Source organism: Pseudomonas sp. S5D5, from assembly GCF_003013355.1.
Lineage (GTDB): Bacteria > Pseudomonadota > Gammaproteobacteria > Pseudomonadales > Pseudomonadaceae > Aquipseudomonas > Aquipseudomonas aylmerensis.
In genome coordinates, this window is the sequence record NZ_PTEO01000001.1 from 4773145 (window position 1) to 5230526 (window position 457382).

General features: G+C 61.2%; 434 protein-coding genes, 9 tRNA genes and 1 pseudogene (2 of these 444 only partly in view). 187 read left to right on the forward strand and 257 right to left on the reverse strand.

Annotated features, from left to right (window positions below):
- Together C9990_RS21610 and C9990_RS21615 are read right to left on the reverse strand one after the other, a co-directional pair.
- A protein-coding gene (locus tag C9990_RS21610; RefSeq protein ID WP_106804634.1) for a cysteine desulfurase family protein crosses the window boundary here: on the reverse strand, positions 1-586 show its 5' portion. 575 nt of this gene lie to the left of the window's left edge; 586 of the gene's 1161 nt are visible here — the first part of the coding sequence; it begins with the start codon at positions 584-586; its stop codon lies off the left edge, out of view.
- Between the two features lie 233 nt (positions 587-819).
- A complete protein-coding gene (locus C9990_RS21615) occupies positions 820-1089 on the reverse strand; it encodes a hypothetical protein (protein ID WP_065901276.1) in 270 nt (89 codons plus the stop codon).
- A 398-nt stretch (positions 1090-1487) separates the two neighbouring features.
- Between C9990_RS21615 and msuE the strand changes: the two genes are divergently transcribed.
- The 4 genes from msuE to C9990_RS21635 all read left to right on the forward strand — a co-directional run bounded on the left by msuE (position 1488) and on the right by C9990_RS21635 (position 5694).
- Positions 1488-2051: an FMN reductase gene (gene msuE, locus C9990_RS21620; RefSeq protein ID WP_065901278.1), complete on the forward strand. Its 564-nt coding sequence runs from the start codon at positions 1488-1490 to the stop codon at positions 2049-2051.
- 9 nt (positions 2052-2060) lie between these two features.
- Positions 2061-3203, forward strand: a complete 1143-nt coding sequence (ssuD, locus tag C9990_RS21625; protein ID WP_106804635.1) for an FMNH2-dependent alkanesulfonate monooxygenase — start codon at positions 2061-2063, stop codon at positions 3201-3203.
- A 188-nt stretch (positions 3204-3391) separates the two neighbouring features.
- Positions 3392-4579: an acyl-CoA dehydrogenase family protein gene (locus C9990_RS21630; RefSeq protein ID WP_065901282.1), complete on the forward strand. Its 1188-nt coding sequence runs from the start codon at positions 3392-3394 to the stop codon at positions 4577-4579.
- Between the two features lie 11 nt (positions 4580-4590).
- The gene (locus tag C9990_RS21635; protein WP_106804636.1) at positions 4591-5694 is read left to right on the forward strand and encodes a sigma-54-dependent Fis family transcriptional regulator; all 1104 of its coding nucleotides are present in this window, start codon (positions 4591-4593) and stop codon (positions 5692-5694) included.
- Here the strand turns inward: C9990_RS21635 and C9990_RS21640 are convergent.
- Positions 5683-6048 (reverse strand): antibiotic biosynthesis monooxygenase, encoded by a 366-nt coding sequence (locus tag C9990_RS21640; protein ID WP_065901287.1) that lies wholly within the window; start codon positions 6046-6048, stop codon positions 5683-5685. The two genes, C9990_RS21635 and C9990_RS21640, sit on opposite strands and share 12 nt — an antisense overlap.
- A 100-nt stretch (positions 6049-6148) precedes the next feature.
- On the opposite strand from C9990_RS21640, the gene soxR reads away from it, so the two are divergent.
- Positions 6149-6598: a redox-sensitive transcriptional activator SoxR gene (soxR, locus tag C9990_RS21645; protein WP_065901289.1), complete on the forward strand. Its 450-nt coding sequence runs from the start codon at positions 6149-6151 to the stop codon at positions 6596-6598.
- A gap of 121 nt (positions 6599-6719) precedes the next feature.
- On the opposite strand, the gene C9990_RS21650 is transcribed toward soxR, so the two are convergent.
- The 3 genes from C9990_RS21650 to C9990_RS21660 are packed head-to-tail and all read right to left on the reverse strand — an operon-like array spanning position 6720 to position 9413.
- On the reverse strand, positions 6720-7490 hold the full coding sequence (locus tag C9990_RS21650) for a MetQ/NlpA family ABC transporter substrate-binding protein (RefSeq protein WP_106804637.1): 771 nt from the start codon (positions 7488-7490) through the stop codon (positions 6720-6722).
- 30 nt (positions 7491-7520) lie between these two features.
- Complete coding sequence (locus C9990_RS21655) at positions 7521-8186, reverse strand: methionine ABC transporter permease (protein ID WP_065901293.1); 666 nt, start codon at positions 8184-8186, stop codon at positions 7521-7523.
- Between the two features lie 3 nt (positions 8187-8189).
- On the reverse strand, positions 8190-9413 hold the full coding sequence (locus C9990_RS21660; protein WP_106804638.1) for an SfnB family sulfur acquisition oxidoreductase: 1224 nt from the start codon (positions 9411-9413) through the stop codon (positions 8190-8192).
- A 226-nt stretch (positions 9414-9639) separates the two neighbouring features.
- Between C9990_RS21660 and C9990_RS21665 the strand changes: the two genes are divergently transcribed.
- From C9990_RS21665 to C9990_RS21680, 4 genes are all read left to right on the forward strand, one after another.
- A complete protein-coding gene (locus C9990_RS21665; RefSeq protein WP_106804639.1) occupies positions 9640-10098 on the forward strand; it encodes a VOC family protein in 459 nt (152 codons plus the stop codon).
- A 198-nt stretch (positions 10099-10296) separates the two neighbouring features.
- Positions 10297-11172: an alpha/beta fold hydrolase gene (locus C9990_RS21670; RefSeq protein WP_065901300.1), complete on the forward strand. Its 876-nt coding sequence runs from the start codon at positions 10297-10299 to the stop codon at positions 11170-11172.
- Positions 11173-11269: 97 nt separating this feature from the next.
- Complete coding sequence (locus C9990_RS21675; RefSeq protein ID WP_106804640.1) at positions 11270-12589, forward strand: dicarboxylate/amino acid:cation symporter; 1320 nt, start codon at positions 11270-11272, stop codon at positions 12587-12589.
- Between the two features lie 145 nt (positions 12590-12734).
- Positions 12735-13649: a LysR substrate-binding domain-containing protein gene (locus C9990_RS21680; RefSeq protein WP_205571659.1), complete on the forward strand. Its 915-nt coding sequence runs from the start codon at positions 12735-12737 to the stop codon at positions 13647-13649.
- 222 nt (positions 13650-13871) lie between these two features.
- Here C9990_RS21680 and leuD read toward each other — a convergent pair whose 3' ends face one another.
- Both leuD and leuC read right to left on the reverse strand, forming a co-directional pair.
- Positions 13872-14486 carry a 3-isopropylmalate dehydratase small subunit gene (leuD, locus tag C9990_RS21685; protein ID WP_106804642.1) on the reverse strand — a complete coding sequence of 205 codons (615 nt, stop codon included), beginning with the start codon at positions 14484-14486 and terminating at the stop codon, positions 13872-13874.
- Positions 14483-15901, reverse strand: coding sequence for a 3-isopropylmalate dehydratase large subunit (gene leuC / locus C9990_RS21690; protein ID WP_106804643.1), 1419 nt, complete (start codon positions 15899-15901; stop codon positions 14483-14485). The genes leuD and leuC overlap by 4 nt, the downstream gene beginning before the upstream one ends.
- 273 nt (positions 15902-16174) lie before the next feature.
- Here leuC and C9990_RS21695 point away from each other — a divergent pair, with 273 nt between their 5' ends.
- From C9990_RS21695 to C9990_RS21730, 8 genes are read left to right on the forward strand one after another with little or no spacing between them, the layout of a single operon-like run.
- Positions 16175-17377: a PepSY domain-containing protein gene (locus C9990_RS21695; RefSeq protein ID WP_106804644.1), complete on the forward strand. Its 1203-nt coding sequence runs from the start codon at positions 16175-16177 to the stop codon at positions 17375-17377.
- Positions 17374-17913, forward strand: coding sequence for a thiamine pyrophosphate-binding protein (locus C9990_RS21700; RefSeq protein ID WP_106804645.1), 540 nt, complete (start codon positions 17374-17376; stop codon positions 17911-17913). The genes C9990_RS21695 and C9990_RS21700 overlap by 4 nt, the downstream gene beginning before the upstream one ends.
- Entirely contained in the window at positions 17910-18239 is a 330-nt protein-coding gene (locus C9990_RS21705) for a hypothetical protein (protein WP_106804646.1), read from the forward strand. The genes C9990_RS21700 and C9990_RS21705 overlap by 4 nt, the downstream gene beginning before the upstream one ends.
- Positions 18236-18796 (forward strand): DUF6162 family protein, encoded by a 561-nt coding sequence (locus C9990_RS21710; protein ID WP_106804647.1) that lies wholly within the window; start codon positions 18236-18238, stop codon positions 18794-18796. The genes C9990_RS21705 and C9990_RS21710 overlap by 4 nt, the downstream gene beginning before the upstream one ends.
- A 19-nt stretch (positions 18797-18815) precedes the next feature.
- The gene (locus C9990_RS21715) at positions 18816-19736 is read left to right on the forward strand and encodes a metal ABC transporter substrate-binding protein (protein ID WP_065901323.1); all 921 of its coding nucleotides are present in this window, start codon (positions 18816-18818) and stop codon (positions 19734-19736) included.
- A complete protein-coding gene (locus tag C9990_RS21720) occupies positions 19733-20479 on the forward strand; it encodes a metal ABC transporter ATP-binding protein (RefSeq protein ID WP_106804648.1) in 747 nt (248 codons plus the stop codon). Before C9990_RS21715 ends, C9990_RS21720 begins: the two co-directional genes overlap by 4 nt.
- The gene (locus C9990_RS21725) at positions 20476-21375 is read left to right on the forward strand and encodes a metal ABC transporter permease (protein WP_106804649.1); all 900 of its coding nucleotides are present in this window, start codon (positions 20476-20478) and stop codon (positions 21373-21375) included. The genes C9990_RS21720 and C9990_RS21725 overlap by 4 nt, the downstream gene beginning before the upstream one ends.
- Complete coding sequence (locus C9990_RS21730; protein ID WP_106804650.1) at positions 21375-22334, forward strand: metal ABC transporter solute-binding protein, Zn/Mn family; 960 nt, start codon at positions 21375-21377, stop codon at positions 22332-22334. The genes C9990_RS21725 and C9990_RS21730 overlap by 1 nt, the downstream gene beginning before the upstream one ends.
- A gap of 1387 nt (positions 22335-23721) precedes the next feature.
- Here the strand turns inward: C9990_RS21730 and C9990_RS21735 are convergent.
- On the reverse strand, positions 23722-24435 hold the full coding sequence (locus C9990_RS21735; RefSeq protein ID WP_053128712.1) for a UTRA domain-containing protein: 714 nt from the start codon (positions 24433-24435) through the stop codon (positions 23722-23724).
- 351 nt (positions 24436-24786) lie between these two features.
- Here C9990_RS21735 and C9990_RS21740 point away from each other — a divergent pair, with 351 nt between their 5' ends.
- The 6 genes from C9990_RS21740 to C9990_RS21765 all read left to right on the forward strand — a co-directional run bounded on the left by C9990_RS21740 (position 24787) and on the right by C9990_RS21765 (position 30132).
- Positions 24787-25863, forward strand: coding sequence for an ABC transporter substrate-binding protein (locus C9990_RS21740; RefSeq protein WP_065901340.1), 1077 nt, complete (start codon positions 24787-24789; stop codon positions 25861-25863).
- Between the two features lie 163 nt (positions 25864-26026).
- Positions 26027-26833: an alkaline phosphatase family protein gene (locus tag C9990_RS21745; RefSeq protein ID WP_065901342.1), complete on the forward strand. Its 807-nt coding sequence runs from the start codon at positions 26027-26029 to the stop codon at positions 26831-26833.
- 5 nt (positions 26834-26838) lie between these two features.
- The gene (locus C9990_RS21750; RefSeq protein ID WP_162946148.1) at positions 26839-27675 is read left to right on the forward strand and encodes an ABC transporter permease subunit; all 837 of its coding nucleotides are present in this window, start codon (positions 26839-26841) and stop codon (positions 27673-27675) included.
- Positions 27662-28462 carry an ABC transporter permease gene (locus C9990_RS21755; protein WP_065901347.1) on the forward strand — a complete coding sequence of 267 codons (801 nt, stop codon included), beginning with the start codon at positions 27662-27664 and terminating at the stop codon, positions 28460-28462. Before C9990_RS21750 ends, C9990_RS21755 begins: the two co-directional genes overlap by 14 nt.
- Positions 28459-29448 carry an ABC transporter ATP-binding protein gene (locus C9990_RS21760; RefSeq protein ID WP_065901349.1) on the forward strand — a complete coding sequence of 330 codons (990 nt, stop codon included), beginning with the start codon at positions 28459-28461 and terminating at the stop codon, positions 29446-29448. The genes C9990_RS21755 and C9990_RS21760 overlap by 4 nt, the downstream gene beginning before the upstream one ends.
- A gap of 30 nt (positions 29449-29478) precedes the next feature.
- Complete coding sequence (locus tag C9990_RS21765) at positions 29479-30132, forward strand: HAD family phosphatase (protein ID WP_065901351.1); 654 nt, start codon at positions 29479-29481, stop codon at positions 30130-30132.
- Between the two features lie 151 nt (positions 30133-30283).
- On the opposite strand, the gene C9990_RS21770 is transcribed toward C9990_RS21765, so the two are convergent.
- Entirely contained in the window at positions 30284-31246 is a 963-nt protein-coding gene (locus C9990_RS21770; protein ID WP_106804652.1) for a zinc-binding dehydrogenase, read from the reverse strand.
- Between the two features lie 138 nt (positions 31247-31384).
- Between C9990_RS21770 and C9990_RS21775 the strand changes: the two genes are divergently transcribed.
- On the forward strand, positions 31385-33466 hold the full coding sequence (locus C9990_RS21775) for a carboxy terminal-processing peptidase (RefSeq protein ID WP_226939950.1): 2082 nt from the start codon (positions 31385-31387) through the stop codon (positions 33464-33466).
- 118 nt (positions 33467-33584) lie between these two features.
- Positions 33585-35354: a bifunctional diguanylate cyclase/phosphodiesterase gene (locus C9990_RS21780; protein WP_065901923.1), complete on the forward strand. Its 1770-nt coding sequence runs from the start codon at positions 33585-33587 to the stop codon at positions 35352-35354.
- Here the strand turns inward: C9990_RS21780 and C9990_RS21785 are convergent.
- The 4 genes from C9990_RS21785 to C9990_RS21800 all read right to left on the reverse strand — a co-directional run bounded on the left by C9990_RS21785 (position 35351) and on the right by C9990_RS21800 (position 37755).
- Positions 35351-35722, reverse strand: a complete 372-nt coding sequence (locus C9990_RS21785; RefSeq protein WP_005786715.1) for a hypothetical protein — start codon at positions 35720-35722, stop codon at positions 35351-35353. The genes C9990_RS21780 and C9990_RS21785 overlap by 4 nt on opposite strands.
- A complete protein-coding gene (locus C9990_RS21790) occupies positions 35719-36057 on the reverse strand; it encodes a helix-turn-helix transcriptional regulator (protein ID WP_065901358.1) in 339 nt (112 codons plus the stop codon). Before C9990_RS21790 ends, C9990_RS21785 begins: the two co-directional genes overlap by 4 nt.
- A gap of 96 nt (positions 36058-36153) precedes the next feature.
- Complete coding sequence (locus C9990_RS21795) at positions 36154-36609, reverse strand: YkvA family protein (protein ID WP_065901361.1); 456 nt, start codon at positions 36607-36609, stop codon at positions 36154-36156.
- Between the two features lie 414 nt (positions 36610-37023).
- Positions 37024-37755 (reverse strand): FKBP-type peptidyl-prolyl cis-trans isomerase, encoded by a 732-nt coding sequence (locus C9990_RS21800; RefSeq protein ID WP_012723274.1) that lies wholly within the window; start codon positions 37753-37755, stop codon positions 37024-37026.
- A 247-nt stretch (positions 37756-38002) separates the two neighbouring features.
- Between C9990_RS21800 and C9990_RS21805 the strand changes: the two genes are divergently transcribed.
- Complete coding sequence (locus tag C9990_RS21805; RefSeq protein ID WP_106804653.1) at positions 38003-39811, forward strand: di-heme-cytochrome C peroxidase; 1809 nt, start codon at positions 38003-38005, stop codon at positions 39809-39811.
- Positions 39808-40974 carry a catalase family protein gene (locus tag C9990_RS21810; RefSeq protein WP_106804654.1) on the forward strand — a complete coding sequence of 389 codons (1167 nt, stop codon included), beginning with the start codon at positions 39808-39810 and terminating at the stop codon, positions 40972-40974. Before C9990_RS21805 ends, C9990_RS21810 begins: the two co-directional genes overlap by 4 nt.
- A gap of 228 nt (positions 40975-41202) precedes the next feature.
- Here the strand turns inward: C9990_RS21810 and C9990_RS21815 are convergent, their stop codons facing one another.
- The 8 genes from C9990_RS21815 to C9990_RS21850 all read right to left on the reverse strand — a co-directional run bounded on the left by C9990_RS21815 (position 41203) and on the right by C9990_RS21850 (position 48034).
- Positions 41203-42483: an MFS transporter gene (locus C9990_RS21815; RefSeq protein WP_106804655.1), complete on the reverse strand. Its 1281-nt coding sequence runs from the start codon at positions 42481-42483 to the stop codon at positions 41203-41205.
- Positions 42484-42499: 16 nt separating this feature from the next.
- Complete coding sequence (locus C9990_RS21820; protein ID WP_106804656.1) at positions 42500-43435, reverse strand: LysR substrate-binding domain-containing protein; 936 nt, start codon at positions 43433-43435, stop codon at positions 42500-42502.
- 82 nt (positions 43436-43517) lie between these two features.
- The gene (locus tag C9990_RS21825; protein WP_106804657.1) at positions 43518-45527 is read right to left on the reverse strand and encodes a CocE/NonD family hydrolase; all 2010 of its coding nucleotides are present in this window, start codon (positions 45525-45527) and stop codon (positions 43518-43520) included.
- Positions 45528-45612: 85 nt separating this feature from the next.
- Complete coding sequence (locus C9990_RS21830) at positions 45613-47196, reverse strand: BCCT family transporter (protein WP_106804658.1); 1584 nt, start codon at positions 47194-47196, stop codon at positions 45613-45615.
- A gap of 317 nt (positions 47197-47513) precedes the next feature.
- Positions 47514-47590: transfer RNA gene (locus C9990_RS21835), tRNA-Asp, on the reverse strand.
- 19 nt (positions 47591-47609) lie between these two features.
- Positions 47610-47685: transfer RNA gene (locus C9990_RS21840), tRNA-Val, on the reverse strand.
- A 177-nt stretch (positions 47686-47862) separates the two neighbouring features.
- A tRNA-Asp gene (locus C9990_RS21845) sits at positions 47863-47939 on the reverse strand.
- Positions 47940-47958: 19 nt separating this feature from the next.
- Positions 47959-48034 (reverse strand) — tRNA-Val (locus tag C9990_RS21850).
- A 159-nt stretch (positions 48035-48193) separates the two neighbouring features.
- Here C9990_RS21850 and rdgC point away from each other — a divergent pair.
- The 3 genes from rdgC to sugE all read left to right on the forward strand — a co-directional run bounded on the left by rdgC (position 48194) and on the right by sugE (position 50657).
- Positions 48194-49114, forward strand: coding sequence for a recombination-associated protein RdgC (rdgC, locus tag C9990_RS21855; RefSeq protein WP_065901389.1), 921 nt, complete (start codon positions 48194-48196; stop codon positions 49112-49114).
- Positions 49115-49269: 155 nt separating this feature from the next.
- Positions 49270-50235 carry a bile acid:sodium symporter family protein gene (locus C9990_RS21865; RefSeq protein WP_106804659.1) on the forward strand — a complete coding sequence of 322 codons (966 nt, stop codon included), beginning with the start codon at positions 49270-49272 and terminating at the stop codon, positions 50233-50235.
- A 107-nt stretch (positions 50236-50342) separates the two neighbouring features.
- Complete coding sequence (gene sugE / locus C9990_RS21870) at positions 50343-50657, forward strand: quaternary ammonium compound efflux SMR transporter SugE (RefSeq protein ID WP_003237114.1); 315 nt, start codon at positions 50343-50345, stop codon at positions 50655-50657.
- Positions 50658-50709: 52 nt separating this feature from the next.
- Here sugE and C9990_RS21875 read toward each other — a convergent pair whose 3' ends face one another.
- From C9990_RS21875 to C9990_RS21885, 3 genes are all read right to left on the reverse strand, one after another.
- On the reverse strand, positions 50710-52584 hold the full coding sequence (locus C9990_RS21875; protein WP_106804660.1) for an MFS transporter: 1875 nt from the start codon (positions 52582-52584) through the stop codon (positions 50710-50712).
- A gap of 58 nt (positions 52585-52642) precedes the next feature.
- Positions 52643-53791 (reverse strand): TDT family transporter, encoded by a 1149-nt coding sequence (locus C9990_RS21880; protein ID WP_106804661.1) that lies wholly within the window; start codon positions 53789-53791, stop codon positions 52643-52645.
- A 114-nt stretch (positions 53792-53905) separates the two neighbouring features.
- Complete coding sequence (locus tag C9990_RS21885; RefSeq protein WP_106804662.1) at positions 53906-55099, reverse strand: MFS transporter; 1194 nt, start codon at positions 55097-55099, stop codon at positions 53906-53908.
- Positions 55100-55190: 91 nt separating this feature from the next.
- On the opposite strand from C9990_RS21885, the gene C9990_RS21890 reads away from it, so the two are divergent.
- Positions 55191-55730: a TetR/AcrR family transcriptional regulator gene (locus tag C9990_RS21890; RefSeq protein WP_106804663.1), complete on the forward strand. Its 540-nt coding sequence runs from the start codon at positions 55191-55193 to the stop codon at positions 55728-55730.
- Between the two features lie 127 nt (positions 55731-55857).
- Here the strand turns inward: C9990_RS21890 and C9990_RS21895 are convergent, their stop codons facing one another.
- From C9990_RS21895 to C9990_RS21910, 4 genes are all read right to left on the reverse strand, one after another.
- Positions 55858-56637: an ABC transporter permease gene (locus tag C9990_RS21895; protein ID WP_065901419.1), complete on the reverse strand. Its 780-nt coding sequence runs from the start codon at positions 56635-56637 to the stop codon at positions 55858-55860.
- Positions 56634-57566 carry an ABC transporter ATP-binding protein gene (locus C9990_RS21900; protein WP_065901421.1) on the reverse strand — a complete coding sequence of 311 codons (933 nt, stop codon included), beginning with the start codon at positions 57564-57566 and terminating at the stop codon, positions 56634-56636. The genes C9990_RS21895 and C9990_RS21900 overlap by 4 nt, the downstream gene beginning before the upstream one ends.
- Before the next feature lie 134 nt (positions 57567-57700).
- Positions 57701-58318, reverse strand: coding sequence for a glutathione S-transferase family protein (locus C9990_RS21905; RefSeq protein ID WP_106804664.1), 618 nt, complete (start codon positions 58316-58318; stop codon positions 57701-57703).
- A 56-nt stretch (positions 58319-58374) separates the two neighbouring features.
- Positions 58375-59034 carry a transglutaminase family protein gene (locus C9990_RS21910; protein ID WP_106804665.1) on the reverse strand — a complete coding sequence of 220 codons (660 nt, stop codon included), beginning with the start codon at positions 59032-59034 and terminating at the stop codon, positions 58375-58377.
- 191 nt (positions 59035-59225) lie between these two features.
- Between C9990_RS21910 and C9990_RS21915 the strand changes: the two genes are divergently transcribed.
- Complete coding sequence (locus C9990_RS21915; RefSeq protein ID WP_106804666.1) at positions 59226-61673, forward strand: acyl-CoA dehydrogenase; 2448 nt, start codon at positions 59226-59228, stop codon at positions 61671-61673.
- A gap of 75 nt (positions 61674-61748) precedes the next feature.
- A complete protein-coding gene (locus tag C9990_RS21920; RefSeq protein ID WP_010567536.1) occupies positions 61749-62156 on the forward strand; it encodes a PA2817 family protein in 408 nt (135 codons plus the stop codon).
- Positions 62157-62225: 69 nt separating this feature from the next.
- Here C9990_RS21920 and C9990_RS21925 read toward each other — a convergent pair whose 3' ends face one another.
- The gene (locus tag C9990_RS21925) at positions 62226-63194 is read right to left on the reverse strand and encodes a LysR family transcriptional regulator (protein WP_106804667.1); all 969 of its coding nucleotides are present in this window, start codon (positions 63192-63194) and stop codon (positions 62226-62228) included.
- A gap of 89 nt (positions 63195-63283) precedes the next feature.
- On the opposite strand from C9990_RS21925, the gene C9990_RS21930 reads away from it, so the two are divergent.
- Positions 63284-63910, forward strand: coding sequence for a hypothetical protein (locus tag C9990_RS21930; protein WP_106804668.1), 627 nt, complete (start codon positions 63284-63286; stop codon positions 63908-63910).
- A gap of 1357 nt (positions 63911-65267) precedes the next feature.
- Here C9990_RS21930 and C9990_RS21940 read toward each other — a convergent pair.
- The gene (locus C9990_RS21940) at positions 65268-66842 is read right to left on the reverse strand and encodes an alkaline phosphatase (RefSeq protein ID WP_106804670.1); all 1575 of its coding nucleotides are present in this window, start codon (positions 66840-66842) and stop codon (positions 65268-65270) included.
- On the reverse strand, positions 66839-67393 hold the full coding sequence (locus C9990_RS21945; RefSeq protein ID WP_106804671.1) for a GNAT family N-acetyltransferase: 555 nt from the start codon (positions 67391-67393) through the stop codon (positions 66839-66841). The genes C9990_RS21940 and C9990_RS21945 overlap by 4 nt, the downstream gene beginning before the upstream one ends.
- A gap of 191 nt (positions 67394-67584) precedes the next feature.
- Here C9990_RS21945 and C9990_RS21950 point away from each other — a divergent pair, with 191 nt between their 5' ends.
- The 6 genes from C9990_RS21950 to C9990_RS21975 all read left to right on the forward strand — a co-directional run bounded on the left by C9990_RS21950 (position 67585) and on the right by C9990_RS21975 (position 74919).
- Entirely contained in the window at positions 67585-67992 is a 408-nt protein-coding gene (locus C9990_RS21950) for a biopolymer transporter ExbD (protein WP_005786670.1), read from the forward strand.
- Between the two features lie 2 nt (positions 67993-67994).
- Positions 67995-68723 carry an energy transducer TonB gene (locus C9990_RS21955; protein WP_065901440.1) on the forward strand — a complete coding sequence of 243 codons (729 nt, stop codon included), beginning with the start codon at positions 67995-67997 and terminating at the stop codon, positions 68721-68723.
- A 24-nt stretch (positions 68724-68747) separates the two neighbouring features.
- A complete protein-coding gene (locus C9990_RS21960; protein WP_065901443.1) occupies positions 68748-71030 on the forward strand; it encodes a TonB-dependent receptor in 2283 nt (760 codons plus the stop codon).
- A gap of 17 nt (positions 71031-71047) precedes the next feature.
- Complete coding sequence (locus C9990_RS21965; RefSeq protein ID WP_065901446.1) at positions 71048-71695, forward strand: MotA/TolQ/ExbB proton channel family protein; 648 nt, start codon at positions 71048-71050, stop codon at positions 71693-71695.
- A gap of 52 nt (positions 71696-71747) precedes the next feature.
- On the forward strand, positions 71748-72965 hold the full coding sequence (locus tag C9990_RS21970) for a phospholipase D-like domain-containing protein (RefSeq protein ID WP_106804672.1): 1218 nt from the start codon (positions 71748-71750) through the stop codon (positions 72963-72965).
- A 214-nt stretch (positions 72966-73179) separates the two neighbouring features.
- Positions 73180-74919 carry a dipeptidase gene (locus C9990_RS21975; RefSeq protein WP_065901452.1) on the forward strand — a complete coding sequence of 580 codons (1740 nt, stop codon included), beginning with the start codon at positions 73180-73182 and terminating at the stop codon, positions 74917-74919.
- 31 nt (positions 74920-74950) lie between these two features.
- On the opposite strand, the gene C9990_RS21980 is transcribed toward C9990_RS21975, so the two are convergent.
- Entirely contained in the window at positions 74951-76612 is a 1662-nt protein-coding gene (locus tag C9990_RS21980) for a M24 family metallopeptidase (protein WP_106804673.1), read from the reverse strand.
- Between the two features lie 77 nt (positions 76613-76689).
- On the opposite strand from C9990_RS21980, the gene C9990_RS21985 reads away from it, so the two are divergent.
- A complete protein-coding gene (locus C9990_RS21985) occupies positions 76690-78171 on the forward strand; it encodes a PLP-dependent aminotransferase family protein (protein WP_106804674.1) in 1482 nt (493 codons plus the stop codon).
- 53 nt (positions 78172-78224) lie between these two features.
- On the opposite strand, the gene C9990_RS21990 is transcribed toward C9990_RS21985, so the two are convergent.
- The 4 genes from C9990_RS21990 to C9990_RS22005 all read right to left on the reverse strand — a co-directional run bounded on the left by C9990_RS21990 (position 78225) and on the right by C9990_RS22005 (position 78639).
- A tRNA-Gly gene (locus tag C9990_RS21990) sits at positions 78225-78300 on the reverse strand.
- A gap of 3 nt (positions 78301-78303) precedes the next feature.
- A tRNA-Glu gene (locus C9990_RS21995) sits at positions 78304-78379 on the reverse strand.
- A gap of 104 nt (positions 78380-78483) precedes the next feature.
- Positions 78484-78559, reverse strand: a tRNA-Gly gene (locus tag C9990_RS22000).
- A gap of 4 nt (positions 78560-78563) precedes the next feature.
- A tRNA-Glu gene (locus C9990_RS22005) sits at positions 78564-78639 on the reverse strand.
- 359 nt (positions 78640-78998) lie between these two features.
- Between C9990_RS22005 and C9990_RS22010 the strand changes: the two genes are divergently transcribed.
- Together C9990_RS22010 and C9990_RS22015 are read left to right on the forward strand one after the other, a co-directional pair.
- Positions 78999-79769, forward strand: a complete 771-nt coding sequence (locus C9990_RS22010) for a hypothetical protein (RefSeq protein ID WP_065901461.1) — start codon at positions 78999-79001, stop codon at positions 79767-79769.
- Positions 79770-80349: 580 nt separating this feature from the next.
- Positions 80350-81162, forward strand: a complete 813-nt coding sequence (locus C9990_RS22015; protein ID WP_106804675.1) for an alpha/beta fold hydrolase — start codon at positions 80350-80352, stop codon at positions 81160-81162.
- A 34-nt stretch (positions 81163-81196) separates the two neighbouring features.
- On the opposite strand, the gene C9990_RS33165 is transcribed toward C9990_RS22015, so the two are convergent.
- The 4 genes and pseudogenes from C9990_RS33165 to C9990_RS22030 all read right to left on the reverse strand — a co-directional run bounded on the left by C9990_RS33165 (position 81197) and on the right by C9990_RS22030 (position 85655).
- The gene (locus tag C9990_RS33165; protein WP_371920708.1) at positions 81197-82114 is read right to left on the reverse strand and encodes a methyl-accepting chemotaxis protein; all 918 of its coding nucleotides are present in this window, start codon (positions 82112-82114) and stop codon (positions 81197-81199) included.
- Positions 82103-83164 (reverse strand): annotated as a pseudogene (locus C9990_RS33170) (HAMP domain-containing protein); the annotation flags it as partial. The gene C9990_RS33165 and the pseudogene C9990_RS33170, both read right to left, overlap by 12 nt.
- Before the next feature lie 115 nt (positions 83165-83279).
- Entirely contained in the window at positions 83280-84689 is a 1410-nt protein-coding gene (locus C9990_RS22025; RefSeq protein ID WP_106804677.1) for a PLP-dependent aminotransferase family protein, read from the reverse strand.
- A 204-nt stretch (positions 84690-84893) separates the two neighbouring features.
- Positions 84894-85655, reverse strand: a complete 762-nt coding sequence (locus tag C9990_RS22030) for an SDR family oxidoreductase (RefSeq protein ID WP_065901475.1) — start codon at positions 85653-85655, stop codon at positions 84894-84896.
- A gap of 228 nt (positions 85656-85883) precedes the next feature.
- Between C9990_RS22030 and C9990_RS22035 the strand changes: the two genes are divergently transcribed.
- A complete protein-coding gene (locus C9990_RS22035; RefSeq protein WP_065901479.1) occupies positions 85884-86891 on the forward strand; it encodes an NADP-dependent oxidoreductase in 1008 nt (335 codons plus the stop codon).
- A 103-nt stretch (positions 86892-86994) separates the two neighbouring features.
- Here C9990_RS22035 and pyrF read toward each other — a convergent pair whose 3' ends face one another.
- Positions 86995-87693 (reverse strand): orotidine-5'-phosphate decarboxylase, encoded by a 699-nt coding sequence (pyrF, locus tag C9990_RS22040; RefSeq protein WP_065901481.1) that lies wholly within the window; start codon positions 87691-87693, stop codon positions 86995-86997.
- 259 nt (positions 87694-87952) lie between these two features.
- Here pyrF and C9990_RS22045 point away from each other — a divergent pair, with 259 nt between their 5' ends.
- Together C9990_RS22045 and C9990_RS22050 are read left to right on the forward strand one after the other, a co-directional pair.
- Complete coding sequence (locus C9990_RS22045; protein ID WP_065901925.1) at positions 87953-88717, forward strand: response regulator; 765 nt, start codon at positions 87953-87955, stop codon at positions 88715-88717.
- Positions 88717-89751, forward strand: coding sequence for a HAMP domain-containing sensor histidine kinase (locus tag C9990_RS22050; RefSeq protein ID WP_065901483.1), 1035 nt, complete (start codon positions 88717-88719; stop codon positions 89749-89751). The genes C9990_RS22045 and C9990_RS22050 overlap by 1 nt, the downstream gene beginning before the upstream one ends.
- Before the next feature lie 31 nt (positions 89752-89782).
- Here C9990_RS22050 and C9990_RS22055 read toward each other — a convergent pair whose 3' ends face one another.
- The 9 genes from C9990_RS22055 to C9990_RS22095 form a co-directional block, all read right to left on the reverse strand.
- Positions 89783-90844, reverse strand: a complete 1062-nt coding sequence (locus C9990_RS22055) for an AI-2E family transporter (protein ID WP_065901486.1) — start codon at positions 90842-90844, stop codon at positions 89783-89785.
- A gap of 72 nt (positions 90845-90916) precedes the next feature.
- On the reverse strand, positions 90917-91735 hold the full coding sequence (locus tag C9990_RS22060) for a DUF4892 domain-containing protein (protein WP_106804678.1): 819 nt from the start codon (positions 91733-91735) through the stop codon (positions 90917-90919).
- Between the two features lie 102 nt (positions 91736-91837).
- Positions 91838-92692: an alpha/beta hydrolase gene (locus C9990_RS22065; RefSeq protein ID WP_106804679.1), complete on the reverse strand. Its 855-nt coding sequence runs from the start codon at positions 92690-92692 to the stop codon at positions 91838-91840.
- Positions 92689-93492: an alpha/beta fold hydrolase gene (locus C9990_RS22070; protein WP_106804680.1), complete on the reverse strand. Its 804-nt coding sequence runs from the start codon at positions 93490-93492 to the stop codon at positions 92689-92691. Before C9990_RS22070 ends, C9990_RS22065 begins: the two co-directional genes overlap by 4 nt.
- Positions 93493-93589: 97 nt before the next feature.
- Positions 93590-94033, reverse strand: coding sequence for a hotdog fold thioesterase (locus C9990_RS22075; RefSeq protein WP_106804681.1), 444 nt, complete (start codon positions 94031-94033; stop codon positions 93590-93592).
- A gap of 31 nt (positions 94034-94064) precedes the next feature.
- The gene (locus C9990_RS22080; RefSeq protein WP_106804682.1) at positions 94065-95714 is read right to left on the reverse strand and encodes an AMP-binding protein; all 1650 of its coding nucleotides are present in this window, start codon (positions 95712-95714) and stop codon (positions 94065-94067) included.
- 85 nt (positions 95715-95799) lie between these two features.
- Positions 95800-96249: a phosphohistidine phosphatase SixA gene (gene sixA, locus C9990_RS22085; RefSeq protein ID WP_065901506.1), complete on the reverse strand. Its 450-nt coding sequence runs from the start codon at positions 96247-96249 to the stop codon at positions 95800-95802.
- Positions 96246-96593 (reverse strand): DUF4389 domain-containing protein, encoded by a 348-nt coding sequence (locus C9990_RS22090; RefSeq protein ID WP_017846785.1) that lies wholly within the window; start codon positions 96591-96593, stop codon positions 96246-96248. Before C9990_RS22090 ends, sixA begins: the two co-directional genes overlap by 4 nt.
- Positions 96594-96603: 10 nt before the next feature.
- Positions 96604-97629 carry an NAD(P)H-dependent glycerol-3-phosphate dehydrogenase gene (locus C9990_RS22095; protein ID WP_106804683.1) on the reverse strand — a complete coding sequence of 342 codons (1026 nt, stop codon included), beginning with the start codon at positions 97627-97629 and terminating at the stop codon, positions 96604-96606.
- 195 nt (positions 97630-97824) lie between these two features.
- Between C9990_RS22095 and C9990_RS22100 the strand changes: the two genes are divergently transcribed.
- The 5 genes from C9990_RS22100 (at position 97825) to fabB (ending at position 104777) form a co-directional block, all read left to right on the forward strand.
- On the forward strand, positions 97825-99945 hold the full coding sequence (locus C9990_RS22100) for a TonB-dependent receptor domain-containing protein (RefSeq protein ID WP_318300315.1): 2121 nt from the start codon (positions 97825-97827) through the stop codon (positions 99943-99945).
- Between the two features lies 1 nt (position 99946).
- Positions 99947-100882 carry an ABC transporter substrate-binding protein gene (locus tag C9990_RS22105; RefSeq protein ID WP_106804685.1) on the forward strand — a complete coding sequence of 312 codons (936 nt, stop codon included), beginning with the start codon at positions 99947-99949 and terminating at the stop codon, positions 100880-100882.
- Positions 100879-102780 carry an ATP-binding protein gene (locus C9990_RS22110; protein ID WP_106804686.1) on the forward strand — a complete coding sequence of 634 codons (1902 nt, stop codon included), beginning with the start codon at positions 100879-100881 and terminating at the stop codon, positions 102778-102780. Before C9990_RS22105 ends, C9990_RS22110 begins: the two co-directional genes overlap by 4 nt.
- A gap of 249 nt (positions 102781-103029) precedes the next feature.
- Positions 103030-103545 (forward strand): 3-hydroxyacyl-[acyl-carrier-protein] dehydratase FabA, encoded by a 516-nt coding sequence (gene fabA / locus C9990_RS22115; RefSeq protein ID WP_010211704.1) that lies wholly within the window; start codon positions 103030-103032, stop codon positions 103543-103545.
- An 11-nt stretch (positions 103546-103556) separates the two neighbouring features.
- Positions 103557-104777: a beta-ketoacyl-ACP synthase I gene (gene fabB / locus C9990_RS22120; protein ID WP_017134470.1), complete on the forward strand. Its 1221-nt coding sequence runs from the start codon at positions 103557-103559 to the stop codon at positions 104775-104777.
- Positions 104778-104954: 177 nt separating this feature from the next.
- On the opposite strand, the gene C9990_RS22125 is transcribed toward fabB, so the two are convergent.
- Both C9990_RS22125 and C9990_RS22130 read right to left on the reverse strand, forming a co-directional pair.
- Positions 104955-106580 (reverse strand): methyl-accepting chemotaxis protein, encoded by a 1626-nt coding sequence (locus C9990_RS22125; RefSeq protein ID WP_106804687.1) that lies wholly within the window; start codon positions 106578-106580, stop codon positions 104955-104957.
- Positions 106581-106677: 97 nt separating this feature from the next.
- Positions 106678-107700 (reverse strand): amidohydrolase family protein, encoded by a 1023-nt coding sequence (locus C9990_RS22130; protein WP_106804688.1) that lies wholly within the window; start codon positions 107698-107700, stop codon positions 106678-106680.
- Between the two features lie 140 nt (positions 107701-107840).
- Here C9990_RS22130 and C9990_RS22135 point away from each other — a divergent pair, with 140 nt between their 5' ends.
- The gene (locus tag C9990_RS22135) at positions 107841-108257 is read left to right on the forward strand and encodes an OsmC family protein (protein WP_065901531.1); all 417 of its coding nucleotides are present in this window, start codon (positions 107841-107843) and stop codon (positions 108255-108257) included.
- A 64-nt stretch (positions 108258-108321) separates the two neighbouring features.
- Entirely contained in the window at positions 108322-109188 is an 867-nt protein-coding gene (locus C9990_RS22140) for a pirin family protein (RefSeq protein ID WP_106804689.1), read from the forward strand.
- Between the two features lie 78 nt (positions 109189-109266).
- On the opposite strand, the gene C9990_RS22145 is transcribed toward C9990_RS22140, so the two are convergent.
- The 4 genes from C9990_RS22145 to C9990_RS22160 form a co-directional block, all read right to left on the reverse strand.
- A complete protein-coding gene (locus C9990_RS22145) occupies positions 109267-109995 on the reverse strand; it encodes a dienelactone hydrolase family protein (RefSeq protein ID WP_065901536.1) in 729 nt (242 codons plus the stop codon).
- A 173-nt stretch (positions 109996-110168) separates the two neighbouring features.
- Positions 110169-112073 carry a molecular chaperone HtpG gene (gene htpG / locus C9990_RS22150; protein WP_106805702.1) on the reverse strand — a complete coding sequence of 635 codons (1905 nt, stop codon included), beginning with the start codon at positions 112071-112073 and terminating at the stop codon, positions 110169-110171.
- An 89-nt stretch (positions 112074-112162) separates the two neighbouring features.
- Positions 112163-112615 (reverse strand): PaaI family thioesterase, encoded by a 453-nt coding sequence (locus C9990_RS22155; RefSeq protein ID WP_106804690.1) that lies wholly within the window; start codon positions 112613-112615, stop codon positions 112163-112165.
- On the reverse strand, positions 112612-113088 hold the full coding sequence (locus tag C9990_RS22160) for a PaaI family thioesterase (RefSeq protein ID WP_106804691.1): 477 nt from the start codon (positions 113086-113088) through the stop codon (positions 112612-112614). Before C9990_RS22160 ends, C9990_RS22155 begins: the two co-directional genes overlap by 4 nt.
- A gap of 158 nt (positions 113089-113246) precedes the next feature.
- Here C9990_RS22160 and C9990_RS22165 point away from each other — a divergent pair, with 158 nt between their 5' ends.
- Positions 113247-113498: a hypothetical protein gene (locus C9990_RS22165; protein ID WP_065901929.1), complete on the forward strand. Its 252-nt coding sequence runs from the start codon at positions 113247-113249 to the stop codon at positions 113496-113498.
- Positions 113499-113587: 89 nt separating this feature from the next.
- Here C9990_RS22165 and C9990_RS22170 read toward each other — a convergent pair whose 3' ends face one another.
- The 11 genes from C9990_RS22170 to sdhC all read right to left on the reverse strand — a co-directional run bounded on the left by C9990_RS22170 (position 113588) and on the right by sdhC (position 127560).
- Positions 113588-114325, reverse strand: coding sequence for a DUF599 domain-containing protein (locus C9990_RS22170; protein WP_065901545.1), 738 nt, complete (start codon positions 114323-114325; stop codon positions 113588-113590).
- A gap of 126 nt (positions 114326-114451) precedes the next feature.
- Positions 114452-115765: a branched-chain amino acid transport system II carrier protein gene (gene brnQ, locus C9990_RS22175; protein WP_106804692.1), complete on the reverse strand. Its 1314-nt coding sequence runs from the start codon at positions 115763-115765 to the stop codon at positions 114452-114454.
- A gap of 417 nt (positions 115766-116182) precedes the next feature.
- A complete protein-coding gene (sucD, locus tag C9990_RS22180) occupies positions 116183-117064 on the reverse strand; it encodes a succinate--CoA ligase subunit alpha (protein WP_003172813.1) in 882 nt (293 codons plus the stop codon).
- Positions 117064-118230: an ADP-forming succinate--CoA ligase subunit beta gene (gene sucC, locus C9990_RS22185; RefSeq protein WP_003190011.1), complete on the reverse strand. Its 1167-nt coding sequence runs from the start codon at positions 118228-118230 to the stop codon at positions 117064-117066. The genes sucD and sucC overlap by 1 nt, the downstream gene beginning before the upstream one ends.
- A gap of 204 nt (positions 118231-118434) precedes the next feature.
- Positions 118435-119871 (reverse strand): dihydrolipoyl dehydrogenase, encoded by a 1437-nt coding sequence (lpdA, locus tag C9990_RS22190; RefSeq protein WP_065901549.1) that lies wholly within the window; start codon positions 119869-119871, stop codon positions 118435-118437.
- A 99-nt stretch (positions 119872-119970) separates the two neighbouring features.
- Entirely contained in the window at positions 119971-121194 is a 1224-nt protein-coding gene (gene odhB / locus C9990_RS22195; RefSeq protein ID WP_065901552.1) for a 2-oxoglutarate dehydrogenase complex dihydrolipoyllysine-residue succinyltransferase, read from the reverse strand.
- Between the two features lie 44 nt (positions 121195-121238).
- On the reverse strand, positions 121239-124070 hold the full coding sequence (locus C9990_RS22200; RefSeq protein ID WP_065901555.1) for a 2-oxoglutarate dehydrogenase E1 component: 2832 nt from the start codon (positions 124068-124070) through the stop codon (positions 121239-121241).
- 261 nt (positions 124071-124331) lie between these two features.
- The gene (locus tag C9990_RS22205; RefSeq protein ID WP_003172807.1) at positions 124332-125036 is read right to left on the reverse strand and encodes a succinate dehydrogenase iron-sulfur subunit; all 705 of its coding nucleotides are present in this window, start codon (positions 125034-125036) and stop codon (positions 124332-124334) included.
- Positions 125037-125047: 11 nt separating this feature from the next.
- On the reverse strand, positions 125048-126820 hold the full coding sequence (gene sdhA, locus C9990_RS22210; RefSeq protein WP_065901559.1) for a succinate dehydrogenase flavoprotein subunit: 1773 nt from the start codon (positions 126818-126820) through the stop codon (positions 125048-125050).
- Between the two features lie 3 nt (positions 126821-126823).
- The gene (gene sdhD, locus C9990_RS22215) at positions 126824-127192 is read right to left on the reverse strand and encodes a succinate dehydrogenase, hydrophobic membrane anchor protein (protein ID WP_003172805.1); all 369 of its coding nucleotides are present in this window, start codon (positions 127190-127192) and stop codon (positions 126824-126826) included.
- Positions 127186-127560, reverse strand: a complete 375-nt coding sequence (sdhC, locus tag C9990_RS22220; protein WP_003172804.1) for a succinate dehydrogenase, cytochrome b556 subunit — start codon at positions 127558-127560, stop codon at positions 127186-127188. The genes sdhD and sdhC overlap by 7 nt, the downstream gene beginning before the upstream one ends.
- A gap of 364 nt (positions 127561-127924) precedes the next feature.
- Between sdhC and gltA the strand changes: the two genes are divergently transcribed.
- Positions 127925-129214, forward strand: coding sequence for a citrate synthase (gltA, locus tag C9990_RS22225; protein WP_014717728.1), 1290 nt, complete (start codon positions 127925-127927; stop codon positions 129212-129214).
- A 375-nt stretch (positions 129215-129589) separates the two neighbouring features.
- On the opposite strand, the gene C9990_RS22230 is transcribed toward gltA, so the two are convergent.
- The 3 genes from C9990_RS22230 to C9990_RS22245 all read right to left on the reverse strand — a co-directional run bounded on the left by C9990_RS22230 (position 129590) and on the right by C9990_RS22245 (position 132692).
- Positions 129590-131248, reverse strand: coding sequence for a cation acetate symporter (locus tag C9990_RS22230; RefSeq protein ID WP_065901564.1), 1659 nt, complete (start codon positions 131246-131248; stop codon positions 129590-129592).
- A complete protein-coding gene (locus C9990_RS22235) occupies positions 131245-131556 on the reverse strand; it encodes a DUF485 domain-containing protein (RefSeq protein WP_016972153.1) in 312 nt (103 codons plus the stop codon). The genes C9990_RS22230 and C9990_RS22235 overlap by 4 nt, the downstream gene beginning before the upstream one ends.
- A gap of 284 nt (positions 131557-131840) precedes the next feature.
- Positions 131841-132692, reverse strand: a complete 852-nt coding sequence (locus C9990_RS22245; RefSeq protein WP_065901566.1) for a glycine betaine ABC transporter substrate-binding protein — start codon at positions 132690-132692, stop codon at positions 131841-131843.
- Positions 132693-133024: 332 nt separating this feature from the next.
- On the opposite strand from C9990_RS22245, the gene C9990_RS22255 reads away from it, so the two are divergent.
- Positions 133025-134578 carry a glycosyl hydrolase family 17 protein gene (locus C9990_RS22255; RefSeq protein ID WP_106804694.1) on the forward strand — a complete coding sequence of 518 codons (1554 nt, stop codon included), beginning with the start codon at positions 133025-133027 and terminating at the stop codon, positions 134576-134578.
- 70 nt (positions 134579-134648) lie between these two features.
- Here the strand turns inward: C9990_RS22255 and C9990_RS22260 are convergent, their stop codons facing one another.
- Entirely contained in the window at positions 134649-135017 is a 369-nt protein-coding gene (locus C9990_RS22260) for a hypothetical protein (RefSeq protein WP_065901568.1), read from the reverse strand.
- A 235-nt stretch (positions 135018-135252) separates the two neighbouring features.
- Between C9990_RS22260 and C9990_RS22265 the strand changes: the two genes are divergently transcribed.
- Together C9990_RS22265 and C9990_RS22270 are read left to right on the forward strand one after the other, a co-directional pair.
- The gene (locus C9990_RS22265; RefSeq protein ID WP_065901569.1) at positions 135253-136551 is read left to right on the forward strand and encodes a serine/threonine protein kinase; all 1299 of its coding nucleotides are present in this window, start codon (positions 135253-135255) and stop codon (positions 136549-136551) included.
- The gene (locus C9990_RS22270; RefSeq protein WP_065901571.1) at positions 136544-137332 is read left to right on the forward strand and encodes a VacJ family lipoprotein; all 789 of its coding nucleotides are present in this window, start codon (positions 136544-136546) and stop codon (positions 137330-137332) included. The genes C9990_RS22265 and C9990_RS22270 overlap by 8 nt, the downstream gene beginning before the upstream one ends.
- A gap of 131 nt (positions 137333-137463) precedes the next feature.
- On the opposite strand, the gene C9990_RS22275 is transcribed toward C9990_RS22270, so the two are convergent.
- The 5 genes from C9990_RS22275 to C9990_RS22295 form a co-directional block, all read right to left on the reverse strand.
- The gene (locus tag C9990_RS22275; RefSeq protein WP_106804695.1) at positions 137464-138369 is read right to left on the reverse strand and encodes a DUF808 domain-containing protein; all 906 of its coding nucleotides are present in this window, start codon (positions 138367-138369) and stop codon (positions 137464-137466) included.
- Between the two features lie 132 nt (positions 138370-138501).
- Complete coding sequence (locus C9990_RS22280) at positions 138502-139908, reverse strand: efflux transporter outer membrane subunit (RefSeq protein ID WP_065901575.1); 1407 nt, start codon at positions 139906-139908, stop codon at positions 138502-138504.
- A complete protein-coding gene (locus tag C9990_RS22285; protein ID WP_106804696.1) occupies positions 139905-143030 on the reverse strand; it encodes an efflux RND transporter permease subunit in 3126 nt (1041 codons plus the stop codon). The genes C9990_RS22280 and C9990_RS22285 overlap by 4 nt, the downstream gene beginning before the upstream one ends.
- Positions 143027-146098 carry an efflux RND transporter permease subunit gene (locus tag C9990_RS22290; protein ID WP_106804697.1) on the reverse strand — a complete coding sequence of 1024 codons (3072 nt, stop codon included), beginning with the start codon at positions 146096-146098 and terminating at the stop codon, positions 143027-143029. The genes C9990_RS22285 and C9990_RS22290 overlap by 4 nt, the downstream gene beginning before the upstream one ends.
- 13 nt (positions 146099-146111) lie before the next feature.
- Positions 146112-147236, reverse strand: a complete 1125-nt coding sequence (locus tag C9990_RS22295; RefSeq protein WP_106804698.1) for an efflux RND transporter periplasmic adaptor subunit — start codon at positions 147234-147236, stop codon at positions 146112-146114.
- Positions 147237-147476: 240 nt separating this feature from the next.
- Here C9990_RS22295 and C9990_RS22300 point away from each other — a divergent pair, with 240 nt between their 5' ends.
- Entirely contained in the window at positions 147477-148082 is a 606-nt protein-coding gene (locus C9990_RS22300) for a TetR/AcrR family transcriptional regulator (RefSeq protein WP_106804699.1), read from the forward strand.
- Between the two features lie 205 nt (positions 148083-148287).
- Positions 148288-148746: a transposase gene (locus tag C9990_RS22305; RefSeq protein WP_106804700.1), complete on the forward strand. Its 459-nt coding sequence runs from the start codon at positions 148288-148290 to the stop codon at positions 148744-148746.
- A gap of 360 nt (positions 148747-149106) precedes the next feature.
- Here C9990_RS22305 and C9990_RS22310 read toward each other — a convergent pair whose 3' ends face one another.
- Positions 149107-149547 (reverse strand): heme-binding protein, encoded by a 441-nt coding sequence (locus tag C9990_RS22310; protein WP_065901586.1) that lies wholly within the window; start codon positions 149545-149547, stop codon positions 149107-149109.
- Between the two features lie 256 nt (positions 149548-149803).
- Between C9990_RS22310 and gcl the strand changes: the two genes are divergently transcribed.
- The 8 genes from gcl to C9990_RS22350 all read left to right on the forward strand — a co-directional run bounded on the left by gcl (position 149804) and on the right by C9990_RS22350 (position 159278).
- On the forward strand, positions 149804-151579 hold the full coding sequence (gcl, locus tag C9990_RS22315; RefSeq protein WP_065901588.1) for a glyoxylate carboligase: 1776 nt from the start codon (positions 149804-149806) through the stop codon (positions 151577-151579).
- A gap of 10 nt (positions 151580-151589) precedes the next feature.
- Positions 151590-152372: a hydroxypyruvate isomerase gene (hyi, locus tag C9990_RS22320; RefSeq protein ID WP_106804701.1), complete on the forward strand. Its 783-nt coding sequence runs from the start codon at positions 151590-151592 to the stop codon at positions 152370-152372.
- 176 nt (positions 152373-152548) lie between these two features.
- Positions 152549-153439: a 2-hydroxy-3-oxopropionate reductase gene (locus C9990_RS22325; RefSeq protein ID WP_106804702.1), complete on the forward strand. Its 891-nt coding sequence runs from the start codon at positions 152549-152551 to the stop codon at positions 153437-153439.
- Positions 153440-153628: 189 nt separating this feature from the next.
- A complete protein-coding gene (locus tag C9990_RS22330) occupies positions 153629-154909 on the forward strand; it encodes a glycerate kinase (RefSeq protein WP_065901594.1) in 1281 nt (426 codons plus the stop codon).
- Entirely contained in the window at positions 154899-156314 is a 1416-nt protein-coding gene (pyk, locus tag C9990_RS22335; RefSeq protein ID WP_065901596.1) for a pyruvate kinase, read from the forward strand. Before C9990_RS22330 ends, pyk begins: the two co-directional genes overlap by 11 nt.
- Positions 156315-156436: 122 nt before the next feature.
- Positions 156437-157312 (forward strand): urea transporter, encoded by an 876-nt coding sequence (locus tag C9990_RS22340; protein WP_106804703.1) that lies wholly within the window; start codon positions 156437-156439, stop codon positions 157310-157312.
- A gap of 31 nt (positions 157313-157343) precedes the next feature.
- Positions 157344-158168 carry an ion transporter gene (locus tag C9990_RS22345; RefSeq protein WP_065901600.1) on the forward strand — a complete coding sequence of 275 codons (825 nt, stop codon included), beginning with the start codon at positions 157344-157346 and terminating at the stop codon, positions 158166-158168.
- Between the two features lie 105 nt (positions 158169-158273).
- Positions 158274-159278 (forward strand): sulfate ABC transporter substrate-binding protein, encoded by a 1005-nt coding sequence (locus tag C9990_RS22350; protein ID WP_065901602.1) that lies wholly within the window; start codon positions 158274-158276, stop codon positions 159276-159278.
- Between the two features lie 126 nt (positions 159279-159404).
- Here C9990_RS22350 and C9990_RS22355 read toward each other — a convergent pair whose 3' ends face one another.
- On the reverse strand, positions 159405-160019 hold the full coding sequence (locus C9990_RS22355) for a DUF5666 domain-containing protein (RefSeq protein WP_065901603.1): 615 nt from the start codon (positions 160017-160019) through the stop codon (positions 159405-159407).
- A 178-nt stretch (positions 160020-160197) separates the two neighbouring features.
- Between C9990_RS22355 and C9990_RS22360 the strand changes: the two genes are divergently transcribed.
- Positions 160198-161394, forward strand: coding sequence for an MFS transporter (locus C9990_RS22360; protein WP_106804704.1), 1197 nt, complete (start codon positions 160198-160200; stop codon positions 161392-161394).
- Between the two features lie 6 nt (positions 161395-161400).
- Here C9990_RS22360 and C9990_RS22365 read toward each other — a convergent pair whose 3' ends face one another.
- Entirely contained in the window at positions 161401-161805 is a 405-nt protein-coding gene (locus C9990_RS22365) for a type II toxin-antitoxin system HicB family antitoxin (protein WP_016978509.1), read from the reverse strand.
- An 11-nt stretch (positions 161806-161816) separates the two neighbouring features.
- The gene (locus tag C9990_RS22370; RefSeq protein WP_065901605.1) at positions 161817-162005 is read right to left on the reverse strand and encodes a type II toxin-antitoxin system HicA family toxin; all 189 of its coding nucleotides are present in this window, start codon (positions 162003-162005) and stop codon (positions 161817-161819) included.
- Between the two features lie 226 nt (positions 162006-162231).
- Between C9990_RS22370 and C9990_RS22375 the strand changes: the two genes are divergently transcribed.
- Together C9990_RS22375 and C9990_RS22380 are read left to right on the forward strand one after the other, a co-directional pair.
- Positions 162232-162888 carry a peroxiredoxin-like family protein gene (locus tag C9990_RS22375; RefSeq protein WP_106804705.1) on the forward strand — a complete coding sequence of 219 codons (657 nt, stop codon included), beginning with the start codon at positions 162232-162234 and terminating at the stop codon, positions 162886-162888.
- A gap of 14 nt (positions 162889-162902) precedes the next feature.
- Positions 162903-163784, forward strand: a complete 882-nt coding sequence (locus tag C9990_RS22380; protein ID WP_106804706.1) for a LysR family transcriptional regulator — start codon at positions 162903-162905, stop codon at positions 163782-163784.
- Here C9990_RS22380 and C9990_RS22385 read toward each other — a convergent pair.
- The 15 genes from C9990_RS22385 to C9990_RS22465 form a co-directional block, all read right to left on the reverse strand.
- Positions 163774-165264, reverse strand: coding sequence for a M10 family metallopeptidase C-terminal domain-containing protein (locus tag C9990_RS22385; RefSeq protein ID WP_106804707.1), 1491 nt, complete (start codon positions 165262-165264; stop codon positions 163774-163776). The two genes, C9990_RS22380 and C9990_RS22385, sit on opposite strands and share 11 nt — an antisense overlap.
- Positions 165265-165612: 348 nt before the next feature.
- The gene (gene phnP, locus C9990_RS22390) at positions 165613-166362 is read right to left on the reverse strand and encodes a phosphonate metabolism protein PhnP (protein ID WP_106804708.1); all 750 of its coding nucleotides are present in this window, start codon (positions 166360-166362) and stop codon (positions 165613-165615) included.
- Positions 166353-166925, reverse strand: a complete 573-nt coding sequence (gene phnN, locus C9990_RS22395) for a phosphonate metabolism protein/1,5-bisphosphokinase (PRPP-forming) PhnN (RefSeq protein ID WP_106804709.1) — start codon at positions 166923-166925, stop codon at positions 166353-166355. Before phnN ends, phnP begins: the two co-directional genes overlap by 10 nt.
- Positions 166925-168070: an alpha-D-ribose 1-methylphosphonate 5-triphosphate diphosphatase gene (locus C9990_RS22400; RefSeq protein WP_065901617.1), complete on the reverse strand. Its 1146-nt coding sequence runs from the start codon at positions 168068-168070 to the stop codon at positions 166925-166927. Before C9990_RS22400 ends, phnN begins: the two co-directional genes overlap by 1 nt.
- Positions 168060-168782 (reverse strand): phosphonate C-P lyase system protein PhnL, encoded by a 723-nt coding sequence (phnL, locus tag C9990_RS22405; RefSeq protein ID WP_106804710.1) that lies wholly within the window; start codon positions 168780-168782, stop codon positions 168060-168062. Before phnL ends, C9990_RS22400 begins: the two co-directional genes overlap by 11 nt.
- Positions 168779-169588, reverse strand: a complete 810-nt coding sequence (gene phnK, locus C9990_RS22410) for a phosphonate C-P lyase system protein PhnK (protein WP_177410374.1) — start codon at positions 169586-169588, stop codon at positions 168779-168781. Before phnK ends, phnL begins: the two co-directional genes overlap by 4 nt.
- Positions 169549-170415 carry an alpha-D-ribose 1-methylphosphonate 5-phosphate C-P-lyase PhnJ gene (locus tag C9990_RS22415; RefSeq protein ID WP_106804712.1) on the reverse strand — a complete coding sequence of 289 codons (867 nt, stop codon included), beginning with the start codon at positions 170413-170415 and terminating at the stop codon, positions 169549-169551. Before C9990_RS22415 ends, phnK begins: the two co-directional genes overlap by 40 nt.
- Positions 170408-171484, reverse strand: coding sequence for a carbon-phosphorus lyase complex subunit PhnI (locus C9990_RS22420; protein WP_065901624.1), 1077 nt, complete (start codon positions 171482-171484; stop codon positions 170408-170410). The genes C9990_RS22415 and C9990_RS22420 overlap by 8 nt, the downstream gene beginning before the upstream one ends.
- Positions 171484-172074 (reverse strand): phosphonate C-P lyase system protein PhnH, encoded by a 591-nt coding sequence (gene phnH / locus C9990_RS22425; RefSeq protein WP_106804713.1) that lies wholly within the window; start codon positions 172072-172074, stop codon positions 171484-171486. Before phnH ends, C9990_RS22420 begins: the two co-directional genes overlap by 1 nt.
- Complete coding sequence (gene phnG / locus C9990_RS22430; protein ID WP_106804714.1) at positions 172074-172511, reverse strand: phosphonate C-P lyase system protein PhnG; 438 nt, start codon at positions 172509-172511, stop codon at positions 172074-172076. Before phnG ends, phnH begins: the two co-directional genes overlap by 1 nt.
- Positions 172512-172522: 11 nt before the next feature.
- On the reverse strand, positions 172523-173227 hold the full coding sequence (phnF, locus tag C9990_RS22435; protein ID WP_162946071.1) for a phosphonate metabolism transcriptional regulator PhnF: 705 nt from the start codon (positions 173225-173227) through the stop codon (positions 172523-172525).
- Between the two features lie 36 nt (positions 173228-173263).
- Positions 173264-174046 (reverse strand): phosphonate ABC transporter, permease protein PhnE, encoded by a 783-nt coding sequence (gene phnE, locus C9990_RS22440; RefSeq protein ID WP_058427920.1) that lies wholly within the window; start codon positions 174044-174046, stop codon positions 173264-173266.
- A gap of 148 nt (positions 174047-174194) precedes the next feature.
- Positions 174195-175196, reverse strand: coding sequence for a phosphonate ABC transporter substrate-binding protein (gene phnD / locus C9990_RS22450; protein ID WP_065901633.1), 1002 nt, complete (start codon positions 175194-175196; stop codon positions 174195-174197).
- 32 nt (positions 175197-175228) lie between these two features.
- The gene (gene phnC / locus C9990_RS22455; RefSeq protein ID WP_065901634.1) at positions 175229-176062 is read right to left on the reverse strand and encodes a phosphonate ABC transporter ATP-binding protein; all 834 of its coding nucleotides are present in this window, start codon (positions 176060-176062) and stop codon (positions 175229-175231) included.
- A gap of 745 nt (positions 176063-176807) precedes the next feature.
- Positions 176808-177710 (reverse strand): LysR family transcriptional regulator, encoded by a 903-nt coding sequence (locus tag C9990_RS22465; protein ID WP_106804715.1) that lies wholly within the window; start codon positions 177708-177710, stop codon positions 176808-176810.
- A gap of 110 nt (positions 177711-177820) precedes the next feature.
- Between C9990_RS22465 and C9990_RS22470 the strand changes: the two genes are divergently transcribed.
- The gene (locus tag C9990_RS22470; RefSeq protein WP_106804716.1) at positions 177821-179026 is read left to right on the forward strand and encodes an MFS transporter; all 1206 of its coding nucleotides are present in this window, start codon (positions 177821-177823) and stop codon (positions 179024-179026) included.
- A 433-nt stretch (positions 179027-179459) separates the two neighbouring features.
- On the opposite strand, the gene C9990_RS22480 is transcribed toward C9990_RS22470, so the two are convergent.
- The 10 genes from C9990_RS22480 to ccmA form a co-directional block, all read right to left on the reverse strand.
- Positions 179460-179855: a hypothetical protein gene (locus tag C9990_RS22480; RefSeq protein WP_065901637.1), complete on the reverse strand. Its 396-nt coding sequence runs from the start codon at positions 179853-179855 to the stop codon at positions 179460-179462.
- A 15-nt stretch (positions 179856-179870) separates the two neighbouring features.
- Complete coding sequence (gene ccmI, locus C9990_RS22485; RefSeq protein ID WP_106804718.1) at positions 179871-181055, reverse strand: c-type cytochrome biogenesis protein CcmI; 1185 nt, start codon at positions 181053-181055, stop codon at positions 179871-179873.
- Positions 181048-181521: a cytochrome c-type biogenesis protein gene (locus tag C9990_RS22490; RefSeq protein WP_053255191.1), complete on the reverse strand. Its 474-nt coding sequence runs from the start codon at positions 181519-181521 to the stop codon at positions 181048-181050. The genes ccmI and C9990_RS22490 overlap by 8 nt, the downstream gene beginning before the upstream one ends.
- A complete protein-coding gene (locus C9990_RS22495) occupies positions 181518-182054 on the reverse strand; it encodes a DsbE family thiol:disulfide interchange protein (protein WP_016972113.1) in 537 nt (178 codons plus the stop codon). The genes C9990_RS22490 and C9990_RS22495 overlap by 4 nt, the downstream gene beginning before the upstream one ends.
- Positions 182051-184039, reverse strand: a complete 1989-nt coding sequence (locus C9990_RS22500; protein WP_065901642.1) for a heme lyase CcmF/NrfE family subunit — start codon at positions 184037-184039, stop codon at positions 182051-182053. The genes C9990_RS22495 and C9990_RS22500 overlap by 4 nt, the downstream gene beginning before the upstream one ends.
- A gap of 3 nt (positions 184040-184042) precedes the next feature.
- Positions 184043-184498, reverse strand: coding sequence for a cytochrome c maturation protein CcmE (gene ccmE, locus C9990_RS22505; protein WP_065901643.1), 456 nt, complete (start codon positions 184496-184498; stop codon positions 184043-184045).
- Positions 184495-184671, reverse strand: a complete 177-nt coding sequence (gene ccmD / locus C9990_RS22510; protein ID WP_003172771.1) for a heme exporter protein CcmD — start codon at positions 184669-184671, stop codon at positions 184495-184497. The genes ccmE and ccmD overlap by 4 nt, the downstream gene beginning before the upstream one ends.
- Positions 184668-185423 (reverse strand): heme ABC transporter permease, encoded by a 756-nt coding sequence (locus C9990_RS22515; RefSeq protein ID WP_106804719.1) that lies wholly within the window; start codon positions 185421-185423, stop codon positions 184668-184670. Before C9990_RS22515 ends, ccmD begins: the two co-directional genes overlap by 4 nt.
- 86 nt (positions 185424-185509) lie before the next feature.
- Complete coding sequence (ccmB, locus tag C9990_RS22520) at positions 185510-186178, reverse strand: heme exporter protein CcmB (protein ID WP_017734375.1); 669 nt, start codon at positions 186176-186178, stop codon at positions 185510-185512.
- Positions 186175-186810 carry a cytochrome c biogenesis heme-transporting ATPase CcmA gene (ccmA, locus tag C9990_RS22525; protein WP_106804720.1) on the reverse strand — a complete coding sequence of 212 codons (636 nt, stop codon included), beginning with the start codon at positions 186808-186810 and terminating at the stop codon, positions 186175-186177. The genes ccmB and ccmA overlap by 4 nt, the downstream gene beginning before the upstream one ends.
- A gap of 200 nt (positions 186811-187010) precedes the next feature.
- On the opposite strand from ccmA, the gene C9990_RS22530 reads away from it, so the two are divergent.
- The gene (locus C9990_RS22530) at positions 187011-188588 is read left to right on the forward strand and encodes a flagellar hook-length control protein FliK (RefSeq protein WP_106804721.1); all 1578 of its coding nucleotides are present in this window, start codon (positions 187011-187013) and stop codon (positions 188586-188588) included.
- Entirely contained in the window at positions 188585-188914 is a 330-nt protein-coding gene (locus C9990_RS22535; protein ID WP_106804722.1) for an EscU/YscU/HrcU family type III secretion system export apparatus switch protein, read from the forward strand. The genes C9990_RS22530 and C9990_RS22535 overlap by 4 nt, the downstream gene beginning before the upstream one ends.
- A gap of 30 nt (positions 188915-188944) precedes the next feature.
- Here the strand turns inward: C9990_RS22535 and glp are convergent, their stop codons facing one another.
- A complete protein-coding gene (glp, locus tag C9990_RS22540; protein ID WP_106804723.1) occupies positions 188945-190171 on the reverse strand; it encodes a gephyrin-like molybdotransferase Glp in 1227 nt (408 codons plus the stop codon).
- The gene (gene moaB / locus C9990_RS22545; protein ID WP_065901653.1) at positions 190155-190694 is read right to left on the reverse strand and encodes a molybdenum cofactor biosynthesis protein B; all 540 of its coding nucleotides are present in this window, start codon (positions 190692-190694) and stop codon (positions 190155-190157) included. Before moaB ends, glp begins: the two co-directional genes overlap by 17 nt.
- Before the next feature lie 76 nt (positions 190695-190770).
- On the opposite strand from moaB, the gene mobA reads away from it, so the two are divergent.
- Positions 190771-191373, forward strand: coding sequence for a molybdenum cofactor guanylyltransferase MobA (mobA, locus tag C9990_RS22550; RefSeq protein WP_106804724.1), 603 nt, complete (start codon positions 190771-190773; stop codon positions 191371-191373).
- 80 nt (positions 191374-191453) lie between these two features.
- A complete protein-coding gene (locus C9990_RS22555) occupies positions 191454-191675 on the forward strand; it encodes a YgdI/YgdR family lipoprotein (protein ID WP_065901933.1) in 222 nt (73 codons plus the stop codon).
- Positions 191676-191732: 57 nt separating this feature from the next.
- On the opposite strand, the gene C9990_RS22560 is transcribed toward C9990_RS22555, so the two are convergent.
- The 3 genes from C9990_RS22560 to C9990_RS22570 all read right to left on the reverse strand — a co-directional run bounded on the left by C9990_RS22560 (position 191733) and on the right by C9990_RS22570 (position 193341).
- On the reverse strand, positions 191733-192623 hold the full coding sequence (locus tag C9990_RS22560) for a pseudouridine synthase (protein ID WP_106804725.1): 891 nt from the start codon (positions 192621-192623) through the stop codon (positions 191733-191735).
- Between the two features lie 71 nt (positions 192624-192694).
- Complete coding sequence (locus tag C9990_RS22565; RefSeq protein ID WP_065901657.1) at positions 192695-193030, reverse strand: transcriptional regulator; 336 nt, start codon at positions 193028-193030, stop codon at positions 192695-192697.
- Positions 193031-193104: 74 nt separating this feature from the next.
- Positions 193105-193341 carry a glutaredoxin family protein gene (locus C9990_RS22570; RefSeq protein WP_065901659.1) on the reverse strand — a complete coding sequence of 79 codons (237 nt, stop codon included), beginning with the start codon at positions 193339-193341 and terminating at the stop codon, positions 193105-193107.
- Positions 193342-193697: 356 nt separating this feature from the next.
- Here C9990_RS22570 and C9990_RS22575 point away from each other — a divergent pair, with 356 nt between their 5' ends.
- Positions 193698-195434, forward strand: a complete 1737-nt coding sequence (locus tag C9990_RS22575; RefSeq protein WP_157955095.1) for a monovalent cation:proton antiporter-2 (CPA2) family protein — start codon at positions 193698-193700, stop codon at positions 195432-195434.
- Here C9990_RS22575 and C9990_RS22580 read toward each other — a convergent pair.
- Positions 195421-196629 carry an ammonium transporter gene (locus tag C9990_RS22580; protein ID WP_065901935.1) on the reverse strand — a complete coding sequence of 403 codons (1209 nt, stop codon included), beginning with the start codon at positions 196627-196629 and terminating at the stop codon, positions 195421-195423. The genes C9990_RS22575 and C9990_RS22580 overlap by 14 nt on opposite strands.
- A 347-nt stretch (positions 196630-196976) precedes the next feature.
- On the opposite strand from C9990_RS22580, the gene C9990_RS22585 reads away from it, so the two are divergent.
- The 8 genes from C9990_RS22585 (at position 196977) to C9990_RS22620 (ending at position 205765) form a co-directional block, all read left to right on the forward strand.
- Complete coding sequence (locus tag C9990_RS22585) at positions 196977-197291, forward strand: YqjD family protein (RefSeq protein WP_065901661.1); 315 nt, start codon at positions 196977-196979, stop codon at positions 197289-197291.
- A 3-nt stretch (positions 197292-197294) separates the two neighbouring features.
- On the forward strand, positions 197295-197678 hold the full coding sequence (locus C9990_RS22590; protein ID WP_065901663.1) for a phage holin family protein: 384 nt from the start codon (positions 197295-197297) through the stop codon (positions 197676-197678).
- Complete coding sequence (locus tag C9990_RS22595) at positions 197675-198013, forward strand: hypothetical protein (RefSeq protein ID WP_065901665.1); 339 nt, start codon at positions 197675-197677, stop codon at positions 198011-198013. The genes C9990_RS22590 and C9990_RS22595 overlap by 4 nt, the downstream gene beginning before the upstream one ends.
- A gap of 92 nt (positions 198014-198105) precedes the next feature.
- The gene (locus tag C9990_RS22600) at positions 198106-199269 is read left to right on the forward strand and encodes an EAL domain-containing protein (RefSeq protein WP_106804726.1); all 1164 of its coding nucleotides are present in this window, start codon (positions 198106-198108) and stop codon (positions 199267-199269) included.
- Between the two features lie 71 nt (positions 199270-199340).
- A complete protein-coding gene (locus C9990_RS22605; RefSeq protein WP_065901669.1) occupies positions 199341-200672 on the forward strand; it encodes a deoxyguanosinetriphosphate triphosphohydrolase in 1332 nt (443 codons plus the stop codon).
- A 171-nt stretch (positions 200673-200843) separates the two neighbouring features.
- The gene (locus tag C9990_RS22610; RefSeq protein WP_106804727.1) at positions 200844-201245 is read left to right on the forward strand and encodes a response regulator; all 402 of its coding nucleotides are present in this window, start codon (positions 200844-200846) and stop codon (positions 201243-201245) included.
- Between the two features lie 249 nt (positions 201246-201494).
- Complete coding sequence (locus C9990_RS22615) at positions 201495-202121, forward strand: response regulator transcription factor (RefSeq protein WP_065901673.1); 627 nt, start codon at positions 201495-201497, stop codon at positions 202119-202121.
- 8 nt (positions 202122-202129) lie between these two features.
- On the forward strand, positions 202130-205765 hold the full coding sequence (locus C9990_RS22620) for a transporter substrate-binding domain-containing protein (protein WP_106804728.1): 3636 nt from the start codon (positions 202130-202132) through the stop codon (positions 205763-205765).
- A 26-nt stretch (positions 205766-205791) separates the two neighbouring features.
- Here the strand turns inward: C9990_RS22620 and C9990_RS22625 are convergent, their stop codons facing one another.
- Together C9990_RS22625 and C9990_RS22630 are read right to left on the reverse strand one after the other, a co-directional pair.
- Positions 205792-206274, reverse strand: coding sequence for a GAF domain-containing protein (locus C9990_RS22625; protein WP_106804729.1), 483 nt, complete (start codon positions 206272-206274; stop codon positions 205792-205794).
- The gene (locus tag C9990_RS22630; RefSeq protein WP_065901679.1) at positions 206271-207161 is read right to left on the reverse strand and encodes an ATP-binding protein; all 891 of its coding nucleotides are present in this window, start codon (positions 207159-207161) and stop codon (positions 206271-206273) included. The genes C9990_RS22625 and C9990_RS22630 overlap by 4 nt, the downstream gene beginning before the upstream one ends.
- Positions 207162-207323: 162 nt before the next feature.
- Here C9990_RS22630 and C9990_RS22635 point away from each other — a divergent pair, with 162 nt between their 5' ends.
- On the forward strand, positions 207324-209633 hold the full coding sequence (locus C9990_RS22635; protein WP_106804730.1) for a response regulator: 2310 nt from the start codon (positions 207324-207326) through the stop codon (positions 209631-209633).
- On the opposite strand, the gene C9990_RS22640 is transcribed toward C9990_RS22635, so the two are convergent.
- From C9990_RS22640 to msrB, 3 genes are all read right to left on the reverse strand, one after another.
- The gene (locus tag C9990_RS22640; protein WP_106804731.1) at positions 209587-210078 is read right to left on the reverse strand and encodes a MarR family winged helix-turn-helix transcriptional regulator; all 492 of its coding nucleotides are present in this window, start codon (positions 210076-210078) and stop codon (positions 209587-209589) included. The two genes, C9990_RS22635 and C9990_RS22640, sit on opposite strands and share 47 nt — an antisense overlap.
- On the reverse strand, positions 210075-210560 hold the full coding sequence (locus C9990_RS22645) for a glutathione peroxidase (protein WP_065901684.1): 486 nt from the start codon (positions 210558-210560) through the stop codon (positions 210075-210077). The genes C9990_RS22640 and C9990_RS22645 overlap by 4 nt, the downstream gene beginning before the upstream one ends.
- A 191-nt stretch (positions 210561-210751) precedes the next feature.
- Positions 210752-211144: a peptide-methionine (R)-S-oxide reductase MsrB gene (msrB, locus tag C9990_RS22650; protein ID WP_106804732.1), complete on the reverse strand. Its 393-nt coding sequence runs from the start codon at positions 211142-211144 to the stop codon at positions 210752-210754.
- 202 nt (positions 211145-211346) lie between these two features.
- On the opposite strand from msrB, the gene C9990_RS22655 reads away from it, so the two are divergent.
- Positions 211347-212558: a pyridoxal phosphate-dependent aminotransferase gene (locus tag C9990_RS22655; protein ID WP_025857865.1), complete on the forward strand. Its 1212-nt coding sequence runs from the start codon at positions 211347-211349 to the stop codon at positions 212556-212558.
- 304 nt (positions 212559-212862) lie between these two features.
- Positions 212863-213750, forward strand: a complete 888-nt coding sequence (htpX, locus tag C9990_RS22660; protein WP_106804733.1) for a protease HtpX — start codon at positions 212863-212865, stop codon at positions 213748-213750.
- Positions 213751-213940: 190 nt separating this feature from the next.
- Here htpX and C9990_RS22665 read toward each other — a convergent pair whose 3' ends face one another.
- The gene (locus C9990_RS22665) at positions 213941-214597 is read right to left on the reverse strand and encodes a thiopurine S-methyltransferase (RefSeq protein ID WP_106804734.1); all 657 of its coding nucleotides are present in this window, start codon (positions 214595-214597) and stop codon (positions 213941-213943) included.
- Between the two features lie 103 nt (positions 214598-214700).
- Between C9990_RS22665 and C9990_RS22670 the strand changes: the two genes are divergently transcribed.
- Complete coding sequence (locus C9990_RS22670) at positions 214701-215468, forward strand: class III extradiol ring-cleavage dioxygenase (RefSeq protein ID WP_106804735.1); 768 nt, start codon at positions 214701-214703, stop codon at positions 215466-215468.
- 128 nt (positions 215469-215596) lie between these two features.
- Here the strand turns inward: C9990_RS22670 and C9990_RS22675 are convergent, their stop codons facing one another.
- The gene (locus C9990_RS22675) at positions 215597-217270 is read right to left on the reverse strand and encodes a DEAD/DEAH box helicase (protein WP_065901692.1); all 1674 of its coding nucleotides are present in this window, start codon (positions 217268-217270) and stop codon (positions 215597-215599) included.
- A 422-nt stretch (positions 217271-217692) separates the two neighbouring features.
- Between C9990_RS22675 and C9990_RS22680 the strand changes: the two genes are divergently transcribed.
- Positions 217693-218484, forward strand: a complete 792-nt coding sequence (locus tag C9990_RS22680) for a crotonase/enoyl-CoA hydratase family protein (protein ID WP_065901693.1) — start codon at positions 217693-217695, stop codon at positions 218482-218484.
- A gap of 99 nt (positions 218485-218583) precedes the next feature.
- Here C9990_RS22680 and C9990_RS22685 read toward each other — a convergent pair whose 3' ends face one another.
- On the reverse strand, positions 218584-219339 hold the full coding sequence (locus tag C9990_RS22685; protein WP_065901696.1) for a spermidine synthase: 756 nt from the start codon (positions 219337-219339) through the stop codon (positions 218584-218586).
- A gap of 124 nt (positions 219340-219463) precedes the next feature.
- Here C9990_RS22685 and C9990_RS22690 point away from each other — a divergent pair, with 124 nt between their 5' ends.
- Positions 219464-220810, forward strand: a complete 1347-nt coding sequence (locus C9990_RS22690) for a class II 3-deoxy-7-phosphoheptulonate synthase (protein WP_106804736.1) — start codon at positions 219464-219466, stop codon at positions 220808-220810.
- 69 nt (positions 220811-220879) lie between these two features.
- Here C9990_RS22690 and C9990_RS22695 read toward each other — a convergent pair whose 3' ends face one another.
- Both C9990_RS22695 and C9990_RS22700 read right to left on the reverse strand, forming a co-directional pair.
- Entirely contained in the window at positions 220880-222109 is a 1230-nt protein-coding gene (locus C9990_RS22695; RefSeq protein WP_106804737.1) for a winged helix-turn-helix domain-containing protein, read from the reverse strand.
- Positions 222110-222154: 45 nt separating this feature from the next.
- A complete protein-coding gene (locus C9990_RS22700; RefSeq protein WP_256595134.1) occupies positions 222155-222361 on the reverse strand; it encodes a DUF1127 domain-containing protein in 207 nt (68 codons plus the stop codon).
- Between the two features lie 70 nt (positions 222362-222431).
- Here C9990_RS22700 and C9990_RS22705 point away from each other — a divergent pair, with 70 nt between their 5' ends.
- Positions 222432-223313: a LysR family transcriptional regulator gene (locus C9990_RS22705; RefSeq protein WP_106804739.1), complete on the forward strand. Its 882-nt coding sequence runs from the start codon at positions 222432-222434 to the stop codon at positions 223311-223313.
- Here C9990_RS22705 and C9990_RS22710 read toward each other — a convergent pair.
- Complete coding sequence (locus tag C9990_RS22710; RefSeq protein WP_065901703.1) at positions 223303-224052, reverse strand: sulfite exporter TauE/SafE family protein; 750 nt, start codon at positions 224050-224052, stop codon at positions 223303-223305. The genes C9990_RS22705 and C9990_RS22710 overlap by 11 nt on opposite strands.
- Before the next feature lie 108 nt (positions 224053-224160).
- Here C9990_RS22710 and C9990_RS22715 point away from each other — a divergent pair, with 108 nt between their 5' ends.
- The 3 genes from C9990_RS22715 (at position 224161) to C9990_RS22725 (ending at position 226240) form a co-directional block, all read left to right on the forward strand.
- Positions 224161-225111: a LysR family transcriptional regulator gene (locus C9990_RS22715; protein ID WP_106804740.1), complete on the forward strand. Its 951-nt coding sequence runs from the start codon at positions 224161-224163 to the stop codon at positions 225109-225111.
- Positions 225112-225191: 80 nt separating this feature from the next.
- Positions 225192-225644, forward strand: coding sequence for a MarR family winged helix-turn-helix transcriptional regulator (locus C9990_RS22720; protein WP_065901707.1), 453 nt, complete (start codon positions 225192-225194; stop codon positions 225642-225644).
- 176 nt (positions 225645-225820) lie between these two features.
- Positions 225821-226240, forward strand: coding sequence for an organic hydroperoxide resistance protein (locus tag C9990_RS22725; RefSeq protein WP_106804741.1), 420 nt, complete (start codon positions 225821-225823; stop codon positions 226238-226240).
- Positions 226241-226300: 60 nt separating this feature from the next.
- Here C9990_RS22725 and C9990_RS22730 read toward each other — a convergent pair whose 3' ends face one another.
- Positions 226301-226873, reverse strand: a complete 573-nt coding sequence (locus C9990_RS22730; protein ID WP_003172723.1) for an elongation factor P — start codon at positions 226871-226873, stop codon at positions 226301-226303.
- A 49-nt stretch (positions 226874-226922) separates the two neighbouring features.
- Entirely contained in the window at positions 226923-228056 is a 1134-nt protein-coding gene (earP, locus tag C9990_RS22735) for an elongation factor P maturation arginine rhamnosyltransferase EarP (protein WP_106804742.1), read from the reverse strand.
- A gap of 132 nt (positions 228057-228188) precedes the next feature.
- On the opposite strand from earP, the gene C9990_RS22740 reads away from it, so the two are divergent.
- Together C9990_RS22740 and C9990_RS22745 are read left to right on the forward strand one after the other, a co-directional pair.
- Complete coding sequence (locus tag C9990_RS22740; protein ID WP_106804743.1) at positions 228189-228557, forward strand: hypothetical protein; 369 nt, start codon at positions 228189-228191, stop codon at positions 228555-228557.
- A gap of 12 nt (positions 228558-228569) precedes the next feature.
- Complete coding sequence (locus C9990_RS22745) at positions 228570-229052, forward strand: GreA/GreB family elongation factor (RefSeq protein ID WP_106804744.1); 483 nt, start codon at positions 228570-228572, stop codon at positions 229050-229052.
- Between the two features lie 72 nt (positions 229053-229124).
- Here the strand turns inward: C9990_RS22745 and cysB are convergent, their stop codons facing one another.
- The 5 genes from cysB to C9990_RS22770 form a co-directional block, all read right to left on the reverse strand.
- A complete protein-coding gene (gene cysB, locus C9990_RS22750) occupies positions 229125-230099 on the reverse strand; it encodes an HTH-type transcriptional regulator CysB (protein ID WP_003189876.1) in 975 nt (324 codons plus the stop codon).
- Positions 230100-230203: 104 nt separating this feature from the next.
- Positions 230204-230704, reverse strand: coding sequence for a universal stress protein (locus C9990_RS22755; RefSeq protein WP_065901717.1), 501 nt, complete (start codon positions 230702-230704; stop codon positions 230204-230206).
- Between the two features lie 70 nt (positions 230705-230774).
- On the reverse strand, positions 230775-231680 hold the full coding sequence (locus C9990_RS22760) for a 5'-nucleotidase (RefSeq protein ID WP_106804745.1): 906 nt from the start codon (positions 231678-231680) through the stop codon (positions 230775-230777).
- A gap of 15 nt (positions 231681-231695) precedes the next feature.
- Positions 231696-232649: a putative 2-dehydropantoate 2-reductase gene (locus C9990_RS22765; protein WP_106804746.1), complete on the reverse strand. Its 954-nt coding sequence runs from the start codon at positions 232647-232649 to the stop codon at positions 231696-231698.
- Entirely contained in the window at positions 232646-233032 is a 387-nt protein-coding gene (locus C9990_RS22770) for a thioredoxin (protein ID WP_065901722.1), read from the reverse strand. The genes C9990_RS22765 and C9990_RS22770 overlap by 4 nt, the downstream gene beginning before the upstream one ends.
- On the opposite strand from C9990_RS22770, the gene C9990_RS22775 reads away from it, so the two are divergent.
- Together C9990_RS22775 and C9990_RS22780 are read left to right on the forward strand one after the other, a co-directional pair.
- Positions 233031-233465, forward strand: a complete 435-nt coding sequence (locus tag C9990_RS22775) for a PilZ domain-containing protein (protein ID WP_106804747.1) — start codon at positions 233031-233033, stop codon at positions 233463-233465. The genes C9990_RS22770 and C9990_RS22775 overlap by 2 nt on opposite strands.
- Positions 233466-233596: 131 nt before the next feature.
- On the forward strand, positions 233597-234673 hold the full coding sequence (locus C9990_RS22780) for a 3-deoxy-7-phosphoheptulonate synthase (RefSeq protein WP_016975370.1): 1077 nt from the start codon (positions 233597-233599) through the stop codon (positions 234671-234673).
- 72 nt (positions 234674-234745) lie between these two features.
- Here C9990_RS22780 and C9990_RS22785 read toward each other — a convergent pair whose 3' ends face one another.
- Positions 234746-235027, reverse strand: a complete 282-nt coding sequence (locus C9990_RS22785; protein WP_003189869.1) for a GNAT family N-acetyltransferase — start codon at positions 235025-235027, stop codon at positions 234746-234748.
- A gap of 611 nt (positions 235028-235638) precedes the next feature.
- On the opposite strand from C9990_RS22785, the gene oprI reads away from it, so the two are divergent.
- Positions 235639-235890, forward strand: coding sequence for an outer membrane lipoprotei OprI (gene oprI, locus C9990_RS22790; protein WP_003172710.1), 252 nt, complete (start codon positions 235639-235641; stop codon positions 235888-235890).
- A 135-nt stretch (positions 235891-236025) separates the two neighbouring features.
- Here oprI and C9990_RS22795 read toward each other — a convergent pair whose 3' ends face one another.
- The 3 genes from C9990_RS22795 to C9990_RS22805 form a co-directional block, all read right to left on the reverse strand.
- Positions 236026-236994, reverse strand: a complete 969-nt coding sequence (locus C9990_RS22795) for a L,D-transpeptidase family protein (RefSeq protein WP_106804748.1) — start codon at positions 236992-236994, stop codon at positions 236026-236028.
- Between the two features lie 111 nt (positions 236995-237105).
- Complete coding sequence (locus tag C9990_RS22800; RefSeq protein ID WP_003172705.1) at positions 237106-237399, reverse strand: hypothetical protein; 294 nt, start codon at positions 237397-237399, stop codon at positions 237106-237108.
- Positions 237400-237457: 58 nt separating this feature from the next.
- Positions 237458-238063 carry an arylesterase gene (locus C9990_RS22805; RefSeq protein WP_065901725.1) on the reverse strand — a complete coding sequence of 202 codons (606 nt, stop codon included), beginning with the start codon at positions 238061-238063 and terminating at the stop codon, positions 237458-237460.
- A 10-nt stretch (positions 238064-238073) separates the two neighbouring features.
- Between C9990_RS22805 and C9990_RS22810 the strand changes: the two genes are divergently transcribed.
- Both C9990_RS22810 and C9990_RS22815 read left to right on the forward strand, forming a co-directional pair.
- Complete coding sequence (locus C9990_RS22810; protein ID WP_065901727.1) at positions 238074-238757, forward strand: ABC transporter ATP-binding protein; 684 nt, start codon at positions 238074-238076, stop codon at positions 238755-238757.
- Entirely contained in the window at positions 238757-241267 is a 2511-nt protein-coding gene (locus C9990_RS22815) for an ABC transporter permease (RefSeq protein WP_106804749.1), read from the forward strand. Before C9990_RS22810 ends, C9990_RS22815 begins: the two co-directional genes overlap by 1 nt.
- A 45-nt stretch (positions 241268-241312) precedes the next feature.
- Here the strand turns inward: C9990_RS22815 and greB are convergent, their stop codons facing one another.
- The gene (gene greB / locus C9990_RS22820; RefSeq protein ID WP_016972352.1) at positions 241313-241786 is read right to left on the reverse strand and encodes a transcription elongation factor GreB; all 474 of its coding nucleotides are present in this window, start codon (positions 241784-241786) and stop codon (positions 241313-241315) included.
- A gap of 113 nt (positions 241787-241899) precedes the next feature.
- Positions 241900-242886: a hypothetical protein gene (locus tag C9990_RS22825; protein ID WP_106804750.1), complete on the reverse strand. Its 987-nt coding sequence runs from the start codon at positions 242884-242886 to the stop codon at positions 241900-241902.
- Positions 242887-243108: 222 nt separating this feature from the next.
- Between C9990_RS22825 and C9990_RS22830 the strand changes: the two genes are divergently transcribed.
- The 3 genes from C9990_RS22830 to C9990_RS22840 are packed head-to-tail and all read left to right on the forward strand — an operon-like array spanning position 243109 to position 246510.
- Complete coding sequence (locus C9990_RS22830) at positions 243109-244029, forward strand: ABC transporter ATP-binding protein (RefSeq protein ID WP_106804751.1); 921 nt, start codon at positions 243109-243111, stop codon at positions 244027-244029.
- Entirely contained in the window at positions 244026-244751 is a 726-nt protein-coding gene (locus tag C9990_RS22835; RefSeq protein WP_106804752.1) for an ABC transporter permease, read from the forward strand. Before C9990_RS22830 ends, C9990_RS22835 begins: the two co-directional genes overlap by 4 nt.
- 13 nt (positions 244752-244764) lie before the next feature.
- Positions 244765-246510: a Gldg family protein gene (locus C9990_RS22840; protein ID WP_106804753.1), complete on the forward strand. Its 1746-nt coding sequence runs from the start codon at positions 244765-244767 to the stop codon at positions 246508-246510.
- Positions 246511-246513: 3 nt separating this feature from the next.
- Here the strand turns inward: C9990_RS22840 and C9990_RS22845 are convergent, their stop codons facing one another.
- The 3 genes from C9990_RS22845 to C9990_RS22855 form a co-directional block, all read right to left on the reverse strand.
- Complete coding sequence (locus C9990_RS22845; RefSeq protein ID WP_065901740.1) at positions 246514-246822, reverse strand: hypothetical protein; 309 nt, start codon at positions 246820-246822, stop codon at positions 246514-246516.
- Positions 246823-247083: 261 nt separating this feature from the next.
- Complete coding sequence (locus C9990_RS22850) at positions 247084-247518, reverse strand: DoxX family protein (protein WP_065901747.1); 435 nt, start codon at positions 247516-247518, stop codon at positions 247084-247086.
- Between the two features lie 103 nt (positions 247519-247621).
- On the reverse strand, positions 247622-249043 hold the full coding sequence (locus tag C9990_RS22855; protein ID WP_106804754.1) for a transglycosylase SLT domain-containing protein: 1422 nt from the start codon (positions 249041-249043) through the stop codon (positions 247622-247624).
- A gap of 236 nt (positions 249044-249279) precedes the next feature.
- Here C9990_RS22855 and C9990_RS22860 point away from each other — a divergent pair, with 236 nt between their 5' ends.
- From C9990_RS22860 to C9990_RS22870, 3 genes are all read left to right on the forward strand, one after another.
- Positions 249280-250086, forward strand: a complete 807-nt coding sequence (locus C9990_RS22860) for a TatD family hydrolase (protein ID WP_106804755.1) — start codon at positions 249280-249282, stop codon at positions 250084-250086.
- 96 nt (positions 250087-250182) lie between these two features.
- The gene (locus tag C9990_RS22865; RefSeq protein WP_106804756.1) at positions 250183-251664 is read left to right on the forward strand and encodes a methyl-accepting chemotaxis protein; all 1482 of its coding nucleotides are present in this window, start codon (positions 250183-250185) and stop codon (positions 251662-251664) included.
- Between the two features lie 271 nt (positions 251665-251935).
- Positions 251936-252298 (forward strand): Mpo1-like protein, encoded by a 363-nt coding sequence (locus tag C9990_RS22870; protein WP_065901754.1) that lies wholly within the window; start codon positions 251936-251938, stop codon positions 252296-252298.
- A gap of 2 nt (positions 252299-252300) precedes the next feature.
- On the opposite strand, the gene C9990_RS22875 is transcribed toward C9990_RS22870, so the two are convergent.
- The 3 genes from C9990_RS22875 to C9990_RS22885 all read right to left on the reverse strand — a co-directional run bounded on the left by C9990_RS22875 (position 252301) and on the right by C9990_RS22885 (position 254282).
- A complete protein-coding gene (locus tag C9990_RS22875) occupies positions 252301-253098 on the reverse strand; it encodes an acyl-CoA thioesterase II (protein ID WP_106804757.1) in 798 nt (265 codons plus the stop codon).
- Between the two features lie 90 nt (positions 253099-253188).
- Positions 253189-253950 (reverse strand): CHAD domain-containing protein, encoded by a 762-nt coding sequence (locus C9990_RS22880; RefSeq protein ID WP_106804758.1) that lies wholly within the window; start codon positions 253948-253950, stop codon positions 253189-253191.
- Positions 253951-254003: 53 nt separating this feature from the next.
- A complete protein-coding gene (locus C9990_RS22885; protein WP_010176194.1) occupies positions 254004-254282 on the reverse strand; it encodes a hypothetical protein in 279 nt (92 codons plus the stop codon).
- 217 nt (positions 254283-254499) lie between these two features.
- Between C9990_RS22885 and C9990_RS22890 the strand changes: the two genes are divergently transcribed.
- The gene (locus C9990_RS22890) at positions 254500-255537 is read left to right on the forward strand and encodes a patatin-like phospholipase family protein (RefSeq protein WP_065901760.1); all 1038 of its coding nucleotides are present in this window, start codon (positions 254500-254502) and stop codon (positions 255535-255537) included.
- 232 nt (positions 255538-255769) lie between these two features.
- Here the strand turns inward: C9990_RS22890 and C9990_RS22895 are convergent, their stop codons facing one another.
- The 6 genes from C9990_RS22895 to kdpF form a co-directional block, all read right to left on the reverse strand.
- Entirely contained in the window at positions 255770-256459 is a 690-nt protein-coding gene (locus C9990_RS22895) for a response regulator (RefSeq protein WP_106805704.1), read from the reverse strand.
- Between the two features lie 37 nt (positions 256460-256496).
- Positions 256497-259148 (reverse strand): sensor histidine kinase KdpD, encoded by a 2652-nt coding sequence (locus C9990_RS22900; RefSeq protein WP_065901761.1) that lies wholly within the window; start codon positions 259146-259148, stop codon positions 256497-256499.
- Positions 259149-259273: 125 nt separating this feature from the next.
- Positions 259274-259819: a potassium-transporting ATPase subunit KdpC gene (gene kdpC, locus C9990_RS22905; RefSeq protein ID WP_065901764.1), complete on the reverse strand. Its 546-nt coding sequence runs from the start codon at positions 259817-259819 to the stop codon at positions 259274-259276.
- Positions 259820-259952: 133 nt separating this feature from the next.
- On the reverse strand, positions 259953-262010 hold the full coding sequence (gene kdpB / locus C9990_RS22910; protein WP_371920680.1) for a potassium-transporting ATPase subunit KdpB: 2058 nt from the start codon (positions 262008-262010) through the stop codon (positions 259953-259955).
- Positions 262011-262022: 12 nt separating this feature from the next.
- Positions 262023-263717, reverse strand: coding sequence for a potassium-transporting ATPase subunit KdpA (gene kdpA / locus C9990_RS22915; protein WP_106804759.1), 1695 nt, complete (start codon positions 263715-263717; stop codon positions 262023-262025).
- A gap of 10 nt (positions 263718-263727) precedes the next feature.
- On the reverse strand, positions 263728-263817 hold the full coding sequence (gene kdpF / locus C9990_RS22920; protein WP_003218754.1) for a K(+)-transporting ATPase subunit F: 90 nt from the start codon (positions 263815-263817) through the stop codon (positions 263728-263730).
- A gap of 442 nt (positions 263818-264259) precedes the next feature.
- Here kdpF and eat point away from each other — a divergent pair, with 442 nt between their 5' ends.
- Both eat and C9990_RS22930 read left to right on the forward strand, forming a co-directional pair.
- Entirely contained in the window at positions 264260-265624 is a 1365-nt protein-coding gene (eat, locus tag C9990_RS22925; RefSeq protein ID WP_106804760.1) for an ethanolamine permease, read from the forward strand.
- 111 nt (positions 265625-265735) lie between these two features.
- On the forward strand, positions 265736-265903 hold the full coding sequence (locus C9990_RS22930; RefSeq protein WP_003172675.1) for a DUF2897 family protein: 168 nt from the start codon (positions 265736-265738) through the stop codon (positions 265901-265903).
- A 73-nt stretch (positions 265904-265976) separates the two neighbouring features.
- On the opposite strand, the gene C9990_RS22935 is transcribed toward C9990_RS22930, so the two are convergent.
- The 31 genes from C9990_RS22935 to mtnA all read right to left on the reverse strand — a co-directional run bounded on the left by C9990_RS22935 (position 265977) and on the right by mtnA (position 301737).
- Positions 265977-266825, reverse strand: coding sequence for a DUF1989 domain-containing protein (locus tag C9990_RS22935; protein WP_106804761.1), 849 nt, complete (start codon positions 266823-266825; stop codon positions 265977-265979).
- A 15-nt stretch (positions 266826-266840) separates the two neighbouring features.
- Positions 266841-267485: a GntR family transcriptional regulator gene (locus tag C9990_RS22940; protein WP_106805705.1), complete on the reverse strand. Its 645-nt coding sequence runs from the start codon at positions 267483-267485 to the stop codon at positions 266841-266843.
- Between the two features lie 244 nt (positions 267486-267729).
- Positions 267730-268062: a ComEA family DNA-binding protein gene (locus C9990_RS22945; protein ID WP_106804762.1), complete on the reverse strand. Its 333-nt coding sequence runs from the start codon at positions 268060-268062 to the stop codon at positions 267730-267732.
- A 110-nt stretch (positions 268063-268172) separates the two neighbouring features.
- Positions 268173-270137 (reverse strand): nucleoside-diphosphate sugar epimerase/dehydratase, encoded by a 1965-nt coding sequence (locus C9990_RS22950; RefSeq protein WP_177410375.1) that lies wholly within the window; start codon positions 270135-270137, stop codon positions 268173-268175.
- Between the two features lie 142 nt (positions 270138-270279).
- Positions 270280-271290 (reverse strand): glycosyltransferase family 4 protein, encoded by a 1011-nt coding sequence (locus C9990_RS22955; protein WP_106804763.1) that lies wholly within the window; start codon positions 271288-271290, stop codon positions 270280-270282.
- Positions 271283-272251, reverse strand: coding sequence for an SDR family oxidoreductase (locus C9990_RS22960; protein WP_106804764.1), 969 nt, complete (start codon positions 272249-272251; stop codon positions 271283-271285). The genes C9990_RS22955 and C9990_RS22960 overlap by 8 nt, the downstream gene beginning before the upstream one ends.
- Entirely contained in the window at positions 272251-273018 is a 768-nt protein-coding gene (locus C9990_RS22965; RefSeq protein ID WP_106804765.1) for a glycosyltransferase family 2 protein, read from the reverse strand. Before C9990_RS22965 ends, C9990_RS22960 begins: the two co-directional genes overlap by 1 nt.
- Positions 273019-273022: 4 nt before the next feature.
- On the reverse strand, positions 273023-274438 hold the full coding sequence (locus tag C9990_RS22970) for a mannose-1-phosphate guanylyltransferase/mannose-6-phosphate isomerase (protein WP_106804766.1): 1416 nt from the start codon (positions 274436-274438) through the stop codon (positions 273023-273025).
- Positions 274439-274715: 277 nt separating this feature from the next.
- Positions 274716-275690, reverse strand: a complete 975-nt coding sequence (locus C9990_RS22980; RefSeq protein ID WP_106804768.1) for a GDP-L-fucose synthase — start codon at positions 275688-275690, stop codon at positions 274716-274718.
- A gap of 3 nt (positions 275691-275693) precedes the next feature.
- Positions 275694-276812, reverse strand: a complete 1119-nt coding sequence (gene gmd / locus C9990_RS22985) for a GDP-mannose 4,6-dehydratase (protein WP_106804769.1) — start codon at positions 276810-276812, stop codon at positions 275694-275696.
- Positions 276813-276820: 8 nt separating this feature from the next.
- Complete coding sequence (locus C9990_RS22990) at positions 276821-277519, reverse strand: glycosyltransferase (protein ID WP_106804770.1); 699 nt, start codon at positions 277517-277519, stop codon at positions 276821-276823.
- Positions 277519-278652 carry a hypothetical protein gene (locus C9990_RS22995; protein ID WP_106804771.1) on the reverse strand — a complete coding sequence of 378 codons (1134 nt, stop codon included), beginning with the start codon at positions 278650-278652 and terminating at the stop codon, positions 277519-277521. The genes C9990_RS22990 and C9990_RS22995 overlap by 1 nt, the downstream gene beginning before the upstream one ends.
- A gap of 27 nt (positions 278653-278679) precedes the next feature.
- The gene (locus tag C9990_RS23000; RefSeq protein WP_106804772.1) at positions 278680-279627 is read right to left on the reverse strand and encodes a glycosyltransferase family 2 protein; all 948 of its coding nucleotides are present in this window, start codon (positions 279625-279627) and stop codon (positions 278680-278682) included.
- Positions 279628-279677: 50 nt separating this feature from the next.
- Complete coding sequence (locus C9990_RS23005; RefSeq protein ID WP_106804773.1) at positions 279678-280994, reverse strand: oligosaccharide flippase family protein; 1317 nt, start codon at positions 280992-280994, stop codon at positions 279678-279680.
- The gene (locus C9990_RS23010; RefSeq protein WP_106804774.1) at positions 280994-282013 is read right to left on the reverse strand and encodes a GDP-mannose 4,6-dehydratase; all 1020 of its coding nucleotides are present in this window, start codon (positions 282011-282013) and stop codon (positions 280994-280996) included. Before C9990_RS23010 ends, C9990_RS23005 begins: the two co-directional genes overlap by 1 nt.
- Positions 282010-282885 (reverse strand): NAD(P)-dependent oxidoreductase, encoded by an 876-nt coding sequence (locus C9990_RS23015; protein WP_106804775.1) that lies wholly within the window; start codon positions 282883-282885, stop codon positions 282010-282012. The genes C9990_RS23010 and C9990_RS23015 overlap by 4 nt, the downstream gene beginning before the upstream one ends.
- Before the next feature lie 2 nt (positions 282886-282887).
- Positions 282888-284201 carry a lipopolysaccharide biosynthesis protein RfbH gene (gene rfbH / locus C9990_RS23020; RefSeq protein ID WP_106804776.1) on the reverse strand — a complete coding sequence of 438 codons (1314 nt, stop codon included), beginning with the start codon at positions 284199-284201 and terminating at the stop codon, positions 282888-282890.
- Positions 284202-284226: 25 nt separating this feature from the next.
- The gene (rfbG, locus tag C9990_RS23025) at positions 284227-285312 is read right to left on the reverse strand and encodes a CDP-glucose 4,6-dehydratase (RefSeq protein ID WP_106804777.1); all 1086 of its coding nucleotides are present in this window, start codon (positions 285310-285312) and stop codon (positions 284227-284229) included.
- A gap of 2 nt (positions 285313-285314) precedes the next feature.
- Positions 285315-286088 (reverse strand): glucose-1-phosphate cytidylyltransferase, encoded by a 774-nt coding sequence (gene rfbF / locus C9990_RS23030; RefSeq protein WP_106804778.1) that lies wholly within the window; start codon positions 286086-286088, stop codon positions 285315-285317.
- A gap of 13 nt (positions 286089-286101) precedes the next feature.
- Complete coding sequence (locus C9990_RS23035; protein ID WP_106804779.1) at positions 286102-287091, reverse strand: FAD-binding oxidoreductase; 990 nt, start codon at positions 287089-287091, stop codon at positions 286102-286104.
- A gap of 1092 nt (positions 287092-288183) precedes the next feature.
- Positions 288184-288432: a lipopolysaccharide assembly protein LapA domain-containing protein gene (locus C9990_RS23040; protein WP_106805707.1), complete on the reverse strand. Its 249-nt coding sequence runs from the start codon at positions 288430-288432 to the stop codon at positions 288184-288186.
- A gap of 21 nt (positions 288433-288453) precedes the next feature.
- Entirely contained in the window at positions 288454-288750 is a 297-nt protein-coding gene (gene ihfB / locus C9990_RS23045; protein ID WP_106804780.1) for an integration host factor subunit beta, read from the reverse strand.
- Positions 288751-288860: 110 nt separating this feature from the next.
- Positions 288861-289145: a hypothetical protein gene (locus C9990_RS23050; protein WP_106804781.1), complete on the reverse strand. Its 285-nt coding sequence runs from the start codon at positions 289143-289145 to the stop codon at positions 288861-288863.
- Positions 289146-289306: 161 nt separating this feature from the next.
- Positions 289307-290998 carry a 30S ribosomal protein S1 gene (gene rpsA, locus C9990_RS23055; protein WP_065901832.1) on the reverse strand — a complete coding sequence of 564 codons (1692 nt, stop codon included), beginning with the start codon at positions 290996-290998 and terminating at the stop codon, positions 289307-289309.
- Positions 290999-291117: 119 nt separating this feature from the next.
- Positions 291118-291807 carry a (d)CMP kinase gene (gene cmk, locus C9990_RS23060; RefSeq protein ID WP_003172653.1) on the reverse strand — a complete coding sequence of 230 codons (690 nt, stop codon included), beginning with the start codon at positions 291805-291807 and terminating at the stop codon, positions 291118-291120.
- A complete protein-coding gene (locus C9990_RS23065) occupies positions 291804-294014 on the reverse strand; it encodes a bifunctional prephenate dehydrogenase/3-phosphoshikimate 1-carboxyvinyltransferase (RefSeq protein WP_106804782.1) in 2211 nt (736 codons plus the stop codon). Before C9990_RS23065 ends, cmk begins: the two co-directional genes overlap by 4 nt.
- Before the next feature lie 28 nt (positions 294015-294042).
- Positions 294043-295155 carry a histidinol-phosphate transaminase gene (gene hisC / locus C9990_RS23070; protein WP_106804783.1) on the reverse strand — a complete coding sequence of 371 codons (1113 nt, stop codon included), beginning with the start codon at positions 295153-295155 and terminating at the stop codon, positions 294043-294045.
- A 9-nt stretch (positions 295156-295164) separates the two neighbouring features.
- Entirely contained in the window at positions 295165-296259 is a 1095-nt protein-coding gene (pheA, locus tag C9990_RS23075; RefSeq protein WP_034096534.1) for a prephenate dehydratase, read from the reverse strand.
- Positions 296259-297344 carry a 3-phosphoserine/phosphohydroxythreonine transaminase gene (gene serC / locus C9990_RS23080; RefSeq protein WP_065901837.1) on the reverse strand — a complete coding sequence of 362 codons (1086 nt, stop codon included), beginning with the start codon at positions 297342-297344 and terminating at the stop codon, positions 296259-296261. The genes pheA and serC overlap by 1 nt, the downstream gene beginning before the upstream one ends.
- 243 nt (positions 297345-297587) lie before the next feature.
- Positions 297588-300242 (reverse strand): DNA gyrase subunit A, encoded by a 2655-nt coding sequence (gene gyrA, locus C9990_RS23085; protein WP_028619469.1) that lies wholly within the window; start codon positions 300240-300242, stop codon positions 297588-297590.
- Positions 300243-300666: 424 nt separating this feature from the next.
- Positions 300667-301737 carry an S-methyl-5-thioribose-1-phosphate isomerase gene (gene mtnA, locus C9990_RS23090; RefSeq protein ID WP_065901839.1) on the reverse strand — a complete coding sequence of 357 codons (1071 nt, stop codon included), beginning with the start codon at positions 301735-301737 and terminating at the stop codon, positions 300667-300669.
- Between the two features lie 109 nt (positions 301738-301846).
- On the opposite strand from mtnA, the gene C9990_RS23095 reads away from it, so the two are divergent.
- From C9990_RS23095 to C9990_RS23115, 4 genes are all read left to right on the forward strand, one after another.
- Positions 301847-303178: a TRZ/ATZ family hydrolase gene (locus tag C9990_RS23095; RefSeq protein ID WP_106804784.1), complete on the forward strand. Its 1332-nt coding sequence runs from the start codon at positions 301847-301849 to the stop codon at positions 303176-303178.
- 64 nt (positions 303179-303242) lie between these two features.
- Positions 303243-303941, forward strand: a complete 699-nt coding sequence (gene ubiG, locus C9990_RS23100) for a bifunctional 2-polyprenyl-6-hydroxyphenol methylase/3-demethylubiquinol 3-O-methyltransferase UbiG (RefSeq protein WP_003172645.1) — start codon at positions 303243-303245, stop codon at positions 303939-303941.
- 4 nt (positions 303942-303945) lie between these two features.
- A complete protein-coding gene (mupP, locus tag C9990_RS23105) occupies positions 303946-304617 on the forward strand; it encodes an N-acetylmuramic acid 6-phosphate phosphatase MupP (protein WP_065901841.1) in 672 nt (223 codons plus the stop codon).
- A 170-nt stretch (positions 304618-304787) separates the two neighbouring features.
- Positions 304788-305528: a YciK family oxidoreductase gene (locus tag C9990_RS23115; RefSeq protein ID WP_065901843.1), complete on the forward strand. Its 741-nt coding sequence runs from the start codon at positions 304788-304790 to the stop codon at positions 305526-305528.
- A 140-nt stretch (positions 305529-305668) separates the two neighbouring features.
- On the opposite strand, the gene C9990_RS23125 is transcribed toward C9990_RS23115, so the two are convergent.
- Genes C9990_RS23125 through C9990_RS23150 form a run of 6 tightly spaced genes read right to left on the reverse strand, consistent with a single transcriptional unit; the run spans position 305669 to position 311826 of the window.
- Positions 305669-307183 (reverse strand): ABC transporter substrate-binding protein, encoded by a 1515-nt coding sequence (locus tag C9990_RS23125; protein ID WP_106804786.1) that lies wholly within the window; start codon positions 307181-307183, stop codon positions 305669-305671.
- Complete coding sequence (locus C9990_RS23130; RefSeq protein ID WP_106804787.1) at positions 307165-308184, reverse strand: ABC transporter ATP-binding protein; 1020 nt, start codon at positions 308182-308184, stop codon at positions 307165-307167. Before C9990_RS23130 ends, C9990_RS23125 begins: the two co-directional genes overlap by 19 nt.
- Positions 308181-309137, reverse strand: a complete 957-nt coding sequence (locus tag C9990_RS23135) for an ABC transporter ATP-binding protein (protein ID WP_106804788.1) — start codon at positions 309135-309137, stop codon at positions 308181-308183. Before C9990_RS23135 ends, C9990_RS23130 begins: the two co-directional genes overlap by 4 nt.
- On the reverse strand, positions 309134-309991 hold the full coding sequence (locus C9990_RS23140; RefSeq protein WP_106804789.1) for an ABC transporter permease: 858 nt from the start codon (positions 309989-309991) through the stop codon (positions 309134-309136). The genes C9990_RS23135 and C9990_RS23140 overlap by 4 nt, the downstream gene beginning before the upstream one ends.
- Positions 309988-310935, reverse strand: coding sequence for an ABC transporter permease (locus C9990_RS23145; RefSeq protein ID WP_106804790.1), 948 nt, complete (start codon positions 310933-310935; stop codon positions 309988-309990). The genes C9990_RS23140 and C9990_RS23145 overlap by 4 nt, the downstream gene beginning before the upstream one ends.
- Before the next feature lie 3 nt (positions 310936-310938).
- On the reverse strand, positions 310939-311826 hold the full coding sequence (locus C9990_RS23150) for a proline iminopeptidase-family hydrolase (protein ID WP_106804791.1): 888 nt from the start codon (positions 311824-311826) through the stop codon (positions 310939-310941).
- Between the two features lie 183 nt (positions 311827-312009).
- Here C9990_RS23150 and C9990_RS23155 point away from each other — a divergent pair, with 183 nt between their 5' ends.
- Complete coding sequence (locus C9990_RS23155) at positions 312010-312774, forward strand: LuxR family transcriptional regulator (protein WP_065901861.1); 765 nt, start codon at positions 312010-312012, stop codon at positions 312772-312774.
- Between the two features lie 95 nt (positions 312775-312869).
- Positions 312870-313796, forward strand: coding sequence for a proline iminopeptidase-family hydrolase (locus C9990_RS23160; RefSeq protein ID WP_106804792.1), 927 nt, complete (start codon positions 312870-312872; stop codon positions 313794-313796).
- A gap of 98 nt (positions 313797-313894) precedes the next feature.
- On the opposite strand, the gene C9990_RS23165 is transcribed toward C9990_RS23160, so the two are convergent.
- Positions 313895-315397, reverse strand: coding sequence for a nucleobase:cation symporter-2 family protein (locus tag C9990_RS23165; RefSeq protein WP_065901865.1), 1503 nt, complete (start codon positions 315395-315397; stop codon positions 313895-313897).
- A gap of 158 nt (positions 315398-315555) precedes the next feature.
- Here C9990_RS23165 and C9990_RS23170 point away from each other — a divergent pair, with 158 nt between their 5' ends.
- A complete protein-coding gene (locus C9990_RS23170; protein WP_106804793.1) occupies positions 315556-316389 on the forward strand; it encodes a nucleoside-binding protein in 834 nt (277 codons plus the stop codon).
- A gap of 102 nt (positions 316390-316491) precedes the next feature.
- Here the strand turns inward: C9990_RS23170 and punC are convergent, their stop codons facing one another.
- Positions 316492-317682 carry a purine nucleoside transporter PunC gene (gene punC, locus C9990_RS23175; RefSeq protein WP_106804794.1) on the reverse strand — a complete coding sequence of 397 codons (1191 nt, stop codon included), beginning with the start codon at positions 317680-317682 and terminating at the stop codon, positions 316492-316494.
- A 122-nt stretch (positions 317683-317804) separates the two neighbouring features.
- On the opposite strand from punC, the gene punR reads away from it, so the two are divergent.
- Complete coding sequence (gene punR / locus C9990_RS23180) at positions 317805-318719, forward strand: DNA-binding transcriptional activator PunR (RefSeq protein ID WP_065901871.1); 915 nt, start codon at positions 317805-317807, stop codon at positions 318717-318719.
- 60 nt (positions 318720-318779) lie between these two features.
- On the opposite strand, the gene C9990_RS23185 is transcribed toward punR, so the two are convergent.
- Positions 318780-319949: an aspartate aminotransferase family protein gene (locus C9990_RS23185; RefSeq protein WP_106804795.1), complete on the reverse strand. Its 1170-nt coding sequence runs from the start codon at positions 319947-319949 to the stop codon at positions 318780-318782.
- A 103-nt stretch (positions 319950-320052) separates the two neighbouring features.
- On the opposite strand from C9990_RS23185, the gene C9990_RS23190 reads away from it, so the two are divergent.
- Positions 320053-320958 carry a LysR family transcriptional regulator gene (locus C9990_RS23190; RefSeq protein WP_065901875.1) on the forward strand — a complete coding sequence of 302 codons (906 nt, stop codon included), beginning with the start codon at positions 320053-320055 and terminating at the stop codon, positions 320956-320958.
- Here C9990_RS23190 and C9990_RS23195 read toward each other — a convergent pair.
- A complete protein-coding gene (locus C9990_RS23195) occupies positions 320955-321578 on the reverse strand; it encodes an HAD family phosphatase (protein ID WP_065901880.1) in 624 nt (207 codons plus the stop codon). The two genes, C9990_RS23190 and C9990_RS23195, sit on opposite strands and share 4 nt — an antisense overlap.
- Before the next feature lie 304 nt (positions 321579-321882).
- Between C9990_RS23195 and C9990_RS23200 the strand changes: the two genes are divergently transcribed.
- Positions 321883-323115, forward strand: coding sequence for an anthrax toxin-like adenylyl cyclase domain-containing protein (locus tag C9990_RS23200; RefSeq protein ID WP_106804796.1), 1233 nt, complete (start codon positions 321883-321885; stop codon positions 323113-323115).
- A 53-nt stretch (positions 323116-323168) separates the two neighbouring features.
- On the opposite strand, the gene fabV is transcribed toward C9990_RS23200, so the two are convergent.
- The gene (gene fabV / locus C9990_RS23205; protein ID WP_106804797.1) at positions 323169-324362 is read right to left on the reverse strand and encodes an enoyl-ACP reductase FabV; all 1194 of its coding nucleotides are present in this window, start codon (positions 324360-324362) and stop codon (positions 323169-323171) included.
- Positions 324363-324672: 310 nt separating this feature from the next.
- Between fabV and C9990_RS23210 the strand changes: the two genes are divergently transcribed.
- Both C9990_RS23210 and ppnN read left to right on the forward strand, forming a co-directional pair.
- A complete protein-coding gene (locus tag C9990_RS23210; RefSeq protein ID WP_106804798.1) occupies positions 324673-325497 on the forward strand; it encodes an aspartyl/asparaginyl beta-hydroxylase domain-containing protein in 825 nt (274 codons plus the stop codon).
- A gap of 151 nt (positions 325498-325648) precedes the next feature.
- Positions 325649-327022 carry a nucleotide 5'-monophosphate nucleosidase PpnN gene (gene ppnN, locus C9990_RS23215; protein WP_065901886.1) on the forward strand — a complete coding sequence of 458 codons (1374 nt, stop codon included), beginning with the start codon at positions 325649-325651 and terminating at the stop codon, positions 327020-327022.
- A gap of 1 nt (position 327023) precedes the next feature.
- Here ppnN and C9990_RS23220 read toward each other — a convergent pair whose 3' ends face one another.
- Entirely contained in the window at positions 327024-327416 is a 393-nt protein-coding gene (locus C9990_RS23220; RefSeq protein WP_106804799.1) for a RidA family protein, read from the reverse strand.
- 145 nt (positions 327417-327561) lie between these two features.
- On the opposite strand from C9990_RS23220, the gene C9990_RS23225 reads away from it, so the two are divergent.
- The 3 genes from C9990_RS23225 to C9990_RS23235 all read left to right on the forward strand — a co-directional run bounded on the left by C9990_RS23225 (position 327562) and on the right by C9990_RS23235 (position 328657).
- Positions 327562-327819, forward strand: coding sequence for an AbrB/MazE/SpoVT family DNA-binding domain-containing protein (locus tag C9990_RS23225; protein ID WP_065901893.1), 258 nt, complete (start codon positions 327562-327564; stop codon positions 327817-327819).
- Positions 327816-328211 (forward strand): PIN domain-containing protein, encoded by a 396-nt coding sequence (locus C9990_RS23230; RefSeq protein ID WP_065901895.1) that lies wholly within the window; start codon positions 327816-327818, stop codon positions 328209-328211. The genes C9990_RS23225 and C9990_RS23230 overlap by 4 nt, the downstream gene beginning before the upstream one ends.
- A 71-nt stretch (positions 328212-328282) precedes the next feature.
- Positions 328283-328657, forward strand: coding sequence for a hypothetical protein (locus C9990_RS23235; RefSeq protein ID WP_106804800.1), 375 nt, complete (start codon positions 328283-328285; stop codon positions 328655-328657).
- 55 nt (positions 328658-328712) lie between these two features.
- Here the strand turns inward: C9990_RS23235 and C9990_RS23240 are convergent, their stop codons facing one another.
- Both C9990_RS23240 and C9990_RS23245 read right to left on the reverse strand, forming a co-directional pair.
- Positions 328713-329042 (reverse strand): YXWGXW repeat-containing protein, encoded by a 330-nt coding sequence (locus C9990_RS23240; RefSeq protein ID WP_157955096.1) that lies wholly within the window; start codon positions 329040-329042, stop codon positions 328713-328715.
- Between the two features lie 131 nt (positions 329043-329173).
- Entirely contained in the window at positions 329174-330073 is a 900-nt protein-coding gene (locus C9990_RS23245) for a DMT family transporter (protein WP_106804801.1), read from the reverse strand.
- A 98-nt stretch (positions 330074-330171) separates the two neighbouring features.
- On the opposite strand from C9990_RS23245, the gene C9990_RS23250 reads away from it, so the two are divergent.
- On the forward strand, positions 330172-331008 hold the full coding sequence (locus C9990_RS23250; RefSeq protein WP_106804802.1) for a LysR substrate-binding domain-containing protein: 837 nt from the start codon (positions 330172-330174) through the stop codon (positions 331006-331008).
- 71 nt (positions 331009-331079) lie between these two features.
- Here C9990_RS23250 and mqo read toward each other — a convergent pair whose 3' ends face one another.
- A complete protein-coding gene (gene mqo / locus C9990_RS23255; protein WP_065901904.1) occupies positions 331080-332726 on the reverse strand; it encodes a malate dehydrogenase (quinone) in 1647 nt (548 codons plus the stop codon).
- A gap of 493 nt (positions 332727-333219) precedes the next feature.
- Between mqo and C9990_RS23260 the strand changes: the two genes are divergently transcribed.
- The gene (locus C9990_RS23260) at positions 333220-334407 is read left to right on the forward strand and encodes an MFS transporter (RefSeq protein WP_106804803.1); all 1188 of its coding nucleotides are present in this window, start codon (positions 333220-333222) and stop codon (positions 334405-334407) included.
- 38 nt (positions 334408-334445) lie between these two features.
- Here the strand turns inward: C9990_RS23260 and C9990_RS23265 are convergent, their stop codons facing one another.
- The gene (locus C9990_RS23265; RefSeq protein WP_065901909.1) at positions 334446-334652 is read right to left on the reverse strand and encodes a hypothetical protein; all 207 of its coding nucleotides are present in this window, start codon (positions 334650-334652) and stop codon (positions 334446-334448) included.
- A 255-nt stretch (positions 334653-334907) separates the two neighbouring features.
- Between C9990_RS23265 and C9990_RS23270 the strand changes: the two genes are divergently transcribed.
- The 3 genes from C9990_RS23270 to tal all read left to right on the forward strand — a co-directional run bounded on the left by C9990_RS23270 (position 334908) and on the right by tal (position 338268).
- Complete coding sequence (locus C9990_RS23270) at positions 334908-335570, forward strand: Wzz/FepE/Etk N-terminal domain-containing protein (protein WP_106804804.1); 663 nt, start codon at positions 334908-334910, stop codon at positions 335568-335570.
- Positions 335571-335965: 395 nt separating this feature from the next.
- On the forward strand, positions 335966-336961 hold the full coding sequence (gene dusA / locus C9990_RS23275) for a tRNA dihydrouridine(20/20a) synthase DusA (protein ID WP_106804805.1): 996 nt from the start codon (positions 335966-335968) through the stop codon (positions 336959-336961).
- A 380-nt stretch (positions 336962-337341) separates the two neighbouring features.
- Complete coding sequence (gene tal / locus C9990_RS23280; protein ID WP_065901958.1) at positions 337342-338268, forward strand: transaldolase; 927 nt, start codon at positions 337342-337344, stop codon at positions 338266-338268.
- Between the two features lie 183 nt (positions 338269-338451).
- Here tal and rssC read toward each other — a convergent pair whose 3' ends face one another.
- Positions 338452-338934 carry an anti-sigma factor antagonist RssC gene (gene rssC, locus C9990_RS23290; protein ID WP_003172602.1) on the reverse strand — a complete coding sequence of 161 codons (483 nt, stop codon included), beginning with the start codon at positions 338932-338934 and terminating at the stop codon, positions 338452-338454.
- Positions 338934-340115, reverse strand: coding sequence for a two-component system response regulator RssB (gene rssB / locus C9990_RS23295; RefSeq protein ID WP_106804806.1), 1182 nt, complete (start codon positions 340113-340115; stop codon positions 338934-338936). The genes rssC and rssB overlap by 1 nt, the downstream gene beginning before the upstream one ends.
- A gap of 276 nt (positions 340116-340391) precedes the next feature.
- On the opposite strand from rssB, the gene C9990_RS23305 reads away from it, so the two are divergent.
- Entirely contained in the window at positions 340392-340688 is a 297-nt protein-coding gene (locus tag C9990_RS23305) for a PilZ domain-containing protein (RefSeq protein ID WP_065901966.1), read from the forward strand.
- 62 nt (positions 340689-340750) lie between these two features.
- On the opposite strand, the gene C9990_RS23310 is transcribed toward C9990_RS23305, so the two are convergent.
- Entirely contained in the window at positions 340751-341440 is a 690-nt protein-coding gene (locus C9990_RS23310; RefSeq protein WP_065901968.1) for a VacJ family lipoprotein, read from the reverse strand.
- A gap of 195 nt (positions 341441-341635) precedes the next feature.
- On the opposite strand from C9990_RS23310, the gene C9990_RS23315 reads away from it, so the two are divergent.
- Together C9990_RS23315 and C9990_RS23320 are read left to right on the forward strand one after the other, a co-directional pair.
- Positions 341636-342244 carry a phosphatase gene (locus C9990_RS23315; RefSeq protein ID WP_106804808.1) on the forward strand — a complete coding sequence of 203 codons (609 nt, stop codon included), beginning with the start codon at positions 341636-341638 and terminating at the stop codon, positions 342242-342244.
- A gap of 110 nt (positions 342245-342354) precedes the next feature.
- Positions 342355-342621 carry a DUF4404 family protein gene (locus tag C9990_RS23320; RefSeq protein WP_106804809.1) on the forward strand — a complete coding sequence of 89 codons (267 nt, stop codon included), beginning with the start codon at positions 342355-342357 and terminating at the stop codon, positions 342619-342621.
- A gap of 136 nt (positions 342622-342757) precedes the next feature.
- Here C9990_RS23320 and queF read toward each other — a convergent pair whose 3' ends face one another.
- Both queF and C9990_RS23330 read right to left on the reverse strand, forming a co-directional pair.
- Positions 342758-343588 (reverse strand): NADPH-dependent 7-cyano-7-deazaguanine reductase QueF, encoded by an 831-nt coding sequence (queF, locus tag C9990_RS23325; RefSeq protein WP_065901974.1) that lies wholly within the window; start codon positions 343586-343588, stop codon positions 342758-342760.
- Positions 343589-343654: 66 nt separating this feature from the next.
- Positions 343655-344176, reverse strand: coding sequence for a plastocyanin/azurin family copper-binding protein (locus tag C9990_RS23330; protein WP_106804810.1), 522 nt, complete (start codon positions 344174-344176; stop codon positions 343655-343657).
- A 157-nt stretch (positions 344177-344333) separates the two neighbouring features.
- Between C9990_RS23330 and C9990_RS23335 the strand changes: the two genes are divergently transcribed.
- Both C9990_RS23335 and C9990_RS23340 read left to right on the forward strand, forming a co-directional pair.
- Positions 344334-345014, forward strand: a complete 681-nt coding sequence (locus tag C9990_RS23335) for a heavy metal response regulator transcription factor (RefSeq protein WP_065901979.1) — start codon at positions 344334-344336, stop codon at positions 345012-345014.
- On the forward strand, positions 345011-346366 hold the full coding sequence (locus tag C9990_RS23340) for a heavy metal sensor histidine kinase (RefSeq protein WP_106805708.1): 1356 nt from the start codon (positions 345011-345013) through the stop codon (positions 346364-346366). The genes C9990_RS23335 and C9990_RS23340 overlap by 4 nt, the downstream gene beginning before the upstream one ends.
- 93 nt (positions 346367-346459) lie before the next feature.
- On the opposite strand, the gene C9990_RS23345 is transcribed toward C9990_RS23340, so the two are convergent.
- The 3 genes from C9990_RS23345 to C9990_RS23355 all read right to left on the reverse strand — a co-directional run bounded on the left by C9990_RS23345 (position 346460) and on the right by C9990_RS23355 (position 349707).
- Positions 346460-347704: a lipoprotein-releasing ABC transporter permease subunit gene (locus C9990_RS23345; protein WP_065901983.1), complete on the reverse strand. Its 1245-nt coding sequence runs from the start codon at positions 347702-347704 to the stop codon at positions 346460-346462.
- Positions 347705-347765: 61 nt separating this feature from the next.
- Complete coding sequence (gene lolD / locus C9990_RS23350; RefSeq protein WP_162946070.1) at positions 347766-348449, reverse strand: lipoprotein-releasing ABC transporter ATP-binding protein LolD; 684 nt, start codon at positions 348447-348449, stop codon at positions 347766-347768.
- Between the two features lie 7 nt (positions 348450-348456).
- Entirely contained in the window at positions 348457-349707 is a 1251-nt protein-coding gene (locus tag C9990_RS23355; RefSeq protein WP_065901986.1) for a lipoprotein-releasing ABC transporter permease subunit, read from the reverse strand.
- A 94-nt stretch (positions 349708-349801) separates the two neighbouring features.
- On the opposite strand from C9990_RS23355, the gene C9990_RS23360 reads away from it, so the two are divergent.
- Both C9990_RS23360 and C9990_RS23365 read left to right on the forward strand, forming a co-directional pair.
- Positions 349802-350386 (forward strand): PilZ domain-containing protein, encoded by a 585-nt coding sequence (locus C9990_RS23360; RefSeq protein WP_065901988.1) that lies wholly within the window; start codon positions 349802-349804, stop codon positions 350384-350386.
- 43 nt (positions 350387-350429) lie between these two features.
- Positions 350430-351152 (forward strand): glycerophosphodiester phosphodiesterase family protein, encoded by a 723-nt coding sequence (locus C9990_RS23365; protein WP_065901990.1) that lies wholly within the window; start codon positions 350430-350432, stop codon positions 351150-351152.
- A 42-nt stretch (positions 351153-351194) separates the two neighbouring features.
- Here C9990_RS23365 and sthA read toward each other — a convergent pair whose 3' ends face one another.
- The gene (sthA, locus tag C9990_RS23370; RefSeq protein ID WP_016975273.1) at positions 351195-352589 is read right to left on the reverse strand and encodes a Si-specific NAD(P)(+) transhydrogenase; all 1395 of its coding nucleotides are present in this window, start codon (positions 352587-352589) and stop codon (positions 351195-351197) included.
- Positions 352590-352823: 234 nt separating this feature from the next.
- Here sthA and C9990_RS23375 point away from each other — a divergent pair, with 234 nt between their 5' ends.
- Positions 352824-353357, forward strand: a complete 534-nt coding sequence (locus tag C9990_RS23375; protein WP_106804811.1) for a chalcone isomerase family protein — start codon at positions 352824-352826, stop codon at positions 353355-353357.
- 172 nt (positions 353358-353529) lie between these two features.
- Here the strand turns inward: C9990_RS23375 and C9990_RS23380 are convergent, their stop codons facing one another.
- The gene (locus tag C9990_RS23380) at positions 353530-354993 is read right to left on the reverse strand and encodes a glyceraldehyde-3-phosphate dehydrogenase (RefSeq protein WP_106804812.1); all 1464 of its coding nucleotides are present in this window, start codon (positions 354991-354993) and stop codon (positions 353530-353532) included.
- Between the two features lie 340 nt (positions 354994-355333).
- Here C9990_RS23380 and mfd point away from each other — a divergent pair, with 340 nt between their 5' ends.
- The 3 genes from mfd to C9990_RS23395 are packed head-to-tail and all read left to right on the forward strand — an operon-like array spanning position 355334 to position 362064.
- Positions 355334-358783: a transcription-repair coupling factor gene (gene mfd / locus C9990_RS23385; RefSeq protein WP_106804813.1), complete on the forward strand. Its 3450-nt coding sequence runs from the start codon at positions 355334-355336 to the stop codon at positions 358781-358783.
- A gap of 11 nt (positions 358784-358794) precedes the next feature.
- Entirely contained in the window at positions 358795-359361 is a 567-nt protein-coding gene (locus C9990_RS23390) for a CsiV family protein (RefSeq protein WP_065901998.1), read from the forward strand.
- A 9-nt stretch (positions 359362-359370) separates the two neighbouring features.
- Entirely contained in the window at positions 359371-362064 is a 2694-nt protein-coding gene (locus C9990_RS23395; protein ID WP_106804814.1) for a DEAD/DEAH box helicase, read from the forward strand.
- A gap of 93 nt (positions 362065-362157) precedes the next feature.
- Here C9990_RS23395 and nagZ read toward each other — a convergent pair whose 3' ends face one another.
- Together nagZ and C9990_RS23405 are read right to left on the reverse strand one after the other, a co-directional pair.
- Positions 362158-363156, reverse strand: coding sequence for a beta-N-acetylhexosaminidase (gene nagZ, locus C9990_RS23400; RefSeq protein ID WP_177410376.1), 999 nt, complete (start codon positions 363154-363156; stop codon positions 362158-362160).
- Between the two features lie 156 nt (positions 363157-363312).
- Positions 363313-364020 (reverse strand): TetR/AcrR family transcriptional regulator, encoded by a 708-nt coding sequence (locus tag C9990_RS23405; RefSeq protein ID WP_065902004.1) that lies wholly within the window; start codon positions 364018-364020, stop codon positions 363313-363315.
- A gap of 263 nt (positions 364021-364283) precedes the next feature.
- On the opposite strand from C9990_RS23405, the gene lexA reads away from it, so the two are divergent.
- Positions 364284-364892: a transcriptional repressor LexA gene (gene lexA / locus C9990_RS23410; RefSeq protein WP_003172575.1), complete on the forward strand. Its 609-nt coding sequence runs from the start codon at positions 364284-364286 to the stop codon at positions 364890-364892.
- A gap of 10 nt (positions 364893-364902) precedes the next feature.
- Positions 364903-365376 carry an SOS-induced cell division inhibitor SulA gene (gene sulA / locus C9990_RS23415; RefSeq protein WP_065902006.1) on the forward strand — a complete coding sequence of 158 codons (474 nt, stop codon included), beginning with the start codon at positions 364903-364905 and terminating at the stop codon, positions 365374-365376.
- 412 nt (positions 365377-365788) lie between these two features.
- Here the strand turns inward: sulA and C9990_RS23420 are convergent, their stop codons facing one another.
- The 8 genes from C9990_RS23420 to C9990_RS23450 form a co-directional block, all read right to left on the reverse strand.
- A complete protein-coding gene (locus tag C9990_RS23420) occupies positions 365789-366022 on the reverse strand; it encodes a hypothetical protein (RefSeq protein ID WP_010212068.1) in 234 nt (77 codons plus the stop codon).
- 223 nt (positions 366023-366245) lie between these two features.
- On the reverse strand, positions 366246-366767 hold the full coding sequence (locus tag C9990_RS23425; protein WP_065902008.1) for a DUF6586 family protein: 522 nt from the start codon (positions 366765-366767) through the stop codon (positions 366246-366248).
- A 223-nt stretch (positions 366768-366990) separates the two neighbouring features.
- Positions 366991-367161: a hypothetical protein gene (locus tag C9990_RS32355; protein ID WP_157955097.1), complete on the reverse strand. Its 171-nt coding sequence runs from the start codon at positions 367159-367161 to the stop codon at positions 366991-366993.
- Between the two features lie 224 nt (positions 367162-367385).
- Positions 367386-370007 (reverse strand): type I DNA topoisomerase, encoded by a 2622-nt coding sequence (gene topA / locus C9990_RS23430; RefSeq protein WP_065902010.1) that lies wholly within the window; start codon positions 370005-370007, stop codon positions 367386-367388.
- Positions 370008-370121: 114 nt separating this feature from the next.
- Entirely contained in the window at positions 370122-370358 is a 237-nt protein-coding gene (locus C9990_RS23435; protein ID WP_106804816.1) for a DUF1653 domain-containing protein, read from the reverse strand.
- A gap of 97 nt (positions 370359-370455) precedes the next feature.
- Positions 370456-371631 carry an acetyl-CoA C-acyltransferase FadA gene (gene fadA / locus C9990_RS23440; protein ID WP_065902012.1) on the reverse strand — a complete coding sequence of 392 codons (1176 nt, stop codon included), beginning with the start codon at positions 371629-371631 and terminating at the stop codon, positions 370456-370458.
- 29 nt (positions 371632-371660) lie between these two features.
- Positions 371661-373808, reverse strand: a complete 2148-nt coding sequence (gene fadB / locus C9990_RS23445) for a fatty acid oxidation complex subunit alpha FadB (protein ID WP_065902014.1) — start codon at positions 373806-373808, stop codon at positions 371661-371663.
- A 530-nt stretch (positions 373809-374338) separates the two neighbouring features.
- Positions 374339-374776, reverse strand: a complete 438-nt coding sequence (locus C9990_RS23450) for a hypothetical protein (RefSeq protein WP_065902016.1) — start codon at positions 374774-374776, stop codon at positions 374339-374341.
- Between the two features lie 105 nt (positions 374777-374881).
- Here C9990_RS23450 and C9990_RS23455 point away from each other — a divergent pair, with 105 nt between their 5' ends.
- Complete coding sequence (locus C9990_RS23455; protein WP_065902018.1) at positions 374882-375322, forward strand: universal stress protein; 441 nt, start codon at positions 374882-374884, stop codon at positions 375320-375322.
- 181 nt (positions 375323-375503) lie between these two features.
- Here the strand turns inward: C9990_RS23455 and C9990_RS23460 are convergent, their stop codons facing one another.
- Complete coding sequence (locus tag C9990_RS23460) at positions 375504-377426, reverse strand: ATP-binding cassette domain-containing protein (protein ID WP_106804817.1); 1923 nt, start codon at positions 377424-377426, stop codon at positions 375504-375506.
- A 213-nt stretch (positions 377427-377639) separates the two neighbouring features.
- Here C9990_RS23460 and C9990_RS23465 point away from each other — a divergent pair, with 213 nt between their 5' ends.
- On the forward strand, positions 377640-379568 hold the full coding sequence (locus tag C9990_RS23465; protein ID WP_106804818.1) for a transglycosylase SLT domain-containing protein: 1929 nt from the start codon (positions 377640-377642) through the stop codon (positions 379566-379568).
- A 430-nt stretch (positions 379569-379998) separates the two neighbouring features.
- On the opposite strand, the gene C9990_RS23470 is transcribed toward C9990_RS23465, so the two are convergent.
- Complete coding sequence (locus tag C9990_RS23470) at positions 379999-381786, reverse strand: ABC transporter transmembrane domain-containing protein (RefSeq protein ID WP_177410351.1); 1788 nt, start codon at positions 381784-381786, stop codon at positions 379999-380001.
- A gap of 246 nt (positions 381787-382032) precedes the next feature.
- Here C9990_RS23470 and C9990_RS32510 point away from each other — a divergent pair, with 246 nt between their 5' ends.
- Entirely contained in the window at positions 382033-382206 is a 174-nt protein-coding gene (locus C9990_RS32510; protein WP_162946068.1) for a PA1571 family protein, read from the forward strand.
- A gap of 83 nt (positions 382207-382289) precedes the next feature.
- Here the strand turns inward: C9990_RS32510 and pdxB are convergent, their stop codons facing one another.
- A complete protein-coding gene (gene pdxB / locus C9990_RS23475) occupies positions 382290-383432 on the reverse strand; it encodes a 4-phosphoerythronate dehydrogenase PdxB (RefSeq protein ID WP_106804820.1) in 1143 nt (380 codons plus the stop codon).
- Between the two features lie 138 nt (positions 383433-383570).
- Here pdxB and C9990_RS23480 point away from each other — a divergent pair, with 138 nt between their 5' ends.
- Positions 383571-384965, forward strand: a complete 1395-nt coding sequence (locus C9990_RS23480; protein ID WP_106804821.1) for an MATE family efflux transporter — start codon at positions 383571-383573, stop codon at positions 384963-384965.
- On the opposite strand, the gene tusA is transcribed toward C9990_RS23480, so the two are convergent.
- Both tusA and rlmM read right to left on the reverse strand, forming a co-directional pair.
- Positions 384962-385213: a sulfurtransferase TusA gene (gene tusA, locus C9990_RS23485; RefSeq protein ID WP_065902032.1), complete on the reverse strand. Its 252-nt coding sequence runs from the start codon at positions 385211-385213 to the stop codon at positions 384962-384964. The two genes, C9990_RS23480 and tusA, sit on opposite strands and share 4 nt — an antisense overlap.
- Before the next feature lie 125 nt (positions 385214-385338).
- Positions 385339-386415: a 23S rRNA (cytidine(2498)-2'-O)-methyltransferase RlmM gene (rlmM, locus tag C9990_RS23490; RefSeq protein WP_065902033.1), complete on the reverse strand. Its 1077-nt coding sequence runs from the start codon at positions 386413-386415 to the stop codon at positions 385339-385341.
- Between the two features lie 190 nt (positions 386416-386605).
- On the opposite strand from rlmM, the gene acnA reads away from it, so the two are divergent.
- The gene (gene acnA, locus C9990_RS23495) at positions 386606-389347 is read left to right on the forward strand and encodes an aconitate hydratase AcnA (RefSeq protein WP_106804822.1); all 2742 of its coding nucleotides are present in this window, start codon (positions 386606-386608) and stop codon (positions 389345-389347) included.
- A gap of 127 nt (positions 389348-389474) precedes the next feature.
- On the opposite strand, the gene C9990_RS23500 is transcribed toward acnA, so the two are convergent.
- Positions 389475-390413: an aspartyl/asparaginyl beta-hydroxylase domain-containing protein gene (locus tag C9990_RS23500; RefSeq protein ID WP_106804823.1), complete on the reverse strand. Its 939-nt coding sequence runs from the start codon at positions 390411-390413 to the stop codon at positions 389475-389477.
- Between the two features lie 445 nt (positions 390414-390858).
- Positions 390859-391833 carry a cysteine synthase A gene (cysK, locus tag C9990_RS23505; protein ID WP_106804824.1) on the reverse strand — a complete coding sequence of 325 codons (975 nt, stop codon included), beginning with the start codon at positions 391831-391833 and terminating at the stop codon, positions 390859-390861.
- Between the two features lie 124 nt (positions 391834-391957).
- Between cysK and C9990_RS23510 the strand changes: the two genes are divergently transcribed.
- The 3 genes from C9990_RS23510 (at position 391958) to C9990_RS23520 (ending at position 395157) form a co-directional block, all read left to right on the forward strand.
- Entirely contained in the window at positions 391958-393034 is a 1077-nt protein-coding gene (locus C9990_RS23510) for a DUF748 domain-containing protein (RefSeq protein WP_065902041.1), read from the forward strand.
- Positions 393035-393133: 99 nt separating this feature from the next.
- Entirely contained in the window at positions 393134-393979 is an 846-nt protein-coding gene (locus C9990_RS23515) for a MoxR family ATPase (RefSeq protein WP_003210690.1), read from the forward strand.
- Positions 393979-395157: a VWA domain-containing protein gene (locus C9990_RS23520; RefSeq protein ID WP_106804825.1), complete on the forward strand. Its 1179-nt coding sequence runs from the start codon at positions 393979-393981 to the stop codon at positions 395155-395157. The genes C9990_RS23515 and C9990_RS23520 overlap by 1 nt, the downstream gene beginning before the upstream one ends.
- 43 nt (positions 395158-395200) lie before the next feature.
- On the opposite strand, the gene C9990_RS23525 is transcribed toward C9990_RS23520, so the two are convergent.
- The 4 genes from C9990_RS23525 to C9990_RS23540 all read right to left on the reverse strand — a co-directional run bounded on the left by C9990_RS23525 (position 395201) and on the right by C9990_RS23540 (position 398189).
- Entirely contained in the window at positions 395201-395743 is a 543-nt protein-coding gene (locus C9990_RS23525) for a hypothetical protein (RefSeq protein WP_106804826.1), read from the reverse strand.
- A 96-nt stretch (positions 395744-395839) separates the two neighbouring features.
- Positions 395840-396751, reverse strand: a complete 912-nt coding sequence (locus C9990_RS23530) for a biotin-dependent carboxyltransferase family protein (protein ID WP_106804827.1) — start codon at positions 396749-396751, stop codon at positions 395840-395842.
- Positions 396748-397452 carry a 5-oxoprolinase subunit PxpB gene (gene pxpB / locus C9990_RS23535; protein ID WP_106804828.1) on the reverse strand — a complete coding sequence of 235 codons (705 nt, stop codon included), beginning with the start codon at positions 397450-397452 and terminating at the stop codon, positions 396748-396750. Before pxpB ends, C9990_RS23530 begins: the two co-directional genes overlap by 4 nt.
- Entirely contained in the window at positions 397449-398189 is a 741-nt protein-coding gene (locus C9990_RS23540; RefSeq protein ID WP_106804829.1) for a 5-oxoprolinase subunit PxpA, read from the reverse strand. Before C9990_RS23540 ends, pxpB begins: the two co-directional genes overlap by 4 nt.
- Positions 398190-398363: 174 nt before the next feature.
- Here C9990_RS23540 and C9990_RS23545 point away from each other — a divergent pair, with 174 nt between their 5' ends.
- Complete coding sequence (locus tag C9990_RS23545) at positions 398364-399275, forward strand: LysR family transcriptional regulator (protein WP_106804830.1); 912 nt, start codon at positions 398364-398366, stop codon at positions 399273-399275.
- Between the two features lie 102 nt (positions 399276-399377).
- On the opposite strand, the gene C9990_RS23550 is transcribed toward C9990_RS23545, so the two are convergent.
- Genes C9990_RS23550 through C9990_RS23560 form a run of 3 tightly spaced genes read right to left on the reverse strand, consistent with a single transcriptional unit; the run spans position 399378 to position 401269 of the window.
- A complete protein-coding gene (locus tag C9990_RS23550; RefSeq protein WP_106804831.1) occupies positions 399378-399920 on the reverse strand; it encodes a DUF2937 family protein in 543 nt (180 codons plus the stop codon).
- 11 nt (positions 399921-399931) lie between these two features.
- A complete protein-coding gene (locus C9990_RS23555; RefSeq protein ID WP_106804832.1) occupies positions 399932-400708 on the reverse strand; it encodes a class II glutamine amidotransferase in 777 nt (258 codons plus the stop codon).
- A 30-nt stretch (positions 400709-400738) separates the two neighbouring features.
- On the reverse strand, positions 400739-401269 hold the full coding sequence (locus tag C9990_RS23560) for an MFS transporter (RefSeq protein WP_106804833.1): 531 nt from the start codon (positions 401267-401269) through the stop codon (positions 400739-400741).
- A gap of 24 nt (positions 401270-401293) precedes the next feature.
- On the opposite strand from C9990_RS23560, the gene C9990_RS23565 reads away from it, so the two are divergent.
- Together C9990_RS23565 and C9990_RS23570 are read left to right on the forward strand one after the other, a co-directional pair.
- Positions 401294-403348, forward strand: a complete 2055-nt coding sequence (locus C9990_RS23565; protein WP_106804834.1) for a S9 family peptidase — start codon at positions 401294-401296, stop codon at positions 403346-403348.
- A gap of 69 nt (positions 403349-403417) precedes the next feature.
- Positions 403418-403891: a cyclic nucleotide-binding domain-containing protein gene (locus tag C9990_RS23570; protein WP_065902066.1), complete on the forward strand. Its 474-nt coding sequence runs from the start codon at positions 403418-403420 to the stop codon at positions 403889-403891.
- Here the strand turns inward: C9990_RS23570 and C9990_RS23575 are convergent.
- Positions 403888-404166 carry a hypothetical protein gene (locus tag C9990_RS23575; RefSeq protein WP_065902067.1) on the reverse strand — a complete coding sequence of 93 codons (279 nt, stop codon included), beginning with the start codon at positions 404164-404166 and terminating at the stop codon, positions 403888-403890. The genes C9990_RS23570 and C9990_RS23575 overlap by 4 nt on opposite strands.
- 78 nt (positions 404167-404244) lie before the next feature.
- On the opposite strand from C9990_RS23575, the gene C9990_RS23580 reads away from it, so the two are divergent.
- Positions 404245-404931, forward strand: coding sequence for a spermidine synthase (locus tag C9990_RS23580; protein ID WP_065902069.1), 687 nt, complete (start codon positions 404245-404247; stop codon positions 404929-404931).
- A gap of 47 nt (positions 404932-404978) precedes the next feature.
- Here C9990_RS23580 and C9990_RS23585 read toward each other — a convergent pair whose 3' ends face one another.
- Positions 404979-405899 (reverse strand): ParB/Srx family N-terminal domain-containing protein, encoded by a 921-nt coding sequence (locus tag C9990_RS23585; RefSeq protein ID WP_106804835.1) that lies wholly within the window; start codon positions 405897-405899, stop codon positions 404979-404981.
- A 152-nt stretch (positions 405900-406051) separates the two neighbouring features.
- Between C9990_RS23585 and C9990_RS23590 the strand changes: the two genes are divergently transcribed.
- From C9990_RS23590 to C9990_RS23600, 3 genes are all read left to right on the forward strand, one after another.
- Positions 406052-406426 (forward strand): YajD family HNH nuclease, encoded by a 375-nt coding sequence (locus tag C9990_RS23590; RefSeq protein ID WP_025858458.1) that lies wholly within the window; start codon positions 406052-406054, stop codon positions 406424-406426.
- Positions 406427-406533: 107 nt separating this feature from the next.
- Positions 406534-407001 carry an RNA methyltransferase gene (locus C9990_RS23595; protein ID WP_003189607.1) on the forward strand — a complete coding sequence of 156 codons (468 nt, stop codon included), beginning with the start codon at positions 406534-406536 and terminating at the stop codon, positions 406999-407001.
- A gap of 68 nt (positions 407002-407069) precedes the next feature.
- The gene (locus tag C9990_RS23600; protein WP_065902075.1) at positions 407070-407420 is read left to right on the forward strand and encodes a DUF2892 domain-containing protein; all 351 of its coding nucleotides are present in this window, start codon (positions 407070-407072) and stop codon (positions 407418-407420) included.
- A 62-nt stretch (positions 407421-407482) separates the two neighbouring features.
- Here the strand turns inward: C9990_RS23600 and C9990_RS23605 are convergent, their stop codons facing one another.
- Positions 407483-408703, reverse strand: coding sequence for a hypothetical protein (locus tag C9990_RS23605; RefSeq protein ID WP_106804836.1), 1221 nt, complete (start codon positions 408701-408703; stop codon positions 407483-407485).
- A gap of 13 nt (positions 408704-408716) precedes the next feature.
- Entirely contained in the window at positions 408717-409166 is a 450-nt protein-coding gene (locus tag C9990_RS23610; RefSeq protein ID WP_003172524.1) for a YcgN family cysteine cluster protein, read from the reverse strand.
- Between the two features lie 289 nt (positions 409167-409455).
- Here C9990_RS23610 and C9990_RS23615 point away from each other — a divergent pair, with 289 nt between their 5' ends.
- Positions 409456-410049, forward strand: coding sequence for a nitroreductase family protein (locus C9990_RS23615; RefSeq protein ID WP_065902081.1), 594 nt, complete (start codon positions 409456-409458; stop codon positions 410047-410049).
- Between the two features lie 390 nt (positions 410050-410439).
- Here the strand turns inward: C9990_RS23615 and C9990_RS23620 are convergent, their stop codons facing one another.
- The 5 genes from C9990_RS23620 to C9990_RS23640 form a co-directional block, all read right to left on the reverse strand.
- Positions 410440-411372, reverse strand: a complete 933-nt coding sequence (locus C9990_RS23620; protein WP_106804837.1) for a D-2-hydroxyacid dehydrogenase — start codon at positions 411370-411372, stop codon at positions 410440-410442.
- Between the two features lie 108 nt (positions 411373-411480).
- Positions 411481-411774, reverse strand: coding sequence for a YcgL domain-containing protein (locus C9990_RS23625; RefSeq protein WP_065902086.1), 294 nt, complete (start codon positions 411772-411774; stop codon positions 411481-411483).
- The gene (gene rnd, locus C9990_RS23630; RefSeq protein ID WP_065902088.1) at positions 411771-412904 is read right to left on the reverse strand and encodes a ribonuclease D; all 1134 of its coding nucleotides are present in this window, start codon (positions 412902-412904) and stop codon (positions 411771-411773) included. Before rnd ends, C9990_RS23625 begins: the two co-directional genes overlap by 4 nt.
- Positions 412905-413026: 122 nt before the next feature.
- On the reverse strand, positions 413027-413626 hold the full coding sequence (locus tag C9990_RS23635; protein ID WP_065902090.1) for a class I SAM-dependent methyltransferase: 600 nt from the start codon (positions 413624-413626) through the stop codon (positions 413027-413029).
- A 520-nt stretch (positions 413627-414146) separates the two neighbouring features.
- Positions 414147-415517 (reverse strand): glutamine synthetase family protein, encoded by a 1371-nt coding sequence (locus C9990_RS23640; protein ID WP_106804838.1) that lies wholly within the window; start codon positions 415515-415517, stop codon positions 414147-414149.
- 369 nt (positions 415518-415886) lie between these two features.
- Between C9990_RS23640 and C9990_RS23645 the strand changes: the two genes are divergently transcribed.
- Both C9990_RS23645 and C9990_RS23650 read left to right on the forward strand, forming a co-directional pair.
- Positions 415887-416660 carry a transporter substrate-binding domain-containing protein gene (locus C9990_RS23645; protein WP_106804839.1) on the forward strand — a complete coding sequence of 258 codons (774 nt, stop codon included), beginning with the start codon at positions 415887-415889 and terminating at the stop codon, positions 416658-416660.
- A 50-nt stretch (positions 416661-416710) separates the two neighbouring features.
- The gene (locus C9990_RS23650; protein ID WP_106804840.1) at positions 416711-417550 is read left to right on the forward strand and encodes a cache domain-containing protein; all 840 of its coding nucleotides are present in this window, start codon (positions 416711-416713) and stop codon (positions 417548-417550) included.
- Between the two features lie 62 nt (positions 417551-417612).
- On the opposite strand, the gene C9990_RS23655 is transcribed toward C9990_RS23650, so the two are convergent.
- Both C9990_RS23655 and pobA read right to left on the reverse strand, forming a co-directional pair.
- A complete protein-coding gene (locus C9990_RS23655) occupies positions 417613-419130 on the reverse strand; it encodes an MDR family MFS transporter (protein WP_065902098.1) in 1518 nt (505 codons plus the stop codon).
- A 67-nt stretch (positions 419131-419197) separates the two neighbouring features.
- On the reverse strand, positions 419198-420382 hold the full coding sequence (pobA, locus tag C9990_RS23660) for a 4-hydroxybenzoate 3-monooxygenase (RefSeq protein ID WP_177410377.1): 1185 nt from the start codon (positions 420380-420382) through the stop codon (positions 419198-419200).
- Between the two features lie 189 nt (positions 420383-420571).
- Here pobA and C9990_RS23665 point away from each other — a divergent pair, with 189 nt between their 5' ends.
- A complete protein-coding gene (locus tag C9990_RS23665) occupies positions 420572-421456 on the forward strand; it encodes a helix-turn-helix domain-containing protein (RefSeq protein ID WP_106804842.1) in 885 nt (294 codons plus the stop codon).
- 9 nt (positions 421457-421465) lie between these two features.
- On the opposite strand, the gene C9990_RS32515 is transcribed toward C9990_RS23665, so the two are convergent.
- Together C9990_RS32515 and C9990_RS23670 are read right to left on the reverse strand one after the other, a co-directional pair.
- Positions 421466-421642, reverse strand: a complete 177-nt coding sequence (locus tag C9990_RS32515) for a hypothetical protein (protein WP_162844255.1) — start codon at positions 421640-421642, stop codon at positions 421466-421468.
- A gap of 90 nt (positions 421643-421732) precedes the next feature.
- Complete coding sequence (locus C9990_RS23670) at positions 421733-422647, reverse strand: LysR family transcriptional regulator (protein WP_065902103.1); 915 nt, start codon at positions 422645-422647, stop codon at positions 421733-421735.
- 104 nt (positions 422648-422751) lie between these two features.
- Between C9990_RS23670 and C9990_RS23675 the strand changes: the two genes are divergently transcribed.
- From C9990_RS23675 to C9990_RS32850, 6 genes are all read left to right on the forward strand, one after another.
- Positions 422752-423618 (forward strand): MBL fold metallo-hydrolase, encoded by an 867-nt coding sequence (locus C9990_RS23675; protein WP_106804843.1) that lies wholly within the window; start codon positions 422752-422754, stop codon positions 423616-423618.
- Positions 423619-423652: 34 nt separating this feature from the next.
- The gene (locus C9990_RS23680; protein WP_106804844.1) at positions 423653-424267 is read left to right on the forward strand and encodes an NAD(P)-dependent oxidoreductase; all 615 of its coding nucleotides are present in this window, start codon (positions 423653-423655) and stop codon (positions 424265-424267) included.
- A 152-nt stretch (positions 424268-424419) separates the two neighbouring features.
- Complete coding sequence (locus C9990_RS32840) at positions 424420-424722, forward strand: IS3 family transposase (protein ID WP_065899480.1); 303 nt, start codon at positions 424420-424422, stop codon at positions 424720-424722.
- The gene (locus C9990_RS23685) at positions 424719-425555 is read left to right on the forward strand and encodes an IS3 family transposase (protein ID WP_256595084.1); all 837 of its coding nucleotides are present in this window, start codon (positions 424719-424721) and stop codon (positions 425553-425555) included. The genes C9990_RS32840 and C9990_RS23685 overlap by 4 nt, the downstream gene beginning before the upstream one ends.
- A 279-nt stretch (positions 425556-425834) precedes the next feature.
- Positions 425835-426137, forward strand: coding sequence for a transposase (locus tag C9990_RS32845; protein ID WP_256595135.1), 303 nt, complete (start codon positions 425835-425837; stop codon positions 426135-426137).
- Positions 426138-426361: 224 nt separating this feature from the next.
- Complete coding sequence (locus tag C9990_RS32850) at positions 426362-426970, forward strand: IS3 family transposase (RefSeq protein WP_256595136.1); 609 nt, start codon at positions 426362-426364, stop codon at positions 426968-426970.
- A gap of 236 nt (positions 426971-427206) precedes the next feature.
- Here the strand turns inward: C9990_RS32850 and C9990_RS23695 are convergent, their stop codons facing one another.
- The gene (locus tag C9990_RS23695; RefSeq protein WP_106804845.1) at positions 427207-428085 is read right to left on the reverse strand and encodes a LysR substrate-binding domain-containing protein; all 879 of its coding nucleotides are present in this window, start codon (positions 428083-428085) and stop codon (positions 427207-427209) included.
- A gap of 111 nt (positions 428086-428196) precedes the next feature.
- Between C9990_RS23695 and C9990_RS23700 the strand changes: the two genes are divergently transcribed.
- The 4 genes from C9990_RS23700 to C9990_RS23715 all read left to right on the forward strand — a co-directional run bounded on the left by C9990_RS23700 (position 428197) and on the right by C9990_RS23715 (position 433738).
- Positions 428197-429822 carry a 5-guanidino-2-oxopentanoate decarboxylase gene (locus C9990_RS23700; RefSeq protein WP_106804846.1) on the forward strand — a complete coding sequence of 542 codons (1626 nt, stop codon included), beginning with the start codon at positions 428197-428199 and terminating at the stop codon, positions 429820-429822.
- The gene (locus C9990_RS23705) at positions 429819-431261 is read left to right on the forward strand and encodes an aldehyde dehydrogenase family protein (RefSeq protein ID WP_106804847.1); all 1443 of its coding nucleotides are present in this window, start codon (positions 429819-429821) and stop codon (positions 431259-431261) included. Before C9990_RS23700 ends, C9990_RS23705 begins: the two co-directional genes overlap by 4 nt.
- 216 nt (positions 431262-431477) lie before the next feature.
- Positions 431478-432665 carry a cyanate transporter gene (locus tag C9990_RS23710; protein ID WP_106805709.1) on the forward strand — a complete coding sequence of 396 codons (1188 nt, stop codon included), beginning with the start codon at positions 431478-431480 and terminating at the stop codon, positions 432663-432665.
- 137 nt (positions 432666-432802) lie between these two features.
- A complete protein-coding gene (locus C9990_RS23715; RefSeq protein WP_106804848.1) occupies positions 432803-433738 on the forward strand; it encodes a LysR family transcriptional regulator in 936 nt (311 codons plus the stop codon).
- Positions 433739-433753: 15 nt separating this feature from the next.
- On the opposite strand, the gene C9990_RS23720 is transcribed toward C9990_RS23715, so the two are convergent.
- Both C9990_RS23720 and C9990_RS23725 read right to left on the reverse strand, forming a co-directional pair.
- Entirely contained in the window at positions 433754-434116 is a 363-nt protein-coding gene (locus C9990_RS23720; protein WP_065899374.1) for a 5-carboxymethyl-2-hydroxymuconate Delta-isomerase, read from the reverse strand.
- A gap of 79 nt (positions 434117-434195) precedes the next feature.
- Entirely contained in the window at positions 434196-435119 is a 924-nt protein-coding gene (locus C9990_RS23725) for a LysR substrate-binding domain-containing protein (protein WP_106804849.1), read from the reverse strand.
- A 129-nt stretch (positions 435120-435248) separates the two neighbouring features.
- On the opposite strand from C9990_RS23725, the gene C9990_RS23730 reads away from it, so the two are divergent.
- On the forward strand, positions 435249-435428 hold the full coding sequence (locus C9990_RS23730) for a hypothetical protein (RefSeq protein WP_106804850.1): 180 nt from the start codon (positions 435249-435251) through the stop codon (positions 435426-435428).
- Positions 435429-435504: 76 nt separating this feature from the next.
- On the opposite strand, the gene C9990_RS32520 is transcribed toward C9990_RS23730, so the two are convergent.
- Positions 435505-435648, reverse strand: a complete 144-nt coding sequence (locus C9990_RS32520) for a hypothetical protein (protein ID WP_016971360.1) — start codon at positions 435646-435648, stop codon at positions 435505-435507.
- Between the two features lie 196 nt (positions 435649-435844).
- Between C9990_RS32520 and C9990_RS23735 the strand changes: the two genes are divergently transcribed.
- Both C9990_RS23735 and C9990_RS23740 read left to right on the forward strand, forming a co-directional pair.
- Complete coding sequence (locus C9990_RS23735) at positions 435845-437149, forward strand: MFS transporter (protein ID WP_065899377.1); 1305 nt, start codon at positions 435845-435847, stop codon at positions 437147-437149.
- Positions 437149-437907, forward strand: coding sequence for a substrate-binding domain-containing protein (locus tag C9990_RS23740; RefSeq protein ID WP_106804851.1), 759 nt, complete (start codon positions 437149-437151; stop codon positions 437905-437907). The genes C9990_RS23735 and C9990_RS23740 overlap by 1 nt, the downstream gene beginning before the upstream one ends.
- Here C9990_RS23740 and C9990_RS23745 read toward each other — a convergent pair.
- Complete coding sequence (locus C9990_RS23745) at positions 437899-438801, reverse strand: LysR family transcriptional regulator (protein WP_065899379.1); 903 nt, start codon at positions 438799-438801, stop codon at positions 437899-437901. The genes C9990_RS23740 and C9990_RS23745 overlap by 9 nt on opposite strands.
- 333 nt (positions 438802-439134) lie before the next feature.
- Here C9990_RS23745 and C9990_RS23750 point away from each other — a divergent pair, with 333 nt between their 5' ends.
- From C9990_RS23750 to C9990_RS23780, 7 genes are all read left to right on the forward strand, one after another.
- On the forward strand, positions 439135-439986 hold the full coding sequence (locus C9990_RS23750) for an STAS domain-containing protein (protein ID WP_106804852.1): 852 nt from the start codon (positions 439135-439137) through the stop codon (positions 439984-439986).
- Between the two features lie 2 nt (positions 439987-439988).
- Complete coding sequence (locus tag C9990_RS23755; RefSeq protein WP_106804853.1) at positions 439989-440351, forward strand: STAS domain-containing protein; 363 nt, start codon at positions 439989-439991, stop codon at positions 440349-440351.
- Positions 440348-440752: an ATP-binding protein gene (locus tag C9990_RS23760; RefSeq protein WP_065899382.1), complete on the forward strand. Its 405-nt coding sequence runs from the start codon at positions 440348-440350 to the stop codon at positions 440750-440752. Before C9990_RS23755 ends, C9990_RS23760 begins: the two co-directional genes overlap by 4 nt.
- On the forward strand, positions 440743-441750 hold the full coding sequence (locus tag C9990_RS23765; RefSeq protein ID WP_106804854.1) for an ATP-binding protein: 1008 nt from the start codon (positions 440743-440745) through the stop codon (positions 441748-441750). Before C9990_RS23760 ends, C9990_RS23765 begins: the two co-directional genes overlap by 10 nt.
- Positions 441743-442606, forward strand: coding sequence for a sensor histidine kinase KdpD (locus C9990_RS23770; RefSeq protein ID WP_065899383.1), 864 nt, complete (start codon positions 441743-441745; stop codon positions 442604-442606). Before C9990_RS23765 ends, C9990_RS23770 begins: the two co-directional genes overlap by 8 nt.
- Complete coding sequence (locus tag C9990_RS23775; protein ID WP_106804855.1) at positions 442596-444530, forward strand: response regulator; 1935 nt, start codon at positions 442596-442598, stop codon at positions 444528-444530. The genes C9990_RS23770 and C9990_RS23775 overlap by 11 nt, the downstream gene beginning before the upstream one ends.
- An 83-nt stretch (positions 444531-444613) precedes the next feature.
- A complete protein-coding gene (locus tag C9990_RS23780) occupies positions 444614-445498 on the forward strand; it encodes a hypothetical protein (protein ID WP_106805710.1) in 885 nt (294 codons plus the stop codon).
- Between the two features lie 134 nt (positions 445499-445632).
- On the opposite strand, the gene C9990_RS23785 is transcribed toward C9990_RS23780, so the two are convergent.
- From C9990_RS23785 to C9990_RS23795, 3 genes are all read right to left on the reverse strand, one after another.
- Positions 445633-446658 carry a histone deacetylase family protein gene (locus C9990_RS23785; RefSeq protein ID WP_106804856.1) on the reverse strand — a complete coding sequence of 342 codons (1026 nt, stop codon included), beginning with the start codon at positions 446656-446658 and terminating at the stop codon, positions 445633-445635.
- 78 nt (positions 446659-446736) lie between these two features.
- Positions 446737-447966 (reverse strand): Zn-dependent hydrolase, encoded by a 1230-nt coding sequence (locus tag C9990_RS23790; protein ID WP_106804857.1) that lies wholly within the window; start codon positions 447964-447966, stop codon positions 446737-446739.
- 13 nt (positions 447967-447979) lie between these two features.
- Positions 447980-449299 carry an MFS transporter gene (locus C9990_RS23795; protein ID WP_106804858.1) on the reverse strand — a complete coding sequence of 440 codons (1320 nt, stop codon included), beginning with the start codon at positions 449297-449299 and terminating at the stop codon, positions 447980-447982.
- Positions 449300-449456: 157 nt separating this feature from the next.
- Here C9990_RS23795 and C9990_RS23800 point away from each other — a divergent pair, with 157 nt between their 5' ends.
- The 3 genes from C9990_RS23800 (at position 449457) to C9990_RS23810 (ending at position 452370) form a co-directional block, all read left to right on the forward strand.
- Positions 449457-450398: a LysR family transcriptional regulator gene (locus C9990_RS23800; RefSeq protein WP_106804859.1), complete on the forward strand. Its 942-nt coding sequence runs from the start codon at positions 449457-449459 to the stop codon at positions 450396-450398.
- Positions 450399-450510: 112 nt separating this feature from the next.
- Positions 450511-451332 (forward strand): SDR family NAD(P)-dependent oxidoreductase, encoded by an 822-nt coding sequence (locus C9990_RS23805; protein ID WP_106804860.1) that lies wholly within the window; start codon positions 450511-450513, stop codon positions 451330-451332.
- An 18-nt stretch (positions 451333-451350) separates the two neighbouring features.
- A complete protein-coding gene (locus C9990_RS23810) occupies positions 451351-452370 on the forward strand; it encodes an AraC family transcriptional regulator (RefSeq protein WP_106804861.1) in 1020 nt (339 codons plus the stop codon).
- A gap of 2 nt (positions 452371-452372) precedes the next feature.
- Here the strand turns inward: C9990_RS23810 and C9990_RS23815 are convergent, their stop codons facing one another.
- The 5 genes from C9990_RS23815 to C9990_RS23835 all read right to left on the reverse strand — a co-directional run bounded on the left by C9990_RS23815 (position 452373) and on the right by C9990_RS23835 (position 455245).
- A complete protein-coding gene (locus tag C9990_RS23815) occupies positions 452373-453140 on the reverse strand; it encodes an anti-sigma factor (RefSeq protein WP_106804862.1) in 768 nt (255 codons plus the stop codon).
- A complete protein-coding gene (locus tag C9990_RS23820) occupies positions 453137-453634 on the reverse strand; it encodes an RNA polymerase sigma factor (protein ID WP_106804863.1) in 498 nt (165 codons plus the stop codon). Before C9990_RS23820 ends, C9990_RS23815 begins: the two co-directional genes overlap by 4 nt.
- Before the next feature lie 60 nt (positions 453635-453694).
- Positions 453695-454222 (reverse strand): tetratricopeptide repeat protein, encoded by a 528-nt coding sequence (locus tag C9990_RS23825; RefSeq protein ID WP_106804864.1) that lies wholly within the window; start codon positions 454220-454222, stop codon positions 453695-453697.
- Positions 454223-454294: 72 nt separating this feature from the next.
- Positions 454295-454846 carry a cytochrome b gene (locus C9990_RS23830; RefSeq protein ID WP_065899392.1) on the reverse strand — a complete coding sequence of 184 codons (552 nt, stop codon included), beginning with the start codon at positions 454844-454846 and terminating at the stop codon, positions 454295-454297.
- A gap of 144 nt (positions 454847-454990) precedes the next feature.
- Positions 454991-455245 (reverse strand): hypothetical protein, encoded by a 255-nt coding sequence (locus C9990_RS23835; protein ID WP_106804865.1) that lies wholly within the window; start codon positions 455243-455245, stop codon positions 454991-454993.
- A 279-nt stretch (positions 455246-455524) separates the two neighbouring features.
- Here C9990_RS23835 and C9990_RS23840 point away from each other — a divergent pair, with 279 nt between their 5' ends.
- The gene (locus tag C9990_RS23840; protein ID WP_065899394.1) at positions 455525-456751 is read left to right on the forward strand and encodes an MFS transporter; all 1227 of its coding nucleotides are present in this window, start codon (positions 455525-455527) and stop codon (positions 456749-456751) included.
- Between the two features lie 61 nt (positions 456752-456812).
- Here the strand turns inward: C9990_RS23840 and C9990_RS23845 are convergent.
- Positions 456813-456902, reverse strand: a tRNA-Ser gene (locus tag C9990_RS23845).
- An 83-nt stretch (positions 456903-456985) separates the two neighbouring features.
- On the reverse strand, positions 456986-457382 hold the 3' portion of the coding sequence (purC, locus tag C9990_RS23850; protein ID WP_016971341.1) for a phosphoribosylaminoimidazolesuccinocarboxamide synthase. Its footprint extends 317 nt past the window's final position; the window shows 397 of its 714 coding nt (coding positions 318-714); its start codon lies off the right edge, out of view; it ends in the stop codon at positions 456986-456988.

A 457382-nucleotide genomic window follows, 5' to 3' on the forward strand; every position in this document is an offset into this window, starting at 1 on the left:
ACTCGGCCAGGTCGATCGCTACCTTGCCTGCGCCCTGCGCTGCGTCCACGTGCAACAACGCCCCATGTTCACGCACGCGGGCGCCGATGGCCGGGATGTCGTTGACGGTGCCCAGTTCGTTGTTGACCAGCATCAGCGACACCAGGAAGGTGTCCTCGCGCAGCGCCTGGCTCACAGCGTCGGCACTGATCAGGCCCTGCGCGTCCGGCACCAGGTAGGTCACGGCCACGCCGGCTTCCTGCAATTGCCGGGCGGTGTCCAGGGTGGCCTTGTGTTCGATCTGGCTGGTGATGATATGCCCGCCTGCCACGCCCCGCGCCTGGGCCACGCCCTTGATGGCGAGGTTGTTGGATTCGGTGGCGCCGGAGGTCCAGACGATTTGCTCAGGTTGGGCACCGACCAGTTCGGCCACCTGGCGGCGCGCCTGCTCGACCGTTTGCCGGGCCGCCTGGCCGAACGCGTGGGAGCTGGACGCGGGGTTACCGAAATTGGCGTTGAAGCCCAGACACTCGACCATCACCTGGATGACCCGCTCATCCACCGGGGTGGTGGCGGCATAGTCGAAATACAGCGGACGTTTATTCATGACAATTAAGACTCGCAAAACAGGTTCCCGAGAACAGCGTCTCAGGGGCATCAGCCGGAACAGAGGTCGTCAGGTTTACCGGATCAAATGCCATTGAAGAAGGGCCACTTTATTTAAATGTGCGTAGGAACGCTCCTGAAATTCAGCTTAACAGGCTGAAGTCCCCGCATGGCAAACAAAAAGCCCGAGGTTCCTTAAGGGAATCCTCGGGCTTTTTGCTGCTGAGCGCGGGCTCAACTGGGACGACCATGCAATGTCACACTGCGTTCGGCATTCATTTCGCCCTGGTGATCGAAGCCAAAGGATTTCTGTGGCTGGCCGGTCAGCGCGGCGCGCTGCTGTTGGTATTCATCAAACGACAAGCCACGACGACTCAGCGCCTCCAGGGCCAACTGCTTGGTTTCTTCTGCGGTGTAAGGCCGTAATTCGGGCGAAGCATGGGTCGCACATCCGGCGAGGACTGAGGCAACGACGAGTAAGCAAACAGCGAGGAATCGGTTCATGGCGGCGGCCCTGCAAAGGTGGTTTCGAGTCAATGAACACAGGCTACTCCCGCCCTTCCCCGGTGAAAAATCATCGTCCGTGATAGTCGCTATCAACCGCCAAGGCACCGGCGATAGCGGCCCCCTCATATTCCCCAAAGATCTATAAATATGGAAATACGTTCATTTACGGAATAAATGTAACCCTCTATAAATGGCTCTCAGCTGCCCGACACTGTTCGCCACGCAACTGTTGCCCCGGCAACAGTCATTCAACAAATCACCAATCAGACAACAGCAGCCGTTTTCACCCGCAAGGCCGCAGCCCGCGCCAATCAAGGCTTGCACCCGTTGGTACAGCTCTTGCTCAACACGTTGCACACACCTGCTATGAACCACTGTTGATAAAGGAACTGTTCATGACCCGTCCCCTGAATGTCGTAGCCGTCTCCGGCGGAACCTGGCGCCCGTCCCGTACCCTCGTGTTGACCCAGGCGGTACTGGCCGAACTGGCCACCTTGCTGCCGATCCAGACCCACCTGATCGAACTGGGCGACATTGCCCGGCCACTGGGCGGTGCACTGTCGCGCGATGAGTTGCCGGCCGAGGTCGAAACGCAACTGTTGGCGATTGAACAGGCAGATCTGCTGATCGTCGCGGCACCGGTCTATCGCGGCTCCTACCCTGGCCTGCTCAAGCACCTGTTCGACCTGGTCGACCTCAACGCGCTGATCAACACCCCGGTGTTGCTCGCCGCCACCGGCGGCAGCGAACGCCATGCGCTGGTGCTCGATCATCAGTTGCGCCCGCTGTTCAGCTTCTTCCAGGCATTGACCCTGCCGATCGGCGTGTACGCCACCGAAGCTGACTTCACCGACTACCAAATAACCAGTGAGCTCCTGAAAGCCCGGATTCAACTGGCGGCAGAACGAGCAGCGCCATTGTTCGCGGCGCATTCCCCTTCTCTGCTGAAAATCGCGTAAGGATTTGTCATGGATGTTTTCTGGTTTCTGCCCACTCACGGCGATGGCCATTACCTGGGCACCACCCAAGGTGCACGGCCGGTCACCCTCAATTACCTCAAGCAGGTCGCCCAGGCCGCTGACAGCCTGGGTTACCACGGCGTGCTGATTCCTACCGGCCGCTCGTGCGAAGACTCCTGGGTGATCGCCTCGGCGCTGGTGCCGCTGACCGAACGCCTGCGGTATCTGGTGGCCATTCGTCCGGGCATCATCTCGCCCACGGTCTCCGCGCGCATGGCTGCCACCCTGGATCGCCTTTCCAATGGTCGCTTGCTGATCAACGTGGTGACCGGCGGCGACCCCGACGAAAACCGCGGCGACGGCAGCTTCCTCGACCACAGCGAACGTTACGAAGTCTCTGACGAGTTCCTACGGATCTGGCGACGCGTGTTGCAGGGCGAATCGGTAGATTTCGAAGGCAAACACTTGCGTGTGCAGAATGCCAAGGCACTTTACCCACCGGTGCAGAAGCCTTATCCGCCGCTGTACTTCGGCGGTTCTTCGGACGCGGCCCACGACCTCGCTGCCGAACAGGTGGACGTGTACCTGACCTGGGGCGAACCGCCCGCCGCCGTCGCCGAAAAACTCGCGGATGTACGCGAACGCGCCGCCCGTCACGGGCGTACCGTGAAGTTCGGCATCCGCCTGCACGTGATCGTGCGCGAGACCGAAGAGGAAGCCTGGAAAGCCGCCGACAAACTGATCGAGCACATCAGCGACGACACCATCGCCGCCGCGCAAAAATCCTTCTCGCGCTTTGATTCCGAAGGCCAGCGCCGCATGGCCGCCTTGCATGACGGGCGCCGCGACAACCTGGAAATCGCGCCCAACCTGTGGGCGGGCGTCGGCCTGGTGCGTGGCGGCGCCGGCACCGCGCTGGTTGGCAACCCGCAGCAAGTGGCCGAACGCATCAAGGAATACGCGGACCTGGGCATCGAGAGCTTCATCTTCTCCGGCTACCCGCACCTGGAAGAAGCCTATCGGTTTGCCGAGCTGGTGTTCCCGCTGCTGCCGGAACCCTATGCCAGCCTTGCCGGACGTGGCGTCACCAACCTCACTGGCCCGTTCGGCGAAATGATTGCCAACGATGTACTGCCCACCACCAAGGCCTGAGTGCAGTGAGATCGGCTTTATGTAGGAACGGAGCTTATGTGGCGAGGGAGTTTGCTCCCGCTGGGGGTGCGAAGCGCCCCCAAAAGCTGGCGACTGCTAGGCAGTCGAACGGGAACCCGTTCCCTCGCCACAGCAAGCCCGCTCCCACATTTAGCCTTCATTGCGAAATAGACATTGAGGAACCCCGCGTGACAGCCAAACCCCACAGCGTCCTGCCATCACCGCTGCAGACCGCCAGACTGCTGGCCGCCGAATTCGCCCTCACCGCCGTCGAGCGCGACGAACGCGGCGGTACGCCCAAGGCCGAACGCGACGCCCTGCGCCACAGCGGCCTGCTGGCCCTGAGCATTCCCACGCAGTACGGCGGCCTCGGCGCGCGCTGGAGCGACACCCTGGGCATCGTGCGCGAATTCGCCAAGGTCGACAGCTCCATCGCCCATGTCTTCGGCTTCCACCACCTGATGCTCGCCACCGTGCGCCTGTTTTCGCGGCCGGACCAATGGCAGCCGTGGTTCGAACAGACCGCGCGCAAGAACTGGTTCTGGGGCAACGCCCTCAACCCGCTGGACACCCGCACCGTGGTCAAGGATTTCGGCGGCTGGCGCGAGTTCTCCGGCAAAAAGAGCTTCTGCTCCGGCGCCAGCGACTCGGAAATGCTGATCGCCTCGGCTGTGGATGAAAGCGCCGGCGGCAAACTGCTGATCGCAGCAATTCCCAGCGGCCGCAGTGGCATCACCCTGCACAACGACTGGAACAATATCGGCCAGCGCCAGACCGACAGCGGCAGCGCCAGCTTCGAACGCGTACGCGTCGAGGAGTCGGAGTTGCTGCTCGACCCGGGCCCGTTGAGCACGCCCTTCGCCTGCCTGCGCCCGTTGATCGCGCAGCTGACTTTCACGCATATGTTTCTCGGGATTGCCGAAGGCGCCTTCGAAGAAGCGCGCAACTACACGCTGACCGAGACCCGCTCCTGGCACAAATCCTCAGCCGAGGACGTGCGCCAGGACCCTTACGTGCTGCATCACTACGGTGAGTTCTGGGTCGCCCTGGAGGGGGTGCGCCTGCTGGTGGAGCGCGCCGCCGAGTTGCTCGACCAGGCCTGGGCCAAAGGCCCCAACCTGACGGAAAACGAACGTGGCCAACTGGCTATTGCCATCGCCACCGCCAAAGTCGCCGCCACCCGCCAGGGCCTGGACCTGTGCAGCCGCCTGTTTGAAGTCACCGGCGCGCGCTCCACCCACGCGTCGCTGCGCCTGGACCGCCATTGGCGCAACCTGCGCACGCAGACCCTGCACGATCCGGTGGACTACAAACTCCACGAACTGGGGGACTGGGCGTTGAACCAGTCCCTGCCGATTCCCACGTTCTATTCCTAAGAGAGGTGCCCATGCAGCTTTTAACCCTACCGCCCTCGCCCGCCCTCGCGACCTCCATCCGCGCCACGGCCCAGGTTTTCGAAGACCCGAAATCCCAGGCGCTGCTCGACCACATCCAGCAAGTGGCGCCCAGCGAAGCCAGTGTGCTGATCATCGGCGAGACCGGGACCGGTAAAGAGCTGGTGGCGCGGCATATCCATAACCTCAGCGCGCGGCGTAACCGGCCGTTTGTGGCGGTGAACTGCGGCGCCTTCTCTGAATCGCTGGTGGAGGCCGAGTTGTTCGGGCATGAAAAAGGCGCCTTCACCGGCGCTCTCAGTGCCAAGGCCGGCTGGTTCGAAGAGGCGGATGGCGGCACCTTGTTCCTGGACGAAATCGGCGACTTGCCGATGGCCATCCAGGTCAAATTGCTGCGGGTGCTGCAGGAGCGCGAAGTGGTGCGCCTGGGCTCGCGCAAGAGCATTCCGATTGATGTACGCGTATTGGCGGCCACCAACGTGCAGCTGGAAAAAGCCATCAACGCCGGGCATTTCCGCGAAGACCTCTACTACCGTCTCGACGTGGTCAGCCTCGAACTCAGCCCATTGCGCGAAAGGCCCGGCGACATCCTGCCGCTGACCCGGCACTTTATCGAAGCCTACAGCCAGCGCCTGGGCTACGGCCCGATCACCATCAGCCGCGAGGCCGAACACAAACTCAAGAGTTACAGCTGGCCAGGCAATATCCGCGAGCTGGAAAACGTGATTCACCACACCCTGCTGATCTGCCGCAACGGCGTGATCGAGCGCGACGACCTGCGCCTGTCGAACATGCGCATCGAACGCCAGGACGACAGCCAGAACAGCACCGACAACAGCGCCGAAGCCCTGCTGGAGCGGGCGTTTCAAAAGCTCTTTGAAGAACAGGCCGGTGCCCTGCATGAAAAAGTCGAAGACGCGCTGTTACGCGCCGCGTACCGCTTCAGCCATTACAACCAGGTGCACACCGCCAACCTGCTGGGCCTGAGCCGCAACGTCACCCGCACCCGCCTGATCAAGATCGGCGAACTGGCGGTGAACAAGCGCCGCCCCGGGGAGAACGTCCAGGGCGAGCGGATGCTGCACCTATCCATTTAGGCGGCAGTGCAAGGCATTGTCATGGCTGCGCTCGAAACTGCGCAGCACCTGGAACGAACCGAAGGTCACGGCCGTGGCCTGGTGGGCGCGGATCAGCGTCCAGAAATCCTCCTCGCCGTGCTCAAAGCATTTGAACGCCGCCTCGCCGTCCTCGCGCGAGCGCCATTGCAGATAGCTGAGCACCCGCCGGCCATCGTCGCTGACCTGCACACTCGCATTGATAAAGCCGCCATGGCCTTGGGCCAGGCGCTCGCTTTGGGTAGACAAGGCGGCCACCAGGGCAACTTGCTGCCGGGGCTCGATGTGAAACTCGATCATTTGAGTGAAGCTGCGATTTTTCTCTGATACCTGCATGAACACTCCCCTTTCTCTGTAGGCAGAATCTTGCGATTCGATGCCACGCAGGGTAAAACCTCTAGTTAAGTCAAGGTCAAGCGTTGTCTCGGAGTTTTTCATGCTCAACAAACAACTCACCGTCGGTCAATTGGCGGCGCGCAGTGGCGTGGCGGTGACGGCCCTGCACTTCTACGAGGCCAAGGGGCTGATCAAAAGCAATCGCAATGCCGGCAACCAGCGGCGCTATCCTCGCGATGTATTGCGCCGCGTGGTGGTGATCAAAATCGCCCAGCGCCTGGGGATTCCGCTGGCGACCATTGGCGAGGCCTTGCAGACCTTGCCGGATGGACGCACGCCCAACGCACAGGATTGGGAGCGTTTGTCGGCGCTGTGGCGCCAAGACCTGGACGAGCGCATCAACAAGCTGATGCTGCTGCGCGACAAACTCAGTGGTTGTATTGGTTGCGGGTGTCTGTCGCTGGAGGCGTGCCCGCTGCGCAATCAGGATGATCAGCTCGGTGAGCACGGGCCGGGGGCGCAACTGTTGGAACCCAGCCCTGCATCCTGACCCGCACACCCATACCCTGCAGGAGCCCGGCTTGCCGGCGATGCAGGCACCTCGGTAAACCAGTCACACCGTGGTGATACTATCGCCCAGGCCAGCCCCCACATTTAATCGGTGTTGATCCTTAGAAACCGGGGGCGATCTGGCCTTTGTAGCGCGTCAGGATGAACTGGCGCACTTCATCGGAATTCAACGCCTTGGCGAGCTTCTGGATGCGCGGATCGTTGATGTTGTCCGGCCGCGCCACGAGGTACTCGACGTACAAAGATTTACCCTTCTCGACGATCAACGCACTGTTGGTATCAATCCCCGCTTCCAGCGCGTAGTTGGCGAACACGAAGGCCAGGTCCACCTGGCTGACCGAGCGGGCCAGCAAGGCGCCTTCCAGCTCACGAATCTTCAGGTGCTTGGGGTTCTCGGCGATATCACGCGGGGTGCTCAGGGTGTTGCTCGGGTCCTTGAGCTTGATCAGCCCGGCCTCATCCAGCAGCACCAGGGCGCGGCCGGTGTTGACCGGGTCGTTGGGGATCGACACGGTGGCGCCGTCCTTCAGTTCCGAGATGTTCTGGATGCGCGTCGAGTACGCGCCAAACGGCTCGATATGCACACCGACCACCGGCACCAGGTCGGTGTGGCGGGTCTTGTTGTAGTCATCCAGAAACGGTCGGTACTGGTAGTAATTGGCGTCGATGTTTTTCAGCGCCAGTTGCTGGTTGGGCTGGATGAAGTCGGTGAAGACTTTGATCTGCAAGTCCACGCCCTCCTTGGCCAGCACCGGTTTGACGAACTCGAGGATCTCCGCGTGAGGCACGGGTGTGGCGCCCACGATCAACTTTTCATTGGCAAAGGCATTCATCGACAGGACAGCGGCCAAGATGGCCAGGGACTTTTTCATGGGTGCTCCAAAGGCAGTTTGTAAGAGGCATTAACGGCGGCTGTATCGCGCCACCAAACGATCACCGGTCATCTGCAGTGCCTGGACCAGCACCAGCAACAGCACCACGGTGACCACCATCACGTCGGTCTGGAACCGCTGGTAGCCATAGCGAATCGCCAGGTCACCCAGGCCTCCGCCACCGATCACCCCGGCCATGGCGGTGTAGTCCACCAGCACAATCGCGGTGACGGTCACCGCCGCCAGCAGCCCGCCGCGGGCTTCCGGCAACAGCGTGTGGCGAATCACCTGCCAGGTACTGGCGCCCATCGATTGGGTAGCCTCCACCACGCCGCGATCGACTTCGCGCAGCGCGGTTTCCACCAGCCGTGCAAAGAACGGCGTGCAACCCACCACCAGCGGCGGGATGGTGCCCGGTACGCCGAGGGAGGTACCGACCAGCAAGGTGGTCAGCGGGATCAGCACAATCAGCAGGATGATGAACGGCAGCGAACGCAGCACGTTGACCACCACCGACAGCAGCCGGTACACCACCAGTGCTTCATGCAACTGGCGCTTGCCGGTGAGAAACAGCAGCACGCCCAGCGGCAAGCCCAGCAGCACGGTAAAACCCAGCGCCGCAGTGAGCATGCTGAGGGTTTCCAGGCAGGCCTGGCCGATATCGGCCCAGTAGATGTTCTTGAATAATTCAGCCATGCATCACGACCAATCGTGGCGGGGTGGCTTGGCGCCGTTGAGCAGCCAGTTGCCCACCACGTGGTATTTCCAACGCACCGGGTCATGCAGCGTGTGGACCCGCGCGTTGCGCCAGTGACGGTCGAAGTTGTGCTTTTTCAGGGTGGAGCGCGTGCCGCCGAGTTCGAACAGTTTGTTACTGGCTTCGATGGCGATTTCGGTGGTCAGGACCTTGGCGCGGGCCACGGCCAGGGAGGCGTGGGCGACGGAGTCTTCATCCGGTGCCGGGCGAGCGGCATCAAGGGCCCGACCGGCACGTTCGAGCAGCGCCTCAGCGGCTTCCAGGCGAATATCCAGCGCGCCGACCTGGATGATGGTCAGCGGGTCTTCGCTGGCTTTTTCCACCCCAGCGTCGATCCACGGCCGCGCGAATTGCTGCACGAACGCGACCGTGTCACGCAGCGCGGCGCGGGCAATACCGGCGTCGATAGCGGCAGTGGTCAGCTGTGCGAACGGGCCGGCCAAAGTCGGCGAATCGTAGGACTTGTGAGTAGCAAACAGATTGAACGCCGGCACCCGCAGGTCCTGCGCCAGCACCGTGCCGCTGGAAGTGGTGCGCTGGCCCATGCTGTCCCAGTCATCCACCACGACCAGCCCCTCGGTCCCCCGCGGCACAAAGGCCAACTGGGCATTTTGCTGCTCGTCCAGCGCCAGCACCGCCAGCCAATGGGCGTACAGCGAACCGGTGCAATAACCCTTGCGCCCGTTGATCACATAGCCGTCGCCTTCGCGGCGGATCGTCGCCTGGATGTCCTGCACATTCTTGCCGCCGGTTTCCGACAGCGCATTGGCAAACCGATGGCCTTGCAGTGCCAGGCCGAAGAAATGCGCCTGCTGCTCGGGCGTGCCCTGCAGGCGGATATCTTCGAGCAGGCAGTAATGGTTCTGCGGGATCTGCCCCAGGGACGGGTCGGCCGCCGAAATAATCGCGATCACCTGGGCCAGCACCGCGTAGGACACCTGCGCCCCACCGAACTCGCGCGGCACGCTGATGCCCCAGAGGCCGCTGTTGGAGTACAGGTCGACGACCTCGGCGGGCACCTGACGCGTGCGGTCGCGCTCGGCATCCTGCTCCAGCAACACCGCGGCGACACGGTGGGCGACGGCAATGGCCTGGGCTTCGTCGCGAATCAACTCGGCGTGGGGGCTGTGGATCGGGTAATCGGCAGATACAGGCAGTACAGACATACAACGCTCTCGGGCGAATGGTTTGCCTGAGGCATTGCAGCTTCTGTGCCGTGCCCGCAAACACACGGCCTGGCCCTGTAAAAGCGCCGCGACGGCGCTTATGGCGCAGCAATCTGCCCGTTCACTGTTGCCTGGCGAACACCTCGTCGGCTGCCCGCAGGCCCCGCGATACGTGGCCTATAGTGAAAAGGCCGTGCCTCCATAACCACCACCTGAGGAGAACGATATGAGCGTTAAACCCATTCCCGAGGGCTATCACAGCGTCACGCCTTATATGGGCATCGACAACGCCGCGCAAGCCATCGAGTTCTACAAGAAAGCCTTCGGCGCCACGCAGGTCATGCGCCTGGACATGCCCGACGGCAAAGTCGGGCATGCCGAGCTGCGTATCGGTGATTCGGCGATCATGCTCGGCACACCCTGCGCGGAGATGGCCCTGCGCAATCCCGACGCACACACCAGTGTCGGCTTGCACCTGTATGTGAACGACGTCGACGCGCAATTCAAACAAGCCGTGGCTGCCGGCGCCACGGTGGTGTCGGAGCCGAAGGACCAGTTCTACGGCGACCGCTCCGCGAGCGTGAAGGATCCGTTCGGCCACCTGTGGTTCCTCGCGACGCGCAAGGAGAACCTGACCGAGGACCAGATCCGCCAGCGTGCCATGGAGATGTTCAAGCAAGGCTGAAATACCTGAGGCCATGGCGATCAAATGTGGGCGCTTGCCTGCGATGCAGACCACTCGTTCTATCCGGCATACCGGGTCGATTTCATTGCGGGCAAGCCAGCTCCTACACACTTCATGAACAACCCCTCCACGTTTTCCCCCTTGCCGCGAACGCCGCGTGATTCCAGGATGCAGGCAATCATCACAAGGAGTCATTCCATGTTCGCCGGATTCCAGAAAGACCAGTGCCACGTCAACGGCGTGGACATCAGCTACCGCAAAGGCGGTACGGGTCCCGGCCTGCTCCTGCTGCACGGGCATCCGCAGACCCATGTCATCTGGCATAAAGTCGCCGAGCAGCTGGCCGAGCACTTCACCGTGGTCGCCGCCGACCTGCGCGGTTATGGCGACAGCAGCAGGCCGCCGGCCAATGACCATCACACTAATTATTCAAAACGCGAAATGGCCCGCGATGGCGTCGAGCTGATGCAGGCCCTGGGCTTTGCGCAGTTTTCGCTGCTGGCCCACGACCGTGGCGCCCGTGTGGCCCATCGACTGGCCCTGGATCATCCCGAGGCCGTGCAGCGCATGGTGTTGCTGGATATCGCGCCAACCCTGTCGATGTATGCACAAACCGACGAGGCTTTCGCCCGCGCTTACTGGCACTGGTTCTTCCTGATTCGCCCGGCGCCCTTGCCCGAAGCCTTGATCGAGAGCAACCCCGAGCTGTACCTGCGCAGCGTGATGGGCAGTCGCAGTGCCGGGCTAAAGCCGTTCACCGATGAAGCCTTCGCCGACTACCTGCGTTGCTTGAAGTTGCCGGGCAGCGCCACCGGCATTTGCGAGGACTACCGTGCTGCCGCCGGTATCGACCTTGAGCACGACCAGGCGGATATCGACGCCGGCAACCACCTGAACCTGCCCCTGCTCGTCATGTGGGGCGCCGAAGGCACCGTCGGCCGCTGCTTCGAGCCGCTCAAGGAGTGGCAGAAAGTCGCCACCGATGTTCGCGGCAAGGCCCTGCCGGCCGGCCATTACATCGCTGAAGAAGCCCCCGAGTTGTTGCTTGGCGAAGTCCTGGCCTTCCTTCGCTGAGCCGCATCACCCCGTGACCTGACACACCCGCCTCGCAGGCTGCCAACGGCCTGCGACGGGTTCGCTTTGCCCAAAACAACGTCTCGAGATAATAACAATGACAATCAGAAAACTGCTGGGAACCCTGTATATCCAGGTGCTCATCGCGATCGCGCTGGGCGTGTTGATCGGCCACCAATGGCCACAGATCGGTATTGACCTCAAACCCCTGGGCGATGGCTTTATCAAGCTGATCAAAATGATCATCGGCCCGATCATCTTCTGCACGGTGGTCTCCGGTATCACCAGCATGCACGACGTGAAGCAGGTGGGCCGGGTCGGCGGCAAGGCGCTGCTGTACTTCGAAGTGGTGTCCACCATCGCCCTGCTGATCGGCATTCTCGCCGCGCACCTGCTGCACCCGGGCGTCGGTTTCAACATCGATGTGAAGACCCTCGACAGTTCGGCGATTGCCGGCTTTGTCGGCCAGGCCGAGCATGGCGAAGGCATCACCGGGTTCCTGCTGCACGTGATTCCCACAACGTTTTTCGATGCGTTTTCCAAGGGCGAGATCCTGCCGGTGCTGTTCGTCTCCGTGCTGTTTGGCGTCGGGCTGGTGATGGTCGGTGAAAAAGGTCGGCCGCTGGTGGGCGTGATCAACCAGGCCAGCGAGGTGTTCTTCCGCATTGTCGGCATCATCAGCCGCGTCGCGCCGATCGGTGCGTTTGGTGCGATTGCCTTCACCATCGGCAAATACGGCGTGGGCTCGTTGCTGCCGCTGCTGAAACTGGTGGGCACCTTTTATATCACCGCGTTCTTCTTTATCGCCGTGGTGCTGGGCAGCATCGCGCGCTATGCCGGCTTCAGCATTTTCAAGTTAATGGGCTACATCAAGTCGGAACTGTTGATCGTGCTCGGCACCAGCTCGTCGGAGTCGGCGCTGCCGCAACTGATCCAGAAACTTGAAAGCCTCGGCGCATCCAAGGGCGTGGTGGGCATCGTGGTGCCGACCGGCTACACGTTCAACCTGGACGGCACCAACATCTATATGACGCTGGCGGTGCTGTTTCTGGCCCAGGCGACCAATATCCACCTGCCCCTTGAGCAACAACTGACCCTGCTGGCGGTGGCCATGCTCACCTCCAAAGGCGCCGGTGCGGTGGTCGGTGCCGGGTTTGTGGCATTGGCGGCGAGCCTGGCGGTGGTGCCGACTGTGCCGGTGGCGGCGATGGTGCTGATCCTCGGCGTCGACCGGTTCATGGCCGAATGCCGCTCGCTGACCAATATCATCGGCAACGCCGTGGCCGCCCTGGTGGTGGCCGCCTGGGAGGGCGAACTGGATCGCGAGAAGATGGCGCCGATCGCCCTCAAGCGCGGCCGCCATGCGCGCGCTGCCCAGGCGGCACAGGCGGCACAGGCGAAAACCGCTGCCGAGTAAACCCTGACGGTGGCGTGGGAGCTTGCGCCCGTCGGGCTGCGCGGCGGCCCCGAAAAAGATCGGAGCGCTGCACATTCCAGCGGCAGCACGCTGCCTCGTCACACCGGTGCTATTCTGGCGGCTCATGCCGCCACGCTTGTTTCTGATGACCCATAAGAAAGATACCGTGCCCCTACCCGAAGACCTGCGGGTGTTCCTGACCGTGATCCGCAAGGCCGGCTTCGCTGCCGCCGCCGATGAGCTGGGGTTGTCGCCGGCGTATGTCAGCAAGCGTATCCAGATTCTGGAAACCACCCTGGCCACCCGCCTGCTGCACCGCACCAGCCGCCGCATCGCCCTCACCGAAGACGGTGAACGGGTGCAGCGCTGGGCCGTGCGTATTCTCGAAGACTTCCAGCAACTGTCCGATGAACTCAGCGATGCCCATGACAGCCCGCGTGGCCGCCTGCACCTGTGCAGCAGTTTCGGCTTTGGCCGCAACCACGTGGCCCCGGCCCTGTCGTTGTTGGCGGAGCAGTACCCGGACCTGGAAATCCGCCTGGACCTGTTCGACCGCGTGGTGGATATCGTCAGCGAAGGCTTCGACCTGGAGATCCGCGTAGGCGACGACATCCCCGGCCAGCACATCGGCCGGCGCCTGGTGAGCAATCGCCGGGTGCTGTGCGCCGCGCCCGCGTACCTGCAACGCCGGGGCACGCCGCAACACTTGAGCGACCTGGAGCAGCACGACTGCCTGGTGCTCAAGGAGCGCGACAACGCCTTCGGCATCTGGAACCTCGAGCACGACGGCGCCCAGGAGAGCGTGCGCGTGCGCGGGCCGTTGTCCTCGAACAATGGCGAGATCGTACTGCAATGGGCGCTGGATGGGCGCGGCGTACTGCTGCGCTCGATGTGGGATGTGAAGCCACTGCTGGAGCAGGGCAAGCTGGTGCAGGTGCTGCACGCCTACACCCAGAGTGCCAACGTGTGGGCGGTGTACCCGACGCGGCTAGCGTATTCCGGGAAGTTGCGCGCGTGTGTGGAGTTCTTGCAGGAGCACTTCAAAGGGCTGTCGATCTAAAGCCATATTGCCGAGCAACGCCGCCCGACGGTATGAGACGGCTTGCCGGCGATAGCGGTGGGTCAGTTTGCAATATTTGACACTGCAATCGCCGGCAAGCCGGCGCCTACAGTTTGGGGTGGGCCAAGCAAGGGTTTATTGCCTGGGGGATGGCCGCTCTCCCGCCGTGCAAACCCGCTCACCCGTAGGAGTTGGCTTGCCGGCGATTGCGGTTCGGGTAGGTCAGTTGAGCCAGGGATTGGCGGCGAGGTGGCGGCGTTCGAAGGCTTTGATTTCTTCGCTGCGCTGCAGGGTGCTGCCGATTGCATCCAGGCCGAGCAGGAGCGCGGTCTTGCGCAGGGTATCGATCTGGAACGCAATGACCTGGCCGTCCGCCAGGCGAATCTGCTGTTCTTGCAGATCAACACTGATCTGCGCCTGGTCGGGCTGGCTGACGGTCTGGCCAAGGCGCTGCAGGACCGCCTCTTCCAGGGTGATCAGCAGCACGCCGTTACGCTGGCAGTTGTCGTAGAAAATCCCGGCAAAGCTGCTGCCGATCAGTGCGCGGATGCCCATCTGCTTCAGGCCCCATACCGCGTGCTCACGGCTGGAACCACAGCCGAAGTTCGGCCCCACTACCATAAAACTCGCGCCCTGCCAGGCGGGCTGGTTCAGCACGAAATCGGGGTTGGGCGCGCCATTGGGCAAGGAGCGCAGATCAAAGAACAGCCCACGGTCCAGGCCGCTACGGTCAATGCCCTTGAGAAACTGCTTGGGCATGATCACGTCGGTGTCGATATTCGCCGCCAGCATCGGTGCGGCCTTGCCGGTGACCAGGGTAAAGGGTTGCAGGCTCATGGGCGGTCTCCAAAGTGGCGGATATCGGTGAGGCGGCCGGTGATCGCGGCCGCGGCGACCATTGCCGGGCTCATCAGGTGGGTACGCGCGCCGGCGCCCTGGCGGCCTTCGAAGTTGCGGTTGGTGCTGGAGGCGCATCGGTCGCCGGGGGCCAGCACATCGTCGTTCATCGCCAGGCACATCGAGCAGCCCGACTGGCGCCATTCGAAACCGGCGTCGATAAAGATCGCCGCCAGCCCTTCGGCTTCGGCCTGGTCGCGCACTTCGGTGGAACCGGGGACGATCATCGCCCGCACGTGCTCGGCCACCTGCTTGCCGCGCACCACACTGGCGGCGTCACGCAGGTCTTCGATCCGCGCGTTTGTGCAGGAACCGATAAAGGCATGGCTGATGACGATCTCGCTCAACGGCATGCCGGCCTCCAGGCCCATATAGTTGAGGGCGCGGCGCATGTCCTGGCGCAGGATCAGGTCGCTGACGTCCTGCGGATCCGGCACCCGGGCGCCGATCGGCGCGGCCTGGTCGGGGCTGGTGCCCCAGGTGACCATGGGCTCCAGGGTGCTCGCGTCGAGGTGCACTTCCTGGTCGAACACCGCGTCGGCGTCTGAATGCAGTTGGCGCCAGCCCACCAGCGCCTGCTCCCACAACTCACCTGTGGGCGCGCGCGGCTTGCCCTTGAGGTAGGCGAAGACTTTTTCGTCCGGTGCCATGAATGCACCACGAGCACCCGCCTCCACCGCCATATTGCAGATGGTCATGCGCGCCTCGACGCTCAAGGCGTCGATGGTCGAACCTCGAAACTCGATCGCATAGCCGGTCGCACCGGACGCGCCGATCTTGCCAATCAGCGCCATGATCACGTCCTTGGAGGTCAAGCCCTTGGCCAACGCCCCCTCGACGGTGACGCGCAGGCTTTTCAGGCGCTTGTAGACCAGGGTCTGGGAGGCCAGCAGGTGTTCGATTTCCGAGGTGCCGATGCCGAAGCCAAAGGCGCCGAGGGCGCCGTATGTGGTGGTGTGGCTGTCACCGGCGGCGATCACCATGCCCGGCAGGATAAACCCCTGTTCCGGCGCGATCACATGTTCGATGCCCTGGCGCTTGTCGAGAATATCCAGCAGCTCGATGCCGAAATCCCGGCAATTCTCCGCCAGGTAAGACACTTGCCGTGCCCCGCCCGCATCGGGCATCGCCGCGATGCGCTGGGGCGTGGTGGGGTTCACATGGTCGACCACGGCCAGCGCCGTACCCGGACGCCACACGCCACGCCCGGCCTCACGCAGGCCACTGAAAGCCTGCGGGCTGGTGTATTCGTTGATCACCTGGCGGTCGATATACAGCAGCACGTGGCCCTGGTCATCGAGGGCGCACACCGTGTGGGAATCGATGTGTTTGTCGTAGAGAGTTCTGGCAGTCATTGTTCTAAAGGCTCGCTCAACGGTATGGCTCCATCCTACGCAGCCCCCTGCCCTCATCAATGCCACCTCGGTGATGGCTTGGAACATGTTTCGTGTTCGATCGCGTCGTTAATCCGTGTGAATGTGAATCTGAAACATTTACTTGCATGTTCGGATTAGGGTTTTCCCATTCTCATCCGTCTTAACTTAGATACAGCCCGTCGCGTCAGCAAAAGCTACGACTGGCCTTTTTCGGGCCTCCATCGCCCCCCTCCGATCAAGACCCTCATTCACATGTCGAAGAAGTCACGCTCCAAACTCTGGTTTCTCGTTCATAGCTGGCTGGCATTGCCCATCTGGTTCTTCGTACTGATCGTCTGCGTCACCGGCACCCTGGCGGTGGTGAGCCAGGAAATCGTGTGGCTGGCCAACCCGGACATCCGCGCGAGCAAACCGTCGGACGATGCCGAACCGCTGAGCTATGACCAGGTGATCAGCGCCATCAAGCGCGCCGAACCCCAGGTGATCGTGCAGTCGCTCAGCCGTCCGGACGAATCGCACTTTGCCCTGAGTGTCGACCTCAGCTACCCCGACGGCCGTTCGGTAGAGGTCTACGTCAACCCGTACACCGGGGCGATCCAGGGCATCAGCCCGTCGTTCGACTTCCGCCAGTTCACCCGCGCCTTGCACGGCTGGTGGCTGGTGCCGTTCACCAATGGCTACAGCTGGGGCTGGTACCTGGTGTCGCTGCTCGGTTTGCCGCTGCTGGCCTCGCTGGTGACCGGGCTGGTGGTGTACAAGCGCTTCTGGAAGGGTTTTCTCAAGCCGACCCTGCGAATCCGCCATGGCGCGCGGATTTTCTGGGGGGATTTCCACCGCCTGAGCGGTATCTGGTCGATCTGGTTCATCGCGGTGATCTCCATCACCGGCACCTGGTTCCTGATCCAGGCGATCCTGGGGGATAACCAGATTTCGATTTCCAGCGAGCCCATCGTCCCGGTGATCGCACGCGAGAAAGTCCCGACTTCGGCACCTGGCGTGCCGGCACCGATGATTCCCGTGGATGCAGCCATCGAGATCGCCACCCAGCGCATCCCGGGGCTGGAAGCGAGTTTCGTCAGCCTGCCGCTCAACGCATACAGCCACCTGCAGATCGGTGGCCGGGGCTGGTACCCGCTGATGTACCAGACCGCGCAAATCAACCCGTACGACGGTGAAATCGCCTCGTCGCACCTGCTCTCCGACCGCACCAAACTGGAGTTCGTCACCGAGTCCATGCGCCCGTTGCACACCGGCGACTTCGGCGGTATCTGGATCAAGTTGATTTGGGCGTTCTTCGGCCTGGTGCTGAGCATGATGGTGTTGAGCGGCCTGTTGATCTGGACCAAGCGCACCGCCCTCGCGACCCTCAATGCGCTCAAGCGCGAGGCCAAGGCGCAACGTGCGCCCGCGCCCATCCCGGCCCTGCAGGCTGAAACTTCGGAGGCCAACCCATGAGCAAGGTCGCTACCGCTACACCGCCTTCGCCGCTGCGGGCCTTCTGGCTTAAATGGCGTTTCCATATCAATGTCCTGCTGTTGCTGGTGCCGCTGGGCTTCATGCCCAAGTACTTCGCCGACGCCGCGCTGTTTAGGGGTGACACCGGCATCGGCGAACGCCTGGCCGGTGATGTGCAGGTCGGGCCCTGGAGCCTGAAACTCGCCGAGTTTCGCAACGAAGGCCCGCGCCCGGACCCGGCCGGCCCGATGAAACTCTTCAACGCCGCCCTCTGCGACACCTGCGCCGACCAGGTCAAGGCCACCTACCTGCGCATCGGCAAGCCGCGCAGCCTGCGCGCCGCCGGGGTGATCTTCTTCGGCACCCCGTACCGCATGGGCGCCGCCCTGCCCGTGCCGGAACGTACGCCGGTCGACGCCGAACTGTGGGTCACCATGGAAGGCTGGGACGGCACGATGCACCAGGGTTCCATCCCGCTGAGCCAGGCCTCGCCTGCCACCATTGCCTGGCTGAACAAGCAAGGAGTTAAACCATGACTTTGAAGCGCCTGACCCGCGCCTGCGCCGTGCTAGTGCTCGGTGCCGGTTTCAGTACCGTAACCCTGGCCCACAACCCGATGTGCGAATGCAAGGAAATCCCCGGCGAGCAGATCGAGTGCAAAGGCGGCTTCTCCGACGGCAGCGGCGCCCCCGGAGTGACGCTGGATGTGATCGGCTATGACGAAACGATCCTGGTGCCCGGCAAGCTGGGCCAGGACTCGACCCTGACCTTCAAGAAACCCTCGGCCGAGTTCTATGTGCTGTTTGATGCGGGTCCCGGTCACGTCGTGGAAATCGACCAAGCGGACATCCAGCCGCAATGAGCACGACACAGGTTGTGCGCCCCGCCGGTGCCGGGCACGAGACTCTCTACGTCCTGCTGCTGTGCCTGATCATCTTCGCGGTGGCCGGCACGGTGGTGGCCTTGCACGGCGAATCCCAGGAGGTCGCCGCGGTGCCCAGCCACCAGCTGGACGCGCGCCGTGACCTCAGTGCTGCCGAACAGGGCATCTATGCCGACTTGCGCGTGACCCTGGATGAAATCCAGCTGCTGGCACAAGAGCAAAGCGCCCTGCCTACGCCCGAGCAACTGGCCGAAGAAGGCTTTGCGCCCTTCGCCCAGGACGCCAGCTCGGTCAGCCGTGGCGATCATCGCTGGCAGTTACTGGCGCCTTCGGCCTACCTGGGGCTGAGCCAGGCACCTGCCACCAGTGGCTCGCTGCTGATGCGCGTGCACGGTGCCGAGCCGGATATCTGGCTCAATCGCAGCACCGACCTGGCCGCCCCCTCCGACCTCTCTGACCAGGCGCTGATCGCAGCCGGCTGGCAGCAAGTGGTCGCGCAATTCGATGCCGGCGTCACCCGCCAGCACCGTCACTGAACGAGAAGACCGATTGCCCATGTCTATTTCATCTCCCCTGTTGCGCGTATTACTGGTTGGCCTGTTCAGCCTGATGCTGGCCCCGCTGGCCAATGCCGAGGCGGCCAAGCGCCTGCGGATCGGCATCACCCTGCACCCTTATTACAGCTACGTGGCGAACATCGTCGGCGACAAGGCCGAGGTCGTGCCGCTGATTCCTGCCGGTTTCAACCCTCACGCCTACGAACCGCGCGCCGAAGACATCAAGCGCATCGGCACCCTCGATGTCATCGTGCTCAACGGCGTCGGCCATGACGACTTCGCCGACCGGATGATCGCTACCAGCGAGCGCCCGGACATCCCGGTGATCGAAGCCAACGCCAACGTGCCATTGCTGGCCGCCACCGGCAATGCCGCGCGCGGTGCAGGCAAGGTGGTCAACCCGCACACCTTCCTGTCGATCAGCGCGTCGATTGCCCAGGTCAACAACATCGCCCGCGAGCTGGGCAAGCTCGACCCTGACAACGCCAAGACCTACACCCAGAACGCTCGCGCCTATGGCAAGCGCCTGCGCCAGATGCGCGCCGATGCCCTGGCCAAGTTGACCAGCGCACCCAACCCCGACCTGCGCGTCGCCACCGTGCACGCGGCCTACGACTACCTGCTGCGCGAGTTTGGCCTGGAAGTCACCGCCGTGGTCGAACCGGCCCACGGTATCGAGCCAAGCCCCAGCCAACTGAAGAAAACCATCGATGAGCTGCGAGCCCTGGATGTGAAGGTGATCTTCTCGGAGATGGATTTCCCGTCCACTTACGTCGAGACCATCCAGCGTGAATCCGGGGTCAAGCTGTATCCGCTGTCGCATATTTCTTACGGTGCCTACAGCGCGGAGAAATACGAAGTGGAAATGACCGGCAACCTCAACACCGTGGTCCGGGCCATCCAGGAGTCGGGGGCATGACCGCAGCGCAACGACTGGAGGTGGCCAGCATTGGCCCGACCCTCGACTTCGACAACATCTCATTGACCCTCGGTCGCACCACGATCCTCGACGGCGTGACCTTCCAGGTCCAACCGGGCAGCATCCATGCGCTGGTCGGCCCCAACGGCGGCGGCAAAAGCTCACTGATCAAGACCTTGCTGGGCCAGACGCCGCATCAGGGGCGGTTGAGCCTGCAGTGGCCAAGCACGCCCGGCACCATCGGCTATGTGCCCCAGGCACTGGAATTCGACCGTGGCTTACCGATGACCGTCGATGACTTCATGGCTGCCATGTGCCAACGGCGCCCGGCGTTTCTCGGGCTCTCCAGGCATTACGCCGGTGCAATCGGCGAGGCATTGGAACGGGTCGGCATGCAGGACAAACGCAAGCGGCGCATGGGCGCATTGTCGGGTGGCGAGCGCCAGCGCGTGCTGTTGGCCCAGGGGTTGATCCCGGCGCCGCAACTGCTGGTGTTGGATGAACCGATGTCGGCACTCGATGAGGCCGGTATCCAGGTGTTCGAACGCTTGCTGAATGACTGGCGCCTCGCCGGGATCACCGTGTTGTGGATCGAGCACGACCTGGAGGCCGTGGGTCGCCTGGCCGACCGCGTCACCGGGTTGAACCGCCGCGTGCTGTTCGACGCCACGCCGAAAGAGGCGCTGACCCCGGACCGCCTGCTGACCCTGTTCTCCACCCACCCTCGGAGCCCGGCGCAATGAGTTATGAAGCGTTTCGCTTGATGGTCCAGGGCTGGGCGTCTTCCGGCTATCTGCCGGAGGCACTGGCCTATGGTTTTGTGGTCAACGCGCTGCTCGCCGGCTTGCTGATCGGCCCGGTGCTGGGCGGGTTGGGCACGCTGGTGGTGGTCAAGCGCTTTGCGTTTTTCTCCGAAGCAGTCGGCCATGCCGCGCTGACCGGCGTGGCCGTGGGCATTCTGCTTGGCGAACCCTACACCGGGCCGTATGGCAGCCTGTTCGGCTACTGCCTGTTGTTCGGCATCCTGCTCAATTACCTGCGCAACCGCACCGGCCTGGCGCCAGACACCTTGATCGGCGTGTTCCTGTCGGTGTCGCTGGCCTTGGGCGCGAGCCTGCTGCTGATCCTGGCAGGCAAGATCAACGTGCATATCCTTGAAAACGTGCTGTTCGGCTCGGTGCTGACCGTCAACGGCAATGACCTGCTGGTGCTGGCGATTGTCGGCGCACTGGTGATGGCCCTGGCGTTGCCGCTGTACAACCGCATCATGCTTGCCAGCTTCAACCCGCAACTGGCAGCGGTGCGCGGCGTGGCTGTGAAGACCCTGGATTACCTGTTCGTGATCCTGGTTACGCTGATCACCGTGGCGGCCGTCAAGGTCATCGGCGCGATCCTGGTCGGCGCGCTGCTGGTGATCCCGGCGGCGGCGGCACGTCTGCTCAGCCAGTCGCTCAAGGGGTTTTTCTGGGTCTCGGTGGTAATCGCCACCGTCAGCACCCTGTGCGGCATCCTGCTGCCAATCATCTTCGACCTGCCTGTTCCGTCCGGCGCCGCGATCATTCTGGTGGCCGGTATCGCCTTCGCCATTGCCGCCATTGCGCGTGGCACGGTGCCCAGCCTCAAAGGGAATCTTGGATAATGCGCCCTGTCTTTCGCCCACTGGCCCTGGCCATCGCTTGCTTGCTCAGCACCTCGGCGCTGGCCGCCGTTGACGGTTTCCAACCCCGGGACTTCGTCGCCAACAATGGCCTCGGCCATGCTGCACTGAGCAAGGCAAAATCGGTCAAGACCGTCAAAGTGCTCGCCTCGTTGCCCATCACCTACGGGCTGGCAGAAGTGCTGCTCAAGGGCACCGATGTGCAGTTGGAGCGCGCAGCTCCCGCCAACCTGCCCGGGTCGCGCCAAGTGTCCTATTTCACCGGCCGTGGCGCGCCGGCGCTGGGCAAGTTGGCGGTGGACGCCGATGCAGCCATCGGCCTGCGCTCGCTGTGGGTGGATGACCCGCTCTACCCAGTGGCACGCCGCAGCAACATCCGCATCGTCGAAATCGACGCGGCACGCCCGGTGGATGGCGGCTTGCCGGGGATCGCCGTGCAGCCGGGCAGTGCCGACGGGCTGAACAGCCAGCCGTGGCAATCGAGCAACAACATGGGGCGTATGGCCGATGTAATGGCCGCCGACCTGAGCCGCCTGGCGCCTCACGCCAAGCCGACCATCGACGCCAACCTCGCCGCCCTCAAGCAGCGCCTGCTCAAACTCAGCGCAGACAGCGAAGCGCGGCTGGCCAAGGCGGACAACCTCAGCGTGGTCAGCTTGAGCGATCACTTCGCTTATCTGATCAGCAGCCTGAACCTGGAAGTGGTCAGCACCGACGCCCGCCCCGACGCCGACTGGACACCCGAGGCCTTGCAAACATTCAGCGCCGCGCTGAAGGACAACGACGTGGCCGTGGTGCTGCACCATCGTCAGCCAAGCGAAGCGGTAAAAGCCGCCGTCACGGCAGGCGGTGCGCAACTGTTGGTGCTGAACGTCGACGGAGAGCCGGTGACCGAACTGGAAACCAATGTGGATCAGGTGATCAAGACACTCACGCCCTGACATCTGAAGATCAGCCTTCTGTGGTGAGCAGGCCACTGTGGTGAATAGGCTTATGGGTGAACAGGCTTATGTGGTGAACAAAACTCTGTGGCGAGCAGGCTTGCCCTGCGTTGGGCTGCGCAGCAGCCCCCTACTAAGGCCACCCTAACCTGCCAGAAAATTCCCCATACAGATTTTGGGTCTGCTGCGCAGCCCAACGCAGGACAAGCCTGCTCACCACAACAAGCGTGCCTGTAATCCATAACAAGCGTGCCTGCATTCCATAACAAGACTGCTTGCCGGTGGCGGCAGATGCTGAACATCGACGGTGCAGAGCCGAAAACCAATATGGATCAGGTGATCAAGACGCTCACGCCCTGACATCTGAAGATCAACCTTCCGTAGTGAGCAGGCCTCTGTGGTGAATAGGCTTATGGGTGAACAGGCTTATGTGGTGAACAAAACTCTGTGGCGAGCAGGCTTGCCCTGCGTTGGGCTGCGCAGCAGCCCCCTACTAAGGCCACCCTAACCTGCCAGAAAATTCCCCATACAGGTTTTGGGCCTGCTACGCAGCCCAACGCAGGACAAGCCTGCTCACCACAACAAGCTTGCCTGTATTCCATAACAAGCGTGCCTGCATTCCATAACAAGACTGCTTGCCGGTGGCGGCAGATGCTGAACGTCGACGGTGCAGAGCCGGAAACCGATATGGATCAGGTGATCAAGACACTCGCGCGCTGACATCTGAAGATCAACCTTCCGTAGTGAGCAGGCCACTGTGGTGAATAGGCTTATGGTTGAACAGGCTTATGTGGTGAACAGAACTCTGTGGCGAGCAGGCTTGCCCTGCGTTGGGCTGCGTAGCAGCCCCTATCAAAGCCCCCCTAACCTGCCAGAAAAATCCCCATACAGGTTTTGGGCCTGCTACGCAGCCCAACGCAGGGCAAGCCTGCTCACCACAACAAGCGTGCCTATATTCCACAACAAGCGTGCGTGCATTCCATAACAAGACTGCTTGCCGGTGGCGGCAGATGCTGAACGTCGACGGTGCAGAGCCGGAAACCGATATGGATCAGGTGATCAAGACACTCGCGCGCTGACATCTGAAGATCAACCTTCCGTAGTGAGCAGGCCACTGTGGTGAATAGGCTTATGGTTGAACAGGCTTATGTGGTGAACAGAACTCTGTGGCGAGCAGGCTTGCCCTGCGTTGGGCTGCGTAGCAGCCCCTATCAAAGCCCCCCTAACCTGCCAGAAAAATCCCCATACAGGTTTCGGGTCTGCTGCGCAGCCCAACGCAGGGCAAGCCTGCTCACCACAACAAGCGTGCCTATATTCCACAACAAGCGTGCGTGCATTCCACAACAACCCCGCACGCATTTCACAACAAGCCTGCTTGCCACACGGGTTAAACCACATCCACTCCGACATGAATTGCATCATGCCGCCAGAATTCCAGGTCGCAGTCGATCAGTCGCTGGTGCTGGTCATAATTGACCCGGGCAATCCGCAGGCCCGGGCTGCCCACCGACACGCGCAACGCGGCGGCGGCTTCCACCGGCAGTGAGGTCGGGACGATTTCGAAACGCACCCGCCCGTAATGCAAGTCGTATTTGCGCGCATACAACTCAGTCATTGACTGATTCAGGTCGCACTCAAGAATCCCCGGGAAATACTGCGGGTTCAGGTAGTGCTCCACATACAACACCAGCCGCCCGTCAATCCGCCGGCCCCGGCAGATCTGGATCACGCTGGACAACGCCGGCAACTGCAACCACGCACACACCGCCGCCGAGGCCGGTTGCAGCCGCGCAGAGATCACTTCGGTAGACGCCACCCGCCCCTGGTCGTTGACCATCGCGTGAAAGTGGCTGCGCTGCATCAAGTTGTAGGCCAGCCGTGGTGGCGAGACAAACCAGCCACGGCGCTCCTCACGATAGATCTGGCCTTGGGCCTCCAGTTGTAACAAGGCTTCCCGCACGGTAATTCGAGTGGTACCAAACAACTCGCTGAGCTTGCGCTCGGCGGGCAGTTTGCTTGCAGGCGGCAACAGGCCGTGGTCGATCTGCTCTTGCAGCGCCAGGCCGATGGATGTCACCGCCTTGATTGCCTCATCACGCATCAACGTTACCTATCTGGACTAGACCAGCACCGTTCAGGTGCACAAAACGCGCTGTATTCGGGCTCCTGCCATTGCGTGCCAGCCTAGGCATTACAGATGACCGACAGATGACAGTCCATGTCGGGTCCCTCCAGCACACCCTGCAATACATCGGCCAAGTCCAGGCCCTGCGGGCACTTGAGCATGGTCTACGCTAAGTCTGTGCTGAGCGACACAAGCGATTTAAAAACGACATCGACATGAAACTGTCATCCATCCAGCCTAGATTGGCTCAGGTATTGCTGACCTAGACCAACACCACCGCAAACGTCGACAAAAACGCAGCGTTGAAAACGCCCAAAGGAGCTTCGGATGAAACAGCTTTTCCTGGCATCACTGTTAGGCTCGACCATTGCCATGTGCACCGCCGCCATGGCTGCTGATACCGATCTAAAAACCCTTGAAGCTGCCGCCAAGACAGAAGGCGCCATCAACAGCGTCGGCATGCCCGATGACTGGGCCAACTGGAAAGGCACCTGGGAAGACCTGGCCAAGACCTACGGCCTCAAGCACATCGACACCGACATGAGCTCGGCCCAGGAAATCGCCAAGTTCAAGGCTGAAAAAGACAACGCCAGCGCCGACATCGGCGACGTGGGCGCGGCCTTCGGTCCGATCGCGGTGAAGCAGGAAGTCACCCAGCCGTACAAACCGTCGACCTGGGCCCAGGTCCCGGATTGGGCCAAAGACAAGGACGGCCACTGGGCCCTGGCCTACACCGGCACCATCGCCTTCATCGTCAACAAGAAGCTGCTGCACGGTTCCGAAGTACCAACCAGCTGGGCTGACCTGCAGAAAGGCAAATACAAAGTCTCCATCGGTGACGTGAGCACCGCGGCCCAAGCGGCCAACGGCGTACTGGCGGCAGCCATCGCCAATAAAGGCGACGAGAAAAACATCGCGCCGGGCCTGCAGTTTTTCACCAAGATCGCCCAGCAAGGTCGTCTCTCGCTGTCCAACCCGACCATCGCCACCATGGAAAAAGGCGAAGTCGAAGTGGGCATCGTCTGGGACTTCAACGGCCTGAGCTACAAGGCCAAGATGGCCAACCCGGATGACTACGTGGTGCTGATTCCTTCTGACGGCTCGGTAAAATCCGGCTACACCACCATCATCAACAAATACGCCAAGCACCCGAACGCCGCCAAGCTGACCCGCGAATACATCTTCAGCGATGCCGGCCAACTCAACCTGGCGCGTGGCAATGCGCGTCCGATCCGTGCTGAAACCGACCTGAAACTGCCGGCTGATATCGCCAAGAACCTGATCCCGGGCGAGCAGTACACCAAGGCCAATCCGCAACCGATCAAGGATGCCGATGCCTGGGAAGCGACCTCCAAGAAGTTGCCACAACAGTGGAACGAGCAAGTCATCGTAGAAATGAAGTAAGCGACGCAAAACCTGTAGGAGCCGGCTTGCCGGCGATGACGGTCGAACATTCGACACTGATGTCGGCTGATACATCGCCATCGCAGGCAAGCCAGCGCCCACAATTGATCCGGTTCCAACCGAACAAAAGATCCACATCCCCTGTTGCGGAGCCCCAGCCCCCATGAAGCACAATGTCATCCTTGTCGTGCTCGACGGCCTGAACTTCGAGGTTGCCCGACACGCCATGGGGCACTTGCAGGCCTATGTCGGCGCAGGACGCGCAGCCCTCTACAAACTGGAATGTGAACTGCCCGCCCTGTCCCGCCCGTTGTATGAGTGCATCCTCACCGGCGTGCCACCGATCCAGAGCGGCATCGTCCACAACCAGGTCTCGCGCCTGTCCAACCAACGCAGCATTTTCCATTACGCCACCGACGCCGGCCTGACCACTGCGGCGGCGGCTTACCATTGGGTCAGCGAGTTGTATAACCGCACACCCTTTATTGCCGCGCGTGATCGTCATACCGACGACAAGGCGCTGGCGATCCAGCACGGGCATTTCTACTGGAATGACCATTACCCGGATTCACACCTGTTTGCCGACGCCGAAAGCCTGCGCGTCAAACACGCGCCAAACTTCCTGGTCGTGCACCCGATGAACATCGACGACGCCGGCCACAAGCACGGTCTCGACACCGCGCAATACCGCAACAGCGCCCGCTCGGCCGACATCATCCTGGCTGACTACCTGCAAGGCTGGCTCGATGCCGGCTACCAGGTGCTGGTCACCGCCGACCACGGCATGAACAACGATCGCTCCCACAACGGCCTGTTGCCGGAAGAGCGCGAAGTGCCGTTGTTTGTACTCGGCGAGGCCTTCAGCCTCGACATCCACGCCGCGCCGAACCAGACCGACCTGTGCGGCACCGTCTGCGAGCTGCTGGGCGTACCTCACGACAAACCTGTCTGCCGGGAGCTGTTGAAGTGAATTCCATGACTCGCGGCAAATGGCTGGCGCTGCTGTGCCTGGTGCCTTTCGCGCTGTTCTTTATCGTGTTCGAAATCGCCCCGCTCGTCTGGGTGTTGATCAACAGCCTGCAAACGGAAGAAACCGGCTGGGGCCTGGACAACTTCACGCGGATCTTCAGCTCGAAGTTCTACCTGCAAGCCATCCAGTTCAGCCTGGAGATCAGCTTCTACTCGAGCATCTTCGGCATCATTATCGCCACCCTCGGCAGTTACTCCCTGCGCCGGGTCGATTCGCCGCTGCGCAATTTCGTCACCGCTTTCGCCAACATGACCAGCAACTTTGCCGGCGTCCCCCTGGCGTTCGCCTTCATCATCCTGCTGGGTTTCAACGGCAGCATCACCATCATGCTCAAGCAGGCCGGGATCATTCAGGACTTCAACCTGTACTCCAAGACCGGCTTGATCATTCTCTACACCTACTTCCAGATTCCCCTCGGCGTGCTGCTGCTCTACCCGGCGTTCGACGCGCTGCGCGAAGACTGGCGCGAGTCGGCGGCGTTGCTGGGTGCCAATGGCTGGCAGTTCTGGCGGCATATCGGCTTGCCGGTGCTCACGCCGGCGTTGCTGGGCACGTTCGTGATCCTGCTGGCCAACGCGCTGGGCGCCTATGCCACGGTCTACGCGCTGACCACCGGCAACTTCAACGTGCTGCCGATTCGCATCGCCGGCCTGGTGTCGGGGGATGTCTCGCTGGATCCGAACATGGCCAGCGCCCTGGCCGTGGTGCTGGTGGCGCTGATGACCGTGGTCACCGTGGTCCATCAACTGTTGCTCAAGAGGAGCTACCATGTCTCGCGCTGAAGCCGGCCCGGCCTCCCTCTACCACCGCGTGGTGGTGTACCTGTTGTTTGCGATCCTGGTGCTGCCGCTGATCGGCACCTTCGTCTATTCGATTGCCAGCAGTTGGTCGGCAACCATCCTGCCCGCTGGCTTTACCGTGAAATGGTACGTCCAGCTGTGGAGCGACCCGCGCTTCCTGATGGCGTTCGGGCAGTCGTTGCTGGTGTGCGTGGGCGCACTGCTGCTGTCGGTGGTGTTGATCCTGCCGCTGCTGTTCGTGGTGCATTACCACTTCCCAAGGCTCGACGCACTGATGAACATCCTGATCCTGCTGCCCTTCGCGGTGCCGCCGGTGGTGTCATCGGTGGGCCTGCTGCAACTCTACGGTTCCGGGCCGCTGGCGATGGTGGGCACGCCATGGATCCTGATCGGCTGCTACTTCACCGTGGCGCTGCCGTTCATGTACCGCGCGATCACCAATAACCTGCAGGCGATCAACCTGCGAGACCTGATGGATGCCTCGCAACTGCTCGGCGCCAGCACCTGGCAGGCGGCGATCCTGGTGGTGCTGCCGAACCTGCGCAAAGGCCTGATGGTCGCGCTGCTGCTGTCGTTCTCGTTCCTGTTCGGTGAGTTCGTGTTCGCCAACATCCTCGTCGGTACCCGCTACGAAACCCTGCAGGTGTACCTGAACAACATGCGCAACAGCAGCGGCCACTTCACCAGTGCCGTCGTGATTTCCTATTTCTTCTTTGTGCTGGTGCTGACCTGGGCCGCCAATATCTTGAACAAGGACAAAAGCCAATGAGCTTCGTCAGCGTCCAACACCTGCAAAAAGGCTACGCCGGCACCCCGGTGTTCAGTGATATCAACTGCGAAATCGCCAAGGGCGAATTTGTCACCCTGCTCGGCCCGTCAGGGTGCGGCAAGTCCACCCTGCTGCGCTGCATCGCCGGCCTGACCTCGGTGGACAGTGGGAAAATCCTGCTGGATGGCCAGGACATTGTCCCGCTGAGCCCGCAGAAACGTCACATCGGCATGGTGTTCCAGAGCTATGCACTGTTCCCCAACATGACCGTGGAACAGAACGTCGCCTTCGGCCTGCGCATGCAAAAGGTCAATGCCGATGACAGCCACAAGCGGGTACAGGAAGTGCTGCAACTGGTCGAACTCAAGGACCTCGCCGGCCGCTACCCGCACCAGATGTCGGGCGGCCAGTGCCAGCGCGTGGCGCTCGCGCGCTCGCTGGTCACCCGCCCACGCCTGTTGCTGCTCGATGAGCCGCTGTCGGCGCTGGATGCGCGGATTCGCAAACACCTGCGCGAACAGATCCGCCAGATCCAGCGCGAACTGGGCCTGACCACGATCTTCGTGACCCATGACCAGGAAGAAGCCCTGACCATGTCGGACCGGATCTTCCTGATGAACCAGGGCAAGATCGTGCAAAGCGGCGACGCCGAAACCCTCTACACCGCGCCGGTGGATGTCTTTGCCGCCGGATTTATCGGCAACTACAACCTGCTGGACGCCGACAAGGCCAGCCAGTTGCTGCAGCGGCCGATCAGCGGGCGCATCGCGATTCGCCCCGAGGCCATCGAACTCAGCCGCAGCGGCGAACTCGATGCCCTGGTGCGCAGCCACAGCCTGCTGGGCAACGTGATCCGCTACCGCATCGAAGCCCGTGGCGTCGAATTGGTGGTGGACGTACTGAACCGCTCGGCGGACGACCTGCACCCCGACGGCCAGCGCCTGGCACTTTCCATCGACCCCAGTGCACTGTGTGAAGTAGCCTGAGCAGCACGACTGATTGAGAGAGCGTAACGGATGGCATTGGTAATTTTTGATTTGGACGACACCCTGATCCACGGCGACTGCGCCACCCTGTGGAGCGAGCAGATGGGCCGCCTGGGCTGGGTCGACCCCGAGTCGTTCATGCGCAGGAACAACGAGCTGATGGACGCCTACAGCCAGGGCAAGCTGGCCATGGAAGACTTCATGGACTTCAGCCTGGAGCCGATGATCGGCCGCACCCCGGAGGAAATCGACCACCTGGTGGAGCCCTGGGTCGAGGACGTGATCGAACCGCTGATCTACAGCGACGCCACCAAGACCATCGCCCGCCACCGCGCCAATGGCGACCGCATCCTGGTGATTTCCGCCTCTGGCACCCACCTGGTCACGCCGATTGCGGCGCGGATCGGCATCGATGAAGTGCTGGGGATTGATCTGGAAGTGAGCCATGGCGTGTACAGCGGCCGTACCGTCGGTGTACTGACCTACCGCGAAGGCAAGATCACACGCTTGCTGGAATGGCTGGAGCAGGAAGGCGAGACGCTGGAAGGGGCGTATTTCTACTCGGATTCGCGCAATGACCTGCCGTTGCTGCTGAAGGTGGATCACCCAAACGTGGTGAACCCGGACCCGGTGCTACGCGAGCACGCGGAAAAGGCCGGCTGGCCGATCCATCACTGGGTGTGACACTGCGCTCCTTGAATTGAAATCCAATCCACTGTGGGAGCGGGCTTGCTGGCGAAAGCGGTTTGTCAGTGAAGAATGTTTCATCTGACACCCCGCTTTCGCCAGCAAGCCCGCTCCCACCGTTTGATCTCATTTCAACCGGAGATCGGTGTCAGACCAATGTCTCGTCAATCACCAACACCAATTTCCCGGAGATCTGGTTGCTCGCCAAGGCTTCAAACGCTGCCTCGGCATCCTTGATCGGGAACGTCTTGGCCAATTGCGGGCTCAAGCGACCTTCAGTGAACAGCGGCCACACGTGCTGGCTCAAATCACTGAACAGGTCCGCCTTGAACTGATCACTGCGGCTGCGCAGGGTCGAGCCCAACAACTGCACACGCTTGCCCAGCACCTGGGCCAGGTCCAGTTGCGCCTCGCGGCCACCCATCAGGCCGATCAGCACCCAGCGACCGTCCAGGGCCAGCAGCTTGAGGTCCAGCGCGGCGTAGTTGCCGCCGACCGGATCGAGGATGACATCGAACGGCCCGAAGTCCCGCAGCCCTTCGATGCCGTCGGTACGTACCACGCCGCCCTGGGCGCCCAATTCTTCGCAATACGCCAGGCGTTCCGCCGAACCGACACTGACCCAGCACGGGCTGCCAAACGCCTTGCACAGCTGGATCGCCGCCGAGCCCACGCCACTGGCACCGGCATGCAGCAAGACTTTTTCACCCGGCTTGAGGCCCGCCAGTTGGAACAGATTGAGCCACGCCGTGCTGTACACCTCAGGCAATGCGGCCGCTTCGACCAGCGACAGCCCTTCCGGCGCCGGCAGCACATGCCGTGCGTCCACCACCACTTCTTCGGCCATGCCGCCACCGGCCAGCAATGCGCAGACGCGATCGCCCACTTGCCAGGACGAGCCCGCACCGACTTCGCTGATCACCCCGGAGCACTCCAGGCCCAGCACATGGCTGGCGCCGGGTGGTGGTGGATAAAGCCCGGCACGCTGTAATAAATCTGCGCGATTGAGGCCCGCAGCCGCCACGCGAATGCGAACTTGGCCTACATCGCAGGTAGGACTTGGTTCTTCCAACCACTCCACATGACCTTCAACGCCTTGCAATGCTTTCACAGTGCCTCCATAGTGAACCTGGACTGAGCCCGTAGCAGTAGCGCCGGGCTTTTTGCATTATGCGACCGGACCATATGGAACCGGCGACTTCAAAGACGGCCTAATATGCGTTATCAATTGCCCCCGCGTCGAATCAGCATGAAGCATTTGTTCCCCAGCACCGCCCTCGCTTTTTTCATTGGTCTCGGCTTCGCGTCGATGTCGACCAATACGTTCGCAGCCAACAGCTGGGACAACCTTCAGCCTGATCGCGATGAGGTGATTGCCAGCCTCAACGTCGTCGAGTTGCTCAAGCGTCATCACTACAGCAAGCCGCCGCTTGACGATGCGCGCTCGGTGATCATCTACGACAGCTACCTCAAGCTGCTGGATCCGTCGCGCAGCTACTTCCTGGCCAGCGATATCGCTGAGTTCGACAAGTGGAAGACCCAGTTCGACGACTTCCTCAAGAGCGGCGACCTGCAGCCCGGCTTCACCATCTACAAGCGTTACCTGGACCGCGTCAAAGCGCGTCTGGACTTCGCCTTGGGTGAGTTGGACAAAGGTGTCGACAAGCTCGACTTCACCCAGAAGGAAACCCTTCTGGTGGATCGCAAGGACGCGCCTTGGCTGACCAGCACCGCCGCGCTCGACGACCTGTGGCGCAAACGCGTCAAGGACGAAGTGCTGCGCCTGAAGATCGCCGGCAAAGAGCCCAAGGCGATCCAGGAGCTGTTGACCAAGCGCTACAAGAATCAGCTGGCACGTCTGGACCAGACCCGTGCCGAAGATATCTTCCAGGCCTACATCAACACCTTCGCGATGTCCTACGATCCGCACACCAATTATCTGTCGCCAGATAACGCGGAAAATTTCGATATCAATATGAGTCTGTCGCTGGAAGGCATCGGTGCCGTCCTGCAAAGCGACAATGACCAAGTCAAGATCGTGCGCCTGGTGCCGGCAGGTCCGGCGGACAAGACCAAGCAAGTGGCCCCGGCCGACAAGATCATCGGTGTGGCCCAGGCCGACAAAGAGATGGTCGATGTGGTCGGCTGGCGCCTGGACGAAGTGGTCAAGCTGATCCGTGGGCCGAAAGGCAGCGTGGTGCGCCTGGAAGTGATTCCGCACACCAATGCACCGAACGACCAGACCAGCAAGATCGTGTCCATCACCCGTGAAGCGGTGAAGCTCGAAGACCAGGCTGTGCAGAAGAAAATCCTCAACCTCAAGCAGGATGGCAAGGATTACAAGCTGGGCGTGATTGAAATCCCGGCCTTCTACCTGGACTTCAAGGCCTTCCGTGCTGGCGATCCGGACTACAAGTCCACCACGCGCGACGTGAAGAAAATCCTCACGGAACTGCAGAAAGACAAAGTCGACGGCGTGGTCATCGACCTGCGCAACAACGGCGGCGGTTCCCTGCAGGAAGCCACCGAGCTGACCAGCCTGTTTATCGACAAGGGTCCGACCGTGTTGGTACGCAACGCTGACGGCCGTGTCGACGTGCTCGAAGATGAAAACCCGGGGGCCTTCTACAAAGGGCCGATGGCGCTGCTGGTCAACCGTCTCTCGGCCTCGGCCTCGGAGATTTTCGCCGGCGCCATGCAGGACTACCACCGCGCACTGATCATCGGCGGCCAGACCTTCGGCAAAGGCACCGTGCAGACCATTCAGCCGCTGAACCATGGCGAACTGAAACTGACCCTGGCCAAGTTCTACCGGGTTTCCGGGCAGAGCACCCAGCATCAGGGCGTGCTGCCGGACATTGATTTCCCGTCGATCATCGACACCAAGGAAATCGGCGAAAGTGCCCTGCCGGAAGCCATGCCGTGGGACACCATCCGTCCTGCGATCAAGCCGGCGTCCGATCCGTTCAAGCCGTTCCTGGCACAGCTCAAGGCTGACCACGACACCCGCTCCGCCAAGGATGCCGAGTTCGTGTTCATCCGCGACAAGCTGGCCCTGGCCAAGAAGCTGATGGAAGAAAAAACCGTCAGCCTCAACGAAGTGGATCGTCGCAAGCAGCACACCGACATCGAAAACCAGCAACTGGTACTGGAAAACATCCGCCGCAAGGCCAAGGGTGAAGATCCGCTCAAGGAGCTGAAAAAAGAAGATGAAGATGCGCTGCCGGCCGAAGCCGAGAAAACCAAGCCGGAAGACGACGCTTACCTGGCCGAGACGGGCCGGATCCTGCTGGACTACCTGAAGATCACCAAGCAGGTGGCCAAGCAGTAAATGATGGCGATTTAATGTGATCGCTCCTTGGAGTGTCATCATATAGACATCATTCTGTCGTGAAATGAAGGACCGCAGGCGTCATGCCTGCGGTCCTTTTTTTTCGATCGAGATCGCCATGACCATGACCGAACAGCTGAATGCATTGGGCTCTATCCTGGCTCAAGGCAGTTTGCACAGCCTGTTCCAACCGATCATCTGCCTGTCTGAACGGCGCATTCTCGGCTACGAAGCCCTCAGTCGTGGCCCCTCGAACAGCCCCCTGCACTCCCCTGTCGCCCTGTTTTCGGTGGCGAGCCACGCGGGACGCCTCAGTGAACTGGAAATCGCTTGCCGCGAAAGCGCGTGCCGACGCTTCAGCGAACAGAAGCTACCGGGCAAGCTGTTTCTCAATATCTCGCCGGAATCCCTGATGGAAACCGCGCACCAGCCAGGGCGTACCCTGCAACTGCTGCGCGACTTTGGCATCCCGCCAAGCCAGGTGGTGATCGAACTCACCGAGCAGACGCCCACCGACGACTTCGACCTGCTGCAGACCGCCCTGCACCATTACCGCAACATGGGTTTCGCCATCGCACTGGATGATTTGGGCGCCGGCTATTCCAGCCTGCGGCTGTGGTCGGAGCTGCGCCCGGACTACGTAAAGATCGACCGGCACTTTATCGACGGCATTCACCAGGATGCGCTCAAGCGCGAGTTTGTCGGCTCCATCCTGCAGATCGCCAGGGCCTCCCGCGCGCAGGTGATTGCCGAGGGCATCGAGCTGGCAGAAGAGCTGGCTGTGCTGACGGAGATGGGCGTCGACCTGGTCCAGGGCTACCTGCTCTGCCGCCCGCAGGAACAGCCGCCGCAAGAGGCGCGCCTGATGCTGCCCAAGCCGGACAACGCCAACATCGCCCTCAGCGAAGAAGGCAGCGACCTCAGCGCGCTGCTCAACGAACAGCCGGCGGTGGACCAGGACACCGCCACCGCCCAGGTACTGGAGTCATTCCGCCGCCAGGCCAACCTCAACTCGCTGGCAGTGCTGGACGGGCGCGGCCACCCGGTCGGCATCGTGCATCGGCATTCGCTGTCGGATGCGCTGCTCAAGCCGTTCGCCACCGACCTGTTTGCGCGCAAACCGATCAGCCGCTTGATGAGCGATGATTTTCTGGCGGTGGAGTTGAGCCAGTCGCTGCAACAGGTCAGCCGCCTGCTGACCAGTCGCGCGCGGCAGCGCATCGAGGAAGACTTCATCATCACCCTCAATGGCGACTACCTGGGGCTGGGCCGGGTGATCGATGTGCTCAAGCTGATTACCGAGCTGAAAATCCAGCAAGCGCGCTACGCCAACCCGCTGACCCTGCTGCCAGGCAACGTGCCGATCCAGCAATGCCTCACACGGTTGTTGCAGCAGCAGCGCGAGTCGGTGATCTGCTACGTGGACATCGACAGCTTCAAGCCCTTCAACGATATCTACGGTTATGGGCGTGGGGATGAGGTGTTGCTGTGCCTGGCGCAGTGCCTGAACGACCGGGTCGACCCGAGCCGCGATTTTGTCGGACACATTGGCGGGGATGATTTTTTGCTGGTGCTGGGGCCGCAGGATTGGCGCAAGCGCCTCAACCAGTTGCTGGATGATTTCCATACCCAATGCCGGCGTTTCTATCGCGCCGAGCACCTCGACGCTGGCTGCTTCGTGGCGTTGAATCGCCAGGGCGTGCGTCAGGAGTTCGCGTTGCTGTCACTGTCGATCGGCGTGGTGCACTTATATCCACAGGCCTGTGGACAACTCGATGCCAGCCAGTTGGCCGAGATGGCATCGCAAGCCAAACACCATGCCAAGGATGTGGCCGGCTACAGCATTCATGTGATCGACAGCATGGACATGCAGCCCCAGGCGCTTTAAGCCTCGGCGGATTCGGGGTACTCGTATTCAAACACCCGCACCACCTCCGAGGCGTGCCAGGAGGCTGCGGCCACCCCATCGGACGGTCCGCTGAACCGGCCCAGGCGCTCTACGCATTCAAAAAAGCCGGTACGCGGCAGGCGGCTGGCGCCCTGGCTGATCACCAGTGAGCTGCGCAACGGCTGCTCGGCCTTGGCATCCAGCGCCGCCAGGTGTTCCAGGGCCGCGGCCAGGGTTTGCATGGCCGGCGTCGGGAATTGCAGGCGCTCCAGCAGCGCGCGGTAGGTCAGTAGATGGCGCTGGCGACGCGCCTGGTCCAGTTCGTTGAGTAACCCATCCCAGTGTTGACGGCTGATACGTAAGCTCAAGATTCATCCCTCCAACCTGCAACGCCCAATTCCCAGGCCAGGCTGCGGCGAATCGCGGCATCCGGCTGGCGTTCACCACTTTCGATCAATCCAAGATACGAGGGGCTGATACCCACGGTGCGGGCCAGGGTCTCGATGGCCAGGCCCTTGGCCTCGCGCAAGCCGCGCAGGTCTGCGAGCGGGCGCAAATCCTCAGCGGGGGCGGCGTGGGCAGTAACAGCAGGAGGCGGTGCGGGGTGTGGCTGACCGGCAGCTTTTAGCAGCGCCTGGTACTGGTCCCATGGCAAAACCGCGTATTCGGGCTCGCCATTGCGTGAAATTATCTGAATATCCATGACTGCCCCGTAGGATCACAACACTTACAGCGTAAGTTCTTTCCTTAGGAGTGTAATCCTAACAGCCACAAAGGTCGCAGGGTGATATCCGTATGATCAGTTTTTTTGCGGGTTTTCCTTGGCGAGCAAGGCAGGCGTGGCTGGCAGTCGCTCGACCACCGCGAGTTTTTCCGGACGCTGCGCGTCGCGCCAGGCGCGAAAGGCGCTCAACTCACCGTCGAGGGTCTTCATGACCCACGCCAGCACGGCGATGTCATCGAGCATGCCGAACACCGGAATAAAGTCCGGGATCGCATCGATCGGGCTGAGGAAGTACATCAACCCCGCGACTACCGAGATCAGCGCCTTGGGGCTGATCGCACGGTACTCGCCGCGCCAGTAGGCCAGGCACAGGGCCTGGAGCAACTTCAGATCATCCTTGAGCTTGCCCAGGCGATTACCCTGGCTCGAGCCCTTGGCGGCGACGGCGAACAGCAGGGTCGGCAAACGCCCACGACCAAGCAAGCGGGCGGCCATGGGCAAGAAGCGGGTGAAATTGAAGGGTGGTTTCATTCGTCACTCCAGTTCCAGGCGACATAAAAGGTTATCCACACAAATTGTGGATAACCTTGTGAACAGAGCCTATTTTTCCGGCTGAAAGCCACGCAGTACAAGGCTTGCAGTCAGATCGGGCGTTTTTTGCGCACATTAAAAAAACCCAAGATTTCATTGACTTGGCGTAGATGTGCGGCTACCCGTACTCGAGTCTTATATCAGACTCCACGACCCATCATGGGTTCGATCAGATTTCTGCAGGTACTGGCTTGCCAGCCATGAGTGTCAACGATTACGCCAGTATTCTGGAGAAAATGCAGTGGCTCAGCGCTTTTCGCCGACAAGCCGGCTCCTACAGGGAAGCACGCGTTTTCCGAGGGCCAGAAACAACAACGCCCCGTCGAGACGGGGCGTTGAGTGTTCAGGTGCCGATTACTTCTTGGCGGCAGGTGCTGCAGGGGCTTCAGCCTTGGCTGGGTCCTTGATGGCCAGCAGCTCCAGGTCGAATACCAGCACCGAGTTGGCTGGAATCGCCGGGCTCGGGCTCTGGGCGCCGTAGGCCAGGTCGGACGGGATGTACAGCTCGACCTTCTCGCCTACGTGCATCAGTTGCAGGCCTTCGACCCAACCCGGGATCACGCCGCTGACCGGCAGGTCAATCGGGCTACCGCGATCCACGGAGCTGTCAAAGGTGGTGCCGTTGGTGAGCTTGCCGGTGTAGTGCACAGTCACCACGTCAGTCGGCTTAGGCTGAGGGCCGTCGGCTTTCTTGGTGATCTTGTACTGCAGACCGGAAGCGGTGGTGACTACGCCGTCTTTCTTGGCATTGTCTTCGAGGAATTTCTTGCCGGCGGCTGCCGACTCTTCGCTCATCTTGGTCATGCGTTCTTCAGCACGCTTCTGCAGTGCGGCAAACGCTTCAACCAGCTCGTCGTCTTTGAGCTTCTGCTCTTTCTTGCCGACGGCATCTTCGATGCCCTGGGCTACCGCTTTGGAATCCAGGTCATCCATGCCTTCCTGGGCAAGGCTTTTGCCCATGTTCAGGCCGATACCGTAGGAAGCTTTCTGCGCCGGGGTTTTCAGCTCTACGCTGGTCTGCGAATCACAACCCGCAAGTACCAGGCTAACCAGGGCCACCGCCGCCGCCAACCGATGCTGTTTCATGCTATTTCCTTGTTCATGCGCCAAAAGGGCATTCGAATAAAGTCGCGAGCTTATCAGGCGGCCACGACCAATGGCTACCGGCATGTGAGCAGGAAACTTCCGATAAGTTCACGTGTTTAAAAGCATTTTCATTCATTATGGGGACCCGCGAAGGATCGTGGGACCGCCTACTACCAGGCTCATGGCCACTTGCCGCACTTATGGCGTAGTGGCATAACAACGCGACAACTCGACAAGGATAGTTATCTTGCGCATTTTTTCCCGTGTTTTACTGTTGATATTCATCCTGCTGGGGCTCGCCCTGGCCGTGGTGATCTATTACACCCTCAACCCCAGGCTGCCGGAATACGTGCCCGTGGAGCAGGTGCACTACCAGGATCAATGGAGTGCCGTCGACCGCCAGACCTATTACTTCACGCCCCAGGGCACCCAGGTCAAGGGCCTGCATTACAACTGGTTCACTGCCCTGGAACTGCCGTTTTCCGAACAGCGCTTCGCCACGCCGGAGTACCTGGCGCGCTTCGGCTTCCTGGTCGACCCCAAACAGGTGCCCACCGCGCAAAACCCCGGCAACCTGCCGGTGGGGTTTGCCCGGCACACCAACGCCGGCAGCAGCGTTGAATACCTGGACATCACCTGCGCCGCCTGCCACACCGGCGAGCTGCACTTCAAGGGCCAGGCCCTGCGCATCGATGGCGGCTCGGCCCAGCATGTGCTGCCGTCCAGTGTGCCCACGTTGCGCGGCGGCAGTTTCGGCCAGGCCCTCGTCGCCAGCCTCGCGGCAACGTATTACAACCCGTGGAAATTCGAGCGCTTCGCGCGCAAGGTGCTCGGCGATCAGTACGATGCCCAGCACAGCCAACTGCGCCAGGACTTCAAGCAGTCGCTGAACCAGTTCCTGAAAGTTGCCTGGAACGACACCCACCGCGGCCTCTACCCCACCGAAGAAGGCCCGGGCCGTACCGACGCGTTCGGCCGCATCGCCAATGCCAGCTTCGGCGACGCGATTTCGCCGGACAACTATCGCGTCGCCAATGCGCCAGTGGACTACCCGCACCTGTGGGATATCTGGACCTTCGACTGGGTGCAATGGAACGGCTCGGCCCAGCAGCCGATGGCGCGCAATATCGGCGAAGCCCTCGGTGTAGGCGCCACCCTGACCTTCTTCGACAGCGCCGGCCAACCGCTCCAGGGTGACGCGCGCTACCCATCGAGCGTGCGCGTACGCGACCTCAACCTGATCGAAGAAACCCTGCAACGGCTCAAACCGCCGACCTGGCCGGAAGACCTGTTCGGCGCCATCGACAAGCCCCTCGCCGCCCAGGGCCGCGCACTGTTCGCGGAAAATTGCGCCGGTTGCCATGTGCCGACCGTCACCCAGGAAAACGGCCGCCCGGTCCAGCAACTGAAAATGCTCCCGGTGGAGTACATCGGCACCGACCCCGGCACCGCCAGCAACATTGCCGACCAGCGCTATGACCTCAGCGCCCTGCAGTGGGACCCGGCGGAGCTGGCCAAGTTGAATGTCGAGCTGCACCCCACGCCGACCGAGCCACTGGACCTGAAAAAAATGTCCGTGGCCAAGGGCCTGGCCTACGTCACGGCGTTCGTTGAAGAGCACGCCTATCGCGCCGCCGGCGTCACCCCCGCCGAGCGCCCGCAGCTGGATGGCTATGGGCTGCCCATCGGCGTGCGTGAGCTGCGCGCCTACAAGGCCCGTCCGCTGGCCGGCGTGTGGGCCACCCCGCCGTTCCTGCACAACGGCTCGGTGCCGACGATCTACCAATTGCTCTCGCCCCAGGACGAGCGCAGCACCACCTTCTATAAAGGCACGTTCGACTATGACCCGCGCCACCTGGGTTTCCAGACCGCCGTGTTCAAGAACGCCTTCCTGTTCGATACAAAACTCACCGGCAACCACAACAGCGGTCACGAATTCCGTGCCGGCCAACGTGGCAACGGCGTTATCGGCCGCGGCTTGCTGCCGCAGGAACGCTGGGCGCTGCTGGAATACCTGAAAGTGCTGGGCGGCCCGCTGGAGCAACAACTGCCATGATTATCCGATCTCAATACGACCGACCTTCCCTGCTCTCCCGTCTCTGGCTGCGCCTCGGCGCGTGGCTCGGCAAGACCCTGCTGTGGCTGGTCGGCCTGGGCCTGCTCGGCTGGCTCGCCGCGACCGCCTGGTACGCCTGGCAGCACAGTGGCCCGGTCTCACCGAACGAGCAGGTCCCGCCAGGTGAAGCGGCGATGACCCAGGGCATTATCCAGACAGCGGTGCGCATCGTTGACCAGCACCGCGAAGGCACGCGCTACCTGCGCGATGCCCACGCCAAGGCGCATGGCTGTGTGAAGGCCGAAGTCAGTGTGCTGGCGGACCTGGACCCGGCCTTGCGCCAGGGCGTGTTCGCCGAGCCGGGCAAGACCTGGCAGGCGCTGATTCGGCTGTCCAACGGCAACGCCTACCCGCAGTTCGACAGCATCCGCGATGCCCGCGGCATGGCGCTGAAGTTGCTGGATGTGCCGGGCAAACAACTGCTGGCGGATCAGCAAAACCGCACAGAGCAGGACTTCGTGATGTTCAGCCACCCGAATTTCTTTGTCAGCGATGTGGCGGAATACGCGCAGAACATCGGCGCACAAGCGGATGGCAAGAAAGTCCTCGCGTTCTTCCCCAAGGTCGACCCGCGCAGTTGGCAGGTACGGCATCTGTTTATCGCCCTGGCGACCCTGGCACCCGCCCCTGCCAGCCCGACGCAGACCACCTACTTTTCGGTATCGCCCTACAAGTTCGGTGCGGCCAACGCCAAGTTCCGCGTTGCGCCCGATCCGCAGGATTGCCCGGAATACGTGCTGCCCAAACAGAACCAGGACCTGCCCAACTTCCTGCGCAGCGCCTTGAGCCAACAGTTGTCCACCGACCGCGTGCCGGCGTGTTTCGTGCTGCAGATCCAGCGGCAGAACCCGCAGAAATTCATGCCGATCGAAGACACCAGTATCGAATGGCAGGAGAGTGATGCGCCCTATGAGAGCGTGGCCAAGGTGCGCATCCCGGCCCAGGATTTCGATACCCCCGAGCAGAACCTGGCGTGTGACAACCAGTCGTTCAACCCCTGGTTCGGTGTGGCGGAGCATCGCCCCATCGGCGGTATCAACCGCTTGCGCAAGGCGGTATACGAAGCGGTCAGCGATTACCGTCACAGCCGCAACAACCCGTAAAGAGTGCGTAATAACGGGCCCGGCGCCGTAAGGATTGCGTCGGATCTATTGAGCCATTTTCGGCGCGAAACTACCGTGGATGCCTACTCCATCACGTAGGCATTTTCCATGGAAAGCTCAACCCTCGGCATGCTCGTCCTGACCATAATCGCCGTGTTCGGCACCGCCTCATTTTGCTTCGAGCACCTGGCCACGCGCCAGACGCGCAAGAAAAAAGCCAAGTAGGCGTCAGGCTCGGGTATCGGGTACCGGGTCGTTGATCACCAGTTCTTCGGGGATCTCGTCCACCCGTGGGTCGAGCACTGCAGCCATAGCCCCCATCGGATGTTCCGGCATGGCCACGTGGTGCAACGGCGCGCCTTCGACCCGATACTCGCCGGTGACCTGCTTGGGCTGTACACGCCAGATCAGCAGCAGCGCGCAGGCCGAAAACAACATGTAGAACGCACCGTGGCCGTAGCTGTTCATCAGCGCGCCGCTGAGCATCGGCCCCAGGCACGCGCCAATCCCGTGGGTGGCCAGCATCATCGCGCTCAAGGGCACGCGCCGCGGCTGTTCGACGTTGTCATTGGCCAGCGCTACCGCCAGCGGGTACAGCGTGAACAGCAGCAAACCGCTGAGAAAGCCGAACACCAGCAACAAGGCATACGGCAGTTGCACCAGCCCCCACAGCGGAATCACCACCAGCCCCAGGGCCAGGGCGCAGCTACGGATCAACCGGGACCGATCAATGCGATCCGACAGCCAGCCGATCGGCCACTGCCCGCACAGCCCGGCAAAGATCGACACCGCGACGAAGGTACTGGCCTGGGCCGTGCTCAGGCCGTTGCGCGTGGCGAATACCGGAGCCAGCGCGTAAAACGCGCCGATCATCAGGCCGGTGACGAACACGGTGGTCAGCGCCTGCGGCACCCGCCGCCAGAAAAACCCCACTTCCAGCGGCGCCGCCACCAGCTTGGCCGGGTGCAGACGCTTGGTCATGGTCACCGGCAGCAGGCACGCGGCAAAGCAGATCGCCACGATTATCAGCGGCTTGAAATCCAGCTCCGGGCGCCAGATCAATACGCCCTGCCCCAACATCAAGCCCAGGGACACCGCCACCATGTAGCCGGCAAACACCGCGCCGCGCTGGTTGTTTTCCGCCTGCTCGTTCAGCCAGCTTTCAATGACCATGTACTGGTTCATCATGACCAGGCCCATCACGAATCGCAGCACCAGCCAGAACGCCAACTGCTCGAACAGCACATGCAGCAGCACGATGATGGTGGCGACGCCTGCACACGCCACATACGAGCGCACATGCCCGACGCCCGCGATCATGCGGTGGCCGAACTTGGCCCCGCAGACCATGCCACCGTAGTACGCCGCCGTCAGCGCGCCGATCCACAGCTCGTTGATGCCCTGACTGCTCAAGCGCAGGCCGATAAAACTGAAAAACAGCCCGTTGCCGGTGAGCATCAGGATGGTCGCGCTGTACAGCGCGGGGAAGGTCAGGAAAGTCAGGTTCATGGTGGCAAGTCGAAGGTTAGAGGGTGTCGTTCATATGGCTGGCCTGGGCCAGCAACCATTGGCGAAAGCTGCGCGCAGCCGAGGGCAGGTTGCGGTGGTGCGGTTGCATCAGGTGCAGGCGACCCCGGCTGTGCATGGTTTGGGGCAAGGCCATCTGCAGGCGACCGGCAGCCAATTCGCCCATCAGCAAACTCTTCCAGCCCAGGGCCACGCCGTGGCCCATGACCGCCGATTGCATCAACAGTTGATAGCTGTTGGTGCGCAATGCATGACGCGGGGTGTGGTAATGGGCGCCGACATCGGCGAACCAGTCGGTCCAGGTCAGCCAGTCATGGGAGTGGTCCTCGACGATCAGCAACGTATGGGCATGCAGCAACTGTTGCACGTCGCTGATCGGGCCGTGACGCTCGATATAACCGGGGCTGCACACCGCGATGACCTGCTCGCGCTCGAACACCGGCGACAGTTCCAGGTCGTGGGGTGGCGGCAGCTCATCGAGGTGATAGAACAGGCCCAGGTCATACTCGCTCACATCCAGATGATCAGGGCTTTCGCTGCACAGAATGCGGATATCCAGGTCCGGGTGTTCGCGCTGGAACTCCGGCAGCAGGCCGGCGAGCCAGATCGAACTGATGGTCGGCGTGCTGGCCAGGGTCAATTGGCGATCGGCGCCGCGCCGACGCAACTCGGCGGACTCGCGGTCAAGTTCGCGCAGCAGCCGCTGGACGGTCCGAAAGTAGCGAACCCCGGCGGGCGTCAGGCTCAATCCCAGCGCCAGCCGGTAGAACAACGGGCGCGCCAGGTCTTCTTCCAGACGCTTGATCTGGCGGCTGACCGCGCTCTGGGTCAGGTTCAGTTCATGGGCAGCCTGGGTAAAACTCAAATGACGGGCCGCCGCTTCGAACGTCTGCAGGCAGTTGAGGGGCGGAAGGTCGACGTTTCGGCGTGACATAAGCGGTTCCAATGGCAGAGCGGGCCCGGGTTTGGCCGGGCTCGCAGAGATCACGTGGCCAGGCATCCTGCCAGTTGCTGACTCACAGCGCGACCCTGGCCACGCGCTTGCTCCATTGCCGACGGTGTTCCAACTGGCCGTTCTCCCAGGCCGTCTGCTCCGCCTCGACGTAGAACCACTCGGCATCGGCGTGCACGCTCAGGCGGCTTTCCACCTCCACCTCCCAGGCATCGCGGCCCACCCGATAGTGCCACTGGATATCGGCACGGGTGGACAGCGGGTCCCAGGGCAAGGTGCGATATTGCTCGGTGCAGCGCTGGTCCACGGACAGGCCGTGATCGGTAAAGCGCACGGCCCCCAGGTCGTCTTCGATCTTCACGCAGACTTCGCCACTGCCCACGTCTTCGATCAAGGTGCGTTTCGGCGCGGCGGCACGCAAGACTTCCAGGGCCGCCGGCGTTGCCGATTGCGGCGCCTCGAACGGGCAGTCCACCGCTTCGCCGACGAATACCGGCAGTTGCAGGCTTTGCACACCCGGCAGCAAGGTCAGCGTGGTCAGCTCGCGACTCGGCCACAGCAACGGGAAACTCGCGGTGCTGAGGGCCAGGCGCAAGCGATAGCCGGCCGGCAAACGCATGCCGATATGATCGAGGCTCAGCTGCACGTCCATCGCTTCACCCGGAACTACCGGCGTGACGTGGGAAAAGTCTTCGCGAAGAGTGAGATTAAGTACGGCATAACTGATCTGCGTGACCTGCCCATCCGGCGCCACCGCATTCAGGCGCGCGACCAATTGCCCACAGGTCGTATCGCTGGCCAGGCGCAACGTGAGGCGCACATCGCCCAACAGCGCCAAGGGTTCGGTCAGCGGCTGGGAGTCGAAGCACAGCGAGTGGGCATCATCGCGACGCTGGTCCGTCGGCCCGTCAGGGCCAAACCAGATGGCGCAGTATTCACCCTGATGCAAGCCGGTGGTCAGCGGCGAGCACACGCTGCGGGGCGCGGCCAATGCGTGATTGCCGGGCGTGAGGCCGCGCTCGTCGAGACTGAAATCGCGCCACTGCACTTGCGGGTCCGGCCAGCCCGAGGTCTGCACCCAAATGCCGGGACGCTCGGCGTAACAGCCTTTGGGTGACAGAATATCCTGTAGGTAAAAGGTGCAGGCGGCAGTGTCCATCACGCCATTTTCGATACCTTTAAGCCAGTAATCCCACCAGCGCAGGGCTTCTTGCAGGAAGCCGATGGCCGGATTCGGCACGGCAAAATGCGGATACTTGTGAATCCACGGGCCAATCATGGCCTTCCTCGGCCCCGGCAGGTGCTCCATCAGTCGCGAAACCGTGTTGCGGTAAGCGTCGCCCCAGCCACCGACGGCGTACACCGCCGCCTTGATCTTCGAATAGTCCTCGCACACCGAACCGTGGCGCCAATAGTCATCGCGGGTCTGATGTTTCAGCCAGGTTTCGGCGAGCAGCGGCATGCCCTCCAGGCGCTGGTGCCAGAGGTTTTTCCAGGCGTCGCCCACCAGCAGGGGATCGGGCACCGCGGCGCTGAAGTTGAGCATGGTCGCGGCCCAGCCGAAGTTCTCCATCAGCAGGTTGCCGCCCTTGTAGTGGATGTCGTCGGCAAAGCGGTCATCGGTGGAACACAAGGTGATGATCGCCTTCAACGCCTCGGGCTGGCGCGCTGCGACCTGCAGGCCGTTGAAGCCGCCCCACGAGATGCCCATCATGCCGACGTTGCCGTCGCACCAGGGTTGCCGGCACAACCAGTCGATCACTTCGAGGGCGTCGTCCTGCTCCTGCAGCAGGTATTCGTCGGCCATCAGGCCTTCGGATTCGCCGTTGCCACGCATGTCCACGCGCACACACACATAACCCTGGCCCGCCATCCACGGGTGGGTCAGCGCATCGCGCACGGCAGTGCCGTCGCGCTTGCGGTACGGCAGGTATTCCAGGATCGCCGGAAAGGTCTGCAAACCGGCGACTTCCGGCAGCCAGATGCGCGCGGCCAGTTGGGTGCCGTCCTTCAAGGGGATCAGGCAATGCTCGATTTCACGGACCTTGTAGGCAAACTCGGTAACGATTTCCATCGGTAGCTCCAAACGCGTTTATTGCAAACAAACGACTCCCCCGCGCCCGCCAGGGAGCGCGTGGGGAGGCACACAGTTTCATGAGTTAGCGGGCGTATGCCGCGACGGGGTCGGCGTCACGCACGTCGGGTTCGCTGACGGGCTGCTGGCGTTTCACCTCGAGTAACGCGGGGTTCTTCAGCCAGAAGATCAGCGAGGTACTGGCCAGCAGCACCAGGATCATCCCCGGTAGACCGCCGAGGTTGGAGAGCATCTTCACGCCGTCGATGCCGATGAAGGCGACCATCACCCACGACACCGTGCCGATAATCACCCCCCACACAATCTTCAATGCCGGGTTGCCGTCCAGGTCGGAATCGGCCGTCACGCCTTTGCTGCACAGGTTGGCGATCACATCGGTGCTGGAGTCTGCGGCGGTGACGAAGGAGATGAACGCCACGAACAGCAGGAACGCGACCATCAAGGCGCTGGCCGGCAATTGCTGGAACATCTGGTACAGCACATGCTCCACGCCCTGCTCGTTCAGCACGCGGTTGAGGCTGCCGTCGCCCAGGGCGTCGAAGTACAGGCTGGTGCCGGAGAAGATGCAGATCCACACCGCGGTGAACAACGCCGGGTACAGCATGTTGATATGAATGAATTCGCGCACGGTGTAGCCGCGGCCGATCTTGCCGAGGAACAGCGCGCTCACCGGTGCCCAGGCAAACCACACCGACCAGTAGAACACGGTCCAGCTCTGTGGCCAGGTGTCGCCGCTGGCGGCGCCGGTGAACAGGCTGCGGCTGAAGAAGGTGTCGAGGTAGATGCCCAGGGACTCGACGCCCAGGCTGAACATGTACAGGGTCGGTCCGCACAACAGCACGAACAGCCCCAGGGCCAGCATGATCCAGGTGTTGAACGACGACAGCATCACAATGCCGCGCTGCAGGCCGCTGGCGGCCGAGGCGACAAAGGTGATGACAATGATCGCGATGATGATCGCCAGGCGCAGGGGTGTGGTTTCACCGCCGATGTACTGGCTCAGGCCACCCGACAAGGTCAGCGCGCCAGTGCCCAGGGACGAAGCCATGCCGGCCACCAGGGCAAACATCGCCAGGGTGTCGATCAACCCGGCATAGCGCTTGACCCGCGCCTCGCCCAGCAGCGGCTCGAGCATGGCACCAATCGAGAAGTTGCCGCGGCGGTTGTAGAACACCAGCGCGAACACCAGCGAGGGCACCAGGTAGATGGCGTAGGGGGTGATGGTCCAGTGCAGGAACATCGTCGACATGGCAAAGCTTTTGGCCGCGCCGCTGCCTGCTTCGATGGGCAGGCTGGTGGGGGGGCCGTAGAGGTGATAGAGCGGTTCGGCGGTGGTCCAGAACAACACACCGACCGCCAGGGTGGTGCACAGCGCCACCATGAACCAGCGCCACTTGCTCAGCAGGGGCTGGGCATCTTCGCCGCCGATACGCACCCTGCCCAGCGGCGACAGGTAGACAATCGCAGTCAACACCACCATGGCGAACGAGCCGGCGCTGAACAACCAGGAGAAGTTGTTCAGGATCAGGCTGTTGAGCTGTTTGCTGACCGTCAGGAACGCATTCAGGTCAATGTAGCTGGCGATCACTGCCGCCAGCAGGATCAGGAACGTTGGCCAGAACACCAACGGACGCAGTGGATATTTCATCAAGTGCCATTCCCCTTGCAGACTATTTTTATCGCCTTGACAGGCCATTGTTAGAGAGCGGGCACCACAGCGTCCTGCTGCGGTAGCTCGCCTGGAAGTCTTCGCGTGGCTATAGATAACCGTTTAAGCGGCAGGAGGCGCAATCGACCAATGGGCATGGGGGTATTCCGCCACGTCATGGCGTACCCACCGTTCAGGATTAACCTGCAGTGCGCGTGGCAAGGTGACGGGAGGTCAAATCGCAGGCAAAAAAAAGCCCGCTCAATGAGCGGGCTTCTTGTGGCGACCTGGCGTTCAGTGTTCCAGGTTGCCGAATATGGCGCAGCGGACGGGACTCGAACCCGCGACCCCCGGCGTGACAGGCCGGTATTCTAACCGACTGAACTACCGCTGCGCGTAACACTTGAAGCGAATGGTGGGTGATGACGGGATCGAACCGCCGACCCTCTGCTTGTAAGGCAGATGCTCTCCCAGCTGAGCTAATCACCCTTCGTTTCGGTGTGGGCGCATCATACACCAAAAAATCGTAATGTCTTGATTTAAATGCAATTTATTTAAAAAAAGTTTAAATCACGCTTTTTTGCCATATTTCGGGCAGAAAAAAGCCCGCTCAATGAGCGGGCTTTCTGTGGCGACCTGGCGTTCAGCGTTCCAGGTTACCGAATATGGCGCAGCGGACGGGACTCGAACCCGCGACCCCCGGCGTGACAGGCCGGTATTCTAACCGACTGAACTACCGCTGCGCGTAACACTTGAAGCGAATGGTGGGTGATGACGGGATCGAACCGCCGACCCTCTGCTTGTAAGGCAGATGCTCTCCCAGCTGAGCTAATCACCCTTCGTTTCGGTGTGGCGCGCATTCTACGGAGCGACCCTGGGTCTGGCAAGCACTTTCTTAAATCTTTTTTTTGAGGCCTTCCAATGGCTTAGGCAGGGTTGGCCTCAGGCGATATCAAGAGAATAATGCCCCCCTTTGTATAAAGGAGAGACTCACCCCATGTGGTTCAAGAACCTGCTTATCTATCGCCTGACCCAAGATCTGCCTGTTGATGCCGAGGCGTTGGAAGCGGCAATGGCCACCAAGCTGGCGCGCCCTTGTGCAAGCCAGGAGTTGACCACTTACGGTTTCGTCGCGCCTTTCGGTAAAGGCGAAGACGCTCCTCTGGTTCACGTCAGCGGTGACTTCCTGCTGATTGCCGCGCGCAAGGAAGAACGCATCCTGCCGGGCAGCGTGGTGCGTGACGCGCTGAAAGAGAAAGTCGAAGAGATCGAGGCCGAGCAAATGCGCAAGGTCTATAAAAAGGAACGCGACCAGATCAAGGATGAAATCATCCAGGCCTTCCTGCCCCGCGCCTTTATCCGTCGCTCGTCGACCTTCGCCGCCATCGCGCCGAAACAGGGCCTGATCCTGGTCAACTCGGCCAGCCCGAAACGTGCCGAAGACCTGCTCTCGACCCTGCGTGAAGTCATCGGCACCCTGCCGGTACGTCCACTCACCGTGAAGACCGCACCGACTGCAATCATGACCGACTGGGTCACCACCCAGAAACCGGCCGATGATTTCTTCGTCCTCGACGAATGCGAACTGCGCGACACCCACGAAGACGGCGGCATCGTGCGCTGCAAGCGCCAGGACCTGACCGGCGAGGAAATCCAGCTGCACCTCACCACCGGCAAAGTCGTGACCCAACTGTCGCTGGCCTGGCAGGACAAGCTGTCCTTCATGCTCGACGACAAGATGACCGTCAAGCGCCTGAAGTTCGAAGACCTGCTGCAAGACCAGGCGGAGCAGGACGGCGGTGAAGAAGCCCTGGGCCAACTGGATGCAAGCTTTACCCTGATGATGCTGACGTTTGGCGACTTCCTGCCGGCGCTGGTGGAAGCACTCGGCGGCGAAGAGACTCCACAAGGCATCTAAAGCCATGTGAAGATCAAAATGTGGGAGCGGGCTTGCTCGCGAAGGCGGTGGATCAGTCAGCAGATGGATTGACTGGCACATCGCCTTCGCGAGCAAGCCCGCTCCCACATCTGATCGCATTTGTACTTCCGACCTCTAATAACAAGGACATCCCCATGCGCGCACTCGCTGCCTTGAGCCGCTTCGTCGGCAACACCTTCGCCTACTGGGTGTTGATTTTCGCCGTCGTGGCCTTCCTCGAACCCAGCTGGTTCATTGGCCTGAAAAGCGCCATCGTCCCGCTGCTGGGCCTGGTGATGTTCGGCATGGGGCTGACCCTCAAACTCGAAGACTTCGCCGAGGTCGCACGCCACCCATGGCGCGTGGCACTGGGCGTGGTCGCGCACTTTGTAATCATGCCGGGCGTGGCCTGGCTGCTGTGCCAGGCTTTCCACCTGCCGCCGGAAATTGCCGTCGGCGTGATCCTGGTCGGCTGCTGCCCGAGCGGCACTTCGTCCAACGTGATGACCTGGCTGGCTCGTGGCGACCTGGCGCTGTCGGTGGCCATCGCCGCCGTCACCACCCTCCTCGCCCCGCTGCTCACGCCGGCGCTGATCTGGCTGTTGGCGTCGGCCTGGCTGCCGGTGTCGTTCATGGATTTGTTCTGGTCGATCCTGCAAGTGGTGCTGCTGCCGATCGTGCTCGGTGTGGTCGCGCAACGCCTGCTCGGCGAGCGGGTGCGCCACGCCGTGGAGGTGCTGCCGCTGGTGTCGGTGGTGAGCATCGTGATCATCGTCGCGGCAGTGGTGGCGGCCAGCCAGGCGAAGATCGCCGAGTCGGGCCTGCTGATCATGGCAGTGGTGATGCTGCACAACAGCTTCGGTTACCTGCTGGGCTACTTCACCGGCCGCCTGTTCAAACTACCATTGGCGCAACGCAAGTCGTTGGCGCTGGAAGTCGGCATGCAGAATTCCGGGCTGGGCGCCGCATTGGCCAGCGCACACTTTTCGCCGTTGGCGGCGGTACCGAGCGCGCTGTTCAGCGTCTGGCACAATATTTCCGGGGCGTTGCTCTCGACGTATTTCCGCCGCATGAGCGAGAAGGAAGACCGCCGCGCGCTGGAGAACACGCCGCAAACTTGATCGCCTGATCAATTTTCGGCACTCTACCGAGCTTCGCGGGGACGACCCCGCGACGCTATCGAGGCGCATACTCCGGGGACGACCCCGCCTATAAAAGCGAGGTCATCATGTCCTGGATCATTCTGTTTTTTGCCGGTTTGTTTGAAGTCGGCTGGGCCGTCGGCTTGAAGTACACCGACGGTTTCAGCAAGCCACTGCCGACCGCCCTGACCATTGCCGCCATGGCCATCAGCCTCGGCCTGCTGGGCCTGGCCATGAAGGAACTGCCATTGGGCACCGCCTACGCCATCTGGACCGGCGTGGGTGCGGTGGGCACGGTGATCGCCGGGATTATCCTGTTCGGGGAATCCATGGCGCTGTTCCGACTGGCCAGCGTGGCGTTGATCATCTGCGGACTGATTGGTCTCAAGATCAGCACGTGACCGCTTGCGGCGATAGCGCCTGAACGAGCGCCATCGCCGGCAAGCCGTGCTCCTACAGGACCGTGCCGCGCAGTTGCGTGACCTTCTCCTGCAACTGCGCCGGCGTCGCCGACTCGACCGATACCGGCTCACCTGCCACCAACACCACCCGCGACCAGATGCGATGGAACCAGCCCTTGTTCGGATCGCGGCTGAAGAAACTCCCCCACAACCCCTGCAGCGCCATCGGAATCACCGGCACTGGCGTCTCTTCCAGAATGCGCGTCACGCCACCACGGAACTCATTCATCTCACCGTCGCTGGTCAATTTGCCTTCCGGGAAAATGCACACCAACTCCCCGTCCTGCAGGTACTGCGCAATCCGCGTGAAGGCCTTTTCGTAGATCTGGATATCTTCGTTGCGCCCGGCGATCGGAATCGCCCCGGCCGTGCGAAAGATAAAGTTCAGCACCGGCAAGCGGTAGATCTTGTAGTACATGACAAAGCGAATCGGCCGACGTACCGCGCCGCCGATCAACAGTGCATCGACAAACGAGACGTGGTTGCACACCAGCAACGCCGCGCCCTCGTCCGGAATCAGATCAAGGTTGCGATGCTCCACGCGGTACATGGAATGGCTGAGCAGCCAGATCATGAACCGCATGGTGAACTCGGGAACGATCCTGAAGATGTAGGTGTTGACCGCGATGTTGAGCAGTGACACCACCAGGAACAATTCGGGGATCGACAGCTTGGCCACGCTCAGCAGCAGGATCGACACGATCGCCGAGACCACCATGAACAGCGCGTTGAGAATGTTGTTGGCGGCGATCACCCGCGCCCGCTCATTCTCGGCGGTACGCGACTGGATCAGCGCGTACAGCGGCACGATGTAAAAGCCGCCGAACACACCCAGGCCGAGGATATCGAACAACACCCACCAGGCCTGCCCATAGCTCAACACCGCCAGCCAGTCATTGGCCTGCACATTCTGTGGGAAGCCGCCGGAGTGCCACCACAGCAACAGGCCGAACACGGTCAGGCCAAACGAGCCGAACGGTACCAGGCCAATTTCCACCTTACGGCCCGAGAGTTTTTCACAGAGCATCGAACCGAGGGCGATGCCCACCGAGAACACGGTCAGGATCAGCGTGACCACGGTTTCGTCGCCGTACAGCCACTCCTTGGCATAGGCCGGAATCTGCGTCAGGTAAATCGCACCGACGAACCAGAACCACGAGTTGCCCACGATCGAGCGCGACACCGCCGGGGTCTGGCCCAGGCCGAGGCGCAAAGTTGCCCAGGATTCGCTGAAGATGTTCCAGTTCAACCGCAACTGCGGGGTCGAAGCCGCCGCGCGCGGGATGCTGCGGCTGGCGAGGTAACCGAGTACCGCCACACCGACAATCGCCACCGACACCACCGGCGCGTAATGGGTGGACGACATCATGATCCCGGCGCCAATGGTACCGGCCAGAATCGCCAGGAACGTGCCCATTTCCACCAGGCCGTTGCCGCCCACCAGCTCATCGTCATGCAGCGCCTGGGGCATGATCGAGTACTTCACCGGCCCGAACAGCGCCGAGTGCGTGCCCATGGCAAACAGCGCCAGCAGCATCAGTTCCAGGTGATTGAACAGGAAGCCCGTGGCGCCGACGGCCATGATCACGATCTCGCCGATCTTGATCGCGCGGATCAACGCATCCTTGTTGAATTTTTCGCCAAACTGCCCGGCCAGCGCCGAGAACAGGAAGAACGGCAGGATGAACAACAGCGCACACAGGTTGACCCAGATGGCCCGATCGCCGTCGATGGTGAGCTTGTACAGAATGGCCAGGATCAGCGATTGCTTGAAGATGTTGTCGTTGAACGCGCCCAGCAACTGGGTGATGAAGAACGGCAGGAAGCGCCGTGTGCGCAGCAAGGTGAATTGCGAGGGGTGGCTCATCGTCCGTGTTCCTGCGTGGCCTGTTATAGATTCAGGCCACGACTTTACCTAACTCCGCTTACTTATTCGCTAGTCCTGCAATGCACGGCGATACAAAAAGCTCGCCTTTATAGGCGCCCTGCACGGTGCGCGTAGCAACGATCAGCCACATCAGCGCCAATGCCACCACCAGTACGCAACCAAACACACTGAAGAACCCCAGGTTCAACAGGCTCGCCAACTTCAGCGTGGCCAAGGCATACACCCCCAGCGGAAAGGTAAACCCCCACCAACCCAGGTTGAACGGAATGCCGGCGCGCAGGTAACGCAGGGTGATCAGTACCGCAATCAGCATCCACCACAGGCCGAAGCCCCACAGGGTAATGCCGGCCACCAGGCCCAGGCCGTTGGCCATCTCGCCCACACCCGGCAAGCCGTTGGCCGCGAAGATCGCCGGCGCATCGCCCCCCAGCAGCAACATGCCAAGGGCGCCGGTGCCGATAGGGCCCAGGGCCAGCCAGCTCGAGGCAGCCATATTGGCGTGGGGCAATTTGTGCAGGGCCATGCGCAACATCAGGATGGTCAGGATGCTGAATGCGACCGGCAGGGAGAACGCCCACAACACATAGCTGGTCACCAGCATCACCAGTTGCGAATGGGCGTCGGCCAGGTGCGGCGCGAGCAGGCCACCGCCGGCGGCGGCGACTTCGGCGGCCACCACCGGCAACAACCACACGGCTGTCATCTGGTCGATGCTGTGTTCCTGGCGGGTGAACATCATGAACGGGATCAGCACACCGCAGGCCAGGGCCATCGCCACATCCAGCCACCACACCGCTTCAGCCAGCGCGATCACCTCGTTGCCCCAGCGTGGCAGGCCGAACAGCAGCAGCCCGTTGAGAATCGTGGCCAGGCCCATGGGAATGGTGCCGAAGAACATCGAGACGGTGGAGTGCCCGAAAATACGCCGCGCCTCGTGGAAAAACATCACCCAGCGCGCCGCGTACAACAGGCTGAACAGCACAAACAGGCCGATGGTCAGCAGCCACAGCCCTTCGGCGATGGCATGCAGGCCAGGCAGGTTGACCGGCAGCTGCGCCAGGGCCAGCGCGAGCACGCCGGTGCCCATGGTCGCGGCAAACCAGTTGGGGGTGAACTGGCGAATCACTTCCCGGGGACGGGTCAGGTGACTGAAGGGTTTGTAACTGATGGTTGTCGAGCAGGTCATGATGGCATTCCTCTTCCTCGCATGAGGTTGAGACCATGATAGAACCTGATCGAATATCTATATAACGGGTAATATCTCTAACTGTTATCTGTTTTACCAATATAAAAGCAGGACTCACTCGCCCGCCGTGGCCCTGGCTCGCGCCGAGTCCTGCAACAGCAGCCCTAACAACGCGCCCAGCGCCAGCAGAATGAGGATCGCGCCGTAGCCATCGGTGGTGGCAATCAGGCCGAAACTGCGGATCAGGTTGCCCGCCAGCAGCGAGGGCAAGCAGAACGCCAGGTAACTCAACACATAGAATGCCGACATCAGGCCCGCGCGCTCATGGGGCAAGGCCAGCGGTACCACGCTGCGCAAGGCGCCGAGAAAGCCAGCGCCAAAGCCGCTGCCGGCGATCAGCGTGGCGATGAAGAACAGCGGCAGGCTGGCGCTGTGCACGGCGGTGAGGATCAGCGTCACACCGATGGCGAGCAAGCCGGCCCCGAGGCGCAGCACCTTGTCGGCCGGGCGATTGCGCAGGGTGAAGATCATCAGCGCGCCGCTCAGGGTCAGCACGGCGACCAGGCCGCCACCGATCAGGTTGGAGGTCGAGCCGGTGGCGGCGCGCACCAGTGAAGGCGCCAGGGAGAGATAGAAACCGCCCATCGCCCACACTGCCACATCCACCGGCAACGACAGCCACAAAGCGCGGCGCGCCTGGGGCGGTACATGCAAGGTGGGGCGCAGCGACGCCAGCGCGCCGGGGATGCGACTGACGCTTTCCGGCAAGCGCCACACATACACGGCCTGCAACAGCATCAATGCCAGCAACGTCCAGTAAATCAGTTGGGTCGGCAATGGCGCGAACTCCACCAACAGACTGCTGCCCATCGCGCCGCAGGCCATGCCCAGCAAAGGCGCCACACTGTTGACCAGCGGGCCTTGCTGGCGATCGGTATCCAACAAGGCGGCGCCCAACACTGCGGTGGCCATGCCCGTGGCGAAACCCTGCAAGGTGCGCGCGGCGATCAGCCAGGCGACGCTGTCTTCATTGATAAACAGCACCATCGCCAGCATATCCAGGATCAGCGCGGCAAAAATCACCGGTTTGCGCCCCAGGTAATCTGACAGCGATCCGACGGTCAACAGCGCCGCCAGGAGGCTCAAGGCGTAGACCCCGAAGATCAGCGTGAGCATGCCCGCCGAAAAATGCAGGCCCTCCTGATACAGGTGGTACAACGGCGTCGGCGCACTGGAGGCCGCGAGAAACGTCAGCAAGGTGATCGCGAGGAACACCAGGCTGGAACGATGGGAAATAGGGCTGGACATGGGCACGCTCCGCTAAAGCTAATATTTTGCTTTTGCGGAGTGTGCTACTCGCCAGCGCTTAAAGCAAATTCTTTGTGTTAAGGTCACAAGCATGGCGATAAAAGAAGGCCTCCGCCCGGGGGGCCGCAGTGCCCGGGTACAAGAATCGGTCCATTCGGCAGTGCGTGAATTGCTGGAAGCCCATGAGCGCTCCAGCGTCACCGTGCCGATGATTGCTGCGCGCGCGGGCGTCACGCCCTCGACCATCTACCGGCGCTGGGGCGACCTGTCGGTGTTGCTCGCGGACGTGGCCCTGGCCCGCATGCGCCCCGACAGCGCGCCCGCCGACACCGGCAGCCTGCGCGGCGACCTGCAAGCCTGGGCCGAGCAATACCTGGATGAAATGAGTTCAGAGCCCGGTCGCAACATGATGCGCGACCTGCAATGCATGATCACGCCGGGTTACTGCGTGAGTATCCTGAGTGGGCAGTTGCAGGCGATTGTCGACCGCTATCCGGATCAATCGCCCCCGAGCGTGGACCACTTGATCAATCTGCTGGCGGCGCCGACGGTTTTTCGGATTCTCTTCTCAACCGCGCCGCTGTCGGTGCAAGAACTGCACGGCCTGATCGAGTTGGCACTCAAACCCTGAAGGCACACTGCAAAACCCAATGTGGGAGCGGGCTTGCTCGCGAATGCGGTGGATCAGTCAGAGATGTATCGACTGACAGACTGCATTCGCGAGCAAGCCCGCTCCCACATTTTTGACCGCGTCGAGGTTACGTACGCATCCCACGCCCGCTCACCAGCAACCGCGCGCAACCGATATACAGCACCACGGTCGCCACGAGCATGAAGGTGATCGCCACGCTGATCTTGATATCCGACACGCCCAGGATGCCGTAGCGGAAGGCGTTGACCATATGCAGCACCGGGTTGGCCAGCGACACGGTCTGCCAGAACGGCGGCAGCAAGGTGATGGAGTAGAACACCCCGCCCAGGTACGTCAGCGGTGTCAGCACGAAAGTCGGGATGATCGAGATGTCATCGAAGTTGCGCGCAAACACCGCGTTGATGAAGCCGAGCAGCGAGAAGATCGTCGCGGTCAGCACCACCACCAGCAAGGTGACCCCGAGGTGATGTACCTGCAGGTGGGTGAAGAACAGCGACAGCAGCGTCACAATCACCCCGACCATCAGGCCACGCAGCACGCCGCCCAGGGTGTAGCCGATCAGGATGGTGTGCGGCGAGACCGGCGAGACCATCAGCTCCTCGATGGAGCGCTGGAACTTGCTGCCGAAGAAGCTGGAGACCACGTTGCCGTAGGAGTTGGTGATCACCGACATCATGATCAGGCCCGGCACAATGTACTCCATGTAGGTGAAGCCACCCATGTCGCCAATCTGCCGGCCGATCAGGTTACCGAAGATCACGAAGTACAGGACCATGGTGATCGCCGGCGGCAGCAGGGTCTGCGGCCAGATCCGGGTAAAGCGCTTCACTTCGCGGTAGACGATGGTTTGCAGCGCGACGATGTTGGGTTGCAGTTCGGAACTCATACCGCCACCTTCGCCAGATTTTTCTCCACCAGGGACACGAACAACTCCTCGAGGCGATTGGTTTTATTGCGCAGGCTCAGCACTTCAATGTTCTGGGCTGCCAACTGGGTGAACAGCGCGGTGATGCCCATGGCCTTGTCCACCTGGACTTCCAGGGTATGGCTGTCCACCAGGCGGCTCGGGTAGCCGAGCAGTTGCGGCGAGACCGACAGGTTGTTCTTCAGGTCGAGCAGGAAAGTCTCCACATGCAACTGGCCCAGCAGGTTACGCATGCTGGTGTTCTCGACGATGGTGCCATGGTCGATGATGCCGATGTTGCGGCACAACTGCTCAGCCTCTTCCAGGTAATGGGTGGTGAGGATGATGGTGATGCCCTTCTGGTTCAGCTCGGTGAGGAAGGTCCACATCGAACGGCGCAGCTCGATGTCCACGCCAGCGGTGGGCTCGTCGAGGATCAGCAGGCGCGGTTCATGCACCAGCGCACGGGCGATCATCAGGCGCCGCTTCATGCCGCCGGACAGCGAGCGCGAAGGCACGTCGCGCTTGTCCCACAGGCCCAACTGGGTCAGGTACTGCTCGGCGCGTTCCTTGGCGACTTTCGCCGGAATGCCGTAGTAACCCGCCTGGGTCACGACGATGTCGAAGGTCTTTTCAAACTGGTTGAAGTTGAATTCCTGGGGCACCACGCCGATCGAACGCTTGAGCGCCGCCGGGGATTTGTCCAGGTCATGCCCGAAGATATTCACCGTGCCGCTGGTCTTGTTGACCAGGGTCGAGAGGATACCGATGGTGGTGGATTTGCCGGCACCGTTGGGGCCGAGCAAGGCGAAGAAATCACCCTCGGCAACGTCCAGATCGATACCACTCAGGGCCTGGAAACCGTTGCCGTAGGTTTTGGTTAGCTGCCGGATGGACAGAGCGGAACTCATATCGGATTACGCACCAAAGAAGGGAATAGAAACAATAGATGAGGGCGCAGCCCACGTAGTTCAACGGCGGCGCATGACAAGCATGGTGCTTGCCCGCGCCGCACAAGTACAGTCACCCGTATTAATAGTGGGTATTAAGTCAACGCAGTCATGACCGCCTTGCGGTAGGCCGGACGCTGCTGCAGGCGCTGGTACCAGGCCTCCAGGTGGGGCATCGAAGGCCGTTCAATGGGCATTTCAAACCAGGCGTAGATGAAGCTGCCCAGGGGAATATCGCCGATGCCGATTTCATTGCCCGACAGATACGGCTGCACTGCGAGCGCCTGGTCGACGGTCTTGAGCACATCGATACAGGTCTTGCGCCCGGCGTGGATGGTGTCCCAGTTCTGTTTGTCCGCGGGGGTGCGCAGCACGCCCCAGAACACGGTCCTGAACGGGTCGGCGAAGGTCGACGTGGTCCAATCCATCCACTTTTCGGCGTTGGCCCGCGCCTTCAGGTCAGTGGGATACAAGCTGGATGCCTGCTTGGCACACAGATAACGCACGATGGTGTTGGATTCCCACAACACGAAGTCACCGTCTTCGATCATCGGCACCCGGCCGTTGGGGTTCAACGCCCGGTATTGCGGCGTGTCGACCACACCAAAAGCCCCGCCCGCATCAATTGCCTCATAGTCCAGGCCGAGTTCCTCGGCGCACCAGAGTGCCTTCCTGACGTTTGATGAATTTTTACGACCCCAGATTTTCAGCATGACCGCGCCTTATTGTTGATGAACATGGCTAGATGAACGCAGCAGCATACGCCGGTTCACGCGCGGCTCAAATCACTCTGCATATCGCCCAGCAACGTCGGCATGTCCTCGGCAAACAAGTGCGGGTAACACTGCTGGATATGGGCGAAGAAAAATGCCTCGGGCACGTCGGGAAATTGCCCGTGGTCCACCACGTACTCCATCGAGCGCCGGCCCTGGCGATTGAACGCATGGAAAACACTGTCGTGGAGGCCATCGAACTCCAGCGGTGGCACATCGAACAACTCGCACAATTGGCTGTTGAACGCCGGCGTCGCCTTGACCCAGCGACCGCGCAGGTACAGTTCGGTGTAGCCGTGCATGGCGAACACATCGCTTTTGAGCAACGCGATCAGGCGTGGCGTCGACAGGTGATTGCGCACGTCGGCCAGGCCGATGCGTGCCGGGATCCCGCAGTGGCGGGCACAGGCAGCGAGCAAGGTGGCCTTGGGCACGCAGTAGCTTTCGCCGGCAGCCAGGGCATAGCTGGCGCTCAGGGTGCCTGGGTCGCGACTGAAGGTGTAGGGGTTGTAGCGAATCGCCTCACGTACGGCGTAATAAAGACTGACCGCCTGGTCACTTAAATCCGCGCTGGGACCACGATGTTTTTCGGCGAACTCCACCACCGCAGGGTGGTCACTATCGATGAAGCGGCTGGGACTCAGGTACGTATCCATGAGCTTGATCTCCGAAGGAAGCCTTGAGTTTAACGACAGGTCCGCCACAGAGATAACGACGATTCGGCCAAATGTCGGCGCCTGAAGATGGGTGCTTCCAGCACAACTCGTTACACCCTGATCACCCCGCTTGCTCGGATGCCGACTAAGCTCGTTGGTGATTTCGCCCCTGGTTTCACGGAGGATTGAATATGCTGTTGTTGTGGATACTGGTTCTGGTGGTCGGCATTGCCTACCTGGCACACCGGCGCACCGCGCCCCTGCCCGCCCTGGGCGTGGTCGCCGTCTACCTGTTGGCGATGGGCGCCTGGAGTCACGCTCCCGGCTGGTTGCTGCTGATCTTCTGGGTGCTGCTGGCCGCCGTCGCGGCGCCGTTGTTGCTACCGGACCTGCGCCGCCAATACTTCACCAAGCCGCTGTTCAGCTGGTTCCAGAAAGTCCTGCCGCCGATGTCCGAGACCGAGCGCGATGCCATCGACGCCGGCACCGTGTGGTGGGACGGCGAACTGTTCAGCGGTCGCCCGGACTGGGAAAAGTTGCTGGCCTATCCCAAGGCGCAACTGACCGAAGAAGAACAAGCGTTCATCGACGGCCCGACCGAAGAACTCTGCGCCATGGTCAGCGACTGGGAAATCGGCCAGGCCATGGACCTGCCGCCCGCTGCCTGGGAACACATCAAGACCCACGGTTTCTTCGCCCTGATCATTCCCAAGGAATACGGCGGCAAGGGCTTCTCCGCGTATGCGCACTCCCAGGTCGCGATGAAACTCGCCACCCGCAGCGGCGACCTGGCGTCCACCGTGATGGTGCCCAACTCACTCGGCCCGGCCGAATTGCTGCTGCACTACGGCACCGATGAGCAACGCAACCACTACCTGCCGCGCCTGGCGCGCGGCGATGACATCCCCTGCTTCGCCCTGACCGGCCCGCTGGCCGGCTCCGACGCCGGCGCCATGCCCGACACCGGCGTGATCTGCAAAGGCGAATGGGAAGGCAAGGAAACCCTCGGCCTGCGCCTCAACTGGGAAAAACGCTACATCACCCTGGGGCCGGTCGCGACCCTGCTCGGCCTGGCCTTCAAGGCACATGACCCGGACCACCTGCTGGGCGAGGAAGAAGACCTGGGCATCAGCCTGGCGCTGATCCCCACCGACACCCCCGGCGTGGAAATCGGCCGTCGCCACCTGCCCCTGGGCGCTGCCTTCATGAACGGTCCCAACTCCGGCAAGGACGTGTTCATCCCCCTGGAATTCCTCATTGGTGGCCAGGAAATGCTCGGCAAGGGCTGGATGATGTTGATGAACTGCCTGTCGGTCGGCCGTTCGATCTCCCTGCCCGCTGTCGGCACCGGCGCCGCCAAGTTCACCAGCCTGGTCACCGGCCAGTACGCCCAGGTGCGTGAGCAGTTCAACGTGCCGCTGTCGGCCTTCGAAGGTATCCAGGAAGCCCTGGCGCGCATCGGCGGCAACGCCTGGCTGATGGACAGCGCGCGCATGCTCACCGCCAACGCCGTCGACCTGGGCGAAAAACCCTCGGTGCTGTCGGCGATCCTCAAGTACCACCTGACCGAGCGCGGTCGTGAATGCATCAGCCACGCCATGGATGTGCACGGCGGCAAGGGCATCATCATGGGCCCCAACAACTACCTGGGCCGCAGCTGGCAGGGTGCGCCGATCTTCATCACGGTAGAAGGCGCGAACATCCTCTCGCGCAACCTGATGATCTTCGGCCAGGGCGCCATCCGCTGCCATCCGTTCGTGCTCAAGGAAATGGCCCTGGCCGGTCGCGAAGACCATGACCAGGCACTCAAGGAGTTCGACGGCCTGCTCATGCAGCATATCGGTTTCGCCGTGAGCAACGCCGCCAGCACCCTGGTGCTGAATCTGGGCGTGGGCCACTTCGAAAAAGCCCCGGGCAACCGCCTCAGCCAAGGTTACTTCCGCGCCCTGAATCGCCAGGCTGCCGCCTTCGCCCTGCTCGCCGACCTGAGCATGATGCTGCTCGGCGGCGAGTTGAAGCGCCGCGAACGCCTGTCCGCGCGCCTGGGCGATGTGTTGAGCCACATGTACCTGGCCTCGGCAGCACTCAAGCGTTATCACGACCTGGATTCGCCGGATCACCTGGAACCGCTGTTCACCTGGGCCATGGAAGAAAGCCTCGGCGAGTCGGAGCGCGCACTGGATGAACTGCTCAGCAACTTCCCGAACAAGGTACTGGGCTGCCTGCTGCGGGTCATCGTGTTCCCGTTCGGGCGTCGCCATACCGGGCCGTCCGACGCGCTGGATGCCGAAGTGGCCGCGGTGATTGGCCGTGCCAAAGGCGACCCGACCCTGGAAGAACTGCTGGCCGGCTGCTACCGCCCACAATCGGCGGAAGATCCGGTGGGCGCCCTGCAACATGCCTACGACCTGCTGGGTGCCAGCCACCCACTGCAGAAAAAACTGCACAGCGCGCTCAAAAGCGGCCAGGTCAAGCCGACTGCCGGCGAACATGCGATCGACGCTGCATTGCACGCCGGCGTGCTGCAACCGGCTGAAGCACAGACCCTGCGTGACGCCGAGGCGGCGCGGCGCAAGGTGATCGACGTGGATGATTTCAGCAAGGAAGAGCTGGAACACACCGAGGGTAAAGTCCGCTGAGTCCAGCGGTCATATAAATACGGGCGCGAGGGCTATATACTCTCGCGCCCGTTTTTGCTTTAGAGGACTTATCTCGTGTCCAACGTCGTTGCCGATCATCTCGTCTTGCTCGACCACTTGCGCAGCATCCTGGTTGCCGTCGGCGAAGCCGAACAGGTACCCGAGGAAAGCCACACCCTGTTCCTGGAGCGCTTCGACGAATTGCGCGCCCTGCTGCCGATCGACCCGATCGAAAGCCAGTACCTGGGCCAGGACCTGATGAGCCAGGTCATCCTGCGCTACCCACAGATTGCCCACCTGGTACCGCGCGACCTGCTGTGGTTCTTCGGTGGTGACTGCCTGCACTTCATGCCTGACGAAGAACTGGACCTGTACCAGGCCCTGGAAGAGCGTCGCTTCGAAGCCGAACAGAACGACGAACCGTTCGACTGGAACCAGGAAAAGCAGCTGCTGGCCATGCCGCAGGACCAGAGCAAGCACTGATTAACCCCCACGATTTCCCTTGCAGGAGCCGGCTTGCCGGCGATGGAGGCCTTGAGTCCAGCGGTGACTTCAAGGGCCAATCGCCGGCGACCCGGCTCCTACCAGGTGTTGTCGGCGCAATGTCGGCTCCTTCGCCATGCATTCCACCAGATAGTCGATAAACACTCGCAACTTCGGCGACAGGTACCGCGTCGGCGAATGCAGCAACCACGCCTCGCCATGGTAGGACGCAATAAAGTCCCATGCCGGCAACACCTGCACCAAGCGCCCCTCCTCCAAGGCATGCCGCGCGGTGAAATACGGCAGGCTGCCAATCCCCACATGCTGCAACACCGCATCCAGGCGTACCCCGGTGTGGTTCGCCGCATAACGTCCGTGCACACCCACCGTCACCGTCTTGCCCGCCTGGCGAAATTTCCAGCGTGAGTCCGCCGGGGTTTCACCCAGGTAGATGCAGCTGTGTGCGAGCAAATCCTGGGGGTGACCCGGCGTGCCGTGCTCGGCCAGGTACTGTGGGGTCGCGCACAACAAGTGCTCGATGGGTAACAGCTGCCGTCCGACCAGCCCCGGCGGCGGGCTGTCGGTGATGCGGATGCTCAGGTCCACGTTGTCATCGATCAGGTCCACGTGCCGGTCCTCGAGGATCAGTTGCACATCGACATTGGGATAGCGCCGCAGAAACTCCGGCATATGCGGGTGCACCACAAACCGCCCCACCGCCTTGGGCACACTGACCCGCACCTGACCTTCGGCCTCATGGGTGAACTGGCCGCTGATCTCCATGACCGAACGTGCCGCGTTGACCATCTCCTGGCAACGCTTGAACACCTCTTCCCCGCCCTCGCTCAGGCGTAGCTTGCGCGTAGTGCGTTGCAGCAAACGGGTGGCCAGGGCCTTTTCCAGGCGCGAGATGCTGCGACTCACCGAAGACGGCGAAGCCCCCATCTGCCGGGCCGCCTCGGAAAAGCTGCCGGCTTCCACTACCTTGACGAAAATCGCCATTTCACCCAGCAGCGGCAAGGGAAGATTGATGCTCATAGCGCACAGGTCCATTGAGAGTTGAGCGGATTATCACCCATCCACGCACTATTTATACTGCTCGCAGAACCTTGATGCGGATGTAGATAATGACCGAGCGCCTGTTTTTCACCCACGATCACCTGACTGCCGAGCTTGAAGTGCTGGACTGCACGCCGCACGAAGACCTCTTTGCCGTCACCCTGCAGTCAACCCTCTTCCACCCGCAAGGCGGCGGGCAACCTTTCGACACCGGCTGGCTCGGCGAGGCCAACGTCCTGCGCGTCACCCAGGAAGCCGATCGCGTGGTGCACTACACCGACCGCCCCGTGGCGCGTGGCTTGATCACCGCACGGGTCGACGAGCAACGCCGCGCCCTGCACACACGCCTGCATTCCGCCGGGCACTTGATCGGCAACGTTGGCGAGACCCTGGGCTGGATGCCCATCAAGGCGCATCACTGGCCGGGCGAAGGAAAGATCACGTTTATCCGCGGCGACGCCGCCCAAGTCCTCGAGGCCGAGACGATTCAACAGCAAGTCAACCAGTGGATTGCCGCCGACTATCCGCGCCATATGACCCTGCAAGACGGCACCCGCGAGGTCGGCTTCGGCGAACTGCCGGCCTACGCCTGCGGCGGCACGCATGTACAGGCGCTGAGCGAACTGGGCCAAGTGACCATCCTGGCCCTGTCGGAGAAAAAGGGCGCACTGTCGGTGCGTTACACCCTCGACTGAAGCGCTACGCCCGGCTTGCTGGGTGAGATTTTCCTACCCTGGCAGGGGTGCTCCATCTGGCAGCCTCACCACCAGTGACAGGTGCAACCATTCTGGCAGCCTCACCCCCGTGGTGAGCAGGCTTGCCCTGCGTTGGGCTGCGCAGCAGCCCCAATTAGGCCGCCGCGGTTTGTCTGGGAAAAACTCCAGTCAGGTTTGGGGGCTGCTGCGCAGCCCAACGCAGGGCAAGCCTGCTCACCACAACAAGCCTGCTCAACATCACAAAACTTAATTGCCATAACACCGTGCTTGTCACACCCCCCCCAACTGCCCGCTGCGACAGATAAGTCACTGTGTCAGGTGCACTCGCTTTGATGGGCAAACCCACAGTGTCAGGTTCACCCACCGTGACAGGTGCACTCCACCTGGCAGCCTTCCCCCCGTGGTGAGCAGGCTTGCCCTGCGTTGGGCTGCGCAGCAGCCCCAATAAGGCCGTCGCGGTTTGTCTGGGAAAAACTCCAGTCAGGTTTGGGGGCTGCTGCGCAGCCCAACGCAGGGCAAGCCTGCTCACCACAACGAACCTGTTCACCACAACAAGCCTGCTCAACATCACAAACTTGATTGCCATAACACCGTGCTTGTCACCCCCCAATTACCCGCTGCGACAGATAAGTCACTGCGTCAGGTGCACTCGCTGTGATAGGCAAGCCCACAGTGTCAGGCTCACCCGCAGTGGCAGGTGCACCCACTCTGGCAGGTTCCCCCCTGTAGTGAGCAGGCTTGCCCTGCGTTGGGCTGCGCAGCAGCCCCAATAAGGCCCCCACAGTTTGTCTGGGAAAAACTCCAGTCAGGTTTGGGGGCTGCTGCGCAGCCCAACGCAGGGCAAGCCTGCTCACCACAATAAGCCTGCTCAACATCACAAAACTTGATTGCCATAACACCGTGCTTGTCACAACTTACCCAACTGCCCATCACCAGGCGGTACATTAAGCTGCCCGCTGCGACAGATAAGCCACTGTGTCAGGTGCACTCGCTGTGATAGGCAAGCCCACAGTGTCAGGTTCCCCCGCCGTCACAGGTGTACTCCACCTGGCAGCCTTCCCCCCGTGGTGAGCAGGCTTGCCCTGCGTTGGGCTGCACAGCAGCCCTAATAAGGCCCCCACAGTTTGTCTGGGAAAAACTCCAGTCAGGTTTGGGGGCTGCTGCGCAGCCCAACGCAGGACAAGCCTGCTCACCACAACAATCCTGTACACCACAATAAGCCTGCTCAACCACAACAAGCCTGCTCACCACAACAGCCTGCTCAACATGACAAACCTGATTGCCACAGCATCATGTTTGCCACAACAAACCCTATCGCCCGTCTCCAGGCGATGCCTCAAGCTGTCATCACCCCCGCCCTGCCCGGCTCCGTCACAAACGACTTGAGAGTCGACACGCCAGCCTGTGGATCGCGCGGGTCGCTGATCGCGCGAAACTTCGTCAGCATCTGCCGCGCCTCCAACTGCACCGACACGTACCCGCGCTGGCGACTGTCGAAAAACTTCACGTGCGGGTTGAGTGGCAACAACTGGGAAAACGCATCATAGGGCGGGCCATCGGACGTCACCGATGAGCCGACGAATTCGGTGGCCACGATCGGTGAGTCCAGATCATTGCCATCGACGTGCAAGTCCGTGGCCCAGAACGAATGGATATCACCGCCCCAGAACACCGGGTTGTTGACGCGGTGGCGCTGGATCGATGCGAGCATCCGCGAACGGTTGGCCATGTAGCCATCCCAGCCATCGGTCCAGCGCCCAAGTGCCTGGCTGGTCGGGTCGCGCTGGGTCAGCGGCGCCACCAGCAAGTCCTGGGCGATCACATTCCACTGCGCCCGCGACTGCGCAAAGCCCTGGTCCAGCCAAGCCTCCTGCTGCCAGCCGAGCATAGTCCGCGCGGGGTTGCGCAGGTCGGCGCAGGTGTTGGCGGCGATATGCCCCTGGTGGCTGCCGTTGGCCGGAATGCACGGTTGTTCGGAGCGATACTGACGGCCGTCGAGCACGTGGAAACGCGCCAGTCGGCCGTAGTCCAGGCGCCGATAGATGCGCATATCCGGGCCTTTGGGCACGCTGCTCGCACGCAGCGGCATATGTTCATAGAACGCCTGGTAAGCCGCCGCGCGCTGCTGGAGAAATTGCGCCACCGGGATCTTGGGATCCTGGGACCAGCGATTGGCGTAGTCGTTCTGCACTTCGTGGTCGTCCCAGGTCGCCACGCTGGGTGCGGCGGCATGCAAGGCCTGCAGGTCCGGATCGGTCTTGTACAAGGCATAACGGTTGCGGTAATCGCCCAGGCTCACCGCATTGCCGCTGCCGTGGGCGCGAATGATTTTGCCTGAGTCCGCCGCGTAGGAGCTGTCGTAGATATAGTCACCGAGAAAAAACACCAGGTCAGGCTGCTCTGCCGCGAGGTGACGGTAGGCGCTGAAATAGCCGCGCTCCCAGTGCGAGCACGAGACAAATCCCAACCGCGCCGACGCCAGCGCTTGCACGGCGGGCGCCGTACGTGACTGCCCCACCGGGCTCTGCGCGCCGAGGCCTTCGAACTGATACCAATACGGCCGGCCCGCCTCCAGCCCGGCGACTTCCACGTGCACCGAATGGGCAAACCGCTCGCTGGCCATGACCTCGCCCTGTCGCACGATGCGGGTCATCGCCGCATCGCTGGCGACCCGCCAACGCACCGCCACCGAACGGCTCAACCCACCCCGGCCATCCACTGCATTGAACAGCGGCGCCAGGCGCGTCCAGATCACAAAGCCATCCGGCAACGGGTCGCCCGACGCCACGCCCAGGGTAAACGGATAGTCGACCCCGGCACTGCGCGCGAACGGACTGAGGATCGAAAACGTGGTGGCCACCGCCAGCCCGGCGAGTACCCGGCGCCGGCCGTGGTCGACGCCGCCGCTCACACCCGGTACTCCCACACCTCACGCACCGTGGCGAACACCAGCAGGTCTTCATGCACGCCGTTCTTGAGGAACGCGCCGCGCATGCAGCCTTCATATTGCAGGCCGATTTTCTCCATGACCCGCGCCGATTCCTTGTTGCGACTGAAGCACTGGCTGCCCACGCGATGCAGGCCAAGTTCGACAAAGCCGTAGTCCATCAATGCTGTCGCCGCCTCGGCCGCGTACCCCTGGTTGCGCGCATCCGCCGCGACCCAGCCGCCCAGGTGTCCGTAGCGATGAGCAGCATTGATGCGCAGGCTGACGATACCGATCAGCTCGCCATTGTCACGCCGGTGCATCCCCAGGCTCAGCAACCCCGTCGAGCGATATTTCGCCTGCATGCCGTCAATGAAATCCAGCGCGATTTCCAGGGTGTAGGGCGATGGAATACTGGCGGTGTTATCGGCGATCTTCGGACCGTTGGCGAGGGCGCACAACGTCTCGGCCTGGGTTTTTTCCAGGGCGCGCAACAGCAGTCGCGGGGTGGACAGATGGGGCAAGTCGCTGCTCATTTCCGGGGTGGCCTCGATGTAAAGTTTTTGAGAATGGCCGCGCTTCGTTTCAATTCTGTTACGTCACAAAAATGACTTGTGAATGCCCTGTAAGACGCGTCCTAGAGCCCTCAAAACGTCAATTAAAGTTAACCATTCGGTCATTTTTGGTTGTTAGCGTGTCGCCCCTAATTCAATGACGGGGTAGCGGAATGAGAACCTGGGACGAACCGAAAAAACGCAAGGCGCACATCGAGCTGATCCCGATGATCGACGTGATGATGTTCCTGTTGGTGTTTTTCGTACTCGTGAGCCTGAACGTGATTCCGGCCCTCGGCATGAAGACCCAACTGCCCAGCGCCAGCAGTTCGCAGCAGCTCAAGCCGCAGAACAAATTCATCCTGACCCTGGGCCTGGAAGGCCAGCTGCAACTGGATGGCAAGGACCTCACCGTCGATGCGCTGGTGCCGGCCTTGAAGGCGGCCGAAAAGCCTGACACCAAGTCGACGATCATCGTCAACAGCGATAAGGGCGTGGAAGTTTCGCGCCTGGTGGAGGTGATGGACACCCTGCGTCTGGGTGGCTTTACCTCCGTGTCCATCGCCACGCGCAAGTCGTGATCATGTACGTCCTGTTTCGTGCGCGACAGCTGCTGGGCAGTGTCCCGGCCCTGATCGCCCTGGTGCTGATTGCACTGGGAATCCAGTCCCAGACGTTGAAGGTTGAACCGGTGTACGACGAGTCCGCGGTCGAGCTGGCGTTGGTCGAACCCGAGCCGCCAGTGACCCCGGAGCCGGTGGTGGAACAAGAGCCACCGCCGCCGGTGATCGAGGATGAAGAGGCAGAGCCGGCCCCGCCGCCACCGCCGCCCAAGCCGTTGCCAAAACCTGAGCCCAAGCCCAAGCCGAAACCTCAGCCAAAGCCTGTTGTGGCCAAGCCATCGCCCGTGCCGACACCGCCGCCGGTGGCCGCCAAACCGGCCCCCGCCGTGGCGGCCCAGGCCGCGCCAACGCCGGCACCACCGGCCCCGCCGAAAGTCGACGGCCAGGCACTCGAAGGCGGCTATCTCAAGGGTTTGCGCAACGAGTTGGACACCTACAAACAGTACCCCACCGGACGCCAGGCTTCCCTCGAACGCCCGACCGGCGAAGTCGTGGTCTGGCTGCTGGTAGACCGCCAGGGTCGCGTTCTGGACTCCGGCCTGCAAACCCAGGCCTCGAGCATGTTGCTCAACCGGGCCGCCACCAACAGCTTGCGTCGCATCAAGCAAGTCAAGCCGTTCCCCGAGCAAGCCTTCGGGGGGCGCAATGAGCAGCGCTTCACCGCCACCTTCAACTACAGCGTGCAATAAGCACCCGACACCAGGACGACAGTGATGAGGTTCACACGTATTCATCTGGCACTTGTTGCCGCAAGCATGGGCCAGGGCATGGCCATGGCCGACACCGGCAACAGCGACGTCGGCACCATCGGCGTCCAGGGCAAGGCCACTGCGGGTGGCGGCTACATGGTGCAGGAAGAAAGCATCAAGGGCCGCTCCACGGTGACCAAGGAGGCGCTGGATAAACAGACCGCCACCGGCAACGCCATCGACAAGCTCAAGTACACCCCGGGCCTGAACATTTCCAGCGAAGACAACACCGGCCTGTCGGGCTTTCGCTTCACCATGCGCGGGCTCAACTCCGACCAGGTGGGGATGTCGGTGGACGGCATGCCGATCAACGACTCGGGCAACTACGCGCTGTACTCCAACCTGCTGGGCGACCCGGAAAACATCGATCAGATCTTCGTCACCCAGGGCTCCTCGGAAGCCGACGGCCCGCACATCGGCTCCAGCGGCGGCAACATCGGCATCGTGACGATTCGCCCGACCAAGGAAACCGGCGCGTTCGTCAAACAGGTGATGGGCAGCAACGCCACCCGCAAGACCTTCGCGCGGCTGAACACCGGTGAAGTCAACGGCCTCAGCAACTGGCTGTCGGCGTCCCACACCGAAGGCCAGATGTGGCGCGGCTCGGGTGCAGTGCGGGCGGACAAGGTCGAGTGGAACAGCTTCTTCGATGCGGGCGACGGCAACACCGCCAACCTGATCCTCAAGTACCACGAGCAGGACAACAACAGTTACAGCCAGCTGACCAAGGCGCAGTTCCAACAGAACGGCCGCAAGTACGACCCCTACCCGGCAACGCCGACCGTGGGTGCCAATGGCAAGTACAACAGTTATTACGCGCTGGCGCAGAACCCGTTCCAGACCTTCACCGCCGTGCTCAACACCCAGCTCAAACTGGCTGACAACCTCGCGCTGTCGGTAATTCCGTACTACTACTGGGGCAACGGCAGTGGCGTCGGCTCGTCCAGCTATGCGCTGAACAGCGGCTCGAACCAGGGCGGCGTGTTCGACCTGGGCAACCTGCCTACCGGCGCGCAGTACAACGCCGATGGCACGCCGAACAGCGGCGTGTACTACCGCCCTTCACGCACGCAGACCTGGCGTCCGGGGATCACCACCAAACTGAACTGGGACCTGGGTGATCACAGCGTGCAATTTGGCTACTGGTACGAACGCGCGCGCCAGAGCCAGACCCAACCGTTCATTCCGCTCAAGTCCAGCGGCAAACCGGTCGACACCTGGCCAGACTCCAACGACGCCGTGGTCGATGCCAATGGCAACACCATCCAGGGTCGCGACCGCTTCACCATCACCCCCGCCCAGAAGGTCTGGGCCCAGGACACCTGGTACATCGACCCGGACTGGACGCTGGTGGCAGGCCTCGCCTACATGAACGTCAAGCGTGACGGCACCAACCACGGCAGCCTCACCGAACAGGCGGAAAAACGTAACCAGACCTACAACAAACTGCTGCCCAACGTCGGCCTCAAGTACCAGCTGGATGAGCGCGACCAGTTGTTCTACAGCCTGTCGCGCAACATGCGGATCCCGCAGAACTATGTGCTGTACGACAAGGGCCTGGACTCGATCAACTCCAAGCCGGAAACCAGCTGGAACCACGAGTTGGGCTGGCGCTTCACCGGTGACGACATGACCGTGGCGGCGACCTTGTTCTACATGCAGTTCAAGGATCGCCAGGTCTCGTCCAAAGACATCAACGGCGACTTCGCCGACATCAACGCGGGCGCGGTCAACAACAGCGGCCTGGAGCTGGAGTGGAGCGGCCTGCTGCCCAACCACTTCAACTACTACACCTCCTACACCTACACCAAGGCCGAGCAGCAAGACGACCTGACCGTGTACAACGCCGGCAAAGCCATCGTGCTGCCCACCAGCGGCAAGCAATTTGCCAACGTGCCGAAGAACATGCTGGCGGCCAACATCGGTTATGACGACGGTCGCTTCTACGGCACCTTCGGCGGCAAGTACACGAGCAAGCTCTACGGCGACCTGACCAACGATGAAGCCATTTCCGGGCGCACCGTGTTCAACGCCGGCGCGGGTATCTACCTGCCGGTGGACAAGAAAGTGGTCAAGGACGCCACCCTGCGCCTGAACGTCGACAACCTGTTCGACAAGAAATACCTGGACGGCGTGTACACCACCAAGACCAACGCCGCGACCTACGGCGGTTTCCGCGACGGCGACCCGGCGTACATCGTCGGCCTGGAACGCACTGTGACGGTTTCCCTGGAAGCCAATTTCTAATTGCGAGGTAAGCGAACATGGACATGAACCTGCTCCACGACATCACCTTCTATGTGATGTATGCCGCGATGGCCATCGCCATCTTCATCACCATCGAGCGCGGTATCTACTTCGCCTACGTGCGTCGCCAGGCTCGCGCGCTCACGGCGGTGCTGGACGCCAACGTACACAGCGAACGCGACTTGCCGCAGGGCTTGACCCAACGTGACAGCCTGCCCTTGAGCATGGTGTTGCCGGTGCTGGCACAGAAAGCCTCGCACGGTTCACGCAAGGACCTGGATGACGTGATCGAAACCCAGTACCTGACCACTCGCGCGCCACTGGCCCGCAGCCTGTGGATCATCGAGACCATCACCACGGCCGCGCCGCTGTTGGGCTTGCTGGGTACCATCCTCGGCATCATCGACACCTTCAAGGCGCTGGCGAGTGCCGGGGTGTCCGACCCAGGGCAGATTTCCGGTGGCATCGGCACGGCGCTGTTCGCCACTGGCCTGGGGATCGCCATCGCGCTGTTCTGCGTGGTGTTCCACAACTTCTTCCAGGACAGCCTGGAGCGCATCAACGACCAGTTGAAAATCCTGCTGATCCGCGCCGCCACCGGCGCCCGGGTACAGAGTGAAGTGCCGCACCTGGTGCCGACACCGTTGCACAGCCGCACGGCGTGATGGTTACAGCGGGCGCGCAATGCGCCCGCTTTCTTCGTTGATAGAGGTCCCTATGTCTGCCTCCTTGAAATTGCGTATCGCAGGCCTGGCCGGCTTGCTCATGAGTCCGCTGGTTCAGGCGGACTTTTCGATTCCGGGGTTTGAACTGGTGCACACCGTGCCGGTGGATACCACGCTGGGCACCGACGATTTGCGCCAGCCGGGGCCGGTGTGGATCGCGTTGTTCGATGGTGCCAAAAGCCGCATCGATATCGGCCAGTTCTATGCCGCCGACCATCCTGGCTCGGTAATGGACACGGTGATCGAACACCTTGAGGCCGCCGGCAAACGCGGTGTGAAGATTCGCTTCTTGCTGGAAGAAAAAGGCATCAAGTTGTCAGAAGCTTCCACGCTGGAACGTTTGCGTGCGATCCCCAACCTGACCTTCCGTGTGCTGCCCTATGGGCAACTGAGCGGCGGGATCATCCACGCCAAATACATGGTGGTGGATGGCAAGCAGGCATTTGTCGGCAGCCAGAACTTCGACTGGCGCTCCCTGGAACATATCCACGAAACCGGCCTGCGCATCAGCGACGCCACCGTGGTGAGCCAGGTCCAGGCGATCTTCGAACAGGATTGGCGCGCCCAGGCAGCGCTGACCGAGCACACCCCGGTGCCCTTGCCCGTAGCCAGTGAACCCCCTGCGCGCACTGGCAACTATCTGGTCGCCAGCCCGCAGCGCTACAACCCGCCGGGTGTCGGCGATTCACAACTGGAGTTGCCGCGCCTGCTCGGTGAAGCCAAAAAAGAGGTGCGCGTGCAACTGCTCGACTATGCGCCGCTGTCCTACGGGCCGGATAAAACCCGCCCTTATTACGCGGTGATCGACAATGCCGTGCGCGCAGCGGCGGCGCGTGGGGTGTCAGTCAAGCTGATGGTGTCCAACTGGAACACCGACAAACTGGAACTGCCCTACCTGAAAAGCCTGGCGGTCCTGCCCAACGTCCAGGTCAAGATCGTCACCCTGCCGCAAGCCATGCAAGGGTTTATCCCTTACGCGCGGGTGATCCACAGCAAGACCATGGAGATCGACGGCCAGGTCGCCTGGATCGGCACCAGCAACTGGCTGGGTGGGTATCTGGATAATTCGCGCAACCTGGAAGTAGTGATGCGCAGCGAAGCGATGGCCAAGCGTGTCGGGCAACTCCATGAGCAATTGTGGGATGGGCCCTACGCCAAGGCGTTGAACGTAACCGAGGCGTACCCCGAGCCCCACCCTGGCCAGCCCTGACTCGGGCCACCTGCAGGCGCTGGCTTACCGACGAAAATAGTCCCGGCACTGTGATCCGCCTGGCAATGCGCTTCATCGTCGGCAAGCCGGCTCCTGCGGGACCCTTTGCGTAGACCCTCGCCCGTGGAAAAAAGAGGTGGTAGTGTGTGGAAATGTTTCTGACATATCGATCAGAAACTTCCTACTCACTACCTGCAAAGGAATGCGTCTCTCAATGCACTTTCCACTCAAGCAACTAGCGGCTGCCACCGTGTTCGCGGCCAGCCTTTCGGCCATCGCCACACCTGCCTTCGCCAACATCACACCCGACCAAAGCACGGCGATTCTCAAGAGTTTCAACGAAACGTCCGTCACCGATTTCCGTGGTTTCCTCGGCGCACTGGCCAAGGGCGAGTTGGGTAAAACCAGCGACGTCGGCCCGGCAATCAGTGCCTTCCTGGATAACAAAACCCTGAGCGCCGACCAGCAGAACGAAATCAATCGCCTGCTCGGTATCTACACTCGCGTGAAGTACGGCAAGGCCGCCACCGAAACCCTGCGTGAGCTGGTGGAAATCCCGACCTTCAACGTCGACGGTGTGCCGCAGTACAAGAACCCGGAATTCATCAAGATCGCCGGCAAGATCCAGGCCCTGGCGAAAGACTTCAACCTGAACTTCCGCAACATCGACAATCGCGTCTACGAGATTTCCCTCGAAGGCAGCGGTGATGAAGTAGTCGGTATCCACGCCCACGCCGATGTGGTGCCGGTGACGCCAGAGAACTGGGTGCTCAAGGATGGCACCAAGCTAGATCCGTTCAAGGTCACGCTGATCGGCGATCGCATGTACGGCCGTGGCACCGAGGATGACAAGAACGGCATCGTGGTGGCCCTGTACGCCATGAAGGTCATCAAGGAAGAAAAGCTGCCGCTGGCGCGCAATTTCAAGCTGCTGGTGGACACCACCGAAGAAACCTCCGGCGACGCGATCCCCTATTACTTCGAGCACAACCCGACGCCGCAGTACAACCTGGCGCTGGACGGCGGCTACCCGGTGGTGATTGCCGAGAAAGGCTACGGCACGGTCATGGCCACCTTCCCGCGTCGCAAGGGTGAAGGCAAAGGCGCGGAAATCATCTCGATGACCGGCGGCATGGCGACCAACCAGATCCCTTCGGCCTCGGTCGCGACCTTCGTCAGCGACAAACCGGCCGAGCTGGCCGCCAGCCTGCAAAAGGCCGGGACTGAATACGCCAAGCGCAACGGCGGTGATTTTGCAGTGGCCGCCAAGGTCGACGGCAAAAACGTCAAGCTGACCGTCACCGGCGTGTCCGCTCACTCCTCCGAACCCGAGTCCGGGGTCAACCCGGTCGCACGCATGCTGGAGCTGATCCACAGCGTCGACGGCAAGATTGCCCTCAAGCACAACCACATCACCGACGCGGCGCGTTATGCGTCCGACAACTGGGGCCTGGATTACCTCGGCGGCAAACTGGGCGTGGGCTTCTCCGATGATTTCATGGGCCCGTTGACCACCTCGCTGACCTTTGTCGGCCTGGATGACAAGGCCTTCAAGCTGGCGGTGAACCTGCGCGTGCCGAAGGGCAAGTCGCCGGAGAAACTCAAGGCCGAGATTGCCGACAAGCTGAATGCCTGGGACAAGCAATCCAAGGTCAAGGTGGACTTCACCTACTCGGTCGCCGAACCGATGTACCGCAACCCGGAAGGTGAATGGGTCAAGGCTTTGTTGGCCGTCGCCAGCGAAAACCTGGGCATGGAGCACAAGTTCGGCACCTCGGCCGGCGCGACATCGGTACACGAACTGCCCAATGGCGTGCAATTCGGCCTGGCGCGCCCGGAAGTGAAGTACACCGGGCACACCGACAACGAGTTCAAGACCGTCGACCAGTTCCTGCTGGACCTGCAGATCGTCACCGAAATGATGAGCCGTATCGGCCAGCTGCCGAAGCTCTGATCCAAAGGAGCCCGCCGCAATGGCGGGCTCTTCAGGCTTGCAGCATCAACATATCCTCGAAAAAACCACCGACCGGCTCCGTGGGATGGCACAGCTGGATCTCCAGCACCCAGGCCATTTCACTCGGCGGGATTTCCAGGTCCGCCAGGTCCTTGCACTCGAACAACGCGTGGGGGAAATCCGCGAGGCGATGCCCCGCGAGATTGCGCGCCAACCTCCAGCCTTTTGACACCGCACTCTGCTCGGCAAAGTCATACAGTTCGCGACCGGTGAGGCCCCGTAGCCAGGCGTCGCGGGTCGCATCGAACACTTCGTGCAGGGCCGTCCTGCATGCCAGGTGCAACGGCGATTCACCGAACACAAAGGTATCGCCATAGTCGCCCTCGTAGCCGTCCCACACCGGGCCGAGGTCGACCACGACAATATCGGTGGCGCGTAGCCTGCGTTGACGATCGATACCTTCGCGGGGTGGGCGAACGGTATCGTCGCCAAAACGAATATAAGTCGGATGCCAGGTGTGAGACGCGCCCATGGCCTGCAGCTGTTCGGCGGCCATATCAAGGGCTTCGCCGGTGGTCATGCCCACCTGCAGGCGGCTGGCAATTGCCGCCAGGGCGCGTATGGACTGGTCGCGCGCCGCCAGCATGCCGTCCAGGGAGTAGCGCGGACCAACTTTTTCCCACACAGGATGCAGCGGCTTCGATGCCGTGCCCGCACTCGACCGGCCGCTGGGCACAAAGGCTTCCGCGACAAACCGATGGCCCGGCAGGCCCGCTTCCAGGCATTCGGTACGCACCTGGGTGATCATTGCGCCGCTACCGCACGCGTACACGTGGGCCACTTCCCAGTGATGCCCATGGCTGAGCGCCACTTCCTGCACCCGGCCCTGCGAGGCCAGCACCGGGTGCCAGTGAAAACGCGGATGCTCGATCACCGCTGTGTCCAGGAACACGCGGTCATAAAAATCGGCCGGCTGCGCACCGCCCCAGTACAACGTCACCTCGACATCGCGTTTCAAGGCGCTCAGCAGGATCGGCTTGATGCCAGCGTAGCCGGTGCCCGTGGCGAACAAGACTACGGGCGCATCGTCATGGTCCTGCCAGGTACAGGCACCAAACGGCCCTTCCAGTTGCAACAGATCGCCGGCTTCCAGGCACCCCAGCAGGCTTTCGGAAAACAGCCCGCCGCTGACCTGGCGAATCTGGAAGACCAGCCGCCCCTCGTCTTCGGCCGGCAGGTTGGCGATCGAGAAACAACGCGAGTCGCCGTCGACCAGTTGGATCTTGAGGTACTGGCCCGCCCGCACCGCCAGGGGCGTATCCGGCATCACCACCAACTCGATGATGTCGGGGCTGAGTGCGCGTTTGCTCAGCACGGTTGCCTCGACGACCAACGCGGGCGAGTCCAGCGACCAGCCGGGAATTTCCAGGCGCATGTCGCCGCAGGCGTGGCTCTGGCACAACAACATCTCATTGGCTGCCAGCGGATAGCAGGGCGCCGGCGCATCCGGCGCGAGCTGTTTGGCCCGGTACTGACCTTCTGCGACCACCACCTTGCACGACCCACAAGCACCGCGGCGGCAGGAAAATGGCACGGACAGGCCGTGGGCGAGCATCGCATCCAGCAACAGCTCATCACCGGCCTCAAAGGTTTTCCCCGAGGGGGACAGTTCGATGACATGACGTGTATTCATAACAACCTCGGGGTAAGTGAGGCTTGATTGTTGCGCTAGACTAGGCCCATTAAAACCTCCAGTTTTGGATACTTCAGATGGTCCAGATGCGTAAATGGCGTCCGCTGCTCAAGCTGGACGAGGGTGACGGCCAGGCGTCCTACCGCAAAATCGCCGAAGGCCTGGTGACCGCGATCGTTGAAGGGCGATTGCCGCCCGGCACATTGCTGCCGGGCACGCGGGAAATGGCGCAGTTGCTCGACGTCAACCGCAAGACCGTGATCCTCGCCTACGAAGAAGCGTTGACCAAAGGCTGGCTCGTCAGCGAGCCACGCCGTGGGACCTTCGTCAACGCGCAGCTGACGCCCAAGCAGTTGCCGAGTCGCGCGCAACAGTCCTTCGCTCCGCCCATCCTCGCGCAGGCGGTCGCCCCGTATTTCGCCCAGAACGCCCAGGTGACGGCACTGCAGCATCGGCATGGCGCGCTGTTTTTCGATAACGGCACCAGCGATCACCGCTTGCTGCCCCAGGCCGTCCTGCATCGGTACTACCGCAATGCATTGCGCAACAGCTTCAGCTCCAACACCGTGCGCTACGGCAGTGAGGGCACGGGCTACCATTTGCGCTGCGCCCTGGCCGAGATGCTGCGCAACAACCGCGGGTTGACGATCAGCGCCGAGAATATCTGCCTCACCCAAGGCACCCAGGTGTCGCTGTACCTGACCGCGAGCCTGCTGCTCAAACCCGGAGACGTGGTGCTGGTGGAACGCCTGAGTTACCCTCCCGCGTGGGAGATTTTCCGCAAGCTGGGCGCGCAACTGGTCACTGTGGAGATGGACGAAGAAGGCTGTCGCACGGACCAGATCGACCGCCTCTGCCGCGAACACAAGGTGCGGATGATCTATCTCACCCCACACCACCAGTTTCCCACCACCGTGAGCCTGCACGCGGCGCGACGCCAGCAGCTGTTGGCGTTGGCGGCACTGCATGATTTCTGCATCATCGAAGAAGACTACGACCACGAATACCACTTCAACGGGCGGCCCTACCTGCCCCTCGCCAGTGACCGCTCGCAGCGCCATGTGATCTATGTCGGTTCGTTATCCAAAGCCCTTGGCTCGACGTTTCGCTGCAGTTATGTGGTGGCGCCCACGGATGTGATCCAAGCCCTGCACAGCAATGCCGCGCTGATGATGGGGGATGCCGATGCGGTCGCGCAGAAAATGCTCGCCGACCTGATCAATGATGGGGAGCTGAAGAAGCATTTGCGCCGGGTGTCGAAGGAATACCGCGTCCGCCGCGAAACCTTGCAGAGCTGCCTGCATGAGGCGTTCGGTGATCGAATCAAGGTACGCGAGCCGGAAGGTGGCCTGGCGCTGTGGGTACGCTTCGACGATGAAATCAACGTCGAGCAGATGGTCGGCGCGGCACTGGATCACGGGCTGGTCGTACGCAGTGGCCGACAGTTTTCGCCGCTGGACCAGCCGGAAAATGCGCTGCGCCTGGGCTTTGCAGCACTCAATCAGGCAGAAATCCGCGAGGCTACAGTGCGTTTGGCCCACGCGGCGAACTTGCGATAAAACGCGCACAAACAAAAACGCCGATCATTGCTGATCGGCGTTTTCATTGAATATGGAGCGGGAAACGAGACTCGAACTCGCGACCCCGACCTTGGCAAGGTCGTGCTCTACCAACTGAGCTATTCCCGCAAATGGCGTCCCCTAGGGGACTCGAACCCCTGTTACCGCCGTGAAAGGGCGGTGTCCTAGGCCACTAGACGAAGGGGACACACAACTGAAACACATGGTGTGTATTTCAGTGTCCAGAGATTAAATCCGAAGATTATGCCCTGGTTTCACTCAGTGCCGCCCGAAAGCAACACTGCTTAAATTTGGAGCGGGAAACGAGACTCGAACTCGCGACCCCGACCTTGGCAAGGTCGTGCTCTACCAACTGAGCTATTCCCGCATATTGGCGTCCCCTAGGGGACTCGAACCCCTGTTACCGCCGTGAAAGGGCGGTGTCCTAGGCCACTAGACGAAGGGGACACACGTACAACATTCACTCCCTACCGCGTTTCGCTGTGTGCTTTACGCTGTAAGTGGCGCGCATTCTATGGATGGATTGAAAGGTCGTCAACCCCCAAGGATAAATTTATTTAAATCAATGACTTCGCCCTGCTTTGCGGGCCCCGGCGGGCATTCTGCCCGTTAGGGCTTTGACGCCTATATTCTGGCGCACCACAAGGCGCTATAGTTCGCTCCAGCAAATGATGGCAATGTGCATCCATGCAGGGAACGCCTTACCTATATAGAAGAAACTACCCGGGCAACTGGTCGCTCAGTCCTATCCGGCGGATGCCTCAGTCTCTACACTCCACAGCAAACCCTATAAAGAGGTCACACCGGTGACACCACTCATGATCACCCTGCTGGTAATAGCCGGGATCGTAATACTGATCGCCATTGGCTACATGAACCACGTGGTGGAAAACAACAAGCTGGAAAAGAAGCGCACCGAGATCGAGCTCAATGATCGCCTGCGCCGTTGCGGTGAAATCACCGAGACCTTCCCCGGCCAGTTGATGACGCCGGCGCTCAAATTGTTGCTGACCCGCCTGGAACTCAACGTCAACCAGCGCCTGTTGAATCTCAACAAGACCAGCGCACCGATCAAGGCCCGGATCACCGAGTTGAATGCACTGGTGGCCCAGGGCGAGTCGATCCCGGTGGCCAACCCGCCCGCCCCGATCCAGACCGAAGCCAAGGCCAAGGACGTGCGTTTCCTGCTCGAAGCCCTGCACGGCCAAGTCACCCGCGCCGCCCAGGACGGCTTCCTGCCGACCAACGAAGCCAAGCACTGGATCAAGGAAATTCGCCATATCCTGGTGCTGCTGCACATCGAGTTCTTCAACAACCTTGGCCAGCATGCCCTGCAACAAGGCCAACCGGGCCAGGCCCGCCTGGCGTTCGAGCGTGGCGTGCAGTACTTGCGCAAACAGCCGGAACCGGTGATCTACAGCGCGCAGCTGCAACAGCTGGAAGCGCAACTGGCCAAGGCCAACTCGACAGTGCTGACCAACAGCAAGCCGGCCGAAGATGAAGTCAACGAGCTGACCGAAGGCCTCAAAGTGGTCGACGCCGACGCCGAGTGGAAAAAGAAAGTCATCTACGACTGAGTGGCCGTACTGCGGGCCGCTCGTTGAGGCGAGCCCGCTTCTTGTGGCAAGCCCGCTTGTTGTGGCGAACGAGCTTGTTGTGAAGAGCGGGCTTGTTGTGGCGAGCGAGCTTGCCCCGCGTTGGGCTGCGAAGCAGCCCCATCACAGCAAAACGCGGTGTTTCAGTTGCCCCCTCACTGCCTGATTTTGGGGCCGCTTCGCAGCCCAACGCGGGGCAAGCCCGCTCGCCACAACAGCCCCTCATCCACAACACTTCCATTCACCTCAACAACCCTCATCCACAACAACCCCATTCACCTCAACAACCCTCATCCACAACAACCCCATTCACCTCAACAACCCTCAAACATAACAACCCCACTCACCCCAACAACCCCTCATCCACAACACCTCCATTCACCTCAACAACCCTCATCCACAACAACCCCACTCCCCCAACAAACCCTCCTACACACCCACCCCATCAAACCCTCATCCAAAACACGCGGCTTGCCACGAAATGCCATCAATGTGCATCTATCCCCCCGCCTCCGACTAGGGTAAAAACGTGCCCCTAACTCCGTAAAGTCAGAGGCCCGCTATGCCTGTCGCCGTTATCGATGGACAACCGCTGCACTACGTCGACCAAGGCACCGGCCCGGTCGTCCTGCTGGGTTCCAGTTACCTGTGGAACAGCGACATGTGGGCGCCGCAGATCAACGCCCTGGCGAAATATTATCGAGTGATCGCCCCCGAGCTATGGGGCCATGGCCAATCGGGCCAGATGCCCGAGACCACTGAGTCCCTGGACGACCTGGCCGACCAGGCACTGCGTCTGCTGGATCACCTGCAGATCGACAAGGTCAATCTGGTCGGCCTTTCGGTCGGCGGCATGTGGGGGGCACGCCTGGCGTTGAAGGAGCCCGGCCGGATCAATAGCCTGGTGCTGATGGACACGTATCTGGGCGCAGAACCTCAGGCAACCCGCGACTACTACTTCTCGCTATTGAAGATGATCGAAGACGCAGGCCACTTCCCGGAGCATTTGCTGGATATCGTCGCGCCGATTTTCTTTCGGCCGGGAATCGATCGTGAATCGACCTTGTACAAGGGTTTCCGCCACACTCTGACAGGCTTCTCCGCAGAGCAGCTGCGTGACAGCATCGTGCCACTGGGCCGCGTCACCTTTGGTCGCAGCGATATCCTCGATCAGTTGCACAAGCTCAGCCCCGCTACAACGCTGGTGATGTGTGGAGAAGAAGACCAGCCGCGCCCTCCGGCCGAGGCCAGGGAAATGGCCGAGTCGATTGGCTGCCCACTGGTGCTGATTCCAGGTGCCGGGCATATTTCCAGCCGCGAAAATCCGGAGTTCGTGAATGGCGCGTTGCTGACTTTCCTGGCCAGCCACACCTGACTCCGGCGTTTTGATCGGCGTAACCAGACGGCGATCAAAGCCGGAAATGCCCGACCATCCCCTTGAGCTCCGCACCCAGCTGCGCCAGTTGGATACTCGACGCAGCGTTGCCCTGCATGCTCAACGCCGATTGATCGGCACTGGCACGAATGCTGGTGACACTGCGGTTGATCTCTTCGGCCACCGAGCTTTGCTCCTCGGCGGCGGCAGCAATCTGCTGGTTCATCTGCTGGATCAGTGACACCGCCACCGCGATGCTGCCCAGCGCACTTTCGGTTTCCAGCGCGTCGCTGACGGCCAGTTTCACCAGCTCGCCGCTTTGCTGGATCTGCTGCACCGATGACTGCGCCGCGTTGCGCAAGGTGCTGACCAGCCGTTCGATTTCTTCGGTGGATTGCTGGGTGCGCTTGGCCAATGCCCGCACCTCATCGGCCACCACGGCGAACCCACGCCCTTGCTCACCCGCGCGGGCGGCTTCGATAGCCGCGTTGAGGGCCAGCAAGTTGGTCTGCTCGGCGACGCTCTTGATCACACCCAACACCGTGCCGATGTTCTGGATCTCGGCACTCAGGCTCTCGATGCTGGCGCTGGCATGGGTGCTGGAGGTGGCGAGCAGCTCGATGCGCTGCAGACTCTGGCGCACCACCTGCTGGCCGCAGTCGACTTTGTCGTCCGCGGTCTGCGCGGCTTGCGCGGCCTCTTCGGAATTGCGCGCCACGTCATGCACGGTGGCGGTCATCTGGTTCATAGCCGTGGCCACCTGCTCGGTTTCTTCCTTCTGGCTGCTGACCTCGACATTGGTCTGCTCGGTGACGCTGGAGAGCGAATGCGCCGAGCTGGCGAGTTGCTCGATACCCGCCTGCAGGCCACTGACCATCTGGCTCAGGCCATTGCCCATCTGCTGCATCGCCTGCATCAGCTGGCCGATTTCATCACGGCGAGTGACCTCCATGCGCCCGCTCAGATCGCCGGCGGCAATCTGCTGGGCCACGGCAATCACACTGCGCAGCGGCGCGACGATCAGGCGGGTAATCACCCAGGCCGCAATCAAGCCCACCAGCAGGGCCAGGGCCGACGAGCCAATGATCAGCAGCGCGCTTTTCTTCAGCTGCGCCTGCATCGACTGGTCTTCGGCGTCATACGCCTGGTTGACGCGGCTGACCACTTGCTCGGCGCGATCGCGCAGCTGCTTGTAGACGCCTTTTTCCTGTGCCAGCAGGCCGGTGTATTCAGCGAGTTTCTCGCTGAACGCGGCAATGTGCCCAGAGACCTCGTTGAGCACCGTTTGATAACCGGGGTCCTTGACCGAGGTTTTCAGTTGTTCGACCTGGGCCAGGGCCTGGTCGGCCTGCTCGATCTTGCCTTGTTCGGCGTCGTCCGCATCCACCTTGCGGCTCTGGTCCAGGCGCACATGGGCTTCGTTCATCGCCTGCAGCATCAGGCGCGAGACCTGGCTGACCTGCCCGGCCTGCTCAATGAATTCGGCGCCCTCCTTGCCCTGGCTTTCCTTCAAGCCATACGCGCCGTCGTCCGCCAGCCCGGCCTGCAACACGTCGAGGTTATTGGCCACGCTGGACACCGACCAACTGGCCATTTCCAGCGCCAGGTCCTTGGTCTGGGTCAGTTCGACGAATTCATCGAAGGCGTTGCGGTAGGCGGCCAGGGCCTGTTCGACATCGCTCATCACCGGCCCATTCGCGGCGGACTGCGCCTTGAGGCTCGCCGCCTGGGCGGCCAAGGCGTCGACACTGGCGTGCAGGGCATCGACCGCCTTGGGGTCGGCGTGCAGCGCGTAGTCCTGTTCGATCAGGCGCACCTTGAGCAACCCGCTGTTGAGCGATGACATCGCCGTGAGGCCTTCGAAGCGTTGCCCAACGGTCTGCAGGGACCACACGCCAATGGCCGCGACCACGGCCGTCAGCAGCAGTACCAAGGTGAACCCCAAGCCCAGCTTTTTCGCCATACCGAGGTTGGCGAAACGTCGTTGCACGCCCGAAATCATTGCACTTGCATCCTCTTGCAATGGCAGATGCCATCAAGCCCGGTTGACCAGAAGCGAGATTGGCAACCCCAAGGCACTGAGCACAAGACGTTGGCGCCTGAATAATGGCAAAAAGCTACTTGCTCGTCGTTTTCAGAATGGTCGAGGTCGATCTGGCAGGCCCCAAGGCCCGGAAAAACGCCTGGGCACGCTGGTCAGCCGCGTAGGCCACGTTGATGCGCAGCCAATCACTGGGTTCACCGCCTGGATTGAACAACGCGCCAGGCGCCAGCAACACCCCGAGCCGCCGCGCGCAGGCCTGCAACCGCGAACGATCGCCGCCTGGCCGCGCCCACACGAACATGCCGCCGGCCGGCACCGCGAACACCTCCCACTCCTCATCCTCCAGGACTTGCAGGGTCGCGGCCATCTCAATACTCAACCGCTTGCGCAAGCGCTGCACCCATTTGCGGTACGTGCCATTGGCCAGCAGCGTAGCCACCACCGCCTCGGCAAATCGCGAGGTGCCAAAACCGGTCAGGGTCTTGAGGCTGGCCAGTTGCTCGATGAGCGCCGTACTGGCACTGAGGTAGCCGACTCTCAAGGCACTGCTCAAGCACTTGGAAAAACTCGCCACATAGATCACCCGATCATCATGGGGCAGCGCCGAAAGTCGCGTGCAACTGGCGTGCTGCAAGTCGCCGTAGACATCTTCTTCGATGATCAGGAAGTCTTTGCTGCCCGCCAACTCCAGCAGACGCTCGGCCACTGCGCGGTTCAGGCTGGTGCCGGTGGGGTTGTGGTACAGGCTGTGGATGAACAGGCACCTGGGCCGATGGCGCTGCAACAGGGCTTCCAGCGCCGGGATGTCCGGGCCTGCGCGAGTACGCGGCACTTCCAGCAACCGCACACCGTGAAACGCCAGTTGCCGATAGAGGTTGCCGTAACCGGGGGTTTCAACCACCACACTGTCACCGGGCCTGAGCAACGTGCGAATAAGCAGGTCCTGGGCGTGGCTGGCGCCGCCAGTGGTAAGGATACGGTCGAGGCTGGTGACAATATGCAAGCGGGACAGGCGCTTGAGCAGTTGCTCGCGCAGCGCTGCCAGGCCCAGGGGCGTGCTGTAGTTGAACAGGCCGCCCGTGTCGGTACGGGTGACTTCGCGAATCGCGTAACTGATGTCATCGCTTTCGCGCCAGGCATCCGGCAACCAGCCACAGCCGAGCTTCAGCTCTCCCAGCGGATTATCGGCAAAGGCGCCCCACTCCCGCTCCGCGCCTTCATACCAGTGCCCCTCGGTCAGCGCGGTCGGCGGGGCCACCACAAAGCCTGAGCCCGGCCTGGCAGCCAACACGCCCTGGGCGACCATCCGTTCGAATGCCTCGATCACGCTGGACTGGCTGAGCAGGTTATCGAGGGCCAACTGCCGCACGGACGGCAGGCGCGTGCCGGGGCTTACCCCGTCCCTGCGAATCCACTCCGCCACGGCGCTGACGATTTGCTGCACCACCGGTACAAGGGCTTGTCGATCGATCCCTAAATCCATGAGCCACTCACTTCAACTGTCTGTTATTCAACCCCAAAGAGTTAAGCACAGAAGGCCGTCATGACCGGCTGCTAAGATTTATTAAATTATTGATTTTATTAGGTTATTTACCTGGTGATACACATTCGGGCGCGGCACTTTGCCAGCTCTGGAAATACCCCACAGCCCCCCAATCCCTTTTCGATTGGGGCGCCGCGCGAGGTCCTAGATTGCGGTTGCGCCACCGTCCACGGCCAGTGCCTGGCCAGTGGTGAATGCAGCGCCATCGCTACAGAGGTAGAGCACCGCACTGGCGATTTCCTCGACCTTGCCGATGCGCCCGACCGGGTGCATGGCCGCGGCAAATTCGGCTTTGCGCGGGTCGGCTTCATAGGCTCGCCGGAACATATCGGTGTCGATCACCGCCGGGCAGACGGCATTGACGCGGATTTTCTTCTTCGCATACTCGATGGCCGCCGATTTGGTCAGGCCGATCACGGCATGCTTGGAGGCGGCGTAAATGCTCATTTTCGGCGCGGCCCCCAACCCCGCCACAGACGCCGTGTTGACGATCGCACCGCCGCCCTGGGCCAGCAGCAGCGGTAGCTGGTGTTTCATGCACAGCCACACCCCCTTGACGTTGACACCCATGATGGCGTCGAACTCATCCAGGCTGCCGTCCGCCAACTTGCCCTTCTCGATCTCGATCCCCGCATTATTGAAGGCGTAATCCAGGCGGCCATAAGCAGCAACGGTCTGCGCCATCAGTTGTTGCACGTCCGCCTCAAGGGTGACATTGCAACGCACGAACAGCGCCTCACCTCCAGCCTGCTGGATCAACGCGACGGTGCCTTCACCGCCGGCCACATCCAGGTCGGCGACCACCACTTTCAAGCCTTCGCCAGCGAAGGCCAGCGCGGTGGCGCGGCCAATACCGGCGGCGGCGCCAGTGACCAGGGCGACCTGGCCGGAAAACGTCATGCTCATGGGGGATGTCCTGTGGGAAAAATAGCCGTGGGTCGAGTCTAGCCAACGCCGCGCTGGGCGCGTCAGCACTATCAGAAGGCCGGTTGGGGCTGCATGAATCGCAGTGATAAGGCCCACTGCATGACTATCAGCAAGGCCTATCGGCGGGCATTCGCGCCCTCGGTCAACCTTGCCCCGCGCGCGTTCAAGGTCTATCACTTGAGGTTCATTTCCAGAAGAGTCGCTGCCATGACCGCCCAGACCAACCGTCAATTCCTGCTCGCCAAGCGCCCGGTCGGCGCAGCCACCCGGGATACCTTCACCTACCAGGAAGTGCCGGTTGGCACGCCCCAGGACGGGCAAGTGCTGGTACGCAATGAATACCTGTCCCTCGACCCGGCCATGCGTGGCTGGATGAATGAAGGCAAGTCCTACATTCCGCCGGTGGGCATTGGTGAGGTCATGCGCGCGCTGGGCGTGGGCAAGGTGATTGCCTCCAACAACCCGAAATTTGCCGTAGGCGATTACGTGAATGGCGCGCTGGGGGTGCAGGATTACTTCCTCGGCGAGCCGCGCGGTTTCTACAAGGTCGACCCTACGCTTGCCCCGCTGCCGCGCTACCTGTCGGCCTTGGGCATGACGGGCATGACCGCCTACTTCGCCCTGCTCGACACCGGGGCGCCCAAGGCCGGTGAGACCGTGGTGATCTCCGGTGCCGCCGGCGCGGTGGGCAGCATTGCCGGGCAGATCGCCAAGATCAAAGGCTGCCGCGTGGTCGGCATTGCCGGCGGCGCCGACAAGTGCAAGTTCCTCGTCGATGAACTGGGCTTCGACGCCGCCATCGACTACAAAAGCGAAGACGTGCCTGCCGCCCTGAAGCGCGAATGCCCCAAAGGGGTCGATGTGTATTTCGATAACGTCGGCGGCGACATTCTCGACGCCGTGCTCAGCCGCCTGGCGCTTAAAGCCCGCGTGGTGATCTGCGGTGCCATCAGCCAGTACAACAACAAGGAAGCCGTGAAGGGTCCGGCCAACTATCTGTCACTGCTGGTCAATCGCGCGCGCATGGAAGGTTTCGTGGTGATGGACCACGCCGCCAACTTCGCCGCTGCCGGCCAGGAAATGGGCGGCTGGATGGCGCAGGGCAAGCTCAAGAGCAAGGAAGATATCGTGGAAGGTCTGGAGACGTTCCCGGAAACGTTGATGAAGCTGTTCAACGGCGAGAACTTTGGGAAGTTGGTGCTCAAGGTCAGCTGACATACCACAGGCAGTCCGGTCGCCACTGTTATATGGGAGCCGGGCTTGCCCGTGACGCAGGCGCCTCGGTGTTTGAGCGACACCGAGGCGCTGCGGTCAGCGCTTACATGATTTCGGCAACCACCGCCGCCAACGCCTTGGCCGGGTCAGCCGCCTGGCTGATCGGGCGACCGATCACCAGATAGTCGGAACCTGCATCCAGTGCCTGGCGTGGCGTGAGGATGCGGCGCTGGTCATCCTGGGCGCTGCCGGCCGGGCGAATGCCTGGGGTCACCAGTTGCAGCGACGGATGCGCAGCCTTCAGGGCCTGGGCTTCCAGTGCCGAGCACACCAGGCCATCGAGGCCGGCTTTCTGCGCCAGGGCGGCCAGGCGCAGGACCTGCTCCTGAGGCTCGATATCCAGGCCGATGCCGGCCAGGTCTTCGCGCTCCATGCTGGTAAGCACGGTCACGCCGATCAGCAAGGGTTTCGGGCCGCTGCGCTGCTCCAGCACTTCCCGGCAGGCACTCATCATGCGCAGGCCGCCGGAGCAGTGCACATTGACCATCCACACGCCCATCTCGGCGGCGGCCTTGACCGCCATCGCGGTGGTGTTGGGGATGTCGTGGAATTTCAGGTCGAGGAACACCTCGAAACCTTTGTCACGCAGGGTGCCGACGATTTCCGCGGCGCAACTGGTGAACAGTTCCTTGCCGACCTTGACCCGGCAAAGCGTGGGGTCCAACTGGTCAGCCAGCTTCAGTGCGGCGTCACGAGTGGGGTAATCCAGGGCGACGATGATAGGAGTCTGGCAGGCGGACATTGGAATGGGCTCTCAGGCAAGTCGAAATCGGCGCGGATTGTAGCGCAAGCGGCGCCGTTGCGGGATCCGATGATCGGTAAATACTGACCAACCGCCGTCAGTCGGGCATTTCCGGGAATTATTTCAAAATTGATACATTCACGACATGCGCCCAACACGCCCCAGGGCTAGCCTCGCCCGCACGACCCACCGACCAGCACTTCCAGCCATGGGGCTGGGCGCCTATGCTGACCGCAACAACCAGGCAGATGATCGCACTATGCATACCCCTTCCGTCCCTGTAAATGACGAGCAAAAAGGCGCGGCGATCGCCGATGACAAGCGCTGGAACACCCGCGCGCTGATCGTTGACGACGATGTGCCGATCCGCGAACTGCTGATCGACTACCTCGCGCGCTTCAATATTCTCGCGACCGGCGTGACCGACGGCGCAGCGATGCGCCAGGCCATGCAAGCCGAAACCTTTGATGTGGTGGTGCTCGACCTGATGCTGCCGGGCGAGGATGGGCTGTCGCTGTGCCGCTGGTTGCGCGCCGAATCGGACATCCCGATCCTGATGCTCACCGCCCGCTGCGAGCCCACCGACCGCATTATCGGCCTGGAACTGGGGGCCGACGACTATATGTCCAAGCCGTTCGAGCCGCGCGAGTTGGTGGCGCGTATCCAGACCATCCTGCGCCGAGTGCGGGATGACCGCACCGAGCAGCGCGCGAATATTCGCTTCGATAACTGGCGGCTTAACAGTGTGTTGCGTCAACTGGTGGCCGACGATGGCCTGGTCGTGCCGCTGTCCAACGCCGAATTCCGCCTGCTGTGGGTGTTTATCGAGCGCCCGCGTCGGGTATTGAGCCGTGAGCAATTGCTGGATGCCGCCCGTGGCCGTTCGATCGAAGCCTTTGATCGCAGCATCGATCTGCTGGTGTCGCGCCTGCGGCAAAAACTCGGGGATGACCCGAAGGCCCCGCAACTGATCAAGACTGTGCGCGGCGAAGGCTACCTGTTCGACGCCCGGGATATCGGCTGATGCGGGCCCCCTTCAACACGCTGTTCGGGCGGCTGTTCGGCGTGTTGCTGGTGGCAATTGTGCTGGCCCACCTGCTGGGGTTCTTCTGGTTTCACCATTACGGTCCGCCGCCGCCACCGCCGCAGGGCACTTTCGTCGAGCAGCCGGACGGCACGATGAAGCTGTTGCCCAAGCATAAGCGCTCTTGGTTCAACGGCCCGGCAGTGCCACTGACGTTCCAGTTCATCTCGCTGATCATCGCCGCCTGGTATGGCGCCAAGTTGCTGAGCCGACCGATCCAGCGCCTGAGTGAAGCCGCCGAACGCCTGAGCCTGGACCTCGACAGCCCGCCCCTCGACGAACTGGGCCCGCGAGAGGCCAAGCAGGCAGCATCGACTTTCAACCTGATGCAGCGACGCATCCGCGAGCAGGTCAGCCAACGCGCACGCATGCTCGGTGCCGTCTCCCACGACCTGCGCACCCCGCTGTCACGCCTCAAGCTGCGCCTGGAGCAGATCGACGACGTCAAGCTGCAAGGCCAGATGCGCCAGGACCTGAATGACATGATCGGCATGCTCGACGCCACGTTGAGCTACCTGCACGAACAACGCACCAGCGAAACCCGGCATTGGCTGGATGTGCAGGCGCTGGTGGAGTCGTTGAGCGAGAACGCCCAGGATCAGGGCTCCGATGTGCAATTTGCCGGCACCTGCGCGCCCTTGCAGGTGCAACCGATGGCCTTGCGTTCGTGCCTCAACAACCTGATCGACAATGCCCTGCGCTATGCCGGCACGGCGCGCGTCGAGTTGTCGGACAGCCGCGATGCGTTGGTCATCCGCGTGATCGACCATGGCCCGGGCATTGCCGCCGACAAGCGTGAGGCCGTGTTCGAACCGTTCTATCGGCTGGAAGGTTCACGCAATCGCAATTCCGGCGGCGTCGGCCTGGGCATGACGATTTCCAAGGAAGCCGCCGAGCGCCTGGGCGGCAGCCTGACCCTGGAAGAGACCCCGGGCGGCGGCTTGACCGCCGTGATGTGGCTGCCCCGCGCCTGAACGCAGGCGCCGGCAAGCCGGCTCCTACGGGTTATGAACGGGTGTCTTCGCGCCGCCCTTGCGCCTGGGTTGCACTCCAATCCATCAGCAGGCTGTACGCCACTGCCAGTAAGGTCGGGCCGATGAACAGGCCGATAAAGCCAAAGGCAATCAACCCGCCAAATACCCCAAGCAGCACGATCACCAGCGGCAGGTTGCCGCCACGGCTGATCAGGTAAGGCTTGAGCACGTTGTCCACGCCGCTGATGATGAACGTGCCCCACACCCCCAGGAACACCGCGTAGGTGTAGTCGCCCTTCCACGCCAGCCAGGCCGTGGCCGGGATCCACACCAGCGGCGGGCCCATCGGGATCAGGCTGAGCAGGAAGGTGACGATGCCCAGCACCAGCGCGCCCGGGACACCGGCGATCAGGAAGCCGATCAGCGCCAGCAAGGCCTGGGCAGCCGCCGTACCGATCACACCGTTGACCACCCGTTGTACCGTGCCGGCCACCAGTTCGATGTAGTAACCGGCACGCTCGCCGATCAACCGCTCCAGCAGACGGTGTACGAATACGGCCAGGCGCGGCCCGTCACGGTAGAAGAAGAACACGAACACCAGGCTCAGGGTCAGTTCGAGGATGCCGCCGCCGATCTGTGCACTGCGCGCCAGCAACCAGTTACCGACCTGCCCCAGGTACGGCTTGATGCTGACCATCAGCGCCGCGCCCTGCTGGTCGATGCTGTCCCACATCGCCACCAGCCGCTCGCCAACCACCGGGATCGAGCCCAGCCACGCGGGGGCTTCGGGCAAGCCGTCGACCTGAATATCCTTGATCAACGCCACGGCATCACGCACATGATCCGCCAGGTTGAAGCCCAGCCACACCAGCGGTACCGCCACCAGCAGCATCCAGACCAGGGTCAGGATCCCGGCCGCCAGGGATTCACGGCCGCCCAGCGCGCGCGTGAGCAAGCGCATCACCGGCCAACTGGCAAACGCCAGTACCGCGCCCCAGAACAGCGCCGACCAGAACGGCGCCATGACCCAGAAGCTGGCACCGAACAGCACCAGCAGCAGGATTTGCACCAGCAGGCGATCGTTATTGAGCATGGGGTATCTCTAGAAAAAGGCTGTAGGAGGAGAGCTTAGGCGAACGGCACGGGTCCGTCCGCCTTGTAACGGTCAGCGTATCAGATGCAGGTGCAGGCCTTTGGCTTCAGCGGTGCCGGTTTCCATGCGCGCGGCGCGCACACCTTTGTCGACCAGGGCTTGGCGCCAGGCTTCGGCACTGGCGCCGGTCAGGCTGACGCGCAACGTGGCGTCCAGGTTCAAGCCGCGGGAGATCAGGGTCAGCCAGGTGTCGTCAGGCTCGCCGCCCAACGTGGGGAAATCCAGCTCGCCAGTGCTTTTCAACTCGCGCAACAGGGTCGCCGAGGTGGGCAGCAGGTCGCCCAGTGGCGCGTTGGCGTCCAGTTGTTCCACATGCAGATAGGCGCGGCGATTGCCGCGGGTGATGCCGTACAGCGCCACCAGCGAATTATCCTGCGGGGCTGCGAGACGCAAGAGCAGGTATTCCTGCTGGCCATCGGCGCCCATCAGCTTGGCATTGCCGAACACTTCGTTGGCCCACAGGCTGCTCTCGCCGCAATCGCGGGCCTGGCACCAGAACAACAGTTGCGCCCCCTTGGCCTGCAACGCTTCGCGGGTCGCGGTGAACGCGGCGCTGGAGGTGTGCTCGGCGGGCAGTTCATAGGTGATCGCCGTGGCTTGCCCACGGGCGGTGGCCTGGCCCTCGTAACGCAACTGGCCGCTGATCTTGCGGATCGCGCCCATGGGGTAGATGCGTTCCTTTTCTTCAGCGGGGCGGTAATCCACGATTTGTGCGTCGACCTGGCGAGCTACGCTGGGCAGGTCCTGACTGCCCGGTGCGTCGGCGGCGAATACCAGAGGGCTGAAAGCACACAGCCCGAGGAAGCGGATACATCCTTTACCCAGGCTCATCGGATCGGTGAGCCCTGGCCATTGGAGGTCGCAGCGGTGTTGAGATCGTACATGGTTGACTCCCTTTCAATCCGCCCAGCCTCGGCAGTTGACCGCGCCAAGTCAAGGCGTGGAGAAGAACCGATTGAAACAGTCTGCAACAAGAGCTGCGCCGGGCTCATCATTCAAGTGTAAATGATGGCCGCCCGGCAGCGTGGTGACCGAGAAAGGCAGCTGAGAAAGCAATTCGGAATGTTTCGCCAGCATGCCGTCGGCGGCGACCACCAACTGTGTCGGGCACGCCACACGCCGCACGAAAGCCATCGCCTGCTCATCCGTCAGACGCATCGGCGATGCCAGCGTCAGGCGGCTGTCCGTGCGCCAGGTATAACCCCCTGGTACCGGCATCAAACCGCGCTGGGCCAGCAGTTCGGCAGCTTCCCGGCTGACGGCCACCACGCCTTTCATGCGCGCTTCAACCGCCCGATCCAGGGTGCCGTAGACCGGCTTGCGCTTGTCCTGCAGGTTCAATTGCGCCTGCAAGGCCATGCCCAGCCGCTCGGCGGCAGTCTCGCCGCTGGCGGTGGGCGGGACTACGCCGTCGATCAATCCCAGGTGCGTAATGCGCTCGGGCAAGGCTCCGGCCAGTACCAGCGAGACGATGGCGCCGAGGGAGTGGCCAAGTAATGCAAAACGTTTCCAGCCCAACTGTTCGGCCACTTGCAGCACGTCAAACACGTAATCCCACAAGGCATACCCGGCGCCTGCAGGACGATGCGCCGAGTGTCCATGCCCGGCCATGTCGAGGGCGACAATGCGCAAGCCGGCAAGCTTCGGCGCCAGGCGCGCGAAGCTGTTGGCGTTATCCAGCCAGCCATGCAGGGCGATCACCGGCACGCCGTCCTCGGGGCCGAACAGATGGGCCGCCAACTCGATATGCGGCAGGCTCAAGCGCACTTCTTCGACGGGCGTACTCATGCGCAACTGCGCTCGCGGGCTTGCCAGCGGGCAAACAGGTTCTTGATCAGGGCCGCGGTGTCCTGTGGGCGCTCAAGGGGGAACATGTGGCCGCCGGGCATGGTGAGCATTTCGCCCATGGGCAGGCGCCCGACGCCGCTGGCATGGTGACGCATCACCACCCTGCTCTGCCGGCCGCGCACCACCGCCAACGGCACTTTCAATTGACGCACTTGGCCCGGGCTGGTGTGGGGCACGCCTCGGTAGATGCTGATTTCGGTGGCCGGGTCGAAGCGCAGGCGCAGGCGATCGCCGACCTGCTGCAGGCCATGTTGCAGGTAAGCGTCAAAACATTCGGGGTCGAAGCCGCGAAACAGCGTCTTGCCGGCAAAGTAGCTGCGCGCGGCGTCCAGGTCGGAAAACTCTTCACGCCGACCCAAGGTGCGCCCGGCCGGGGTCAGGCGGTCGATAAAGCCAAAGCGCTTGGCGGCGCGAATCACCCAGCGGTCGGCGCGGGTCAGCACCGGCGAATCCAGCATCACCACCCCGCGGTACAGCTGCGGGCAGCGCATGGCCGCGTGCAAATGCAGCACGCCACCGAGGGAATGGCCCACGCCCCACACCGGTTCCGGTTGCTGCTCAAGATGGTGGATCAACTCGTCCACCAGGTTCTGCCAGTTATCGTCCACCGGAAACCGGGGGTCGTGACCGTGCTGCGGCAGGTGAGCCACCGCGTATTCCGGGGCCAGGGCGGCGAACAGCTTGCCGTAGGTGGCCGAAGGAAACCCATTGGCATGGGCGAAAAACACGTGCTGCGACATAGCGGACCCATCGACAAATACAGAGATTGATTGTCACCACGCCGGCGCTCCACAGCAATGACTGTAACCGCCAGGAATGGTGACACTCACGCCACGCCTATCGCGCCGGCGGGTTCTCGCCCAGCGGCACCACCGCCATGGTCAGGCGCGATACGCAACTGGCCTTGCCGTCGTCGCTGGTCAGGCGAATGTCCCACACCTGGGTGGTGCGGCCGATATGGATGGCCCTGGCCACCGCCGTCACGCGACCGCTGCGCACACCGCGCAGGTGGTTGGCGTTGACCTCAAGGCCGACGCAATAGAACTTGCTCGGGTCGATACACATGTAGGCCGCCATGGAGCCGACGCTCTCGGCCAGCACCACCGACGCACCGCCATGCAGCAGGCCATAGGGCTGATGGGTGCGGTGATCGACCACCATGCTGGCGGTCAGGGACTCATCGTCAAAACTTTCAAAGCGGATATCCAGCAGTTCACCGATGGTGTTTTTCTGAATCGCGTTGAGTTGCTCGATATTCGGTTGGGTGCGCCACAAGCTCATACACAGTGTCCTTATTGGTTTTATTACGCCCCTAATCCTGCCACACAATCGCCTCGGTGCGCGCGCTCCAGTCGGGGAACTGTGCGCCGTAAGTCGACTCGATCACGTTGCGCTTGATCTTCAAGGTCGGGGTCAGGAAGCCGTTCTCCACTGCCCAGTTGTCCTTGACCACCACCAGTTGGCGCAAGCGCTCATGCTTGTCCAGCACCGCGTTGACCTGTTCCAGCCAGCGCTCCAGGCTGGCCTGCAACGCGTGCCTGTCCTGGCCCGGGGCCGACAGCACGCACAAGCCCATCGGCGCCGTCAGGCCATCGCCGACCACGCACACCTGCTCGATGCGCGCGTGCTCGGCCAGGCGGTTTTCAATCGGCGCCGGGGCCACGTACTTGCCTTTGCTGGTCTTGAAGATTTCCTTGAGTCGCCCGGTCAGGCGCAGGCGGCCGTCGGCGTCCTGCTCGCCCTTGTCACCGGTGCGCAGGAAACCGTCGGCAGTGACGGTTTCGGCGGTCTTATCCGGGTCCTTGAAATAGCCGAGCATGGTCGCACCGCTGCGCACCTGCACTTCGCCGGTTGGGTCGATACGCACCTCGACCTCCGGGCACGGCAGGCCGATCCAGCCGAGGGTCTGCTGGCCGGGGCGGCAGACGTGGGAGTAGCCACAGCTTTCGGTCATGCCATACACCTCAAGCACATCCAGGCCCAGGCGCTGGTACCAGCGCAGCAACGCCTCGGGCACCGGCGCTGCGCCGGACAGCGCAATGCGCAATGCATCCAGGCCCAAGCCTGCCAGCACTTTGTGGCCCACGCGCTTGCCGATAAACGGCAGGCGCAGCAAGGTGTCGAGGCGTTTTTGCGGGATCTTGGCGTAGACGCCCAGCTGGAATTTGGTCCAGATCCGCGGCACCCCGAACAGCGCGGTCGGCCTGGCCCTGCGCAGGTCAGCCAGGAAGGTGTCGAGGCTTTCGGCGAAAAACACGGTTTGCCCAGTGTAGATCGCCGCCATTTCCACAAACATCCGCTCGGCCACGTGGCACAGCGGCAGGTAGGACAGCAGGCGGTCGTCCTCGCCCAAACCGAACAACGCGGTGCCGCGCGTGGCCGCAAAACCCAGGGCGCCAAAGCTGTGCATCACGCCTTTGGGCAGGCCGGTGGTTCCTGAGGTGTAGATGATGGTGGCCAGGTCCGACGCGGCGGGCAGCGGCTCATCCTCAATCGGCGGACAGGCTTGCAGGTCGTCCCAACTGAAGTCGAATGCGCCCGCCGGGCATAGCGGCAGGCTAACTGTCGGCACGCCTGCGGGGACCCCGGGGGCCATGGCGGGCCAGTCGTCGAGTTTGCCGATAAACACCAGGGCCGCCTCGGAATGGGTCAGCACATGGGCGACGGAGTCGGCAGTCAGGTTGGGGTACAGCGGCACCGAGACATGCCCGGCCATCCAGATTGCCAGGTCGGCGATGATCCAGTGGGCACAGTTTTTCGAGATCAGGGCAATGTGCGAACCGGCGGGCAGCTCGCGCGCGCGCAGCCAGTGCGCGGCGCAACGGGCCTGGTGGCCGACTTCGCCCCAGGTGAGGGAGTGTACGACTCCCCCGCCAACGGGCTGCACCAGCAAAGTCTTGCGCGGATGACGCGCTTCACGTTCGAAGAAGACCTGCAACGGCAAACGAAAAGCGACGGGCATGGGACGCGCTCCTTTGTGGTCCGACGATAGCCAACCAAGCACTTGCTCGGTTGACTATATAGCACACACAAAGCCGCGATAACGCCTACGGATTGTTCACGCTGACCAGGCTCATCAGCCCGGCCAGCGGGAAGTCGCCTTCCAGTTCCGCCAGACTGGCGGTATACATCGGCTGCGGCTGGCGCAGATGGCCATGCTGCAGAAAGCTGATCAAGCTGCCGACCAGCGGCTGATGGCTGACCAGCAGCACGTTGTCATCGGTGTCGAGCTTTTCCAGCACCTGCTGCGGGTTGCCGTCGGGGGTCAGCCACGGCACCGTGCGAATCTCGGGTTGAAAGCCCAAGGCCTCGCGCACCAGGTGCGCGGTCTGCTGCGCCCGCACATAGGGGCTGGCGAGGATGGCACTGAGCGGCTGGCCGATCAGGTGCGCAGCACTGCGCAACACTTCGGCGCGGCCATGCTCGGTGAGGTTACGCTCGGCGTCCGACCGTGCATGCCCTTCGGCCTCGCCGTGGCGCAAGACCCAGAGCTTCACAGTTTCGGCTCTTCATCGCGTACCGGGTGCGGTGCCGGCGGCACGCTGTGGGCGGCCTCGCCCTCAGGTGCACGTGGGGTTGGCCAATCGGCGAAAGGCCAGGGCTTCTGCTCGGTATGGAAGCTGCCGAAACGGCCGATCTGCGCGAGGAATTGGCTGAGGCTGTCGCCGAAGTTCATCAGGCCCAGGTTCGGGGCGCCGTAGACCAGGCGGTAGATCAGTTGCACCACCACCAACGCGCCGAGCAGGAACTGCGCGACTTGCCACACCAGGGCAAACACCAGCATCCACAGGATGCGCAGGGCAATCGACTCGTACTTGGGGGCTGCTTTGGGATCGTTCATGACGCGCTCCTCAGTTGAAACCACTGGTGGAAATAAAATCGACATCGGTTTTAGGCTCGGCCCGCATCAACAGCTCGATGACCTGGTTCAAGGTGCGCCCTTCGAACAGGATCGCGTGCAGCCCGGCGACCAGCGGCATGTACACGCCGACTTCCTGGGCCTTGGCCTTGAGCACCTTGAGGGTGTTGACCCCTTCGGCCACTTCGCCGAGCCGCGTCACCGCGTCGTCCAGGCTCAGGCCCTGGCCGAGGGCGAACCCTACCTGGTAGTTGCGGCTTTTCGGCGACGAGCAGGTGACGATCAAGTCGCCCACGCCCGCCAGCCCGAGGAAGGTCATCGGGTTGGCGCCCTGGTTCACCGCAAAGCGGGTCATTTCTGCCAGGGCGCGGGTGATCAGCATGCTCTTGGTGTTTTCGCCCATGCCCAGCGCCACGGCCATGCCGGCGATGATCGCGTAGACGTTCTTCAACGCGCCGCCCAGCTCGACGCCAAAGCGGTCACTGCTGGCGTAGACGCGGAAGGTGCGGCCATGCAGCACCGCCTGCACGCGCTCGCACAACGCTTCATCTTCGCTGGCGATCACGGTGGCGGTCAGCGCGTGCTCGGCCACTTCCCGCGCCAGGTTCGGCCCGGAGAGCACGCCGATGCGCGCCTGCGGGGCGATCTCTTCGAGGATCTCGCTCATCAGCTTGAAGGTCTGCGCCTCGATGCCCTTGGTCAGGCTGACCAGCAGCTTGCCCGCCAACCGGTCGGCGTGCGGCGCCAGCACCGAGCGCAAGGCGCTGGAAGGCAGGGCGACGAAGCACAGGTCGCACTCGGTCAGGGTGGCCAGCAGGTCTGTGACCGGCTCGACCCCGGGAAGAATCTTGATGCCCTTGAGGTAACGCGGATTTTCGCGGTGCACCCGAATGGCCTCGGCCTGCTCGGGATCACGCATCCACTGCCGTACCGGATGGCCGTTCTCGGCCAGCAGGTTAGCCACGGCGGTACCAAAACTTCCGCCTCCCAGGACCGCAATAGGGCGCTGTTCAGTCATATGCAATCCGTTAATCCATACCAGTGGCGATGGCGGCATTATACGGAGCGACCCGCTTGCGGCCAGCCCCCGTATCAATTCGTACGCTTGTCGGAAAATGCCGCGCGCGGGTGAAGTAATTGCAAGTCCGACGACTGGCAAAAGACCCTACCTCAGTTAACATGGGCGGCTATCCGTAATTATCAAGGCCGTGCCGTGTATTTGGGCCCTCCTCCCCGTTCATCTCTGTGGCTGATGCTGTTGTGCAGTGCACCGGTATTGGCCGACGACCTGTTCCTCGACAGCCAGCCGCTGCCGCAAGTGTTGACCGCCACGCGCCTGAAGCAATCGGCCGCCGCGGTGCCCGGCAGCATGACCGTGATCGACAGCGAGCTGATCAAGGCCAGCGGCGCACGCGACATCAGCGAACTGCTGCGCCTGGTACCGGGGATGATGGTCGGCTACACCACCGGCAACCAGGCGGCAGTGAACTACCACGGCACCAGCGCCAGCGATGCGCGGCGCATGCAGGTGCTGATCGACGGCCGTTCGGTGTACCGCGCCGGCCTGGCGACGGTGGACTGGAGCGATATTCCGGTGGCCATGGAAGACATCGAGCGCATCGAGGTTTTTCGCGGGCCCAACACCGTCAGTTACGGCGCCAACGCATTGATGGCGGTGGTCAATATCCTCACGCGCTCGCCGACCAACAGCCATGGTTCAAGGGTCAAGGTGGTGCGCGGCGAACGGGGCATCAATGACTTCTATGCCAGCCAGGGCGTGGGCTGGGAAACCGGCGACCTGCGCTTGTCGCTGTCCGGCCAGCAGGACGACGGTTTCGACACTGACGCCAGCGGCGCCGATCGCCGTGACAGCCGCCGCCTCAACCGCTTCAGCCTGGCGGTGAGCCAGACGTTGAATGCGCAGCAGAGTATCGACTGGCAACTGGATGCCAAGGAAGGCACCAATCAACGGCCTTATACCTACACCCCGGTCTTCGCCGGTATTACCGAAGGCGGTAACAATTCCGACGTCAAGTCCAAGGACTATGCCGGCTCCCTGCGCTGGAATTTCGACTTCAACCCCGACCACAGCCTGTACATCCAGGGCTCTGCGCAACAGTGGGACCGCCAGCAAGTCTGGAAGGCCTGCGACGCCAAGGTCTCGTTCAGTCCGGAACTGACCCAGTTGTGGCAGATGAACCCCAACTACGCCGAGCTGCTCGCCCGCCACATGGACACCTACAGCCAGGGCAGCGCACCACCCGGCAGCGCCGCCGAGCAAGCGCTGGCCAACCGGGTGCTGGACCAGTGGCGCGACGGCAACAACCAGAGCGTGTGCGGCGATATCGACCAGAGCACCCGCGAAAGCCGCTACGACATCGAGGTCCAGGACACCCTCAGCCTGTCCGACAGCCTGCGCCTGGTCAGTGGTATGAATTATCGCTACGACCGGGCCGATTCCGACACCTACTTCAACGGCACCCTGGACGACACTACCTGGCGCCTGTTCGGCCAACTGGAATGGCGCGCCAGCGAACATTGGCTGCTGCAGGGCGGCGCGATGTATGAAGACACGCACCTGAGCGGCAACTCGCTGACGCCACGGGTGGCGGTCAACTACCTGATCAACCCGCGCCATGGCCTGCGCGCGGTGTACTCCGAGGCAATCCGCTCGCCGGACATGTTCGAAAACAATGTCAACTGGAGCTATCGCGTCACCAACCTCAGCTCCCCGGCCTATGGCCAGACCAGCGGCCAGTACTTCGTGAAGACGCGCGGCCCGGGCAACCTCGACAAAGAACTGATGCGCTCGCGGGAACTGGGCTACAACGGTTTCTTTGCCGATATCGGGCTGAACATGGACGTCAAGCTGTTCTACGACGAAATCACCGACATGATCAGCTCGCCGCTGCGCAACAACCAGTACATTGCCAGCAACGCCAACAGCGCACGGTTCAGCGGTGCCGAATCGCAATTCGACTGGCGCATGAGCAACGCCGACCGCCTGCGGCTCACCTATGCTTATGTGGATGCCAGCTCCAGCAATCCGCTGGACAAAGCGCAGACCGCGCGTAACAGTGGCTCGGCCGGCTGGTTGCGCGAATGGGGCCACGGCTGGTCCAGCGCGCTGTTCTACTATGGCGACGACGCACTCAACCAATATCGCTTCGAACGGGTCGACCTGCGCGTGGCCAAGCGTATTGCCCTGGGCAAAGCCAACGTGGAGCTGGCCGGCATGCTGCAACAACGCCTCGATAACCAGCCCACGACATGGGCCGATAACAATTACGACCACCGTCACGTACTCTACTTCAGCGCGGAGTTAGAGTTCTGATATGGGCGACTCGTCACGGATGACCTTCTTCTTTATTGACCTCTACACACTCTGCCGGCGCAGCGTGCTGCTGGCCTGCCTGTTGCTGGCCACACCGGCCTGGAGTGCCGAGATCCTGTTGACCGCCGCCGAGGACGGTGCCGGCGTGCAGGCCTTTACCAAGGCCCTGGCCGAGCAACGACCGCAGGACCACGTCACCTTCACGCCCCTCAAGGACCTGCCGGCCCCCAGCCACCTGCCGGCCACGACCCGCCTGATCCTGCTCGACCTGCCCGGCCTCGACTGGCGCCTGCAGGACGCGCAGGGCCCGCCGACCCTGGTGCTGCGCATCAGCCGCCTGCAAGCCCATGAACGGCCGGGCAGCACCCAGCATCCACGCATTACCCTGCTGTGGAGCGACCCGCCGCTGGAGCGCCAACTGCGCCTGATCAACAATATCCTGCCGCAAGCGCAGCGCATTGGCGTGCTCTACAGCGCCGACAGCGAATTCCTGCTGCCCGAGTTACGCCAGCAGGCCACGCTGCTGGGCCTGGAAATCGTGCCACAGCGCTGGGACAACATTAACGACAGCCGCCCGCTGCAATCGCTGTTCAGAAACAGCGACGTGCTGCTCGGCCTCGACGATCCACAACTCTACAACCCGAAAACCGCGAAGAACCTGTTGCTCAGCAGCTACGCCCAACAATTGCCGTTGGTGGGGCCGAACGCCGGGTTCGTGCGGGCCGGCAGCCTGGCCAGCACTTACAGCGACCAGGCCGACTGGCTGAGCGTGCTCGACCATTTGCTTGAACAACCGCCCGCCACCTGGCCGCGCGCGCTGTACCCGAGACACTTCAAAGTCGTCGGCAACCCGCAAGTTGCGCGCTCACTGGGCATCGAACAGGTGGACGACGCCAGCGTCGCCGCCCGATTGGCCGAAGGAGAAAAACACCCATGACCTTGCGTCGTCGTTGGGACATCAACACCCGCACCCAGCTCATCACCCTGGGCCCGGCGCTGTTGCTGACGTTGCTGTTGATCAGCTTCTTCACCTTCGTGCGTATCCAGGACCTGCGCCAGGAACTCGACCACACCGGCCAACTGATCGCCAACCAACTGGCGCCGGCCACTGAATACGGGGTGATTTCCGGCAACAACGACGTGCTCGACAGCCTGCTGCGCGCCACGCTGGCCACGCCCCACGTGCGCTTCCTGGAGATCCAGGACAGCAGCGAGAACATCCTCGTCTACGTCGAGCAGCCCTCGGAAAAACATGACCGCTCGCTGTCGGTGAAAGTCTTCCAGGCGCCGATCCGCCTCCAGCATATCCAGCTGGGCAACGACTTTTTCCAGGACAATCTCAACGAACCCAAGGCACCCCGCGCGGACTACTTGGGCCGGGTGATTGTCGGCATGTCCAACGACGCGTTCAGCCAGCGCCAGCAGGAAATCCTGTTCAAGGCCGGGATCCTCGCGCTGTTCGCCCTGCTGTTTACCTTCCTGCTCGCACGGCGCCTGGCCGCCAGCCTGTCGCAGCCGATCAGCGCCATGGGCCACGCGGTGAAAGCCATCCAGCAAGGCGACTACAAGACGCCGCTGCCGATTGTCGATGACTCGGAACTGGGCGACCTGTCGCGGCATATCAACAACCTCGCCGAAGGCCTCAACCAGGCCAGCCGCGAACAGCAACAGGCCATGGCGCAGTTGATCCAGACCCGCGAGGAGGCCGAGCGCGCCAACAACGCCAAGTCGGACTTCCTGGCGATGATGAGCCATGAGCTGCGCACGCCGATGAACGGCGTGCTGGGCATGCTGCAGTTGCTGGAAACCACCGAGATGACCGAGGAGCAGACCGAATATGCGGCGCTGGCCTCCGAGTCCACCGAGCACCTGCTCAAGGTCATCAACGACATCCTCGACTTCTCGCGCATCGAGCGCGCCGCCCTCGAGCTGGAGCACATTCCGTTCAACCTGGCGGACCTGATCAACAGCTGTGCCCAGGCCTTCCAGCACAGCGCCCAGCAGCGCGGGTTGGCGTTGCAACTGCCGATCCCGCCCGGCATGGACACCCTGCGGGTGCAGGGCGATCCGACGCGTATCCGCCAGATCCTGGTGAACCTGATCGGCAATGCGCTGAAGTTCACCGAGCACGGCACCGTCAGCGTCGAGCCCCATTGGCAGACCCTGGACCATGAACTGGTGTGGTTCACCTGCACCGTGCGCGACAGTGGCATCGGGATTTCCGCCGAACGCCTGGAATTGATGTTCGATGCCTTCCAGCAGGCTGACAGTTCCATTTCAAGACGTTACGGCGGCACCGGCCTCGGCCTGCCCATCGCCCGTACCTTGGCCGAGCGCATGGGTGGCACTTTGCGCGCCCAGAGCGAAGAAGGCCGTGGCTCGGTGTTTACCCTGGAAATCCCGCTGGCCGTCGACCAGCACAGCGTGCCGGCGATTGCCGCCAACGCCGAAGGCAAGACCAGCGCCGGAGAGGGTCGCCATGTGTTGCTGGTGGAGGACAATCCGGTGAACCGCACGGTGGTCGAAGCCATGCTGCGCAGCCTGGGCTTCCAGGTCAGCCTGGCCACCGACGGCGCCGAGGCGATCCGCAGCGCCGAGAGCCTGATTTTCACTGCGATCCTGATGGATTGCCGGCTGCCGCTGATCGACGGCTATGAAGCGACCCGCCAGATTCGCCAGTTGCCGGGCTGCGCCGACCTGCCGATTATCGCCCTCACCGCGAACGCCCTGCAGGGCGACCGTGAGGCGTGTCTCGCAGCGGGAATGAACGATTACCTGGCCAAGCCGTTCAAACGCACGGATTTGCAGCAAATACTGCAGCGTTGGGTGCAATAGCGCCGCGCCATCAGCCACTTCCGACTGGCGTGAAAGACGAAAGTGCGGCAGTCTTAGGCACCCAAACGGGCCGATAAACAGGCCCGGTTTAAAATTTCAGTGAACAAGTGTACATTCAGTACCTTGCCGCTGTGACTTTCACTACAACGCAATAGTCTATGTGTAGGCTGCCGACATGAGGCATGAACGCTTCATTCGGTTCGGGAAGATTTGCCCTACCCTGCCGCATGGGATTATTGAGGAGCTCGCATGACCAAACAAAACGCCTTTACTCGGGAAGACCTGCTGCGCTGCAGTCGCGGTGAGCTGTTCGGCCCAGGTAACGCGCAACTGCCCGCCCCGAACATGCTGATGGTGGATCGCATCACCCATATCAGCGAAGAGGGTGGCAAGTACGGCAAAGGTGAATTGGTCGCCGAGCTGGATATCACCCCGGACCTGTGGTTCTTCGCCTGCCATTTCGAAGGCGACCCTGTGATGCCGGGCTGCCTGGGCCTCGACGCCATGTGGCAGCTGGTCGGTTTCTTCCTCGGCTGGCAAGGCCTGCCGGGCCGCGGCCGTGCCCTGGGTTCGGGCGAAGTGAAGTTCTTTGGCCAGGTCCTGCCGACCGCCAAGAAAGTCACCTACAACATTCAGATCAAGCGCGTCCTCAAGGGCAAGCTGAACCTCGCCATCGCCGATGGTTCGGTGAGCGTCGACGGTCGCGAGATCTATACTGCCGAAGGCCTTCGGGTCGGCGTATTCACTTCCACTGACAACTTTTAAGGGTTATCCGCATGCGCCGCGTCGTTATCACTGGTCTGGGCATCGTTTCTTGCCTGGGCAATGACAAAGAGACCGTCACCGCTAACCTGCGTGCAAGTCGCCCTGGCATCCGCTTCAACCCGGAATATGCCGAAATGGGTCTGCGTAGCCAGGTTTCCGGCTCCATCGACCTGCCCCTCGAAGAACTGATCGATCGCAAGATCTACCGCTTCGTCGGCCACGCTGCCGCCTATGCCTACCTGGCCATGAAAGACGCGATTGCCGACTCCGGCCTGAGCGAGGACCAGGTTTCGAACGTACGCACCGGCCTGATCGCCGGTTCGGGCGGCGCATCCACCCTGAACCAGATGGAAGCGCTGGACATCCTGCGCGAAAAAGGCGTCAAGCGTGTAGGCCCTTACCGCGTCACGCGGACCATGGGCAGCACCGTTTCCGCCTGCCTGGCCACGCCATTCCAGATCAAGGGCGTGAACTACTCGATCTCCTCCGCCTGCGCGACCAGCGCCCACTGCATCGGGACTGCCGTTGAGCAGATCCAGCTGGGCAAGCAGGACATCGTGTTCGCCGGCGGCGGTGAAGAAGAACATTGGAGCCAGTCGTTCCTGTTCGACGCCATGGGCGCACTGTCCACCCAGTACAACGAAACTCCGGAGAAGGCCTCCCGCGCCTACGACGCCAAGCGTGACGGTTTCGTCATCGCCGGCGGTGGCGGCATGGTGGTGGTCGAGGAGCTGGAACACGCCCTCGCCCGTGGCGCCAAGATCTACGCGGAAATCGTCGGCTACGGCGCGACCTCCGACGGCTACGACATGGTTGCGCCAAGCGGTGAAGGCGCCATCCGTTGCATGCAGATGGCCATGTCCACCGTGGATACCCCAATCGACTACCTGAACACCCACGGCACGTCGACTCCGGTCGGTGACGCCAAGGAAATGGAAGGTGTGCGTGCGGTATTCGGCGACAAGGCGCCAGCCATCAGCTCCACCAAGAGCCTGTCCGGTCACTCCCTGGGCGCCGCCGGCGTTCACGAAGCGATCTACTGCCTGCTGATGATGGAAGGCAACTTCATGGCCGGTTCGGCCAACATCGACGAGATCGACCCGGTCGTCGCCGATATGCCGATCCTGACCAAGACCGTCGAAAACGCCAAGATCGACACCGTGATGAGCAACAGCTTCGGCTTCGGTGGCACCAACGCCACCCTGGTACTGAAACGCTGGCAGGGTAAGTAAGACCTGTAGCTCGACCCAATAAAAAGCCCCGACTGGTTCGGGGCTTTTTTGTGGGTGATTACAGGCGAGACCGCGGCGCCTCTATCGCAGGCAAGCCAGCTCCGGCATTTTGAAGTGTGAATACAGCCAAATGTGGGAGCTGGCTTGCCTGCGATGACGCCAGCTCGACCTGCTGCCCTACACCGAAAACCGCGCCACCATCGAATTCAGGTCCACCGCCAGCCGCGACAACTCGTGGCTCGCCGCACTGGTCTGGTTCGCCCCGGTCGACGTCTGGTGCGCCAGGTCGCGAATGTTCATCAAATTGCGATCCACCTCCCGCGCCACCGCCGCCTGTTGCTCGGAAGCACTGGCGATCACCAGGTTGCGCTCGTTGATCAAGGTAAACGCCGAGGCAATTTCCTCCAGTGCCATCCCCGCCGACTTGGCGATATCCAGGGTGGAACGCGCGCGACTGTTGCTCTGCTGCATCGAGCTGACCGCCTGGTTGGTGCCCTGCTGAATGCCGCTGATCATCTGCTCGATTTCCTGGGTCGATTGCTGGGTACGGTGGGCCAGGGCGCGCACTTCATCGGCCACCACCGCAAAGCCGCGCCCGGCATCCCCGGCCCGCGCCGCCTCGATGGCCGCATTCAGTGCGAGCAGGTTGGTCTGCTCGGCAATCGAGCGGATCACGTCCAGCACCTTGCTGATGCCATAGACCTTTTGCGCCAGGTCCTCGACCTGCGTCACGTTGTCGGTCACGTCAGTGGCCAGCGCCTCGATGGACACCACCGTCTGGTGCACCTGCTCACGCCCTTGCTGGGCAATGCGGTCGGACTCGCGCGAGGCCTGGGAGGTGGCCACGGCGTTACTCGCCACTTCCTCCACCGCTGCCGTCATCTGGTTGACCGCCGTGGCCGCCTGTTCGATTTCCTGGTTTTGCTGATGCAGGCCGCGCGTGGCGTCCTCGGTGACACAACTGAGTTCCTCGGAAGCCGACGCCAACTGGTTCGACGACTCGGAAATACGCCGGATAGTGTCGCGCAGGTTCTCCTGCATGCCCTTGAGCGCCTGCTGCAGGCGCGCCGGCTCGTCGTTGCCGGTGACGCTTATGTCGCCGGTGAGATCGCCACTGGCGACGCCCTGGGCGACCTTCAACGACTGCGCCAATGGCAACACAATGCTGCGCGTCAGCCACACCGCCAGCCCGATGGTAATCAACGCCGTGAGCACGATCATGCCGATCACCCAACTGCGCGACTGGCTGAACACACTCTGCGCCAGGCTTGCCGCCAGGTTGGCGTTGGTCTTATTCAGGTTGACCAGGTCGCGCAGGGTCGCAGCCATTTCATCGGCGAGTTGATTCATTTCGCCGTTGACCACCCTGATAGCGTCCTCCAGCTGATTGGCCCTGGAAAACCCCATCACCTGTTCCTGGCGTTGCAGGTATTGCTGTTCCTGGACCTTGAAGCGGTCAAACAGCGTGCGCTCCTCGGGCAGCACGATCAGCGCTTCGTACAGGGTCTGCGCGTGATGCAAGCCGCTCTTGAGGTCATTGAGCTTGCGCTCGTTCTGCGCCAGCGCCTCGGGCTCGCGGTTAAGCAGCAAGCGCAAGGTCAGCGCGCGCACCCGCAACAGGTCCTGGCTCATCTCCCCCACCGCCATCACGCTGGGCAGCCAGTTGTTCTCCACCTGATCCGATTGCTGGCGCATATTGGCCATCTGCAACAGGGCAAAGCCGCCCAGGGCAAACACCATCAATGCCAATACGCCAAAGCCCAAGCCGGCGCGTGGGGCGATATTCAAACTGCGAACATTCATTGCGTAGGTTCCTTCCAGAAGCGCTGCATCCACCTGCAGCCGGTCTCCTGAAAGTTATCGGCGTCCTCGCCCGATTGCGTAAGACCAAAACGCGATATCAACGAGGAGGCAAATCGCGAGGCGCTTTAGGCAGGATGGCCAGGAAGTTATCCCGCGCCACCTTGTGGGCAATGTCCTCAGGAAGCGCGTCGAGGAAGGGCTCGAAGCGGTGCATCTCCTTACCCAGCTTGTTGAAACGCCCTACCACGTCCGACCCCAGCATAAAACGCTCCGGGAAGCGCTCCACCAACGCTGTCCATTCTGGCCGAGGCTTGCCCGCGTCATCCAGCAAGTAAGGCGTGAGCATGCTCCAGGACAGGTCGATGTACAGGTTGGGATAGGCCTCCAGCAGCCGACTCAAGGTGGGCAGTAAAAAATCCATCTGCACCTGGTGGCGATGGATTTCCTTGCTGGTGCCGGCATGCGCCCAGATAAAGCGCGTGTGCGGGTGGTTGCGCAGCGACTCCTCCACTTCGGCCAGGTACAGCGGATTCCGTTCGCGCTTGGAGGTGATATTGGAGTGCAGCATCACCGGCAGGTCGTTCTCGGCCGCCAAATGATAGATGCGGGTCATGGCTTCGTTATTCGCGCGCGGGGTATCGCCGGATGTCAGGGCCGTCAGGTCGTCGTGGCGGGTGAACACCTCGCCGATGCCCTGCCACAGCCCGGGATTGAGGTCGAGCATGCGCTGGATGTGCGCGGCCGAGTTCTTGTCGTTGGGGTTGAAGCCACTGAGGAAAGGATGGAAGTGCTGGCGCTGCTCAGGCGTCAGTTTCGTCACCGCCGCCGCAACGATCACATCGGTGGCACTGTACCAATAGGCATCGGCGTCATCACCGGCGTAGTAGCGCGGGCGCTTGAGTTCGTCTTCGTGCCATTTCTTCGCCACCGGGATACCCGAAATCATCACGTGCTCGATGCGGTTATCGGCCATGGCCTTGAGCAGCTTGTCCATGCCTGCCGTCTCCTGGAAAAAATCCACGTAATGCAGGTGTGCGTCGCTGTAGGCATAGTCACGCGCGTGGGCGGCCAGGCTGGTGGCAGCGAGTAACAGGGCAAGACTCAGGCGGGTCCAGGGCACGATAAAACCTCGATAGGGGCTGACTCTGGTAGACCTTGCGCGCCTTGCCGGGGTTCAGCCGGCAAAAATCGCGGAACACCGAAGTGCCAGCATGCTCTATAACTGCATGACCTTCATCCTGCCACCCTGTGAGGTTTGCCATGCCAGTTACCGTCAATACGTTGAACGCCGACAACTTCCGTCACAGCGTCAACATCAATAACCACGAGCTGTTTACCGACCTGCCCAAAAGCCTGGGCGGTGACGATTCGGCGCCCTCCCCCCACGACTACTTCGATGCCGCGCTGGCCTCGTGCAAGGCCTTGACCGTCAAGCTCTACGCACAGAAAAAAGACATCCCGCTGACCGGCGTGACCGTGGAAGTCAGCCACGACGCCAGTGAAGAGCAAAAGGGTAAATACAAGCTCGCCGTCAAGCTGACCCTCAAGGGCGTGCTGACAGACGAGCAGCGCGACGAACTGCATCGCGTGGCAGATCGCTGCCCGGTGCACAAGCTGATGACCACGGCCGAAGTCACCATCGAGACAACATTGTCGGAAGGCGCCTTCAGCCAATAGCGGCAACCTCCCGTCGGGCGGGTTATGCTCAAAGCCACCTAACCCGCTCAGACTGGGATGCACCATGACCGCCCTCACTGTGATCCGCCCGCGCCCCGAAGATGTCGAAGGCCAGCCTATCCTGCGCCCGCTGCCTTCGCGGGAATGCCGCAGCGTCGGGCCTTTTGTGTTTTTCGACCATATGCTGCCCACCCGCTACGCACCGGGCAGCGGCATGAATATCCGCCAGCACCCGCATATCGGCTTGTCGACCCTGACCTACCTGTTCGACGGCGCACTGCAGCACAAGGACAGCCTGGGTTCGGACCAGGTGGTGCAGGCCGGCGATGTCAGCTGGATGACTGCCGGCAGCGCAATTGCCCACGTCGAGCGCACGCCCGAGGCGCTCAAGGCCAGTGGCTTCAGCCTGCACGGGCTGCAAGTGTGGCTGGCCTCGCCCAAGGACCACGAAAGCGGGCCAGGGCACTACAGCCATCACCCAGCCGCGAGCCTGCCGGTGAGTAACAATCTGGGTGTGACGATCCGCATGATCGCGGGCAGCGGCTTCTGCCTGAAATCGCCGGTGCCGGTGCTGTCACCCACGCTGTATGCCGAGGTGCAGATGCAGACGGCCACCACCCTGCTGATCCCGGATGAGCATGAGGAACGCGCCGTGTATGTGCTGGACGGTGAAGCGCAGTTGGACGGCGAGGTGCTGGAGGTCAACAGCCTGGTGGTGCTGGAGCCCGGGCAGGCAATGACGTTGTCTGCCGACAGTGATTGCCACTTGGTGGTGTTTGGCGGCGCGCCACTGGATGGACCACGGCGGATCAATTGGAATTTTGTCGCGAGCGATCCGGCGCTGATCGAGCAGGCCAGGCAGCGCTGGGCGGCTGGGGATTGGCCAACGGTGCCGGGAGAAACCGACAGGATCGAGTTGCCCGTCAGATAGCCTTCGCAGGCAAGCCCGCTCCCACATTCAACTGGGAGTGGGCTTGGCCGCTAAGACGCCCTGACAGGCGCTCAAGCTTCAGCCCTTGAACACTTCATCCAGCAAGTTATGCATCGACTGGAAAGCCCGCGCAGCGGTCTTTGCGTCGTACATCATCTTGCCCGGCACATTGGCATGCGGGTCGGTAAAGGAATGCACCGCACCGCCGTAGCTCAGCAGTTGCCAATCCACACCGGCCGCGTTCATTTCATCTTCAAAGGCCGGCAGTTGCTCTTTCGGCACCAACGGGTCGGAAGCACCGTGCAGCACCAGCACGGAACCCTTGATGTTCTTCGCGTCCGCCGGGTTCGGCGTGTCGAGGGTGCCGTGGAACGACACGGCAGCCTTGAGCGGCGCACCGGTACGCGCCAGCTCCAGAGAGCAGCAGCCGCCGAAACAGAAGCCAAAGGTGGCCAGTTTCGAGGTGTCCACTGCGGCTTCGGTCTGGCCTTGCAGTTGCTCAAACGCTGCTTGCATGCGCTTGTTCAACAACGGGCGGTCATTTTTCAGCGGCATCATCGCAGCACCGGCTTCATCGCCGTTCGATGGGCGCACCGTTTGCCCGTACAGGTCGGCGATCAGCACCACATAGCCTTTGCTGGCGACGGTCTTGGCGATTTCTTCGGCCCCCGCACTCACACCCATCCAGTTCGGCGCCATCAGCAGACCCGGCAGCGGGCCCTTGTGGCTGGCGTCGAATGCCAGGCGGCTTTCATAAGACTGGCCATCAATCTGATAGACCACGGAACGCACAGTGACTTGGCTCATCATTTACTCCAGTTGAGGTGTGTAGGCGCACGCTTGCTCGGGAAGAACGTCAACAATAGCGCGAGCATCCTGAATGAACGCAGTGCCATCGAGTTTTTCATCGACAGGCGTGCACCTGCAGTGAAGCGCTACAAATGAAAAAACCCGCCGAAGCGGGTTTTTCTACAACGGTGTTAAACCGACAGTTCCACCAACAGCTTGTTCAGTCGGCGCACATAGGCGGCCGGGTCTTTCAGGCTGTCGCCAGCGGCCAGGGCCGCCTGGTCGAAGAGGATGTGCGACAGGTCGCCAAAACGCTCTTCGCTCTGCTCGCCGTCGAGTTTCTCGATCAGCGGGTGAGCCGGGTTGAATTCGAAGATCGGCTTGGAGTCCGGTACCTTCTGGCCGCTGGCTTCCAGGATCTGGCGCATCTGCATGCCCAGGTCCTGCTCGCCGATAGCCAGGATCGCCGGGGAATCGGTGAGGCGGTGGGAAACCCGCACCTCGCTGACCGCGTCGCCCAGGGACGCCTTGATCCGCTCAACCAGGCCTTCTTTGGACTTGGCGACTTCTTCGGCTTCTTTCTTCTCTTCTTCGGAGTCGAGGTTACCCAGGTCCAGGTCACCACGAGCCACGTCGACGAAGGATTTGCCGTCGAACTCGTTGAGGTAGCTCATCAGCCACTCATCGATACGGTCGGTCAGCAGCAGCACTTCGATGCCTTTCTTGCGGAAGACTTCCAGGTGCGGGCTGTTCTTGACCTGCGCGTAGGTTTCGCCGGTGAGGTAGTAGATCTTGTCCTGGCCTTCCTTGGCGCGTGCCAGGTATTCGGCCAGGGCAACGTTCTGCTCGCCGTCGTCGCCCTGGGTGGAGGCAAAACGCAGCAGGCCGGCGATTTTTTCCTTGTTGGCAAAATCTTCCGCCGGGCCTTCTTTCATGACCTGGCCGAAGTTTTTCCAGAAGCCCTTGTATTGCTCAGGCTCGTTCTTCGCCAGTTTTTCCAGCATGTCGAGCACGCGCTTGGTCAGCGCCGACTTCATCGAGTCGATGATCGGGTCTTTTTGCAGGATTTCCCGCGACACGTTCAGCGACAGGTCGTTGGAGTCGACCACGCCCTTGATGAAGCGCAGGTACAGCGGCAGGAAGGATTCCGCCTGGTCCATGACGAACACGCGCTGTACGTAGAGTTTCAGGCCTTTTGGCGCTTCACGCTGGTACAGGTCGAACGGCGCGCGGGCCGGCACATAGAGCAGCGAGCTGTACTCCAGCTTGCCTTCGACCTTGTTGTGGCTCCAGCTCAGCGGGTTTTCGTAGTCGTGACCGATGTGCTTGTAGAACTCCTGGTATTCCTCGTCCTTGATCTCGGTACGCGGACGGGTCCACAGCGCGCTGGCGCGGTTGACCACTTCCCATTCCTGAGCAGGCGCTTCTTCGCCTTCGGCGGCCGCTGGTTCTTTCGGCAGTTCGATCGGCAAAGCGATGTGGTCGGAATACTTCTTGACGATGTTGCGCAGGCGCCAGCCATCGGCGAATTCATCTTCACCGGACTTGAGGTGCAGGACGATGCGCGTGCCGCGATCAGCCTTGTCGATAGTGGCGATTTCGAATTCGCCCTCGCCTTTCGAAGACCAATGCACGCCTTCGCTGGCGTCGAGGCCGGCGCGGCGGCTGAAAACTTCCACCTTGTCGGCGACGATGAAGGCCGAGTAGAAGCCCACGCCGAACTGGCCGATCAGGTGCGAATCCTTCTTCTGGTCGCCCGAGAGGTTTTTCATGAAGTCGGCGGTGCCGGATTTGGCGATGGTCCCCAGGTGGGTGATCGCGTCTTCGCGGCTCATGCCGATGCCGTTGTCTTCGAGGGTGACGGTCTTGGCGTCCTTGTCGAAGCTCACGCGGATTTTCAGTTCGGCGCCGCCTTCCAGCAATTCAGGCTTGGACAGGGCTTCGAAACGTAATTTGTCGACAGCGTCAGAGGCGTTCGAGATCAATTCGCGAAGGAAGATTTCCTTGTTGGAATACAGCGAATGGATCATGAGGTGCAGCAGTTGCTTCACCTCGGTCTGGAAGCCCAGGGTTTCCTTTTGAGTTTCCACACTCATGGTCATCAAACTCCAATTGGATGGCAGTGGCCGCGCCCTTGAGGGTTGGCGGCGGGTTGTCATCAAAGTTGGGGGCTAAGAGCAGGATTTCAAGGGCGGCCGACTTCCTCAATCTTGAAATGCGCGCGGGCGGTGGCGATGGGCTCAGCCTGCGTGCTTTGCCAGGCGGTGATCGCCACATTCGCCACCCGCCGGCCCTGGCGCCACACCTGGCATTTGGCGTAGGTGTCGCGAAACTGCCCGGCACGCAGGTAATCGAGGGAGAAATCGATGATTTTCGGGAAGCCCGGCGCGCCGGTGAACACCAGCAGATGCAGCGCGGCAGACAACTCCATAAAGCCTGCGATGACCCCGCCATGCAGCGCCGGCAATATCGGGTTACCAATATTGTCCTTGTTGGCCGGCAGGCGGAACAGCAGTTCATCCCCAAGCCGGGTGCATTCGATACCGATCAGCTTGGCGTAGGGGATCAGTTCGAGCAGCGCTGCATAATCGCCGCGTTCATGGGCCTGCTCCAGGCGCGTCTTGAATCGATGGGTCATGCCTGCTCTCCCTTGATCGTGTTGCTCAACCCTTGCGCCCCTTTGAGACGCTTGCCCATGCGCATGAACGTGCCGACGACATGGGCGATGGGCTGTTGTGGGTCATCCTGGTAGGCAAAGCCGCGCGTGAAGATCACGTCGGTGGTCACCCGGTAGCATTGGGCAAACCCATAGACAGGCTGGTGCGGTGCGGCGGGATGCATGTAGTCGATACGCAGGTCGAGGGTCGGGCACACCTCGAACTCCGGCAACACGCACAGGGTGGCCATGCCGCAGGCGGTGTCCATCAGGGAGGTCAATGCGCCACCGTGAATGACGCCGGTCCGCGGGTCGCCGACCAGTTGCGGCGCATAGGGCATGACCAGCGTGATGCCCTCCTCGCTGGCCTGATGAGCGGTGATGCCCAGCACCTGACAATGGCGCAAAGCCGATACAAAGCGCGACGCACGCTCTAACAAGGGATTTTCGGTCATTCGTTGAAGACTCTTATTAGTGATGATCGGTGCAATAGCCGGCGGGCAGGAAAGTTCCTTTGCACCGGTGGTTTATATATCTGTGGAATTAAAGGAACTAATGCAGAACGCCCATGCTCGAAAGGCCAGTAGATATCTTCAATAAGGAGAAACACCCCATGCGCAAGACTTTAGCTATTTCCATGATGTTGGCCGCTGCCCTCGGTCTCGCTGCCTGCGATAAGAAATCCGAAGACAAAGCCCAAGACGCCGCCGCACATTCCGAGCAAGCTCAAAAAGATATGGCGAAGGCTCAGGATAAAGTGAACGACGCTGCGAAAGAAAACGCCGATGCTGCCAAAGCTCAGGCTGAATCGAACGAAGCCGCCGCGAAAGAAGCAGCACCTGCTACCCCTGCCAGCGGTTCTTGATACCGCGGCTTGAAATAGCTTGGCTGCAAAAAGAAAGCCCGCTTAGATAGCGGGCTTTACTTTGCCTGGTGTTTTTATTTCAAGGTTACTTAAGCCGACTCTTTAACCGCCTCCGGCGGCGGTGTGTCCGTCTGGGTATACACCATCACTTGCAGTACGTCGGAATGAAACTCGCGGCGGTACAGCACGACCACCACTCCGGCACTCATCAACATGAACAACCAGGGGCTGACAAACCACGCCAGCATGGTCATGCCAAAATAATAAGCGCGCAGGCCGAAGTTGAACTGGTTGGCCGCCATGGAAATCACCCGCGCCGCGCGTAGCGCAAACGCCTTGCGCTCCTGCTCCGACACATGCCGCTCCCCCACCATCGGCGCCGAGCCGACCAGCACTGCCGCAAAGTTGTACTGGCGCATGCACCAACTGAACGTGAAGAACGCATAGACGAACACCAGGGCCAGGCACAGCAGCTTGATCTCCGACATGCCCTGGGACGCCTGCTGCACCATGGGAATGTCAGCCAGCAGCGACACCGCGCGCTCTGAGGCACCGAGCACGGTGAGAATGCCGGCCAGGATGATCAAGGTGCTGGAGGCAAAGAACGACGCGTTGCGTTCCAGGTTGCCGATCACACTGGCGTCGGCGATGCGGTTGTCGCGCAGCAGCATGCGGCGCATCCAGTCTTCGCGATACAGATGCAGCACACTGGCCAGGCACGCAGTGTCCCGGGCCTTCCAGGTGGCATAGCGGGTGTAGCCGCCCCAGCACAGGACAAACCAGAGGGCGGCAAGCAGGTGGATCTGATTGGTTTCGACGAACGACATGGGGGTCCTATTAAACGGTGGTTGGGTGAACACAAGCCGGCTCCTACGGGATCGTGTTGCAAACACATAAAAAATGCCCCGTATCGATTGATACGGGGCATTTCCATGTAGCGTGAAGCCGGCTATTTAAGCGAGCGCTTCGCTGCGCTTGCCCAGCATGCGATCAATCACGAACGCCACGCCCAAGGTCATCACCGAAGGCACCAACCATGCCAGGCCCTGCTCGCTCAACGGCAGGTGCGCCAGTTGCGACGGCATCCAATCGGCCAGGCCAGCACCCTTGAGTGCGTCGATGCAACCGAAGATGAACGACACCAGCATCACCGGACCGACGATACGACCCTGTTCCTGCCAGAAATCTTTGCAGAAGCTCAAGGCCACCAGCACGATGCACGGCGGGTAGATCGCGGTGAGCACCGGGATCGAGAACGCAATCAGCTTGGTCAGGCCCAGGTTCGACACGAACAGCGAGAATAGCGCGAGGATCACCACCAGGGCCTTGTAGGACAGCGGCAGGACGCGGCTGAAATACTCGGCGCAGGCGCAGGTGAGGCCCACCGCAGTGACCAGGCACGCGAGGGAGATCAGCACCGCGAGGAAGCCGCTGCCCAGCGAACCGAACGTGTGCTGCACGTAGGCGTGCAATACCGCAGCGCCGTTACTGGCACCGGCAGCCACTGCATGGCTGCCCGAACCGAGGCGGAACAGACTGATGTAGACCAGTGCCAGGCCGACGCCAGCAATCAGGCCGGCAATGATCGCGTAGCGGGTGATCAGCTTGGGCGACTCGACGCCACGGGAACGGATCGCGTTGACGATCACGATGCCAAACACCAGCGCGCCCAGGGTGTCCATGGTCAGGTAACCATTGATAAAGCCCTGGGAGAACGGCGCAGCCACGTACTCAGGGGTAGCCACGCCCACTTCGCCGGCCGGCAGGGCAAACGCGGCGATGCCGAGGATCGCCAGCGCGATGATTTTCAGCGGCGCGAGAAAACGCCCCACGGTGTCCAGCAGTCGGCCCGGATAGAGGGAGACGAAGAACACCACCAGGAAATACACCGAGCTGTAGAGAAACAGTGCCAGCGGACTTTCACCGGTCAACGGCGCCAGGCCGACTTCAAACGACACGGTTGCGGTACGCGGGGTGGCGAACAGCGGCCCTACCGCCAGATACGCCGCCGCCGCGAGCAAGCCACCGGCGATCTTGCCGATCGGGCTGCTCAACGCGTCCATGCCGCCGCCGACCTTGGCCAGGGCGATCACGGTGACCACCGGCAGGCCCACCGCAGTGATCAGGAAACCCAGCGCTGCCATCCAGACGTGAGGCCCGGACTGCAAACCAACGATTGGCGGGAAGATGATGTTGCCAGCGCCCACGAACAGGGCAAATGTCATGAAGCCCAGCGCCAGGACATCCTGGCTTTTCAACACTTTCATTTGAGGAAATACCACACTACTGAATCGGAATTTAGAGAGGGATTCCCTATGGATGAGGGAAATACTGCCGGCCCTGATGGGGACCGACCGGTCTAGCGCGCAGCTTCCTTTTGGGATGCGGACGCATAAAGAGGCGGCTAGATTACAGAATTAGCCTGACAAACGCACTGTTGCGGGGCGGACTGTCCGATAAGCGACACTTTGATGTCGCATCTGTATATCTAAATGCTGGAACGCAATCGAATGTGGGAGCGGGCTTGCTCGCGAATGCGGTGGGTCAGCACTGGATGTATCAACTGATAGACCGCATTCGCGAGCAAGCCCGCTCCCACATTTTGATTTTCAGCAACCTGCAGAAAGCACAAAGGCCACCCGAAGGTGGCCTTTGCGTGGTGAAGCGTCAGGTTAGCGCGAGGCTTACTTGACAGCCCAACCGGTCAGCTCGGCCAGGGCCTTGCCGATGTCTGCCAGCGAACGCACGGTTTTAACGCCTGCGTCTTGCAGTGCAGCGAATTTCTCGTCTGCAGTGCCTTTGCCGCCAGAGATGATTGCGCCAGCATGGCCCATGCGCTTGCCCGCAGGGGCAGTCACACCAGCGATGTAGGAAACAACCGGCTTGGTCACGTGTGCCTTGATGTAGGCAGCCGCTTCTTCTTCAGCCGAACCGCCGATCTCACCGATCATGACGATCGCTTCGGTCTTCGGGTCTTCCTGGAACAGCTTCAGGATGTCGATGAAGTTCGAGCCTGGGATCGGGTCACCGCCGATGCCGACGCAAGTCGACTGACCGAAACCGGCGTCAGTGGTCTGCTTCACAGCTTCGTAGGTCAGGGTGCCGGAACGCGAAACGATACCGACTTTACCTGGCAAGTGAATGTGACCTGGCATGATGCCGATCTTGCATTCGCCTGGGGTGATCACGCCTGGGCAGTTAGGGCCGATCAGGACTACGCCCAGCTCGTCGCACTTAACTTTAGCGTCCAGCATGTCCAGGGTAGGAATGCCTTCGGTGATGCACACGATCAGCTTGATGCCGCCGAATGCCGCTTCCAGGATCGAGTCCTTGCAGAAAGGAGCTGGAACGTAGATCACGCTGGCGGTGGCGCCAGTGGCTGCTACAGCGTCTTTCACGGTGTTGAACACTGGCAGGCCCAGGTGCTCGGTGCCGCCTTTGCCCGGAGTTACGCCGCCAACCATCTTGGTGCCGTATTCGATGGCTTGCTGGGTGTGGAAACTACCTTGCGAACCGGTAATACCCTGGCAGATAACTTTGGTGTCTTTATTGATCAGGACGCTCATTATTTGCCCTCCGCAGCTTTGACAACTTGTTGAGCAGCGTCGGTCAGGCTGGTAGCCGCGATGATGTTCAAACCGCTTTCTGCCAGTACTTTAGCGCCCAGTTCAGCGTTGTTACCTTCAAGGCGAACAACAACCGGGATTTTAACGCCAACTTCTTTCACTGCACCGATGATGCCTTCGGCAATCATGTCGCAACGAACGATGCCGCCGAAGATGTTGACCAGTACTGCAGCGACGTTGGAGTCGGACAGGATGATCTTGAAGGCCTCGGTAACGCGTTCTTTGGTAGCACCACCGCCCACGTCGAGGAAGTTGGCTGGTTTGCCGCCATGCAGGTTGACGATGTCCATGGTACCCATGGCCAGGCCAGCACCGTTGACCATGCAACCGATGTTACCTTCCAGGGCTACGTAGTTCAGTTCGAACTTGGCAGCGTGCGCTTCGCGCGGATCGTCTTGCGACGGATCGTGGAAAGTCTTCAGCTTAGGCTGACGGTACATGGCGTTGGCGTCGATGTTGATCTTGGCGTCGAGGCAGTGCAGATCGCCGTCAGCCTTGATCACCAGCGGGTTCACTTCCAGCAGGGCCAGATCGTGATCCTGGAACAGTTTGGCCAGACCAACGAAGATCTTGGCGAACTGGGCAACTTGCTTGCCTTCCAGACCCAACTGGAAAGCCAGCTCGCGACCCTGGAATGGCTGAGCGCCAACCAGTGGATCGATAGTGGCTTTCAGAATTTTTTCTGGGGTTTCGTGAGCGATCTTCTCGATGTCCACGCCACCTTCGGTGGAAGCCATGAACACGATGCGACGGCTCGAACGGTCAACGACAGCGCCCAGGTACAGCTCTTTAGCGATATCAGTGCACGATTCAACCAGGATCTTGGTGACTGGCTGGCCATTGGCATCAGTCTGGTAAGTCACCAGACGCTTGCCCAGCCACTGCTGTGCGAAGGCCTTGGCGTCTTCTTTGCTGCGAACCAGCTTAACGCCGCCCGCTTTACCGCGACCACCGGCGTGGACCTGGGCTTTGACAACCCACTCGCTGCCGCCGATTTTGTCGCAAGCTTCTGCTGCTGCTTCCGGGGTGTCTACTGCGTAGCCCTTGGAAACTGGCAGGCCGTATTCAGCGAACAGCTGCTTACCCTGATACTCGTGAAGATTCATGCTTTTTACCGTCTTCGTTAGGTACTGCGCATTCGGCGCTGCGCTCATTATGAGTGCCGCGCCACCTGTGACTGCTGCTTGCGCAACTTGCAGGGCTCAAGGCCCGTAAAGCTGCGCAAGGCTGCGTCCAGCGGATATTCCGCGGTGAGTCTTGCGCGCAAGGCTCACGACGGGCAACTCCGCCGTGGTTTCTTATTATCTCGCTTAGCGCTTCTTGCGGTTGGCGATGTGGATGGCGCCGCCATTCACTGCCAACGCTGCTTCGTGCAACGCTTCGGACAGGGTCGGATGGGAGAAGACCATCATGCCCAGGTCCTCGGCACTGGTGCCGAATTCCATACCGATTGCGCCTTGCTGAACCAGTTCTGCAGCGCTTGGGCCGATCACGTGGACGCCCAATACGCGGTCAGTCTTGGCATCAGCGATGACTTTGACAAAACCACCGGTGTCGTTGGCTGCCATGGCACGGCCAGAAGCGGCAAACGGGAAGGTGCCGACGTTAACTTCAACGCCTTCAGCTTTCAACTGCTGTTCGTTCTTGCCGACCCATGCAATTTCCGGGTGGGTGTAGATAACCGACGGGATCAGGTCGTAGTTCATCTGGGTTTTGTGGCCCTTGATGCGCTCGACAACCATGATGCCTTCTTCGGAAGCCTTGTGCGCCAGCATCATGCCACGCACCACGTCACCAATGGCGTACACGCCAGGAACGGTGGTTGCGCAGTGATCGTCAACGTGGATGAAACCACGCTCGTCGATGTTCACGCCGCTGTCGGAAGCCAGCAGGTCGGTGGTCACCGGACGACGACCCACGGCTACGATCAGCTTGTCGAAAGTGATGGTCTGTTCGCCATCCTTGTCGGTGTAGGTCACGACAACTTCTTCGCCGTTGACCTTGGAGCCGGTCACGCGTGCGCCCAGCTTGATGTCCAGACCTTGCTTGGTCAGGGTTTTCAGCGCTTCTTTGGACACCGCAGTGTCGGCAGCCAGCAGGAACGTGTCCAGGGCTTCCAGCACGGTCACTTCAGAACCCAGGCGGGACCAGACCGAACCCAGTTCCAGGCCGATCACGCCAGCGCCGATCACGCCCAGGCGCTTTGGAACCGATTGGAATTCCAGGGCGCCGGTCGAATCAACGATCACGTTCTGGTCGACTGGAGCCGGTGGAATGTCGATTGGACGCGAACCTGGTGCCAGGATCACGTTCTCGGCTTCGATGACTTCAACCGAACCGTCTGGCTTGGTGATTTCAACTTTCTTGCCGGCCAGCAGTTTGCCGTGGCCTTGCAGGGAAGTAACGCCGTTGGCCTTGAACAGGGTCGCAACGCCGGAAGTCAGGCCTTTGACGATGTTGGCTTTACGGCCGACCATTGCTGGCACGTCCATGGTCACGCCAGCATGGTTGATGCCGTGGATCGCGAAGCCGTCTTGGGCTTCGTGGAATTTCCAGGAGCTGTCCAGCAGCGCCTTGGAAGGAATGCAACCAACGTTCAGGCAGGTACCGCCCAGTGCCAGTTTGCCTTCCTTGTCGGTGTATTTTTCGATGCAAGCAGTCGAGAGGCCCAGTTGTGCGGCCTTGATGGCGGCAACGTAGCCGCCAGGACCTGCACCAATCACTACAACGTCAAATTTCTGTGTCATGAAAATAGATCCTCTATTCAGCGACAAGCTTCAAGCGACAAGCTGCAAGCCAAGCTGCTTTTTCCTACAGCTTGTAGCTCGCAACTTGCAGCTGCGTCTTTAGATGTCCAGCAGCAGACGAGCCGGGTCTTCCAGCAGGTTCTTGATGGTCACCAGGAAAGTCACGGCTTCTTTACCATCGATCAGGCGGTGATCGTAAGACAGTGCCAGGTACATCATTGGGCGGATCACGACTTGGCCGTTGATGGCCATCGGACGCTGGATGATGTTGTGCATGCCCAGGATCGCGGCTTGTGGCGGGTTGACGATCGGGGTCGACATCATCGAACCGAAGGTACCACCGTTGGTGATGGTGAAGGTACCGCCGGTCATCTCGTCGATGGTCAGCTTGCCGTCACGGGCTTTCTTGCCGAAGGTCGCGATGCCGCCTTCGATTTCAGCCAGGCTCATCAGCTCGGCGTTACGCAGTACTGGAACCACCAGGCCACGGTCGCTGGACACGGCAACGCCGACGTCTGCATAGCCATGGTAAACGATGTCGTTACCGTCGATGGAAGCGTTGACAGCCGGGAAGCGTTTCAGCGCTTCGGTGGCCGCTTTCACGAAGAACGACATGAAGCCCAGGCGCACGCCGTTGTGGGACTTCTCGAACAGGTCCTTGTACTTCGAACGCAGGGCCATGACTTCAGTCATGTCGACTTCGTTGAAGGTGGTCAGCATCGCCATGTTCGACTGTGCTTCAACCAGGCGCTTGGCCACGGTGGCACGTACGCGAGTCATCGGCACACGCTTCTCGGTGCGGTCGCCAGCAGCGAACACAGGCGCAGCAGCAGCCGGGGCAGCAGCCTTGGCAGGTGCGGCAGCCGGTGCGTTTTTCTTGGCTTCAACAGCGGCAACCACGTCTTCCTTGGTCACGCGGCCGTCTTTGCCGGTGCCTTTGATGGAAGCCAGGTTGATGCCGTTTTCTTCAGCCAACTGACGCGCAGCCGGTGCAGCGATTGGATCTTCGCCACCCGCAGCCGGAGCAGCGGCGGCGGCTGGAGCAGCAGCCGGTGCAGCAGCGGCTGGAGCGGCGGCGGCAGCACTGCCCTCTTCGATCGAGCCCAGAACCTGGTTCGACAGCACGGTAGCGCCTTCTTCGGCAACGATTGCGCCCAGTACGCCGTCAGCTTCGGCCAACACTTCCAGCACGACTTTGTCGGTCTCGATGTCGACGATCAGGTCGTCACGCTTGACGGCCTCACCTGGTTTCTTGTGCCAGGTGGCAACGGTGCCATCGGCAACCGATTCCGGGAATGACGGGGCTTTGATTTCGATAGCCATTATCTGTGGGTCCTTAAAATTCGGTTTCAGTCAGCGCGAAGGCGTTAAACAGTGAAAGCATCTTGCAGCAGTTTTTCCTGCTGCTCGGCGTGCATCGACGCATAACCACACGCAGGTGCAGCAGAAGCATCACGACCGGCGTACTCCAGGCCCAGGGCCTTGTTGTGGTTACCGATGCTGCGACGCAGGTGATGCTGGCTGCTGTACCACGCGCCCTGGTTCATCGGTTCTTCCTGACACCACACCACGTTGGTGAGGTTGGTGTAAGGCGCGATGGCCTCCATCAGGTCGTCTTCCGGGAACGGATAAAGCTGCTCGATACGCACGATGGCGATGTCTTCGCGGCCTTCTGCACGGCGTTTTTCCAGCAAGTCGTAGTAGACCTTGCCGCTGCACAGGATCAGGCGAGTGACCTTGGCGGCGTCCAGCGTGTCGATTTCTGGAATCACGGTCTGGAACGAGCCGTCAGCCAGATCTTCCAGGGTCGAGATGGCCAATTTATGACGCAGCAGCGACTTCGGCGTCAGTACTACCAATGGCTTGCGCAGCGGGCGGATCACCTGGCGACGCAGCAAGTGGTAGATCTGGGCCGGGGTAGTCGGCACGCACACCTGGATGTTGTGCTCGGCGCACAGCTGCAGGTAACGCTCCAGACGGGCCGAGGAGTGCTCCGGACCCTGACCTTCATAACCGTGTGGCAGCAGCATGGTCAGACCGCACAGACGGCCCCACTTGTGCTCGCCGCTGGTGATGAACTGGTCGATAACCACCTGGGCACCGTTGGCGAAGTCGCCGAACTGGGCTTCCCAGATCACCAGCGCGTTCGGCGTGGTGGTCGAGTAACCGTATTCGAACGCCAGTACGGCTTCCTCGGACAGGAACGAATCGTACAGGTCGAAACGCGGCTGGCCTTCGTACAGGTGTTGCAGCGGTACGTAGGTGCTGGCGTCTTTCTGGTTGTGCAATACCGCGTGACGGTGCGAGAACGTACCACGGCCGATGTCCTGGCCGGTCATGCGGATCGGGTGACCTTCGAACGCCAGGGTCGCGTACGCCATGGTTTCGGCGTAACCCCAGTTGATCGGCAGGCCGCCGGCTTGCATCTTCTGACGGTCTTCGTAGATCTTCGAGACCTGGCGCTGTACGACGAAGCCTTCTGGAATTTCCAGCAGCTTGGCAGACAGTTCCTGCAGGGTCTTCAAGTCGAACGAGGTATCGTGACGTGCAGTCCAGGCGTGGCCCAGGTAAGGACGCCAGTCCACGAACAACTCTTTGTTCGGCTCCTTGACCAGGCTTTTCACTACATGCAGACCGTTGTCCAGCGCGTTGCGGTATTCGTCGACTTTCGCCTGAACACGCGCATCGTCAACCACGCCGGCCTTGGTCAGGCTTTCGGCGTACAGCTCACGGGTGGTGCGCTGCTTGGTGATCTGCTGGTACATCAACGGCTGGGTGCCGCTTGGTTCATCGGCTTCGTTGTGACCGCGACGGCGGTAGCAAACCAGATCGATCACCACGTCACGCTTGAACTGCATGCGGTAGTCGATGGCCAGTTGGGTCACGAACAGCACGGCTTCCGGATCATCACCATTCACATGGAGGATCGGCGCCTGGATCATCTTGGCAACGTCGGTGGCGTACTCGGTGGAACGCGCGTCCAACGGGTTGCTGATGGTGAAGCCCACCTGGTTGTTGATGACGATGTGAACGGTACCGCCCGTCTTGAAGCCGCGAGTCTGCGACATCTGGAAGGTTTCCAGGACCACGCCCTGACCGGCGAATGCCGCGTCACCGTGGATGGAAATCGGCAGGACCTTCTCGCCGGTGGTGTCGTTACGACGATCCTGGCGAGCACGTACCGAACCCTCGACCACTGGAGAAACGATTTCCAGGTGGGATGGGTTGAACGCCATGGCCAGGTGAACTTCACCGCCGGTGGTCATCACGTTGGACGAGAAACCCTGGTGGTACTTAACGTCACCGGAGCCCAGTTCGACCTTCTTCTTGCCTTCGAACTCGTCGAACAGCTCGCGCGGGTTCTTGCCGAAGGTGTTGACCAACACGTTCAGGCGACCACGGTGAGCCATGCCGATCACGATTTCCTTGGTGCCGTAGGAACCGGAACGCTGGATCAACTCGTCGAGCATCGGAATCAGGCTTTCGCCGCCTTCCAGGCCGAAACGCTTGGTGCCCGGGTATTTGGTACCCAGGTATTTCTCGAGACCTTCAGCTGCGGTCACGCGCTCCAGCAGGTGGCTGCGCACGTCGGCAGACAGCACCGGACGGCCACGCACGCCTTCCAGGCGATGCTGGAACCAGTGGCGTTGCTCGGAATCGGTGATGTGCGTGAACTCAGCGCCAATGGTGCGGCAATATGTCTGCTGCAACGCTTCGTGAATTTCGCGTAGGCTCGCTTCCTCTTTGCCGATGAACAGGTCGCCGGCACGGAAGGTCGTATCAAGATCGGCATTGGTCAAGCCGTAATGATTGATCGACAGGTCAGCAGGTGCAGGACGCTGCCAGAGCCCCAGCGGGTCAAGCTGGGCCGCCTGGTGGCCACGCATCCGGTAGGCCTGGATCAGTCGCAATACTTCAACTTGCTTCTTCTCGTGCTCACTGCTCACGCTGCCGGCGGAAACCGGTTGGGCGCGGCGCTGGTTCTTTGCCAGCAGCACAAACTGATCGCGAATTGTTGCGTGCGATACATCGGTGGCAGCGTTGCCGTCTGAAGACAACGTCTGAAATTTGGTGCGCCATTCTTCTGGCACAGCGTTAGGGTCGTGCAGGTAGAGCTCATAAAGCTCTTCCACATAGGCAGCGTTACCACCTGAAAGATAGCCGCTGTTCCACATGCGCTGCATCACGCTTTCTTGCATGCTTGGTCACCCTCGATTTGGGGACACCACCGGCGAAAACACCGAGTTTGCTTGCAAAAGGCCAAGTGCAGCGACCAAAACAAGCCACTTAGGATCACGCTGATAGTTCGGGTACCAACCCGAATGCCCCTGCTTGTCTCATTTCTTCAAAATAAGAGCCGCGGCTTTGTAAGTCGCTGCTCAAGTTAAAACTACGGCGCCGGTTGAAGCCTGCGCCGTAGCATTTACGGGCACAACGGTCCTGCTTTTACTACAACGTCGTTACACGCCGCTTTGCAGCAGCATGTTACGGATGTGACCAATGGCCTTAGTCGGGTTCAGGCCTTTGGGACATACGTTGACGCAGTTCATGATCCCGCGGCAGCGGAATACGCTGAACGGGTCATCCAGCGAAGCCAGACGCTCGGACGTCTTGGTGTCACGGCTGTCCGCCAGGAAGCGATACGCTTGCAGCAGGGCAGCTGGACCCAGGAACTTGTCCGGGTTCCACCAGAAGGATGGGCACGACGTCGAGCAGCAAGCGCACAGGATGCACTCGTACAGACCGTCGAGCTTTTCACGCTCTTCCGGGGACTGCAGACGCTCGATGGCCGGAGCCGGAGTATCGTTCTGCAGGAACGGCTTAACTTTCTCGTATTGCTTGTAGAAGATGCTCATATCGACGACCAGGTCACGGATAACCGGCAAACCTGGCAGAGGACGAACGATCAGCTTGTTGCCTTTGACGACAGCGGACAGTGGCGTGATGCACGCCAGGCCGTTTTTGCCGTTGATGTTCATGCCGTCGGAACCGCACACACCTTCACGGCAAGAGCGACGATAGGAGAAACCTTCGTCCTGCTCTTTGATCAGTGCCAATACATCCAGCACCATCAGGTCTTTACCACCGGTATCGACCTGGAATTCCTGCATGAACGGCGCAGCGTCCTGATCAGGGTTGTAGCGGTAAACACTGACTTTCAACATGGCAGCCACCCTTAGTAAGTCCGAATCTTCGGTTCAAACGTCGGAACCGTCTTCGGCGAGAAGTTCACGGCACGCTTGGCAACGCGCTTGTCACCCGGGAAGTACAGGGTGTGGCACAGCCAGTTTTCGTCGTCGCGATCTTCAAAGTCTTCACGAGCGTGAGCACCACGGGATTCTTTACGAACCTCGGCGGCAATCGCAGTCGCTTCAGCCACTTCGAGCAGGTTTTGCAGCTCAAGAGCTTCGATACGAGCGGTGTTGAAGGCCTGGCTCTTATCGTTGATCTTGACGTTGGCGATGCGCTTGCGCAGGTCAGCCAGCTGGGCAATACCCTTCTGCATGTATTCGCCGGTACGGAATACACCGAAGTAGTTCTGCATGCAGCTTTGCAGCTCGCGACGCAGGGTCGCCACGTCTTCGCCATCGGTACGCTCGTTCAGAGCGTTCAGGCGCGCCAGGGCGGCCTCGATGTTGGCGTCGGTCGCGTCATCGTATTCGATGCCGTCGGTCAGCGCTTTTTCCAGGTGCAGGCCAGCAGCACGGCCGAATACCACCAGGTCGAGCAGCGAGTTGCCGCCCAGGCGGTTGGCACCGTGAACCGATACGCAAGCCACTTCGCCTACGGCGAACAGACCGTGGATGATTTCATCCTGGCCTTCGGCGTTCTGGGTGATCGCCTGGCCATGAATGTTGGTCGGCACGCCGCCCATCATATAGTGGCAAGTCGGAACAACCGGCACCGGAGCAACCACCGGGTCAACGTGAGCAAAGGTCTTGGACAGCTCGCAGATACCTGGCAGGCGGCTGTGCAGCACTTCTTCGCCGAGGTGATCGAGCTTGAGCAGTACGTGGTCGCCGTTCGGGCCACAGCCGTTGCCGGCGATGATTTCCTTGACCATCGAACGGGCAACAACGTCACGACCCGCCAGGTCTTTCGCGTTCGGAGCATAACGCTCCATGAAACGCTCGCCGTGCTTGTTGATCAGGTAACCACCTTCACCACGGCAACCTTCGGTAACCAGTACGCCCGCGCCGGCGATACCGGTCGGGTGGAACTGCCACATCTCGATGTCTTGCACCGGCACGCCAGCACGCAGGGCCATGCCAACGCCGTCACCGGTGTTGATCAGGGCATTGGTGGTCGACGCGTAGATACGACCTGCACCGCCGGTCGCCAGGACAGTCGCCTTGGCGCGGATGTAGGTGGTTTCACCGGTTTCGATGCAGATGGCGATCACGCCGACGAACTCGCCCTGCGCGTTCTTGACCAGGTCAACCGCGTAGTACTCGTTCAGGAACGTAGTGCCGGCTTTCAGGTTGCCCTGATAAAGGGTGTGCAGCAGCGCGTGACCGGTACGGTCGGACGCAGCGCAGGTACGGGCAGCCTGGCCGCCTTTACCGTAATCCTTCGACTGGCCGCCGAATGGACGCTGGTAGATACGACCTTGCTCGGTACGCGAGAACGGCAGACCCATGTGGTCCAGCTCGAATACGGCAGCCGGGCCTTCCTGACACATGTATTCGATAGCGTCCTGGTCACCGATGTAGTCGGAACCCTTGACGGTATCGTACATGTGCCAGCGCCAGTCATCGTTCGGGTCGGCGGAGGCGATGGCGCAGGTGATGCCACCCTGGGCCGAGACGGTGTGGGAACGCGTCGGGAACACCTTGGTGATCACGGCAGTCTTGTGACCGCCCTGGGCCAGCTGCAGCGCTGCGCGCATGCCAGCACCGCCGCCACCAATAATGATGGCGTCGAATGAAATAGTTGGAATGTTAGCCATGAATCAGATACCCCAAAGAATCTGCACACCCCAGACGAAGTAAGCGAACATCGCGACGCCGCATACTGCCTGGAAGAGGAAACGTACTGCAGTCGCGGACTTGCCCAGCGCCATCGGCGTCAGGTAGTCGGTCGCGATGGTCCACATGCCGACCCAGGCGTGTGCGCCCAGGGCTACAAGTGCCAGCAGACTGAAGATTCGCATCGCATTGTGGGAAAACAGGCCGTGCCATTGCTCATAGCCAATGCCCGGGTTTGCGACGAGGTATCCGATCAGGAAAATGAAATAAGCCGCGAGAACGACCGCAGACACACGCTGTGCCATCCAGTCATAGAGGCCCGAACGCGACAGATTCGTAACGCTGGTTACCATATCCAAACTCCTGCCAGAACGATCAGCACCACGGAAATGGCGATGATGATTTTCGAGCCCAGGCGGCCGCCTTCCAGCGTCTCACCGATGCCCATATCCATGATCAAGTGGCGCACACCGGCTACCAGGTGATACAGCAGAGCGGACAGGAGGCCCCATGCTACGAACTTGGCCAGCGGGCTGGTCAAGCATGCCTTCACCTCGGCGTATCCTTCCTCGGAACCCAGGGATTTGCTCAATGCATAAAGCATGATGCCCAAGCCCAGGAACAGGATGATGCCGGAAACACGGTGCAGGAACGACGTAACGCCGGTGATGGGGAGTTTGATGGTCCTTAGGTCTAGGTTTACAGGTCGTTGGCTATTCACGGCTTTTTTTCACACTGAAGAGCCCCTAACAATCAGGGCAAAGTTGTTGGGGAGTGCACTGGTCAGGTAAGCACCACCCAGGGAGTGCGACCCCCAATGAAAGCAAGCCCAAAAGCCCTTGGCGGTCGGTGGCCGAGTATAGACAGTTAGGTTACTAATGACAACGCGCGCTCCTCACCCTAATAGCTGATTGCGCTGGCGGGATAAAAGGCGTAAATGGCAGTCAATTTCGAGGAAAAAGTACGGTTAAAGCCTTCTGGAGCAAGACTTTAGGCAAATTGACATCTGAATTTATCTCACTATAGTGGTGCGGGCCCTGCGTGGGGGGTCTGTCTGATGATTTGAAGCATAAATAGGAGGCCACATGGCTGACAAAAAAGCGCAGTTGATCATCGAGGGCGCAGCCCCCGTCGAGCTGCCCATTTTAACCGGCACCGTTGGTCCCGATGTTATCGACGTACGGGGCCTGACGGCCACGGGCCGTTTCACATTCGACCCAGGCTTCATGTCGACCGCCTCTTGCGAGTCGAAGATCACCTATATCGATGGCGATAATGGCATTCTGCTGCACCGGGGCTACCCGATCGAGCAACTGGCTGAGAAATCGGACTACCTGGAAACCTGCTACCTGCTGCTAAATGGCGAATTGCCAACAGCCGAGCAGAAAGCGCAGTTCGTCAGCACCGTGAAGAACCACACCATGGTTCACGAGCAGTTGAAGACCTTCTTCAACGGCTTCCGTCGCGACGCCCACCCGATGGCCGTCATGTGTGGTGTGGTCGGCGCCCTGTCGGCCTTCTATCACGACTCCCTGGACATCAATAACCCGCAGCATCGCGAAATCTCCGCGATCCGCCTGGTTGCCAAGATGCCGACCCTGGCCGCGATGGTTTACAAGTACTCCATGGGCCAACCCATGATGTACCCGCGCAACGACCTGACGTACGCGGAAAACTTCCTGCACATGATGTTCAACACTCCGTGCGAGATCAAACCGATCAGCCCGGTGCTGGCCAAGGCAATGGACCGGATCTTCATCCTCCACGCCGACCACGAGCAGAACGCCTCCACCTCTACCGTACGCCTCGCCGGTTCTTCGGGTGCCAACCCGTTCGCCTGTATCGCCGCCGGTATCGCCGCACTGTGGGGCCCTGCCCACGGCGGTGCGAACGAAGCCGTACTGACCATGCTCGATGAAATCGGCGATGTCTCGAACATCGACACCTTCATCGCCAAGGCCAAGGACAAGAACGATCCGTTCAAGCTGATGGGCTTCGGTCACCGCGTCTACAAGAACCGTGACCCGCGCGCCACCGTGATGAAGCAGACCTGCGACGAAGTCCTGAAGGAACTGGGGATCAAGAACGATCCGCAACTCGAACTGGCCATGCGCCTGGAAGAGATCGCCCTGACCGACCCGTACTTCATCGAACGCTCGCTGTACCCGAACGTCGACTTCTACTCGGGGATCATCCTCAAGGCGATCGGCATTCCAACCAGCATGTTCACCGTGATCTTCGCCCTGGCGCGGACCGTGGGCTGGATCTCCCACTGGAAAGAAATGCTCTCCAGCCCGTACAAGATTGGCCGCCCGCGCCAGCTGTACACCGGCTACGAGTCGCGTGACATCACCAAGCTGGAAGATCGCAAGTAAGCAGCTGACTGCCTCCTTGCACTGAATAAGGCCTCCTCTGGAGGCCTTATTTGTTTCTGCAGCCCCCAACAGCCCCTCCCCCACTGCAGGAGCCGGATTGCCGGCGATGATGCCCGCAAGGACAGCGTCAGGCTGCAGACTGCCATCGCCGCAAGCCGGCTCCTGCAATGGGTCGTGGCTGATCGTTCCTACGCTCTGCGGGGGAATGCCTCACGTGACAGTCAGCCTCACCGTGCACACGGGTGAAAACGGCCTCGCCAGGCAGTTTTATTGCTGCAGGATTTGAGAAACAGTTTTGTCGTATCCGTTACCAATAAAAGCAAAAAAATGCCCCGATCTCACGACCGGGGCATTTTTTTGTAACAGCTACAGCGATTAGTGGTTAACCGCCCCACTCGCTCCCAGGCCAGTCTGCGAACGCACAAACTGCGGGAAGTACAGCGCACGCTCTTTCTCTGCCGCCGCCGACTTGTCGGTGATGGAGAAGAACCAGATGCCCACGAACGCGATGATCATCGAGAACAGCGCCGGGTATTCGTACGGGAAGATGGCTTTTTCATGGTGCAGGATCGAGACCCAGATGGTCGGGCCCAGGATCATCAGGCCAACCGCACTGACCAGGCCCAGCCAGCCGCCAATCATGGCGCCACGGGTGGTGAGGTTCTTCCAGTACATGGAAAGCAGCAGTACCGGGAAGTTACAGCTGGCGGCAATCGAGAACGCCAGGCCGACCATGAACGCGATGTTCTGGCTTTCGAACAGGATACCCAAGCCGATCGCCAATACAGCCAGGGCGATGGTGGTGATCTTCGACACGCGAATCTCATCCTTCTCGTTGGCCTTGCCTTTCTTGATCACGCTGGCATACAGGTCATGGGACACCGCCGAGGCACCCGCCAGGGTCAAACCGGCAACCACTGCCAGGATGGTGGCAAACGCCACGGCCGAGATGAAGCCCAGGAAGATACTGCCACCCACCGCGTTGGCCAGGTGCACTGCCGCCATATTGTTACCGCCGAGCAAAGCGCCTGCAGCATCCTTGAACGCCGGGTTGGTGCTGACCAGCAGGATCGCGCCGAAGCCGATGATAAAGGTCAGGATATAGAAGTAACCGATGAAGCCTGTGGCATACAGCACGCTCTTACGCGCTTCCTTGGCGTCGCTTACAGTGAAGAAGCGCATCAGGATGTGCGGCAGGCCAGCGGTACCGAACATCAGCGCAAGCCCCAGCGAGAATGCCGAGATCGGGTCTTTCACCAAGCCGCCAGGGCTCATGATCGCCTCACCTTTAGGGTGAACCTTGATCGCTTCGGCGAACAGCGTGTTGAAGTCGAAGTTGACGTGCTTCATCACCATCAGCGCCATGAACGAGGCACCGGACAGCAACAGTACGGCCTTGATGATCTGCACCCAAGTGGTCGCCAGCATGCCGCCGAACAGCACATACAGGCACATCAGGATACCTACCAGGATCACGGCGACATGGTAGTCCAGGCCGAACAGCAGCTGGATCAGCTTGCCGGCACCGACCATCTGCGCGATCAGGTAGAACGCCACCACCACCAGCGAGCCACATGCCGACAGGCTGCGGATCTGGGTCTGGCCCAGGCGGTAGGACGCCACGTCGGCAAAGGTGTACTTGCCCAGGTTACGCAGGCGCTCGGCGATCAGGAACAGAATGATCGGCCAGCCCACCAGGAAGCCGATCGAGTAGATCAGGCCGTCGTAGCCGGAGGTGAACACCAGGGCGGAAATACCCAGGAAAGACGCCGCCGACATATAGTCGCCGGCAATCGCCAGGCCATTCTGGAAGCCGGTGATCTTGCCGCCGGCCGCATAGTAGTCGGCCGCCGACTTGTTGCGCTTGGAAGCCCAGTAGGTGATGCACAGGGTGGCACCGACAAACGCGACAAACATCACGATGGCCGAGACGTTCAACGGTTGCTTGTGCACTTCACCGGTCAATGCGTCCGCCGCCCAAAGAGCAGGCGCAAACAGCGACGCGCCGAATATTGCCAGTAGACGCCGGATCATTGCGCAGCCTCCTTGAGAATCGCATTGTTCAGGTCGTCAAACTCGCCATTGGCCCGGCGCACGTAGATGCCGGTCAGGATAAAGGCAGACACAATCAGCCCGACGCCCAGGGGAATGCCCCAGGTAATCGACGAACCGGGGCTGAGCTTGGCCCCCAGCACTTGTGGCCCATAGGCGATCAACAGGATGAAAGCGGAGTAAAGCCCTAGCATGATCGCCGAGAGAATCCAGGCGAACCTTTCCCTTTTTCTGACCAGCTCCTTGAAACGCGGGCTGTTTTGAATCGAGAGGTAAATGCTGTCGTTCATTGTTTTTATCCTCGCAGCACAGCTTTTTTATTATTGGAACGTATCCACTGTATGCGGCTGCGGGACAGGTTCCAGACGACCTTAGTAGTAGAGCGAGATCGCAACTTCGCAAGTTTTTCAGTCAACAAATAAACAACAGCCCGAATGCAGGCAAAAAAATGTGGGAGCGGGCTTGCTCGCGAATGCGGTACATCAGTCAATAAATGTGCTGACTGACACACCGCATTCGCGAGCAAGCCCGCTCCCACATTAGGCCTGCTGCGTCACTTCTACAGGGTTAACCCTTATTTACCGACCCACTCGGCCACCCGCTCAGGGTGCTTGGCGACCCAATCCTTGGCCGCTGCGTCAGGCTTGGCGCCCTCTTGAATCGCCAGCATGACTTCGCCGATTTCGTCCTTGGAGGCCCACTGGAATTTCTTCAGGAAGGCTGCGACTTCCGGCGCTTTCTTCTCCAGGCCCTTGCTGCCGATGCTGTTGACGGTTTCAGCAGCACCATAAATCCCTTTTGGATCGTCCAGGAAACGCAGTTTCCACTTGGCGAACATCCAGTGTGGCACCCAACCGGTGACCGCAATGGATTCCTGTTTGTCTTCGGCACGGGTCAGTTCGGCGATCATCGCGGCGCCCGAGCTGGCTTGCAGCTTGTAGTCCAGGCCGTAGGCCTTGATCGCCTCGTCGGTCTTGAGCATCACGCCTGAGCCGGCGTCGATGCCGACGATCTTGTTCTTGAAGGTGGTGTCGGTCTTGAGGTCTTCGATGGACTTGGCCTTGACGTACTCCGGTACGATCAGGCCGATCTTCGCATCCTTGAAGTTGGGGCCGTAGTCGACCACCTTGTCCTTGTTCTTGGCCCAATACTCGCCGTGGGTCACGGGCAACCACGCGGAAAGCATGGCGTCGAGCTTGCCGGTGGCCACGCCCTGCCACATGATCCCGGTGGCGACGGCCTGCAGTTTCACGTCATAACCGAGCTTTTCCTTGATCACCTCTGCCGCCACATGGGTGGTGGCAACGCTGTCCGACCAACCGTCCACGTAGCCGATGCTCAGGGTTTTGCTGTCGGCACTGGCCAGTGTGGAGCTCATCGCAACTACCAGCGTGGCAGCCGCGCCCAAGAGTCGTCGCATCTTCATAGTACTTCCCCGAAAGTGCTGCGCCCGACGGATGCCGAGCGACGTCAACCTGTTGTTATGTGGTGCACCGCGCCCCCTTCACGCGCATCAATCACGGTAGTGCGCCGCCAGCGGAGAACTGACACTTCGATCATCAACCTGCCGGGACCTCGGACCTGCTCTGTCAGCGACCTCATGCAAGCAAGAAACGACATCACATCGCCAGTAGGAAGTTTTGTAGGACTCGAACCCGGAATCCCGCCCGAACTTTGCATGTCAAAATTATGCAGCCCCACTGGGACGGGGCAAATCCGGGTAAGATGCGCGCCTTTGCTCCTCCAGATAAGCCGACCATGCCCGCGACCGCCCGCTTCCCTGCCCTGCCCTATTGCTTCGCCTTGATCCTCGGCCTGCTGGCCCTCGCTGGCTATTGGTACGGCCTCGGCCGCCCGGTCGTGCTGCCGGATGTCGCCAGCGCCAGCCACAAGCTGCAATGTGCATCCTACACGCCGTTCGACAAAGACCAATCGCCCTTCGACCAGCCGTTCAAGCTGCGTCCCGAGCGCATGGACGCCGACCTCGCCCTGCTGGCCACCCGCTTCGAATGCATCCGCACCTACTCCATGACCGGCCTGGAAGCCTTGCCGGAAATGGCGCGCAAGCATGGATTGAAGCTGATGGCCGGCGCCTGGGTCAGCAGTGACCCGGTTGCCACCGAAAAAGAAATCCACGCGTTGATCGCTGCCGCCAACGCCAACCCCGATGTGGTGACGTCGGTGATCGTCGGCAATGAAGCCCTGCTGCGCAAGGAGGTCACCGCCAAACAGCTGGTGACGCTGATCCATACCGTCAAAAGCCAGATCAAGCAGCCGGTCACCTACGCCGATGTCTGGGAGTTCTGGCTGCAACACCCGGAAATCGCCCCGGCGGTGGATTTCCTGACCATTCACTTGCTGCCCTACTGGGAAGATGATCCGTCTGGCATCGACCAGGCGCTCAAGCACGTGGGCGATGTACGCCAGACGTTCGGCAACAAGTTTGCCCCCAAGGACGTGTTGATCGGCGAGACCGGCTGGCCGAGCGAAGGCCGGCAGCGCGAAACGGCGGTGCCGAGCCGGGTCAATGAGGCCAAGTTCATGCGGGGTTTCGTCGCCATGGCTGAAGCCAATGGCTGGCATTACAACCTGATCGAAGCCTTTGACCAGCCGTGGAAGCGCGCGAGTGAAGGCGCCGTCGGCGGTTACTGGGGCCTGTTCGATGCCGATCGCCAGGACAAGGGCATCCTTGCCGGCCCGGTGACCAACGTGCCGTATTGGCCGCTGTGGCTGGGGGTGGGCGGGATTATCCTGCTGGGCACGCTGGCGCTCGGCGGTCGCGTGCGCAGCACCCGGGCCGCGTTTGCCCTGCCGCTGCTGGGCGCAGTGGCGGCCTGCTCCATCGGCACCTGGGCTGAACTGACCCGCGTGACCGCGCGTTTCAATGATGAGTGGGTATGGGCCGGGTTACTGGTCGCGCTGAACCTGCTGGTGCTGGCCCACGCTGCGCTGGCCTTGAGCGCACGCGAAGGTTGGCGCAAGCGGGCGTTCAACTGGCTGGAGCAGCGCGCGGGCTGGCTGGTGGCAATCGCCGGCTTTGCTGGCGCCGTGATGATGCTGGCGCTGGTGTTCGACCCACGTTATCGCAGCTTCCCGAGTGCCGCACTGGTATTGCCGGCCTTGGTGTACCTGGTACGCCCGGTGACCGGGCCACGCCGGGAGATTGCCCTGCTGACCTTTATCATCGGCGCCGGCATTGCGCCGCAGTTGTACCGTGAAGGGTTGTTGAACCAGCAGGCGTGGGGTTGGGCGGTGGTTAGCCTGCTCATGGTTGTAGCGTTGTGGCGCTGTCTGCGAGTGCGTAAGGCGTAACACCACTTTCGTCGGCCAGCCAGTGCCTACACTTGATCGTAGGCGCTGGCTTGCCGGCGATAGCACCTATTCAGACGGCCCTGTTCTTGCGCACCAACCGCAACCCCGCGATCACCACCGCAAACACCGCGAAGGTGGTGTTGTACAACGCCAGCGCCGGCAGGCCGAATACCAGCCCTAACACCGCCAAACCCCACCCCGCACGGCCCGGCACGAAAAACGCGAGCACCGACGTCACCAGTGCCGCCCAGCCCAACACCTTGAAGTGAATCATCAGGCCCAGGTTCGAACGCACCTGGCATTCCCAGCGGCTGGCCTCATCCGCACAGATGCCGACCCACTGGCCATCCTCCATGAAGCCATAACGCGCGGCATAGCTGGCAGCCAGCCACAACGGCAAGGCGATAAGCAGCAAAATCAACGGCAAGCGGCGAGACATGGAGCACTCCGATAGGCAAAAACGGCGCTCAGCTTAATGCGCCGGCGGCCGTTAGCAAGGTGTGTACGCAGATAACTGTTCAACAAAGCGTGCCAAAGTGTATCGTCTGGCTACTATTACCCCGATTCCGACGTTTTTTTCCGACTTTTCGTGCCGAGGGCTGGCACTTCGGTGGCAACGCGGTGGTCATAGCCTGCGAACTTCATTCAGCACGTTTCCTCTTAGGGATAAAGTCATGCTCCGTTCCTTGCGCTGTGCTGCCTTGCTGGGCAGCCTTTTTTTGAGTGCGTCAGCACTGGCCGTCGATATCGACCAAGCCAGCTATGGCTACCCTTTGACCAACCCGTTCGAAGCGACCATCGCAACCACACCGCCTGACCTGCGGCCCAAATTGCCGAGCGACGACGAGATCAATCAGTCCGACTACACCCTGAACATGCGCCCCGAGCGCGAATTCAGCCTGCCGGACAACTTCTGGGCGGTGAAGAAGCTGACTTACCGCATCGCCAAGCAGGACCGTGCCGCCCCGCTGATCTTCCTGATCGCAGGTACCGGTGCGCGGTTTGACAGCAGCATCAACGAATACCTGAAAAAACTCTATTACCAGGCCGGCTACCACGTGGTGCAACTGTCGTCGCCGACCAGCTTCGACTTCATCGCCTCGGCTTCGCGCTTTGCCACCCCTGGGATCAGCCAGGAAGACGCCGAAGACATGTACCGCGTGATGCAGGCCGTGCGTGCACAGAATGCCTCGCTGCCGGTAACCGACTTCTACCTCACCGGCTACAGCCTCGGCGCCCTGGATGCGGCCTTTGTCAGCAAGCTCGACGAGACCCGCCGCAGCTTCAACTTCAAGAAAGTGCTGCTGCTCAACCCGCCGGTCAACCTCTACACCTCGATCACCAACCTCGACAAACTGGTCCAGACCGAGGTCAAGGGCATCAACAACACCACCACGTTCTATGAGCTGGTGTTGAACAAGCTCACCCGCTACTTCCAGCAAAAGGGCTACATCGACCTCAATGACGCCCTGCTCTACGACTTCCAGAACTCCAAGCAGCACCTGACCAACGAACAGATGGCCATGCTGATCGGCACCTCCTTCCGCTTCTCGGCCGCCGACATTGCCTTCACTTCGGACCTGATCAACCGCCGTGGCCTGATCATCCCGCCGAAATACCCGATCACCGAAGGCACCAGCCTCACGCCGTTCCTCAAGCGTGCGCTGCAATGCGATTTCGACTGCTACCTGACCGAGCAGGTCATCCCGATGTGGCGCGCCCGTTCCGATGGCGGCAGCCTGCTGCAACTGGTTGACCAGGTCAGCCTGTATGCACTCAAGGATTACCTGCACAACAGCCCGAAAATCGCCGTCATGCACAACGCCGACGATGTGATCCTGGGCCCCGGCGACCTCGGTTTCCTGCGTACAACCTTCGGCGATCGCTTGACCGTCTACCCGCTGGGCGGCCACTGCGGCAACCTCAATTACCGCGTCAACGCCGACGCGATGCTGGAGTTCTTCCGTGGCTAAATATCTTCTGCTGCTTGCCGCCTTGATGTGCGCAGGCGTGGCCAACGCCGACAACAGCAAGGCCCATGCGCCTACCGTGGTGGGCTCCGATGGCTTCAAGGAACCGCTGACCAAGCTCAAGTTCAACCCGGGCCTGGACCAACGCGAGTTCGAGCGTTCGTCGCTGACCGCGCTCAACGTCTACGACCCGCTGGAGTCGTGGAACCGCCGCGTGTACCACTTCAACTACCGCTTCGACCAATGGGTGTTCCTGCCGGTGGTCGACGGTTACCGCTACGTCACGCCGAGCTTCCTGCGCACCGGCGTGAGCAATTTCTTCAACAACCTGGGCGACGTGCCCAACCTGTTGAACAGCCTGCTGCAGCTCAAGGGCCACCGTTCCCTGGAAACCACCGGGCGCCTGCTGCTCAACACCACCATCGGCATCGCCGGCCTGTGGGACCCGGCCACCGCCATGGGCCTGCCGCGCCAGAGCGAAGACTTCGGCCAGACCCTGGGCTTCTATGGCGTGCCAGGCGGCGCGTACCTGGTGCTGCCGATCTTCGGCCCGTCGAACCTGCGTGACACCACGGGCTTGCTGGTCGATTACGGCGCGGAGACCGAGATCAACTTCCTCAACGTGTCCAAAGTCAGCGAAAACCACCCGGAAATCTGGGCCCTGCGCGCGGTCGACAAGCGCTACCAGACCAGCTTCCGCTATGGGCAGATGAACTCACCGTTCGAGTATGAAAAGGTGCGGTATATCTATACCGAGTCGCGCAAGTTGCAGATTGCGGAGTAACCGCCGACAAAAAAGGCCATTCGATTGAATGGCCTTTTTTATTGCGCTGATTTTGCTGACTCAGCTGACACTGTGACCAGGAGGCACACCTGCCGCCTGGAACAGTAGGATTAAGCTTGAACAGCCGTGAATCAGCTTTTCGTCGCTCGCCATACCTTGCCAAGCACCGACACCACGGCCAACACCACCGCCCCCGCAATGATCCCCGCCACCGCATTCAGCAAGGTCGGCATCAACCACGCCAAGCCCGCGGTACTTTGGCTGACCGTCTCGATCCAGTGATGCACCACCGGCACGCCATGGGTCAGGATGCCGCCGCCGACCATGAACATCGCCGCCGTACCAATCACCGACAGGCTTTTCATCATGTACGGCGCCGCACGCAAGATCGCGCCGCCGATGCTGCGCGCCATCTGGCCGGGCTTCTGGGTGAGCCACAGGCCCAGGTCATCGAGCTTGACGATGCCGGCCACCAGGCCATACACGCCAATGGTCATGACGATGGCAATGCCCGACAGCACGACCACCTGCTGCATCAACGGTGCAGCGGCCACGGTGCCGAGGGTGATGGCGATGATTTCCGCCGAGAGGATGAAATCGGTGCGGATCGCGCCTTTGATCTTGTCCTTTTCGAAGGCCACCAGGTCGGTTGCCGGGTCGGCCACGGCCTCGACCAGATGCGCCTGCTCTTCGGTGCGTTTGTGCAGGAAGGTGTGCGCGAGCTTTTCAAACCCTTCGAAACACAGGTAAGCCCCGCCCAGCATCAACAGCGGCGTGACCGCCCAAGGCGCAAACGCACTGATCAACAGCGCCGCCGGCACCAAAATCAGCTTGTTGAGAAACGAGCCCTTGGCCACCGCCCACACCACCGGGATCTCCCGTTCGGCGCGTACTCCAGACACCTGCTGGGCGTTGAGTGCCAGGTCATCACCGAGGACCCCGGCGGTTTTCTTGGCGGCCATCTTGGTCATCAACGCCACATCGTCGAGCACCGCAGCGATGTCGTCGATCAGTACCAGCAAACTGCTTCCTGCCATTGGGGGACTTCCTGCCGTGAGAATGCCGCGAATATAACGCGGATCACTGCCGATCTGCTGTTGATCTTGCTCACCGGGTTGGAGCTGCTTGTCGGCGATGGCGGTCTCCCCGCCTGCGTGATGAACGGGGCATCAGGGCTGCCAACCACCGCCCAGGCTCTGGATCAACGCCACACTGCCCTGGCTGAGCTGCCCTTGGGTGTCACGCAGGTTCTGTTCGGCTTGCAGCAACACCAGTTGCTGGGTCAACACCGTCTCGCGACTGACCGTGCCCGCACGCAATTGCGCCTCCTGGCTGCCGAACAGTTGCTGGTTGCGCTGGTAGACCTGCTGGAAGGCATCGGCCTGGGTTTGCAGGTGATTGATCGCCGACAGGTTGTCCTCGACGTTCTGCAAGGCGCTGAGCACCGTGCCACGGTAGTTTGCGGCGATCTGGTCGTAGCTGGCCTCGGCCTGTTTGACCGCGGCCTCACGGGCGCCGCCGTCGAAGATCGTCTCTGCCAGCGCCGGCCCCAGGGTCCAGATGCGGTTGGGCAAGGAGAACAACCCGCCCAAGGCACTGCCGCGATAACCCAGCTGGGCGGTCAAATCCAGTGTCGGGAAAAACGCTGCCTCAGCCACGCCGATTTTCGCATTGGCCGCCGCCGCCGAGCGCTCGGCCGCTACCACATCCGGGCGCCGTTGCAGCAAGGTCGACGGCAGGGTCAGCGGTGGGCGCGGCACGACAAAGCTGAAGTCATTGCGTGGCGCCACGCTGAATTCACTCGGCGCCATGCCCACCAGCACCGCCAATGCGTGTTCATATTGCTCGCGGTCGCGCTGGGAAGTCTGCAGGTCGGCAATCGAGGTGGTCAGTTGGTCCTGAGCCACCAGCAACTGATCGTTGGTCGCCACGCCTTGGGTGAACTGGGCCTGGATCATGGCCAGCAGCTGCTGGTTGATCGCCTGTTGCTGCTGGAGCAGGCGCACGTCGATATCCATCTGGCGCAGCGCCAGGTAGTTACTGGCCACGCTGGAGCTGATGGACAAGCGCACCCCGGCCAGCAACGCATCGGATTGCTGCGCGGCGGCCTGGCTTGACTCGATGCCGCGACGCACCTCGCCCCACAGGTCCGGCTCCCAGCTGGCGGTCAACGTCGCGCTGACGCTGTTTTTCACGCCCGTCGACGTGGTGCTGCTGGACGTGGTGCCGTCACCGCCCTCGCCGCGCGAGCCGGACAACCCCACGCCCACCGTCGGCCAGAGCCCGGCGCGGCTCGACGCCACTTGCGCCTGGGCCAGCCGATACGCGGCTTCAGCGGCAATGATCGACTGGTTGGCCTGGGCCGAGCGCGCCACCAGGTCATTCAACACCGGGTCCTGGTACGCCAGCCACCATTGGCTGTCCAACGCGCCCTGGGGATTGGACGCCGCGCGTTGCCACTGCGCGCCCTCCTTGAAGGTCTGCGGCAGCGGCATCGCAGGCTTTTGATAGTCGGGCCCGACCATGCAACCACCGAGTACCAGGCTTAACAACAGCACGCTGTCTGTGAGTTTCATGCGCTTGCTTCCTTATGCCGTCCCAGGCGCTGGGACGCCCGGTCGAGCCACAGGTAAATCACCGGAGTGGTGTACAGCGTCAGCACCTGGCTGAGCAGCAACCCGCCAATAATCGAAATCCCCAGCGGCCGACGCAGTTCCGAGCCATAGCCGGTGCCCAGCACCAGCGGCAGCGCGCCGAGGATCGCCGCCAGGGTGGTCATCATGATCGGCCGGAAGCGGATCAGGCACGCGCGGCGAATGGCCGCCTTGGCCGTGAGCCCGAATTCGCGCCGTTCAGTGATCGCGAAGTCGATCATCATGATCGCGTTCTTCTTGACGATGCCGATCAACAAAATCACGCCCACCAGCGCGATGATCGACAGTTCGGTGCCGGTCAGCAGCAACGCGATCAAGGCACCGACACCCGCCGAAGGCAAGGTGGAAAGAATCGTCAGCGGGTGCATCAGGTTTTCATACAGAATGCCCAGCACGATATACACCGAGAGCAATGCCGCGACGATCAGCAGCGGCTCGCTGGCCACCGACGACTGGAACACCTGGGCGGTGCCGGCGAACTGCCCGACCACACTGGCGGGCATGCGCAGTTGCTTCACCGCGTCGTCGACCAAGGCGGTGGCCTGGCCGATGGACGTGCCGGGCGCCAGGTTGAACGAGACCGTTACCGCCGGAAAACTGCCCTGGTGACTGATGGAAATCGCCGTGCGCGCCACCGAATCATCGGCAATCGCCGACAGTGGCACCAAGGTCGACTGCGCCGCCAGGTTGGGCGCGACGACGCTGCCTTTGCTGGCCAGCGCCGCGCTGCCCACCGGCACATAAATGCCCTTGAGCGCCGACGGGTCGGTCCAGTATTCGGGGGCGATTTCCATCACCACGTGGTACTGGTTGGCGGCGCGGTAGAGGGTCGAGACCTGGCGCTGGCCAAAGGCGTCGTACAGCGTCTGGTCGACGGCCGACATGCTCACCCCGAGCCGCGCCGCCGTGTCGCGGTTGATGCCGACATTGGCCAGCAGGCTGTTGTCCTGCTGGTCGGTGTTCAGGTCGGTCAACTGCGGCAGCTTGCGCAACACAGCCACCACCTTCGGCACCCACTCGTCCAGGGATGACTGGTCATCGGCGGTAAGCGTGTACTGATATTGCGCGCCGCTCTGGCGGCCGCCCACGGTGATGTCCTGGGCCGACTGCAGAAACAGCTTGGTGCCGGGCAAGTCACCGAGGGCGTGGCGGATTTGCCCGATCACCTGGGTGGCGTCGTCCTTGCGCTCGCCCAGTGGCTTGAGCAGCACGAACATCTGCGCACTGTTGACCGCCCCACCGCCACCGCCGCCGCCACCGACAAACCCGGCGGCGGTTTCCACATTGGGGTTGGTCATGACCTTGCGGTTGATCTCGGTGAAGTCCTTCTGCATCGCCCCGTAGGAAATGCTCTGGTTGGCCAGGATGCTGCCCTGCAGGCGGCCGGTGTCTTCCTGGGGAAAAAAGCCCTTGGGCACCAGCACATACAGCACCCCGGCCAGCACGATCACCAGCACCGTGACCAGGCCCATCAGGATCGAATGCTCGATGACCCACCCCAGGGTCCGGTCATAGAAACGGTGAAAACGCGAATCCGGGTGTTCATCGCCTTCGTGCACCTCCTTGGGCGCGCGCAGCAACACGCTGGCGAGCATCGGCGTGACCGTCAGCGAGATCAGCATCGAGATGACGATCGCCACCGACAGCGATACCGAAAACTCACGGAACAGCCGCCCGACAATCCCGCCCATCAACAGCAGCGGAATGAACACCGCGACCAGCGACACGCTGATGGTCAGCACGGTGAAGCCGACCTCCTTGGCGCCATTCAGCGCAGCCTGGACCCGGCTCTCGCCTTTCTCCAGGTGGCGCATGATGTTTTCCACCACCACGATGGCATCGTCCACCACAAACCCGGTGGAAATGGTCAGCGCCATCAACGACAGGTTATTCAGGCTGTAGCCGAGGAAGTACATCGCGCCGAAGGTGCCGAGCAACGACAGCGGCACCACGATCGCCGGCACCAGCGTGCTGCGCCAGTCGCGGAAAAACCCGAACGTCACCAGCGTCACCAGCAGGATCGACGCCAGCAGGGTCACTTCCACATCATGCAGCGAGGCGCGGATGGTGGTGGTGCGGTCCATCAACAGGTTGAGCTTGATCGACGCCGGGATCGAGCTTTGCAGAAACGGCAGCGAGGCTTTTACCGCGTCCACTGTGTCGATCACATTCGCGCCGGGTTGCTTGAACACCACCAGCAACACCGCCGGCTTGCCGTTGGACAGGCCGAAGTTGCGCAGGTCCTGCACATCTTCGCGCACGTAGCCGAGGTCCGCGATGCGGATCAGGTCGCCGTTGTGTTCCTTGACCACCAACGGGCCATAGTCGTCGGTGTTGAGCAGCATGTCATTGGCGCCAATCCCGTAGGAGCGGTCACCGATTGCCACGTTGCCCTTGGGCAGGTTGGCATTCGAGGCGCTGATGACCTGGCGCACCTGCTCCAGGCTGACGCCGTACCGGTTGAGGCGATCCGGGTTGAGCTCCACGCGCACCGCCGGCAGCGCACCGCCGCCAACCGTCACGTCGCCGACGCCGGTGGTCTGCAACAGTTTCTGCTCCAGCAGGGTCGAGGCCACGTCGTACATCTGCCCCGGCGTGGCGCTGTCGGAGGTCAGGCTGATGATCATGATCGGCGAGTCGGCCGGGTTGACTTTGCGATAGGTCGGGTTGCCGGACAGGTCGCTCGGCAGGTTGGTGCGCGCCGCGTTGATCGCTGCCTGCACGTCGCGCGCGGCGCCGTCGATATCGCGGTTGAGGTCAAACTGCAGGGTGATGCGGGTGGAGCCGAGGCTGCTGGCGGAGGTCATTTGCGTGACACCGGCGATCTGCCCGAACTCGCGCTCCAGCGGCGTGGCCACCGAACTGGCGACGGTATTGGGGTCGGCGCCGGGCAACGAGGCACTGACGCTGATGGTGGGGAAATCCACCTCCGGCAACGGCGCCACCGGCAACAGCATAAAGGCCAGCGCGCCGAACAGCGCCAGCCCCGCCGCCATCAGGGTGGTGGCGATGGGGCGATGGACAAACGGCGCGCTGAGGTTCATTGCGCCGGGTCCGCTTCAACCGGGCGCCGGCTGAAGCGCTGTTCCAGCCCGTGCATGGCGAGGAAGATCACCGGGGTGGAAAACAGCGTCAGCAACTGGCTGAGCATCAGTCCGCCAATGATCGCGATGCCCAGTGGATGGCGCAGTTCCGAGCCGATACCGGTGCCCAGCGCCAGCGGCACCGCGCCGAACAGCGAGGCCATGCTGGTCATCAGGATCGGCCGAAACCGCAACTCCGCCGCCTGCCGGATCGCCGCCACCGGGGTCAGCCCGCCCTCGCGCAGCAGTGCCAGGGCGAAGTCGACCATCATGATGCCGTTCTTCATGACGATGCCGATCAACAGCACGATGCCGATCAAACCGATGATGTCGAACTGCGTGCCAGTGACCAGCAGCGCAAGCAACGCGCCGAGGGCGGCCGAAAGCAACGTCGAAAGGATCGTCACCGGGTGCACGAAGCTCTCGTAGAGAATCCCCAGCATCAGGTACACCACCACAATCGCCGCCACCACCAGGAACACCTGGTTGGACAGCGACGCCTCGAACGTCGCCGCCGCTCCCTCAAGGTTGGCCTGCACCGACAGCGGCAGGCCGACCTTGGCCTCGATGTCCTTGAGCCGGGTCACCGCTGCGCCAAGGGTTTGCCCCGGCGCGAGGTTGAACGATACATCCGCATAGGGAAATTGCCCCAGGCGATTAATGGTCACCGGGGTGCGCACCACCTGCATCGTGGCCATGCTCGACAGCGGCGCCACGCCGCCGGCGGGAATGTCCACGTACAAGCCGGTGAGCAGATCCGGCAGGTTGCGCGGCGGATGATCGGTGGCGATCACCACGTGGTACTGGTTGAGCTGGGTGTAGATCGTCGACACCTGGCGCTGGCCAAACGCGTCATACAGCACATCGTCGATGGCTTGCGGGGTGATGCCCAGGCGCGAGGCGGTGGCGCGGTCGAAGGTCAGCTGGATCTGGTTGCCAAACTGCATCGCCTGGCTTTGCACGTCGGTGAACATCGGGTCCTGCTTGATCGCCGCGAGCAGCTTGTTGGTCCACTGCTCCAGCTCATCCGGGTCGGTGGCTTGCAGGCCCAGGCGATAGCTGGTGGTGGACACCGTGGCGTCCAGCGTCAGGTCCTGCACCGAGTGCAGGTACAGGCGGATGCCGGCATCGTCGGCGTTGGCATCGGCGAGGCGGCGGATCACTTCGGTGCTGCTGTCGCGCTCGCCTCGGGGCTTGAGGTTGATCAGCAGGTTGCCCTGGTTGATGGTCGGGTTGGTCTGGTCGATGCCGACGAAGGACGACAGGCTCTGCACCGCCGGATCCTTGAGAATCCGCGCGGCCAGGCGCTGCTGCTCCACCTGCATCTGCTGGAACGAAATGGTCGGCGCCGCCTGGGAAATCCCCTGGATCAGGCCGGTGTCCTGATCAGGGAAAAAGCCCTTGGGCATCAGCACCAGTGTCACCAGGGTCAGGGCTGCGGTGAGCACCACCGAGATCAACGTAAGCGTGCGGTGCGCCAGCACCCAATCGAGGCCCCGCACATAGTGCGTGTTGATGCGGTCGAAGAAATCCACCCGGTGTTCCTGCTGCCGGTGCTTGAGCATCCGCGCGCACATCATCGGCGTGAGCGTCAGGGAAATCAGCGCGGAGATCACGATAGTCACGGCCACGGTCATGGCGAATTCGCGGAACAGCCGCCCGACCACATCGCCCATGAACAGCAACGGGATCATCACCGCGATCAGCGCAATCGACAGCGAGATGATCGTGAAGCCGATCTGCGCCGAGCCCTTGAGGGCCGCCTCCAGCGGCGAGTCACCAGCCTCCAGGTAGCGCGTGATGTTTTCGATCATCACGATCGCGTCATCCACCACGAAACCGATGGCGATGGTCAGCGCCATCAGCGTCAGGTTGTTGAGGGAAAAGCCCAGGGCATAGGCCACCGCCAGCGTCCCCACCAGCGTCAACGGGATGGTCACCGCCGGAATGATCGTCGCCGCGACGTTGCGCAGGAAGATGAAAATCACGATCACCACCAGCGCGATGGCCATGGCCAATTCGTACTGCACATCGGTGACCGACGCGCGGATGGTCTGGGTGCGGTCGGTGAGCACATCGACCTTCAATGTGGCAGGCAAACTGGCGCGCAGCTTGGGCAGCAATTGCTGCACGCGGTCGACCACCTGGATCACGTTGGCGCCAGGCTGGCGCTGGATATTCAACACAATCGACGGCGTGCTGTTGGTCCAGGCGGCCTGGCGCGGGTTCTCGGCGCCCTGGGTCGAACTGGCGATCTGCGACAGGCGAATCGGCGCGCCGTTCTTGTAGGCGATCACCAGGTCGCGGTACTCCTCGGCCGATTGCAGTTGGTCGTTGGCGCCGATGGAATACGCCTGGAACTTGCCGTCGATATTGCCCTTGGCCTGGTTGACGTTGGCGGTGCCCAGCGAGGTGCGCAGGTCATCCAGGGACAGGCCGAGACTGTTCAGCGCCGAGGTATTGGCCTCGACCCGCACCGCCGGGCGCTGGCCGCCGCTGATGGTGACCAGGCCGACGCCGGTGATCTGCGAGATCTTCTGCGCCAGGCGCGTGTCGGCCAGGTCTTCGATCTTGGTCAGCGGCAGCACATCGGAGGTCAGCGACAGCGTCAGCACCGGCGCGTCCGCCGGGTTGACCTTGCTGTAGACCGGCGGGTACGGCAGGTTCGCCGGCAGGAAGGTACCGGCCGCGTTGATCGCCGCCTGCACTTCTTGTTCGGCGACATCCAGGGACAACGACAAGTCGAATTGCAGGGTCACCACCGAGGCGCCGTCGGAGCTGGTGGAGTTCATCGACTTGAGCCCCGGCATCTCGCCGAGCTGGCGCTCCAGCGGCGCGGTGATCGAGGAACTGACCACATCCGGGCTGGCGCCGGGGTATTGGGTGAAGACCTGGATGGTCGGGTAATCGACCTCGGGCAACGCCGACACCGACAGCAAATGGTACCCGAGCAACCCGAGCAAGAGCACGGCCACCATCATCAGCGTGGTTGCCACCGGGCGTTCGATAAAGGGCCGCGAGACATTCATGACCGGCAGCTCCTTACTGGGCGACGACTTTTACCGGCGAACCGTCGTCAAGTTTATCGGCACCTTCGGTGACCACCTGCTCGCCAGGCTTGACGCCGGTGTCGAGGATCGCCGAGACATCGCCCATCGACGGCCCGGTCTTGACGTTGCGCAGCGCGGCTTTGTCGCCGTTGACCACAAACACGAAATCCCCCTTGCTGCCGTGCTGGATCGCCCGGGTCGGCACCACGGCGACCTGGCTCAAGGTGTCGGCCTTGAGACGCGCGTTGACGAATTGGTTGGGGAACAGCGCATCACCCGCGTCGTCGAACTGCGCCTTGACCTTGATCGTGCCGGTGCTGGTGTCGACCTGGTTATCCAGGGCCAGCAGGCTGCCGGTGGCCAGCAGGGTCTTTTTATTGCGGTCGTAGGCCAGCACGGTCACGCTGCCACGGGCCATGGCCTGGTCGATGCTGCCCAGGTCATCTTCGGGCACGGCAAACACCACCGTGGCCGGGTTCATCTGGGTAATGACCACAATGCCGGTGGTGCTGGTGGTGGTCACGTAGTTGCCGGGGTCGACCAGGCGCAGGCCAACCACGCCATCGACCGGCGAGGTGATGGTGCAGTAGCTCAGTTGCACGTCGAGGTTTTGCACATTGCCCTGGTCGGCGGCGACGGTGCCCTGCTGCTCCTGCACCAGGGCGGCCTGGGTATCGAGGGTTTGCTGGCTGGTGGAGCCGGCCTTGACCAGGTCGCGATAGCGGGCCAGGTCGCGCTGGGCATTGCTCAACACGGCCTGGTCATGCGCCAGCGTGCCCTTGGCCACCGCCAATTGCGCCTTGAGCGCACGGTCGTCGATGCGGGCAATGACCTGGCCTTTGCTGACGTGCTGGCCTTCCTTGAATTCGACGCTGCTGAGGATGCCGTCGACCTGGCTGACCACCGTGACGCTGCGTGTCGGGGTCACGGTGCCGAGGGCGTCGATGTACACCGGCACATCCTGCAAGGCGACGGGCACCACGGCCACCGGTTCACCTGTGGCTGCAGGCTTGCCCTTGTGCTGCGCGGTGAAGAAATGGAGACCCAGGACAATCGCCAGTACCACCAGGACGACGCCCGCCAGCCAGGCGAACGTGCGTCGTTTGCTTTTCTCCACGGTTTCTCTCTCGAACGCCGAAATCAGGATAGACCGACCGCTGCAATGAGTCGGTGGCTGACCTGAACTCTAGCAGCGCGCCCGGCCTATGCCTGTACAACCTTGAATGCGTTCAGCATCAAGACAGACAATCTGGCGCAAGCCCCCGGCCTGCAAGGCCTGGAGTAGGATTCTTGAGCGCTGCGCAAGGCCGGTGCTACCATGCGCAACCGCCTGTCCTGGCAAGGAAAACCCTGGTTTATGAGCACCATTCGCGAGCGCAACAAAGAAAAGATCCTGCGGGCGGCCAGCGAGGAGTTTGCCGACAAGGGCTTCGCCGCGACCAAAACCAGCGACATCGCCGCCAAGGCCGGGCTGCCCAAGCCCAATGTCTATTACTACTTCAAGTCCAAGGACAACCTCTATCGCGAGGTGCTCGAAAGCATTATCGAGCCGATCCTGGCAGCGTCCACGCCGTTCAACCCCGAGGGTGAGCCGTCGGTGGTACTGAGCAACTACATCCGCTCGAAAATCCGCATTTCCCGCGACCTGCCCTTCGCTTCCAAGGTGTTCGCCAGCGAAATCATGCACGGCGCGCCACACCTCAGTGCCGACCAGGTTGAACAGCTCAACGCCCAGGCCAAGCACAACATCGACCGCATCCAGAACTGGGTAGATCGCGGCCTGATCGCCGCCATTGACCCCAACCACCTGATGTTCAGCATCTGGGCAGCGACGCAGACCTATGCGGATTTCGATTGGCAGATCTCGGCGGTGACCGGAAAGGCCAAATTGGATGAGGCGGACTATGAGGCGGCGGCGCAGACGATCATCCGGTTGGTGCTCAAGGGGTGTGAGCCGGACTGATGGAGGATGGTGTTTGCATCGCAGGCAAGCCAGCGCCTGCATTTCTGCGGTGTTGAACACAAAATGTTCGAATCCCTCCACCCCCAGTGGGAGCGGGCTTGCTCGCGAAAGCGGCCTTCCAGACACATCCTGCCAAAAGCCTGGCGCCCAGCATTGATCGGCGAGATCTAGCCTCTCAGGACACCACTTGAAGAGAGGCCAAGGAATGCCTGATTTAGCCACTTCACACCGCCTGCGTATCGGGCGGTTCAGCGAACCGAACCGTGTCTACCTGATCACCACCAACACCCACGAACGCCTGCCGATATTTCGCGACTTCCACCTCGGCCGCCTGGTGGTCGGGCAATTCCGGCTCGCCCAATACCAAGGGCTGGCCAACTCCCTGGCATGGGTGGTGATGCCAGACCATTTCCACTGGCTGATCGAACTGCAAAAAGGCTCCTTGGGAGACCTGATGTGCCAGGTGAAATCCAAAAGCACCCGCACCGTTAACGGCGCCAGCGGTCGCAAAGGCAGGCTTTGGCAAACCAGCTTTCATGATCGTGCGCTACGAAAGGAAGACGACCTGGTGAAAATGGCCCGGTATGTGGTGGCTAATCCATTGCGGGCCAACTTGGTAGAACGAATCGGCGACTATCCGCTGTGGGATGCGATCTGGGTTTAGTGCCGAGACCGCGTCGCCGCTTTCGCGAGCAAGCCCGCTCCCACACTTGGAATGCATTCAAAATGTGGGAGCCGGGTTGTTGGGGGGATTGGGGTGATCCTTTGTGGGAGGTGATCCGGGTTTAGTGCCGAGACCGCGTCGCCGCTTTCGCGAGCAAGCCCGCTCCCACATTTGGACTGCATTCCGAATGTGGGAGCCGGGTTGTTGGGGGGATTGGGGTGATCCGTTGTGGGAGGTGATCCGGGTTTAGTGCCGAGACCGCGTTGCCGCCTTCGCGAGCAAGCCCGCTCCCACACTTGGAATGCATTTAAAATGTGGGAGCGGGCTTGCTCGCGAAGAGGCCCGCACCGTCACTTCAACTCACGCGGGCACCCCCGCATCCGCCAACAACCCCACGCCCTCGATTGCGGTGATCGCGCATTGCTCGTCGATGTCCGATGTGTCGCCACTGATCCCGATCGCCCCCAGTACCACCCCTTCTCGATCTCGAATCAATACCCCGCCCGGTGCCGGGACCACGCTGCCCTGCCCCAGGCTGTTCAATGCCGCGATAAACGCCGGGCGCTGCTGCGCGTCCAGTGCCAACAAGCGCGAGCCCTTGCCCAGCGCAATCGCGCCCCAGGCCTTGCCGATGGCGATCTGCGGGCGCAGCAGGCTGGCGCCGTCTTCGCGTTGCAGGGTGATCAAGTGGCCGCCGCTGTCGAGGACCGCGATGGTCAGCGGCGCCGTCGACAGCGTGCGCCCTGCGTTGAGGGCCTGACTGGCGAGCTGGGTGGCGATTTTCAAGGTTAAAGCGCTCATGGTGCCGTCCTTCTTTTGTTATTGGGAAAGCGGTGGAGGTCTGTCTGATCAGATGCTCGATCAAACAAATAGAACACAATGACAATTAATTTTGTATACAATAATTTCGCACAAACACTCCATACGTCGAAAAAATGCCTTCCGACGAACGCAAAGGGCCGCGAACAAAATGGATTGACCTGCGCCGCTCGCCGTGAATACACTTTATCGAGACACCACTTGTATACAATTACAAAACGCAAGAGGCACCAAAATCATGAGCAAAATGAGAGCAATCGAAGCCGCCGTCCTGGTGATGCGCCGTGAAGGCGTGGACACCGCCTTCGGTATCCCTGGCGCCGCGATCAACCCGCTGTATTCGGCCTTGCAGAAGGTCGGTGGCATCGATCACGTCCTTGCTCGCCACGTTGAAGGCGCCTCGCACATGGCCGAGGGTTACACCCGCACCAAGGCCGGCAATATCGGCGTGTGCATCGGCACTTCGGGCCCGGCGGGCACCGACATGGTCACCGGCCTCTACAGCGCTTCGGCGGACTCGATCCCGATCCTGTGCATCACCGGCCAAGCCCCGCGTGCACGGATGCACAAGGAAGACTTCCAGGCCGTCGACATCACCAGCATCGTCAAGCCCGTGACCAAGTGGGCGACCACCGTGCTCGAACCTGGCCAGGTGCCCTACGCGTTCCAGAAAGCCTTCTACGAAATGCGCTCAGGCCGCCCAGGCCCGGTGTTGATCGACCTGCCGTTCGACGTGCAGATGGCCGAAATCGAATTCGACATCGACGCCTACCAGCCGCTGCCCCTGGCCAAGCCGCTGGCAACCCGCATCCAGGTGGAAAAAGCCCTGGCCCTGCTCGATGCCGCCGAGCGGCCGTTGCTGGTCAGCGGCGGTGGCGTGATCAATGCCGACGCCAGCGAACTGCTGGTGGAGTTCGCCGAACTCACTGGTATCCCGGTGATTCCGACCCTGATGGGCTGGGGCACCATCCCCGACGACCACCCGCTGATGGTCGGCATGGTCGGCCTGCAAACCTCTCACCGCTATGGCAACGCGACGATGCTCAAGTCGGACGTGGTGCTCGGCATCGGCAACCGCTGGGCCAACCGCCACACCGGTTCGGTGGAGGTCTACACCGAAGGCCGCAAGTTCATTCACGTCGACATCGAGCCGACGCAGATTGGCCGCGTGTTCACCCCGGACCTGGGCATCGTCTCCGACGCCGGTTCCGCGCTGACCCTGTTCATTGAAGTGGCCCGCGAGTGGAAAGCCGCCGGCAAGCTCAAGGACCGCAGCGCCTGGCTGCATGATTGCCAGCAGCGCAAGGCCACCCTGCAGCGCAAGACCCACTTCGACGCGGTGCCGGTCAAGCCGCAACGGGTGTACGAAGAGATGAACCAGGTGTTCGGCAAAGACACCTGCTACGTCAGCACCATCGGCCTGTCGCAGATTGCCGGCGCGCAATTCCTCCACGTGTACAAGCCGCGTCACTGGATCAACTGCGGCCAGGCCGGCCCGTTGGGCTGGACCATCCCCGCAGCGCTCGGCGTGGTCAAGGCCGACCCGAGCCGCAAGGTGGTGGCGTTGTCCGGCGACTATGACTTCCAGTTCATGATCGAAGAGCTGGCGGTGGGCGCGCAATTCAAGCTGCCGTACATCCACGTGGTGGTGAACAACTCCTACCTGGGGCTGATCCGCCAGGCCCAGCGCGGTTTTGAAATGGACTACTGCGTCCAGCTGTCCTTCGACAACCTCAACGCCCCGGAGCTCAACGGTTATGGCGTCGACCACGTCGCCGTCGCCGAAGGCCTGGGTTGCAAGGCCCTGCGCGTGTTCGAGCCGGGCCAGATCCAGCCGGCCCTGCGCAAGGCGCAGGAGATGATCGAGGAATTCAAGGTGCCGGTGATCGTCGAGATCATCCTGGAGCGCGTGACCAATATTTCCATGGGCACCGAGATCAACGCCGTCAACGAATTCGAAGATCTGGCCCTGGTCGGCAACGATGCGCCGACTGCCATTTCCCTGCTCGATTAAGGAGAACCCTATGCCGCGCTTTGCCGCCAACCTGTCCATGCTGTTTACCGAGCAGGACTTTCTCGCCCGCTTCAAAGCCGCCGCCGAGGCCGGTTTCGAAGGGGTCGAGTACCTGTTCCCGTATGAGTTCAGCTCCGCCGAAATCAAGGCACAACTTGACGCCCATGGCCTGACCCAAGTGCTGTTCAACCTGCCGGCCGGTGATTGGGCCAAGGGCGAGCGCGGCCTGGCGTGCCACCCGGATCGGGTCGAGGAGTTCCGCGCCGGGGTCAACCTGGCCATCGCCTACGCCGAGGTGCTGGGCAATACCCAGATCAACTGCCTGGCGGGGATCCGGCCTGCCGGTGTCGATGACGCAACCCTGGAAAAGACGTTTGTCGCCAACCTCAAGTACGCAGCCGACAAGCTGCAAGCGGTGGGCATCAAGCTGGTGATGGAAGCCATCAACACCCGCGACATCCCCGGCTTCTACCTCAACAACACCGCCCAGGCCCTGTCGATTCGCGAGCAAGTGGGCAGCGCCAACCTGTTCCTGCAATACGACATCTATCACATGCAAATCATGGAAGGCGACCTGGCCCGCACCATGGCCGCGCACCTGGGCGAGATCAACCATATCCAGCTGGCGGACAACCCCGGGCGCAATGAGCCGGGTACCGGCGAGATCAACTATCGCTTCCTGTTCGAGCATCTGGACCGCATCGGTTACTCGGGCTGGGTCGGCTGTGAATACAAGCCGTTGACCACCACCGAAGCGGGTTTGGGCTGGCTCAAAACCCACAACGCGATCTGACTGAACAAACACGGGACCCAATGTGGGAGCGGGCTTGCTCGCGAAAGCGGTGTATCAGTCGACATCAATGCTGAATGTCAGACTGCATTCGCGAGCAAGCCCGCTCCCACATTGGACCTCCTGTGTTTAGAAGGCCGTGCCAGGCCCATACATCGAATAACAAGAGGATTTTGATCATGGCTAAAATCGGATTCATCGGCACCGGCATCATGGGCCAACCCATGGCCGCCAACCTGCAGAAAGCAGGTCACCAACTGTTTCTTTCCGAGCATCATGGCAAGGCGCCGGCCGAGCTGATCGGCGCGGGTGCCATCGCGTTGGCCAACCCGCAGCAAGTCGCCCAGGAAGCCGAGTTCATCATCGTCATGGTGCCCGACACCCCGCAGGTCGATGACGTGCTGTTCCGCGCCGACGGTGTCGCCGCCGGCCTGTCACCCAACAAGGTGGTGATCGACATGAGTTCGATCTCCCCCACCGCCACCAAGGCGTTCGCCGCCAAGATCAACCAGACCGGCGCGCAGTACCTGGATGCGCCAGTGTCCGGCGGTGAAGTCGGCGCCAAGGCCGGCACCCTGAGCATCATGGTCGGTGGCGAGCCGCAGACCTTCGAACGCGCCCTGCCCCTGTTCCAGAGCATGGGCAAGAACATCACCCTGGTGGGTGGCAATGGCGATGGCCAGACGGCCAAGGTGGCTAACCAGATCATCGTCGCGCTGAATATCCAGGCGGTGGCCGAAGCGCTGCTGTTCGCCTCGAAGAACGGCGCCGACCCGGCCAAGGTGCGTGAAGCGCTGATGGGCGGCTTTGCCTCCTCGAAGATCCTCGAAGTGCATGGCGAGCGCATGATCAAGGGCACCTTCGATCCGGGCTTCCGCATCAACCTGCACCAGAAGGACCTGAACCTGGCCCTGGCCGGTGCCAAGGAGCTGGGGATCAACCTGCCGAACACCGCCGGCACCCAACAGGTGTTCAGCACCTGCACGGCGATCGGCGGCGGCAACTGGGACCATTCGGCGCTGATCAAGGGGCTGGAGCATATGGCGAATTTTTCGATTCGCGATAAGTAACCCACACCGCTTCCACCTTTGAGTGCGGTCGAATGTGGGAGCGGGCTTGCTCGCGAAAGCGGTGTATCAGTCAGCATGGATGTTGAATGTCAGAACGCATTCGCGAGCAAGCCCGCTCCCACATTTGATCGCATTCCGGCCTGGAATTGATGCCCCCCCTAATAACAAGAATCCCCCGGGAGCCCGCTTATGTCGGTCGATCCGCAACACCTGCTTCGCGCGCTGTTTGCCACAGCCATCGACGCCGCCCACCCCCGGCAAGTCCTCGAACCTTATCTGCCCACCGACCGCAGCGGCCGCGTGATCGTGATCGGCGCCGGCAAAGCCGCCGCCGCCATGGCCCTGGTGGTGGAAAACGCCTGGCAGGGCGAAGTCTCCGGCCTGGTGGTTACGCGCTACGGCCACGGCGCGCCGTGCAAGAAAATCGAAGTGGTCGAGGCCGCCCACCCGGTCCCCGATGCCGCCGGCCTCGCCGTGGCCAAACGCGTGCTGGCATTGATCAGCAACCTGACTGAAGACGACCGCGTGATCTTCCTGCTGTCTGGCGGCGGCTCTGCACTGCTCGCCCTGCCCGCCGAAGGCATCACCCTGGCCGACAAGCAAGCCATCAACAAAGCCCTGCTCAAATCCGGCGCCACCATTGGCGAGATGAATTGCGTGCGCAAGCACCTCTCGGCGATCAAGGGTGGCCGACTGGCCAAGGCGGCCTGGCCGGCGACGGTCTACACCTATGCGATTTCCGATGTGCCGGGCGACCAGGCCACGGTGATTGCTTCCGGCCCCACCGTTGGCGACCCGAGCACGTCGCAACAGGCATTGGCGATCCTCAAGCGCTACGGCATCGACGCCCCCGCCTCGGTACGCAGCTGGTTGCAGAACCCGGCCTCGGAAACCGTCAAGCCGGGTGACCCGGCACTCGCGCGCAGCCACTTCCAATTGATCGCGCGCCCGCAGCAATCCCTCGAAGCGGTCGCGGTGAAAGTCCGCCAGGCCGGGTTCAGCCCGCTGATCCTCGGCGACCTTGAAGGCGAAGCGCGGGACGTGGCCAAGGTGCACGCCGGCATCGCCCGACAAATCGTGCAGCATGGCCAGCCACTGGCGGCGCCCTGCGTGATCCTCTCCGGTGGCGAAACCACCGTCACCGTGCGCGGCAATGGCCGTGGCGGGCGCAATGCCGAATTCCTGCTGAGCCTGACCGACAGCCTCAAGGGCTTGCCTGGCGTGTACGCCCTGGCCGGTGACACTGATGGCATCGACGGCTCCGAAGACAACGCCGGCGCCATCATGACCCCCTGCAGCTATGCCCGCGCCGAGGCCTTGGGCCTGTCGGCCAGCGACGAGCTGGATAACAACAACGGCTACGGCTATTTCGCCGCGCTCGAGGGCTTGATCGTCACCGAACCGACGCGCACCAACGTCAATGATTTCCGCGCCATCCTGATCCTTGAGACTGCCAAACATGACGCCTGACAAGAAGGTCAAAATCCTCGCCACCCTGGGCCCGGCCACCGACGGTATCGATGATATCCGCGAGCTGGTGGAGGCCGGCGTGAATATCTTCCGCCTCAACTTCAGCCACGGCGAGCACGCCGATCACGCCCAGCGCTACCAGTGGATTCGCCAGGTCGAGCGCCAGCTGAACTACCCGCTGGGCATCCTCATGGACCTGCAAGGACCGAAGCTGCGGGTCGGGCGCTTTGCCGAAGGCAAGGTGCAATTGGTGCGTGGCCAGGCCCTGCGCCTGGACCTGGACCCCACACCGGGCGACCAGCGCCGTATCAACCTGCCGCACCCGGAAATCATCGCGGCGCTGGAGCCGGGCATGGACCTGCTGCTGGATGACGGCAAACTGCGCCTGCGGGTCATCACCAAGCATGCGGATGCCATCGACACCACGGTGCTGAATGGCGGCGAATTGTCCGACCGCAAAGGTGTGAATGTCCCACAGGCGCTGCTGGAACTCAGCCCGCTCACCGCCAAGGATCGCAGCGACCTGAGGTTCGGCCTGGAACTGGGTGTGGACTGGGTAGCGCTGTCGTTCGTGCAACGCCCGGAAGACATCCGCGAAGCCCGTGAGTTGATCGGCGACAAAGCGTTCCTGATGGCCAAGATCGAGAAACCCTCGGCCGTGCAGCGCCTGCAGGAAATCGCCGAGCTGAGCGACGCGATCATGGTGGCCAGGGGCGACCTGGGTGTGGAAGTGCCCGCCGAGAGCGTGCCGCAGATCCAGAAAGACATCATCAGCACCTGCCGCCAGTTGGGTAAGCCGGTGGTGGTGGCCACGCAGATGCTCGAGTCCATGCGTTTCTCCCCGGCACCGACTCGCGCCGAAGTCACCGATGTCGCCAACGCCGTGGCCGAAGGCGCCGATGCGGTGATGCTGTCGGCGGAAACCGCGTCCGGCGAGTACCCCCTGGAAGCCGTGCAGATGATGAGCAAGATCATCCGCCAGGTCGAAAACGGCCCGGACTACCAGACGCAACTGGACGTCAGCCGGCCCAAGGCGGACGCCACGGTGTCGGACGCCATCAGCTGTGCGATCCGGCGGATCAGCAGCATCCTGCCGGTGGCGGTGCTGGTGAACTACAGCGAGTCCGGCAGCTCCAGCCTGCGCGCGGCGCGGGAACGGCCGGTGGCGCCGATCCTCAACCTCACGCCGAACCTCTCCACTGCGCGCCGCTTGAGCGTGGCGTGGGGCGTGCATTCGGTGGTCAATGATCGGCTGCGCCAGGTCGATGAAGTGTGTTCGACCGCGCTGGAGATCGCCCAGGCCCAGGGGATGGCGCAGCGTGGGGATACGTTGGTGATTACTGCGGGAGTGCCGTTCGGGCAACCGGGGTCGACCAATTCGCTGCGTATCGAGACGTTGATCTAGCGTCTGTTCAGGCCTCATCGCGGGCAAGCCCGGCGCCCACATTTTGATTGGTGAACCGATTCAAATGTGGGAGCTGGCTTGCCGGCGATTGGGGGCAACTCGGTCCCTCAGACTCATCCGCCATGCCCAACCAATCCTGCCCCGACTGGGCCGAAGCCTTGCTCAACGGCTTCAGCCAGATCTTCCTGCAGCGCCATCCCCTGTGTGGCCTGCTGTGCCTGCTGGCCATCCTGATCGGCGCCCCGGCCCTGCTCGGCGGGGCGTTGCTGGGAGGCGTCGCCGGTTTGCTCACGGCCCAGCGCCGGGGTTATCCCAAGGCCGAACGCCAGGCCGGCCTGTATAGCTACAACGGCGTACTGCTGGGCTTGCTGATCAGCCAGCACTTTGCCTGGTCGGCCGTGCTGCCACCGCTGATCCTGGCGTGCGGCGGCTTGAGTGCGATGCTCACGCGACAATGGCTCAAACACGCAACCCGCCCCGATGACCTGCCCGCCTACACCGCGCCGTTTGTCGGCCTGGGCTGGCTGTTACTGGGCAGCGTGCCGCCGAGCACGTTTGCACTCGGCGAAGCCGACACCCTGGCCGTACTGGCCGCGCCCTTTACCGGGCTCGCGCAAATCATGCTGCTCGACCAGCCCCTGGCCGGTGCGCTGATCGCGCTTGGCCTGTGGCTGGCCAACCGGCGTGCCGCCCTCTGGGCCTTGACCGGCGCCCTCTGCGGAGTGCTGATCGCGCTACTGCTCGACGAGACCGCCAGCGCCCTGCTCGGCCTGCACAGCTACAACCCCGCGCTGGCGGCCCTGGCCCTGTGCCAGACGCGCCGCCACGCCTGGCAACCACTGCTCGGCATCCTGCTGGCAATCGTCCTCACGCCAGGCTTTGCCGCGCTGCACCTGCCGGCGTTGACCGCCCCGTTCATCCTCGCGTGCTGGCTGGTGCGTGCCGGTCGCCGGATGCTGGGTAAACCCCGCATGGACAGCCCCTTCGAATCCCCCTAGGCTTGCTCGATATTCGATTCAGGCGGGCTTTATGGACAGCAACAACGACTGGCGTCAGCGGCTCTACGTCATGGTTTTTCAAAGCGACACAGCGGCCGGCCGGCGCTTCGACAGCACCTTGCTGCTGATCATCCTCGCCAGCCTGGTGATTGTGATCCTCGACAGTATCCAGACCGTCCACGATAACTACGCCGACGTGCTGGCCTACATCGAGTGGGGCTTCACCATCATTTTCGCCATTGAGTACGGCCTGCGCCTGTACTGCTCGCCCAAGCCGCTGCGCTATGCCTTCAGCTTCTATGGGCTGGTGGATTTGCTCGCCATCGTCCCCGGCATCCTCGCGCTGTATTACAGCGACGCCCAGTACCTGCTGATCATCCGCATCATCCGGATGCTGCGGATCTTCCGCGTGCTCAAGCTCAGCCCTTACCTCAAGCAGGCCAATTACCTGATGGCCGCGCTGCGCGGCAGCAAGCAGAAGATCGTGGTGTTCCTGGTCAGTGTGTGCACCCTGGTCACCGTATTCGGCACCTTGATGTACGTGATCGAAGGCCCGGAGCACGGGTTTACCAGCATTCCCAAGGGTATTTATTGGGCGATCGTGACCCTGACCACCGTGGGCTTTGGCGATATCGTGCCCAAGACCCCGCTGGGCCAGGTGATTTCGTCACTGGTGATGATCACCGGCTACTCGATCATCGCCGTGCCGACGGGGATTTTTACCGCCGAACTGGCCAGTGCCATGCGCGGTGAGCAACTGCAAACCGACTGCCCGGTGTGCAACAAGAACAGCCACGAGCCCAACGCGGCGTTCTGCTCGCGCTGTGGCAATGCGCTGTTTAAGAAAGTGGAATAAGCAAAGTGCGTTTTAATCTTTAAGCGTCTATGCAGGCCCAGCTATAGTCGCTGGCAAAATGCCCTCACTCAATCGATAACCTTCTCGAACAACAAGGAATGAGCAGTGAAAAAACTCGTTAGCGCCTCTCTACTGGCCGCCGGCCTTGCCCTGGCGGGCGCCGTCCAGGCAGCCCCGGTCACTCTGCTCAACGTCTCGTATGACGTGATGCGCGACTTCTACAAGGACTACAACGCCGCCTTCCAGAAACACTGGGACGCCGAGCACCCGAACGACAAGCTGACCCTGCAGATGTCCTTCGGCGGCTCCAGCAAACAAGCGCGCTCGGTGATCGACGGCCTGCCGGCTGACGTGATCACCATGAACATGGCCACCGACATCAACGCCCTCGCCGACAATGGCAAGCTGGTGCCGGACAACTGGGTCACGCGCCTGCCGAACAACAGCGCACCGTTCACCTCCGCCACGGTGTTTATCGTGCGCAAGGGCAACCCGAAAGCCCTGAAAGACTGGCCGGACCTGTTGAAAGACGGCGTGCAAGTGATCGTGCCCAACCCGAAGACTTCCGGTAACGGCCGCTACACCTACCTGTCGGCCTGGGGCTACGTGCTGAAAAACGGCGGCGACGAGAACAAGGCCAAGGCCTTTGTCGGCAAGCTGTTCAAGCAGGCGCCTGTGCTGGACACCGGTGGCCGCGCCGCGACCACCACGTTCATGACCAACCAGATCGGCGACGTGCTGGTGACCTTTGAAAACGAAGCAGAAATGATCGCCCGCGAATTTGGCCGTGATCAGTTCGAAGTGATCTACCCAAGCGTCTCTGCCGAAGCCGAGCCGCCGGTGTCGGTGGTCGACAAAGTGGTCGAGAAGAAAGGCACCCGCGCGGCCGCCGAAGACTACCTGAAGTACCTGTGGTCGCCGGAAGGCCAGGAAATCGCCGCCAACAACTACCTGCGCCCACGCGACGCGAAGGTACTGGCCAAGTACACCGACCGCTTCCCGAAAGTCGAATTCCTCTCGGTAGAGAAGACCTTCGGCGACTGGCGCACCGTGCAGAAAACCCACTTCAATGATGGCGGTGTTTTCGACCAGATCTACAGCGGTCAATAACTGAACAAACGCAGCCCCGTGTGGGAGCTGGCTGGCCTGCGATGCAGACACCTCGACGTATCAGGCATACCGAGGTGATGCTGTCGCAGGCCAGTCAGCGCCTGCATTGGGGGATGCGCCTGGCCCTTACATCGGCGGTGTCACGCCATCTTTGCCGGCCGAGATAGCCTGCGCCGTCACCGTCCCGTCCGCGTCCTTCGCCGCAAACATCACCACCTTCACCCCCGGCTTGAGCAAGCTGCGGTCGCCTGGCTCCAGGTTCACGATCGGCACATCATCCGGCACCACGATCTTCTGCTCGCCCCCTTTGTATTTGACGGTCAACGTCCGCCCGTTGCTGACCACCAGGTCGCCGACCGTGCCGTTGGTCATGCTGCTGCCTTCTTTGAGGTCGAACGCCCGGTGCCCGTCGCCCGTGCCGGCCATCGCCGGCGGGAACACATGCACTTCGAGGGCAGTCAGGGTGCCGTCGGCGTTGGGCATGGCAGCCGAGCCGATGTAGCTGCCGGGCTTGATCTCGTCGATCTTCGCCAGCGTCACGGCACGGACCTGGGTGTCTTTTGTCAGGTGCACGGTGACGTCTTCACCACTGTTGACCTTGACGTGCATCGCGTCGCCGTCGATCGCCGTGATGGCGCCACGCACACCCACGCGTGGGGCATCGGCCGCGTTCGCCAGGCCGACAGCCATGGCGGCGGCAAGGGTGGAAGCCAGGAGCATCTTGTTCAACGTGATCTTCATCGCAATGGATTTCCTGTTTCGGCAGTTGTGTCTGAATGTATCATTGCCGTTCGACGCGAAAGTTAACGTTTCAGTCATTAATTCCCGGCATGAGTGTTATCACCACCAGCGGCCTACTCGCCGTTGCACCTTGTCTCTACTCTCGCTCGCCTACTTCCTCCGCTTTTATGAGAACACCATGAACGCTACCTCACACCCTACAACCACCATGACCCGCGCGATGGTGATGCTGTTTGCGTTCTGCTGCGGCGCCATCGTCGCCAACATCTACTACGCGCAGCCGATCATCGAACTGATCGCACCGGACATCGGCCTCACCCCGGCGATGGCCAGCCTGATCGTGTCCCTGACGCAAATCGGTTATGCCCTCGGCCTGTTTTTCCTGGTACCGCTGGGCGACCTGCTGGAAAACCGCAAGCTGATGATCACCACCACCGTGGTGGCCATTGCGAGCCTGCTGGGCGCGGCCTTCACCGAGCAGCCGAACCTGTTCCTGCTGGTGTCGTTGCTGATCGGCTTCAGTTCGGTGTCGGTGCAAATCCTGATCCCGCTGGCCGCCCACCTGGCACCCGCCGAATCCCGTGGCCGGGTGGTGGGCAGCATCATGGGCGGGCTGCTGCTCGGCATTCTGCTGGCGCGGCCGGTGTCCAGCGTGGTCGCGGACCACTTCGGCTGGCGGGCGATGTTCATGGCGGCGGCCGCGTTGATGGCGTTCATCAGCGTGGTGCTGATGCTGACCATCCCCAAGCGCCAGCCTGACCACAGCGCCAGCTATGGCCAACTGCTCGGCTCGCTCGGCACCTTGTTGCGTGAACAACCCCTGCTGCGCCAACGTGCGTTCTACCAGGGCTGCATGTTTGCCACCTTCAGCCTGTTCTGGACCGCCGCACCGCTGGAGCTGGCGCGCAATCATGGGCTGAGCCAAAGTGAGATCGCGTTGTTCGCACTGGTCGGTGCCCTGGGTGCCATCGCTGCGCCCATCGCCGGCCGCCTGGCCGATGCCGGCCACACTCACCGCGCCTCACTGCTGGCCATGCTGTTTGCCGTGCTGAGCTTCCTGCCAGCCTTCGTGCACCCGCTGTACAGCGTGATCGGCCTGGCGGTGACCGGCGTGGTCCTGGACTTCTGCGTGCAGATGAACATGGTCCTCGGCCAACGCGCGATCTATGCCCTCGACGCCAACAGCCGCAGCCGCCTCAACGCGTTGTACATGACCAGCATCTTCATCGGCGGCGCCTTCGGCTCGGCGATTGCCAGCAGCGTCTACGAGCACGGTGGCTGGCTGGGCGTGATGCTGGTGGGCAGTGCGTTCCCGCTGGTGGCGTTGTTGCGCTTCTTGAGCGCTTCGCGCCAGGCCACGGTCGCCACGGCCTGATCGCCCTCAGGAGCGCACCAGCTTCTCCAAGGCCGCGTCCGCCAGGAATGACGAGCGGCTTTTGACCTTGTGCTCGCGCACATAACGGTCGATGCGCTGGATGACATAACCGGGCAAGGTCACGTTGACCTTCTCGGTCTTGCCCAGATAGGGCGAGATGTCCAGCTCGAGCATGCCCCAGCCCATCCCGGCGTAGTCTTCATGGGCGTGATGATTGGCCACCGACGTGGGCATCGGAATCGGCCCACCTTCGGCGGCGATTTCTTGCAGCATGATGTGCGCGACTTCCACGGCGGCGTTGTACGCCTCTTCGAAACTGTCCCCGGCGGTGACCGCGCCTGGAATATCGGGGATCTGAATACCGGTGGCGGTAAAGTCATCGCCCCATTCGATACAGATTGGGTATTGCATGAATGCTCTCCTTAAAACTGAAACAGCCCGGCGCGTTTCCTGATGCTTCTGACGGTGCCCAGCGGCAGGTCCTTCTTGGGGTGCGGCACCGGGATCGTGTACGGGTTATAGCGGTGAGTAAAAATGTGATGACTGCCCGTGACCCGATCCAGCACCCAACCCGCCTCTTGCAGCTCCTTGATCAATAGCCTGCTTTGCACCGCAGCCTCCTTGGCTTGGCCGGAATAAAAGTAACCCTAGGGTTATCTTTACTCAAGCACAGAATCGGGGATCCCGACTGGCGGCTGTTTTACCGAATGTTGGTATTGCACGCGTTCATTCCCTCAACGCATAAATCCTATGCCCTGCACCCCGCTTCTACCCCCGCACTGACGCGCCCATCATCCCCTCCAGCCAAGCCGGCTCATCTCCCGAGGGACTACCGCCATGACACTTCAAGCCACACTCGATGCCTTCAGCGCTGATTTCAAAGCGGGCAAGCCGCCCTACAACGCGCCCGCGCATATCCATCCGATCATGGAGCGCGCCACCGCCGAGCTGATCGCCAGCGGTGCAGCACAACGTGCCCTCAAGGTGGGAGACAAAGCGCCGCTGTTCAGCCTCAAGGACGCCGACGGCAACGCGGTGTCCTCGGCCAGGCTGCTGGCCCAGGGGCCGCTGGTGCTGACGTTCTACCGAGGTGTGTGGTGCCCGTACTGCACTTTGGAATTGCAGGCGTTGCAGGCGTTTCTGCCGACACTGAAGGCGGCCGGCGCCCAGTTGCTGGCCCTGTCGCCGCAAACGGCCGCCAACAGCCGCAAATCCACGCGCATTGCCGGGCTGGGGTTCCCGATCCTCAGCGACACCCACAACGACGTCGCCGATGCGTTCGGGCTGCGCTTTCAATTGCCGGATTATTTGATCGAACTCTACAAGGCGCTGGGCAACAACCTGCCGCTGATCAACGACGATCCGGCCTGGACACTGCCCATGCCCGCCCGCTATGTGATCGGCCAGGACAGCGTGATTCGTTACGCCGAGGTCAACCCGGATTACACTCAACGCCCGGAACCTTCGGCGCTGCTCGACGCCCTCACCCGATAACCCAAGGACACCCGATGGACCGTCTTACCGCCATGGAAACTTTTGTCCACGTTGTCGAAACCGGTTCGTTCTCGGCCGCTGCCAAGCGCCTGGGCATCGGCCAGCCCGCCGTGTCCAAGAGCATCGCGCAATTGGAAGCACGCCTGGCGGTGCGCCTGGTATTGCGTTCGACCCGTGGCCTTACGCCCACCGAGGCAGGCCTGGCGTTTTTCGAGAAAGCCCGGCGCGCCATCGACGAAGCCAACGAGGCCGACGACGCCGCCCGGGGAGCCGGCGCCGGGCTGTCGGGCAACCTGCGTATCAGCGCAGCGGTAACCTTCGCCCGCATGCATATCATTCCGCACCTGGGCGGTTTCCTGGAGCAGTACCCGGGGGTGAATGTCGACGTGGTGCTCGATGACCGCACGCTCAATCTGGTGGAAGAAGGCATCGACGTCGCCCTGCGCATGGGCAACCTGGATGATTCCAGCCTCACGGCACGCAAGATCGGCGAATCACCCTGCGTGATCCTCGGCACGCCGGCCTACTTCGAACGCTTCGGCGAGCCCGCCACCCCGGCGGACTTGCTGCAGCACCAGGCGATCATCTACACCCGAGGCGAAGGCTCGCACTGGAACTTTACCCAAGGCGACACGCATTACCCGCTCGTTGCCCATGGCCGCGTGCGCGTGACGGCGGCGGAAGGCGTGCGCGCCGCCGTACTGAGCCATCTGGGCCTGACGCTGTCCTCCAGCTGGATGTTCGCGCCGGAGCTGGCCAGCGGCGAGGTCAAGCGCGTGCTGGCGGACTGGCATTTGCCGCCCCGGGATTTGTGGGCAGTGTTCCCCACCGGCCGGATGGCGAGCGCCAAGGCACGCGCGTTTGTGGAGTATGTCGAAGCGCTGATCAACGCCTGACAACGTTCAGCACTAACTGCAGCAAGGTCGACAGCGTCGTGGCGAGCATTTCGCTTAACACTGAAATCATGCCTGCCGTCGGATCAAGCGGTGCCGGTAGCGGTGGTGCGGGCACGGGTGCTGGCGTCGGTGCCGGTACCGGTGCTGGCACGACCTTCGGCACCGTTTGCCCCTGCCACAGCACATCCCCCGGCTTGATCTGGCCGATGCCCTTGACCATGAAGCCGGCATTGCCCGTGCCCTTCAGGTCGATCTCCAGGCTTGAACGACCCGTGGCAGTGTCATGCTTGAGCACAGCCTCCCCGGCCCGCCCACTGAACCGGTCAGTAAACACCAGGGCGCCGACCCCCGCCTCTCTCAAGGCGCCCGAGACATCGAGCCTGTCGACCCCGGTGGTGAAGTCCTCGATCACGTCCGGCTGCTGCGGTGTGGAGTCACTGGCCTTGTCGTAGATAAACGTATCCGCGCCCCCACCGCCGCGCAATGTGTCGGCCCCCGCACCGCCCTTGAGCCGATTGTTCGCGTCATTGCCCGTCAACACATCCCGTCCGGCACCGCCGATGGCGTTCTCAACCGTACAGCCTTTGGCGATGGAGACGTTGCCCTTCAAGCCACCCACATCGGAAAACGACTCGGCCTTCAGGCTGATGTTCTGGTTCTGGGCAAACCCGGAAAAATCCAGGGTATCGTCCCCCCCGCCATCCCAGACGCAGAAGATCGGTTTGTCCGTGGCGCTCTTGAGGGTCATGGCTTCGCGCTCGGTATTGGAGTTGAAGCCATAGGTGGTGTCGGTCTTGCGGGTCTGGTGATTGGCCCCATACAACCGCTGCACCGCGGCAATGTCATCCATCATCGGCGCGCTGGGGTTGCAGTGGCGAAAATCGTGACCGGCCTGATGCTTTTCAGACCAGTAGCTCATGACACTGCGCGCCTTGGTGTCACCGGCATACACAGCGCTCTTGTCATAAGTGGAATCACCGCCATTGTAGTTACCCGGATGCTGCAGGCCGATGGCGTGTCCGATTTCATGCACGGCGGTGAGCGAAAAGTGGCTGTCCAGCCCCGGCGAATTGCCTGATTTCAGTGTGCCAATCGTCGCGGTGGTACTGCTGGTGGCGCGCGTGGGTGAGATGGCGACGCCACGGTCTCCACGTGGGTTGTTCCTGACGTGAACCGTGCAGTCCGCACCTGCCGCCTGCTCCTTGAAACTGATATTGGCCACGTCCTGCCAGGACTGGGCGGCCTGGCGCACACGTTGCTGCTGCGCAGCAGAGAAAGTGGGATCGACGGTGTAGGAAAGATCTATCTTGTTGTCGTTATTGCGGTCGTGAAAGTGCAGGTTATCGCGGGTGATGTGCTTGCCCGCCTGGTCGGTGGTGTAGGTCGGCTTGCCGCTGGCGCCCACGCCAAACGGTCCGGGATCGGCAAGCGGCAAGGTTTGCTGTGGGGGTGTACGCGATAAAGACTCAGAACTGATCATGGGAATTTGCGCTCTTTTTAGAGGATAAATGAGCCAGACACGTGAGCATCGGCTGATTGAATTTCCCTGCAAAAATGAGTGCGGAACAGCCTTTATTTAGTTCGTCCTGAAACAGCGCGGCGTGGGGCAACACCTGCTAAAACACGCGAAAAAACACTTGCACTTCAAAAAACCAGACACACATGGGCGAGGCTGAAAACCTGTTGATTCCACGCGATAAAAATATAAACCCACACAATTGACCGGCGCTTACTGCTTCAAAGCCGCCCTGACACGGATACATTCGCTCAACTTTTTCATGGTGGTTTTCCCGTGGGTCAGGACCTTGCCGCTTGACAGGCGCCTGCGCTAAAGCACCCGGCCATCCCACCCCACTGTCACATGCCGTGGCAACTCGCGCCGATGTTCCAGCAGCCATGCATCCAGCGTATGCCCCACATGGGTCAGTACCCCCAACTGCGCACCGGTGTCGGCAATACTCTGCAACGCCAGCGTCAGGTCATTGTGATTACGCGGAGCTTGCGGCTGCGGCGGCATGGAGCAATCCAGCACCAGCACATCCAGCGGCTCGCGTTGCAACCAGGCCAGCGTGTCAGGCGGCAGGCCGACGGTGTCGGTGAGGTAGGCGATGCGGCGCCCCTCGCCTTCGAGCAGGTAACCCAGGGTCAGCCTGGAATGTTGCAACGGCAACGCGGTAACGCTCAGCGCGCCGAACTGCCGGGTTTCGAACGCGGCAAACGGCTGGCTGAAATCGAGGATGCCGGGATGCTTGTAGAGGTCGGACAAACCTTCCGGATCCGCCGGGCCGTGCACCGGTATCACCAGCCCCTGGCCCCAGCGCAAGTGCAGCAAGCCTTGCGCATGATCGGCGTGATAGTGGGTCTGGAAAATCCCGTTGAAACTGCGCGGCGGGAAACGTTCGGTGAGGTCGGGCAAGCCGCTGTCGATCAGCCAGCGCTGGTCGCCGCATTCGATCAGCGCGCTGCACGGTCGGCGGCGCAGGCTTGCATCGCTGCGCGCCATTGCGCACGCCGCGCACTCGCAGCCATACACCGGGACTTGCCGCGCGTCACCGGTGCCGAGCAGGGTCAGGCGCATGCCGAGTGCCCGTGGTCGAGGCAGCACAGCAGGCGCTCGACGGTGTGTTCCAGCGGGCCGGAATTGTCCAGCACGAACAACCCTGCGCCGTTACCGCTGATCAGCTGCGCCGTGAAGCGTGCATTGCGTGCCAGGCGCTCCTCGATATCCGCCAGGGACTCGCGTCCTCGCGCGATCAGGCGCTGGCGCAACACGGCTTGATCCACCGTCAGCAACAGCACCAGCAGGTTCGGATAGCGCTCGCGGGTCTGCGCCAGGTGCGCACGCGAGCCGTTGACCAGCACGTCCTGCCCCGCCGCCAGCCAGTCGTCGATTTCCCGGGGAATCCCATAGGACAACCCATTGGCCTGCCAACTGAGGGCAAACCCACCCTCGGCCTGCAGCGCCGCGAACTGCTGCGGGCTCACGCCCTGGGCCGCTTCACCCACCGCTTCCGCCGAGCGGGTGATCACGCGGCGCACGATGCGGCAGCCGCGCTCGGCCAAGCGCGGGCGTGCGGCATCCAGCAGGCTGTCCTTGCCCGAACCGGATGGCCCGATGAGATAGATCAACCTGCCCACCATCAAAACACCCTCTTCGCCTGTCGCCAGACTTGTTGCACTACAGGAAGCCCTTCGCGGCTGCGGGCCTGTACCAGGTCCGCGCGCAGGCCAATGGCAATTTCACCGCGATCCGTCAGCCCGGCCGCTTGCGCCGGCGCCAGGCTGATCATCTTGACCGCCCGCGACAGGTCGCCGCCGTCCTGCTGGTCGGCCAGCACGAACGCAGCCTGCAACAGGCTGGCCGGGTAGTAATCACTGGAAAGTATATCCAGCAATCCCTCGGCAGCCAGGCCGGCGGCGGCCACATTACCCGAGTGCGACCCACCGCGCACCACGTTCGGCGCGCCCATCAAGACTTTCATGTTGAGTGCCTGACACCCCTTCGCCGCCTCCAGCGTGGTCGGGAATTCGGCGATGGTCATGCCGTAGCGCGCCGACTCTTCCACATGCGCCAGGGTCGCGTCGTCATGGCTGGCCACCGACAGGCCGCGCCCCAGGCAATGCTCGACGATGGCCGCGCGATAACGGTCGCTGTACTCCCGCGAGTTAGCCATCTGCAGCACGATAAAAGCGTCCATGGTTTCGTCGTTGAGGTGGTACTTGCCCATGTAGTACTCACGGTACTTGGATTCGAGCACGAACTGGCGCTGGCCCGGCGAGTGGTCCATCACCGAGACCAGGCGCACCAGCGGGTTTTCCACCAGGTCGCGGAACACGCTGAGGGTGTCGGGGTGGCACAGCTCGCAGCGCAGGTGCAGGTGATGCTCGGCGCGCGTCAGGCCGGCGCCTTCTGCCGCAGCGATCGCGTCGAGCATCGCCGGCAGCTTCTTCATGCGATTGCCCTTGGGGTTCACGTCGCCGATGGACACCGCATCGAACACCGTGGTGATGCCCGCCGCGATGATTTGCGCATCATGGCTGAGCACCGCCGAGGTCGACGGCCAGTCCACGCCGGGGCGCGGGGTCATGTGTTTTTCCAGGTTGTCGGTGTGCAATTCCACCAGGCCGGGGAGCAGGCAATCCCCGCCCAGATCCTGGGCCTGGGGCAACTGGCTGCGACCTTCGGCGATGTCGACGATCTTGCCGTCGCGCAGCACCACGCAGCCGAGGAACATGCGATCAGCGGTGACCACCTGGGCATTACTGAGGATCTGTTCAGCGGGCATGTGCGTATTCCTCTTCGGCAACGGGCGTGGGGGTCATGTCGAAATGGCGGTCAGCAACCGCTTCACGGGCAGCGCGGTCGTGGAAGATGCCGATCAGCGCGGCACCGCTGGCCTTGGCTTCGTTGATCAGTTCCAGCACCACCTGGCGGTTGCTGTCATCCAGCGACGCGGTGGGTTCGTCCAGCAGCATCACCGGCCACTCCACCATGAAGCCGCGGGCGATGTTGACGCGCTGCTGCTCGCCTCCGGAGAAGGTCCCGGGCGCCAGTTGCCACAGGCGCTGGGGGATGTTCAGGCGCGCCAGCAAGTGCTCGGCACGCGACTGCGCATCGGCCTTGGACCAGCCACGCGCCAGCGCCGGCTCCATGACCACATCCAGGCACGCCACGCGCGGGATCACCCGCAGGAATTGGCTGACGTAACCGAGGGTCTGCTGGCGCACCTGCAGAATGTCGCGCGGCGCCGCGCCGACCAGCTCCAGCCACGCCTGCGCATGACGTACGCGGATGCTGCCGCCCGCCGGCAAATAGTTGCCATACAGGGTACGCAGCAAGGTGCTCTTACCCGCGCCGGACTGGCCATGCAGTACCAGGCATTCGCCCGCCTGCACGCTGAACCCCACGCCGCGCAGCACGTTGAGTACCACCCCATGCTGCTGGTGCAGGGTGAAGGTTTTCGAGAGGTCACGGACCTCGATCAAGGCATTCGTCATGGCTGCAGTACCGAAGACACCAGCAGTTGAGAGTAAGGGTGTTGTGGATCGTCGAGGATCTGGTCGGTCAACCCGGTTTCCACCACCCGCGAGCGACGCATCACCATCAGGCGATCAGCGAGCAGGCGGGCCACGGCCAGGTCGTGGGTAACGATCACCACCGCCAGGTCCAGCTCACGCACCAGGCCGCGCAGCAGATCGAGCAGCCGCGCTTGCACCGACACATCCAGGCCGCCGGTAGGCTCATCCATGAACACCAGGCGCGGGCTCGAAACCAGGTTGCGGGCGATTTGCAGGCGCTGCTGCATGCCGCCCGAGAAAGTGCGCGGCAGGTCATCGATACGCTGCGGATCGATTTCCACCTGGCCCAGCCAGTCCAGGCCGGCACCGCGCAGTTGCGCATAGTTGCGCACGCCCTGGGCCATCAGGCGCTCGCCGATATTCGCGCCGGCCGACACGCCCATGCGCAGGCCGTCGCGGGGGTTCTGCTCGACAAAGCCCCATTCGGTGCGCAGCAAGGTGCGGCGGTCGGCTTCGCTGGCGCTGTAGAGGTCAAGCCATTCGCCGTCTTTGCTGCGATAGCCGATGCTCCCCGCCTGCGGTGGCAAACGCCCGCTCAGCAGCGAGAGCAAGGTGGACTTGCCCGAACCGGACTCGCCGACGATGCCCAGCACTTCGCCGGGGTACAGGTCAAAACTGACGCCCTGGCAACCCTTCTCCGGGCCGTACAACAGGGACAGGTCGCGGACTTGCAATAACGGCTGGCTCACTGGTTGTTCTCCTTGACCCGCTGGGCGCAATACCAGGTGTCGGAACACACGAAACTCTGGGTCCCGGCGTCATCCAGAATCAGCTCATCGAGGAACGAATCATGGCTGCCGCAGATGGCGCAGTTGTGCTCCCACTGCTGCACTTCGAACGGGTGATCCTCGAAGTCCAGACTGGTGACCTGGGTGTAGGGCGGCACCGCGTACAGGCGCTTTTCGCGACCGGCGCCGAACAGCATCAAGGCCGGGCTCATGTCGAGCTTGGGGTTGTCGAATTTGGGGATCGGCGACGGGTCCATCACGTAGCGCTCATCGACCATCACCGGGTACGCATAGCTGGTGGCGATATGGCCAAAGGTGGCGATGTCTTCGTAGAGCTTCACGTGCATCACGCCGTAATCATTCAGCGCATGCATAGTGCGCGTCTCGGTTTCCGACGGTTCGATAAAGCGCAGCGGTTCCGGGATCGGCACCTGGTAAACCATGACCTGGCCGGCCTGCAGCGGGGTCTCCGGGATGCGGTGGCGGGTCTGGATCACCGTTGCTTCAGGGGTCGCCTCGGTAGTAGCGACGCCCGCGGTGCGCGCGAAGAAGCGGCGAATCGAGACGGCGTTGGTGGTGTCGTCGGCGCCCTGGTCGATGACCTTGAGTACGTCATCGGCGCCGAGGATCGCGGCGGTCAGTTGCATGCCGCCGGTGCCCCAGCCATACGGCAACGGCATCTCGCGACCGCCGAACGGCACCTGGTAACCGGGGATCGCCACGGCCTTGAGCAAGGCGCGGCGGATCATGCGCTTGGTCTGCTCGTCGAGGTAGGCGAAGTTGTAGGCCGGGTCGCGTACCGGCGCTTGCGTCAGGTCATTCATGGCGGGTGCCCTCGGCCGGTTGGCGCAGTTTGCGGATCAGTTCCAGTTCGGACTGGAAGTCCACGTAGTGCGGTAATTTGAGGTGCGAAACAAAGCCCGCCGCCTCGACGTTGTCGCAATGCGCCAGCACAAATTCCTCGCGCTGGGCCGGCGAGACGATCTCTTCGTTGTATTCCCCGGCGCGCAGTGAGCGGTCGACCAGTGCCATGCCCATGGCCTTGCGCTCGGCATGCCCGAACGCCAGGCCATAACCGCGCGTGAACTGCGCAAGCTCGGTGGCCGAGCCGACGAACTGGTTGACCATCTCGCACTCGGTCACTTCGATGCTGCCCAGGCAGATGGGGAAGCCCAGCTCTTCGGGGTCGATCCAGACCTCCACGTCGCCGATGCGAATCTCGCCGGCAAACGGGTGGTTACGGCCGTAGCCGCGCTGGGTCGAATACCCCAGCGCCAGCAGGAAACCTTCATCGCCACGGGCCAGGGCCTGCAGGCGCTCGGCGCGGCTGGCGGGGTACTCCAGCGGGTCGCGGGTGATGTCGGCGACACGCGCGTTGTCGTCGGTTTCGTGCTTGATCAGGCCTTCCTTGGCGAGCAAACCGAGCACGCGCGGGCAGGCTTCCAGCGTCGCCTCGGGCGTGGTCTGCGGCCCCGGATATTCGCCGTCGGCCAGCAGCGCAAAATCCAGCAGCCGATGGGTGTAGTCGAAAGTCGGGCCGAGCAATTGGCCGCCGGGCACGTCCTTGAACGTGGCGGACAAGCGCCGGCTCAAGGACATTTGCGCGGTGTCGATCGGCAGGCTCGGGCTGAAGCGCGGCAGCGTGGTGCGGTAGGCGCGCAACAGGAAAATCGCCTCCACCAGATCCCCCGCCGCTTGCTTGATCGCGAGCGCGGCGAGTTCGGCGTCGAACAGCGAGCCCTCGGTCATTACGCGGGCCACGGCCAGGGGCAGTTGCTGGCGAATCTGCTCGACACTGAGTTCAGGAATCGCGGTATCGCCCCGGCGTTTTTTTGCCAGCAGGCGGTGGGCATTGTCGATGGCCTGTTCGCCACCTTTGACGGCTACGTACATCAGGCGTGCTCCTCTGCGATGCGGCTGCTGCGCGGCAGGCCGATCAGGTGATGGCCGGCGGCGAACAGCACGTCCAGACCACGGGGGAAGGCGTCGCGGCGCTGACGCTCGTGCCAGAAAGCTTGTGGCACCGGCACGTGCACCCGGCGCTGGGCCTGGATACCCGGACCGCGCCAGAGCAGGCCGCGACCGGCTTCCAGGTCGGTGAGCTGCACCAGCAAAGTGCAGGACTGATCGGGATAGCGGTCATTGCCGTGGTCGAAGCCGCCGAGGTCGAGCAGGTCCTGCTCGCCCAGCAGTGCAAACACGGCGTCCTCGCGCTTATCCGTGAGCGGGCAACCGCAGTGGAAGGCCAGGTTGGCGCGGATCAGCGGCGTGTCGAAGCTCGGCGCCAGCCATAGCGGCGTGTCCACATCCAGCAGCGCCAGGCACAAGGCGTAGGTGGCGGGCGCCAGCCCGTCAAGGCGCGGGGCCGAAGGCAGGTGCTGGATCAAACCCGGTTCGGCCAGGGCCTTGAGGGCGGCGCAAAAGCCGCGCTGGGCATCCAGGACCGGGTCGACAAACGCCGGTTGCAACAGGTGAGCGCTCATCAGTTTTCTCCTCGCACCAGGGTGAAAAACTCGACCTTGGTGGCCGCCGTGTCGGCTTCTTTTTGCGCGCGGCGTTGTGCCTGGGCACTGGCCAGCGCGGTGATCAGGTCGCTGAGCCAAATGCTCGGATGAGCGCCTTGCAGGTGGGCGTCGGCCAGGGCGGCCAGTTCGGCGTGGACCTTGTCGCGCCCGGCCAGGTAGCTGTAGCCGGTGCGACCATCAGCCAGGCGCACCACGCAGCGGGTCACGCTCATTTCGCCGAGATTGAACGGCGCGCCATTACCGCCCATGCGGCCGCGCACCAGGGTCATGCCGATTTCCGGAGCGCGAATGGTCTGGTATTCCACGTCTTTCAACGCGGCTTCATGCGGTTGCAGTTCACTGAGTTGGGCGCGGGCAAGCACGCCAATCCAGTGTTGACGCGGGGACAGGTTCATCGTGGTCTCCATCAAGTCACCACTTGGTACTGGAAGCGATCCGAACGGCTGGTGGACTGCGCCAGCTCCACCGGGCGGCCATCGCGATCGCAGGAAAGGGTAAACACGGTGAGGGCCGGCAAATGCCGGGGCATCAGCAGCAGCGCGGCTTCATCGCGGTTGGGCAAGCGCGCACCGATCAGGCTTTGGGTGCGCGTCAGCGGCAGGTCACGCTCACGCAGGTACTGGCGCAACGAGCCGCCGGTGTAGTCGGCCAGCAACGGCGCGCGGCTGGCGCAGTAGCGATGGCGGATCAGGCTGACGGGCTGGTGGTCGAGTTTGCGCAGGGTTTGCAGCTCGATCATCGGCGCCATTTCGGCGATGCCCAGGTGCCCGGCTTCCTCGCGGCTGGCGTAGCAGTAGCGGCGCTTGAGCAGCACCGCCTCGACACCGACACCCTGGGCCGACAAGGATTGGCTGTAGGAGGTCTCGGCGCCCATCGAGTAGATCAGCGGCCGGTCGAGCACCTGGGTGCCCTTGCCCTGGCGGCGCAACAGGCTGCCCTCGAACACCAGCTCATCGATGGCGCGGCGCAGGGTGTGGCGGTTGACGCCGAAGCGTTCGGCCATGTGCACCTCGCCGGGGAGGAAGTCGCCGGCTTGGTAGCTGCTCAGTTCACGGCGCAGGATGTCCGCGAGTTCGCGGTACACCGGTTCTTCTTGTCTAGACAACTGCATGCTTAAAAAAAGCGCCGCGCGGGCACCCCTCCGAGGTCAGATGAACTGCTTGCGCAGGCGTTGGGACAGCACGTCGATCAAGCTCACCACCACGATGATCACCAGCAGCACCGCGCAGGTTTGTACGAACTGGAAGGCGCGGATGTTTTCCCAGAGGATCACGCCGATCCCGCCGGCACCGACCATGCCCACCACCGTGGCCGACCGCACGTTGGCTTCGAAGCGGTACAACGCGTAGCTCACCCACAGCGGCATGACCTGCGGGATCACGCCGTAGATGACTTCCTGCAAGGCACTCGCGCCAGTGGCCCGCACGCCTTCCACCGGGCCCGGGTCGATGGCCTCGACGGCTTCGGCAAACAGCTTGGCGAGTACGCCGGTGGTGCTGATCCACAGGGCCAGGACACCGGCGAAGGGACCGAGGCCGACGGCAACCACGAACAACATCGCGAACACCATTTCATTGATCGAGCGGAAGGCATCCATGACCCGGCGCAGCGGCTGGTGGACCCACCAGGGGGTGATGTTGTCGGCACACAGGATGCCCAGCGGCACTGAGCAGACGATGGCCAACACCGTGCCCCAGAGGGCGATTTGCACGGTGACGATCATTTCCTTGAGGTAGGAGCGCCATTCGTGGAAATCCGGCGGGAAGAAGTCCGCGGCGAAGGTCGCCATGTTTCCGGAGTCGCGGTACAGCGCCAGCGGGTTCATTTCCGCGCCGTGCCAGGCCCAGGCCAGCAGGACCAGGAACAGGCCCCAGCCGAGGTATTGCGGCCAGGTCCTTTTGCCAACCGCTTCAGCGTGCAAAGTCGTCATGGGTCACTCTCGGTATAAGGTTGGAACCTGCTTAATGTGGGAGTGGGCTTGCTCGCGAATGCTGAGAATCAGTCGCCGGATGCGTTGAATGACACACCGTATTCGCGAGCAAGCCGGCTCCCACCTAGAGCCCGGTTCCTACAGGGGGTTAGCCGTTGGCTGCGGTTTTCTTGTCCAGCTCGGAGATGCGCTGTTGCAGCTTGGCCAGGTCGGCGTCGATGTCCGCCAGCTTCTTGGCCTTGTCAGCGGCTTCGAGGTGGTCGTCAGCGCTGATGGTGGTGCGCTGCTTGAACAGCTCCAGCTGGCGGATCGGCAACAGTTGGTCGTCGTTGGAGGCGAGGAACTTGCCCAGTTGCATGTTCTTCAGCACCGCCTTCTCTTCATCGGTGTCGCCGTAGTGGGCGAAGAAATCGCGGATCTTGGTCTTCTCGCTGTCGCTCAGCGCCTTGCTCCACACCATCGGGTCGGCCGGGATCAGCGGCGACTTCCAGATCACCTTGAGCATCGCGGCCTTGTCCGGCTGGGTGACTTCCAGGCGGTCCCAGCTTTCGGTGTTGAAGGTGGCGACGTCCAACTGCCCCTTGGCCACGCTCAGCGCGTTGACTTCATGGCTGGAGTTCAGCGTGCGCTTGAAGGCGGTGGCGGCGTCGACGTGGTTCTTGGCGAACACGTAGTAGCCCGGCACCAGATAGCCCGAGGTCGAGTTCGGATCACCGTTGCCGAAGGTCAGGTTCTTGGCGTTCTTGAGCATGTCGTCGACGTTGTTGATCGGGCTGTCCTTGCGCACGATCAGCACGCTCCAGTAACCGGCGGCGCCGTTGGCGGCGGCGGTCTGGGCGAAGATCTCGCCGTTGGAGCGGTCCACCGCTTCCATCGCGGCCTTGTTGCCGAGCCATGCCACGTCGACCTTGTTGAACCGCATGCCCTGGATCAGGCCGGCGTAGTCGGAGGCAAAGGTGGCGTTGATGGTCAGGCCGGTCTTCTTGTGCATGTCATCCAGGAAGGGCTGCCAGATGCTCTTGAGGTTCTGCGAAGACTCGGTGGACATGATGCCGAAGTTGATGGCTTTGTCCGCCGCGTAGGCATTGCCCATCGCGGCACTCGCCAGTAACGCGGCAGACAGAAACACGTGGCCGATACGGTTCAACATGGACGGGATTCCTGTGGGTCGTGAGTAGGGTTTCAAGCGCGCGCCAGGGCCAGCCGAGGGGTCACCTCGGTGCGGCGGGTCTGGTCGGAAAACATCAGGCTGGTGTCGACGTCGGCACCGTACAAATCATTCAGGAACTGGCTGCTCATCGCGCTGCCCTGCCCGTCGAAGTGAATGCGCCCGCCTTTGAGCGCCACGGCGCGGGGGCAATAACGCATGGCGTAATCGACTTGATGCAGGGTCACGACGACGGTCTTGCCGTCGCGGCGGTTGATGTCGGCGAGGATCTCCATGACCTTGCGCGCCGACTCCGGATCGAGCGAGGCGATCGGTTCATCGGCAAGAATCACCTCGGCACGCTGGGTCAATGCCCGGGCAATCGCCACGCGTTGCTGCTGGCCGCCGGACAAGGTGGACGCGCGTTGCGCAGCCAGGTCGGCCAGGCCCACACGCGCCAGGGACTCGAGCGCAAAGGCCTTCTCCTCGGCATTGAACAACCCGAGGTTGCCACGCCAGCGCGGCATGCGGCCCAGGCAACCGAGCAGCACGTTGTCGAGCACGCTCAGGCGATTGACCAGGTTGAACTGCTGGAAGATGTAGCCGATGTCCGCGCGCAACCGCCGTACCTTGCCGTTCAACCGTCCACTGGCCTGCACCTCCCGCCCCAACACCTTGACGCTGCCGCCGTTGCTCTTGTCGCAACACGCCAGGCCCGCCAGGTGGCGCAACAAGGTGGACTTGCCGGAACCGGAAGCGCCAATCAGCGCGACCATCTCACCGGCGGCAATGGTGAGTTCGAGGTCGACCAATGCGGATTTCTTCGCAAAGGTCTTGTTCAAGTGATCGACATGGATAGCGTGAGTCATGGGCTTCTCTGTCTTGTTTGAACAGCCAATGGATGGCTGCGGTTGAGTTCAAACGACAGTAGGCCTGGGCTGTGTCAGCCCTATGACTTGCACATGACTACAGGGGGTCGGTTGGATGAAGGTTTTGTGAAAGGTTGGATGCGACCCTGCGTGGTCTTAGTGTGGCGAGCAGGCTTGCCCTGCGCTGGGCTGCTCAGCAGCCCCAATAAGACCACCGCGTTTATTCAGGCAGAACGCGTCGTCAGGCTTCAGGGCCGCTTCGCAGCCCAACGCAGGGCAAGCCTGCTCGCCACAACCTGTCCGCTTCTTCTAGGAACTGTCCTACAACCCGTGTGGATTGCTATAACGCACCGTTAGCCTCTCGCAGTCGCTGCTCATCTCAGCGACCAGGCTTGGTCGCCTGGGTTAGAATGGCGCACAGTGCCGCGCAAGCGGCATTATTGCGTTCGCGTTGTGGCGAGCTGTGCGTGGGAGGGCTCAGGCCCTGCCGGATTTCCATTCCCTGGTCGACCAACCTGCGTATAGCTCGCTCCCCTTCTGCTTGGTCGCGGATGTGGTGCAGAGGGTTGAGATTGCGCAGTTGTTGGTAGATCAAGCGCTGAATCGCGAGTGCCCCGTGGCCTGATGGCTGAGACGATCTATGTGAGAGCTGGCTTGCCTGCGATGGCGGTGGGTCAGTTGGCAGATTTATGCCTGACACACTGCTATCGCAGGCAAGCCTGCTCCCACATTTGTTCCGTGTGCATTAGGGGATATTGGCGTCGCGGGCGCGCAGTCGCGGGGTGACGAAATCCAGGAATGCGCGCACTTTCAGCGGCAATGGCGCCTGGCCTTTATGCACCAGGTTGATGGGCAATGCGGCCGATTCGAACGACTGCAGCACCACCTGCAAATCACCCTTTTGCACTGCATCCGCCACTTGATACGACAGCACCCGAATCACACCAACATCCAGTGTCGCCGCCGTGATTGCCGCTTCCGCGGTGTTCACCGACAGCCGCGAATGCACTGGCACGCTCTGTTGCGCTTTACCCGCACCAAACACCCAGGCGCCCACCGAGGCCAGCACTTCGAAAGTAATGCAGTTATGGTCAGCCAGCGCCTGCGGCGTGGCCGGCACGCCATGGGTTTGCAAATACCGGGGACTGGCACACACCACCCGCCGCACCGTGCCGACTTGCACGGCCTTGAGCGAACTGTCCGGCAGGTCACCAATGCGCACGGCCACGTCGCACTGTTCTTCCATCAAGTGCACCACGCGGTCGGTGAGCATCAGGTTGATGCTGATTTCGGGGTACTGCGCGAGAAACTCCGCCACCACCGGCACGATATGCAGGCGCCCGAACACGATGGGCGCGGTCACCACCAACTCGCCCTTGGGCACCGCATATTCACCGGTCGCCGCCCGCTCTGCTTCACCAATGTCCTCAAGAATTCGCCGGCACGCGGCCAGATAAGACGCGCCCACGTCCGTCAGCGACAACTGCCGCGTGGTGCGGTGCAGCAGCCGGGACTTCAAATGGGCTTCGAGTTCCGCGACTTTGCGGCTGACGGAGGCCAGCGGCATGTCCAACTTGCGTGCGGCCGCCGACAGGCTGCCCGCGTCGACCACTGCAACAAACACCGACATCGACTCAAGACGGTTCATGACGCCCTATCAAATTTTGGAAGGATGATTCCCGATCCTAGGGGATTATCGACATAAATGCGACTGCGTAAGGTTGCTCACTCAACCCCCTGCAACAAAAGGAAAGTGCCGTGAGCAGCCTGCCGATAACGTCCGAGAGTTCCCCGCCGCGAGGCAAGATCATCATGATGGCGGTGATCGCCGGGGCGGTGGTCACCAATATTTATTGCACGCAGCCGGTGCTGCCGTTGATTGCCTCGGACATGCGCGTCCCCGTGTCGACGGTCAACCTGGTGGCGGGTGCGGCCTTGCTGGGATTTGCCACCGGGCTGGCCCTGTTGCTGCCGATGGGCGACCGCTTCGATCGGCGCAAGTTGGTGCTGGGGCAAATCGCACTGGCGTTTTGTTTTGCCTTGGCGGCGGCCTTTGCGCCGAGTATCTGGGCGCTGATCGGTGCCTCGTTTGGCCTGGGAATGGTGTGTTGCGTGCCACAGCAACTGGTGCCGTTCGCGGCGGTGATGTCGTCGCCGCATGAGCGCGGGCGCAACGTGGGCACGGTGGTCAGCGGGATCATGCTGGGGATTTTGCTCGGGCGCACGATCAGCGGCGTGGTCGGCGAGGCCTATGGCTGGCGCGCGGTGTATGCGCTTGAGGCGGTATTCATGATCCCGGTGTGGTTTATCGCGGCCAAGCTGCTGCCGCCGGGCGTGCCGAGCAGCAATCTTTCCTACCCGCGCCTGCTGGCTTCGCTCTGGCCGCTGATGCGCGATAACAGCCCAATCCGGCAATCGATGATGGTGCAGGCGTTGTTGTGGGCGTGCTTCAACGCGTTTTGGGTGAATCTGGCGGGGTTGCTGGCCAATGGGCCGTGGCAGCTGGGCAGTGCCTGGGCCGGTGGTTTCGGAATTATCGGCGCGATGGGCGCATTCGCCGCCTCGTACGGTGGTCGGGCGGCGGACAAGGTCGGCTGTCGCAAGGTGATCGGCGCCAGCGTGGGCATTGTGATCTTGGCGTATCTGTTGCTGGCCGGGGCGCAGACGTCGCTGGCTTTGCTGGTGGTGGGCGTGATCGTGCTGGATATCGGCGTGCAGGCGGGGTTGGTGGCGAATCAGACGCGGGCGTTTGCGGTAGACCCGAAGGCGCAGGGGCGGATCAATAGTTTGTACATGACCGCGACGTTTGTGGGTGGGGCGATTGGGGCGACGGTGAGTGGATGGTTGATGGCACAGTTTGGGTGGATGGGGATTGTGCAGTTCGGGGTGGTGCTGGGCGTATTGGCCGGGTTGATTCACTGGCTCGGTGGCTTCGAGCGTTCGCTCAAACTCCAGAACGAATGAAGCTCGAATGGGGGAGCTGGCTTGCCTGCGATTGCGGTATAGCTGCAATTGATTCGGCACCTGACACACCGCCATCGCGGGCAAGCCCGGCTCCCACACTTGGACTTTGTTGTTGGCGGGAATGCATTTCTGGATCGTACACAGCTCCCCTGTGGGAGCTGGCTTGCCTGCGAATGCGGTAGATCAGGCACCCACTGCATCAACTGCCAGGCCGCCATCGCGGGCAAGCCCGCTCCCACAGGGGATCCGGGTATGGCTTGGGCTCCTGGGTGTACGCAGATCAAATGTGGGAGCTGGCTTGCCTGCGATGGCGGTATAGCTGCAATTGATTCGGCGCCTGACACACCGCCATCGCGGGCAAGCCCGGCTCCCACAGGCGACTGCACTTCAAGTCAGGCATAAAAAAGGCGACCTTTCAAAGGTCGCCTGTTTGTCACTGCGCGTACTGCTTGCTCAATCCCGGCGGCACGCCCTGGACATTGGTTTCTTCCCATGGCCCGTTCGGGCTGATGGAGCGGCTCCAGCCGTTGCTCCAGCGGTAATACGTGCGCTGGCGGTAGAAGGTGTCGGGCTGCTCTTCCAGCACATACACCTGCATCTTGCCGTCCCAGTGGCTGGCGGCGCCGGGCGGTGGGGCGAAGGTTGGCGATGAGGTGGGCACGGGTTTCGGCGGCGGGGTCACCGGGCCGGATGGTTTGGTGCTCGGCTGGGTCGACGGGCCCGACGGTGGGATGGTCGGGCCGGTCGGCGCGGGAGGTGGGCGGTGGACCGCACAAGCGCTCAGGCCCAATACCAGGCTGAGCAAGGTGATGCGTGCAAATGCGGTCATAGGCGTTTCCTCGATTTACTGGTCCGGACTGTCGATGGTCAGCTGCTGCAGGGCAGTGGTGGTGCTGGCCAAGGGTTGGCTGCGGCCGATCCACTCGCCAGCGGTTGGAAGACCTGCCCGGGATATGCGCGCAACCAGTTGGACTTCGGGGAAGTTGGACAGTTTCAACTGCGGCATCATCGCGTCCGCATCGCCCAGTTCGACGATGATCGGCAGGTCGGCGACGGTGACGCGCTTGGCGGCCAACGGCGCCGGCGGGCCACTGACGGCGCGAGCAAAAATGAACACGGTGTCGGTTGGCAGGGCTTTGGCTTTCACCTCGGCCGCCAGGTCCACGCGGACTTTCATCCCGGTTTTCTGCGCGACGGTACCGCCGCTTTCCTTGAGTTTCTCCGCTGCCCGATCAATACCGCCTTGCAACGCCGCACGGGAATTGTCTTGCGGTGGCAGTTGCGCCAACAGACGATTCCAGTAGTCGATTGCCTCTTGATAACGCTGGCCTTCAAAGGCCGCGATCCCGAGCAGGCCAAGGCTGGTGACTTCCTTCGGGTCGAGCTTCAAGGCTTCGTCCGTCAGCGCCTGGACCTTGGGCGACCACTGTTTGTTGTCGGCGAAGTACTGCGCCTGGGCCCACTGGCCGAGCAGTTCCGGCTGGCGCCCGGCCAAGGCCACGGTGCGCTCGAAGACCTTCGCGGCATCGGCGGCGCGATCCTGGGCCATGTAGGCGCGACCGAGGAAGTACAGGCCTTCCGGCGAGTCCGGCTGGGCAGCGGCGGCACGTTCCAGGCGGCGGGTCATGTCTTCCATGGACACCGGCGGCTGGGAGAATTCGCGGGTCAGCTCGACCTTGTCGCTGGCGCCATAATGCAGGTACAGCGCAACGCCGAGGACAGGCACCAAAAATGCCGCCAACAATGGCAGTGGTTTGCCCAGGCGCGATTCACGCGGTTTTTCCACGCCTTCGGTGTCGGCCAGCAACTCGCGGGCGGCTTCGGCGCGGCCGGTGTCGAGTTGCGCGGCGTTGAGCACGCCTTCGTCCTGCTGCACCTGCAGCTCGGCGACGCGTTCCTGGTACAGCGCCACGTTCAGCGCGGTGCGATCCTCTTCACGTTGGGCGCGGCGGCCGCGCAGTACCGGAATCAACAGAAAACTCAGGGCAATCAGAAGCAGCAAGCCGGCTGCGAGCCAGAAATCAATCATCAGTCTTGGTGTCCAGCAATTGGTCGAGACGTTTACGCTCATCAGGGGACAGCGCATCGGAGCCATCGGTCGGCGCAGCGCGGCGGCGGCGCACGATCACGGCCATCACCACCACGCCAGCCAGCAGCAGCCCGGCGGGGCCGAACCACAGCAACGCGGTCTTGCCGGTAAGGGCCGGTTTGTAGCGCACGAAATCACCGTAGCGATCGACCATGAAGTCGATGATCTGCTGGTTGTCCTTGCCCTCCCCCAGCATGCGGAAGATCTCCTTGCGCAAGTCGGCGGCGATCGGTGCGTTGGAGTCGGCGATGTCCTGGTTCTGGCACTTGGGGCAGCGCAGTTCCTTGGTCAGCTCGCGAAAACGTTCGCGGTCACCGTCCTTGGCGAATTCGTAAGTATCGATGGCCGCGTGGGCCACGCCGGCCAAGCCCAGCGCCAGGACGGCAGCCGCTAACAGACGCTTCATGGCTTGGCCTCATCGACCAGCGCCTGGTACTTGGCGGCGAGTTGTTCACGCCAGACCACCTCGTCGATCACGCCGACGTACTTGTCGCGGATCACGCCCTTGGCATCGATGAAAAAGGTTTCCGGAGCGCCGTACACGCCAAGGTTCAAACCGAGGTTGCCGTCTTCATCGCGGATATCCAGCTGGTACGGGTTGTGAAACTCCGCCAGCCACTTCAAGGCCGCCGCATTGTCGTCCTTGTAGTTGATGCCGTAGATCACCACGCCTTTCTCGGCCAGCTTGTTCAGCACCGGGTGTTCGACACGGCACGAGATGCACCAGGTACCCCACACGTTGACCAGCGCCGGTTTGCCCAGCAGGTCAGCCTGGGTCAGGGTCTTGTCGCCCTGCACCGTCGGCAGGCTGAAGGCCGGGAACTGTTTGCCGATCATCGCCGAGGGCAGCTCGGCCGGGTCCAGGTACAAGCCGCGATACAGGAACACGGCCACCACCAGGAAGGCCGCCAGCGGTAAAACCATCAACCAACGCTTCATGCCGCCGCTCCCTGCAGACCGAGGGCTTCACGCACCCGGCTCTTGACCTTGACCCGATAACGCCGATCCAACGCGGCCAGCAAACCACCAAAACCGGTGAGCAAACCGCCGAACCAGATCCAGCGCACAAATGGTTTCACGTGCACTCGCACCGCCCAGGCGCCATCACCCAGCGGTTCACCCAGCGCCACGTAGAGATCGCGGGTGAAACCGGCGTCGATACCGGCTTCGGTCATCATCGAACTCTGCACGGTGTACAGGCGTTTTTCCGGGTGCAGCACCGCCACTTCCTTGCCGTTGCGGACGACGCGCACCGTGCCTTTGTCCGACGTGAAGTTCGGCCCTTCGAAGTGCTTGGCGCCCTCGAAGATGAAGTGGTAACCGGCGAGGTCCATGGACTCGCCCGGCGCCAGGCGCAGGTCGCGCTCGGCGCTGTTCTGGCTGGACAGCACCACGCCGAGCGCGCACACGGCGATGCCGATGTGCGCGACCTGCATGCCCCAGTAGCTGCGGGTCAATGTCGGCAAGCCTTTGATCAAGCCTTTGTGGCGGGTCTTGTCGACGATGTCGCGCGCACCGGCGAGCAATACCCAGGCGGCGAGCAGGAAGGTCGCAAGTACCGCCCAGTTGAAGTCGCCGTAGGCAATACCGGCGATCACTGCCAGGGCCACACTGCCGAGCAGCACCGGCATCAGCATGCCCGCCAGCCATTTCACCGGAGTGTCTTTCCAGCGCACCAGCACGCCGACGGCCATCACCACCATCAACAGGCCCATCAACGGAATGAACAACGCGTTGAAGTACGGCGGGCCCACGGACAACTTGGCACCGCTCAACGCATCCAGCACCAGCGGATACAAGGTGCCGAGCAAGATCATCGACGCGGCCACCACCAGTACCAGGTTATTGCCCAGCAACAGGGTTTCGCGCGACCACAGGTTGAAGCCGACCTGGCTCTTGACCACCGGGGCACGCAACGCAAACAGCGTCAGCGAGCCGCCGACCACGAACAGCAGGAAGATCAGGATGAACACGCCGCGCTCAGGGTCGGACGCAAACGCGTGCACCGACGTCAGCACGCCCGAACGCACGAGGAAAGTGCCGAGCAGGCTGAGGGAAAATGCCGCGATGGCCAGCAGTACGGTCCAGCTCTTGAACACGCCGCGTTTTTCGGTGACCGCCAGCGAGTGAATCAGCGCGGTGCCGACCAGCCATGGCATGAACGAGGCGTTTTCCACCGGGTCCCAGAACCACCAGCCGCCCCAGCCGAGCTCGTAGTAGGCCCACCATGAGCCCAGGGTGATGCCAATCCCGAGGAAGGCCCAGGCGACGATGGTCCACGGCCGCGACCAGCGCGCCCAGGCGGCATCGAGGCGCCCACCGAGCAAGGCGGCGATGGCGAACGCGAAGGCCACCGAAAACCCCACGTACCCCATGTAGAGCATCGGCGGGTGCACGATCAGGCCAATGTCCTGCAGCAGTGGGTTGAGGTCATGCCCGTCCACCGGGATCTGCGGCAGGATGCGGCTGAATGGGTTGGACGTCATGATCAGGAACAGCAGGAAGCCGATGCTGATCATGCCCATTACTGCCAGTACGCGCGCCAGCATGACTTGCGGCAGTTGGCGCGAGAACACCGACACCGCGAAGGTCCAGCCGCCGAGGATCAGCGCCCACAACAGCAAGGAGCCTTCGTGGGCACCCCACACGGCGCTGAACTTGTAGTACCAAGGCAGCGCGCTGTTGGAGTTGTTCGCCACATAGGCGACGGAAAAGTCGTCGGTCATGAACGCATAGGTCAGGCAACCGAACGCGAACAGCAAAAAGGCAAACTGCCCCCAGGCCGCCGGTTGCGCCAGGCTCATCCACAGGCGGTCGCCGCGCCAGGCGCCGAGCAATGGCACCACGGCCTGGACGATGGCAAAGCACAGGGCGAGGATCATCGCCAGTTGGCCCAGCTCCGGAATAAACAGTGCGGACGTCATCACTTAGCCCTCCTTGGCGGGGGTTGGCGCGGGTTGACCGCTGTCCTTGAGGGCCTTGGTGACCTCGGGCGGCATGTATTTCTCATCGTGCTTGGCCAGCACTTCATCGGCCACCACCACGCCCTCGGCGTTGAGCTTGCCCAGGGCGACGATGCCCTGGCCTTCGCGGAACAGGTCCGGGAGGATGCCACGGTAGGTGATGGTCACGGCCTTGTTGAAGTCGGTGACCACGAAGGTCACGTCGAGGGAATCTCCGGAACGCTTGAGCGAGCCCTTCTCGACCATGCCGCCGGCGCGAATACGGGTGTCCACCGGCGCTTCGCCATTGGCGATCTGGGTCGGGGTATAGAACAGGTTGATGTTCTGCTGCAGGGCGCTCAGGGCCAGGGTCACGGCAATGCCGACGCCGGCCAGGATGGCAAGGATGATCAACAGACGCTTTCTACGCAGCGGATTCACTTTTCGGTCTCCCGGCGCAGACGACGCGCCTCTTGTTGCAGGTAACGCTTGCGGGCCAGGATCGGCGCGGCGACGTTGAGGGCCAGCACCGCCAGGCAGATGCCATAGGCCGTCCAGACATACAGGCCGTGATGGCCCATGGCGAGAAAATCACTGAACGATGCAAAGCTCATCCACGCGCTCCCAGGCTGGTTTGCACTTCGGCCTTGACCCAACTGGTGCGGGCTTCACGCTTGAGCACTTCAAGGCGCATGCGCAGCAACAGCACGGCGCCGAAGAAACAGTAGAACCCCAGCACCATCAGCAGCAGCGGCGCCCACATCTCCACCGGCATGGCCGGTTTTTCGGTGAGGGTGAAGGTGGCGCCCTGGTGCAGGGTGTTCCACCACTCCACCGAGTACTTGATGATCGGGATGTTGATCACGCCGACAATCGCCAGCACCGCGCAGGCCTTGGCGGCGCTGTCACGATTGCTGATCGCGTTGCCCAGGGCAATCAGACCGAAGTACAGGAACAGCAGGATCAACATCGACGTTAGTCGCGCATCCCACACCCACCACGAGCCCCAGGTGGGTTTGCCCCAGATCGCGCCGGTCACCAGCGCCACGGCGGTCATCCACGCGCCGATGGGCGCGGCGCATTGCAGGGCCACATCCGCAAGTTTCATCTTCCACACCAGGCCGACGACGCCGCACACGGCCAGCATCACGTAGCAGGACTGGGCGAGCATCGCGGCGGGCACGTGGATATAAATGATGCGAAAGCTGTTGCCTTGCTGGTAGTCCGGCGGCGCGAAGGCCAGGCCCCAGACCAGGCCGATGCCGATCAGCAATACGGCGAAGACGCTCAACCACGGCAGCAGCTTGCCGCTGATGCCGTAGAACCATTTGGGCGAGCCGAGCTTGTGAAACCAGGTCCAGTTCATTGCTGTTTCCATCACGGTGGCCTCCCGTCATTGCGGGAGGCTCAGGGTCTTTACTGGCCACGGTTAAAACGCTTGGCCAGACCTCATTATTCGCCGACGCTGATCTTCAGGCCAGCCGCTATAGCAAAGGGTGTCAGGGTTACCGCCAGGGCGGTCAGGCTGCCAAGCCACAGGAGGTAACCGGTCGCCGGCATGCCCATGAGTGCGGCCTGCAAGGCGCCGCTACCGAGGATCAACACCGGGATGTACAAAGGCAGAATCAACAGGGCGAGCAACAGGCCACCCCGTTTCAAACCGACGGTCAACGCTGCACCCACGGCCCCCAACAGGCTGAGTACCGGCGTGCCGAGCAACAGGCTCAGGAGCAGGATCGGCAGGCACTCGGTGGGCAACCCGAGCATCATCGCCAGCAGCGGCGAGAGCAAGACTAGCGCCAAGCCGGAAAAAGCCCAGTGTGCCAGTACCTTCGCCAGTACCAGAAGTGGCAAGGGGTGCGACGAAAGGACCCACTGTTCGAGGGAACCGTCTTCGAAATCACTGCGAAACAGCCCGTCCAGCGAGAGCAGGACCGACAATAGCGCTGCCACCCACACCAGTCCCGGGGACAAGGTTTGCAACAGTTTAGTCTCGGGGCCGACCGCCAGCGGGAACAAGGCGATCACGATGGCAAAGAACACCAACGGGTTGGCCAACTCCGCCGGGCGACGACACAACAGCCGCGCTTCGCGGGCGACCAGCAGGGCAAACACGCTCATGCCGACCACCGGCCCAGGTCCAGGTCGCGGTAACCGACGGGCATGCGCGTGAGGTTATGGTGGGTGGTGAGTACGACCAGGCCGCCCTGCTCGCAATGTCGCGCCAGGTGCTCTTCCAACTGGGCGACGCCTTGTTTGTCGAGGGCGGTGAAGGGTTCGTCGAGAATCCACAGCGGCGGGCCTGGCAGATACAGGCGCGCCAGGGCCACGCGGCGCTGCTGGCCGGCGGACAGGGTGTGGCAGGGAACGTCTTCAAAGCCCTTGAGGCCGACAGCGGCCAGGGCCTGCCAGATGGCGTCGCGCGCGGCCGGATGATGCAGGGCGCTGAGCCAGCTGAGGTTTTCTTCAGGCGTCAGCACATCCTTGATGCCGGCGGCGTGGCCGATCCAGACAAGGTTGCGGGCAAGCTCGGTGCGTTGTTCATTGAGGGGTTTGCCGTTGAGGCGTACAACGCCGGCCGTCGGCTGCATCAACCCGGCCAGCAGGCGCAGCAGACTGGTCTTGCCGCTGCCGTTGGGGCCGCTGATCTGCACCATGTCGCCGCCCGTCAGCCGCAGTTCGAGGTGTTCGAACAACAGGCGCAGGTCGCGTTCACAGGCAAGCGCTACGGCTTCAAGAAGAGGGCTGGTCAAGAGATCGCGGGCCTTTACGGTTCAAGTCGGCGGTGCAGCGGCCGTTAAAGAGAAATGCACAATAACGGCTTTGGCGACCGATTTTAGAGAGCTGGATCAAATAGTTGTGAGGTTTTTACCGCTCTCTTTGCAGACGGGCGGCATTATACATGTGATGCCCTACTCTAAAGAGGGCAATTTCCCCAGAGACGACGCGCGCGATGACCGGTGAGATCAACCTTCCTACGCTAGCACCTGCTCCGGCAACCGGGCCTGCCCTGGCGCCCGCGACCGGTGAGTTGCTGAAACTGCTGGAGCCGCAGATCGGCCTGATCGACCCCGGGAAAACCGCGAACGCCGAGGTCATCGCCCTGAAACAAGGCGGTGAAGCCTTTCAGCTGTTGCTCAAGCTGACCCTTGAGGGCGGCCGCCAGACCCTGGTCCAGGCCAGCAGCGCGCAGCCCTTGCCGCTGGGCAGTAACGTGGCCGTCAGCCAGACGCCCGCCGGCAACCTCACGCTCAGCCTGCAGCAGGCCTTGAGCGCGAACGTGGCCGCGCTGACGCGCATCGACACCACGCAAATGCCGGTGGGCACGCTGTTACAAGCCAAGGTGCTGACCACCCAGATGTTGCCCCAGGGCCCCACGCAACCGGCCATCTACCGTTCGCTGGTGACCGTGCTCAATAACGCCCTGGTCGGGGCCACCCTGACCGTGGAAAGCCCGCAACCCTTGCGCGTGGGCAGCTTGCTCAGCGCCGTGGTGCAGAACGCACAGACCTTGAATTTTGTGCCGTTGAGCGGGCTCAAGGATCAATTGGCAGTGACCCAGCAACTCGCCACCCAGCAAAGTCGCCAGGGCTCGCTGGATGCGGTCTTCACTGCGCTCCAGAACCTGCCACGTGGCGACAGCACCTCCGCTGACCTGCGCGCCGCAGCCGAGCGGTTACTGGCGGCCTTGCCGGACCTGGCGCAGGTCAGTAATCCCAAGGTGCTGGCCCAGGTGATTCAAAACAGCGGCGCCTTCCTCGAAGCCAAGCTGCTCGCCGGACAAAACCCGCAGATCCCGCCGCTGGACATGAAGGGCGCCCTGCTGCGCCTGGTCGCGGACCTGCTGCCCGCCCTCCCCGCCAGCACCAATATGAATGCCATCCTCGCCGCCAATACGCTGGCCCAGGTGTTACCGAACTTCGTGCGCAGCCCGTTGAACACCCTCGGCCAGGTCAGCGCCCGGCAGACACCCGCAGGCTTCCCGCTGCCCGAGCGGCTGATGGCCAAACTGGAAGGCGAAGGCGACCTGGAAAACCTGCTGCGCCTCGCCGCCGGGGCGATCTCGCGGTTGCAGAGCCATCAGTTGTCGAGCCTGGAACAGACCGGCACCACCGCCGATGGCCGCCTGCAAACCACCTGGCAACTGGAAATCCCGATGCGCACCTTGCAGGACATCGTGCCGCTGCAGGTCAAGTTCCAGCGCGAAGAGCCGGCGCCGGACAAGGACCAGCCCGAGCGCAAAGACAAGAAAGATCCCAAGCAGATGCTCTGGCGCGTCGAGCTGGCCTTCGATATGGAGCCACTGGGGCCGTTGCAGGTGCAGGCGCAATTGACCCAAGGCAAGCTGTCCAGCCAGTTATGGGCAACCCGGCCGTTTACCGCCAGCCTGATCGAAAGCCACTTGGGCAACCTGCGCGAGCGCCTGGTGACGTCGGGCATCAACGTCGGCGACCTCGACTGCCACCTTGGCACCCCGCCGCGCGGGCCGAAAACCGGACTGGAACAACGCTGGGTGGATGAGACCGCATGAAAAACCCGACACCACCGCGTCAGGCGATTGCCCTCAAATACGACGGCCAACAAGCCCCGACCCTGACCGCCAAGGGCGACGACGCCCTCGCCGAGGCGATCCTGAAGTTGGCACGGGAAAACGAAGTCCCGATCTATGAAAACGCCGAGCTGGTGAAGCTGCTGGCGAGGATGGAATTGGGCGACAGCATTCCCGAGGAGTTGTACCGCACCATTGCCGAAATCATCGCGTTCGCCTGGACCTTGAAGGGCAAGTTCCCCGTGGGCTATGACCCCAACGCCCAGCCGGCGGAACGCGATGTGACCGCACGCGGCGAAGACTACTAACGACTCGCTCCCCCACTCAGCTCTCTATTGTCAGTTCAGGACTTCACTCAGCGGGATGAAATTGACGCTGTCGCCCACCTCCAGCGTGGTGCCTTCCCGCACTTCCACAAAGCCTTCCGCCCAGGCCGCGCTGCGCAGCACGCCGGAGCTCTGGTTGCGGTAGATGATCGCCTTGCCCTGCTCGATGCGCCCGCGCAAATACTCGCGACGGTTGCCCGGCTTGGGCCATGTGAAGCCCACCGGTACTTCGAAACGCAGCGGTTCCACGTCTTGCACACCTTGGCGGCGCAATAGGTAAGGCCGGGCCAACAGGGCGAAGGTCACCAGGGTCGACGCCGGATTGCCAGGCAGGCCGATCACCGGCACGCCACGGAAGTGACCGAAGGTCAGCGGCTTGCCCGGCTTGATCGCGAGCTTCCACAAGGCCAGCTCGCCCTCTTCGCGCAGGGCGATGCCGAGGAAGTCCGCCTCGCCCACCGATACGCCGCCGGTGGACAGGATCAGGTCAACCGCGCCCAGGCTCGCCAGGCAGGTGCGAGTCTGCTCCAGGTCATCCGGCAGGATGCCGGCATCGATCACTTCACAGCCCATGCGCTCAAGCCAACTGCACAGCACACGGCGGTTGCTGTTGTAGATCTGCCCAGGCCCCAACGGCAAACCGGGCTCGATCAGCTCATCACCGGTGGACAGCACGGCCACGCGCACACGGCGGATCACGTCAAGACGAGCGTGCCCCAGCGAAGCGGCGAGACCCAACTCGATCGGGCCCAGGCGCGTGCCGGCGCTCAAGACCATTTCGCCGACGGTGGTTTCCTGACCTTGGGGGCGGATGTTCTGGTCGACCTGCAAGGGCTCGGTAAAGCTCACGCGCTCATCGGCGTGGACCACCGCATTTTCCTGCATCTCCACGCAGTCCGCGCCTGGCGGCACCGGTGCGCCGGTGAAGATGCGCGCGCAGGTGCCAGCGGCAAGGGGCTGCGGCGCGTTGCCGGCGAAGATGCGTTGGCTGACCACCAACGGCTCGCCGGTCCAGTCCGCCAGGCGCAAGGCGTAGCCGTCCATGGCACTGTTGGGCCACGGCGGCAGGTCGAGGGTGGAGATCAGAGCCTGCGCCAGGACGCGGCCATCGCACTCGGCAAGGAGCAGCGATTCCTGCTCACGAATCGGCGCGGCGGCGGCCATGTCGAGCAATTGCTGGAGCGCGTCTTCCACCGGCATCAGGGCGCCGGTCTTGCCAGGCTTACCCACGGGATTCACAGGGTTCAGCCTGTTTGAGGTGAGGTACGAAGTTGCACGGGCGATGGCGGTTATCCAGCTGTTCGGCGAGGATGCCGTCCCAACCGGTGCGCACAGCGTTGGTGGAACCCGGCAGGCAGCACACCAGGGTGCCGTTGGCCAGGCCGGCCAAGGCACGCGATTGCACGGTGGAGGTGCCGATATCGGCCACGGAAATCTGGCGGAACAATTCGCCGAAGCCGTCGACCTGCTTGTCCAAGAGGCAACTGACGGCTTCCGGGGTGCTGTCGCGGCCGGTGAAACCGGTGCCGCCGGTGATCAGCACCACTTGCACCACATCTTCAGCGATCCAGTGCGCGACCTGGGCGCGGATTTTATACAGGTCGTCCTTGAGCAGCACGCGCTCAGCCAAGGCGTGGCCGGCGGCGGTCAGGCGGTCGACGAACACCTGGCCCGAGGTGTCGGTGTCCAGGGTGCGGGTGTCGCTGACGGTCAATACAGCGATATTCAGGGGTACGAAGGGCGCATCAGCCTTGGCTTTCATGGCTCGGTCCGGTTGTCGAAGGAACAGCCCGATGTTATATCACAGGGCCCTCTTTACCTGCCGCAGCGGAACCGCCATGTCTCTCGATTCTTCGCCCCTGCCCTGCTCGATCCTGTTACTGGCCGGTGGCCGTGGCCAACGCATGGGTGGCCAGGACAAAGGCCTGCTGGCATGGCGCGGCGAGCCGTTGATTGCACATCTGCAACGCCTGACCCGGCCATTGACCGATGACTTGATCATCTCCTGCAACCGCAACAAGGACCGCTACGCTCCCTACGCCGACCACCTGGTGAGCGACGACAGCCCGGACTTCCCCGGCCCGCTCGCCGGCATCCGCGCAGGGCTGGCAGCCGCGCGCCATACACACCTGTTGGTATTGCCGTGTGACGTGCCAAACCTCGACGCGCAATTGCTGAGCGCCCTGCGTGACACCGCGCAACGCCAACCGCAGGTGCCCGTGATGGTGCGTCATGGCGAATTCTGGGAACCCTTGATCTGCATCATCCCCACCCACCTGCGAGCCGAGGTAGAACAGGCGTGGCACGCCGGTGAGCGCAGCCCGCGCAAGATCTTCCTGCAACTGGGGGGCGTGGGCCTGGAATGCCCGGCGGATGATCCACGTCTGGCCAACCTGAATACGCCAGAGCTGTTGCACCCAAGGACTGACGTGTCAGAATGAACTTTCGCACAAGGAACTTTGGCGGCGTCTCACACGTCACAAGGTCAGCATTTAAAAAGTATTCTCTCGGAGACACACTCATGACTCAACGGACCATCGCCGCTCTCATGCTTGCACTGGGCCTCGCCACTCTTGCCGGTTGCGCCTCGCCAACAGTGATCACCCTGAATGACGGTCGCGAAATCCAGGCCGTCGACACCCCTAAATTCGACAAGGCTTCGGGCTTCTACGAGTTCGAGCAGTTGGACGGCAAACAGACCCGTATCAACAAGGACCAGGTCCGTACCGTTAAAGACCTGTAAGCCTCAAACGCTTGCCCACAAGGCCCGTCTCGCGCGGGCCTTGTCGTTTCCGGGGGGTTACCAGTCGAGGGTGATGCGGCTGTTGAAGTGGCGTGCTTCGCCGGTGACCGGGTCAATGAAGCGCACGCCCTGGGCCAGTAGCTTCAACGGGTTGGCGTAGTCGTCAACGGCATCCTTGATCACCTCGGGGTAGAACGGGTCGTTGCAGATACTCGCGCCGAGAGCGGTCATGTGCACGCGCAACTGGTGCTTCTTGCCAGTCACCGGGAACAGTCCGTAGCGCCATAGATCGGCATTTTTCTCACGCACTTCCACGGCCGTTTCAGTGTTGCTGGCGCCGGCGCCTTCCTGCATGCGAAAGAACGGTTCGCCCTCCACCAGTCGGCTTTTGTGCACCAGGGGGAACGTCAACGCGGGCAGTGCCGGGGCGATGGCCTCGTAGAATTTATCGATACGTCGCGTGGGAAAGAGCTGCTGATAAGCCGAGCGGCTGGCCGGATTGGCCGAGAACAGCACCAGCCCCGCCGTATGCCGGTCGATGCGATGCAGCGGCACCAGCGCGGGGTTGTCGAGGCGGCGAATCAAGCGGCGCAGCAGCGTTTGCTCGACGTACTCACCGGCCGGGGTCACCGGCAGGAAATGCGGTTTATCGGCGACCACCAGGTGTTCGTCGGCGTACAGAATGGTTTCCTGCACCGGGATGACCTTTTCGTTCGGCACTTCGCGAAAGTAATAGATGCACAGGCCTTCCTTGTAGGCCAGGTCCAGGCGGATCGGGCTGCCGTTGATGTCCAGCACGCGGCCACGGGCGATGCGGTCCAGCCAGTGTTCGCGGCTGATGGCCGGGAAGTGTTCGCACAGGCAATCCAGCACCGTCGCCCAGGGGCCCGGTGGCAGGTACAAGGTGCTGGCTTGATGCTGGGAGGCGGAGAAACCGGTAGAGGACATGAAATGCTCGAAGCCTGGATAAACACGCGGGCATTATCCCGCATGCAGCGGGATTGAGCCTAGGGCGGATCTCAGGCCTTGACCAACTCGGCGCGCAGGATCGGCGAAGCACTCGCGGCCTCGGTGAACTCCTTGAGCCAGCGCAGCACGTCCACCGCTTCCCAGCGGCCCGGATCATACAGCGCGTACAGCAAGCCCTGGTAACCCACCACGTCCAGCTGCTTGTGGTAACCGGCGCGCTGGAACAGGGCCTCGATCTCGGCGAAGCAGGTATTGAAATGCACTTTGTTAAACGGCGTCTTGCCTTCCGTGACCAGGCCGTCCAGGCGCAGCTCGTTCACCGCGTTGCGCACGACGTCGGCGGACATGCGATTGACGCTGCTTTTCAGTTGTTCAACATTCACCACGGGCGTTCCCTCTATTCAATCGCTGTACAAACATACAGTAATGCAATATTTGGAAACCTGCCATCGCAGAAACCTCAACGAAGGAAGGCCACGACCTGTTGTGTGTCGAATGGCCAATCCAGTTCCGCCCCGGTGTCGACCCGGCGAAGCACCGGAATTCGCAGGCCGTAGGCCTCGGTCAGGTCGACCGGGTCGGTGATATCCACCAACTCCACCAGCAGCCCGTGTTCGACGAGCGGCATGATTTCGGCTTCGGCGAACTCACACAGGTGGCAACCCAGGGTGCCGAACAATTGGCATTCAGGCAGCATGACGAATAGACCCTGTCAGAAGTAGGTGATCATTCTAAGCGCACCCAATACCTGTGGCGAGCGGGCTTGCCCCGCGTTGGGCTGCGCAGCGGCCCCAGTAAGGCCTCCACGCTCATCCAGACACAACTGGGGCGATACGTTTCGGGGCCGCTGCGCGCCCCAACGGGGCAAGCCCGCTCACCACAGGAAGCCAGATCACCAACAATGCCCGCTCTCCACATCAACCCCACTCTCCACTACAGCCCTCGCTTACCACTTGAAATCCAATCGGCCACAGAAACACCTGACCCAGGTCAGCATGGCCTATAACTGATTCAGCGATTCTCGCGGCTTTTTGTCCGCCACCTGCAACGGAGATGCGTGTGTTTGCCAACCTGCTGATCATTCTGGCCTCATCCCTGGTGGTGATTGCGCTGTTTCGCCGCCTGCAGTTGCCGCCGGTGCTGGGCTACCTGTGTGTGGGCCTGGCCGTGGGGCCCACTGCGCTGGATTGGGTCAACGACAGCGAAGAGCTGCCCGACCTCGCCGAATTGGGGGTGGTGTTCCTGCTGTTTTCCCTGGGCCTGGAATTTTCCCTGACCAAGATGCTCGCCCTGCGCCGCGTGGTGTTTGGCCTGGGCAGCTTGCAGGTGCTGGGCTGCGGGGGGCTGCTGGGTGGTTTGTTGATGGTCCTGGGGGTGGCGCCGGGCATTGCGCTGTTGCTCGGTGCCGGGCTGGCGTTGTCGTCCACCGCTATCGTCAGCAAGGAACTGACCAGCCTCGGGGAAATCTTCAGCAGCCACGGCCAGAACGCGATTGGTGTGCTGCTGTTCCAGGACGTGGTGGCGGTGTTGCTACTGACCCTGGTCCCAGTGTTTGCCGGCAGCAGCGAGCAAGCCTGGTACTGGGCGCTGCCGCTGACCCTGGGCAAGACCGTGGTGCTGTTCGTCGGCCTGCTGTTTGCCAGCCGCTGGCTCTTGCCGCGCCTGTTTCATGAGGTGGCCGCGTCCCATTCGGCCGAGCTGTTTGTGCTGCTGGCGCTGGTGATCGTGCTGCTCACCGCCTGGCTCACGCACCTGTTGGGGCTGTCTCCGGCCCTCGGTGCGTTCCTCGCCGGGATGCTGCTGGGCGAAAGCCATTACCGCCATCAGATCGAAGCGGATATCCGCCCGTTCCGCGACATTTTACTCGGGCTGTTTTTCGTCAGCATCGGCATGCTGATCGACCTGCAACTGTTCGTCAGCCATAGCCTGCTGATCCTCGGTTTCACCCTCACACTCATGCTGGTCAAGGCGTGCGTGGTCGCCGCCCTGGTCAAATGGCGCGGCAGTGACAGTGAGACCGCCTGGCGCAGCGGCCTGGCCCTGGCCCAGGGCGGCGAGTTCTGTTTTGCATTGATGGCGCAGATGCAGCAGAGTCGATTGATCCCGGATGAATTCAACGGCCTGCTGCTCGCCGCCACGTTCTGCTCGATGCTGCTCACTCCGCTGCTGTTGCGCGCCGCGCCGGCCCTCGCGCTGCGCCTGCACCGCAAGCCCAACCAGCAAGTGCAACTGGAGGCGATCACCGCCCTCAACGCCCAATTGCGCGGGCACGCAGTGATCTGTGGCTATGGCCGGGTCGGGCAATCCATCGGGCGGTTCCTGCGGCGCGAACAGCAAGCCTTTATCGCCCTGGATGACGACCCGGAACGCGTACAGGAAGCGGCCACCGAAGACAGCAGCGTGCACTATGGCGACTGTCGGCGTGGCGCCCTGCTCAGCGCAGTCGGCCTGGAGCGCGCACGCCTGGTGGTGATTGCGGTGGACAACAGCGATGTGGCCCTGGTGGTGCTCACAGAGGCAAGGCGGATCAACCCCGACGTGCCGATCCTGGTGCGCACCCGCGATGACAGCCAGTTGGCCGAATTGAAAGCCGCGGGCGCCAGCGAGGTGGTGCCCGAGCTATTGGAGTCGAGCCTGATGCTCGCCTCCCACGCCCTGGTGATGCTCGGCTTGCCCGACCAACAGGTACAGGCGCGGGTCGACGAGGTCCGGCACAATCGCTATCGCCTGCTGCATGGGTTTTACTCGCAAGCCCCCAGCGACGACGCGGCGCCGATCAATCCTGACTGACCGCGCCGATCTTGTGGATCGACAGGTCGGCGCCGTAATACTCCTCTTCCTGGCTCAGGCGCAGCCCGTGCAGGCGCTTGATCACGCCGTACACCAACAGGCCGCCGCCCAGCGCGACCACAACGCCGAGGGCGGTGCCGATCAACTGGCTGATCAGGCTCACGCCGCCCAGCCCACCCAGTGCGGTCTGCCCGAAAATGCCACAGGCAATGCCGCCCCACACGCCGCACAGGCCGTGCAACGGCCACACACCCAGTACGTCATCGATCTTCCAGCGGTCCTGGGCCGCAATGAAGCACCACACAAACAGCCCACCGGCGACGACACCGGTGACGAGCGCGCCCACCGGGTGCATCAGGTCGGAGCCGGCACAGATCGCCACCAACCCGGCCAGCGGGCCGTTGTGCAGGAAGCCTGGGTCATTGCGACCGATCACCAGCGCGGCCACGGTGCCGCCGACCATGGCCATCAGCGAGTTGACCGCCACCAGGCCACTGACGCCATTGAGGGTTTGCGCGCTCATCACGTTGAAGCCGAACCAGCCGACGATCAGGATCCATGAGCCCAACGCCAGGAACGGAATGCTCGACGGTGCAAACGCCACCAGCCGCCCGTCACGATAACGCCCGTTGCGCGGGCCCAGCAGCAACACCGCCGCCAGCGCCAGCCAGCCGCCCATGGCGTGTACCACCACGGACCCGGCGAAGTCATGGAAGCTGGCGCCGAAGGTCGCCAGCAGCCAGGCCTGCAAGCCGAAATTGCCGTTCCAGACCATGCCTTCGAAAAACGGGTAGATGAACGCGACGATCAGCGCGGTGGCGCACAGTTGCGGAACAAACCGTGCGCGTTCGGCGATGCCACCGGAGATGATCGCCGGGATCGCCGCGGCGAAGGTCAGCAGGAAGAAGAACTTCACCAGGCCATAGCCGTGGTCGGCACTGATTACCGCCGCCGGTTGCATGAAGCTCACACCGTAGGAGATCCAATAGCCTATAAAGAAATAGGCCAGGGTCGAGATGGCGAAGTCGCTGAGGATCTTCGACAAGGCGTTGACCTGGTTCTTCTGGCGCACGGTGCCGACTTCCAGGAACGCGAAGCCGGCGTGCATGGCCAGGACCATGACCGCACCGATCAGGATGAACAGGGTGTTGGAACTGTGGACAAGGGTATCCACCGCGCTTTGCAAATTTTCCATGGAGGTGGGCAGGCCTGCATTAAAGGCAAAAAGCACCAAAGCGGTTCAAGCCAGGGTTTCGCGCACTAAATTGGCACCACCGGTCCCACCCCTCTTCAGAGGGCATGAACCGCTTTAGCGCAGCGATTAACACAACAGGCCGTTGCCGACAGGGTTTTTCCGCGGGTTTGAGTGATTTAGGGTAAGGTTTTTCAAGGCATTGGCCTCAGGCCGCCCAGATTCAGCGCAGGCCCCGGGGCGTGCGCACCAAGGCAAAGCAAAAGCTGTACCACACAATTGAACTGAACCTTCACCGATGCCGGTGACTCGAAAACACACGTACCGATCAGCCAATCACGGAGATAACCATGGCCAGAAGAACTGCAAAGACTGCTCAAGAAATACTGATGGCGGATTTCCAAACCCTGGTCAGTGACACCGAACGGTTGCTGGACGACACCAAGGTCCTGGCCGGCGACCAGGCCGATGAGCTGCGCAGCAAGATCCACGAGAGCCTGCTCAAGGCCCGTGAAACCCTGCAACTGACCGAAGAGTCCCTGCGCGAACGCGGCCAGGCGGCGGTCACGGCCACCGAGGATTACGTCCAGGCCAACCCATGGCAGTCCGTCGGTATCGCTGCCGGTGTGGGCTTCTTGATCGGTCTGCTGGCTACAAGGCGCTAAATCATGTCTATCGGCGAAAGCAGCTCGTCCACGGGCACAACCTCTCGACGTCTGGGCGCGGCCGTGCTGGGCTTGCTGCACAGCCATGTCGAACTGTTTGGCATCGAATTGCAGGAGCAGAAGGCGCGCACTGTCAGCCTGCTGCTGTTTGCCGGCCTGGCGCTGGTGTTTGCCCTGCTGTTGCTGGTGGGGCTGTCGACATTGGTGATGATCCTCGTGTGGGATACCGGTTACCGCCTCACCGGGATCATCTGCCTGTGCGTCTTCTACAGCCTCGCCGCCGCCTTCTGCGGGGTGCGCTTGAAAGCGGCAGTGTTCGATGAGTCCACGCCCTTCCACGCCACCCTCGAAGAGTTGGCCAATGATCGGGAGCGCCTGCTGCCATGAGCTCGAATGAAATCCAGCAAACCTCGCGCCGGGAAATGCGCAAGGCGTTGATTCGCCTGCGCATGGAGATGCACCGCCAGGAGATCCGCCATGAGTCCCAGCAACTGATGGTGCCTCTGAACAAGGTGCGCAACATGGGCCAGAGCTTCCAGGGCGGCTTGGGCATCAAGCACGCGCCGCTGTGGGGCGTGGCCGCCGTCACGCTGATGGGCTTCTTTACCGGCAAAGGCGCCAAGGGCGGCGGGATCAGCAGCCTGACGCGCCTGGTGCGCCTCGGTGCCGGCCTGATCCCGCTGATCAAATTGGCCATGCAGGGCAGTTCGCGCAAAAGCTGAGCCAGCTGGCTGCATTCTTGCTAACAGAAACGGCCCGGTCCTCGTTTTCGAGGGCCGGGCCTTTTTTTCGGCAACGCATCTAAGGAGGCCCCGTGATCGACGGGCAACCGCTCGCCTGCTTCCAACCGTTCATCGACACCGCCACGGGCCGTATCGCCGGCGTCGAAGCCCTCGGCCGCCTGCGCCAGGCGGATGGGCGCCTGCAGTCCGTCGGCCCGCTGTTTGCCGATCCGCGTACGCCGGGTGTGGGCTTGCGCCGCCTCGACCGGCAGATTCGCGACAATGCGCTGAGCCGTTTGCATGAGGCCCCCGAAGACTGGTTCCTGAGCCTTAACATCTCGCCGCGCTGGATCAACCGCTTGCGCCCGGGCCAGGCCCTGCCGAGCCTGAGGCAGATCCACCAGCATGGCGTCGACCCACGGCGCATCGTGTTCGAGATCACTGAGCTGGGTGGCGATATCCAGCGCCTGGCCCAGGTGGTGGCACGCTATCGCGAGGCGGGCGCGCGCATCGCCATCGACGACTTTGGTGCCGGCTATTCCCAGCTCGACCGGGTGCTGGCGTTGCAGCCGGATATTCTCAAGCTCGACATGCGTCTGTTCCAGGAAGCTGCCAAGGGTGGGCCGAGCAGTGAAGTGGTACGCGCATTGGCGCAGATGGCGGAAAAAACCGGCTGCTGGATCATTGCCGAAGGGGTGGAAACCGAAGCCCAGTTGAATTTCGCCCTGGAGTGCGGTTCGCGCTATGTGCAGGGCTACCTGTTCGCGCAGGCGCAGTTGGACTGGTTTGCCACCGATGCCTTCGTGGCGCATTTTGCGCAGCTGCGCGCGGCGTATGTGCAACAGAAACTGGCGGAACGCGGGCGCGTCATGCAACTGCGCCAGCAATTGGCCGAGTTGATGAAGATCCTGCAGGCCTGGGCCCAGGGTCAGGCACCGCTGAGCGAGCTGCCGCAACTGCCGGACTTTCCCTGGCTGTTGCGTTTTTATCAGTGCGACCGCCATGGCACCCAGCTGACACCGAACTTCGAGTGGCGCCAGGACGCCTGGCAAGCCGACAGCCGCTACCTGGGCCATAACTGGTCCTGGCGCCCGTATTTTTATCACTTGCTGGCCGAAGGCTGGGAAGAACGCCGCCTGACCTTGTCCTCGACCTACCGCGACGCCACCACCAACCAGTATTGCCTCACCGCCGGACAATTCTTCGATAACGGTCAGCGCTTGCTGTTAATCGATATCGACGCGGCCGGGTTGTAGATTTTCGCTTGCCCAGGCCTCGCTGAACCGGGAAGCTGGGAGGGACATTCACCGTACGGAGAGTACCCGCCTTGGATTGGCCCACCCTGCTTACCCGCGAACGTCTTGGAAAGCCCCTGCACAGCCCGGAAGAATTGGGCCGCAGCCCGTTTCACAAAGACCACGACCGAATTATTTTTTCCGGCGCGTTTCGCCGCCTCGGCCGAAAGACCCAGGTTCACCCGGTTTCCAGCAACGACCACATCCACACGCGCCTGACCCATTCCCTGGAAGTCAGCTGCGTGGGTCGCTCCCTCGGCATGCGCGTCGGTGAAACCCTGCGCAGCGCCCTGCCCGACTGGTGTGATCCGAGCGACCTGGGCATGGTCGTGCAATCGGCCTGCCTGGCCCATGACATCGGCAACCCGCCGTTCGGGCATTCCGGCGAAGACGCCATCCGCCACTGGTTCCAGCAAGCTGCCGGACGCGGCTGGCTGGATGACATGAGCACCGCCGAGCGCAATGACTTCCTTAATTTCGAGGGCAACGCCCAAGGCTTTCGCGTGCTCACCCAGCTTGAATACCACCAGTTCGATGGCGGTACGCGGCTGACCTACGCGACCCTGGGCACCTACCTCAAATACCCCTGGACCGCCCGCCACGCCGACTCCCTGGGCTACAAGAAGCACAAGTTCGGCTGCTACCAGAGCGAACTGCCGATCCTCGAACAGATTGCCCACAAGCTTGGCCTGCCGCAGCTCGAAGAACAGCGCTGGGCGCGTCACCCGCTGGTTTACCTGATGGAAGCGGCGGACGACATCTGCTACGCCTTGATCGACCTGGAAGACGGCCTGGAAATGGAGTTGCTGGAATACGCCGAGGTCGAGTCGCTGCTGCTCGACCTGGTGGGCGACGACCTGCCGCAGACCTATCGGCAACTGGGCTCCCAGGACTCGCGGCGGCGCAAGCTGGCGATTCTGCGCGGCAAGGCTATCGAGCATTTGACCAATGCCGCGGCGCGGGCCTTCGTCGAACAGCAGGACGCCCTGTTGGCCGGCACCTTGCCCGGCGACCTGGTCGAGCACATGCACGGCCCGGCCAAGCGCTGCGTACTGGATGCCAAGGACATGGCGCGCAAGAAAATCTTCCAGGACAAGCGCAAGACCCTGCATGAGATCGGCGCCTACACCACCCTGGAGATCCTCCTGAACGCCTTTTGCGGCGCAGCCCTGGAGCAACATGGCGGGCGGACGCCGTCCTTCAAGAACCGCCGCATTCTCGACCTGCTGGGCAACAACGCGCCGAACCCTGCGTGGCCGTTGCACGCTTCGTTCCTGCGCATGATCGACTTCATCGCCGGCATGACCGACAGCTATGCCACCGAAATGGCGCGGGAGATGACGGGACGCTCCAGCCCCCAATAACCCCGCCGATCACGCCGCCTGTTGCCTGAACAGAATCTGCCTACGACGGTAACAGAGCGGCCTGATCGAATTCGCACAACCACACGAGGAATAATCGCGCGCACTCCGGGCCAACCTGGCGAACCGTTCCTACGTGCCCCCCATCGACGCTTGACTCACTGTGTGCCTTCTATGCCCAGTTACCCCTTACGCATCCTGGTGGTGGAGGACCATCCGTTCCAGCTGCTTGCCACCCAGTGCCTGCTCAAGAGTTTCGGTTTCGGGCAGCTGACCCCGGCGGAAAACGCCGAACAGGCGATCCGCTTGATGACGCTGGCCGACAGCCCTTTCGATATCCTCCTCTGCGACCAGTGCCTGCCGGACCTGCCGGGGCTCGAATTGATCGAAATCGCCAGCCGCCGACGTTTTATCAGCGCCGCCATCCTGCTCAGCGGGCTACCCGAAGCTGAATTATCGGCCCTGCACGAGCAAGCCCGGGAGCGTGGGCTGCCCTTACTCGGCTACTTATCAAAGCCGTTGAACAAAGATGAGTTTTCACGCTTGACCCACTCATTGCCCCGCTTAAACGTGTAGGACTTAAAACATATAAACCGTCGAAAAGCACACGTATAAGGGCCGTTAAATCCCCGGCACCACGATTCGGGCGGCGCGCCGCTGAATCGCTGACCACCCGACTCTCGAAGCCTTAGCGACCAGTAGGCTATTACCTTTTTTAATGTAGGAACTTTCCTGTTTTATATCTATGCCCCCTCGAGTTCATGCTCCCCCCTCAACTTCTGAGCTAATGTGCCCGCTTTATTTGCACTTGCATGGAATGTGATTATGAACACCGTTTTTATTATCGATGACCACCCGGTTATAAGGCTGGCCATCAGGATGTTGCTGGAACACGAAGGTTACGAAGTCGTCGGCGAAACAGACAACGGGTGCGACGCCATACAAATGGTCCGCGAATGCCTGCCGGACCTGATCATCCTGGACATCAGCATTCCGAAACTCGATGGGCTCGAGGTGCTGTGCCGATTCAACGCCATGAATACCTCGATGAAAACCCTGGTCCTGACCGCCCAATCCCCCACCCTGTTCGCTACACGCTGCATGCGCTCGGGCGCCGACGGCTACGTGTGCAAGGAAGGCGACCTGAGCGAACTGCTGAGCGCCATTCGCGCCGTATTGTCCGGCTACAACTACTTTCCCAGCCAGGCCTTGAACTCCCACGGTGCAGACGGCGTGGATACCCAGGAGCTTGAACTGTTCAAGGCAGTCAATGACCGCGAGTTGATGGTATTGCAACTTTTTGCACAAGGCCGCACCAACAAGGAAATAGCCAAGGGTATGTTTCTGAGTAATAAAACTGTAAGCACTTATAAAAAGAGGCTGATGCAGAAACTTCAAGCCAAGTCCTTGGTAGAACTTATCGAGATGGCAAAACGAAACGCGCTAGTGTGAGAAAACGGATGCCCAGGTGTATAAAGGACTATCTGATTATATTGAGTGCCGGCTTGTGCTTCAGCGCCGCCGTGCCCGCAACCCCTCAAACTGGCCCGGAACATTTCAACCTGCTGAGCCGCGCGAGCTACGTACCACTGGAAAACCGCCTGAACAAAGCCCAACGCCAATGGCTACAGAACAAACGCGAGTTGGTGCTGGGCACCGCTTTCCCTGACTACCCGCCCTTCGATCTCACGTCCAGTGGGCGCGACTATGAAGGACTCACCGCCGACTACGCCGGCCTGCTCGCCAAGGCGCTGGCCCTGCCGGTCAAGGTCCTGCGCTATCCCTCCCGAGAGGCCGCGATCAGCGCCCTTGAAACCGGCGAGATCGACTTGCTGGGCTCCTCCAACAGCTTTGAGGCGGCAAACCCCCACCTGACATTGTCAGAGCCGTACGCCGTGGACCGGCCGGTGCTGGTAACCCGCGAAGGCGAAACCCGTAGCCTCAGCGAGGGCCTGGCCGGAATGCGCCTGGCACTGGTCTACCACTACCTGCCCCTGGGTGAGGTGGAAAAGCTGTACCCCAAGGCGATCATCCGTGCCTACCCCTCGTATCAGAATGCGCTGAACGCGGTGGCCTTCGAACAGGCCGACGTTTTTCTCGGCGATACCATTTCCACGCATTACATGATCAACAAGGGCTACCTGAAGAACGTGCGGATGGCGAACTTCGGCAAGCATGAAGCCTATGGATTCAGCTTCGCGATGCCCCAGCACCAGCACACCCTGCTGAGCATCGTCGACGAAGTCTTGCGCGCGGTGCCCACCAGCGAACGTGAAACGATCGCCAAGCGCTGGAGCGCCGGCAGCGACATCTTGCTGACCGACCAGAAACTGCAACTGACCTTGCGCGAAGAACGCTGGCTGCGGGACAACCCGGTGGTCAAGGTGATCGTCAACGAAACCTTTGCACCGCTGACGTTTTTTGACTCCGACGGGAATTTTCGCGGCATCGCCGCCGACTTGCTGGAACTGGTTCGCCTGCGCACCGGCTTGCGCTTCGACGTCCAGCGCGAACGTGATGTTAACGTGATGATCAATCAGGTCGAGGCGGGCAAGGCCGATATCATCGGGGCGGTCATCCCCAGCGTCGAGCGCGAAGCCCAGTTGAACTTCAGTCGCCCCTACCTGGAAAACTCCTACGTCATGTTGACGCGCAAGGATGGCCAGGCCCCCAGCAGTCTTGAGGAAATGCAAGGCAAGCGGCTGGCGGTGACCCAGGGCAGCCCGTTGCAAGCATTCCTGCGCGACAACTTTCCCAAGATCCAGTTGGTAGAAACCGGCGACACCTTCAAGTCGGCCGAATTGCTGGTGCAAGGCAATGTGGACGGCGCAGTGAATACCTTGGTGGTCGCCAATTACTTCCTGTCTTCGCCGATGTTCCAGGACAAGCTCCAAATCAGTTCCAGCATCGGCACCACCCCTGCCACTTTTGCGCTGGCGACAGCACGTAGCGCCACCGAACTCACCTCGATTCTCGACAAGGCCCTGCTGAGCATCGCCCCGGATGAGCTGGGGGTGATCAACAGTCGCTGGCGCGGCTACACCGCGGCCTCCGACAGTTACTGGCGCGACTACCATCAACTGATTGCCCGCATCATCATCGGCACCGGCCTGCTATTGCTGATTTCCCTGGGCTGGAACGCCTATATGCGCCGCCAGATCAAGCACCGCAGGATGGCGGAGCGCGCGCTCAATGATCAGTTCGAGTTCATGCGTGCGCTGGTCAACGAAACCCCGCACCCGATCTACGTCCGCGACCGCAAGGGCCTGCTGCAGACCTGCAACGACAGTTACCTGCAGGTGTTCGACGTCAAGCGCGAGGAGGTGATCGGCAAAAGCGCCCTGCAGATCAGCACGGCGATGGCGGCGGAGGCGGCGCAATACCATGCCGACTACAAGCGCGTGGTGTCCGAAGGCAACCCGCTGATCCTCGACCGCACCCTGCACATTCGCGAGAAAAAACTGACGATCTACCACTGGATCCTGCCGTACCGCGACTCCGTCGGCGAGGTCCAGGGCATCATCGGCGGCTGGATCGACATCAGCGAACGACGCCAGTTGTTCGACGAACTGCGCGCCGCCAAGGAGCGTGCCGACGAAGCCAACCGGGCAAAGAGCACCTTCCTCGCGACCATGAGCCACGAAATCCGCACGCCTATGAACGCCGTGATCGGCATGCTCGAGCTGACCCTCAAGCGAGCCGACCAGGGTCATCTCGATCGCCCGGCCATCGAAGTGGCGTACAACTCGGCCAAGGACCTGCTGGAGCTGATCGGCGATATCCTCGATATCGCCCGTATCGAATCCGGCCGCCTGAGCCTGGCGCCCGAACGCGTCAACCTGCGGGAAGTGATCGAGTCGGTGGTGCGCGTGTTTGATGGCCTCGCCCGGCAGAAAACCCTCAGCCTGTTGCTGGAGTTCAAGCCCGAGCTGGACGCCACCGAGGTATTGATCGACCCGTTGCGCTTCAAGCAGGTGCTGTCCAACCTGGTCAGCAACGCGATCAAGTTCACCGAGCAAGGCCAGGTAAAGATCAAGGTCGAGGTGTTACCCACCCAACTGCCGCAGCAGATCGAGATGAAACTGGTGGTCGAAGACACCGGCATCGGCATCAGCCGTGACGATCAGATGCGCCTGTTCGAACCCTTTGCCCAGGCCGACAACTCCGGGCACCTGGCGAGGAGCGGCGCGGGCCTGGGGTTGGTGATCTGCCGCAGCCTGTGCGCGATGATGGGCGGCCAACTGAGCCTGAGCAGCGTGCCGATGGTCGGCACCCAGGTATACGTCAACCTGAAGATGACGCGCCTGCAGCCGGTGCTGGCGGTGGACGAATTCAAGCCCGAGGCCCCCGCGACGGCGCCCGTGCTGAATGTCCTGGTGGTGGACGATCACCCGGCGAACCGGCTGTTGATGTGCCAGCAGCTCGGCTACCTGGGCCACCAGTTCACCGCCGCCCACAACGGCTCGGCCGGTTTCCAGGCCTGGCGCCAGGAGCACTTCGACCTGGTGATAGCCGACTGCAACATGCCCATCATGAATGGCTACGAGTTGAGCCGCTCGATCCGCGAGTACGAGCAGCGCGAGCAACTGACGCCCTGTGTCGTACTGGGCTTTACCGCCAACGCCCAACCCGAGGAGAAACAGCGCTGCGCCCAGGCAGGCATGAACGATTGCCTGTTCAAACCCATCAGCCTCACCGCGCTGGAGCGGCAACTGGCGCAGATCAGCCCGCGGTCGGCCGGCCTGATCCTGGACCTGGGTAATTTCGAGGCCTTGACCGGCGGCGATCCGCAGATGAGTCGACGCCTGCTGGAGGAGTTGCTGAGCAGCAGTCGTCGCGATCGCCAGGAGTTGCTCGCCTTGATAGCCGCCCAGGCTTCATCCCGGGACATCAGCGAACAGGCGCACAAGATCAAGGGCGCTGCCCGCATCGTTCAAGCCCGAACGCTGGCTTCGCAATGCGAAAGCCTCGAACAGGTGTGCGCGCAGGATGCTGACCGCCCCCTGATCGACACGCAGGTGAAAGCCCTGGAAAAACTGATGCTGGAGCTGGAACGGCTGCTGCAGGTGCAGTTGCAGGAGCTGGAGAGTCAATAAAGGGGCGGCATCCGCCCCCTCGTTGATCAGCAGTCGGTCAAGCGCAGGAAGATCGCCGCCAGCTGTTCGATACCCGCCTGGTCCTGCTCGGTAAAGCGTGCCAGGGACGGGCTATCGAGGTCGAGGACGCCAATCAGCCTGTCGTCCTTGACCAGCGGCACCACCAACTCGCTGTTGGAGGCGCTGTCACAGGCAATATGCCCGGGAAACGCGTGGACATCCTCGACGCGCTGGGTCTGGCGCGACGCCGCCGCCGCCCCGCACACACCACGACCGAACGGAATACGCACACACGCGATCTGCCCCTGGAACGGCCCCAGCACCAGCTCTTCATTGCGGTTGAGGTAAAAGCCGGCCCAGTTCAAGTCGTCCAGCTGGTTAAACAGAAACGCCGAAAACTGCGCACTGTTGGCGATGAAATCGCGCTCATCGGCCAGCAGCGATTCCAGCTGCGCACACAGCATCGCGTAGCCGTCGAGGCCGGTGCCGGCGTGTTGTAGATCGATCATGGCTGACGCTCCAGCAGTTTGAGGCCTACCCAGTAACGGGCAAATTGGTACGCGCAACGGCCATTGCGGTTGCCGCGCCCGGTCGCCCAGCGAACGGCGAGGATGTCGAGCGCCTCATCGCGCTGCCACTGCAAACCGGCTTTGTTAGCAAGCTCGCCGATCCAGTGCTCGACCACATCCAGGAAATGCTCTTGCGTGAACGGGTAGAACGACAGCCACAGGCCAAAACGGTCGGACAAGGCAATCTTGTCTTCCACCGCCTCGCTCGGATGCAGCTCACCGTCCACGCGTTTCCAATTGTCGTTGTCACTCTGGTTTTCCGGTACCAGGTGGCGACGGTTGGACGTGGCGTACAGCAGCACGTTTTCCGGAGCCTGTTCCAGCGAACCATCCAGCACACTCTTGAGTACGCGATAATCGCCCTCGCCGGCCTCGAACGACAGGTCGTCGCAGAACAGGATAAAGCGCTGCGGCAGCTTGACCAGTTGCTCGACCACCCGTGGCAGGTCGGCCAGGTGATCGCGCTCGATTTCGATCAGGCGCAGGCCGGCCTTGGCATGCTGGGCCAGCAAGGCACGCACCATCGACGATTTGCCGGTGCCGCGTGAACCCCACAGCAGCGCGTGGTTGGCTGGCAGGCCATCAATGAATTGCTGGGTGTTGCGGGCCAGTTGTTCGCGTTGCTTGTCCACGCCGATCAGGTCGGACAGGCGCATGTCCAGGCTCACCTCCAGCGGCAACAGGAAGCCGGTGCGACCTTCACGCTGCCAACGGGCGGCAAGGCACTGGTTCCAGTCGATGGCTTGGCGTGGCGCGGGCAACAAGGGCTCAAGGCGGGCGAGCACTGCGTCGGCCCGCTCAAGAAAAGCATTCAGTCGAGAATCCACGATTATTCCTCTGGCAAGTTCTTGCAAAAGATGGCGTATTGGCAACCCTGCGGCGGATCGCACGAGGCCGCGTAAAAAACGATTCATGCCGGCAAGCCAGAGCCTGTGGATGTTCAGCTATGCTTGCCGGGCGAAGGGAAACGTGAAGTGGTTCAACACTCGATGGATATCAAGTTCGCCCACCGCTTGTCTTATAAACAAGCCAGATTGACTGTGCTGGTCGGTTTCGTCTTGGGAACCTTGCTCAGCCTGATCCAAATCGGCATTGATTATGCCAGCGAAGACGCATCCATCAACCGTGAAATACGCTCGCTGATCGAAATCAGCCATAATCCTACGTCGCGTATTGCCTATAACATTGACGCCGAATTGGCCCAGGAATTGACCCTGGGCCTGCTGCACTCCCCCGCGATCATTCACGCGCAGTTGATCGACAACAACGGCGTGGTACTGGCCGATGTCGAGCGGCCGCGCATGGAAAGCCCCTACCGCCCCATCAGCGATTTCCTGTTTGGCGCCAACCGTCAGTTCGAAGACCGGCTGTACCTGAGCCATATGCCCAACGAATCCCTCGGCGTGCTGCGCCTGGACGTGGACACCTACGCCTTCGGCAGCCGTTTCCTGCACCGTGCCGAGATCACCCTGCTCAACGGGTTTGCCCGTAGCCTGCTGCTGACCGGCATTCTCCTGGCCCTCTTCTACGTGATGCTGACCCAGCCACTGGTACGCGTCATTCGCGAGCTGAGCAACCGCCGGCACGCCCGCCTGGACTGCCCAGCCGGGCATGAACACGACGAGATCGGTGTGCTGGTCAGCGTGGCCAACCAGCAATTTGAAAACATGGAGACGGAGATCCAGCAACGCCGGCATGCCGAAGACCGACTGACCGAATACTTGGGGCAACTGGAAAACATCGTCTCCGCGCGCACCCTTGAACTCAAGGCGAGCAACCAGCGCCTGAGCCAGTCCAACGAAGAATTGGAAGCGGCGAAGATGACCGCCCTGGGCATGGCCCAGGCCCGCGCGGCGTTTCTGGCGAACATGAGCCATGAAATCCGCACCCCGCTCAATGGGCTGCTGGGGATGATCGCGCTGTCACTGGACAGCTCGCTGAACGCCGAGCAGCGCCAGCAACTGTCGATCGCCCATGACTCGGGCAAGGTGCTGGTGGAGTTGCTCAACGATATCCTCGACCTGTCCAAGTTCGACGCCGGCCAGTTGGAGCTGGAGGTGATCCCGTTCGACCTGGGCTCGCTGGTCGAAGACACCGCCAACCTGCTGTCGCAGAACGCCGCGCCCAGCGTCGAGCTGACCTGCCTGATCGACCCGCAGTTTCCCGCCCAGGTGCTGGGCGACCCGACGCGCGTGCGGCAGATCGTCAGCAACTTGCTGTCGAATGCGTTGAAGTTCACCCGTTTCGGTCGCGTGGATGTGCGCCTCAGCGCCCTGAATGGCCGGGTGCGCATCGAAGTGTGTGATACCGGTATCGGCATTGCGCAGGAAGCCCAAGTGAAAATCTTCCAGCCCTTCACCCAAGCCGGCGCGGGCATCACCCGCCAGTTTGGCGGCACGGGGCTGGGCCTGGCGTTGACGCACAACCTGTGCGAAGCCATGAAAGGCCGTCTGAGCATCAGTTCGGAGGTCGGCTTTGGCAGCCAGTTCTGCGCCGAGCTGCCCCTGCCCCTGCATTTGCCCGCCGTGCAACAGGCGCCGCTGGCGGGTGAGGTCATCGCCATAACCAGCGCCGGCAGTGGCCTGACAGAACTGCTCAGCACCCTGCTGCCGCATTGGGGGCTGACACCCCGCTGCTACTCGCAGGACGAGGATTTGACTGGCCTGGCCCCGGACCTGCTGATCACCGATTGTCCGGAATGCCTGTTCCGCCTGCGGCCTGCCATTACCGCACCGATCCTGCTGGTGACCGCTTATGGCAACTTCATGCCCAGCGAAGAAGTGGCGGCGCTGGCGCCCTTGCAGCAACAGGCGCGCCCCTTGAGCCGCAATGCGTTGTACCAGATCCTGCAGCGCAATTTACGCAGCGACCCGCAACTGATCCTCGACCCCCTCCAATTGGAGGCCGCGCCCCTGGCACACCGGGCGCGCATCCTGCTGGTGGAGGACAATCCGGTCAACCAATTGGTCGCCAAGGGCATGTTGAGCAAGCTGGGGTGCGAAGTGGTCGTGGCCGCCCATGGTGGCGAAGCGCTCAAGTTCCTCGAAGAGCAACGCTTCGACCTGGTGCTGATGGACTGCAACATGCCGGTGATGGATGGCTATGAGGCCAGCCGGCAGATCCGCCAAAGCGGACGCTGGCCGGACCTGCCGATTGTCGCGCTGACCGCCAACGCCCTCTCCGAAGAGCGCGAGCGTTGCCGGGCAGCGGGCATGAATGACTACCTGGCCAAGCCGTTTCGCCGCGAGGAACTCAAGGGCCTGCTGGACCTGTGGGTGCCGACGACGACAAGTCTCTGATCTGCCCAAGCAACTGGTCCAGGCCGTGGCGCAAGGCGTCGGCCTGGTTCAGGTCGATGCCGCTGTCACATAACAATCGGGTCTTGAGGCCATGGGCCTGGTCGCGCAGGTGCACACCGGCATCACTGAGGCTGAGGTGCACTTCGCGCTCGTCCCTGGCGCTGCGCTGGCGCCTGACCCACTTGAGCTGCTCGAGGCGCTTGAGCAGCGGCGTCAGCGTGCCTGAGTCGAGCATCAGCCGCTCGCCCAGGGCCTTGACCGTCGGCTGTGCCGGAGCCACTTCGTACCACTCCCACAGCACCAGCATCACCACATATTGCGGGTAGGTCAGGCCAAGCTGATCCAGCATCGGCTTATAAGCGCGGGTCACGGCCCGGGAGGCGGCATACAGCTTGAAACACAACTGATCGTCCAGGGCCAGGGACACGGTAGGCAGGTCGGTCATTTGAGCAGGGCTTCAATCTCTTGGGTGAGGTCCTGGGGCTTGGTCGTCGGGGCAAAGCGCTTGACCACCTGGCCGTCGCGGCCAATCAGGAACTTGGTGAAGTTCCACTTGATCCCCTTGGACCCCAGCAGGCCCGGCGCCTGTTTTTTCAGTTGCACGAACAGGGGATGGGCCTCAGTACCGTTCACGTCGATTTTCTTGAACAGCGGGAAACTGACGCCGTAGTTCAGCTCGCAGAATTCGGAAATCGCGCCTTCGTTGCCCGGCTCCTGCTTGCCGAACTGGTTGCAGGGAAAGCCCAGTACCACCAGACCCTGGTCCTTGTACTGCTGCCAGAGCTGCTCCAGGCCCTTGTACTGCGGGGTGAAGCCACACTTGCTGGCGGTGTTGACCACCAGGATGGCCTTGCCGGCGAAATCGGCCAAGGTCTTTTGCTCACCCTTGATGGTGGTGCACGGGATGCTCAGCAGGTTGTCGCTCATGGCAGTGCCTCGATAGGGAGAAAAGACGGTAAACATAGTAGGCAATTAAATTGCGTGCAATTTAATTGGCGGCATTGATACCCCACTATCACCTTTTCCCTGCAGGCGCCCGGCTTGTGGCGATAGCGATCTGAAGGATGCCATCGCCGGCAAGCCGGGCTGCTACAGGGGTTTACGTTGGCCTATATCGCTCAGCGCGGGACCAGGTCCAGGCACACCGAGTTGATGCAGTAACGCAAGTGGGTCGGCGGCGGGCCGTCCGGGAACACGTGGCCCAGGTGCGCATCGCACTTGGCGCAGGTGACTTCCGTGCGGATCATGCCGTGGCTGACATCGCGAATCTCGACCATCGCGCTCTCGGCGATCGGCGCGTAAAAGCTCGGCCAGCCGCAGCCGGAATCGAACTTGGTGGTGGAATCGAACAGGGGCTCGTTGCAGCAGATACAGTGGTACACGCCATCTGTCTTGGTTTCGTTGTACTTGCCGCTGAAAGGACGCTCGGTACCCTTGAGACGGCAAACCTGGTACTGCGCGGGATCGAGCATGTCCCGCCACTCTTCAAGGGTTTTCTGCAACTTATCCATCGGTACACCTCGGCAACTGAAAAAGCCTGATCTGTGTCTTTTCCATGGATCAGGCGGCACGTATGATTGCGCCTCTTCAAAACGCCAGTCTGGCACCCGCGCAACCGGCATTCAAACGTATTTATGGGTGCGGGCCCCGCAGGATTCGCAGTACGGTAGTGTCCACACCGTCTGGATCGTTCATTTTCAGGATCACATCGCCATGCAGGTCAGCAAATCGAACAAGCTCGCCAACGTCTGCTACGACATTCGCGGCCCAGTGCTCAAGCACGCCAAACGCCTGGAAGAGGAAGGCCATCGCATCCTCAAGCTGAACATTGGCAACCCGGCGCCGTTTGGTTTCGAAGCGCCGGACGAAATCCTCCAGGACGTGATCCGCAACCTGCCCACCGCCCAGGGCTACAGCGACTCCAAGGGCTTGTTCAGCGCGCGCAAGGCGGTGATGCAGTACTACCAGCAGAAGCAGGTCGAAGGCGTCGGTATTGAAGACATCTACCTGGGCAATGGCGTGTCCGAGCTGATCGTGATGTCCATGCAGGCGCTGCTCAACAACGGTGATGAAGTGCTGGTGCCGGCACCCGACTACCCGCTGTGGACGGCAGCGGTGACCCTGGCCGGCGGCCACCCGGTGCATTACCTGTGCGATGAAGGCGCCGACTGGTTCCCGGACCTGGCCGACATCAAGGCCAAGATCACCCCCAACACCAAGGCCCTGGTGATCATCAACCCGAACAACCCCACCGGCGCCGTGTACTCCAGGGAAGTGCTGCTGGGCATGCTCGAGTTGGCGCGCCAGCACAACCTGGTGGTGTTCTCCGACGAGATCTACGACAAGATCCTCTACGATGATGCCGTCCATGTGTGCACCGCGTCGCTGGCACCTGACCTGCTGTGCCTGACCTTCAACGGCCTGTCCAAGTCGTATCGCGTGGCGGGCTTCCGTTCTGGCTGGATTGCCATTTCCGGACCCAAGCACAACGCCCAGAGCTATATCGAAGGCATCGACATGCTGGCCAACATGCGCCTGTGTGCCAACGTGCCGAGCCAGCACGCCATCCAGACCGCCCTCGGCGGCTACCAGAGCATCAACGACCTGGTACTGCCCCAGGGCCGCCTGCTGGAACAGCGCAACCGCACCTGGGAACTGCTCAACGCGATCCCTGGCGTGAGCTGCGTGAAGCCCATGGGGGCGCTGTACGCTTTCCCACGCATCGACCCGAAGGTCTGCCCGATCCTCAACGACGAGAAGTTCGTGCTCGACCTGCTGCTGTCGGAAAAGCTGCTGGTGGTGCAAGGCACGGCGTTCAACTGGCCGTGGCCGGATCACTTCCGTGTGGTGACCCTGCCGCGTGTGGATGACCTGGACATGGCCATTGGTCGCATCGGCAACTTCCTCAAGTCCTATCGCCAGTAGGGTAGATGTCGCCGTACGACCGACATGCGGTCGTACGGCGAGTATCTGGCAACACTTCTCCACCCGCGCCCTAAGCCTTGGCACCTGTGGCGCCCGTTCTCGCACTTGCACCCTATAATTACAGGGCTGCAAGGCAACGGCGAAGTGATCCAACCGCGGCTAGCGAGCCGGAAAATCCCTTCAAGACTCTACATTCAGGCTGTAGGACACAGTTTGAAATAGTCGCTCGGTTGAATCACCCCATGCCGCACCTTATATACCCCGCAGTACGCGACATATTAAGCATGAGGAGAACTCTACAACCATGATGCGCATCCTGCTGTTCTTGGCCACTAACCTGGCGGTCGTGCTGATTGCCAGCATCACCCTGAGCCTTTTCGGCTTCAACGGGTTCATGGCGGCCAACGGGGTTGACCTGAACCTCCATCAGCTGCTGGTTTTCTGTGCCGTCTTTGGTTTTGCCGGCTCGCTGTTCTCGCTGTTCATCTCCAAGTGGATGGCGAAAATGAGCACCAGCACCCAGGTCATCACCCAGCCACGCACCCGGCATGAGCAATGGTTGCTGCAAACCGTGGAGCAGCTGTCCCGCGAGGCGGGGATCAAGATGCCCGAGGTCGGGATTTTCCCGGCATATGAAGCCAACGCCTTTGCCACCGGCTGGAACAAGAACGACGCACTCGTTGCGGTGAGCCAGGGCATGCTTGAACGCTTCTCCTACGATGAAGTGAAAGCCGTGCTGGCCCACGAGATCGGCCACGTCGCCAACGGTGACATGGTCACCCTGGCGCTGGTTCAGGGCGTGGTGAACACCTTCGTGATGTTCTTCGCGCGGATCATCGGCAACTTTGTCGACAAGGTGATCTTCAAGAACGAAGAAGGCCGCGGTATTGCCTACTTCGTGGCGACGATCTTCGCTGAAGTGGTGCTGGGCTTCCTGGCCAGCGCGATCACCATGTGGTTCTCGCGCAAACGCGAGTTCCGTGCAGACGAAGCCGGTGCACGCCTGGCCGGTACCGGGGCGATGATTGCAGCACTGCAACACCTGCGCTCCGAACAAGGCCTGCCGGTGCATATGCCGGACAGCCTGACTGCCTTCGGCATCAACGGTGGCATCAAACAGGGCATGGCCCGCCTGTTCATGAGCCACCCACCGCTGGAAGAGCGTATCGACGCACTGCGTCGTCGCGGCTGACCGCCGGCGCAAGACAAGAAGGGGCGATCTGATCGCCCCTTTTTTGTGGGCGCTTATATCGTCATCGCGGGCAAGCCCGGCTCCCACATTTGGATCGCGTAGCGGCCAGATGCCAGGCCGCCTGCGGGAGCAATCTCCCCCGCCACAGGTCTGGCAGCGTACCCGAAGCGGTGTAAATACCCAGGCCTGGTCAACGCATCGTCATCTGATAGACACGCTCATCCAGCTGCGTAACGCCGTCCTGAACGAACTTCCAGCTCTCGCCGAGGATGTCCTGCTCTTCCAGCACGCGCAGCGTCCATTGCGAGCCGAACAGCACCTTGACCTCGTCATCCGTCACCGCAAACGGCGGGCCGGCCTTTTGCGTCTGATCGTAATCGAGGGTGATCAGCAGCCCCTGGCAACCTGGACACAGCAACTGGTGCAGATGCTCGGCATACTGCGCGCGCATCAACGGCGGCAAGGCGATCAGTGCGGCGCGGTCATAAAGCGCGGCGCAATCGGCCACGGCCTCGGCGTCCAGGGCGAAGAAATCGCCGCACCACACCTCGATCAGATCAGCCTGGTACACGCTGAAGACGCCGCGCCGTGTGATGCGCGGCACCAGGTTCTGCTCGCTGAAAAACGCCTTCACCGCCTGTTCCGACAGCTCCACGCCGAGTACCCGCAGCCCATGGCTGGCCAGCCACATCAAGTCCAGGCTCTTGCCACACAAGGGGACCAACACCTGGGCGCCCTGCGCGAGGGCCAACTGCGGCCAGTGCCGTTGCAGGTAAGGGTTGACCTCAGGCAAGTGAAAACCGATCTGATTGCGCGCCCAGCGCTCCTGCCAAAACTTAGGCTCCATGGATCACCCCGAAAATTCGATCAAATGGTGCTAAAACTTATATTAGATTTAGATCAATGATCTGATTGAAGATGGGCCCATGTTAACGCTCAGGACCCTCCCCATGCTCCCCAGCCTGTTTATTTCCCACGGTTCGCCCATGCTCGCCCTGCAACCCGGTGCCAGCGGCCCAGCCCTCCAGCGTCTTGCCGCCGAACTGCCACGACCGCGGGCGATTGTAGTGGTGTCGGCGCATTGGGAAAGCCAGGAGCTGCTGGTCACCGGCAGCCCCGCCCCCGAAACCTGGCACGACTTTGGCGGCTTTCCCCCCGAGCTGTTTGCCGTGCAGTACCCGGCGCCGGGCAACCCGCAATTGGCCGGCGAAATTGTCGAACTGCTGCATGCCGACGGCCTGAACGCACGCATTGATGAGCGCCGGCCCTTTGACCACGGCACCTGGGTGCCGCTGTCGCTGATGTACCCGGCGGCAGATATTCCGGTGGTGCAGGTGTCCCTGCCCAGCCGCATGGGCCCTGCCCTGCAGACCCGCGTCGGGCACGCCCTCGCCAGCCTGCGCGAGCAAGGCGTGTTATTGATCGGTTCGGGCAGCATCACCCATAACCTCGGTGAGCTTGACTGGCGCGCCGGGCCCGAGACCATCACGCCATGGGCGCTGGAGTTTCGCGACTGGGTCGTCGACAAGCTGGCAGCCAACGATGAAAACGCCTTGCACGACTATCGCCGCCAGGCTCCGAATGCCGTGCGCAGCCATCCCAGCGATGAGCATCTGCTGCCACTGTATTTTGCGCGCGGCGCCGGTGGCGCTTTCAGCGTGGCGCATCAGGGTTTCACCCTTGGGGCGCTGGGCATGGACATCTACCGCTTCGGCTGAAGCAACCCTTTGTAGGAGCCGGCAAGCCGGCTCCTACGGGCGCGCAGACCGCCCAAAAATAACAGGCAAAAAAAATCCCCGAACCAGTCGGGGATTTTTTATGTGCGATCAATCAGCCCAGGGGCGGATCAATCTTCGCGGTAGCGACGCAGCTTCAGCTGCTTACCGGCAACGCGTGTGTCTTTCAGCTTGGCCAGCAGTTTCTCCAGACCGTCTTCCGGCAGCTCCACCAGGGAGAAGCTGTCACGGACCTGGATGCGACCGATAGCTTCACGTGCCAGCCCACCCTCGTTGAGGATAGCGCCCAGCAGGTTCTTGGCCGCGATACCATCACGCGCGCCCAGCGCGGTACGGCAACGGGCACGACCTTCAGCCAATGGAACCGGAGCACGACGCTCACGATCACCACGCTCTGGACGGTCGCCGGAACGCTCTGGACGATCACCGCGTGGCGCGCTGTTCGGAACCAGTGGACGTTCTTTCTCGATCGCTGCCAGGGTCAGGGCCTGACCGTTGGTAGCCTTGCGCAGCAGCGCTGCAGCCAGGGCACGCGGGGTGCAACCGATATCGGCGGTCAGGCGGTCCAGCAGGTCGCCGTGGGTCGATTCAGCGTCAGCCACCAGCGGCGACAGGCTGTTGGTCAGTTTCTTGATGCGGGCATCGAGAACGGCCTGGGCATCCGGCAGGCGGACTTCGGCGACTTTCTGACCGGTTACACGCTCGATCACTTGCAGCATGCGGCGCTCACGTGGAGTCACCAGCAGCAGTGCACGGCCTTCGCGACCCGCACGGCCGGTACGGCCGATACGGTGAACGTAGGACTCTGGATCGTACGGCATGTCCACGTTGAACACGTGGGTGATACGTGGAACGTCGAGACCACGAGCGGCTACGTCGGTTGCCACAACGATGTCCAGGCGGCCATCCTTGAGGGAGTCGATTACGCGCTCACGCTGGTTCTGGGCGATGTCACCGTTCAGCGCAGCGGCCTTGTAGCCTTTGGCTTCCAGGGCACTGGCCAGGTCCAGGGTCGCTTGCTTGGTGCGCACGAACATGATCAGGGCGTCGAAGTCTTCGACTTCCAGCAGGCTCAATACAGCCGAGGTCTTCTGGTCAGCGTGAACCAACAGGTGAGCCTGTTCGATCGCGGTAACGGTCTGAGTCTTGGTCTGGATCTTCACGTGTTGCGGATCGCGCAGGTGGCGCTCGGCAATGGCACGGATCGACTGTGGCAGGGTGGCCGAGAACAGTACGGTTTGACGGGTCGGTGGCAGTGCCTTGAAGATGACTTCCAGGTCATCCATGAAGCCCAGCTTCAACATTTCGTCGGCTTCGTCCAGAACCAGGTGGTTCACGGTCGACAGGACTTTCTCGTCACGACGCAAGTGGTCGCACAGACGGCCCGGGGTGGCAACGACGATCTGTGCGCCGTTACGGATAGCTTTCAGTTGCGGGCCCATCGGCGCGCCGCCGTAGACAGCCACAACGGTAACGCCTGGCATTTGCTTGGCGTAGGTTTCAAAAGCGGTTGCTACTTGCAGCGCCAACTCACGAGTTGGCGCGAGGATCAGGGCTTGCGGTTCGCGCTTGGCAGGATCGATGCAGTGCAGGATAGGCAGGGCGAACGCGGCGGTTTTACCGGTACCGGTTTGCGCCTGGCCAATCATGTCCTGGCCGGCCATGATGATCGGGATCGATTGCTGCTGAATCGCCGAAGGCTCTTCGTAGCCGGTCGCTGCGACGGCTGCAAGAATATTCGGGTTAAGATTAAAAGCGGCGAAGCCGCCGGTTTCCTGGGTCATGGGTCTGCCTCTAAGTGCATCCGCAAAGACCCATGCTCCAAAGCTGCGCATGCCGTGTTGAGACTCAAGAGTCGCCCTGGCTGCTTTGTCGGCGGGGATTTGCGAAAACGAATGAATGAAAAAGATTCGTCAAGGGAGAGTCCGCTGTGCGGACGTGCAGCCGAAGCTGACTTCGGGGAATTGCGCTACCTAAACGCGGCCCGGTTAAAGGCCGGCGCGCACTATACCGGAAATAGCTGAAAAAGGGAGCTTTTTTTATCGCAAAGTGCCGATAAACCGCGCTGCGTCACAGTCTTTGCGCGGCGGCCCGCGAGGGTCTATTTTTCAAAGGCCCGGCCCCGTTGGTCGTAACGCTTAAACGGTTCACCTGGCGATCAACACCTTTGGTCCGAAACCTTCCATTGCGCCCGAGGGCACCCCCGATGAATCAACCCAGCAGCAGCCGCGTCAGTCGTGAACTCCAGGGTCATGTCCTGCTGTTGGGCCTGGATCGAGTCGCCAAGCGCAACGCGTTCGACCTGGATCTGCTCAATGAGCTGAGCCTGGCGTATGGCGAATTTGATCGAAATGCAGACGCGCGCGTGGCGGTGGTATTCGCCCACGGCGACCACTTCACCGCCGGGCTGGACCTGGCCAACGTCAGCGGCGTGATGGCGGGAGGCTGGCAACCGCCGCTGGGCGGCTGCGATCCGTGGGGCGTGTTCGCCGGTCCCAGGGTGAGCAAACCGGTGATCGTGGCGGCCCAGGGTTACTGCCTGACCATCGGCATCGAGTTGATGCTGGCGGCGGATATCAACTTGTGCGCGAGCAATACCCGCTTCGCGCAGATGGAAGTGCAGCGTGGGATCTTTCCTTTTGGCGGTGCGACATTGCGCTTTCATCAGGTCGCCGGCTGGGGCAACGCCATGCGCTGGTTGCTCACCGGCGATGAGTTCGACGCCCATGATGCCCTGCGCCTGGGCCTGGTGCAGGAGGTGATGGCGAGTGAAGACCTGCTGCCGCGCGCCATCGAACTCGCCAGCCGCATCGCCCGCCAGGCACCGCTTGGGGTGCAGGCGACCTTGATGTCGGCACGCCTGGCGCGCATCGAAGGCGAAACCGTCGCGGCCGCCGCCTTGCCGCCGATGGTGGATAAGTTGCTCAACAGCGAGGATGCCAAGGAAGGCGTGCGGGCGATGATCGAGAAGCGTCCCGGGGTGTTCAAGGGTATCTGAACCGGCTGATGGCGCTATCGCGGGCAAGCCCGCTTCCACAGGGTGCGCATTTCCACCTGTGGGAGCCGGGCTTGCCCGCGATAGCGTTGAAGCAGGCGACTAAGTTGCCGGCCGAATCGCCTTGATCAACGGCTGCAACGAATAACCCAATCGCGGTGCCAGCGCCTCGGCACGCGCCGACAGCGCATCCAGGTCCAGCGCCTGATCGAGCTCCGAAGGCACCAGCAGAATCACATTGCCCTCCTTCACCGGCAGTTCCCAGTAATGCCGGTGGTACAACCCGCGCAACAACGCCGCCCCCAGGGGTTTGCCGTCGTCGGTGGCCCACTGGTTGATCACCAGCCAGCCGCCGGGGTTGAGTTTTTTCTGGCAGTTTTCCAGGAAGGTCCAGGCCAGGTGCCCGACGCCTGGGCCGACATCGGTATAAAGGTCGACGAAAATCAGGTCGGCCGACTCGGCTGTATCGAGCAATTGCAGGGCGTCGCCGATGCGGATGTACAGGCGCGGATCGTCGTCCAGCCCCAGGTACTCGATGGCCAGGCGCGGTACGTCGGGGCGCAGTTCGATGGCTTCGACGTCTTCCAGCGGCAAAAACTTGAGGCACGCCTGGGTCAGCGTGCCGGCGCCCAGGCCGAGGAACAGCGCGCTCTCCGGCAGCTCATGGCACAACGCGCCGATCAGCATCGCACGGGTGTAGTCGTACTCCAGCCAGCTGGGGTCGGCGGTGAACACGCAGCTTTGCTCGATGGCGTCGCCAAATTCGAGAAAGCGGTAATCGGCCACTTCGAGCACACGGATCATGCCGAAATCATCATGGACTTCGGCCAGCAGGCGCTCGACACGCTCCTCGGTCATCACTACTCCTAAAGGGTATACCGCACGGCAAAGGCGCGATTGTCGGCCAACCGGCGGCAACAGGTCACGCACTAATTGCTGATAACATTGACGCCCGACCGTCAACCACACTATCGAGTTCATGATGAGCCAACCCTGGAGCCCCGACAGCTGGCGCGCCCTGCCGATCCAGCAACAACCCCAGTACCCGGACGCTGCGCACTTGCTGCAAGTGGAGCAGAACCTGGCCAGCTACCCGCCGCTGGTATTTGCCGGGGAAGCCCGTGAGTTGCGCCGTCAGTTTGCCGAAGTGACCCAGGGTCGGGCGTTCCTGCTGCAAGGCGGTGACTGCGCCGAGAGCTTTGCCGAGTTCTCCGCCGCGAAGATCCGCGACACCTTCAAGGTGCTGTTGCAGATGGCGATTGTGATGACCTTCGCCGCCGGCTGCCCGGTGGTCAAAGTCGGACGCATGGCCGGTCAGTTCGCCAAGCCACGCTCGGCCAATGACGAGACCATCGACGGCATCACCCTGCCCGCCTATCGCGGCGATATCGTCAACGGGATCGGCTTCGACGAAAAAAGCCGGGTGCCGGACCCCGAGCGCCTGCTGCAGTCCTATCACCAGTCCACCGCGACCCTCAATCTGCTGCGCGCCTTTGCCCAGGGTGGCTTTGCCGACCTGCACCAGGTTCACAAGTGGAACCTGGACTTCATCGCCAACTCCGCGCTGGCGGAAAAATACAGCCAACTGGCCGACCGCATCGATGAAACCCTGGCGTTCATGCGCGCCTGCGGCATGGACAGCTCACCGCAACTGCGCGAAACCAGCTTCTTCACCGCCCACGAAGCGCTGCTGCTCAACTACGAGCAAGCCTTCGTGCGCCGGGACAGCCTGACCAACGACTACTACGACTGCTCGGCGCACATGCTCTGGATCGGCGACCGCACCCGCCAACTTGACGGCGCCCACGTCGAGTTCCTGCGTGGGGTGAACAACCCGATCGGGGTCAAGGTCGGCCCGAGCATGAACCCCGACGACCTGATCCGCCTGATCGACATCCTCAACCCGGACAACGACCCCGGTCGCCTGAACCTGATCGCGCGCATGGGTGCAGGCAAGGTCGGCGAACATCTGCCCAAGCTGATTCGCGCCGTTCAGCGCGAGGGCAAGCAGGTGCTGTGGAGCTCGGACCCGATGCACGGCAACACCATCAAGGCCAGCAGCGGCTACAAGACCCGCGACTTCGCGCAGATCCTCGGCGAAGTGAAGGAGTTCTTCCAGGTGCACCAGGCCGAGGGCAGCTATGCCGGCGGGATTCATATCGAGATGACCGGGCAGAACGTCACCGAGTGCATCGGCGGCGCGCGACCGATCACCGAGGATGGCTTGTCGGATCGTTACCACACCCACTGCGACCCCCGGATGAATGCCGATCAGTCGCTGGAACTGGCGTTCCTGATTGCGGAGACGCTCAAACAGGTCAAGCGTTGAGAGGTTGAATCGCCGGGGCTGACGCCATCGCGCGCAAGCCCGGCGCCCACAAGTGCCCGCGATGAGGCTCTAAACAAGCCTGTCCCGACTGATCATCGCCGCCCGCAACCTGTCGGCACTTGGCCGCTGGCAATTGAGCTGGATCTGTTCCAGCCCCAGCCAGTCGGCCATCTGCCGAAGGTTCGCGGCCAGCGCCAGCATCCCCTCTTCATCCAGCCCCGGTTCTTCTTCGTGCACCGCATGTACAGCCAGCCGCCCGTTGGCACGTTCGGCGCGCAAGTCGATGCGCGCGGCGATGCGTTCGTTGTGCAGGAACGGCAGCACGTAGTAGCCATAGACCCGCTTGTCTTGCGGGGTATAGATCTCCAGCCGATAGCGAAAATCGAACAGGCGCTCGGTACGCGCGCGCTCCCAGACCAGCGAATCAAACGGCGACAGCAATGCGCTGGCCGGCACCTTGCGTGGCACTTTCGGCTCGGGCAGACAGTACGCCGGTTGCTTCCAACCTTGCACCTGGCACACCTGCAACTGCCCGTCCTCCACGAGTTCGGCGAGGCGATTGCGACTGTCGGCAGGGTCGAGGCGGAAGTAATCGCGCAGGTCTTTTTCGGTAGCGACGCCAAGTGCAGTCGCGCTGTGCAACAACAAGCCGCGCTGGGCCTCGGCTTCGCCCACCGTTGTCAGCAGGATCTCGGCGGGGATCACCCGTTCCGGCAAATCGTAGAGCCGCTCGAACCCACGTCGACCGGCCACGGTGACCAGCCCCGCAGCAAACAGCCATTCGAGCGCGTGTTTTTCATCGCTCCAATCCCACCACGGGCCGGCGCGCTCCTCGCGAGTCGACAGACTCCCCGCGCCCAGCGCACCCTGTTGCTCCACGGTCTTCAGGACGCGTTGAATGACCGCCTGCTGCTCACGGCCAAAACGCGCCATTTGCGAATAAATGCCCTGCCCTTGCTGCGCCCGCTGCATGCGCCAGCGCATCAACGGGTACAACGCCATCGGCAGCAGCGAGGCCTCATGCCCCCAATATTCGAACAGCGAACGCCGGCGCCCCTGGCTCCAGGCCGCCTGTTCGAGGATCAACGGGGAGTAAGTGCCCAAGCGGGAAAACAGTGGCAGGTAGTGAGAACGCACCACGGCATTCACCGAATCGATCTGCAACACACCCAGGCGTTCGACCAAGCGGTTGATGTGAGCGGCCTTGATCAGTGCAGGCGCCTGGCGCCCGGAAAAACCTTGGGCGGCCAGGGCCAGGCGTCGAGCTTGCTTGAGTGAAAAAGACAGGTCGGCGGGCATGCGAATCTCCATATGGGCGCGCCGACTACCCTACTGCATCCCGCGTCATTTTCGCAGCGGGTCTTTCCAGAAATGCAGGTGGCGATCCTGCTCGACGTCGCCGCGGTTAAGCCCGATATCCTTGAGCGCATCATCACTCAAGGCTGCCAGTGTCTGGCGTTCCGCATGCAGCGCCTGCCACCGCACAACCTTATGGAACAGCCCGGAAAACGGACGTTTCGCCAGCAACACAAAGCCTCTTTGACCTTTCATCTTCTCGCCCTCCAGTGGGGATGACGCGAGTGTGTGCTTGGCCTTATGATCAATCCAACGAATGTTTCTTATGCAATACATCTCAGGGATTGATCAATTGTCCGGCTACCCGAGCATCGACACCGAAGTGCTGCGTACCTTCGTCGCCATCGCCGACCAGGGCGGTTTTACCCGCGCCGGCGAATTGGTCAACCGCACCCAATCAGCGGTGAGCATGCAGATGAAACGCCTGGAAGAAGACGTGCTGCAACGCAAGCTGTTCGAGCGCGACGGGCGTCAGGTGCGGCTGACGCCCGAGGGTCAGGTGCTGTTGGGCTACGCGCGACGCATCCTCAAGCTGCACAGCGAGGTGTTCAATACCTTGCGCGAGCCCCACATGGTCGGCTTGGTGCGCATCGGCACGCCGGATGACTACGTGATGCGCTTCCTGCCGGGCATTCTCAAACAGTTTTCCAAGGCCTACCCGCTGATCCAGATCGAGATGCACTGCGAGGGATCAAGCGTGTTGATGCAGCGACGGGACCTGGCGCTGACCGTTATCAGCCGCGAGCCGGGCAATGATGTCGGTGAGCTGTTGCGCACTGAACGCATGGTGTGGGCGGCGGCGCCGTGCTTTTGCGTGGACGAGCACGATGCCCTGCCACTGGCGATTCCCGGTGGCGACTGCCTCTACACGCAATGGGCCCTGGCGGCACTCGATTCGGCCGAGCGCAATTATCGCCTGGCCTACCACAGCTCCAACGGGGCGGCGATCCAGGCCGTTGTCAGCGCGGGCCTGGCGGCCATGGTCAGCATGGAAAGCCTGGTGACCCCAGACCTGTGCATACTCGGCAGCGAGGACGGCTTCCCCCCATTGCCTTCGATGAATCTGCGCCTGCTGCGCAACCCATTGCTGGCCTCGCCGATTACCGATTGCCTGGCCGACTACATCATCGAAGGCTTCAAACTTTAAACGTCAGCATCACCGCGCACACCACCAGGAAGCCGCAAAACAGGCCGCGCAGTACACGTTCCGGCAGCGCATGGGCCACTTTCACGCCCCAACTGATACTGAGCATTCCGCCAACGGCCAGCGGCACGCCGATCATCCAGTCCACTTCGTGGTGCCAGGCGTAGGTGACCAGGGTCACGCTGGTGCTGGGCAGCGCCAGGGCCAGGGACAGGCCTTGGGCGACGACTTGGGTGGTGCCGAACAGGCTGGTCAGCACCGGGGTAGCAACCACCGCGCCCCCGACGCCAAATAGCCCGCCCATGGAGCCGGAAGCTGCGCCCAAGACGCCAAGCCACGGCCAGGAATAACGCATTTGCGCGGTGGGCGGCGCGTTGCGTGTGAACATACGCAGCAGGTTGTAGGCCGACAGGGTCAGCAGGAATGCGATAAAGCCGATGCGCATGGCGCCTGCGTCCAGCCCCACGGCCCAGATCGAGCCGAGCCAGGCGAAGCTGAAGCCCATCACGCCCAAGGGCAGCGCATGCCTCAATTCGATACGGTTGCGCTGGTGATAACGCCACAGCGCCAGCATCACGTTGGGCACCACCATCACCAGCGCCGTGCCCTGGGCAAGTTGCTGATCGAGGCCGAACAATACGCCAAGGACCGGGATGGCGATCAAGCCACCCCCAATCCCGAACAGGCCGCCCACTGTGCCGAGGGCCGCGCCCAATATCAGGTACATCGCTAGATCCAACACCGTTCGCTACTCCCCCATTCCAGGCCTCGCATGCTACGCAGTCGCCTCTGGCACGGAAACGCACAGCAACGCACAATGGCTGTGCCAATTTCGCATAAGCGTACGCCTATGAACCCCAACACTCTCACCGATCAGCTCGGCCTGTTTCTGGATGTCCTGGAAACCGGCAGCTTCTCCGCCGCCGCCCGCCGTCATCCGCTGACACCCTCGGCGGTGGCTCGGCGCATCGACAGCCTGGAAAGCTCGGTGGGCAGTCGCCTGTTCCAGCGCAGCACCCACGCCGTGGTGCCGACGCCCGCCGGCCTGGCGTTTGCCGAGCGGGCGCGGCGGATTGTCAGCGAGTTGCAACTGGCGCGCGCCGAGGCGGTGTCCCTGAGCCATGCGCCAGAAGGCCTGATTCGCGTGGATGCGCCCGCAGCATTTGGCCGACGGCACCTGGCGCCGGTGATTGCGGATTTCCTCAACGTTTATCCGGGGTTGGATGTGCACCTGCATTTGATCGACAGCTTTGTCGACATGCAGGGCGCCCACCTGGGCAAGGTCGACCTGGTATTGCGCGCCGGGCATATCGTCGATACCCGCCTGATTGCCACGCCGCTGGCCAGCATCGTGCGCATTGCCTGTGCCAGCCCGGCCTACCTGAAGAGCCGTGGCACGCCCACTCATCCGCGCGAACTGAGCGAGCATGACGGCCTGGATTGGGACGGCCTGGCCCCCATGTTCGCATGGCGCTTCGAGCTGGATGGGCGCCGCGCCACCTATCGTCCGCAGCGCATCCGCATGAGCGCCAACAACGCCGAAGCCCTGCTGTCCGGCGCCCTCGCCGGGCTGGGGATCGCCCACTTGCCCACCTGGCTGGCCAGTGAATACCTGGTACGCGGAGAACTGTTGCCACTGTTTTGCGAGGATGGCCTGCCCAGCCCGGAAACCACCGGGATTTACGCCTTGCGCCTGGAACAGCAGGCGAATGCCCGCAGCCGGTTGTTGCTGGAATACCTGAAATCGCGCTTCAGCCCGGTGCCGCCCTGGGATCTGGCGCTGCAGAGCGGGCTTGTCTGACCACCCGGACAGAATTATCTGGCGCATTAAAGATTTGCCCGCTAGATTCCAGGCCAGATACGCTTTTTTGAGGCACCGCCATGAGCAAAAACCCTGATCCCTGCGAGTCCCTGATGCTGGATAACCAGCTGTGCTTCGCCCTGCACTCGACCTCGCTGCTGATGACCAAGGTCTACAAACCCCTGCTGCAAGCCCTCGGCCTGACCTACCCGCAGTACCTGGCCATGATGGTGCTGTGGGAAGAAGATGGCTTGACCGTCGGCGAAATCAGCAGCCGCCTGCTGACTGATCCAGGCTCGCTCACGCCCCTGCTCAAGCGCCTGGAGGCTGAAGGCCTGCTCAGCCGGACCCGTAGCCGCGAAGATGAACGGGTCGTCGTCGTCGAGTTGACCGCCGCCGGCCGTGCCCTGCAGGACAAGGCCATGGGCATTCCGCAGTGCATCCTTGGCGCCAGCGGACTGGAGCTGGAACAGTTGCTCAAGCTGCAGGCTGACCTGATTGCCTTGCGCAGTCATTTGCAAGCCAGCGTCTAACCCCCCTTCCCCCTTGTAGGAGCCGGCTTGCCGGCAAGCCGGCTCCTACCGTTTGTGCATCGAGGCGAAAATTTTTTAAAATTTATCTTGCGCGCTAAACATTAGCGCTATACATTCGCCTCACCAACTACTTAGCGCGCAAATATTTAGCGCTAAAAAACCAAGAGGACGACACCATGCAAACGCTCTATACCGCAGTAGCCACCGCCACCGGCGGCCGTGATGGTCGCGCTGTCTCCAGCGACAACATCCTCGACGTCAAACTCTCCACCCCCAAGGAATTGGGCGGTGCCGGTGGCCAGGCCACCAACCCTGAGCAACTGTTCGCCGCCGGCTACTCGGCCTGCTTCATCGGCGCACTGAAATTCGTCGCCAGCCAGACTAAACGCAAAATCCCGGATGACGCCTCGATCACTGCCCACGTCGGCATCGGCCAGATCCCCGGTGGTTTCGGCCTGGATATCGACCTGCATATCAGCCTGCCGGGCCTGGCCCAGGACGAGGCGCAAAGCCTGGTCGATGCCGCCCACCAGGTGTGCCCGTACTCCAACGCCACCCGTGGCAATGTCGAAGTACGCCTGCACGTTGCCGTCTGATAAACAGCCGCGCATAAAAAAACCCGACGCTAAGTCGGGTTTTTTGTTGGCGAGCCAGAATTACTTCTTGGCGCGACCTTTGTACGAACCACCTTCGCGGGTGTCGATCTCGATCAGGTCGTCGATTTCGATGAAATCGGCTACTTGCAGTTCGGTACCGTTGCTCAGCTTGGCTGGCTTCATTACCTTGCCCGAAGTGTCACCGCGAGCGGAACCTTCGGTGTAGGCAACCTTACGCACGATAGTGGTCGGCAGCTCTACGGAAACCAGGCGCTCTTCGAAGAAAATAGCTTCGCAGACGTCTTCCATGCCTTCTTCGATGAACGGCAGAACGGCTTCGATATCTTCAGCGTTCAGCTCGTACATGGTGTAGTCGGTGGTGTCCATGAACGTGTAGGTGTCGCCGCTGATGAAGGACAGGGTCGCTTCTTTGCGGTCGAGGATCACGTCGTCCAGTTTGTCATCGGCGCTGTAGACGATCTCGGTCTTGTAACCGGTCAGCAGGTTCTTCAGCTTGGTCTTCATGATTGCGCTGTTACGACCAGACTTGGTGAACTCAGCTTTCTGAACCAGCCAAGGGTCGTTTTCGAGACGGATCACTGTACCGGGTTTCAGTTCTTTACCAGTTTTCATTGCGTATATCCGAAATTTGGATGGGATTTACAAAAATCAAGGTCGCGTATCATATCCAACTTTCATAAAACTGTACCAGCGCCGTCGCAAGATCGGCCTGCAAGCCTTGTTCCAGACACCACGTCTGCGCATGCTGGTTCACCTCCGGCCAGTGCTCCAGCAGCATTTTCCACGCTTGTGCCATATCGCCATCAGTGTTCCAGGCTTGCCAGAGTGCGATCAATGCAGCGCTGGCAGCCGGTGATAAAGCCGCGGCGTACAGCGCGAGGAAGGCATCGAGCTTGTCGAGGTGGATGTCTTCGTCCTGCCGATAGATGTGCCACAACAGCGGCCGCCCGGCCCACTGGGCACGCACGAACGAGTCTTCGCCGCGCACCGCATTGAAGTCGCAGCACCAGAGCAGGCGGTCATATTGCTCCTGGCGCACGAACGGCAGCACCTGCACGGTCAGGGCGTCGCGCTGATGCACGTCCCCCGCCACCAGGCCTTCCACGCCAAGCCAGCGCTGCACATCACCGAGGATGCGCCCTTCCGGGACCAACAGGTGCGTGGGCCGCTCGTCGCTCGACAACACATCCAGCCAACGGCCGAGCCCGGCATTTTCGTAGGCGAACAATGAAATCAGGCGTGCTCCCTCTGTCGCAAATACGCCCAGGGCCTGCAGGAACTGGCGCTGTGCAGCTGCGTCCTGCTGAAACGCCTGGCGCTGCTCCAGCAATCCAGCCTCGCGCAGCAGCCCACCGGTGCCCGGTCGGAACCCCGGGAAAAAGAAGTACTTCTGCACCCCCTTGAACTTCACTGACGGCAGGCGATGACAACCCACCACCCACTCTTCGGCGCTGAGGTAGTCCAGGTTCATCCACAAGGGTGCACGCGCGCTTGCGGCCATGGCTTCCATGTACTCGGGCGGCAACTGGCAGGCGAATGCGGCGATGACCACATCGGCGGAGGCCGTGTCCCGCCATTCGGTGGGCCAAAAGCGCACTTCCACGCCCTCTTGCCATTGCTCGTCCAGGTGCACATCGATTTCCGGGCACATGCGCTCGAAGGCCCGCAGGTCGTCGACCCACAAACGCACGTTACAGGCGTGCTCCACCACCAATTGCCGGGCCAGGCGCCAGGTCACGCCGATGTCGCCGTAGTTGTCGACGACGCTGCAAAAAATATCCCAGCGGGCTTTCATTCCGGGCTCCTACGATCAAAGGCCCGATTGTCCGCATAAATGCCCTGATGCAGAAGGCTTGATCGCGATTATTCTGCACAGCGGCTGTGCGACAATCGCCGCCACGCCGCAATTGCCTGCCAGGAGGCCATCATGTCGGATCAATCGTCGTCGCTGCCCAAGCTTACGTTCGCCATCGCCATGGGGGTGTGGCTGGGGTTTATCGCCATTGTGCTGACCAGTTGGCTGGCATCGCGCTACCTCTTCCCGCAAACCCTGGCGCCCGTGGCCCAAGCCGTCCAGCAACTGGGTAAACCGGCAGTGGTTGCGCCGGAGCCGCCGAACCGAATGTTCGAGCAGTATCAACAGAACCTGCAGAAGCAGGAGCAACAGCAGCGCCTGGATCAGGCCCGCACCAACGCGCGCAACCTGTCCAACCCCAAGTGCCAGTTCTGGCTGCAACAGGACCAGAACGCGCCCAATGAAAAGAGCCGGGCAAATGTCCTGCAATTTTGCGAATGATCAAGCACAGCCATGAATAAACACGCCGTCCACCAGCTTGTGCTGGAGAAGCTCAGCGTCGATCTCGACATTACCCAACGCGCCGCGCAGACCGCCTACGAAACCGCGACCCACGAAGAAAACATCGCCGAAAACAAATACGACACCCTGGGCCTCGAGGCGTCCTACCTCGCGGCGGGCCAAGCCAAGCGGGTCGAGGAAATCAAGCAGGCGCTGGCGCTGTGCCAGAGCATGCCGTTGCGTGCTTATGATGATCAGCGCGGTATAGAAATCGGCGCGCTACTCGGGCTGGAAGACGAGCACGGTCGCCAGCAGTGGCTGTTCCTTGCGCCGGACGCGGCGGGTTTGAAAGTGGACGTGGTCGGGCAACCGGTGACCGTCATCACCCCGCGCTCGCCGCTGGGCAAGAGCCTGCTGCACAAATTCGAAGGGGATGAGGTGGAGATTCTGGTGGCGGGCGCCCGGCAGCACTTTACGGTGACCGAGGCCAAATAAACGCCTGCAGGAGCGAGCTGATAGTGGCGAAGGAGCACGCTCCCTCACCACGGCAAGCCAGCCCGTGCAATGTCAGTGAACCGGCAATTCGACGCCGTCGAACAGTTCTTCCAGTTCCTGCTTGTTGTGGCACTGGATCGCCTTTGCCATGACTTCACGGGTCAGGTGCGGCGCGAATTTTTCGATGAAGTCGCACATGAAGCCGCGCAGGAACGTGCCGCGACGGAAGCCGATCTTGGTCACGCTGGACTCGAACAACTCGCTGGCATCGAGCACCACCAGGTCTTTGTCGAGGTTGGTATCGACGGCCATCTTGGCCACGATGCCCACGCCCAGGCCCAGGCGCACGTAAGTCTTGATCACGTCGGCGTCGGCGGCGGTGAACACCACTTTCGGCGTGAGGCCGCGATGGCTGAAAGCCTCGTCGAGCTTGGAACGGCCGGTGAAACCAAACACGTAGGTCACGATCGGGTATTCGGCCAGGGCTTCCAGGGTCAGCTTCGGCAGCTTGGCCAACGGGTGACCTTGAGGCACGACCACGCAACGGTTCCAGCGGTAGCACGGCATCATCACCAGGTCACCGAACAGCTCCAGGGCTTCGGTGGCAATGGCGAAATCGACGGTGCCGTCAGCTGCCATTTCGGCGATCTGCATCGGCGAGCCCTGGTGCATGTGCAGCGCGACGTCAGGGTATTGCTTGATGAAATCGCGGATCACCGGCGGCAAGGCATAACGTGCCTGGGTGTGGGTGGTAGCGATGGACAGGGTGCCCTTCTTCTCGTTGGAGAATTCCTGGGCGATCTGCTTGATGCTTTCGACTTTGCGCAGGATCTCGCCGGCGGTGGTGATGATGCGCTCACCCGCCGGGGTGACACGGGTCAGGTGCTTGCCGCTGCGCGCGAACACTTCGACGCCCAGCTCGTCTTCGAGCAGGCGGATCTGCTTGCTGATACCGGGTTGCGAGGTGTAGAGGCTTTGAGCGGTAGCGGAAACGTTGAGGTCGTGGTGCGCCACTTCCCAGATGTAGCGCAGTTGTTGAAGCTTCATATGTGTCCCTCAAAGCAAATAGACGCCACGGGTATCAGCGACGGTATATAACTATATTAAAGGTTTGACGGATAAATCTAGAACTTTTTATCGTTATTTACCCATCACACGTCATCACTGCGTCGACGTTGTAATGAAGGCACCAGGTAAACCGGCACGGTAGACAGCTGCAACACCCGAGCTGCGGTACGCCCCAGCGGAGTGGCAGCCGAAGTAGCGTGGCTGTGGCTGCCGACGATCAGCAGGTCGACGGAGAGTTTGCGCAATTGATCGAGTATGACCTCGCACGGATCCCCCTGGATCACCCGTACCGAGCGAATCACCTTCAGGTCCTGCTCCCCTTCCCCCAACTCCTCGCGAAAACTGTCCAGCACCCGCTGTTCGATCGTCGCCATCACCGTGGTCAGCCCCTGGCTCTGCCATTCACTCAGGGCCTTCTCATCAAGGTAGCTCTGCAACACCGATTCGGCGAACAACCCGATCGGCTCGACCACGTGGATCACGTACAGATCTGCCTTGAACGTCCGCGCCAGCGCCAACGCATGCTGCATCACATAAGGCGCGTACAGACCAAGGTCCGTGGCAAAGAGCATCGAGCGAATCATAGAACCTCCTGGACTGCCAGGACGGCGGAGATTGAATCAGCTTAGCAGCGCCCGGACGACTTGGATTGACTTAGCTCTTCACTTCATTACTGATGCCATGAGGCACATGCCCGGTGGCCACCACCTCCCTGGCTTTCTCGCAATGACCGGCCTGGTCATCGAAAAAAACATCGGCGGCGAACGCTTCCAGGAACGCGGATTTTTCCAGCCCACCCAGGAACAGCGACTCGTCCAGGCGAATATCCCACTCGCGCAACGTGCGGATCACCCGCTCATGGGACGGCGCCGAACGCGCAGTGACCAATGCCGTGCGAATCGGGCATTCCTCGTCCGCAAACTCGCGCTGCAACAGGTTCAGCGCGGCCAGGAACCCCTTGAATGGACCGCCATGCAACGGCTGGCGCGCCGACTCGCGCTCGCTGGCCTGGAACGCTTCCAACCCGCCGGACTGGTACACGCGCTCCGACTCATCGGAGAACAACACCGCGTCGCCGTCAAAGGCAATCCGCAATTCCTCACTGGAGGCACGGCGTGGGCCGCCGGACAAAATCGTCGCTGCCGCAAACCCCGCATCGAGGGCACTGCGTACATCCTCAGCATGGGTGGAAAGAAACAGATGGCAACCGAACGCTGCCAAATAAGGATAAGGACTACGCCCTCCGACGAAAGCGGCGCGGGAAATATCCAGGCCGTAATGCTGGATGGAATTGAACACACGCAAGCCGGTGTCGGCACTGTTGCGCGACACCAGCACCACCTCGACCCGGGCGCGACCAAGGCTGGCATTCAGGCTCAGCAGTTTCTTGACCAGCGGGAAGGCATCGCCCGGCTCGAGGATTTCTTCCTCGTGTTCGATCTGGTACTGGCGGTAGGTCTCGACCCCCTCGGCCAGATAGACCTTGTGGCTTTCACTCAAGTCGAAGAGTGCCCGCGAGGAAATCGCCAGCACCAACTTGTCACCCAAACCCTTGGCCATGGTGTGTTTCCTCACTCAGCGATTATGCCGATCAATAAAACTCAAGGCCTGATACAGCGCCTGCATCCGTGGCAATTCGCAACCAGCGGCTTTGGCCGCGGCGAGTGGCCGCGCATAGATCGCCGCCAGTTCCAGCGGGCGTTTATGCACGTGGTCGTGATACATGCTCGGCAGGTAGTCGTCCATGGTTTCAGTCATGGCGAACATCTGCTCGGCGTAACTGGCGGGGATTTCATGCCCGCAAGCGTGGGCGCCCTGCACCACTTCGGCCATCAATGCCTGGATCAACTCGCGGCTGGATTCGTCCGCCATCATCGCCGTGGTGCCAGTCCCCAGCAGTACGGACAGGCCGTTGTAGGGCACGTTCCACACCAACTTGTGCCAGCGCGCCTGATGCACATTGGCCATGGCCTGGGAGTCGATGCCGGCCTGGTGGAACAACGCGGCGCCGGCTTCGACAATCGCCTGCCGACGGGCGTCGTCGTTGGCCGCGGTGCCACTGTGATACCCCAGGTTGACCCGCCCCAGCGCCTGATGCTCGACCACGCCAGGCGCGGAGCGGTGTACGCCGATGTAGCAGAGCCCACCGAGCAGATGCAGCGACGCCGGCAAGTGTTCACGCAGGCTGTCTTCCACATCCAGGCCGTTTTGCAGCAACACCACCTTGGCATCCGGCGCCGCGACCTGGGCGATAGTCGGGGCCAGCTCAACGTTACCCGTGGACTTGGTGCCCACCAGCAGCCAGTCGCACGGCGGCATGTCGGCGGCCCGTGCGTAGGCCTGCACCGGATGCAGGTGCAAGTGGCCATGCACGCTGCTGTTCAGGCGCAAGCCATGCTCACTGACCGCCGCGTATTCGCTGCGCAACAGGAAGTGCACATCGAAACCGGCGCGCGCCAGCATCAGGCCGTAGAAACCACCGATGGCGCCGGTGCCGATAATGCCAATGCGGGGCGAATGTGCTGTCATGGCAGATCCTCTGGAGTACGGGTAAGCGCTTGATTGATCGCGTCGGTAAGGTCAGTGAGTGTGAGACGTGTCTGTAACTGCCCGAGGAATTGACCCTCGCACACCACGAACAACGCGGGCAAATGAAAGATCTGGTAGCGTTCGACCGCGCCGCCGTTGTGGCCGGCATCCACCCAGCACACGCGGTCAATCGGCAGGGACCAGCCCGGTAGCTGCTGGCGCGCCCAACGGCAACTGGAACACCCGACGCTGGTGAACACCACCAGCGAAATACCTGGCAATCCCAGCAATTGCTGGTCAATATCCAGGTCGGTCAATTCCAGTTCCTTCACTATACTGCTGCCACCGCCGTCAACTGGACGGTGCTCGGAGTCCGTGTACATGGGTCGTTTTTTACCTCACCCTGATGATGTCGCTGTCGAGTTAATCCAACGTCCCTCTCCTGCCCTCCCCCGCCAGCGCCTGCACACGGTCGGCCTGGGCGGCATCGCCTGCCATTGGCCACGCGCCTGGCGCCAGGGCACAGCCGTTGACCTGCACATCCCGTCCCTGGGCGCCAACGCCCGGTATCCGGGCTATGTAGCCTGGTGCCGCAAGGTCGAAAACGGCTATCGCATCGGCATCTCGTTTACCGATGAGCATGCGTTGTTCGGCGCGCGCATGGGCGAACAAGCATGCCGGATGGAACGCTACTGCCGCCAGCACGAAGATGCCGAACCGACACCTGCACAACTCGAAGCCCTGGCCCGCGAGTGGGTGGCGCGCCATGCCAGCGAGTTCTCCCATGAGGCATTTGTGCGGCCTGCACGGGATTAAAGCGGGCTTTGCCCATTGTCGCGGGCCCGTGTTACGCGCTAAGGTTCCTCCCCCCTGTATTCAAAATCATGCTGTGCCCGCCGCACGGGGATGGCTGGCGGCCGGCACCCGTGACCCTGGCGAGTAACACGATGGCTGATTTACCGATCAATGACCTTAACGTCGAATCCAACGAGACGCTGATCACACCCGATCAGCTCAAGCGCGAAATCCCCCTGAGCGACGCTGCCCTGCAGACCGTCACCAAGGGCCGCGAAGTCATCCGTGACATTCTCGACGGCACCGACCACCGCCTCTTCGTGGTGATCGGGCCCTGCTCGATCCACGACCTCAAGGCTGCCCACGAGTACGCCGAGCGCCTCAAGGTGTTGGCAGCGGAAGTGTCCGACACCTTGTACCTGGTGATGCGCGTCTATTTCGAGAAACCACGGACCACCGTGGGCTGGAAAGGCTTGATCAACGACCCGTACCTGGACGACTCGTTCAAGATCCAGGACGGCTTGCACATCGGTCGCCAGTTGCTGCTGGACCTGGCGGAAATGGGCCTGCCCACCGCCACCGAAGCCCTCGACCCGATCTCCCCGCAGTACCTGCAGGACCTGATCAGCTGGTCGGCCATCGGCGCCCGCACCACCGAATCCCAGACCCACCGCGAAATGGCGTCCGGCCTGTCGTCGGCTGTCGGCTTCAAGAACGGCACCGACGGCGGGCTGACGGTGGCGATCAACGCGCTGCAATCGGTCTCCAGCCCTCACCGCTTCCTGGGCATCAACCAGGAAGGCGGCGTCTCCATCGTCACCACCAAGGGCAACGCCTACGGTCACGTGGTGCTGCGCGGTGGCAACGGCAAGCCCAACTATGACTCGGTCAGCGTCGCGCTGTGCGAGCAGGCCCTGAACAAGGCCAAGATCAAGCCGAACATCATGGTCGACTGCAGCCACGCCAACTCCAACAAGGATCCGGCGCTGCAGCCACTGGTCATGGAAAACGTCGCCAACCAGATCCTCGAAGGCAACCAGTCGATTATCGGCCTGATGGTCGAGAGTCACCTGAACTGGGGCTGCCAGGCGATTCCAAAGGACCTCGCCGACTTGCAGTACGGCGTGTCGATCACCGATGCCTGCATCGACTGGGCTGCTACCGAGAACACCCTGCGCAGCATGCACGCCAAGCTCAAGGACGTCTTGCCCAAGCGCAAACGTACCTGACAGCGCGGTTGAATCGAGCGCACACAAAAACGCCGGGCTAAGCCCGGCGTTTTTCATGCTGCAGCGTGTGGCTTACAGCTTCGCGGCATGGCGCTGGTGGCGCTCCATGTAGCGTTCGACATAGGAGCAGGACGGGATCACCGTGTAGCCGGCCTCTTCGGCGAACTTCAGCGCTTCTTCGGTCAATGCCGCCGCAATACCACGGCCGCGCAGCGCGTTGGGCACGAAGGTCCGATAGATGTCCAGGGTCTGCTTCCCGAGGTCCATATAGGTCAGATAGGCACGATGACCGTCCACATTGGTCTCGAACTGATGACCAGCCTGGTCATGGTGGATGGACAACGCCTCGCTCATCACTACTCCTCGCGGGTCTAAGATTGCGACCCCTACCTTACCGATGTTTTTCCGGCGAAGGAACATCTACGCCACCCCGTGCCGGTTTCGACAACGAGAAAACCTTTAGCGCTCACAACCAGCACGTAGAGAATAGTAGGCACCAATCCTGCCATTGCTCAAGCCGCACTCGTCATCCTTGCCATGGGTGGATATAGAAAGGGCCTCGATCAACCGGTGACCGATAGCCTGAACATTTGCCGGCCGTTGAACCTTGAGACGAACTGCCGCTCTTAAAGTCACTCTACATGCGTAAAAGATGCCAGGCGTGGTAAAGGCAAGCAGCGCGAAAGTGTCGGCCTCGATATATAAATTTTCATCTGTTTACAAGGCTTAACACATGCGGGCCGGCCCTTTCAGCCTGGATCCAATTTTCGCCCGACTGCAAAAAATTGGACGGTTTTTATACAAACCTCCAAAAGATTAGCCAAAATAGATTCGGCACAAGAATTTTTTTTGCTTCTTGCGCTACGTCAGTTTACTTACTACAAGTAATGAGTAGTATGTACGCCGGCTATGAACTCACTCTGAGGAAATAGCCATTTAATAGAAAGTCCTTGAAGGGGAACACGATGAACAACGTTCTGAAATTCTCTGCTCTGGCTCTGGCCGCAGTTCTGGCTACCGGTTGCAGCAGCGTCTCCAAAGAAACCGAAGCTCGTCTGACTGCAACTGAAGACGCAGCAGCTCGCTCCCAGGCTCGTGCAGACGAAGCCTACCGTAAAGCTGATGAAGCTCTGGCTGCTGCTCAAAAAGCACAACAGACTGCTGACGAAGCTAACGAGCGCGCTCTGCGCATGCTTGAAAAAGCAAGCCGCAAGTAATAATCCCTCGGGGTTGTTATCAAGCCGATCCATTCTTGGGTCGGCTTTTTTATTGCCCGCGATTCGTGCCTCGATGCCGCGCAATAAAAAGCCCGCCGCAGCGCAAGGCTGTGGCGGGCTCAGGGTCGAGCAGGCTTATTGCTGCAGGTCGATCGGCGCGCTGGACGCTATCGGCGCTGCACCCGGCACCCCGATTTCGGTGGGCAGGCCGTCTTCGGCCGCGACCACATCACGCACCTGATCCCAGTTCACCCGCAGGTTATTGGCCAGGTCTTCACGCTTGAGCAGGGCGTTGATGACCGCCGTGTGCTTGTCGACCACCGAAGGCGTGCCGTCGTCGTTCAGCGGCGTATGCGCCTCGAGGTAGACCTTGCCGCCGCTGCTGCCGAACTTGTAGGCATCGTTGATGATGCGCACCGAGGTACCCACCGGCACCATGCTGGCCATCTCCAGCACGTTGTTGTTGAACATGCGGAAGCAACCGTGGCTTGTACGCGTGCCGATACCAAATTTCATGTTCGAACCGTGGATCAGGTAGCCCGGGGTGCCCAGGGTGAACTTGAACGGTCCCAAAGGATTGTCCGGACCGGCCGGCACCACGTTGGGCAGCGGATCGCCATTGGCGGCGTGCTCAGCCTTGATCGAGGCGGGCGGGGTCCAGGTCGGGTTAGGGATCTTGCCGGTAATCGTGGTGTGGGCGACCGGCGAGCCCCAGCCCTCACGACCGATCCCCAGCGGGAAGGTGTAGACCACATCCTGGCCCTTGGGGAAGTAATAGAGCCGGTACTCCGCCAGGTTGATCACGATGCCTTCCCGAGGGCCGGGCGGCAGGATGAAACGCGTCGGCAGCACGATGTCAGTGCCCGCCCCCGGCAACCAGGCATCCACGCCCGGGTTGGCCGCGACCATCTCCGAATAGCCCAGGTCATAGGTCGTGCCCAGGTCGGCAAAGGTGTCTTCGTACTTGGCCTTGATCACCTGGACCTGACCGACGATGTCCTCGCCTGGCGGGGGCAGGGGCAACTGCAAGGCTGACGCAGAACCGGCCGCACAAAGTGCAGCAAGAGACAGGCAGCAGGTGACGACGGAAAGGCGCGACAACATCCGGAAAATCCTTCGCAGAACGACGGGTAGGTTAAAAACAAGCTGCAAGCTACAAGCTACAAGCTTTCAGCCGCTAGCTTACAGCTTATAGCGTGAAGCTTGCAGCTGCATCTAGAGCTCGAAACGCAGCTCCGGCCAGATTGGCGGCGTGCCGCGCTTCTGGGACTCCAGAATCGCCCGGCACAACGGGCACAGGCGCTGGTCCTGGAAGATCGAACGATCGACCAGCGACCACCGCGGTTGCGCCGGCAGTAACGTACCGCACAGGGTACGATCGATGGAGCCGCCCAGTTCCAATTGCCGCGTGACCAGATGCACCCGCACTTCCTGGCAGGCGAACAGATCCAGCTGCTCGTCCGGCTCGATCAGTTGGTAGTTAAACAGGGACCAGGCAGGACGCGACATCAAGGGCTCCAAATCGGGGGGGCGCCACCTTAGCCGAAAGCCTGCCGGTAGAAAAGCGTCAAAGCAGCGGTTTTAGCGTCGGCCAGACATTTTCCAGCAACTTGCCCTGGGCGCCGACCGCCGGGTGCAGTTGATCCGCCTGCATCAGCTCGGGATGACCACCGACGCCCTCGAGGAAAAACGGCACCAGCGGGACGTTTTTTTCCTTGGCCAGCGCCCCATACACTTCAGCGAATGCCGTGGTGTAGCGCGGGCCGTAGTTGGGTGGCAACTGCATGCCCAGCAACAGCACCTTGGCGCCGCCGGCCTTGGACTGATCGATCATCGACGCAAGATTTTGTTTCAATTGCGCAGGCGGTTGGCCGCGCAGGCCGTCATTGCCGCCAAGCTCGATCACCACGACATCCGGCTTATGCTCTGCAAGCGCCGCCGGCAGCCGCGCCAAGCCTCCGGCACTGGTGTCGCCGCTGATGGAAGCGTTGACCACTTTATCGTCGAAACCTTCCTTCTTGAGCCGTTGTCCCAGCAACGCTACCCACCCTTTGCTGGTATCCAGGCCGAAACCGGCACTGATACTATCGCCAACGATCAGGACTGTACCCGCCGCTGCGTTCTGGGCCATGCACATCAAGGCCAGGCCAGCACTCAAAAACCACATTCGCATCGGATTCTCCATGGGCGCAAGCATTCTCACCGCGCGGAACCTTAGCAAAGTGGTTCCCAGCGCGGAAGGTGAACTGACTATCCTGCACGAACTGAGCCTGGAACTGAACAAGGGCGATAGCCTGGCTATCGTCGGTGCTTCCGGCTCCGGTAAATCCACCCTCCTGGGCCTGCTGGCCGGCCTCGACCTGCCCAGCAGCGGCGAAGTCACGCTCGCCGGGCAAGCCCTCAGCACCCTCGACGAAGACCAGCGTGCGCGCATCCGCGCCGAGCACGTGGGCTTCGTGTTCCAGTCCTTCCAGTTGCTCGACAGCCTCAACGCCCTGGAAAACGTCATGCTGCCGCTGGAGCTGGACGGCCGCAAAGACGCCCGCGAGCGCGCCACCCATTTGCTGGAGCGAGTCGGCCTGGGCCAACGCCTGACCCACTCGCCGCGCCAGTTGTCCGGCGGTGAACAGCAACGCGTGGCGATCGCCCGCGCGTTCGCTGCCGAACCGGACGTGCTGTTTGCCGATGAACCCACCGGGAACCTCGACAGCCACACCGGCGAGCGCATCAGCGACCTGCTGTTCGAGCTCAACAAAGAAAGCGGCACGACCCTGGTGCTGGTCACCCACGACGAGCGTCTGGCCCACCGTTGCCGACGCCTGATCCGCCTTGAAGCCGGCCTGATGGTCGCGCCCCTGGAGCCTTGATGGCACGTTTGCCGCTGTTGCGCCTGTTCAGCCTTGCCATGCGCCAATTGCTGCGCGATGCCCGCGCCGGCGAATTGCGCGTGTTGTTCTTCGCCCTGCTGGTGGCGGTAGCTGCCAGCACCGCCATCGGCTATTTCGGTGCCCGCCTCAATGGCGCCATGATGCTGCGCGCCACCGAGTTCCTCGGCGCCGACCTGGTGCTTGAAGGCAGCTCGCCGGCGCGGCCCGAACAAATCCGGTCGGGGACCGAGCTGGGCCTGGATCACGCCCGGGTGGTCGAATTCTCCAGCGTGATTGCCACCGACAACGGCATCCAGCTCTCCAGCATCAAGGCGGTCAACGAGCAGTACCCGCTGCGCGGTGAGCTGAAAAGCGCGGCTGCGCCGTTTGGCGATGAAACCCCGGGAGGTGGCCCGAAGCCCGGTGAAGCCTGGGTGGAGGCGCGGCTGCTGACTGCACTCGACCTCAAGGTCGGCGACAGTATCGATGTCGGCATGAAGACCCTGCGCCTGGCCCGCATCCTCACCTACGAACCCGACCGCGCCGGTAACTTCTACAGCCTCACGCCCCGGGTGATGATCAACCTGGCGGACCTGGATGCCACCGGTGTGGTCCAGCCCGGCAGCCGCGTCAGCTACCGCGAACTGTGGCGCGGGCCACAAGGCAGCACAGCGCTGCAAACCTATCGCGACCTGGTCAAGCCCGGCCTCGCCGCCAACCAGCGCCTGCAGGACTCGCGAGACGGCAACCAGCAGATTGGCGGCGCCCTGGGCAAGGCCGAGCGCTACCTGAACATGGCAAGCCTGGTGGCAGTGCTGCTGGCCGGCGTCGCCGTGGCCTTGTCGGCCAACCGTTTCGCCACCCGCCGCTTCGACGCCAGTGCATTGTTACGCTGCCTGGGGTTATCGCGCCGTGAAGCGATGTTGCTGTTCAGCCTGCAATTGAGTGTACTGGGCCTGCTGGCGAGCCTGACCGGCGCCCTGCTCGGCTGGCTCGCGCAGTTTGGCCTGTTCTACTTCCTGCACGATCTGCTGCCGGCGGACGTACCGCCCGGCGGCCTGCTGCCGGCCATCGCCGGGATCGGCACCGGGCTGGTCGCCCTCGCCGGCTTCGCCCTGCCGCCACTGGCGGCATTGGGTCGGGTGCCGCCGCTGCGGGTACTGCGTCGCGACTTGCTGCCGATTCCTTCCAGCACTTGGATGGTCTACGGCGCAGCCCTGTTCGCCCTGGGCCTGATCATGTGGCGCTTGAGCCTCGACCTGGTGCTGACCTTCGCCCTGCTCGGCGGTGGCGTGGTGGCAGCGCTGGTACTCGGTGGCCTGCTCCTCCTGCTGTTGCAAAGCCTGCGACGCCTGCTGGCTCGCGCCTCACTGCCCTGGCGCCTGGGCCTGGGACAATTGCTGCGTCATCCGCTGGCTGCGGCTGGCCAGTCCCTGGCCTTTGGCCTGATCCTGCTGTCGATGGGCTTGATTGCCCTGCTGCGCGGCGAGTTGCTCGACACCTGGCAAAACCAGTTGCCCAAGGATGCGCCCAACTATTTCGCCCTCAACATCCTGCCGGCCGACAAAGACGCGTTCGGCGCTCGCCTGCTGGAGCTGCAGGCGCAGTCCGCACCGCTGTATCCCGTGGTGCCGGGCCGGCTGATCAGCATCAACGGCGAACCAGTGCAGGAGATTGTCAGCAAGGACTCCAGCGGCGACCGCGCGGTGCAACGTGACTTGAGCCTCACCTGGGCCGCCGACCTGCCACCGGGCAACGCCCTGACAGCGGGTACCTGGTGGTCGCAGCAACCCACCGATGAAATCCCCGGGGTCTCGGTAGAAGCCAAGGTCGCAGAAAGCCTCAAGCTCAAACTCAACGACCACCTGGTGTTTACCGTGGGCGGGGAAAACCGTGAAGCGCGGGTCACCAGCCTGCGCACCATCAACTGGGACAACTTCCAGCCGAACTTCTTCATGATTTTCCAGCCAGGCACGCTGAAGGATCTGCCCGCGACCTACTTGACCAGCTTTTACCTGGCGCCTGGGCACGACCAGCAGATTGTCGATCTGTCGCGTGCCTTCCCGGCCGTGACCATCCTGCAGGTCGAGGCACTGCTGGAGCAGTTGCGCAGCATCCTGGCGCAGGTGACCCTGGCGGTGGAGTACGTGCTGCTGTTTGTGCTGGCGGCCGGAATGGCGGTGTTGTTCTCCGGCCTGCAGGCCACCCTTGATGAGCGGATCCGCCAAGGTGCACTGCTGCGCGCCCTGGGCGCCGAGCGCAAGCTGCTGGTCAAGGCCAGGCGCATCGAGTTCGGCTTGCTGGGTGCCGTCAGCGGGTTGCTGGCGGCGCTGGGAACCGAGCTGGTGACCTGGGTGCTGTACCGCTATGCCTTTGACCTGGCCTGGCACCCGCACCCGTGGTTGTTGGTGCTGCCGGTGATCGGTGCGGTATTGATCGGCGGGGCCGGGGTCTTCGGTACGCGCCGCGCACTGAATGCCAGCCCTCTGACCGTATTGCGCGAAGGCTGAAAACACAATGGCCCGCGTCCTTCAAGGGACGCGGGCCAACGCCGCTCACTTCACATACTCGATCCCGGTGATCCACCAGCACACTTCGCCGCCGGGCGTCTGCACGATGGCCTCATCATCGACCTCCTTGCGCAACAACGCGCGGGCCATCGGTGAGTCGATGGAGATATAGTCCATCCGGTCATAAATCTCGTCATAGCCGACAATCCGAAAACGCTTGGTCTCGCCCTGCTCGTTTTCGATATCGACCCAGGCGCCGAAAAACACCTTCCCTTCCTGCTCGGGCATGTACTCCACCACGCGCATGTCTTCCAGGCGCTTGCGCAGGTAACGGACCCGGCGATCGATCTCGCGCAGCAATTTCTTGTTGTACTGGTAGTCGGCGTTTTCGCTGCGGTCGCCCAGCGAGGCAGCCCATGTCACTTTGCGCGTGGTGTCCGGGCGCTTTTCGCGCCACAGGTAGTCCAGCTCTTTCTTCAGCGCTTCATGACCTTCTTTGGTAATCAGCTTGGTACTCAAACGCATGCATCCCCAGGCAATGTCCATAGGTGCCGATCGGCCAGGCAATCATGCCCTGGCGTCGGCTGGCTGGCGTTGATGATAAATGAACCCGGGAAAGTAGCCAGGCCGGTCTAGCCATCCAGGACCTGGTCCAGGTCCAGCAGCATCGCGCGCAAGCTTTGGCGCAGGTTCGACACCTGCGACGTCATGACCTTCAGTGTTTCGGTTCTCTGGCTGACCGCCAGCGACTGGTCATGCAACTGGGCAATGCGCTGCTCCAGCTCTCGAGACCTCTCATCGGACTGGCTTTGTTCCTGCTGCAATCGAGCCTGCCATTGATCAAGCGCCGCCTGCTGTTCGATGACGGCGAGCTTTTGTTGGGTCAATTCCTGTGCGACACGCGCCAGGTTGGTCAGTGTACTGTCCACCTCGAACAAAGCGTTTTGGTCCATGGGCGCGGGCAGTCCAGGTTGCGCCCGCGGCTCCGGCGCGGGCGGCATCACAGGTGCAGCCTGCACGCGGTTTGCCGGCATTTCGATCGCCACCGGGCGCGCCTCTTCGACAGGCTGTTCGTGCTCAGGTACACGGGCAGGGTCGGCCGCGATCGCTGCCCTGGGGGACGAGCTTAATTTCGATGAAAAGCGAATGGACGGCACGATCAATGACGCGCTTTCGATTGCCGGCAACGCAGGCGCGGAAATGCCCAGGGTAATCACCTTCATCACCAGCGCTTTCTTGATGATCACCGAGTGGTGATCCTCGGGCCTAGCAGGCGGCAGCTTGCAGCCTTTCAAATCGACAAAATGATAGGGCAACTGGGTTTCCGTGACGCCAGCGGCTTTTGCACCCGACGCCGCCAACGTCAGAATTTGCTTGAACACATGCATGGCAACTTGCAAGTCGTCCCTGGACTCGACACCACCGAGAAAATACCGTTCGGCTTTTTTACGCAATGCCGCGATGTAAACCCTGGAACTCCCCGGTTCAACTTCTTCATCGAGGCTGTAAACGAGGAAGTTGGAGGCGATCTGACCAACAGCAAACCCACAGAGCAGTGCGCCGTTGACCGGCGCATCCTGACCATCGCGTTCAAGAACTAGGGTACGTAGCAGCATCATGATTATCAGGCCTCGTTACACAGCGCAGAACGTCTATACAAACATCAAATAAACATTCGAAATTTAAAAGTCAACACACACTCCAATTGTTTCAGCGATGTACCGGGCACACACGTAGGACTTCTCTTATTAATGCTGATCGTCGTTCCCAAAAGCGATGATTATCCGTACCCTTTTTAAAATCTCTCCCTTAACGTCATACCAAACTTATTCGGTAAACACATGATCGAAATAAGCAACGTGACAAAATACCTGGACAAGAAAAACATTATCAGTGATCTCTCATTCAGCGCCAATCAACACGAATGCCTGGGGCTTTTTGGAGAAGACCCTGCTGTTAAAACGCTACTGTTGAATATACTTTCCGGTACAACTTCGCCTTCCAGTGGACACGTCACTGTCCAGGGTATCAACCCGCAAGCTCTCAAGATAAAGAAAGCGATCGGCTATCAACTGGACCGGGATCTCGGTCATCCAACGATGTCGGCAAACGCGTTCCTGCATTTCATTGCCAGCATTCGTGGGTTCCACGGCGCAGAAAAACGCGCGCGCGTGGAACACGCCGCCATGCGACTGGAGTTGTGGCCCATTCTCAACGCGCCCCTCGACACACTCTGCACTGGATGGAAACGTAAAGTCGCGATTGCCCAAGCCATCCTGCATGGGCCGGCCTTGTTGTTACTGGATGAGCCGACCGAAGGGCTGGCACCCGATCAAAAACACACCTTCAGGGCGCTTATCAGGTCGTTGACGCAGGAGATGACGGTGATCATCGCGTCCCGGCACTGCGATCAACTGTCCGAACTCTGCACACGGGCGCTGGTGCTTGCGGGCGGGCGTCTGGTGGCCGATACGCCACTGCCTGATCTGCAACGCGATTCCCGTCACTTCCAGGCAGTTACCCTGACCGCGCAAACGCCTCTGGACCTGCTGGCGCTCGCCGTCCTGCCAGGCGTGGCGGGCATCGAAGAGCATCGCCACGCCCCCGGCACGGTGACCGTGCTGGCCATGCCGGGCCATAACATCTCCTCACACATTCACACACTCATCGCCAGTCGTCGGTGGCAAATCAGCTCGCTGCACCAGGAGTCAGGCCGCCTGAACGATGTGGTCCACCACCTGAGCCGAGAGGCCACTCTTTGAAATTGCTGCCCGTCATTTTCAAGCGCCAACTCGCCAGTTATGCCTGCACACCCGGCACCTACCTGAGCGTGGCGATTTTTTTAGTACTGTCCGTGGCCTTGGGTTTTCACCTCAGCCCGTGGCTGGAGCAAGACAGCAGCACCTTGCAGGTTTTTTTCCAACTGCATCCCTGGCTTTACTTACTCTTGATCCCCGCCCTGGCGGCGCAACTCTGGTCGGATGAGGCGAATGCCGGTTTTCTCGAACTGATGAAAACATTGCCCGTCACCCCCTTTGAGTGGGTGATCGGCAAGTTCCTGGCTGCCTGGGCTGTAGTCGGCGTGGCTCTGCTATTGACGTTTCCCCTGGTCATCATCGCCAATTATCTTGGCAGGGCGGACAACGCCGTTATAGCCTCGCAATTTTTGGCAAGTTGGCTGCTGGCGGGCAGTTATCTATCTGCCGGTTGTTTCATCTTCACTTGCGTCCGTCAGCGTACCGTCGTCGTCATACTGACGATGGGCTTACTGCTCACCGTCAGTGGACTTTCATCTTTACTCGATGCTCTGGAACATCAAGCGCCCATTTGGGTTATCGACAGTTTGAGTTCCCTCAATCCGCTTTCAAGATTCAGCAGCCTGGACGATGGGAAATTTGCACTTCGCGACATTCTTTACTTCATTAGCATGATCCTGGCCTTCCTCACTGCGGCGACCATCACCCTTAATTACAAGCATCGCTGAGAAGGAAAGCCCCATGCGATCCACTCTGCGTACCGGCATGACACTTATTGTCTTGCTTTTACTATTTCTCGCGTTCAACCTGGTCTGGATAGTTAAACTTCCCGACATTCGCTGGGACTATTCCCGTTCACAGATCCACACTTTATCCCCCACCGTACGGCACTTCCTGAATGCCCTGGAAAGCCCGGTAGACTTGTATTACTTCAACGCCAACAACGCCCCAGCAAGAAGTCCCGCGATGAAACGCTATGGCAAGCGTATCGAAGACCGGCTCAAGGAATATGAAAAAGCCGCCCGAGGCATGCTCAACCTGCACCTTATCGAACCTGCACGTTTTTCAGAGGATGCCTACAAAGCGGAGCTATTTGGCCTAGACGATGAGGCCGGTTTTCTGGGCCTTATCGGTACCCGTGCCGGTCACGGTGCGCAACGCATCGAATCATTCAGCCTTGATCGTGAGCCCTTGCTCGACTACGAAATCAGCCACTTGATCTATAAGTTGCAACACCCTGAGCGCCCCATTGTCGGTCTGATCTCAGGGCAAGCGATGGAGGAATCCGCAGGGCGGCTGCTCAAGACCGTGCAGCAGCACTTTAACCTCGCGCTGCTGGAGTCGACGACCGTGCGCATCCCGGAATATGTCCAGGCACTGATGGTGGTGCAGCCCGCCGCGTTGTCCGAGCAGACTCTGTATGGCATTGAACAATTTGTATTGAAGGGCGGCAGGTTGATGATGTTTATCGACCCCCTGGGCGAGCAACGCTCAGGCCGTGCGCCAGCCAATACTCGATTGCACGAACTGCTGGCCGCCTGGGGGATCCAGATGCCAGCGGATAAGCTGCTGGTCGACGGCCTCTATTCGTCGTGGACTGAGCCGGGCCCCGGAAGAAACGCGGAGCGGTACCCGGCCCGGTTAAACCTGCCACGGCAGGCGATGAACACGCAGGATGTGAGCACCTGGAAATTGAACACCGTGATCGTATCCAGCAGCGGCGCTGTCTCTCGCCTGGCTAAAAGTCGCACGACATTTACCCCCCTGCTGTACAGCTCCGAGCACACCGAGCTGATGGATACCGAGCGTTTCGTGGACGTCACCGCGCGCGACGCGTTGGCTGACGTGCTGCCCAAGCAAGGCAAACGCCATGTAATTGCGGCCCGTATCGAGGGGCCGGCTTATTCCGCATTTCCGGAAGGCATCAAGGGTCAACCGCCGGGCGTGCAAAAAGCGACACAGATCCATGTCGTGGTGGTCGCCGACACCGACATGCTCACCGATCAGCTCAGCCCCGCGACGCCTGACAGCAACGCACTGTTTATCTTGAATACACTGGATAACCTGTCCGCCCTTGAAGCACTGGCCAATGTTCGGCCGCGTACACCAGCGAGCAACTCACCGACCCTGCTGGAGACCATGCGCAACGCCGCCGAACAGGTCTATCGCGGCAAGGCCTATGAGGTGGAACGACGCCTGCAGCGAACGGAACAGGAATGGCGGCAGTTGACGCCACAAGTGATCAACCTGGGCACCCAGGCAGTGGACACCAGGACGCAATTGCAGGCCCTCAATAAGGAGCGCCTGCGTTTGCCCATGGAGTTGCACGCCTTGAAGGCCGAGGCATACGCGCAGATCAATCGCCTGGAGCTGGCGATAAAACTGGGCGTGACCTTCGCGATCCCGCTGATGTTGTGCCTGGTTGCCTGGCTGGTGTTTCTCGGCCATCGTCGACGACGCTTGAACGGCGAGGCCGCACGTCGCTGAACCTCAACGCCTGGCAATCAGCCCTTGCCGGGCAATGCGGGTCAGATGGCCGATCACTTCAGCTGCATTGACGGCGCTCGGAGCCTGGATGACCGCGAGGTCAAAGCTGTTGTTGGCAAAACGGGCGAGAGAGTCGCCGTCTTCCACAAACTGGATCAGGAACGCCGATGGCCGCCCGGTACGACGCGGCCAGCCATCCAGGTAACGCAACAGCGTCGGCTGGTGCTTGCCGCCCAGGAGAATTTTCGGATTGCGTTGAGTCAGGTCCGCGGTGATCGGGGCCAGGCGTATCAGGGGGCGTAGTGCATTCATCGTGTCGTGTCTCTGCCTCAAAAGTCTGCGGGCAGGTGAGAGGCAACACCGAACCAGCGCTTTAGCGGAATTTCAAAGCTGTCTCGGCATGGGAGAACAAGCTTCTGTCGGGCTGCATAGAGTCCCGGTGGCGCCCCGCAATTAGCTGTTTAAATCGGCGCATGAGCGGCATCCTAGAGAAGCCGCAGGGGCGGTGTCAAGAATGGCGGGCAACGAAAAGGCCCGCACATGGGCGGGCCTTGTCGGTTTTCCAGACGTGGATCAGCGAGCGATGGCGCGGTCTGCAGACAATTTGCCGGCACCTTCCAGCAGCACTGCCAGTGCGCCACCGAGCAGCGCCAACGCGAACTCATACCCGTTATTGGCCATGAACAGACCGTTATGGATATGCACCGAGAAGATCGCCACCAGCGACAGGATGGTCAAGCCCAATGCCGCCGGGCGAGCGAGCAAACCGATGATCAGTGCCAGGCCGGCGAAGAACTCGGTCCCGCCCGACAACAGTGCCATCAGGGTACCCGGTGCGAGGCCGATGCTTTCCATCCACTGCGCCGTGCCGGCCAGGCCGTAGCCACCGAACCAGCCAAAGAGTTTTTGCGAGCCGTGGGCCGCGAAGATAATGCCGACAACAATGCGCAGGACAGTCAGGCCGTAACCGGCACGGGTGGTCAGGAGGCTTTTGATCAGTGGGCTCATGCTTGTAATCCTTTTCGAAACAGGGGTTGGTTGGCCGCCATATTAATCAGTTTAAGCAATGTTAAAAGCGCAAAAAATGCCCTATCAATATCGAATTAATCGATTACTTCCGTGAGGCAATTTTCGGCGCTGGCGGCTCCAGGGACTCCCGCTCCCGATCGAACGCCAAGTAGTACTTGTTAACGCTATTAACATAGCTGACGCCGCTCATGCCCACCTGCTCCATGGCAATGCGTTCAACCTGGAAGAACCACTGGTTGGGGTTGAGCCCCCGGCGCTTGGCCTCGGTGCGCATGCCCTGGACGCGCTCCGGGCCCATGTTGTAGGCCGCCAGTACAAAGGCCATGCGCTCGCGCTCATTGAGCTTGGGGCTGGCGAAAAACTTGCGGCGGATCATCGCCAGATAGCGCGCGCCGGCCTGCACATTGCTGTCGAGGTTCTCGATATTGTTGACCCCCACCCGCTGCGCCGCCGACGGCGTGATCTGCATCAGGCCGGTGGGCCCGCCGCTGTTGCGCGCGCCGGGGTCGAGTGCCGACTCCTTGAAGGCCAATGCCGCAAGGTTCAACCAGTCCATGCCCTGCTCGCGCGCATGTTTTTGCAGGACCGGGCGCAGCTTCTCCAGGCGCTGGCGGTCGACCCGGGCCAGCGGATTGCGCACTTGGTAGAGGCGCCGATAGATACGCTGGAACGCGACATCCTGGTCGGAGGGCGTGCGATAGGTCTTGAGAAATCGATCGATGCTGGCCCGCAGCATCGACGCGTCCTGGCGCACGAACCAGTACTCGTCACCCGGTTCGCTGATCGCCACCTGCTTATCGAAGCGCAATTTGGGCAGGATCTTCGACCAGCGCTCGGCAATCGGCTTCTCGACAATGGTCAGGTGAAAAATCCCCGCCTGGACCATCTCCAGCACGTCCTCCACCGCGAGCGTCGGGTCGACCCATTCCACCTTGATCGACGGCTGCTTGTGCAGCGCCAGCTTCTGATTGACCTGACTGATGGCATCCGCCGCCGCGCTGCCAGTGGTCAGCGCCACGGTCCGGCCAGACAGTTGCTCCAACTTGGTAAACCGCCGCTCGCCCTTGACCCCCACCAGCCACAACGGCACACCGCTGGCGATCGGGTCACTGGTGCTGATCTTGTGTGCGGCCTTCACATCCAGCAGTTCACCAGGGGCCACCAGGTCGCCTTCGCCACGGGCCAGCGCGCCAAGGAGTTGGTCCTTGGCCTTGGGAATGATCTTGAGGTTGATTTCCTGGCCATCACGGGCGTGACCATTGAGGTACTGCTCGAAGGCGCGCAGGCGGTGATATTCCACCCCGATAGCCTGGCCCTGCACTTCACCAGAGCTGTTGCGGCTTTGGTTGACCAATACGCGCAAGGTGCGGCTGGAGCGGATCTCCGCCAGGTCGCGCACCTTGCTGGGCTTGGTCACTTCCAGCGGCCCGTCCAGACGCGCAACCGCCGCCATGGGCAGCAATAACGTCAGGCACAACATAAACAACGCCGAGGGTCGGATCATCCGCTCTCCGGAAAGAATACTGGCCAACGCTCTCGCGAAAAACGAGGCGGTGGGCGTCAGAAACAGAGCGCTTTATGCGCTGGCAAGGTACGCAACGGCGACACTGGGTCTGGCGGTCGGCCGACCACAATGTCACTTGCGACGTTCAAAGACAGCTATAACTCGTTGTAGTTCTTCGATTTTCTTATAAATCTACAGCTCTGATATGCTTTCCGGCCGCAGGCGGAGATAGCACCATGCAACTCATTGATATCGGCGTCAACCTGACCAACCCCAGTTTCGACGAGAAGCACCTCGCCGTTCTCGAGCGAGCCTATGCCGCTGGCGTGCAGCAATTGGTACTCACCGGCACCAGCGTCGACGGCAGTGAGCAGGCCCTGGAACTGTGTTTGAAACTCGATGAAAGCGGCCAGCGCCTGTTCAGTACGGCCGGCATCCACCCGCATTCCGCCAGTGACTGGAACGGCGACAGCGCCCAGCGTTTGCGCGGCCTGCTCAGTGAAAACCGCGTGCGTGCCGTGGGCGAATGCGGGCTGGACTTCAATCGCGACTTTTCCCCACGCCCGCAGCAGGAGAAAGTCCTGGAAGAGCACTTGGCCCTTGCAGTCGAGTTGAAACTCCCGGTATTTCTGCATGAACGCGACGCCAACCAGCGCCTGCTGGAAATCCTCAAGGACTACCGCGACCACCTCACCGCCGCCGTGGTGCACTGCTTCACCGGCGAACAGTCGGCATTGTTCAGCTACCTCGACCTCGACTTGCACATCGGCATCACCGGTTGGATCTGCGACGAACGCCGTGGGACACACTTGCACCCGCTTGTGAGGGAAATTCCCCGTGGCCGTCTGATGCTGGAAAGCGACGCCCCCTACCTGCTGCCGCGCACCCTGCGGCCCAAACCAAAAAACGGCCGCAACGAACCGGCCTACTTGCCGGAAGTACTGCGCGAAGTCGCGTTGCACCGCAACGAAAGCGTGGAAGACCTGGCCGCGCACAGCACCGCCAGCGCGCGCGCGTTTTTTGGCTTGCCTGCCGTGGATTGATGCGGCGCATTGACCCATGTCAAAACCGGCTTCCTGAGTAGCGGCACAATAATGGCACCTTGCCAATGCTGTTTCCGCTATCAGAGAAAACCTTCCATGGGTGCCTGGCTTAGCAATATCTCGCTGAAGTACAAATTCTGGGCCGTCAACGCGGTCGCGTTCATCACCACCCTGCTGCTGGTGCTGTACGCCGTGCAGCTTGAACAACAGGCGCGCAGCGATGCGTCCCAGGCCTCGGCGCAGGCCCAGGCGCGATTGCTCAGTGCCTGGCCGGCGGAAAAGGCCCTGCCCACAGATGAGCACTGGCTGACATATGCACAAGGCCAGATCCCACAACGAGCAGACCAGGATCTTTCAGCCCTGAGCGGTGCCAACGGCTGGGTCGACCTCAACCGTATGCCGCTGTTTGGCGAGAACCCGCTGATGGGCGCCGAAGTGATCGCGCGCCCCGACGGCCAACAGGTCGCCGTGTTGGCCTATGCCCCCAGCCTGAGCCAAGTGTTCGGCGAACGCTTCGCCAACTATGCGGTGGCCGTATTGATTCTGATGCTGGCGATGCTCGGCGCTTCGCAGCTATTGATCCGCTTCCTGCTCAGCCAGCTCAATACCCTCAAGGACGTGATGCTGCACGTGGAGAAAACCGGCGACCTGTCGGCCCGTGTGCCCTTGGCCTGCAAGGACGAGGTCGGCCAGATGGCCAGCGCCTTCAACGCCATGCAAGCCGGCTACCAGCGGGTGGTCAATACGGTGGCACGCACCGCCCGGCAACTCGACGAGGGTGCCGCGCGGCTGGCCAGCAGCATGAACGAAGTGCAGCACGGCATGCTCGGCCAGCAAAGCGAGACCGACCAGGCCGCCACTGCTATCAACGAGATGACCGCCACCGTCTACCACATTGCTCAACATGCCGGTGCCACGCGCGACCTGTCCCAGACCGCCGACACCCTCGCCGGCAGCGGCCAGGAAGTGGTCACCCGCGTGCAGCGCTCAATCGCCGGGCTGTCCACCGGCGTGCAACAGACCGCCGAAATGATCCAGAAACTGGCCGAGGACAGCCAGAAAATCAACGGTGTGGTCAGCGTGATCCACAGCATCGCCGAACAGACCAACCTGCTCGCGCTCAACGCCGCCATCGAAGCGGCCCGCGCCGGCGAAATGGGCCGGGGGTTCGCCGTGGTTGCCGACGAAGTGCGCAACCTGGCCAAGCGCGTGCAGAGCTCCACCGACGAAATCACCCGCATGGTCTCGGCGCTGCAAGCCGGCACTCGCGACGCAGTGGACTTCATGCAGGAAAGCTCGTTCAAGGCTGACGACTGCGTGCAACAAGCCCAGGAGGCCGGCGCCGCACTCGCCGAAATCACCGGCGCCGTGGCGCAAATGCGCGAAAGCAACACCCAGATCGCCGTCGCCGCCGAACAGCAAAGCCACGTCGCCGAAGAGATGAACCGCGCGGTGGTAAGCATCCGTGATGTGACCGAGAACACCGTGCAACAGACCGTGGACTCCGCGACGACCAGCAATGAACTGGCGACGCTGGCTGGGGAACTGAGTAAGGCGATCGGGCAGTTGAAACTGTAGGACTGTTCAACCTGTAGTCCCCACCCTACAACAAGGCCTCGGTGAACCTGAGGTTTTGCACGATGCAAAGGTATTGCAGCGGTCCTACGACCGCATACCTATTCTTACGTATCCGATGCACAGGGACGACCCTGACTGCGCTATTTTGACATGAGGGTAACCTGTCAAAAATTGCCCTCTATGACCCCCATAGCCAGCCCCAATTCGCCCCCTTACCCAACCCCACCTAGACTCTCTGCATGTTGTTTCAACGGACAGAGGATTCACCACCATGGGCAAACGTCATCCCAATCTCCCCGCCTGGCAATGGCGTAACTACCCGCAGAACCATCAACACCCGACCAACCTGGCGTTGCACCTGATTGCGGTGCCGCTGTTCATCATCGGGTTTCTGTTGATTGTGTCGGGGGTGTTCAGCCTGAGCCTGGCCAGTTTCGCCATTGGCGTTGTCGGCATTCTCGCCGGCTTGGCGCTGCAGCGTCATGGACATAGCCTGGAAGCCCAGGCCAGTGAGCCATTCAGTGATCGTAAAGACGCAGTGCAACGCCTGGTGGTCGAGCAGTTCGTGACCTTCCCGCGCTTTGTGCTGAGCGGCGGCTGGTGGCGTGCCTGGCGCCAGCGCCACCGGCATTGAGGTCAGGCGAAGACCACCACGGTCTGGCGGCTCAGGGCGATCAGCTCGCCGGTCGGGCTCCACAGTGCAGCAGCCGCATGGCCATAGCCGTCACGGGCGTGTTCGATGTTGACGTGGTATTGGCACCAGTCCAGGGTCGTCAGGTCCTGCAGCGGCTGGATAAATTCGATGGTCCACGTCAAGGTGCTGCCTGGCGCTGGCTTCTTGAGGTGCGGCAGCAAGGCCGGCGGCCAGGCATCGACCAGGGCGAGAATATGCGCCTCGGTCAGCGGTTCTTCTTTGACATCCCCACGCAATCGCACCCAACCGCCCATGTCGCGGGACTTATTACCGGTGAACGGCAAGCCGCCGACACTCCAGCGCATCGCCAGGTGGCGCATGAATTCAGGGGTGACCCCCTTGATATAGGGCAACTCCTGGCACTCATCCCAGTGTTTGAACACCGGCGGTGGCTCGCTCGCCACATCGATTTCCGACGCGCGAGACCCGCCGAAACTGGCCTGGACCAATGTCGCCACTTCACCGTTCTGCACCACACGGCCAAGCAATTGGCTGACCGCCTTGCCTTCGCGCAAGACTTCGACTTCATAACTGGCCGCTACGTCAGGCGCTACCGGGCCGACGAAAGTGATTGCCAGCGAGCGTAATGGGCGATCCGCCGGCACCTTGGCGCGTAACGCTTCGTACTGCAAGGCGGCGACCAGACCACCAAACGTGGCGCGGCCCTGGGCCCACTCGGCGGGAATGGTGACGTCCAGCGGGTGGTTTCGGGCGGCGTCGAGCAAATCACTAAAGCGCATGGCGACCTCACATCAAAAGAAACAGATGAAGGATCTTAACCATCGAGCCAGCAACGTACAGCGCTTATTCCGGCCAAAACCCGGACCGTTTTAGAAACAATCGGCGCTGAGCTTGTCCAGCACGCGGTCCGCCTGCCCTTGCGCCTTGGCCATGGTGCGATGCCACACGGCAACACACGGCTGCAAATCCGCCTGGTGTTCAGCCTGGGCCAGCCACTGCCAGCAGTCATGCCAGTCGCCCAGGGCGCCTTGGGCCTTTTTCAGGCGAGACATGGCGTTGGCGGGCAGCTTGTCCAACTCGGGATAGGCCTCGGCGGCGTAGCGCACGCGCTTGATCAATAAGCGCAGGCGGTGGCGATCGTGCTCAGGATCCTTCAGGGCATGATCGAGTTGGTGCCATTGCTTGGCCAGTCGTTTCTGGATTCGCGGACGCAGGCCCTTGAGCAATTTCTGATGTTCGCTGGCGCGGATAAACCGTGGGAATGCATCGAGGATCAGCAGCAAATGCGCAAGTTCTGCGCCTTGCGCCACATGGCGATACGCATCGGGTTGCAGGCGCATGCGCCGATCAGCGGCCTCGTGGTGGCCATGCGCGTGCAAATACGCCGCCAGCACCTCACGGTCACGCAGCGGCGTAGTCAATTGGCCGACCGCGCGGGCGGCCGCCTCAACCTGCTCCACCCCGGGCAGCCCGCGCAAGGGGCGCAACAGGCTGCGCAGTCGGCGCACAGTAGTGCGCAGATCATGCAGGGCTTCATCGTCGGTAACGGCAGCGAGGCGAGCCTGGCAGCTCAGTAACCCTACTTCCAGGCCAATGACCTGAGCGACTAACTGATCGACCAAAGCTGACATCCCTTCCCCCTTGACGATGAAAATCCCGGCTGGCTCACGCCAGCGTAGACGGCTTAGCGGCCGGCGCGCGACTCACGAATATAGAACCGCGCTTTCTCGGCCTTGTTGGAGCAGCCTTCAAACGCTTCGAATTGCTGTTGGGTCTTGGCGCCGGTCAACAAAGACAGGGCCTTGGAGTAGCTCACGGTGCCGGCAAAACCTTCGGCCTTGGCCAAGTCCAGTTCGTGCCACGCTGCATCCAGTTGCGTGCCGCAGCTGTCGCGGTACGCGGTTTTCCCGGCACAACCGGCCAGGGCCAACACGATCACAGGCACACACATCCAGGCTTTCATTGATGACACCTCAAATAAAGAAAAACAGTCGTACGCTGTAGACGTTTCCTACAAGGAAAAGTGCCTTATCAGTCAACCTGAAATCGAACTCGCCTATTGCCAGAGCATACCCGAGCTGCATGGCTTTCCTGGAAAAATACTGCATGCCCGCACGAAGATTGAAGCCACCCCCTCAAAAGGTGCATTGTGGGTGCTTGCCTAGGGGAGGACATCGACCATGAAAAAGCGTGTTGCCTTGGTGCTGGGCTCCGGTGGGGCGCGGGGCTACGCCCATATCGGGGTGATCGAGGAAATCGAACGGCGCGGCTACGACATTGCCTGTATCGCCGGCTGCTCCATGGGCGCCGTGGTCGGCGGGATCTACGCCGCCGGCAAGCTGGACGAATATCGCAACTGGATTGAGAGCCTCGACTACCTCGATGTATTGCGCCTGGTGGACGTGAGCTTTCGTCTCGGCGCGATTCGCGGCGAGAAAGTCTTCGGGCAGATCCGCAAGATCGTCGGCGAGATCAATATCGAAGCGCTGCGCATCCCTTACACCGCCGTCGCCACTGACCTGACCAACCAGCAGGAGATCTGGTTCCAGGAGGGCTGCCTGCACCAGGCCATGCGTGCCTCGGCGGCGATCCCCAGCCTGTTCACCCCGGTGATGCAAGGCAACCGCATGCTGGTGGACGGCGGCCTGCTCAACCCGCTGCCTATCGTGCCGGTGGTGTCGAGCCATTGCGACTTGATCATTGCGGTCAACCTCAACGCCACCAATCAGAAGCACTACCAGTTGCCGGTGATCCAGCGTCCGCCGGCGTTCAAGAGCCGTTTCGACAGCCTGGTGAAGTCCCTCGGCTCGCACTTGCCGTTTCGCCGCAAACAGGCCGAGCAGTTGTTGAAGCTGGAGCAGGAAGCCCTGCAGGCCCAGGCGGCCGAGATCAACCCGTGGCTGGAGTCGGCCGAGCCGGAATCCCAGCAACCTGCCGCCGCGCCGGAAAAGGCCGGGGCACCGAAGTCGGCGACTGGCTCGTTCATCATCGACAACGTCGGGCCGGCGTCATTGCTGGACCTGATCAACCAAAGCTTCGAGGTGATGCAGACGTCGCTGGCGCAGTACAAGATCGCGGGCTACCCGCCGGATATCCTGATCAACGTGCCGAAGCGGGTGTGCCGGTTTTTCGAGTTCTACAAGGCGCCGGAGTTGATCGCGCTGGGGCGGGAAATTGCCAGTGACACGCTGGATCGGTATGAGAGTGAGCAGCGCTGACAGGTGGGTGGTAGCTGAGGGCCTCATCGCGGGCAAGCCCGGCTCCCACATTCAATCGAGTTCGCCCTCTGGAATGCGGACGAATGCGGGAACTGGCCTGCAAAAATGTCGTCCCCCGTCACAAAAACCAGACAAGCCCAGGCCCCACATTCAATCGAGTTCGCCCTCTGGAATGCGGACGAATGCAGGCGCTGGCTTGCCTGCGATGACGCCCGTCCAGGCGCAGATAAACTCAAGCATTCAACAACCGGTAACCCACCCCCGCCTCGGTCACGATAAATCGCGGCTGGGTCGGGTCATCCGCCAGTTTCTGGCGCAGATGGCCCACCACGATGCGCAGGTAGTGGCTGTCATCGGTGTGGGTCGGGCCCCAGATATCCTTGAGCAGTTGCTGCTGGGTAATCACCCGCCCCGGATGCCGCGCCAGTTGTGCGAGCACCGCGTATTCCTTGCGGGTCAGCGCCACTTCGACGCCGTCCAGCAGCACGCGGCGGTAGGCCAGGTCGACGGTCAAGGGGCCAAACCGCAACGCCGCTTCCTGGGCTTCCCCCGCCGGGGCCTGGCGCAGTAGCGCGCGCACGCGGGCGAGGAATTCCTGGATGCCGAAAGGTTTGGTCACGTAGTCATTGGCGCCACCGTCGAGGGCCTCGACCTTTTGCCCTTCGCTGGCCCGCACCGACAACACCAGCACCGGCACCATCGACCATTCACGAAACTCGCGCAGCACCTGCTGGCCGTCCATGTCAGGCAGGCCGAGGTCGAGCACCAGCAAGTCCGGCTTGCTCAACGCCGCCTGGGCCAAGCCCTCGTTGCCGGTGCCGGCCTCGATCACTTTGTAGCCCTGGGAGGCCAGGCTGATGCGCAAGAACTTGCGGATCTGCGGTTCGTCATCAATGACCAAAATCGTCGCGGTCTGGCTCATGGTGTCCAATCAAATTCCGTGGAGAAAAGAGGGTAGCTCACGGCTCGCCTTCCAGGCCAGGCTGGGTCGGCAGCGGCAGGAATAAAGTGATGCAGGTGCCGCGCCCGTCGATGCCATCGGCCACGCTGATATGCCCACCATGGGCACCAACCATGCCCTGGCAGATCGCCAGGCCCAGCCCCGTGCCCTGCCCGCCGCGATCGCCTCGGGCGGCGGTGTAGAACATATCGAAAATCTTCGCACGCTCCTCCTCGGGAATCCCCGGGCCCTCATCGGCCACCGCAAAAAACAGCTGGTTGTCAGAGACACCGGCGCTGAGCTGCAAACGGCCCTGGGGCGGCGAAAAGCGGGCGGCGTTTTCCAGCACATTGACCAGCGCCTGCTCGATCAACGCGGCATGCACATACAGCAACGGCAACTCCGCCGGCACCTGGGTGCTGACCTGCAGCGGCGCCAATACGGCACGCAAACGCCCGAGTGCGCTGCCGACGATGTCGCCCGGCGACACCCAATCGCGCGCCAGCTTCAGGGCGCCGTGGCCGAGGCGCGTCATGTCGAGCAGGTTCTGGATGTAACGGTCGAGGCGCTCGGCCTCATCGCGGGTACCTTCGAGCAATTCGCGGCGATCCTCCAGCGGGATCGCCTCACCGAGCGCCAGCAGGCTGTCGATACTGCCGCGCATGGACGTCAACGGCGTGCGCAAATCATGCGACACCGAGGCCAGCAACGCGCTGCGCAGTTGCTCGGTTTCGCCGTGCAGGCGCGCCGACTCCAGCTCCTGCGCCAGTTGCGCCCGCGCCAGCGCCTGGGCCAGCGGCTGGCTCAGCGCAGTGAGCAAGCGGCGGCGTTGGCCACTCAATTCCCGGCCGGGCTTGGCACTCACCCCGAGCAAGCCCAAGGGCCCCTCCTCACTCGACAGCGGCCACCACCACCAACGACCAAACGGCAAGGTGCCGGTGCCCATGCCTGCTGGCTGGTCATGCTGCCAGGCCCAGTCCGCGGCAGCGCGTTCGGCTTCGGTGAGGGTCAATGGGCCACCGGTCTCGACCTTCCAGCCGCCCTGGCCATCGCGATTGACCAGGCACAGGTCCAGGTCGCTCCAACCTTCCAGATGATGCGCCGCCGCACTGATCACCGCCTGCCGATCGGTGGCGGCCGTGAGTTTGCGCGACAGGTCGAGCAATTCACTGGTTTCTTCCTGGGTATCGCGCAACGCCTGCAGCTGCCGGCGCTGGCGGGCAGCCAGGTTACCGGTGAGCGCGGCCATGAGCAGGAAGAACAGCAGGGTCAGCACGTCCTCTTCGCGCTGGATGGCGAAGGAAAAATTCGGTGGGATAAACAGAAAGTCGTACGTCAGGAACGACAGCGCGGCACACACCAGCGACGGCCCAAGACTGCTGCGCACCGCCACCAGCAACACGGCGGCGAGAAACACCAGGGAAATATTCGGCAGCGGCAACACACTGGACACCGCCCAGGCCACAGCCGCAGCCACCACGGTGGCGAGCACCGCCAAGGCGTAGTCGAACCACACCAAGCCGCGCACATCCGGCAGACGCGGCGGTGCGGGGATGTCGTCGCTGTCGAGCACGTTGATTTCCAGGCCCCGCGCATTGCGCAACAGCCGTGCGGCCAGGCCACCACCGAACACGCGGCGGCGCCAGCGCATCCGCGATTGCCCAACCAATACCAGGCTGGCACGGCGTTCGGCGGCATGCTGGATCAAGGTCTTGGCCACCTCCCCCGCCCGCAGCAGCACCACTTCCCCGCCCAGGCGCTCGGCCAGTTGCTGGGCGTTTTGCAGACGCAGGCGCGACTGCTCATCGCGCGCGCGGCCGTTATCGATATGCACCAGGCTCCACGGCAAATGCCGGCGCTGGGCCACGCGACTGGCATGACGCACCAGGCGCTCGGCCTGCGCATCGCCATCCACGCCGACCAGCAAACGACCGCGCACCGCTGGCGCAGCCTGGCCCAGTTGGCGATAGCCCTGGGCCAAATCGTCATCGACGTGGGCGGCGGCGGTCTGCATCGCCAGCTCGCGCAGCGCCATCAGGTTGGTCTGGGTAAAAAACGCATCGATGGCCGCGCGAGCCTGCTCCGGCACATAGACTTTGCCGTCGCGCAGGCGCTCCAGCAGTTCGCGCGATGGCAGGTCGATCAGCAGCAGTTCATCCGCCTCTTGCAGCACCCAGTCCGGCAGGGTTTCGCGCACCTGCACGCCGGTGATGCCACGCACCTGATCGTTCAGGCTTTCCAGGTGCTGGACGTTGACCGTGGTAAACACGTTGATGCCCGCGGCGAGCAGTTCCTGGATGTCTTGCCAGCGCTTTTCATGCCGACTGCCGGGGGCATTGCTGTGGGCCAGTTCGTCGACCAGCACCAGCTTGGGCTTGGCGGCGAGCAGGCCATCGAGGTCCATTTCCTCAAGCATCACGCCGCGGTATTCCGTGCGCAACAATGGCTGCTGCGGCAGGCCGCTGAGCAAGGCTTCAGTCTCGGCGCGCCCGTGGGTCTCGACTACGCCGGCGATCAGCCGCACCCCCTGGCGCAACTGCGTGTGCGCCGCCTGGAGCATGGCGTAGGTCTTGCCCACTCCCGGCGCGGCGCCGAGGAAGACTTTGAGCCGGCCACGGCCATCCCGGGGCAGATCGGCTAAGAGGGCGTCGGCGCGGCCGGAGTCGCTCATGCGCGAGGGTTCCTTCAGGTATTCATAGGGAGTCTGTCACGCCGTCATCGCGGGCAAGCCCGCTCCCACATTAGGCATGCATACCCCTGTGGGAGCAGGCTTGCCCGCGATGACGGCACCACCGCTTACAACTTTTCCAGGGCCATGTTCAGCGCCAGCACATTCACCACCGGCGGGCCTACCAGCGGGCTTTCGATGTGTTCATCGAGCAAGCGCTGCAAGGTCGACACCGGCACATTCCGCGCCGCCGCCACTCGCGCCAGTTGATAGGCAATTGCCGCAGGTGGCAAGTGTGGATCAAGACCGCTGCCAGAGGTAGTCAGCGAAGCCAGAGGCACCGGGCCCTGGGCGGGCACCAACTGTTTATTCGCGTCGTCGAACACACGGGTGGCCAATGCCGGGTTGCTTGGGCCCAGGTTACTGGCGCTGCTGGAAACCGTGGCAAACGCGCCGGCCGATGGGCGTGGGTGGAACCAGTTGTCGCCGGTAAAATCCTGGGCGATCAGACTGGAACCACGCACTTTGCCGCTGTCGTCGCGCACCAGGCTGCCATTGGCCTGGTCCGGGAACGCCACTTGGGCGACGCCAGTCACTACCAGCGGGTAAGCGACGCCAGTGATCAGGGTCATGAGCACCAGCAGGCTCAGGGCCGGACGGATCATGTTAGACATTGCACATTCCTCACATTGAATCATCACGACCTGTAGGAGCCGGAGGACGCTTGGTCCTGGCCGGTGATGACGAAGGGTCAGTCGGACCGCATCGGACCCATCGCCGGCAAGCCGGCTCCTACCAGGGTTGGGGTTACACCAGGTGCAGCGCAGTCAGCAGCATGTCGATCGCCTTGATGCCCACGAACGGCACCAGGATCCCGCCCAGCCCATAGATCAACAGGTTGCGGCGCAGCAACGCCGCGGCACTCGCCGCCTGCACACGCACACCTCGCAGGGCCAGGGGAATCAGCACCACGATGATCAAGGCGTTGAACACAATCGCCGACAGAATCGCGCTCTGCGGGCTCTGCAGGTGCATCACGTTGAGCACGCCCAGTTGCGGGTAGATCGAGGCGAACAGCGCCGGCAGGATCGCGAAATACTTGGCCACGTCGTTGGCGATAGAGAACGTGGTCAGCGCACCGCGCGTCACCAGCAACTCTTTGCCGATCTGCACCACGTCGAGCAGCTTGGTCGGGTCGCTGTCGAGGTCGACCATGTTGGCGGCCTCGCGTGCGGCCTGGGTGCCGTCGTTCATCGCCATGCCGACGTCAGCCTGGGCCAGCGCCGGGGCATCGTTGGCACCGTCGCCGCACATCGCGACCAGGCGACCGTCATTCTGTTCGTGGCGGATGCGCGCGAGTTTTTTCTCCGGAGTAGCCTCGGCCAGCACGTCATCCACTCCCGCTTCGGCGGCAATCGCGGCGGCGGTCAGCGGGTTGTCACCGGTGACCATCACGGTGCGGATGCCCAGCTTGCGCAGCTCGGCGAAACGCTCGCGAATGCCGGGCTTGACCACGTCCTTGAGGTGGATCGCGCCCAGCAGCTTGCCATCGGCACACACCAGCAACGGGGTGCCGCCGCTCTGGGCGATCTTGTCGATTTCCCGCGACAGCGCAGGGGCAAGGTCGCGACGTTGCTGGCCGATAAACGCCAGCAGCGAGTCCACTGCGCCTTTGCGGAACACGCGGCCCTGGTAGTCGACACCGGACAAGCGGGTTTCAGCACTGAACGGTACGGCGGTCAGCTCATCCAGGGACGGCTCGGCCTGGGGGTGCAAGGCACGCAGGTATTCGACGATGGATTTACCTTCCGCCGTGTCGTCCGCAAGTGACGCCAGCAGCGCGCCTTCGGCCAAGTCCCGGCCGCTGACGCCAGGCGCCGCGACCACCGCCGCACAGCGACGGTTACCGAAGGTGATGGTGCCGGTCTTGTCGAGCAGCAACACATGCACGTCGCCCGCCGCTTCCACGGCGCGGCCAGACTTGGCGATCACGTTGAGGCGCACCAGGCGGTCCATGCCGGCGATGCCGATGGCCGACAACAAGCCGCCGATGGTGGTAGGAATCAGGGTCACCAGCAGTGCGACCAAGAACACCAGCGGCAAGCTGCCATTGGCAAAGTGGGCGAACGGCTGCAGAGTCACCACCACCAACAGGAAGATCAAGGTCAGGCCGATCAGCAGGATATCCAGCGCGACTTCGTTGGGGGTTTTCTGGCGTTTGGCGCCTTCCACCAACGCAATCATGCGGTCCAGGGTCGACTCGCCAGGGTTGACAGTGATGCGGATCAGCAGCCAGTCCGACACCAGGCGCGTATTGCCGGTAACGGCCGAGCGGTCGCCGCCGGACTCGCGGATCACCGGTGCGGATTCGCCGGTGATCGCCGCCTCGTTGACCGCGGCGATGCCTTCGATGACCTCGCCGTCACCGGGGATCATCTCTCCGGCGGTGACGCGCACGACATCGCCTTTGCGCAGGCTGGCGGCCGGCACGACCTTGAAGCTGCCATCGGCCTCCTTGCGGCGTGCGCTGAGGCCTTCGCTGCCGGCCTTCAGGCTGTCAGCGCGGGCCTTGCCACGACCTTCGGCCAAGGCCTCGGCGAAGTTGGCGAACAGCACGGTGAACCACAGCCACACGGCAATCTGCACGGCGACGAAGGTCGGCACTGCCGTGTCGGGCACAAAGCACAACACGGTGGTGAGGATGGCGGTCAACTCGACCACCAGCATCACTGGCGAGCGTTGCAGCTGGCGCGGGTCCAGCTTGACGAAGGCCTGGACCAGCGCCGGGCGCCACAGGGCGGACATCGCGGTTTTTGGCGGTTCCTGGGTGTTCACCGGAGCCGCGTTTTTTGCAGGCATATTCATTTTCATATCCCCTTAGAAGCCCATGCTCAAGTGTTCAGCGATAGGGCCCAGTGCCAGCGTCGGCAGGAAGGTCAGGCCGCCCACCAGCAAAATGGTCACGGTCAACAGGGTCACAAACAGCGGGCCATGGGTCGGGAAGCTGTTCTGGCCGATCGGTGCGGTCTTCTTCATCGCCAGGCTGCCGGCCAGGGCCAGTACCGGGAGGATGTAGCCGAAGCGGCCGATCAACATGCCCAGGCCCAGCATCAAGTTATGGAACGCGGTGTTGGCGCTGAAGCCGCCAAATGCCGAGCCGTTGTTGGCGCTGGCCGAGGTGTAGGCGTAGAGCAACTGACTGAAACCGTGGGGCCCGGGGTTGCTGATGGCACCGGCCGGACCCGGCAGGCTGGCGGCGATAGCGCCCAGCACAAGCACGCCGACCGGCATCACCAGCAGGGTCACCACCAGCAATTGCACTTCCTTGGCCTGGAGTTTCTTGCCGAGGTATTCCGGAGTACGGCCGATCATCAGGCCGGCCAGGAACACCGCGATCAAGACGTTGAGCAACATGCCGTACATGCCAGCACCGACGCCGCCGAAGATCACTTCGCCGACCATCATGTTGACCAGCGCCACCATCCCACTGAGGGGGTTGAGACTGTCCTGCATGCCGTTGACCGAGCCGTTGGACGCCGCCGTCGTCGTCACCGACCACAGCACGGTACCGGTGGTGCCGAAGCGTGCCTCTTTACCTTCCAGTGGTGCGGTTTGCTCCACGGCCGGGTTGTTGAGGGTTGGGTTAGGCTGGTATTCGGCCCACAGCGAGGTCGCGCCGCCGATGATGAACAACGCCAGCATGCAGCCGAGAATCGCGCGGCTCTGACGCAGGTCCTTCACGTAATGGCCGAAGGTGAAGACCAGCGCCACCGGGATCAGGATGATCGACGCCAACTCGAACAGGTTGGCCCAGGCAGTCGGGTCTTCAAACGGGTGCGCCGAGTTGACGCCGAAGAAGCCGCCACCGTTGGTGCCCAATTGCTTGATCGCAATCTGGCTGGCGGCCGGCCCCAGGGGGATCACTTGATCCACGCCTTGCATGGTCACGGCATCCACATAATGCGCGAAGGTTTGCGGCACGCCCTGCCACACCAGGAACAATGCCAGCACCAGGCACAGCGGCAGCAGGCCGTAGAGGGTCGCCCGAGTCATATCGACCCAGAAGTTACCCAATGTCTTGGTGGATTTGCGACCGATCCCACGGCACAGAGCGACCAGGACTGCCAAACCGGTGGCCGCACTGACGAAGTTCTGCACGGTCAGGCCCACCATCTGGCTGAGATAACTCAGGGACGCCTCACCGCTGTAGGACTGCCAGTTGGTGTTGGTCATGAAACTGACCGCGGTGTTGAAGGCCAGGGTCCATTCCTGACCCGGCAATTTCTGCGGGTTCAGCGGGAGATAGTCCTGGAACAACAGGATCGCGAACAACAGCAAGAAACCTGCGAGGTTGAACGCGAGCAAGGCCAGCGTGTATTTCTGCCAGCTCTGTTCCTGATGCTCGTCAACGCCCGACAGGCGATAACACGCGCGCTCGACGGGGCCGAACACCGGCGTGAGCCAGGTGCGCTGGCCTTCCATCACCTTGTAGTAGAACCGCCCCAGGAACGGTGCCGGCACCAGCACCACGGCAAAGAAGGCGATGATCAGCCAATAGTCATAACTGTGCATAGCCCTGCTCCTAGTTCCGATCCGCGCGTAACAGCGCAACCAGCAGATAAATGAACAGTGCCACGGCCAATAGCAGTGACACCCCGTCCAGAACGCTCATGGAAGTCTCTCCGTTTAGCGGCGAGTGCCGCGTGTGGGGCAATTGTCGGCAGGAGGGGCGTAAAGGAACGAGAGCGAGGGTGTGGCTGGGGCGTAAAGACGGCGTAAAGAGTGGGTTTATGCGGGGTTTACAGGGGGATTTGTGGGGAATTTGAGGGCCTCATCGCGGGCAAGCCCACTCCCACACTCGACCGCGCTTGATCTGGAAAGACTCGGTCCCCTGTGTTTAAGCAGAAAAAGACACGATCCCCTGCGGGAACGGGCTTGCCCGCGATGGCGGCAGCCCAAGCACCACCGCACTTATCTGGTGCGACACCGGCAAAATTCAAACGCCAAACCATCCCCCACGCGACAGTAACGTGGCTTTACGACAACGATCCTCAGGCTGGCATGGCCGCTGCAACACCTTGAATCATTCCAAACGGTTCAGGGAGAGCAACATCATGAACACACAACTCAAACCCACCTTGGGCACCCTGCACTTATGGGGCATCGCGGTCGGGCTGGTGATTTCCGGCGAGTACTTCGGCTGGAGCTATGGCTGGGGTGTTGCCGGGACCCTGGGCTTCCTGGTGACCTCATTGATGGTCGCGGCGATGTACACCTGCTTCATCTTCAGCTTCACCGAGCTGACTACCGCAATTCCTCACGCCGGTGGCCCATTTGCCTACAGCCGTCGTGCCTTTGGTGAGAAAGGCGGATTAATCGCCGGCCTCGCTACCTTGATCGAGTTTGTTTTTGCGCCACCCGCCATCGCCTTGGCCATCGGCGCCTACCTCAACGTACAGTTTCCCGCACTCGACCCGAAACACGCCGCCGTCGGCGCCTATATCGTGTTCATGGGCCTGAATATCCTCGGCGTGAAACTCGCCGCCACCTTCGAGCTGGTGGTGTGCGTACTCGCCGTCGCCGAACTGCTGGTATTCATGGGCGTGGTCGCCCCCGCCTTCAGCTTCAGCAACTTCGCCCTGAACGGCTGGGCCGGTTCCGACACCTTCGGCGCCCCGGCGATTGCCGGGATGTTTGCCGCGATTCCGTTCGCCATCTGGTTCTTCCTCGCCATCGAAGGCGCGGCCATGGCAGCCGAGGAAGCGAAAGATCCGAAGCGCACCATTCCAAAAGCCTACATCAGCGGCATCCTCACCCTGGTGATCCTGGCCATGGGCGTGATGTTCTTTGCGGGCGGCGTGGGCGACTGGCGCACCCTGTCGAACATCAACGATCCGTTGCCGCAGGCGATGAAAACCGTGGTGGGCGACAGCTCCGGCTGGCTGCACATGTTGGTGTGGATCGGCCTGTTTGGTCTGGTCGCCAGTTTCCACGGGATCATCCTCGGTTACTCGCGCCAGTTCTTCGCCCTTGCCCGCGCCGGGTACCTGCCGTCTTTCCTCGCCAAACTGTCGCGCTTTCAGACGCCGCACCGGGCAATCATCGCCGGTGGCGTGGTGGGCATCGCCGCGATCTACAGCGACGGGCTGATCAACCTCGGTGGCATGACACTGACCGCGGCGATGATCACCATGGCGGTGTTCGGTGCCATCGTGATGTACATCATGAGCATGCTCAGCCTGTTCAAACTGCGTAAGACCGAACCGCTGCTGGAACGCACCTTCCGCGCACCGGGCTACCCAATCGTGCCGGGCATCGCGTTGGTATTGGCGGTGGTGTGCCTGATAGCCATGGCCTGGTTCAACGCGCTGATCGGCCTGATCTTCCTGGGCTTCATGCTGGCGGGCTTCATCTACTTCCAACTGACCGCACAGGACCGTGCGGATGCACCGGCGGATGCGATGTTGACCGGGCTCTAAGGTTAATGAGGCGGAACAGGCCTACACTGAACTACTAAGAAAGCCTGTTACTCAAAGCCGTTATTACCGTGGGAAAACTCTCCCACGGTAGTCCGCCTCAAGGAGAGCCTTATGCCGTGGTATGCGTGGTTAATTATGGTGGTCGCGATTGGGTCGATCGTCGGCGGTTTGATGATGCTGCGTGACAGCGCCAACAAGGTGGAGCTCACCGACGAACAACGCAAGCGCGTGGCCGAGCGCAACGCCCAGGCGGATGCCAAGGACGCGCAGGACCGCTAGCCTTTAGCGCCACACAGACCCTGTGGCGAGGGCGCTTGCTCCCGCTGGGCTGCCAAGCAGCCCCTCTAAAGCACTACTCCCAATCCGCTTTGGCAATCTGCAACCCGTGCTGCCCCTTATAGGCAGCACGCTCCGGCTGCCTCCAGCCTTGCAGCAACCCCTCCTCCAGCTTATAGATCTCTACCCCCAACGGACGACACACCGTCAGCGGGTCCTGCGCCTCCGGCCCCCACATCGGCAGCGATAAATCCCCACCCGGACACGTCGACAGCGCGCACAACACATCAATCTCGGCAAAGAACTCCAGGTAATCGCCCTTCTGCGCCGGACACGCCTTCATGAAATACATGTCGTCGTGATTGAGGCCGGTGCACTGGAAAATATTCAGCACGTCATGCACGTCGAATTCCGTCAGGCCGTGGGGCAATACCGCACGGGTCAGGTTCGAGTGGCAATGGTGGTGGAAGTCCTCACCGGTGAGCATTCGATTCACATAAGGATCACAGCGCGTACCGAGCAAATCGTGGAGGCGCCCACCGTGCTCATCGATGCCGTAACCCGCCAGGCTGTCATCGGTGATTGTCACCAGGGGCCTTAAAAATGGCAGGTTCGACCACAACCGGTCATGAGTGCTGACATGCGCGCCCTGCAACTGGCGAGTGCGCGCCGCCCAAAGGCGTTCGCGAGGGTCATTGGCATTCCAGATATTAAAGTCGCCCACCTGCGGACCGACCGGGGTGGTCACACGGAACACATGCCCGGCCGGAACCTTCCACGCCCGGCCCGTACGAATGGGCACCTCGAACTGCTCAATCAGCGTGCGTTGATCTTTTTGATCGCGAATACGGCTGTAAAACGCAGTGTCGACCTGCAACGCCGAGCCTTTGCTGACCTGGTACGCAGCTGGATAATCTTTGTACATGATGCAAATCCTCGCTCAGGGGTGGTCAAACAGGGCCAACGACAGACGTTCCGAATCCTCCAGGTACAGGCTCATAGCCTCCCCCGCCGCCGGTTTGTCCTGCTGGACCAAAAGTGTGTAGATCTCACGGTCACGCTCCAGCCAAGGCGACTGGAAGCGTTGCTCGTCGGGCGCCGCGCAAAACACCAGGCGCAGCTGCGCGATGACCTGTGCGAAAAACTCATCGAACAACGGGCTGCCCATCAACCCGACAATCTGCTGGTGGAACACCAAACTATGGGTCGCCACCGCACGCCAGTCTTCGCGCTCACGGGCCAGGGTGGTGGCGTCGATCGCATTCCGCATGCGCTCGGACTGGTCTGCGGTGAGCGCACGACTCCGGGCAATGGCCTGCAGCTCCAGGGTGCGACGGACCACAAACAAATCCCGCACCTCCTCCCGCTCCAGGCGCCGGACCATTACGCCCTTGTTACGTACGTAACGAGTCAGCCCCTCCTGCCCCAAACGGTGCAGCGCTTCGCGGATGGTATTGCGCGAGGCGTTATAGGCCTTGACCAAATCCACCTCGACCAATGCCATCCCCGGCAACAACCGCCCGCCGATGATGTCGGCGCGCAGCTCCAGGGCTATCTGGTCGGCTAACGACAGACTGAGTGTCATCACTTCCTCACGATTGTTGAACAATCCCATGTGTAGGAGTAGTCACTTTCCGTGCCAACGCGGCGCACGGGGGAAACGGCACGAACACATTGAAGAGGTATTAGAAGTAGGAGTGAGAATGCAGTGGGGTTTGGTGATGATGTCGCGACTGACAGGGACGTCGTTAGTGGCCCGGTGTGGGAAAAGAATGACGGCCGGGATTCAGGAGATTAGAAGGCCGGTCAGTAACCGGCCTTCTGGTCGCTTAGTTGATCACCACCCTATCGCGATTCTTCTCCAGCAACGCCTTGCCGATGCCCTTCACCTCCAACAACTCATCTACTGCGGTAAACGGACCGTTGCTTTCACGATAGGCAACGATCGCCTTCGCCTTGGAAGCACCAATACCGAACAAGTCCCGGCGCAGGGTTTCAGCGTCGGCGGCGTTGAGGTTGACCTTGGTGGATTGGCTGGAGTTTGTGATTTGAGTGGTGATGGGGGCTGGGGGTTCGGGTTTGATTGACGGGGCTGCGGTGGTGGTGACGGAGAGGGTGGTGAGGAAGGCGAAGATTAGGGAGGTGAGTAAAGTGTTTTGCATTTTGACGCTCCATGACATGCGAAAGAGAAAAGCAGCTTTTCCGAAGCTGCTTTTCAAACTTAGGCGATGTTGGGGATTCGTCAAAAGTGCTTGAGTTACAGGGTGTTAATTTATGGCTCGAGACGGCGCTGTTGGTAGATCCAGTCAACGATTTCGCCATCGGGGGAATAGCCGCTGACGGTGTCGCGCAGGAGTTGGCGGACGCGGGTGTAGTCATCTTGGTCAACGGCAGCCAGGAGTTCGGTCAGCTTGCCCTTGAGTACATCCCAGGACAAATGGTCTTCATTCGCGCTCATAATCATCGGATGTTGGGTGGCGACGACGTTGTCACCAATGAGTAACTCTTCGTAAAGTTTTTCGCCTGGCCGCAGACCGGTGAATTCGATTGCGATGTCGCCGTGAGGATTTTTGTCGGAACGGACGCTTAGGCCGGACAGATGGACCATTTTCTCAGCCAGCTCGACGATCCTCACCGGTTCGCCCATATCAAGTACGAACACGTCACCGCCCTGCCCCATGGAGCCAGCCTGGATGACCAACTGCGCCGCTTCGGGGATGGTCATGAAGTAGCGAGTGATTTTTGGGTGAGTGACCGTAATGGGTCCACCCGATTTGATTTGTTTGTGAAAGAGTGGAATGACCGAGCCGGACGAACCCAGGACATTACCAAATCGCACCATAGTGAAACGGGTTTTGTTAACGTGGGAAATATTGGTTTTCTCGCCAAATAATACCGGAGCAAGCTCTCGGCTCAGCGCTTGAAGAGTCAATTCGGCAAGCCGCTTGGTACTTCCCATGACATTGGTTGGCCGCACGGCCTTGTCAGTCGAAATCAGCACGAAATTGGCAACGCCTGCTTGAAGGGAGGCCTGTGCGGTGTTCAGTGTGCCGATGACGTTGTTCAACACACCCTCAGCAATATTATGTTCAACCATCGGTACGTGCTTATAGGCAGCGGCGTGGTAGACCGTATTAATATGCCAGGTCCTCATTACATCCAGTAACTTAGATTGGTTGCGCACCGAACCTAGGATAGGCAAAAGTTTTACCGGCAACGACTCACGGGAAATGCGCTGTTCAAGCTCACTAAGGATGCTATATAAGTTGAACTCACTATGATCAAACAACAGCAATATTTTGGGACGCAGCTCAAGGATTTGCCGGCAAAGCTCGGAACCGATGGAGCCACCAGCGCCCGTGACAAGAATATTCTGCCCCTTGATACAATGCTCTAGCAATTCCCCCTGCGCGGGTACGGCATCACGTCCCAGCAGGTCTGCAATATCGACTTCCTGAATATCATCTACCTTGACCCTACCGCTGGCCAAGTCCATGAAGCCTGGAACACTTCGAACGTGAAGAGGAAATCCTTCAAGAAAACTAAGTATTTCCCGCCGACGGCCACGATTTGATGAAGGTATCGCCAGCAGAACTTCTTGCGCACCTGTGGCGTCGATCATGCGTTGGATATGCCTAGCTTTATATACCTGCAGACCCGAGATCACGCGGTCAGTAATACTTTCATCGTCGTCAATGAAAGCTACTGGGCGCATGACCCGACCCATTCGTAACGCCGCGACCAATTGGTTGCCCGCAGCTCCCGCGCCGTAGATAGCAACACGTGGCAGACCATTCTCACGGCTTGTGAATGGAACATGCTGGGCCGCAGTGAACCAATCGCCAAGGAAGTACTGTCGCATAGCCAGCCGGAGGCCACCGACCATAATCAAACTCAGCCACCAGTAGTTGAAAATGATGGAGCGCGGAACAACATTTTGATGGTTACTGTACCAATAGACTACGATGCCGAGAATCAGCGAAGAAAGACTGACGGCCTTGATAATTGCTATCAATGCGTCATTACCAAAATATCGCATGACAGCGCGGTACAGGCCGAAGCGGATGAACAACGGAATCGCAACCACAGGCGCAGCCAGGAACAGCCACATATGGTCTCGAACTGGATTTATAAGCTCATCGATTCCCAGGCGAACAACAAACGCGAGCCACAGCGCAGCCCACACCACGAAGACGTCAGTAACCACCTGAACCAATCGCTTCCGACTACGAGGCATTCCCACCAGGAATGCACGCAACCCACCCAAAAAACCTTCGCTCACCGCCTACCGCTCCTCTAGCCTTATTAAGGCGACCTAATTCTACGGACATCAAAACATTATTGCGTTTTAAATCCCTAGGTATTACCGCCGTCAGCGCCTACTCGAGCTCTCCAGCGTGAAACTTGATCGCGAGCACTATCAGAGGGCAATACGCAAGCATCAGACCCCACACGCCATCTATATCCAGTAAAACGACGCATAGGGCAATCGGAAGCAGCCAGAATACGTTGATTACCGCCACTCCCAACGTGATCGGGAGGTGTTTTCCATACAGCCTAGAAGCGAATTGATAGGCATGACTACGGTGCGCTTCGTAGACTTTATCGCCACGGACCAGCCGGCGGATCAGGGTGAATGTGGCATCCACGACGAACACTCCGAGCAAAATCATCCACGCCCACAACAACTGCGAAGACACCCATGCCGCCTGGATAGACATCACACCCAAGGCAATTCCTAGGAAACCACTTCCGGCGTCGCCCATGAAAATTTTTGCCGGAGGAAAATTCCACACCAGAAATCCTGCAACTGCCATTGCAAGCAGCAATGGAGGCCACATCAGTTCCTCGACACCACTTAACCAGTAAAGCAGACAGGCGCCAAGACACACACTGATCGCTTCAACACTGGCAATACCGTCAATACCGTCCATGAAATTGTACAGATTAAGCATCCAGACCAGATAGATCACGGCCAGAACGCTCCCCAGCCACCCGAGGTTAACTCCATACCCAAACACACCTATGGTAGGGATGCCGTCCATCCACAACAATGCCCATGCAGAAGCACTAAAGTGACCGAGTAAACGCCAGCGGGCCGCAATATGACCGTGATCGTCCATAAAGCCAATCAAAGCGATCAGACTACCCGACCCGCCTATCGCAATCAGTGAGTTAAACGGCACAGCGTGCAAAAAGCCTAGCAATAGCAGTGCCAGCAAAAACGCCAGGACAATGGCCACGCCACCACCGCGTGGTGTTGGCACCGAATGAGAGCTACGGGCATTGGGAATATCAATAATGCTTCGGGATAAAGCATAACGACGCAGGCCCGCCGTTAGTACGCAAGACACTAGAGCTACAGCGGGCATCAACCACCAATCAATCATTATTTTTATTTTCCATATAATGCAAAGCGGTCACTTTCAGGGCTGTATCTACCGATACGGGGGGGGCCCACTGAAGCAACTTACGGGTCTTGGTGATATCCACCTGTAACGAGCCACACAATCGTTGCGCTAAGGAACGTTGACCAAGCAGTTTCGCGGCAACGCTCAATACATAGCTGGGAACAGGCAAGAGAAGCGGGCGTTTTCCCAGCGCATGAGCCATGCGTCTGAGCAACTGGGTAGTGGAAAGATCCTCACCATCGCTGACTAGAAACGTCTGATTGGCTGCTGCGGGATGGCTTATGGCCGTTACAATCAGGTCCACCAGATTGTCCAACGCGACCAGGCTACGGCCGTTATGAATGGCACCGAATGGCAGCGGAACCCCTCTGTCCAACCACCGCATCATGGCCTGGAAGTTGGCCTTCACACCAGGTCCATAGACGAGAACGGGACGGATAACCACAACATCCATATCCACGGTTTCTGCCAATTCATAAAGAGCTGTCTCAGCCTCCAGTTTTGAAATACCGTAAGGGTCCAACGGCTGTGGGATTCCATTGGCCTTGTAAGGTCTGCCGGGCTCGGTTTGCTCACCATTGACCTTGATCGAGCTGATAAAGATAAAACGCCTCACGCCCGCTTTCGCGGCTTCCCGAGCCAATTGCAATGTGGCGTCGACATTGACCTTGCGAAAATCCTGAAGTGGGTCCTGAGAAGTGTCAGCCATGACATGCACACGAGCGGCACAATGCACAACTACATCAACCTCTTCCAGGGCGGTCAACCAAGGTGTGTCTGCGTCGATAGAACCCATCATGTGCAACGTGACGTCACCTGGCAATGAAGCTGAAGAAGTACGCACCGAGGCAGACAACCTATAATGACCATCGGTTTGCAATCGACTTAGCAAACCCTTACCCAGAAAACCAGACGCACCAGTGACAAAGATATGGTTCATCAGCTGTCCGACCTTGGCCGTCTGACTAACTCCAACAACTTAAACGGAATCTTGCTCAACACCATCAGCAAATTTGTATAGACGCCATTTCGCCTGCATGCCTGAACAATTTCCCTGTTCAATTTCAAGCTATTCTTCACCCCGGAAGTGCTAATTCCACCCGATCGCATACGGACTAGAACTTTGTTCACATGCTCAAACTTCAAGCGCTTGTTCAAAAGCAAGCGAACAAACATCTCGTAATCAGCAGATATTTTATACAGCAGTGAGTAGGGCCCTACCTCCTTGTAGATGCCGGACCGTATAAACGTGCCAGGATGAGGAGGCATCCAGCCAAACCTGAGCTTCCAGGCCTTGAAGTGCCCTCCCGTGTAGAGACGCGTGATACGTTTTAAGTCGCCAGGCTCGACAAAAACAACGTCACCAAATATCAAGGCACTTTCTGGATGTTCACTGAATACGCCCGCCACTGTTTCCAGTACGCAGTCACTTTCATAAAAGTCATCGGAATTAAGTATACCGATGACGTCGCCGGTGGCCAAGGCAACACCTTTGTTCATCGCATCGTATATGCCCTTGTCAGGTTCACTCACGACCTTAGCGATTGAGCAAGCATACTCAGCGACAATGTCCATTGTGTTATCGGTAGATGCACCATCCACGATGATATATTCAACGTTAGAATATGTTTGAGCGAGAACCGACTCAATTGTGTCTCTAATGGTTTTCCCACTATTATAAGAAACAGTGACAATCGAAATTTTCAAGGTATTAGCCCTTCACCCGACCATAAATATCTTCAAATCGGACAATGTCATCCTCACCCAGATAGGACCCTGACTGAACTTCTATGAGCTCAAGGGGAATCATCCCGGGGTTTTCCAAAGCATGAACCTGCCCAATTGGAATAAAAGTCGACTGGTTCTCGGTCACCAGATAGGTCTTCTCACCATTTGTAACTCGCGCAGTACCGCTCACTACTACCCAATGCTCAGCTCGATGATGATGCATTTGCACAGACAGTTTGGCACCAGGCTTCACTGTGATTCTTTTAACCTGATAACGTTCCCCACTGTCGATAGAGTCGTAAACGCCCCACGGACGATAGACCTCTCGATGATCGGCGTGCTCGTGACGCTGACTGAGTTTGAGTTGATCAACGATTTTCTTAACCTCCTGCACCTCGTCCTTATGGGCGACGAGAACAGCATCTTTGGTCTCAACGATAATTAAATCTTTCACACCAACCGTGGTGACCAAACGATGTGTCGCGTGGACATAACTCCCAGTTGTTTTCTCGGAAAGCACATCCCCTTTGAACAAGTTACCGTCAGCTGTTTTCTTACCCGCTTCCCACAGGGCCGTCCAAGAGCCGATGTCACTCCAGCCTGCGCTTAAGGGCACCATTACCGCATCTTTAGTTTTTTCCATAACGGCATAGTCAATCGAGTCGTCAGGGCTGTTGGAAAATATAGCGCTGTCAACACGGGTGAAGTGCATATCTTGTTGCCCGTTTGCCAAGGCATCACGGCAAATCGAGGCAATTTTTGGCTGGAATTTCTCGAGTTCCTGGATATAGCGGCTGGCGCGAAACATGAACATACCGCTGTTCCAGAAGTAATCGCCTTGAGACAGATAGGATTCAGCCGTCATCAAGTCTGGTTTCTCAACGAAGCGACTAACCTCAAAGCCGCCTTCCTCCACCGGCACTCCCCTTTGAATATAGCCATAGCCAGTTTCTGGATGAGTAGGGGTAATTGCAAACGTGACCAACTTACCGGCTTCGGCAAGCAAGAGCGCTGTCCTGATAGCTTGGTGAAAAGCATCTACATCCTGAATCAAATGGTCAGCTGCCAGGACCAGCAGAATCGGATCCGCTTGCTCTGCCAAGGCTTGCAACGCAGCCAATGCGATTGCCGGGGCGGTATTTCGGCCTACGGACTCAAGGATAATGTTCGCATCTTCCAATCCCATTTGCCGAAGCTGTTCGGCTGCAAGAAAACGGTGACTTTCGTTGCAAATCAATCGAGGGGTAACGTGCTCCAATCCATCAAGACGCTTAATGGTCGCCTGAAGCATTGTCAGGTCCTCATCCACCAGGGGCAGGAACTGTTTTGGGTTCAATTGACGAGATAATGGCCAGAGCCGTGTGCCCGAGCCACCCGCCAAAATTACTGGAAGAAACATTCAATCGTCCTTTGATGCTTGGGTCAGCGCAGCCAGATTGGCGCGGGTGGAGTTATGCACGAGCGGGGAGTCATTCACAGCACTCGCTGACCACCTTTCGTACTCCTCATGCTGAATCGTCGACAGCTCCACGATATCACTGCTCGGGAGCTTTACGCGGTAAGACGATACTGCAGAGTGGATATTGGGCGTATTGTGCGCTGCGCTGTGCTCGACGACCAAGCAATACCCGGTCATTGGGTCAAAAGCATCAAAGGTGCCCGATTCCAGAACCATGTCAGCCACGCGCGTCCAACCGATTATCAACGAACCATTTGTAAGCGCCTCGTAGCCCGTCCTCAAGACCGATGCTGGCCTGCCACCCCATGGACTTGAGCCTCGACACATCCATCAGCTTGCGAGGCGCACCATCAGGTTTTGTCGAATCGAAAGTGAGCGTGCCGTTGAATCCGACAACCTTCGCTATAGTCTCAGCCAGCTCGCGAATCGTGCAATCGACCCCTGATCCCACGTTGACATGTGAAAGCATGGGCTGCGTATTGGTTTGATAAACTTGTGCTTCCAGCTCCATGAGATAGACGCTGGCCGCAGCCATATCATCAACATGCAAAAATTCACGCATGGGTTTGCCGCTGCCCCAGATGGCGACTTCTTCTACCGATTGCTCTACAGCGTCATGGAAACGACGCAGCAGCGCCGGAATAACATGGCTATTGTCCGGGTGATAATTATCATGAGGGCCATACAGATTGGTCGGCATAACGCTCCGATAATCGCGACCATGCTGTCGGTTGTAGCTTTCGCACAGCTTGATACCTGCAATCTTGGCAATAGCATAGGGCTCGTTAGTCGCCTCGAGCGTGCCAGTCAACAGCGCCTGCTCAGTCATCGGTTGTTCAGCGAGCTTCGGGTAGATACACGAAGATCCCAGAAAAAGAAGCTTCTGAACACCCGTACGATGCGCCGCCTCAATCACGTTTGCCTGAATCATGAGGTTGTCGTAGATGAAATCTGCTGGATAGGTGTTATTGGCATGAATACCACCCACGCGAGCAGCCGCCAGATACACCTGATTGACTTTGTGAGCATCGAAATACGCACGCACTGCCCTTTGATCGATCAAATCAACTTCATCACGACCAACCGTCAAGATGTTCTGATAACCCAACTCGGACAGGCGCCGGACAATGGCCGACCCGACCATTCCCCGATGCCCGACAACCAACACTGCTTCGTTTAAATGGCGAGCCATTGATCAGTTCTCCGTTGCAACAGGTACCTCATGACCGTGCTGCTTGAGCAAGGCATGACGTTGCGCGACTTTCAAATCTTCCCGGACCATCTCTGCACACATTTCCTGCACGGTAATTTCCGGTGTCCAGCCCAGCTTGGTTTTCGCTTTGGTCGGATCGCCCAGCAGGGTTTCAACTTCGGCTGGCCGGAAATAGCGCGGGTCAACACGAACAACCACATCACCAACGCACATCGCCGGCGCCAGGTCGCCTTCAATCGATTCGACTACAGCCACCTCATCGACGCCGGAACCTTCAAAACGTAACTTGACGCCCAACTCCGCTGCGGACCAACGGACAAACTCACGAACCGAGTACTGTACGCCCGTGGCGATTACATAATCTTCCGGTTGATCCTGCTGCAACATCATCCACTGCATGCGCACGTAATCTTTGGCATGGCCCCAGTCGCGCAAGGCATCCATGTTCCCGAGAAAAAGAGATTTTTCCAGACCTTGCGAAATGTTCGCCAACGCGCGGGTAATTTTACGTGTTACGAAAGTCTCACCACGCCGCGGTGATTCATGGTTGAACAAAATGCCGTTGCACGCGTACATACCGTAGGCCTCGCGGTAGTTAACCGTGATCCAGTAGGCGTACAGCTTGGCGACCGCATAAGGAGAGCGCGGGTAGAATGGCGTGGTCTCTTTTTGCGGCGTCTCTTGCACCAAGCCATACAACTCAGACGTAGAGGCCTGGTAGAAACGTGTTTTCTTTTCGAGGCCCAGTAAACGAATCGCTTCCAAGATACGCAGGGTGCCCATGGCGTCCACATCAGCGGTGTATTCCGGAGACTCGAAGCTCACTGCAACATGGGACTGCGCACCCAAGTTGTACACCTCGTCCGGTTGCACCTCTTGGATGATACGCGTCAGGTTGGACGAGTCAGTCAAGTCGCCGTAATGAAGGACAAAGCTCTGGTTATCTACGTGCGGATCTTGGTAAATGTGGTCAACACGTTGAGTATTGAACGAAGAAGCTCGACGTTTTATGCCGTGCACTTCGTATCCTTTTTCAAGCAGGAATTCTGCCAGGTAGGATCCATCTTGACCTGTAATACCTGTGATCAGTGCCTTTTTCATAACATTCTCTACTTGATTTTTCCTAAAATTGATCTGACTACCCTTTTTAGCCAGGGTTTAAGCTCATATACCGAAGCCACTAACGTGCCAAAATACTGGCAACGTATATCAAAAATCTGACGGTCTCTTTCACGGACTCTCGTTGCGCTGACGCCAACTGCGTCGAAAAACACATGACCTTTCGACGGCAACATAGAAATTTTATTACTATAGCCGTGCTCCAAAAAATATTTGTAATCGGCACAGATATCATACGTGCAATCATACGCTATACTTTTGGCCTCAAAAACAATTCCCTGATGGCAATTAGAAATACCTGAGCGTTGATTGACAACAGGCCTGTTACGAAAGCGTCCAAAAATATCAACATACTTTACTGGTAGAAAAGCTGGAGCCACCTGCAAGGAACTCAAGACATCACCGACGAAATAATCACCCGCGTTCAAAAAAAGCAACGCATTCCCATTGGCAGCACGCCAACCTTTATTCATAGCATCATAAATTCCTGAGTCGCGCTCCGAAACCCAGTAATCAATTCCATCAGAAAGCTGTTCAATAGCTTCAACAGTGCCATCAGTCGAGCCGCCGTCTATTACAATATATTCAATTCCAGGATAAAACTGTCTCTGTTCAAAAACGCTATTTGCCGTTTTAACAAATCCGAGACGGTCATTGAAGACGACGGTAATAATACTTAGCACTAGCATCAATTATTCTCTCTAAAGGATACACTTTTACCAACTGTACGGCAGGAGGAAAATGCGAGTATAAAAAAATAATACGCATACTGAAAATTAATCAAAGACCCCATCGTGAGCAAAGATAAGAAAATGATCAAACTGGAGAGGTTTTTTTGCAGCAGTGTAAGTGCATTAACATTGAAAGCAGCCCAAAGCACCAACGGTAATAAAAGCGCTAACGAGCCCAGTACTCCATTGGCGTAAATGTAAGTTGAAAAAAAATCAATTCCGCGCATCGGACCCTCAAAATCCCCACTCATCAATTGAGTACTGGAAACCATGCCATAACCAAAAAGAAATCCGAGTGTTTCAGATGAAAAGCCTTGAACGATCTCATAAAAAGAATTCAGACGTACCCAAAGACTTTCAAACGCTCTAGCCCCGTAAAGCAGGCCCAGTAGAAATGGTGCAAAACTAAACACCAATAAGATACCAAGCACCATAAATTTCAAAATCTTTAAACCAAGTTTACTCACAACAAAGCTAGCACCAACTAGCAATAAAAAGACATATCCAATTTTCGCACCAGCCAAAAATATAAAAAGCATATTAATATACTTTAGCCACTTAGAGACTAACAGGATCGAAAAAGCCAAATGAGTCATCATCAAATATATCACAAACGGAGCTGACTCGACGAACAGACCTGTGACTCGGTATAGATAAGGAATGAACTCTACCTTAGGTAAAACATAAGAAACATCATGCGTATTCTCATGCATCATCACCCAAAACTGATTACCGTCAAGCATCAGAAAAGTATCTTGATAAACAGCATAAATAATATTAAGCAGCCAAAACACTATAACGAAAATCTTGAAATATTCAGGATTTTTCCTTACCACCGCAACGCCTAGCAATATGTATATGTACGCTAATGCATAGCTAAAGTCCAACAGCGAGAAAGGCCTAACACCCGCAGAAGCCAAGCTATATAAAAGGTGAAACAAAGCTGCCACTAAAAACAACACGTCAACTTTTCTGAATTCAGAAAAGTACAACAGAGTTGGCAACGCCAAATATCTAACCGGCACGTTGCCCAGTCCGAAGCTTAAAGCAAGCGCCGGAAAGCTGGAAAGACAATAAAAAATGACATACATAAGATCACCTTTACACGAACAACAGCACTAAACACCAAGGTATCTTTTACATATTTTTCGTCCGACAAACAGTAGCAACCAGATACGTGAAAATGAATAAAACTTATTTATAGTGTAAAAATTTGAGACGTCACTTACGCCAAAGTCTTTAGAATCAGGAAATCTTAGGAGGTGTAAATACAGCCGTCCGTTGAGCTTAGAAATTAAATCCGGGCGGTAGTGCTCCACGAAGTACGCCCGCGCAACGTTATAGTGCAGGGGAAGCTTACTGTTCTTGGAGGAGATACTAATGGAGCCAGCGTGGGCGCGAAAAAAAGATAAGACACGTGAAACAAAAGCAAACTTAGGATACTTATGAGCAACTAACAAGAACAACAAAAGATCGTTCCCTATTGCATGCATGGAAAAATCGCTTCCTATTGAATTAGGAACATGCAACAACAAACTGCTACGCAGGTCCTGCAGCCGAAACAATGCACATCCTGGTGATACGGGATAGCCCTCCCCTCTCAAGTCACCCTCTATAAATCGCTCGCTGTCGTATATTCCAGTAGCTCCAATGGAGTGATACAACTCGCCTATCAAAGGATTTTCGTCGAAGACACGCGTTGCCGTAAAAACAAATCCGACATCCGAGTCATCCAAAAACGGCAATGTGCTTTCTAAATAATCCGGGGCGATCAAATCGTCTGACCACAAAATCTTCGCATAGGTACCAGTTGCCTCTTCAACACATCTTAGCCAATTACGAACGGGTCCGAGATTTGATTCGTTCCGGAAGGCTTTGACTCTACGATCCATACCTGCGATTTCAGAAATCACTTCCCAGGTACCATCAGTGCTGGCGTTATCTACAACTATAATTTCTATATTTTCGTAAGTTTGCGCCCGCGCTGAACTCAAGGTATCAAGAATCATATTTTTACGATTATAAACAGGAATCAAAATACTAACTAAATTCATAGGCGCTTCCATTACGACCCTCCATCTCATAAATTAACAGCATATAGAACCAATCAAAGCGCCTATACTACCTTTACCAATTTTGAAACTTGCCACGGTAGGAATACCGCGGAAAAACACAGACTTAACGTTGCAGCCAATACTATCCCGCCAACCCCCATATCAAAAACCTTAACCATCAACAACGCCAAAGGTATATTGACCAACATCGCTACCAGTGCAGTGTATAGCTGAACATTTACCGCACCTGCACCATTAAGCATCATTGCAAAAATATTGTTCCATGTAGACACCGCCACAAAAAAAGCTATAGAGATTACCAGCGTCTGGGAGACAGCGAAATCGTGCCCGATCCAAATGCCTATTATAAATTTTGCCAAAAACACCAGCACAACTAACCCTAACAAAATAACCGAATACAACTTCAGCTGCGTACGCAGCATCTTGACTATCCATATATTGTCTTTCCGGTGATAGGCATCAGTGTACGCAGACCATAATGGAGTTGAGATCAAAGCATGGAAAAAGGTCACAACACTAAACAATTTGAAAACCACCTCATACTCTGCAATATGCTCTGGACCAAACAATTGTGCTATAAGAATTTTGTCGGTTGTAAAAACCACAAGTACAGCTAACTGAATAACAAAAAACCGTATACCAACTGAAAGCAGAGGCTTAATATGATCATGTTTAAGCGATAGAAACAGATCCGGTCTTAAAAACCTATATTTTTCGTAAAACCAAGCACTCAGTAGCACATTGCCACCTAGCAGTCCAACGCCATAAACCCATGCGAGTTTACTGATACTTCCTTCCGTCAAGCGAAATAGCAAGTAAGTCACGAGCAAGGCAAAGATATTGGTAAATAACTGCCCTAGTGATACTAAGGCGCTTTTTTGAACAGCACCCAATAATGCGGTAATTAGCCCGACCCAAAAATTCACCAACACAAAGCTCATTGCGACCTGAGCTGAATACCTAAGCTCGCTTTCCGAGACGGTGATCGTATTGAAAATACCCTGCCATGACACCCAATACGATATTGAAAAAAATACTAACCAGAGCACCAACACTGCCAGCCCTATCACACCGTAAGCAGACGAAATATAGCCTCTGGCTTGCTCGGGGTCGTCCTTTGCGAGCGACTCTGCTACTTTATTCCGAAGTCCATTTCCGATCCCAAGATCAAAAAAAACAATCCAGGACATAATGGTCAACAATGTCGACCAAACACCGAACTGAGACACTCCCAAATAAGAAATCATTATGGGAATGATCAGAAATGACGCTGCAACAGCGCCGCCTTTATACAAGACAGACCCTTTAACCTGTCGCACATAATTATGCGTACGCGGAACGATAGCCTTTTCAGACATTATTGCTGGCTCACCCACTCCACCATGGAATTTACACCTTCCCTTGAAGAAACTACCGGCCTCCACCCTAGAATCTTATGCGCTTTGGCAATGTCAGCTACGAATACTCGCTGATCACTTTCCCGAACAGGCAGTTTCGTGTACTCCAAATCAATATCATTGATTTCATTTAGCATCTGAAACAGCTCAAGTAAAGAAAGACTGTTATCCATTCCGCCACCAACATTAAAAGCGTGCCCTCTAGCCACTTTAATATTATTCACGGCACTCATGTATAACGTTTTCATATCATCCGCATGCAGTACATCACGAACCTGCTTCCCACTTCCAGATATTGTAAATGGGATGCTCGTTTTACCGGCCCTAGCCTCAATTGCCTTCTGACAAAACCAACCTACCCAACCTTGATCGTAGGTAGCAAATTGACGACCACCGTACATTGATGAATGCCGGAATACGACTGTATTAAGACCAAACATGCGCGCGTAGTCCAGCATGTATTGGTCCGCAGCGCCCTTGGAGCAACCATAAGGAGAGTGAAAATCTAATTGAGTTGTTTCATCAAAACCATTGGGTCGATCAATACATTCGTATCGAGAATCGCTTTCGCTATATTTAAATTGCTCCAGATCCCCGTACACTTTATTCGTCGACGAATACACAACAGTCGCCTCCGGCACATGCAGTCGTACTGCTTCGAGCAGGTTGTGAGTGCCCATGACGTTGACTTCAAAATCCATCCGGGGATTGGCAATCGACGTCGTCATCGCCACTTGGCCTGCCAGATGGAAAATCACATCAGGCTTATGCAACTGGATAACTCGCGTGATGTCGTGTTGATTTCGAATATCACCGTGCTCAAACGTGAATAAACCTTGAGTCTGCAGCCAACCCAGGTTTTCCCGTGAACCGCTACGATATAAACTGTCAAAAATAATAACGTCGTCACCACGCAGGAAGGCGTCCGATGCGAGGTTACTGCCGAGGAATCCACAACCACCGGTAATAAGTAACTTCATCGTAAAATATCCTTATCGATCATTTTTTGTATGCCTACTTCCAGGGAGGTACGCGGTGCCCAACCAAGGGAACGCATTCGATTAATATCCGCCCGAAACAGCATTTCTTCGTTGGGACGGTAAGGAACGCTACCAAAATTCAATTTTGTCTGGGAAGCAGTCAAGGAATGCACTAACTCTACAAACTCTCGCACGGGCAATGCCACACCAGAGCCGACTTCAACTTCTTCCGCCCGCTTAATACTTGGCATGTGCGAAATAATAGTATCGTAAGCAGAAACAACATCATCTATAAAAATAAAATCTCTTTTCTGAATACCGGATGTCAAATTCAAAACATCAATATTTTCCGTACAGGAACTGACTACATAGGTCGTAAATTTACTTTTATCGTCCCCCGGGCCATACATGTGTTGCAGCGCGACATTTACAAACTTGACGTTCGGCCCAGCTTGAAAAACGCCAATTAAACTGAAGCTATTTTTTGACATTGCATAACTGCTGACAGCAGCGTCCAGCACGGTACCAGTGTTGACGAACGCGACGTTCCCGTCGAGTGAGTTAGCACCTTCCAACAATACCAATCCGAATCGCACATTCGCGTCGTATACATCAATGATGGACTCTCCCGCACGACCGTAGGCGCAAGCGGTATGCACTATGTAGTCAGGTGAAACCGCTGCAATCGCAGACAAGACGTCTTGATCACTACTGTATTTATATACTTGGCTATCGGGAAGAATACCCTCGATACGCGCACAGGACGAAGTGGAGCGAACGAGCGCCGAAACCCGATACCCCGCCCGGCTCCAAAAACGAGCAAGTGCGCTACCCAAAAACCCGGTAGCACCTGTCAACAGTATTTTTTTCATATTTAAAAGTTGATACCGAAGAACTCTTCGAGTTTTTCACCGATAAAGTCAAATTGCGCTTGACCCAAACCTGGGTAGATACCGAGCCAGAACGTTTGATTCATAGTACGATCGGTATTAGTCAGCTCGCCTACCACCCGGTATTCAATACCCTGAAAGTAAGGCTGACGCGTGAGGTTACCGGCAAATAACAGGCGAGAACCGATATTGTTCTGATCCAGGAACTTCAACAAATCGACGCGTTTCACCCCCGCAGTTTCTTTCAAAGTTACCGGAAAACCGAACCAAGACGGCTCGCTATTAGGAGTTGGCTCAGCAATTTCCAGAAATTCGGACAAACTACTCAAACGTTGTTTGAGGAGCAGATAATTACTTTTACGCGTATCGATGAATTCCTGGGCGCGATCCAGTTGTGCCAAACCGCACGCGGCTTGCATATCAGTTATTTTGAGATTATAGCCCAAGTGGGCGTACACGTATTTGTGGTCATAACCCTGGGGCAAGCTGCCAAACTGTTGGCCAAATCGGTCGCCACACGTATTGTCACAGCCAGGTGCGCAGTAGCAATCGCGACCCCAATCGCGGAACGACTCGGCGATCACTTTCAACTGAGGGCTGTTGGTAAAGACTGCGCCGCCCTCACCCATTGTGATGTGGTGTGCAGGATAGAAACTTAAAGTACAAATATCTCCAAAAGTGCCTACCAATTTTCCATCATACTTTGCTCCAAGGGCATCACAGCAGTCTTCTATCAGCCACAAATTGTACTTATCGCAAATTTCCTTCACAGCGCCCAAATTAAACGGATTACCCAATGTATGGGCGAGCATGATGGCTTTAGTTTTAGGCGTGATCGCAGCTTCAATCAAATTGGTGTCGATATTGTGCGTCACCATATCTACGTCAACGAACACAGGAATAGCGCCAAACTGCACAATCGGGTTGACCGTTGTAGGAAACCCTGCGGCAACGCCGATAACTTCATCACCTTTCTTGATCGCCCGATCACCGAGCTTTGGCGACGTCAGTGTGCTAAACGCTACAAGGTTGGCAGACGAGCCCGAGTTAACAGAAAGCGCATATTTGACACCGAGGAACTCTGCCAGCCTCTGTTCAAACTGAGCGTTGAAACGCCCGGTAGTCAGCCATCCATCCAGTGACGCCTCCACCATCAATTGCAGCTCACGGGCCCCTATTACCTTGCCCGAAGGTGGAATAATACTTTTACCCGCAACGAAGGGTTTTGGCGCCAGGGCGACTTGAGCATATTGCTCAACGAGTTTGCTGATTTCCTGGCGAAGCATATCGGGTGTCATGGCTTTTCCTGCTTAAAAATATGAGTTACTTGCCGCATGAAGACATAGCGGCCATATAGGCGTTAATTTCTACTAGACAAAGAGAGTGAACATCCGCACCACGTAGCCAAGCCCGGTGCCAGTTCACGATGTGAGCCAGTGTCGTCTCCAGAGACCAGGTAGGTGACCAGTGCAAACGAGCACGCGCCTTAGAAATATCTAGTTTCAAATAGCGCGCTTCATGTGGCTGCGGATGTTGATCCAATGCCCAGCTTGCCCCCTCCTTCCAAGTTCGAACCATATGGTCCAGAATCCAGTCAACGGGACGTGCATCTTCATCTTTGGGGCCGAAGTTCCAGCCCTGAGCCACATCATGCCCATGCTTCCAGAGATTCTCCGCCAATACGAGATAACCGCTCAGCGGTTCAAGGACATGCTGCCATGGCCGGGTAGCCTGTGGATTACGAATAATCACCGGATGTTGCTTTTCAAATGCAGCCAGTATATCCGGAATTAGACGATCCTCAGCCCAATCTCCACCACCGATTACATTTCCAGCACGCGCTGAGGCGAGTGCACAGGGTTGTTCTTTGCTAAAAAAAGAGTTGCGATAGGCCGACGTCACCAGCTCAACACAGCCCTTGCTGTTGCTATAGGGGTCATGCCCACCCATGGGTTCGTCTTCACGATAACCCCATTCCCACTCGCGATTTTCGTAACATTTGTCGGTTGTGACGTTAACTATTGCACGCAGGCTGGGGCACTGCCGCGCTGCCTCAAGGACATGCACAGTCCCCATTACATTCGTAGAATAGGTGTCGACCGGGTGCTTATAGGAGAGCCGTACCAGTGGCTGAGCTGCCATGTGAATCAAAATCTCGGGGTCAAAGCAAACCATGCTCCGAGTGATTTCCTGCAAATCTCGAATATCACCGATTTGCGAATCCATACTTTCGGCGACACGGGCCTCATCGAAAAGCGCGGGAGTGGTCGGCGGATCAAGCGCGTAACCCTTGACGTGTGCACCCATACTTTGCAGCCACAGGGATAACCAGCTCCCTTTGAACCCGGTGTGTCCTGTCAAAAATACTTTTTTACCCTTCCAGAAGGCGGGGGTGACTGCGGCTTTCATCTTCACTCCCACATCTTCCAAGGCGCCTTTCCTGAATCCCAAAGTTGTTCCAGCAAATGTTTGTCGCGAAGTGTATCCATAGGCTGCCAGAACCCAGGATGCTCATAGGCCATCAGCTGATTATCAGACGCGAGGTTCATTAGCGGCTCTTGCTCCCACACGGAACTGTCATTATCAACGTAGCTAAGCACCTCGGGCTTTAAAACAAAAAACCCGCCATTAATCATAGCGCCATCACCCTTAGGCTTTTCCTTAAAGTTAAGGACCTGACCAAGACGAATGTCCAGTGCTCCAAAGCGGCCTGGCGGGTATGTCGCGGTCAATGTTGCGGCTTTGCCGTGTTTCTTGTGAAATTCAATAGTCGAAGTAATATCGACGTCACCTACGCCATCGCCGTACGTGAAGCAAAATGAGTCTTCATCCTTTAAATACTCAGCTACCCGACGCAGACGCCCTCCCGTCATGGAATCATCACCAGTATCAACCAGCGTGACACTCCAAGCTTCCGCGCGCTTATCATGTACTTTCATGGTGTTGTTACGCATATCAAAAGTGACATCTGACATATGCAGAAAGTAGTTAGCAAAATACTCTTTGATTACATAGCCTTTATAACCACAACAAATAATAAAATCATTGATTCCGTGTGCTGAATACATCTTCATGATATGCCATAGGATTGGCTTACCACCGATCTCTACCATTGGTTTAGGTCGAGTACTGGTCTCCTCACTCAATCGTGTGCCTAGTCCACCAGCCAGAATCACAGCTTTCATCTTTTATCCTTAATCAATTCGAGCTAACAAAAGCGTCGGAGTAGAAGTTTTTTTGAGGAAGACCAAGCGCTATGAGCTTTTCTTTAGCCGAATGAATCATGAGCTCGGACCCGCAAGCATAGACAACCGCATCCGTCATCAGGATTCCATCATCCTCGACAGCATTCTGAATATAACCAATACGTCCATCCCAGCTATCATTGGGACGTGACAAAACTTGGACAAACGTGACCGGCAAAATATCGAGCTCTGGCTGCCAGTAGAAGTCTGTGGTACGTCTACCGCCCCAGTAAATCCATATTTTTTTATTCGCGACTTGCTCAGGGTTGGACTTCAGCTGTTCAAGGATCGCCTTCACAGGCGCAATACCAGTGCCCGTGGCCAGGAACACGAGGTTAGTCACGGAGGTATTACGAAGCGCAAACGTGCCTAAAGGGCCTTCGATCCTGAGCAGGTCGTTGATGGCGATTTCGCCAAACCAATATTGACTCATGACTCCGCCTACGACTTGGCGAATCTGTAACATAAGCTTACCGTCCTGCCTGGGGGCATTTGCGATGGAATAACTTCTTCTCACCCCATTTTTTCCAATAACATCGACGTACTGGCCCGGGATGTAATCGAGTGGACTGGCAGGAGGCAGCCGAAGAGAAACCTCCAAGACATCATCAGACAGTCGCGTAACTGAATCAACTCGGCACGGAAGCGTTTTGCTCTTTATATCGCCGAACAGACTCAAATCTTCAATATCTAAATGGACATCGCTCAACGCACCGCGGCAGCACGTCAATATATATCCCGCAGCAATCTCTTCAGGTGATAGTACCGACTCCTCATGATGGATAATCGCGGTCTCACCTATTGCGAAAGCCTTACAAACCCCGCACCTACCCGACCGGCAGCTGTACTCCAATACCAGACCATGTTTTTTTGCGTTGTCCAGAAGCGTCACGCCGGGCTCACAAAGGAAGGTCTTTTCGTTGGATAAAGTGGCTATAGTCATGGCATTTGCAAATCATTCTTGAAAAATTGAATTAAAAGGCATACGAACGAACCCTCACCCTGCTGTTCCAGTGGTTGCCTCGCCCCCGTGCAGCTTCACAGTATGAAACAACGCTCTCCAGCGGAAAACTCAGCTATTGGGCGCAATTAAGCAGGTTTATCAGGATTACGACTCGCTCATAACTAGCCCTTGATACTAAAATGGCATCAGCACCAGCGCCCCTGGACGCAGAAGCCGGACCGTGTCCCCAACCAAATTTCTGGAGCCTGAACATACGCCCGCACCAAATGTGTCCTTTGCGTGACATTGAGTCTTACATCCTTGGAGTGACCACAGGCCTTCCACAGCACAAAGGAAATCTTGAAACTGACGCGTAGCGTGGATGACACAGTTTAACGCCACGTTATTTGATGGACCATTATACGTCCACAGGCAACGTTCAGTAACCTTGACTTTACGCACAATAACAATTTGCACAGTTCGAATTTAGCAGGCAATCCCACCTCACGACGAATCAACCTGCCCTCTTTTCAGACTAGCGGCGACACAATTACGAACAATTAATCACTTTAGAATATGTCAATCCAAAATTCACGTAACGCTTAATAGCTTGATTATGGTCGAACTGGGCAGATGATGCGTGCACTACCAGAAAAATTGGCGACTATCATGATTTTAGCAAGCAGAATTGGAAACAATGCCCCAGACGGCCAGACAGGAAAATCATCCGCCAATGAGCGCGCCCCCCCCTCACTGAAATGATGCCCCGCTCCTGGAAAATACCTCTTGCGTTGATCACATTAGATTGTAGGAATGTCGCAAAGGTATATATGAACAAACCTGCGAAGACCTAGCGGAGCATTAGCCCTGCCTACAGGCCGGAGAAGCACACGCGTTAAAGCTCCGTCCCGTAAATTACCTCGTGAAGATCCGTAGGGTGCTAACGAGTTCTTATTACTGTAAAGGCCGGATGTTTACTTTAAGAACGCCACCGAGCACTAATAACGAAGGGCGTGAAGACAGAACTGCCTTAAAAGCATGCCCAGCCGACAGAGCTCGCGAGAGCCGCCGAGCCGCTGAACAAATCAAACGTCAGCAGTCTACGCGGCGACTTGCCAACTTGCGACGGCCGCAGATACTGACCAGAAACATAAGGAAAGGACTAATGAGCATTCCGACAATTAAAGAAAGCGTGATGTATAGCGATACCGAAGCTTGAGGCGCATTCCAGCCTAAAAAGGAAAGACTCACAGACTGCTGGTTCTCAAGGATGAATGCCAAGATCACCAGAAAAACCGCCGACACAACCACAACCAGTGTAACGCGCTTAATCCCCCGCATAATATCCTCCCACCAAAACAATCAAATCGACTCTTCCTCATCCTCATTCACCCGATCCCGCAGCTCCTTCCCCGGCTTGAAATGAGGCACAAACTTCCCATCCAGACTCACCGACTGCCCAGTCTTCGGATTCCGGCCCACCCTCGGTGCGCGGTAGTGCAGTGAAAAACTTCCAAACCCGCGGATCTCAATCCGATCACCGGTTGCCAGGCACTGGGACATTTGCTCGAGCATGGTCTTGATAGCCAGCTCCACATCCTTGGATGAGAGCAGCCCTTGATGGGTGACAATTCGTTCGATCAACTCCGACTTCGTCATATTTTTCCCTTCTTTTTCAAGCAGCTAGGAAAAGCGCTTCGAAGGTTTTAGCATGACTTGATGAATTTGAACAGCCCATGCAGCAACATATCTGCATACGTCTTGACCCCTCAATTACAGATCACCAGCATGGTGCGGGTAACTGCGCCGGCGGGGTTCCAGCCGAATAGGTAGTCGCCCTCTTCATCCTTGGCATCGCTGGATCGGGTGATGACCTTGTAGCCTTGCATCTTGCACTCCCGAGCCGCGCGTTTCTCGCACTTGTCCCAGTTATTGCCAAGGCCCGAGCAGTCAACCTCGATGCCGCTGACGCCGCGTCTAGCGTGGGTTTTGGCACTGGTGGTGGAACAGCCTGCAAGCATTACCACTACGAATAAAACGATAAGCCTGTACATTCAGATCCTTATTGAAACAACTGCGCTGGAACAGCTTTCATGAAGACTATAGACAGTTCTGACACTTAACCGTAAGGCTTGGTTCTCGGTTGTTGATTCAACGAATTTCAGGCACAAAAAAGGGCGACCGAAGTCGCCCTTTTTCTATGGTCTGACAGAACTTAGTTCTGTTTTTCCATTTGCGCACGCAGCAGAGCACCAAGAGTGGTGTCAACTGGAGCATCCGACGAGGCTGGCTTGTCGCGCAGGCTCTGGATGGCTTCTTTCTCTTCGATCTCGTCTTTCGACTTGATGGAGAGTTGGATTACGCGGCTCTTGCGGTCAACGCTGATGATCTTGGCTTCTACTTCCTGGCCTTCTTTCAGAACGTTGCGCGCGTCTTCAACGCGGTCACGGCTGATTTCGGAGGCTTTCAGAGTCGCTTCGATATCGTCGGCCAGAGTGATGATGGCGCCTTTAGCGTCAACTTCTTTCACAGTGCCCTTAACGATTGCGCCTTTGTCGTTCTCTTGAACGTACTCGGAGAACGGATCGCTTTCCAGCTGCTTGATACCCAGGGAGATACGCTCGCGCTCTGGGTCAACCGACAGGATAACGGTGTCCAGCTCGTCGCCCTTCTTGAAACGACGAACAGCTTCTTCGCCCACTTCGTTCCAGGAGATATCGGACAGGTGAACCAGGCCGTCGATGCCGCCGTCCAAACCAATGAAGATACCGAAATCGGTGATCGACTTGATGGTGCCGGAGATTTTATCGCCCTTGTTGAACTGGCCAGAGAAATCTTCCCATGGGTTAGATTTGCACTGCTTGATGCCCAGGGAGATACGACGACGCTCTTCGTCGATGTCCAGAACCATAACTTCCACTTCGTCGCCGACTTGTACGACTTTCGAAGGGTGGATGTTCTTGTTGGTCCAGTCCATTTCGGAAACGTGTACCAGGCCTTCCACGCCTTCTTCCAGCTCTGCGAAGCAGCCGTAGTCGGTCAGGTTGGTAACACGCGCGGTCACGCGAGTGCTTTCTGGGTAACGGGCTTTGATAGCAACCCATGGATCTTCACCCAGTTGCTTCAGGCCCAGGGAAACACGGTTGCGCTCGCGATCGTATTTCAGAACCTTGACATCGATCTCGTCGCCAACGTTGACGATTTCGGAAGGATGCTTGATACGCTTCCAAGCCATGTCGGTAATGTGCAGCAGGCCATCGACGCCACCCAGATCGACGAATGCGCCGTAATCGGTGAGGTTCTTGACAATACCTTTGACTTGTTGGCCTTCCTGCAGGGATTCCAGCAGAGCTTCACGCTCGGCGGAGTTTTCTGCTTCCAGGACGCTGCGACGGGAAACGACAACGTTGTTGCGTTTCTGGTCGAGTTTGATGACCTTGAATTCGAGTTCTTTGCCTTCCAGGTGCGTGGTGTCGCGCACTGGACGAACGTCGACCAAAGAACCTGGCAGGAACGCACGGATGCCGTTAACGTCGACAGTGAAGCCGCCTTTAACCTTACCGTTGATAACGCCCTTGACCACTTCTTCAGCTGCGAAGGCTGCTTCGAGAACAATCCAGCATTCAGCGCGCTTGGCTTTTTCACGGGACAGCTTGGTTTCACCGAAACCGTCTTCAACCGAGTCCAGAGCAACGTGAACTTCGTCACCGACATTGATAGTCAGGTCGCCAGCATCGTTGTAGAACTGTTCCAGCGGGATCAGAGCTTCAGACTTCAGACCAGCGTGAACGGTTACCCAGCGAGCTTGGTAATCGATATCAACGATAACACCGGTGATGATGGAGCCTGCCTGAAGGTTCAGGGTTTTTAGGCTTTCTTCAAAGAGTTCCGCAAAGCTTTCGCTCATTTTAATTCCTGTTGATAAGGGCGAAGAATACGCCCATCTCCACACCCCAGACGGTGTGGGTTAGTTTCAATTAGAAGAAGCGCCCCAGGACTATGACTGGTCCCCTGCGGCCTTCTTGGTCACCCGGCGATATCGCGAATGGCGATTTCGCTCAAGATGCGTTCCAGCACCTGCTCGATGGACAACTCCGTGGAATCCAGCTGTATGGCATCAGCCGCCGGCTTTAGCGGGGCTACTGCGCGCTGGGTATCACGCTCATCGCGTGCACGGATCTCATCTAGCAGACTCGACAGACTAACACCATCGACTTTGCCCTTCAACTGCAAGTAGCGGCGGCGCGCACGCTCCTCGGCACTGGCGGTCAGGAAAATCTTCAGTGGCGCCTCCGGAAACACCACCGTGCCCATGTCGCGACCATCGGCGACCAGGCCCGGCGGCTCCTGAAACGCGCGCTGACGCTGCAGCAAGGCATCGCGCACGGCCGGCAGCGCGGCAACCTGGGAGGCCCAGGAGCCGACTTGTTCATTGCGCAGGTCATCGGTCACATCATCGCCTTCAAGGATGATGCGCTGGGGATGACCTTCCGTCGCCCCGACAAACTGCACATCAAGATGCGCCGCCAGCAGCTTCAGCGATTCTTCGTTGGTCAGGTCGACGCCATGGTTGCGTGCGGCAAACGCCAGCAGGCGGTACAGCGCGCCGGAATCGAGCAGACACCAGCCCAGGCGCTTGGCCAGGATGCCGGCGATCGTGCCTTTGCCCGAGCCACTTGGCCCGTCGATGGTAATCACCGGTGCTTTGATATTCACAATTGAGCCTCTTGGGCAACACGGATGCCGACGTGGGCACACAGTGTAAGAAAGTTCGGAAAAGACGTAGCAACATTGGCACAGTCACGGATTCGAATAGGTGCCGTCGCCCGCAGGGAAGCCACACTGAACGCCATGGCAATCCGGTGATCACCCTGGGCGTGCACTTCACCGCCGCCCATCAGGCCACCGTCAATGATAATCCCATCGGGAGTCGGTTCACACTTCACGCCCAACGCCAACAGACCGTCGGCCATGACCTGGATACGGTCGGACTCCTTCACGCGCAGCTCCTGCGCCCCGCGCAACACGGTGCGGCCGTTGGCACAGGCCGCCGCGACAAACAGCACCGGAAACTCATCGATCGCCAACGGCACCAAAGCTTCGGGGATCTCGATACCGTTCAGGGCCGCAGCACGCACACGCAAGTCCGCGACAGGCTCGCCGCCTACTTCACGCGGGTTTTCCAAGGTGATATCTGCGCCCATGAGCCGCAGGATATCGATCACCCCGGTCCGCGTCGGGTTGACGCCGACATGCTCCAGCAACAATTCGGAACCCTCGGCAATCGACGCCGCCACCAGGAAAAACGCCGACGAGGAAATATCCCCCGGCACTTCTATATGGGTAGCGGTCAGTGCATGACCCGATTGCACCGACGCGGTCGCGCCACTCACCGCCACCGGGTAGCCAAAACCGCGCAACATGCGCTCGGTATGGTCACGGGTCGGCGCGGGCTCGGTCACCGAAGTCTCGCCCTCGGCGTACAACCCGGCCAGTAACAGGCAGGATTTGACCTGTGCACTGGCCATCGGCATCGAATAGGCCAGGCCTTTCAGCACCTGGCCGCCGCGGATGGTCAATGGCGGACGCCCTTCCGGACCGGTCTCGATCACCGCGCCCATTTCCCGCAGCGGCTTGGCCACGCGGCTCATCGGACGCTTGGACAAGGACGCATCGCCGGTCAACACGCTGTCGAAGCTTTGCGCCGCCAGCAACCCCGACAGCAGCCGCATGGATGTGCCGGAGTTACCCAGGTAGATCGGCCCCGGCGCGGCTTTCAAGCCATGCAAGCCCACGCCATGAATGGTCACGCGCCCATGGTGCGGACCTTCGATGACGACACCCATGTCGCGAAAAGCCTGCAAGGTCGCCAGGGCGTCTTCACCTTCGAGGAAACCTTCAACCTCTGTCACACCCTCGGCCAACGAGCCGAGCATGATCGAGCGATGGGAGATCGACTTGTCACCCGGCACCCGGATACGTCCGCTCAAGCGGCCGCCCGGGTTGGCGAGGAAGGTCAGGTCATCGGCGTTCACGGCAGTTTCCATATAGGCCCGGCGCGCCAGGATCTTGCTGAAATGCTCACGCGCCACCCGCGCACGGGTGAACACGCCCAACAACTGATGGCCATCCCCGGCATCAACCGCGTCGCGCAGGGCGTCGAGGTCGCTGCGAAAAGTGTCCAGGGTGCGCAACACCGCTTCGCGGTTAGCGAGGAAGATGTCGTGCCACATCACGGGGTCGCTGCCGGCAATCCGCGTGAAATCGCGAAAGCCACCGGCGGCGTAACGGAAAATCTCGAGGTTTTCATTGCGCTTGGCCAGCGAGTCCACCAGGCCAAATGCCAGCAGATGCGGCAAGTGACTGGTCGCCGCCAGCACTTCGTCGTGGCGCTCGACCTGCATATGCTCCACGTCAGCGCCCAGCTCACGCCACAGCCAGTCAACCACGGCCAACGCCGCAGGATCGGTCTGCTCGAGCGGCGTCAGGATCACCTTATGGCGCCGGAACAGCTGCGCATTCGATGCCTCCACCCCGCTCTGCTCGGAACCGGCAATCGGATGGCCCGGCACGAAGCGCGCGGGCATGCCACCAAACGCCTGTTGCGCAGCGCGCACCACATTGCCCTTGGCACTGCCGACGTCCGTCAGGATCGCCTGCCCCAGGTCCATGCCCGCCAATACCGCCAGCAATTTCTCCATGGCCAGGATCGGCACCGCCAACTGGATCACGTCAGCGCCCTGGCATGCGAGTGCCAGGTCCGCTTCGCAGCGATCCACCACGCCCAACTCGACCGCCAGCTTGCGCGATTGCGGGTCCAGGTCCACACCGACCACTTCGCCACACAACCCACTCTCACGCAAGCCTTTGGCGAAGGAGCCGCCGATCAACCCCAGACCGACCACCACCAGGCGACCGATCATAGGCACAACAGGTTGCAATGCAGTGACATCAACCACGAGCCAGAACCTTGGCCAACGCCTCCAGGAAGCGGCTGTTTTCTGCCGGCAAGCCAATGGTGATACGCAGGTGGTTCGGCATACCGTAGTTAGCCACCGGACGCACAATCACACCTTCGCGCAACAGGCCCTGGAATACCGGAGCAGCCACTTGGCCGAGGTCGACACAGATGAAGTTGCCCTTGGACGGAATCCAGCCCAGGCCCAGTTCGCGAAAGCCTGCCTGCAACTGCAGCATGCCGCTTTCGTTGATGCGCCGGCCCTCTTCCAGGTATTCGGCATCCTGCACGGCCGCACAGGCCGCCGCCAGCGCGAGGCTGTTGACGTTGAACGGTTGGCGCACGCGGTTCAGCACGTCCGCGACGACCGCCGTGGAGAGGCCGTAGCCCACCCGCAACGACGCCAGGCCATAGGCCTTGGAAAAGGTGCGCGAGACCAACAGGTTCGGGTAGGCCGCCAGGAAGTCGAGGCCGTCCGGCAGGTCGCTGCCTTCGGCGTACTCGATGTAGGCCTCGTCCAGCACCACCAGCACGTGCTCCGGCACATCCTGCAGGAAGTCGTTCAGCGCCTGCGCGTCGAACCAGGTGCCCGTCGGGTTGTTCGGGTTGGCGATGAACACCACACGGGTCTGGGCGTCGATGGCTGCCAGCATGGCCGGCAGGTCGTGGCCCCACTCCTTCGCAGGAATGATGCGCGCATCAGCGCCGACCGCCTGGGTCACGATCGGATAGACCGCAAACGCGTGTTCGCTGAACACCGCGTTGAGGCCCGGCGCCAGGTAGGCACGGCCGACCAGCTCGAGAATGTCGTTGGAACCGTTGCCCAAGGTCACCTGGCTCAGCTCGACCCGGCACTTTTGCGCCAGCAGGGACTTGAGCGCAAAGCCGTTGCCATCGGGGTAACGGGTCAGCTCGGCCAGCTCCTCACGAATGGCCGCCAACACCTTGGGGCTTGGGCCCAGCGGGTTTTCGTTACTGGCCAACTTGACGATCTTCGAAGGATCCAGGTTCAACTCACGCGCCAGCTCGTCCACAGGCTTGCCTGGAACGTAAGGCGACAGTTGTTGCACGCCCGGCTGAGCCAGGGCGAGGAAGTTGCCACTCATGTTAAAGCCTCACAAAACCGCTTTCGGGTAAGAGCCCAGCACTTTGAGTGCCACGGCTTCCTGACTGATTTTCTCGAGCACACCCTTGACCAGCGGGTCGCGGTGATGGCCGACGAAGTCGATAAAGAACACGTAAGTCCATTTACCGCTGCGCGAAGGACGAGTCTCGATACGCGTCAGGTCAATCCCGTTGTCGTGGAACGGCACCAGCAGCTCATGCAGCGCGCCGGGCTTGTTGCTCATGGAGACGATGATCGACGTCTTGTCGTCGCCGGTCGGCGGTACTTCCTGGTTGCCGATCATCAGGAACCGCGTGGAGTTGTCCGGGCGATCCTCGATTTTCTCGGCCAGGCGCGTCAGGCCATACAGGCCCGCCGCCATGTCACCGGCAATGGCCGCCGAATTCCACTCACCCTTGACCCGCTTGGCCGCCTCGGCATTGCTGGACACCGCCACGCGCTCGACATTCGGGTAATGCGCATCCAGCCACTTGCGGCACTGGGCCAGCGACTGGGCGTGGGAGTAGATACGGCTGATGCTGTCGGTCTTGGTGTTCTCGCCCACCAGCAGGTGATGGTGGATGCGCAGCTCGACTTCGCCACAGATCACCATGTCGTGCTCGAGGAAGCTGTCCAGCGTGTGGTTGACCGCGCCTTCGGTGGAGTTTTCCACCGGCACCACGCCAAAGTTCACGGCACCGGCCGCCACTTCACGAAACACTTCGTCGATCGCAGCCATTGGCTTGCTGATCACCGCGTGGCCGAAGTGCTTCATGGCCGCCGCTTGAGTGAAGGTGCCCTCAGGCCCGAGGTAAGCCACTTTCAGTGGCTGCTCCAGCGCCAGGCAGGAAGACATGATTTCACGGAACAACCGCGCCATCTCTTCATTGCCCAATGGGCCCTTGTTGCGCTCCATCACGCGCTTGAGCACCTGGGCTTCACGCTCAGGCCGGTAGAACACTGGCACTTCGCCTTCAGCCAGGGAGGCCATCTTTACCCGTGCCACTTCCTGGGCGCACCGCGCGCGCTCACTGATCAGCTCCAGGACTTTCTCGTCCAGGCTGTCAATGCGCACGCGCAGGGCCTTGAGTTCTTGCTCAGACATTAGCCGTGTTCCTTTTCGAACTCTGCCATGTAGGCCACCAACGCGTTGATGGCGTGGATGTCGACAGCGTTGTAGATGGAGGCGCGCATGCCACCGACCGAACGGTGGCCCTTGAGGTTCAGCAGGCCGCGCGCGTCGGCACCGGCCAGGAACGGCTTGTCCAGGCGGTCATCGGCCAGGCGGAACGGCACGTTCATCCACGAGCGGTCGGTCAGGTTGATCGGGTTGCTGTACAGGCCGCTGGCGTCGATGAAGTCGTACAGGGTGCGCTTCTTCTCTTCGTTCAGCTTGCCCATGGCAGCCACGCCGCCCTGCTCCTTGAGCCACTCGAAGACCAGGCCGGACAGGTACCAGGCGAACGCCGGCGGGGTGTTGTACATCGAGCCGTTATCGGCCGCGACCTTGTAGTTGAGCATGGTCGGGCACAGCGAACGGGCACGCCCCAGCAGGTCTTCGCGGATGATGTTGACCAGGATGCCGCTCGGGCCGATGTTCTTCTGCGCGCCGGCGTAGATCATGCCGTACCTGGACACATCGATCGGGCGCGAGAGGATGTCCGAGGACATGTCGCACACCAGCGGGACGTCGCCTACTTCCGGTACCCAGTCGAATTCCAGGCCGCCGATGGTTTCGTTCGCTACGTAGTGCACGTAGGCCGCGTCCTTCGACAGCTTCCACTCGTTCTGGCCGGGAATGGCGAAATAGTCGTAGGGCTTGGCGGTACCGGCAACGTTGACGTGACCGTAGCGCGAAGCCTCTTCAATGGCCTTCTGGCCCCAGATACCGGTGTCGATGTAGTCGGCGGTGCCGTCTTCCGGCAGCAGGTTCAGGGGCAGCTGGGCGAACTGCTGGCTGGCGCCGCCCTGCAGGAACAACACTTTGTAGTTGGATGGGATGTCCAGCAAGTCGCGCAGATCCTGCTCGGCCTTGGTGGCAATGGACACGAACTCATCGCTGCGATGGCTCATTTCCATCACGGAGAGGCCTTTTCCATGCCAGTCGAGGAGTTCACCCTGCGCACGCTGCAGGACTGCTTCAGGAAGCGCCGCGGGACCGGCACAGAAGTTATAGGCTCTCTTGCTCACATCCAATCTCACTCTGATCTGGTGGGGCTGCAATCATGTTCGGCAACAACCTTTCTCTGGAGCGAACCCTTGTGGGAGCTGGCTTGCCTGCGACAAGGGCACCTCGGTAGCGCAGTGATACCGTGGCGCTGCCATCGCGGGCAAGCCAGCTCCCACATTGAGCGCGTCCAGCCAAAGGACGTGTTATTTCACAAGGGACAAACAACAAGGGGGCGAATCTTCATCCGCCCCCTGTGTGTCCGCTTATTCCTGCGGTTCTTCTTCGTCTGCGGCAGCGTCGAGGGTTGGCTCGTCGACGTTGTCATCGCCTGCTGCGATCACCTCGCCGTCGAATTCCTCACCTTCCAGCTCTTCGCCTTCGACTTCCGATGGCTCCTGCACACGCTCCAGGCCCACCAGTTTTTCGTCTTTGGCCAGCTTGATCAGCGTCACGCCCTGGGTGTTACGGCCCAGGCTCGACACTTCAGCCACACGGGTACGTACCAGCGTGCCCTGGTCGGAAATCAGCATGATCTCCTCGCCGTCGAGCACCTGGACCGCGCCGACCAGACGGCCGTTGCGATCGTTGCTGACCATGGCGATCACGCCCTGGCCGCCACGTTTGTACTCCGGGAACTCGCTGATGGCGGTGCGCTTGCCATAACCACGCTCGGAAGCCGTGAGGATCTGGCTGCCTTCTTCCGGGATCAGCATCGAAATCAGCTTCTGCCCTTCCGGTAGGCGCATGCCACGCACACCGCGGGCGGTACGGCCCATGGCGCGGACGTCGGATTCCTTGAAGCGCGTGACCTTGCCTCCGTCGGAGAACAGCATGACTTCACGCTCGCCATCGGTAATGGCGGCGGAGATCAGTACGTCGCCTTCGTCCAGCTCCAGGGCGATCAGGCCCACGCTGCGTTGACGGCTGAAGGATTCCAGCGGGGTCTTCTTCACGGTGCCTTTGGCGGTCGCCATGAAGATGAAGTGACCTTCGGTGTATTCCTCGACCGGCAGCATGGTGGTGATGTACTCATCACTGTCCAGCGGCAGCAGGTTGACCAACGGACGACCACGGGCGGCACGCGAGGCTTCCGGGATCTCGTAGGTCTTGAGCCAGTACACCTTGCCCTTGCTGGAGAACAGCAGCAGCGTGGTGTGGCTGTTGGCGACCAGCAGGTGAGCGATGTAGTCCTCATCCTTCACGCCGGTAGCCGATTTACCTTTACCACCACGACGCTGGGCCTGGTACGCAGCCAGGGGCTGGGTCTTGGCATAACCACCGTGGGAAATGGTCACGACGCGCTCTTCTTCCGGGATCATGTCACCCAGGGTCAGGTCGAGACGCGCATCGAGGATTTCGGTGCGGCGCACGTCGCCGTATTCGGCGCGGATCACTTCCAGTTCTTCGCGGATCACTTCCATCAGGCGCACGGCGCTGCTGAGGATGCGGATCAACTCGCCGATCTGGTTGAGGATCTCCTGGTACTCGGCCAGCAGCTTCTCGTGCTCCAGGCCAGTCAGGCGGTGCAGACGCAGTTCCAGGATGGCCTGGGCCTGTTCCGGCGACAGGAAGTACTTGCCTTCGCGCAGACCGTATTGCGGGTCCAGGGTCTCCGGACGGCACGAGTCGGCGCCGGCGCGTTCAACCATGGCCACCACGGCGCTGGATTCCCAAGGGGTGCTGATCAGCGCTTCCTTGGCTTCCGACGGGGTTGGCGAGGCCTTGATCAGGGCGATCACCGGGTCGATGTTCGACAGCGCAACTGCCTGGCCTTCCAGGATGTGGCCGCGCTCGCGGGCCTTGCGCAGTTCGAACACGGTACGGCGGGTGACCACTTCGCGGCGGTGACGAACGAAGGCTTCGAGCAGATCCTTGAGGTTCAGGATGCGCGGGCGGCCGTCGATCAGTGCTACCACGTTGATACCAAACACGCTTTGCAGCTGGGTCTGGGCGTAGAGGTTGTTGAGGATCACCTCAGGCACTTCGCCACGACGCAGCTCGATCACCACGCGCATACCGTCTTTGTCGGACTCGTCGCGCAGCTCGGTGATGCCTTCGAGCTTCTTCTCTTTGACCAGCTCGGCGATCTTCTCGATCAGCCGCGCCTTGTTCAACTGGTACGGCAGTTCGGTGATGACGATCTGCTGGCGACCACCGACCTTGTCGATGTCTTCGATGATCGAGCGGGCGCGCATGTAAATGCGCCCGCGACCGGTGCGGTAGGCTTCGATGATACCGGCGCGACCGTTGATGATCGCAGCGGTCGGGAAGTCCGGACCAGGGATGTATTGCATCAGCTCATCGACAGTCAGCTCAGGATTGTCGATAAGGGCCAGGCAACCGTCGATGACTTCACCGAGGTTGTGTGGCGGGATGTTGGTGGCCATGCCCACGGCGATACCGCTGGAGCCGTTGACCAGCAGGTTTGGAATCTTGGTCGGCATGACTGCCGGGATCATTTCGGTGCCGTCGTAGTTCGGCACCCAGTCCACGGTTTCTTTATGCAGGTCGGCCAGCAGCTCGTGCGCCAGCTTGGTCATGCGCACTTCGGTGTATCGCATGGCCGCGGCGTTGTCGCCGTCGACCGAACCGAAGTTGCCCTGGCCGTCTACCAGCAGGTAGCGCAGGGAAAACGGCTGGGCCATCCGAACGATGGTGTCGTACACCGCAGTGTCGCCGTGAGGGTGATACTTACCGATCACGTCACCGACAACACGGGCAGATTTCTTGTACGGCTTGTTCCAGTCGTTACCTAGCTCGCTCATCGCGAACAGCACACGCCGGTGCACGGGCTTCAAGCCATCGCGCGCATCAGGCAGTGCCCGACCGACAATTACGCTCATCGCGTAGTCGAGGTAGGACTGTTTCAGCTCGTCTTCGATATTGACCGGGAGGATTTCTTTGGCCAGTTCGCCCATGAGAAGCCTGATTCCTTTTTCGGGTGAAACTTCGTCACATCCATATGGGACGAACGAAGCTCGCCGCTGCCGGCACAGTGCCTGACAACGACTTACGACAAATCAACGAGTTATGACACGGATCTGCACGTTATAGGCCACCCCTCGGGGCAGCCCTGGAAACCGCCGGATGTTATCACAATCGCCGCCACGCACCTATCCCCCTGATGCGCATGGAGCATAGTAAGTTGACGGATGACAGGCTTGAGGGCGACGAGAGGGGCTCAGAGATGCCTTGGTGCTATTTTTTGCGTATGGATCCAATGGTTTTGTTGACATTTGAGGGGGTTCGCCGGCAAGCCAGTTCCTACAATGTTGCACAGTGCGCACCGCCACTGCAGGAACTGGCTTGCCAGCGATAGCAATCTCGAAGGCCGCAACACCCTCAATGCAATCGTTTACGGCACATCAACTTGGCCAGCTTGGCGGTGTCCGGCCGTTCGACGATGCCTTTTTCAGTCACGATCACATCGATCAGGTCGGCGGGAGTCACGTCGAACACGGGGTTGAAAGCCGCCGCGTCCAAACGCTGCCCGGCGACTTCCAGCAACTCGCCCGCGTCGCGCTCTTCCAGGGCGACGTCCTCGCCAGTGGCCATCATCAGGTCCAGCGTCGAACTCGGCGCCACCACCATGAAGCGCACGCCATGGTGCATGGCACACACCGCCAGCTGATAAGTGCCGATCGTGCCGATCACATCACCATTGGCCGCGATGCAGTCGGCGCCGACCACCACCCAGGTCACCCCTTTGGTCTTGAGGATATGCGCGCCGGCCGAGTCTGCATTGACGGTGGTCGCAATCCCCTCGCCCGCCAGCTCCCAGGCCGTCAGCCGCGACCCCTGCAGCCAGGGGCGCGTTTCGTTGACGTAGACATGCTCGACCAACCCCTCCAGGAAGGCAGCGCGGATCACCCCGAGGGCCGTGCCGACACCCCCGGTGGCCAGGGCGCCAGCATTGCCATGGGTGAGGATCGCCTGGGCATTGCCCTGGTGCTTGCGAATCCGCTCAAGGCCCAACTGCGCCATGCTCAGGTTGGCTTCACGGTCGCTTTCGTGGATCGCGATGGCTTCTGCTTCCAGCACCGCCGCCGGGTCGGCGTGCTTCTTGAGACGATCGAGGCGGTCACGCATGCGCTTGAGGGCCCAGAACAGGTTCGCCCCCGTCGGACGCGAATCGGCCAGCAACGCGTAGTCCTCTTCCCATGCCGCTTGCCAGTCACCGCCTTCGGCAATGCGTCGACGGGCGGCGAGCACCAGGCCGTAGGCTGCGCTGATGCCGATGGCCGGCGCACCACGCACGGTCATCGAGCGGATGGCAGCGGCGACGTCTTCGACCGTCGAACACACCACCCAGCTTTCGCGGGAGGGCAAAACACGCTGATCGAGCAGGTGCAGTGCGCCATCACGCCAATCGATGGCCTTCACTTTCTCCGCTGCCAACAGTCGATCGCGCATCCCTCACCCCGTACTCATCAACAAAAGCCGCCGATTATAGCGATCCGCCAGCCTGGACGCTCGGGTATACTTCGCCCTTCTTTTATAGCTGCCCCGGAAGAAGCCTGCGATGACCGCCACTGCCGCCCCGCTCGACTTATTACTCCTGCCGACCTGGCTGGTGCCTGTCGAACCTGCCGGCGTGGTGCTCAAGGAGCATGCCCTGGGGATCCGCGATGGGCGCATTGCCTTTATCGGCCCAAGGGCCGCCGCGCTGAAACTGGCGGCCACCGAGGTCCGCGAGTTGCCGGGCATGCTGCTCAGCCCGGGCCTGATCAACGCCCACGGGCACGCGGCGATGAGCCTGTTTCGCGGCCTGGCCGATGACCTGCCGCTGATGACGTGGCTGGAAAAACACATCTGGCCCGCCGAAGCCAAATGGGTCGATGAGGCCTTTGTGCGGGACGGCACCGACCTGGCCATCGCCGAGCAACTCAAGGGCGGCATCACCTGCTTCTCCGACATGTATTTCTACCCCAAGGTCGCCAGCGATTGCGTGCACAACAGCGGCATGCGCGCGCAGATCGCGATTCCGATCCTCGACTTCCCGATTCCCGGCGCCAGCAGCGCCGATGAGGCGATCCGCCAGGGTATCGAGCTGTTCGGCGACCTCAAGCACCACCCGCGCATCAAGATCACCTTCGGTCCCCACGCGCCCTACACCGTGTGCGATGCCAACCTGGAAAAGATCCGCGTGATCGCCGAGGAACTGGACGCCGCGATCCATATGCATGTGCACGAAACCGCCTTCGAGGTCCAACAGGCCGTCGAGCAGACCGGCGAACGGCCGCTGGCACGCCTGGGCCGCCTCGGGCTGCTCGGCCCGCGCTTCCAGGCCGTTCATATGACCCAAATCAGCGAGGACGACCTGGCTTTGCTGGTAGAAAGCAACACCAGCATCATCCATTGCCCGGAGTCGAACCTGAAACTGGCCAGTGGCTTCTGCCCGGTGGAGCGCCTGTGGCAGGCTGGGGTCAATGTGGCCATCGGCACCGACGGCGCCGCCAGCAACAATGACCTGGACTTGCTGGGCGAAACCCGTACAGCGGCGATGCTGGCCAAGGCTGTCGCCGGCTCGGCCACCGCCCTGGATGCCCACCGCGCACTGCGCATGGCGACGCTCAATGGCGCGCGCGCCATGGGCCTGGAGAACGAAATCGGCTCGCTGGAAGTCGGCAAGGCCGCGGACATGGTGGCCTTCGATCTTTCCGGGCTGGCGCAACAACCGATCTACGATCCGGTCTCACAGCTTATATATGCCACCGGACGCGATTGCGTGAAACACCTTTGGGTCGCCGGCAAGCAGTTGCTCGACGACCGGCAATTGACCCGCATGGATGAACAACAGTTGACCGCCACGGCCATTGCCTGGGGCCAACGCATCAGCGGGCACCACGAATAACGCCGGTGCCAGGCGTGCGCGCCGGGCACCGACCACACGATTTATCAGGTTTAGAGGATTCACCATGAGCAACGTCGACCACGCCGAAATCGCCAAATTCGAAGCCCTCGCCCACCGCTGGTGGGACCGCGAGAGCGAGTTCAAGCCCCTGCACGACATCAACCCGCTGCGGGTCAACTGGATTGACGAACGCGTCAACCTGGCCGGCAAGAAGGTGCTGGACGTCGGTTGCGGCGGCGGCATCCTCAGCGAAGCCATGGCCCAGCGCGGCGCCACCGTGATGGGGATCGACATGGGCGAAGCGCCGCTCGCCGTGGCCCAGTTGCACCAGCTGGAATCCGGCGTGAGCGTGGAATACCGCCAGATCACCGCCGAAGCCCTGGCCGAGGAAATGCCCGAGCAGTTCGACGTGGTCACCTGCCTGGAAATGCTCGAGCACGTGCCAGACCCGTCCTCGGTGATCCGCGCCTGCTTCCGCATGGTCAAGCCGGGCGGCCAGGTGTTCTTCTCCACCATCAACCGCAACCCCAAGGCCTACCTGTTCGCGATCATCGGCGCCGAATACATCATGAAGCTGCTGCCGCGGGGCACCCACGACTTCAAGAAATTCATCCGTCCTTCCGAGCTGGGTGCCTGGAGCCGCCAGGCCGGGCTGACCGTCAAGGACATCATCGGCCTGACCTACAACCCGTTGACCAAGCACTACAAGCTGGCCAGCGACGTTGACGTCAACTACATGATCCAGACCCTGCGCGAGGAGTAAGCCTGTGAAGTTGCGAGCGGTTCTCTTCGATATGGACGGTACCCTGCTGGACACCGCGCCGGACTTTATCGCCATCTGCCAGGCGATGCGTGCCGATCGCGGCCTGGCGCCGATCAACGACCAGCACATCCGCGATGAAATCTCCGGTGGCGCCCGCGCCATGGTCGCCGTGACCTTTTCCATGGACCCCGAATCGCCAGGTTTTGAAGCGTTGCGCCAGGAGTTCCTGGAGCGCTACCTCAAGGGCTGCGCGATCCACAGCAAGCTGTTCGATGGCATGGAAGAACTGCTGCAAGACATCGAGAAAGCCAAGCTGATCTGGGGCGTGGTCACCAACAAGCCGGTGCGCTTTGCCGAGCCGATCATGCAGCAACTGGGCCTGGCCGAACGTTCGGCGCTGTTGATCTGCCCGGACCATGTGAAGAACAGCAAGCCGGACCCGGAGCCGCTGATCCTGGCCTGCAAGATGCTCGACCTGGACCCGGCCAGCGTGCTGTTCGTGGGCGATGACCTGCGCGACATCGAGTCCGGCCGCGACGCCGGCACGCGCACGGCGGCGGTGACCTACGGCTACATCCACCCGGATGACAACCCGCGTCACTGGGGCGCCGATGTGGTGGTGGATCACCCGCTGGAGCTGCGCAAGGTGCTGGATAACGCGCTTTGCAGCTGCTGAGGCCAATGAAGATCTAAATGTGGGAGCGGGCTTGCTCGCGAAGGCAGCGTGGCAGTCAATGAACATGTCAACTGACCCACCACCTTCGCGAGCACGCCCGCTCCCACAGGGGATCTTCACTACTCTCAAGCGTGGTGTTAGCAATCTGTTGAATTTTGTCGAGGCTATTTATGTTTGATTACTCCGCACGTCCAGAACTGCTCAAAGACCGCGTCATCCTGGTGACCGGTGCCGGTCGCGGGATTGGTGCGGCGGCGGCGAAAACCTACGCGGCCCATGGCGCCACGGTGCTGCTGCTGGGCAAGACCGAAGCCAACCTGGCCCAGGTCTACGACGAGATCGAAGCCGCAGGCCACCCGCAGCCGGTGGTGATCCCGTTCAACCTGGAGACGGCACTGCCGCATCAATACGATGAGCTGGCGGCGATGATCGAAAAGGCCTTCGGCCACCTCGACGGGTTGCTGCACAACGCCTCGATCATCGGCCCACGCACGCCGATCGAGCAGTTGTCCGGTGAAAACTTCATGCGCGTGATGCACGTGAACGTCAACGCGATGTTCATGCTGACCAGCACCTTGCTGCCGCTGCTCAAGCTGTCCCAGGATGCGTCGGTGGTGTTCACCTCCAGCAGCGTCGGGCGCAAGGGCCGGGCGTATTGGGGGGCGTATGGGGTGTCGAAGTTTGCCACGGAAGGTTTGATGCAAACCCTGGCCGACGAACTCGAGGATGTGGCGGCGGTACGTTCCAACAGCATCAACCCCGGCGGCACACGCACCAGCATGCGCGCCCAGGCGTATCCGGGTGAAAACCCGATGGAGCGGCCGGCGCCGGAAGAGATCATGCCGGTATACCTGTACCTGATGGGACCGGACAGTGCCGGGATCAACGGGCAGGCGTTTGACGCGCAATAAATATCGGGAACACAGCAGAACCTAATGTGGGAGCGGGCTTGCTCGCGAAAGCGGTGGATCAGTCGGTATTTCTGTTGACTGACACTCCGCCTTCGCGAGCAAGCCCGCTCCCACATTTGCATTGCAGTGCTCTCTAGAACTTAGTTCTTCACCACTTCCTCAAGGGTGAAGCGACCCAGCGGGTTTTGCAGGAAGTTGCTCACATTCTTGCGTGAGATGTTGATGTAAGGGCTGTAGTACAGGTCGATCCAGTTCACATCCTGTTTCGCCAGTTTCTGCAGGTCGATATACATCTGCTCACGCTTGGCCGGATCGGCCTCGATCCGCGCTGCCGCCACCAGCGCCTTGACCTGGTCGTTCTTGTAGCGGGTCATGTAGTTCTGGTTGGTGTCGTGACCCAGCACAAAGGTGGTCTTCTGGTCCGGGTCGAGAATGTCGTTGGTCCAGTACATCACCGAAATATCGTAGTCACCGTCCACCAGCATCTGCCAGCTTTGGGTCGGGTCGACCTTCTGCAGGTTGGCGGTGACGCCGACCTTGGCCAATTGATCCTTGATGATCACCGCAATCTGCTCGTCGGCTTCGTTGCCGGCGTTGACCACGTAGTTGAGTTTCAAGTCCTTGGCCCCCGCCTCCTCCAGCAGTTTCCTGGCGGCGGTCGGGTCATACGGGCGCTGCAGGTTGTTGGCGTAGTGGTACAGCGAGCCTTTCGGGATGTAGGAATAAGCCACGGTGCCTTGACCGTAAGTGGCGGTCTTGACCAGCGATTGCTTGTCGATCGCCATGTCCAACGCCTGACGCACTTGCGGCTTGGCCAGCAGGCCATGCTCGTGGTTGATCAGCAGGTGATCTTCACGGGTGGACGGGTCGGCGTGGATCACCACGTTCTGGTCTTTCTTCAGCTCTTCCACCCGCGAGAATGGCACGAAGATCGCTGTGTCCAGCTCGTTGTTCTGCACCATGCGCATGCGCGTGTTGTCATCGGTCACCGATACCCATTCGACGCCGTCCAGGCTCACCTTTCCGGCCTGCCAGAAGTTCGGGTTCTTTTTCAGAATCACCCGGTCACCCTTGCGCCACTCGTCGACGGTGAACGCACCGGAGGTCACTGGATTCTCCGAGTAGGCGTCCTCGCCCATTTTGGTCATGGCCTTTTCCGACAGGATCGACACCGTCGGCGACGCCAGTTGCGAGAGAAAAGCCACCGCCGGGGTCTTCAGCGTGACTACCAGGGTTTTCGCGTCAGCCGCCTTGGCCGTGTTGATCAGGTTGAAAGGGTCTGCCCACAGCGAGGCTTTGTTGTCGCGGATGCGCAGCAGGCTGAACGCGGCGTCGTCGGCGGTGATCGGCGAGCCATCGGAGAATTTCGCATCGCGCAGCTTGAAGGTGTAGGTCAGGCCGTCCTTGGAGATGTCCCAGCTTTCTGCCAGCCCAGGCTCCATCTTGGTGCCCAGGTTATCCACGCGCACGAGGGTGTCGTAAACGTTGGCGAACACCCAGGTGTCGCGGTTTTGCGCGCTTTTGATCGGGTCGAACGTGGTGCTGTCTTCACGGCAGCCGATGGTCAGGACTCCCGAGGCCTGTGCGAAACCGGCGGTCAGCGACCAGGCCGTCAGTGTGGCGGCGGCGAGCAACTTCAAGTGGCGCGATTGCATGTCATAACTCCTTGTTCATGATGGGCAGGAAGGGTCAACGGTTCTTCAAGCACGCAACTGTACCGATGCTCGTGCAGGAAATGAGTCGGCGGCAACACCACGGAACACATGGCCCGGGCATGCCGACAACGCGGGTGAAAGGCGCAGCCCGCAGGCAAATTCAGCGGGCTCGGGGGTTCGCCGGGCAACGGCTCGGCAGGCAACGGCCGATACGGGTCGATCTCCGGAATCGCCTGGATCAAGGCCGCCGTGTAGGGATGACGCGGCGTGGTAAACACCGCTTCCACCGGGCCTTCCTCGACAATCTTGCCCAGGTACATCACCGCCACGCGGTCGCACAGGCGGCGCACGATGGCCAGGTCGTGGGCGATAAACAGGATCGCCAGGTTCATGCGCTGTTGCAGTTCCAGCAACAGATTGATGATCTGGCCCTGGATCGACACGTCCAGCGCCGCCACGCATTCATCGGCGATGATCAGGCGCGGCTCCACCGCCAGCGCCCGGGCAATCCCCACGCGCTGGCACTGGCCACCGCTGAGGGAGGCGGGTTTACGGCCGGCCAGTTCGGGGCGCAGGCCGACCAGTTCGAGCAACTCGGCGACGCGGTCGGGAATCCGCGCCGGCGTGACCTTGCGCTGTACCCGCAAGACCTCGGCGATGGTCTCGCCGATGGTATGGCGCGGATTCAACGCGGCATACGGATCCTGGAAAATCATCGCGGTTTCGTGACGCAGCCGGGCGATGTCGATCGCACTGCCGTGGGCCATGTCGACGCCATCGAACAACACCTGCCCGGCGCTGATCGGATTGAGGTGCAGGATCGCCCGCCCCAGCGTGCTCTTGCCGCTGCCGGACTCGCCGACCAGCCCCAGCGTCTCGCCCGCCGCCAGGTTCAGCGACACACCGTTCACCGCCCTCACCCACTGCTTGTTCAGGCCGAACACACCCGTACCGGACGCCGCAAAGCGCACCTCCAGATCCTTGATCTGCAACAGGCTCATGGGCCAGCTCCCAACGGATAGTGACACGCCACCCGCGCACCTTCGGGCAACACTTCGGTACACAGGGCGCCGGCCTGTGGGCAGCGCGGGTTGAACCGGCAGCCCGCCGGCAGCGCATCCAGCAACGGCGGCTGGCCGGGAATGGTGCGCAACAAGGCATGTCCGCTGCTGTGGGCCGGCTGGCAGTCGATCAGGCCGGCGGTGTACGGGTGTTGCGGATGCGCCAGCAGCGCGTATTTGCTGCCGTGCTCGCACAAGCGCCCGGCGTACATCACCGCGATGGAATCGCAGGTCTGCGCCACCACGCCGAGGTCATGGGTGATCATGATGATCGACAGGCCGCGCTGGTCGCGCAGGTCGAGCAACAGCCGCAGGATTTGCGCCTGTACCGTCACATCCAGGGCAGTGGTCGGCTCGTCGGCGATCAGCACCCTCGGGTTGCAACCCAAGGCCACGGCGATCATCGCGCGCTGGCGCATGCCGCCGGAAAATTCGTGGGGATAGTTGTCGACCCGTGCCTGGGGATCGGGTATGCCGACCTGGCGCAACACCTCGATGGCTTGGCGGTGCGCGTCTTTTTTCGATGCGCCTTGATGCAGGCGCACGCCCTCGGCGATCTGCGCGCCGATGCGCATCAAGGGGTCGAGGTGGCTGCTGGGGTTCTGGAAGATCATGCCCAGTTGCCCACCCCGCACGGCGCGCATGCCGGCATCGTCGAGTTGCAGCAGATCACGACCAGCCAGATGCACCGCACCGCCTTGCACGCGCAGGCTGGGCGACGGCAACAGGCGCATCAGGCCACGGCAGGCCATGGTCTTGCCCGACCCACTCTCGCCCACCAGGCCCAGGACTTCACCTTCGGCGAGGTCGAAGGACACCCGGTCCACCAGGGTCACATCGTGCCCGGCGTTGTTGGCGATCACACTCAAGTCACGCACCTGCAACAGGCTCATGCGCGATCCCCCAACACTTGCGCCACCCCATCGGCCAGCAAGCTGAAGCCCATGGCCAGGGTGACGATGGCCAGGCCGGGAAAGGTGCAGATCCACCAGGCCGTGGTGATAAACGCCTGGCCTTCGGCGACCATCGTCCCCCACTCGGCCGTCGGTGGCTGCACCCCCAGGCCGAGGTAGCTCACGGCGGCGCCGTTGAGCAGCACCAGCACGGCATCGGACATGGAAAACACGATCGAGCCAAACAGCGCATTGGGCAGCAAGTGCCGAAACAGAATGCGCCCATGGCCAAAGCCCAGGCTCTTGGCGGCCAGGGCGAAGTCGCTTTCCTTGAGCACCAGGATCTGCGAGCGGATCAGCCGCGCGTACGACACCCAGCCCACCAATGCCATGGCGATATAAAAACTCTTCAGGCCGGGCCCCAGGATGGCCATGATTGCCAACATCAACACCAGGAACGGGAACGCCAGAATCACATCGATCACGCGCATGCACACGCTGTCGAAGCGCCCGCCGATGTAACCGGACACCGCACCGACAAAGGTGCCGATCATGAACGGGAAGATCACGCCGATGATCGCCAGTTGCAGGTCGATACGCGCGCCCCAGATCACCCTCGAAAGGATATCCCTGCCATAGTTGTCCGTGCCAAATGGATGGGCCAGGCTTGGGCTGAGCAAGCTGATATCGGTGTTCTGCGCAATCGGGTCATACGGCGCAATCCACGGCGCAAACACCGCCAGGGCCAACCACAGCAGCAGCACCAGCAGCCCCCACGCGGCCGTCAGCCGGCCATTGCGCAAACCCAAACGCAGACGCAAGCGCCACGGGGCAATCAACGGGCGGCTACTCATTGCATTTTTACCCGTGGGTCGAGGGCCACCGTCACCACGTCCGCGACAAAGTTGACCAGCACCGTCGCGCACGCCAGCACCATGGCCACGCCCTGCACCACCATGTAGTCGCGGGTGAAAATGCCGCGCACCAGCAGTTGGCCGATACCGGGAATCGCGAACAGGCTTTCGATCACCACCGTACCGCTGATCAGCCAACCAATATTCACCGCCAGCAGGTTGACCGCCGGTACCAGGGAGTTGGGCAACACATGGCGGCGAAACACCGCCGCTTCCGATAGCCCGCGCGCCCGGGCGGCAGTGACGTGGTCGGCCTGCAACTCCATCAACATGCTCGCCCGCAGGTTGCGCACCAGCACCGCCGACAATGCCAGGGCGATGGTCAGGCACGGCAAAACCATGTGGTGAGCCTTGTCCAGCCAGGTCCGCCCGTAGCCGGACACCGGGAACAAGCCCCATTGCACGCTGAGCAGCAGGATCAGCATCAGGCCCAGCCAGAACGCCGGCATGCCCAGGCCCACGGTGGTAAACACGCGGATCAGGTTATCCACCCAACCGCCCTTGTTACGCGCGGCCCAGCTTGCCAACGGCAGCGCAATCAGCAGCGCCAGCAGCACACTGCCGAGCACCAGTACCAGGGTCGGCTCGATGCGGGTGACGATCAGTTTCAGGGCGTCGACCTTGTACAGCAGCGATTGGCCGAGGTCGCCCTTGAGCAGGTTTTTCAGGAAGTAGAAATATTGCAGCCACAGCGGCTGGTCGAGGCCGTACTGGGCGCGGATCTTCAGCAACGCATCGGGTGTGCTGCGCGACCCCAGCAAGGCGCGCGCCGGGTCGCCCGGAATCGAGCGCACCAGCACGAAGGTAATCAGGCTGATGCCAAACAGCACCGGCAGCAATTGCAGCGGCCGGGACAGCACAAAACGGTAGCGCGCCAAGTTCATCCGTCAACCTCGATGGCGAGCGAGGAAGTCCAGCAGCACGGGGAAATACGCTTGGGGCTCCTCATAAAATGGCATATGGCTGCTGTTGGGGAATACGTGCAATTCGGCGTGCCGGGCCGCCATTTTCATGCGCATGGCGCAGGCCGGGGTGAGTTCGTCGTGCTGGCCGGTGGTAATCAGGATCGGCATCTTGAACGCGGCCATTTCAGGAAGGCGGTTCCAGTCCTTGAGGTTGCCGATGTAGAGGAATTCGTTGGGCCCCTGCATGGTTTCGTAGGGCCCCATGTTCCAGTCGCCCAGGGAGCGCTTGACCGGCTCGGGCCACTCGTCCAGGCGGCAGACGTGGCGGTAGTTGAGCAAGGTGATCGCGGCCTGGTATTGCGGGTGGTCAAGGGTACCCATGGCCTCATGGCGCTGCATCATGGCCACGGTTTCGCTGCCGAGCGCGCCCCGCAGGCGTTCGAGTTCCTGGGACAGGTGGGGAATGTCGCCGACGGTGTTCTCGAGGATCAGGCTTTTCAGGGCGTCGGGGTAATGGATGGCGTATTCGATACCGAGCCAGCCGCCCCAGGAGTGCCCGAGCAGGTGCACGCGCCCCAGCCCCAGGGCTTGGCGCACGGTTTCAACTTCTTCGACATAACGGCGGATTTCCCACAGCGAAACATCGGTCGGTCTGGCTGATGCGCCCGTGCCAAGCTGGTCGAATGCAACCACTCGCAGGCCTTGCTCCTTGAGCCAGCCATGGGCGTCGCGCAAGTAGTCACACGGCAGGCCCGGGCCGCCATTGAGGCACAGCAGCACCTCATCGCCTGCGCCAAAGCTGTAGGCCACGAGGTTATGGCCGTCGACTTGCACGTTGTACTGCTGGTCGGGGGCAATTTCACGCCACATGCATACATTCCTTGTGTTGTGTCGGCCTGGCAGGTAGCGGCCTTTTGTCGGGCCAACACTACCGAGGATGCCGCGCGTCCATAACCTAGCATTTCTTATAGGTTTGGCCTGGCTGTCCTTCGCCGGGGCGTGGCATTCTACTTGCAGCAAGTCGAGATTCAAATGAATTCGGGAGCAGAACGGATGCTGGCCAAGCTAACTGCCTTCAATCAGCGTCTGATGCCGGGCAGGAGCCTGGACGAGCAGATGGACAACACTTTTATCCTCGCCCAACAGCTGGGTTTCGACGCGCTGGTGTATGACTACACCCCGGTGCCGATTGACCAGGATGGTGCACTGATCACCCCCTCGGTGCTGGAACTGCGCAACACCCCGCCCGACTGGCATGCGTTGTGGTGCAGCAAAGGGTTTTACCAGATCGACCCAGTGCAACACCTGGCCTTGCGCACGGTGTCGGCGTTCGTGTGGTCCTACGAAGCCAAGGCCGACACCGCCCTGCAAACCATCATCGACCCCTGCCACGCCCCCGTTTCGTCCTACCTGCACGACCAGCAACTGACCTGCGGTGTCAGCGTGCCGATCCACCTGCCCCGTGGCGGCTTCGCCTCGCTCACAGGCCTGCGGACCGGCACAGCACATTCCGTGTTGCAGGATGCGCAGCAGACCCTGTCGGACTTCAGCCTGATTTCCCACGCATTGCAGGAAGCGGCCTACCCGTTGTTCAGCAAGGAACTGCGCACTTACCCGCATATTCACCTGACCAAGCGCGAGCGCGAGTGCCTCAAATGGGCAGCCGAAGGCCTGACCGCCGCCGAAATCGCCACGCAACTGAGCCGCTCACTGGCCGTGGTCACCCTGCACCTGGCCTCGGCGATGCACAAGCTGGGGGCCAAGAACCGTGTGCAGGCGGTGGTGCGTGCCACCCATTACCGCCTGCTCGAAGATTGATCCCTTGGCAAAACCTAGCTGTTTTGCTAGTTACTTAAATTTCGCGCACGCATTATCGTGTCCATGATCCTTTTTCAAAGAGAGCAGGGTACGAAATGGAATTCATCGAAAAAATCCGCGAAGGCTATGCGGCGTTTGGTGCCTACCAGACCTGGTACCGCGTCACCGGCGACCTCTCCAGCGGCCTCACCCCGCTGGTGGTCATTCACGGCGGTCCCGGCTGCACCCATGACTACGTAGACGCGTTCAAGGATGTCGCCGCCAGCGGCCACGCCGTCATCCACTACGACCAACTGGGTAACGGCCGCTCGACCCACCTGCCCGACAAAGCCCGCTCTTTCTGGACGGTCGACCTGTTTCTCGCAGAGCTGAACAACCTCTTGGACCACCTGCAGATCAGCGACGACTACGCGATCCTCGGCCAGTCCTGGGGCGGCATGCTCGGCAGTGAACACGCGATCCTGCAACCCAAGGGCCTGCGGGCGTTTATCCCGGCCAACTCACCGACGTGCATGCGCACCTGGGTCAGCGAGGCCAACCGCCTGCGCAAGCTGTTGCCCGAAGGTGTGCATGAAACCCTGCTCAAGCATGAAGCCGCCGGCACTTATCAGGACCCGGAATACCTCGCCGCCTCGCGGGTGTTCTATGACCACCACGTGTGCCGGGTCAACCCATGGCCGGAAGAAGTCGCGCGCACCTTCGCCCAAGTCGATTCGGACCCCACGGTGTACCACGCCATGAGCGGCCCGACTGAATTCCACGTGATCGGCAGTTTGAAGGACTGGAAGTCGATCGGCCGCCTGTCGGCAATCAATGTCCCGACCCTGGTGATTTCCGGCCGGCATGACGAGGCCACCCCGCTGGTGGTCAAGCCGTTCCTGGATGAAATCGCCGATGTGCGCTGGGCGCTGTTTGAAGACTCCAGCCACATGCCCCATGTGGAAGAGCGCCAGGCGTGCATGGGCACGGTGGTGAAGTTTCTGGATGAGGTGTGTTCGCACCAAGTGCTCAAGGCCAGTTGAATCTCCGTGTGTGCGGGCTTGCTCGCGAATGCGGTCTGTCAGCCGGTCTATGTTTCGACTGATTCACCGCATTCGCGAGCAAGCCCGCTTCCACAGGGTTAAACGTGGCTGGTTTCGGGCTTTGTCATTTTCCTCGGCACATCCGCTACCATCGGAATCTCCTTGCCCTCGGCATCGAACAACTTGCCGCCGCTGAAGTAATCCCCCTCGCGCAAGGCCGCCACGTCGTGGAAGCACAGGCTGCGCTCAGTCCCCGCGACGAACACCGACTGCTGGTCGGAGTTGCCTGCGGTGAAATGGTTGAACGCCAGGTTCAGCAAGATCGCCATGATTGCCGACGAACTGATGCCTGAGTGAAAAATGGTCGCGAACCAGGTGGGGAAGTGATCGTAGAAACTCGGCGCGGCAATCGGGATCATGCCGAAACCGATGCTCGTGGCGACGATGATCAGGTTCATATTGTTGCGGTAATCGACCTTCGACAGGGTGCGAATGCCACTGGCCGCCACCGTGCCGAACAGCACAATCCCGGCACCGCCCAGCACTGAAGTCGGCACCGCGGCGATCACCCGCCCCATGAAGGGCAGCAGGCCGAGGATCACCAGGAACAGTCCGCCGGTGGCCACCACAAAGCGGCTTTTCACCCCGGTGACCGCCACCAGGCCGACGTTCTGGGCAAACGCGCTCTGGGTGAACGAACCGAAGATCGGCGCAAACATGCTCGACAGCATGTCGGCGCGCAGGCCGTTGCCCAGGCGCTTGGAGTCGACCTTGGTGTCGATGATCTCACCCACCGCCAGGATATCTGCCGAGGTTTCCACCAGGGTCACCATCACCACGATGCACATCGAAATGATCGCGGCCACATGGAACGTCGGCATGCCGAAATGGAAAGGCGTGGGGAAGCCGAACATCGGCCCCTGGGTAACACCGGAGAAGTCGGCCATGCCGAGGAACACTGCAATCACGGTGCCGATCACCATCGCCAGCAGGATCGACAGGCGCGAGATGGTCGCGCTGCCGATTTTGCTCAGCAACAACACCAGCACCAATGTCAGTGCCGCCAGGCCGATATTGGGCATGCTGCCAAAATCCGCCGCGCGGCTGTTACCGCCCATGGCCCAGCGCGCCGCCACCGGCATCAGCGTCAAGCCGATGGTGGTGATCACGATGCCTGTGACCAGTGGCGGGAAAAACTGGGTGATCCGCGAGAACACCGGGGTGATCAGCAGGCCTATGAATGACGCGGCCATCACCGCGCCGAGAATCGCCGGTACCCCGCCGGCGCCGTCGCTGCCGACAATCGCAACCATGGTTGCCACGCCAGCAAACGACACGCCCTGCACCAGCGGCAACTGACAGCCAAAAAACGGCAGCCCCAGGGTTTGCAGCAGCGTTGCGAGGCCGCCGGCAAACAGCGATGCAGCGATCAACAGACCGATATCTGCCGGCGACAACCCGGCTGCCTGGCCGACGATCAACGGTACCGCGACGATGCCGCCGTACATGGTGAGCACATGCTGCAGGCCGTAAGCCATGTTGGCGGCGACGCCGAGATTCTCATCTTCTGGCCGCTGCGGTGACGCCTTCGGGATAGTCATGGTGAGGGGTTCTCTGTTTTTGTTGTGCGGACACTGTATGCAATATTTGGAGTGGATGTCCATAGAGTTGTATACAATCCGCCGAACAAGATACCCTCCATCGGCGTTACAAAAATAATCCGGCCGTGATGAGCCAGAACGCCCAAGGACCGATAACAATGAAAAAAGCCCTACAGGGAGCAACCGTCGCACTCACCCTCCTCGGCGGCGGGGAGGCTGTCGCGGTGGAATGGATGAACAACAGCGTAGGATTTCGCTACGGCCAGCAGTTCACCAACCCGAATAACCCCGACGAATTCAGCAAGCGCATCTACAGCTTTACCCATGCCAGCGGCTACAAATACGGCAGTAATTTTCTGAACCTGGATGTGTTCCTGTCCGACAGCCGCGACCCGCGCAAGGGCACCGACCACGGGGGCAGCGAGGTGTACGCGGTGTACCGGCACCAGTTGTATGCATCACGGGTGTTCGATAGGCCGCTGGGCACTGGCCTGATCAAGGACTACGCACTGACCCTGGGCTTCGACGCCAACCGCAACAACAACTTCGCGTCGGCGAAAAAACGTGCGCTGGTGATCGGCCCTACCCTGAAATTCAACACCGTGGGGGTGCTGGACCTGAGCCTGATGTACTACAAGGAACGCAATCACACCGGCATCCCCGGCGCGCAGGAGTCCAATCACACCTTCGATGACACCTACATGCTCAACCTGACGTGGATGCGTCCTTTCGAGATCGCCAACCACGCGGCGAAATTCCAGGGGTTCATCAATTACGTCGGGGAAAAAGGCGAGGACTACCATGGCCGTGACACGGCACCGGAAGCGCTGATGCGCACTGCACTGATGGTGGCGGTGCGACCGGGTAAAAGCGTGAAGCCGAACCTGTACCTCGGGGTGGGTTACGAGTACTGGCATAACAAGTTCGGCGTGGACGGCGGCCGGGGCAGCCGCACTTCAACGCCGACGGTGAACCTGGAAATCACCTTCTGACGGCAGGCGCTGGCCTGCCTGCGACCGCATCGGTTCGGTGTACCTGATACACCCAGTCGTCCGCATTGCAGGCAAGCCAGCGCCTACAGCTTGACCGGGGTGTCACTCCAGATCCGGCGCCAGCGCTGAATGCACGGTTTTCGGCCGCGCCAGCCAGTAACCCAGCACCGCCAACGGTGCGGTCGCCAGCATCACGATCACGGTGATCATCAGCGGCTCATCGATCATCGACGACACCAGCAGGCTGCTGAGAAAGCACAGGCCCAGTTGCAGGGTGTTTTGCAGGGCCGCCGCCTTGCCGGAGTTTTCCGCAAACGGCATCAGTGCATTTGCTACCACAATCGGGTAGCTGGCACCGTTGACCAGCGCCATCAGGCAGAATGGAATCAGCAACGTGGTGAGAGTCGGCGCGGTGAATGTCGCGACCAGGTACAACGCAACCATGCTGATGCAATAAGCCAGCAGCAGCCACGGCAACAGCGTCTTGCCCTGGAAGCGCTGCAAGGCGCTGCGGCAGCTGTAGCCGCCGATCAGGAACGCGAGGGTCGGCAGCACGTAGCTCAGGCCGATATCGTTCGGGCTGTAGCCCATGCCCCCAAGGATGAACGGCGAAGCGGTCAGCCAGGCGAAGAAGCTGGCCGAGCACGCGGCAAAGATCATCACATTGCCGGTAAACACGCGGGACGTGAGCAATTGCCCATACCCCAGACGCGTAGGTTCGCCCTCTTCTATCGGACGTTTCGGCAGGCTGCGCAGGAACAAGGTCGGCACCAGCAACAACACCGACACTCCCAGCAATACGCCGAAGATGGCCTGCCACCCCAAGTGATTCAGTACCATCGCGCCCAGCAGCGGCGCCAGGGCCGGCGACAGCGACATCAGCGGCATGATACTGGCGAACACGCGGTGAGCCTTGTCGGCCGGGTAGCGGTCGATCACCAGCGCCTGCCAACTGACGGCAGCGGCACACACACCCACCGCTTGCATAAACCTCAAGGCCAGCAACTGCGGCGCCGTTTCGACCCAGAACATCCCCGCACAGCCGAGCACGAACAGGCTCAGGCCGGCGAGCAGGATCGGCTTGCGCCCCAGCCGATCGGACAACGGCCCCCACAACAATTGCCCCAGCGCAAAGCCCGCGAGGAAAATACTCAAGCTGGCGCCGACCGCGCCTGCGCTGATCTGCAGCTGCTCGCCCATGGCGCCGAACGCCGGCAGGTACATGTCCATCGCCAAATAGCCGAGCATGCTCAGCCCCGCCAGATACCCGGTAAAACCAAAAGAATTTTTCATTGAAGCCTTGTAGATCCTGCCATCAAACTATTTGCTGACTGGCGCCCATTATGAAGCTGACAGTTTTTGTGTGAAGCGATAATAATTGGACACTCTTATCAATATTTTTGAAGGCAGCCGCCATGTGGTCCGAATATTCCCTGGATGTGGTCGATGCCGTGGCGCGCCACGGCAGCTTCAGCGCCGCTGCCCAGGAACTGCACCGCGTGCCGTCGGCCATCAGCTATACGGTGCGTCAGCTTGAGGAGTGGCTGGCGGTTCCATTGTTTGTACGGCGCCACCGTGACGTCGAGCTGACCCCCGCCGGCCGCCTGTTTATCGACGAAGCTCGCGGCGTGATGAAAAAAATGCTCGGCACCCGGCGTTTGTGCCAGCAGGTTGCCAATGGCTGGAGCGGCCAGCTGAAGGTGGCCGTGGACTCCATCGTCAAGCCCCAGCGGTGTCGGCAACTGGTGCTGGACTTCTACCGGCAATTTCCTGAAGTGGAATTGCTGCTGGAGTACGAGGTGTACAACGGCGTGTGGGATGCCCTGGCGGATGAGCGCACCGATATCGTCATCGGTGCCACCAGCGCGGTGCCGGTGGCCAGCCATTTCACCTTTCGCGACATGGGCTTGCTGAACTGGCTGTGTGTGGTCAGCGCGAAACATCCATTGGCGGCCATGCAAGGGTTGCTCAATGACGACCAACTGCGCCCATTCGCCTCGTTGTGCATGACCGACACTTCTCGCAACCTGCCCAAGCGCGACACCTGGACTCTGGATAACCAACGCCGCCTGGTGGTGCCCAACTGGGCCTCCGCCATTGATTGCCTGCGCGACGGCCTCTGCGTCGGCATGGCACCGGCGCACCAGGTACTGCCGTGGATCGAACGCGGTGAATTGGTGGCGCTGCACCTGTCGCGGCCCTTCCCGGCCAGCCCGTCGTGCGTGGCCTGGGCACAGGGCAAGCTGTCCCCGGCCATGGCCTGGTTGCTGGAATACCTGGGAGATACCGAAACGATGAACCAGGAGTGGCTGAACGGAAACGACCTCTGAGGATGATGAAGATCCCTCGTAGGAGCGGACAAGCTCGTTCCTACAAGGGCGGATCTCGCTTCAATCCAATAGGCGGCTAATGGCGCGTACGATCATCTCGACTTCCTTGGCGTCCAGCGTCAGCGGCGGCAGCAGGCGAATGACCTTGCCCCGCGTGACATTGATCAGCAGGCCATGCTCCTGGGCCGCCCGCTGCGACAGGTCGCGATACGGGGTCGCCAATTCGATCCCGATCATCAAGCCCTGCCCACGAATCGCCAGCACCTGCGGATGTTCACTCAACTCCACGCGTAACCGCGCCAGCAAGCGTTCGCCCTGAAGCGCGGCGTTCTGCAGCAACCCCTGCTCTTCGATGATGTCCAGCACAGTGCAGCCCACCCGGCAGGCCAGTGGATTGCCACCAAACGTGCTGCCGTGACTGCCCGGGGTAAACAGCTGGGCCACTGCGGTGCGGGCCAGGCAGGCGCCGATGGGCACTCCGTTGCCGAGACCTTTGGCCAGGGTCATGACATCGGGCACGATGCCTTCATGCTGGAACGCAAACCAGGCACCAGTGCGGCCGATGCCGGTCTGGATTTCGTCGAGCATCATCAGCCAGCCATGGCGTGTGCAGTGATCACGCAGGGCTTGCAGATAGCCGGCGGGGGCCGGCAGTACGCCACTTTCGCCCTGGATCGGCTCGAGCAGGACCGCCGCGATACGCGCCCCAAACGTCCGGGTGATGGCCTCCAGCGCCGCCAAGTCCCCAAAGCCCACTTTGAGGAAATCCCCCGGTAAACGCTGGAAACCCAAGCGCACCGACGGACCATCGCTCGCGGCCATGGTCCCCAGCGTACGGCCGTGAAAAGCGTTCTCCATCACCACCACCAGCGGCTCTTCAATGCCTTTTTTCCACCCGTGCAACCGCGCCAGCTTCAGCGCTGTCTCGTTGGCTTCGGCGCCGGAGTTGTTGAAGAACGCGCGATCCAGACCTGACAGCTGGGTCAGGCGCTCGGCCAGGCGTTGCTGCCAGTCGATGCTGTAGAGGTTGGAAGTGTGTAAGAGCAAACCGGCCTGCTCGCTGATGGCCGCCACCAACCTGGGGTGGGAATGCCCGACATTGGTCACTGCCACACCCGCCACCGCGTCCAGGTATTCGCGCCCCTGCTGGTCCCACAGGCGCGTGCCCAGGCCGCGGGTAAAACTCAGGGCCATGGGTTGGTAGGTGGTCATCAGGCAGGCGGCAGTCATGGTGGCGGGCTCCAGTGCATCGTTGAGATGCCTGCAGTATCGTTAGCCATCTGAGCTGGATAAACTGCGCAACTCTGCAATAACTTTAAACCAGGGCTTGATAATGGATCTGTTCCAGGCAATGTCGGTGTACGTGAAAGTGGTGGAGACCGGCAGCATGACGGCCGCCGCGCACGAATGCGGGATGTCGACCACCATGGTCGGCAATCACCTGCGCGCCCTGGAGCAGCGGCTGGGCGTCAGCCTGCTCAAGCGCACCACCCGCAAGCAAAGCCTCACGGAATTTGGCGGCCAGTATTACCAGCGATGCCTGGAGGTGCTGGGCCTGGTGGCCGACTCCGAGCTACTGGCGGAGCAGGCCCACAGCGAAATCCCCAAAGGCAGCCTGCGCATCACTGCGCCACCGGTGTTCGGCACCGAACGCCTGACGCCCGCCCTGAGCGAGTTTGCCCAACGTTACCCGCAGATCAACCTGTACGTGGTGCTGAGCAACGAGCGCATGGACCTGGTCGACAGCGGCTTCGACGTGGCGATCCGCCTCGGCGAGCTGGAGACTTCCAGCCTGATCGCCAGGCCCCTGCAGGCCTACACCCTCACGCTGTGTGCATCACCTGCGTACCTGGCGCGTCGCGGCACGCCGCAGACACCCGACGACCTGCAGCAGCACGACTGCCTGGCGTTTGCCTACCCGGCCAGCGACAACTGGCGAGACACCGACAAACTCTGGCGCATGACCGGCGCGGAAGGCGAGGTGGAGGTGCCGGTGTCCGGCTCGTTGACCATCAACAGCTCGCAAGGCTTGCGCCAGGCCGCCGTCAACGGCATGGGCATCATCATGCTGGCCGATGCGCTGGTGCAACCGGACCTGGAGAGCGGCAAGCTGGTGGCCCTGTTACCCGGCTACCAACTGCCCTCGCGCCCCATGCACCTGCTCTACAGACAGGATCGCTACCGTCTGCCCAAACTGCGCGCCTTTGTGGATTTCGCCATGGAAAAATGGGCGCGCTAGAAGCTCACACCCAACTCGCGCAGGCGTGCTGCTGTGCGCTCGGCCGACACATGGTGAATGCCCTGCCAGCCCAAGGCGACCGCAGCGTCGATATTGCCGGCAACGTCGTCGATAAACACCACTTCACCGGGCTGGATATCCGGCAGATGCGCACGCACCTGGGCGAGGCTCGCGTGATAAATGGCCGCATCCGGCTTGATCAGCTTCAGCTCTCCCGACACCACGATATCGCGCAGGCGTTGCAGGAACGGGTAGTTGGCCCGCGCATAAGGGAAGGTCTCGGCGGACCAATTGGTGAGCCCGAACAGCGGCATATCGGCGGCATGCAGCGCTTCGAGAATCGCCACGCCTTCTGGCAACGAGCCACGCAGCATCTCGTGCCAACGGGCGTAATAGGCCTGGATCAAGGGTTCGTGTTCGGGGTATTGCTCGACGAGGTGGCGAGTGCCTTCTGCCAGGCTGCGGCCGGCGTCCTGCTCGGTGTTCCAGGCCTGGGTGCAGACAGTATCGAGAAAGTGTTGCCGCTCGTGATCATCGGCAATCAGCTGACGGTAGAGGTGCTGCGGGTTCCAGTCGAACAGGACACCGCCGAAATCAAAGACTACTGCACGAATGGTCATGGGGCCTCCCCTTTAGTGTGGCGTGACAGGCACACCAGTCTGGCATGCTGGCATGCTTCTAGAAGAACAAAGAAACGTAGGAATCTTCTGGGAATTTCGCAGCTTACCTACAGATAAACTGCGCCTGCATCCCCGATAATCGCGCTTTGACCTCCCTCGCGCGAGTTTAGGGCATACAAGTAGTCATATTTTTTATTTAGCCCAGGCCAACCGATCTGTTTAGGGTCCGACGTGCAAAGGAGGGAATGCCTCAGCCTGGAAAGGATTATCCAACGGTATGCTGAAACCTCAGTTGGAGCTCCCCATGACAAACGTGATCAACGCCCATTGCTCTGCATCCAGCCGCAATCAGGCGCCCTTGGAGCCCCGCCCTTCCAGTCCGCAGAGTCACGCGCAATCGGCGTTGAATTCAGTGGAAGCGGCGGCAGCACGTGCCCAGGACGGGACCGGAATCCTGTCGGACCACCTGATTCCCTTGCAAAGCCTCGCAACACAGACCAACACCATCATTGGTATCCGCCCGGTGGAATCCGTCGCCACCGGATTGATACGGGAAGGACACCCCACCAAGGACTTCCATATCAAAGGAAAAAGCGCTGACTGGGGGCCGCAGGCGGGTCTGATCTGCGCAGACCAGGCACTTAGCAAGCTCGAGAAGTCTGCAACACTGGCACCGGAGAAAATCGCACGCGCCAACGAGCAAATACAGGCATGCATTCGCGATGGCCATGCAGTAAGCGTCCCACTGGAGATCTCCCGCGCCCGCCTGGATGAATTGCTCGGCCTGGGCAAGCTCTCTGAGCTGACGCTGCCCGACGACGACGGCACTATCCACCTCAAGGCCCTGGGGCCCAGCCAGCAGCAGTATGTATTCGAAGGCAAGCGCGCTTCGTCTTCAGACGAGCGCTATGTCATCAGCCAAGAGGGCAAGCCCGTGCACGTGCTGGCGAAAAGTCCGGAGGGCAAGGCATTGACGGCAGACTATGACCTGCACACGATCGCGCCTCATATCAGCGACTACGGCCGCCAGGACAGACTCCCCGTACCCGATATCGCTCATAGTGTTTACACAGATCGCATCAACAGCTACAAGCATCGCCACGCCGATGTCGACAACTATCAAGTGCCAGAAGCGTTGCGCGCGGATTTTGACAGCGCAGGCCACTTTTATAGCAAAGAAGATCCCGACCTCGGTAACGCCACGCCGCGCATCAAGCACATGATCGAGCTCATCAACCAAAAGCTGGTGGGCGATGCAGAGCGAGTGGTCCACCACAACGCGGATTCAGGCAGCCCCGCTGCAGATGTGGCGACCAACTATCCGGCGACTTTTTTTCTGCCGGCCAAGTTGGGCCAATTCGACGAAATCTGCCTGATCAATAACAGCAAGGAAATGGCAGAACTGGTAAGGACCGCAAAAGACAGCGGCTATCACGTGCCCCTGAATCCGCTGTGGGAAAAAGAAGTGATCAGTGTCAAACGCCCAGGCTTCATCCAAGCGCAGGCGCGCCTGGCGCGAGCGTTTGACCGGAGCTGAGCGCCAGGCGGCAGCCTCGATATTCAGATGATCGAGGCTGCTACTCACTGCGCTTACGCGTTAATGAGGCCGTTGATCTTCACAGTAGGGTTTACATCAGCGTCGTAGTCCACGCCATCGATCTCGAAGCCGAACAAGCGCAGGAATTCAGCCTTGTAGCCGGCAAAATCGCTGATCTCGTTGACATTGTCGTCGGTAACCTGGTTCCACAGGGCTGCTACCGCGTCCTGGACCTTTGGCTCCAACTCGGCCAGGTCGGCGCGCAGGCGACCGTCGGCGTCCAGCTTAGGCTCGGTGCCGTACAGGCTGTCCTTGAACAGGCCGTAGACCTGCTCGATGCAGCCTTCGTGGGTGCCCTGCTCTTTCATCACCTTGAACAGCAACGACAGGTACAGCGGCATGATCGGGATCGCGGAACTGGCCTGGGTGACCACGGCCTTGAGCACCGATACGCGGGCGTCGCCCTTCAGTGCGGCGAGGTTGTCGCGCAGGGTCAGGACTTTCTTGTCGAGGTCTTTCTTGGCTTCGCCGATGGAGCCGTTCCAGTAGATATCCTGGGTCAGCTTCTCACCAAGGTAGGTGAACGCGGTGGTCTTGGCGCCTTCGGCCAGCACGTCGGCGTCACGCAGGGCGTCGATCCACAGCTGCCAGTCTTCGCCACCCATGACTTTTACGGTGCCGTCGATTTCTTCCTGGGTCGCCGGCTCGAGCGTGGTGTCGACCACAACGCCCTTGTCGGTGTTGATCCCGCGCAGGGTCACGGCCTTGCCGATCGGCTTGAGGGTGGAGTTGTGCACCACGCCCTGCGGGTCAGTGCGACGTGGCGCCGCCAGGCTGTAGACGACCAGGTCGATCTTGCCCAGGTCTTTCTTGATGGTTTCGATGGTCAGGCGCTTGATCTCGTCGGAGAACGCATCGCCATTGATGCTCTTGGCGTACAGGCCTTTTTCGACGGCAAACTTCTCGAATGCGGCGCTGTTGTACCAGCCGGCAGAGCTGAGCTTGCCTTCTTCGCCTTCTTTTTCAAAAAACACGCCCAGGGTGTCGGCGCCGCAGCCAAACGCAGCACTGATGCGCGCGGCCAGGCCGTAGCCGGTGGAAGCGCCGAGGACCAGCACCTTCTTCGGGCCGCCTTCGATGGCGCCGTGTTGGGTGACGTAGTCGATCTGTTCCTTGACGTTCGCCTCACAGCCAACAGGGTGAGCGGTCACACAGATAAAGCCACGAACCCGCGGTTTGATGATCATAAAATTTCTGCCTCTTCCAAGGTGCCGAAGGCCAATGGTGGCCATTCAACTTCAATCGTACCGGTCTATGACGCCTGAAAAACCGAAGCGTCACGATAGTCGCAAATCTTCCGTTTACAAAATCCAATCCACTCACGCGGGGCAACGGTTAAAAACGGTGTAGAGCCTTCACAATTTTGCACGATTTAAAACGCCTCTCCGGCACTGAACGCCTTATCATGACGTAGTTGTTTCAATATGTTTCAAACCCCCACCACTCGCGGCCACGGATCCGGACCTGTCGAATGGCGTCCTGCTGGAGCTGAGTGTCATGAACAAGTCTGCGTTGCATAAAAAGGCCGTATCGATCGCCTGGGTATTGGGCGTATTGCTGATTATTGCGGTCTTCCCCGAAACCACTCTGGTGTTTCTCGGCCTGGTGCTGGTCTGCGGCATTTACGATTTCCTGCGCAATGGCTTGTATGACGCGCCCACCATCAAGAAATACTTTATCGGCAGCGGTCGTAACACCTGGCTGCTGGCGCCGTTCAACACGCTGTTCGACCTGCTGAGTTCGCGCAACCGTCACGTGTATACGATGGACGACCTGCCGCCCGCCTGGCGCGCAGACCTGCAGCAGGTGATCAGTGATGCCATGGCTCACAAGGATGAAATCATCGGTTACCTGGATGAACGCATGGCCGAGAAGAAGCGCGGCATGCTGTTTTTCCAATGGTACGGACGGCCGATCGAAACCACGCTGAACATTCCGCAACTGCGGGAGAAGCTGCCGTTCGTGAAGACTGTCGGCGTATCGGTGTTCAATGAAAACCGTTCGACCTCCTTCCACTTTGGCCCGCTGCGCATGATGTTTCGCGTGCTCTACAACATGGCACCGGCGCCCCACCACGACGGCGTCTACATCCAGGTGGGCACGCACAAACACTACTGGCACGACGACCCGCTGTTTATCTTCGATGACACGCTGATGCACGCGTCCTTCAACAAGAATGATGCAAAACGCTACTGCCTGTTTATCGATATCGTACGGCCGACTCCGCTGCCTTCAGTATTGAACGCCGTGATCGCGGGGTTTGCCGGGCTGGTCTTTACCCTGCGTCGGGTTTTCTACAAAAACTGGAAGCTGATTCAGTAACTTCTGCGGCATGATGGTGCTGGACGGTGTTTGCACTCGGCGGCATGCCTGAGGTAAATAATCGTCTCGTGCGACCGTTTTCGGCGCCCATCATTCTCAAGCCATCGCGTAGTTCTATCGGGCGCGGTGGCTGTGCTTTCAAGGAATCAGAATGCCCCAACGTCAAGTCATCAATGCCTCCGTCAGCCCCAAGGGCAGCCTCGAAACCCTGTCGCAACGTGAAGTCCAGCAACTGAGCGAAGCCGGTACCGGCAGCATCTACACCCTCTTCCGCCAATGCGCCCTGGCGATCCTCAACACCGGCGCGCATATCGACAACGCCAAGACCATCCTCGACGCCTACAAAGATTTTGAAGTGCGCATCCACCAGCAGGATCGCGGCGTGCGCCTGGAGCTGCTGAACGCACCGGCCGACGCTTTCGTCGATGGCGAGATGATCGCCAGTACCCGCGAGATGCTGTTCAGCGCCCTGCGCGACATCGTCTACACCGAGAACGAGCTGGACAGCCAGCGCATCGACCTGAGCAACTCCCAGGGCATCACCGACTACGTGTTCCACCTGCTGCGCAATGCGCGCACGCTGCGCCCGGGTGTCGAGCCGAAAATCGTGGTGTGCTGGGGCGGGCACTCGATCAATACCGAAGAATACAAATACACCAAGAAAGTCGGCCACGAACTCGGCCTGCGCAGTCTGGACGTGTGCACCGGTTGCGGCCCTGGCGTGATGAAAGGTCCGATGAAAGGCGCGACCATTTCCCACGCCAAACAACGAATTACCGGCGGCCGCTACCTGGGCCTGACCGAGCCGGGCATCATCGCCGCCGAAGCGCCGAACCCGATCGTCAATGAACTGGTGATCCTGCCGGACATCGAGAAGCGCCTGGAAGCGTTCGTGCGTGTCGGCCACGGCATCATCATCTTCCCAGGCGGCGCCGGCACGGCCGAAGAGTTCCTGTACCTGCTGGGCATCCTCATGCACCCGGACAACCGCGACCTGCCGTTCCCGGTCATCCTCACCGGGCCGAAGCACGCCGCGCCGTACCTGCAACAACTGCATGCCTTCGTCGGCGCGACATTGGGCGAGGCCGCACAGGCGCACTACCAGATCATCATCGACGACCCGGCCGAAGTGGCGCGGCAGATGACCGCGGGTCTCAAGGCGGTGAAACAGTTCCGTCGCGAGCGCAATGACGCGTTCCATTTCAACTGGCTGCTGAAAATCGACGAAGGTTTCCAGCGCCCGTTCGACCCGACCCACGCCAACATGGCCAGCCTGCAACTGAGCCACGCGCTGCCGCCCCACGAACTCGCCGCCAACTTGCGCCGCGCGTTCTCGGGGATCGTGGCAGGCAACGTCAAGGACAAGGGCATCCGCCTGATCGAGCAGCATGGTCCGTATGAGATCCACGGCGACCCGGCCATCATGAAACCGCTGGACGAGCTATTGCAGGCTTTCGTCGCCCAGCACCGCATGAAGCTACCGGGCGGCGCGGCGTACGTACCGTGCTACCGCGTGGTGCAATGAATTAGCGTTGTACCGCCACACATTTGATTTCCACCAGCAGACCGGGGTGTGCCAGTTCAGACACTCCGATCGTGGTCCAGGCGCAATGCCCGCGTGGGAACAGACGGTTTTTCACCTCGCGAAAAACCGCCATGTGCTGGCTCATTTTGACGTGATAGGTGGTCATGTCCACCACGTCGTCGAAGGTGCAGCCACCCTCCTCCAGAACCTCCCGCAGATTCTCCCAGGCCGCGACGAACTGCGCCTCGGGGTCCTCGATCACCGCCAACGCAGCCGTCCGCCCGACCTGGCCTGCGCAGTACAACGTCTTGCCGACCTTGACCGCCGGCACGTAGCCGGCGCGCTCGACGATGGGGTGCATGGAAGGGGGAATGATGAGAAAGCGGTCGGTCATGGTTTGTATCTCTTTAAACCCTGTGGGCGGGAACAGTTCGGACTAGTGTTTTACCTGTTCCGACTAACCCACACCAGATGAGCGACCTATGGACCAACGGATATTGTCCTCTGTCACTCCTTACCCTAAGGTAAGGAATATAACGATGGAGATCTTCACTATGGCGACCGCCACACTGACCTCGAAAGGTCAAATCACCATTCCTGTCCAAGTCAGGACAGCCCTTGGCCTGGAAACAGGCGACCGGGTCGAGTTTGTTGAAATGGAAAACGGGCAGTTTTCCATCATTGCCGCGAGCCACAGGGTTCAGGACCTCAAGGGCTTGATCCGCAAACCTGCCAAGGCCGTTTCCATCGAGGAGATGAACCAGGCCATCGCAGCACAGGGGGCAAAAGCCGGATGATCGGACTGGATACCAATGTGCTGGTGCGCTACGTCACCCAGGATGATCCGGTTCAATCCGCCAAGGCATCCGAGCTGATCGAATCGCTGACCACCGCCTCGCCCGGCTTTGTCAGCATGGTGTCGATCGTGGAATTGGTGTGGGTGCTGCAAAGCTGCTACCAGTCGGCCAAGAGCGATGTGGTGACGGTACTGGAAACCCTGCTACGCACCCGCGAATTGACCGTGGAGCATGGGGAGATCATCTGGCAGGCACTGCGCAAGTTTGTGGCGAACAAGGCCGACTTTGCAGACTGCCTGATCGAACGCTGCGCCCATGCCGCCGGTTGCAAGTACACGGCCACCTTCGACCTCAACGCGATCAAGACAACGGGCATGAAACGCCTGGGCTGAACCGCAGCGTTGCGACTACGGGCGGGCTTTGGTAAAAACCGTTTCTAACCTTGATCGAGAGAAAGACTGACGTGCGCACGTTTCTACTCGCCGCCCTGGCCATCGCCCCGACCCTCGTCCTGGCCGACACCATCACCTGGCCCGACCTGCCGAAGAGCTGCTTTGTCAGCGGCCGCTCCGCCACCAGCATGGATGTCGATACCGGTTGCGCCGCCTTCCTGATCAACGTGAAAGGCCAGGCGGCGGGTACACCGATCAAGCTGGATATTCCCCAGTACGCCATGCATGTGGACGAAGCCACCGGCAAGGAAACCCCGGTGATCCTCATCCAGGCAGAGGAGAATGGCGAGGTCAAGGCGGTGGGTTATAGGGAGTTGGGCACCGATCAATTGGGCGCGGCGCTGTTGCGGGAAGTTCGGCTGCTGGGTACCCAGAAGCCGATTTAAGGTTTTTTGCAGGCGCAAGCTTGCGCCTGCAAAAACGCTACCGATTCAGCCGGGGTCAGCGAACCCAACCACCCGCCTGCCAGTGATACCCATCATTGCGCTGCACCCAATGCGGATGCACATAGCGATAACCTTCGCGCACCGGCTCCCAATGGCCGTGCACCGCGACGTAGCGCCCACCTTCCCAACGCCAGTAACCGCGTGACCAGATGTAGCCGTAGCGAACCGGCGGCTCGACTTCAATCACTTGCACCGGCGGCGGTTGCGGCGCGACGACTTCGACATACTCACGTTGCACCGGCCTGCGCTCATGCACAACGCGTTCTTGCACACACCCGGATGCCGCGACGACCATGGCCGCCAGTGCCGCATAACGTAGCCACATAAACAATCCTCGGGCGCTGGCGCCCAGTACCTGCATCGCTGAAAAATGCCCCCTTGTTGCAGCCACGCTCCTGCTTGGCCCTGGGTACTTTTTAACAGGAGGTGTCTGTCAGCTTGCTGAACCCACAGCCCTCAAGTGCTGCACGCGACGGTCGGTCGTTTCAGGCGCACCAACAGCAGCCCGGCGGCGACCACGGCAATGCCGGCGTAGGTCGGCGCATGGATCACGTCGCCAAACATCAGTGCCGCCCACACCAGGGTGACCGGCGGCTCCAGATAGACCAGCGCGGCCACGTGGGTAGCGGTCATCACGCGCAGCAGCATCCACAGGCTCAAATAGGCGACGAAGGTCGAGAACACGGTGAGCCAGACGATTGAGATCAACACGTCAGGGTCGTGGGGAATACTCAGCGTGTCGGTGTAGAGCACGGCGCCGGTAAAGCCGATCAAGGTCAGCAGCGACTGGATGAACAGCGGCAACACCAACCCAGCGTCGGTTTTTTGCACCGTGCGGCGCTCATACAGGGTCGCCAGCGTCAGCCCCAATGCCGCGGCGAGTGGCAACACGTACATGACCCAGCCGACGCTGCCCGCATCACTGCCATGCTGTCCAGCTATCACGATGGAAACGCCAGCGAAGCTGATCATCAGGCCGATCCACTGCCAGCCCCCACTGCGCTCGGTAGCGCTGCCGGTCGACAATGCTGCCGTCATCAACGGCTGCAACGCGGCGATGATCGCCGCGATGCCGGGCGGCAAGCCATTCTGAATCGCGACATAGAGACAACTCAGATACAGGAACTGCGAGAGAAACCCGATCACGGCGTAATGGCGAACCTGTGCCCACGCGACCCGCAATAACCTCACATTGAGGAACAGTCCCAGGCACACCGAGACCAACAGGAAACGCCAGAACAGCAAGTTGAACGCACCACTACCCTGCGTGCCCAATTTGGCGCCGATATAGCCTGAGCTCCACGACAGCACGAACGCCACCTGCAACAGCAGCCGCTTTAAGGTTGATCGCGTCATGAAGCCTCCGGCCAGTGCACGTTGACTGAAAGGCTAAGGGCCACGCATGATTCTGTATATTTGAATAAGCTGCACTACCAATCCGTAATAGTGGAATCATGGCCAGACAATTGAATATCGACTTGTTACGCACCTTCCACGCCGTTGCGCGCTTTCGGCGCTTCAACGAGGCGGCCGAACATGTGCACCGCAGCGCGTCGACCGTGACCACGCAGATTCAAAAACTCGAAGACCAAGTCGGCCAACGCCTGTTCAGCCGTAGCAACCAGGGTGTGGAGCTGACGCTGTACGGCCTGAAACTCCTCGGCGAAACCACCGAATTTCTCAAGAGCCACGACCGCCTGCTGATCACGCTGATGCCCCAGCGCATGCAGGGCAAAATCCGCCTGGGCATTCCCGACACCTACGCACCGGCATTCATGCAGGAATTCCTGCCCGACTTGATCGCCGACAACCCGCTGCTCGAACTGGAAGTAGAAGCACGTACCAGTGGTGAATTGTTGAATTTATTCATGGCAAACCAACTGGACCTGGCCATTACCGTGAGCGCACAACCGCTGGCACAGGGCGAACGCCTGGGGTCGGTTCAACCGTTGTGGGTTGCGGCCGAGGGCTTTAGCTGTGCGTCGAATGCGGCACTGCCGATCGCCGTGCCTGTCGCCGGCTGCCCCTACCGCGCGGCGGCCTTACAGGCGTTGAAGGATCACGGGGTTTACCACCGTGTGTTGCTGGAGAGCCCCAACTCATCAGCGGTTGAAGCCTGTGTGCGCAGTGGCGTAGCGGTAGGCCTGATGGAAAAAAGTCGCATGGGCGAAGGGTTGAAACACATGACGGAACTGCCGCCGCTGTCGGCGCAGCACCTGTACCTCCTCTGCGATACCGGCAATGCATTGGCGTTGCACCTGCATGAGCAAGTCAGGCACTTCAAGGTGTAGACACTGCGCACAAAAAAGCCCGTTGACCGTCACCGGTTCAGCGGGCTTTTTACACAGGCTCGGTACTTGGCTTACAGCGCCAGGTCAGAAGCCGGCTTGCTCGGCTCAGCCGCAGGCTTGGCAGCCTCGGTGGCCTTTGGAGCGGTGAGCTGCGGAATCGCAGGCGGTGGGGTCAGTTGCAGGATACCGGCGGTGTACGCCCATTCCTTGGCAACAGCCTCAGGACTGTCGTTCAGCTTGGTGCCGTAGCTCGGTACGATCTGGTGCAGTTTTTCCTGCCACTCAGGGGTCGCGACCTTGTCCTTGAACACTTTCTGCAGCACAGTCAGCATGATCGGAGCCGCGGTGGACGCGCCTGGCGATGCACCCAACAGGCCTGCGATGGTGTTGTCGGCGGAGCTGACCACTTCGGTACCGAGTTTCAGGACGCCGCCCTGCTCTTCGTCACGCTTGATGATCTGCACGCGCTGACCGGCTTGCCACAGGCGCCAGTCTTCTTTCTTGGCGTTCGGGAAGTACTCTTTCAGCGCGTTGTAGCGGTCGTCATCCGACAGCATCAGTTGGCCGGCAAGGTACTCGACCAGTGGGTATTCGCGAATACCGACTTTGGTCATTGGCCAGATGTTGTGGGTGGTGGTGCTGGTCAGCAGGTCCAGGTACGAGCCTTCTTTCAGGAATTTGGTCGAGAAGGTCGCGAATGGGCCAAACAGGATTACGCGCTTGCCATCAAGCACGCGGGTGTCCAGGTGCGGAACCGACATCGGTGGCGCGCCAACCGAAGCCTTGCCGTAGGCCTTGGCCAGGTGCTGCTCGGCGATGGCTGGGTTATCAGTCACCAAGAACGAACCACCCACCGGGAAGCCGGCGTATTCCTTGGCTTCCGGGATGCCCGACTTCTGCAGCAGGTGCAAGGCACCGCCGCCAGCGCCGATGAACACGAACTTGGCGTCGGTTTCAGTCTTGGTGCCGTCTTTCAGGTTTTTGTAGCTGACGCGCCACGAACCGTCGGCGTTCTTGGTGATGTCCTGCACTTCGCTCGACAGTTTCAGATCAAACTTCGGCGTGGTTTGCAGGTGAGCGACGAACTGGCGGGTGATCTCGCCGAAGTTCACGTCGGTGCCGATCGGGGTCCAGGTGGCCGCGATTTTCTGGTTCGGGTCACGCCCTTCCATCATCAGCGGAACCCACTTGGCGATCTGCGCCGGGTCTTCGGAGTACTGCATGCCGGCAAACAGCGGGCTGGCTTTCAGTGCTTCGTAACGCTTCTTGAGGAACTTGATGTTGTCATCGCCCCACACAAAGCTCATGTGCGGCGTGGAGTTGATGAACGAACGCGGGTTCTTCAGCACGCCCTGCTGGACCTGCCAGGACCAGAACTGACGGGAGATCTGGAACGCTTCGTTGATTTCGACCGCTTTAGGGATCTCAACGTTGCCGTTCTTGTCTTCGGGGGTGTAGTTCAGCTCAGCCAGGGCCGAGTGACCGGTACCGGCGTTGTTCCAGCCGTTGGAGCTTTCTTCGGCCACGCCGTCGAGGCGCTCGACCATTTCCATCGACCAGTCCGGCTGCAGCTCATTGAGCCATACACCCAGGGTCGCACTCATGATGCCGCCGCCGATCAGCAGCACATCGACTTTCTTTGCCTCTTCCGCGTGAACGGACGTTATCCCCAGCGACAAAGCCAGCCCCAGCAGGGCAGTGTTTACTTTTTTAAACATCAGTAGCACCTATGATAAAACGCCATCCGCCCTGCCGATCCGGATCATGGGCACCCCTCAATCACGCTGCGCCAGGCAACGCATCGCGGGGTGTGCACATTCATTCGGGGACCGCAGGGTGGGCACACAAGGCCGACGTGTCGACCTCACTTTTATGTCCCTTCTGCGCTGACTTCTTATCATTATTGGCTTCAGCTACCTGGGCGACAGCCAATCACCGGGACGTATACGGGTGTACGCACCGGAGAAAGACTAGACCAAGACGGCGCGCAGAATATCACGCCAAACAGCGGTTATGCGCTGTTTGGCCAATTGACAGCTCTAAATCGCGGGTTTTAACGCTTTACTGTCAAGCCCGATGGGCGCGACGTGGGGTCACAGGGTGGCCAGGGCGATGGAACTCTGCCGAAAAAGGCTGTTCTAGACACCTTCGTCGCTGCTTGCGTAGCATCGGCGGCTCTCCTTCGTGCCATTCATCCAAACAGAGCGATCCATGTCTATCCACCAAACTCCCGGGCACGTGCTGCCCGCGCGCAGTGCCGCCAAAATGGAAGCGGCCATGGCCGTGGGCGCTTTCGCTATCGGTACCGGCGAATTCGCCATCATGGGCCTGATGCCCGACATTGCCCACAACCTCAACCTCAGCGAACCCCAGGTCGGCCACGCCATCAGTGCCTATGCCCTGGGCGTGATGGTCGGCGCGCCACTGCTGGCAATCCTCGGCGCCAAACTGCTGCGCAAACATATGTTGCTGCTGTTGATGGGGCTGTATGCCTTGGGCAACCTGGCCACGGCGTTCACCCCGACCTTTGGTTCACTGGTGGCTTTCCGCTTTATCAGTGGCCTGCCCCATGGCGCCTACTTTGGCATCGCTGCCGTTGTCGCCTCCAGCATGGTGCCCACCGACAAACGCGCCGGCGCCGTCGCGCGGGTAATGATGGGGCTGACCCTGGCGATGCTGCTGGGCAACCCGATTGCCACCTTCCTCGGCCAGTATCTGGGCTGGCGTTCGGCATTTGCACTGGTCAGTGCCATCGCCGTGTGCACGATTGCGCTGGTCTGGCGCTACGTCCCCGATCGCCGCGATGAACCGCGCAGCGACCCGCGCAAGGAACTGCGCGCCTTCACCAAACCTCAGGTGTGGATGGCCCTGGCCATTGGCGCCATCGGCTTTGCCGGGATGTTCTGCGTGTTCAGCTACCTGGCGCCGACGATGCTTGAAGTCACCAAGGTGTCACCGCAATGGATTCCGTTCGGGCTGGCCGCATTTGGCGTCGGCGGGATTATCGGCAACATTGCCGGCGGCAAGCTGTTTGATCGCCTGCAATTTCGGGCGGTGGGGTTGATTCTGGTGTGGTCGATGGCGGTGCTGCTGTTCTTCCCATTCGCCGCCGGGTCGCTCTGGGGCGTGCTGCTGGGCATCGGCCTGGTCGGCACCATGGTGTCACTGGCCGCACCGCTGCAAATCCGCCTGATGGATATCGCGCACGAAGCACCGAGCCTGGCGGCTGCGTCCAACCATGCTGCGTTCAACCTGGCCAACGCGCTGGGCCCGTGGTTTGGCGGCATGGCGATTACAGCGGGGCTGGGTTGGACCAGCACCGGGTATATCGGCGCGGCCACGGCGCTGGTTGGGCTGGGCGTTTACCTGATCGCGCGACGGATGCAGGGCGGTCATTGAACGAAAAAGGGGCAGGCAACCCTGCCCCGATCACGGGTTTAATCGTGCAGCAATCCTGAGCTGTACTGGCTGAAACTACTGCCCAACCCGCTCCCGCCAACGTTCACCTTGGTCGCATTCGCGGCGCCATGGCCATCGAACGACTGACAGCCTTCGGAAAGGCATGTACTGGTGCTGACGCCCGCGCAACCACTGAGCAGCACAACACCGGCAATAAGCATGGTTTTTATAAGGTTCAAGCGCATTTTTCAGATCCCTGGCGGCTCAAGCGTGAACGATTGTGTCGTGCGGATGATCCTATGCCTGTGGGTTGCCAGGCATCATGAAGTTTCTCTACGTGACAGCTGTGGTTCAGGCTGCAATCAATACGCGGGCAGTCGTTTGAAACAACACCCACCAGAACAAACAGGAATTATTCGCATTTATTGGCAATGAGATGAATACATGGCATATGGCGGTTTTTTCTCTACACTCCGGGAACGTAAAGAAAGGAATTTTTCGTGAGCATTTCAACGAATTCAAAACCGCGTTCCACTGATGATGAAATAGACCTTATTCCACTTCTCCTCGCCTTGTGGTCAAGTAAGAAAACCGTTATAGCCACCACCGTCGCGGGCGCGGCTGTCTCATTTGCAATCAATGCGACGGCTCCCGAACAATGGACTGCCAGTACTTACATCACCAAGTCTTCGCTCTATAGTTTATATAAAGCAGTTAAAGACAACGATGCAAGCGCCCAAGCGAATACACCACCGCAGGAAACCGAGCTCTACAGCTCCATACAAAACGACATGTTCTATACGGCCATGGGCGTGATGGCGGCGCAGTCGGTTAACGTGAAGGAAACAGCGCCGAAGACAGGTAAAAACGAGGCTATCCTGTATATCGCATCGGCCACCGCGACCACTGAAGCGCTGGCGCGATCCCAACTCAAATCCGCGTTGGATACAGCGAACACGGACGCCATCGCGCTGAACTTACCCGCCTTGGCTTCTGATAATAACGTGCGCGCGTTCAACGCCCTCGACGACGTAAAAGCCGCCAATACCAGACCCTCAAAAAAATTCACCTTTCTAGGTGGCTTTTTAGGCTTGATATTAGGCAGCTTGTTCGTGATCAGTAGATTTCTCATACAGCAACACCAACACGCCCGCCGGACGTGAAGTGCGCTACAGAAATGCTTCAACCAGAAAATAGATAGTGCAGACCAACAGCGATGCAACAAAAAAAATAAACAATTTCGCAGAAAATGTCGTTTTCATTAATAGTACTTATAAGAAAGCAGGTGATGGCCTTGAGCCATTATCGCACTGCGCCACTCTTTATTCACAGTGTTTTTTGCGCGCGCGGGCGAGGAGCCCCCCCCCCTCTTTTCGGTCGTCTGGCATGCAGGCTTGCAACCACCAGCCGCCTCGCCAAGCGCAAGATTTTTCATCAAGGGAATGTCATGACGCAATGATTGAAGCCGGGCATCCTGGACCAGGGCAGGCAGAGCACGAATCCTGCCCTTGATTCCTGATAAACTCGCCCCCTCTGCCTTACCCACTCAGATTGTCCAATGTCCCCGACCAGCGCTTTATCGCAACCCTTGTCCCGCCGCTTTTCCGTCGCCCCGATGATGGATTGGACCGACCGCCACTGCCGGTACTTCCTGCGCCTGCTCTCCAAGCACGCCCTGCTCTACACCGAGATGGTCACCACCGGCGCAATCCTGCACGGCGATCACGAACGCTTCCTGCGTCACAACGAAGCCGAGCACCCGCTTGCGTTGCAGTTGGGCGGCAGTGTGCCGGCGGATCTGGCTGCGTGCGCGCGCATGGCCGAAGCTGCGGGGTATGACGAGGTGAACCTGAACGTGGGTTGCCCCAGCGACCGCGTGCAGAACAACATGATTGGCGCGTGCCTGATGGGTCACCCTGCCCTGGTGGCCGATTGTGTGAAGGCGATGCGCGATGCAGTGTCGATTCCAGTGACGGTGAAGCATCGTATCGGGATCAACGGCCGGGACAGTTACGCCGAGCTGTGTGATTTCGTCGGGCAGGTCAAGGACGCGGGCTGCACCAGTTTTACCGTGCATGCGCGGATTGCGATCCTGGAGGGGTTGTCGCCCAAGGAGAATCGGGACATTCCACCGTTGCGTTATGACGTGGCGGCGCAGTTGAAGCAGGATTTTGCCGAGCTGGAGATCATCCTCAATGGCGGGATCAAGACGCTGGAGCAGTGCCACGAGCACTTGCAGACATTTGACGGCGTAATGCTCGGCCGCGAGGCCTATCACAATCCGTATTTGCTGGCAGAGGTGGATCAGCAGTTGTATGGCAGCTCGCAGCCGGTGATCAGCCGCGCTGAGGCGCTGGCGCAGTTGCGGCCTTATATTGCGCAGCACTTGGCCACGGGCGGCTCGATGCATCACATCACACGGCATGTGCTGGGACTCGGCACGGGCTTCCCCGGGGCGCGCAAGTTTCGGCAGTTGTTGTCGGTGGACATTCATAAAGCCACGGACCCTTTGGCGTTGCTGGACCAGGCTGGGGAGTTGTTGGAGGGGCGCTGATGGGCTGCGTGTCAGGGAAATGTTGAGTGGCTGGGCTGTTGTGGCGAGCAGGCTTGCCCTGCGTTGGGGTGCGAAGCGCCCCCAGTAGGACTGGTGCGATTTTTCAGTTGGAACGCGTTCATAGGTCTAGGGCCGCTGCGCGACCCAACGCAGGGCAAGCCTGCTCGCCTCAGGGAGACGGCTTCCACGGGGCTGCGTTGCCCGCAGGGCAGTTGGGTTGAACCTGCCGGCCGTTTTGCCCTCCTATTTACCAGCAAGATCAGTCATTCAAACGGCTGTTTTCAGGTTGTTGCCCTCGCAAACGATCGAACGCATTTGCGCCCTTGAGCGCCTGCCAGCGCTCGGGTAATGTCATCAGACCCATAGGACAGAGCACGCCCATGACTTCCAAGCTGGAACAACTCAAGCAATTCACCACTGTCGTAGCCGATACCGGCGATTTCTCAACCCTCGCCAAGCTCAAGCCGCAAGACGCCACCACCAACCCTTCCCTGCTGCTCAAGGCCGCCTCGATTCCAGGCTATGCCAAGCTGCTGGATGAGTGCGTGAAGGACTGCAACGGTGATGTCGGCCTGGCCAGCGACCGGTTTGCAGTGGCCGTCGGCCAGGAGATCCTGAAAGTGGTGCCTGGGCGCATCTCCACCGAAGTGGATGCGCGCCTGTCATTCGATACCGACGCCGTGCTCAAGCGTGCGCATCGCCTGATCGACCTGTACGACAAGGCTGGTGTTGGCCGTGATCGCGTGCTGATCAAGATCGCCTCCACCTGGGAAGGTATCCGCGCGGCGGAGAAGCTCGAGAAAGAAGGCATCCAGACCAACCTGACGCTGCTGTTCTCCTTCGCCCAGGCCGTAGCATGCGCAGAAGCCGGCGTGTTCCTGATCTCGCCGTTCGTGGGCCGTATCTATGACTGGTACAAGAAGGCCAATGGCAATGACTACACCGGCGCCGAAGACCCAGGTGTGCAGTCGGTAACGCGCATCTACAACTACTACAAGGCCAATGGCTACAAGACGGTGGTGATGGGGGCGAGCTTCCGCAATCTGAGCCAGATCGAAGAGCTGGCCGGGTGTGATCGCCTGACCATCAGCCCGGACCTGCTGGAGAAGCTGGCAGCCGATGAAGGCAAGCTGGAGCGCAAGCTTTCGCCAGGCCATGCCGGCGAAGCCCGTGTGCATCTGACAGAAGCGCAGTTCCGTTGGGAGTCCAACGAGGATGCGATGGCCACCGAGAAGCTGGCCGAGGGTATTCGTCAGTTTGCTCGCGACCAGGAGAAGCTGGAGGCGTTGCTGACTGCCAAGCTGTAAAAAGCGGCGGTAGCAAAAAGGGCGGCACCCTCGCGGGTACCGCCCTTTTTTGTGTTTCATCAATCTTGAGCCGGCCACTGTTCAAGCTGCAGGCGCACGCTTGCTCACGGGAGCGGCAGCAACGGATAAGGTGACCGACACGCCGCCATCGTGGCAAGCCAGCGCCTACCGTTAAAATTCAGGTCAGTGGCGTTCGAGGGCATTCACGAGGTCGTGGAACGCTTCGCGATTGGACTCGTTCAGGCCCATCAGGATCTTGTGCGCTTCCAGCACCTTGACCCGCACCACTTCCTCGGACTGATCCTGGGAAGGCAGGTCGGTCAGGCATTCAGGGCATGGGATCGGGCGATCAACGATGTTGAACACCTGGTCAAAACCCATGGACTGCAGCAGACGGGTGATGTCTTCATGGGTGGTGACGACCGTCGGCAACAGGCCGACCTTCTGCCGAGACAGAATGGACAACTTGGCCAACAACCCAAGGGTGGTGCTATCGATGCTGCGGGTTTCGGTCAGATCGATCACGATCGCCGAAAAATTCAACGCTGTGAAAATCCGCTCAATCGTCGCATCCAGCGCCGAACACAAGGTCAGGCGCACTTCACCGACAAACTTCAGGACGAAGGTCCCGTCTTGCTCGGCGAATTGGATTCTTCCGGTACTCATCAAAGATTCCTGCTCAACACCAATAGGGCGATATCATCCGGCATCTCCCCTAGCGTGGCCAATCCAAAAACCTGCCGCAGGCCATCCAGGCTGCCGCCCGCCGACTTGACCTTTTGGGGCAAGGCAGCCTCTTTCTCTTTGAGTGTAGGCTCTGGAAGCAGGTCCAGGATGCCATCGGACATCAGCGTCAGGCTGAACGCCGGTGGCAGCTCCAGGATGTGGTCTTCGTAGGTCGCTTCATTGAACAAGCCTACGGGCAGGCCACGCCCTTCCAGGTAGCGCACACTGTCGGGAGTGTACAAAACCGGCATCGGCAGGTGACCGCCGATGCTGTAGGTCAAAAGACCGGTTTCTTCATCAATCACGCCGCCTACCATCGTCACGTGCTTGCCCAGCTTGCAGCTGATCAAGCCCCGGTTGATGTGGCCCAACACCTCGGAGGGGGTGAACTCCGGCAAGGTGCCATTGCGCTTGGATTCGAACAACAGCCGTGTGGTCATGAACTTCAACAACACGGTTACAAAGGCAGAGGATGCGCCATGGCCGGAAACATCGGCCAGGTAAAACGCGACACGCCGCTCATCAACACGGAAGTAGTCGACGAAATCACCCGACAGGTACAACGACGGGATGATCTGGTGAGCGAACTGGAATTCGTCGATGGTCCACGGGCTGACCGGCAACATGTTCATCTGCACCTGGCGACCGGCGTTCTGGTCTTCCTGGAGCAGGTTCAGGCTGGCTTCGAGTTCGCGGTTGGCGGTTTCGAGCTTTTCGCGGTAACGCTGGTTTTCCAACAACAGGCGTGCACGGTCCAGGGCGCGACGTACCGAGTGCTCCAGCACCGCCAGGTCTTCCAGGGGCTTGATCAGGTAGTCGGCAGCGCCCAGGCGCAAGGCCTCGACGGCATCGTTCATCACCCCGGCACCGGACACGACAATCACCGGCGTCTGCGGGGCAAGCTCGGTCACCTGGCGAATCAGCTCGAGGCCGCCCATCTGGGGCATGCGCAGGTCGCAGATCACGAGGTCGGGCTTGTCGCGCTCGAACACTTGGAGACCCTGTTGGCCATTGCTGGCCTGCAGGACGCTGAAGCCACTGTCTTCCAAATAGGCCGCGAGGCTCGCGCGCACTACTTCGTCGTCATCGATTATCAGCAGCGTGGCACTGGTTTTTTGCATGTGGGCAAACGGCGCCAGAATTAGGTTGGCGTAGGTGGCTCGGCAATGGTCGGGCGCACGTACTGGATTCGCTTTCTAGCCTCTCTGTCCTACAACATACGGGATTTTGGCCCACGCACAACGGTAAAGCAGAGGTGCCCTTCTAAGGCGCAGACGGTACTCCCATCCGCCAGGGGTTTCAAGCTCATGCCGATGGTCGCCGGGCGTCTTTACACCGCAAATCACCGGGAGTTATAAGAACGGGCACGACCACAACACAAAGTAAGGATGGAACCCATGAGCGAACACGAGCGCGACTACGCCGAAAAACGCGATTTCATCCGCATGCGCGTGGATGCCGATGTGTCTCTTATCCACGCCGGGCAGGAGATTGCCGGGGTGTGCGTGGACCTTTCAAGCTCCGGGATGCAGGTCCAGGCGCCTCGCCAATTCAAGGCGGGCGACCACCTGACGGTGCGCATCGAATCGGAGCACGCCGCACTCAAGGGGTTGGAGGCGGACACCGAAGTGGTCTGGACCAAGACCACCGGTGAGGAGCAGCAACTGGGCCTCAAGATCTTGAAAATGCACTGAAAAGTGCGCACAAAAAAAGGCGACCGCCAGGGTCGCCTTTTTTCATTTCAAAACGTCACGACTTAGAAGTCGTCGACGACCTTGCCATCCTTGACCTTGAACTCACGGTTCTGCAGGTAGGCGTTGCGGATAAACGTGTATTTGTCGCCGGTGATCAGCTTCTCGCTGTCGAGCAGGCTGGCACGGGTGTCCACGATATTCAGGCCGAAGGTGCTGTTGCGCCAGCCGATATCGTTCATGTAGCGGTACGGTTGGGTGTAGCTGTCCACGTACTTGGACGGCGCGTCACGCAAGGTGCTCGGGCCCAGCAACGGCAGCATCACGTAAGGCCCGCTGCCGACGCCCCAGTAGCCGAGGGTCTGGCCGAAGTCTTCGTCACTGCGCTGCAGCCCCATTTTAGTGCCGACGTCGATAAAGCCCAGCACACCGAAGGTGGTGTTCATCAGCAGGCGAGCCGTGTCCACACCCGCCGCATGTGGCTTGAGTTGCAGCACGTTGTTGGCCAGGTTGCCGACATCGCCGATGTTGCGGAAGAAGTTGTGCACGCCGTCCTGCACGAATTGAGGAGTCACAAACTGATAGCCCTGGGCCAACGGCTTGAGCGCGTAGGTATCAACGGTGTCGTTGAAGGTGAAGATCGGGCGGTTGACGCTCTCCCATGGATCGTCTTCGGACGCGGCCTGTGCGGCGAACGGCGCCAGCAGCACAGTGGCACACACCGACAGCTGAGCGAAGTAGTGGCTCCAGCGCATAGCTTTTGCTCCTTGAATGGTCTGTCATGGGCGCTATGCCCTGAATAAGACGGCCAGTATATGACGGAAGTGTCCAATTAGGCAGCATGCAGGAAACGACATACGGGAAATGCACAAAATTCCTACAATTAACCCTGCTGTCATCGGCTTGTCATCGTGCCCCGTTAGCGTCAGGGCTATTTCAGGGATGTTGAAATGCCTCACGCCGAGATTGCCATCGCCAGCGCGCCTGCCTTGACTGCAGTTCTGTTTGGCCTGAGTGGCTGCCTGGTGGACTTCGGTTCCCGGGCACGCACCGATTCCCCCACGCTGGGCTCCCATGCCACACCCGGCGCCCTGAAAATCCTGCGCAGCCTGAAGGATCAAGGCGTGCCCTGCGCCTGGCTGGATGAATTGCCACCCCCGGTGACCACCGCGCTGTCGGCCTCACTCCCCGAGTGGCTCAAGGCTGCATCGCCCTCCTCCATCCGCTGGCCTGCGCCCCACGCGTGCTGGCAAGCCTTGATGGAACTGAATATCGAACGCCTGGAAGGCTGCGTGCTGGTCAGCGGCGAGCCGCGCTTGCTGCAATCGGGGCTGAACGCCGGCCTGTGGACTATCGGCCTGGCCTCGTGCGGCTCGCTGTGCGGCATGGCCCCCGAGCAATGGCAGGCGCTGAGCGAGCAGGAGCGCGAGTACAAGCGCGGCAAGGCCACCGTCGCCCTGTATGGCCTGGGCGTGCACTCGGTGATCGACCACCTGGGCGAGCTCGGCAGTTGCCTGGCCGACATCAGCCTGCGCCAGCTCAAGGGCGAGAAGCCCTGATCGAGATCATGCACGGAGGGCGCCAGTGGATTAATCTACAGGTCAGCTCGTAGACCTTTCTCGGCGTGCCGTGGTCTATGCCAGTGCCTATCGATAAAAGGAACCACGTCATGCCTGATCGCAAAAAACTGGAAGAACAGGTCGAGATCCTGCGCGGGCAGTTGGAACAGGAACCGCCGCTGTCGGAAGAAAAACGCGAAGCGCTGGAAGCCTTGATTGCCAAGTTTGAATTACAACTTGAACTTGAACCGGCGACTCAGACGCCGAGTATTTCCGATGATGTGAACCAAGCGGCCATAGAGTTCGATGCCGATCATCCGGTCATTTCCGGCACATTGCGCAATATCATGATCACCCTGGGCAACATCGGGATCTGAACCAGGCCCCAAGGCAAGCGCAGAAACGCATGTGGGAGCTGGCTTGCCTGCGATCGCGATCATTCAGTCATCCATCGGGTGACTGATACACCGCCGTCGCAGGCAAGCCCGCTCCCACATTTGATTTGCGTGATAGCTACTGGCGAGCCAGGCGCACGTTCTGGAACGCCACATCCTCGGTGCTGCGGTACGGGTTGATATCCAGCCCGCCACGCCGCACATACCGCGCATACACCGTCAGCTTCTCTGGCTTGAGCAAGCGCTGCAGGTCCAGGAAGATGCGCTCCACGCACTGCTCATGGAAGTCCGAATGCTGGCGAAAGCTCACCAGGTATTCGAGCAAACTGGCGTGATCGAGTGCCGCCCCGCGATAGTCCACCACCACGCTGCCCCAGTCTGGCTGGCTGGTCACCGGGCAGTTGGATTTGAGCAAGTGGCTGTGCACGCTCTCCTCGACCACACGCGAAGCATCGCAGCGCAAGAGTTCGGGGCGCGGGTGTTCGTAGTTGCTGACGCTGATATCCAGATCGTCGATGCACACACCCGGCAAAGCCTGCACGCCTTCGGCTTCAACCTCGGCCAGGCTGCGCACGCGCACGCTCACAGGTTTGCCGGCAGCCGCGCTGAGGTCGGTGCGCAGGGTGGCTTCCAGGCTGTGTACGTCGGCAAACGCGCTCTGGTTGAGCGAATTGAGGTACAGCTTGAATGACTTGGATTCGATGATGTTCGGCGAATCGGCCGGAATGCTGAATTCACCGATGGCCACCACCGGCTTGCCCGATGGCAACAACCAGGACAATTCGAAGCAATTCCAGAAATCCACGCCTTTATAAGGCAGGGTCTCGGCGCTCAGGCCCAGCTCGGCCCATTTGGCGGCGCGCGGAATCGGGAACAGCAACGAGGGGGTGTAGGTGGAGATGTATTCACTGGACTTGCCCAGCGGCGAATGTTCGGCTGCGGGATGCATGGCGGAAACCTGGCTAAATAAACCCCGCCAGTCTACCAGCCTTTGATCCCGCCTCTAAGAACCGCCTTACTCGACGGTCAGCTTGCCGACCATCCCCGCCTGGTAATGCCCCGGCAGGTTGCACGCGAACTCAAGCCCGGTGGCCTTGGTAAAGGTCCAGGTCAGCTCGGCGGTTTTGCCCGGCTCCACCAGCACACTGTTGGGGTCGTCGTGCTTCATGCCGCCCATGTCGCCATGGCCCATCGCACTGTGGTCCATCTTGCCCATGCCGGTGGCGGTAAGCATGCCGCTGGCTTGCATCTGCAACATTTCCTTCTGGTGCTCGGCATGCATCGCCGCGTCACCCAGGTTGAATTCATGGAGCAACTGGCCTTTGTTGACGAGTACAAAGCGCACCGTCTCACCAGCCTTGACGTCCAAGGACTTGGGTGAAAAGGAAATGTCCTGCAGCGTGACTTGCACGGTGCGCGTGGCCTGGTTCGCCGGTGCCGGCTGGCCGAACGCGTATGTGTGAGCCGTGTCAGCCGCCGCACCGAAACTCAGCGCCAACAGGCAGCCTGCCAACATCAGGGGAGTACGCAACGCCATCTCTCTTCTCCGAAACTATGTAAACCGCAGGATCAGCACTCTAAGATGACGCCGCTGCCAGCCAGCTGACTGCTAGATTACAACTTTGTCAGGTTGCGCCCTTACCCCGGCCCCCACGGTATAAAGCCGGTCGTGTCCTGTTTGCCAAGAGCTGCCCATGAAACTGTTGATTGTCGAAGACCAAGCCAAAACCGGCCAATACCTGCGCCAGGGCCTGGCCGAGGCTGGCTTTACCACCGAATGGGTGGCCGACGGCGCCAGCGGCCAGCACCTGGCGTTGACCGGCGACTACGACCTGCTGATCCTCGACGTGATGCTGCCCGGCCGCGACGGCTGGCAAATCCTGCAAGCGGTGCGCGGCGCCGGCCTGGATATTCCGGTGCTGTTCCTGACCGCCCGGGACGCCGTGGAAGACCGCGTGCACGGCCTGGAACTCGGCGCCGACGACTACCTGGTCAAACCCTTCGCCTTTTCCGAACTGCTGGCACGCGTGCGCAGCCTGTTGCGCCGTGGCAGCAGTGCCCCGCAGGAAACCGCCTTGCAGTTGGCCGACCTGCGCCTGGATTTGATTCGCCGCCGTGTCGAACGGGACGGCCAGCGCATCGACCTCACCGCCAAGGAATTCTCGCTGCTGGAACTGTTGCTGCGCCGCCAGGGCGAAGTGCTGCCCAAGTCGCTGATTGCCTCCCAGGTCTGGGACATGAATTTCGACAGCGACACCAACATCATCGAAGTGGCGATCCGCCGGTTGCGCCTGAAAGTCGACGACAACTACCCCACCAAGCTGATCCACACCGTGCGCGGCATGGGTTATGTGCTGGAGGCACGGTGCAATTGATCTCGCGCCTGTCCCTGGCCAGCCGCCTGGCCTTGCTGTTTGCCGGCTGTACTGCGGTGGTGTCGCTGCTGGCCGGCGTGCTGTTCAATCATGCCAGTGAAACGCACTTTATCGAGCTGGACCAGCAACTGCTCGACGGCAAACTAGTCGCCTTGCGCAGTACCTTGCAAGGCGTCGACACGCCGCAGCTGTTTGCCCAGCGCGAAGCGCAACTGCGCACCGAACTCACTCGCCAACCCGACCTGACGCTGCGCATCAGCGCCGCTGGCCAGCGCTGGTTTGACGGCGCGGCGGGCATGAGCTTGCCCGAGGCACCGGGCTTGCACCGCCTGCAGAACGCCGGCACCGACTACCGCGTGTACAACGTGCCACTGGCGCCAAGCCAGCCGGACTCGCCGCAACTGAGCCTGATACTCGACATCACTCACCACCAACACTTCCTGCAGCGCATGCAGCACCTGATCTGGTTGACTGTCGGCCTCTCGGCCCTGGCCACCGCATTGCTCGGCGCCTGGGCCGCGCGCAGTGGGTTGCGGCCCTTGCGACGCATGGGCGATGTGGCGGCCAGCGTCTCCGCGCATTCCCTGACCCAGCGCCTGCCCGAGCAGCACATGCCGCCAGAGCTGGCGGAACTGGCGCAGGTCTTCAACGCGATGCTCGGTCGCCTGGACGACGCGTTCCAGCGCCTTTCGGCTTTCTCCGCCGATATCGCCCACGAACTGCGCACGCCGCTGTCGAACCTGTTGACCCACACCCAAGTCATCCTCACCCAGCCACGCCCGCTGGAGGACTACCGCGAGGCGCTGCACAGCAACCTGGAAGAGCTGCAATGGATGGCGCAACTGGTCAACGACATGCTCTACCTGGCCAAGGCCGACCACGGCTTGCTGGTGCCCACGCGCGAACCGCTGGCGCTGGCGGAGGAAGTCGACGCGTTGCTGGAGTTCTTCACGCTGCTGGCCGAAGACGCGCAGGTCAGCCTGGTGTGCGCAGGCGCTGCCCATACACGCGGCGATCGCAGCATGCTGCGCCGGGCCTTGTCGAACCTGCTGGATAACGCGCTGCGGTTTACCCCGGCGGGAGGCGAAGTGCGGGTACGGATGACAGAAGGTGCTCGCGGGGTGACGCTGACCGTGGAGAATAGCGGTGAAGGTATTGCACCGGCGCTGTTACCGCGCCTGTTTGATCGCTTCTATCGAGTGGACCCGGCGCGCCATGAGGGCAGCAGCGAGCATGCGGGGCTGGGCTTGGCGATTACCCAATCGATCGTGCGAGCGCATGGCGGAAGGATTTATTGTGAGTCGCAGGCAGGATGGACGCGGTTTGTGATTGAGTTGCCGAAGGAGGATTGAGGCAAGCTGGGCAGGCCGTATCGCAGGCAAGCCAGCTTGTGAATACATTCAAAAATGTAGGAGCTGGCTTGCCTGCGATCGCGGTGTTAACAGCTACGAATATCTGAGGGCATGCGCCGGCTCAATCTTCGCCGCGCGATACGCCGGGTAGATGGTCGCCAAGAAGCTCAACACAAACCCCGCCGAGCAAATCAGCAACACATCCCCGCCCTGCAGCTCCGACGGCAGGTTGCTGACAAAATACACATCCGAACTGAAGATATGCTGCCCCGTCACGCGCTCCAGCCAGCCCACCAGCTCACTGACATTCAGCGCCGCAATCACCCCCAGCACGCCGCCGATCAAGGTGCCGACGATGCCGATCACCGTGCCCTGCACCATGAAGATCGCCATGATCTGCCGAGGCGTGGCGCCGATGGTGCGCAGGATCGCGATGTCTGCGCCCTTGTCGTTCACCACCATGATCAAGGTCGCGATGATGTTGAACGCGGCCACGGCGACGATCATCAGCAACAGCAGGCCGATCATGGTCTTTTCCATCTTCATCGCGCTGAACAGGCTGCCCTGGGTGTGGGTCCAGTCGTCCGCCTTGTAGGCTGCACCGAGGCTGCCGGCGATGTCCGTCGAGACCTTGGGCGCTGCGTACAGGTCCTTCACCGCCAGGCGCACGCTCTGCACCTGGTTCGGCTGCCAATGCTGTATCTCGGCAGCGTCGGCCATATGGATCAGGGCCATGGAGCCATCCAGCTCGGCGCCGACCTTGAAGATGCCGACCACATTCAAGCGCTGCATGCGTGGGGTGATACCGCCCGGGGCGCTGCTGATTTCCGGCACGATCAGGGTCAGCTTGTCGCCCACACTCAGGCGAAAACGCCGCGCGGTGATTTCACCGACGACCACGCCGAACTCGCCGGGCTTCAGGTCATCGAGTTTGCCCTGCACGATGTGCTGGGCCACGATCGACACCTTGCCTTCCTGCGCCGGATCGACGCCGCTGATCTCGATCGGCTGCATCGCGCCCTTGTAGGAGAACATGCCGTCCATCTGCGTGAACGGAACAGCGGCGGTGACTTCTGGATTTTTCATCGCCGCCGCCGCTACCGGCTGCCAATCATCGATCGGGTTCACGCCGACGATGGTCGCGTGGGGTACCATGCCGAGGATGCGCGAGCTCATTTCGCGCTGGAAGCCGTTCATCACCGACAGCACCACAATCATTGCCAGCACGCCCAGGGCGAGGCCGATCATCGAGGTCATCGAGATAAACGAAACAAAACGGTTGCGGCGCTTGGCGCGGGTATAGCGCGTGCCGATGAAAATCGATAACGGTCTGAACATTCGCGGGCACCGTTGAAAAAATGAAAAAACCCGGCGCTATAGGCACCGGGCTTGAAACGGGTCAGATGGCGACCAAGTGACCTTCCTGCAGGTGCAGCACACGGTCCATCTGGCGGGCCATGCTCATGTCATGGGTCACCACCAGGAACGCGGTGCGCATCTGGGTGCTCAGTTCCAGCATCAAGTCCTTGATGCCCTGGGCGGTGTGGGAGTCGAGGTTGCCGGTCGGCTCATCGAGCATCACCAGGCCCGGGTTGTTCACCAGGGCACGGGCAATCGCCACACGCTGGCGCTCGCCGCCGGACAATTCGGCCGGCTTGTGCTCCAGGCGATGGCCAAGGCCGACGCGCTCCAGCAACGCCTTGGCACGCTCGCGGGCCTGCGGGATCGCAGTCTTGCCGATCAACAGCGGCATGCACACGTTTTCCAGCGCAGTGAATTCCGGCAACAGGTGGTGAAACTGGTACACAAAGCCCAGCGAACGGTTGCGCAACTGGCCACGGGCTTTTTCACCCAGGGCCGACAGCTCTTCACCGGCCAGCCAGACGCTGCCCTGGGACGGCGTATCGAGGCCGCCCAGCAGGTTGAGCAAGGTACTTTTGCCGGAGCCGGAACTGCCGACGATCGCCACGCGCTCGCCCGGATGCAGTTCAAGTTGCAGGTTGGACAGCACCACCACCGATTCCGGGCCTTCCTCATAGGATTTGCCCAGGTTGCGGCAGCTCAGGATTGCTTTTTCACTCATGCCCGATTCACTCATAACGTAAGGCCTGTGCTGGCTGGGTACGTGCCGCGCGCCAGGCTGGATACAGGGTGGCAAGGAAACTCAGGACCAACGCGGCGCCACCCACCATCAGCACGTCCTGGGTTTGCACCTGGGACGGCAGGTAATCGATGAAGTAGACGTCGGCGTTGAGAAACTTGTGGCCGATCAGGGTTTCGAGGCCGGCGATCGCCGCACTCACATTCAGTGCGGCCAGGATTCCCACGGCCGTGCCGATCAAGGTGCCGACCACGCCGATCACGGTGCCCTGCACCATGAAGATCGCCATGATCTGCCCCGGCGTGGCGCCCAGGGTGCGCAGGATAGCGATATCGCCTTTCTTGTCATTCACCACCATCACCAGCGTGGAGATGATGTTGAAGGCGGCGACAGCGACGATCAGCAGCAACAGCAGGCCGATCATGGCTTTTTCCATGCGGATGGCCTGGTACAGGTTGCCGTGGGTGCGAGTCCAGTCGCGGGCGTAGTACTGGGATTCGCCCAGGTGCTGGGCAATTTCCCAGGCGCCGCGCGGGGCGTCGAACAGGTCGTTGAACTTCAGGCGCAGGCCCTGCACCTGGTCCGGCTGCCAGCGGTGCAGGCGCGCCAAATCGGTGAGGTTGGTCAGGCCGAGGTAGCCGTCGATCTCGCCGGCGCCGACGTGGAAGGTGCCGACCACGGTGAAGCGCTTCATGCGCGGGAACATCCCGGCCGGGGTCACGGTGACTTCCGGGGCGACGAAGGTCAGCTTGTCGCCGAGGCCCACGCCGAGCTTCGCCGCGGCCTTGTCACCGATGACGATGCCGAAGCTGCCGGGCGCGAGGTCGTCGAGTTTGCCCTGCAGCATGAACTTGTCGATGATCGAGACGTTGCGCTCCTGGACCGGGTCGATGGCATTGAGCAGGATTTTCTGCACCTTGCCGTCATTGGTCAGCAGCCCCTGCATCTGGGTAAACGGCGCGACGGCCACTACCTTGGGGTTCTGCTTGACCTTGGCGGCCAGGCTTTGCCAGTCGCTGATGGGCGCATCGCCCTCGATGGTCGCGTGGGGCACCATGCCCAGCACGCGGGTGCGCATCTCATGATCGAAGCCGTTCATCACCGACAACACCACGATCATCACGACCACGCCCAAGGCGAGCCCGATCATCGAGGTCAGGGAAATGAACGACACAAAATGATTGCGACGCTTTGCACGGGTATAACGCGTGCCGATAAATACGAAGAGAGGTCTGAACATGTCGGGGCTTGTTCGGAGGAAAAGAAGACGTCCCGGTGGCGGGGTCTGGTAAGCAGCTTTACACTCAGACCATTACCGTTACCTGGGGTTCGCCATGTCGACATTAGATGAAGAAGAGCGCCGCGAATACTACCGTATCGACGACATGATCGCACTTCAAATCAAAAGCCTGTCTGCCCCCGAAGCGGCGAGCAAAGAAGTGTTGCTGGATGATTCCCCATTGTTCAATCTGCTCAGTGAACTGCACCTGAGCGAGTTCGAAGCCCAGCACCTGTTACGCCAGCTCAGCGAGAAAGACCGCACCCTCGCCGCCTTCCTGCGCGTGCAGAACAAACGCCTGGACCTGCTCAGCCAGATCATGGCGCGCGGCCTGCTGGATGAAGTCGGCGCGCCGCAGCCGGTGATCATTTCCGAAGGCGGCATCGACTTCCAGCATCCCACGCCCCTGCCGACCGGCGCGCACCTGGCGGTCAAGCTGGTGCTGATGCCTCAGGCGCTCGGCCTGTTGCTGCGCGCGCGGGTCACCCACTGCGATCCCAAGGGCGCAGGTTTTGATGTGGGCACGGAATTCGAATCCATGACCGATGCCCAACGCCAGCTGCTCGCGCGCTATATCCTGCAGAAACAAGCCCAGGAACGGCGCCTGGCGCGGGAACAGAGCGACGCCCAAGACACCTGAATTCGTATCACCCCGCCAGCAGACCTGGCGCATAGGAGCAACTGTGACCCTGATTTACGGCCACCGCGGTGCCAAAGGCGAAGCACCGGAAAACACCCTGACCAGCTTCCAGGAGTGCCTCAAGCACGGTGTACGCCGCTGCGAACTGGATTTGCACCTGTCCATGGACGGCGAGCTGATGGTCATCCACGACCCGACGCTCAAGCGCACCACTGACCGGCGCGGCAAGGTCGTCGAGTATTCGGCGGCGGACCTGGTGAAGATGGACGCGCGCAAAGGCGGCCCCGGCTGGGTCAAGCCGTGCCCGATCCCACGCCTGGAAGAGCTGTTCGAGCAGTGCGACTTCGATCACTGGCAACTGGAAGTCAAAAGTGCCTCGCGCACCCGCGCCGCAACCACCGTACTGGCCATCCGCGAAATGGCGGTGCGCTTTGGCCTGATGGACAAGGTCACCGTGACCTCAAGCTCGCGGGAAGTGCTGAAGGCAGCGGTTGAACTGACCCCGGACCTGTCACGCGGCCTGGTCGCCGAATACGCCTGGCTCGACCCGCTGAAGGTCGCGCAGAACTATGGTTGTGAGTTTCTGGCATTGAACTGGACGTTGTGCACCCCTGAGCGTCTGGAAAAAGCCCAGCGCCAGGGCTTGCACGTGTCCGTGTGGACAGTCAACGAACCCGCGCTGATGCGCAGGCTCGCCGACTTCGGCGTAGATAGCCTGATTACAGACTTTCCCGGTTTGGCCACTGCCACCCTCGAGAATTACTGAAATCGGTCTCCCCGGCCGGCTCAGGCCACCGGCCGGAGCCGCTCAAAAAAGCCGGTTGAGGCCGTCGTAGGCCGCTACCCGATAGGCTTCGGCCATGGTCGGGTAGTTGAACGTGGTGTTGACGAAATACTTGAGGGTATTGAGTTCACCCGGCTGGTTCATGATGGCTTGGCCGATGTGGACGATCTCCGACGCCTGATAGCCAAAGCAGTGCACGCCGAGCACCTCAAGGGTCTCGCGGTGGAACAGGATCTTCAGCATGCCTTGCGGCTCACCGGCGATCTGCGCACGCGCCATGCTCTTGAAGAACGCCTTGCCCACTTCGTAAGGCACCTTGGCCTTGGTCAGCTCATGTTCGTTCTTGCCGATCGAGCTGATCTCGGGAATCGTGTAGATCCCGGTCGGCACGTCGTTCACATAACGCCAGCTGCCATTGTCGACGATGCTGCCAGCGGCCGAACGGCCCTGGTCGTGCGCGGCACTGGCCAGGCTTGGCCAGCCGATCACGTCACCGGCGCCATAGATGTTCGCCACGCAGGTACGGTAGTTCTCGTCCACCTCGATCTGGCCACGGCTGTTGACCTTGACCCCGATGTTTTCCATGCCCAGCTTGTCGGTGTTGCCGGTACGGCCGTTGCACCACAGCAAGGCGTCAGCCTTGATCTTCTTGCCGGACTTGAGGTGCAGGATCACCCCGTTGTCCAGGCCTTCGACCCGCTCGTACTCTTCGTTGTGACGCACAGTGATGTTGTTGTTGCTGAAGTGGTAGCTCAACGCCTGGGAAATTTCCGAGTCGAGGAAGCTCAGCAGTTGGTCGCGGTTGTCGACCAGCTCCACCAGTACACCCAGGCCGCTGAAGATCGAGGCGTATTCACAGCCGATCACGCCGGCGCCGTAGATGATCAATTTGCGCGGGGTGTGGCCCAGGCTGAGGATGGTGTCGCTATCGTAGATACGCGGGTGGTGGAAATCGATATCCGCCGGGCGATACGGGCGCGAACCGGTGGCGATGATGATGTGCTTGGCCACCAGCTTCTCGACCACGCCGTTGGGGCATACCACTTCGATGGTTTGCTCGTCGGCGAAGCTGCCGGTACCGAAGAACAGGTCGACACGGTTGCGGGCGTAGTAACCGGTGCGCGAAGCCACTTGCTTGGAGATCACCTTCTCGGCGCTTTTCAGCACGTCCGGGAACGAGAACCAGCGCGGCTCACCAATCGCCCGGAACATCGGGTTGGTGTTGAACTGCATGATCTGGCGCACCGAGTGACGCAAGGCCTTGGACGGGATGGTACCCAGGTGGGTGCAGTTACCGCCGACCTGGCGACGGCTATCGACCATCGCCACCTTGCGCCCTGCCTTCGCGGCGTTCATCGCCGCACCTTCTCCAGCCGGGCCGGAACCCAGTACCACCACGTCGTAGTTGTAGACAGCCATGCGTACTCCTCAGAACAGGCCAGGCGCACGGTTGAACGCCTGGCTAAATCATGCCGCGGCCAGCGGTCATGAAGGACAATTTGGCTCAAGTGTGTGAACCGGGGCACAGTCTATATAAGGCTCAACGCCGCGCACATTAACCCTTGGTCGCGTCGTAGGCCAGTCTTGCCTTTACTACAGAAACACGAAACAGGCATTACACTGCTGGCACGCACCTTTACAGGACGAGCCATTATGCGGCATGTCGTTTTCTGTTTAATGATGATTTTTTCGCTGGCGGCGCAGGCGAGTGAGGCGGATCGGCTCCGGCAAGCCGATTTTGCGGCGCAATCCCATGAACTGGCGCTGAAAAACCAGACGGTGCTTACCTACCTGTGGGCGGATGTCTACGCGGCGGCGCTGTATGCCCCGTCCGACCTGAGCGCCAAGCAGGCCTGGTCGCAACAAAAAGCGTTGCGCCTGACGCTGTATTACTTTCGCGACATCGACCGCAACGACGTGATCAAAGCCGCCACTGCCACGCTGCAGCGCCAGCAGGCCAGCGCCCGACTGAAGCCCGAGATAGACAAACTGCACGCCAGTTTTCGCGATATCCGCAGCGGCGACCGGTATGCCCTGGATTTTCGTCCGGGGCGGGGCTTGAACCTGGAGATCAATGGGCAGGTGGTGTTCAGCAGTGGTGACGATGAGCTTGCCAGGACCTACCTGAGCCTCTGGCTGGCGCCCAATGGGCTGTCCGAACGCTTGCGTACCCAGTTGCTCAATTGAAGATTTGCGCTGGCTGAACGACCGCCTTCGCGAGCAAGTCCGCTCTCACATTTAACCGCGCGCGCCCTGAAGACACCCGGTCGAATGTGCGAGCGGGCTTGCTCGCGAAGAGGCCCTCGCAGGCACAAAAAAGCCCCGAACCAGTCGGGGCTTTTTCACTCATCGCATAGGCTTAGCGCGGGAATGCAGGCGGGTTGACCCCAGCCATGTCTTCCATCACGCGAACCACCTGGCAGCTGTAGCCGAACTCGTTGTCGTACCACACGTACAGCACAACGCGGTTGTCCTGGGTAATGGTCGCTTCCGCGTCCACCACACCGGCGTGGCGCGAGCCGACGAAGTCGGTGGACACCACTTCCTGCGAATTGACGAAGTCGATCTGCTTATGCAGGTCGGAGTGCAGCGCCATGTAGCGCAGGTACTCGTTCATCTCTTCACGGGTGGCGGCTTTCTCAAGGTTCAGGTTGAGAATCGCCATCGACACGTTCGGCGTCGGCACACGGATCGCGTTACCGGTCAGCTTGCCGGCCAGCTCAGGCAGGGCCTTGGCAGCAGCGGTAGCAGCACCGGTCTCGGTGATCACCATGTTCAGTGCGGCGCTACGGCCACGGCGATCGCCCTTGTGAAAGTTGTCGATCAGGTTCTGGTCGTTGGTGTACGAGTGAACGGTTTCGACGTGACCGTTGACGATGCCGAACTTGTCGTTCACAGCCTTCAGCACCGGCACGATGGCGTTGGTGGTGCAGGAAGCGGCGGACACGATCTTGTCGTCAGCGGTAATTTCAGCGTGGTTGATGCCGTGAACGATGTTCTTCAGCTTGCCCTTGCCCGGAGCGGTCAGGACAACGCGATCGATACCCGGGCAGGCCAGGTGCTGGCCCAGGCCCTCGGCATCACGCCAGACACCGGTGTTGTCCACCAGCAGGGCGTCCTTGATGCCGTACTGGGTGTAATCCACCTCGGACGGGTTCTTCGCGTAGATCACCTGGATCAGGTTACCGTTGGCGGTGATGGTGTTGTTTTCTTCGTCGATGACGATGGTGCCGTTGAACGGACCGTGTACCGAATCACGACGCAACAGGCTTGCGCGCTTGGTCAAGTCGTTCTCGGCGCCTTTGCGCACGACGATGGCACGCAGGCGCAGGCCGTCGCCGCCACCGGTTTTTTCGATCAGGATGCGCGCCAGCAGGCGGCCGATACGACCGAAGCCGTACAGCACGACGTCGGTGCCTTTGCGGGCTGCGGCGTTTTGCTGGCCAACCACTTCGGCCATTTCTTCACGCACGAACTGCTCGGCGCTGCGGCCGGCACCTTCCTTGCGGAATTTATAGGCCAGCTTGCCCAGGTCTACCGAAGCCGCGCCGAGCTTGAGCTCGCTCATGGCCTTGAGCAGGGGGAATGTTTCGTGGACGGAGAGTTCGCTGTCGTCGGCAGAGCGATGGCGAGCAAAGCGATGCGCCTTGAGAATCGCGATGACTGATTGGTTGATCAGGCTGCGGCCATAGATCGAGCTCACCACATTGTTATTGCGGTACAGCTGACCGATAAGCGGAATCATCGCTTCAGCGAGTGCTTCACGGTCGATCCATTCACCAAGACACTGGTCGGGCTTCTGAGTCACGGGAACCTTCCACATGTAGGGGCAGAAAAAAGGGGCTACATTATGCCGCCCGACCGCCCTCGGAGCAATGCGCGCCCGGCAACAAAAAGTGCTTGCCAAAAACCAACACCGCGCTGCAGCCCAGTAAATACGCGGGTTCCAGAAGGCCACCTATTCGCCGGCAACGCCGACTTGTCCGTAACCCTCCGAAACATACACGCGAAATGGCACTACATATTGAGTCAAAACACGCCATTGTTTGTCTTAGCCACTACATTTCCTACAAACCGTAATAGGCTCAGTCAGCAACTGACAGGCGGCACCTCGGGCCGTTACAATTAACGACTTTGTCGCAACGCTTGGAGCTCAACCTTCCGTGCCCGTTCTGCGTCTACCGCTTCTCCCTGCCGCGGCAGGTAAACAGCACTGGGGCAACCTGCCCGGTGCCGCCCTGAGCCTGGCCATTGCCGAGGCTGCCAGCGCAGCCAAGCGCTTTACCCTGCTGCTCACCGCCGACAGCCAAAGTGCCGAGCGACTCGAGCAGGAGCTGAGCTTCTTCGCCCCCGATTTGCCGGTGCTGCATTTTCCCGACTGGGAAACCCTGCCCTACGATCTGTTCTCGCCGCACCAGGACATCATTTCCCAGCGCATCGCCAGCCTGTACCGCCTGCCGGAACTGGCCCACGGCGTGCTGGTGGTGCCGATCACCACGGCCCTGCATCGCCTGGCGCCGACCAAGTTCCTGCTGGGCAGCAGCCTGGTGCTGGATATCGGCCAGAAGCTCGATGTCGAGCAGATGCGCACGCGCCTGGAAGCCAGCGGCTACCGCTGCGTCGATACGGTGTACGAGCACGGCGAGTTTGCCGTGCGGGGCGCGCTGATCGACCTGTTCCCGATGGGCAGCAAGTTGCCGTATCGCATCGACCTGTTCGATGACGAAATCGAAACCCTGCGCACCTTCGATCCGGAAAACCAGCGTTCCATCGATAAAGTCGAGTCGATCAAGCTGCTGCCGGCGCGTGAATTCCCGTTGCAAAAAGATGCGGTCACGCGCTTCAAGGCGCGCTTTCGTGAACGCTTCGACGTCGACTTCCGCCGCTGCCCGATCTTTCAGGACCTCAGCAGCGGGATTACCCCGGCCGGTATCGAGTACTACCTGCCGTTGTTCTTCGACGAAACCTCGACCCTGTTCGATTACCTGCCTCAGGACACTCAAGTGTTCTCGCTGCCCGGCATCGAGCAGGCCGCCGAGAATTTCTGGAACGACGTGCGCAACCGCTATGAAGAGCGCCGCGTCGACCCTTCCCGTCCTTTATTACCGCCTGCCGAACTGTTCCTGCCGGTAGAAGACTGCTTCGCGCGCCTGAAAAACTGGCCGCGCGTGGTCGCCAGCCAACAGGACGTGGACGCTGGCAGTGGCCGCGAGCGTTTCCCTGCAGGCACGCTGCCGGATCTGGCGATCCAGGCCAAAGCCACGCAACCGCTGGAGGCGCTGTCCAACTTCCTCGGTGATTTCCCCGGCCGCGTGCTGTTCACCGCCGAATCCGCCGGGCGCCGCGAAGTGCTGCTGGAGCTGCTGGAACGCTTGAAGCTGCGGCCGAAAACCGTCGACAGCTGGCCAGACTTCGTCGCCGGCAAAGACCGACTGGCGATCACCATTGCCCCGCTGGATGAAGGCTTGCTGCTGGATGACCCAGCCCTGGCACTGATCGCCGAGAGCCCACTGTTCGGCCAGCGCGTGATGCAGCGTCGGCGCCGTGAAAAACGCGCCGACGCCAACAACGACGCCGTGATCAAGAACCTCACCGAGCTGCGTGAAGGCGCGCCGGTGGTGCACATCGACCACGGTGTCGGCCGCTACCTGGGCCTGCAAACCCTGGAGATCGACAACCAGGCCGCCGAATTCCTCACCCTGGAATACGCCGAGGGCGCCAAGCTCTACGTGCCGGTGGCCAACCTGCACCTGATCGCGCGCTACACCGGCAGCGACGACGCGCTGGCGCCGTTGCACCGCCTGGGCTCCGAGACCTGGCAGAAAGCCAAGCGCAAGGCCGCCGAACAGGTGCGCGATGTCGCCGCCGAGTTGCTCGACATCTATGCACGCCGCGCCGCACGCGAGGGCTACGCCTTCGCCGATCCGAAGGCCGACTACGCCACCTTCAGCGCCGGCTTCGCCTTCGAAGAAACCCCGGACCAGCAAACCACCATCGAAGCGGTGCGCGCCGACATGCTCGCGCCCAAGCCGATGGACCGCCTGGTGTGCGGCGACGTCGGCTTCGGCAAGACCGAAGTGGCGATGCGCGCCGCCTTCATCGCGGTGCACGGCGGCAAGCAAGTGGCGATCCTGGTGCCGACCACCCTGCTCGCCCAGCAACACTACAACAGCTTCCGCGACCGCTTTGCCGACTGGCCGGTGACCGTGGAGGTGATGAGCCGCTTCAAGTCCGCCAAGGAAGTGAATGCCGCCGTCGCCGACCTCGCCGAAGGCAAGATCGACATCGTGATCGGAACGCACAAGCTGCTGTCCGACGATGTGAAGATCAAAAACCTGGGCCTGGTGATCATCGACGAAGAACACCGCTTCGGCGTGCGCCAGAAAGAACAGCTGAAGGCCCTGCGCAGTGAAGTCGACATCCTCACCCTCACCGCCACGCCGATTCCGCGCACGCTGAACATGGCCGTGTCGGGCATGCGCGACCTGTCGATCATCGCCACGCCGCCGGCGCGCCGACTGTCGGTGCGCACCTTCGTGATGGAGCAGAACAAAAGCACGGTCAAGGAAGCACTGCTGCGCGAATTGCTCCGCGGCGGCCAGGTGTACTACCTGCACAACGACGTGAAGACCATCGAGAAATGCGCCGCCGACCTCGCCGAACTGGTGCCGGAGGCGCGTATCGCCATCGGCCACGGGCAGATGCGCGAACGCGAACTCGAACAGGTGATGAGCGACTTCTACCACAAGCGCTTCAACGTGCTGATTGCCTCGACCATCATCGAGACCGGCATCGACGTCCCTAGCGCCAACACCATCATCATCGAGCGTGCCGACAAGTTCGGCCTGGCGCAGTTGCACCAGTTGCGCGGCCGGGTTGGCCGTAGTCACCACCAGGCCTATGCCTACTTGCTGACGCCACCGCGCCAGCAAATTACCGGCGACGCCGAAAAGCGCCTGGAAGCCATCGCCAACACCCAGGACCTCGGCGCCGGCTTTGTGCTCGCGACCAACGACCTGGAAATCCGTGGCGCCGGTGAATTGCTCGGCGACGGCCAGAGCGGGCAGATCCAGGCCGTAGGCTTCACCCTCTATATGGAGATGCTCGAGCGCGCGGTGAAAGCCATCCGCAAAGGCGAACAACCGAACCTCGACCAACCCCTGGGCGGCGGCCCGGAAATCAACCTGCGCTTGCCGGCGCTGATTCCCGAGGACTACCTGCCGGATGTGCATGCACGGCTGATCCTGTACAAGCGCATCGCTTCGGCGACCGACGAAGAAGGCCTCAAGGACCTGCAGGTAGAGATGATCGACCGCTTCGGCCTGTTGCCCGAACCGACCAAGAACCTGGTGCGCCTGACCCTGCTCAAATTGCAGGCTGAGCAGTTGGGTATCAAGAAGGTTGACGCCGGGCCGCAGGGCGGGCGTATCGAGTTCGAAGCGCAGACGCCGGTCGACCCACTGGTACTGATCAAGCTGATCCAGGGCCAGCCCAACCGCTACAAGTTCGAAGGGGCTACGCTGTTCAAGTTCATGGTGCCGATGGAGCGTGCCGAAGAACGCTTCAATACCCTGGAGGCGCTGTTTGAGCGCCTCATCCCGAAATCTGCTTGAAGGACGCCCCCATGCGCCTGTTCCGCATTCTGAGCCTGTTGTTGGTGGTACTCGCACCTTCGGCGTTTGCCGACAGCCCGTACCTGGTGGAAATGATCCTGGTGCGACAGAACGCCGAGCCGGTGATCAACAGCCGCCCCGCGCCGGAAAACTGGGATGCTGGCGCCGCGCGGCTGGGTGAGCGGATGAGCCCGCCACGCCTGGGCAATATCGTCGACAAGCTCAGCGCCGACTCTAGCTACACCGTGCTCGCGCACAAGGCCTGGGAGCAGAACCTCGGCGAGCAGCCCGTGAAGATCGCGATCAGCGACGGCCAGGAGCAGTTCGGCCAGTTTCCCATCGAGGGCGTGCTGAACCTGCAACTGGGGCGTTTCACCGATATAGACGCGGATTTCTGGATCAATCAATTCGACGCCAACGGCAGCGTGATTGCCAGCGAACACCTGAGCCAGCACGACGTGCGCACCAAGAACAACCAACTCAACTACCTCGACGGCGGCCACCTGGCGCTGCTGATCAAGATCACCTCGCTGACCGCCAAGCCCCCCAGCGCGCCGCCGCCCGACATTCAGGACTGATCCAGCGCCATGCCCCTGACGTCGTCGTTGACCAAACCCCTGGCCCCTTCGTGGGCCAACCGCTTCAAAGAGCAGAGCCTGGAGCGCGGGCGGCGTTATGCGCTGGAGAACCGCGTGCGCATCGTCGAGTCCGGCGACAGCACCATCGTTGCCAGTTGCGAAGGTTCGGGCGGCAACGTGTATCGGCAGACCATCTCGTTGCGCGAATCGGCCAAGGGCACGTTGATCCTGGTCGACAGCCGCTGTACCTGCCCGGTGCACACCAATTGCAAACACATCGCGGCAGTACTGCTCAAGGTCCAGGAAACCCTCGCCTACCCGGCCGCCGCCCAGGATGCCGAGCTGCTCGAGAAGCTGCAGGCCGTGCTGGATAACCGCGTGGTGGTACCGCAGGTGGTGATGGAAGACGTGCCGCCGGTGCCACGCCTGTGGCTGGCGAGTGTCGAGTTCAGCGCGTTTGAACCGCGCAACGGCAAAATGCAGCGCTATATCCAGCACCGCGCGGCGCTGTCGTTCAATTACCTGGGCAACTATGTCAGCGGGCAGAAGAACGCCGACATCATCGTGCGCCAGGAAACCCAGAGCCTGCGCATCAAGCGCCATCCTGAGCTGGAGCAGCCCTATCGCGAGCAACTGCGCCTGCTGGGCTTCAAGATCGCCACGCGCCAGAGCAAGGCCTTGCCGGAAAGCGCCGGCGAACTGTTCGAGATGGTCAATGACAGCGCCTGGCTGAACTTCACCCTCAACGCCTCTCCCACCCTGCGCGCCGAGGGCTGGGAGCTGCAGATCGATGAGGATTTCGGCTTCGACCTGAGCCCGGTGGACGACTGGTATGCCACCGTCGACGAAGGCCCCGAGCGCGATTGGTTCGACCTCGAACTGGGGATCATCGTCAATGGCGAGCGCCTGAGCCTGCTGCCGATCCTGCTCAACCTGATGCGCTCCCACACCGAAATCCTCAACCCGGAGAAACTCGCGCGGCGCCGCGATGATGAACTGATCCTGGTGAATATCCCCGGCTTGCCGAATGGCGGCCATGGCCCACTGCAAGTGGCATTGCCCTATGGCCGGTTGAAACCGGTCCTGGCCACCCTCGGCGAGTTTTATCTGCAGGAACCCGGCACCACCACGCTGCGCCTGGCCAAGGCCGATGCGATCCGCCTCAATCCGCTGGATGACCTGCCGCTGCAGTGGCAAGGCGGTGAAAAGATCCGCAACTTTGCCCAGCGCCTGCGCGACATCAAGGACTTCACCAGCGTGGCGCCTGCAGGGTTGAACGCCACGCTGCGGCCTTATCAGCTGGAAGGCTTGAGCTGGATGCAGTCACTGCGCCAGCTGGATGTCGGCGGAATTCTTGCGGATGACATGGGCCTGGGCAAAACCCTGCAGACCCTGGCGCATATTCTTACTGAAAAAGCCGCCGGGCGCCTGGACCGGCCGTGCATGGTGGTGATGCCCACCAGCCTGATCCCCAACTGGCTGGACGAAGCGGCGCACTTCACCCCGCAGCTCAAAGTGCTGGCGTTGTACGGCGCCGGACGTAAGAAACACTTCGCCAACCTGCAGGACTATGACCTGCTATTGACCACCTACGCGCTGTTGCCCAAGGACATCGAGAGACTCGCCGCCCTGCCCCTGCACGTCTTGATCCTGGACGAAGCCCAGTACATCAAGAACCCGACGAGCAAGGCCGCCCAGGCGGCGCGCGAGCTGAATGCCCGGCAGCGCCTGTGCCTGAGCGGCACCCCGCTGGAAAACCATCTGGGCGAGCTATGGTCGTTGTTCCACTTCCTGTTGCCGGGCTGGCTGGGTGACGTCAAAAGCTTCAATCGCGATTACCGCGTGCCGATCGAAAAACGCGCCAGTGATGTGCGATTGCAGCACCTCAACGGTCGGATCAAGCCGTTCCTGCTGCGCCGCACCAAGGAACAGGTGGCGACCGAGCTGCCACCCAAGACCGAGATCATCCACTGGGTCGACCTCAACGAGGCCCAGCGCGACGTGTACGAAACCATGCGCCTGGCCATGGATAAAAAGGTCCGTGACGAGATCACCCGCAAAGGTGTGGCACGCAGCCAGATCATCATTCTTGAAGCACTGCTCAAGTTGCGCCAGGTGTGCTGCGACCTGCGCCTGGTCAACGACGCCACCCTGCCCGCGCGTGGCAGCAGCTCGGGCAAGCTGGACAGCCTGATGGAGATGCTCGAGGAATTGTTTGCCGAGGGCCGGCGGATCCTGCTGTTTTCCCAGTTCACCTCAATGCTGAGCCTGATTGAAGTCGAACTGCAAAAGCGCGGTGTTGCCTACGCACTGCTGACCGGCCAGACCCGTGATCGGCGCACACCGGTGAAGGACTTCCAGAGCGGCAAGCTGCAGATTTTTCTGATCAGCCTGAAGGCTGGTGGCGTGGGCTTGAACCTGACCGAAGCCGACACTGTGATCCACTATGACCCTTGGTGGAACCCGGCCACGGAAAACCAGGCCACCGACCGTGCGTATCGGATCGGCCAGGAGAAGCCGGTGTTCGTGTACAAGATGATCGCGCGGGGCACGGTAGAGGAGAAAATCCAACACCTGCAGAAGGAGAAATCCGATCTGGCGGCGGGCGTGCTGGATGGGCGTACGACCGGGGATTGGCAGTTGGGCAACGAGGACATCGAGGCGCTGTTTGCGCCGTTGCCCAACAAGCAAGAGAAGCGTTGACGGTCAGATGACCATCGCCGGCAAGCCGGCTCCTACCATTGGAACGCATTCGCCTGTAGGAACCGGCTTGTCGGCGAAGGGCGCGACGCGGTCTCAATCAATCAACTGAGCATCCCGCAGCGCAGTCAGCGCCGCCAACCAACGTGGATCCTGCTTGTAGTCCGTCGAAGCAAACGCCTGCCCACGCATCCGCGCAATCCGTGCCGACGGCGTCACCTTCATGCGCTGCGCCGCACTCAATGCCAGCTCCGCCGCCGCGCGGTCATTGCACACCAGGCCCATGTCGCAACCGGCGGTCAGCGCCGCTTCGATGCGACTGGCTGCATCACCGACCACATGCGCCCCGGCCATCGACAAGTCATCGCTGAAAATCACCCCATCGAACTGCAGCTCGCCGCGCAGAATGTCCTGCAGCCAACGACGCGAGAAACCGGCCGGCTGCGGGTCAACCTGTGGGTAGATGACATGCGCGGGCATCACCGCCGCCAATTGCTGGCTCAGGCGTGCGAAAGGCACCAGGTCATTCGCACGAATCTGTTCCAGGCTGCGTTCATCATTGGGAATCGCGACGTGGGAATCCGCCTCAGCCCAACCGTGACCCGGAAAATGCTTACCGGTGGCGGCCATGCCGGCGCTGTTCATGCCCCGGATAAAGGCCCCGGCAAGTACCGCGGCGCGTTCGGGGTCGCCTTCGAACGCGCGGGTGCCGACCACGGCGCTGCGCTGGTAGTCCAGGTCCAGTACCGGGGCGAAGCTGAGGTCGAGACCGACTGCCAGCACCTCGGTGGCCATGATCCAGCCGCATTGCTCGGCCAGGTACTCGGCGTTGGGGTTATCCGCCAACGCACGCATGGCCGGCAGCCGCACAAAGCCCTGGCGCAGGCGTTGTACCCGACCACCCTCCTGGTCGACCGCCAACAGCAGATCCGGTCGCACGGCACGAATCGCCGCGCTCAGCTCGCGCACCTGGCGTGGATGCTCGATATTGCGCGCAAAAATGATCAGGCCGCCCACTTCGGGCTGGCGCAACAACTGGCGATCCTCGGCCGTGAGCCAGGTACCGGCCACGTCGACCATCAAAGAACCTTGCAGCGCAACACTCATAATCCTTCCTTAAATAACGCACACAACCCGTTGACCTCACACGGCGCGACTGGCGCGGTGAGCTCAACGGGTTGCGAGTAAATAGCTGAATTCGGCATGGCGGCTAGCTTAGCGGATGCAAGCGGCCACGCACACCCGAAGCGGTCAAACCTTGGCGACGGTCGGCGCGGATTTGCTGCGTGGGCGCAATTGCGCGGCGGCCATCGTCGGGTCGGTCACACCGGTTTCGGCGCGCATGCCGGCGGCCAGGAAAGGCACCATCAGGCGCATGACCTGCTCGATGGAGGTGTTGACGCCGAAATCGGTCTCGGCAATCGCACGCAGGGCCTTGATCCCGGACATGCTGAACGCCGCCGCACCGAGCATGAAGTGCACGCGCCAGAACAGTTCGATCGGCGGGATACGCGGGGCGGCTTCATTGACCAGCAACATATAGCGACGAAACACCTTGCCGTACATGTCTTCCAGATAACGCCGCAAGTGGCCCTGGCTCTGGCTGAATGCCAGCCCCAGCAGGCGCATGAAGATCGACAGGTCGTTGCCGCTGCGCGGCTGCACCACCAACGCCTGCTCGACCAGGATTTCCAGCAGGTCTTCCAGGGTTGGCTTGTGATCGGCCTTGGCCTGACGGCGCTCGAGCTCACGGTCGAGGCTGGCACAGAACGGCCCCAGGAAGCGCGAGAACACGGCCTGGATCAGGGCCTTTTTCGAGCCGAAATGGTAGTTCACGGCGGCGAGGTTGACCCCGGCCTTGCTGGTGATCAGCCGCAATGAAGTTTCAGCAAATCCTTTTTCCGCGAACAATTGCTCGGCAGCATCGAGAATGCGTTCAACGGTTTCCGACTGGGCCATGGCTACTCCGCCTGACAAACACTTGTTTGAAACATACGTTTCAGGGTGTGTCTTGTCAAGCCTGCGGGTTCGCTTTCCGGCCGGGCAGTCATCTATTTCGTCGCTATTTAATCACATCCCTACCGGTCTGTAGGCAGCGCTATCTCTGCCCTGTAGGACGGGTGACGAATGACCGTCCAGCGGAGTGCCCGAAAAGGATGATTGCCAAGCGCAGTTCACTGTATATAATCCCAGTCACTGTATAAAAAGACAGAGCGATCAACATGCTAAAACTGACGCCACGCCAAGCTGAGATTCTGGCTTTTATCAAGCGCTGCCTCGATGACAACGGCTACCCGCCGACACGAGCGGAAATTGCGCTGGAACTGGGGTTCAAGTCCCCTAACGCCGCCGAGGAACACCTCAAGGCCCTCGCTCGCAAAGGCGCGATCGAGATGACCCCGGGTGCTTCGCGCGGCATTCGCATCCCTGGCTTCGAAGCCAAGGCCGACGAATCGACCCTGCCGATCATCGGTCGCGTCGCTGCCGGTGCGCCGATCCTGGCGCAACAGCACGTCGAGGAATCCTGCAACATCAACCCCACCTTCTTCCACCCTCGCGCCGATTACCTGCTGCGGGTGCACGGCATGAGCATGAAGGACGTGGGTATTTTCGATGGTGACCTGCTCGCCGTCCACACCACCCGCGAAGCCCGTAATGGCCAGATCGTCGTCGCCCGTATCGGCGATGAAGTCACCGTCAAACGCTTCAAGCGCGAAGGCAGCAAGGTCTGGCTCCTGGCCGAGAACCCTGAGTTCGCCCCGATTGAAGTGAACCTGAAAGATCAGGACCTGGTGATCGAAGGCTTGAGTGTCGGCGTCATTCGCCGCTAAAGGAGGCATCATGCAGCTCGTGCACACCCCCCAACACACACAACTGTCGCTGTTCGAGGCCTTCATGGCCCAACCCCTTGCACCGATCCTCAAGGAAGCGGTCGAGGCGCCCTGGAGTGCCGAACCCGAGGCGTTCAGTGAATTGTCGTTGCGCGGTGCAGCTGGGAGCTGCCTGAGCCTGCTGGCGCCGATCCTTCGCGAATTGAGCGAAGAACAGGATGCGCGCTGGCTGACCCTGATCGCCCCGCCCGCCAGCCTGACCCAGGCCTGGCTGCGGGACGCGGGCCTCAACCGCGAGCGCATCCTGTTATTGCAGCCACGCGGTACGCAAAGCGCCCAGCAACTGACTTGCGAAGCCTTGCGCCTGGGCCGCAGCCACACCGTGGTGAGCTGGCTGAACCCATTGAATGCCACCGCCAAGCAACAGCTGATCAGCGCAGCGCGCACAGGCGACGCGCAGAGTTTGAATATTCGATTGGGATAACACGAAGACTCAGCTTGGTGAGGAGCGGGCTTATCTTAAGAGCCGACCTCTATGAGTGGCGGGCTTGTTATGACAAGCGGGCTTATGTGACAACCGGGCTTAGCTTATATGTGGTGGGCGGGCTTATATGTGGAGAGCGGGCTTGCCCCGCGTTGGGCTGCGAAGCGGCCCCAAAACCAAGCACCGTGGAATACCTGATATATCGCGTTGAATCCATCCAGGGCTGCTTCGCAGCCCAACGCGGGGCAAGCCCGCTCGCCACACAAGCCAGCTCACCACAACACGCCGATTAACCAGCAAGCCGATTCACCTCAACAAGCCTACTCGCCAAAGCAAACCTGACTCACCTCAAGAGATCTGGCGCCCCTCAAGACACCCGCCTCCGCCACAACAAGCCTGCTAACAACAGAACTCAGTGAAGCACTCGGGGCCCGTCTTCTTTCTCCGGCTCGCCTTCCGCCAGGCGACCAGCCATCTGCACGCCCACGCTCAACATGGCTTTAGCCACTTCCACGTGCTGACCTTGAAGGAACACCTTGGCGTCCTCGGAAAAATCCAGAATAACCAGAGAACCCTCGTCCTCAGCCCGGCGCAGCTCGATTCGGCCGTCAGGCAACTCAACAATTTCCAGAAAGGACGTTGGCATAAAAGTCTGTTCTCCACGAAAGGCCGGGATTATATCAGTCATCCACCCGGAATCGCTGAGGATCTGGCCAGGTTTCTTTGCGGCTTGATGAATGGTGCCGGTATGCCTTGGTTAAAATGTGGCAGCGGGCTTGCTCGCGAAGGCGGTGTATCAGTGCCCTATAAACGCCTGGCACTCCGCCTTCGCGAGCAAGCCCGTCCTGGTGTAAATCAGTGACGCCGCCTCAGCACTCGTTGAGGCCTTCACGAAAGCGCAGGGCCATCTTTTTCAGCTCCTGGCGCCAGCCTTCCAGCTCTTCCCGACTCAGGGGCTTGGGCTCTTCCTCTTCCAGCGCAACCGCTACGATCAACGGCTGAGTTACGTCGCCCTTGGGCACGTGGGGAATTCGCGGTGGCTGGAACATATCCGCATGCGCCTTGAGCAGGCGCGCCACCCAGCTATCAGGGCTCTGGGCCATTTCCACCAGCTCGGCCAGCTCAGGAATAGCCATGGTCTCCAGCACTTCGCGGTTCATGATCATTTCCGCGCGCGGCGAACCCGCCTGGGGCAAGCGATAGAACCCGGCGATTTCATGGCACAGCCCCAGCAACGCGCCGTACAGGTGGAACAACGCCGCCTCACGCCCCGCCTGGACCAGCGCGATGGCATTCATCTCCTTCCCTTCCTCGGCGCGGCCGAGGGCTTCCAGGGATAAGCCCGCGAAGTAAATTTTCTGGTTGGTACGGGTATAGAGTTCGTTGGCCATAACGGCAGTCTCCACAACGAAAAAGCGTGATGCTGGCTTAACAGTGTCACGGATCAACCGCCCACACTGCAAGCATGGAGTAGAGGGCGGGCACTCCCCCTCCTCCACCAACTATCTACGAGTTGCACACCCGACACACTCTACTTCATATCCAAAGCTCACTAGGACAGCGAGAGGCGTGCGCCCGAACTCCCCGAACACGACTTATGGTATGGCGCTCGCCTTAAAAGGTGACCTGCGGAGGCGCGGCGTTTTTTTCGTTGCCAGCTACGTTTGCGGGCTCTTTCTCATCGGCTTCTTTCTTCTCGAATTGTTTAGCGCCATAGCCTATTGCTCCCTCCACCAAGAACTCAGCGCCCTTAATCGCAGGCATCAGCATCACTTCAAATCCCATTTCACTTGACCCTCTATCGATAATTGACGGGCTAATACCCGGCTAATAGGTGGTCAGCTTTATGGGGAACGTTCCGTCACCTGTCACTCATTTCTCTGACAGCTAGCCTGCGTGCCTTGAATGGAAAGTCCTTTTGCATAACCACAAAAGCAAATGCCCCGACAAGTCGGGGCATTTGCTTTCAGCCTGTTTCAGGCGACCTTCGTATTACTCGGCCACGTCGTTCAAGCGCCCTGGCGCTTGTCCTCGACCTTCCACTTACCGCCGTCGTAGAACGCTTTCCAGCCGGTAGGCTTGCCGTCCACTTCGGACTGCACGTACTGCTCCTTGGTCTTGCGGCTGTAGCGGATCACGGCCGGACGACCGTCGGGATCCTTCTTCGGCGCTTCACACAGGAAGTGGTACTTAGGATCGATCTCATCCTTGTGCGGCACGATCTCCAGCACCAGCGGCGCTCGGGTCTCGCGGTTTTTCGGGAACTGGCTGGCGGCCAGGAACAGCCCCGAAGCGCCGTCACGCAGGATATAGGTGTCGTTGACCTTCTCGCACTTGAGTTCAGGCATCTTCACCGGGTCCATTTTCGGCGGCGCCGCGTCACCGCTTTTCAGCAGTTTGCGGGTGTTCTTGCACGTCGGATTGGTGCAACCAAAGAACTTGCCGAAGCGGCCAGTCTTGAGTTGCATCTCGCTGCCGCACTTGTCGCACTCCAGGCTTGGGCCTTCGTAGCCCTTGATGCGGTAGCTGCCTTCCTCGATCTCGTAGCCGTCGCAATCCGGATTGTTACCGCAGATGTGCAACTTGTGCTTCTCGTCGAGCAGGTAGGCATCCATCGCCGTGCTGCAGATCGGGCAGCGATGCTTGCCACGCAGTACCAGCGACTCGGATTCACCCTCGTCGTCGGCGGCGATTTCATCACCCGGCACAAGGTTGACGGTAGCCTTGCAGCGCTCTTTCGGCGGCAGGCTGTAGCCCGAGCAACCGAGGAACACGCCGGTAGACGCGGTACGAATCTGCATCGGGCGGCCGCACGTCAGGCACGGGATGTCGGTCATCACCGGCTGGTTGGCACGCATGCCGTTCTCGGGGCTTTCGGCCACTTCGAGTTTTTTCTTGAAGTCACCGTAGAACTCGTCGAGCACGTTTTTCCAGTCGCGCTCGCCCTGGGCCACGTCATCGAGGTTCTCTTCCATGCCGGCGGTGAAGCCGTAGTCCATCAGGTTGGAGAAGCTCTCGGACAAGCGCTCGGTGACGATATCGCCCATCTTTTCCGAATAGAAACGACGGTTGTGCAGCGCGACGTAGCCACGGTCCTGGATGGTGGAAATGATCGCGGCGTAGGTCGACGGACGACCGATACCGCGTTTTTCCATCTCTTTTACCAGGCTGGCTTCCGAATAACGCGCCGGCGGCTTGGTGAAGTGCTGGGACGGGTCGAGCTTGATCAGCTTCAACGTGTCGCCCTGGGCCATGTCCGGCAACACATCGTCGTCGCCCGGCTTGGCGATCTGCGGCATGACGCGGGTGTAACCATCAAACTTGAGGATACGGCCCTTGGCGCGCAGCTCGAAGTCACCAGCACCCACGCTGACGGTGGTGGACAGATATTGCGCCGGCAGCATCTGGCAAGCCAGGAACTGGCGCCAGATCAGCTCGTAGAGACGCTCGGCATCGCGTTCCATGCCGCTCAGCTTGCTCGGCTCGGTGTTCGCGTCGGAAGGACGAATCGCTTCGTGAGCCTCCTGGGCGCCCTCTTTGCTGCTGTAGACGTTCGGCTTCTCCGGCAGGTACTTCTTGCCGAATTCGCTTTCAATATACGTACGCGCCATCGCCACCGCGTCAACCGAGAGGTTGGTGGAGTCGGTACGCATATAGGTGATGTAGCCGGCTTCGTACAGACGCTGGGCCATCATCATGGTTTTCTTCACGCCGAAGCCCAGGCGGTTACTCGCGGCCTGTTGCAGGGTGGAGGTGATGAACGGCGCCGACGGCTTGCTGCTGGTCGGTTTGTCTTCGCGCTTGACGATGCTGTAGCTGGAGGCCTTGAGCTTCTCCAGCGCGGCCATGGCCTGGGCTTCGTTCAGCGGCTTGAAGGCCTCACCCTTCTCACGGGCCACTTCGAAGCGCACATTGGCGCCCTTGGCAGTCCCCAGGTCGGCGTGGACTTCCCAGTATTCTTCGGGGTTGAACGCACGGATCTCGCGCTCACGCTCCACCACCAGCTTTACCGCGACCGATTGCACACGGCCGGCGGACAGGCCACGGGCAATCTTGGCCCACAGCAGCGGCGAAACCATGTAACCGACGACGCGGTCGAGGAAACGCCGGGCCTGCTGGGCGTTGACGCGGTCGATATCCAGCTCGCCCGGCTTGGAGAAGGCTTCCTGGATGGCTTTCTTGGTGATTTCGTTGAACACCACGCGCTTGTAGCGGCTGTCGTCACCGCCGATGGCTTCCCGCAGGTGCCAGGCAATGGCTTCCCCTTCGCGGTCCAAGTCCGTCGCGAGATAGATGGTGTCAGCATCCTTGGCGAGCCGGCGCAGCTCTTCGATGACCTTTTCCTTGCCTGGAAGGATTTCGTACTTGGCCTTCCAGCCATGTTCCGGGTCCACACCCATGCGCGAGACCAGCTGCTTGCGCGCTTTCTCTTTAGGGCTGAGCACCGGACCTTCGCCCGCAGCTGCCTTGCCGCGCTTGGCGGCTGGCTCCTTGCTGGCGCTAGCCGAACCGCTGGTGGGCAGGTCTCGGATATGGCCGATACTCGACTTCACCACGTACTCGTTGCCCAAGTACTTGTTGATGGTCTTGGCCTTAGCCGGGGATTCCACAATGACCAGCGATTTGCCCATGGATCGGAAAATTCCTGAATTCGAGAAGTGAAAGGCAGTTGGCGCCTGTCGCGGCAACGCTATATATAGTGGCAACAAGGTGAGGTCAAGCGCAGCATTCTGCGCGGCCTGCCGTTATTGCCCTGAAAAAAGACTGGGTTCGGCCTGGACCAAAGCAAAGCGCGGGACCTGCTCGCCGTCAACTTCGACGGTCTCCAGGAACATGCTCAAAGGACGTATCCAAAAGCCGTAATCGCCATACAGTGCTTGGTAAAACACCACTTCCTCTTCGGTCTCGGAGTGCCGCGCCACGTTGAATACGCGGTACTGCGGCCCCTTGTAATGTTGGTAGAGCCCTGGTTCGACTTTCATGCTCTGGCCCTCTTACAAAATTTGTTGAAAAAAAATATTAAAAATTCCAAAAAACAAAAACCGGGGCACTGGGCCCCGGCTTCCGTCATCCCAACGCTTAGAGGCGTTCGAAGACGGTGGAGATGCCTTGGCCGAGGCCAATGCACATGGTAGCAACCCCAAGGTTGCCGCCATTTTGCTTCATCACGTTAAGCAGAGTGCCGGAAATACGCGCACCGGAGCAACCAAATGGGTGGCCCAGGGCAATCGCACCGCCGTGCAGGTTAACCTTCTCGTTCATCTTGTCGAGTACTTTCAGATCTTTCAGCACTGGCAGGGCCTGTGCGGCGAAAGCTTCGTTGAGCTCGAAGAAGTCGATATCGGAGATGGTCAGGCCTGCGCGCTTCAAGGCTTTTTGTGTGGCCGGTACTGGACCATAGCCCATGATTGCCGGGTCCACACCTGCGACTGCCATCGAACGAATCACCGCCATCGGCTGGATACCCAGGTCCTGGGCCCGCTGCGCCGACATCACGATCATGCACGAAGCACCGTCCGTGATCTGCGACGAAGTACCGGCTGTCACGGTGCCACCCTTTGGATTGAAGGCCGGCTTGAGGGCCGCCAGGCTTTCCAGGGTGGTATCCGGACGAATGGTTTCGTCGTAGTCGAACAGTTTCAGGAAACCGTTCTCGTCATAGCCGTTCATCGGGATGATCTCATCCTTGAACTTGCCTTCCACGGTCGCCTTGTGGGCGAGCTGGTGGGAACGCAGGCCGAAGGCGTCCTGGGCTTCACGGGTAATGCCGTGCATCTTGCCGAGCATTTCCGCGGTCAGGCCCATCATGCCCGAGGCTTTTGCCGCGTACAGCGACATGTGCGGGTTAGGATCGACGCCGTGCATCATGCTGACGTGGCCCATGTGCTCCACGCCACCGACCACGAACACATCACCGTTACCGGTCATGATCGCCTGGGCGGCGGTGTGCAGCGCGCTCATCGACGAGCCGCACAGGCGGCTGACGGTCTGGCCAGCGGCCGTGTGCGGGATCTGGGTCATCAACGACGCCATGCGCGCGATGTTCCAGCCCTGCTCCAGGGTCTGGTTGACGCAGCCCCAGATCACGTCCTCGACTTCGTTCGGGTCGACCTTGACGTTACGCTCCAGCAGTTTGCTGATCAGGTGCGCCGACATGTCTTCGGCGCGGGTGTTGCGGTGCATGCCGCCCTTGGAGCGGCCCATCGGAGTACGACCGAAGTCGACAATCACGACGTCTCTTGGATTCAAGCTCATAAATATTCTCGCTCAAGTGTATGGGACGCTTAACCGAAGAAGCTCTGGCCGTTCTTGGCCATTTCACGCAGCTTCGCGGTCGGGTGGTACAGCGGGCCCAAATCAGCGTATTTGTCAGCCAGGGCAACGAACTCGGCCACACCGATCGAGTCGATGTAACGCAGCGCACCGCCACGGAATGGAGGGAAACCAATACCGTACACCAGGCCCATATCGGCTTCGGCGGCGGTCTCGACGATGCCGTCTTCCAGGCAACGCACGGTCTCCAGGCACAGGGCGATCATCATCCAGTTGATGATGTCCTCGTCGGACACCTCACGCTGTTCGTAGATGACCGGCGCGAGTACTTCGTGCACCGACGGGTCGGCCACTTTCTTCTGCTTGCCTTTCTTGTCAGCCTCGTAGGCGTAGAAGCCCTTGCCGTTCTTCTGGCCCAGGCGCTTGGCTTCGTAGAGCGCGTCGATCGCCGAGCGGCGGTCGTCTTTCATGCGGTCCGGGAAACCCTCGGCCATTACGTCGCGACCGTGGTGGCCGGTGTCGATGCCGACCACGTCCATCAGGTACGCCGGCCCCATCGGCCAGCCGAATTTTTCCATGACCTTGTCGATGCGTACGAAGTCCACACCGGCACTCACCAACTTGGCGAAACCGCCGAAGTACGGGAACAGTACACGGTTGACCAGGAAGCCCGGGCAGTCGTTGACGACGATCGGGTTCTTGCCCATTTTCTTCGCGTAAGCCACGGTGGTGGCGATTGCCAGCTCACTGGACTTCTCGCCACGGATCACTTCCACCAGCGGCATCATGTGCACCGGGTTGAAGAAGTGCATGCCGACGAAGTTTTCCGGACGCTTGAGGGCCTTGGCCAGCAGCGAGATGGAAATGGTCGAGGTGTTGGACGCCAGGATGGTGTCGTCTTTGACCTGGGCTTCCACTTCTGCCAGTACGGCTTGCTTGACCTTCGGGTTCTCGACAACGGCTTCGACCACCAGGTCGACGTGGCCGAAATCGCCGTAGGACAGCGTAGGACGAATACCGTTAAGCACTTCAGCCATTTTCGCGGCGGTCATGCGGCCTTTGTCCACGCGGCCGACCAGCAGCTTGGCGGCTTCTGCCAGGCCTTGCTCGATACCGTGCTCGTTGATGTCCTTCATCAGGATCGGCGTGCCTTTGGACGCCGACTGATAAGCGATACCGCCACCCATGATACCGGCGCCGAGTACGGCAGCCTGTTTCACGTCCTTGGCGATTTCATCGTACGCCTTGGCCTTTTTCTTCAGCTCCTGATCGTTCAGGAACAGGCCGATAAGGCTCTGGGCTGCCGAGGTCTTCGCCAGTTTGACGAAACCTGCCGCTTCCACTTCCAGGGCTTTGTCGCGACCGAAGTTCGCGGCCTTCTGGATGGTCTTGATCGCTTCAACCGGCGCCGGGTAGTTCGGGCCGGCCTGGCCAGCCACGAAACCCTTGGCGGTTTCGAACGACATCATTTGCTCGATGGCGTTGAGCTTGAGTTTTTCCAGCTTCGGCTGACGCTTGGCCTTGTAGTCAAATTCGCCACTGATGGCGCCCTTGATCAGGTTCAGCGCGGCTTCGGCCAGTTTGTCCGGGGCGACTACAGCGTCGACAGCACCGACTTTCAGCGCGTCTTCGGCTTTGTTTTCCTTACCGGCGGCGATCCACTCGATCGCGTTGTCGGCACCGATCAGGCGCGGCAGGCGCACGGTGCCGCCAAAGCCCGGGTAGATGCCCAGCTTGACTTCAGGCAGGCCGATCTTGGCGGTAGCCGACATGACACGGAAGTCTGCCGCGAGGCACATTTCAAGGCCGCCGCCCAGCGCGATGCCGTTGATGGCAGCCACGGTCGGCACGTTGAGGTCTTCGAAATCGCTGAAAATCTTGTTGGCTTCGAGGTTGCCAGCCACCAGCTCGGCATCGGGCAGCTTGAAGTTGTCGACGAATTCGGTGATGTCAGCGCCGACGATAAACACGTCCTTGCCGCTGGAGACGATCACGCCCTTGACCGAAGCATCTGCTTTGATGGTGTCTACGGCCTGACGCAATTCATTCAGGGTTAGACGGTTGAACTTGTTGACGGACTCACCCTTGAGGTCGAATTTCAATTCGACGATGCCACTTTCAAGAGCCTTAACCGTGATGGCTTTACCTTCGTAAATCATCAACTGATCTCCACGATATGGAAGCTGAACAGTACACACTGGACGCTGGCCTCTGGTTGGACACTGACTGTTGCGTCAATGCTCATGCCAATCCGCCAGGCACACCCGCCAATGCGATAGTCGGGATTCTGTATGAGCGGTCTGACAGACAAACGCTCAATTCATACGCCCGTTTGATTTGGGTACGCCACCTTCATCCAATTCCGGGCAATTGTCAATCGCTCGAAAGGCTAGGAAAAACGCGACTTTCCAGTCATTTCAGAACCCCGACCTTAAGCCGGCGACTCGTCAATATTCAAATATTCACAAGATCAATAATAGAAAAGATGTGGGAAAAGGCTGTACAGAACGGGATATGCCGCTAGGCTAGCGACAACCGTAACGCGACTGGATGAACATCCGTCGCGGGAACCACAGATTTACCGGCCTGCCTGGCCAACTCCAGCCCGATGATGATGTCGGGCTTTTTATTGCCTGCTTTTTCTCCCGAATACGACGACCGTAGAAGCCCAGGGCCGGGAGGATAGGTGTCAGGCCAGCGCCTTGAGCAACGCATCGATGTCTTTCAACACACTCGGCTCGCCCTTCTCGCCCCAGTACAAGGCGATCATCTGCTTGTCGGCTTCGACTTTGTAGACGTTGGCCGGCAGCGTCGCAAAATACGGCAACAACTTTTCATCGACGCACACCTCACGCCACTGGTTGACCCACACGCCCGGCTCCAACTGCCAGTAACTCCAGATCGTTGGCGTACTGCTGCGCCGTGGCCGGCAGTACTGCGCACACGGGCTCGGCGGCTCCTGCTTGAGCCAGTGCGGCCACTCCTGGGGCGCCAATTGCATGGCCAGGCCGATGCGGCGCGCCTCCATGCGCAGGGCCATGCGCCCGCTCTGATGGCGCGACGGCCGCAGCCATGCCAGGGGGCTCAGAACCACCACAAGGATTGACACCACTATCCAGACCGTCATATGTGTACTCCCGAATTTCTAGATGAGCGGATTTGACCTGACGCAACCCCATCCGCTTGAAAGCAGCCATACTGAATCTATTGCAGTCCCCTGGAGGAACGCCCCATGTCCTACGAACATATTCTGGTCGCTGTCGACCTGACCGAAGAGTGCGATCCAGTGATCAAGCGCGCCCGCGCCTTCGCGGTCGCCAGCAACGCCAAACTCTCCCTGGTGCACATCGTCGAGCCGATGGCCATGGCCTTTGGCGGTGACGTGCCCATGGACCTTTCCCAGCTGCAGCAACAGCAGTTTGACCAGGCCAAGGAGCGCCTGGACCGCTTGATCCTCAAATACCCGGAAGTGACCAAGGAAAACTCCCACCTCACTTACGGCCAACCGCGCCAGGAAATCCACCACCTCGCCAAGGAACAGGGCTGCGACCTGATCGTGGTCGGCAGCCATGGCCGCCACGGCTTGGCGTTGCTGCTCGGTTCGACCGCCAACGACGTGCTGCACGGCGCGCCGTGTGATGTGCTGGCGGTGAAGCTGGTCAAAGCCTCGTAATCCTAACGAAGATCAAATGTGGGAGCGGGCTTGCTCGCGAAAGCTTTTTGTCAGTTGATGCATCTGGTAACTGACACACCGCTTTCGCGAGCAAGCCCGCTCCCACATTTGGATCGTGCTTCATATAAAAAACCCGGTGTTCACTCAATGAACACCGGGTTTTTTAATGCACGCGAATCAATCAGGCATCCAGCTCGGCCCAACGCTCAACCAGCGCTTCCAGCTCCTGGTTCAATGTCTCCAGGGAAGCAATCACCTTCGCCGTCTCTGCTGCCGGACGCAGGTAGAAGCCCGCGTCAGCCATTTCCGCTTCTACGGCGGCAATCTGCTGTTCCTTGGCATCGATGTCACCCGGCAAGGCTTCCAGCTCGCGCTGCAGCTTGTAGCTGAGTTTCTTCTTGGACGCCGGCGCAGCGGTTTCCTGCACGGGTGCCGCAGCGGCCACTGGCGCGACCACAGCGGAGGTCAAGTCGGCCTTGCCGGACTTGCTCTCGGTCACGCCCAGCAGGCGCGGCGAGCCGCCCTGGCGCAGCCAGTCCTGATAACCACCGACGTATTCACGCACCTTGCCTTCGCCTTCGAAGACCAGGGTGCTGGTGACCACGTTGTCGAGGAATGCCCGGTCGTGGCTGACCATCAGCACAGTGCCGTTGAAGGTCAGCAGCACTTCTTCCAACAACTCGAGGGTTTCCACGTCGAGGTCGTTGGTCGGTTCATCGAGTACCAGCAGGTTGGCTGGCTTGCTGAACAGCTTGGCCAGCAGCAGGCGTGCGCGCTCACCACCGGACAAGGCTTTCACCGGTGTACGGGCACGTTGCGGGCTGAACAGGAAGTCGCCCAGGTAGCTCAGCACGTGGCGGCTCTGGCCGTCGATATCGATAAAGTCGCGACCTTCGGCGACGTTGTCGATCACGGTTTTTTCCAGGTCCAACTGGTGACGCAACTGGTCGAAGTACGCCACGTCGATGCGCGTGCCCTCTTCCACGGTGCCGCTGGTCGGTTGCAGGCCGCTGAGCATCAGCTTGAGCAAGGTGGTCTTGCCGGTACCGTTGGCGCCCAACAGGCCGATGCGGTCGCCGCGCTGCAGGACCATCGAGAAGTCCTTGATCAGGAACGGGCCGTCCGGGTGATGGAAGCTGACGTTCTCCAGCACCATCACCTGCTTGCCGGATTTATCGGCGGTATCCAGCTGGATATTGGCCTTGCCGGTGCGCTCGCGACGTTCGCTGCGCTCAACGCGCAGGGCCTTGAGGGCACGTACGCGGCCTTCGTTACGGGTGCGGCGGGCCTTGATGCCCTGGCGAATCCAGACTTCTTCCTGGGCCAGTTTCTTGTCGAACAAGGCGTTGGCGGTTTCTTCGGCGGCCAGGGCGGCCTCCTTGTGCACCAGGAAGCTGGCGTAGTCGCCGTTCCAGTCGATCAGGCCACCACGGTCCAGCTCAAGAATGCGGGTCGCCAGGTTCTGCAGGAAGGAGCGGTCGTGCGTGATGAACAGCACGGCGCCCTGGAAATCCTTGAGGGCTTCTTCCAGCCAGGCAATCGCGCCGATGTCCAAGTGGTTGGTTGGCTCGTCGAGCAGCAGCAAGTCCGGCTCGGAGACCAGGGCCTGGGCCAGCAGCACGCGGCGACGCCAGCCGCCGGACAACTCGGCAAGGGTCTTGTCGGCCGGCAGCTGCAGGCGGCTCAGGGTGCTGTCGACCAGTTGCTGCAAGCGCCAGCCGTCACGGGCTTCGAGGTCTTGCTGGACATGCATCAGCTTGTCCAGGTCTGCCTCGGTGACGCAGTTCTGCGCCAGGTGATGGTACTCGGCGAGCAACGCGCCCACGCCGTCCAGGCCTTCGGCAACCACGTCGAAGACTGTCCGTCCGTCGGCCACCGGCAATTCCTGCGGCAATTCGCCGATCTTGAGGCCCGGGGCGCGCCAGACAGAGCCGTCGTCGGGCTTCTGGTCGCCTTTGACCAGCTTCATCATGCTGGACTTGCCGGTGCCATTGCGGCCGATGATGCACACCCGCTCACCACGGGCGATCTGCCAGGACACCTTGTCCAACAACGGCATAGCGCCGAAAGCAAGGGACACATCGCTGAATTTGAGCAGGGCCATACGCTTCTCCAAAAACTGGGCGCGCATTCTACCTGACTTGAGGAGGGGATGCGGCCAGCATTTTCCCAGCTGACACGTTCAGCAGGACATTTGCCGCGAACTTGAACGAACCGGCCGGCAAAGCTTTCGTAGGCGTCGGGCAAAAGGCTAAGCTAGGGGCAATCAGTGTCGGCGGTGCCGGTGCTAGTCGTGATTTCTCTGCACGGACGTCTCATGCGCAGTCGCCTTTTCAATTTCTTGTCTTGTCTGCTTCTTTCCGCCACCGCCGTTCAATCTGCCCAGGCCGTGGACCTCACCACCCAACGTCAATATTACGATGAAGCCAAACGTGCGCTGGCCAAGGGCGATACCGGCCCGTACATGCAATACAGCCAGGCGCTGGCCGATTATCCGCTGACGCCCTACCTTGCCTACGACGAACTGACCGCGCGCCTGAAAAGCGCCAGCAACGAGGAAATCGAACAATTCCTCGCCAAGAACGGCGACCTGCCCCAGGCCAACTGGATGAAGCTGCGCTGGTTGCGCTGGCTCGCCGACCGTGGCGACTGGCAGACCTTTGAAAAGTACTACGACCCCAAGCTCAATTTCGTCGAGCTGGACTGCCTACACGGCCAGTACCAGCTCACCCACAACCTGAAGGCCGAAGGGTACAAGACCACCGAAAAACTCTGGATGACCGGCAAATCCCAACCGGCCGCCTGCGACGCCACCTTCGGCCAATGGGCCGCCGATGGCCAGCTCACCGAACAGAAGATCTGGGACCGCGCCAAGCTGGCCGCCGAGGCCCGCAACTACGCGCTGGCCAACAGCCTGGTGAAAACCCTGCCGACCCTCGGCGCCCAGGGCCGCCTGATGGTGGACGTGGCGCAAAAGCCCGACATGCTCAGCGATCCGTCGCGTTTCCTGCCGGCCAACGAGGCCATGTCTGACGCGGTCGGGCTGGGTCTTCGCCGCCTGGCGCGCCAGGATCCCGACAAGGCCATGGCCTTGCTCGACGGTTATGCCAGCAGCATGCACTTCTCCCGTGACGAAAAAGTGGCAATCGCCCGTGAGATCGGCCTGACCCTGGCCAAGCGTTTCGACCCACGCGCCCTTGAAGTGATGACCAAGTACGACCCGGAGCTGCGCGACAACACTGTGTCGGAATGGCGTCTGCGCCTGCTGTTGCGCCTGGCCCGCTGGGAAGATGCCTACCAGCTGACCCGCAAACTCCCACAGGACCTGGCGACCACCAACCGCTGGCGCTACTGGCAGGCACGTAGCCTGGAACTGGCCGAGCCGAAAAATCCGCAAGCCCTGGTGCTGTACAAGAACCTCGCGCAGGAACGCGACTTCTATGGTTTCCTCGCCGCGGATCGCTCCAAGGCCCCGTATCAGTTGAAGAACAAGCCACTGCTGATGAGCCAGGCGCTGGTCAACAAAGTGCGCAACACCCCAGGCGTGCGCCGTGCGCTGGAATTCTACGCACGTGGCCAGGTGGTCGACGGGCGCCGCGAGTGGTACCACGTCAGCCGTCACTTCAACCGCGACGAAATGGTCGCCCAGGCCAAGCTGGCCTATGACATGAAGTGGTACTTCCCGGCGATTCGCACCATCAGCCAGGCGCAGTACTGGGACGACCTGGACATCCGCTTCCCGATGGCCCACCGCGACACCCTGGTGCGCGAAGCCAAGGTCCGCGGCCTGCATTCCAGCTGGGTGTTTGCCATTACTCGCCAGGAAAGCGCATTCATGGATGACGCGCGCTCCGGCGTCGGCGCCAGCGGCCTGATGCAACTGATGCCCGGCACCGCCAAGGACACCGCGCGCAAGTTCAGCATCCCGCTGGCCTCACCAGCCCAGGTGCTGGACCCGGACAAGAACATCCAGCTCGGCGCCGCGTACCTTAGCCAGGTACACAGCCAATTCAACGGCAACCGCGTGCTCGCCTCTGCCGCCTACAACGCCGGCCCCGGCCGCGTGCGCCAATGGCTGCGAGGTGCCGACCACCTGAGTTTCGACGTGTGGGTGGAAAGCATTCCATTCGACGAAACCCGCCAGTACGTGCAGAACGTGCTGTCTTATTCGGTGATCTACGGACAAAAGCTCAACTCGCCACAGCCGTTGGTGGATTGGCATGAGCGGTATTTCGATGATCAGTGATTCACACTGAATATAGCTCCGCGATCAGCCGGATTACTATGGCCAGCCGGCTTGTTCGTGGTGAGCTGGCTTATTGTGGATTGAGTGGGCTTGTTGTGGATTCAGCGTACTTGTTGTGGACTCAGTGGGCTTTTTGTGGCGAGCGGGCTTGCCCCGCGTTGGAGCGCGAAGCGCTCCCATCCAAGCCACCCTCACTCCAACTGGAAGACCGAGCCAGCAGGTTTTAGGGCTGCTACGCAGCCCAACGCGGGACAAGCCCGCTCACCACAAACAAGCCTGCTCACCACATACAAGCCTGCTGCTGCCCTCACTCCAACTGGAAAACCGAGGCAGCAGGTTTTAGGGCTGCTACGCAGCCCAACGCGGGGCAAGCCCGCTCACCACATACAAGCCTGCTCACCACATTCAAGCCTGCTCGCTTGCTCCCCAGCTAGCCTTCGCTTTTCGCAACCTCAATCCCGTCATTGAACTGAAGCGCCGCCAACCGCGCATACAGCGGATTGTTCGCAATCAACTGCTGATGCGTGCCCACCGCCACCAGCTTGCCTTGGTCCATCACTGCAATGCGGTCCGCATGTTTCACCGTCGCCAGGCGATGGGCGATCACCAGCGTGGTACGCCCTTGCATCAATTGCGGCAAGGCCTGCTGGATCAGGTGTTCACTTTGCGCATCGAGGGCGCTGGTGGCCTCGTCGAGCAGCAGGATCGGGGCGTCCACCAGCAACGCCCGGGCGATGGCCAGGCGTTGGCGCTGGCCGCCGGAGAGGCCCATGCCGCCATCGCCCAAGTGAGTCTGGTAGCCATCGGGCATTTGCAGGATGAAGTCGTGGGCGTGGGCGATGCGCGCGGCAGCTTCAACCTGCTCGCGCGTGGCGGTCGGGTTGCCATAGCGGATGTTTTCTTCGACGCTGCCGAAAAACAGCGCCGGGCTCTGCGAGACCAGCGCGAAATGCCGGCGCAGGTCCAGGGGGTCGAGTTCGGTCAGTGGATGGCCGTCGAGCAGGATGCGGCCGTGCTGGGGATCGTAGAAACGCAGCAACAGGTCGAAAATCGTCGACTTGCCCGCGCCGGAAGGCCCTACCAACGCCAGGGTTTCACCGGGATTGATAGTCAGACTCAGCCCATCGATCGCGTAACTGTCCGGCCGTGACGGGTAGGAAAACCGCAGATCCTGCAGCTCCATCCGGCCACTGACGCGTTCGGGCAACTGCACGCTGCCGCTGGCCGGCGCCTGGATTTCGTTGCTTGACTGCAACAACTCGCCAATCCGCTCGGCGGCACCCGCCGCACGTTGCAGTTCACCGAGCACTTCGCTGAGGGTGCCCACGGCGCTGCCGACGATCAGGCTATAGAACACAAACGCCGCCAGTTCGCCGCCGGAAATGCGCCCGCTGATCACGTCCATGCCGCCGACCCAGAGCATCACGCCCACGGCCCCGAGCACCAGCATGATCACCAACGTGATCAACCAGGCGCGCTGGGTGATGCGTTTGCGCGCGGTGGTAAACGCCTCCTCCACCGTGACGGCAAAGCGCTGCTCATCCTGGACCTGGTGGTTATAGGCTTGCACCGTCTTGATCTGGCCGAGGGTCTCGGAGACGTAGCTGCCCACATCGGCGATACGGTCCTGGCTCAGGCGCGACAAGCTGCGCACACGGCGGCCAAAGATCAGGATCGGCGCCAGCACCAGCGGCAGCGCGATCACCACGATGCTGGTGAGCTTGGGGTTGGTGACAAACAGCAGCACGATGCCGCCGATGACCATCAAGGCATTGCGCAGGAACAGCGACAGCGACGAGCCGATCACCGATTGCAGCAAGGTGGTGTCGGTGGTCAGGCGCGACTGGATCTCCGAACTGCGGTTGTTCTCGTAGAACCCGGGATGCAGGTAGATCAAATGGTTGAACACCTGGCGACGAATGTCAGCCACTACCCGCTCGCCGATCCACGACACCAGGTAAAACCGCGCAAAGGTGCCCACCGCCAGGCCCACTACCAGCACCATGAACAGGCCGATGGATTGGTTGAGCAGGTGCGGCGACTGGGTCATGAAGCCCTGGTCCACCAGCAGGCGAATGCCCTGCCCCATCGACAAGGTGATGCCGGCGGTAACGATCAGCGCCAACAGGGCACCGAGGGCCTGCCAGCGGTACGGCGCGATGAAGCGGCTGGCCAGGCGAATTGCACGGCGTTGACGGACTGAGAACATGGAGGGCATCACCTGATCGGAAAGGGTTGGTACCTGCGTCCTTACATGGGGGGAACTTGCGCGAATAACAATGAGTCAGGTTAATTATGCCCGCCGATGCTGGCCCCTAGAGGCTATCGGTCTAACGCCCGGCTGGAAATCCACAGTGGTTTCTGGTGGACTGGGTGTTCGAACCGCTGACTGTGCAAGGAGTTGTAACAGCTTGGTCACGCGGGGGGTTCAGAGTAGGTACACAACCTGATGAGGAGACAGGCCATGACCTTGCAAAACAGCAGCGACGCCAAAATTGAAGTGATCCGCCAACCGCAACAGTTGCCTTGCTCGTACATCGACGCCACGGGCCGCGAAGTGCAGATTACCGAAGAGATGATCCAGCAAGCCTGCAGCGAGCTGGAACAACGACTGGTCAAGCCTGCCCAGCAAGGCTGAAGCGCCCACGCTCTTTTAGAACCGGCCCAGGTGGCCGGTTTTTTTATGCCCGCCACCCTGTAGGAGCGACCCGCGAGTCGAGGTCAGAGCAATTCTGCGCCGAGGGCCGAGACCATAGCCGAGAGCGCGGCAGACTCCCCATTGATACGCACCTTCAGCGCGTCAATCTCGCGCCGCGCCGGGTAGCCCTTGCGCAACAGGTCGAACGCCTTGCGCTGTTCTTCCACGGTGCCCACCAGGCTACGGCGGAAATCCGCATCATCACGGCGCGGGTCGTACACGCTGCGGCACAAGGTGGCCAGGGCCCAGGCCGGATTGGTGGCCGCGTTCAAATGCACCTCGGCCAACCAGGGCGCTGGCAGCAGGTCGTTCAACTGAATCACCGGTTCCTGGCCCAGGTAGGCACAGAACGCCTGGTAGATCTGCGCCGTGCCGCGCTGCCGGCCATCCAGGCTGTAGCCGGCAATGTGCGGGGTGGCCAGCACGCACAGGTCGGCCAGGTCGACGTCCACTTCCGGCTCGCCTTCCCACACATCCAGCACCGCTTGCAGGTCTTCGCGCGCCAGCAGGACTTCGCGCAGGGCGGCATTGTCGACCACCGGGCCGCGGCTGGCGTTGATCAGCCAGGTGCCCGGTTTAAGCTGCTCGAGGCGCTGGCGGTCGAACAGATGCCAGGTGGAGCCATTGCCGGACTTGGTCAGCGGCGTGTGCAGGCTGATCACGTCGCACTGCTCGATAATCTGCTCCAGGCTGACGTAATCGCCGTCTTCGGCAATCTGGCGTGGCGGGTCGCACACCTGCACGTTCCAGCCCAGGCCCTTGAGTACCTTGACCAACCGCCCGCCCACTTCACCGGCGCCGACCACACCGTAGGTTCGCTGGTTAAGGTCGACGCCTTCGATCTCGGCCAGCGTCTGCAGGCTGCCCAGCACGTAATCGACCACGCCGCGCGCGTTGCAGCCCGGCGCGCTGGACCACTGGATGCCCGCCTGCCGGAAATACTCCAGGTCCAGGTGGTCGGTGCCGATGGTGCAGGTGCCGACAAAGCGCACGTTGCTGCCTTCCAGCAGCGCACGGTTGACGTTGGTCACCGAGCGCACCAGCAGCACGTCGGCCTGCTCGACCGTGGCGCGGTCGATGGAACGGCCGGGCACGCGGCGAATCTCGCCAAACCCTTCGAAGAATGCATCGAGCAGCGGGATATTTTCGTCGGCAACAATCAACATGGCAGGCTCCTTTGGCGGATCAGCAGTGTACAGGCATCACAGCCGTCGCTTACAAATCGCTAACACAGGTTTTTTCCTGACCGTTGCGTCAAGGCGTAGAATCCGCCGTCCTTGCGCTGCTCGACTGGACATTTGTACGTGAACACTGCCACCGCTCCCCTTACCCGCCCCGCCCGCATCAGCCGGGAAGTGCGCGGCCTGCTGACGCTGGCCCTGCCGATCATGATCGGCCAACTGGCCACCACCGCGATGAGTTTTGTCGATGCGGTGATGGCCGGGCGCGTCAGCCCCCAGGACCTGGCGGCAGTGGGCCTGGGCAACTCGATCTGGATCCCGGTGTACCTGCTGATGACCGGTACGCTCCTGGCGACCACGCCGAAAGTTGCCCAGCGCTACGGTGCCGGGCAGTTCAGCGAGATCGGTCCGCTGGTGCGCCAATCGCTGTGGCTGGCGGTGGTGGTCGGCATCAGCGCGGCCCTGTTGCTGCTCTGCGCCGAACCGATCCTGCACGCGATGAAGGTCGAGCCCGACCTGATCAAGCCCTCCATGGGCTACCTGCACGGCATCGCCGCCGGCATGCCGGCCATTGCGCTGTATTACGTGCTGCGCTGTTTCAGCGATGGCCTGGGCCGCACGCGACCGAGCATGGTCATGGGCCTGTGCGGGCTGGCGCTGAACATTCCACTGAACTACATCTTCATCTACGGCCACCTCGGCGTGCCCGCCATGGGCGGCGTGGGCTGCGGCTGGGCCACGGCGATTGCGATGTGGGTGATGATGCTCGGCCTGGCCGTTTGGACCCGCTGGGGCCCGGCCTACCAGAGCAGTGAGCTGTTCACGCGCTTTGACTGGCCGCAGTGGGCGGTGATCAAGCGCGTACTGGGGATCGGCCTGCCGATCGGTATCGCGATCTTCGCCGAATCGAGCATCTTTGCGGTGATCGCGCTGCTGATCGGCAGCCTGGGTGCCACGGTGGTGTCCGGGCACCAGATCGCCCTGAACGTCAGCTCCCTGGTGTTCATGATCCCCTACTCCCTGAGCATGGCCGTCACCGTGCGCGTCGGCCAGGCCCTGGGGCGCGGCGAGCCGCGTGAAGCGCGCTTCGCCGCCGGGGTCGGGATGGGCACGGCGCTGGCGTATGCCTGCCTGTCCTGCAGCCTGATGCTGGTGTTCCGCGAGCAGATCGCAACGATCTACACCCCGGACCCGATCGTGATCCACCTGGCTTCGACGCTGATCGTGTTCTCGGCGCTGTTCCAGTTCTCGGATTCGATTCAGGTCACCGCCGCTGGTGCCCTGCGGGGTTACCAGGACACCCGCGTGACCATGGTGCTGACGCTGTTTGCCTATTGGGGCGTGGGGCTGCCGGTGGGGTATGCGCTGGGCCTGACCAACTGGCTCGGCGAGCCCAGCGGCCCGAGCGGCTTGTGGCAGGGGCTGATCGTCGGCCTGAGCTGTGCGGCGGGGATGTTGCTGGTGCGCCTGGCGCGCAGTGCACGCCGGCGCATTCGCCTGGACAAGGCGCGGGGTTAATCGGCCTTCTTGCGGATCCAGTAGAGGTACGTGCCGGCCTGCTCCTGCTGATCCACCAGTTCGTGATCGAGGAACACGCAGAACTTGGGGATATCGCGACGCGTCGACGGGTCGGTCGCGATGACCTTGAGCAAGCCGCCGGCCGGCAGGTCGCGGATGTGCTGGTGCAGCATCATCACCGGCTCCGGACAGTTGAGGCCGGTGGCGTCCAAGGTCGCGTCGACAGGCAAATCAACAGACTGATTCATCATTTACTCCTAAATCCGGCCTGCTCCACTCTGGGAGCGGGCTTGCCCGCGATGACGGGGCACATTCAACATAAATTTCGACCGTTATACCGCTTTCGCCGGCAAGCCAGCGCCTGCCTTTGATCTCAGCGGCCTTTAGATTTCTTTACATCGACCAACCGACGCAGGTGGCACGTCACTTCCTCGCGGTCGTGGTACAGCTGCTTGCAGCCAATCTCCACGCGGATGCCACGCGCCTTGAAGCCGTCTTCGATGCGTTCCAGCAAACGCTTCACTTCGGCGTAGCGCTGCTTCATCGGCAACTTCAGGTTGACCACCGCCTCGCGACAATGCCCTTCACCGATCCAGGTTTCCAGCAGGGCTGCGTTACGCGCCGGCTTTTCGACGATGTCGCAGACCATCCAGTCCACCGGCTGCTTGGGCACGAAGGTGAAGCCGTCAGCCATCAAGTGCTGCACCAGGCCGGTGTCCATCAGGCTTTCGGCCATCGGGCCGTTGTCGATGGCGGTCACCAGCATGCCACGATTGACCAGTTGCCAGGTCCAGCCGCCGGGCGCTGCGCCGAGGTCGACGCCGGTCATGTCGCCGTGCAGGCGTTCATCCCACTGGTCGCGAGGGATGAAGTGGTGCCAAGCCTCTTCCAGCTTCAGGGTCGAGCGGCTGGGCGCCTCACGCGGAAACTTGAGGCGCGGGATGCCCATCGGCCACATTGCCGAGTTGTTCGACTCGGCCAGGCCCATGAACACTTCGCGGCCACTCTTGAAGGTCAGCAGCAGGCGCGGCTTGCTCGGGTCGTCCACCAGCTTGCCGGCGTTGAGCAGGGCTTTGCGCAGGTGCACTTCGAATTTCTTACAGAAGTTGGAGAGTTCCTTGCCGTCATTGGTGTCGACCATCTCCAGCCACAGGCTGCCGCACACCGGAAACTCGCGCAGGTGGGTGAGGATCACGCTGATGCGGTCGGTTTCCGGCAGGTCGATGAACACCCCGCGCGCCCACTGCCGCGGGAAGATCAGCTCGGCAAAGCGCTGGCCGTGCATCAGGCGCTGGGCGCCGTCTTCTTCGGTGCAGACAAATTCGGCGCAGGCGCTGCCGGTCTTGGCCTTGGCGTAGCCGGAAACGTTCAGGCGCGCGGCGTGTTCCGCGATCTCGGAACAGACTTCGCCTTCAAAACCCGGGCGGCAGTGCATAAAAAGGGTGTTCATCAACTCTCCTGGTAACACGCTTGCTGTAGCGCAAGGCCTGTCATGAAAACGCGCGCATGATAGCCGAGTTCGGAACCTTGGTTCTGTCCATAGAGTCCAGTAATTAGCCAGCTACTGAAAACAGGGCTAGTTTGAAAGCTCTGTTCGTCCCGTCAGGTCCGTAGCCGTGCGGACCATAAGGAGTCATGTAATGTCATCCCTTGATAGCCTGAGAACCCTTAAGACCCTGCAGATCGACGCAAAAACCTACCACTATTTCAGCCTGCCCGAAGCCGCCAAGAGCTTGGGTGACCTGGATAAGCTGCCGATGTCCCTCAAAGTGCTGCTGGAGAACCTGCTGCGCTGGGAAGACGACAAGACCGTCACCGGCGCCGACCTGAAGGCCATCGCCGCCTGGCTCAAAGAGCGCAAGTCCGACCGCGAGATCCAGTACCGCCCCGCCCGAGTATTGATGCAAGACTTTACCGGGGTCCCCGCCGTAGTCGACCTGGCAGCCATGCGCGCCGCCGTGGCCAAGGCCGGTGGCGACCCGCAGCGCATCAACCCGCTGTCGCCCGTGGACCTGGTCATCGACCACTCGGTGATGGTCGACAAGTTCGGTACCACCAGTGCGTTCGAGCAGAACGTCGACATCGAGATGCAGCGCAACGGCGAACGCTACGCCTTCCTGCGCTGGGGCCAGAGCGCCTTCGACAACTTCAGCGTGGTGCCGCCTGGCACCGGTATCTGTCACCAGGTCAACCTCGAATACCTCGGCCGCACCGTGTGGACCAAAGATGAGGACGGCCGCACCTATGCGTTCCCCGACACCCTGGTGGGCACCGACTCGCACACCACCATGATCAACGGCCTGGGCGTGCTCGGCTGGGGCGTGGGCGGTATCGAGGCGGAAGCGGCGATGCTCGGCCAGCCCGTGTCGATGCTGATCCCGGAAGTGATCGGGTTCAAGCTCACCGGTAAATTGAAAGAAGGTATTACTGCCACCGACCTGGTACTGACCGTCACCCAGATGCTGCGCAAGAAAGGCGTGGTGGGTAAGTTCGTCGAGTTCTACGGCGACGGCCTGGCCGACCTGCCGCTGGCTGACCGCGCGACCATCGCCAACATGGCCCCGGAATACGGCGCCACCTGCGGCTTTTTCCCCGTGGATGAGGTGACGCTGGATTACCTGCGCCTGTCCGGGCGTCCGGCAGAAACCGTCAAGCTGGTCGAGGCCTACACCAAGGCCCAGGGCCTGTGGCGCAACGCTGGCCAGGAACCGGTGTTCACCGACAGCCTGGCGCTGGACATGGGCAGCGTCGAAGCCAGCCTGGCCGGGCCGAAACGCCCGCAGGACCGTGTTTCCCTGCCGAATGTCGGCCAGGCCTTCAGCGACTTTCTCGACCTGCAATTCAAACCGACCAACAAGGAAGAAGGCCGCCTGGAAAGTGAAGGCGGCGGCGGTGTCGCCGTGGGCAATGCCGACCTCGTCGGCGAAACCGACTACGAATACGACGGCCAGACCTACCGCCTGAAAAACGGCGCGGTGGTGATCGCCGCGATTACCTCCTGCACCAACACCTCCAACCCCAGCGTGATGATGGCCGCCGGCCTGGTGGCGAAAAAGGCCGTGGAAAAAGGCCTGACACGCAAACCCTGGGTGAAAACCTCGCTGGCGCCCGGCTCCAAGGTGGTCACCGACTACTACAAGGCAGCCGGCCTGACCCACTACCTCGACAAGCTGGGCTTCGACCTGGTCGGCTACGGCTGCACCACCTGTATCGGCAACTCCGGTCCCTTGCCCGAGCCGATCGAAAAAGCCATCCAGAAAGCCGACCTCGCCGTCGCCTCGGTGCTGTCGGGCAACCGCAACTTCGAGGGCCGCGTGCATCCGCTGGTGAAAACCAACTGGTTGGCCTCGCCACCGCTGGTGGTCGCGTATGCGTTGGCCGGCACCGTGCGCATCGATATCAGCAGCGAACCACTGGGTAACGATCAGGACGGCAAGCCGGTGTACCTCAAGGACATCTGGCCCAGCAGCCAGGAAATCGCCGACGCGGTAGCGCAGGTCAGCACGAGTATGTTCCACAAGGAATACGCCGAAGTGTTCGCCGGCGACGAGCAGTGGCAAGCGATCGAGGTGCCGCAGGCGGCAACGTATGTGTGGCAGAAGGATTCCACCTACATCCAGCACCCACCGTTCTTCGACGACATTGCCGGCCCGCTGCCGGTGATCAAGGACGTCAAGGGCGCCAACGTGCTGGCCCTGCTCGGTGATTCGGTGACCACCGACCACATCTCCCCCGCCGGCAACATCAAGACCGACAGCCCTGCCGGCCGCTACCTGCGCGAGCAGGGCGTGGAACCGCGTGACTTCAACTCCTACGGCTCACGCCGGGGCAACCATGAAGTGATGATGCGCGGCACGTTCGCCAACATCCGGATCCGCAATGAAATGCTCGGCGGCGAGGAAGGCGGCAATACGCTGTACATCCCTACCGGCGAGAAAATGCCGATCTACGATGCCTCGATGAAATACCAGGCAGCGGGCACCCCGCTGGTAGTGATCGCCGGCCAGGAATACGGCACCGGCTCCAGCCGCGACTGGGCGGCCAAGGGCACCAACCTGTTGGGCGTCAAGGCGGTGATCGCCGAGAGCTTCGAGCGCATCCACCGCTCCAACCTGGTGGGCATGGGCGTGCTGCCGCTGCAGTTCAAGCTGGATCAGAACCGTAAGTCACTCAAGCTGACCGGCAAGGAGAAGATCGACATCCTCGGCCTGACGGACGCCGAGATTGAGCCGCGCATGAACCTGACCCTGGTGATTACCCGGGAAGATGGCAGCAGCGAGAAGATCGAGGTGCTGTGCCGGATCGATACGCTGAATGAGGTGGAGTACTTCAAGGCGGGGGGCATCCTGCACTACGTGCTGCGCCAATTGATCGCCTCTTAAGCAACCCTGCAAAACCAACTGTGGGAGCGGGCTTGCTCGCGAATGCGGTGGATCAGTCAAGAATGTATCGACTGACACTCCGCATTCGCGGGCAAGCCCGCTCCCACAGTTTCGACCGCATTTCAGATCAGCCGAACAACCACTTCCACAACAGCACCAGCACCACTACCGCCAGCACCGGCCGTGCAATGCGGTAGGCCTTGGGATGCTTGCGCTTCCACTGCTTGACCACACCGCTGAACTTGTCGCTGAAGGTCTTGCTCCAGGCGTAAGCCTGGTTGATGCCGCCGACGCGCTCGTCGTCGAGGTTCTGCGGCGCAGTGGCGCGGCCCAGTTGCTTGCTGACCCAGCGGTTGACGCGGGTCATCAGGCGGTTGCTCAGGGGGCGCTCGATGTCGCAGAACAGGATGACACGGGTCTTATCCGTCTCGTTCTTCACCCAGTGCACATACGTTTCGTCGAACATCACGTCTTCACCGTCGCGCCAGGCGTACACCTGCCCATCGACGAAGATGCGGCAGTCGTCGGAGTTCGGCGTGGACAGGCCCAGGTGATAGCGCAGCGAACCGGCAAACGGGTCGCGGTGCGGGTTGAGGTGGCTGCCGCCTGGCAACAGCGCGAACATCGCGCCCTTGACGTTGGGGATGCTGCTCACCAGCGCCACGGTTTTCGGGCACAGCGCCTCGGCCGATGGCAGGGGTTTGTCGTACCACTTGAGGTAGAAACGCTTCCAGCCCTTCTTGAAGAACGAACCGAACCCGGCGTCGTTGTTCTTTTCGGCGGCGCGGATGTACCCCTCGTCGAACAGGTGCATGGCCTCTTCGCGGATCACTTCCCAGTTGTCCTTGAGCACATCCAGTTCCGGGAATTTGCTGCGGTCCAGGTAGGGCTTGGACGGCACGGCGGAGAACAGGTACATCAGGGCGTTATACGGGGCGAACAGCGCCGAATGGTTGACGAACTGGCGCAACATCGGCAAACGGGCCTTGCCGCGCAGGTGCACATACAGCGTGCTGCCGATAAACAACGCCAGCACCGACAGTTTGGCGGCCAAAGAAAAGGTCATGCAGCAACTCCTGAAAATAAGCGCCTGGCCAACAGCAGACGTAGCAGCCGGCCATGATAAACAGTTGGGCCATTATGCAGAAGGCCCGAGCTGACCGGCTGACACAAATCAAACATTGCAAGCAACGCGGGTGGGGCAGCGGATCTCATATGGTGACTGGGCTTATTGTGGCTAGTGCGGGCTTATTGTGGCGAGCGGGCTTGCCCCGCGTTGGGGCGCGAAGCGGCCCTGAAACCATTCACCGCGTTTCTCCCTGGAAAAACCCGCTGGATTGACTGGGGCCGCTTCGCAGCCCAACGCGGGGCAAGCCCGCTCACCACAGGAAACGAAAAGCGCGCTCACGACAAATCAACAATAAACCTACCCACCCCATCAAACCTGCTCACCACAAAACACCAAGCCTGCTCACCACAAAACACCAAGCCTGCTCACCACAAAACAATCATCAAGCCTGGTTTTCCTGCTCGGTAAACAAATCGCTGAACAGCATGCTCGACAGGTAGCGCTCACCGGAGTCCGGCAAAATGACAACGATAGTCTTGCCCTGCATTTCCGGCTTCTCCGCCAGACGCACGGCCACGGCCATCGCCGCCCCGCAGGAGATTCCGCAGAGGATGCCTTCTTCCTGCATCAGGCGCAGGGCCATGGCCTTGGATTCTTCGTCGGTCACCAGCTCCACGCGGTCGACCATCGACAAATCCAGGTTCTTCGGCACAAAGCCGGCACCAATACCCTGGATCTTGTGCGAACTCGGCTTGATCTCTTCACCGGCCAGGGCCTGGGTGATCACCGGCGACACAAGCGGCTCCACGGCCACCGACAGAATCGGCTTGCCCGCGGTGTTCTTGATATAGCGCGACACCCCGGTGATCGTGCCGCCGGTGCCCACGCCTGCGACCAGCACGTCGACGGCGCCATCGGTGTCATTCCAGATTTCCGGGCCAGTGGTTTTCTCGTGGATCGCCGGGTTGGCCGGGTTTTCGAACTGGCCTGGCATGAAGTACTGGGCCGGGTCGCTGGCGACGATTTCAGCGGCTTTGGCGATGGCCCCTGTCATGCCCTTGGCCGGCTCGGTCAGCACCAGCTCGGCGCCGAGGGCCTTGAGCACCTTGCGGCGCTCGATACTCATCGACGCCGGCATGGTCAGCAGCAGCTTGTAGCCACGGGCAGCGGCCACGAACGCCAGGCCGATACCGGTGTTGCCGGAGGTAGGTTCGACGATGGTCATGCCCGGCTTGAGTTTGCCGGTGCTTTCGGCGTCCCAGATCATGTTTGCGCCAATGCGGCACTTCACCGAGTAACCCGGGTTACGCCCTTCGATCTTGGCCAGGATGGTCACGCCACGCGGGGCGATGCGGTTGATCTGGACCAGGGGCGTGTTACCGATGGAGTGCGCGTTGTCTGCAAAGATGCGGCTCATGACGGGTCCTTAAGGCAATTTCAAGAAGGTCACAAGGGTATGCCTCGTCCACCAAGGCGTCCAGTCAGAGGAACGTTGCGCCCACCCGGACGGTCCATCGCCTATACCGTTGGAGAACCTGACCATGAGACGTCGCTACAGTTGGCCACTCTGGACCTTCGCCGCCCTGGTGGTGGTGCTGGTTGCCATCGACCTGGCCCTGCCCTACCTGGTGCGCAACTACTTGAATGACAAACTCGCCGACATGGGCGACTACCGTGGCCAGGTCACCGACGTGGACGTGGCCCTGTGGCGCGGCGCGTACAGGATCAACGGCCTGCAGATCGTCAAGGTCGACGGCAAGGTGCCGGTACCGTTCGTCAAGGCGCCGTTGATCGACCTGGCAGTGAGCTGGCATTCGCTGTGGTACGACCATGCGGTGGTGGCTGAGGTGCAGTTCGTCAACCCCGAGGTCAATTTCGTCGATGGCGGGGCCAACAAGCAGGCGTCCCAGACCGGTAAAGGCACCGACTGGCGCGCGCAGTTGAGCAAACTGCTGCCGATCACCCTCAACGAAGTGCGCATCCAGGACGGCAAGATCGCCTTCCACAACTTCAGCTCCAAACCGCCGGTGAACATCAACGCCACGTCGGTCAACGCCAGCTTCTATAACCTCACCAACGTGGTCGACGTCAAAGGCAAGCGCGACGCCCGCTTCGACGGCAAGGCCCTGCTGCAGGGCCAGGCGCCCCTGGAAGCGACCGCCACGTTTGACCCGCTGAGTAACTTCGAAGACTTCGAATTCCGCTTTCGCGCCAGGGATCTGCAGCTGCGCCGCATGAATGATTTCGCGTCGGCGTACGGCAAATTCGACTTCAAGGCCGGTACCGGTGATGTGGTGATCGAGGCCCAGGCGGAAAAAGGCCAGCTGACCGGCTACATCAAGCCGCTGATGCGCAATGTGGAAGTCTTCGATTGGCAACAGGACGTCGAAAACAAGGACAAGAACATCTTTCGCTCGATCTGGGAGGCCGTAGTCGGCGCCAGCGAGACGGTGCTGAAGAACCAGGCCAAGAACCAGTTCGCCACCCGCGTGGAGCTGAGTGGCAGCGTGCATCAGCAGAATGTCAGCGCGTTCTCCGCGTTTTTGGCGATTTTGCGCAATGGCTTTATCCAGGCATTCAACGCGCGCTATGAACAACCCAAGCCATCGGCGGATTGAGCCTGACCGGCCATTCAGAGACTGAATAACCCGTCTGCGTTCACAGTCGCCGGGGCCGCGCGGTATAGTCCGGGCATTGATGAATTCGAGGAATGACCGATGAAGTTCGAAGGCACCCAGGCCTACGTTGCCACCGATGACCTGAAACTGGCCGTCAACGCTGCCATTACCCTGGAGCGTCCGCTGCTGGTCAAGGGTGAGCCCGGCACCGGCAAGACCATGCTCGCCGAGCAACTGGCCGAATCCTTCGGTGCCAAGCTGATCACCTGGCACATCAAGTCCACCACCAAAGCCCACCAGGGCCTGTATGAGTACGACGCGGTCAGCCGCCTGCGCGACTCGCAACTGGGCGTGGACAAGGTGCACGACGTGCGCAACTACCTGAAGAAAGGCAAGCTGTGGGAGGCGTTCGAGTCCGAAGAGCGCGTGATCCTGCTGATCGATGAAATCGACAAGGCCGACATCGAGTTCCCCAACGACCTGTTGCAGGAACTCGACAAGATGGAGTTCTACGTCTACGAAATCGACGAGACCATCAAGGCGAAGAAACGCCCGATCATCATCATTACCTCCAACAATGAAAAAGAACTGCCGGACGCCTTCCTGCGCCGATGCTTCTTCCACTACATCGCCTTCCCCGACCGTACCACCCTGCAAAAGATCGTCGATGTGCACTACCCCGACATCAAGAAGGACCTCGTCAGCGAAGCGCTGGACGTGTTCTTCGATGTGCGCAAGGTGCCGGGCCTGAAGAAGAAACCTTCCACCTCCGAACTGGTGGACTGGCTCAAGCTGCTGATGGCCGACAATATCGGCGAAGCGGTGCTGCGCGAGCGCGACCCCACCAAGGCGATCCCGCCGCTGGCCGGTGCCTTGGTGAAGAACGAGCAAGACGTGCAACTGCTTGAACGTCTGGCATTCATGAGCCGTCGCGGTAATCGATAATGTTGCTCAACCTGTTCAATGAAATGCGCGCAGCCAAGGTGCCGGTCTCGGTGCGCGAGCTGCTCGACCTGATCAACGCGCTGAAACAGCGCGTGACCTTCGCCGACATGGACGAGTTCTACTACTTGGCCCGGGCGATCCTGGTCAAGGACGAACGGCATTTCGACAAGTTCGACCGAGCCTTCGGCGCCTACTTCAACGGCCTCGAAAAGCTCGACGACCACCTGCAGGCGCTGATCCCCGAAGACTGGCTGCGCAAGGAATTCGAACGCTCGCTGAGCGACGAGGAACGCGCACAGATCCAGTCCCTCGGCGGCCTCGACAAGCTGATCGAGGCGTTCAAGCAACGCCTGGAAGAACAGAAGGAACGCCACGCCGGCGGCAATAAGTGGATCGGCACCGGCGGTACCAGCCCGTTCGGCTCCGGCGGCTACAACCCGGAAGGCATTCGCGTCGGCGACGCCGGCAAACGCCAGGGCAAGGCCGTCAAGGTCTGGGACCAGCGCGAGTACAAGAACCTCGACGACCAGGTGGAACTGGGCACGCGCAACATCAAGATCGCCCTGCGCCGCCTGCGCAAATTCGCGCGCCAGGGTGCGGCCGAAGAGCTGGATATCGACGGCACCATCGACCACACCGCCCGCGACGCCGGGCTGCTGAACATCCAGATGCGCCCGGAGCGGCGCAACACCATCAAGCTGTTGTTGCTGTTCGACATCGGCGGCTCGATGGACGCCCATGTGAAGATCTGCGAGGAACTGTTCTCGGCATGCAAGACCGAGTTCAAGCACCTGGAGTACTTCTACTTCCACAACTTCGTGTACGAGTCGGTCTGGAAGAACAACCAGCGCCGCACCTCGGAGCGCACTTCCACCCAGGACCTGCTGCACAAGTACGGCGCCGACTACAAAGTGATCTTTATCGGCGACGCGTCGATGGCGCCGTATGAGATCACCCAGGCCGGCGGCAGCGTCGAGCATTGGAATGAAGAGCCAGGGTATGTGTGGATGCAGCGCTTCATGGCCAAGTACAAGAAGCTGATCTGGATAAACCCGTACCCGAAAGACACCTGGGGCTATACCGCGTCGACGGGGATTGTGCGCGAGTTGGTCGAAGACCAGATGTACCCGCTGACGCTGCGCGGGCTGGAAGAAGGGATGCGCTTCCTGTCCAAGTGATGGCAGGCCTGTAGACGATGGTATCGGCTACAGGCAACTTCACTCAGCAGTGCTCGCTGTCGATCCAGGCAAACTTGAGGAACAGCGCAGCGAACTGTTTGACCAGTTCCGAATCCTGACGGTCGACTTTCCCATCATTGTTGACGTCCTGGTTGATCGAGACAGTGCTCCCCCGACCATTACCGTCGCTGTACACCGCCGCCGAATAGACAATGGTTTCATCTCGGGGCGCCCCTTCCCCTTGATGAAAGTGCAAGCGCACCGTGTCGGGAATCCCGTTGTTATCAAAGTCCCCGGCAAATACCTTCAGGTACTTGTCGAAGGGTTCGTCGAGGCTGAACCATTCGAACGCCAGGAACAGCTGGGCAAACTCAAGGGCCATCTCCCGGTCCACGGCGTCGACAATACCGTCCTGATTGAGATCGTCCGCAATGACCCAGTCGAACTTGCCGTTTTCGGTGATATCGAACGCCGTCGCCCGGTGGACAAGCGCGGGGGCTTGGGAGTCGTCATAGAACTCCAGATAGACCACGTCGGGAATATCGTTATCGAACACATCTTGGGCAAATATCTTCAAATAGCGCATGGCAAAACCTGACTAGGGGATGGACCTATCAAGATTTGCATGACTGCACTCAAGCAGCGAAGACGACAAACGCTGGCACTCCCGTAGGAGTTTTCTTTACGCGGTAAACCTGCGCAGATACGCCACATGCTGCTGATGCGCCGTCTCCTGCACCACCGGCGCCAACCTGAGTTTTTCCCCCGGCAGGCACTGTGCCAGTCGCGCCAGCGCCAACGGCGTCAACGCGCCCAGGCGTGGATACCCGCCAATGGTCTGCCGGTCATTGAGCAACACAATCGGCTGTCCATCCGGTGGCACCTGGATGGCCCCCAACGGAATCCCTTCGGAAATCAATGACGGCCCCTGGTACTGCAACGGCGTGCCCAACAGGCGCATGCCCATGCGGTCGGCGCGGCTGTCCAGCGCCCACTCGGTATTGAAGGCATCGAACAGGCTCTGGCCGCTGAACTGGCCGATCTGTGCACCGACGATCACATCCAGCGGCCCCTTGGCGGGCAGGACTGAATCGCTCAGCACTTTCATCGCACCGCCTGTCCCGGAGTAGCCCAACCGCGCGCCTTCGACCAACGCCCTGCCGAAGCCATCCAGCCCGCCCAACTCCTCGCGCACCACCGTGGCACAACTGCCCAGCACCTGCGGCGCATCAAAGCCGCCCGGCGCCGCCAGGTAGGCCCTGGCCCCGCTGAACGGCTGGGTAAAGCGCAGGCGCTGGCCCTTTTGCAGGATGAAACTGCGGCCGGGGCTGATGGCGCGTTCGTCGATGTACGCACCCAGGTCCGCACCGGCCAAGGCCAGCAGGCAATACTCTTCGGCCTGCACGGTAAAACCGCCGAGGGTGATTTCCACCACCGGCGCATCCAGCGCATTGCCCAGCAGCCAATTGGCCCAGGACATCGACACCCAGTCCAGCGCACCGCCCTGGGTCACGCCCAGGTGGCGCACGCCAAAGCGGCCGGCGTCCTGCAACAGGCACAGTGGCGTGCTGGCCTCGATCAACAAGCGGCTCATGCCTGCGCCTCCAACGGCGTGTCATCGCCACCCAGATGGATAAATTCCGCGTGATCGACGGCTTCAAAACGCACCGTATCACCGGGTTGCATCAGGCTGTAGCCGTCGCGTTCGCGGTCGAACAGCTTGGCCGGGGTGCGGCCGATCAGGTTCCAGCCGCCGGGAGATACCACCGGGTAGGCGGCCGTTTGCCGCTCGGCGATGCCGACGCTGCCGGCCGCCACGCGTTTGCGCGGGGTACTCAGGCGTGGTGTGGCGAGGATTTCGTCGACCAGCCCCATAAAGGCAAAACCGGGGGCGAAGCCAAGGGCGAATATCTGGTATTGGTGGGCACTGTGACGACGGATCACTTCATCGACAGCCAAGCCACTGCGCTGGGCGAGCAATGTCAGCTCAGGGCCGACGCTCGGGTCGTACCACACCGGCAGCACATGGCACTGGCCGCCGCCCTGGGCTTGGGGTTGCAGGTCAGTCAGGGCTTCGTCGATCAACGCGCGGGCCTGGGACGGGCTCAACGCGGTGAGGTCGTAATGCACCATCAACGTGGTGTAGGACGGCACCAGGTCGACCAGCGCGGACCCGAAACCGCTGCGCAAGCGCTGGGTGGCGGCGAGCATCCACGGCATGTTGGCTTCGGCAATCACGTCAAACAGACGCACCATCAGCGCGTCGATGGCCACCACTTCAATGCGTGGCTTCATGCTGGCTTCAATGCCTCGCGAATGCGCTGCACGGCGGCGACCGAGCTGGCGTTGTCGCCATGCACGCACAGGGTGTTGGCCCGCAATACCAGCGGGCTGCCATCGCTGGCCGTCAGGGCCTCGCCACGGGAAAGGGTCAGGGCCTGCTGGACGATGGTATCGGAATCATGGTGCACGGCACCCGGCAATTGGCGCGAAACCAGATGCCCCTTGGGGTCGTAGGCACGGTCGGCGAAGGCCTCGAACCACAGGATGACCCCGTATTCGTCGCCCAGGGCCTGGGCCGCGCTGTTGTCGCGGGTGGCCAGCAGCATCAGTGGCAGGTCGCCATAGGCGGCCACGGCCTGGATTACCGCGCGCAGCTGCACCGGGTTGGCCATCATGTCGTTGTACATCGCGCCGTGTGGCTTGACGTAGCTGACCCGCCCACCCTGGGCACGGCAGATGCCGTCGAGGGCGCCGATCTGGTAATGCAGCAGGTCCTGGATTTCTTCGGGCGTGTAGGCCATGGAGCGACGGCCAAAACCTTGCAGGTCCTGATACGCCGGGTGCGCGCCGACTTGCACACCGTGCTTGAGCGCCAGGCCGACGGTCTTGCGCATGATGCTCGGGTCGCCGGCATGGAAGCCACAGGCCACATTGGCGCAATCGATGAACGGCATGACCTCGGCGTCCAGACCCATCGTCCAGTTGCCAAAGCTTTCGCCGATGTCGCAATTCAGTAGCAGGCGGCTCACGGTGGTCGCTCCTGTAGGCTTTGTTTTTTTGTAGTGTGGGATTTTTTACACAGAACTCGCAACTTGTCCTGGCACCCCAACGACGCTTATCGTGGAATAACTCGATTTTTGGCGCTGGCCCGGTGCGGCGTCCAACTAATAAAAACCGATCCAAGCATAAGAAAAGTTGATCCCATGAATTTGAAGTTCCTCGAAACCTTCGTCTGGGTGGCCAAGCTCAAGAGCTTTCGCCTGACCGCCGAGAAGTTGTTCACCACCCAGGCCTCGATTTCCAGCCGCATTGCGGTGCTGGAAAGCGAGCTGGGCGTGAAGTTGTTTCTGCGCGACTCACGGGGCGTGAGCCTGACCCCGGAAGGCCTGAAGGTGCTCGATTATGCCGAGCAGATGATGGTGACCATGCAAGGCCTGAAGCAGTCCCTGGAGACCACCAGCAGCAAGGTCGGGCGCATCCGCATCGGCGCGATGGACACGGTGATCCACACGTGGCTGAGCCCGCTGGTCGCCGAGTTGATGGACCATTTCCCGCTGGTAGAAATCGAGTTGGTCGCCGATACGGCGCTGAACCTCAGCGATCAGCTGCAAAAAGGCTTCCTGGATTTGATCCTGCAAACCGACCTGCTGCGCCTAGAAACCGTGCGCAGCCTGGAACTGGCCAGCCACCCCATGGCGTGGATCGTCGCCAGCCAATCGATCTACAACCGCGACTACGCGTCCCTCGCCGAACTGGCCCAGGAGCGCATCATCACCTATTCGAAAAACTCCCACCCGCACCAGGATGTGCTCAGCCTGATGCAAGCCAATGGCGTGGCCGCGCCGAGGATGAACTGTGTGAACTCCGTGTCGGCGATCACGCGGTTGCTGCGTGATGGCTTCGGCATTGGCGCACTGCCGCCGGTGCTGGTCACTGAGGAACTCGCGCGCGGCGAACTGGTGATGCTGCCGATGGCGCAGCAACTGCCGAATTTGCAGGTGGTGGTGTCGTGGCGTGTGGGGGTGGAATTGGTCGAGGAGATTGTCGGGCTGTGCCAGAAGGTGGTGGCGCAGTATGCCGAGGAAGTGGGCACCGAGCGCATGGTGCTCGCCTGACCCGCCCAAACCTGCAGGAGCCGGCTTGCCGGCGATAGCGCTTCAGAGTCGCGTGAGCCGCATCGCCGCAAGCCGGGCGCCTACAGTGAATCAAGGTGGCCGTTAGAGGCCTTTCAGATCTCGCTCTTCGATTGGCCGGCTCTGGCGCAGGCGCTTGCCGCCCAACACCACCCAGTCGATCAGGCGGAACAGGCATTCCAGGCCGAACGACAGCAGCATCGCCCCGCCGAGGCCCCAGCCCATGGCTTCGGGAGTCAACAGGATCTGGTAGCTGTAGCCATTCCAGGTTTCCAGGCGGATATCCGGGTCGGCAGCCACGGCCACTTGCAGCGCGCGGATGTACCAGGGGCCTTGCATCGCCTGGAATTGCTTATCCAGCGCCACCTGCCGATCGAGCATGGCGCCCAGGCTGTTGGCATCGCTCTGGAACACCGGGTCATCGCTGGCGCGGTAGTGGGCGACCAGCGCCTGCAGGTCGCCATTGAAGAACTGCTGCGCGGTGGACTCGAACCCGCGCAGGCCGGTCTGGGCCTCGATCAAGTGGGCTTCGACACGCTTGGCGTAATCGTTGATGAACCCCGGCACTTGCACGCCGACCAACAGGCCAATGGCAAACAGCACCAACCGCAGGTAACTGAGCAACATGGTCGATATCCTTACTCGGTGATGCCCTGGCTGACGCATTCACCGCGTCGCCACAGGCTCCATTGGCCCGGTTCGTAGCGGGTCCAGTTTTCGTTGTCGGTCAACGGCTCGGTGGCGATCACCGTCACCACATCGTTGGGTGTGGTTTCGGCCTGAAAATCGACGATCACGTCGACATCTTTCAGGCGCGCGGGGCCAAACGGCGCACGCCGGGTAATCTGCGCCAATTTCGTCGAGCAAAAGCAAAACAGCCAGTCGCCATCGCTGAGCAGGCAGTTGAACACGCCTTTGCTGCGGTATTCAGCGCAGGCGGCGATCAGGTCCGGCAGCATTCGCTCGATGTCCACCGGCTCGGGGAACGCCTCGCGCACGCGGTTGAGCAGGTCGCAGAACGCCGCTTCGCTGTCGGTATCGCCGACCGGGCGGTAGAAGGTGGCGCGCGGGGTGAAGTCCGCCAGTTGGCCGTTGTGGGCGAAACACCAGTTGCGCCCCCACAGCTCACGCACGAACGGATGGGTGTTGGCCAGGCTCACCTTGCCGACATTGGCCTGGCGGATATGCCCGATCACCACTTCGCTCTTGATGGGATACCGCTGCACCAGCAGGGCGACTTCCGACTCGCTGCTGGCGGCCGGGTCCTGGAACAGGCGCAGGCCACGGCCTTCGTAGAAGGCGATGCCCCAACCGTCGCGGTGCGGGCCGGTGCGCCCACCGCGCTGCATCAGCCCGGTAAAGCTGAACACGATATCGGTGGGGACGTTGGCACTCATGCCCAATAATTCACACATGCCAGGGCTCTCGCTGCAGGGCGGACAACGTTAAAGACGCGGCTCGACGCGCATACCGTTCACGGGGGCAGGACGGCGCAAAGGCTCGTCGTCATCGTCCGGCTCGGCGGCCAGGGCGGCATCGACGGCGGCCTTGCGCTCCCGACGGGCATTGGCGGCGCGCTCGATGGGCCAACGGATCAACACGAACACGAGGTACACGGCAAACGCGATCATCGTGTACATGAACAGATCGGAGATCGCCCGCCAGGCGTTGTTGCCGACCTTGAGCACCAGGTCCAGCGCGGTAATGGCCACGGCCGGCGCGAACTGGGTCTTGACCGGGTCGACGATGGTCGGGCTGAACAGCAGCACCGCCATCAGCAATTGCAGCGGCTCGCGCAGCCAGCGCCAGATCCAGCGGGTCATGCGCCACCACACCAACAGGCAGCCCAAAGCGGCAAAGGCGTAGAGGCCCCAAGCGGTCAGATAGTCGTTCTCGGTCATGGTGTCCATGGCAAGGTAGGCAAACAGGCGGCTATGATAACGGCTTTTGCGTGTCGCGGCTGCAATGCCTGCCACCTTCCGCCAGACAGAGAGTGATCCATGCCGTCATCGACCCACATCACTGCCGCCCCGATTGCCCGCAAGGCCCCAGGCCAGGACCCGTACGCCTGGCTGCAGGAGCGTGACAGCGCCGAAGTCCTCGATTACCTCAAGGCCGAAAACGCCTGGCAGGAAGCCCAGCTCGCCGACCAGCAGGCCTTGCGCGAAACGCTGTTCGAAGAGATCAAGGGCCGCATCCTCGAAACCGACCTGTCGCTGCCCTCGCCGTGGGGCCCGTACCTGTACTACACGCGCACTACCGCCGGTGACGAATACGCCCGCCACTACCGCTGCCGCCGTCCGGCCGACGACAGCAACCAGGTCGACGACAGCAGCGAGGAACTGCTGCTGGACCCGAACGTGCTGGCCAATGGCGGATTCTTCTCCCTCGGGGCATTCAGCATCAGCCCCGACCACCAACGCCTGGCCTACAGCCTGGATACCAGTGGCGAGGAGATCTACACCCTGTTTGTGAAGGAATTGGCCACCGACAAGGTCAGCGAACTGGCGTTCGAGAACTGCGACGGCAGCATGACCTGGGCCAACGACAGCCTGACCCTGTTTTTCGGCGAACTCGACGACACGCACCGCCCGCACAAGTTGTATCGCTATCGCCTGGACGGCACCGCAGCGCAGGAAGTGTTCCACGAGCCCGACGGCCGTTTCTTCCTGCATTGCTACCGCTCCAGCTCCGAGCGCCAACTGTTGCTGGCCCTGGGCAGCAAGACCACCAGCGAAATCTGGGCGCTGGACGCCAACCAGCCGCACCTGGACTTCACTTGCCTGGCGCCACGGGTCGAGGACCATGAATATGACGTCGACCACGGCAAGCTCGACGGCGAGTGGACCTGGTTTATCCGCAGCAACCGCGATGGCATCAACTATGCGCTGTTCGTCGCTGCCGACACCGGCGATGTGCCGACCGAGGACCAGTGGCAGAACCTGATCCCCCACAGCGACAACGTGATGCTCGACGGTGTCAGCCTGAACGCCAGCGCCATGACCCTGAGCCTGCGCATTGGCGGCCTGCCCGTGATCGAAGTGCACCCGCAAGGCGTGCCGGCCTATCGCGTGGAATTGCCTGACGCCGCCTACAGCCTCTACGTACAGAAAAGCCTGGAATTCCCCAGCGACAGGATTCGCCTGCGCTACGAAGCCCTGAACCGCCCGGCCCAGGTCCGTCAGCTGGAACTGGCCAGCGGCGCACAACAGGTGCTCAAGGAAACCCCGGTACTCGGCGTGTTCAATGCCGATGACTACGTCAGCCAGCGCCTGTGGGCCACCTCCGCCGATGGCACCCAGGTGCCGATCAGCCTGGTGGTCAAGCGCGACCAGCTCGGCAAGCCGACGCCGCTGTACCTGTATGGCTACGGCGCCTATGGCCACAGCCTCGACCCATGGTTCTCGCATGCGCGCCTGAGCCTGCTCGACCGTGGCGTCGCCTTCGCCATTGCGCATGTGCGCGGCGGCGGCGAACTGGGAGAAGCCTGGTACCGCAACGGCAAGCAGGCTCACAAGCAGAACACCTTCAGCGACTTTATCGCGTGTGCCGAGCACCTCATCGCCCAGGGCCTGACCACGTCCAGCCAACTGGCGATCAGTGGCGGCAGCGCCGGCGGCCTGTTGATCGGCGCGGTGCTCAACCAGCGTCCGGAGCTGTTCCAGGCGGCGATTGCCGAGGTGCCGTTCGTCGATGTGCTCAACACCATGCTCGACCCGGAACTGCCGCTGACCATCACCGAGTACGATGAATGGGGCAATCCCGAAGAGCCCGAGGTGTATGCGCGCATCAAGGCCTACGCGCCGTACGAAAACGTCAGCGCCCAGGCCTACCCGGCCCTGCTGGTGATTGCCGGCTACAACGACAGCCGCGTGCAGTACTGGGAAGCGGCCAAGTGGGTGGCCAAGTTGCGCGACACCGCCACCTCCGACAACCTCCTGCTGCTCAAGACCGAGTTGGGCGCCGGCCATGGTGGGATGAGCGGTCGTTACCAGGGATTACGTGACGTAGCGCTCGAATATGCATTTGTGTTCAAGGCACTGGGGCTGGTTTAAGGAACTTAGCGCGGCGGTCCTGTCTGAACACAGGACCGCCTACCTGATTGATGGATCAATACTGCAGCCATGCCTCCACCGACGCTCCTGAATAACGAAATCCGCGACATGCTCATGGACTGCGGCCTGTTCGACCCGCTGTTGCCGGAAGATTTCCACGTGGCCGCCGGCTACTTCAATATCAGCAGCATTGCCCGCGATGAGGTGATTTTCCTCGAGGGCGATGCCGGCACGTTCATGTGCATCCTCCACAGCGGCCAGGTGGCCGTGCAGAAATCCAGTCACACCGGCCAGCGCCTGACGATCGCCACCCTGCGCAGTGGGCGCGCTTTCGGTGAAATGGCGGTGCTGGACGGCGAGCGGCGTTCGGCCAGCTGCGTGGCCGCCAGTGACTGCGTGCTGTTGAACCTGGGCAAGGATTCCCTGGAGAAGATGCTCAACGAAGCGCCCCGGGTGGCCGCCAAGATCATCCGCGCCATTGCCATTGCCCTGTCCAAGCGCCTGCGCATGGCCGACGGGCAATTACTCTCGCAACAGTTCTAGCCGCCGGGCGTCTTCGGTTTGCTGTCGTTTTGCAGCAGGCCGGGCACCGTCTGGTCCTTCGGCGGCGTCGGCAGCACGATGGGCACCAGGGGCGGCGAGCCGTTGGTCTTGGGCACGGCGGGCGGGGTGACTTGCGGGTAGAGCGTCGGCGTTGGCGTGCCCGGCGCGCCTGGGGTTGGCGTGGGGGCGACCGGTACGGTTTGCAACTCCTGAGCCTGCGCCGCACCCAATGCGAGCGCGCTCAACACAATGACCGTTAGAATGCTGCACTTCATCGATGGCTCCATGGCCTGACCGGAATGTCACAAGGCTACTCCCAACCGCGCAAGAATGCCCTTCCCAATGAGATTTCCATGAAACGTTTCGTTCTGCTGGACACCACCCCGATCCCCGACAATGGCGGAGCCTTGTGCCTGTTCGAATACGGTGAGGATTTTGTCATCAAGATCCAGGGCGGGGACGGTGGCCAGTTGATGAACACGCGCATGCACGGTTCGGAAGACGCCTTGGCGGAAATTCCCTGCCGCAAAGTCGCTGGCCGCCCGGGTTCGCGAGTGTTGATCGGCGGGCTGGGCATGGGCTTTACCCTGGCTTCGGCGCTCAAGCATTTGGGCAAGACTGCCGAGGTGGTGGTGGCGGAATTGGTGCCCGGCGTTGTGGAATGGAACCGTGGCCCGCTGGGGGAGAAATCCGGTCGGCCATTGCTCGACCCGCGCACCGTGATCCGCCTGGAAGACGTGGCCAACGTACTGCAGGCCGAGCCCCAGGGTTTTGACGCGATCATGCTCGACGTCGACAACGGCCCCGAAGGCCTGACGCAAAAAGCCAACAGTTGGCTCTATTCCGCCGGTGGCCTGGCAGCCTGTGCCAAGGCCCTGCGCCCCAAGGGCGTGCTGGCGGTCTGGTCCGCCAGCGCCGACAAACTGTTCAGCGACAAACTGCGCAAGGCGGGTTTCAAGGCCGAAGAAGTGCAGGTGTTCGCCCACGGTAACAAGGGCACCCGGCACACCATCTGGATCGCCGAGAAGCTCAAGGGCTGAGCCCCTGTAGGCGCTGGCCGGCCAGCGCCCACATTTCCAATCCCGCGTCAGTTGCGGGATTTGCGGTAATCAATCACATACGGCACTTTTTTCTCGAATGTCTTCTCCAGCTCATCGCGGTCCAGCGTGGTCATGCCGCCCAGTTGATGGGCGGTAAAACCGCTGTCGCCAACCTGTGAGCCCGGCGCGAGGCTGACCATGCGCTGGGCGACGGCTTCAATGGCGTCCTTGTAGCCGCTTTTCTTGTCCAGGTTGTACTGGCTCAGGTCGATCTGCGTGCGCAGCCAGTTGCCCCAGTAGAACTCCAGAAATTCCGGCGCCACCGCACCCTCCTCCGGCTTGCCATAGGCGGCCTTGCGCGTGAAGTACACCAGGCTGCGGAACATGTCGTCCTGCAGGTTCTTGAAGCCCAGGTGGGCCGGCAATTGCGCCGGCGGCAGGGTCTGGCCCTGGTTGTCCTTGAGCCAGACCTTGCGCGCCGCCTGCATGCGCTGCCAGAACGTGGCGAGGTCGGGGCTGTCGCTGAAGTCGTCGGTGACCTTGACCCACATGTTCAACCGGGGACCGCCGCCGGGGACTTCCCACAAGGTGGTGAAACTGTGGTGGCCGTCGGTCAGGTACAGCTGGCCCGCGGGGCCGACCACCACGGTTTTCATGTCTTCAGGATGGGTGCCCACCGGGTCCTTGCAGGTGAAGCTGTCGGGCCGCTGCAGGTCGGCCTTTTTCGGCACGTTGTCGGCTTCGCCCTGGCCGTTGGTTTCGCAGTACTCATCGAAGACCTTCTTCGGTTTGTCGGCAAACAGCCCCAGGCTGTAGTAAATCTGGTCGAACCCCACCACCGCCTGGGTCGGGTGCAGCTGTTCGAGGCTGACCTCGATCACCTGGCCGGGCTTGGGGGTGGAAAACGCCTGGGCTTGAGCCGCCAGCACGCAAAGCAGCAGTGCAACTGTCCATGTAGGTAAACGCATAGGCTTCAGATCCTTATGAAAGTGAGTGAACCGATACTACAAACGTTCGTCGCGGCCAGGCTGTACGGTTGCTGAAAAAGCCAGCGGTCTTTTACACCGCGAGCGGCTAGAATCAACCCTATCCGTGACCCACCAAATAGCCAGGAGCCATGATGAGCTCGACCAACCCGCCCTCCCACACCGCCAAGCTGGACCGCATCCTGGCCGATGCCCAGCGTGACCGGGAAATGGGCTACCGCGACAAAGCCTTGAAGATGTACCCCCACGTGTGCGGCCGCTGCGCCCGTGAGTTCTCCGGCAAACGCTTGAGCGAGCTCACCGTACACCACCGAAATCACAATCATGATGACAACCCCCAGGACGGTTCCAACTGGGAGTTGCTGTGCCTGTACTGCCACGACAACGAACACTCGCGCTACACCGACCAGCAGTACTTCGGCGAAGGCTCCACCAGCAGCCCGACGATTGCCAAGGCCACGCACAACCCGTTTGCGGCGTTGGCGGGGCTGATGAAGAAAGACGACTGAATTACGCAGCTGCAAGTTTCAAGCAGCGAGCTACAAGAAAAAGCCATGCCGCTTTTACTTGCAGCTCGTAGCTTGCCGCTATACTGCTGCCTTTTTAAGGCACTCCCGTGGGCAATAAACGCTACAGCTGCATCGGTCTGTATAACCCCAAATCCCCCGAAAACGTTGGTTCGGTGATGCGTGCCGCCGGCTGCTACGGCGTGGCCTCGGTGTTCTACACCGGCGTGCGCTACGAGCGCGCCCGGGACTTCATCACCGACACCAAGAAAGTCCACCACGACATTCCGCTGATCGGCATCGACGACCTGAAGAAGATCCTCCCCCTGGGCTGCATCCCGGTCGCCGTGGAGTTGGTGGAAGGCGCCCGCCCGCTGCCCGAGTACACGCACCCTGACCGCGCGCTGTATATCTTCGGCCCCGAAGATGGCTCGTTGGATAAAGAGATCCGCGACTGGTGCGAAGACGTCGTGTACATCCCGACGACCGGCTGCATGAACCTCGCCGCGACCGTCAACGTTGTGCTCTACGACCGCCTGGCCAAGGGCAACAACACCCGTTCGGGCCCCAAGTACTGATTTATCGGGAACATCCGGCGCCTGCCCGCAGTCAGCTGCATATCACTAGCCCTCGTTGGAGACAGATCATGAGCGACAGCAAAACCTTGCGCCCTATCATCGAACACACGCCGTTCCAGACCCAGCCCACCCAGAACGTGCACGGCTGGGAACGCATCGGCTCGGTGGCCGGTGGCGTGATGATGGTCGGCAAAGGCCTGCGCCGCGGCGGGATTTTCGGCTTGATCCAGGTGGCGATTGGCGGCGTGGCGCTGGTGCGCGGCGTCACCGGGCACAGCTCGCTCAAGGACAAGCTGGAACAGGGCCGTCAGGAAATGAACAGCGTGCGCACGAAGATCGAGCGCGCCGGTGAAGAGCTGAAAAACCTGAAGACCAAAGCCGAAGTGGCGGCTGAAAAAGCGGTAAAAACCACCGGCTAGCCTTCGGTGTTGGAGCCCGGCTTGCCGGGCCCCTACACGAAGTTGCAGTCTGTTCGGCGGATTCAGCGCAGCAACTTGCTGTCCAGCACCACCGACGTCTCGCCGATGATGCTCTCGGCCAGTTGCACAAACTCCGCGGTGGTAATGCTGTTGGCCCGCATCACCGCCTGGGCGAGATCATCCAGGGAGCGCTTGTTGTGGGTTTTCACGCGGATCTCGCGATCCAGCTCCTGCAACACCACCACCGCCCGTGACACCGTCGCCCCGCTGACGTGCTCGCCGCGCAGGCTGGTCACGTCCTTGCCCTCCTTGACCAACCTTGCCTGGATTGCCTGATACCGCTCATCGGTAATGCCGCCGGCACGGCGCAGCAGCTCGATGGCGTAGTACTCGCCCAGGCCCTCGCTGATCCAGTCACTGGTGTCGTGATCGTTGAAACGGCCAATCGCCTGCACTACTTCACGGAGTAGCGGGCTGCTGCCGTTTTCGCTGACCAGCGGCGTACGGCTGTTGAGGTAGATCGAGTCGCGCGCGGCAAACGCGCCACGGCGCATCGGGTCGCTGGCGCCTACCACCAGCAGCTTGGCCGGATGGCGCGGGAACGCCGCTTCCACCTGGGGCCAGACGAACGTCAGCAACGTCAGCACATCCATGCGGCGCATGGCCTGGCCCTTGGGCGACGCGACGGTGACTTCGCTCTCGCCCAGGCGCACGCGGCGGCTGCCGAGGGTGCCGGCGAGCATCCAGCCGGTCGGCCGGTCGAACAGGCGCGAAACATTGTCGATACGAAATTTGTTCTTGCCGATGCGCGGCCAGGCGGTTTCGATACTTTTCCAGCCTGCCGGCAGTTCGAACACCAGGCGCGAGACCAACTCCACCCCGTCCTGCTGGTCGAGGCGCGCGGGCGGCACCAGGTCTTCGCCGCGAAACAGCGCCCAACTCGGCGTCATCCGCGCCTCATAAATGCCCGGCTTGCGCGCGTGGGTGAGGCGAACCCGGTAGGTCAGGCTGGCCTTGTTGACGCCGGGTTGCCACCGGCCGCGGTGCTCGGTGACGCTCCATTGGCCATCAGCCTTGAAGTCGCTGTAGTCACCGTCATGGCCAAGGTCGAAATCCAGGCTGCGCACCGCCGAGCCCTGGGACAGGCTCACCCGCACCTCGGCCTGATCGCTCTGGGGCAACAACTTGACGTGATAATCCAGGTCAACCTTCTTCGCGCACCACGCAGGCATGCTCAACGCCAGTAACACCAGGCTTGCCGCCAGCTGGGTTCCCGCCCTCATACACACTCCTCGTTCAGCCCGCGCGGAAAATCAGGTAATCCTCCCAGTCATCCTCGGGCACGCTGCCTTCGCTGAGCATGCGACCGGACTGGGAAATGCGTTCATGGTGCACGGCGTCCCGGTCGCCGCAGACCAGGTGGTGCCACAGCGGCAGGTCCTTGCGCTCGCTGACCAGGCGATAGCCGCAGGTGGGCGGCAGCCATTTGAACTGATCGGCCTGGCCCGGGGTGAGCTGGATGCAGTCGGGTACCGAGGCGCGGCGGTTGGGGTAGTCGGTGCACTGGCAGGTCTTCAGGTCGAGCAGTTTGCAGGCGATACGCGTGTAATAGACGCTGTTGTCGTCCTCATCCTCAAGCTTTTGCAGGCAGCACAGGCCACAGCCGTCGCACAACGACTCCCACTCCTCCTGGTCGAGGTGTTCAAGGGTTTTGCGTATCCAGAAAGGTTCGACTTTGGCGGCCATGGCTCTGCATCAGTATCGGTAGGTGAAAAGGCCGCCAGTCTAGTGCCCAAGGCCCTTGGGGCCAAGCGCTGGCGACTGTCGGTACGACAAGACTTGTCAGCGACCCTGCGTCGCAGTAGCTTTGTGAGCCGCGAAGGCCCTGCGTCGGCCGCCATAAATGCTTCGCCGCATTGCCCACGACGCCCCATGGAGCCTTGAAAAAACCCTCGCCGAGCTCATCGGTGCCCCGTTTTTTTGAACTGCGCTTGCCTATCTCACCGTAGCCCATCGTCGTCATCAGGAACTGTTCATGAGCACAAATCCACGCGTTGCCGATTACCCGATCCACACCCAGTTCACCGAGCGCTGGTCGCCACGCGCCTTTACCGGTGAAAGCATTCCCCAGGAAACCCTGCTGAGCTTCTTTGAAGCCGCACGCTGGGCGCCGTCGGCCTACAACTCGCAGCCATGGCGCTTTCTCTACGCGCGCCGCGACACGCCGGACTGGGAACGTTTCCTGGGTTTGCTGAATGAATTCAACCGTGGGTGGGCGCAGCATGCCTCGGCCCTGGTGATCATCGCCTCGAAAACCGACTTCACCGCCCCCGGCGCCACGGAAGAAACCCCGGCGCTGTGGCACACCTTCGACACCGGCTCGGCCTGGGGCCACCTGGCGCTGCAAGCCAGCCTCAGCGGCTGGCACACCCACGGCATGGCCGGCTTCGACCAGGAGCTGACCCGCAAGGAGCTGAAAATTCCTGAAGGGTATGCGCTGCACGCGGCCGTGGCCGTCGGCAAACTGGGTGACAAGTCGACCTTGCCCGAGTACCTGCAAGGTCGCGAAGCACCGAGCCCGCGCAAGCCGCTGAGCGAGCTGGTGTCAGAGGGTGATTTCAGCCTTTGAGCCGTGTCACCCTGGCGTTGCCGACCGCCAGGGTGAGCCGGTCAAGACGCGGGGGCGATCAGCTCATTGAACGCCGCCCGCAGTTCGGCGACTTGCCGGTCATACACGCGCTTGACCACCGGCACCATGAACTCCACAGGCATGCCATTCAAGTCCACCGGATACAGCTTGTTTGGCCGCCAAGGCGGCGTCGGTCGGAGCCGGTGTTCCCCGGCTGGAAAACGCCAAGGCTGGCGTATTGAAAGAGGAAGGGGTGAGCGTGGTCATGGGCGAACCTGTCCTTAGTCATATGGATATCCTTAAAGGGCGCGACCTTGCGCCCCTTGCGGTCACTGGGTGGGAGTGCCCGCGAAGAAGGTTCCATCTTGACTGTCAGGTTGTGTGTCGCCGTCAGTAACCGCGCTCGAAATCCACTTCTCCGCGCAGGGCTTGCTTGGCCTGAAACGCGCGCACGTTCTGCACAAACAACTCGACCATCATCGACGGCGAGGTCGGTGCGGAACTGTGCCCGGTCAGCAACAGGCCCCACGCCGTCCAGAACGGATGGCGCTGCGGCAGCGGTTCCTGGCGGCACACGTCGATCACCGCGCCGGCCAGGTGACCTTCCTTCAAGGCCTCGACCAGGTCGGCATCGACCACGGCCACGCCGCGCCCGACGTTGATAAACAGCCCGGTCGGCTTGAATTGCTTGAACAGCGCCGCGTCATACAGGTCGTGGGTGTTCGGCGTGTTGGGCAGCAGGTTGATCACATAATCCGCCTCGCCCACCAGCCGGCCGAGCTGATCGAGCCCGGCCACTTCGATAAACGGCGCCTGTTCCCGCGCGGTGCTGGCGATGCCGTACACCTTGACGCCAAACGGCACGAGAAACTCCGCCACGCTCTGGCCGATATCGCCGGTACCGACGATCAGCGCCGTACGCCCCGCCAGGCTCTGGCCCATGCGGTTGTCCCATTTGCGCTCGACCTGGCTGACCAGCCGCGCGAGCACTTCGCGCTCGTGGCCGAGCATGTAGGTGAGGACGAACTCAGCCATGACCTGGCCAAAGATGCCGACCGCACGGGTCAGGCGATAATCGCGTGGCAAGCCGTCGGCCAGCAGCGGCGTGATGCCCGCCCAGGTCGATTGCAGCCATTGCGGTTGATGGCCCTGGCGCAACAACGTCGCCAGCAGGTCAGGTTGGCCGAGCCATACCGGGCAATCGGCGGCCAGGCGCGACAGTTCGGCCGAGTCGCCGCTGGTCAGCACCTCAAGGTCCGGTGCCGCTTCGCCCAGCAACCGGGCGTACAGAGGGTGATCCTGTTCAGCAATCAGAACACGCATGCTTCAAACCTTTCAAAAACAGTGCAGACGGCCGCCCGCATCCCTTGCGGCCAGCGCCCGATAATACGATTCCATGGATGAATGTGCCCTGAACAGGGCACCCACCGATCACACCGGGTCGTTGCGTCGCAGCAGCTCTTCGGGCAAGTGCTCGATGTACTCGTCCTCGGCCGGCGGCATTTGCAGGTGGTAGCCCTGCTTTTCGAGGTTTTCCAGCACCACGGTGATGTCTTCGCGCGACAGCTTGCGCTCCGGCGTCAGTACCATGTCAAACGCGTGATGGGCCTTGCCGAAGGCTTCCATCAACGGTTCCGGCACGCGCTCCAGGGCATCGCTTTTCAGCACATAGAGATACATTTCGTTGCGTTTCAAGCTGCGATAGATGGAGCAGATACGTTTCAAGGCTGTTCTCCGGCAGTGGCCAGGCTGTCGAGCAGCGCCTGGCCCATCAACTCGCGGCGCCAGCCACGCAGCGAGTCTGGCAATTGGTAAGGCCCATCGGGATAGCCACTTTTGACCAGGGCTTCGAGGGTTTTCTTGCGCAGCATCAGCTCGGGCGCCATGTCGAGGCGCTCGGCGAAGGTCTGGCCAAGGGCACGCAGTTGCTTGATCAGCGCGGCGGCGTCCACCGGCAGCGGTTCAGCAACGGCCGGTGGCCATTGGTCCATGGGCACGCTGCCGGCACGCTTGATCAGGTCCAGCAGGAACTGGCCGTCCTGTCGCACGGTACGCGGGTGCATGTCTTCGATCTTGCCCAGCGCGGCGAGGTTATCCGGCTGGGATTTGGCCAGGGGCCACAGCGAGTGTTCGCGAATGATGCGGTTGCGCGGCAAGTCACGCGCACGCGCCTGCTGTTCGCGCCAGGCGCACAGCTCACGCAAGACGGCGAGCTGGGCACGCGAGAGTTTCCACGCCAGCTTGGCGTCGCGGTACACCTCGTACGGGTCGACTTCGCGGCGCAGGTTGGCGACCAGCTCGGCGCCGTCCTCCAGGACCCAGGCGTACTTGTCGTCGGAAAGCTGCGGACGCAGGCGTGTATAGACTTCGGCCAGGTGCACCGCGTCTTCGGCGGCGTAGCTGATTTGCGTCTCCGACAATGGCCGCTGCAGCCAGTCGGAGCGGGTCTCGCCCTTGGGCAGCTCGATATCGAGCACGGCCTGCACCAGGCGCGAATAGCCCATGGAGAAACCAAGGTTCAGGTAGGCCGCCGCCAATTGGGTGTCGAACAACGGCACCGGCAGGCTGCCAGTCAGGCGCAGCAGCACTTCGAGGTCTTCGCTGCAGGCATGCACCACCTTGATCACCGCTGGGTTTTCCAGCAAGGCGGCCAAAGGTTGCCAGTTGTCGATGGTCAGGGGGTCGATCAGGTAAGCGCGAACGCCATCACCGATCTGGATCAGCCCGGCAATGGGATAAAAGGTGTCGACCCGCATGAATTCGGTGTCGAGGGCGACGAATGGCAACTGCTGCCATTCGGCGCAATGCTGGCCGAGGCTATCGTTGTCGCAGATCCAGTGAATATCGATGGCCACACGGCTCTCCCTTGAAGAATGGCGCGCAGTATATATCGCGAAAGGGACTTGCGAGCATTCGCAGTGCACAGGCGTCCATGAAAACTCAGACAAGAGATGAAGAATAGTCCGACAGGCGGGACTTATCCTCTCTTACGTAGAACGTAGACCCGCCACAGGTGGGAGCCGGGCATGAATTCCTGATGATGCAGGATTTTGAAGCCGGCTTGGCGAAACTCCTCTTCCACCGGGGTGCGCGACGGCACCGACACAATCACCGTGTCACGGCTGACCCGGTGAAACTCGCGCAACAAGGCCAGGCGCCCTTCACTGCTGGGCACATGACGAAATAATTCCAGGCAAAAAATGCAATCCACCGCGTTGGCCGACAAGCCGACGGAAAACGCCGAGCCCTGAAACGTCTTGACCCGCTTGAGCAACGACGCCGGGTGGTGGGTGCGGGCGTGGTCGAGCATGGCCTGGGAGTTGTCCGACGCCAGGATCACCCGGTTGACGTGTTCGGCCAACACCGGCCAGAACCGCCCCGAGCCGCAGGCCAGGTCCAGCACCAGCCCCGGTTCGCCGGCGACTTTCAGCGCCTGGCGCACCAGCCACTCATCGCGCCACGACGCCAGGCGCCGCCGCAGCCCTGGCGGACGTGTATCGCCGCAGACCCTGGCGTGCTCACGGTCACAGCGCTCGGCGTATTCAATCTCGATGGAAGAAGGCGGTTGTGGCGACATCACAGGCTCATGTGAGTTAAACGGTAGTGAACGACCTTGATTCGCAGCTTAACCACCGGAACGTGAAAAAAAAGTTGAAACGCGTGACGGGGGTGTTGCTGGGGAAGGATGTAGTGATCTCTGTGGCAAGTGAGCTTGTTGTGGTGAGCAGGCTTGGTTGAGGAGGCTTGTTGTGAACAGCAGGTTTGGTTGAGCAGACTTATTGTGGGCAGCAGGCTTGGTTGAGCAGACTTGTTGTGGACAGCAGGCTTGGTTGAGCAGGCTTGTTGTGGGCAGCAGGCTTGGTTGAGCAGGTTTGTTGTGGAGAGCAGGCTAAGTTGAGCAGGCTTATTGTGGCGAGCGGGCTTGCCCCGCGTTGGGCGGCGAAGCCGCCCCAAAACCAGTCAACCGGTTATGCCTGACACACTGCGGGGGCCTTAGGAAGGGGCGGCTTCGCCGCCCAACGCGGGGCAAGCCCGCTCGCCACAACAAGCCCGCTCACCACAAAAGCAACGCTGCGCTCATCCCGACTAGCCAAGCATCACGCCTGATGCAGGTACCACCGCCAGTCCTGCTCGCCCACCTCCCCCATGAACTGGCGATATTCGGCACGTTTCACCGCCAGGTACACGCCGAGGAATTCACTGCCAAACGCCTCGCGCGCCCAGCTCGAACCTTCCAGTGCGCGCAGGGTGGTGAGCCAGTCGGTCGGCAGCAGTTCCTTGGCCTGGGCATAACCATTGCCTTCCACGGGCGCGCCGGGGTCGCGTTGTTCGCGAATGCCACGGTGGATGCCGGCGAGGATCGCGGCCGCCGCCAGGTAGGGGTTGGCGTCGGCGCCGCAGATGCGGTGTTCGATGTGCCGCGAATAGGCCGGGCCACCGGGCACGCGCAGGCTCACGGTGCGGTTGTCGACGCCCCAGGTGGCGGCGAGCGGCGCGTAGCTGTTGGTCTGGAAGCGGCGATAGGAGTTGGCATTGGGGCAGAACATCAGCAACGAGTCGAGCAAGGTGCTGAGCATGCCGCTCACCGCCTGGCGCAGCAGCGGCGTGCCGTCGGCGGCCTCGCTGGCAAACAGGTTGTTGCCCTCGGCGTCCGCCAGGCTGACGTGCATATGCATGCCGGTGCCCGCCAGGTCGTCGAACGGCTTGGCCATGAAGCAGGCGCTCATCCCGTGTTTATGCGCCACGCCCTTGACCAGGCGCTTGTAGCGCACCGCTTCGTCCATCGCCTGCAGGGCGTCGGCGCGATGCTCGAGGGTGATCTCCACCTGGCCCGGGGCGTATTCGGAAATCGCCGTGCGCGCCGGGATGCCCTGCAGTTTGCACGCGCTGTACAGGTCCGCCAGGAACGGCTCGATCTGCTCAAGCTCACGCAAGCCGTACACCTGGGTCGAACGCGGGCGGCCACCGTCGCTGTCCCGTGCCGGTTGGGGGCGGCCGTAGCTGTCGGGCTTCTGGTCGAGCAGGTAAAACTCCAGCTCCGCTGCCATCACCGGGTAATACCCGTCGGCATTCAGCCCCGCGATCACCTTGGCGAGCAGATGCCGCGGGTCGGCCACAGTGGCGGGCAAGCCCTCGGTGGGGTGCATGCTGACCTGCACGGCGGCGGTCGGGATCAGGCGCCACGGCATGCGCTGCAAACTGCCGCTGATCGGGTAGGCGCGGCAGTCGATGTCGCCGACCTCCCACACCAGCCCGGAATTTTCCACGTCATCGCCATTGATGGTCAGGCCGAGGATCGTGCTGGGCAACGGCCGGCCGCTGGCATACACCGCCAGCAGTTCGTCGCGGTGCAGCAACTTGCCACGTGGCACGCCGTTGTTGTCGAGGATAAACAGCTCGAACATCTCGATGTCCGGGTGCTGCTCAAGAAAAGCTTGGGCTTCGTGCAGGCTGGCAAAAACACTCATGGGAAATCTCATACGTTTGCGTCAGGCAGGCGCGCAGGCGCCGCCGGGCAGATGCGCACAGGTGCGCGTCATCCGTGAGGTGGATCAACGTAGGAGAAAGTTATCTGGTGGGCGCGCATGTCGGCAGTGAAACAGCGCCCAGAAGGCCAGTGCGGACGGCAGTGTCGCGGGGTGAGCGTCGGGGCAGCCGTCCATGCGGGAATCACACTGAGGAAGATGCCGGACAGCGTCACATGCCCGCATAGGCGATTAAATTCAGGGTTGGCGGAGTTTGGTTGCAACTTGGCTAAACATTCGACGGCCCTTGCTACCTGGCCATTCGCCTGGAAATAATGACCGCCCCCGATCATGCCCCAAGGACTCGATCGCATGAAAACAACAATAACCTTATGCGTCCTGGCGAGCCTCGCCACCTCGGCCCTGGCCAACACCGCGCCGTCGCGCCTTGATGAGGTGCTGCAGCGCGGCACGCTCACCGTGTGCACCACGGGCGACTACAAACCCTATACCTCGCTGCGCGCCGATGGCGGCTACGAAGGCATCGACATTGCCATGGCCGAATCCCTGGCCAAGAGCCTCAACGCCAGGATCCAGTGGGTGCCGACCACCTGGAAAAGCCTGATGCCGGATTTCCTCGCCCAGCGCTGCGACATCGCCGTGGGCGGTATTTCGGTGTCTCTTGAGCGTCAGAAAAAGGCCTTCTTCAGCCAGTCTCTCGGCGTCGATGGCAAGATCCCGCTGGTGCGCTGCGCGGATGTGCAGCGCTATCAGACCGTCGAGCAGATCAACCAGCCACAGGTACGGGTGATCGAACCGGCGGGCGGCACCAACGAAGTGTTTGCCCGCGCGCACCTCGGCCAGGCCAACATCCGCCTGCATGACAACGTGACCATTTTCGACGAGTTGCTGGCAGGCAAGGCCGACGTGATGATCACCGACGCCAGCGAAGCGCGTTACCAGCAGAAGCTCAAGCCAGGTCTGTGCGCGGTCAACCCGGAACGGCAGATGCAGTACAGCGAAAAAGCCTTTCTGCTGCCCCGCGACGATGTGGCCTGGAAAAGCTATGTCGACCAATGGTTGCACCTGAGCGTGGCCACCGGGGTGTATGCCGGTATCGTCGATCAATGGCTGGCGGCGCCTTGAGCCACAGGCGTCTACGCTCTTGTCACATCAACAATAATGAGGGACGGAACATGAAGGGACTGCTCCGCATCACCGCGCTGCTGCTGTTGTGTTTCAGCCAGGTGCACGCCGCGACGACTCAGGACGAGGACGCCCAGGCCGCCAAGGCACTGCTGCAAAAAGCCCTGGCCTACTACCAGAGCAACGGCGACAAGGCGTTTGCCGCGTTCAGCCGCCAGGGCGAGTTTGTCGACCATGATCGCTACGTGTTCGTGGTCGACACCCAGGGCGTACTGCTGGCCAGCGGCGGCCCCTCCTCGGCCTTGATCGGACGCGATGTCTCTGAAGTGCTCGGCCCGGATCTGCGCCAGTCGTTCAAGGACGCGCTCAAGGTTCCGCAGGACCAGGGCATCCAGCAGGCCGACTACCGCTGGCAGAACTGGAACGATGGCAAGGTCGAGCACAAGCACGTGTTTTATCAGCGCGTCGGCGAACGCATCCTGGCGGTCGGCTACTACCTGCCGCGCGCCACACCGGAACAGGCACGGGCGCTGCGCAACAAGGCGGTGAACGCACTGCTCAAGGATGAGGCCGGTACGCTCAAGGCGATCAACGCCTTGCAGGGCGGTTTCCTGCAGGATGACCTCTATGTGTTTGTGGTCGACCTCAATACCCGGCGCTACGTGGCCCATGGCACCAACCTGCGCCTGCTCAACACCGACTTCAGCAAGATCAAGGACCCCGACGGCAAGCCGGTAGGCGAGCCGATCCTCAAGCTGATGGCCGAGCAGGACCAGGGTGAATACAAATATCGCTGGAAGAACCCGGTGACCGACAAGGTCGAGAACAAACATGCGTACGTGCGCAAGGCCGGGCATTTCATGGTGGCGGTCGGGTACTACAGCCCGTGAAGTTGACCTTGTAGGAGCCCGGCTTGCCGGCGATGGGATCGGCAAGCCGGGTACCTACTGGGTCAGCGCGCCTTGTCTTCGCGGCCGCGCAGTACCCGGTTCGGCATCGCGATCGCCGCCGCCAGCCCCAACAGCGACACCGCCGCACTGACCATCAACAAATGCCGAAAGGTCACCGCCAACTCCCCGCGCAGGGCATCCTGTGCCGGGCCCGGGGCGGCGTTGAGGCCATCGAGCAGCACGTTGCCGGAACTGCCTTCCGCCACCAGCGCACCGCTGGCCAGGTGGGCGAAGCTGGAATCCTGCAACAGCGCCAGCAACAGCGCCGACATGCACGCCACGCCCACCGCCCCGCCCAATGAACGGAACAGGTTGGTGGTGCTGGTGGCCACGCCGATATCACGCTGCTCCACCGAATTCTGCGACCCCACCAGCGACGTAGGGAACTGCATGCCGGCGGCAATCCCGCACAGCAGCATGAACACGCCGGTCAGCAGCACCGCCTGGGGCGCGCTGTAGGCCATGCCGAGGATCGCCAGCGGGCTCAACAGCGCGCCGCTGAGGATCATCGGCTTGTAGCGCCCGGTCACCGAGGTCATGCGCCCGGCGGAATACGCGCCGATGGGCAGGCCGATGGCGAGAGGCAGCAGGTGCAGGGCCGCGCTGTCAGCGCCGGCGCCGGTTACCGTCTGAAAGCGCAAAGGCATCAGCACGGTCAGGGAAATCGCCTGGAAGCTGGTGAAAAACACCGTGCACCAACACAGCACCGCGCTGCGGTTGGCAAACAGGTGCATCGGCAGCAGCGGCTCGCGGGCACGGCGTTCATGCCAGACAAACGCGGTCAGCGCCACCAGCGCACACGCGAGCAGGCCCAGCACTGCATCGTCACGCCAATGATGGCCCTGGCCGATTTCGGTGATGCCCAGCAGCAAGGCGGTCAAGCCGATGATCATGAGCACGGTGCCCAGGTAGTCGATGACCGGCTTGCGCTGCGGCACCGGCAACCCCACCAGGGTGCGATGGGCCACGTACCAGGCACCGGCGCCCAATGGCAGGTTGATCAGGAACACCCAGCGCCACGACAGGTACTCGGTCATGTAGCCGCCCAGCACCGGCCCGGCCACGCTGGCCACTGCATACATGCTGCTGAAGTAGCCCTGATAACGCCCGCGCTCACGGGGCGGGATGATGTCGCCGATGATCGCCTGGCTCACCGAGATCATGCCGCCGGCGCCGATGCCCTGGAGAATCCGCGCCAGCACCAGCTGCTCCATGCTTTGCGCCATGCCACAGAACAGCGAGGCCAGGGTGAACAGGCCCATGCCGATCAACATCATCGGCCGTCGCCCGTACAGGTCCCCAAGCTTGCCGTAGATCGGCACCGCCACCGTCATCGCCACCATGTAGCCGGAGATCACCCAGGCCAGCAGGTTGACGTCGTGGAACTGCGCGGAAATGGCCGGCATGGACACCGCGACAATGGTCTGGTCCAGGGCACCGAGGAAGATCGCCATCATCAAGGCGGCAAGCACACTGCGCACGGCAGGGACAGGTTGGGCGGGCTGATTCAGGTTGGTCACGGCAGAACCTTCGAGCAGGGCCCGCGGGAAAGGGAGGGCCCGCGGGAATGCTCGATACGATAGCAGGCTACTCGATAGCTTCGTAAGGAAGCCCGACGTAATTTTCTGCAATGGTTTTACGCCCCGCCTCGGAGCCGATGAAGTACGCCAGCTCACTCTCGGCAATGCGCTGGCTGAAGCCGTCCGCCTCGGGAAACTGATGCAGCATCGAGGTCATCCACCACGAGAACCGCTCGGCCTTCCACACGCGCCGCAGGCAAATCGCCGAGTAGCGCTCCAGCAAGTCCACCCGCCCCTCGCGATACACCTTGAGCAAGATCCGAAACAATGTGCTCACGTCGCTGGCCGCCAGGTTCAAGCCCTTGGCCCCGGTGGGCGGCACGATATGCGCCGCATCGCCAAGCAGGAACAGGCGCCCGTACTGCATCGGCTCCACCACGAAGCTGCGCAGCGGCGCGATGCTTTTTTCGATGGATGGGCCGGTCACCAGTTGATCGGCCAGTTGGCTGGGCAGACGGGTTTTCAGTTCGTCCCAGAAACGCGCGTCCGACCACTCTTCCAGCGGTGTTTCGACCGGCACCTGCAGGTAGTAACGACTGCGCGTCGGCGACCGCATGCTGCACAGGGCAAAGCCCCGCGCATGCTTGGCGTAGACCAGTTCGTCGTGCACCGGCGGGGTGTCGGCGAGGATGCCCAGCCAGCCGAAGGGATAGACCCGCTCGAAGACCTGCAACGCCTCGGCCGGGATCGACTGGCGGGCGATACCGTGGAAACCGTCGCACCCGGCGATGTAATCGCACTCCAGGCGAAATGCCTCGCCCTGGTGCTCGAAGGTCAGCCACGGTCGATCACTTTTCATGGCGTGGGGCTGTACGGCACGCGCCTCGTAAAACGTCGTGGCACCGCCTGCGGCGCGCGCGGCCATGAGGTCGCGGGTGACTTCGGTCTGGCCGTAGATCATCACCGACTGGCCGCCGGTCAGGGCCTTGAGGTCGATGTGGGTGAGTTGGCCATTCAGCGCCAGTTCGAAGCCATCATGCACCAGGCCCTCGCTGTCCATGCGCTGACTGACGCCGGCCTCGCGCAGCAGGTCGACCATGCCCTGCTCCAGCACCCCGGCGCGGATGCGCCCTTGCACGTAATCGGCGCTCTGGCGTTCTATGATCAGGGTCTGGATGCCCGCATTGTGCAGCAGCTGGCCGAGCAGCAGTCCGGAAGGACCGGCGCCGATAATGGCGACTTGGGTTTTCAGCGTTTTCATTATTGTTATGGCCCACAGGTTCCACCCGAACGGATCAAGTGAAAGAGTTGTCATTGGTTTTGTTGCTGACATTTTTCACTTGAGTGCGCAGCATAAGAAGGTGAAAACTGAGACAAAGCCTGTGCTTTCCGCCAATCGGGGCGATTACCGCACCACTCTTCTGAGTATCGGATTGAAACCATGACCAAAACCGCGATTCCGGTCTTCAAGCTTTACGGGGAAAGCCAGCAATGGCCGACTCCCGATTTGTTGCACTGTGAAACCATTTCCCGCCGCAGTCGGGAATACCAGTGGGAAATCCAACCCCACCGGCACGCGGATCTGTGCCAGTTGCTCTACGTGCACAAAGGCCAGGCACAGTTGGAAATCGAAGGGCAGCGCACCACCCTCAACGAAGCGACGCTGCAGGTGCTGCCACCGCTGTGCGTGCACGGGTTTCGATTTGCCGAGGATGTCGAAGGCTATATCGTGACCCTGGCGGCACCGCTGGTCAGCCATTTGCAGGCGCAACTGGGCACGACGGTCGACGGTCTGCACGCGCTCGGCAGCTACCGGGCGGGCAACGACAGCGATTACCTCAACAGCCTGTTCACCCGCCTGCAGGAGGAATACGCCGATGCGCAGCCGGCTCGCGAGATGCTCATGCACGCCCTGGTCAGCGTGCTGCTGGTGTGGATCAGCCGCCAGGCCATCCAGCGCCGCCACCCACGGGCCCCACGGGGGCGTGAATATTTCCGGCGCTTTACCCAGTTGGTTGAACAGCATTATCGCGAACACCCGAAGATCGAAGACCTGGCCCACAAGCTGGGGATCTCGGTCTCACACCTGAACGGCACTTGTCGGGAATTGGGTGGGCAACCTGCGCTGCAGATCATGCACGACCGCCAATTGCTGGAGGCCAAGCGCCTGCTGACTTACACCAGCATGACCATCAATGAAATGTCAGAGGTCCTGGGGTTTTCCGATCCGACCAACTTCTCGCGGCTGTTCCGCCGCCGTGTCGGGTTTTCACCCAAGGCGTTTCGCGAACAGCTCAAGACCGAAACACCACCGACATCACTGTAGGTGCAAGCTTCAGCGCAATGCGCTGAAACTGCCGGTGTGGGGCACGCATTGATCCTGATGGCAACTGATCGCGAAGGTCGGCTGCATCCGGGTTTGCTCCACTCGGTAGGCGGCAGTGCCATACAGCCCGGTCGCCAGGGCGCAGAGGAAGAAAATCATCAGGTATTTTCGGGTTTTGATGCTCATGGCACAGACCTCTGAACGGATCTACAGGGTGCTGTTTAAAGCATAGGTCAGCTGCGGTGAGTTGCCATTATCGGGCGCCATTCAACACATTTATGTCGACTGCAGCCCGATGTCCCACTCCGGCTCTTCCGGAAACCTCAACACCAGGAAATCCAGCAGGCTGCGCAGCGCCGACGGCATGTGTTTGCGCGAGGCGTACACCGCATAAATATTCATCTGCCGGGGCTCGGCTTCCGGCAACAGCCGCACCAGTTCGCCACGACGGATATGCTCGCCGGCCTGATAACTGGGGAGCATCGCCACCCCGGCGCTGGCCAGCGTCACGCGCAACAGCGTACTGGCCTCGTTGGCGGTGATGTTGCCGTGCACCGGCACCGACACGTGCTCGCCGCGCTCTTCGAAGTGCCACAGGCTTTTGCCGAAATACGAGTGAGTGAGGCAATTGTGCCGGGCCAGGTCTTCGACTTTCTGCGGTGCCGGATGCTCCCGCAGATAAGCCGGCGTGGCGCACACCACCGAGCGACAGACGGTGAGGCGCCGCGCAATCAGGTTGGGATCCAGGTCGTTGCTGGTGCGGATGGCCAGGTCGATACGCTCGTCCACCAGGTTCACCGTACGGTCGAGCATCTGCAGGTCGACGGTGACCAGGGGGTAGCGCCTGACATATTCGGCAATGGCATCGGCCAATTGCGCCTGGCCGAACGAGGTGCTGACACTCAGTCGCAGCAGGCCGCGCGGGGCGTCATCGGGCTCGCTGACGGCGGCCTGCATGTCGCCGCACAGCTCCAGCAATTGCCGACAGCGCGGCAGGGTTTCACCGCCGGCCGCCGTGAGGCTCAGTTTCCGCGTGGTCCGGTGCAACAGGCGCGCGCCCACCCAGTCCTCCAGCTCCGCCAGGTAGCGCGACACCACCGGGCGCGACAGGTCCAGATGGTCGGCGGCGGCGGACTGGCTGCCCAAATCCACCACCGTGACAAACACGCGCATTGCTTGAAGACGATCCATGATTTGCCCGATTTTAGAAACAAACTATGTCCCAGCATCGCATTTTTAGTTGCGTTTGGTGCAACTAAGCTCTGTGCATCCTTTACTCACTGCCGGATTGCCCGATGCTCTCGACCCTCAAGCGCTTGACCCTGACCGCCGCCGCCCTGGCCTTCGCCGCCAACGCTGCGGCAGCCGACCTGACACTTGACGTCTACAATCCCGGTGAGGCTGCGATCTTCCCGGTCAGCTCGGTGCTGGTCAGCGGCACCCGGGACGCAATCCTGGTGGACGCGCAATTCGGCAAGGGCCAGGCCGAGCAGCTGGTGCAAAGGATTCGCGCCAGCGGCAAACACCTGACCACCCTCTACATCAGCCACGGCGACCCGGACTACTACTTCGGCCTCGACACCCTGACCGCCGCGTTCCCCGACGCCAAGGTGCTGGCGCCGCAGCCGGTGGTCGACCATATCAACGCCACCGTGGCCGCCAAGCTGGCTTTCTGGGGACCGAAAATGGGCGCCGACCAGCCGGCGAAAACCATCGTGCCGCAAGTCCTCGAAGGCCACAGCCTGACGCTGGAGGGGCAGGCCCTGGAGGTAATCGGCCTGGATAGCGCACAGCCGGATCGCAGCTTCGTGTGGATCCCGTCGATCAAGGCCGTGATCGGTGGCGTGGTCGTTGCCGAGAACATTCACCTGTGGATGGCCGACACCCAGGGTGCACAGTCGCACCAGGACTGGCTGGCGACCCTGCAACGCATCGAGCAGTTGAAACCGCGCACCGTCATTCCCGGTCACTACCTGGGCACGCCATCGCCGGCCTCGGTCAAATTTACCGCTGACTACATCAAGGCCTTCGACGTGGAAACCGCCAAGGCCAAGGACTCTGCCACCCTGATCGCGGCGATGAAAAAACGTTACCCCGCCCTCGCCGACGAAAGCTCGCTGGAACTGAGCGCCAAAGTCGCCAAGGGCGAAATGAAGTGGTGAAGTGTTTCAAACCCTAACCGTACTGGAGAACGTCATGAGCAAGATCGCAATCATTGGGGCTACCGGCCGTGCTGGCAGCCAATTGCTGGAAGAAGCCCTGCGTCGCGGGCATAGCGTGGTCGCCATTGCGCGTAACACCGACAAGCTGCCTGAGCGCGACGGCGTAACCGTCAAGCAGGTCGATGCACTCGACGCGCACGCCCTGGAGCAAGCCGTCAGTGGCAGTGATGTGGTGATCAGTGCGGCGCACTTCGCCACCCTCCCCGCTGCTGCCGTGATCGACCCGGTGAAAAAAGCCGGGGTCAAGCGCCTGCTGGTGGTCGGCGGCGCCGGTTCGCTGTTGCTGCCGGGCGGCGGCCGGGTGATCGACAGCGAGGGCTTCCCGCCTGAATACAAAGCCGAAGCCAGCGCCGGCGCTGAGTTTCTCGACGTGCTGCGTCAGGAAAAGGACCTGGACTGGACCTTCCTGTCGCCCTCGGCGGAATTCGTGGAAACCGAACGCACCGGGAAATTCCGCCTGGGCCAGGACAACCTGCTGGTAAGCAGCGCCGGCCGCAGCTGGATCAGCTTTGCCGACTACGCCATCGCCCTGATCGACGAAGTAGAAACCCCCAAGCATTCGCGCCAGCGCTTCACTGTCGGCTACTGACTCACCGAGAGCGGGCTTGCTCGTGAAGGCGGTGGGTCAGTTGGAACAGCGTCGACTGACACACCGCCTTCGCGGGCAAGCTGAACTGGCCTAATGATTTTGGACACCTCAATCGGGCGCTATGATGGCGTCCAAATCTGAGGTGTTTGGATATGCGTAAATCTTATTCATGTGAGTTCAAACTCAAGGCTGCCAGCATGGTGCTGGACGAGGGGCAGTCAGTTCCCGAGGTCTGTGCCAGCTTGGATATTGGCCCTACGGCCTTGCGCCGCTGGGTCGATCAAGTTCGCAAGGAACGCTTGGGCTCGACTCCGGTGGGAGCCAAGGCGATTACCGCGGATCAGCGAGAGATCCAGGAACTTAAAGCCTTGCTCAGGCAAAGAGACCGGGATATCGAAATCCTAAAAAAGGCCAGTGCTCTCCTGCTTTTGGACGCCAAAGATCACTCTCGTTGATCTGTGAGCTGGGCGAGCAGTACGGCGTTAACGATTGCTGTCGTGTGTTCGGAATAAACCGCAGTAGCTTTTACGCATGGCGTCAGCGCCAAGGCAAGGTGAGCCCTAAGCGAGAGAAACTCAAGGCTATGCTGGTCAAGCACTACAGGGCGTCGAGAGAGTCTGCGGGCGCTCGTACCTTGGCTAAACAGCTGCAAGCCGGCGGGCATGATGTCGGGCGGTTCATGGCTCGCAGCTTGATGCGAGAAGCAGGCATTGTCAGCCGTCAACGCCGGCGCCATAAGTACAAGTCACCTGGCGTGGAGGCTTTGGTGGCACCGCATGTGCTCAAACGCAAGTTTGATGTTGCGACGGTCAATCAGGTGTGGTGTGGGGACGTGACGTACATCAAAGTCGGCAAGCGTTGGCTGTATTTCGCGGCGGTTCTGGACTTGTTCGCTCGCCGGATTGTGGGCTGGTCGTTTTCGATGATCTCTGATGCCACGCTGACCTGCGAAGCCCTGCGCATGGCGATTGAACTGCGCGGTCGCCCAAAAGACGTACTGTTTCACTCCGACCAAGGTTGCCAGTACACCAGCCATAAATTCAGAAATGAACTGCTGGAACATGGACTCCGACAAAGCATGAGCCGTAAAGGCGAATGCTGGGACAACGCTCCGATGGAGCGTTTCTTTGGAAGTTTGAAATCAGAGTGGGTGCCAGAAGCAGGCTACGGGTCGGAACATGAGGCCCGAGCGGATGTGCAGCGCTATGTATCGCGCTACAACATCACCAGGCCGCATAGCTACAACGACTATCGGTCACCAGTCGCCAGGGAGAAGCTGGTGGCGTGAAACCTTAATCGGTGTCCAAGATTACTTGACCAGTTCAAGCCCGCTCCCACAGGGGGGAATGCGTCGTCCATGCCTGCGGTGCACGGCTGGACTATTCCAGCCACACCCCAGCCCTCACACCGACTAAAAATGTGGGAGCGGGCTTGCTCGCGAAAGCGGTGGTTCAGTTGAAACATCATCGACTGACACACCGCTTTCGCGGGCAAGCTGAACTGGCCTAATGATTTTGGACACCTCAATCGGGCGCTATGATGGCGTCCAAATCTGAGGTGTTTGGATATGCGTAAATCTTATTCAAGTGAGTTCAAACTCAAGGCTGCCAGCATGGTGCTGGACGAGGGGCAGTCAGTTCCCGAGGTCTGTGCCAGCTTGGATATTGGCCCTACGGCCTTGCGCCGCTGGGTCGATCAAGTTCGCAAGGAACGCTTGGGCTCGACTCCGGTGGGAGCCAAGGCGATTACCGCGGATCAGCGAGAGATCCAGGAACTTAAAACCTTGCTCAGGCAAAGAGACCGGGATATCGAAATCCTAAAAAAGGCCAGTGCTCTCCTGCTTTTGGACGCCAAAGATCACTCTCGTTGATCTGTGAGCTGGGCGAGCAGTACGGCGTTAACGATTGCTGTCGTGTGTTCGGAATAAACCGCAGTAGCTTTTACGCATGGCGTCAGCGCCAAGGCAAGGTGAGCCCTAAGCGAGAGAAACTCAAGGCTATGCTGGTCAAGCACCACAGGGCGTCGAGAGAGTCTGCGGGCGCTCGTACCTTGGCTAAATAGCTGCAAGCCGGCGGGCATGATGTCGGGCGGTTCATGGCTCGCAGCTTGATGCGAGAAGCAGGCATTGTCAGCCGTCAACGCCGGCGCCATAAGTACAAGTCACCTGGCGTGGAGGCTTTGGTGGCACCGCATGTGCTCAAACGCAAGTTTGATGTTGCGACGGTCAATCAGGTGTGGTGTGGGGACGTGACGTACATCAAAGTCGGCAAGCGTTGGCTGTATTTCGCGGCGGTTCTGGACTTGTTCGCTCGCCGGATTGTGGGCTGGTCGTTTTCGATGATCTCTGATGCCACGCTGACCTGCGAAGCCCTGCGCATGGCGATTGAACTGCGCGGTCGCCCAAAAGACGTACTGTTTCACTCCGACCAAGGTTGCCAGTACACCAGCCATAAATTCAGAAATGAACTGCTGGAACATGGACTCCGACAAAGCATGAGCCGTAAAGGCGAATGCTGGGATAACGCTCCGATGGAGCGTTTCTTTGGAAGTTTGAAATCAGAGTGGGTGCCAGAAGCAGGCTACGGGTCGGAACATGAGGCCCGAGCGGATGTGCAGCGCTATGTATCGCGCTACAACATCACCAGGCCGCATAGCTACAACGACTATCGGTCACCAGTCGCCAGGGAGAAGCTGGTGGCGTGAAACCTTAATCGGTGTCCAAGATTACTTGACCAGTTCAAGCCCGCTCCCACAGGGGGGGAGGCGTCGTCCATGCCTGCGGTGCACGGCCTGACTATTCCGGCCACACCGCCACACCCCAAGCCTCACACCGAGCAAAAATGTGGGAGCGGGCTTGCCCGCGAAGGCTGCCTGCCAGTCACCGAAAACACCCCCTGAACCACCGCCCTCACGCACAAACCCACCACCCCATTCGCTCCTCAGCGCTCCGTCTGTTGTGCCTGGCCCACCAGCCACTCCATCAACGCTTCAAGCCCGGCCGACGGGGCTGTCCCCGGCGGGTACACGAGGTAATAGCCCATCCCCGTCGGCACCCTCAGCTCAAACGGTGTCGCCAAGCGCCCGGCCTTCAAGTCCTCGCCAATCAACGCGCTGTCGCCAATCGCCACGCCGGAGCCTTGTGACGCGACGGTCATCGCCAGGTCCAGGGTTTCAAAATGATGCCCCTGGGCCAGATTGCTCAGGCGCGTATTCGCAGCCTGCAGCCACAACGCCCAATCGCGCTCATCGCGCGTGGGGTGCAGCAAGACCTGCTGCTGCAGGTCCGAAGGCGTGAGCAATGTGCCGAGCAACCCCGGCGCACACACGGGGGTGAGTTGTTCATCGAACAAATGCCGGGCCTCGGCCGACTGTTCGGCAATGGGCGCGTAGATCACCGCCGCGTCGAAGGCCTCGCGACGGAAGTCGACGGTGTAGGCCACGGTGGTGGTGAGTTCCACTGGCACATCCGGACGCTCCCGTTGCCACTGCATCAGGCGCGGCAACAGCCAGCGCATCACGCAGGTGGAGGCCTTGAGTTGCAGGGTCTCGCGCCGGCTGCCGATCTGCTCCACCGCCTCTGCGATCAAGCCGAACACCTGCTGCGCGCGCAGCGACCATTCACGCCCTTCCTCGGTCAGGCTCAAGCCGCGGGCCTGGCGCTGGAACAAGGCATAGCCCAGGTGACTTTCAAGCCCGGCAATCTGCCGGCTCACCGCGCCCTGGGTGATGTGCAGCTGCTCGGCGGCGCGGGTGAAGTTGCAGCACTGGGCCGTGATCCAGAAGGTGTGCAGCGCAGGCAGGGGCGGAAGGCGTTTCATCGGGGCGCAGCCATGACGTGAGGACATGGCTAGTATGACTTTTTATCGATTGTTGCCGCTACGGGCCAGCCGGTCCAATACCGCCTCGAATCAATAACAAGAGCGACATCTATGGCGACCTGCGGCGAAGTATTGGTCAACCTCCTGGAAAGCTACGGCGTGGACCAGGTGTTCGGCATCCCCGGCGTGCATACCGTGGAGCTGTATCGCGGCCTGGCACGGTCCAGCATCCGCCACGTCACCCCACGCCACGAACAGGGCGCCGGCTTCATGGCCGACGGTTACGCGCGCACCAGCGGCAAGCCGGGCGTGTGTTTCATCATCACCGGCCCGGGCATGACCAATATCACCACGGCCATGGGCCAGGCCTACGCCGACTCGATCCCGATGCTGGTGATTTCCAGCGTGCAATCGCGCAGCCAGTTGGGGGGCGGGCGCGGCAAGTTGCACGAGTTGCCGAACCAGGGCGCGATGATCGCCGGCGTGGCGGCCTTCTCGCACACACTGATGTCGGCGGCGGAGTTGCCCGGCGTCCTGGCGCGCGCGTTTGCGGTGTTCCAGGCCGGTCGGCCACGCCCGGTGCATATCGAGATCCCGCTGGACGTGCTGGTGGAAAACGCCGACGCGTTGCTGGGCTGCGAGCCGGTCAGCGTGGCGCGTGCCGGTGCAGCGCCAGCGGCCGTCAAGCAGATGAGCCAGTTGCTCGCAGCGGCCAAGCGGCCGTTGATCCTCGCCGGCGGGGGCGCGATTGATGCGGCTCCCGAGTTGACGCGTCTGGCCGAATGGCTCGGCGCACCAGTGGCCCTGACCATCAACGCCAAAGGCATGCTTCCCGCCGCGCACCCGCTGCTGATCGGCTCGACCCAGACCCTGGTCGCCACCCGCGCGCTGGTCGCCGAGGCCGACGTGGTGCTGGCGATTGGCACCGAGCTGGCTGAAACCGACTACGACGTGACCTTCGCCGGCGGCTTTGAAATTCCCGGTGCGCTGCTGCGCGTCGATATCGATCCGGACCAGACCGTGCGCAACTACCCGCCACAGGTGGCGCTGGTGGCCGACGCGCAGATCGCCGCCGAAGCCTTGCTGGCCGAACTGAGCCACCAGCCGTTACCCCACCGCGATCCACAGTGGGGGGCTGAACGCGTCGCCCGCCTGTGGGCAGACCTTGCGCCCACCTGGGACGCCGCCACCCGCGCGCAGACCCTGTTCCTCAACACGGTGCTGGAGGCCCTGCCCGGCGCCGTGCTGGTGGGCGACTCCACCCAGCCGGTGTACAGCGGCAACCTGACCCTGAACCTCGACCACCCGCGCCGCTGGTTCAATTCCTCCACCGGCTACGGCACCCTCGGCTACGCCCTCCCCGCTGCGATCGGCGCCTGGCTCGGGCGTGGCGACAGGCAGCCGGTGGTGTGCCTGATCGGCGACGGCGGGTTGCAATTCACCCTGCCGGAACTGGCCAGTGCGGTCGAGGCGCGTACGCCCATCATCGTCCTGCTGTGGAATAACCAGGGCTACGAAGAGATCAAGAAATACATGCTCAACCGCGCCATCGAGCCCGTCGGTGTGGACATCTACACCCCGGACTTCATCGGCGTGGCCAAGGCGCTCGGCAGCGCGGCCGAAAGCGTGCACAGCCCCGACCTTTTACGCCGCGCCTTGCGCGTCGCCGCTGACCGCCAGGGGCCGACGCTGATTGAAATCGACCAGGGTCTTTGGATGAAGGAGGTAGCGCTATGAGCGCAGTCGTGAACGGTGTGTATATCAACGGTGCGTGGCGAGCTGGCGAGACGGCGCTGGAGGTGATCAACCCGGCCACCGAAGCCACCCTCGCGCAGGTCAGCGTTGGCGATGCGAATGCCGTGACCGAGGCGGTCGATGCTGCCAGCGCGGCCTTTGTCGACTGGTCGAAAAGCACCGGCCGTGATCGCGGCGCGCTGCTGCGCAAGGTTGCCCAAGGGGTGAGCGAGCAGCGCGAACAGCTGATGCACGTGCAGTCGAGCAACAACGGCAAGCCGCTGTTTGAAGCGGGCATCGATGTGGATGACGTGATCGCCACCTTCGAGTATTACGCGGGTGTCTGCGACGCCATGGACGCCAGCCAGGACGCCTCGGTGGCGCTGCCCAGCGAAGACTTCAGCGCCCGCCTGCGCCGCGAACCGTGCGGCGTGGTGGGGCTGATCGTGCCGTGGAATTTCCCCATGGTGACCACCGCCTGGAAACTCGCCCCAGCCCTCGCCGCCGGTTGCTGCGTGGTGCTCAAGCCCTCGGAGGTCACGCCGCTGGCGGAGCTGCAATTGGCGCGCATCATTGGCGAGGCCGGTTTTCCGGCGGGCGTCTTCAACCTGGTCTGCGGCACCGGGCTGGCGGTGGGTGCACCGCTGGCGGCGGACCGTCGCGTGGCAAAGATTTCCTTTACCGGCAGCAACGCCGTCGGGGTGCAGGTGATGCAACGCGCCGCCGAAACCATCAAGGGCGTGAGCCTGGAATTGGGCGGTAAATCGTCGCTGCTGGTGCTCGCCGATGCCGACCTCGACCTGGCGGTGGAGCTGGCGTGTGGCGGTGGATTTTTCAACGCTGGGCAGATGTGTTCGGCCACCAGCCGTGTGCTGGTGGCGGACAGCCTGGCGGATGAATTCCTGCAGCGCTTGCAGGCACGGGCGGAGGCGATCCGCGTGGCGGACCCGTTTGCCGAAGACGTGGAAATGGGCGCGCTGATCAACCGCACGCAGTACCAGCGGGTGCTCGGGCATATCCAGCGAGGCATTGAGCAGGGGGCGCGCTTGTTGTGTGGTGGCGCGCGTCCGACGGACCTGCCCAACGGCTTTTTCATCCGCCCCACGGTGTTCACCGACGTGCCGCTGGACAGCGCCTTGTGGAACGAAGAAATCTTCGGCCCGGTGCTGTGCGTACGCCGCTTTACCAACGAGGACGAAGCCATCGCGCTGGCCAACGCGAGTGACTTCGGCCTGGTCGCGAGCGTGGTCAGCCGCGATGCAGAAACGGCTGAGCGCGTGGCCAATGGGTTGCAGGCAGGCATGGTGTGGATCAACGCCCCGCAAGTGATCTTCCCGCAGACGGCGTGGGGCGGTTACAAGCAGAGCAGCATCGGCCGCGAGCTGGGGCCGTGGGGGCTGGCGGCGTTTCAGGAGATCAAGCACGTGATTAGATCGGTCTGATACCGCGCCCCCTGCAGGCGCTGGCTTGCCGGCGATAGCACTCTTTCAGTTGCAGCAAGCTTGACTGATAGACCGCTATCGCCGGCCAGCCAGCTCCCGCACTTTGCCCGTGGAGCTGCAGTCATCTGGATTTTTTAGATAGGCCTAACGACTTTCTCATTTGCCCCCCTCCCCCGTACATGGCCTGATTCGCCCTTGTTCATTCAAGGCCTGCCCATGGAAAACGTTCACGCAAAACCCACCACCGCCGTCTGGCTGATGATCAGCGTGGTACTGGTGGCCCTCAACCTGCGCCCGTCGATGGCCGCCGTTGGCCCGTTGCTGTCATCGATTCGCGGTGACGTGCCGTTGAGTTTCAGCAGTGCGGCGTTGCTGACCATGTTGCCGGTCATGGCGATGGGCCTGGCGATGTTCTTTGGCATGGGCCTGGCCAAGCGGGTGGGCGAGCACCGCAGCATTGTGCTGTCGCTGCTGGTGATTGGCCTGGCGACGCTGTCGCGATTGTGGCTGGATTCGGCCCTGGAGTTGATCGTCAGTGCGGTTGCCGCCGGTGTCGGCATTGCGCTGATCCAGGCAGTGATGCCGGCGCTGATCAAGTCGCGCTTCAGCGATAACGTGTCGCTGTTCATGGGACTGTATGTGACCGCCATCATGGGCGGCGCGGCGCTGGCGGCTGCGTTCGCGCCGTTCGTGCAGGTGCAGACCGGCAGCTGGCGCATCGGCCTGGCGATCTGGGCCGCGCTGGCCCTGCTCGCCCTGGTGTTCTGGTATGCCCAGCGCGCGGCAGTGCCGCCGATGCCCCAGGCCGGCACGGGCGCGCAGGAATCGTTTTTCGGCAATCGGCGCGCCTGGCTGCTGGCGATCTTTTTCGGCCTCGGCACCGCGTCCTACACCTGCGTGCTGGCGTGGCTGGCGCCGTACTACGTGGAGCTGGGCTGGAGCGAACAGAACGCCGGGTTGCTGCTGGGGTTCCTGACCGCCATGGAAGTGGTATCCGGGCTGGTCACCCCGGCCGTCGCCAACCGTCGCCAGGATAAACGCGGCGTGGTCGCGGTGCTGCTGGTGCTGATCATCCTGGGATTCTGCGGCCTGATCCTCAGCCCTCATCATTTGAGCCTGCTGTGGCCATGCCTGCTGGGTCTGGGCATCGGCGGCCTGTTTCCGATGAGCCTGATCCTCTCGCTCGACCACCTGGACAACCCGCGCCGCGCCGGTGGCCTCACCGCCTTTGTGCAAGGCATCGGCTACCTGATCGCTGGCCTGTCGCCACTGATTGCCGGGATGATCCGCGACCAACTCGGCAGCTTTGAATGGGCCTGGTGGTCGCTCACCGCCGTAATCGTGGTGATGCTAGTGATCGTCACGCGCTTCAACCCACGGCATTACGCGCGGCATATCCGCTGAGGTCGTATTGCCAAAAGTATTTGTCCCACTCCAAACATAGAAACGCCCTACAGCACTTTCTATTGGCACGTCCGTTCCGTTAAGCTTTTGCACGGTTTTGTACTGACTTCGGTGCACCGGGCTTACGGACGGAATGGATGCTAAACAGTAACTTGCTCAGAAAGCTCGATATGCAGGACTTGATGGTGTTCATCGCCGTCTACGACCAGAGCAGTGTTACCGAGGTGTCAGAAACGCTGTTCGTCAGCCAGTCCACTGTCAGCTACAGCCTGAAGAAACTGCGCACCAGCTTCGAAGATGAGCTTTTTATTAACACGCGGGCGGGTATGCGTCCTACGTACAAGGCCAGCACCATGTACGGCCATGTGCAGAAAATCCTCGAAAGCATCAACCTGTGCCACGCCGGTGGCCAGGCGTTCGACCCCACCCAGAAGGCCGTGACCTTCAACGTCTGCGCGCCGGAATACTTCGAACAGCTGATCCTGCCGCGCCTGCTGAAGAACTTCGACCGCGCCGACCTGCCGGTGATCGTCAATGTGCAGAAGCTGGAAACCGATATTCCCGCCGACGACCTGCGCGAAGGCCGCCTCGATCTGGTGGTCTGCTTCGGCCCGCACTTTCACCGCGCCCACAAGGATTTCAAGACCCAGATGCTGCTGGAGGACGACCTGGTGTGCGTCTTCGACAAACGCGCGACGCCCCGCGAGCCGGCGCTCAGCCTGCAATCCTTCACGGCACGGCGCCACGTGTTCCCGACGCCGTGGACCTCCGACACCAACATGATCGATGGCTGGCTTTCGCGCCAGGCCCACAAGCGCCAAGTGGTCGCGCGGGCCAACAGCTACAGCGCCGCCCTGAAGATGATTGCCGGCACCGACTTCGTCGTCACCCTGCCGCGTCGCGTGCAGAAGCTGCTGGCACCGGCCACGCTGTATGGGCATTGCGAAGCGCCCAACGGCTTGCCGGGCTTCACCCTGGACATGCAGTGGAATGAAAGCAGTCACCAGGACAGCGCCAATACCTGGTTTCGGGAACAGGTGGTTAAGGTCTGCGCCGATCAGGGCTTGTTATAGCGGCTGCTGGGAAGGTCAGCCGATCGCGGCCTTGCTGTAGGAATCGCGATCCATGTCGACCAACTGCACACTCAGTTGCACCTGCAGCCCTTCTGGCCAGTCGCCCAGATCCTGCAACGCCGCCAACAGGCTCTGCGACAACTGCTGCTTGACCTGCGGTGAGCGCCCACTGAGCAACGACAGCTTCACCGCGATGAAACCGCGCGGGCCGAGGGAGGTGCCGACCTGGAAACTCTCGACCTTCACCGCGCGGCTCTTGATATCGAACTCGGAAGCGAATTGCCCGGACACCATCAGCACATTGTTCAGCCGCAGCAAGGTTTTCTCGACGGCCAGGCCTGTGAGGTTGGCGGTGTATTCCAGGTGCAGGTGCGGCATGGGTTTCTCCAAGTTTGTTGTAGGAAGATTCGTAGATATAGCACGGGGCGCAACGCCCCAGGCATGAAAGCTGTGTCAGTCAGGTTTTACCCGCCAACCCTCGATCACTCATGAAGGCCTCCAGCCGCGAACGCACCCAGCGCTCGGCCGGGTCAGTGTCGACGTGGCTGAGCCAGACCATGGACAAATCCAGGGTCGGCGTCTGGAACGGAAACGGCTCGCAGAACAGCTTGCCCGATACCGCCATGGCTTCGGCGGTGTAGTCCGGCAGGCTGGCGATCAAGTCGGTGCCGGCAAGCAACGCCGGCAGCGCACTGTATTGCGGCACCGACAGCACCACATGGCGCTTGCGGCCGATTTCGGCCAGCCACTCATCGGCAAACCCGGACACGTTGGCGGTGTGCGACACCAGCACGTGGGGGCGTGAGCAATATTCATCGAGGGTCAGCGGCGTATCGCTGGCGTCCGCCCTGAGGATGCGCGGATGAATGTGGCGCAGCAGCTTGCGCTTGGCGTTCGCCGGCAGGCCACGGGTCTGGGTGATGCCGACGGTGATATCACCCGAGGCCAGCAGGTCGGGAATCCGCCAGTAGTCCACGTGCTGCACCACGAACACCACCTGCGGCGCTTCCTGGCGCAGGGCCCGCAACAGCGGCGGCAACAGGCCGAACTCCACATCGTCGGACAGGCCGATGCGAAAGGTCATGGTGCTGATGGACGGGTCGAAATCGTGGGTCAGGCTCAGTGCCGACGACAGGGAATCCAGGGCCGGCGACAGGTGCTGGATGATCTCCTCGGCCCGCGCGGTGGGCTCCATGCGGTGGCCGACGCGAATGAACAGCGGGTCGTTGAACAAGGTGCGCAAGCGGTTGAGTGCCGAACTGATGGTCGGCTGGCCGAGAAACAGCTTCTCGGCGACCCGGGTCACGTTGCGCTCGAGCATCAAAGCTTCGAACACCACCATCAGGTTGATGTCGGCCTTGCGTAATTCATTGCGATTCATCGGCGCCTGCCCCTTCCCCAAGACAAGCCGCAGTTTAGAAAGCCCGGGGGGCTGCGTCTATGTGCGCACTGTTCATCGTCAGCCTTTGCGACTATAAATCAGCTCTTCAGGGTCGCTGGAGCATCTTCCGTGCTGGTCATTCTCGCCCTGGCCATTGTCGTGGCCGGGTTCTGTCTCTGGGCTATCCGGTTGATTGCCCACCCCACCGCCCGCACTTTGTTGCGGGTGTTTGTTGGCCTGTGCCTGGCGGCAGTGGTGGCGTTTATGGTGCTGGCGTCGGGGTTTCCTATTTCGTTGCTGGTTTCATGACCCCCTGCCCCTGACGCGAGCGCCGGGCTGCCAGCGCGGCGACCACCCGCACATTTGCACCGCGTTTAACCTGATATCAAGGCTTCAACGGACGCTCCTGGTCACGCTCGGACAGTTCTGTCCCATCATCGGGATGCTTCCAGGTCTGCGGTTTTTCTTCTTCCCGCCGCCGGGGTTGCTCACGCTCCGGCTCATCGCGGCGCTTGTGTTCGTCAGCCATTGCCACCTCCATCGATAAGAATTGGTCACACCTTCAAGCATAGAGCAGGGCTGGAATTTCGACGGACACCCAGATTGATAGCCAATACACATCAATCTATCCAAATTTGTCACTTATCATTTCTAAATGTGTCAGCCACTATTCTAGGTCTTAAGCGAAACAAGCACTTTAAAAAGAACGCTGGAGACACAAAACCATGACTAGCCCTACCCGGCCCGACTCTGCCCGTTCGAAAGTTGGTGCGGTATTCCGCGTTACTTCGGGCAACTTCCTCGAACAGTTCGACTTCTTTCTGTTCGGTTTCTACGCCACCTATATCGCTGCCGCGTTCTTCCCCGCCGCTAATGAGTTTGCGTCATTAATGATGACCTTCGCCGTATTCGGCGCAGGCTTCCTGATGCGTCCGTTGGGCGCGATCATCCTGGGTGCCTACATCGATGACGTCGGTCGCCGCAAAGGGCTGATCGTGACCCTGTCGATCATGGCCAGCGGCACGTTGCTGATCGTGCTGGTGCCGGGTTACCACACCATTGGCCTGTGGGCGCCGTTGCTGGTGCTGCTCGGCCGTCTGCTGCAAGGCTTCTCGGCAGGCGCGGAACTGGGCGGCGTGTCCGTCTACCTGTCCGAAATGGCCACCCCGGGCCGCAAAGGCTTCTACACCAGCTGGCAGTCGGGCAGCCAACAGATCTCCATCGTGGTCGCCGCCGCGCTCGGCTATGGCCTGAACGTGTGGATGGAGCCTTCGGTGGTAGCCGATTGGGGCTGGCGCATTCCGTTCGCCATCGGTTGCGTGATCATTCCGTTCATCTTCCTGCTGCGTCGCAACCTGCAAGAGACCGAAGAGTTCGCCAACCGCAAACATCGCCCGAGCATGCGTGAAGTGCTGGCGACCCTGGTGAAGAACTGGACCGTGGTCATCGGCGGCATGCTGATGGTCGCCATGACCACCACCGCGTTCTACCTGATCACCGTGTACGCGCCGACCTTCGGCAAGACCGTGCTGCAACTGAGCACCTCGGATGCGCTGCTGGTGACCCTGCTGGTGGCGGTGTCGAACTTTGTCTGGCTGCCGATCGGTGGCACCTTGAGTGACCGCTTTGGCCGCAAACCGGTGCTGATCGCCATGACGGTACTGACCGTTCTCACGGCTTATCCGGCGCTGTCCTATGTGGTGAATGCACCGAGCTTCGCCCACATGCTCGAAACCCTGCTGTGGTTCTCGTTCCTCTACGGCATGTACAACGGCGCGATGATCCCGGCGCTCACCGAAATCATGCCGGTGGAAGTGCGCGTGGCGGGCTTCTCGCTGGCCTACAGCCTGGCGACTGCGATCTTCGGTGGTTTCACCCCGGCGATCTCCACCTGGTTCATCCACATCACCGAAGACAAGGCCTCGCCGGCCTACTGGATGATGTTTGCCGCCCTGTGCGCCCTGTGCTCGACCCTGGCGCTGTACCGTCGCGCCAACACTCGCGGGCAGGTGATGCAGGGGGCGGCATGATGAAGCCGCTGCTCACGACCCTGACGGCCCTGGCCCTCGGCGTGCTGGCGCTGACGGCACAGGCCGAGGAACTCAAGGTGATGACCTCCGGCGGTTTTACCGCCGCCTACAAATTGCTCGGCCCGCAGTACGCCAAGCAAAGCGGTGACAGCCTGGATACCATCCTCGGCCCGTCGATGGGCAAGGCGCCGGAAGCGATTCCCAACCGCCTGGCCCGTGGCGAACACGCCGACGTGGTGATCATGGTCGGCTACGCCCTCGATGACCTGATCAAGCAGGGCAAGGTCGATCCGGCCTCCCGTGTCGAATTGGCTGACTCGCGCATCGGCCTGGTGGTCAAGGACGGCGCGCCCAAGCCTGCGATCGGCACCGACGCCGAACTCAAGGCGGTGCTGCTCAAGGCCAAGTCCGTGGCGTATTCGGACAGCGCCAGCGGTGTGTATGTCGAGAAGGAGTTGTTCAAGAAACTCGGCATGCCGGCCAAAGGCACGATGGTCGAACGCATTCCGGTGGCCGAGAAGGTCGCCAAGGGTGACTACGAGGTGGGCTTGCAACAGGTCGCGGAATTGTTGCCGGTACCGGGTGTGACCTACGTCGGCAAGATCCCGGAAGACGTGCAATCGGTGACGCGTTTTGCCGCGGGCATTCCGGTCAACGCCGAACACCCGACGCAGGCCAAGGCGCTGCTGCGCTACCTGGCGTCGCCCGAAGCCCAACCGGTGGTGCAATCGACCGGGCTGGACTCGGTATCACACTGACCGAAACGGTGTCTCGCGCACCAACCGCTCCAACTCCAGCGCCGCCGGTGGCAACGTCCGCCCGCGGCGCTTGATCAAGCCCACATTGCGCATCACCTGCGGCTCCACCAACGGCACGCTCAGCAGGATCGGGTGATCGCTCGCCGGCATCGCAATCGATGGCACCATCGCCACGCCCAACCCCGCCTCCACCAGCCCGATCATCGTGGTCACGTGGTGCGTCTCGCAGATACTCGGTTTTTTCACCCGCACCCCGCGCAGGGCCTGGTCCAGCAGGAAGCGGTTGCCCGAGGTCTTGTCCACGGTGATGTAGTCGTGCTCGTAGGCTTCGGCCCAGGTCACGCTGTCGCGCCCGGCCAGCGGGTGGTCACGCCGACAGGCCAGCACATAGCGCTCCTGCAGCAGCAACTCGAACTCCACCTCATCGGCCAGGCTGCCGCTGAAACTCACGCCGAAATCCGCCTCGCCGCTTTCCACCGCGTTGCACACCTCACCGGCGCTGGCGTCGAGCACCCGCAGGCGAATCTTCGGATAGAGCTTGTGGAATTCGGAGATCACGTGGGGCATGAAGTAGTACGCGGTGGACGGCACGCAGGCGATGGTCACGTTGCCCATGCGCGTGGAGGCGACGTTGCTGATGCCCATCAGGGCGACGTCAAGGTCATCGAGCATGCGTTCGACCTGCGGCAGGAACGCGCGGCCGACCATGGTCAGGCTGACCCGCCGCGTGGTGCGTTCGAACAGCTTCACATCCAGCGCGGACTCAAGCTTCTCGATACGGCGACTGAGCGCCGGCTGCGAGATGCGGATAGCTTCGGCGGCGCCGCGAAAACTGCCCTTGTCTACCACGGCGCGGAAGGCTTGGAGGTCGTTGAGGTCGAAGTTGATGATCACGGGAGGCGGCCAGTTGAGTCGGGGTGGGGGGCATTATCGTCCTAGAGACGATGGGGCGCCATGATTGTGAAGGGCAAGCGTGTTGGGGTGAGCAGGCTTGCCACGATCAAAAAGTCCACTTGCCCCATGCGGTTGATTTGCCAGCGAACGCCGCGTCACCGCACCTAAATTTTCGAGCCTGCAGAGACCTTTCCCGTGTCAACCCCAAAACCCGCTGGAGCGCCCAATCCATAGGGCCTCTACGAATTGAACGAAAACACTCGAAACAATTCAAAACAGTCCGTTTTAGTATAAATTGCATGCCATTCACCCAGGCATTCAAGGAGATTCCCCGTGGCAACTTTGCAAGCTCACACCATTCAGGCGCTCCACACCCATCGCCCTACCCTGCTGACCGAGTGGGTTGCCAGCCTTGAAGCTTCGGGGGCCACACGCAACGTCAAGGGTGAGGACGCCAAGCAACAGGCCAACGACTTCCTCAACCTGCTGATCGCGGCATTGCAGCAAGGCGGTTCCCAGCAGGTCGGCCAGGAAAACTGGGCCGAGACCCGCGTGTTCCTGGAAAAGCTCTCCCACAGCCGTGCCCTGGTCGGCCAGGACTCGCAGCAGACCGCCAGCTTTATCTTCGCCCTCAAGGGTCCGTTGTTCGCCTTGCTGCAGCGTGAATACGCCGAGCAACCGACGCAACTCGCCGAACAGCTGTGGGAAATCTCCGAGTTGCTCGACGCACTGGGCATGCACACCATCCGTACGTTCCAGAAATCCCGTGAGTCGGTGATCAAGCGCCAGCAGGAAGAATTACTCGAACTCTCTACCCCGGTGGTCAAGCTGTGGGACGGCGTACTGGCCCTGCCGATGATCGGCACCCTGGATTCGCAACGCACCCAGGTGGTCATGGAGTCGCTGTTGCAGCGCATCGTCGACACCGGCTCGGAAATTGCCATTATCGACATCACCGGCGTGCCGACCGTAGACACCCTGGTGGCCCAGCACCTGCTCAAAACCGTGACCGCCATCCGCCTGATGGGTGCCGACTGCATCATCAGCGGCGTGCGTCCGCAAATCGCCCAGACCATCGTGCACCTGGGCCTCGATCTGCAGGGCGTGGTCACCAAGGCCAACCTGGCCGATGCGCTGGCGCTGGCCCTGAAGCGCCTGGGCGTCACCATCAGCAAGGCTGTTTAAGTATGGAACGCATCCCTATTTTGCAGATGGGCGAATTCCTGCTGGTGACCATCCAGGTCGACATGCATGACCAACTCGCACTGACGTTGCAGGACGACCTGTCCGAACGCATCAGCCGCACCTCGGCGCGTGGCGTGTTGATCGATATCTCGGCACTCGACATGGTCGACTCGTTCATCGGTCGCATGATCGGCACCATTTCCGGCCTGTCGCGCATCATGGATGCCCAGACCGTATTGGTCGGCATGCAGCCGGCCGTGGCCATCACCCTGGTGGAACTGGGCATGACCCTGCCCGGCGTGGCGACCGCGTTGAACGTCGAGCGCGGCATGAATCTGCTGCGTGACCGGGTAGACCACTCATGACCCAGGCCAGCAGCGGCACCCACCCGGTGCTCATCGAACAGGACGTGGTGCTGGCCCGACAATTGGTGCGCAAGCTGGCCCAGGAATGCGGCATGCGCTTGATCGACCTGACCAAACTGGTCACCGCCGTCAGCGAGTTGGCGCGCAATACCGTGGTCTACGGCGGCGGCGGTCATATGGATTGGGCCGTGGTCGAGAAAGACCACCGCCCCGGCCTGCGCCTGACCTTTCGCGATGAAGGCCCCGGCATCCCCGACCTCAAGCTGGCGATGACCGACGGCTGGACCTCCGGCAGCGGCCTGGGCCTGGGCTTGACCGGCGCCAAGCGCCTGGTCGACGAGTTCGAACTGGACACCGCACCCGGCAAGGGCACCCGCGTGACGATCACCCGATGGACGTGAACATTCCCAGCGCCCTGACCCAGGTGCTGTTGATCGAAGACGTCAGCCAGGTCGGCTACGCACGGCGTACCGCGCAACAATTCGCCGAGCAGTTGGGCTTTGACGAAACCGATGCCGGTCGCGTCGCGCTGGTGGCTACCGAGCTGGCCAGCAATATCCTCAAGCATGCCGCCCATGGCGAGTTGCATCTGCGCGCCACCGGCAACCAGGGCGTGGAGCTAATCGCCGTGGACCGTGGCCAGGGTTTCGACCTGGACAGCTGCCTGGTGGATGGGTTTTCCACCGGCGGCACCCAGGGCATCGGCATGGGCGCGATCTCCCGCGTGGCCCAGGTCTTCGATGTGTACGCCGACCAACGCGGCACGGCGATGCTGGCGCGGCTGTACCCACGGGCGGCCGGCGCGAAGGACATTCGCTACGGCGTCAGCCAGCATTCCCTGCACCACGACCCGGCCTGCGGCGATGCCTGGCACCTGGCAATCCAACCGGGCCGCTTCAGCGTGATGGTGGCGGACGGCCTGGGTCATGGCAGCGAGGCCGAACGGGCCGCGCGCGCCGGTGAGGAAGTGTTCGCCCATGACGCGTTCCTCGACGCCGGCGTGTTGTTCAACGACCTGCATATTGGCATGACCGGCACCCGCGGCGGCGCCGTGGCGGTCGCGCAATACGACGCCACGGCCGACAGCCTGCGCTTTACCGGAGTGGGCAATATCGGCGCCAGCCTGATCGGTCCCGGCAAGTCGCGCGGGCTGGCGTCTCATCCGGGCATTGTCGGCGTGCAGTTTCGCAAGGCGCAGCCCTTCGACTACGCTGAGGTCAGCGGCCAGTTGCTGATTCTCTACAGCGACGGCCTGCAGTCACGCTGGAACCTTGCCGACTATCCTGGGCTTTCTCACCGCCACCCCGCCCTGATTGCCGCCATTTTGCACCGTGATTTCTGTCGCGGACGGGATGACGTCACCGTCTTCGTGATTGCCCTGGAGGCCATCGATGGCTGAAGCCACTGTTTCCCTCGCCGATGAAGTGCTGCGCCTGCGCCAGGAAGCGGAGGCGTTGCGCGCGGAGTTGGACGAGACCAACCAGGGTGTCCTGGCGCTGTATGCCGAGCTGGACATGCAGGCTGATCAACTGCGCCAGGCCTCGGACCTGAAAAGCCGCTTCCTGTCGTACATGAGCCATGAATTCCGCACGCCGCTGGGCTCGATCCTCAGCATCACCAGCCTGCTGGCCGATGAACTCGATGGCCCGCTGAGCCCGGAGCAACACACCCAGGTGGGGTTTATCCGCAGTTCGGCGCGCGAACTGCGCGAAATGGTCGACGATTTGCTCGACCTGGCCAAGATCGAGGCGGGCCGTATCACTATCTCGCCGGCCTGGTTCGATATGTTCGACCTGTTCTCGGCCTTGCGCGGCATGTTCCGGCCGATTGTCGACGCGTCATCGGTGGACCTGATCTTCGAAGAGCCCGTCGGCTTGCCCAAGCTCTACACCGATGACAAGAAGCTTGCGCAGATCCTGCGCAACTTCATTTCCAATGCCCTCAAGTTCACCGTGCAAGGCGAGGTCCGCGTGTCGGCGCAACGGGTCGGCGAGGCAGAAATCCGCTTTGCCGTACAGGACACCGGCCTGGGCATTCCCGCCCAACTGCACAGCAACCTGTTCGAAGATTTTTCGCAGATCGACTCGCCACTGCAAAAACGCCTGCGCGGCACCGGGCTGGGCCTGTCGCTGTGCAAGCGTTTTGCCGAGCTGCTTGGCGGCCGGGTCGGCGTAGAAAGTACTCCCGGCGTGGGCTCGATGTTCTTTGTGATCATTCCTCTCTCTATCGCTGGCGGACCCGTCGATGAATCGTGACATTCAACTGCTGATCGTCGACGACAATGCCGCCACCCGCTACGCCCTGCGGCGGCGCCTGGAAAGCCACGACTATCACGTGCTCGAAGCCGGCACCGGCCAGGAGGGGCTGGACCTGATCGCCCGCGAAAAGATCGACGGGCTGATCCTCGACGTCAACCTGCCGGACATGAGCGGCTTCGACATCGTGCGGGTGTTGCGCGCCGACCCGGTCACCGCCTTGCTGCCCGTGGTGCATGTGTCGGCGGCTTCCATCGAGACCGGCGACATCATCACCGGCCTGGATGCCGGCGCCGATGCCTACCTGATCCATCCGGTCGACCCCGATGTGCTGCTCGCGACCCTGCGCACCCTGCTGCGCGTGCGTGACACCGAATACGCGTTGCGCGAGAGCGAGGCGCGGTTTCGCGAGATCTTTTTCAATATCAGCGCGCCGATTGCGGTGATGGACGCACAGCTCAAGGTGCACGAATGCAACCACGCGTTCGCCCAATTGATTCACGACAACCTCAACCCGGACGCCCTGCTCGAGTGCTTCGCCGCCGACCAGCTCACGGTACTCCAGGAGCTGTGCCAGCGCCTGGCCGCCGGTGAGCGCTGGAAAGGCACGCTGCAGATGAAGGTCGACGGCCAGTTGCGCGAAACCGAGTGGCAGATTTCACCCTATCGCCGCGCCGAATTGAGCCTGGTGTTTGTCGAGGACGTGACCGAACACCGCCACCGTGAACGTCATCAGCAGGCCGAACTGGCCAACGCCACCACCCAACTGGCGCGCACCGAGGCGCAGCTGTTGCAGGCGCAGAAAATGGATGCCCTGGGCAAGCTCACCGGTGGCATCGCGCATGACTTCAATAACCTGCTGACCGGGATCATCACCAGCCTGGAGCTGATCAAGAAACGCATCGACAGCCAGCGCACCGACAAGGTCATGGGTTACGCCGATGCGGCCTTGAGTTCGGCGCTGAGTGCCGCCGGCCTGACCAACCGCCTGCTCGCCTTCGCCCGCCAGCAGCCGCTGGACACGCGGCCGATCGACATCAATGCACATATCCGCTCGCTGGAAGAACTGCTGGTGCGCACCATCGGCGAACATATCGCGCTGAAGCTCGAACTGACCAACAACCCCGCCGTGGCAATGGTCGACCCGATCCAGCTGGAAAGCGCCGTGCTCAACCTGGTGATCAACGCCCGCGATGCGCTGCCCAAAGGCGGCAATATCTGGGTGACCACCTACCCGGCCTATTCCAACGGCAACCTGAAACTGGAAAACGGCCCCTATATCGCCCTGTCGGTACGCGACAACGGCGTGGGTATCGAGCACAGCGTCATCGACAAGGTCTTCGACCCGTTCTTCACCACCAAGCCCCTGGGCCAGGGTACCGGGCTGGGCCTGTCGACCATTTATGGCTTCGCGCGCCAGTCCGGCGGCGACGCACAGATCCGCAGCGTGACCCGCCAGGGCACCGAAGTGACCATCATGCTGCCCGCCGCCAGCGGTCCCGCCAGCACGGCGACCAGGCCGGTTGCAGCCCCCGGCCAGAGCAGCGGCGAACACGTGTTGATCGTCGAGGATATGCCCTCGGTGCGCAGCTTTGTCGCCGAGGTGCTGGTCGATGCCGGCTACCGCTGCAGCCTGGCCGCCGATGGCGACGAAGCCGTCACCAGCCTGCGCAACGACCCGAGCATCGACCTGCTGCTGACCGATGTCGGGCTGCCCTACATGAACGGGCGCGAGCTGGCCGACATCGCACGCGAAATGCACCCCGCGCTGCCGATTCTGTTCATGACCGGCTACGCCGAGAACGCGGCAAATCGCCAGAGCTTTCTCGGTGCAGGCATGGACCTGATCTCCAAGCCGTTCCATATCGACGAGTTGCTGGAGAAGATCCGCCGTGGCCTGGATGGCGCGGCAGGCGCCGGATAAAGGGGACATCGCGCAATTGCCGGGTGATGTTCGGCGGCATGCTTGGTAACGTGGTCGACCTTTCGATCCGTCGGCGCCAAGCAATGATCCGAATCCTGAAAACCGCAGTGTGCACACTCGTCCTGGTGTGCACCGCCGCCCTGGGCTTTTTTGCCTGGCAGACTTACTACCCGGTCAGCGCCAGCGGCCAGTGGCATTACCAGGTACTGCACACGGACGTGGCCAAGGCCGCCTCGCTGATGCCCCTGGACGACGGCTCGCTGATGGTCAGCCAGGAACTCGACGACGGCAAGGGCAGCATCGTGCGCATCCACCCCGACGGCAGCCGCGAAGTGGTGGTGGGCAACCTGTCCAAGCCCGACGGCATGTTTGCCACGCGCGGTGGCTGGGTGTTCAGCCAGGAAGCCCTCGATTCGCCCGTCAGTTTCCTCAAGGACGGCCACGTCACCGAACTGTTCAGGGGCCAGAACGTGCAAGGCCTGTGGGACGACGGCGACTACCTGTATGCCATGGAAGACCGGCGCGACGAGGGCCGTGTGCTGCGTTATCGCTGGAGTGACCAGAGCCTGAGCGTCGTACGCACGGGCATGGACGAAGGCGAATCGATCATCCGCTGCAGCGACGGGCGCATGCTCTACACCAAAAAGAAGGAAGGCATGGTGCGCGAGCTGACCGAGGACGGCAGCGACCCGATGGTCGTGGACGGGCTGAACCAGCCGACGTTCCTGATGTGTGATGCGCGGGGCCTGTGGATCAACGAAGACGCCACGCACCGCGCGCGTTTGCTGCTGATCGACAAGCAGGGGCACCGGCAGACGATCCTGTCATTCCTGAAAGCGCCGCAGTCGATTGTGCCGACGACTCGTGGCACTTACCTGTTGGCCGAAGGTGGGCGTGACCGGGTACTGGAATTGACGCCGCCCATGGCGCATGTTGCGGTGGGCGACGATGGCGCTTCGACGCGTTGATTGTGATCGGGAAGTTGCTATCCCGGCAGAACGCCTGGTCAAACCGTTCAAGCCCCCCGTGACCGCCCCCTCATGACATGCCACGTGACGATCACAACGCGAGATCGTCACGCAGGTGCCACGTCACTCTTGCCTTACTTCACCCAAGCCTGTGGCCCATCGAAAAACGCCTGCGCATTCGCGTCCAGCGTCTCCAGGTGATAGCCGCCCTCCTGCACGATCACACACGGCAAGCCCAGCCCGCGGATGCATTCGCCCAACCGCGCGAAGCCTTCGCGCGTCACCGCGACTTTGCTCTGCGGGTCCAACTCGTAGATATCGAAGCCCAGCGACAGCACCAGCACATCGGCCGAAAAGTCCTTCAGCGCCTTCAACGCCACTTCAAGCTTGTCGAAGAACACGGCCTCACTGGCGCCATGAGGCATCGGCAGGTTGAGGTTGAAACCTTCACCCGCCGCGCTGCCACGCTCTTCGGCGAAGCCGGCGACACCGGGATAGAAGTTGGTCGGGTCGCCGTGGATCGACACGTAGAGCACGTCGTCGCGCGTGTAGAAAATCTCCTGGATGCCCTGGCCATGGTGCATGTCGGTGTCGAGCACGGCAACACGCTGGAAGCCGTCGCGCAACACCTGCGCGGCCACGGCTGCGTTGTTGATGTAGCAGAACCCGCCTGCCGCCTCGAAACGCGCGTGATGCCCCGGTGGCCGGCATAACGCGTAGGCAGCCGGGGCGCCGTCGAGAATGTCCCGGGCGGCGGCAACCGCGCTTTGCGCCGACCAGTAGGCCGAGCGCCAGGTGAGTTCGCCGACCGGGCAACTGCCATCGGCGAGGTAGCGCGCGGCCTGGGCAAGGATGCCGCGCAGGGCGTTGGGCTCGCGCACGAAGATGTTCGACATGACTTCGTCGCCCCAGTCTTCGGGGATTTCTTTCCAGCGCTGATGGGCTTCCTGCAGGAACGTCAGGTAAGGCGCACCGTGCACGGCAAGCAGCGGCTCAAGGCCGTGGTCGGCCGGCTGCTGGATGTCGAACCCAAGAGTCTGCGCGGCCTGCAGCAGGTTGCGCGCGCGCTCGGGGACCTCCTGCGGCGTGCGCATCTGGCCACGGGAGTAATAGCTGCGTGGATGGTGCAGCAGTTGTTCGGGGTGGAAAAAAGTACGCATGGCAATCTCCTCAATACACAGGGTTGCGGGTAGACGCTGCCCACAGGTGAGCTTCTTCAATCTTCCCGAACGGTGTTGTCAGTCGGCCCGGCCGGCGCGTTGCAACACGGCGTTGAGCAATACATCGGTGCCCAGGCGCACGTCCTCGGGCAACACATCTTCGGCTTCGTTGTGGCTGAGGCCGCCGACGCAGGGGATGAAGATCATCGCGGTCGGGCAATAGCGCGCCAGGTGGATGGCATCGTGGCCAGCACCGCTGACGATTCGTTGCTGACTGTAGCCCAGCGCATCCACCGCGGTTTGCACGCAGGCCACGCATTCGACGTCGAAGGGCGTGGCCGGGCTGACCCAGTGCGGGGTGACGGTGACGGTGAGCCCGCGTTGTTCAGCGATGGCCTGCAACTGTTGGCGCACCTGTTGCTCCATGGCGTCGATAGCGCTGTCGCGGTGATGACGCAGGTCGACCGTGAAATTCAGCAGGCCGGGGATGGTATTGCGCGACGATTTGGCAATGCTCAACTCACCGACGGTGGTGAGGCCCTCGGGGGCAAAATCGGCGGCCAATTGCTCCAGCGCCTGGATCATCCGGGCCGCGCCATACAGCGCATCTTTGCGCAGCGGCATCGGCGTGGTGCCGGCATGCGCGGCCATGCCTTCGACGCGCACGTCGAGCCAGCGAATCGCCTGGCCGCCGGTCACCACGCCGATGCTCTTGGCGTTGTCTTCCAGGATCGGGCCTTGTTCGATATGCGCTTCGAAGTACGCATCCACCGCGCCGCCCAGCGGGCGCGCGCCGTTATAGCCGGTGGCGCGCAGGGCCTCGGCCACGCTGATACCGTCGACATCGGTCGTGGCCAGCGCCGGGGCCAGCGCCAGGCTGCCGGTGAATACCGCCGAACCGAGCATGGCCGGGGTAAAACGCGCGCCCTCCTCGTTGGTCCACACCGCAATCTCCAGCGGTTTGCGGGTCCGGATGCCCTGGTCGTCGAGGCTGCGGATCACTTCGAGGCCGGCCAGTACGCCGTAGACGCCATCAAAGCGCCCGCCTTCCGGCTGGGTGTCGAGGTGACTGCCGATCATCACCGGGGCGGCGTCCTTGTCCGTGCCGGCGCGCCGGGCGAAGAGGTTGCCGATGGCGTCCACGCTGAGGGTCAGCCCGGCAGCGCTACACCAGTGACTGAACAGCTCGCGACCGGCCCGGTCTTCGGCACTCAAGGCCAGCCGGCAACTGCCGCCGCGCGCAGTGGCACCGATCTCGGCCATGGCCATCAGGCTGGCCCACAGGCGTTCGCCGTTAATCTTCAACATGCTGCAATCTCCCTCAGGCACTCTGTGCCATTTCAATTCGGTGCGCGCTGGCGTGGCGGCGCGACAAGGCCAATACGCACACCAGCGACACCGCCGCGATCAGGCTGTAGAACACTGCCATCGGCCACCATTGGCCCTGGTATTCGTGGGCCAGCCACGTGCCGATCAATGGCGTCAGGCCACCGGCCAGCGCACCGCACACCTGATAAGCCAGGGAGATGGCGGTGTAGCGCACACGGGTTTCGAACAGGCCGCTGACAAAGCCTGCGATCACCGCATAAAACGAGGCCATGCACACCACTGCCAAGGCGATGCCGAGGATGATCAACGGCGCCTGGCCACTGCTCACCAGCACGAACATCGGATAAGGCGAGGCCATTGCCAGCACGGTCATCGCACACAGGAAACGCGTGGCACCAACCTTCTCTGCCACCCAGGCCGCCAGGGGCTGGACACAGAATTGAATGATTGCCACGAAGAACAGGCACTCCAGGATCAGCGAGCGCGGTAGGCCCAATTGCTGAGTGCTGTAGGCAATCATGAAGGTGTTGGTGAAATACACCCCGGCAATCCCCAGGGTATTGGCACCGATGCACAGCAACAGTGGGCGCCAGGCGGTTTTCAGCACTTCGATCACCGGGGCCTGGTCCTGCTTGATTGCCCGGGCTTTTTCCGCGAGGGCCTTGTCTTCGAGGAACTCAGGCGACTCGTTGACGCCAAGGCGAATCGCCAGGCCGACCACCAGCAGCAAGGCGCTGGCGAGGAACGGCAGGCGCCAGCCCCAACTGAGCAAGTCTTCTTCAGGCAAACGGGTGACTGCGCTGAACGCCAGCAGGGACAGGATCAACCCCGCCGGGCTGCCCAGTTGCGCGAAGGACGCGAAGAAGTTACGCCGCCCTTTCGGCGCGTGCTCGCCGGCCATCAACACCGCCCCGCCCCACTCGCCGCCGACGGCAATGCCTTGCACCACCCGCAACAGCACCAGCAAGACCGGTGCTGCGGCGCCGATCTGCGCATAGGTCGGCAACAGGCCGATGCAGACGGTGACCACGCCCATCATCACCAGGGTGATCACCAGGGATTTCTTGCGGCCGATCCGGTCGCCGATATGGCCGAACACAATGCCGCCCAAGGGCCGCGCGAAGAAACCCACGGCGAAGGTGCCGAACGCGGCCATGGTGCTGAACAGTTTGTCTTCGGAAGGGAAAAACAGTTGGCCAAACACCAGTGCAGCGGCGGTGGCGTAGATGTAGAAATCGTACCACTCGATCATGGTGCCGATAAAAGCGGCGGCCGCAGCACGGCGGGGCTGGGGCGAAGCGGAAGGCTTCATGGGCGGGCTCCTTTGGTTATTTTTTTGGCAGGAGAAAGGTCAAGCGCAGGCGCTCTTATGGCGCTTGTCGAGGAGGATTTTTCGTCTCGGGGCTATGATTAGTCAATTTTCTATTTATTATTCTGATTATAAATCCTGCTTATGATCGAGCCCGCGCATGTCCGAAACCCGCCGCGATATTCACCCGCTGCTCAACGACCGGCTGGACTGGAACCTGCTGCGCACCTTTCGCGTGATCGGCCAGGAGCTGAGCATCAGCCGCGCCGCCGCGCGCCTGCACCTGACGCAACCGGCGATCAGCCAGGCGCTCAAACGCCTGGAAGAACAACTCGACTGCCAACTGATCGTGCGCCGTGGCCCGCGCTTTGTACTGACCGAAGCCGGCGAACAGATTTTCGCCATCGCCGGCGAGATGTACGGCCAGGTCTCGCAGATGAGCAACGCCCTGCAAAAACCCGGCGATGAAGTAATCGGCAAAGTGCGCCTGCTGATGATCAGCCGCATCAACTCAGAGACCTTTGATGACTTCCTCACGGGCTTCCACCGCGAACATCCGCGGGTCGACCTCGAGGTCGAGGTGATGCGCAGCTCCGACATCGTCGCCGCCCTGCTGGAAAAAACCGCGACACTCGGGCTGAGCCTCAATCGCCGGCCGCAGCCGCGCCTGGAGCAGCACCTGTTCCTGCGTCAACGCTACGCATTCTTTTGCGGGCGCCACCACCCGCTGTTTGGCCGTACCGGTTTGGCCGAAGGTGATTTGCAGTCGGAGAACTTCGTCAGTTTCACCAGCGACCAGATCGGCGGGATGCTCTCGCCACTGACCATCTTTCGCGATCAGCAAGGCTTCAGCGGGCGCATCGTGGCGTCGTCCTCCAGCCTGGAAGAAGTGCGGCGCCTGGTGATCGCCGGATTCGGCCTGGGGTGCCTGCCGATCCATGTGGTGGCGGACGACGTCAAAAACGGGCTGCTGTGGCGGCTGCCGCCCGATGAAGGGATCGCCGATGTGGACATTCACCTGTTGTGGAATCGCGAACAGAAGATGAGTCGGGCCGAGACGGTGTTTATCGAGAGCCTGGCCGGGCGCTTGACCCGCGAATAATTGGCGTCTTTTGCAAGTCACTTGGCGCCCTTCTGCTAGTGCCTGGACCGCGTTCATCGACCATCCTGGGTGCCCAGGCTGCTTGAGCCGCCCGAAACGAAGAGGTGTTCGCATGTCCAAGATCTGGTTTATCACTGGCAGTTCCCGTGGCCTTGGCCGCGCCATCACCGAAGCGGCCTTGCGCGCCGGCGATCGTGTGGCGGCCACTGCACGCACTCCCCGCCAACTGGATGAACTGGTGGCCGAGTACGGTGACGCAATCTACCCACTGCAGCTGGATGTGACCGACAACCTTCAGGTGCTAAAGGCTGTGGAGGCCGCCGTGGCACACTTCGGTCGCCTGGATGTGGTGGTCAACAACGCGGGGTATGGCGACCTGGCGTCGGTCGAGGATGTCACCCTGGAGGACTTCTCGGCACAGATCGACACCAACTTCTATGGTGTCGTGCACGTCAGCAAGGCCGTGGTGCCGATCCTGCGCGCCCAGGGTCGCGGGCATATCTTTCAGGTATCGTCGTTGGGCGGGCGGATTGGCATGGCGGGCCTGGCGGCGTACCAGAGTGCCAAATGGGCCGTGGGCGGCTTTTCAACCGTGCTGGCGCAAGAGGTCAACCCGCTGGGCGTGCAGGTGACGGTGCTGGAACCGGGCGGCATGCGTACCGACTGGTCGGGCAGCTCCATGACGATTGCGCCGATCAGTGCGCCCTATCAGCAAAGTGTCGGTGCACTGGTTGAGTTGCTCAACTCCCCCGGCATTCTGCCGACCGGGCCGGAGCGGGTGGCCGAGATCGTGCTCGAACTGGCCCTGCGTGAAGACGCGCCCCTGCGCCTGTTGATCGGCAGCGACGCGGTGCAATATGCCGCGCGAGCGGCGGCGGACCTGGCAGCTTCCGACGAGAAATGGCATGACCTCAGTGTGTCAGCCTCCGATTGATTGAAACAAAGGTGGTCCATGTCTGACGCACGCCAATCGCGCTTCAACATTCCGCAGGTGTTCTGGCACGCCCTGACAACCATCGGGCTGGAGCCTGCAGCGGTGTTACGCCAGGCACGGCTGCCAATGACCCTGCACTTGGGCGAGCGCGGTGATCGTCGCCACGTCAGCACCGAGGAATATTTTCGCCTGTGGGAAGCCGTGGGCGTGCTCAATCCCGACCCGGCTGCCGGCGTCCTGCTGGTCACCCAGTTGGACAGCAGCGCCCTGCCGCCGTCCAGTTTTGCCGCGTTCATCGCCCGTGACTTTCGCGATGGCCTGCATCGCCTCGCACGCTTCAAGCAACTGTGTACGCCCGAACGCGTGCAGGTGACCGAGGACGGCGCGACCTGCACGGTCACCCTCGACTGGCTGCGCAGCCAGCAGCCGCCACCGCGGCTGTTGATCGACGCGGCGTTTGCGACGTTTGTCGAGCTGGGCCGGCGCGGCTCGGGGGTGCACATCACGGCGCGCCGTGTTGAACTGGCCCGCCCCCGGAGCAACAGCCCGGCACTGGCGGAGTTTTTCGGCTGTGCCATTCGTTTCGGTGCCGCGCGCAATGCCTTGGTGCTCGATACCGCCGACCTCAAACGGCCCTTCCCCAGCCATAACCCGGAACTGCTCGACCTGCTGAACCCGGCCCTGGTGGCGGCGTTGGCCGAAGCGACCGCGCCGGCCACGATCAGCCACCAAGTGAAAAGCACCCTCAAGCGTCTCTTCGCCAGTGGTCGCCCGGAGATGGTCGACGTGGCCCGCGAACTGGGCCTGAGCGAACGCACCTTGCAGCGGCGCATGACCGAGGAAGGCACGGGCTTTCGACAATTGCTGCTGGAGAGCCGCCAGGAGGTGGTGCGCCATCTGCTGGCGGAGCCGTCGATCGAAATAGACGAGATCGCCTGCCTGCTCGGTTACGAAGACACCAACTCGTTTTATCGCGCGTTTCGCACCTGGGAAGGCACCACGCCCACGCGTTGGCGCGCCCTGCAGACCCGTCACTGAGATCAGGCCGGCAAGCTGCGCTCGACGCTGCTGGCCATGATCTGCAAATCTTCGAAAGGGTTTCGGCCGATCAGCATGAAGGCATGGGACGCGCTGGCCCAATACACCACGTTCATGCCTCGGCGCTGCTCGGTGGCGAAAGTCGCCGGGGCTCTTTTGTTGGCCGTGATGCACAGCGCCAGTGGACCGTGGCGGGGATCCAGGTAAGTCAGTTGGCCGATGATCACGCCGTCATAGTCCAGGCTCTGCGCCCGCCGGAACTCGGCGCCGGGCAAGGCCACGGCAGCAGGCGACAACGGCAGGCCCAGTTGCGTGCCCACCGCGCTGAGTTGCGCGAGGTGGGCAGCCGGGTCCGCGCTGAGATTGTCCAGGGTCTGCGGCGTGTACAACGCCATGTATTCAGCCACCGAGGCGCGCCAGCCCTGGCCGGGTTCCCCACGCGGCCAGGCCAGGAACAGGCGATCGGCGACCACGCCGGCCACCGCGAACCCTGCGGCCACGGCGAGGAAACGGCGGCGACTCAAGGCGGGGACCGCTGCCGGCGGCAAGGCGTTGAGCATCGCCTGCAGGCCGTCGGTCGGCGCTTGATCCAGCACGCTGTCGAACGCGTCCTTGAACGGCATATCAGCGCACCGCAGCACCTCCAGGCGCGCAGCGACCGCGGGGTGAGCGTGGATCTGGTCGGCGATGACCCGGCGCTGGTCGGGGTCCAGTTCTCCATCCAGATAAGCCACCAACTGCTCATCGCAAGGCAGGTGTGTGTGAGTCATCGGCGTTCTCCACTGGCGGGTTCGGCGTGGGCTTTTGCCGGGGCCGTCTCGGCCAGCCTGGCGCGTGCGGCCGCGAGCCGACTCATGACTGTGCCGACCGGTATTTGCAGGACATCGGCAATTTCCTTGTATGAAAGCCCTTCGACATACGCCAGAAAAACCGTTTCTCGTTGCGCTTCGGGCAACCCGTTGACGCGCTTGATCACTTGCGCGGCGAGCACGTGATCCTGGGCCTGGCTTTCGCCATCGAATGACAACGCCTGCTCTGCATCGACAAAGCCCTGCCCCTGGCGAACCCGCTGCGAGCGCAGCTCGTTGAGCCAGATCGAGTGCATGATCGCCAGCAACCAGCGATCCAGCCGCGTGCCGGCGACAAATTGCCCGGCACGCTCCAGCGCCCGCACACAGGTGGCCTGCACCAGGTCCTCGGCCAGGTGCTTTTGTCGCGACAACACCAGGCCGTATCGCCATAAACGCGGCAACAACTGGCCCAATTCGCGACGAAAATCAGCCTCTCGAGTAATGGCGGCCCCCTGATCGTTCAGTCACCGACGTCATACCTGGGGCGCAGCAGTGATGGCCTCGGCTAGGTCTTCATATTCTTCGCAGGTGGTGCCGCACAGCGCCTTGATTTTCAGCAGCTGCTCCTGGGCCAGGTCCACCCGGCCCTTGATCACATAGGCCTCACCCAGGTATTCGCGGACCTGGGCGTAGTTGGGGTCCAACGCCACGGACTGCAGGTAATAGCCGATGCCTTCATCGGTCCGCCCCAGTTTGCGCGTGGCGTAGCCGCGGTAGTTGAGGGCCTTGGCGGTGTTGGGGTTGCTCAGGGTATCGAGCAAGGCCAGGGCTTCTTCATAGCGCCCGTCCTTGGCCAGGCGGTAGGCGTAGTCGGTCCGATCGGCATCCGACGTCGCCTTGCTGGTTTGCAGCACGCACTTGCCGGTCTTGGTGTCCCACACCTGGCCCTTCGGACAGTTCGGCTTGGGCGGCGCCGACTCATCGCCGGAAGCCCGGGCCTGGCCGGCGAGCAAGGCGACAGCCAGGCACGCACCGAAGAGCAGCGCGGTGCGATAAGTCATGGGGTGTTGGTGGCGAGTCTTCATGGTTGTCGTGCTCCGTAACGATGGGGAGATACAGCAGCAAACATCACTTCAAACAGCGTCCCGTGGGGCGGGCAGCATGCGGCGCAGCGTGTTGTCACGCTTGATGCTGTGGTGCCACAGCGCCGCACAGGCGTGCAGGCCAGCCAGCCCGATGATCGCCCACGCCACGGTGTCATGCAGACCGCCCAGCGTGCCGCGCCATGCGTGATCAATCGCAAACGGCGCGGGAACCGAAAACAGTCCGAAAAAGTTGAATGGCTCGCCCTGTGCCCAACGAAACAGGAACCCCAGGACAATCTGCGCCAGCAGCAACAGGTACAGGCAACCATGCGCCATTTTCGCCAGCAGGTTAAGCGCCGGGTGACTGTCGGCCTTGAGCCGGGTGCCGCCAGACAGCCGCCACGCGATCCGCGCGAGGATCAGTACCGCCAGGGCAATGCCCAGGGAGATATGCACCGACTGCAGGCCCTTGCGCAGCGGCGTGCCTTTTTCCAGGTTTTCCCAGATATGCGCACTGGCGAACATGAAGATCACCACGGCAGCGGTCAGCCAGTGGAAGGTGCGGGTCAGGCGGTCGTAGCGGTCTACAGGTGTGTTCATGGGCGCTTCCTGGGTGGTCTGTGGAGTGAACACCGCAGGAGGGGAAGTTATTCGGTGGGGCGCGAATAATTTATGCGCGCCTGTACGCAAACGAAAAAACCCCGCAGCGTGTTCAGCTGCGGGGCTTTTTTCATGACGTGTAACTCAGTTGCCGCGCTCTTTATTGGCTTGGGAAAGCACCGAGGCGGCCAGGGATTTGGTTTTCTCGCTGTAGTGGCCGCTCTGGAGGGCCTTCCCGGCTTTTTCCTCCATGTCGGCGCTGGTCTGCTTGTCGGTACCGCTCTGGGCCAATGCAGACGCCGCCAGGCTTTTGGCAATGGCCGAGGCGTTTGGATCAGTGAGGGTGTGCGCGGCCAGCGTGGCCATTTTGTCGGAGGTTTTTTTCGTGTTTTTGCTCATGATGCATTTCCTATGCAGTGTGGGAATTTCTACCTGAAAAACCGTGGGGCCCAAGATAGTGACTAACGCCACGGGTCGCAATGCATTGCCTGTAGGCTGCGTTGGAGATGCAGGTAAGAAAAACCCAACCGTCCTGTAGGGGCGTCGAATCGATTGCACTGATGGTTATTATCGAAACGAGCGCCTGTGTGATTGCCAGAGCCGATTCATATAATCGCCTCCACTTTCCCTCCCCCTCGCCTGACTTCAGGCGACATTCCCCTTCTGGAATCCAGCACCATGCCAAGCGCGAGCCAGGCCCCCAGCGGCCGTCCCGAACATAATCAACAGAGTGTCAAACAGCAGTGGCTGGCGATTCTCTCGGTCGCCGTGGGCGCCTTTGCCCTGGTCACCAGTGAGTTTCTGCCGGTGGGCGTCCTCAACGACGTCGCCAGCGACCTCGGCATCAGTGCCGGGCACGCCGGCCTGATGGTGACCCTGCCCGGTATCATGGCCGCCCTCGCCGCCCCGTTGCTGTCTGTCAGCATTGGCGCCATGGACCGTCGTTATCTGCTGATCGGCCTGACGCTGATCATGATCATCGCCAACTCGGTCGTGGCTTACGCCAGCGACTTCAGCCTCCTGCTGTTCGGCCGCGTCCTGCTGGGTATCAGCATCGGCGGCTTCTGGGCCACGGCAATCGCCCTCAGCGGCCGCCTCGCGCCCAAGGGCGTGGGCGTCGCGAAGGCCACCTCGATCATCATGATGGGCGTGACCCTGGCCACCGTACTCGGCGTCCCCGTGGGCACCTGGCTCAGCGGCCTGATGGGCTGGCGCATGACCTTCCTGGTCACCGCGCTGGTCGGCGTGCCGGTGCTGCTCGCGCAAGTCCTCCTGCTGCCCCGCCTGAAGCCGGAAAAGGCCATTCAAGTGCGTGACCTGCCCGCCTTGTTCATCAACCCGCAAGCACGGGTCGGATTGATCGCCGTCCTGCTGATCGGCCTGGCGCACTTCGCCGCCTACACCTACGTCGCGCCCTTCTTCAAAAACAGTTCGGGCTTTGACGGACCGACGATTGGCTCACTGTTGCTGCTCTACGGCGTGGCCGGGGTCATGGGTAATGTCTTCGCCGGCTTCGCCGCCAACCGCAGCGTGCGCCACACCTTGCTGTTGGTCGCACTCATGATCGGCACCAGCACCGCCCTGTTCCCCTACTTCGCCACCGGCATGACCGGCGCAGCGATGCTGATCGCCCTCTGGGGCTTCGCCTTCGGCGCCTTCCCGGCCTGCGCAAGTATCTGGATGTTTGTCGTGGCCCCCAAGGATGTCGAACGCGGCATGCCACTGTTCGTCGCCTTGTTCCAGGTGATCATCGCCCTGGGCTCGTTCTTCGGCGGCCGGATTGTCGACCAGATGGGCAGCGCGGTGCTGCTGAGCCTGGCCACGGCGTTGGTGGGCTGTGGGTTCGTGACGGTGCTGGTACTGGGGCGTCGTGTGAGTAATAGCCTGGTGGCCCAGCCGAGCTGATCAAACCGCAGAAACGAAAAAGCCCCGTAGCTTGTTCAGCTACGGGGCTTTTTCTATGTAATGGCGGAGAGATAGGGATTCGAACCCTAGGTACCGGTGAAGGTACAACGGATTTCGAATCCGTCCCATTCGGCCACTCTGGCATCTCTCCAACGGCGCGCATCATAACAGTGTGTTTCGCGGAAGCAAACCCCAAACGCGATTTTTTTCCGTGCTATCAGATGCTTGCGTCGATTAAAGCGGTACGCCGAGACGATTGGCGACTTCTTCGTAGGCTTCGATCACATCACCGAGGCCCTGGCGGAAGCGGTCTTTGTCCATCTTCTTCTTGGTGTCCTTGTCCCACAGGCGGCAGCCGTCCGGGCTGAATTCGTCGCCGAGGACGATGGAGCCATCGTGGAATACGCCGAATTCCAGCTTGAAGTCCACCAGCAGCAGCCCGGCGTCGTCGAACAGCTTGCTCAGCACCTCGTTGACCTTCAGGGACAACTCTTTCATGCGCGCCAGTTGCTCAGCGGTGCCCCAGCCGAATGCCACGACGTGGGATTCGTTGATGAACGGGTCGCCCTTGGCGTCGTCCTTCAGGAACAGCTCGAAGGTGTAGGGGTTGAGCTTGAGGCCCTCTTCCACG

What these genes read in the sequence shown, in the direction of transcription:
- C9990_RS21615 (WP_065901276.1), bottom strand. Translation starts at nt 1,089, where the DNA reads ATGAACCGATTCCTCGCTGTTTGCTTACTCGTCGTTGCCTCAGTCCTC.
- msuE (WP_065901278.1), top strand. Translation starts at nt 1,488, where the DNA reads ATGACCCGTCCCCTGAATGTCGTAGCCGTCTCCGGCGGAACCTGGCGC.
- ssuD (WP_106804635.1), top strand. Translation starts at nt 2,061, where the DNA reads ATGGATGTTTTCTGGTTTCTGCCCACTCACGGCGATGGCCATTACCTG.
- C9990_RS21635 (WP_106804636.1), top strand. Translation starts at nt 4,591, where the DNA reads ATGCAGCTTTTAACCCTACCGCCCTCGCCCGCCCTCGCGACCTCCATC.
- C9990_RS21640 (WP_065901287.1), bottom strand. Translation starts at nt 6,048, where the DNA reads ATGCAGGTATCAGAGAAAAATCGCAGCTTCACTCAAATGATCGAGTTT.
- soxR (WP_065901289.1), top strand. Translation starts at nt 6,149, where the DNA reads ATGCTCAACAAACAACTCACCGTCGGTCAATTGGCGGCGCGCAGTGGC.
- C9990_RS21650 (WP_106804637.1), bottom strand. Translation starts at nt 7,490, where the DNA reads ATGAAAAAGTCCCTGGCCATCTTGGCCGCTGTCCTGTCGATGAATGCC.
- C9990_RS21655 (WP_065901293.1), bottom strand. Translation starts at nt 8,186, where the DNA reads ATGGCTGAATTATTCAAGAACATCTACTGGGCCGATATCGGCCAGGCC.
- C9990_RS21660 (WP_106804638.1), bottom strand. Translation starts at nt 9,413, where the DNA reads ATGTCTGTACTGCCTGTATCTGCCGATTACCCGATCCACAGCCCCCAC.
- C9990_RS21665 (WP_106804639.1), top strand. Translation starts at nt 9,640, where the DNA reads ATGAGCGTTAAACCCATTCCCGAGGGCTATCACAGCGTCACGCCTTAT.
- C9990_RS21670 (WP_065901300.1), top strand. Translation starts at nt 10,297, where the DNA reads ATGTTCGCCGGATTCCAGAAAGACCAGTGCCACGTCAACGGCGTGGAC.
- C9990_RS21675 (WP_106804640.1), top strand. Translation starts at nt 11,270, where the DNA reads ATGACAATCAGAAAACTGCTGGGAACCCTGTATATCCAGGTGCTCATC.
- C9990_RS21680 (WP_205571659.1), top strand. Translation starts at nt 12,735, where the DNA reads ATGACCCATAAGAAAGATACCGTGCCCCTACCCGAAGACCTGCGGGTG.
- leuD (WP_106804642.1), bottom strand. Translation starts at nt 14,486, where the DNA reads ATGAGCCTGCAACCCTTTACCCTGGTCACCGGCAAGGCCGCACCGATG.
- leuC (WP_106804643.1), bottom strand. Translation starts at nt 15,901, where the DNA reads ATGACTGCCAGAACTCTCTACGACAAACACATCGATTCCCACACGGTG.
- C9990_RS21695 (WP_106804644.1), top strand. Translation starts at nt 16,175, where the DNA reads ATGTCGAAGAAGTCACGCTCCAAACTCTGGTTTCTCGTTCATAGCTGG.
- C9990_RS21700 (WP_106804645.1), top strand. Translation starts at nt 17,374, where the DNA reads ATGAGCAAGGTCGCTACCGCTACACCGCCTTCGCCGCTGCGGGCCTTC.
- C9990_RS21705 (WP_106804646.1), top strand. Translation starts at nt 17,910, where the DNA reads ATGACTTTGAAGCGCCTGACCCGCGCCTGCGCCGTGCTAGTGCTCGGT.
- C9990_RS21710 (WP_106804647.1), top strand. Translation starts at nt 18,236, where the DNA reads ATGAGCACGACACAGGTTGTGCGCCCCGCCGGTGCCGGGCACGAGACT.
- C9990_RS21715 (WP_065901323.1), top strand. Translation starts at nt 18,816, where the DNA reads ATGTCTATTTCATCTCCCCTGTTGCGCGTATTACTGGTTGGCCTGTTC.
- C9990_RS21720 (WP_106804648.1), top strand. Translation starts at nt 19,733, where the DNA reads ATGACCGCAGCGCAACGACTGGAGGTGGCCAGCATTGGCCCGACCCTC.
- C9990_RS21725 (WP_106804649.1), top strand. Translation starts at nt 20,476, where the DNA reads ATGAGTTATGAAGCGTTTCGCTTGATGGTCCAGGGCTGGGCGTCTTCC.
- C9990_RS21730 (WP_106804650.1), top strand. Translation starts at nt 21,375, where the DNA reads ATGCGCCCTGTCTTTCGCCCACTGGCCCTGGCCATCGCTTGCTTGCTC.
- C9990_RS21735 (WP_053128712.1), bottom strand. Translation starts at nt 24,435, where the DNA reads ATGCGTGATGAGGCAATCAAGGCGGTGACATCCATCGGCCTGGCGCTG.
- C9990_RS21740 (WP_065901340.1), top strand. Translation starts at nt 24,787, where the DNA reads ATGAAACAGCTTTTCCTGGCATCACTGTTAGGCTCGACCATTGCCATG.
- C9990_RS21745 (WP_065901342.1), top strand. Translation starts at nt 26,027, where the DNA reads ATGAAGCACAATGTCATCCTTGTCGTGCTCGACGGCCTGAACTTCGAG.
- C9990_RS21750 (WP_162946148.1), top strand. Translation starts at nt 26,839, where the DNA reads ATGACTCGCGGCAAATGGCTGGCGCTGCTGTGCCTGGTGCCTTTCGCG.
- C9990_RS21755 (WP_065901347.1), top strand. Translation starts at nt 27,662, where the DNA reads ATGTCTCGCGCTGAAGCCGGCCCGGCCTCCCTCTACCACCGCGTGGTG.
- C9990_RS21760 (WP_065901349.1), top strand. Translation starts at nt 28,459, where the DNA reads ATGAGCTTCGTCAGCGTCCAACACCTGCAAAAAGGCTACGCCGGCACC.
- C9990_RS21765 (WP_065901351.1), top strand. Translation starts at nt 29,479, where the DNA reads ATGGCATTGGTAATTTTTGATTTGGACGACACCCTGATCCACGGCGAC.
- C9990_RS21775 (WP_226939950.1), top strand. Translation starts at nt 31,385, where the DNA reads ATGAAGCATTTGTTCCCCAGCACCGCCCTCGCTTTTTTCATTGGTCTC.
- C9990_RS21780 (WP_065901923.1), top strand. Translation starts at nt 33,585, where the DNA reads ATGACCATGACCGAACAGCTGAATGCATTGGGCTCTATCCTGGCTCAA.
- C9990_RS21790 (WP_065901358.1), bottom strand. Translation starts at nt 36,057, where the DNA reads ATGGATATTCAGATAATTTCACGCAATGGCGAGCCCGAATACGCGGTT.
- C9990_RS21795 (WP_065901361.1), bottom strand. Translation starts at nt 36,609, where the DNA reads ATGAAACCACCCTTCAATTTCACCCGCTTCTTGCCCATGGCCGCCCGC.
- C9990_RS21800 (WP_012723274.1), bottom strand. Translation starts at nt 37,755, where the DNA reads ATGAAACAGCATCGGTTGGCGGCGGCGGTGGCCCTGGTTAGCCTGGTA.
- C9990_RS21810 (WP_106804654.1), top strand. Translation starts at nt 39,808, where the DNA reads ATGATTATCCGATCTCAATACGACCGACCTTCCCTGCTCTCCCGTCTC.
- C9990_RS21815 (WP_106804655.1), bottom strand. Translation starts at nt 42,483, where the DNA reads ATGAACCTGACTTTCCTGACCTTCCCCGCGCTGTACAGCGCGACCATC.
- C9990_RS21820 (WP_106804656.1), bottom strand. Translation starts at nt 43,435, where the DNA reads ATGTCACGCCGAAACGTCGACCTTCCGCCCCTCAACTGCCTGCAGACG.
- C9990_RS21825 (WP_106804657.1), bottom strand. Translation starts at nt 45,527, where the DNA reads ATGGAAATCGTTACCGAGTTTGCCTACAAGGTCCGTGAAATCGAGCAT.
- C9990_RS21830 (WP_106804658.1), bottom strand. Translation starts at nt 47,196, where the DNA reads ATGAAATATCCACTGCGTCCGTTGGTGTTCTGGCCAACGTTCCTGATC.
- rdgC (WP_065901389.1), top strand. Translation starts at nt 48,194, where the DNA reads ATGTGGTTCAAGAACCTGCTTATCTATCGCCTGACCCAAGATCTGCCT.
- C9990_RS21865 (WP_106804659.1), top strand. Translation starts at nt 49,270, where the DNA reads ATGCGCGCACTCGCTGCCTTGAGCCGCTTCGTCGGCAACACCTTCGCC.
- sugE (WP_003237114.1), top strand. Translation starts at nt 50,343, where the DNA reads ATGTCCTGGATCATTCTGTTTTTTGCCGGTTTGTTTGAAGTCGGCTGG.
- C9990_RS21875 (WP_106804660.1), bottom strand. Translation starts at nt 52,584, where the DNA reads ATGAGCCACCCCTCGCAATTCACCTTGCTGCGCACACGGCGCTTCCTG.
- C9990_RS21880 (WP_106804661.1), bottom strand. Translation starts at nt 53,791, where the DNA reads ATGACCTGCTCGACAACCATCAGTTACAAACCCTTCAGTCACCTGACC.
- C9990_RS21885 (WP_106804662.1), bottom strand. Translation starts at nt 55,099, where the DNA reads ATGTCCAGCCCTATTTCCCATCGTTCCAGCCTGGTGTTCCTCGCGATC.
- C9990_RS21890 (WP_106804663.1), top strand. Translation starts at nt 55,191, where the DNA reads ATGGCGATAAAAGAAGGCCTCCGCCCGGGGGGCCGCAGTGCCCGGGTA.
- C9990_RS21895 (WP_065901419.1), bottom strand. Translation starts at nt 56,637, where the DNA reads ATGAGTTCCGAACTGCAACCCAACATCGTCGCGCTGCAAACCATCGTC.
- C9990_RS21900 (WP_065901421.1), bottom strand. Translation starts at nt 57,566, where the DNA reads ATGAGTTCCGCTCTGTCCATCCGGCAGCTAACCAAAACCTACGGCAAC.
- C9990_RS21905 (WP_106804664.1), bottom strand. Translation starts at nt 58,318, where the DNA reads ATGCTGAAAATCTGGGGTCGTAAAAATTCATCAAACGTCAGGAAGGCA.
- C9990_RS21910 (WP_106804665.1), bottom strand. Translation starts at nt 59,034, where the DNA reads ATGGATACGTACCTGAGTCCCAGCCGCTTCATCGATAGTGACCACCCT.
- C9990_RS21915 (WP_106804666.1), top strand. Translation starts at nt 59,226, where the DNA reads ATGCTGTTGTTGTGGATACTGGTTCTGGTGGTCGGCATTGCCTACCTG.
- C9990_RS21925 (WP_106804667.1), bottom strand. Translation starts at nt 63,194, where the DNA reads ATGAGCATCAATCTTCCCTTGCCGCTGCTGGGTGAAATGGCGATTTTC.
- C9990_RS21930 (WP_106804668.1), top strand. Translation starts at nt 63,284, where the DNA reads ATGACCGAGCGCCTGTTTTTCACCCACGATCACCTGACTGCCGAGCTT.
- C9990_RS21945 (WP_106804671.1), bottom strand. Translation starts at nt 67,393, where the DNA reads ATGAGCAGCGACTTGCCCCATCTGTCCACCCCGCGACTGCTGTTGCGC.
- C9990_RS21950 (WP_005786670.1), top strand. Translation starts at nt 67,585, where the DNA reads ATGAGAACCTGGGACGAACCGAAAAAACGCAAGGCGCACATCGAGCTG.
- C9990_RS21955 (WP_065901440.1), top strand. Translation starts at nt 67,995, where the DNA reads ATGTACGTCCTGTTTCGTGCGCGACAGCTGCTGGGCAGTGTCCCGGCC.
- C9990_RS21960 (WP_065901443.1), top strand. Translation starts at nt 68,748, where the DNA reads ATGAGGTTCACACGTATTCATCTGGCACTTGTTGCCGCAAGCATGGGC.
- C9990_RS21965 (WP_065901446.1), top strand. Translation starts at nt 71,048, where the DNA reads ATGGACATGAACCTGCTCCACGACATCACCTTCTATGTGATGTATGCC.
- C9990_RS21970 (WP_106804672.1), top strand. Translation starts at nt 71,748, where the DNA reads ATGTCTGCCTCCTTGAAATTGCGTATCGCAGGCCTGGCCGGCTTGCTC.
- C9990_RS21975 (WP_065901452.1), top strand. Translation starts at nt 73,180, where the DNA reads ATGCACTTTCCACTCAAGCAACTAGCGGCTGCCACCGTGTTCGCGGCC.
- C9990_RS21980 (WP_106804673.1), bottom strand. Translation starts at nt 76,612, where the DNA reads ATGAATACACGTCATGTCATCGAACTGTCCCCCTCGGGGAAAACCTTT.
- C9990_RS21985 (WP_106804674.1), top strand. Translation starts at nt 76,690, where the DNA reads ATGGTCCAGATGCGTAAATGGCGTCCGCTGCTCAAGCTGGACGAGGGT.
- C9990_RS22015 (WP_106804675.1), top strand. Translation starts at nt 80,350, where the DNA reads ATGCCTGTCGCCGTTATCGATGGACAACCGCTGCACTACGTCGACCAA.
- C9990_RS33165 (WP_371920708.1), bottom strand. Translation starts at nt 82,114, where the DNA reads ATGGAGGTCACTCGCCGTGATGAAATCGGCCAGCTGATGCAGGCGATG.
- C9990_RS22025 (WP_106804677.1), bottom strand. Translation starts at nt 84,689, where the DNA reads ATGGATTTAGGGATCGATCGACAAGCCCTTGTACCGGTGGTGCAGCAA.
- C9990_RS22030 (WP_065901475.1), bottom strand. Translation starts at nt 85,655, where the DNA reads ATGAGCATGACGTTTTCCGGCCAGGTCGCCCTGGTCACTGGCGCCGCC.
- C9990_RS22035 (WP_065901479.1), top strand. Translation starts at nt 85,884, where the DNA reads ATGACCGCCCAGACCAACCGTCAATTCCTGCTCGCCAAGCGCCCGGTC.
- pyrF (WP_065901481.1), bottom strand. Translation starts at nt 87,693, where the DNA reads ATGTCCGCCTGCCAGACTCCTATCATCGTCGCCCTGGATTACCCCACT.
- C9990_RS22045 (WP_065901925.1), top strand. Translation starts at nt 87,953, where the DNA reads ATGCATACCCCTTCCGTCCCTGTAAATGACGAGCAAAAAGGCGCGGCG.
- C9990_RS22050 (WP_065901483.1), top strand. Translation starts at nt 88,717, where the DNA reads ATGCGGGCCCCCTTCAACACGCTGTTCGGGCGGCTGTTCGGCGTGTTG.
- C9990_RS22055 (WP_065901486.1), bottom strand. Translation starts at nt 90,844, where the DNA reads ATGCTCAATAACGATCGCCTGCTGGTGCAAATCCTGCTGCTGGTGCTG.
- C9990_RS22060 (WP_106804678.1), bottom strand. Translation starts at nt 91,735, where the DNA reads ATGAGCCTGGGTAAAGGATGTATCCGCTTCCTCGGGCTGTGTGCTTTC.
- C9990_RS22065 (WP_106804679.1), bottom strand. Translation starts at nt 92,692, where the DNA reads ATGAGTACGCCCGTCGAAGAAGTGCGCTTGAGCCTGCCGCATATCGAG.
- C9990_RS22070 (WP_106804680.1), bottom strand. Translation starts at nt 93,492, where the DNA reads ATGTCGCAGCACGTGTTTTTCGCCCATGCCAATGGGTTTCCTTCGGCC.
- C9990_RS22075 (WP_106804681.1), bottom strand. Translation starts at nt 94,033, where the DNA reads ATGAGCTTGTGGCGCACCCAACCGAATATCGAGCAACTCAACGCGATT.
- C9990_RS22080 (WP_106804682.1), bottom strand. Translation starts at nt 95,714, where the DNA reads ATGCCCGTCGCTTTTCGTTTGCCGTTGCAGGTCTTCTTCGAACGTGAA.
- C9990_RS22090 (WP_017846785.1), bottom strand. Translation starts at nt 96,593, where the DNA reads ATGAACGATCCCAAAGCAGCCCCCAAGTACGAGTCGATTGCCCTGCGC.
- C9990_RS22095 (WP_106804683.1), bottom strand. Translation starts at nt 97,629, where the DNA reads ATGACTGAACAGCGCCCTATTGCGGTCCTGGGAGGCGGAAGTTTTGGT.
- C9990_RS22105 (WP_106804685.1), top strand. Translation starts at nt 99,947, where the DNA reads ATGGGCGACTCGTCACGGATGACCTTCTTCTTTATTGACCTCTACACA.
- C9990_RS22110 (WP_106804686.1), top strand. Translation starts at nt 100,879, where the DNA reads ATGACCTTGCGTCGTCGTTGGGACATCAACACCCGCACCCAGCTCATC.
- fabA (WP_010211704.1), top strand. Translation starts at nt 103,030, where the DNA reads ATGACCAAACAAAACGCCTTTACTCGGGAAGACCTGCTGCGCTGCAGT.
- fabB (WP_017134470.1), top strand. Translation starts at nt 103,557, where the DNA reads ATGCGCCGCGTCGTTATCACTGGTCTGGGCATCGTTTCTTGCCTGGGC.
- C9990_RS22125 (WP_106804687.1), bottom strand. Translation starts at nt 106,580, where the DNA reads ATGAATGTTCGCAGTTTGAATATCGCCCCACGCGCCGGCTTGGGCTTT.
- C9990_RS22135 (WP_065901531.1), top strand. Translation starts at nt 107,841, where the DNA reads ATGCCAGTTACCGTCAATACGTTGAACGCCGACAACTTCCGTCACAGC.
- C9990_RS22140 (WP_106804689.1), top strand. Translation starts at nt 108,322, where the DNA reads ATGACCGCCCTCACTGTGATCCGCCCGCGCCCCGAAGATGTCGAAGGC.
- C9990_RS22145 (WP_065901536.1), bottom strand. Translation starts at nt 109,995, where the DNA reads ATGAGCCAAGTCACTGTGCGTTCCGTGGTCTATCAGATTGATGGCCAG.
- htpG (WP_106805702.1), bottom strand. Translation starts at nt 112,073, where the DNA reads ATGAGTGTGGAAACTCAAAAGGAAACCCTGGGCTTCCAGACCGAGGTG.
- C9990_RS22155 (WP_106804690.1), bottom strand. Translation starts at nt 112,615, where the DNA reads ATGACCCATCGATTCAAGACGCGCCTGGAGCAGGCCCATGAACGCGGC.
- C9990_RS22160 (WP_106804691.1), bottom strand. Translation starts at nt 113,088, where the DNA reads ATGACCGAAAATCCCTTGTTAGAGCGTGCGTCGCGCTTTGTATCGGCT.
- C9990_RS22165 (WP_065901929.1), top strand. Translation starts at nt 113,247, where the DNA reads ATGCGCAAGACTTTAGCTATTTCCATGATGTTGGCCGCTGCCCTCGGT.
- C9990_RS22170 (WP_065901545.1), bottom strand. Translation starts at nt 114,325, where the DNA reads ATGTCGTTCGTCGAAACCAATCAGATCCACCTGCTTGCCGCCCTCTGG.
- brnQ (WP_106804692.1), bottom strand. Translation starts at nt 115,765, where the DNA reads ATGAAAGTGTTGAAAAGCCAGGATGTCCTGGCGCTGGGCTTCATGACA.
- sucD (WP_003172813.1), bottom strand. Translation starts at nt 117,064, where the DNA reads ATGAGCGTCCTGATCAATAAAGACACCAAAGTTATCTGCCAGGGTATT.
- sucC (WP_003190011.1), bottom strand. Translation starts at nt 118,230, where the DNA reads ATGAATCTTCACGAGTATCAGGGTAAGCAGCTGTTCGCTGAATACGGC.
- lpdA (WP_065901549.1), bottom strand. Translation starts at nt 119,871, where the DNA reads ATGACACAGAAATTTGACGTTGTAGTGATTGGTGCAGGTCCTGGCGGC.
- odhB (WP_065901552.1), bottom strand. Translation starts at nt 121,194, where the DNA reads ATGGCTATCGAAATCAAAGCCCCGTCATTCCCGGAATCGGTTGCCGAT.
- C9990_RS22200 (WP_065901555.1), bottom strand. Translation starts at nt 124,070, where the DNA reads ATGCAAGAAAGCGTGATGCAGCGCATGTGGAACAGCGGCTATCTTTCA.
- C9990_RS22205 (WP_003172807.1), bottom strand. Translation starts at nt 125,036, where the DNA reads ATGTTGAAAGTCAGTGTTTACCGCTACAACCCTGATCAGGACGCTGCG.
- sdhA (WP_065901559.1), bottom strand. Translation starts at nt 126,820, where the DNA reads ATGGCTAACATTCCAACTATTTCATTCGACGCCATCATTATTGGTGGC.
- sdhD (WP_003172805.1), bottom strand. Translation starts at nt 127,192, where the DNA reads ATGGTAACCAGCGTTACGAATCTGTCGCGTTCGGGCCTCTATGACTGG.
- gltA (WP_014717728.1), top strand. Translation starts at nt 127,925, where the DNA reads ATGGCTGACAAAAAAGCGCAGTTGATCATCGAGGGCGCAGCCCCCGTC.
- C9990_RS22230 (WP_065901564.1), bottom strand. Translation starts at nt 131,248, where the DNA reads ATGATCCGGCGTCTACTGGCAATATTCGGCGCGTCGCTGTTTGCGCCT.
- C9990_RS22235 (WP_016972153.1), bottom strand. Translation starts at nt 131,556, where the DNA reads ATGAACGACAGCATTTACCTCTCGATTCAAAACAGCCCGCGTTTCAAG.
- C9990_RS22245 (WP_065901566.1), bottom strand. Translation starts at nt 132,692, where the DNA reads ATGAAGATGCGACGACTCTTGGGCGCGGCTGCCACGCTGGTAGTTGCG.
- C9990_RS22255 (WP_106804694.1), top strand. Translation starts at nt 133,025, where the DNA reads ATGCCCGCGACCGCCCGCTTCCCTGCCCTGCCCTATTGCTTCGCCTTG.
- C9990_RS22260 (WP_065901568.1), bottom strand. Translation starts at nt 135,017, where the DNA reads ATGTCTCGCCGCTTGCCGTTGATTTTGCTGCTTATCGCCTTGCCGTTG.
- C9990_RS22265 (WP_065901569.1), top strand. Translation starts at nt 135,253, where the DNA reads ATGCTCCGTTCCTTGCGCTGTGCTGCCTTGCTGGGCAGCCTTTTTTTG.
- C9990_RS22275 (WP_106804695.1), bottom strand. Translation starts at nt 138,369, where the DNA reads ATGGCAGGAAGCAGTTTGCTGGTACTGATCGACGACATCGCTGCGGTG.
- C9990_RS22280 (WP_065901575.1), bottom strand. Translation starts at nt 139,908, where the DNA reads ATGAAACTCACAGACAGCGTGCTGTTGTTAAGCCTGGTACTCGGTGGT.
- C9990_RS22285 (WP_106804696.1), bottom strand. Translation starts at nt 143,030, where the DNA reads ATGAACCTCAGCGCGCCGTTTGTCCATCGCCCCATCGCCACCACCCTG.
- C9990_RS22290 (WP_106804697.1), bottom strand. Translation starts at nt 146,098, where the DNA reads ATGAATGTCTCGCGGCCCTTTATCGAACGCCCGGTGGCAACCACGCTG.
- C9990_RS22300 (WP_106804699.1), top strand. Translation starts at nt 147,477, where the DNA reads ATGAGCACCATTCGCGAGCGCAACAAAGAAAAGATCCTGCGGGCGGCC.
- C9990_RS22305 (WP_106804700.1), top strand. Translation starts at nt 148,288, where the DNA reads ATGCCTGATTTAGCCACTTCACACCGCCTGCGTATCGGGCGGTTCAGC.
- C9990_RS22310 (WP_065901586.1), bottom strand. Translation starts at nt 149,547, where the DNA reads ATGAGCGCTTTAACCTTGAAAATCGCCACCCAGCTCGCCAGTCAGGCC.
- gcl (WP_065901588.1), top strand. Translation starts at nt 149,804, where the DNA reads ATGAGCAAAATGAGAGCAATCGAAGCCGCCGTCCTGGTGATGCGCCGT.
- hyi (WP_106804701.1), top strand. Translation starts at nt 151,590, where the DNA reads ATGCCGCGCTTTGCCGCCAACCTGTCCATGCTGTTTACCGAGCAGGAC.
- C9990_RS22325 (WP_106804702.1), top strand. Translation starts at nt 152,549, where the DNA reads ATGGCTAAAATCGGATTCATCGGCACCGGCATCATGGGCCAACCCATG.
- C9990_RS22330 (WP_065901594.1), top strand. Translation starts at nt 153,629, where the DNA reads ATGTCGGTCGATCCGCAACACCTGCTTCGCGCGCTGTTTGCCACAGCC.
- pyk (WP_065901596.1), top strand. Translation starts at nt 154,899, where the DNA reads ATGACGCCTGACAAGAAGGTCAAAATCCTCGCCACCCTGGGCCCGGCC.
- C9990_RS22340 (WP_106804703.1), top strand. Translation starts at nt 156,437, where the DNA reads ATGCCCAACCAATCCTGCCCCGACTGGGCCGAAGCCTTGCTCAACGGC.
- C9990_RS22345 (WP_065901600.1), top strand. Translation starts at nt 157,344, where the DNA reads ATGGACAGCAACAACGACTGGCGTCAGCGGCTCTACGTCATGGTTTTT.
- C9990_RS22355 (WP_065901603.1), bottom strand. Translation starts at nt 160,019, where the DNA reads ATGAAGATCACGTTGAACAAGATGCTCCTGGCTTCCACCCTTGCCGCC.
- C9990_RS22360 (WP_106804704.1), top strand. Translation starts at nt 160,198, where the DNA reads ATGAACGCTACCTCACACCCTACAACCACCATGACCCGCGCGATGGTG.
- C9990_RS22365 (WP_016978509.1), bottom strand. Translation starts at nt 161,805, where the DNA reads ATGCAATACCCAATCTGTATCGAATGGGGCGATGACTTTACCGCCACC.
- C9990_RS22375 (WP_106804705.1), top strand. Translation starts at nt 162,232, where the DNA reads ATGACACTTCAAGCCACACTCGATGCCTTCAGCGCTGATTTCAAAGCG.
- C9990_RS22380 (WP_106804706.1), top strand. Translation starts at nt 162,903, where the DNA reads ATGGACCGTCTTACCGCCATGGAAACTTTTGTCCACGTTGTCGAAACC.
- C9990_RS22385 (WP_106804707.1), bottom strand. Translation starts at nt 165,264, where the DNA reads ATGATCAGTTCTGAGTCTTTATCGCGTACACCCCCACAGCAAACCTTG.
- phnP (WP_106804708.1), bottom strand. Translation starts at nt 166,362, where the DNA reads ATGCGCCTGACCCTGCTCGGCACCGGTGACGCGCGGCAAGTCCCGGTG.
- phnN (WP_106804709.1), bottom strand. Translation starts at nt 166,925, where the DNA reads ATGGTGGGCAGGTTGATCTATCTCATCGGGCCATCCGGTTCGGGCAAG.
- C9990_RS22400 (WP_065901617.1), bottom strand. Translation starts at nt 168,070, where the DNA reads ATGCCCGCTGAACAGATCCTCAGTAATGCCCAGGTGGTCACCGCTGAT.
- phnL (WP_106804710.1), bottom strand. Translation starts at nt 168,782, where the DNA reads ATGACGAATGCCTTGATCGAGGTCCGTGACCTCTCGAAAACCTTCACC.
- C9990_RS22415 (WP_106804712.1), bottom strand. Translation starts at nt 170,415, where the DNA reads ATGAATGACCTGACGCAAGCGCCGGTACGCGACCCGGCCTACAACTTC.
- C9990_RS22420 (WP_065901624.1), bottom strand. Translation starts at nt 171,484, where the DNA reads ATGTACGTAGCCGTCAAAGGTGGCGAACAGGCCATCGACAATGCCCAC.
- phnH (WP_106804713.1), bottom strand. Translation starts at nt 172,074, where the DNA reads ATGAGCGCTCACCTGTTGCAACCGGCGTTTGTCGACCCGGTCCTGGAT.
- phnG (WP_106804714.1), bottom strand. Translation starts at nt 172,511, where the DNA reads ATGAACCTGTCCCCGCGTCAACACTGGATTGGCGTGCTTGCCCGCGCC.
- phnF (WP_162946071.1), bottom strand. Translation starts at nt 173,227, where the DNA reads ATGCAGTTGTCTAGACAAGAAGAACCGGTGTACCGCGAACTCGCGGAC.
- phnE (WP_058427920.1), bottom strand. Translation starts at nt 174,046, where the DNA reads ATGACGACTTTGCACGCTGAAGCGGTTGGCAAAAGGACCTGGCCGCAA.
- phnD (WP_065901633.1), bottom strand. Translation starts at nt 175,196, where the DNA reads ATGTTGAACCGTATCGGCCACGTGTTTCTGTCTGCCGCGTTACTGGCG.
- phnC (WP_065901634.1), bottom strand. Translation starts at nt 176,062, where the DNA reads ATGACTCACGCTATCCATGTCGATCACTTGAACAAGACCTTTGCGAAG.
- C9990_RS22465 (WP_106804715.1), bottom strand. Translation starts at nt 177,710, where the DNA reads ATGAACCGTCTTGAGTCGATGTCGGTGTTTGTTGCAGTGGTCGACGCG.
- C9990_RS22480 (WP_065901637.1), bottom strand. Translation starts at nt 179,855, where the DNA reads ATGACCGCATTTGCACGCATCACCTTGCTCAGCCTGGTATTGGGCCTG.
- ccmI (WP_106804718.1), bottom strand. Translation starts at nt 181,055, where the DNA reads ATGATTGATTTCTGGCTCGCAGCCGGCTTGCTGCTTCTGATTGCCCTG.
- C9990_RS22490 (WP_053255191.1), bottom strand. Translation starts at nt 181,521, where the DNA reads ATGAAGCGTCTGTTAGCGGCTGCCGTCCTGGCGCTGGGCTTGGCCGGC.
- C9990_RS22495 (WP_016972113.1), bottom strand. Translation starts at nt 182,054, where the DNA reads ATGAAGCGTTGGTTGATGGTTTTACCGCTGGCGGCCTTCCTGGTGGTG.
- C9990_RS22500 (WP_065901642.1), bottom strand. Translation starts at nt 184,039, where the DNA reads ATGACGTCCGCACTGTTTATTCCGGAGCTGGGCCAACTGGCGATGATC.
- ccmD (WP_003172771.1), bottom strand. Translation starts at nt 184,671, where the DNA reads ATGAGCTTTGCATCGTTCAGTGATTTTCTCGCCATGGGCCATCACGGC.
- C9990_RS22515 (WP_106804719.1), bottom strand. Translation starts at nt 185,423, where the DNA reads ATGAACTGGACCTGGTTTCACAAGCTCGGCTCGCCCAAATGGTTCTAC.
- ccmB (WP_017734375.1), bottom strand. Translation starts at nt 186,178, where the DNA reads ATGAGCGTGTTTGCCCTGCTGGTCGCCCGCGAAGCGCGGCTGTTGTGT.
- C9990_RS22530 (WP_106804721.1), top strand. Translation starts at nt 187,011, where the DNA reads ATGACCGGTGAGATCAACCTTCCTACGCTAGCACCTGCTCCGGCAACC.
- C9990_RS22535 (WP_106804722.1), top strand. Translation starts at nt 188,585, where the DNA reads ATGAAAAACCCGACACCACCGCGTCAGGCGATTGCCCTCAAATACGAC.
- moaB (WP_065901653.1), bottom strand. Translation starts at nt 190,694, where the DNA reads ATGAAAGCCAAGGCTGATGCGCCCTTCGTACCCCTGAATATCGCTGTA.
- mobA (WP_106804724.1), top strand. Translation starts at nt 190,771, where the DNA reads ATGTCTCTCGATTCTTCGCCCCTGCCCTGCTCGATCCTGTTACTGGCC.
- C9990_RS22555 (WP_065901933.1), top strand. Translation starts at nt 191,454, where the DNA reads ATGACTCAACGGACCATCGCCGCTCTCATGCTTGCACTGGGCCTCGCC.
- C9990_RS22560 (WP_106804725.1), bottom strand. Translation starts at nt 192,623, where the DNA reads ATGTCCTCTACCGGTTTCTCCGCCTCCCAGCATCAAGCCAGCACCTTG.
- C9990_RS22570 (WP_065901659.1), bottom strand. Translation starts at nt 193,341, where the DNA reads ATGCTGCCTGAATGCCAATTGTTCGGCACCCTGGGTTGCCACCTGTGT.
- C9990_RS22575 (WP_157955095.1), top strand. Translation starts at nt 193,698, where the DNA reads ATGCGTGTGTTTGCCAACCTGCTGATCATTCTGGCCTCATCCCTGGTG.
- C9990_RS22580 (WP_065901935.1), bottom strand. Translation starts at nt 196,629, where the DNA reads ATGGAAAATTTGCAAAGCGCGGTGGATACCCTTGTCCACAGTTCCAAC.
- C9990_RS22585 (WP_065901661.1), top strand. Translation starts at nt 196,977, where the DNA reads ATGGCCAGAAGAACTGCAAAGACTGCTCAAGAAATACTGATGGCGGAT.
- C9990_RS22590 (WP_065901663.1), top strand. Translation starts at nt 197,295, where the DNA reads ATGTCTATCGGCGAAAGCAGCTCGTCCACGGGCACAACCTCTCGACGT.
- C9990_RS22595 (WP_065901665.1), top strand. Translation starts at nt 197,675, where the DNA reads ATGAGCTCGAATGAAATCCAGCAAACCTCGCGCCGGGAAATGCGCAAG.
- C9990_RS22610 (WP_106804727.1), top strand. Translation starts at nt 200,844, where the DNA reads ATGCCCAGTTACCCCTTACGCATCCTGGTGGTGGAGGACCATCCGTTC.
- C9990_RS22615 (WP_065901673.1), top strand. Translation starts at nt 201,495, where the DNA reads ATGAACACCGTTTTTATTATCGATGACCACCCGGTTATAAGGCTGGCC.
- C9990_RS22620 (WP_106804728.1), top strand. Translation starts at nt 202,130, where the DNA reads ATGCCCAGGTGTATAAAGGACTATCTGATTATATTGAGTGCCGGCTTG.
- C9990_RS22625 (WP_106804729.1), bottom strand. Translation starts at nt 206,274, where the DNA reads ATGATCGATCTACAACACGCCGGCACCGGCCTCGACGGCTACGCGATG.
- C9990_RS22635 (WP_106804730.1), top strand. Translation starts at nt 207,324, where the DNA reads ATGGATATCAAGTTCGCCCACCGCTTGTCTTATAAACAAGCCAGATTG.
- C9990_RS22640 (WP_106804731.1), bottom strand. Translation starts at nt 210,078, where the DNA reads ATGACCGACCTGCCTACCGTGTCCCTGGCCCTGGACGATCAGTTGTGT.
- C9990_RS22645 (WP_065901684.1), bottom strand. Translation starts at nt 210,560, where the DNA reads ATGAGCGACAACCTGCTGAGCATCCCGTGCACCACCATCAAGGGTGAG.
- msrB (WP_106804732.1), bottom strand. Translation starts at nt 211,144, where the DNA reads ATGGATAAGTTGCAGAAAACCCTTGAAGAGTGGCGGGACATGCTCGAT.
- C9990_RS22655 (WP_025857865.1), top strand. Translation starts at nt 211,347, where the DNA reads ATGCAGGTCAGCAAATCGAACAAGCTCGCCAACGTCTGCTACGACATT.
- htpX (WP_106804733.1), top strand. Translation starts at nt 212,863, where the DNA reads ATGATGCGCATCCTGCTGTTCTTGGCCACTAACCTGGCGGTCGTGCTG.
- C9990_RS22665 (WP_106804734.1), bottom strand. Translation starts at nt 214,597, where the DNA reads ATGGAGCCTAAGTTTTGGCAGGAGCGCTGGGCGCGCAATCAGATCGGT.
- C9990_RS22670 (WP_106804735.1), top strand. Translation starts at nt 214,701, where the DNA reads ATGCTCCCCAGCCTGTTTATTTCCCACGGTTCGCCCATGCTCGCCCTG.
- C9990_RS22675 (WP_065901692.1), bottom strand. Translation starts at nt 217,270, where the DNA reads ATGACCCAGGAAACCGGCGGCTTCGCCGCTTTTAATCTTAACCCGAAT.
- C9990_RS22680 (WP_065901693.1), top strand. Translation starts at nt 217,693, where the DNA reads ATGAATCAACCCAGCAGCAGCCGCGTCAGTCGTGAACTCCAGGGTCAT.
- C9990_RS22685 (WP_065901696.1), bottom strand. Translation starts at nt 219,339, where the DNA reads ATGACCGAGGAGCGTGTCGAGCGCCTGCTGGCCGAAGTCCATGATGAT.
- C9990_RS22690 (WP_106804736.1), top strand. Translation starts at nt 219,464, where the DNA reads ATGAGCCAACCCTGGAGCCCCGACAGCTGGCGCGCCCTGCCGATCCAG.
- C9990_RS22695 (WP_106804737.1), bottom strand. Translation starts at nt 222,109, where the DNA reads ATGCCCGCCGACCTGTCTTTTTCACTCAAGCAAGCTCGACGCCTGGCC.
- C9990_RS22700 (WP_256595134.1), bottom strand. Translation starts at nt 222,361, where the DNA reads ATGAAAGGTCAAAGAGGCTTTGTGTTGCTGGCGAAACGTCCGTTTTCC.
- C9990_RS22705 (WP_106804739.1), top strand. Translation starts at nt 222,432, where the DNA reads ATGCAATACATCTCAGGGATTGATCAATTGTCCGGCTACCCGAGCATC.
- C9990_RS22715 (WP_106804740.1), top strand. Translation starts at nt 224,161, where the DNA reads ATGAACCCCAACACTCTCACCGATCAGCTCGGCCTGTTTCTGGATGTC.
- C9990_RS22720 (WP_065901707.1), top strand. Translation starts at nt 225,192, where the DNA reads ATGAGCAAAAACCCTGATCCCTGCGAGTCCCTGATGCTGGATAACCAG.
- C9990_RS22725 (WP_106804741.1), top strand. Translation starts at nt 225,821, where the DNA reads ATGCAAACGCTCTATACCGCAGTAGCCACCGCCACCGGCGGCCGTGAT.
- C9990_RS22730 (WP_003172723.1), bottom strand. Translation starts at nt 226,873, where the DNA reads ATGAAAACTGGTAAAGAACTGAAACCCGGTACAGTGATCCGTCTCGAA.
- earP (WP_106804742.1), bottom strand. Translation starts at nt 228,056, where the DNA reads ATGAAAGCCCGCTGGGATATTTTTTGCAGCGTCGTCGACAACTACGGC.
- C9990_RS22740 (WP_106804743.1), top strand. Translation starts at nt 228,189, where the DNA reads ATGTCGGATCAATCGTCGTCGCTGCCCAAGCTTACGTTCGCCATCGCC.
- C9990_RS22745 (WP_106804744.1), top strand. Translation starts at nt 228,570, where the DNA reads ATGAATAAACACGCCGTCCACCAGCTTGTGCTGGAGAAGCTCAGCGTC.
- cysB (WP_003189876.1), bottom strand. Translation starts at nt 230,099, where the DNA reads ATGAAGCTTCAACAACTGCGCTACATCTGGGAAGTGGCGCACCACGAC.
- C9990_RS22755 (WP_065901717.1), bottom strand. Translation starts at nt 230,704, where the DNA reads ATGATTCGCTCGATGCTCTTTGCCACGGACCTTGGTCTGTACGCGCCT.
- C9990_RS22760 (WP_106804745.1), bottom strand. Translation starts at nt 231,680, where the DNA reads ATGGCCAAGGGTTTGGGTGACAAGTTGGTGCTGGCGATTTCCTCGCGG.
- C9990_RS22765 (WP_106804746.1), bottom strand. Translation starts at nt 232,649, where the DNA reads ATGACAGCACATTCGCCCCGCATTGGCATTATCGGCACCGGCGCCATC.
- C9990_RS22775 (WP_106804747.1), top strand. Translation starts at nt 233,031, where the DNA reads ATGGGTCGTTTTTTACCTCACCCTGATGATGTCGCTGTCGAGTTAATC.
- C9990_RS22770 (WP_065901722.1), bottom strand. Translation starts at nt 233,032, where the DNA reads ATGTACACGGACTCCGAGCACCGTCCAGTTGACGGCGGTGGCAGCAGT.
- C9990_RS22780 (WP_016975370.1), top strand. Translation starts at nt 233,597, where the DNA reads ATGGCTGATTTACCGATCAATGACCTTAACGTCGAATCCAACGAGACG.
- C9990_RS22785 (WP_003189869.1), bottom strand. Translation starts at nt 235,027, where the DNA reads ATGAGCGAGGCGTTGTCCATCCACCATGACCAGGCTGGTCATCAGTTC.
- oprI (WP_003172710.1), top strand. Translation starts at nt 235,639, where the DNA reads ATGAACAACGTTCTGAAATTCTCTGCTCTGGCTCTGGCCGCAGTTCTG.
- C9990_RS22795 (WP_106804748.1), bottom strand. Translation starts at nt 236,994, where the DNA reads ATGTTGTCGCGCCTTTCCGTCGTCACCTGCTGCCTGTCTCTTGCTGCA.
- C9990_RS22800 (WP_003172705.1), bottom strand. Translation starts at nt 237,399, where the DNA reads ATGTCGCGTCCTGCCTGGTCCCTGTTTAACTACCAACTGATCGAGCCG.
- C9990_RS22805 (WP_065901725.1), bottom strand. Translation starts at nt 238,063, where the DNA reads ATGCGAATGTGGTTTTTGAGTGCTGGCCTGGCCTTGATGTGCATGGCC.
- C9990_RS22810 (WP_065901727.1), top strand. Translation starts at nt 238,074, where the DNA reads ATGGGCGCAAGCATTCTCACCGCGCGGAACCTTAGCAAAGTGGTTCCC.
- C9990_RS22815 (WP_106804749.1), top strand. Translation starts at nt 238,757, where the DNA reads ATGGCACGTTTGCCGCTGTTGCGCCTGTTCAGCCTTGCCATGCGCCAA.
- C9990_RS22825 (WP_106804750.1), bottom strand. Translation starts at nt 242,886, where the DNA reads ATGATGCTGCTACGTACCCTAGTTCTTGAACGCGATGGTCAGGATGCG.
- C9990_RS22830 (WP_106804751.1), top strand. Translation starts at nt 243,109, where the DNA reads ATGATCGAAATAAGCAACGTGACAAAATACCTGGACAAGAAAAACATT.
- C9990_RS22840 (WP_106804753.1), top strand. Translation starts at nt 244,765, where the DNA reads ATGCGATCCACTCTGCGTACCGGCATGACACTTATTGTCTTGCTTTTA.
- C9990_RS22845 (WP_065901740.1), bottom strand. Translation starts at nt 246,822, where the DNA reads ATGAATGCACTACGCCCCCTGATACGCCTGGCCCCGATCACCGCGGAC.
- C9990_RS22850 (WP_065901747.1), bottom strand. Translation starts at nt 247,518, where the DNA reads ATGAGCCCACTGATCAAAAGCCTCCTGACCACCCGTGCCGGTTACGGC.
- C9990_RS22855 (WP_106804754.1), bottom strand. Translation starts at nt 249,043, where the DNA reads ATGATCCGACCCTCGGCGTTGTTTATGTTGTGCCTGACGTTATTGCTG.
- C9990_RS22860 (WP_106804755.1), top strand. Translation starts at nt 249,280, where the DNA reads ATGCAACTCATTGATATCGGCGTCAACCTGACCAACCCCAGTTTCGAC.
- C9990_RS22865 (WP_106804756.1), top strand. Translation starts at nt 250,183, where the DNA reads ATGGGTGCCTGGCTTAGCAATATCTCGCTGAAGTACAAATTCTGGGCC.
- C9990_RS22870 (WP_065901754.1), top strand. Translation starts at nt 251,936, where the DNA reads ATGGGCAAACGTCATCCCAATCTCCCCGCCTGGCAATGGCGTAACTAC.
- C9990_RS22875 (WP_106804757.1), bottom strand. Translation starts at nt 253,098, where the DNA reads ATGCGCTTTAGTGATTTGCTCGACGCCGCCCGAAACCACCCGCTGGAC.
- C9990_RS22880 (WP_106804758.1), bottom strand. Translation starts at nt 253,950, where the DNA reads ATGTCAGCTTTGGTCGATCAGTTAGTCGCTCAGGTCATTGGCCTGGAA.
- C9990_RS22885 (WP_010176194.1), bottom strand. Translation starts at nt 254,282, where the DNA reads ATGAAAGCCTGGATGTGTGTGCCTGTGATCGTGTTGGCCCTGGCCGGT.
- C9990_RS22890 (WP_065901760.1), top strand. Translation starts at nt 254,500, where the DNA reads ATGAAAAAGCGTGTTGCCTTGGTGCTGGGCTCCGGTGGGGCGCGGGGC.
- C9990_RS22895 (WP_106805704.1), bottom strand. Translation starts at nt 256,459, where the DNA reads ATGAGCCAGACCGCGACGATTTTGGTCATTGATGACGAACCGCAGATC.
- C9990_RS22900 (WP_065901761.1), bottom strand. Translation starts at nt 259,148, where the DNA reads ATGAGCGACTCCGGCCGCGCCGACGCCCTCTTAGCCGATCTGCCCCGG.
- kdpC (WP_065901764.1), bottom strand. Translation starts at nt 259,819, where the DNA reads ATGTCTAACATGATCCGTCCGGCCCTGAGCCTGCTGGTGCTCATGACC.
- kdpB (WP_371920680.1), bottom strand. Translation starts at nt 262,010, where the DNA reads ATGAATATGCCTGCAAAAAACGCGGCTCCGGTGAACACCCAGGAACCG.
- kdpA (WP_106804759.1), bottom strand. Translation starts at nt 263,717, where the DNA reads ATGCACAGTTATGACTATTGGCTGATCATCGCCTTCTTTGCCGTGGTG.
- kdpF (WP_003218754.1), bottom strand. Translation starts at nt 263,817, where the DNA reads ATGAGCGTTCTGGACGGGGTGTCACTGCTATTGGCCGTGGCACTGTTC.
- eat (WP_106804760.1), top strand. Translation starts at nt 264,260, where the DNA reads ATGAACACACAACTCAAACCCACCTTGGGCACCCTGCACTTATGGGGC.
- C9990_RS22930 (WP_003172675.1), top strand. Translation starts at nt 265,736, where the DNA reads ATGCCGTGGTATGCGTGGTTAATTATGGTGGTCGCGATTGGGTCGATC.
- C9990_RS22935 (WP_106804761.1), bottom strand. Translation starts at nt 266,825, where the DNA reads ATGTACAAAGATTATCCAGCTGCGTACCAGGTCAGCAAAGGCTCGGCG.
- C9990_RS22940 (WP_106805705.1), bottom strand. Translation starts at nt 267,485, where the DNA reads ATGACACTCAGTCTGTCGTTAGCCGACCAGATAGCCCTGGAGCTGCGC.
- C9990_RS22945 (WP_106804762.1), bottom strand. Translation starts at nt 268,062, where the DNA reads ATGCAAAACACTTTACTCACCTCCCTAATCTTCGCCTTCCTCACCACC.
- C9990_RS22950 (WP_177410375.1), bottom strand. Translation starts at nt 270,137, where the DNA reads ATGCCTCGTAGTCGGAAGCGATTGGTTCAGGTGGTTACTGACGTCTTC.
- C9990_RS22955 (WP_106804763.1), bottom strand. Translation starts at nt 271,290, where the DNA reads ATGATTGATTGGTGGTTGATGCCCGCTGTAGCTCTAGTGTCTTGCGTA.
- C9990_RS22960 (WP_106804764.1), bottom strand. Translation starts at nt 272,251, where the DNA reads ATGAACCATATCTTTGTCACTGGTGCGTCTGGTTTTCTGGGTAAGGGT.
- C9990_RS22970 (WP_106804766.1), bottom strand. Translation starts at nt 274,438, where the DNA reads ATGTTTCTTCCAGTAATTTTGGCGGGTGGCTCGGGCACACGGCTCTGG.
- C9990_RS22980 (WP_106804768.1), bottom strand. Translation starts at nt 275,690, where the DNA reads ATGGCTCGCCATTTAAACGAAGCAGTGTTGGTTGTCGGGCATCGGGGA.
- gmd (WP_106804769.1), bottom strand. Translation starts at nt 276,812, where the DNA reads ATGAAAAAGGCACTGATCACAGGTATTACAGGTCAAGATGGATCCTAC.
- C9990_RS22990 (WP_106804770.1), bottom strand. Translation starts at nt 277,519, where the DNA reads ATGCTAGTGCTAAGTATTATTACCGTCGTCTTCAATGACCGTCTCGGA.
- C9990_RS22995 (WP_106804771.1), bottom strand. Translation starts at nt 278,652, where the DNA reads ATGTATGTCATTTTTTATTGTCTTTCCAGCTTTCCGGCGCTTGCTTTA.
- C9990_RS23000 (WP_106804772.1), bottom strand. Translation starts at nt 279,627, where the DNA reads ATGGAAGCGCCTATGAATTTAGTTAGTATTTTGATTCCTGTTTATAAT.
- C9990_RS23005 (WP_106804773.1), bottom strand. Translation starts at nt 280,994, where the DNA reads ATGTCTGAAAAGGCTATCGTTCCGCGTACGCATAATTATGTGCGACAG.
- C9990_RS23010 (WP_106804774.1), bottom strand. Translation starts at nt 282,013, where the DNA reads ATGAAGTTACTTATTACCGGTGGTTGTGGATTCCTCGGCAGTAACCTC.
- C9990_RS23015 (WP_106804775.1), bottom strand. Translation starts at nt 282,885, where the DNA reads ATGAAAAAAATACTGTTGACAGGTGCTACCGGGTTTTTGGGTAGCGCA.
- rfbH (WP_106804776.1), bottom strand. Translation starts at nt 284,201, where the DNA reads ATGACACCCGATATGCTTCGCCAGGAAATCAGCAAACTCGTTGAGCAA.
- rfbG (WP_106804777.1), bottom strand. Translation starts at nt 285,312, where the DNA reads ATGAAAGCCGCAGTCACCCCCGCCTTCTGGAAGGGTAAAAAAGTATTT.
- rfbF (WP_106804778.1), bottom strand. Translation starts at nt 286,088, where the DNA reads ATGAAAGCTGTGATTCTGGCTGGTGGACTAGGCACACGATTGAGTGAG.
- C9990_RS23035 (WP_106804779.1), bottom strand. Translation starts at nt 287,091, where the DNA reads ATGACTATAGCCACTTTATCCAACGAAAAGACCTTCCTTTGTGAGCCC.
- C9990_RS23040 (WP_106805707.1), bottom strand. Translation starts at nt 288,432, where the DNA reads ATGCGGGGGATTAAGCGCGTTACACTGGTTGTGGTTGTGTCGGCGGTT.
- ihfB (WP_106804780.1), bottom strand. Translation starts at nt 288,750, where the DNA reads ATGACGAAGTCGGAGTTGATCGAACGAATTGTCACCCATCAAGGGCTG.
- C9990_RS23050 (WP_106804781.1), bottom strand. Translation starts at nt 289,145, where the DNA reads ATGTACAGGCTTATCGTTTTATTCGTAGTGGTAATGCTTGCAGGCTGT.
- rpsA (WP_065901832.1), bottom strand. Translation starts at nt 290,998, where the DNA reads ATGAGCGAAAGCTTTGCGGAACTCTTTGAAGAAAGCCTAAAAACCCTG.
- C9990_RS23065 (WP_106804782.1), bottom strand. Translation starts at nt 294,014, where the DNA reads ATGATCGGTCGCCTGGTGGTGGTCGGTCTGGGGTTGATCGGCGGCTCC.
- hisC (WP_106804783.1), bottom strand. Translation starts at nt 295,155, where the DNA reads ATGAGTGGCAACTTCCTCGCCCTGGCTCAGCCGGGCGTGCAACAACTG.
- pheA (WP_034096534.1), bottom strand. Translation starts at nt 296,259, where the DNA reads ATGTCTGAGCAAGAACTCAAGGCCCTGCGCGTGCGCATTGACAGCCTG.
- gyrA (WP_028619469.1), bottom strand. Translation starts at nt 300,242, where the DNA reads ATGGGCGAACTGGCCAAAGAAATCCTCCCGGTCAATATCGAAGACGAG.
- mtnA (WP_065901839.1), bottom strand. Translation starts at nt 301,737, where the DNA reads ATGCGCGATCGACTGTTGGCAGCGGAGAAAGTGAAGGCCATCGATTGG.
- C9990_RS23095 (WP_106804784.1), top strand. Translation starts at nt 301,847, where the DNA reads ATGACCGCCACTGCCGCCCCGCTCGACTTATTACTCCTGCCGACCTGG.
- ubiG (WP_003172645.1), top strand. Translation starts at nt 303,243, where the DNA reads ATGAGCAACGTCGACCACGCCGAAATCGCCAAATTCGAAGCCCTCGCC.
- C9990_RS23115 (WP_065901843.1), top strand. Translation starts at nt 304,788, where the DNA reads ATGTTTGATTACTCCGCACGTCCAGAACTGCTCAAAGACCGCGTCATC.
- C9990_RS23125 (WP_106804786.1), bottom strand. Translation starts at nt 307,183, where the DNA reads ATGCAATCGCGCCACTTGAAGTTGCTCGCCGCCGCCACACTGACGGCC.
- C9990_RS23130 (WP_106804787.1), bottom strand. Translation starts at nt 308,184, where the DNA reads ATGAGCCTGTTGCAGATCAAGGATCTGGAGGTGCGCTTTGCGGCGTCC.
- C9990_RS23135 (WP_106804788.1), bottom strand. Translation starts at nt 309,137, where the DNA reads ATGAGCCTGTTGCAGGTGCGTGACTTGAGTGTGATCGCCAACAACGCC.
- C9990_RS23140 (WP_106804789.1), bottom strand. Translation starts at nt 309,991, where the DNA reads ATGAGTAGCCGCCCGTTGATTGCCCCGTGGCGCTTGCGTCTGCGTTTG.
- C9990_RS23145 (WP_106804790.1), bottom strand. Translation starts at nt 310,935, where the DNA reads ATGAACTTGGCGCGCTACCGTTTTGTGCTGTCCCGGCCGCTGCAATTG.
- C9990_RS23150 (WP_106804791.1), bottom strand. Translation starts at nt 311,826, where the DNA reads ATGTGGCGTGAAATTGCCCCCGACCAGCAGTACAACGTGCAAGTCGAC.
- C9990_RS23155 (WP_065901861.1), top strand. Translation starts at nt 312,010, where the DNA reads ATGCTGGCCAAGCTAACTGCCTTCAATCAGCGTCTGATGCCGGGCAGG.
- C9990_RS23160 (WP_106804792.1), top strand. Translation starts at nt 312,870, where the DNA reads ATGGAATTCATCGAAAAAATCCGCGAAGGCTATGCGGCGTTTGGTGCC.
- C9990_RS23165 (WP_065901865.1), bottom strand. Translation starts at nt 315,397, where the DNA reads ATGACTATCCCGAAGGCGTCACCGCAGCGGCCAGAAGATGAGAATCTC.
- C9990_RS23170 (WP_106804793.1), top strand. Translation starts at nt 315,556, where the DNA reads ATGAAAAAAGCCCTACAGGGAGCAACCGTCGCACTCACCCTCCTCGGC.
- punC (WP_106804794.1), bottom strand. Translation starts at nt 317,682, where the DNA reads ATGAAAAATTCTTTTGGTTTTACCGGGTATCTGGCGGGGCTGAGCATG.
- punR (WP_065901871.1), top strand. Translation starts at nt 317,805, where the DNA reads ATGTGGTCCGAATATTCCCTGGATGTGGTCGATGCCGTGGCGCGCCAC.
- C9990_RS23185 (WP_106804795.1), bottom strand. Translation starts at nt 319,949, where the DNA reads ATGACTGCCGCCTGCCTGATGACCACCTACCAACCCATGGCCCTGAGT.
- C9990_RS23190 (WP_065901875.1), top strand. Translation starts at nt 320,053, where the DNA reads ATGGATCTGTTCCAGGCAATGTCGGTGTACGTGAAAGTGGTGGAGACC.
- C9990_RS23195 (WP_065901880.1), bottom strand. Translation starts at nt 321,578, where the DNA reads ATGACCATTCGTGCAGTAGTCTTTGATTTCGGCGGTGTCCTGTTCGAC.
- C9990_RS23200 (WP_106804796.1), top strand. Translation starts at nt 321,883, where the DNA reads ATGACAAACGTGATCAACGCCCATTGCTCTGCATCCAGCCGCAATCAG.
- fabV (WP_106804797.1), bottom strand. Translation starts at nt 324,362, where the DNA reads ATGATCATCAAACCGCGGGTTCGTGGCTTTATCTGTGTGACCGCTCAC.
- C9990_RS23210 (WP_106804798.1), top strand. Translation starts at nt 324,673, where the DNA reads ATGAACAAGTCTGCGTTGCATAAAAAGGCCGTATCGATCGCCTGGGTA.
- ppnN (WP_065901886.1), top strand. Translation starts at nt 325,649, where the DNA reads ATGCCCCAACGTCAAGTCATCAATGCCTCCGTCAGCCCCAAGGGCAGC.
- C9990_RS23220 (WP_106804799.1), bottom strand. Translation starts at nt 327,416, where the DNA reads ATGACCGACCGCTTTCTCATCATTCCCCCTTCCATGCACCCCATCGTC.
- C9990_RS23225 (WP_065901893.1), top strand. Translation starts at nt 327,562, where the DNA reads ATGGAGATCTTCACTATGGCGACCGCCACACTGACCTCGAAAGGTCAA.
- C9990_RS23230 (WP_065901895.1), top strand. Translation starts at nt 327,816, where the DNA reads ATGATCGGACTGGATACCAATGTGCTGGTGCGCTACGTCACCCAGGAT.
- C9990_RS23240 (WP_157955096.1), bottom strand. Translation starts at nt 329,042, where the DNA reads ATGTGGCTACGTTATGCGGCACTGGCGGCCATGGTCGTCGCGGCATCC.
- C9990_RS23245 (WP_106804801.1), bottom strand. Translation starts at nt 330,073, where the DNA reads ATGACGCGATCAACCTTAAAGCGGCTGCTGTTGCAGGTGGCGTTCGTG.
- C9990_RS23250 (WP_106804802.1), top strand. Translation starts at nt 330,172, where the DNA reads ATGGCCAGACAATTGAATATCGACTTGTTACGCACCTTCCACGCCGTT.
- mqo (WP_065901904.1), bottom strand. Translation starts at nt 332,726, where the DNA reads ATGTTTAAAAAAGTAAACACTGCCCTGCTGGGGCTGGCTTTGTCGCTG.
- C9990_RS23260 (WP_106804803.1), top strand. Translation starts at nt 333,220, where the DNA reads ATGTCTATCCACCAAACTCCCGGGCACGTGCTGCCCGCGCGCAGTGCC.
- C9990_RS23265 (WP_065901909.1), bottom strand. Translation starts at nt 334,652, where the DNA reads ATGCGCTTGAACCTTATAAAAACCATGCTTATTGCCGGTGTTGTGCTG.
- dusA (WP_106804805.1), top strand. Translation starts at nt 335,966, where the DNA reads ATGTCCCCGACCAGCGCTTTATCGCAACCCTTGTCCCGCCGCTTTTCC.
- tal (WP_065901958.1), top strand. Translation starts at nt 337,342, where the DNA reads ATGACTTCCAAGCTGGAACAACTCAAGCAATTCACCACTGTCGTAGCC.
- rssC (WP_003172602.1), bottom strand. Translation starts at nt 338,934, where the DNA reads ATGAGTACCGGAAGAATCCAATTCGCCGAGCAAGACGGGACCTTCGTC.
- rssB (WP_106804806.1), bottom strand. Translation starts at nt 340,115, where the DNA reads ATGCAAAAAACCAGTGCCACGCTGCTGATAATCGATGACGACGAAGTA.
- C9990_RS23305 (WP_065901966.1), top strand. Translation starts at nt 340,392, where the DNA reads ATGAGCGAACACGAGCGCGACTACGCCGAAAAACGCGATTTCATCCGC.
- C9990_RS23310 (WP_065901968.1), bottom strand. Translation starts at nt 341,440, where the DNA reads ATGCGCTGGAGCCACTACTTCGCTCAGCTGTCGGTGTGTGCCACTGTG.
- C9990_RS23315 (WP_106804808.1), top strand. Translation starts at nt 341,636, where the DNA reads ATGCCTCACGCCGAGATTGCCATCGCCAGCGCGCCTGCCTTGACTGCA.
- C9990_RS23320 (WP_106804809.1), top strand. Translation starts at nt 342,355, where the DNA reads ATGCCTGATCGCAAAAAACTGGAAGAACAGGTCGAGATCCTGCGCGGG.
- queF (WP_065901974.1), bottom strand. Translation starts at nt 343,588, where the DNA reads ATGCATCCCGCAGCCGAACATTCGCCGCTGGGCAAGTCCAGTGAATAC.
- C9990_RS23330 (WP_106804810.1), bottom strand. Translation starts at nt 344,176, where the DNA reads ATGGCGTTGCGTACTCCCCTGATGTTGGCAGGCTGCCTGTTGGCGCTG.
- C9990_RS23335 (WP_065901979.1), top strand. Translation starts at nt 344,334, where the DNA reads ATGAAACTGTTGATTGTCGAAGACCAAGCCAAAACCGGCCAATACCTG.
- C9990_RS23345 (WP_065901983.1), bottom strand. Translation starts at nt 347,704, where the DNA reads ATGTTCAGACCGTTATCGATTTTCATCGGCACGCGCTATACCCGCGCC.
- lolD (WP_162946070.1), bottom strand. Translation starts at nt 348,449, where the DNA reads ATGAGTGAAAAAGCAATCCTGAGCTGCCGCAACCTGGGCAAATCCTAT.
- C9990_RS23355 (WP_065901986.1), bottom strand. Translation starts at nt 349,707, where the DNA reads ATGTTCAGACCTCTCTTCGTATTTATCGGCACGCGTTATACCCGTGCA.
- C9990_RS23360 (WP_065901988.1), top strand. Translation starts at nt 349,802, where the DNA reads ATGTCGACATTAGATGAAGAAGAGCGCCGCGAATACTACCGTATCGAC.
- sthA (WP_016975273.1), bottom strand. Translation starts at nt 352,589, where the DNA reads ATGGCTGTCTACAACTACGACGTGGTGGTACTGGGTTCCGGCCCGGCT.
- C9990_RS23375 (WP_106804811.1), top strand. Translation starts at nt 352,824, where the DNA reads ATGCGGCATGTCGTTTTCTGTTTAATGATGATTTTTTCGCTGGCGGCG.
- C9990_RS23380 (WP_106804812.1), bottom strand. Translation starts at nt 354,993, where the DNA reads ATGTGGAAGGTTCCCGTGACTCAGAAGCCCGACCAGTGTCTTGGTGAA.
- C9990_RS23390 (WP_065901998.1), top strand. Translation starts at nt 358,795, where the DNA reads ATGCGCCTGTTCCGCATTCTGAGCCTGTTGTTGGTGGTACTCGCACCT.
- C9990_RS23395 (WP_106804814.1), top strand. Translation starts at nt 359,371, where the DNA reads ATGCCCCTGACGTCGTCGTTGACCAAACCCCTGGCCCCTTCGTGGGCC.
- C9990_RS23405 (WP_065902004.1), bottom strand. Translation starts at nt 364,020, where the DNA reads ATGGCCCAGTCGGAAACCGTTGAACGCATTCTCGATGCTGCCGAGCAA.
- lexA (WP_003172575.1), top strand. Translation starts at nt 364,284, where the DNA reads ATGCTAAAACTGACGCCACGCCAAGCTGAGATTCTGGCTTTTATCAAG.
- sulA (WP_065902006.1), top strand. Translation starts at nt 364,903, where the DNA reads ATGCAGCTCGTGCACACCCCCCAACACACACAACTGTCGCTGTTCGAG.
- C9990_RS23420 (WP_010212068.1), bottom strand. Translation starts at nt 366,022, where the DNA reads ATGCCAACGTCCTTTCTGGAAATTGTTGAGTTGCCTGACGGCCGAATC.
- C9990_RS23425 (WP_065902008.1), bottom strand. Translation starts at nt 366,767, where the DNA reads ATGGCCAACGAACTCTATACCCGTACCAACCAGAAAATTTACTTCGCG.
- C9990_RS32355 (WP_157955097.1), bottom strand. Translation starts at nt 367,161, where the DNA reads ATGGGATTTGAAGTGATGCTGATGCCTGCGATTAAGGGCGCTGAGTTC.
- topA (WP_065902010.1), bottom strand. Translation starts at nt 370,007, where the DNA reads ATGGGCAAATCGCTGGTCATTGTGGAATCCCCGGCTAAGGCCAAGACC.
- C9990_RS23435 (WP_106804816.1), bottom strand. Translation starts at nt 370,358, where the DNA reads ATGAAAGTCGAACCAGGGCTCTACCAACATTACAAGGGGCCGCAGTAC.
- fadA (WP_065902012.1), bottom strand. Translation starts at nt 371,631, where the DNA reads ATGAGCTTGAATCCAAGAGACGTCGTGATTGTCGACTTCGGTCGTACT.
- fadB (WP_065902014.1), bottom strand. Translation starts at nt 373,808, where the DNA reads ATGATTTACGAAGGTAAAGCCATCACGGTTAAGGCTCTTGAAAGTGGC.
- C9990_RS23450 (WP_065902016.1), bottom strand. Translation starts at nt 374,776, where the DNA reads ATGACGGTCTGGATAGTGGTGTCAATCCTTGTGGTGGTTCTGAGCCCC.
- C9990_RS23455 (WP_065902018.1), top strand. Translation starts at nt 374,882, where the DNA reads ATGTCCTACGAACATATTCTGGTCGCTGTCGACCTGACCGAAGAGTGC.
- C9990_RS23460 (WP_106804817.1), bottom strand. Translation starts at nt 377,426, where the DNA reads ATGGCCCTGCTCAAATTCAGCGATGTGTCCCTTGCTTTCGGCGCTATG.
- C9990_RS23465 (WP_106804818.1), top strand. Translation starts at nt 377,640, where the DNA reads ATGCGCAGTCGCCTTTTCAATTTCTTGTCTTGTCTGCTTCTTTCCGCC.
- C9990_RS23470 (WP_177410351.1), bottom strand. Translation starts at nt 381,786, where the DNA reads ATGCCCTCCATGTTCTCAGTCCGTCAACGCCGTGCAATTCGCCTGGCC.
- C9990_RS32510 (WP_162946068.1), top strand. Translation starts at nt 382,033, where the DNA reads ATGACCTTGCAAAACAGCAGCGACGCCAAAATTGAAGTGATCCGCCAA.
- pdxB (WP_106804820.1), bottom strand. Translation starts at nt 383,432, where the DNA reads ATGTTGATTGTTGCCGACGAAAATATCCCGCTGCTCGATGCATTCTTC.
- tusA (WP_065902032.1), bottom strand. Translation starts at nt 385,213, where the DNA reads ATGAATCAGTCTGTTGATTTGCCTGTCGACGCGACCTTGGACGCCACC.
- rlmM (WP_065902033.1), bottom strand. Translation starts at nt 386,415, where the DNA reads ATGAACACCCTTTTTATGCACTGCCGCCCGGGTTTTGAAGGCGAAGTC.
- acnA (WP_106804822.1), top strand. Translation starts at nt 386,606, where the DNA reads ATGTCATCCCTTGATAGCCTGAGAACCCTTAAGACCCTGCAGATCGAC.
- C9990_RS23500 (WP_106804823.1), bottom strand. Translation starts at nt 390,413, where the DNA reads ATGACCTTTTCTTTGGCCGCCAAACTGTCGGTGCTGGCGTTGTTTATC.
- cysK (WP_106804824.1), bottom strand. Translation starts at nt 391,833, where the DNA reads ATGAGCCGCATCTTTGCAGACAACGCGCACTCCATCGGTAACACGCCC.
- C9990_RS23510 (WP_065902041.1), top strand. Translation starts at nt 391,958, where the DNA reads ATGAGACGTCGCTACAGTTGGCCACTCTGGACCTTCGCCGCCCTGGTG.
- C9990_RS23515 (WP_003210690.1), top strand. Translation starts at nt 393,134, where the DNA reads ATGAAGTTCGAAGGCACCCAGGCCTACGTTGCCACCGATGACCTGAAA.
- C9990_RS23520 (WP_106804825.1), top strand. Translation starts at nt 393,979, where the DNA reads ATGTTGCTCAACCTGTTCAATGAAATGCGCGCAGCCAAGGTGCCGGTC.
- C9990_RS23525 (WP_106804826.1), bottom strand. Translation starts at nt 395,743, where the DNA reads ATGCGCTATTTGAAGATATTTGCCCAAGATGTGTTCGATAACGATATT.
- C9990_RS23530 (WP_106804827.1), bottom strand. Translation starts at nt 396,751, where the DNA reads ATGAGCCGCTTGTTGATCGAGGCCAGCACGCCACTGTGCCTGTTGCAG.
- pxpB (WP_106804828.1), bottom strand. Translation starts at nt 397,452, where the DNA reads ATGAAGCCACGCATTGAAGTGGTGGCCATCGACGCGCTGATGGTGCGT.
- C9990_RS23545 (WP_106804830.1), top strand. Translation starts at nt 398,364, where the DNA reads ATGAATTTGAAGTTCCTCGAAACCTTCGTCTGGGTGGCCAAGCTCAAG.
- C9990_RS23550 (WP_106804831.1), bottom strand. Translation starts at nt 399,920, where the DNA reads ATGTTGCTCAGTTACCTGCGGTTGGTGCTGTTTGCCATTGGCCTGTTG.
- C9990_RS23555 (WP_106804832.1), bottom strand. Translation starts at nt 400,708, where the DNA reads ATGTGTGAATTATTGGGCATGAGTGCCAACGTCCCCACCGATATCGTG.
- C9990_RS23565 (WP_106804834.1), top strand. Translation starts at nt 401,294, where the DNA reads ATGCCGTCATCGACCCACATCACTGCCGCCCCGATTGCCCGCAAGGCC.
- C9990_RS23570 (WP_065902066.1), top strand. Translation starts at nt 403,418, where the DNA reads ATGCCTCCACCGACGCTCCTGAATAACGAAATCCGCGACATGCTCATG.
- C9990_RS23575 (WP_065902067.1), bottom strand. Translation starts at nt 404,166, where the DNA reads ATGAAGTGCAGCATTCTAACGGTCATTGTGTTGAGCGCGCTCGCATTG.
- C9990_RS23580 (WP_065902069.1), top strand. Translation starts at nt 404,245, where the DNA reads ATGAAACGTTTCGTTCTGCTGGACACCACCCCGATCCCCGACAATGGC.
- C9990_RS23585 (WP_106804835.1), bottom strand. Translation starts at nt 405,899, where the DNA reads ATGCGTTTACCTACATGGACAGTTGCACTGCTGCTTTGCGTGCTGGCG.
- C9990_RS23590 (WP_025858458.1), top strand. Translation starts at nt 406,052, where the DNA reads ATGAGCTCGACCAACCCGCCCTCCCACACCGCCAAGCTGGACCGCATC.
- C9990_RS23600 (WP_065902075.1), top strand. Translation starts at nt 407,070, where the DNA reads ATGAGCGACAGCAAAACCTTGCGCCCTATCATCGAACACACGCCGTTC.
- C9990_RS23605 (WP_106804836.1), bottom strand. Translation starts at nt 408,703, where the DNA reads ATGAGGGCGGGAACCCAGCTGGCGGCAAGCCTGGTGTTACTGGCGTTG.
- C9990_RS23610 (WP_003172524.1), bottom strand. Translation starts at nt 409,166, where the DNA reads ATGGCCGCCAAAGTCGAACCTTTCTGGATACGCAAAACCCTTGAACAC.
- C9990_RS23615 (WP_065902081.1), top strand. Translation starts at nt 409,456, where the DNA reads ATGAGCACAAATCCACGCGTTGCCGATTACCCGATCCACACCCAGTTC.
- C9990_RS23620 (WP_106804837.1), bottom strand. Translation starts at nt 411,372, where the DNA reads ATGCGTGTTCTGATTGCTGAACAGGATCACCCTCTGTACGCCCGGTTG.
- C9990_RS23635 (WP_065902090.1), bottom strand. Translation starts at nt 413,626, where the DNA reads ATGTCGCCACAACCGCCTTCTTCCATCGAGATTGAATACGCCGAGCGC.
- C9990_RS23640 (WP_106804838.1), bottom strand. Translation starts at nt 415,517, where the DNA reads ATGAGTGTTTTTGCCAGCCTGCACGAAGCCCAAGCTTTTCTTGAGCAG.
- C9990_RS23645 (WP_106804839.1), top strand. Translation starts at nt 415,887, where the DNA reads ATGAAAACAACAATAACCTTATGCGTCCTGGCGAGCCTCGCCACCTCG.
- C9990_RS23650 (WP_106804840.1), top strand. Translation starts at nt 416,711, where the DNA reads ATGAAGGGACTGCTCCGCATCACCGCGCTGCTGCTGTTGTGTTTCAGC.
- C9990_RS23665 (WP_106804842.1), top strand. Translation starts at nt 420,572, where the DNA reads ATGACCAAAACCGCGATTCCGGTCTTCAAGCTTTACGGGGAAAGCCAG.
- C9990_RS32515 (WP_162844255.1), bottom strand. Translation starts at nt 421,642, where the DNA reads ATGAGCATCAAAACCCGAAAATACCTGATGATTTTCTTCCTCTGCGCC.
- C9990_RS23670 (WP_065902103.1), bottom strand. Translation starts at nt 422,647, where the DNA reads ATGGATCGTCTTCAAGCAATGCGCGTGTTTGTCACGGTGGTGGATTTG.
- C9990_RS23675 (WP_106804843.1), top strand. Translation starts at nt 422,752, where the DNA reads ATGCTCTCGACCCTCAAGCGCTTGACCCTGACCGCCGCCGCCCTGGCC.
- C9990_RS23680 (WP_106804844.1), top strand. Translation starts at nt 423,653, where the DNA reads ATGAGCAAGATCGCAATCATTGGGGCTACCGGCCGTGCTGGCAGCCAA.
- C9990_RS32840 (WP_065899480.1), top strand. Translation starts at nt 424,420, where the DNA reads ATGCGTAAATCTTATTCATGTGAGTTCAAACTCAAGGCTGCCAGCATG.
- C9990_RS32845 (WP_256595135.1), top strand. Translation starts at nt 425,835, where the DNA reads ATGCGTAAATCTTATTCAAGTGAGTTCAAACTCAAGGCTGCCAGCATG.
- C9990_RS32850 (WP_256595136.1), top strand. Translation starts at nt 426,362, where the DNA reads ATGGCTCGCAGCTTGATGCGAGAAGCAGGCATTGTCAGCCGTCAACGC.
- C9990_RS23695 (WP_106804845.1), bottom strand. Translation starts at nt 428,085, where the DNA reads ATGAAACGCCTTCCGCCCCTGCCTGCGCTGCACACCTTCTGGATCACG.
- C9990_RS23700 (WP_106804846.1), top strand. Translation starts at nt 428,197, where the DNA reads ATGGCGACCTGCGGCGAAGTATTGGTCAACCTCCTGGAAAGCTACGGC.
- C9990_RS23705 (WP_106804847.1), top strand. Translation starts at nt 429,819, where the DNA reads ATGAGCGCAGTCGTGAACGGTGTGTATATCAACGGTGCGTGGCGAGCT.
- C9990_RS23710 (WP_106805709.1), top strand. Translation starts at nt 431,478, where the DNA reads ATGGAAAACGTTCACGCAAAACCCACCACCGCCGTCTGGCTGATGATC.
- C9990_RS23715 (WP_106804848.1), top strand. Translation starts at nt 432,803, where the DNA reads ATGCTAAACAGTAACTTGCTCAGAAAGCTCGATATGCAGGACTTGATG.
- C9990_RS23720 (WP_065899374.1), bottom strand. Translation starts at nt 434,116, where the DNA reads ATGCCGCACCTGCACCTGGAATACACCGCCAACCTCACAGGCCTGGCC.
- C9990_RS23725 (WP_106804849.1), bottom strand. Translation starts at nt 435,119, where the DNA reads ATGAATCGCAATGAATTACGCAAGGCCGACATCAACCTGATGGTGGTG.
- C9990_RS32520 (WP_016971360.1), bottom strand. Translation starts at nt 435,648, where the DNA reads ATGGCTGACGAACACAAGCGCCGCGATGAGCCGGAGCGTGAGCAACCC.
- C9990_RS23735 (WP_065899377.1), top strand. Translation starts at nt 435,845, where the DNA reads ATGACTAGCCCTACCCGGCCCGACTCTGCCCGTTCGAAAGTTGGTGCG.
- C9990_RS23740 (WP_106804851.1), top strand. Translation starts at nt 437,149, where the DNA reads ATGAAGCCGCTGCTCACGACCCTGACGGCCCTGGCCCTCGGCGTGCTG.
- C9990_RS23755 (WP_106804853.1), top strand. Translation starts at nt 439,989, where the DNA reads ATGGAACGCATCCCTATTTTGCAGATGGGCGAATTCCTGCTGGTGACC.
- C9990_RS23760 (WP_065899382.1), top strand. Translation starts at nt 440,348, where the DNA reads ATGACCCAGGCCAGCAGCGGCACCCACCCGGTGCTCATCGAACAGGAC.
- C9990_RS23765 (WP_106804854.1), top strand. Translation starts at nt 440,743, where the DNA reads ATGGACGTGAACATTCCCAGCGCCCTGACCCAGGTGCTGTTGATCGAA.
- C9990_RS23770 (WP_065899383.1), top strand. Translation starts at nt 441,743, where the DNA reads ATGGCTGAAGCCACTGTTTCCCTCGCCGATGAAGTGCTGCGCCTGCGC.
- C9990_RS23775 (WP_106804855.1), top strand. Translation starts at nt 442,596, where the DNA reads ATGAATCGTGACATTCAACTGCTGATCGTCGACGACAATGCCGCCACC.
- C9990_RS23780 (WP_106805710.1), top strand. Translation starts at nt 444,614, where the DNA reads ATGATCCGAATCCTGAAAACCGCAGTGTGCACACTCGTCCTGGTGTGC.
- C9990_RS23785 (WP_106804856.1), bottom strand. Translation starts at nt 446,658, where the DNA reads ATGCGTACTTTTTTCCACCCCGAACAACTGCTGCACCATCCACGCAGC.
- C9990_RS23790 (WP_106804857.1), bottom strand. Translation starts at nt 447,966, where the DNA reads ATGTTGAAGATTAACGGCGAACGCCTGTGGGCCAGCCTGATGGCCATG.
- C9990_RS23795 (WP_106804858.1), bottom strand. Translation starts at nt 449,299, where the DNA reads ATGAAGCCTTCCGCTTCGCCCCAGCCCCGCCGTGCTGCGGCCGCCGCT.
- C9990_RS23800 (WP_106804859.1), top strand. Translation starts at nt 449,457, where the DNA reads ATGTCCGAAACCCGCCGCGATATTCACCCGCTGCTCAACGACCGGCTG.
- C9990_RS23805 (WP_106804860.1), top strand. Translation starts at nt 450,511, where the DNA reads ATGTCCAAGATCTGGTTTATCACTGGCAGTTCCCGTGGCCTTGGCCGC.
- C9990_RS23810 (WP_106804861.1), top strand. Translation starts at nt 451,351, where the DNA reads ATGTCTGACGCACGCCAATCGCGCTTCAACATTCCGCAGGTGTTCTGG.
- C9990_RS23815 (WP_106804862.1), bottom strand. Translation starts at nt 453,140, where the DNA reads ATGACTCACACACACCTGCCTTGCGATGAGCAGTTGGTGGCTTATCTG.
- C9990_RS23825 (WP_106804864.1), bottom strand. Translation starts at nt 454,222, where the DNA reads ATGACTTATCGCACCGCGCTGCTCTTCGGTGCGTGCCTGGCTGTCGCC.
- C9990_RS23830 (WP_065899392.1), bottom strand. Translation starts at nt 454,846, where the DNA reads ATGAACACACCTGTAGACCGCTACGACCGCCTGACCCGCACCTTCCAC.
- C9990_RS23835 (WP_106804865.1), bottom strand. Translation starts at nt 455,245, where the DNA reads ATGAGCAAAAACACGAAAAAAACCTCCGACAAAATGGCCACGCTGGCC.
- C9990_RS23840 (WP_065899394.1), top strand. Translation starts at nt 455,525, where the DNA reads ATGCCAAGCGCGAGCCAGGCCCCCAGCGGCCGTCCCGAACATAATCAA.